At 45.8% G+C, this 461,373-nt stretch carries 437 protein-coding genes, 17 tRNA genes, 1 other RNA gene, 5 pseudogenes and 1 riboswitch (2 of these 461 cut by a window edge); of the genes and pseudogenes, 212 read left to right on the top strand and 248 right to left on the bottom strand.

Annotated features, from left to right (window positions below; translation table 11 throughout):
- From feoB to QUD86_RS05225, 7 genes are all read left to right on the top strand, one after another.
- Positions 1-596 carry the 3' end of a ferrous iron transporter B gene (gene feoB, locus QUD86_RS05250; protein WP_286295689.1) on the top strand. The gene continues 1,318 nt to the left of window position 1, outside the view, so 596 of the gene's 1,914 nt are visible here — the last part of the coding sequence; the start codon falls outside the window, past its left edge; the stop codon is at positions 594-596.
- 167 nt (positions 597-763) lie between these two features.
- On the top strand, positions 764-1,456 hold the full coding sequence (locus QUD86_RS05245; RefSeq protein WP_286295688.1) for a fumarylacetoacetate hydrolase family protein: 693 nt from the start codon (positions 764-766) through the stop codon (positions 1,454-1,456).
- A 176-nt stretch (positions 1,457-1,632) separates the two neighbouring features.
- A complete protein-coding gene (locus tag QUD86_RS09515; protein WP_353506519.1) occupies positions 1,633-1,791 on the top strand; it encodes a DUF5993 family protein in 159 nt (52 codons plus the stop codon).
- On the top strand, positions 1,788-2,351 hold the full coding sequence (locus QUD86_RS05240) for a disulfide bond formation protein B (protein ID WP_286295687.1): 564 nt from the start codon (positions 1,788-1,790) through the stop codon (positions 2,349-2,351). The genes QUD86_RS09515 and QUD86_RS05240 overlap by 4 nt, the downstream gene beginning before the upstream one ends.
- An 18-nt stretch (positions 2,352-2,369) precedes the next feature.
- The gene (locus QUD86_RS05235) at positions 2,370-3,377 is read left to right on the top strand and encodes a Bug family tripartite tricarboxylate transporter substrate binding protein (protein ID WP_286295686.1); all 1,008 of its coding nucleotides are present in this window, start codon (positions 2,370-2,372) and stop codon (positions 3,375-3,377) included.
- A gap of 86 nt (positions 3,378-3,463) precedes the next feature.
- The gene (locus QUD86_RS05230; RefSeq protein WP_286295685.1) at positions 3,464-3,934 is read left to right on the top strand and encodes a hypothetical protein; all 471 of its coding nucleotides are present in this window, start codon (positions 3,464-3,466) and stop codon (positions 3,932-3,934) included.
- Positions 3,935-3,973: 39 nt separating this feature from the next.
- Positions 3,974-4,450 carry a glycine zipper family protein gene (locus QUD86_RS05225; RefSeq protein WP_286295684.1) on the top strand — a complete coding sequence of 159 codons (477 nt, stop codon included), beginning with the start codon at positions 3,974-3,976 and terminating at the stop codon, positions 4,448-4,450.
- Between the two features lie 15 nt (positions 4,451-4,465).
- On the opposite strand, the gene QUD86_RS05220 is transcribed toward QUD86_RS05225, so the two are convergent.
- From QUD86_RS05220 to trxA, 5 genes are all read right to left on the bottom strand, one after another.
- Entirely contained in the window at positions 4,466-5,857 is a 1,392-nt protein-coding gene (locus QUD86_RS05220; RefSeq protein ID WP_286295683.1) for an MATE family efflux transporter, read from the bottom strand.
- A gap of 9 nt (positions 5,858-5,866) precedes the next feature.
- Entirely contained in the window at positions 5,867-7,588 is a 1,722-nt protein-coding gene (locus QUD86_RS05215; RefSeq protein ID WP_286295682.1) for an ArnT family glycosyltransferase, read from the bottom strand.
- 125 nt (positions 7,589-7,713) lie between these two features.
- Positions 7,714-8,061 (bottom strand): type B 50S ribosomal protein L31, encoded by a 348-nt coding sequence (locus tag QUD86_RS05210; protein WP_286295681.1) that lies wholly within the window; start codon positions 8,059-8,061, stop codon positions 7,714-7,716.
- A gap of 143 nt (positions 8,062-8,204) precedes the next feature.
- Positions 8,205-9,467, bottom strand: coding sequence for a transcription termination factor Rho (rho, locus tag QUD86_RS05205; protein ID WP_100378692.1), 1,263 nt, complete (start codon positions 9,465-9,467; stop codon positions 8,205-8,207).
- A 291-nt stretch (positions 9,468-9,758) separates the two neighbouring features.
- Complete coding sequence (trxA, locus tag QUD86_RS05200) at positions 9,759-10,085, bottom strand: thioredoxin TrxA (protein WP_286295680.1); 327 nt, start codon at positions 10,083-10,085, stop codon at positions 9,759-9,761.
- 120 nt (positions 10,086-10,205) lie between these two features.
- Here trxA and QUD86_RS05195 point away from each other — a divergent pair, with 120 nt between their 5' ends.
- From QUD86_RS05195 to QUD86_RS05180, 4 genes are all read left to right on the top strand, one after another.
- A complete protein-coding gene (locus QUD86_RS05195; RefSeq protein ID WP_286295679.1) occupies positions 10,206-13,199 on the top strand; it encodes a PD-(D/E)XK nuclease family protein in 2,994 nt (997 codons plus the stop codon).
- The gene (locus QUD86_RS05190; protein ID WP_286295678.1) at positions 13,196-16,735 is read left to right on the top strand and encodes a UvrD-helicase domain-containing protein; all 3,540 of its coding nucleotides are present in this window, start codon (positions 13,196-13,198) and stop codon (positions 16,733-16,735) included. The genes QUD86_RS05195 and QUD86_RS05190 overlap by 4 nt, the downstream gene beginning before the upstream one ends.
- A 109-nt stretch (positions 16,736-16,844) precedes the next feature.
- Positions 16,845-17,690, top strand: a complete 846-nt coding sequence (locus QUD86_RS05185; RefSeq protein ID WP_286295677.1) for a tetratricopeptide repeat protein — start codon at positions 16,845-16,847, stop codon at positions 17,688-17,690.
- Positions 17,691-17,692: 2 nt separating this feature from the next.
- Complete coding sequence (locus tag QUD86_RS05180) at positions 17,693-17,821, top strand: hypothetical protein (protein ID WP_286295676.1); 129 nt, start codon at positions 17,693-17,695, stop codon at positions 17,819-17,821.
- Between the two features lie 117 nt (positions 17,822-17,938).
- On the opposite strand, the gene QUD86_RS05175 is transcribed toward QUD86_RS05180, so the two are convergent.
- Together QUD86_RS05175 and QUD86_RS05170 are read right to left on the bottom strand one after the other, a co-directional pair.
- The gene (locus tag QUD86_RS05175; RefSeq protein ID WP_286295675.1) at positions 17,939-18,889 is read right to left on the bottom strand and encodes a tripartite tricarboxylate transporter substrate binding protein; all 951 of its coding nucleotides are present in this window, start codon (positions 18,887-18,889) and stop codon (positions 17,939-17,941) included.
- Positions 18,886-19,953, bottom strand: coding sequence for a tartrate dehydrogenase (locus QUD86_RS05170; protein WP_286295674.1), 1,068 nt, complete (start codon positions 19,951-19,953; stop codon positions 18,886-18,888). Before QUD86_RS05170 ends, QUD86_RS05175 begins: the two co-directional genes overlap by 4 nt.
- Before the next feature lie 179 nt (positions 19,954-20,132).
- Between QUD86_RS05170 and QUD86_RS05165 the strand changes: the two genes are divergently transcribed.
- The 3 genes from QUD86_RS05165 to QUD86_RS05155 are packed head-to-tail and all read left to right on the top strand — an operon-like array spanning position 20,133 to position 22,092.
- A complete protein-coding gene (locus QUD86_RS05165) occupies positions 20,133-20,627 on the top strand; it encodes a LexA family protein (protein WP_286295673.1) in 495 nt (164 codons plus the stop codon).
- A complete protein-coding gene (locus QUD86_RS05160; protein ID WP_286295672.1) occupies positions 20,624-21,925 on the top strand; it encodes a Y-family DNA polymerase in 1,302 nt (433 codons plus the stop codon). The genes QUD86_RS05165 and QUD86_RS05160 overlap by 4 nt, the downstream gene beginning before the upstream one ends.
- A 35-nt stretch (positions 21,926-21,960) precedes the next feature.
- On the top strand, positions 21,961-22,092 hold the full coding sequence (locus QUD86_RS05155) for a hypothetical protein (protein ID WP_286295671.1): 132 nt from the start codon (positions 21,961-21,963) through the stop codon (positions 22,090-22,092).
- Between the two features lie 137 nt (positions 22,093-22,229).
- On the opposite strand, the gene QUD86_RS05150 is transcribed toward QUD86_RS05155, so the two are convergent.
- A complete protein-coding gene (locus tag QUD86_RS05150; RefSeq protein WP_286295670.1) occupies positions 22,230-22,886 on the bottom strand; it encodes a putative quorum-sensing-regulated virulence factor in 657 nt (218 codons plus the stop codon).
- A gap of 60 nt (positions 22,887-22,946) precedes the next feature.
- Positions 22,947-23,630: an alpha/beta hydrolase gene (locus QUD86_RS05145; RefSeq protein WP_286295669.1), complete on the bottom strand. Its 684-nt coding sequence runs from the start codon at positions 23,628-23,630 to the stop codon at positions 22,947-22,949.
- A 148-nt stretch (positions 23,631-23,778) separates the two neighbouring features.
- On the opposite strand from QUD86_RS05145, the gene QUD86_RS05140 reads away from it, so the two are divergent.
- On the top strand, positions 23,779-24,285 hold the full coding sequence (locus QUD86_RS05140; protein ID WP_286295668.1) for a DUF1993 domain-containing protein: 507 nt from the start codon (positions 23,779-23,781) through the stop codon (positions 24,283-24,285).
- A 241-nt stretch (positions 24,286-24,526) separates the two neighbouring features.
- On the opposite strand, the gene ffs is transcribed toward QUD86_RS05140, so the two are convergent.
- Positions 24,527-24,625: signal recognition particle sRNA small type (gene ffs / locus QUD86_RS05135), an RNA gene on the bottom strand.
- A gap of 32 nt (positions 24,626-24,657) precedes the next feature.
- On the opposite strand from ffs, the gene dnaX reads away from it, so the two are divergent.
- The 12 genes and pseudogenes from dnaX (at position 24,658) to rlmD (ending at position 39,689) form a co-directional block, all read left to right on the top strand.
- Positions 24,658-26,331, top strand: coding sequence for a DNA polymerase III subunit gamma/tau (gene dnaX, locus QUD86_RS05130; RefSeq protein WP_286295667.1), 1,674 nt, complete (start codon positions 24,658-24,660; stop codon positions 26,329-26,331).
- A 105-nt stretch (positions 26,332-26,436) separates the two neighbouring features.
- Positions 26,437-26,760, top strand: a complete 324-nt coding sequence (locus tag QUD86_RS05125) for a YbaB/EbfC family nucleoid-associated protein (RefSeq protein ID WP_286295666.1) — start codon at positions 26,437-26,439, stop codon at positions 26,758-26,760.
- 14 nt (positions 26,761-26,774) lie between these two features.
- Positions 26,775-27,398 (top strand): recombination mediator RecR, encoded by a 624-nt coding sequence (gene recR, locus QUD86_RS05120; protein WP_286295665.1) that lies wholly within the window; start codon positions 26,775-26,777, stop codon positions 27,396-27,398.
- 185 nt (positions 27,399-27,583) lie between these two features.
- Positions 27,584-29,011 carry a carbohydrate porin gene (locus QUD86_RS05115; RefSeq protein WP_286295664.1) on the top strand — a complete coding sequence of 476 codons (1,428 nt, stop codon included), beginning with the start codon at positions 27,584-27,586 and terminating at the stop codon, positions 29,009-29,011.
- 184 nt (positions 29,012-29,195) lie between these two features.
- Positions 29,196-30,737 carry a TolC family protein gene (locus tag QUD86_RS05110; RefSeq protein WP_286295663.1) on the top strand — a complete coding sequence of 514 codons (1,542 nt, stop codon included), beginning with the start codon at positions 29,196-29,198 and terminating at the stop codon, positions 30,735-30,737.
- An 8-nt stretch (positions 30,738-30,745) separates the two neighbouring features.
- Positions 30,746-32,017, top strand: coding sequence for an efflux RND transporter periplasmic adaptor subunit (locus QUD86_RS05105; protein WP_286295662.1), 1,272 nt, complete (start codon positions 30,746-30,748; stop codon positions 32,015-32,017).
- A complete protein-coding gene (locus tag QUD86_RS05100; RefSeq protein WP_286295661.1) occupies positions 32,018-35,095 on the top strand; it encodes an efflux RND transporter permease subunit in 3,078 nt (1,025 codons plus the stop codon).
- Positions 35,096-35,123: 28 nt separating this feature from the next.
- On the top strand, positions 35,124-35,918 hold the full coding sequence (surE, locus tag QUD86_RS05095) for a 5'/3'-nucleotidase SurE (RefSeq protein ID WP_286295660.1): 795 nt from the start codon (positions 35,124-35,126) through the stop codon (positions 35,916-35,918).
- Between the two features lie 29 nt (positions 35,919-35,947).
- Positions 35,948-36,571 (top strand): annotated as a pseudogene (locus tag QUD86_RS05090) (protein-L-isoaspartate(D-aspartate) O-methyltransferase); the annotation flags it as partial.
- Positions 36,568-37,380, top strand: a complete 813-nt coding sequence (locus QUD86_RS05085) for a peptidoglycan DD-metalloendopeptidase family protein (protein ID WP_286295659.1) — start codon at positions 36,568-36,570, stop codon at positions 37,378-37,380. The pseudogene QUD86_RS05090 and the gene QUD86_RS05085, both read left to right, overlap by 4 nt.
- Before the next feature lie 67 nt (positions 37,381-37,447).
- Entirely contained in the window at positions 37,448-38,269 is an 822-nt protein-coding gene (locus tag QUD86_RS05080; protein ID WP_286295658.1) for a 3'-5' exonuclease, read from the top strand.
- Positions 38,262-39,689, top strand: coding sequence for a 23S rRNA (uracil(1939)-C(5))-methyltransferase RlmD (gene rlmD / locus QUD86_RS05075; protein WP_286295657.1), 1,428 nt, complete (start codon positions 38,262-38,264; stop codon positions 39,687-39,689). Before QUD86_RS05080 ends, rlmD begins: the two co-directional genes overlap by 8 nt.
- A 118-nt stretch (positions 39,690-39,807) precedes the next feature.
- On the opposite strand, the gene QUD86_RS05070 is transcribed toward rlmD, so the two are convergent.
- The gene (locus tag QUD86_RS05070) at positions 39,808-40,509 is read right to left on the bottom strand and encodes a Bax inhibitor-1 family protein (protein WP_286295656.1); all 702 of its coding nucleotides are present in this window, start codon (positions 40,507-40,509) and stop codon (positions 39,808-39,810) included.
- Between the two features lie 294 nt (positions 40,510-40,803).
- Between QUD86_RS05070 and ndk the strand changes: the two genes are divergently transcribed.
- The 15 genes from ndk (at position 40,804) to QUD86_RS04995 (ending at position 57,916) form a co-directional block, all read left to right on the top strand.
- Positions 40,804-41,229 (top strand): nucleoside-diphosphate kinase, encoded by a 426-nt coding sequence (ndk, locus tag QUD86_RS05065; protein WP_286295655.1) that lies wholly within the window; start codon positions 40,804-40,806, stop codon positions 41,227-41,229.
- Between the two features lie 82 nt (positions 41,230-41,311).
- Positions 41,312-42,451, top strand: coding sequence for a dual-specificity RNA methyltransferase RlmN (rlmN, locus tag QUD86_RS05060; protein ID WP_502928895.1), 1,140 nt, complete (start codon positions 41,312-41,314; stop codon positions 42,449-42,451).
- Between the two features lie 18 nt (positions 42,452-42,469).
- Positions 42,470-43,726, top strand: a complete 1,257-nt coding sequence (ispG, locus tag QUD86_RS05055) for a flavodoxin-dependent (E)-4-hydroxy-3-methylbut-2-enyl-diphosphate synthase (protein WP_286295653.1) — start codon at positions 42,470-42,472, stop codon at positions 43,724-43,726.
- A 58-nt stretch (positions 43,727-43,784) separates the two neighbouring features.
- Positions 43,785-45,143, top strand: coding sequence for a histidine--tRNA ligase (gene hisS, locus QUD86_RS05050; protein ID WP_502928894.1), 1,359 nt, complete (start codon positions 43,785-43,787; stop codon positions 45,141-45,143).
- A gap of 43 nt (positions 45,144-45,186) precedes the next feature.
- Positions 45,187-45,846: a YfgM family protein gene (locus QUD86_RS05045; protein ID WP_286295652.1), complete on the top strand. Its 660-nt coding sequence runs from the start codon at positions 45,187-45,189 to the stop codon at positions 45,844-45,846.
- Positions 45,846-47,012, top strand: coding sequence for an outer membrane protein assembly factor BamB (bamB, locus tag QUD86_RS05040; protein ID WP_286295651.1), 1,167 nt, complete (start codon positions 45,846-45,848; stop codon positions 47,010-47,012). The genes QUD86_RS05045 and bamB overlap by 1 nt, the downstream gene beginning before the upstream one ends.
- Positions 47,009-48,373 (top strand): ribosome biogenesis GTPase Der, encoded by a 1,365-nt coding sequence (gene der / locus QUD86_RS05035; protein ID WP_286295650.1) that lies wholly within the window; start codon positions 47,009-47,011, stop codon positions 48,371-48,373. The genes bamB and der overlap by 4 nt, the downstream gene beginning before the upstream one ends.
- 147 nt (positions 48,374-48,520) lie before the next feature.
- Positions 48,521-48,763 carry an RNA chaperone Hfq gene (gene hfq, locus QUD86_RS05030; RefSeq protein ID WP_100378663.1) on the top strand — a complete coding sequence of 81 codons (243 nt, stop codon included), beginning with the start codon at positions 48,521-48,523 and terminating at the stop codon, positions 48,761-48,763.
- Complete coding sequence (gene hflX, locus QUD86_RS05025; protein WP_286295649.1) at positions 48,696-49,997, top strand: GTPase HflX; 1,302 nt, start codon at positions 48,696-48,698, stop codon at positions 49,995-49,997. The genes hfq and hflX overlap by 68 nt, the downstream gene beginning before the upstream one ends.
- Complete coding sequence (hflK, locus tag QUD86_RS05020; RefSeq protein ID WP_286295648.1) at positions 49,987-51,510, top strand: FtsH protease activity modulator HflK; 1,524 nt, start codon at positions 49,987-49,989, stop codon at positions 51,508-51,510. Before hflX ends, hflK begins: the two co-directional genes overlap by 11 nt.
- Positions 51,510-52,382 carry a protease modulator HflC gene (hflC, locus tag QUD86_RS05015; RefSeq protein WP_286295647.1) on the top strand — a complete coding sequence of 291 codons (873 nt, stop codon included), beginning with the start codon at positions 51,510-51,512 and terminating at the stop codon, positions 52,380-52,382. The genes hflK and hflC overlap by 1 nt, the downstream gene beginning before the upstream one ends.
- Before the next feature lie 18 nt (positions 52,383-52,400).
- A complete protein-coding gene (locus tag QUD86_RS05010) occupies positions 52,401-53,564 on the top strand; it encodes an ATP phosphoribosyltransferase regulatory subunit (protein ID WP_286298667.1) in 1,164 nt (387 codons plus the stop codon).
- 119 nt (positions 53,565-53,683) lie between these two features.
- Positions 53,684-55,024, top strand: coding sequence for an adenylosuccinate synthase (locus QUD86_RS05005; protein WP_286295646.1), 1,341 nt, complete (start codon positions 53,684-53,686; stop codon positions 55,022-55,024).
- A gap of 77 nt (positions 55,025-55,101) precedes the next feature.
- Positions 55,102-57,315: a malate synthase G gene (locus QUD86_RS05000; RefSeq protein ID WP_286295645.1), complete on the top strand. Its 2,214-nt coding sequence runs from the start codon at positions 55,102-55,104 to the stop codon at positions 57,313-57,315.
- A 97-nt stretch (positions 57,316-57,412) separates the two neighbouring features.
- On the top strand, positions 57,413-57,916 hold the full coding sequence (locus QUD86_RS04995) for a hypothetical protein (RefSeq protein ID WP_286295644.1): 504 nt from the start codon (positions 57,413-57,415) through the stop codon (positions 57,914-57,916).
- Positions 57,917-58,050: 134 nt separating this feature from the next.
- Here the strand turns inward: QUD86_RS04995 and QUD86_RS04990 are convergent, their stop codons facing one another.
- Positions 58,051-58,953 (bottom strand): LysR family transcriptional regulator, encoded by a 903-nt coding sequence (locus QUD86_RS04990; protein WP_286295643.1) that lies wholly within the window; start codon positions 58,951-58,953, stop codon positions 58,051-58,053.
- 103 nt (positions 58,954-59,056) lie between these two features.
- Between QUD86_RS04990 and gcl the strand changes: the two genes are divergently transcribed.
- From gcl to pyk, 5 genes are read left to right on the top strand one after another with little or no spacing between them, the layout of a single operon-like run.
- Entirely contained in the window at positions 59,057-60,847 is a 1,791-nt protein-coding gene (gene gcl / locus QUD86_RS04985; RefSeq protein ID WP_286295642.1) for a glyoxylate carboligase, read from the top strand.
- Positions 60,848-60,856: 9 nt separating this feature from the next.
- Positions 60,857-61,642 carry a hydroxypyruvate isomerase gene (gene hyi / locus QUD86_RS04980; protein WP_286295641.1) on the top strand — a complete coding sequence of 262 codons (786 nt, stop codon included), beginning with the start codon at positions 60,857-60,859 and terminating at the stop codon, positions 61,640-61,642.
- 16 nt (positions 61,643-61,658) lie between these two features.
- Positions 61,659-62,555 (top strand): 2-hydroxy-3-oxopropionate reductase, encoded by an 897-nt coding sequence (locus QUD86_RS04975; protein ID WP_286295640.1) that lies wholly within the window; start codon positions 61,659-61,661, stop codon positions 62,553-62,555.
- Between the two features lie 12 nt (positions 62,556-62,567).
- Positions 62,568-63,893, top strand: a complete 1,326-nt coding sequence (locus QUD86_RS04970; RefSeq protein ID WP_286295639.1) for a glycerate kinase type-2 family protein — start codon at positions 62,568-62,570, stop codon at positions 63,891-63,893.
- Positions 63,875-65,290 (top strand): pyruvate kinase, encoded by a 1,416-nt coding sequence (gene pyk / locus QUD86_RS04965; protein ID WP_286295638.1) that lies wholly within the window; start codon positions 63,875-63,877, stop codon positions 65,288-65,290. The genes QUD86_RS04970 and pyk overlap by 19 nt, the downstream gene beginning before the upstream one ends.
- A gap of 60 nt (positions 65,291-65,350) precedes the next feature.
- On the opposite strand, the gene QUD86_RS04960 is transcribed toward pyk, so the two are convergent.
- Both QUD86_RS04960 and QUD86_RS04955 read right to left on the bottom strand, forming a co-directional pair.
- Complete coding sequence (locus tag QUD86_RS04960; RefSeq protein WP_286295637.1) at positions 65,351-65,506, bottom strand: hypothetical protein; 156 nt, start codon at positions 65,504-65,506, stop codon at positions 65,351-65,353.
- 68 nt (positions 65,507-65,574) lie between these two features.
- A complete protein-coding gene (locus tag QUD86_RS04955) occupies positions 65,575-65,907 on the bottom strand; it encodes a hypothetical protein (protein ID WP_286295636.1) in 333 nt (110 codons plus the stop codon).
- Between the two features lie 251 nt (positions 65,908-66,158).
- Between QUD86_RS04955 and QUD86_RS04950 the strand changes: the two genes are divergently transcribed.
- The 7 genes from QUD86_RS04950 (at position 66,159) to QUD86_RS04920 (ending at position 72,838) form a co-directional block, all read left to right on the top strand.
- On the top strand, positions 66,159-67,418 hold the full coding sequence (locus tag QUD86_RS04950) for an MFS transporter (protein ID WP_286295635.1): 1,260 nt from the start codon (positions 66,159-66,161) through the stop codon (positions 67,416-67,418).
- Positions 67,419-67,496: 78 nt separating this feature from the next.
- The gene (locus tag QUD86_RS04945; protein ID WP_286295634.1) at positions 67,497-68,183 is read left to right on the top strand and encodes a dienelactone hydrolase family protein; all 687 of its coding nucleotides are present in this window, start codon (positions 67,497-67,499) and stop codon (positions 68,181-68,183) included.
- A 38-nt stretch (positions 68,184-68,221) separates the two neighbouring features.
- Positions 68,222-68,719: a hypothetical protein gene (locus QUD86_RS04940; RefSeq protein WP_286295633.1), complete on the top strand. Its 498-nt coding sequence runs from the start codon at positions 68,222-68,224 to the stop codon at positions 68,717-68,719.
- A gap of 341 nt (positions 68,720-69,060) precedes the next feature.
- On the top strand, positions 69,061-69,429 hold the full coding sequence (locus tag QUD86_RS04935) for a PEGA domain-containing protein (RefSeq protein WP_286295632.1): 369 nt from the start codon (positions 69,061-69,063) through the stop codon (positions 69,427-69,429).
- A 234-nt stretch (positions 69,430-69,663) separates the two neighbouring features.
- The gene (locus QUD86_RS04930; protein ID WP_286295631.1) at positions 69,664-70,794 is read left to right on the top strand and encodes a lipoprotein N-acyltransferase Lnb domain-containing protein; all 1,131 of its coding nucleotides are present in this window, start codon (positions 69,664-69,666) and stop codon (positions 70,792-70,794) included.
- A gap of 93 nt (positions 70,795-70,887) precedes the next feature.
- On the top strand, positions 70,888-71,841 hold the full coding sequence (locus QUD86_RS04925) for an IS30 family transposase (protein ID WP_286295630.1): 954 nt from the start codon (positions 70,888-70,890) through the stop codon (positions 71,839-71,841).
- A gap of 736 nt (positions 71,842-72,577) precedes the next feature.
- Positions 72,578-72,838 (top strand): hypothetical protein, encoded by a 261-nt coding sequence (locus QUD86_RS04920; RefSeq protein ID WP_286295628.1) that lies wholly within the window; start codon positions 72,578-72,580, stop codon positions 72,836-72,838.
- Between the two features lie 380 nt (positions 72,839-73,218).
- Here QUD86_RS04920 and QUD86_RS04915 read toward each other — a convergent pair.
- A tRNA-Leu gene (locus tag QUD86_RS04915) sits at positions 73,219-73,305 on the bottom strand.
- A 142-nt stretch (positions 73,306-73,447) separates the two neighbouring features.
- Here QUD86_RS04915 and rnr point away from each other — a divergent pair.
- On the top strand, positions 73,448-75,850 hold the full coding sequence (gene rnr / locus QUD86_RS04910) for a ribonuclease R (protein WP_286295626.1): 2,403 nt from the start codon (positions 73,448-73,450) through the stop codon (positions 75,848-75,850).
- A 69-nt stretch (positions 75,851-75,919) separates the two neighbouring features.
- A complete protein-coding gene (gene rlmB, locus QUD86_RS04905) occupies positions 75,920-76,675 on the top strand; it encodes a 23S rRNA (guanosine(2251)-2'-O)-methyltransferase RlmB (RefSeq protein ID WP_286295625.1) in 756 nt (251 codons plus the stop codon).
- On the opposite strand, the gene trxC is transcribed toward rlmB, so the two are convergent.
- Positions 76,676-77,095, bottom strand: coding sequence for a thioredoxin TrxC (gene trxC / locus QUD86_RS04900; RefSeq protein ID WP_286295624.1), 420 nt, complete (start codon positions 77,093-77,095; stop codon positions 76,676-76,678). It abuts the gene before it with no gap.
- A 12-nt stretch (positions 77,096-77,107) separates the two neighbouring features.
- Complete coding sequence (gene tal, locus QUD86_RS04895) at positions 77,108-78,118, bottom strand: transaldolase (protein WP_286295623.1); 1,011 nt, start codon at positions 78,116-78,118, stop codon at positions 77,108-77,110.
- A gap of 106 nt (positions 78,119-78,224) precedes the next feature.
- Between tal and rpiA the strand changes: the two genes are divergently transcribed.
- Positions 78,225-78,935: a ribose-5-phosphate isomerase RpiA gene (gene rpiA, locus QUD86_RS04890; RefSeq protein ID WP_286295622.1), complete on the top strand. Its 711-nt coding sequence runs from the start codon at positions 78,225-78,227 to the stop codon at positions 78,933-78,935.
- Positions 78,936-79,166: 231 nt separating this feature from the next.
- On the opposite strand, the gene QUD86_RS04885 is transcribed toward rpiA, so the two are convergent.
- Both QUD86_RS04885 and argA read right to left on the bottom strand, forming a co-directional pair.
- On the bottom strand, positions 79,167-79,439 hold the full coding sequence (locus tag QUD86_RS04885; protein WP_100378647.1) for an oxidative damage protection protein: 273 nt from the start codon (positions 79,437-79,439) through the stop codon (positions 79,167-79,169).
- A 79-nt stretch (positions 79,440-79,518) separates the two neighbouring features.
- Complete coding sequence (argA, locus tag QUD86_RS04880) at positions 79,519-80,883, bottom strand: amino-acid N-acetyltransferase (protein ID WP_286295621.1); 1,365 nt, start codon at positions 80,881-80,883, stop codon at positions 79,519-79,521.
- Between the two features lie 17 nt (positions 80,884-80,900).
- Here argA and hrpA point away from each other — a divergent pair, with 17 nt between their 5' ends.
- The 10 genes from hrpA to xth all read left to right on the top strand — a co-directional run bounded on the left by hrpA (position 80,901) and on the right by xth (position 94,615).
- A complete protein-coding gene (gene hrpA, locus QUD86_RS04875; protein ID WP_502928854.1) occupies positions 80,901-85,010 on the top strand; it encodes an ATP-dependent RNA helicase HrpA in 4,110 nt (1,369 codons plus the stop codon).
- Positions 85,011-85,111: 101 nt separating this feature from the next.
- Complete coding sequence (locus QUD86_RS04870) at positions 85,112-86,074, top strand: YVTN family beta-propeller repeat protein (RefSeq protein ID WP_286295620.1); 963 nt, start codon at positions 85,112-85,114, stop codon at positions 86,072-86,074.
- A gap of 4 nt (positions 86,075-86,078) precedes the next feature.
- Positions 86,079-86,852, top strand: coding sequence for a polysaccharide deacetylase family protein (locus QUD86_RS04865; protein ID WP_286295619.1), 774 nt, complete (start codon positions 86,079-86,081; stop codon positions 86,850-86,852).
- Between the two features lie 15 nt (positions 86,853-86,867).
- A complete protein-coding gene (locus QUD86_RS04860; protein ID WP_286295618.1) occupies positions 86,868-87,845 on the top strand; it encodes a sterol desaturase family protein in 978 nt (325 codons plus the stop codon).
- A gap of 23 nt (positions 87,846-87,868) precedes the next feature.
- Positions 87,869-88,729, top strand: a complete 861-nt coding sequence (locus QUD86_RS04855) for an EI24 domain-containing protein (protein WP_286295616.1) — start codon at positions 87,869-87,871, stop codon at positions 88,727-88,729.
- The gene (locus tag QUD86_RS04850; protein ID WP_286295614.1) at positions 88,722-89,582 is read left to right on the top strand and encodes a competence/damage-inducible protein A; all 861 of its coding nucleotides are present in this window, start codon (positions 88,722-88,724) and stop codon (positions 89,580-89,582) included. The genes QUD86_RS04855 and QUD86_RS04850 overlap by 8 nt, the downstream gene beginning before the upstream one ends.
- Positions 89,583-89,781: 199 nt before the next feature.
- Positions 89,782-91,197: a type I glutamate--ammonia ligase gene (gene glnA, locus QUD86_RS04845; protein WP_286295613.1), complete on the top strand. Its 1,416-nt coding sequence runs from the start codon at positions 89,782-89,784 to the stop codon at positions 91,195-91,197.
- 28 nt (positions 91,198-91,225) lie between these two features.
- A complete protein-coding gene (gene glnL / locus QUD86_RS04840; protein WP_353506544.1) occupies positions 91,226-92,344 on the top strand; it encodes a nitrogen regulation protein NR(II) in 1,119 nt (372 codons plus the stop codon).
- Complete coding sequence (gene ntrC, locus QUD86_RS04835) at positions 92,341-93,777, top strand: nitrogen regulation protein NR(I) (protein WP_286295611.1); 1,437 nt, start codon at positions 92,341-92,343, stop codon at positions 93,775-93,777. The genes glnL and ntrC overlap by 4 nt, the downstream gene beginning before the upstream one ends.
- A complete protein-coding gene (gene xth / locus QUD86_RS04830) occupies positions 93,770-94,615 on the top strand; it encodes an exodeoxyribonuclease III (RefSeq protein WP_286295610.1) in 846 nt (281 codons plus the stop codon). Before ntrC ends, xth begins: the two co-directional genes overlap by 8 nt.
- Positions 94,616-94,627: 12 nt before the next feature.
- On the opposite strand, the gene QUD86_RS04825 is transcribed toward xth, so the two are convergent.
- The 4 genes from QUD86_RS04825 to QUD86_RS04810 all read right to left on the bottom strand — a co-directional run bounded on the left by QUD86_RS04825 (position 94,628) and on the right by QUD86_RS04810 (position 100,710).
- Entirely contained in the window at positions 94,628-96,757 is a 2,130-nt protein-coding gene (locus tag QUD86_RS04825; RefSeq protein WP_286295609.1) for a M3 family metallopeptidase, read from the bottom strand.
- Positions 96,758-96,829: 72 nt separating this feature from the next.
- Entirely contained in the window at positions 96,830-97,675 is an 846-nt protein-coding gene (folD, locus tag QUD86_RS04820) for a bifunctional methylenetetrahydrofolate dehydrogenase/methenyltetrahydrofolate cyclohydrolase FolD (protein WP_286295607.1), read from the bottom strand.
- 8 nt (positions 97,676-97,683) lie between these two features.
- Positions 97,684-98,331: a response regulator transcription factor gene (locus tag QUD86_RS04815; RefSeq protein WP_100378634.1), complete on the bottom strand. Its 648-nt coding sequence runs from the start codon at positions 98,329-98,331 to the stop codon at positions 97,684-97,686.
- Between the two features lie 33 nt (positions 98,332-98,364).
- The gene (locus QUD86_RS04810; protein WP_286295604.1) at positions 98,365-100,710 is read right to left on the bottom strand and encodes a PAS domain-containing sensor histidine kinase; all 2,346 of its coding nucleotides are present in this window, start codon (positions 100,708-100,710) and stop codon (positions 98,365-98,367) included.
- Positions 100,711-101,038: 328 nt separating this feature from the next.
- Here QUD86_RS04810 and aceE point away from each other — a divergent pair, with 328 nt between their 5' ends.
- The 3 genes from aceE to lpdA (QUD86_RS04795) are packed head-to-tail and all read left to right on the top strand — an operon-like array spanning position 101,039 to position 106,888.
- Entirely contained in the window at positions 101,039-103,735 is a 2,697-nt protein-coding gene (gene aceE, locus QUD86_RS04805) for a pyruvate dehydrogenase (acetyl-transferring), homodimeric type (protein ID WP_286295602.1), read from the top strand.
- Positions 103,736-103,750: 15 nt separating this feature from the next.
- Positions 103,751-105,088 (top strand): dihydrolipoyllysine-residue acetyltransferase, encoded by a 1,338-nt coding sequence (gene aceF, locus QUD86_RS04800; protein WP_286295599.1) that lies wholly within the window; start codon positions 103,751-103,753, stop codon positions 105,086-105,088.
- A gap of 9 nt (positions 105,089-105,097) precedes the next feature.
- Positions 105,098-106,888, top strand: coding sequence for a dihydrolipoyl dehydrogenase (gene lpdA, locus QUD86_RS04795; protein WP_286295598.1), 1,791 nt, complete (start codon positions 105,098-105,100; stop codon positions 106,886-106,888).
- A gap of 95 nt (positions 106,889-106,983) precedes the next feature.
- Here lpdA (QUD86_RS04795) and QUD86_RS04790 read toward each other — a convergent pair whose 3' ends face one another.
- Positions 106,984-107,535 carry a phasin family protein gene (locus tag QUD86_RS04790; protein WP_286295597.1) on the bottom strand — a complete coding sequence of 184 codons (552 nt, stop codon included), beginning with the start codon at positions 107,533-107,535 and terminating at the stop codon, positions 106,984-106,986.
- A 136-nt stretch (positions 107,536-107,671) separates the two neighbouring features.
- On the opposite strand from QUD86_RS04790, the gene QUD86_RS04785 reads away from it, so the two are divergent.
- Positions 107,672-108,643 (top strand): DMT family transporter, encoded by a 972-nt coding sequence (locus QUD86_RS04785; protein ID WP_502928884.1) that lies wholly within the window; start codon positions 107,672-107,674, stop codon positions 108,641-108,643.
- A 108-nt stretch (positions 108,644-108,751) separates the two neighbouring features.
- Positions 108,752-109,792 carry a serine hydrolase gene (locus QUD86_RS04780; RefSeq protein WP_286298554.1) on the top strand — a complete coding sequence of 347 codons (1,041 nt, stop codon included), beginning with the start codon at positions 108,752-108,754 and terminating at the stop codon, positions 109,790-109,792.
- Positions 109,793-109,794: 2 nt separating this feature from the next.
- On the opposite strand, the gene QUD86_RS04775 is transcribed toward QUD86_RS04780, so the two are convergent.
- The 13 genes and pseudogenes from QUD86_RS04775 to QUD86_RS04715 all read right to left on the bottom strand — a co-directional run bounded on the left by QUD86_RS04775 (position 109,795) and on the right by QUD86_RS04715 (position 121,685).
- Entirely contained in the window at positions 109,795-110,607 is an 813-nt protein-coding gene (locus tag QUD86_RS04775) for an IclR family transcriptional regulator (RefSeq protein WP_286298552.1), read from the bottom strand.
- A 78-nt stretch (positions 110,608-110,685) separates the two neighbouring features.
- The gene (locus QUD86_RS04770; protein WP_286298550.1) at positions 110,686-111,720 is read right to left on the bottom strand and encodes a quinone-dependent dihydroorotate dehydrogenase; all 1,035 of its coding nucleotides are present in this window, start codon (positions 111,718-111,720) and stop codon (positions 110,686-110,688) included.
- Between the two features lie 9 nt (positions 111,721-111,729).
- Positions 111,730-112,476, bottom strand: coding sequence for an arginyltransferase (locus QUD86_RS04765; protein WP_286298548.1), 747 nt, complete (start codon positions 112,474-112,476; stop codon positions 111,730-111,732).
- A complete protein-coding gene (gene aat / locus QUD86_RS04760; protein ID WP_286298546.1) occupies positions 112,473-113,210 on the bottom strand; it encodes a leucyl/phenylalanyl-tRNA--protein transferase in 738 nt (245 codons plus the stop codon). Before aat ends, QUD86_RS04765 begins: the two co-directional genes overlap by 4 nt.
- 8 nt (positions 113,211-113,218) lie before the next feature.
- Positions 113,219-113,785, bottom strand: coding sequence for an NUDIX hydrolase (locus QUD86_RS04755; RefSeq protein ID WP_286298545.1), 567 nt, complete (start codon positions 113,783-113,785; stop codon positions 113,219-113,221).
- 9 nt (positions 113,786-113,794) lie between these two features.
- Complete coding sequence (locus QUD86_RS04750; RefSeq protein WP_286298543.1) at positions 113,795-115,636, bottom strand: bifunctional chorismate-binding protein/class IV aminotransferase; 1,842 nt, start codon at positions 115,634-115,636, stop codon at positions 113,795-113,797.
- 27 nt (positions 115,637-115,663) lie between these two features.
- Positions 115,664-116,239, bottom strand: coding sequence for a peptidylprolyl isomerase (locus QUD86_RS04745; RefSeq protein ID WP_286298539.1), 576 nt, complete (start codon positions 116,237-116,239; stop codon positions 115,664-115,666).
- Positions 116,240-116,289: 50 nt separating this feature from the next.
- Complete coding sequence (locus tag QUD86_RS04740; RefSeq protein ID WP_286298536.1) at positions 116,290-116,931, bottom strand: 2-hydroxychromene-2-carboxylate isomerase; 642 nt, start codon at positions 116,929-116,931, stop codon at positions 116,290-116,292.
- Positions 116,928-118,241 (bottom strand): replication-associated recombination protein A, encoded by a 1,314-nt coding sequence (locus QUD86_RS04735; RefSeq protein WP_286298534.1) that lies wholly within the window; start codon positions 118,239-118,241, stop codon positions 116,928-116,930. Before QUD86_RS04735 ends, QUD86_RS04740 begins: the two co-directional genes overlap by 4 nt.
- Before the next feature lie 81 nt (positions 118,242-118,322).
- On the bottom strand, positions 118,323-118,802 hold the full coding sequence (locus QUD86_RS04730; RefSeq protein ID WP_286298532.1) for a DUF3429 domain-containing protein: 480 nt from the start codon (positions 118,800-118,802) through the stop codon (positions 118,323-118,325).
- A gap of 54 nt (positions 118,803-118,856) precedes the next feature.
- Positions 118,857-119,714, bottom strand: coding sequence for a 3-hydroxybutyryl-CoA dehydrogenase (locus QUD86_RS04725; RefSeq protein WP_286298530.1), 858 nt, complete (start codon positions 119,712-119,714; stop codon positions 118,857-118,859).
- A gap of 1 nt (position 119,715) precedes the next feature.
- Positions 119,716-120,423 (bottom strand): annotated as a pseudogene (locus tag QUD86_RS04720) (glutathione binding-like protein).
- 59 nt (positions 120,424-120,482) lie between these two features.
- Complete coding sequence (locus QUD86_RS04715; protein WP_286298529.1) at positions 120,483-121,685, bottom strand: methionine aminotransferase; 1,203 nt, start codon at positions 121,683-121,685, stop codon at positions 120,483-120,485.
- Between the two features lie 68 nt (positions 121,686-121,753).
- On the opposite strand from QUD86_RS04715, the gene yaaA reads away from it, so the two are divergent.
- Together yaaA and QUD86_RS04705 are read left to right on the top strand one after the other, a co-directional pair.
- On the top strand, positions 121,754-122,530 hold the full coding sequence (gene yaaA, locus QUD86_RS04710; protein ID WP_286298528.1) for a peroxide stress protein YaaA: 777 nt from the start codon (positions 121,754-121,756) through the stop codon (positions 122,528-122,530).
- A 9-nt stretch (positions 122,531-122,539) separates the two neighbouring features.
- The gene (locus QUD86_RS04705) at positions 122,540-123,751 is read left to right on the top strand and encodes a DUF2863 family protein (RefSeq protein ID WP_286298527.1); all 1,212 of its coding nucleotides are present in this window, start codon (positions 122,540-122,542) and stop codon (positions 123,749-123,751) included.
- A 128-nt stretch (positions 123,752-123,879) separates the two neighbouring features.
- On the opposite strand, the gene QUD86_RS04700 is transcribed toward QUD86_RS04705, so the two are convergent.
- Together QUD86_RS04700 and QUD86_RS04695 are read right to left on the bottom strand one after the other, a co-directional pair.
- Positions 123,880-124,248, bottom strand: coding sequence for a hypothetical protein (locus tag QUD86_RS04700; protein WP_286298525.1), 369 nt, complete (start codon positions 124,246-124,248; stop codon positions 123,880-123,882).
- Between the two features lie 8 nt (positions 124,249-124,256).
- On the bottom strand, positions 124,257-125,246 hold the full coding sequence (locus QUD86_RS04695) for a malate dehydrogenase (protein ID WP_286298523.1): 990 nt from the start codon (positions 125,244-125,246) through the stop codon (positions 124,257-124,259).
- A 154-nt stretch (positions 125,247-125,400) separates the two neighbouring features.
- On the opposite strand from QUD86_RS04695, the gene QUD86_RS04690 reads away from it, so the two are divergent.
- From QUD86_RS04690 to QUD86_RS04575, 24 genes are all read left to right on the top strand, one after another.
- Complete coding sequence (locus tag QUD86_RS04690) at positions 125,401-126,138, top strand: GntR family transcriptional regulator (protein ID WP_286298522.1); 738 nt, start codon at positions 125,401-125,403, stop codon at positions 126,136-126,138.
- Between the two features lie 141 nt (positions 126,139-126,279).
- Positions 126,280-126,699 carry a succinate dehydrogenase, cytochrome b556 subunit gene (gene sdhC, locus QUD86_RS04685; RefSeq protein WP_286298521.1) on the top strand — a complete coding sequence of 140 codons (420 nt, stop codon included), beginning with the start codon at positions 126,280-126,282 and terminating at the stop codon, positions 126,697-126,699.
- Positions 126,700-126,724: 25 nt separating this feature from the next.
- Entirely contained in the window at positions 126,725-127,090 is a 366-nt protein-coding gene (gene sdhD / locus QUD86_RS04680) for a succinate dehydrogenase, hydrophobic membrane anchor protein (RefSeq protein ID WP_100378611.1), read from the top strand.
- A gap of 4 nt (positions 127,091-127,094) precedes the next feature.
- Complete coding sequence (sdhA, locus tag QUD86_RS04675) at positions 127,095-128,873, top strand: succinate dehydrogenase flavoprotein subunit (protein WP_286298518.1); 1,779 nt, start codon at positions 127,095-127,097, stop codon at positions 128,871-128,873.
- A gap of 17 nt (positions 128,874-128,890) precedes the next feature.
- Entirely contained in the window at positions 128,891-129,595 is a 705-nt protein-coding gene (locus QUD86_RS04670) for a succinate dehydrogenase iron-sulfur subunit (protein WP_286298516.1), read from the top strand.
- A complete protein-coding gene (locus tag QUD86_RS04665) occupies positions 129,592-129,861 on the top strand; it encodes an FAD assembly factor SdhE (protein WP_286298514.1) in 270 nt (89 codons plus the stop codon). Before QUD86_RS04670 ends, QUD86_RS04665 begins: the two co-directional genes overlap by 4 nt.
- Positions 129,862-129,918: 57 nt before the next feature.
- On the top strand, positions 129,919-131,232 hold the full coding sequence (gltA, locus tag QUD86_RS04660) for a citrate synthase (RefSeq protein ID WP_286298513.1): 1,314 nt from the start codon (positions 129,919-129,921) through the stop codon (positions 131,230-131,232).
- 18 nt (positions 131,233-131,250) lie between these two features.
- Positions 131,251-132,660, top strand: a complete 1,410-nt coding sequence (gene leuC, locus QUD86_RS04655) for a 3-isopropylmalate dehydratase large subunit (RefSeq protein WP_286298512.1) — start codon at positions 131,251-131,253, stop codon at positions 132,658-132,660.
- 9 nt (positions 132,661-132,669) lie between these two features.
- Positions 132,670-132,876 (top strand): hypothetical protein, encoded by a 207-nt coding sequence (locus tag QUD86_RS04650; protein ID WP_286298510.1) that lies wholly within the window; start codon positions 132,670-132,672, stop codon positions 132,874-132,876.
- A 35-nt stretch (positions 132,877-132,911) separates the two neighbouring features.
- Positions 132,912-133,559 (top strand): 3-isopropylmalate dehydratase small subunit, encoded by a 648-nt coding sequence (gene leuD, locus QUD86_RS04645; protein ID WP_286298508.1) that lies wholly within the window; start codon positions 132,912-132,914, stop codon positions 133,557-133,559.
- Positions 133,560-133,582: 23 nt separating this feature from the next.
- Positions 133,583-134,656, top strand: coding sequence for a 3-isopropylmalate dehydrogenase (gene leuB, locus QUD86_RS04640; protein ID WP_286298506.1), 1,074 nt, complete (start codon positions 133,583-133,585; stop codon positions 134,654-134,656).
- Between the two features lie 27 nt (positions 134,657-134,683).
- A complete protein-coding gene (gene asd, locus QUD86_RS04635; protein WP_286298504.1) occupies positions 134,684-135,835 on the top strand; it encodes an aspartate-semialdehyde dehydrogenase in 1,152 nt (383 codons plus the stop codon).
- A 7-nt stretch (positions 135,836-135,842) separates the two neighbouring features.
- Complete coding sequence (locus QUD86_RS04630; protein ID WP_286298501.1) at positions 135,843-137,243, top strand: FimV/HubP family polar landmark protein; 1,401 nt, start codon at positions 135,843-135,845, stop codon at positions 137,241-137,243.
- 26 nt (positions 137,244-137,269) lie between these two features.
- Entirely contained in the window at positions 137,270-138,097 is an 828-nt protein-coding gene (gene truA / locus QUD86_RS04625) for a tRNA pseudouridine(38-40) synthase TruA (RefSeq protein ID WP_286298498.1), read from the top strand.
- 45 nt (positions 138,098-138,142) lie between these two features.
- Positions 138,143-138,817, top strand: coding sequence for a phosphoribosylanthranilate isomerase (locus QUD86_RS04620; RefSeq protein WP_286298496.1), 675 nt, complete (start codon positions 138,143-138,145; stop codon positions 138,815-138,817).
- Between the two features lie 28 nt (positions 138,818-138,845).
- Positions 138,846-140,039, top strand: a complete 1,194-nt coding sequence (trpB, locus tag QUD86_RS04615) for a tryptophan synthase subunit beta (protein ID WP_286298494.1) — start codon at positions 138,846-138,848, stop codon at positions 140,037-140,039.
- A gap of 35 nt (positions 140,040-140,074) precedes the next feature.
- Positions 140,075-140,872, top strand: a complete 798-nt coding sequence (gene trpA / locus QUD86_RS04610) for a tryptophan synthase subunit alpha (RefSeq protein WP_286298492.1) — start codon at positions 140,075-140,077, stop codon at positions 140,870-140,872.
- Positions 140,873-140,894: 22 nt separating this feature from the next.
- Positions 140,895-141,782 carry an acetyl-CoA carboxylase, carboxyltransferase subunit beta gene (gene accD, locus QUD86_RS04605; protein ID WP_286298490.1) on the top strand — a complete coding sequence of 296 codons (888 nt, stop codon included), beginning with the start codon at positions 140,895-140,897 and terminating at the stop codon, positions 141,780-141,782.
- 5 nt (positions 141,783-141,787) lie between these two features.
- Positions 141,788-143,113: a bifunctional tetrahydrofolate synthase/dihydrofolate synthase gene (gene folC / locus QUD86_RS04600; protein ID WP_286298488.1), complete on the top strand. Its 1,326-nt coding sequence runs from the start codon at positions 141,788-141,790 to the stop codon at positions 143,111-143,113.
- A 3-nt stretch (positions 143,114-143,116) separates the two neighbouring features.
- Positions 143,117-143,887 carry an SPOR domain-containing protein gene (locus tag QUD86_RS04595; protein ID WP_286298486.1) on the top strand — a complete coding sequence of 257 codons (771 nt, stop codon included), beginning with the start codon at positions 143,117-143,119 and terminating at the stop codon, positions 143,885-143,887.
- Positions 143,887-144,453 (top strand): CvpA family protein, encoded by a 567-nt coding sequence (locus QUD86_RS04590; protein WP_286298484.1) that lies wholly within the window; start codon positions 143,887-143,889, stop codon positions 144,451-144,453. Before QUD86_RS04595 ends, QUD86_RS04590 begins: the two co-directional genes overlap by 1 nt.
- A 4-nt stretch (positions 144,454-144,457) precedes the next feature.
- On the top strand, positions 144,458-145,996 hold the full coding sequence (gene purF / locus QUD86_RS04585; RefSeq protein WP_286298482.1) for an amidophosphoribosyltransferase: 1,539 nt from the start codon (positions 144,458-144,460) through the stop codon (positions 145,994-145,996).
- A 70-nt stretch (positions 145,997-146,066) separates the two neighbouring features.
- A complete protein-coding gene (locus QUD86_RS04580; RefSeq protein ID WP_286298480.1) occupies positions 146,067-147,275 on the top strand; it encodes an O-succinylhomoserine sulfhydrylase in 1,209 nt (402 codons plus the stop codon).
- 4 nt (positions 147,276-147,279) lie between these two features.
- On the top strand, positions 147,280-147,900 hold the full coding sequence (locus QUD86_RS04575) for a class I SAM-dependent methyltransferase (RefSeq protein ID WP_286298478.1): 621 nt from the start codon (positions 147,280-147,282) through the stop codon (positions 147,898-147,900).
- A 3-nt stretch (positions 147,901-147,903) separates the two neighbouring features.
- Here QUD86_RS04575 and QUD86_RS04570 read toward each other — a convergent pair whose 3' ends face one another.
- Together QUD86_RS04570 and modB are read right to left on the bottom strand one after the other, a co-directional pair.
- Entirely contained in the window at positions 147,904-149,016 is a 1,113-nt protein-coding gene (locus tag QUD86_RS04570; protein ID WP_286298477.1) for an ABC transporter ATP-binding protein, read from the bottom strand.
- Positions 149,016-149,666 carry a molybdate ABC transporter permease subunit gene (gene modB, locus QUD86_RS04565; RefSeq protein WP_286298475.1) on the bottom strand — a complete coding sequence of 217 codons (651 nt, stop codon included), beginning with the start codon at positions 149,664-149,666 and terminating at the stop codon, positions 149,016-149,018. Before modB ends, QUD86_RS04570 begins: the two co-directional genes overlap by 1 nt.
- Before the next feature lie 110 nt (positions 149,667-149,776).
- Between modB and QUD86_RS04560 the strand changes: the two genes are divergently transcribed.
- From QUD86_RS04560 to mnmH, 16 genes are all read left to right on the top strand, one after another.
- Positions 149,777-150,118: an ArsR/SmtB family transcription factor gene (locus QUD86_RS04560; RefSeq protein WP_286298473.1), complete on the top strand. Its 342-nt coding sequence runs from the start codon at positions 149,777-149,779 to the stop codon at positions 150,116-150,118.
- A 78-nt stretch (positions 150,119-150,196) separates the two neighbouring features.
- Positions 150,197-151,552 (top strand): sulfite dehydrogenase, encoded by a 1,356-nt coding sequence (soxC, locus tag QUD86_RS04555; protein WP_286298659.1) that lies wholly within the window; start codon positions 150,197-150,199, stop codon positions 151,550-151,552.
- On the top strand, positions 151,536-152,615 hold the full coding sequence (locus QUD86_RS04550; protein WP_286298470.1) for a c-type cytochrome: 1,080 nt from the start codon (positions 151,536-151,538) through the stop codon (positions 152,613-152,615). Before soxC ends, QUD86_RS04550 begins: the two co-directional genes overlap by 17 nt.
- Positions 152,616-152,712: 97 nt before the next feature.
- Complete coding sequence (soxY, locus tag QUD86_RS04545) at positions 152,713-153,165, top strand: thiosulfate oxidation carrier protein SoxY (RefSeq protein WP_286298468.1); 453 nt, start codon at positions 152,713-152,715, stop codon at positions 153,163-153,165.
- Between the two features lie 56 nt (positions 153,166-153,221).
- Entirely contained in the window at positions 153,222-153,530 is a 309-nt protein-coding gene (soxZ, locus tag QUD86_RS04540) for a thiosulfate oxidation carrier complex protein SoxZ (RefSeq protein WP_286298465.1), read from the top strand.
- Between the two features lie 20 nt (positions 153,531-153,550).
- Entirely contained in the window at positions 153,551-154,366 is an 816-nt protein-coding gene (gene soxA / locus QUD86_RS04535) for a sulfur oxidation c-type cytochrome SoxA (protein WP_286298462.1), read from the top strand.
- Between the two features lie 34 nt (positions 154,367-154,400).
- Positions 154,401-155,024: a sulfur oxidation c-type cytochrome SoxX gene (gene soxX, locus QUD86_RS04530; RefSeq protein WP_286298460.1), complete on the top strand. Its 624-nt coding sequence runs from the start codon at positions 154,401-154,403 to the stop codon at positions 155,022-155,024.
- A 57-nt stretch (positions 155,025-155,081) separates the two neighbouring features.
- Positions 155,082-156,812 carry a thiosulfohydrolase SoxB gene (soxB, locus tag QUD86_RS04525; RefSeq protein ID WP_286298458.1) on the top strand — a complete coding sequence of 577 codons (1,731 nt, stop codon included), beginning with the start codon at positions 155,082-155,084 and terminating at the stop codon, positions 156,810-156,812.
- Between the two features lie 21 nt (positions 156,813-156,833).
- A complete protein-coding gene (locus tag QUD86_RS04520) occupies positions 156,834-157,271 on the top strand; it encodes a DsrE family protein (protein ID WP_286298456.1) in 438 nt (145 codons plus the stop codon).
- A 6-nt stretch (positions 157,272-157,277) separates the two neighbouring features.
- Entirely contained in the window at positions 157,278-158,231 is a 954-nt protein-coding gene (locus tag QUD86_RS04515) for an MBL fold metallo-hydrolase (protein WP_286298455.1), read from the top strand.
- Positions 158,232-158,289: 58 nt separating this feature from the next.
- Positions 158,290-158,607: a hypothetical protein gene (locus QUD86_RS04510; RefSeq protein WP_286298454.1), complete on the top strand. Its 318-nt coding sequence runs from the start codon at positions 158,290-158,292 to the stop codon at positions 158,605-158,607.
- 16 nt (positions 158,608-158,623) lie between these two features.
- Positions 158,624-159,745, top strand: a complete 1,122-nt coding sequence (locus QUD86_RS04505; RefSeq protein ID WP_286298452.1) for a YeeE/YedE family protein — start codon at positions 158,624-158,626, stop codon at positions 159,743-159,745.
- 44 nt (positions 159,746-159,789) lie between these two features.
- Positions 159,790-160,227, top strand: a complete 438-nt coding sequence (locus QUD86_RS04500) for a YeeE/YedE family protein (protein WP_286298449.1) — start codon at positions 159,790-159,792, stop codon at positions 160,225-160,227.
- 2 nt (positions 160,228-160,229) lie between these two features.
- Positions 160,230-160,667, top strand: a complete 438-nt coding sequence (locus tag QUD86_RS04495) for a DUF6691 family protein (RefSeq protein ID WP_286298447.1) — start codon at positions 160,230-160,232, stop codon at positions 160,665-160,667.
- A 50-nt stretch (positions 160,668-160,717) separates the two neighbouring features.
- Positions 160,718-161,062: a protein tyrosine phosphatase family protein gene (locus QUD86_RS04490; RefSeq protein ID WP_286298446.1), complete on the top strand. Its 345-nt coding sequence runs from the start codon at positions 160,718-160,720 to the stop codon at positions 161,060-161,062.
- 27 nt (positions 161,063-161,089) lie between these two features.
- On the top strand, positions 161,090-162,163 hold the full coding sequence (gene mnmH, locus QUD86_RS04485; RefSeq protein WP_286298445.1) for a tRNA 2-selenouridine(34) synthase MnmH: 1,074 nt from the start codon (positions 161,090-161,092) through the stop codon (positions 162,161-162,163).
- Here mnmH and QUD86_RS04480 read toward each other — a convergent pair.
- Complete coding sequence (locus tag QUD86_RS04480; protein WP_286298444.1) at positions 162,160-163,338, bottom strand: acyl-CoA dehydrogenase; 1,179 nt, start codon at positions 163,336-163,338, stop codon at positions 162,160-162,162. The genes mnmH and QUD86_RS04480 overlap by 4 nt on opposite strands.
- A gap of 288 nt (positions 163,339-163,626) precedes the next feature.
- Between QUD86_RS04480 and QUD86_RS04475 the strand changes: the two genes are divergently transcribed.
- Positions 163,627-165,234, top strand: a complete 1,608-nt coding sequence (locus QUD86_RS04475; RefSeq protein WP_286298443.1) for an ABC-F family ATPase — start codon at positions 163,627-163,629, stop codon at positions 165,232-165,234.
- 17 nt (positions 165,235-165,251) lie between these two features.
- On the opposite strand, the gene QUD86_RS04470 is transcribed toward QUD86_RS04475, so the two are convergent.
- The 8 genes from QUD86_RS04470 to QUD86_RS04435 form a co-directional block, all read right to left on the bottom strand.
- The gene (locus tag QUD86_RS04470; protein WP_100378572.1) at positions 165,252-165,509 is read right to left on the bottom strand and encodes a DUF1289 domain-containing protein; all 258 of its coding nucleotides are present in this window, start codon (positions 165,507-165,509) and stop codon (positions 165,252-165,254) included.
- Positions 165,506-166,678 carry a GNAT family N-acetyltransferase gene (locus tag QUD86_RS04465; RefSeq protein ID WP_286298442.1) on the bottom strand — a complete coding sequence of 391 codons (1,173 nt, stop codon included), beginning with the start codon at positions 166,676-166,678 and terminating at the stop codon, positions 165,506-165,508. The genes QUD86_RS04470 and QUD86_RS04465 overlap by 4 nt, the downstream gene beginning before the upstream one ends.
- 12 nt (positions 166,679-166,690) lie before the next feature.
- Complete coding sequence (gene gloA / locus QUD86_RS04460; RefSeq protein WP_286298441.1) at positions 166,691-167,080, bottom strand: lactoylglutathione lyase; 390 nt, start codon at positions 167,078-167,080, stop codon at positions 166,691-166,693.
- Positions 167,081-167,182: 102 nt separating this feature from the next.
- Positions 167,183-167,977 (bottom strand): peptidylprolyl isomerase, encoded by a 795-nt coding sequence (locus QUD86_RS04455; RefSeq protein ID WP_286298438.1) that lies wholly within the window; start codon positions 167,975-167,977, stop codon positions 167,183-167,185.
- 99 nt (positions 167,978-168,076) lie between these two features.
- Positions 168,077-168,355: a BolA family protein gene (locus tag QUD86_RS04450; protein WP_286298436.1), complete on the bottom strand. Its 279-nt coding sequence runs from the start codon at positions 168,353-168,355 to the stop codon at positions 168,077-168,079.
- Positions 168,352-168,900: a septation protein A gene (locus tag QUD86_RS04445; RefSeq protein ID WP_286298435.1), complete on the bottom strand. Its 549-nt coding sequence runs from the start codon at positions 168,898-168,900 to the stop codon at positions 168,352-168,354. The genes QUD86_RS04450 and QUD86_RS04445 overlap by 4 nt, the downstream gene beginning before the upstream one ends.
- A gap of 26 nt (positions 168,901-168,926) precedes the next feature.
- Positions 168,927-169,340 (bottom strand): peptide-methionine (R)-S-oxide reductase MsrB, encoded by a 414-nt coding sequence (gene msrB / locus QUD86_RS04440; protein WP_286298433.1) that lies wholly within the window; start codon positions 169,338-169,340, stop codon positions 168,927-168,929.
- Positions 169,341-169,392: 52 nt separating this feature from the next.
- Positions 169,393-170,859: a protein adenylyltransferase SelO gene (locus QUD86_RS04435; protein ID WP_286298432.1), complete on the bottom strand. Its 1,467-nt coding sequence runs from the start codon at positions 170,857-170,859 to the stop codon at positions 169,393-169,395.
- Between the two features lie 53 nt (positions 170,860-170,912).
- Between QUD86_RS04435 and QUD86_RS04430 the strand changes: the two genes are divergently transcribed.
- Positions 170,913-171,137, top strand: a complete 225-nt coding sequence (locus QUD86_RS04430; RefSeq protein ID WP_286298431.1) for a PaaI family thioesterase — start codon at positions 170,913-170,915, stop codon at positions 171,135-171,137.
- Positions 171,138-171,161: 24 nt separating this feature from the next.
- On the top strand, positions 171,162-171,395 hold the full coding sequence (locus tag QUD86_RS04425) for a PaaI family thioesterase (protein WP_353506541.1): 234 nt from the start codon (positions 171,162-171,164) through the stop codon (positions 171,393-171,395).
- 34 nt (positions 171,396-171,429) lie between these two features.
- On the opposite strand, the pseudogene QUD86_RS04420 reads toward QUD86_RS04425, so the two are convergent.
- Both QUD86_RS04420 and ygfZ read right to left on the bottom strand, forming a co-directional pair.
- Positions 171,430-172,287: pseudogene (locus QUD86_RS04420) on the bottom strand (NRDE family protein).
- A gap of 62 nt (positions 172,288-172,349) precedes the next feature.
- Positions 172,350-173,354, bottom strand: a complete 1,005-nt coding sequence (gene ygfZ / locus QUD86_RS04415; protein ID WP_286298429.1) for a CAF17-like 4Fe-4S cluster assembly/insertion protein YgfZ — start codon at positions 173,352-173,354, stop codon at positions 172,350-172,352.
- On the opposite strand from ygfZ, the gene mltG reads away from it, so the two are divergent.
- Genes mltG through QUD86_RS04385 form a run of 6 tightly spaced genes read left to right on the top strand, consistent with a single transcriptional unit; the run spans position 173,353 to position 178,347 of the window.
- Complete coding sequence (gene mltG, locus QUD86_RS04410; protein ID WP_286298427.1) at positions 173,353-174,492, top strand: endolytic transglycosylase MltG; 1,140 nt, start codon at positions 173,353-173,355, stop codon at positions 174,490-174,492. The genes ygfZ and mltG overlap by 2 nt on opposite strands.
- Before the next feature lie 3 nt (positions 174,493-174,495).
- Positions 174,496-175,134, top strand: a complete 639-nt coding sequence (tmk, locus tag QUD86_RS04405; protein WP_286298426.1) for a dTMP kinase — start codon at positions 174,496-174,498, stop codon at positions 175,132-175,134.
- Entirely contained in the window at positions 175,135-176,283 is a 1,149-nt protein-coding gene (locus QUD86_RS04400; RefSeq protein WP_286298424.1) for a DNA polymerase III delta subunit-related protein, read from the top strand.
- Between the two features lie 10 nt (positions 176,284-176,293).
- Positions 176,294-177,079: a TatD family hydrolase gene (locus tag QUD86_RS04395; RefSeq protein ID WP_286298423.1), complete on the top strand. Its 786-nt coding sequence runs from the start codon at positions 176,294-176,296 to the stop codon at positions 177,077-177,079.
- Complete coding sequence (locus tag QUD86_RS04390; RefSeq protein WP_286298421.1) at positions 177,079-177,780, top strand: ankyrin repeat domain-containing protein; 702 nt, start codon at positions 177,079-177,081, stop codon at positions 177,778-177,780. The genes QUD86_RS04395 and QUD86_RS04390 overlap by 1 nt, the downstream gene beginning before the upstream one ends.
- Positions 177,781-177,834: 54 nt before the next feature.
- Positions 177,835-178,347, top strand: a complete 513-nt coding sequence (locus QUD86_RS04385) for an ion channel (RefSeq protein WP_286298418.1) — start codon at positions 177,835-177,837, stop codon at positions 178,345-178,347.
- Here the strand turns inward: QUD86_RS04385 and QUD86_RS04380 are convergent.
- From QUD86_RS04380 to hyi (QUD86_RS04365), 4 genes are all read right to left on the bottom strand, one after another.
- On the bottom strand, positions 178,344-179,312 hold the full coding sequence (locus tag QUD86_RS04380) for a DUF3108 domain-containing protein (protein ID WP_286298417.1): 969 nt from the start codon (positions 179,310-179,312) through the stop codon (positions 178,344-178,346). The two genes, QUD86_RS04385 and QUD86_RS04380, sit on opposite strands and share 4 nt — an antisense overlap.
- A 40-nt stretch (positions 179,313-179,352) precedes the next feature.
- Complete coding sequence (locus QUD86_RS04375) at positions 179,353-179,952, bottom strand: YqiA/YcfP family alpha/beta fold hydrolase (protein ID WP_286298415.1); 600 nt, start codon at positions 179,950-179,952, stop codon at positions 179,353-179,355.
- 13 nt (positions 179,953-179,965) lie between these two features.
- Positions 179,966-180,862 carry a 2-hydroxy-3-oxopropionate reductase gene (locus QUD86_RS04370; protein ID WP_286298413.1) on the bottom strand — a complete coding sequence of 299 codons (897 nt, stop codon included), beginning with the start codon at positions 180,860-180,862 and terminating at the stop codon, positions 179,966-179,968.
- 68 nt (positions 180,863-180,930) lie between these two features.
- Positions 180,931-181,707: a hydroxypyruvate isomerase gene (gene hyi, locus QUD86_RS04365; RefSeq protein ID WP_286298411.1), complete on the bottom strand. Its 777-nt coding sequence runs from the start codon at positions 181,705-181,707 to the stop codon at positions 180,931-180,933.
- 153 nt (positions 181,708-181,860) lie between these two features.
- On the opposite strand from hyi (QUD86_RS04365), the gene QUD86_RS04360 reads away from it, so the two are divergent.
- Together QUD86_RS04360 and QUD86_RS04355 are read left to right on the top strand one after the other, a co-directional pair.
- Positions 181,861-182,460 carry a hypothetical protein gene (locus QUD86_RS04360; RefSeq protein ID WP_286298410.1) on the top strand — a complete coding sequence of 200 codons (600 nt, stop codon included), beginning with the start codon at positions 181,861-181,863 and terminating at the stop codon, positions 182,458-182,460.
- A gap of 31 nt (positions 182,461-182,491) precedes the next feature.
- The gene (locus tag QUD86_RS04355) at positions 182,492-183,316 is read left to right on the top strand and encodes a M48 family metallopeptidase (protein ID WP_286298409.1); all 825 of its coding nucleotides are present in this window, start codon (positions 182,492-182,494) and stop codon (positions 183,314-183,316) included.
- 34 nt (positions 183,317-183,350) lie between these two features.
- Here QUD86_RS04355 and QUD86_RS04350 read toward each other — a convergent pair.
- From QUD86_RS04350 to gltX, 4 genes are all read right to left on the bottom strand, one after another.
- Positions 183,351-183,427: transfer RNA gene (locus tag QUD86_RS04350), tRNA-Asp, on the bottom strand.
- Between the two features lie 76 nt (positions 183,428-183,503).
- Positions 183,504-183,579, bottom strand: a tRNA-Glu gene (locus QUD86_RS04345).
- Between the two features lie 41 nt (positions 183,580-183,620).
- A tRNA-Ala gene (locus tag QUD86_RS04340) sits at positions 183,621-183,696 on the bottom strand.
- 81 nt (positions 183,697-183,777) lie between these two features.
- Complete coding sequence (gene gltX, locus QUD86_RS04335; RefSeq protein ID WP_286298407.1) at positions 183,778-185,172, bottom strand: glutamate--tRNA ligase; 1,395 nt, start codon at positions 185,170-185,172, stop codon at positions 183,778-183,780.
- Between the two features lie 90 nt (positions 185,173-185,262).
- Here gltX and hslO point away from each other — a divergent pair, with 90 nt between their 5' ends.
- Positions 185,263-186,228 (top strand): Hsp33 family molecular chaperone HslO, encoded by a 966-nt coding sequence (gene hslO / locus QUD86_RS04330; RefSeq protein WP_286298406.1) that lies wholly within the window; start codon positions 185,263-185,265, stop codon positions 186,226-186,228.
- Between the two features lie 14 nt (positions 186,229-186,242).
- On the opposite strand, the gene ftsB is transcribed toward hslO, so the two are convergent.
- Genes ftsB through pyrG form a run of 4 tightly spaced genes read right to left on the bottom strand, consistent with a single transcriptional unit; the run spans position 186,243 to position 190,524 of the window.
- Complete coding sequence (gene ftsB / locus QUD86_RS04325; RefSeq protein ID WP_286298404.1) at positions 186,243-186,563, bottom strand: cell division protein FtsB; 321 nt, start codon at positions 186,561-186,563, stop codon at positions 186,243-186,245.
- Positions 186,564-186,600: 37 nt separating this feature from the next.
- Positions 186,601-187,887: a phosphopyruvate hydratase gene (gene eno / locus QUD86_RS04320; RefSeq protein ID WP_286298403.1), complete on the bottom strand. Its 1,287-nt coding sequence runs from the start codon at positions 187,885-187,887 to the stop codon at positions 186,601-186,603.
- Between the two features lie 56 nt (positions 187,888-187,943).
- Entirely contained in the window at positions 187,944-188,807 is an 864-nt protein-coding gene (gene kdsA / locus QUD86_RS04315; protein WP_286298401.1) for a 3-deoxy-8-phosphooctulonate synthase, read from the bottom strand.
- Between the two features lie 55 nt (positions 188,808-188,862).
- A complete protein-coding gene (gene pyrG, locus QUD86_RS04310; RefSeq protein ID WP_286298400.1) occupies positions 188,863-190,524 on the bottom strand; it encodes a CTP synthase in 1,662 nt (553 codons plus the stop codon).
- A 302-nt stretch (positions 190,525-190,826) separates the two neighbouring features.
- Between pyrG and QUD86_RS04305 the strand changes: the two genes are divergently transcribed.
- Positions 190,827-193,412 (top strand): bifunctional aconitate hydratase 2/2-methylisocitrate dehydratase, encoded by a 2,586-nt coding sequence (locus QUD86_RS04305; protein ID WP_286298398.1) that lies wholly within the window; start codon positions 190,827-190,829, stop codon positions 193,410-193,412.
- A 78-nt stretch (positions 193,413-193,490) separates the two neighbouring features.
- Here QUD86_RS04305 and QUD86_RS04300 read toward each other — a convergent pair whose 3' ends face one another.
- The 3 genes from QUD86_RS04300 to QUD86_RS04290 are packed head-to-tail and all read right to left on the bottom strand — an operon-like array spanning position 193,491 to position 198,995.
- Complete coding sequence (locus tag QUD86_RS04300; RefSeq protein ID WP_286298396.1) at positions 193,491-194,246, bottom strand: spermine/spermidine synthase domain-containing protein; 756 nt, start codon at positions 194,244-194,246, stop codon at positions 193,491-193,493.
- 12 nt (positions 194,247-194,258) lie between these two features.
- Positions 194,259-198,293 carry a phosphoribosylformylglycinamidine synthase gene (gene purL / locus QUD86_RS04295; protein WP_286298380.1) on the bottom strand — a complete coding sequence of 1,345 codons (4,035 nt, stop codon included), beginning with the start codon at positions 198,291-198,293 and terminating at the stop codon, positions 194,259-194,261.
- A gap of 21 nt (positions 198,294-198,314) precedes the next feature.
- Positions 198,315-198,995 (bottom strand): ABC transporter ATP-binding protein, encoded by a 681-nt coding sequence (locus tag QUD86_RS04290; protein ID WP_286298379.1) that lies wholly within the window; start codon positions 198,993-198,995, stop codon positions 198,315-198,317.
- 77 nt (positions 198,996-199,072) lie between these two features.
- Between QUD86_RS04290 and QUD86_RS04285 the strand changes: the two genes are divergently transcribed.
- Positions 199,073-199,675 (top strand): arylesterase, encoded by a 603-nt coding sequence (locus tag QUD86_RS04285; protein WP_286298378.1) that lies wholly within the window; start codon positions 199,073-199,075, stop codon positions 199,673-199,675.
- Here the strand turns inward: QUD86_RS04285 and QUD86_RS04280 are convergent.
- The 9 genes from QUD86_RS04280 to ispD all read right to left on the bottom strand — a co-directional run bounded on the left by QUD86_RS04280 (position 199,672) and on the right by ispD (position 208,993).
- Positions 199,672-201,138, bottom strand: a complete 1,467-nt coding sequence (locus QUD86_RS04280) for a peptidylprolyl isomerase (RefSeq protein WP_286298377.1) — start codon at positions 201,136-201,138, stop codon at positions 199,672-199,674. The two genes, QUD86_RS04285 and QUD86_RS04280, sit on opposite strands and share 4 nt — an antisense overlap.
- 113 nt (positions 201,139-201,251) lie before the next feature.
- Positions 201,252-201,327: transfer RNA gene (locus QUD86_RS04275), tRNA-Val, on the bottom strand.
- A 106-nt stretch (positions 201,328-201,433) separates the two neighbouring features.
- On the bottom strand, positions 201,434-203,866 hold the full coding sequence (gene lon / locus QUD86_RS04270; RefSeq protein WP_286298376.1) for an endopeptidase La: 2,433 nt from the start codon (positions 203,864-203,866) through the stop codon (positions 201,434-201,436).
- Positions 203,867-204,045: 179 nt separating this feature from the next.
- Positions 204,046-205,407, bottom strand: a complete 1,362-nt coding sequence (gene clpX / locus QUD86_RS04265; RefSeq protein WP_286298374.1) for an ATP-dependent Clp protease ATP-binding subunit ClpX — start codon at positions 205,405-205,407, stop codon at positions 204,046-204,048.
- A gap of 61 nt (positions 205,408-205,468) precedes the next feature.
- Entirely contained in the window at positions 205,469-206,098 is a 630-nt protein-coding gene (clpP, locus tag QUD86_RS04260; protein ID WP_286298372.1) for an ATP-dependent Clp endopeptidase proteolytic subunit ClpP, read from the bottom strand.
- A 58-nt stretch (positions 206,099-206,156) separates the two neighbouring features.
- Positions 206,157-207,494, bottom strand: a complete 1,338-nt coding sequence (gene tig / locus QUD86_RS04255) for a trigger factor (protein ID WP_286298370.1) — start codon at positions 207,492-207,494, stop codon at positions 206,157-206,159.
- A 56-nt stretch (positions 207,495-207,550) separates the two neighbouring features.
- A tRNA-Leu gene (locus tag QUD86_RS04250) sits at positions 207,551-207,637 on the bottom strand.
- 82 nt (positions 207,638-207,719) lie between these two features.
- Positions 207,720-208,223 (bottom strand): 2-C-methyl-D-erythritol 2,4-cyclodiphosphate synthase, encoded by a 504-nt coding sequence (gene ispF / locus QUD86_RS04245; RefSeq protein ID WP_286298368.1) that lies wholly within the window; start codon positions 208,221-208,223, stop codon positions 207,720-207,722.
- 17 nt (positions 208,224-208,240) lie between these two features.
- Positions 208,241-208,993, bottom strand: a complete 753-nt coding sequence (gene ispD, locus QUD86_RS04240; RefSeq protein WP_286298367.1) for a 2-C-methyl-D-erythritol 4-phosphate cytidylyltransferase — start codon at positions 208,991-208,993, stop codon at positions 208,241-208,243.
- 23 nt (positions 208,994-209,016) lie between these two features.
- Here ispD and mfd point away from each other — a divergent pair, with 23 nt between their 5' ends.
- A complete protein-coding gene (gene mfd, locus QUD86_RS04235) occupies positions 209,017-212,574 on the top strand; it encodes a transcription-repair coupling factor (protein WP_286298364.1) in 3,558 nt (1,185 codons plus the stop codon).
- Between the two features lie 5 nt (positions 212,575-212,579).
- The gene (gene serB, locus QUD86_RS04230) at positions 212,580-213,470 is read left to right on the top strand and encodes a phosphoserine phosphatase SerB (RefSeq protein WP_286298363.1); all 891 of its coding nucleotides are present in this window, start codon (positions 212,580-212,582) and stop codon (positions 213,468-213,470) included.
- A gap of 54 nt (positions 213,471-213,524) precedes the next feature.
- On the opposite strand, the gene QUD86_RS04225 is transcribed toward serB, so the two are convergent.
- The 7 genes from QUD86_RS04225 to QUD86_RS04195 all read right to left on the bottom strand — a co-directional run bounded on the left by QUD86_RS04225 (position 213,525) and on the right by QUD86_RS04195 (position 221,132).
- Positions 213,525-214,709, bottom strand: a complete 1,185-nt coding sequence (locus QUD86_RS04225; protein WP_286298362.1) for an acetyl-CoA C-acyltransferase family protein — start codon at positions 214,707-214,709, stop codon at positions 213,525-213,527.
- 81 nt (positions 214,710-214,790) lie between these two features.
- Positions 214,791-216,149 (bottom strand): 30S ribosomal protein S12 methylthiotransferase RimO, encoded by a 1,359-nt coding sequence (gene rimO, locus QUD86_RS04220; RefSeq protein ID WP_286298361.1) that lies wholly within the window; start codon positions 216,147-216,149, stop codon positions 214,791-214,793.
- Positions 216,150-216,151: 2 nt separating this feature from the next.
- Positions 216,152-216,712, bottom strand: coding sequence for a polyhydroxyalkanoate synthesis repressor PhaR (phaR, locus tag QUD86_RS04215; protein WP_286298360.1), 561 nt, complete (start codon positions 216,710-216,712; stop codon positions 216,152-216,154).
- A gap of 108 nt (positions 216,713-216,820) precedes the next feature.
- The gene (locus QUD86_RS04210) at positions 216,821-217,561 is read right to left on the bottom strand and encodes a 3-ketoacyl-ACP reductase (protein ID WP_286298358.1); all 741 of its coding nucleotides are present in this window, start codon (positions 217,559-217,561) and stop codon (positions 216,821-216,823) included.
- Positions 217,562-217,583: 22 nt separating this feature from the next.
- A complete protein-coding gene (phaC, locus tag QUD86_RS04205) occupies positions 217,584-219,215 on the bottom strand; it encodes a class I poly(R)-hydroxyalkanoic acid synthase (protein WP_286298355.1) in 1,632 nt (543 codons plus the stop codon).
- A gap of 104 nt (positions 219,216-219,319) precedes the next feature.
- Positions 219,320-220,069 carry a peptidoglycan editing factor PgeF gene (gene pgeF / locus QUD86_RS04200; RefSeq protein ID WP_286298354.1) on the bottom strand — a complete coding sequence of 250 codons (750 nt, stop codon included), beginning with the start codon at positions 220,067-220,069 and terminating at the stop codon, positions 219,320-219,322.
- A gap of 22 nt (positions 220,070-220,091) precedes the next feature.
- Positions 220,092-221,132, bottom strand: a complete 1,041-nt coding sequence (locus tag QUD86_RS04195; RefSeq protein ID WP_286298353.1) for an RluA family pseudouridine synthase — start codon at positions 221,130-221,132, stop codon at positions 220,092-220,094.
- An 89-nt stretch (positions 221,133-221,221) separates the two neighbouring features.
- Between QUD86_RS04195 and QUD86_RS04190 the strand changes: the two genes are divergently transcribed.
- Positions 221,222-222,046, top strand: coding sequence for an outer membrane protein assembly factor BamD (locus QUD86_RS04190; protein ID WP_502928893.1), 825 nt, complete (start codon positions 221,222-221,224; stop codon positions 222,044-222,046).
- 23 nt (positions 222,047-222,069) lie between these two features.
- On the opposite strand, the gene alr is transcribed toward QUD86_RS04190, so the two are convergent.
- Complete coding sequence (gene alr / locus QUD86_RS04185; RefSeq protein ID WP_286298351.1) at positions 222,070-223,191, bottom strand: alanine racemase; 1,122 nt, start codon at positions 223,189-223,191, stop codon at positions 222,070-222,072.
- Positions 223,192-223,242: 51 nt separating this feature from the next.
- Between alr and lplT the strand changes: the two genes are divergently transcribed.
- A complete protein-coding gene (gene lplT, locus QUD86_RS04180) occupies positions 223,243-224,562 on the top strand; it encodes a lysophospholipid transporter LplT (protein WP_286298350.1) in 1,320 nt (439 codons plus the stop codon).
- On the opposite strand, the gene QUD86_RS04175 is transcribed toward lplT, so the two are convergent.
- Genes QUD86_RS04175 through scpA form a run of 8 tightly spaced genes read right to left on the bottom strand, consistent with a single transcriptional unit; the run spans position 224,559 to position 233,726 of the window.
- Entirely contained in the window at positions 224,559-225,101 is a 543-nt protein-coding gene (locus QUD86_RS04175; RefSeq protein WP_286298349.1) for a uracil-DNA glycosylase family protein, read from the bottom strand. The two genes, lplT and QUD86_RS04175, sit on opposite strands and share 4 nt — an antisense overlap.
- Before the next feature lie 2 nt (positions 225,102-225,103).
- Positions 225,104-225,619 (bottom strand): ribosomal protein S18-alanine N-acetyltransferase, encoded by a 516-nt coding sequence (rimI, locus tag QUD86_RS04170; RefSeq protein ID WP_286298348.1) that lies wholly within the window; start codon positions 225,617-225,619, stop codon positions 225,104-225,106.
- Complete coding sequence (tsaB, locus tag QUD86_RS04165; RefSeq protein ID WP_286298347.1) at positions 225,616-226,356, bottom strand: tRNA (adenosine(37)-N6)-threonylcarbamoyltransferase complex dimerization subunit type 1 TsaB; 741 nt, start codon at positions 226,354-226,356, stop codon at positions 225,616-225,618. The genes rimI and tsaB overlap by 4 nt, the downstream gene beginning before the upstream one ends.
- Before the next feature lie 50 nt (positions 226,357-226,406).
- The gene (locus tag QUD86_RS04160) at positions 226,407-226,871 is read right to left on the bottom strand and encodes a VOC family protein (RefSeq protein ID WP_286298346.1); all 465 of its coding nucleotides are present in this window, start codon (positions 226,869-226,871) and stop codon (positions 226,407-226,409) included.
- A 7-nt stretch (positions 226,872-226,878) separates the two neighbouring features.
- Positions 226,879-228,903 (bottom strand): acetyl-CoA carboxylase biotin carboxylase subunit, encoded by a 2,025-nt coding sequence (gene accC / locus QUD86_RS04155; protein WP_286298657.1) that lies wholly within the window; start codon positions 228,901-228,903, stop codon positions 226,879-226,881.
- Positions 228,904-228,929: 26 nt separating this feature from the next.
- Positions 228,930-230,462: an acyl-CoA carboxylase subunit beta gene (locus QUD86_RS04150; RefSeq protein WP_286298345.1), complete on the bottom strand. Its 1,533-nt coding sequence runs from the start codon at positions 230,460-230,462 to the stop codon at positions 228,930-228,932.
- 9 nt (positions 230,463-230,471) lie between these two features.
- The gene (gene meaB, locus QUD86_RS04145; protein ID WP_286298344.1) at positions 230,472-231,497 is read right to left on the bottom strand and encodes a methylmalonyl Co-A mutase-associated GTPase MeaB; all 1,026 of its coding nucleotides are present in this window, start codon (positions 231,495-231,497) and stop codon (positions 230,472-230,474) included.
- A gap of 15 nt (positions 231,498-231,512) precedes the next feature.
- Positions 231,513-233,726 (bottom strand): methylmalonyl-CoA mutase, encoded by a 2,214-nt coding sequence (gene scpA, locus QUD86_RS04140; RefSeq protein ID WP_286298343.1) that lies wholly within the window; start codon positions 233,724-233,726, stop codon positions 231,513-231,515.
- Between the two features lie 103 nt (positions 233,727-233,829).
- Between scpA and QUD86_RS04135 the strand changes: the two genes are divergently transcribed.
- On the top strand, positions 233,830-234,468 hold the full coding sequence (locus QUD86_RS04135; RefSeq protein WP_286298342.1) for a GntR family transcriptional regulator: 639 nt from the start codon (positions 233,830-233,832) through the stop codon (positions 234,466-234,468).
- A gap of 83 nt (positions 234,469-234,551) precedes the next feature.
- On the opposite strand, the gene QUD86_RS04130 is transcribed toward QUD86_RS04135, so the two are convergent.
- Positions 234,552-234,905 (bottom strand): c-type cytochrome, encoded by a 354-nt coding sequence (locus QUD86_RS04130; protein ID WP_286298341.1) that lies wholly within the window; start codon positions 234,903-234,905, stop codon positions 234,552-234,554.
- Positions 234,906-234,922: 17 nt separating this feature from the next.
- The gene (locus QUD86_RS04125) at positions 234,923-235,288 is read right to left on the bottom strand and encodes a c-type cytochrome (protein ID WP_286298340.1); all 366 of its coding nucleotides are present in this window, start codon (positions 235,286-235,288) and stop codon (positions 234,923-234,925) included.
- A 168-nt stretch (positions 235,289-235,456) separates the two neighbouring features.
- Here QUD86_RS04125 and QUD86_RS04120 point away from each other — a divergent pair, with 168 nt between their 5' ends.
- The 3 genes from QUD86_RS04120 (at position 235,457) to QUD86_RS04110 (ending at position 238,128) form a co-directional block, all read left to right on the top strand.
- Entirely contained in the window at positions 235,457-236,308 is an 852-nt protein-coding gene (locus QUD86_RS04120; RefSeq protein WP_502928883.1) for an AAA family ATPase, read from the top strand.
- 27 nt (positions 236,309-236,335) lie between these two features.
- Positions 236,336-237,511, top strand: coding sequence for a vWA domain-containing protein (locus QUD86_RS04115; RefSeq protein WP_286298339.1), 1,176 nt, complete (start codon positions 236,336-236,338; stop codon positions 237,509-237,511).
- Between the two features lie 155 nt (positions 237,512-237,666).
- Positions 237,667-238,128 (top strand): RidA family protein, encoded by a 462-nt coding sequence (locus QUD86_RS04110; RefSeq protein WP_286298337.1) that lies wholly within the window; start codon positions 237,667-237,669, stop codon positions 238,126-238,128.
- An 80-nt stretch (positions 238,129-238,208) separates the two neighbouring features.
- Here the strand turns inward: QUD86_RS04110 and QUD86_RS04105 are convergent, their stop codons facing one another.
- Positions 238,209-238,859 carry a nucleotidyltransferase family protein gene (locus tag QUD86_RS04105; protein WP_286298336.1) on the bottom strand — a complete coding sequence of 217 codons (651 nt, stop codon included), beginning with the start codon at positions 238,857-238,859 and terminating at the stop codon, positions 238,209-238,211.
- Between the two features lie 65 nt (positions 238,860-238,924).
- On the opposite strand from QUD86_RS04105, the gene QUD86_RS04100 reads away from it, so the two are divergent.
- Positions 238,925-239,890, top strand: a complete 966-nt coding sequence (locus tag QUD86_RS04100) for an XdhC family protein (protein ID WP_286298334.1) — start codon at positions 238,925-238,927, stop codon at positions 239,888-239,890.
- A 66-nt stretch (positions 239,891-239,956) separates the two neighbouring features.
- On the opposite strand, the gene parC is transcribed toward QUD86_RS04100, so the two are convergent.
- The gene (gene parC, locus QUD86_RS04095) at positions 239,957-242,437 is read right to left on the bottom strand and encodes a DNA topoisomerase IV subunit A (protein WP_286298333.1); all 2,481 of its coding nucleotides are present in this window, start codon (positions 242,435-242,437) and stop codon (positions 239,957-239,959) included.
- On the bottom strand, positions 242,437-244,425 hold the full coding sequence (locus QUD86_RS04090; protein ID WP_286298330.1) for a DNA topoisomerase IV subunit B: 1,989 nt from the start codon (positions 244,423-244,425) through the stop codon (positions 242,437-242,439). Before QUD86_RS04090 ends, parC begins: the two co-directional genes overlap by 1 nt.
- A gap of 88 nt (positions 244,426-244,513) precedes the next feature.
- Here QUD86_RS04090 and QUD86_RS04085 point away from each other — a divergent pair, with 88 nt between their 5' ends.
- The 10 genes from QUD86_RS04085 (at position 244,514) to QUD86_RS04040 (ending at position 253,637) form a co-directional block, all read left to right on the top strand.
- The gene (locus QUD86_RS04085; RefSeq protein ID WP_286298328.1) at positions 244,514-245,734 is read left to right on the top strand and encodes a CaiB/BaiF CoA transferase family protein; all 1,221 of its coding nucleotides are present in this window, start codon (positions 244,514-244,516) and stop codon (positions 245,732-245,734) included.
- Positions 245,735-245,738: 4 nt separating this feature from the next.
- The gene (locus QUD86_RS04080; protein ID WP_286298325.1) at positions 245,739-246,971 is read left to right on the top strand and encodes an MFS transporter; all 1,233 of its coding nucleotides are present in this window, start codon (positions 245,739-245,741) and stop codon (positions 246,969-246,971) included.
- Between the two features lie 7 nt (positions 246,972-246,978).
- The gene (locus QUD86_RS04075; protein WP_286298322.1) at positions 246,979-247,116 is read left to right on the top strand and encodes a hypothetical protein; all 138 of its coding nucleotides are present in this window, start codon (positions 246,979-246,981) and stop codon (positions 247,114-247,116) included.
- A 123-nt stretch (positions 247,117-247,239) separates the two neighbouring features.
- A tRNA-Arg gene (locus QUD86_RS04070) sits at positions 247,240-247,314 on the top strand.
- A gap of 168 nt (positions 247,315-247,482) precedes the next feature.
- Positions 247,483-248,319: an NUDIX hydrolase gene (locus tag QUD86_RS04065; RefSeq protein ID WP_286298321.1), complete on the top strand. Its 837-nt coding sequence runs from the start codon at positions 247,483-247,485 to the stop codon at positions 248,317-248,319.
- 55 nt (positions 248,320-248,374) lie between these two features.
- Positions 248,375-248,481, top strand: a riboswitch (TPP riboswitch).
- Between the two features lie 40 nt (positions 248,482-248,521).
- Positions 248,522-250,468 carry a phosphomethylpyrimidine synthase ThiC gene (gene thiC, locus QUD86_RS04060; RefSeq protein ID WP_286298319.1) on the top strand — a complete coding sequence of 649 codons (1,947 nt, stop codon included), beginning with the start codon at positions 248,522-248,524 and terminating at the stop codon, positions 250,466-250,468.
- A gap of 23 nt (positions 250,469-250,491) precedes the next feature.
- Complete coding sequence (locus QUD86_RS04055) at positions 250,492-251,655, top strand: FAD-dependent oxidoreductase (protein ID WP_286298317.1); 1,164 nt, start codon at positions 250,492-250,494, stop codon at positions 251,653-251,655.
- Entirely contained in the window at positions 251,646-251,843 is a 198-nt protein-coding gene (gene thiS, locus QUD86_RS04050) for a sulfur carrier protein ThiS (RefSeq protein ID WP_286298315.1), read from the top strand. The genes QUD86_RS04055 and thiS overlap by 10 nt, the downstream gene beginning before the upstream one ends.
- 32 nt (positions 251,844-251,875) lie before the next feature.
- Positions 251,876-252,694, top strand: a complete 819-nt coding sequence (locus tag QUD86_RS04045) for a thiazole synthase (RefSeq protein WP_286298313.1) — start codon at positions 251,876-251,878, stop codon at positions 252,692-252,694.
- Between the two features lie 10 nt (positions 252,695-252,704).
- Positions 252,705-253,637, top strand: a complete 933-nt coding sequence (locus tag QUD86_RS04040; RefSeq protein ID WP_286298311.1) for a thiamine phosphate synthase — start codon at positions 252,705-252,707, stop codon at positions 253,635-253,637.
- A 59-nt stretch (positions 253,638-253,696) separates the two neighbouring features.
- On the opposite strand, the gene thiD is transcribed toward QUD86_RS04040, so the two are convergent.
- On the bottom strand, positions 253,697-254,581 hold the full coding sequence (gene thiD, locus QUD86_RS04035) for a bifunctional hydroxymethylpyrimidine kinase/phosphomethylpyrimidine kinase (RefSeq protein WP_286298309.1): 885 nt from the start codon (positions 254,579-254,581) through the stop codon (positions 253,697-253,699).
- A gap of 21 nt (positions 254,582-254,602) precedes the next feature.
- On the opposite strand from thiD, the gene QUD86_RS04030 reads away from it, so the two are divergent.
- Positions 254,603-254,678: transfer RNA gene (locus QUD86_RS04030), tRNA-Asn, on the top strand.
- Positions 254,679-254,764: 86 nt separating this feature from the next.
- Here the strand turns inward: QUD86_RS04030 and QUD86_RS04025 are convergent.
- Positions 254,765-255,349: a hypothetical protein gene (locus QUD86_RS04025; protein ID WP_286298308.1), complete on the bottom strand. Its 585-nt coding sequence runs from the start codon at positions 255,347-255,349 to the stop codon at positions 254,765-254,767.
- Between the two features lie 487 nt (positions 255,350-255,836).
- Between QUD86_RS04025 and QUD86_RS04020 the strand changes: the two genes are divergently transcribed.
- On the top strand, positions 255,837-256,790 hold the full coding sequence (locus QUD86_RS04020; RefSeq protein WP_286295630.1) for an IS30 family transposase: 954 nt from the start codon (positions 255,837-255,839) through the stop codon (positions 256,788-256,790).
- 33 nt (positions 256,791-256,823) lie between these two features.
- Complete coding sequence (locus QUD86_RS04015) at positions 256,824-257,336, top strand: hypothetical protein (protein ID WP_286298307.1); 513 nt, start codon at positions 256,824-256,826, stop codon at positions 257,334-257,336.
- 113 nt (positions 257,337-257,449) lie between these two features.
- Here QUD86_RS04015 and QUD86_RS04010 read toward each other — a convergent pair whose 3' ends face one another.
- Both QUD86_RS04010 and QUD86_RS04005 read right to left on the bottom strand, forming a co-directional pair.
- The gene (locus QUD86_RS04010; RefSeq protein WP_286298306.1) at positions 257,450-259,138 is read right to left on the bottom strand and encodes an AMP-binding protein; all 1,689 of its coding nucleotides are present in this window, start codon (positions 259,136-259,138) and stop codon (positions 257,450-257,452) included.
- 4 nt (positions 259,139-259,142) lie between these two features.
- The gene (locus QUD86_RS04005) at positions 259,143-259,700 is read right to left on the bottom strand and encodes a phosphorylase family protein (protein ID WP_286298304.1); all 558 of its coding nucleotides are present in this window, start codon (positions 259,698-259,700) and stop codon (positions 259,143-259,145) included.
- Between the two features lie 11 nt (positions 259,701-259,711).
- Here QUD86_RS04005 and QUD86_RS04000 point away from each other — a divergent pair, with 11 nt between their 5' ends.
- Positions 259,712-260,230 (top strand): adenine phosphoribosyltransferase, encoded by a 519-nt coding sequence (locus QUD86_RS04000; RefSeq protein ID WP_286298303.1) that lies wholly within the window; start codon positions 259,712-259,714, stop codon positions 260,228-260,230.
- A gap of 49 nt (positions 260,231-260,279) precedes the next feature.
- On the opposite strand, the gene QUD86_RS03995 is transcribed toward QUD86_RS04000, so the two are convergent.
- The 5 genes from QUD86_RS03995 to QUD86_RS03975 are packed head-to-tail and all read right to left on the bottom strand — an operon-like array spanning position 260,280 to position 262,118.
- Complete coding sequence (locus QUD86_RS03995) at positions 260,280-260,564, bottom strand: YqjK family protein (protein ID WP_286298302.1); 285 nt, start codon at positions 260,562-260,564, stop codon at positions 260,280-260,282.
- Complete coding sequence (locus QUD86_RS03990) at positions 260,561-260,929, bottom strand: phage holin family protein (RefSeq protein WP_286298301.1); 369 nt, start codon at positions 260,927-260,929, stop codon at positions 260,561-260,563. The genes QUD86_RS03995 and QUD86_RS03990 overlap by 4 nt, the downstream gene beginning before the upstream one ends.
- 6 nt (positions 260,930-260,935) lie before the next feature.
- Entirely contained in the window at positions 260,936-261,274 is a 339-nt protein-coding gene (locus QUD86_RS03985) for an ElaB/YgaM/YqjD family protein (RefSeq protein WP_286298300.1), read from the bottom strand.
- A gap of 45 nt (positions 261,275-261,319) precedes the next feature.
- The gene (locus QUD86_RS03980) at positions 261,320-261,781 is read right to left on the bottom strand and encodes a Smr/MutS family protein (protein ID WP_286298298.1); all 462 of its coding nucleotides are present in this window, start codon (positions 261,779-261,781) and stop codon (positions 261,320-261,322) included.
- Between the two features lie 37 nt (positions 261,782-261,818).
- On the bottom strand, positions 261,819-262,118 hold the full coding sequence (locus QUD86_RS03975) for a hypothetical protein (RefSeq protein ID WP_286298296.1): 300 nt from the start codon (positions 262,116-262,118) through the stop codon (positions 261,819-261,821).
- Between the two features lie 271 nt (positions 262,119-262,389).
- Between QUD86_RS03975 and QUD86_RS03970 the strand changes: the two genes are divergently transcribed.
- Entirely contained in the window at positions 262,390-263,769 is a 1,380-nt protein-coding gene (locus QUD86_RS03970) for an amidase (protein WP_286298294.1), read from the top strand.
- Here the strand turns inward: QUD86_RS03970 and QUD86_RS03965 are convergent.
- The 7 genes from QUD86_RS03965 to cysS all read right to left on the bottom strand — a co-directional run bounded on the left by QUD86_RS03965 (position 263,745) and on the right by cysS (position 270,468).
- Entirely contained in the window at positions 263,745-264,380 is a 636-nt protein-coding gene (locus QUD86_RS03965) for a glutathione S-transferase (RefSeq protein ID WP_286298292.1), read from the bottom strand. The genes QUD86_RS03970 and QUD86_RS03965 overlap by 25 nt on opposite strands.
- 97 nt (positions 264,381-264,477) lie before the next feature.
- A tRNA-Ser gene (locus QUD86_RS03960) sits at positions 264,478-264,570 on the bottom strand.
- A 76-nt stretch (positions 264,571-264,646) separates the two neighbouring features.
- Positions 264,647-265,897 (bottom strand): aspartate kinase, encoded by a 1,251-nt coding sequence (locus QUD86_RS03955; protein ID WP_286298290.1) that lies wholly within the window; start codon positions 265,895-265,897, stop codon positions 264,647-264,649.
- 108 nt (positions 265,898-266,005) lie between these two features.
- Complete coding sequence (gene tilS, locus QUD86_RS03950) at positions 266,006-267,331, bottom strand: tRNA lysidine(34) synthetase TilS (protein WP_286298288.1); 1,326 nt, start codon at positions 267,329-267,331, stop codon at positions 266,006-266,008.
- Positions 267,297-268,268, bottom strand: a complete 972-nt coding sequence (locus QUD86_RS03945) for an acetyl-CoA carboxylase carboxyltransferase subunit alpha (RefSeq protein ID WP_286298286.1) — start codon at positions 268,266-268,268, stop codon at positions 267,297-267,299. The genes tilS and QUD86_RS03945 overlap by 35 nt, the downstream gene beginning before the upstream one ends.
- Positions 268,269-268,277: 9 nt before the next feature.
- Positions 268,278-268,934: a DNA-3-methyladenine glycosylase family protein gene (locus QUD86_RS03940; RefSeq protein ID WP_502928892.1), complete on the bottom strand. Its 657-nt coding sequence runs from the start codon at positions 268,932-268,934 to the stop codon at positions 268,278-268,280.
- 109 nt (positions 268,935-269,043) lie between these two features.
- Positions 269,044-270,468 (bottom strand): cysteine--tRNA ligase, encoded by a 1,425-nt coding sequence (cysS, locus tag QUD86_RS03935; RefSeq protein ID WP_286298284.1) that lies wholly within the window; start codon positions 270,466-270,468, stop codon positions 269,044-269,046.
- Positions 270,469-270,527: 59 nt separating this feature from the next.
- On the opposite strand from cysS, the gene QUD86_RS03930 reads away from it, so the two are divergent.
- Genes QUD86_RS03930 through QUD86_RS03920 form a run of 3 tightly spaced genes read left to right on the top strand, consistent with a single transcriptional unit; the run spans position 270,528 to position 272,770 of the window.
- Positions 270,528-271,424, top strand: a complete 897-nt coding sequence (locus tag QUD86_RS03930; RefSeq protein ID WP_286298283.1) for a tetratricopeptide repeat protein — start codon at positions 270,528-270,530, stop codon at positions 271,422-271,424.
- 57 nt (positions 271,425-271,481) lie between these two features.
- Positions 271,482-271,985 (top strand): peptidylprolyl isomerase, encoded by a 504-nt coding sequence (locus QUD86_RS03925; protein WP_286298282.1) that lies wholly within the window; start codon positions 271,482-271,484, stop codon positions 271,983-271,985.
- Positions 271,982-272,770, top strand: coding sequence for a UDP-2,3-diacylglucosamine diphosphatase (locus QUD86_RS03920; protein WP_286298281.1), 789 nt, complete (start codon positions 271,982-271,984; stop codon positions 272,768-272,770). Before QUD86_RS03925 ends, QUD86_RS03920 begins: the two co-directional genes overlap by 4 nt.
- Positions 272,771-272,794: 24 nt before the next feature.
- Here the strand turns inward: QUD86_RS03920 and QUD86_RS03915 are convergent, their stop codons facing one another.
- Complete coding sequence (locus QUD86_RS03915; protein ID WP_286298279.1) at positions 272,795-273,583, bottom strand: inositol monophosphatase family protein; 789 nt, start codon at positions 273,581-273,583, stop codon at positions 272,795-272,797.
- Between the two features lie 128 nt (positions 273,584-273,711).
- Between QUD86_RS03915 and QUD86_RS03910 the strand changes: the two genes are divergently transcribed.
- Positions 273,712-274,461, top strand: a complete 750-nt coding sequence (locus tag QUD86_RS03910) for an RNA methyltransferase (protein WP_286298277.1) — start codon at positions 273,712-273,714, stop codon at positions 274,459-274,461.
- Positions 274,462-274,485: 24 nt separating this feature from the next.
- Positions 274,486-275,250: a serine O-acetyltransferase gene (gene cysE, locus QUD86_RS03905; RefSeq protein WP_286298275.1), complete on the top strand. Its 765-nt coding sequence runs from the start codon at positions 274,486-274,488 to the stop codon at positions 275,248-275,250.
- Between the two features lie 87 nt (positions 275,251-275,337).
- Here cysE and QUD86_RS03900 read toward each other — a convergent pair whose 3' ends face one another.
- On the bottom strand, positions 275,338-275,934 hold the full coding sequence (locus tag QUD86_RS03900; RefSeq protein WP_286298654.1) for an FKBP-type peptidyl-prolyl cis-trans isomerase: 597 nt from the start codon (positions 275,932-275,934) through the stop codon (positions 275,338-275,340).
- Between the two features lie 44 nt (positions 275,935-275,978).
- On the opposite strand from QUD86_RS03900, the gene QUD86_RS03895 reads away from it, so the two are divergent.
- Together QUD86_RS03895 and QUD86_RS03890 are read left to right on the top strand one after the other, a co-directional pair.
- The gene (locus QUD86_RS03895; RefSeq protein WP_286298272.1) at positions 275,979-277,232 is read left to right on the top strand and encodes a cupin domain-containing protein; all 1,254 of its coding nucleotides are present in this window, start codon (positions 275,979-275,981) and stop codon (positions 277,230-277,232) included.
- An 88-nt stretch (positions 277,233-277,320) separates the two neighbouring features.
- Entirely contained in the window at positions 277,321-277,506 is a 186-nt protein-coding gene (locus QUD86_RS03890) for a hypothetical protein (protein ID WP_286298271.1), read from the top strand.
- 71 nt (positions 277,507-277,577) lie between these two features.
- On the opposite strand, the gene bamC is transcribed toward QUD86_RS03890, so the two are convergent.
- From bamC to QUD86_RS03845, 9 genes are all read right to left on the bottom strand, one after another.
- Positions 277,578-278,723 (bottom strand): NlpB/DapX family lipoprotein, encoded by a 1,146-nt coding sequence (gene bamC, locus QUD86_RS03885; protein ID WP_502928891.1) that lies wholly within the window; start codon positions 278,721-278,723, stop codon positions 277,578-277,580.
- Positions 278,723-279,595, bottom strand: a complete 873-nt coding sequence (gene dapA / locus QUD86_RS03880) for a 4-hydroxy-tetrahydrodipicolinate synthase (RefSeq protein WP_286298652.1) — start codon at positions 279,593-279,595, stop codon at positions 278,723-278,725. The genes bamC and dapA overlap by 1 nt, the downstream gene beginning before the upstream one ends.
- Positions 279,596-279,793: 198 nt before the next feature.
- Positions 279,794-280,342 (bottom strand): class I SAM-dependent methyltransferase, encoded by a 549-nt coding sequence (locus QUD86_RS03875; protein WP_286298269.1) that lies wholly within the window; start codon positions 280,340-280,342, stop codon positions 279,794-279,796.
- A gap of 4 nt (positions 280,343-280,346) precedes the next feature.
- Positions 280,347-281,549: a tryptophan--tRNA ligase gene (locus QUD86_RS03870; RefSeq protein WP_286298268.1), complete on the bottom strand. Its 1,203-nt coding sequence runs from the start codon at positions 281,547-281,549 to the stop codon at positions 280,347-280,349.
- Between the two features lie 58 nt (positions 281,550-281,607).
- On the bottom strand, positions 281,608-282,456 hold the full coding sequence (locus QUD86_RS03865) for a 3',5'-nucleoside bisphosphate phosphatase (RefSeq protein ID WP_286298267.1): 849 nt from the start codon (positions 282,454-282,456) through the stop codon (positions 281,608-281,610).
- Between the two features lie 8 nt (positions 282,457-282,464).
- A complete protein-coding gene (gene zapE, locus QUD86_RS03860; RefSeq protein ID WP_286298266.1) occupies positions 282,465-283,568 on the bottom strand; it encodes a cell division protein ZapE in 1,104 nt (367 codons plus the stop codon).
- Positions 283,569-285,005 (bottom strand): dihydrolipoyl dehydrogenase, encoded by a 1,437-nt coding sequence (gene lpdA, locus QUD86_RS03855; RefSeq protein ID WP_286298265.1) that lies wholly within the window; start codon positions 285,003-285,005, stop codon positions 283,569-283,571. It abuts the gene before it with no gap.
- A gap of 12 nt (positions 285,006-285,017) precedes the next feature.
- Positions 285,018-286,220 (bottom strand): 2-oxoglutarate dehydrogenase complex dihydrolipoyllysine-residue succinyltransferase, encoded by a 1,203-nt coding sequence (gene odhB / locus QUD86_RS03850; RefSeq protein WP_286298264.1) that lies wholly within the window; start codon positions 286,218-286,220, stop codon positions 285,018-285,020.
- Positions 286,221-286,262: 42 nt separating this feature from the next.
- Entirely contained in the window at positions 286,263-289,121 is a 2,859-nt protein-coding gene (locus QUD86_RS03845) for a 2-oxoglutarate dehydrogenase E1 component (RefSeq protein WP_286298263.1), read from the bottom strand.
- Between the two features lie 309 nt (positions 289,122-289,430).
- On the opposite strand from QUD86_RS03845, the gene QUD86_RS03840 reads away from it, so the two are divergent.
- On the top strand, positions 289,431-290,132 hold the full coding sequence (locus tag QUD86_RS03840) for an excisionase family DNA-binding protein (protein WP_286298261.1): 702 nt from the start codon (positions 289,431-289,433) through the stop codon (positions 290,130-290,132).
- 73 nt (positions 290,133-290,205) lie between these two features.
- Here QUD86_RS03840 and QUD86_RS03835 read toward each other — a convergent pair whose 3' ends face one another.
- From QUD86_RS03835 to QUD86_RS03755, 16 genes are all read right to left on the bottom strand, one after another.
- Positions 290,206-290,490, bottom strand: a complete 285-nt coding sequence (locus QUD86_RS03835; protein ID WP_286298260.1) for an H-NS histone family protein — start codon at positions 290,488-290,490, stop codon at positions 290,206-290,208.
- A 219-nt stretch (positions 290,491-290,709) separates the two neighbouring features.
- On the bottom strand, positions 290,710-291,108 hold the full coding sequence (locus tag QUD86_RS03830) for a PaaI family thioesterase (RefSeq protein WP_286298256.1): 399 nt from the start codon (positions 291,106-291,108) through the stop codon (positions 290,710-290,712).
- A 30-nt stretch (positions 291,109-291,138) separates the two neighbouring features.
- Positions 291,139-291,215, bottom strand: a tRNA-Pro gene (locus tag QUD86_RS03825).
- Positions 291,216-291,240: 25 nt separating this feature from the next.
- Positions 291,241-291,591 carry a MerR family transcriptional regulator gene (locus QUD86_RS03820; RefSeq protein WP_286298650.1) on the bottom strand — a complete coding sequence of 117 codons (351 nt, stop codon included), beginning with the start codon at positions 291,589-291,591 and terminating at the stop codon, positions 291,241-291,243.
- The gene (locus QUD86_RS03815) at positions 291,569-291,892 is read right to left on the bottom strand and encodes an integration host factor subunit alpha (RefSeq protein ID WP_286298254.1); all 324 of its coding nucleotides are present in this window, start codon (positions 291,890-291,892) and stop codon (positions 291,569-291,571) included. The genes QUD86_RS03820 and QUD86_RS03815 overlap by 23 nt, the downstream gene beginning before the upstream one ends.
- An 84-nt stretch (positions 291,893-291,976) precedes the next feature.
- On the bottom strand, positions 291,977-294,436 hold the full coding sequence (gene pheT, locus QUD86_RS03810; protein WP_286298252.1) for a phenylalanine--tRNA ligase subunit beta: 2,460 nt from the start codon (positions 294,434-294,436) through the stop codon (positions 291,977-291,979).
- 18 nt (positions 294,437-294,454) lie between these two features.
- Positions 294,455-295,501: a phenylalanine--tRNA ligase subunit alpha gene (gene pheS / locus QUD86_RS03805; RefSeq protein WP_286298250.1), complete on the bottom strand. Its 1,047-nt coding sequence runs from the start codon at positions 295,499-295,501 to the stop codon at positions 294,455-294,457.
- Positions 295,502-295,531: 30 nt separating this feature from the next.
- A complete protein-coding gene (gene rplT / locus QUD86_RS03800; RefSeq protein WP_286298248.1) occupies positions 295,532-295,897 on the bottom strand; it encodes a 50S ribosomal protein L20 in 366 nt (121 codons plus the stop codon).
- 25 nt (positions 295,898-295,922) lie between these two features.
- Complete coding sequence (rpmI, locus tag QUD86_RS03795) at positions 295,923-296,120, bottom strand: 50S ribosomal protein L35 (protein WP_100378451.1); 198 nt, start codon at positions 296,118-296,120, stop codon at positions 295,923-295,925.
- Positions 296,121-296,258: 138 nt separating this feature from the next.
- Positions 296,259-296,792, bottom strand: coding sequence for a translation initiation factor IF-3 (gene infC / locus QUD86_RS03790; RefSeq protein ID WP_502928890.1), 534 nt, complete (start codon positions 296,790-296,792; stop codon positions 296,259-296,261).
- A 33-nt stretch (positions 296,793-296,825) separates the two neighbouring features.
- Positions 296,826-298,748, bottom strand: coding sequence for a threonine--tRNA ligase (gene thrS, locus QUD86_RS03785; RefSeq protein WP_286298247.1), 1,923 nt, complete (start codon positions 298,746-298,748; stop codon positions 296,826-296,828).
- A 79-nt stretch (positions 298,749-298,827) separates the two neighbouring features.
- Positions 298,828-298,904, bottom strand: a tRNA-Val gene (locus QUD86_RS03780).
- 18 nt (positions 298,905-298,922) lie between these two features.
- On the bottom strand, positions 298,923-300,968 hold the full coding sequence (locus QUD86_RS03775) for a RelA/SpoT family protein (protein WP_286298244.1): 2,046 nt from the start codon (positions 300,966-300,968) through the stop codon (positions 298,923-298,925).
- A gap of 15 nt (positions 300,969-300,983) precedes the next feature.
- Positions 300,984-302,909 carry an alpha/beta fold hydrolase gene (locus tag QUD86_RS09510; protein WP_353506538.1) on the bottom strand — a complete coding sequence of 642 codons (1,926 nt, stop codon included), beginning with the start codon at positions 302,907-302,909 and terminating at the stop codon, positions 300,984-300,986.
- Positions 302,910-302,950: 41 nt separating this feature from the next.
- Positions 302,951-303,601, bottom strand: a complete 651-nt coding sequence (locus QUD86_RS03760) for a CoA transferase subunit B (protein WP_100378446.1) — start codon at positions 303,599-303,601, stop codon at positions 302,951-302,953.
- A 36-nt stretch (positions 303,602-303,637) separates the two neighbouring features.
- Complete coding sequence (locus tag QUD86_RS03755; protein WP_286298241.1) at positions 303,638-304,339, bottom strand: CoA transferase subunit A; 702 nt, start codon at positions 304,337-304,339, stop codon at positions 303,638-303,640.
- A gap of 193 nt (positions 304,340-304,532) precedes the next feature.
- Here QUD86_RS03755 and QUD86_RS03750 point away from each other — a divergent pair, with 193 nt between their 5' ends.
- Positions 304,533-306,203, top strand: coding sequence for an electron transfer flavoprotein-ubiquinone oxidoreductase (locus tag QUD86_RS03750; RefSeq protein ID WP_286298240.1), 1,671 nt, complete (start codon positions 304,533-304,535; stop codon positions 306,201-306,203).
- A gap of 1 nt (position 306,204) precedes the next feature.
- On the opposite strand, the gene QUD86_RS03745 is transcribed toward QUD86_RS03750, so the two are convergent.
- From QUD86_RS03745 to QUD86_RS03730, 4 genes are all read right to left on the bottom strand, one after another.
- A complete protein-coding gene (locus tag QUD86_RS03745) occupies positions 306,205-307,362 on the bottom strand; it encodes an MFS transporter (protein ID WP_286298238.1) in 1,158 nt (385 codons plus the stop codon).
- A gap of 81 nt (positions 307,363-307,443) precedes the next feature.
- Entirely contained in the window at positions 307,444-308,559 is a 1,116-nt protein-coding gene (gene aroC, locus QUD86_RS03740) for a chorismate synthase (protein ID WP_286298237.1), read from the bottom strand.
- 51 nt (positions 308,560-308,610) lie between these two features.
- Positions 308,611-309,069: a CBS domain-containing protein gene (locus QUD86_RS03735; RefSeq protein ID WP_286298234.1), complete on the bottom strand. Its 459-nt coding sequence runs from the start codon at positions 309,067-309,069 to the stop codon at positions 308,611-308,613.
- Positions 309,070-309,144: 75 nt separating this feature from the next.
- Positions 309,145-310,005 (bottom strand): YihY family inner membrane protein, encoded by an 861-nt coding sequence (locus QUD86_RS03730; protein ID WP_286298232.1) that lies wholly within the window; start codon positions 310,003-310,005, stop codon positions 309,145-309,147.
- Between the two features lie 25 nt (positions 310,006-310,030).
- Between QUD86_RS03730 and wrbA the strand changes: the two genes are divergently transcribed.
- The 3 genes from wrbA (at position 310,031) to QUD86_RS03715 (ending at position 311,323) form a co-directional block, all read left to right on the top strand.
- On the top strand, positions 310,031-310,639 hold the full coding sequence (gene wrbA / locus QUD86_RS03725; RefSeq protein ID WP_286298644.1) for an NAD(P)H:quinone oxidoreductase: 609 nt from the start codon (positions 310,031-310,033) through the stop codon (positions 310,637-310,639).
- Positions 310,636-311,025, top strand: coding sequence for a DUF2069 domain-containing protein (locus QUD86_RS03720; protein ID WP_286298230.1), 390 nt, complete (start codon positions 310,636-310,638; stop codon positions 311,023-311,025). Before wrbA ends, QUD86_RS03720 begins: the two co-directional genes overlap by 4 nt.
- A 109-nt stretch (positions 311,026-311,134) precedes the next feature.
- Positions 311,135-311,323 (top strand): hypothetical protein, encoded by a 189-nt coding sequence (locus QUD86_RS03715; RefSeq protein WP_286298228.1) that lies wholly within the window; start codon positions 311,135-311,137, stop codon positions 311,321-311,323.
- A gap of 52 nt (positions 311,324-311,375) precedes the next feature.
- On the opposite strand, the gene QUD86_RS03710 is transcribed toward QUD86_RS03715, so the two are convergent.
- On the bottom strand, positions 311,376-312,569 hold the full coding sequence (locus tag QUD86_RS03710; RefSeq protein ID WP_286298227.1) for an MFS transporter: 1,194 nt from the start codon (positions 312,567-312,569) through the stop codon (positions 311,376-311,378).
- A 145-nt stretch (positions 312,570-312,714) separates the two neighbouring features.
- Here QUD86_RS03710 and QUD86_RS03705 point away from each other — a divergent pair, with 145 nt between their 5' ends.
- Complete coding sequence (locus QUD86_RS03705; protein WP_286298226.1) at positions 312,715-313,050, top strand: serine/threonine protein kinase; 336 nt, start codon at positions 312,715-312,717, stop codon at positions 313,048-313,050.
- Between the two features lie 28 nt (positions 313,051-313,078).
- Positions 313,079-313,851, top strand: a pseudogene (gene ppk2, locus QUD86_RS03700) (polyphosphate kinase 2).
- A gap of 19 nt (positions 313,852-313,870) precedes the next feature.
- Here ppk2 (QUD86_RS03700) and QUD86_RS03695 read toward each other — a convergent pair.
- The 3 genes from QUD86_RS03695 to QUD86_RS03685 form a co-directional block, all read right to left on the bottom strand.
- A complete protein-coding gene (locus QUD86_RS03695; protein ID WP_286298225.1) occupies positions 313,871-314,773 on the bottom strand; it encodes an alpha/beta fold hydrolase in 903 nt (300 codons plus the stop codon).
- Between the two features lie 177 nt (positions 314,774-314,950).
- A complete protein-coding gene (locus tag QUD86_RS03690; protein WP_286298224.1) occupies positions 314,951-315,646 on the bottom strand; it encodes a DUF3313 domain-containing protein in 696 nt (231 codons plus the stop codon).
- 136 nt (positions 315,647-315,782) lie between these two features.
- The gene (locus QUD86_RS03685) at positions 315,783-315,950 is read right to left on the bottom strand and encodes a hypothetical protein (RefSeq protein ID WP_286298223.1); all 168 of its coding nucleotides are present in this window, start codon (positions 315,948-315,950) and stop codon (positions 315,783-315,785) included.
- Between the two features lie 63 nt (positions 315,951-316,013).
- On the opposite strand from QUD86_RS03685, the gene QUD86_RS03680 reads away from it, so the two are divergent.
- Entirely contained in the window at positions 316,014-316,391 is a 378-nt protein-coding gene (locus QUD86_RS03680; RefSeq protein ID WP_286298222.1) for a carboxymuconolactone decarboxylase family protein, read from the top strand.
- 18 nt (positions 316,392-316,409) lie between these two features.
- Here the strand turns inward: QUD86_RS03680 and QUD86_RS03675 are convergent, their stop codons facing one another.
- The 5 genes from QUD86_RS03675 to QUD86_RS03655 form a co-directional block, all read right to left on the bottom strand.
- Complete coding sequence (locus tag QUD86_RS03675) at positions 316,410-317,144, bottom strand: amino acid ABC transporter ATP-binding protein (protein WP_286298221.1); 735 nt, start codon at positions 317,142-317,144, stop codon at positions 316,410-316,412.
- Positions 317,145-317,170: 26 nt separating this feature from the next.
- Positions 317,171-317,851 carry an amino acid ABC transporter permease gene (locus tag QUD86_RS03670; RefSeq protein ID WP_286298220.1) on the bottom strand — a complete coding sequence of 227 codons (681 nt, stop codon included), beginning with the start codon at positions 317,849-317,851 and terminating at the stop codon, positions 317,171-317,173.
- Entirely contained in the window at positions 317,851-318,639 is a 789-nt protein-coding gene (locus QUD86_RS03665) for an amino acid ABC transporter permease (RefSeq protein WP_286298219.1), read from the bottom strand. Before QUD86_RS03665 ends, QUD86_RS03670 begins: the two co-directional genes overlap by 1 nt.
- 20 nt (positions 318,640-318,659) lie before the next feature.
- On the bottom strand, positions 318,660-319,556 hold the full coding sequence (locus QUD86_RS03660) for an amino acid ABC transporter substrate-binding protein (protein WP_502928889.1): 897 nt from the start codon (positions 319,554-319,556) through the stop codon (positions 318,660-318,662).
- 306 nt (positions 319,557-319,862) lie between these two features.
- Complete coding sequence (locus QUD86_RS03655; protein ID WP_286298218.1) at positions 319,863-320,693, bottom strand: ABC transporter substrate-binding protein; 831 nt, start codon at positions 320,691-320,693, stop codon at positions 319,863-319,865.
- A 72-nt stretch (positions 320,694-320,765) separates the two neighbouring features.
- On the opposite strand from QUD86_RS03655, the gene QUD86_RS03650 reads away from it, so the two are divergent.
- From QUD86_RS03650 to QUD86_RS03625, 6 genes are all read left to right on the top strand, one after another.
- Positions 320,766-321,785, top strand: a complete 1,020-nt coding sequence (locus QUD86_RS03650) for a substrate-binding domain-containing protein (protein ID WP_286298217.1) — start codon at positions 320,766-320,768, stop codon at positions 321,783-321,785.
- 169 nt (positions 321,786-321,954) lie between these two features.
- On the top strand, positions 321,955-323,760 hold the full coding sequence (locus tag QUD86_RS03645; protein ID WP_286298216.1) for an amidohydrolase: 1,806 nt from the start codon (positions 321,955-321,957) through the stop codon (positions 323,758-323,760).
- A 63-nt stretch (positions 323,761-323,823) separates the two neighbouring features.
- Positions 323,824-324,858, top strand: a complete 1,035-nt coding sequence (locus tag QUD86_RS03640) for a calcium:cation antiporter (protein WP_286298215.1) — start codon at positions 323,824-323,826, stop codon at positions 324,856-324,858.
- Between the two features lie 237 nt (positions 324,859-325,095).
- A complete protein-coding gene (locus QUD86_RS03635; RefSeq protein ID WP_286298214.1) occupies positions 325,096-325,749 on the top strand; it encodes a glycosyltransferase family 2 protein in 654 nt (217 codons plus the stop codon).
- 509 nt (positions 325,750-326,258) lie between these two features.
- Positions 326,259-327,370 (top strand): IS3 family transposase gene (locus tag QUD86_RS03630; RefSeq protein WP_286296203.1). Its coding sequence is split into 2 segments (ribosomal slippage): positions 326,259-326,508 and positions 326,508-327,370, totalling 1,113 coding nucleotides; the frame shifts between segments, so codons are not numbered across the junction.
- A gap of 21 nt (positions 327,371-327,391) precedes the next feature.
- Positions 327,392-328,402, top strand: a complete 1,011-nt coding sequence (locus tag QUD86_RS03625) for an MFS transporter (protein ID WP_286298640.1) — start codon at positions 327,392-327,394, stop codon at positions 328,400-328,402.
- Positions 328,403-328,726: 324 nt separating this feature from the next.
- Here the strand turns inward: QUD86_RS03625 and QUD86_RS03620 are convergent.
- Positions 328,727-328,803, bottom strand: a tRNA-Arg gene (locus QUD86_RS03620).
- A gap of 33 nt (positions 328,804-328,836) precedes the next feature.
- Positions 328,837-328,913 (bottom strand) — tRNA-Pro (locus tag QUD86_RS03615).
- Positions 328,914-328,972: 59 nt separating this feature from the next.
- Here QUD86_RS03615 and QUD86_RS03610 point away from each other — a divergent pair.
- Both QUD86_RS03610 and QUD86_RS03605 read left to right on the top strand, forming a co-directional pair.
- Positions 328,973-329,335 carry a hypothetical protein gene (locus tag QUD86_RS03610; RefSeq protein ID WP_286298213.1) on the top strand — a complete coding sequence of 121 codons (363 nt, stop codon included), beginning with the start codon at positions 328,973-328,975 and terminating at the stop codon, positions 329,333-329,335.
- 103 nt (positions 329,336-329,438) lie between these two features.
- Complete coding sequence (locus QUD86_RS03605) at positions 329,439-331,526, top strand: TonB-dependent receptor (RefSeq protein ID WP_286298212.1); 2,088 nt, start codon at positions 329,439-329,441, stop codon at positions 331,524-331,526.
- Positions 331,527-331,529: 3 nt separating this feature from the next.
- Here the strand turns inward: QUD86_RS03605 and QUD86_RS03600 are convergent, their stop codons facing one another.
- The 5 genes from QUD86_RS03600 to QUD86_RS03580 are packed head-to-tail and all read right to left on the bottom strand — an operon-like array spanning position 331,530 to position 335,224.
- Positions 331,530-332,054 carry a chromate transporter gene (locus tag QUD86_RS03600; RefSeq protein ID WP_286298211.1) on the bottom strand — a complete coding sequence of 175 codons (525 nt, stop codon included), beginning with the start codon at positions 332,052-332,054 and terminating at the stop codon, positions 331,530-331,532.
- Positions 332,051-332,605: a chromate transporter gene (locus QUD86_RS03595; RefSeq protein WP_286298209.1), complete on the bottom strand. Its 555-nt coding sequence runs from the start codon at positions 332,603-332,605 to the stop codon at positions 332,051-332,053. Before QUD86_RS03595 ends, QUD86_RS03600 begins: the two co-directional genes overlap by 4 nt.
- The gene (locus QUD86_RS03590; RefSeq protein ID WP_286298207.1) at positions 332,602-333,429 is read right to left on the bottom strand and encodes a CYTH domain-containing protein; all 828 of its coding nucleotides are present in this window, start codon (positions 333,427-333,429) and stop codon (positions 332,602-332,604) included. Before QUD86_RS03590 ends, QUD86_RS03595 begins: the two co-directional genes overlap by 4 nt.
- Positions 333,430-333,478: 49 nt before the next feature.
- Positions 333,479-334,393 (bottom strand): polyphosphate kinase 2, encoded by a 915-nt coding sequence (gene ppk2, locus QUD86_RS03585; protein WP_502928882.1) that lies wholly within the window; start codon positions 334,391-334,393, stop codon positions 333,479-333,481.
- A gap of 54 nt (positions 334,394-334,447) precedes the next feature.
- On the bottom strand, positions 334,448-335,224 hold the full coding sequence (locus QUD86_RS03580) for a lysophospholipid acyltransferase family protein (RefSeq protein WP_286298203.1): 777 nt from the start codon (positions 335,222-335,224) through the stop codon (positions 334,448-334,450).
- An 85-nt stretch (positions 335,225-335,309) separates the two neighbouring features.
- Between QUD86_RS03580 and QUD86_RS03575 the strand changes: the two genes are divergently transcribed.
- Genes QUD86_RS03575 through QUD86_RS03560 form a run of 4 tightly spaced genes read left to right on the top strand, consistent with a single transcriptional unit; the run spans position 335,310 to position 338,574 of the window.
- Complete coding sequence (locus tag QUD86_RS03575; protein WP_286298202.1) at positions 335,310-336,119, top strand: UDP-2,3-diacylglucosamine diphosphatase; 810 nt, start codon at positions 335,310-335,312, stop codon at positions 336,117-336,119.
- Positions 336,116-337,144 (top strand): glycosyltransferase family 4 protein, encoded by a 1,029-nt coding sequence (locus tag QUD86_RS03570; RefSeq protein WP_286298201.1) that lies wholly within the window; start codon positions 336,116-336,118, stop codon positions 337,142-337,144. Before QUD86_RS03575 ends, QUD86_RS03570 begins: the two co-directional genes overlap by 4 nt.
- A 10-nt stretch (positions 337,145-337,154) precedes the next feature.
- The gene (locus QUD86_RS03565; protein ID WP_286298200.1) at positions 337,155-337,559 is read left to right on the top strand and encodes a diacylglycerol kinase; all 405 of its coding nucleotides are present in this window, start codon (positions 337,155-337,157) and stop codon (positions 337,557-337,559) included.
- Positions 337,560-337,602: 43 nt separating this feature from the next.
- Complete coding sequence (locus QUD86_RS03560) at positions 337,603-338,574, top strand: GNAT family N-acetyltransferase (protein WP_286298199.1); 972 nt, start codon at positions 337,603-337,605, stop codon at positions 338,572-338,574.
- A 1-nt stretch (position 338,575) separates the two neighbouring features.
- Here the strand turns inward: QUD86_RS03560 and QUD86_RS03555 are convergent, their stop codons facing one another.
- Positions 338,576-340,060: a Ppx/GppA phosphatase family protein gene (locus QUD86_RS03555; protein ID WP_286298638.1), complete on the bottom strand. Its 1,485-nt coding sequence runs from the start codon at positions 340,058-340,060 to the stop codon at positions 338,576-338,578.
- 184 nt (positions 340,061-340,244) lie between these two features.
- Positions 340,245-340,457: a GDCCVxC domain-containing (seleno)protein gene (locus QUD86_RS03550; protein WP_286298636.1), complete on the bottom strand. Its 213-nt coding sequence runs from the start codon at positions 340,455-340,457 to the stop codon at positions 340,245-340,247.
- A gap of 129 nt (positions 340,458-340,586) precedes the next feature.
- Between QUD86_RS03550 and QUD86_RS03545 the strand changes: the two genes are divergently transcribed.
- Entirely contained in the window at positions 340,587-340,796 is a 210-nt protein-coding gene (locus tag QUD86_RS03545) for a hypothetical protein (RefSeq protein WP_286298198.1), read from the top strand.
- 64 nt (positions 340,797-340,860) lie between these two features.
- Here the strand turns inward: QUD86_RS03545 and phoR are convergent, their stop codons facing one another.
- The 11 genes from phoR to QUD86_RS03490 all read right to left on the bottom strand — a co-directional run bounded on the left by phoR (position 340,861) and on the right by QUD86_RS03490 (position 352,556).
- Positions 340,861-342,159: a phosphate regulon sensor histidine kinase PhoR gene (phoR, locus tag QUD86_RS03540; protein ID WP_286298196.1), complete on the bottom strand. Its 1,299-nt coding sequence runs from the start codon at positions 342,157-342,159 to the stop codon at positions 340,861-340,863.
- Between the two features lie 63 nt (positions 342,160-342,222).
- Positions 342,223-342,942 carry a phosphate regulon transcriptional regulator PhoB gene (gene phoB, locus QUD86_RS03535; RefSeq protein ID WP_286298634.1) on the bottom strand — a complete coding sequence of 240 codons (720 nt, stop codon included), beginning with the start codon at positions 342,940-342,942 and terminating at the stop codon, positions 342,223-342,225.
- Positions 342,943-342,950: 8 nt separating this feature from the next.
- Entirely contained in the window at positions 342,951-343,658 is a 708-nt protein-coding gene (gene phoU, locus QUD86_RS03530) for a phosphate signaling complex protein PhoU (protein WP_286298195.1), read from the bottom strand.
- A 12-nt stretch (positions 343,659-343,670) separates the two neighbouring features.
- On the bottom strand, positions 343,671-344,510 hold the full coding sequence (gene pstB / locus QUD86_RS03525; protein ID WP_286298194.1) for a phosphate ABC transporter ATP-binding protein PstB: 840 nt from the start codon (positions 344,508-344,510) through the stop codon (positions 343,671-343,673).
- 5 nt (positions 344,511-344,515) lie between these two features.
- Complete coding sequence (gene pstA, locus QUD86_RS03520) at positions 344,516-345,382, bottom strand: phosphate ABC transporter permease PstA (protein WP_286298192.1); 867 nt, start codon at positions 345,380-345,382, stop codon at positions 344,516-344,518.
- Entirely contained in the window at positions 345,379-346,365 is a 987-nt protein-coding gene (gene pstC, locus QUD86_RS03515; RefSeq protein ID WP_286298631.1) for a phosphate ABC transporter permease subunit PstC, read from the bottom strand. Before pstC ends, pstA begins: the two co-directional genes overlap by 4 nt.
- An 87-nt stretch (positions 346,366-346,452) precedes the next feature.
- Positions 346,453-347,475: a phosphate ABC transporter substrate-binding protein PstS gene (gene pstS / locus QUD86_RS03510; RefSeq protein ID WP_286298191.1), complete on the bottom strand. Its 1,023-nt coding sequence runs from the start codon at positions 347,473-347,475 to the stop codon at positions 346,453-346,455.
- 116 nt (positions 347,476-347,591) lie between these two features.
- A complete protein-coding gene (gene glmM, locus QUD86_RS03505; protein WP_286298189.1) occupies positions 347,592-348,935 on the bottom strand; it encodes a phosphoglucosamine mutase in 1,344 nt (447 codons plus the stop codon).
- A 50-nt stretch (positions 348,936-348,985) separates the two neighbouring features.
- Positions 348,986-349,849: a dihydropteroate synthase gene (folP, locus tag QUD86_RS03500; protein ID WP_502928881.1), complete on the bottom strand. Its 864-nt coding sequence runs from the start codon at positions 349,847-349,849 to the stop codon at positions 348,986-348,988.
- A gap of 27 nt (positions 349,850-349,876) precedes the next feature.
- Positions 349,877-351,754, bottom strand: coding sequence for an ATP-dependent zinc metalloprotease FtsH (gene ftsH / locus QUD86_RS03495; protein WP_286298187.1), 1,878 nt, complete (start codon positions 351,752-351,754; stop codon positions 349,877-349,879).
- Positions 351,755-351,881: 127 nt separating this feature from the next.
- Positions 351,882-352,556: an RlmE family RNA methyltransferase gene (locus tag QUD86_RS03490; protein ID WP_286298186.1), complete on the bottom strand. Its 675-nt coding sequence runs from the start codon at positions 352,554-352,556 to the stop codon at positions 351,882-351,884.
- A gap of 149 nt (positions 352,557-352,705) precedes the next feature.
- Here QUD86_RS03490 and QUD86_RS03485 point away from each other — a divergent pair, with 149 nt between their 5' ends.
- Positions 352,706-353,347, top strand: a complete 642-nt coding sequence (locus QUD86_RS03485; RefSeq protein ID WP_286298185.1) for a YhbY family RNA-binding protein — start codon at positions 352,706-352,708, stop codon at positions 353,345-353,347.
- 53 nt (positions 353,348-353,400) lie between these two features.
- Here the strand turns inward: QUD86_RS03485 and QUD86_RS03480 are convergent, their stop codons facing one another.
- From QUD86_RS03480 to gloB, 7 genes are all read right to left on the bottom strand, one after another.
- Entirely contained in the window at positions 353,401-353,916 is a 516-nt protein-coding gene (locus QUD86_RS03480) for a DUF4149 domain-containing protein (protein WP_286298184.1), read from the bottom strand.
- Positions 353,917-353,925: 9 nt separating this feature from the next.
- On the bottom strand, positions 353,926-354,402 hold the full coding sequence (greA, locus tag QUD86_RS03475) for a transcription elongation factor GreA (RefSeq protein ID WP_286298182.1): 477 nt from the start codon (positions 354,400-354,402) through the stop codon (positions 353,926-353,928).
- Positions 354,403-354,411: 9 nt separating this feature from the next.
- Complete coding sequence (carB, locus tag QUD86_RS03470) at positions 354,412-357,684, bottom strand: carbamoyl-phosphate synthase large subunit (protein ID WP_286298179.1); 3,273 nt, start codon at positions 357,682-357,684, stop codon at positions 354,412-354,414.
- Positions 357,684-358,877, bottom strand: a complete 1,194-nt coding sequence (gene carA, locus QUD86_RS03465; protein ID WP_286298178.1) for a glutamine-hydrolyzing carbamoyl-phosphate synthase small subunit — start codon at positions 358,875-358,877, stop codon at positions 357,684-357,686. The genes carB and carA overlap by 1 nt, the downstream gene beginning before the upstream one ends.
- A gap of 189 nt (positions 358,878-359,066) precedes the next feature.
- On the bottom strand, positions 359,067-360,950 hold the full coding sequence (locus QUD86_RS03460; RefSeq protein WP_286298177.1) for a propionate--CoA ligase: 1,884 nt from the start codon (positions 360,948-360,950) through the stop codon (positions 359,067-359,069).
- 38 nt (positions 360,951-360,988) lie between these two features.
- A complete protein-coding gene (locus QUD86_RS03455; RefSeq protein ID WP_286298176.1) occupies positions 360,989-362,398 on the bottom strand; it encodes a transglycosylase SLT domain-containing protein in 1,410 nt (469 codons plus the stop codon).
- Entirely contained in the window at positions 362,398-363,207 is an 810-nt protein-coding gene (gene gloB / locus QUD86_RS03450) for a hydroxyacylglutathione hydrolase (RefSeq protein WP_286298174.1), read from the bottom strand. Before gloB ends, QUD86_RS03455 begins: the two co-directional genes overlap by 1 nt.
- A 6-nt stretch (positions 363,208-363,213) precedes the next feature.
- On the opposite strand from gloB, the gene QUD86_RS03445 reads away from it, so the two are divergent.
- The 5 genes from QUD86_RS03445 (at position 363,214) to dnaQ (ending at position 369,741) form a co-directional block, all read left to right on the top strand.
- Positions 363,214-364,023, top strand: coding sequence for a class I SAM-dependent methyltransferase (locus QUD86_RS03445; RefSeq protein ID WP_286298173.1), 810 nt, complete (start codon positions 363,214-363,216; stop codon positions 364,021-364,023).
- Positions 364,024-364,032: 9 nt separating this feature from the next.
- Positions 364,033-364,488: a ribonuclease HI gene (gene rnhA / locus QUD86_RS03440; protein WP_286298172.1), complete on the top strand. Its 456-nt coding sequence runs from the start codon at positions 364,033-364,035 to the stop codon at positions 364,486-364,488.
- Between the two features lie 116 nt (positions 364,489-364,604).
- A complete protein-coding gene (locus tag QUD86_RS03435; protein ID WP_286298171.1) occupies positions 364,605-365,927 on the top strand; it encodes an efflux RND transporter periplasmic adaptor subunit in 1,323 nt (440 codons plus the stop codon).
- Positions 365,924-369,022 carry an efflux RND transporter permease subunit gene (locus QUD86_RS03430; protein WP_286298169.1) on the top strand — a complete coding sequence of 1,033 codons (3,099 nt, stop codon included), beginning with the start codon at positions 365,924-365,926 and terminating at the stop codon, positions 369,020-369,022. The genes QUD86_RS03435 and QUD86_RS03430 overlap by 4 nt, the downstream gene beginning before the upstream one ends.
- A complete protein-coding gene (dnaQ, locus tag QUD86_RS03425; RefSeq protein WP_286298167.1) occupies positions 369,022-369,741 on the top strand; it encodes a DNA polymerase III subunit epsilon in 720 nt (239 codons plus the stop codon). The genes QUD86_RS03430 and dnaQ overlap by 1 nt, the downstream gene beginning before the upstream one ends.
- 12 nt (positions 369,742-369,753) lie before the next feature.
- Here the strand turns inward: dnaQ and QUD86_RS03420 are convergent, their stop codons facing one another.
- From QUD86_RS03420 to QUD86_RS03405, 4 genes are all read right to left on the bottom strand, one after another.
- A complete protein-coding gene (locus tag QUD86_RS03420) occupies positions 369,754-370,836 on the bottom strand; it encodes a tartrate dehydrogenase (RefSeq protein WP_286298166.1) in 1,083 nt (360 codons plus the stop codon).
- A 53-nt stretch (positions 370,837-370,889) separates the two neighbouring features.
- Positions 370,890-371,549 carry a SprT family zinc-dependent metalloprotease gene (locus QUD86_RS03415; RefSeq protein WP_286298165.1) on the bottom strand — a complete coding sequence of 220 codons (660 nt, stop codon included), beginning with the start codon at positions 371,547-371,549 and terminating at the stop codon, positions 370,890-370,892.
- A gap of 50 nt (positions 371,550-371,599) precedes the next feature.
- Positions 371,600-372,577: a Bug family tripartite tricarboxylate transporter substrate binding protein gene (locus QUD86_RS03410; RefSeq protein WP_286298164.1), complete on the bottom strand. Its 978-nt coding sequence runs from the start codon at positions 372,575-372,577 to the stop codon at positions 371,600-371,602.
- Between the two features lie 80 nt (positions 372,578-372,657).
- Complete coding sequence (locus QUD86_RS03405; RefSeq protein WP_286298163.1) at positions 372,658-373,779, bottom strand: NADH:flavin oxidoreductase/NADH oxidase; 1,122 nt, start codon at positions 373,777-373,779, stop codon at positions 372,658-372,660.
- Between the two features lie 137 nt (positions 373,780-373,916).
- On the opposite strand from QUD86_RS03405, the gene QUD86_RS03400 reads away from it, so the two are divergent.
- Positions 373,917-375,440 (top strand): CoA-acylating methylmalonate-semialdehyde dehydrogenase, encoded by a 1,524-nt coding sequence (locus tag QUD86_RS03400; protein WP_286298161.1) that lies wholly within the window; start codon positions 373,917-373,919, stop codon positions 375,438-375,440.
- 69 nt (positions 375,441-375,509) lie between these two features.
- On the opposite strand, the gene QUD86_RS03395 is transcribed toward QUD86_RS03400, so the two are convergent.
- The 25 genes from QUD86_RS03395 to pnp form a co-directional block, all read right to left on the bottom strand.
- Positions 375,510-376,175, bottom strand: coding sequence for an amino acid ABC transporter permease (locus QUD86_RS03395; protein ID WP_286298160.1), 666 nt, complete (start codon positions 376,173-376,175; stop codon positions 375,510-375,512).
- Positions 376,175-376,906, bottom strand: a complete 732-nt coding sequence (locus QUD86_RS03390; RefSeq protein WP_286298158.1) for an amino acid ABC transporter ATP-binding protein — start codon at positions 376,904-376,906, stop codon at positions 376,175-376,177. The genes QUD86_RS03395 and QUD86_RS03390 overlap by 1 nt, the downstream gene beginning before the upstream one ends.
- Positions 376,907-376,970: 64 nt before the next feature.
- The gene (locus QUD86_RS03385) at positions 376,971-377,603 is read right to left on the bottom strand and encodes an amino acid ABC transporter permease (protein WP_286298157.1); all 633 of its coding nucleotides are present in this window, start codon (positions 377,601-377,603) and stop codon (positions 376,971-376,973) included.
- A 74-nt stretch (positions 377,604-377,677) separates the two neighbouring features.
- Positions 377,678-378,430: a transporter substrate-binding domain-containing protein gene (locus QUD86_RS03380; RefSeq protein ID WP_286298156.1), complete on the bottom strand. Its 753-nt coding sequence runs from the start codon at positions 378,428-378,430 to the stop codon at positions 377,678-377,680.
- A gap of 106 nt (positions 378,431-378,536) precedes the next feature.
- Complete coding sequence (locus QUD86_RS03375) at positions 378,537-379,070, bottom strand: DUF1178 family protein (protein WP_286298155.1); 534 nt, start codon at positions 379,068-379,070, stop codon at positions 378,537-378,539.
- Between the two features lie 44 nt (positions 379,071-379,114).
- Positions 379,115-379,735 carry an NUDIX domain-containing protein gene (locus QUD86_RS03370; RefSeq protein WP_286298154.1) on the bottom strand — a complete coding sequence of 207 codons (621 nt, stop codon included), beginning with the start codon at positions 379,733-379,735 and terminating at the stop codon, positions 379,115-379,117.
- 103 nt (positions 379,736-379,838) lie between these two features.
- The gene (gene nuoN / locus QUD86_RS03365; protein WP_286298153.1) at positions 379,839-381,344 is read right to left on the bottom strand and encodes an NADH-quinone oxidoreductase subunit NuoN; all 1,506 of its coding nucleotides are present in this window, start codon (positions 381,342-381,344) and stop codon (positions 379,839-379,841) included.
- A 10-nt stretch (positions 381,345-381,354) separates the two neighbouring features.
- The gene (locus QUD86_RS03360; protein WP_286298152.1) at positions 381,355-382,821 is read right to left on the bottom strand and encodes an NADH-quinone oxidoreductase subunit M; all 1,467 of its coding nucleotides are present in this window, start codon (positions 382,819-382,821) and stop codon (positions 381,355-381,357) included.
- 24 nt (positions 382,822-382,845) lie between these two features.
- A complete protein-coding gene (nuoL, locus tag QUD86_RS03355) occupies positions 382,846-384,927 on the bottom strand; it encodes an NADH-quinone oxidoreductase subunit L (protein ID WP_286298151.1) in 2,082 nt (693 codons plus the stop codon).
- Positions 384,928-384,929: 2 nt separating this feature from the next.
- Positions 384,930-385,238 carry an NADH-quinone oxidoreductase subunit NuoK gene (gene nuoK, locus QUD86_RS03350; RefSeq protein ID WP_286298150.1) on the bottom strand — a complete coding sequence of 103 codons (309 nt, stop codon included), beginning with the start codon at positions 385,236-385,238 and terminating at the stop codon, positions 384,930-384,932.
- Positions 385,235-385,882, bottom strand: a complete 648-nt coding sequence (locus QUD86_RS03345; protein WP_286298149.1) for an NADH-quinone oxidoreductase subunit J — start codon at positions 385,880-385,882, stop codon at positions 385,235-385,237. Before QUD86_RS03345 ends, nuoK begins: the two co-directional genes overlap by 4 nt.
- Positions 385,883-385,903: 21 nt before the next feature.
- Complete coding sequence (gene nuoI, locus QUD86_RS03340) at positions 385,904-386,395, bottom strand: NADH-quinone oxidoreductase subunit NuoI (RefSeq protein ID WP_286298147.1); 492 nt, start codon at positions 386,393-386,395, stop codon at positions 385,904-385,906.
- Positions 386,396-386,406: 11 nt separating this feature from the next.
- Entirely contained in the window at positions 386,407-387,480 is a 1,074-nt protein-coding gene (gene nuoH / locus QUD86_RS03335; RefSeq protein ID WP_286298146.1) for an NADH-quinone oxidoreductase subunit NuoH, read from the bottom strand.
- An 8-nt stretch (positions 387,481-387,488) separates the two neighbouring features.
- Positions 387,489-389,798 carry an NADH-quinone oxidoreductase subunit NuoG gene (nuoG, locus tag QUD86_RS03330; protein WP_286298144.1) on the bottom strand — a complete coding sequence of 770 codons (2,310 nt, stop codon included), beginning with the start codon at positions 389,796-389,798 and terminating at the stop codon, positions 387,489-387,491.
- A gap of 33 nt (positions 389,799-389,831) precedes the next feature.
- On the bottom strand, positions 389,832-391,130 hold the full coding sequence (nuoF, locus tag QUD86_RS03325; RefSeq protein ID WP_286298142.1) for an NADH-quinone oxidoreductase subunit NuoF: 1,299 nt from the start codon (positions 391,128-391,130) through the stop codon (positions 389,832-389,834).
- Positions 391,127-391,633 carry an NADH-quinone oxidoreductase subunit NuoE gene (gene nuoE, locus QUD86_RS03320; protein WP_286298139.1) on the bottom strand — a complete coding sequence of 169 codons (507 nt, stop codon included), beginning with the start codon at positions 391,631-391,633 and terminating at the stop codon, positions 391,127-391,129. The genes nuoF and nuoE overlap by 4 nt, the downstream gene beginning before the upstream one ends.
- A gap of 23 nt (positions 391,634-391,656) precedes the next feature.
- Positions 391,657-392,910: an NADH-quinone oxidoreductase subunit D gene (locus QUD86_RS03315; protein WP_286298137.1), complete on the bottom strand. Its 1,254-nt coding sequence runs from the start codon at positions 392,908-392,910 to the stop codon at positions 391,657-391,659.
- A 3-nt stretch (positions 392,911-392,913) separates the two neighbouring features.
- The gene (locus tag QUD86_RS03310) at positions 392,914-393,513 is read right to left on the bottom strand and encodes an NADH-quinone oxidoreductase subunit C (RefSeq protein ID WP_286298135.1); all 600 of its coding nucleotides are present in this window, start codon (positions 393,511-393,513) and stop codon (positions 392,914-392,916) included.
- Between the two features lie 3 nt (positions 393,514-393,516).
- Positions 393,517-393,999: a NuoB/complex I 20 kDa subunit family protein gene (locus tag QUD86_RS03305; protein WP_011902891.1), complete on the bottom strand. Its 483-nt coding sequence runs from the start codon at positions 393,997-393,999 to the stop codon at positions 393,517-393,519.
- Positions 394,000-394,009: 10 nt separating this feature from the next.
- Positions 394,010-394,369: an NADH-quinone oxidoreductase subunit A gene (locus QUD86_RS03300; RefSeq protein ID WP_100380141.1), complete on the bottom strand. Its 360-nt coding sequence runs from the start codon at positions 394,367-394,369 to the stop codon at positions 394,010-394,012.
- 107 nt (positions 394,370-394,476) lie between these two features.
- Positions 394,477-394,561: transfer RNA gene (locus tag QUD86_RS03295), tRNA-Leu, on the bottom strand.
- An 83-nt stretch (positions 394,562-394,644) separates the two neighbouring features.
- On the bottom strand, positions 394,645-394,992 hold the full coding sequence (gene secG, locus QUD86_RS03290; protein WP_286298071.1) for a preprotein translocase subunit SecG: 348 nt from the start codon (positions 394,990-394,992) through the stop codon (positions 394,645-394,647).
- 22 nt (positions 394,993-395,014) lie between these two features.
- Entirely contained in the window at positions 395,015-395,773 is a 759-nt protein-coding gene (tpiA, locus tag QUD86_RS03285) for a triose-phosphate isomerase (protein ID WP_286298068.1), read from the bottom strand.
- An 18-nt stretch (positions 395,774-395,791) separates the two neighbouring features.
- Positions 395,792-396,793, bottom strand: a complete 1,002-nt coding sequence (locus QUD86_RS03280; protein ID WP_286298066.1) for an NAD(P)H-quinone oxidoreductase — start codon at positions 396,791-396,793, stop codon at positions 395,792-395,794.
- Between the two features lie 34 nt (positions 396,794-396,827).
- Complete coding sequence (gene pnp / locus QUD86_RS03275) at positions 396,828-398,993, bottom strand: polyribonucleotide nucleotidyltransferase (protein WP_286298063.1); 2,166 nt, start codon at positions 398,991-398,993, stop codon at positions 396,828-396,830.
- A gap of 105 nt (positions 398,994-399,098) precedes the next feature.
- Here pnp and QUD86_RS03270 point away from each other — a divergent pair, with 105 nt between their 5' ends.
- Positions 399,099-399,260 (top strand): hypothetical protein, encoded by a 162-nt coding sequence (locus QUD86_RS03270; RefSeq protein ID WP_286298061.1) that lies wholly within the window; start codon positions 399,099-399,101, stop codon positions 399,258-399,260.
- 3 nt (positions 399,261-399,263) lie between these two features.
- On the opposite strand, the gene rpsO is transcribed toward QUD86_RS03270, so the two are convergent.
- On the bottom strand, positions 399,264-399,533 hold the full coding sequence (rpsO, locus tag QUD86_RS03265; protein ID WP_112204355.1) for a 30S ribosomal protein S15: 270 nt from the start codon (positions 399,531-399,533) through the stop codon (positions 399,264-399,266).
- 231 nt (positions 399,534-399,764) lie between these two features.
- Between rpsO and QUD86_RS03260 the strand changes: the two genes are divergently transcribed.
- Genes QUD86_RS03260 through QUD86_RS03250 form a run of 3 tightly spaced genes read left to right on the top strand, consistent with a single transcriptional unit; the run spans position 399,765 to position 402,501 of the window.
- Positions 399,765-400,136 (top strand): DUF3302 domain-containing protein, encoded by a 372-nt coding sequence (locus QUD86_RS03260; RefSeq protein WP_286298018.1) that lies wholly within the window; start codon positions 399,765-399,767, stop codon positions 400,134-400,136.
- A gap of 2 nt (positions 400,137-400,138) precedes the next feature.
- Positions 400,139-401,095: an HlyD family secretion protein gene (locus tag QUD86_RS03255; RefSeq protein ID WP_286298016.1), complete on the top strand. Its 957-nt coding sequence runs from the start codon at positions 400,139-400,141 to the stop codon at positions 401,093-401,095.
- Positions 401,095-402,501, top strand: a complete 1,407-nt coding sequence (locus tag QUD86_RS03250) for an efflux transporter outer membrane subunit (protein WP_353506536.1) — start codon at positions 401,095-401,097, stop codon at positions 402,499-402,501. The genes QUD86_RS03255 and QUD86_RS03250 overlap by 1 nt, the downstream gene beginning before the upstream one ends.
- Positions 402,502-402,536: 35 nt before the next feature.
- Here QUD86_RS03250 and QUD86_RS03245 read toward each other — a convergent pair whose 3' ends face one another.
- Complete coding sequence (locus QUD86_RS03245; protein ID WP_286298014.1) at positions 402,537-403,760, bottom strand: patatin-like phospholipase family protein; 1,224 nt, start codon at positions 403,758-403,760, stop codon at positions 402,537-402,539.
- Positions 403,761-403,819: 59 nt separating this feature from the next.
- Here QUD86_RS03245 and QUD86_RS03240 point away from each other — a divergent pair, with 59 nt between their 5' ends.
- Positions 403,820-404,413, top strand: a complete 594-nt coding sequence (locus tag QUD86_RS03240) for a lipid-binding SYLF domain-containing protein (RefSeq protein ID WP_286298012.1) — start codon at positions 403,820-403,822, stop codon at positions 404,411-404,413.
- Here QUD86_RS03240 and QUD86_RS03235 read toward each other — a convergent pair whose 3' ends face one another.
- The 6 genes from QUD86_RS03235 to QUD86_RS03210 form a co-directional block, all read right to left on the bottom strand.
- A complete protein-coding gene (locus QUD86_RS03235) occupies positions 404,414-405,961 on the bottom strand; it encodes a 2-isopropylmalate synthase (protein WP_286298011.1) in 1,548 nt (515 codons plus the stop codon).
- A 251-nt stretch (positions 405,962-406,212) separates the two neighbouring features.
- Positions 406,213-407,076 carry a CDP-diacylglycerol--serine O-phosphatidyltransferase gene (gene pssA / locus QUD86_RS03230; RefSeq protein WP_286298010.1) on the bottom strand — a complete coding sequence of 288 codons (864 nt, stop codon included), beginning with the start codon at positions 407,074-407,076 and terminating at the stop codon, positions 406,213-406,215.
- 24 nt (positions 407,077-407,100) lie between these two features.
- A complete protein-coding gene (locus tag QUD86_RS03225) occupies positions 407,101-407,748 on the bottom strand; it encodes a phosphatidylserine decarboxylase (protein WP_286298009.1) in 648 nt (215 codons plus the stop codon).
- A gap of 23 nt (positions 407,749-407,771) precedes the next feature.
- Positions 407,772-408,788, bottom strand: a complete 1,017-nt coding sequence (gene ilvC, locus QUD86_RS03220; RefSeq protein WP_286298008.1) for a ketol-acid reductoisomerase — start codon at positions 408,786-408,788, stop codon at positions 407,772-407,774.
- Between the two features lie 56 nt (positions 408,789-408,844).
- On the bottom strand, positions 408,845-409,336 hold the full coding sequence (ilvN, locus tag QUD86_RS03215; protein ID WP_100380151.1) for an acetolactate synthase small subunit: 492 nt from the start codon (positions 409,334-409,336) through the stop codon (positions 408,845-408,847).
- Entirely contained in the window at positions 409,336-411,123 is a 1,788-nt protein-coding gene (locus QUD86_RS03210) for an acetolactate synthase 3 catalytic subunit (RefSeq protein ID WP_286298005.1), read from the bottom strand. Before QUD86_RS03210 ends, ilvN begins: the two co-directional genes overlap by 1 nt.
- 195 nt (positions 411,124-411,318) lie before the next feature.
- Between QUD86_RS03210 and QUD86_RS03205 the strand changes: the two genes are divergently transcribed.
- The 4 genes from QUD86_RS03205 to QUD86_RS03190 are packed head-to-tail and all read left to right on the top strand — an operon-like array spanning position 411,319 to position 413,595.
- Positions 411,319-411,888, top strand: coding sequence for an RNA polymerase sigma factor (locus QUD86_RS03205; RefSeq protein ID WP_286298003.1), 570 nt, complete (start codon positions 411,319-411,321; stop codon positions 411,886-411,888).
- Positions 411,885-412,349: a DUF3619 family protein gene (locus QUD86_RS03200; RefSeq protein ID WP_286298002.1), complete on the top strand. Its 465-nt coding sequence runs from the start codon at positions 411,885-411,887 to the stop codon at positions 412,347-412,349. The genes QUD86_RS03205 and QUD86_RS03200 overlap by 4 nt, the downstream gene beginning before the upstream one ends.
- 7 nt (positions 412,350-412,356) lie before the next feature.
- The gene (locus QUD86_RS03195) at positions 412,357-413,013 is read left to right on the top strand and encodes a DUF3106 domain-containing protein (RefSeq protein ID WP_286298001.1); all 657 of its coding nucleotides are present in this window, start codon (positions 412,357-412,359) and stop codon (positions 413,011-413,013) included.
- Positions 413,014-413,055: 42 nt separating this feature from the next.
- Positions 413,056-413,595, top strand: a complete 540-nt coding sequence (locus tag QUD86_RS03190; RefSeq protein WP_286298000.1) for an RDD family protein — start codon at positions 413,056-413,058, stop codon at positions 413,593-413,595.
- Positions 413,596-413,597: 2 nt separating this feature from the next.
- Here QUD86_RS03190 and QUD86_RS03185 read toward each other — a convergent pair whose 3' ends face one another.
- The 7 genes from QUD86_RS03185 to QUD86_RS03155 all read right to left on the bottom strand — a co-directional run bounded on the left by QUD86_RS03185 (position 413,598) and on the right by QUD86_RS03155 (position 420,619).
- Positions 413,598-416,069, bottom strand: coding sequence for an ABC transporter permease (locus tag QUD86_RS03185; protein ID WP_286297999.1), 2,472 nt, complete (start codon positions 416,067-416,069; stop codon positions 413,598-413,600).
- Between the two features lie 59 nt (positions 416,070-416,128).
- On the bottom strand, positions 416,129-416,914 hold the full coding sequence (locus QUD86_RS03180) for an SDR family oxidoreductase (RefSeq protein ID WP_286297998.1): 786 nt from the start codon (positions 416,912-416,914) through the stop codon (positions 416,129-416,131).
- Between the two features lie 14 nt (positions 416,915-416,928).
- A complete protein-coding gene (locus QUD86_RS03175) occupies positions 416,929-417,555 on the bottom strand; it encodes a PqiC family protein (protein ID WP_286297993.1) in 627 nt (208 codons plus the stop codon).
- Positions 417,552-418,484 carry an MlaD family protein gene (locus tag QUD86_RS03170; RefSeq protein ID WP_286297990.1) on the bottom strand — a complete coding sequence of 311 codons (933 nt, stop codon included), beginning with the start codon at positions 418,482-418,484 and terminating at the stop codon, positions 417,552-417,554. The genes QUD86_RS03175 and QUD86_RS03170 overlap by 4 nt, the downstream gene beginning before the upstream one ends.
- Positions 418,481-419,266 carry an ABC transporter ATP-binding protein gene (locus QUD86_RS03165; protein WP_286297987.1) on the bottom strand — a complete coding sequence of 262 codons (786 nt, stop codon included), beginning with the start codon at positions 419,264-419,266 and terminating at the stop codon, positions 418,481-418,483. Before QUD86_RS03165 ends, QUD86_RS03170 begins: the two co-directional genes overlap by 4 nt.
- Positions 419,266-420,453 (bottom strand): ABC transporter permease, encoded by a 1,188-nt coding sequence (locus QUD86_RS03160; protein WP_286297985.1) that lies wholly within the window; start codon positions 420,451-420,453, stop codon positions 419,266-419,268. Before QUD86_RS03160 ends, QUD86_RS03165 begins: the two co-directional genes overlap by 1 nt.
- An 89-nt stretch (positions 420,454-420,542) precedes the next feature.
- Positions 420,543-420,619: transfer RNA gene (locus QUD86_RS03155), tRNA-Arg, on the bottom strand.
- A gap of 18 nt (positions 420,620-420,637) precedes the next feature.
- Here QUD86_RS03155 and greB point away from each other — a divergent pair.
- Positions 420,638-421,138, top strand: a complete 501-nt coding sequence (gene greB, locus QUD86_RS03150) for a transcription elongation factor GreB (RefSeq protein WP_286297983.1) — start codon at positions 420,638-420,640, stop codon at positions 421,136-421,138.
- A gap of 87 nt (positions 421,139-421,225) precedes the next feature.
- Here greB and QUD86_RS03145 read toward each other — a convergent pair whose 3' ends face one another.
- The 4 genes from QUD86_RS03145 to QUD86_RS03130 all read right to left on the bottom strand — a co-directional run bounded on the left by QUD86_RS03145 (position 421,226) and on the right by QUD86_RS03130 (position 425,496).
- Entirely contained in the window at positions 421,226-423,580 is a 2,355-nt protein-coding gene (locus QUD86_RS03145; protein WP_286297980.1) for a RelA/SpoT family protein, read from the bottom strand.
- A gap of 15 nt (positions 423,581-423,595) precedes the next feature.
- Entirely contained in the window at positions 423,596-423,799 is a 204-nt protein-coding gene (rpoZ, locus tag QUD86_RS03140; RefSeq protein WP_100380311.1) for a DNA-directed RNA polymerase subunit omega, read from the bottom strand.
- 44 nt (positions 423,800-423,843) lie between these two features.
- Positions 423,844-424,443 carry a guanylate kinase gene (gmk, locus tag QUD86_RS03135; protein WP_286298627.1) on the bottom strand — a complete coding sequence of 200 codons (600 nt, stop codon included), beginning with the start codon at positions 424,441-424,443 and terminating at the stop codon, positions 423,844-423,846.
- Positions 424,444-424,539: 96 nt separating this feature from the next.
- The gene (locus QUD86_RS03130) at positions 424,540-425,496 is read right to left on the bottom strand and encodes a YicC family protein (RefSeq protein WP_286297976.1); all 957 of its coding nucleotides are present in this window, start codon (positions 425,494-425,496) and stop codon (positions 424,540-424,542) included.
- Positions 425,497-425,550: 54 nt separating this feature from the next.
- Here QUD86_RS03130 and rph point away from each other — a divergent pair, with 54 nt between their 5' ends.
- Genes rph through hemW form a run of 3 tightly spaced genes read left to right on the top strand, consistent with a single transcriptional unit; the run spans position 425,551 to position 428,145 of the window.
- On the top strand, positions 425,551-426,285 hold the full coding sequence (rph, locus tag QUD86_RS03125; protein ID WP_286297972.1) for a ribonuclease PH: 735 nt from the start codon (positions 425,551-425,553) through the stop codon (positions 426,283-426,285).
- 44 nt (positions 426,286-426,329) lie between these two features.
- Complete coding sequence (gene rdgB, locus QUD86_RS03120; RefSeq protein ID WP_286298624.1) at positions 426,330-426,929, top strand: RdgB/HAM1 family non-canonical purine NTP pyrophosphatase; 600 nt, start codon at positions 426,330-426,332, stop codon at positions 426,927-426,929.
- On the top strand, positions 426,913-428,145 hold the full coding sequence (gene hemW, locus QUD86_RS03115) for a radical SAM family heme chaperone HemW (protein ID WP_286297969.1): 1,233 nt from the start codon (positions 426,913-426,915) through the stop codon (positions 428,143-428,145). The genes rdgB and hemW overlap by 17 nt, the downstream gene beginning before the upstream one ends.
- A 12-nt stretch (positions 428,146-428,157) precedes the next feature.
- Here the strand turns inward: hemW and QUD86_RS03110 are convergent, their stop codons facing one another.
- On the bottom strand, positions 428,158-428,958 hold the full coding sequence (locus QUD86_RS03110) for an enoyl-CoA hydratase/isomerase family protein (protein ID WP_286297968.1): 801 nt from the start codon (positions 428,956-428,958) through the stop codon (positions 428,158-428,160).
- A gap of 41 nt (positions 428,959-428,999) precedes the next feature.
- A complete protein-coding gene (locus QUD86_RS03105) occupies positions 429,000-429,998 on the bottom strand; it encodes a Bug family tripartite tricarboxylate transporter substrate binding protein (protein WP_286297967.1) in 999 nt (332 codons plus the stop codon).
- Positions 429,999-430,088: 90 nt separating this feature from the next.
- Here QUD86_RS03105 and QUD86_RS03100 point away from each other — a divergent pair, with 90 nt between their 5' ends.
- The gene (locus QUD86_RS03100) at positions 430,089-431,303 is read left to right on the top strand and encodes a CaiB/BaiF CoA transferase family protein (protein WP_502928880.1); all 1,215 of its coding nucleotides are present in this window, start codon (positions 430,089-430,091) and stop codon (positions 431,301-431,303) included.
- On the opposite strand, the gene QUD86_RS03095 is transcribed toward QUD86_RS03100, so the two are convergent.
- On the bottom strand, positions 431,211-431,534 hold the full coding sequence (locus QUD86_RS03095) for a hypothetical protein (protein WP_286297965.1): 324 nt from the start codon (positions 431,532-431,534) through the stop codon (positions 431,211-431,213). The two genes, QUD86_RS03100 and QUD86_RS03095, sit on opposite strands and share 93 nt — an antisense overlap.
- Before the next feature lie 210 nt (positions 431,535-431,744).
- Between QUD86_RS03095 and QUD86_RS03090 the strand changes: the two are divergent.
- Both QUD86_RS03090 and QUD86_RS03085 read left to right on the top strand, forming a co-directional pair.
- A pseudogene (locus QUD86_RS03090) lies at positions 431,745-432,089 on the top strand (Fic family protein); the annotation flags it as partial.
- A gap of 176 nt (positions 432,090-432,265) precedes the next feature.
- A complete protein-coding gene (locus QUD86_RS03085) occupies positions 432,266-432,442 on the top strand; it encodes a hypothetical protein (RefSeq protein WP_286297962.1) in 177 nt (58 codons plus the stop codon).
- Positions 432,443-432,548: 106 nt separating this feature from the next.
- Here the strand turns inward: QUD86_RS03085 and QUD86_RS03080 are convergent.
- Together QUD86_RS03080 and QUD86_RS03075 are read right to left on the bottom strand one after the other, a co-directional pair.
- Positions 432,549-432,638: transfer RNA gene (locus QUD86_RS03080), tRNA-Ser, on the bottom strand.
- A 450-nt stretch (positions 432,639-433,088) separates the two neighbouring features.
- On the bottom strand, positions 433,089-434,234 hold the full coding sequence (locus tag QUD86_RS03075; protein ID WP_286297959.1) for an NAD(P)/FAD-dependent oxidoreductase: 1,146 nt from the start codon (positions 434,232-434,234) through the stop codon (positions 433,089-433,091).
- Positions 434,235-434,324: 90 nt separating this feature from the next.
- Here QUD86_RS03075 and pgi point away from each other — a divergent pair, with 90 nt between their 5' ends.
- Positions 434,325-435,839 (top strand): glucose-6-phosphate isomerase, encoded by a 1,515-nt coding sequence (gene pgi, locus QUD86_RS03070; RefSeq protein WP_286297957.1) that lies wholly within the window; start codon positions 434,325-434,327, stop codon positions 435,837-435,839.
- Between the two features lie 66 nt (positions 435,840-435,905).
- Positions 435,906-437,291: a phosphomannomutase/phosphoglucomutase gene (locus QUD86_RS03065; protein ID WP_286297956.1), complete on the top strand. Its 1,386-nt coding sequence runs from the start codon at positions 435,906-435,908 to the stop codon at positions 437,289-437,291.
- A gap of 25 nt (positions 437,292-437,316) precedes the next feature.
- On the opposite strand, the gene QUD86_RS03060 is transcribed toward QUD86_RS03065, so the two are convergent.
- The 4 genes from QUD86_RS03060 to QUD86_RS03045 all read right to left on the bottom strand — a co-directional run bounded on the left by QUD86_RS03060 (position 437,317) and on the right by QUD86_RS03045 (position 439,811).
- Positions 437,317-437,901, bottom strand: a complete 585-nt coding sequence (locus QUD86_RS03060; RefSeq protein ID WP_286297954.1) for a hypothetical protein — start codon at positions 437,899-437,901, stop codon at positions 437,317-437,319.
- A 56-nt stretch (positions 437,902-437,957) separates the two neighbouring features.
- Complete coding sequence (locus QUD86_RS03055; protein ID WP_286297953.1) at positions 437,958-438,563, bottom strand: hypothetical protein; 606 nt, start codon at positions 438,561-438,563, stop codon at positions 437,958-437,960.
- A 16-nt stretch (positions 438,564-438,579) separates the two neighbouring features.
- Positions 438,580-439,461 (bottom strand): peptidylprolyl isomerase, encoded by an 882-nt coding sequence (locus tag QUD86_RS03050; protein ID WP_286297951.1) that lies wholly within the window; start codon positions 439,459-439,461, stop codon positions 438,580-438,582.
- 134 nt (positions 439,462-439,595) lie between these two features.
- Entirely contained in the window at positions 439,596-439,811 is a 216-nt protein-coding gene (locus QUD86_RS03045; protein WP_286297949.1) for a type II toxin-antitoxin system RelB/DinJ family antitoxin, read from the bottom strand.
- Positions 439,812-439,923: 112 nt separating this feature from the next.
- Between QUD86_RS03045 and nadA the strand changes: the two genes are divergently transcribed.
- A complete protein-coding gene (gene nadA / locus QUD86_RS03040; RefSeq protein WP_286297946.1) occupies positions 439,924-441,051 on the top strand; it encodes a quinolinate synthase NadA in 1,128 nt (375 codons plus the stop codon).
- 39 nt (positions 441,052-441,090) lie between these two features.
- The gene (gene nadC, locus QUD86_RS03035; protein ID WP_286297945.1) at positions 441,091-441,945 is read left to right on the top strand and encodes a carboxylating nicotinate-nucleotide diphosphorylase; all 855 of its coding nucleotides are present in this window, start codon (positions 441,091-441,093) and stop codon (positions 441,943-441,945) included.
- Between the two features lie 121 nt (positions 441,946-442,066).
- Here nadC and QUD86_RS03030 read toward each other — a convergent pair whose 3' ends face one another.
- The 7 genes from QUD86_RS03030 to QUD86_RS03000 all read right to left on the bottom strand — a co-directional run bounded on the left by QUD86_RS03030 (position 442,067) and on the right by QUD86_RS03000 (position 452,841).
- Entirely contained in the window at positions 442,067-442,639 is a 573-nt protein-coding gene (locus QUD86_RS03030; protein ID WP_286297944.1) for a phasin family protein, read from the bottom strand.
- 308 nt (positions 442,640-442,947) lie between these two features.
- Positions 442,948-444,609, bottom strand: a complete 1,662-nt coding sequence (gene nadB / locus QUD86_RS03025) for an L-aspartate oxidase (RefSeq protein ID WP_286297941.1) — start codon at positions 444,607-444,609, stop codon at positions 442,948-442,950.
- Positions 444,610-444,778: 169 nt separating this feature from the next.
- Complete coding sequence (gene fdhF, locus QUD86_RS03020) at positions 444,779-447,673, bottom strand: formate dehydrogenase subunit alpha (RefSeq protein ID WP_286297940.1); 2,895 nt, start codon at positions 447,671-447,673, stop codon at positions 444,779-444,781.
- A 42-nt stretch (positions 447,674-447,715) separates the two neighbouring features.
- Entirely contained in the window at positions 447,716-449,530 is a 1,815-nt protein-coding gene (locus QUD86_RS03015) for an NADH-ubiquinone oxidoreductase-F iron-sulfur binding region domain-containing protein (RefSeq protein WP_286297938.1), read from the bottom strand.
- Between the two features lie 235 nt (positions 449,531-449,765).
- Positions 449,766-449,990, bottom strand: a complete 225-nt coding sequence (locus tag QUD86_RS03010) for a hypothetical protein (RefSeq protein WP_286297935.1) — start codon at positions 449,988-449,990, stop codon at positions 449,766-449,768.
- A gap of 9 nt (positions 449,991-449,999) precedes the next feature.
- Positions 450,000-452,429, bottom strand: a complete 2,430-nt coding sequence (locus tag QUD86_RS03005) for a DUF748 domain-containing protein (protein ID WP_286297932.1) — start codon at positions 452,427-452,429, stop codon at positions 450,000-450,002.
- A gap of 109 nt (positions 452,430-452,538) precedes the next feature.
- Entirely contained in the window at positions 452,539-452,841 is a 303-nt protein-coding gene (locus QUD86_RS03000) for a YciI family protein (RefSeq protein WP_286297930.1), read from the bottom strand.
- A gap of 287 nt (positions 452,842-453,128) precedes the next feature.
- On the opposite strand from QUD86_RS03000, the gene QUD86_RS02995 reads away from it, so the two are divergent.
- Positions 453,129-453,383: a type II toxin-antitoxin system Y4mF family antitoxin gene (locus QUD86_RS02995; protein WP_286297928.1), complete on the top strand. Its 255-nt coding sequence runs from the start codon at positions 453,129-453,131 to the stop codon at positions 453,381-453,383.
- A 72-nt stretch (positions 453,384-453,455) separates the two neighbouring features.
- Here QUD86_RS02995 and QUD86_RS02990 read toward each other — a convergent pair whose 3' ends face one another.
- The gene (locus QUD86_RS02990; protein WP_286297927.1) at positions 453,456-453,815 is read right to left on the bottom strand and encodes a winged helix DNA-binding protein; all 360 of its coding nucleotides are present in this window, start codon (positions 453,813-453,815) and stop codon (positions 453,456-453,458) included.
- Between the two features lie 1,088 nt (positions 453,816-454,903).
- Positions 454,904-456,361, bottom strand: coding sequence for a DUF2779 domain-containing protein (locus tag QUD86_RS02985; RefSeq protein WP_286297925.1), 1,458 nt, complete (start codon positions 456,359-456,361; stop codon positions 454,904-454,906).
- 528 nt (positions 456,362-456,889) lie between these two features.
- Here QUD86_RS02985 and QUD86_RS02980 point away from each other — a divergent pair.
- The 3 genes from QUD86_RS02980 to QUD86_RS02970 all read left to right on the top strand — a co-directional run bounded on the left by QUD86_RS02980 (position 456,890) and on the right by QUD86_RS02970 (position 458,221).
- Positions 456,890-457,075 (top strand): sigma factor-like helix-turn-helix DNA-binding protein, encoded by a 186-nt coding sequence (locus tag QUD86_RS02980; RefSeq protein WP_286297923.1) that lies wholly within the window; start codon positions 456,890-456,892, stop codon positions 457,073-457,075.
- Between the two features lie 22 nt (positions 457,076-457,097).
- Complete coding sequence (locus QUD86_RS02975; protein WP_286297921.1) at positions 457,098-457,298, top strand: hypothetical protein; 201 nt, start codon at positions 457,098-457,100, stop codon at positions 457,296-457,298.
- Positions 457,299-457,762: 464 nt separating this feature from the next.
- Entirely contained in the window at positions 457,763-458,221 is a 459-nt protein-coding gene (locus QUD86_RS02970; protein ID WP_286297920.1) for a mobile mystery protein A, read from the top strand.
- Positions 458,222-458,411: 190 nt separating this feature from the next.
- Here the strand turns inward: QUD86_RS02970 and QUD86_RS02965 are convergent.
- Together QUD86_RS02965 and acs are read right to left on the bottom strand one after the other, a co-directional pair.
- Positions 458,412-458,502: transfer RNA gene (locus QUD86_RS02965), tRNA-Ser, on the bottom strand.
- Positions 458,503-458,558: 56 nt separating this feature from the next.
- Complete coding sequence (acs, locus tag QUD86_RS02960; RefSeq protein WP_286297919.1) at positions 458,559-460,532, bottom strand: acetate--CoA ligase; 1,974 nt, start codon at positions 460,530-460,532, stop codon at positions 458,559-458,561.
- Positions 460,533-460,704: 172 nt separating this feature from the next.
- Here acs and QUD86_RS02955 point away from each other — a divergent pair, with 172 nt between their 5' ends.
- Positions 460,705-461,373: the start of a fumarate hydratase gene (locus QUD86_RS02955; RefSeq protein WP_286297918.1), read on the top strand. Its footprint extends 855 nt past the window's final position; 669 of the gene's 1,524 nt are visible here — the first part of the coding sequence; the start codon lies at positions 460,705-460,707; the stop codon falls past the right edge of the window.

Here is a 461,373-nt window from a genome sequence, read left to right as displayed (position 1 = left end):
AAAAATTAAGGCTTAATGCCTTGATGATGGAGTTGCCTAGCTATCACCTTCCTAGATTGAGTAATTTAGCGATTGGTCTTTGGCAGCGCGCAGAGATTTTTCTCAGACGTGTTGGCGGCATCATTTTGATCATGACTATTGGCCTATGGTTTTTGGCTAGCTTTCCGTTGCCCCCTGAGAATGCTTCTGGAGCATCAATTCAATACAGTGTTGCCGGCATGATCGGAAATGCTTTAGCGGTAGTTTTTGAGCCTATTGGTTTTAATTGGCAAATTAGTATTGCTTTGGTGCCAGGTATGGCTGCTCGCGAAGTCGTGGTTAGTTCATTAGCTACGGTATACGCCCTTTCTAGTGCTGGAGCAGAGGCGGCTGATGCTTTGGTGCCACTGATTTCCAATAGCTGGAGTTTGGCAACCGCATTATCGCTGCTGGCCTGGTTCGTCTTTGCCCCCCAATGCTTATCTACGATCGCTGCCGTAAGGCGAGAGACTGGTAGTTGGAAAATTCCGATTGTGATGCTGAGCTATCTTTTTAGTTTGGCCTATCTTGCAGCTTTTATTACGTATCAGCTGAGCTTGTTTTTTGGCTTAGGATAGAGCTAGTAATAATTTAAATCTCTCGTTATGACATTTAAGCATGATTCATTATTGGCAAACACTTTGATTCTTGTATCAATACTATTAGTAGAAATGCCATAATTAACTCATATCATTTTAATGAGCAATAAGATCCTCCAATAAGCTACTTATTCGAAAGGCAATACATGAGCACTTTTTACGTAATTGATCCACCACTCATGCCCTCACTTCCGGTGGTTGGTGATACCCGCCGTTTTGCTGTTAACCGCATTTATTGTGTGGGGCGCAACTACGCTGATCACGCGCGTGAGATGGGTCACGATCCAGATCGAGAGCCGCCATTCTTTTTTATGAAGCCCGCTAATTCGATCGTGACAGATGGCATGGATATGCAATACCCAGCGCTTTCGAATGATGTTCATCATGAAATTGAAATGGTTGTGGCTATCGGCAAAGGTGGGAACAACATTACTGCTGATAAAGCCCTTGAGCATGTCTATGGTTATGGCGTTGGTTTAGATATGACGCGTCGTGATCTACAGGGCGAAGCAAAAAAAATGGGTCGTCCGTGGGATACGGGCAAAGCATTTGATCAGTCAGCCCCTTGTGCCGCAATTACGCCCGCTGTGCAGTGTGGACATCTTAGTTCCGGAACTGTGCAGTTATCAGTAAATGGTGAAGTTCGCCAAGAGGGAAATTTAAACCAGCTCATCTGGAATATTCCAGACACGATTGCTTATTTATCGACCTTGTTTACCCTTGAACCAGGCGACTTGATTTTTTCAGGTACGCCTGCAGGAGTTGGCCCAGTAAAGAGGGGTGATGTGCTTGAGGGGAATGTTGAGGGACTCACTCCCTTGAAAATCAACATTATTTAAGTTAATCGATTCAGCCTGCATAAAAAACTGGAATATAGATGGGGTAGACCATGAGGTCGCTCGGTATAGTAATAATATAGTTGATAGGGGTATGGTGTTTTTTGTTAAATGCTGTGTAAAGCCCCTTTTTTAAGCTTTGTTGAAGAATAGAACTTGCACTGCGATAGAATTTAACTATGTATATGTTTCTTCCCTTTCTCACAGCTCTTATCGGCCTCATTTTTGTATGGTTTGAGAAGCGTCTGGTGGGATTGGTATTTTTGGCAATAACAGTCTTTATTCTGATGTATTGGTTCCGTATTCATGCCACAGACCATCTTAGTATCAGTCTATGAGTAAGCAGGCCTTTCCCTCCTTAGCTAGCCTAGGCAATCAACTGGCCTTGGCGGCCATCATTGGCATGCTGTCGTATGCTTTTGTCGATCAATTCGTTTTTGGTGAATTGCCTTGCCCACTATGCCTAATGCAGCGCATGGCATTTGTCATTATTGGTGTTGCATTGGTGCTCAACATCCGCTTTGGTGCGCATTCATCTCATTATGGTTGGGGCATCATTGGTGGTTTACTTGGTATGACGGTTTCATTGCGCCAAATACTGCTACATATTGCTCCGGGCGATCAGGGATTTGGTAAAACTTTTTTAGAAATTCATTTTTATACTTGGGCTTTTGTAGGCTATTTAGGCCTAATTGCTGGCATCGCTATTTTATTAATGCTACCCAACCGAGACGTGCGTTCACGTTCTATGCTGGCTAATGCACTGATTATTATTTTTATTCTATTGGTAGTCGGCAATCTCATTTCAACGCTAATGGAGTGTGGCATCGGTCCTTGTGTCGATGATCCCGTGAAATATGATGGGTGGCTCTGGTTGCGGGCTCGTTTCGGTTTTTGATCTATCAATGATCTTTTCATGAGCAAGCTTTCAAAAGTAGTAAAACAATGGGTGTGTTTGCTAGCTCTTTTTGCTGCCAGTATGACCGCTCAAGCCCAAGCCTCTCAATCTAAGATCCATTCTTCAGCATGGCCTTCGCAGGCTATTCGAATCATTGTGACTTTTACGCCTGGCGGAGCTCCTGATATTTTGGCGCGCGTTCTTGCCGAAAATTGGCAGAAAAACTTAGGTGTCCCAGTGTTAGTTGAAAATCGTCCGGGCTACGGCGGAAACATCGGCGCAGATATTGTTGCTAAAAGTAATCCTGATGGCTATACCTTGCTTATTGGTACCGTCGGCATACATGCAATTAATGGGGCGCTGTACGAGAAGATGTCTTTTCATCCGATAAATGATTTCACACCAATTAGTTTTTTGGCGAGCACTCCGAATGTTTTAGTAGTGAACAAGCGCCTTGGAGTGCGCAGCCTACCTGAACTCATTGAACTTGCTAGAGCCAAGCCGAATGAGCTCACTTTCGGCTCATCGGGCGTGGGTACCTCTTTGCATATGTCCGGAGAATTACTAAAAGAGATGACGGGCATTCAGATGCGCCATATTCCCTATAAAGGTCGCGCTCAGTCGTTACCAGATTTAATTAGTGGCCGGATCTCGATGTTGTTTGATAACCTTTCTTCTTCATTGCCCCTCATTAAAGCAGGAGAAATCCAGGCCCTTGCGGTGACTAGCCTCAAACGTTCACCTGCTGCACCAGAGATTCCAACGATGGCTGAGCAGGGCTTGGCGGGCTTTGAGGCGATCTCTTGGTTCTCATTGATGGCTCCAGCTAATCTTCCAGCCCCTTTGCAAAAGAAGCTAAATTCCCTCACGCGTCAGGCGCTTAATCATCCCGATGTGAGGAGCAGGCTATTGGCTGGTGGCTTAGATCCCGCCCCTGGAAGCCCCCAGGAGTTGACTAAACTGATTCAATCGGAAAGTAATAAATGGGGTAGAGTGGTTCATCAGTCTGGCGCCACATTAGATTAAATTAGCAATAAAAAGTATTTTGTGTCAGCTTAGCTTGAAATAAAGCGTTATTAGTAGTAGATGATGACCAACCTACGGGGTCCACTATGAATACAAAAAAACGACATTCTAAAATCCACCACTTTGCAGTGCTCTCGACTTTAACTGTGGCCCTTATTTGTACTGTGATTCCGATTTCTGCACAAGCAGCTTGGGCTGTAGCGGTAGGGGGTTCTTACGGTGGGGGTTGGCGGCCTGCAGCGTACGGCCCGGGCCCAGGCTATGGTGGTTGGGGTCCTGGCTGGAGAGGTGGCTATTATGGCGGCGGCTACGGCTATCCATACGGGGGTGCATTCTATGCACCGCAAGTGGTTTATGCGGCCCCTCCAGTGGTAACCTACACGCCTCCACAGCAACCCATGGTACTGGCAGCTCAGCCTCAAGCACCGGTTTGGTACTACTGTGAGGCCAGCCAGCAATACTTTCCCTATGCCCAAAGCTGTTCTTCTGGGTGGCAAGCACAAGCAGTAATGCCTCCCTCTAGTAATTCTTTACCGAATCAAGGGATTCGGAATTAGTTTAATTAGTTTGATTAGTTTAATTACTTAGGACTTCATATGAAACGCACCGTACTTTCTATTGTTTTACTCGGCTCATTGGCTGCTTGTGTTTCTGCTCCTACAGGACCAACCATTGCAATCATGCCCCGCGAAGGTAAGCCCTTTGAAGTCTTTCAACAGGAAGACATCGTTTGTCGTGAGTTTGCGGCTAATGCTATCAAAGAGGGAAGTAATGCCGCTTTGAAGGAGGGTGCCACTAGCGCATTAATTGGCGCCGCCTTGGGTGCAGCAGCAGGCGCAGTAATTCAAGGTGGTAGTAGTCAGAATATTGGTACTGGCGCAGGTGTGGGTTTGCTCGGCGGTGCTGCTATGGGCGCTATGGGTTCGGCTGGCAAGCAGAATCAATCTCAAAACCAGTACAACATTGCCTATCAACAGTGCATGTACTCCAAAGGCAATCAAGTGCCTAGTTACCCAACGCAAGGCGGTAACCGAAACTATGCGCCTCCTAGTGGATTTAAGCCAATCCAGTAAGGGGTTGGTCCTTATCTAAACCAGGAGTGGTGGTCGCGTTTTTTCAAAACGGTCCGCCGTTCTTCTAAACAAATACAGTAGTAAAAATGCCGCTAGTCCCAGACTGATACTGTTGCCAGCCCAAAAGCCGTTGGCACCTTGTAAAAATTCTGGGGTATTGCCAAAAACGTTAAAGCCCATTAAATAGCCACCACCAAGCCCAACACCCCAAAGGGAGCCGGCATGAATTAACATCGGCCAAAAGGCAATGCGATAGGCACGCAGAATAAAGGCAGCAGTAATTTGTAGAGCATCAAAAACTTGATAAAAAGCAATGAACAAAAAGAGTGGAATAGCAAACACCTTTACTTCATCTGGCGGATCATAAAGTTCCAATAATTGCACTCTATAGACCCAGACAATGATCCCCATGGTCATGCATAGGCTTGTGGTGAAAAATACCGAGGACCAGCCAATTTCTTCCGCACGAGCCTGTCGATTGGCGCCGATGGCTTGAGAGACTAAAGTCATCGTGGCTATCGAAAGTGAAAGCGGAACCATATACATGACGGTTCCCAAATTAGCGACAATTTGATGTCCCGCCAAAGCGGTTGTCCCTAGACGGGCGATAAACAAGGACATAAAAGTAAACGAGGTTACTTCAATTAAATAACTAAAGCCAATGGGGGCCCCTAGCTTTAACAGCGTCCAGATACGATGCCAATCCGGCCAGCTAAAACGAGAAAATATTTTGAAGGACTTATAAAAACCATCAAACAGAACAAAGCTTAAAGTAATGATTAGCCAAAACCAATTAATAATGATGGTAGCTACGGCGCAGCCTGGCCCGCCCATCGCTTCAATACCAAATCCACCATAAATAAATAAAAGATTGAGTGGTAGCTTTAAGCACAGGCCGATAATTTGCACTACAGTAATGACGGTAGGGCGTGAGACTGCATTGTGTAGGGCCATCAACACCCGCATTGCCATACTTGCCGGAAGTCCGATTGCTAAGATGCTGAGATAAAGACGGGCTTTGCCCTCAATATCAAAATTCACTTGAGAGATTGCTAATAGATGATCAGCATTTAATAAGATAAAACTACCTAAGACGGTTAGTCCCAGTGCTAGCCAAGTTGCTTGGCGCACTTCTTCGCCGATTTCGTCAAAGCGTTTCGCACCGAATAGCTGTCCAGCGATTGGTGCAAGTGCAGAAATGACGCCTGTTAGACCGACATAAACACTAATAAAAATAGCGGATGCCATTGCCAGAGCTGCAAGATCGTCTGCAGAATAGCGCGCTGTCATGGCGGTATCGAGAACCCCAAATGCAATCACCGCCAGCTGGCCAATCAGAATAGGGCCCGCTAGTTTTAATAGGGCCGGTACGTCCTCGCGAAGACGTGATAATTTGAAGTGCAGCACTATAGGCCCTTAATTTGCAGGCGTCACTTGATAAAGGCGAAGGCGCTCATCGCGATCAGCGGCGCGGCGATCTTCCCAGAGCAATTCAATTTTCTTTTTATTTAAGCTTGCATAAGCCTTTGCTTCAAGAGAGCTGTGGGTAAGCATTAAATTGCAGCTTGGGTCATCGCGTAGTTGTAGTTTTGAAAAGTAGCTAAAGGAGGCTAGCTGCGCTGAACCTAGGTTGCTAGTGTCGATGCATCCTGGAGTGTTAGCAATAATTTTCTCAAGACGTTCAGATACATGGCGATATGTTTTAGCGTAGTCAATGGTTGGGAGCCACAATGTCATCAGCAGCACCCACATAAGGGTAGTGCCAGAGGCGGAGATGATTAAACAGCGCCAAATTTCTTTTGGGGCACGTGAAGTTCTCCATCGTACGATAGCTAACCATATGCCGGTAATGATCAAAGCGATCACAAAGGTGAGGTAGTCAAGTTGCGCTTGAAATCCAGGCAATAGTCTCTGTAAATTAGCGGCGGTAGATTGGGGAAAGCCAGTGATTTTTGCTAACCAGATAATCCAAATGGCTAAGGCAATGATCGTAAAACTAAACATTGCAAACCAATCAATAAAGCTAATCAGGCCACGTTTTAATATGGGCAGACTAAATGCGGCGATGATGGCAAGACTGGGGATTAAGATGATGAGATCGTGCTCATTTGCTTCGGATCTAAACAGAAGATAAATGCAGCAGCCCACAAAAAAACTCAGGGGAATGCAGAGGTGAGGTGCGCGCCATTGCCCCGTCTTTTGTGCGCGACTCCAATGGGCAAGTGAGATTATTGCCAAGGGCCAAACAGGCCAAGCGTAGGCCCAAAAGTTCACGCTCATAAAGCTGAGTGACGCAATAGAGGGTCGACCTTGCATCTCAGGCATATTGCGCCAACCTTCTTGGGCGATATGCCGCCATTCAGGGGAGAGGTTGCCAAGATGCCACAGGATGGGCCAAATGGCGAAACCGATTAAACCCAAAACGGTGCTGGTTAATGTCCAGCGAAAACGAAGTTTTACATTACTCGCAAGCACCGCAATAATTGTGGAGCAAACAACGATTAAGCTCAGCGTAAGATTACTTGATAGGGCAATAATGGCAATGCCAAGGCCGGTCCACAGGCCTCCTTGCCAGGGCTTATCCAGTCCACGCACAGTTCCATACAGCACAATACTGATTGCCATCAACTGCGCCATCATGGGTGTTGTTTCATGTGCCCGTTGGGCGAGTCCCACGCATGCAAGAAATATTAGTAGGGCGCCATCCGCCAAAGTCATTCCATAATTTTTAAGGCCGGGTTGACCACCTACGGCCAATGCCATTGGTTGTACTTCAGGTCTACGGCCTAGTAAGTAGGTGGTATACCAAATGGCTAGGGCAGCGGCAAAGAAGCATATTGCGGAATAAAGACGAGCGGCATTGGCCATGCCAATTAGAGGACCAAAAAGATCCATCAAGACGGCGCCTAGCCAATACGGAAAAGGTGCCCCTAAGGAAACATCACGTCCAGCAAGGTGGGGAACAACCCAGTCTAGGGCCTTACCCTGTTGCAAGATCCACATTCCGCCAAAACCAATAGCATCCTCATTCTTCCAAGGATCCCGCGCAAAAAGTCCAGCGAGACCATAAACCAAGGTCAGCGCAAAAATAATAATGCGTGGAATGGAGGTGGTGGCGGCGGCGGTGAGTTTAACCATAGATCGGGTGGTACTAGACAACAAACATACTCAATTAAAACGGGTGAAGCTGGCAATAAAAAAGGCAGCAAATGCTGCCTTGGTTATCTCGCAGGGATGGTCTACTCAACCAAACCCTACTGTTATTAAGCCTTCTTTTTAGCTGGCTTTTCAGCAGCCTTAGCTTCTGCGGCGGCTGCTTTTTTCTCAGCAGTTTTTGCAGCGCCATCACCAGCAGCCTTAGCAACTGCTTTGGTACCGAATTTCTGACGGAATTTCTCAACACGACCAGCGGTATCCATAATTTTCTGGGTGCCAGTGTAGAAAGGGTGCGACTCGGATGAAGTCTCGATTTTGGCTAATGGATACTCATTGCCATCTTCCCACTTAATTTTCTCTCTCGTAGACATAGTAGAGCGAGTCTTGAAGCTAAAGTTGTTGGAAACGTCTACAAAGACGATTTCGCGATATTCGGGGTGAATGCCAGGTTTCATTGTTAGTCCTATTAGCAGGTAGCCGTTTAGATCAAAAGACCTAAATACTTACCCAGTTAAATGCCGTTGTTACAGCGGTAAAAAAGAAATTATGCCATGAAATCAATGGGAAAGCGCAGTTTTACTGGCTTTCTCGAATGAGATTAGCTGCCTTTACGCATCAAATCAAAGAATTCACTATTGTTTTTGGTTGATTTGAGCTTATCCACGATGAAGTTCATCGCCTCAATATCATCCATATCTGCCAATAATTTACGTAAAACCCAGATTTTCTGGAGATTTTCCGCTTTTACCAGCAGTTCTTCACGGCGGGTGCCTGATTTGTTCAGGTTAATGGATGGGTAAACGCGGCGCTCAGCCAAGCGACGCTCAAGGTGTACTTCCATGTTGCCGGTACCTTTGAATTCCTCATAGATTAGGTCGTCCATGCGGCTACCTGTTTCAATCAGTGCAGTGGCGATGATGGTAAGTGAACCACCTTCTTCTACATTGCGTGCCGCACCAAAAAAGCGCTTTGGACGTTGCAATGCATTGGCATCGACACCACCAGACAATACTTTGCCTGATGAAGGAATGACGGTGTTGTATGCACGAGCAAGGCGGGTAATCGAGTCAAGCAAGATGATGACATCTTTTTTCATCTCAACTAAGCGCTTCGCCTTTTCAATCACCATCTCAGCAACTTGTACGTGGCGCACTGCAGGCTCATCAAACGTCGAGGCAACTACTTCTCCGCGCACGGAGCGCTGCATTTCAGTAACCTCTTCAGGACGCTCGTCAACTAACAATACGATCAAAATCGCATCGGGATTATTTGCGGCAATCGCGTGAGCAATATGCTGCATCATCACTGTCTTGCCGGATTTTGGGGAGGACACGATCAAGCCACGCTGGCCATAGCCGATCGGGGAAATCATGTCGATGATGCGACCGGTGAGGTTTTCTTCGGCCTTGATATCACGCTCTAGATGGATCGTGCGATTTGGATGAAGTGGTGTGAGGTTTTCGAACATGATGCGGTTCTTTAAGGCCTCTGGCGGTAAGCCGTTGATCTTATCGACTTTTACCAGTGCGAAATAGCGCTCACCATCTTTAGGTGTTCGAACTTCACCCTCTACGCTGTCACCCGTGTGCAGGTTAAAGCGACGAATTTGGGCTGGGGAGATATAAATATCGTCCGGGGAGGCCATATACGAAGCATCAGGTGATCGCAAGAAACCAAAACCATCTGGTAGGACTTCTAAAGTCCCGTCACCAAAAACAGACTCACCTTCCTTAGCGCGCTTTTTGAGGATGGCAAACATTAACTCTTGTTTGCGCATGCGCTGGGTATTTTCAATTTCCAGGCTAGCTGCCATTTCAAGTAGGGCGGATACGTGTAGTACTTTAAGTTCGGATAGTTGCATGTGGTTTTAGGATGTAGATAAAGAGGGGTATGAAAATGGGTCTTGGATTAATTCAGTCTAAATAAATAGTAGACAAGGGTGAAAACAAGAGTTTGGGGGGTACTAAAGAAGAGGGGGTAGGTAACTAGAGGTTGGGGGCGCTATTGAGCGCATTGAAGTACTAATGAACTAGATACTACACTAAAAACTGAGTGCTACCAGTATCAAAAGATACGAAAAGAGGGCTTAGTCGGGTTAAATTCGCCTTTAAAGTCACAGGCTCACTCAGTGAACCCGTGATTAAGGAACATCCTATAAATGACTATCAATAAACGCCGTCAACTGGGATTTAGCCAAAGCGCCTACTTTTTGAGCAGCAACAGTGCCGTTCTTAAATAAAATTAGCGTGGGGATGCCGCGAATATTGAACTGGGCAGGTACGCCGGTATTCTCATCCACATTCATCTTGGCGATCTGTATTTTGTCGCCGTACTCAGCAGATAACTCTTCTAGAATAGGGCCAATCATCTTGCAAGGACCGCACCACTCAGCCCAAAAGTCTAGCAGGACAGGTTTATCGGATTTGAGGACATCTTGCTCGAAAGAAGCGTCAGTTACATATTTAATACCGGCACTCATGAAAATTCCTTATTTAATCTTATGTGGTTAAAGCATTACAAGGCTTATATTAGCAATAAGCCAGACTTTACGCCTAAATTTTCAAAATAGACTAAAAATTAGACCTCCTATCCGTTTTTGATGTCCCAGCCCTTTCCAGTCCTCCTTCGTGAACAGCAGCCGCAGAACTGGAGTGTCACGCCTAATGCAGATGCTTTAAAAGTGCTGGCTCAGGGTATCTGGGATTGCGCGATCCAAACCCGGCAACGTCCATTAGTGGTGTTGAGCACTGCGGGCCCTTTAATGGGAGTACGAGTAGCTTTAGAGAAATATCGCCCCAAGGGGCTCGATCCCCACATTGCGTTCTTACCCCAGGTATTAAGCTTTAATGATTGGTTAGGGGTGGCACCTGGCGCTTGGAAGTTTCCCAAAAAGCAAACAGACCTCGAGCGTTGGCTATCAGTCTTTGTCAATTTACGAAAACACCGAGTATTGCAAAGCTGGTTTAAAGCTGAGAGTGAGGCCGGCGCTTGGGGGCTCGCGCAAGCGGTGATAGACGCATGTGATGCCTTATCGGAAATCGTGATGCCGCAACTGCAGCCTGAGCTATATGCCTTATTGGAATCGCATACGCTGGATGCAGATGCTTGGCTTAAAAAAGTGGCATTTGCCTTAGACCAAGCGGTTGCTAAGGCCTATGTGGGGCTTTCTCGTAAGGTGGTCGATGAAGAGTCTGCGGTACTGCTGGCTTTCTGGCGTCATCTCACAAGCATTGGTGACCCAGTTATTCGAAAACACTTAGCCATGGCGGCGCATTTACAGGCAAGCAAGGCTAGCACATTAGTAGCCAGGCCATTTATATGGGTGCAGACAGCCGACGCAAAGCCGGTTGACCATGAATTAATTGAACAATACCTGCAGAGTTATGCGCAATGGGCGCCCGTCCTGCGGGTAAATCTAGATTGGCAATCCGTAGCTCTATGGAGTGAGGCGCTGTGCGGTCAAGATGCAGAGGGGCAGATAGTCACTGCCGATCTTCAGGCAATAGAGCAAATAGAAAGCAATATTCAGTCTAGTAACCATAAAGGCTGGAATCTACTAGCAGCACGACGTTTTGAAGAGCTAGCCTGGGCTGCAACCAAAGCGATTGAAGCGCATCTCATGTCGGGTAAAAAGAATATTGCTTTAGTCGCCCAAGATCGCTTAGCTGCACGTAGGGCGCGAGCCTTACTCAGTCGCCTAGGTAGTTCATTGCGCATTCGAGATGAGACCGGCTGGAAGTTATCTACTACGCGTGCAGCTGCAGCCCTTGATTCTTGGTTGCAATTAATTCGTGCACCTAAAGAAGGTCCTAGTGCAAACGTATTGCTAGAGTTTTTACAGAATCCTTTTTTTGATCTTGCTCTGAGTCTCGATAAATCACCTCAAGTCTGCATAGGACTTATTGCTCAGCTAGAAGATATCTTGATTGCTAGCCAAGCAAAGTCCGGATGGGAGACCTTTAGGGCCGCTATTGAACGAGCAAATGCTTATGCAGCCAGTAACGGGGGTGCACCTAACGCCCATTTATTAGCGCTGATTGATTTTGTCCAGAATCGACACCGCGCCTGGCAGTACACGAGCGTCGATTGCTTAAGTGCATATAAGCACTTGCAAAAAAATCTACAAGAAACCGGCATGGCAGCGCGTCTTCAAAGCGACTCTGCTGGGGAGCAGTTACTAAAAGTTATTGAGAGTTTTGATCTAAATGCAAGCGCATATCAAGAGGTGAAAATGCGCTTGCCAGAATGGCTGAGCCTATTAAAAACGGTGATTGAAGAAGCTTCTTACGAAGAGGTGGGTACGCAAGCCGCAGCGACACTCAGTATTTTGCCGCTAAGCTCTACGCGCCTTCGTCAATTTGATGCAGTGATTTTAGTAGGCTGTGACGAACAGCAATTGCCGGCATTTGCAGAGCCCCCTTTATTTTTCTCGGATACGCTTAATCGCTATCTCAAGTCATCGACCATTGCCGCGCAATATATCCAGCAGGCTAGAGATCTTTCTCAGTTATTGATCTCTTGCCAGCAGGTGGATCTTCTTTGGCAGAGTAAAAGCAAAAGTGGGGAACCCTTACGCCCATCAGCTTGGATTCAGCGTCTGCAAGCCCAGCTCAAAGATTGGAAGGTGGTTGAGGTCAGGTTCAAGCCGTATGAAGCGCAATCACAGCCAATTGAAATGGCCGTCAGCATTCCAGGGCAAAATTTAGCTATTCCACTTAGCGTTTCTCCAAGCGCTTATAAGGCTTTGCGTAGCTGTCCTTATCGATATTACGTTAGTAGCCTTTTAGGCCTTCGTAAAGCAAAAGAATTTGAAGAAGGTTTTGATGCTTCTTTGGTTGGTCAAACTTTGCACGCATTACTGAAAAACTTTTTTCAAGCACTTAAAACTGAAGGCAATAAGGCGCACTCAACGATACATAATGGACAAGAGGCTCGTCGTCAATGGATGCAAGAGCAGCTCACGCAATATTCTGAAAAGGAATTTGAGCGTCTAATTTCTGGAGATGCGAGAGTACTGGGTACCTTACGGGATTGGCAAAAACAAATTCCAAGCTTTATTGATTGGCAACTCAAGCGTGAGCATGATGGCTGGGTTTATCACGATGCTGAACTACCAGTTGGCTTTACATTAACCTTGATTGACCAGAATGGAGTGGAGCAAGCAATCCGAATTGCAGGCCGTGCCGACCGTTTTGATATTAACGAATCGGATGTGACTACCGCCGCTGTAATTGATTATAAAAATCAAGGCATCAAGAAGATTTCTGACCGTGCTGACCATATTTTGGATGATCCTCAGTTACTAATTTATGCGCGTGGTGTCAATGAGAATGCCACTGTTGCACACCTACCTGGACGAGAGGTAAAACAGGCTGAGTGGGTTAGTCTTAAATCAACCTTAGATAAAGGTGAAGATAAAATTATTCGAGCGCATCCAGTTCAGGATATGCCTGACATGATGCAGCAGTTTTCTGATCAAATTACCCGAGATTTAAATACGCTTTGGGCCCGTAAACCCATGAAAGCTTTTGCACCGGATAGTGTTTGTAAGCACTGCGAAGCCAGAGGTATCTGCAGGAAGGGGATGTGGTGAACGAAGAATTTGATTGCGCCATAGCTTGTAACCCACAAAACTCTGTCATCGTTTCTGCTTGTGCAGGTAGCGGTAAAACTTGGCTATTAGTCGCGAGAATGATTCGACTCTTATTGGCTGGTGCAAAACCTCAAGAGATCTTGGCATTGACTTTTACGCGTAAAGCCGCTCAAGAGATGCGCGATCGTCTTTATGGTTTGCTTGAGGAATTCTCAGCAAGTGATGATGTAACCCTAATGAAGGAGTTGACTAGTCGAGGTCTGAGCGAGCAACAAGCTCTCAAGTTACTGCCAGAAGCAAGGATGCTTTATTTAAAAGTCTTGGCCAGTCCGCAAGCGATTGTGATCGATACCTTTCATGGTTGGTTTGGTCGATTGCTAGGAGCGGCGCCTGTTTCTGCTGATGTTCAGCCAGGATTTAGCTTACGGGAAGATGCCAAACGTCTTCAAGAGGAATGTATGGAAGATTGGTGGGGGGATTTACCTTCCCATCTTAAGAGCCACTATGACGTTTTGTTAGCAGAGTTCGGGGCTAGTGAAACTCAAAAATTCTTAATGGGTAATTACAGCCTATTTAAACAACGGGGTGCGTGGACATTTTTTCAGGATAGCTGCCATGCCCAGGGAATGACTGCGATTACGCATTTGGAGAAATGCCTTCCTGATCTACATAAGCCTAATCCATTAGAGCGCTTTTGGCATCAAACACAAACTAAAGAGAATTTAGCGCTTCTTTTAATATGCTTTAGCAATGGTACTGCCACCCAAATAAGCCGTGTACCTATTATTGAGCGAGCAATAGAGTTGCAGTGCACTGGAAAATCAGTGATGGAAATACTCGATGAGTGGCAGACTCTTTTTCTGACACAAAAAAAAACGCCATTAGCCGATATTGCCAGTACTTCTGCGCCGATGCTCAAGTACCTCGCTAAGTCTGGCGGTGATCCGGCAATTATTACAGCCATTCGTAATGATTGGGTTCAGGCATTTGAAGCGCTTTTTGCTTGGCAAGGCGAGCAACTGATTTGGCGGCTAAATGATGCTTGGTTAGCGATGAGTCAAGCGATGCTGACCCATACGGCAAAAACAAAAGAGTCCATGCGAGTGCGTGACTTTGACGATCTAGAGATTGGCGTTAGTCAATTAATGGCGGATCCAGCGCATGCCGCGTATCTTCAGGCGCGTTTAGATGCCAAGTACAGTCATATTTTAATTGATGAATTTCAGGATACTAATCCCTTGCAGTGGCAGATCTTGCGCTCCTGGTTAGATGGCTATGGTGATGATGGTTCGATGCCAAGCGTATTTATTGTGGGCGATCCCAAACAATCTATTTATCGCTTTCGCCGTGCTGATCCTCGATTATTTAGTAGTGCCAGAGCCTTTCTCATTACCAAGCTTAATGCTAAGCCTTTGTATCAAAATAAGACGCGCAGAAACGCACCGGCCATTAACAATGCAGTAAATGATCTTTTTTTAGCTGGGGCACTACCACCTAGCTATGAGTATGCGCAACAAACTACCACGTGGGTAGCGCCGCCACTATTAACTCCCGATACTAGTTATTTAAGTCAAGGCGAAGCCCAGCTGCTGCCCTTAATCGAGCGAGTAGAGCAGGAGCAACCCGAACGCGTCGGTTCGGCATTTGACAATGCAATAGAGGACTCTGGTCAAACGCTGAGCGTAAGACAGCGTTATGAAGAGGGTCAGCAGGTAGGCCGCCTTATTCATCGCATTATGGCGACACGCTCAGTAGTGGATAAAAAGGATGGCAAAGAATATTGGCGCCCAGCTAGAGGTAGTGATTTCATCTTATTGGTAAAGCGCCGTCAGTATCTACCGCAGTTTGAGAGGGCACTACGTGAGGCAGGCTTGGCGTATGACAGCTCACGCCTGGGGGGCCTTTTAAACACCTTAGAGATTGATGATCTGATTGCATTGCTGACAGTCTTGGTTTCTCCAAGGCATGATTTGCCTCTAGCCCAAGTGCTGAGAAGTCCTATTTTTAGTTTTACGGAAACCCAGATGCAGGCGCTTAGTATGAATATGGGTGATCCAGATACCCCATTCTCTTCATGGTGGGATGCGTTGCAAGCCAGCCAACACCCAGCAACTCAAAAAGCGGCACGTTATTTGGAGCATTGGCGTAATTTGGGTGAAGCTTTGCCGGTTCATGATTTGTTGGACTTAATTTATAGCGAAAGTAATTTGCGTGTTCACTATGCCATTGCCGCTCAAAATCTAGCGCGTGCTCAGGTGCTGGCAAATTTAGATGCCTTTTTAGAGCTTGCTTTAAATCAAGATGGCGGTCGCTATCCAAGCTTAAGTCGCTTTATTGACGAGATCAATACGATGCGTCGTGGCGATGTTGACGAAACTCCCGATGAGGGGGATGTAGAGCTTGAAGCGGAAGCAGAGTCCAATGAAGACATTGGTGAGGTTGATGTGGAAAGCGAAATGTCGGAAGAGGATCAGCATAAGCGCGTAAGGGTGATGACCATTCATGGTGCTAAGGGTCTAGAGGCCCCCTTTGTTATTTTGCTTGACGCTAATAACACTGAGTGGAAGGCGCCTCATCGAGGCGTGCTACTCGATTGGTCTCCAGAAGAGGGTAGCCCAAGCCATCTTTCTCTCTACACCTCTAAGTCGCTGACTGGTATGCGCAAGGCTATCTTTCAAAAAGAAAATGAAGTCAGCCAAAATGAAAACTGGAATTTACTCTACGTCGCCATGACAAGGGCTAAGCAAGGGTTATGGTTCAGCGGTGTGAAGAGCAGAGCTAAAACGGGCATGAATGAACGCTCTTGGTACAGCAGGGCGCTTACTGCTGGCATGCAGATGATGAATCCTTTGGACTTTAATCAGGCAGTCCCCTCTGATGCATTTTTTGAAACTAAAGCAACGTTAGGAAGCATGCCTTTTAAGATGGATCATTTTCAGATTGAGTGGGACCTTGCCCAGCAAAGCCATCTAGCCCATCTGAGCAAAATCGAGAGCGGCTCTTTGGCGCTAGAAAAAATGCAAACGCAGGAGCAGGGCCTACTAGCGCCTGATCCAGAGATTCTAGAGGAGGGGATTCATTTTCATAAGCTGTTGCAGTTCCTCACCCCCCAGTCTGGAGATGTGCCCATCGCGCATATGCAGGGTCAGCAGCAACCAAAAGAGCAAGAGCTGATAGATTGGCTGGGTATCACTCATGTCGGCGCCCAAAAACTACTCGAGCGTGTTCAACAGGTGTTACAGGCGCCAGAGTTACAACATTTCCTCACATCAGGCGAATGGATTCAGGCTTGGAACGAGATTGATATCGCCTCTGAAGATGGCAAGAGCTATCGGATAGATCGGCTTGTAGAGTTTAAAGATCACTTGGCTATCCTAGATTACAAACTCACTATTCCAGAAGCGGGTAGCGAGCAGTATGAAAAATACCGCAAACAATTACAGGGCTATCAAAAGGAGTTATCACGCATTAGAAAAGATAAACCCAATAAGGCCTATTTAATCTCCTCAACAGGCAGTATTAAAGAGGTGAATTAGGCATTCAGCCTCTTGAAATTGTCCCAAAAGCCCTTATATAGGTATGGATTAGCCAAAATTCTCAAACTGGGGATAATCAAAACCTGCAGGCAACATCTCACAAGGAATCATGATGAAAATGCGTAAGCTCATTAATGTACTAGTTGGCATATTCGCCGCAACCGTATTGCTAACTAGCAATGCCGCGTTTGCTGAAGCAACACTGCCTGAAGTTTATCAAGCCATTCAGTCTGGGCAGATGGCTAAGGCCGACGCTATGATGAAAGAGGTTTTGCAAAACCATCCCAATAGCGCAAAAGCAAACTACGTGGCTGCTGAGCTTTATTTAAAAGAAGGTAAGCTGGAATTAGCGCGAAACTATTTCGTTAAAGCGGAAAATTTGGCTCCTGGTTTACCGTTCGCTAAAGCAGAGTCTGTGCAAAAACTGCAGACGCAATTACTTAGCGGTGCCCCATCCATTGCAAGCACCTCTAACCCAGCATCAATCTTTAGTAGCCCACTCTTTTGGGGTTTGATTGCTATTTTGGCAATAGGCATCACCATTGTGATGAAGCGTCGCGCCAAGGATGCCGTTCAAGTTTATAACGCCCCAAGCGCTGGTTATCCTGGTACATCAGGCGGACCTACCCCTTACCCTGGGGCTCCCGGCTCTCCCGGTGTGGCTGGCACCCCAGCAGCAGGGGGTATGGGTGGTGGCTTAATGGGCAGTCTAGCAACTGGTGCTGCATTAGGTGCTGGTATGTATGCAGGTCAAGCTTTGGCTAGCAATTTATTTGGTGGGCATGGAAATACTAATTCTGGGGCCGATCATGCTGGTAACTCAAATATGAATCAAGTGAGCGGCCCAGCATCTATAGACCCTAATTTTGGAGTTCGCGATACCAGTTCCTGGGATGATGGTGGCGCAAGTTCATGGGACGATAGTGGTGGTGGCGATTTTATGAGCGATGTCTAAGGATGGCTGAATTGCTGCGCCATTGGCCCGAAATGATTGAAGTAGGGCAAGCTTGGTTGTATCGAGCAAGCATTTACTCCTCTAATGTATTTTTAGATGATCCGGCTATTCTTGCTTTTGCTTTTTGCTGAAAGCCAAGCCAGCAAAAAATCTGCTCGGCCCCTTCAAAAAATAAGCCCTCAAATTAGAGGGCTTATTTTTTATGATGTAGCTGGGCGCTCAAGAGAATGAGCAATGCAAGGGCGATGCTACTTGATCATTCCTGCATTTTTGGCATCGTCCATTGCCTGAGGAATTTTCTCTTTCATAAAAGCGGGCATTTTCGCTAAGGGAACATCCACAATCACAAATCCTGAATCTTCCAGTTTTTTCTTCGTCTCTGGGTCAGCATTGAGCTGTGCAAAGTAGTCTGACATTCTTTGCTGCAAGATCAACGGAGTGGACTTTGGTACTGCAACACCACGATAGGCGCCATCCACCCAATTTAAACCCAACTCTTTAAAGGTAGGGACATCTGGTAAAGCTGGGTTACGCTTTTCAGTAGCAATAGCGAGGGTGCGCACTTTGCTTTTTTGTTGAATGGCCAATGGTAAGTAACCCATTGCTCCGTCCACATGCATTCCGATCAAGGCGGTAATTAAATCGCCCGTTCCTTTAAAAGGGACGTAATTAATTTTGACGCCAGCTAATTTATTTAAACGTTCTACTGCCATATGGTTAGCTGAGTATTGTGCTGACCCAGCAAGATTGAGTTTTCCAGGCTCTTTTTTAGCGGCAGCAATAAATTCTTGATAGGTTTTGTATGGGCTATCCGCTGAGACCATCAGCGCATCAGGTGTGAAGTGATAATAGTAGATCGCACTAATATCATCAGTCTTGTACTGAATGCCTTCTTGCAGTGGTTGTAAGATGATGTGGGGAATATTAACGCCTACTACTGTGGTGCCATCAGCGGGATAAGTGTTGAGCGCGCTCCATACGAGTGCACCACCAGCGCCGGCACGATTCATGACCACCATAGGCTGTTTAAATTTCTTTGCAGAAATATCTGCTTGATAGCGTGCGACTAAATCAGATTCACCTGCGGGAGGAAAAGGAATGATGTATTGAATGGTTTTGTCTGGGAACGGCTGGGCACTCACCGCTGAGATGATGCTAAGTGAGAGTGCGACAGCCTTAATTAATGTATATAGCTTCATTTAGAAATCTCCTTAATAACTGCATTAGTAACATCACTCATCATGGCAGTACCCCCTAAGTCAAGAGTATGTAATTTAGGATTTATGGTGACGGCTTCGATGGCCTTCATCAGTTTTTTAGCGAGCTCTTTTTCACCTAAGAAATCGAGCATCATGACAGCCGACCAAAAGGTACCAATGGGATTGGCAAGTCCTTTACCCATGATGTCAAATGCAGACCCATGAATCGGTTCGAACATAGATGGATAGCGGCGCTCCGGATCTAGGTTAGCAGTGGGCGCAATACCCAGACTACCAGCCAGTGCAGCCGCCAAGTCACTGAGCACATCAGCATGCAAGTTGGTTGCAACAATCGTATCAAGGGATTCTGGGTGGTTGACCATACGTGCAGTAGCTGCATCAACCAATTCCTTGTCCCAGGTGACATCCGGAAAGTCTTTGGCAACCAGGCGAGCAATTTCATCCCACATCACCATGCCATGGCGCTGGGCATTTGATTTGGTGATTACTGTTAAATGTTTGCGAGGGCGAGACTGCGCTAACTGAAATGCAAAGCGTTGTATGCGCTCTACACCAACGCGCGTCATGATGCTCATATCAGAGGCGACTTCAATCGGATGCCCTTGGTGCGCTCTGCCACCCACACCAGAGTATTCACCTTCTGAGTTCTCACGTACGATGACCCAGTCGAGTTGATTGGGTTTGCAATTGCGTAGAGGGCTTTCAATACCAGGCAATATGCGAGTAGGTCTGACATTGGCGTATTGATCAAATCCTTGGCAGATCTTAAGGCGTAGACCCCATAGTGTGATGTGATCTGGAATATCGGGATCACCAGCTGAGCCAAATAAAATGGCATCTTTGGTGCGCAAAGGCTCAAGACCATCAGCTGGCATCATGACGCCATGTTTGCGGTAGTAGTCACCACCCCAATCAAAACGTTCGAATGCAAAGGCGACTTCAGGATGTTGTTTGCTTAAGGCATTTAATACCTTCTCGCACTCTGGAACGACTTCTTTGCCGATGCCATCACCTGGAATTGAGGCGATTTGGTAAGTCTTCATGGGTCTCCTGGAGCTATTTTCTTTGAATGAAGGAATGCAGTAATTTCATTATGAGGGCGCTTGCTAGCTAAAGATCTTAGGGTTTATGGGTAGAGCGTCGGGTTACCAGAGGTCAAAACAACAAAAACTAGGTCATTTTTAATGTTTTTACATATACTGTATAAACATACAGTATATTAATGACTATGACGACCCAAGCAATCCCTCCAAAAGTGACACTAACTCAGGCCCCACAGGGCATAGAAGCCTATTCTACTTTTGAATTGACGCTGCTCAGTCACCGTATTTCAGCAGGATTTCCGAGTCCAGCCGCTGATTATGCTGAAAAAAGCCTCGATTTAAATAGCTACTTAGTCCAGAACAAGCCAGCCACATTCATGTTTACCGTACAAGGGGATTCAATGATGGGCGCGGGTATTTGTGATGGGGACAAAGTGGTGGTCGATAAAGCCCTCAAGCCAAAACACAAAGATATCGTGGTTGCCGTCGTTGATAGTGAATACACCATCAAACGCCTCTATCAGTCACGAGGTCGTATCGAGCTCCAGCCAGAAAATCCACACTACGAGCCTATTACCTTCAATGAGAACAGTGAGCTCCAAATTTGGGGTGTAGTGGTAGGCGTAGTTCGTAAATATAGCCATGCCAGCAGTCGAAATGGTAAGTCGCTATGAATAGCAAGATGCCAGCAGGTCAACTTTTTGCCCTAGTCGATGTCAACAATTTCTATGTATCGTGCGAGCGGGTATTCGCTCCAAAGTTAGAGGCTGTGCCCATGGTGGTGCTATCGAATAATGATGGTTGCGCAGTAGCCCGTAGCGCGGAAGTTAAAGCGCTTGGCGTCAAAATGGGCACCCCTTGGTTTCAGATGCAAGAGCTAGCTAAAAAGCATGGTATTCAAGCGTATTCATCAAACTACACTTTATATGGCGATATGAGTGACAGGGTAGTAGAGGTCTTAAAAACCTTTACCCCCAATCTTGAGGTTTACAGTATTGACGAGAGTTTTTTGGCAATTGAGGCAGTACTCAAGCAATATACCGATCCAAGTCATTTGGGCCAAGTCATTAAGCAACAAGTTAAAGATACTACGGGCTTACCAGTTTGCGTTGGTATTGGTGCTAGTAAAACACTAGCAAAGTTAGCCAATCATTTAGCAAAAAAACACCCGCAGTTTGCAGGCGTGTGTGATGTCAGCTCGATGCCTAATGAAATGCTCTATCAGTGGATGACAGAAACACCAGTAGGTGAGGTATGGGGTATCGGCAAGCAGCTGACCAAGAAGCTGAGAGTGCTGCATATTAATACTGTATTTGATCTCTTTCAGGTGTCGCCACAATCTATGCGTCAACAGTTTGGCGTAGTGATCGAACGAATTTGTTACGAGTTACGAGGTGTCTCTTGCTTGCAGCTAGACGAAGTAGTGCCAGCCAAGCAGCAGATTGTTTCTTCACGTAGTTTTGGTAAGTCTGTTGAGGCAATGGAGCAGTTAGCTGAATCTGTTGCTACCCACGTTGCTAGGGGCGCAGAAAAACTCCGTAGTCAAAAATCAGTCACGGGCTCACTCACGATCTTTGTGCAAACAAATCCCCACAAACAATACGAGCCACAGCATCATCAAAGCATCACGATTGCCTTGGCTGACCCCAGTGATAACACGCTCACATTAACGACGGCAGCTCTCAAAGGCTTAAAGCAAATTTATAAGACAGGCTTTAAATATAAAAAGGCTGGAGTGATGCTCAGCTGTCTAGCAGATAAGCCAACAGTACAACAATCCTTATTTGATGATATGGAAGTCAAGGGAAGATCTGCTCATCTAATGAAGGCACTGGACTCCATTAACAGCCGCTTTGGTAACGCAGTGCTTAGAACGGCCGCATCTGGCACTCAACAAGATTGGCAGATGCGCTCAGCCAATCGATCCCCAAATTACACCACTCAGTGGAATGAATTACCAGTAGTGCAATAACTGACTAATGACAAACATTAAACAAGGAGAATTACATGGAACTATTAAATAACTTTAACGGCATCTCTTTAGCAATCATCATCGTTTTATCTTACTGTGCAGTACTAAAAAGTACGAAGCGTTACGAGCAAACAAAGCAACAGGTGTTTAGCAGCAAATATCGGTAAGCATTAAGCGGCACTAGTAAGCGGTAGACGGGTAAGTAGGCAGCAAGAAGGCAGCAAGCAGGCAGTAAGCAGTAGCTCAGAAAAGGGGAATGAGGAAATCACGGATTCCTTACTCCCCGAGTAGGGGTCAATGTCAATTAGGCTTCTAAGGCCTTGCGTAAAAAAGCGTTCACATTATCCTGCCGAAGCATCCATTGTTTATAGTCTTTAGGAACTTGGCTAATGGGCTCACCTTTGTGTTTACCAAAAGGCATGATGGTTGGTACGCGAGCCTTCTCAGACATCTCCCATAAAGCATCTAAAGAGGATGGCTTAAGCTTATCCAAAATGTGCCCTAGAATCTTCGAGCAAATACCGACGTCTGCTAATGCACTGTGTGCATCACGTAGTTGCTCTCGCGCAGTAGCTCTTTCAAAGAAATATAGTAGGGCACTTTGCGTATGACTATCGAGTTCTGGCCAAAGACTACGGGCTAGCGCCAAAGTACAAATCCGTTTGACCTCAGGACTGCCAATAGCCTCCCAGTCAAAATCAATGCTGTGGCCAATAATATATTTCGTATCAGTAGGCAATCTAAATGAGCTACTAGAGGGGCAGTTGACTAGCTCTTCATCCAGGATGTGGTGGGTCGCTAAAGCACCTAAGCTAATAGGTTTGCCTGGGTTAAAGCGCTGCACCCAAGGATTGGAGACTTCCAGCGGCTGAATCGATACGACATCTAGGGATGCCGCTTCAATAATGACCGCATTGTTTTTATCGGTTGCTTCAACATCAAAAATAATGGCTTGGGACATGAAGATTTCTTTATAAGTTGCAAAAGTAAAAGATTAGTAAATAAATTGCTCTATTTTTATTTAAGTAGAGACAGTTAATATGCGTCGTAAAAAATGACCCATATCCATCACCTCAATCGGATGAACGGAATGCTCCATCGCATAGCTTTTCCAATGCACGTTATAGCCACTAGCAGTCAGTAGATCTCTCGATTGCTCGCTACGCTGCGGAATAATCACGGCATCCCAATCACCATGAGCCATAAAAATTGGAGTATCGATATTGGCGGAACTACGTTCGGCCCCCAAGGATGTCGCAAGAGGTAAGTAGCCTGATAAAGCCATAATTCCAGCTAGGCGATGAGGAAAGCGTAGGCCAGCATGGAGCACCATCGCACAGCCTTGAGAGAAGCCCGCCAATACAATCTGGTCATAGGCAATGCCACGAGAGGCTTCTTTTTCAATCAGCGCGTTAATGGCTTTGGCGGAACGTTCAATTCCGATGCGATCTTCTACAGCGTTATCGCTTCTGCTGATAATGTCGTACCAAGCAGGCATTACATAACCGCCGTTGACGGTTACCGGCATGCTGGGAGCGCTGGGAAAAATAAACCGAATACCAGGACAACCCGATAGATCTAATTGCGGTGCTAGTGAAGCAAAGTCGCTACCGTCTGCCCCAAGACCATGTAACCAAATAATGGCAACGGTCGGATGATCCGAAGTTTGAATTTCAATACAGGGCAGAAGTTCAGTTGATTCCATGGGCTTTTAGCTCAAATTAGATAAAAATCTATTTTAAGGCGAGTATTCTATTTAATGTATTAAATTAAATGAACTTGATGTGACTAAATTAAGGTTATTTAATGACAGCATTATTTCACTAGCCAGCCACCTAAACGGAATCTTATTAATGACAATTTCTATGTACCAGGCCAGCGTGCCACGTCTTGCGAATGCGCTTCGTAACTTATCTAATGTGCTTGATAAAGCTCAGGCTCATATCGATGCGAAAAAGCTAGATGCCAATGTATTTTTGCAATATCGATTATTTCCAGACATGCTTAATTTTACAAGGCAAGTACAGATTACAAGCGATACAGCAAAGGGCGTAGTTGCTCGTCTGGCAGGGGTCGAGATTCCGGCTTACGAGGATTCTGAAGTAAGCATCGAAGAGCTTAAAGCACGCATTACAAAAACAATTACTTTTATTGAAGGTTTTAAGCCGGAGCAAATTGATGGTACTGAAGATAAAGATATCTTGACCAAGCGGGGCGACAAAGAAACCCACTACAAGGGAATGCAATTCTTATTAGGGCATGCCATTCCTAACGTGTACTTTCATGCGTCCATTGCATTTTCTATTCTGCGTACCAATGGAGTGGAGATCGGTAAAAGAGACTACTTAGGCAACCCTTAATTTCACGGCCATGCTTTTTCGCATCCAATAGCTATGAAACGGCTATTGGGTGTTTTATGTGAGCCTACAACTTAGGCTAAATATCGATACTGCGTGAGCAAAGTGATCATCTTTAAGTGACTTGAAAGCGCACTAAGCAGGGCTTGGTATTGGACTGCGTCAGTCAAAAAGTGACACAAATCGCTGTCTTAGGACCTCATAAAATCTTAATCCATTAACAAACAACGACTTACAGAATAGGGTGGACGAGCCTGACCCCCGGCACTGGCAGAGAATGGGTTTGGCTGCTTCGTTCCCGACCTGACCAGGTTATCCAGCCCACCATGCGAGGAGGCCCGTCCAATTCCATTTTAGCTTGTTAGAATGTAATATATGACAGCTTTAGCTTTAGCCCGTTCGTGGCGCCCTAAAACATTCTCCCAATTGGTGGGACAAGACCATGTAGTTAAGGCCTTGACCCATGCTCTAGACCAGGGCCGCCTTCACCATGCCTGGCTCTTTACAGGCACTCGCGGGGTAGGTAAGACTACTATTGCCCGAATTATGGCAAAAGCCCTCAATTGCACCGGGGAAGATGGCCAAGGTCGCATGACTTCAGAGCCTTGTGGAAAATGCCCGGCTTGCTTGGAAATCGATGCAGGTCGGTTTGTTGACTACATTGAAATGGATGCCGCAAGTAATCGGGGTGTCGATGAGATGGCCCAGCTATTGGAAAAGTCCGCTTACGCACCCAGTAATGCGCGTTACAAGGTTTACATGATTGATGAGGTGCATATGCTCACCAATCATGCCTTTAATGCCATGCTCAAGACTTTAGAAGAGCCACCAGAGCACGTCAAATTTATTCTAGCAACCACTGACCCTCAAAAGATTCCAGTTACCATTTTGTCGCGGTGTCTGCAGTTCAATCTAAAACAAATGCCAGTGCCTTTAATTGTTGAGCACTTAGAAAAGGTACTCGCTGCAGAAAATGTGGCTTATGAAACCAATGCATTAAGGGTATTGGCCAAGGCGGCACAAGGCTCGATGCGGGACGCGCTCTCATTGACGGACCAAGCCATTGCCTATGCTGCTGGCAAAGTTTCTGAAGAGGCTGTACGTGGCATGCTTGGTACTCTTGATGACGCCTACCTCATTCGCATTCTTGACTCTTTAATTAGCAAAGATGGTGCAACGCTTTTAGCAATTGCTAACGAGATGGGTGAGCGAAGTATGTCTTTCTCTTTGGCATTAGCCGATTTATCAAGTTTGATTCAGAAAATAGCTGCTGCTCAAATCGTTCCTGAATCCGTTTTAGAGGATTGGCCAGAAGCAGCAGAAATTCGTCGTTTGGCCACTGTATTAAGCAAGGAAGAGGCTCAACTCTTCTATCAAATTAGCATCACCAGTCGTCCTGATTTATCACTAGCGCCTGATGAGCAAACTGGATTTGCCATGACGCTCTTGCGTATGCTTGCCTTTCGTCCTGGAAATGATGTGCCTAATGGGCCCAATGCGCCTAGATCGGGCGGTTCACCTTCCGTCGGAAATACCCCCAAACCAACAGCTCCGACAGCGCTAGCCGCATCTGCTTCCTTAAGATCTGTGCCTGCCTCCACCTCAGCATCGGCTGCCCCAGTTCCGGCCATGACAACGCCACCAGCCCCGACTCCTTCCAGCGCTGATCGCCCAGACTGGCATGCCTTAATGCGTCAGTTACCGTTCAAAGGAATGGTTCAGCAACTAGCGTTTCAAACTGAGCTTCAAGAGTGGCATGATTCTGCTGCGGGTGTGCGTGCAACGATTGTGACTCCCATGCCACAGCTTGCTTCAGATGCTTCAGTTGGTCGCCTGGCAGATGTCTTGAGTGCACACTTTGGTAAGCCGGTGAAGGTCATCATCGAGAAGGGTGCAGTCGAAGTGAAGACGGTTGCCAAGGTAGATGCCCAGATACACCAAGAGAAAAGACAAAATGCTGAGCAAATGATCGCTCAAGATCCATTCATTCAGCAGTTGGAAAGAGAGTTTGGGGCAACGGTCGTTGGTGGTTCTGTGAAGCCGCTATAAGGCCGGCTTTACTCTCGCCTTTATCTTGACCCTTGCATTTGCATTCACTCTTATTATTATCAGCAAACCAATAACAACCCATTTGTATACAAAGGAATAGAAGCGATGATGAAAGGTGGCCTTGCTGGCTTGATGAAACAGGCCCAGCAGATGCAAGAAAAGATGAAAGTCGCGCAAGAGCAATTGGCTGCGCTAGAAGTTACTGGCCAAGCCGCTAGTGGCTTAGTCAAAGTAACGATTTCTGGTAAGCATGAGATGAAGCGTGTACAGATTGATCCAGCCGCCATGGATGACCGTGAGATGTTGGAAGATTTAATCTTGACTGCCTACGCTGAAGCATTCAAACAAGTAGAGGCTGCCAATACTCAAGTGATGTCTGGCGCTACTGCTGGCATGCCAATGCCTCCTGGTTTTAAGCTCCCATTTTGATCGCGAAATTTTAAATGGCACGTCAAGAAGCGCCACAAGATGCGCTTGGCCGCTTAATTGAAGCGCTTAGAGTGTTGCCAGGCGTTGGGCCCAAGTCAGCGCAGCGCATGGCTTTCTATTTGCTTCAGCACGACCGGAATGGTGCAGCCTTACTGGCACAGTCATTAGGAGAAGCGGTAGAAACGGTGGGTCACTGTGCTTGCTGCAATACCTTTTCAGAAACCCCAGTTTGCATTACCTGCAGTGACGATCGCCGTGATCCGTCCTTACTGTGTATTGTGGAGACGCCAGCGGACCAAGTCATGGTCGAGCAGACTTTAAGTTTCAAAGGAAATTACTTTGTACTGATGGGTCGCATTTCACCGCTTGATGGCATGGGACCTAATGAGATTCATTTTGATCGATTGCTCAATCGCATCGAAGCCCCCGCTGCTGGTATAGCGGTGAAAGAGGTTGTCCTGGCAACGAATTTCACTAGTGAGGGTGAGGCTACGGCGCACTACATTGGCGAAGTCTTGAAATCTAAAGGCATCAAAGTTACCAGAATAGCCAGAGGCATTCCGGTAGGAGGTGAGCTTGAATATGTCGACGCCGGGACTTTGGCTAGAGCGCTAATGGACCGCCGCTCTGTTAGCTAAGCATTCAACAAAGCTTCTTAGCAGCTGTATCGGTCACTAAAACGACATAAATTCTAGGTAAATTAACACTTTTTAGTGATAATTTGCCTTGTGCATGTGTTGAGCCTCAACCCTAAGCGCCTATCTTTGTATTTTTGTTTTAGCCCTCTTGAGGGCTACTACTACTAATTATTGTGAAATCGTGAATGACCCGCAAGCCTGATTTTCTGCTTTTACTAGGTGTATTGAGTGTCACATCAAGCGTGTGTCTTAGTACAACTGCATTTGCTCAAAAGGCAGGATCAGGCGCTGATCAGGTAGCCAGTTTTGCGGCACCGATTCAAGATTTGCCCACCGAAGGCACTCTTTTTGGATTGCCGGTAAACATACACGGTCAAACCACTTATATAAATCAACGATATAACAACTTTACGTCCGCTTATTCAGGGATGAATAGTCTAAATGCAGATAAGGCCATGAGCTACACCTGGTCAGGCACCTTGTACTTAGGTGCACGTATCGCACCTAATACCGATGTGTACTTTAATCCTGAGGTAGTTTCTGGCGTGGCATTTTCTGGCTTGACTGGTTTAGGGGGATTTACTAACGGAGAGGCAACTAAAGCTAATGGGGCGGCTGCGAAGTTTTACTCCGCACGTGCATTTGTTCGCCAAACCCTTAATCAGGAAGGCGATAAAGTCGTTCTGGAAAACGAAGCCAATCAAATCACGCAAACAGTGAGCAGCAACCGCGTGGTAATTACTGGCGGTCAGTTTTCCACTTTAGATATTTTTGATGATAGTCGTTACGCTAAAGATCCCCGCGTACAGTTTATGAACTGGGGCAACATGACCTATTTAGCGTATGACTATGCTGCTGATGCTCGCGGTTACAGCTGGGGCTTAGCAGGGGAGTGGTATCTGAATAACTGGGTCATGCGCGCCTCCCGAATGTTGGCACCCAAATCACCCAATGGTCGTGATCTCAATTGGCAAATCTTTAATAGCTATGGGGATCAAGTCGAGGTAGAGCGTCAACACCATATTGATAAATTACCGGGTAAGGTGAGTGTATTAGCTTATCGCAACAAAATGACCTTAGCGCGTTTTCAGGATGCAACAAATTACGTCATTCAGAACAACGCTCAGGGAACGCAGGCTATCAATAACGTTCGCTCTAGTGCCCAGATTAAAACAGGTGTTGGTATTCATGGGGAGCAAGCATTAACCAAGGATTTAGGTATTTATGCACGCGCCTTCACATCAGATGGACATACAGAGACGATGTCATTTACTGAGGCAGATAACTCCATTTCAGTTGGCCTGGGAATGAATGGGTCAAGCTGGCAGCGCCCAAAAGATAGCGTCGGTATTTCAATGATGCAAAACGGTTTATCAAGCTACCGCCGTAGTTATCTTCAAGCCGGAGGTGTTTCCTATTTCATTGGTGATTACGCCAATCGCAATCAAACTATTACCTACACGCCAGAGCGAATCAGCGAGATGTATTACAACGCGATGGTTGTTCATAATGTTCTAGCGGGGTTGAACTTTCAACATGTGATTAATCCTGCCTATAACTCTGCCCGCGGCCCAGTCAACATTCTGTCTTTTCGAATACACGCTGAGTTCTAGTCGTCTGGTTGCTTAGACGCTAGTGAATATAATTATTGTGTTTAGAATCAATAAGTTACAAATACTCAATCTATAGACTTTTGGCCTATCTCGCCTATAATCACTGCAACCCGCAATAAACGTAGAGAAATCTGCGTTTGGGATCATAAAATAGCATTCATACAGATTTTCAGAGGCAGTCGATTTGATTCTTAGCCATTACAAAACTAACACAGCTATTTTGACCATCTTTAATAAGCGCTTGCCGGTGCGGGTGGCTTACATTGTTGCCGCTACAGCTGGCATATTGCTGACGAATCCTAGCTTTAGTCAAAATACGCCTGCTAGTGTGACTGTACAGACGGGTGATCCCAAGGATTTGCTAGCAGTTCCACCAGCGATTAGTAACGAGTCAAGTCCTGACTCAAACCCTACCAAGGCAGTATCGCTCTTTGCCCCGGTGAGTTCAAAAGATGCGCCGAAGATTTATACCAAGGGGACGCCATCCGGCCCTGCAGACATGGATTTACGGCAACTCTGGTTAGAGCTGAAGTTGAACAATCCGCAGCTATCTTCTTTGCGTGAATCCTATCTCTCTGCCAAGGCAACCGTACCGCAAATTAATGCACCAGCCAATCCACAAGTTGGACTGGTTTGGTCTGGTATGCCACCGGGATCACCATTTGCATTAGGCGGGGCAAATACACCCTCATCACAGAATCCTGGTGGTATTAGTAGTAATAATTCTATTTCTATTGCCCAGCCGTTTCAGTTTCCCGGTAAGAAAAGTCTCGCGTCCGATATCGCCAATACCAATGCCGAAGCATTGCTGGCGCAAAGTGAATCAGCTTATTTGCAGTTGGGTGCCCAGTTATCTACGTTGTATTACAACGCCCTCGCTTCACAGAAGCAGTTGCAAGTCTTAAAAGAATCCGTGATGCGCTTGGAGATGATTAAGAATGTGGCTAGAGCACGTTACTCTAATAATGCTGCTGCATATGTAGAGTACCTTAATGCCCAGGTATCGCAAAGTGCTGCACAAGCTGATCAGTTTAATGTTGAGCGTCAGCTGCAAGTCTCACTCAGCAACATTAATACCTTAGTCGGTCGTCATTCAAGAGAGCGTCTTGTTTTGCGGGGCGATGTACCTCGTGCAATTAATAGCGTACCTACCTTACTCGAATTGGAGGACTACGCCGAATCTAGTCATCCTTCACTCAAGAGTTCCGCCCTACAACTAGAGGCTGCACGTAAGGGTGTGGATCTTGCTAAAAAAGCCTATTTGCCAGACTTTCAGGTGATTGGTTCATCCTTCACGCCACGAGGTCCTTTTGCGGCTAACAATGGAACGATGTTTTATCAGCTTGAGCTTGATCTGGTTATTCCGCTCTATTTCTTTACCAAAGAAAAGTATGGTGTTGAGCAGGCGCAGCGCAATCAAGCGGCAGCTGAGGCGGGTAATATATCCAATCGTCAGCAGATTGTGCTGGCAGTCAACAGTGCTTATGCTGCATTTGACCAAGCGAAAAATCAAAATCAATTCTTAAAAGATCGCCAAGTTCCTCAGGCGGATGCTGCATACAAAGTCGCCTTAACTCAATACTCAAATAATGGGCAAGGTTTTAATGATCTATTAACAGCGCAAACGCAATTGCGTACTCTTGAAGTTCAATTAGCCTTTGCACAAAGTAATTTATTGCAGGCCCAAACAGTATTACTGGCTACAGCTGGTAAAGAACCTTTTTAGGAGCAGTGTTGAAAGATAAAATTCTGGCTTACATTCAGCAGCTCGCTGATAAAGCAAAGCCTGCGCTAGATAAAGCCTCTCACTTTATTGGGCGCCGATCACAAGCACTCTTTAGCAGCACGGCTGGCCTGTATTGGAATCTGACTCCACAAAATCGAAGTCGTGTGCGCTTAGCTGCTGTTGCGTTTGCCATTTTGTCTGTAGGCATCGTTTTAGGTCGCATCACCAATGTCAATCGTAACGTCAAAATAGAAGCCTCTGATAAAGCGCTCAAAGTGGAGAAGAGTGGCATTCTGGAGCTAAAGCTACAAGGCGTGACTCTCAATACGGATATTTATGTATTTCAGGATGCCGTGAAAGTTCAGGTTCCGGTTGATATTAAAGTTGTAGGTCGTTTGGGTTTTAATGCGGAAAAATCAAAAATATTATCTGCGCGTGCGCCAGGTAGAGTGGAGCGCATATTTGCTTTTGATGGCGCTGAAGTGAATATTGGATCTCCTGTAGTTGAGCTTTATAGTCCTGAATTTATCTCTGCACAGCAAGAGTATTTGCTTTCTTCAAAAACAGCCAAGGTGCTAGAGTCAACACAGACAATGAGTGACCTGCTCGGTGATGCCCGCATCACACAGCAAGCAGCTGCAAATCGCATTAGAAATCTAGGCGCTAGTGATGGCGATATTAAAGCGATTGAATCTACCGGTAAGACTCAGGGTAATTTGGTGATGCGTTCACCACTCAAAGGAGTGGTTGTCAAGCGCAATGTTGAGCCTGGCGCCGCCGTTAATTCTGGGGATGTACTTGCTACCTTAGCCGACCCTAAGCAGTTGTGGTTCTTAGGAAACGTATTTGAGCAAGACTTTCGGTTTTTAAAGCCTGGTCAAAAAATGATTTTGCAAGTTGAGGCCTATCCTGACAAGCAATTTGTGGCCTATGCTAATTATATTTCTCCAGCAGTTGACCCACAAACTCGTGCTTTGCTAGTTCGTGCAGATATCGATAATCACGATGATTTGCTGCGCCCGGATATGTATGCCTCAGCAAAACTTACTACTGGGATGGCTGATGCCATCGTAGTGCCGCAAACGGCGGTCATTCGCATACGAGAAATGCGCTATGTCATCGTCAAGTCCGGCGAGGAGTCGTATCGTAGATTGCTAGTAAAGGGCTACGATTTAAATAGCAAAACTTTTGCGATCACTGAGGGGGTTGAACCTGGCTCAAAAATATTGGCTCAGGGCGCTGTGTTATTGAATGATCGTTTTGCAAAGCAGGAAGATTAAATGAGTATCTTTACCTCCTTTATTCGTGAGGTAATCGAGAAGCGCGTGCTTGTCATTGTTGCCTCGATTGCGCTACTGGGTTTGGGCATGTTCAGCTTGAGCAAGTTACCCATTCAGCCTTATCCTGGGGTTGCGCCGCTCACTATTCAGGCAATTTCTCAATGGCCAGGCAGAAGTACCACCGAGGTTGAGCAGCAAGTAACGATTCCTGTTGAGAATGCATTGGCAGGTATTCCTGGATTACAAGCCTTCCGCTCTGTTTCATTATTTGGGCTGTCTGTCGTTACCTTAAAATTTAATGACACAACAGATCCATTTAAGGCGCGCCAAACATTTATATCCAGTCTTGCCAACGTGACCTTTCCACCGGGGGTGAGTTCTAGCGTTAGTCCTGACTCCGATGCAACTGGCGAGATTATGCGGTATGAAGTGAAGTCAGATTACGCTTCGTCTACTACATTAAAAACCTTACAGAATTATGAGATTTACAAAGAACTGAAACAAACGCCAGGCGTAGCAGATGTTTCCTCTTTTGGCGGTAAAGTTCGCCAGTATCAGGTCATTGTTAGCCCTCAGAGTCTTCAGGCAAAAGGGGTAACTGTTAGTGATCTCATCACTGCGCTCACCAATGCGAATAGCAATACTGGCGGCGGCCTGTTGCCTGCTGGTGAACAGCAATTTGTTGTGCGTGGCGTAGGTCTCCTAAAGAATATTGAAGATATTAAAAAGGTGGTGATATCCAATGTCAATGGAGTTCCTATCCGCATTGGCGATGTCGCGCAAGTTGAAATCGGTAACGCACCTCGGCTAGGAATGTTTCAATTTAATGACAATCCAGATTCGGTGGAGGGCATTGTTTATCTACGTCGCGGTGAAAACGCAACTGAAGTGTTGGCGCGTGTGCGTAGTACGGTTGAAAATATTAATAAACAAGTGTTGCCTCCTGGTATTGAAGTGGTTCCATTTTATGATCGTCAAGTCTTACTAGACATCACGATAGGTACCGTTAAGCACACCCTATTTTTTGGCATCACGTTAGTGATGGCGGTGCTTTTTTTCTTTCTGGGTAACTTGCGTGCAGCAGCAGTCGTAGCTGCGGTTATTCCGTTGGCTCTGTGTGTTTCATTTATTCAGATGCATCTTTGGAGTGTGCCCGCCAATTTAATCTCATTAGGAGCTATTGACTTTGGGGTTATTGTTGATTCGGCGGTAATCTTGACTGAAAATGTCATGCGCCATCTAGAGGAGGGTGGAAAGCGCCTCAAACAAAGCATCATTTTGGCGACTAGTGAAGTGCAGCGCGCCATGATTTATTCCACCGGCATCATTATTATTGCCTATTCGCCATTGTTTTTTATGGGTGGAGTAGAGGGGATTATTTTTAAGCCGATGGCTTTTACTATGGGCTTTGCATTAATTGCGGCAATGGTCTTGAGTCTGACCTTCTTGCCTGCAATGATCTCGTTAGTATTTGGTGATAATTTGCATCACAAGCCACCAGGTTTCATTACTAAACTGTTGAACGGCTATAAACCGCTACTAAGAAAGTGGATGGATCGCCCTTTAACCGTAGTGTCTGTTGCTGTATTTGTATTGGGTCTTACTTTGCTCAGCGTCATGCGCTTGGGAACTGCTTTTTTACCCACCTTAGAAGAAAACAATATTTGGTTGCGCGTGACTTTGCCCAATACGGTTGATCTAGACTATTCAGTCAAGGTGGCTAACCAACTGCGCGAAACTTTCATGAAGCAGCCAGAAATTGATAAGGTTGCAGGTCAAATTGGTCGTCCAGACGATGGAACGGATTCAACAGGCGTATTTAATCAAGAGTACGGCCTGTATCTTAAGAGCCCTGAAAAGATGCCAAGCGGCACAAGCAAGAAGCAGTTGATTGCTAATCTTGAGACGGAGTTGAATAAGATTCCGGGGATCACGTATAGCTTTTCTCAGTACATTCAAGATAACGTGAACGAGGCCCTTTCTGGGGTCAAGGGTGAGAACTCGGTCAAAATTTACGGCACTGATCTTGAGGTTTTAGATCAAAAAGCCCATGAAGTGATCAATCAGCTCAAAAAAGTTCGCGGCGTTGCTGATGAGGGCATCCTAAAAGAATTGGGTCAGCCAACTTTAAATATTCAGATTGATCGTGAGCGTGCTGCGCGTTATGGCATCAACGTAAACGATATTCAGACGGTAGTTGCCAATGCTATTGGTGGCGCTGCAGTTACTAATTTACTGGAAGATGAAAAGACTTTTGGTGTTGCTATTCGACTAAATGAAGGAAGCCGAAATGATGTGGCAGACATTGGCCATCTTTTAGTAGATGCGCCTAATGGCGCCGCAATTCCTTTATCGATGGTAGCTACAGTGCAGTTATCCGATGGGCCATTTTTTATCTATCGTGAGGCAGGAAAGCGTTACATCGCTATTAAGTTTAGCGTTCGCAATCGAGATTTAGGCAGTGCAGTGGAGGACGCTCAGTTCTTAGTTGAGAAAAACATTACCTTGCCACCAAACTACTCCATTAGTTGGGATGGTCAATTTAACCAAATGAAGCAGGCTCAGAAAAAACTAATGCTGATTGTGCCCCTTGCATTGCTTGGCATCTTTTTGTTATTAGTGAGTGCTTTTGGTAATTTTAGAGATGCAGTGATTGTGATGATTAATGTGCCATTTGCCGCTATTGGCGGTGTAATTGCCCTGCATCTTGCCGGTGAGACTTTAAGTATTTCAGCTTTCTTTGGATTTTTGTCATTGTTTGGTATTGCTATTCAGGATGGTGTGATCCTCATTTCCTTTATTAATAAGACTTTTGCAACAGAGCATAGCCAAATGAAAGATGCCATGGTTGAGGGTGCCGCACTTCGGGTTCGCCCTGTCCTGATGACTGCCATGCTTTCCGGGTTTGGGCTCTTGCCAGCAGCGCTATCTCACTCCATTGGCTCTGAAGCTCAACGTCCATTGGCCTTAGTGATTGTTGGTGGTATGGTAACCACAACGATTCTGACTCTCTTAGTGTTGCCTGTTATATATGGCTGGTTTAGAGGGCGCTCCTTACCCCTGCCGGTCAAGGCATAATTTTAATGAATGTGACTATTAATACGATATGGATAAATCTTTGAAGCAACCGCATATTTTAATTTCAAATGATGACGGCTATCTTGCGCCTGGTCTACTTGCTTTAGTTAATGCGATTCGTCCACTAGGACGAGTAACCGTTATTGCTCCTGAGCAAAACCATAGCGGCGCTTCTAATTCATTGACCTTATCAAGGCCTTTATCGATACATCGCGTGGCTGGTGGAGAGCGCGATGGATTTATGTTCATCAATGGCACGCCAACGGATTGTGTTCATATTGCCATGACTGGTTTTTTGGATGAGAAGCCCGATTTAGTTGTTTCAGGCATCAACCAAGGCGAGAATATGGGCGAAGATACTCTGTATTCAGGCACTGTCGCAGCTGCTGTCGAAGGTGTTATGTTTGGTGTTCCCGGAGTGGCTTTTTCACAAATCGACAGGGGCTGGAATTTAGTTGATGATGCCGCTAAAGCTGCACACGATATTGTTGCGCAAATGCTGGCGTCTAAGCTCGCTCACACTGAGGGGGCCGCTACTTTGCTCAACGTCAATATTCCGAATCGGCCCTACGCCGATCTTGGTCGTTGGCGCGTGACGCGTTTAGGTAATCGCCATCATTCACAGCCAGTGGTGGTGCAAAAGAGTCCCCGAGGTGATGAAATTTACTGGATCGGGGCTGCAGGTGATGCTAAAGATCGCTCGGAGGGTACTGATTTTCATGCCATCAACGAGGGATGCATCTCGATAACACCGATGCAATTAGACTTGACGCACCATGCCCGTTTAGCCGCATTGCGTGCCAATGGATGGGATCGCGGTTGAAGCCTGCAGCAGAGCGTTTAGCCGGACATCGCCAAGCCTTGGCCGCGAAAGTATTGGCGGCCGGAGTAAAGCACCCTAAAACACTAGAGGCCATTGCTACTGTTCCTCGTCATGCTTTTATGGATGCAGGAATGCACCCTCAAGCGTATGAAGATACCGCACTGCCAATTGGGCACTCTCAAACGATTTCAAAACCCTCTGTCGTGGCTCGCATGATTGAGTTGCTCCACAAGCCAAGACAAAAATTGGGAAAGGTTTTAGAGATTGGTACCGGTTGTGGATATCAAGCGGCTGTATTGAGTCTTCTGTCTGAAGAGGTTTATTCGATTGAGCGCATTCGTGCATTGCACGACATGGCCAGAGCTAAATTAAGACCTTTTCGAATCAATAACCTGCGCTTAATTTACGGTGATGGTATTTTGGGGTTGCCGCAAGCGGCTCCTTTTGACGGAATCATCCTTGCCGCAGCTGGTTTAGGTATTCCCGATGCACTTTTAGATCAATTGGCCATTGGGGGTCGTTTAGTGGCTCCAGTGGCTAAAAATGAAAAAGAGCAGCAATTAATCATGGTTGAGCGCATGAGCTCGCAACGTTATCAAAGAACTGTTTTGGACGAGGTCTTTTTTGTCCCCTTACAATCGGGGACAGTATGAACAACCCATTGAAGTCCATGACTAAATTACTTCTGATTCCATTTGCCATAGTAGCTATGCTGCTAAATGCAGGCTGCACCACTCCACGTGCTAAACCTGCATCAGTAGTTGAGCGCTCCAGCGCCTCCAGTGAGCCTACCCCACCAGGCTATTACCGCGTCAAAAAAGGGGACACCTTAGCCCGTATCGCCTTGGATAATGGGCAGGCACCACGCGATGTAGCTCAATGGAACAATATGGCCAATCCCAATCAGATTGAAGTAGGCGATTTGATTTTGGTGAAGCCCCCAGCAGGCTCTAAATCTGCAATGAGGGCGAGTGGATCGAATGCACCAATGACTCCAGTTACCCCAGCAGTTAAGCCGACTGCGTCTGGCGATAGTCCCAAGGCAGATTCTGCTAAGGCTGATCTTGCCAAGTCTGATCCTACAAAAGATATTGTGGCTGAGCCCGGCATTCGTTTGTCATGGCCCGCAAAAGGTAAAGTCATAGACGACTTTAACGATAAGACAAAAGGCATTGATATTGCCGGTAAATTGGGTGATCCTGTAAGTGCTGCCTCTGAGGGCAAGGTCGTTTACGCTGGCAATAGTTTGCGTGGTTATGGCAATCTAGTCATCATCAAACATGACAATACCTATTTAACTGCTTATGCCCACAACCGCGCACTTCTGGTGAAGGAAGGCGATGCTGTTAAAAAAGGGCAAAAAATTGCCGAGATGGGTGATACCGATACGAATGCAGTAAAGCTTCATTTTGAATTGCGTGTGAATGGTAAGCCAGTAAATCCCGCGCCTTACCTGCAGTAGTTGATACTTATTCAGCTCATTAGCTCACTAATACGTAACGACGCATCAACTTGATGAAGCAATGGTAATGGCAACTGTTCTCGTATTTGATATTGAGACTATTCCGGATGTGGCCGGCCTTCGTCGACTCAATGATTACCCAGATTCCTTATCAGATGCTGAGGTGGCTAATAAAGCTATGTCAGAACGCCTTGAGAAAACAGGCAGTGATTTTCTGCCTCTATATTTACAGCGCATCTGCGCTATCTCTTGTGTTATTCGTCGAACTACTAAAGAGGGTAGCCCCCAAATTAAAGTTGGCACTTTGGGCAACCCTGACGATGATGAGAAGGTGTTGATTCAAACTTTCTTTGAGCTTGTTGAAAAGTACACGCCACAATTAGTCTCTTGGAATGGCAGTGGCTTTGATTTGCCAGTACTCCATTACCGCGCATTAGCAAATCACATTCAAGCGCCACGCTATTGGGAAATGGGTGAGAGTCAGGAAAACGATAGTCGCGAGTTTAAGTGGAACAACTACATTAGCCGCTACCACATGCGCCACTTAGACCTAATGGATTTATTGGCAAAATTTAATGGACGCGCTAATGCTCCATTAGATGGTTTGGCTAAGCTCTGTGGATTTCCTGGAAAGATGGGAATGGATGGTAGTCAAGTTTGGCCTGCATACCAAGATGGCAGGATTAAAGAGATTCGCCAGTACTGTGAAACAGATGTGGTCAATACTTATTTAATGTACTGTCGCTTTCAACTTCTGCGAGGGGGTTTTTCATTAGCGGAGTATGAGAATGAAATTATTTTCGTTAAGACCTATTTAGAGGGTCTCTCCAAAGAGCCTAACGGAGTTCAGTGGCAAGAATATCTCTTAGGATTTGCATTGGATGCGTAGAGGTGAAAAGCCAGTGCACATTGAAGTCACTGAACCCATTTGTATTGAATCTCTGGATCTTGATGCGCAAGGCATTGCTAGGCTAGCACCCAATGAGGTAGAGCTTGCAGAAGGTCAAAGTGGTAAGGTCATTTTTATTCAAGGGGCCTTGCCAACTGAATTAGTTACCTATGTAGTTACCCGTGAAAAAGCCCGCTTTAGTAAGGCCAGGGTTCTCAACATACTTAAACCGGCAGTGTTTAGAGCGGCACCAAAATGTAAGGCATTTGGAGTCTGTGGTGGCTGCACTATGCAGCATTTAGATATTCGGGCTCAGATTGCAATGAAGCAGCGTGTGCTTGAGGATGATTTAAAGCATATTGCTAAAGTTTCCCCGGAGGAAATTTTGCGCCCTATGGGTGGCCCCGCTTGGGAATATCGTCATCGCGCGCGATTAAGTGTGGTCAATCGCTCGATTAAAAAAGGCACTGTGTTGGTGGGCTTTCATGAGGGCAAGAGTGGTTACGTTGCCGATATGTTAGCTTGCGAGATTTTGCCTAAGCATGTCTCCGACTTACTGCCCGACTTACGTAAATTAGTAATGGGTTTGTCGATCGTCGACCGTATGCCTCAAATTGAATTAGCGGTAGGTGAGGCTGCGGAACCTGATTCCAGCGACTTACAAAAATCTAAACCAGTGACAGCGCTGGTATTTCGTATTCTGAATCCATTGACTGCGGCGGATGAGCAATTGCTGAGAGATTTTGCAGATCAGTACCAGGTCTGGATCTGGTTACAAACCAAAGGAATTGAAACGGTTACCCCGTTCTATCCTGCAACGGGCAAGCTTTGCTATCGCTTACCCGAGTTTGAGATTGAGATGCCTTTTAAGCCGGCGGACTTTACTCAGGTCAATCATCTAATGAATCGAGCCTTAGTCAGTAGGGCTATCCGATTGCTAGAAATTAAATCCACTGACCGTGTACTGGATTTATTTTGTGGCATTGGTAACTTTACACTCCCCCTAGCAAGACGCTCACAGAGTGTATTGGGCATCGAGGGATTGGCGAGTTTAACAACTAGAGCGCAAGAAAATGCCATACATAACGACTTAGCTGATAAAGCTAGTTTTAGGCAAAGTGATTTATTTGAAGTGACCGCAGAGACAATCGCTTCATGGGGTAGGGCGGATCGCTGGCTCATGGATCCCCCGCGTGAAGGGGCTATGGAAATTTGCCAAGCATTGGCTAGCCTGCATCAGCAAAGGAGCGATCTTGTTCCTCAGCGCATTGTGTATGTGTCTTGTAACCCAAAAACCCTGGCCAGGGATACCGAGATTCTGTGCCATCACGCTGGCTATGTTCTCAAAAGTGCGGGCATCGTCAACATGTTTCCCCATACTTCGCACGTAGAATCAATGGCAGTATTTGGTAGGGCCTAAGTTAGTCAACTAAGTTAGTCTAGCTAGTTAATTTAGTTAAACAAAAAGGCACCGAGGTGCCTTTTTGTTAGAACAGAGTTGCGTGTAACTGGTAATGAAAGCTGGTAACAAAGACTGTTTAGTCTCGGTCGCCTCCAACGATACCCAATAATGCGAGTAAGTTAGTGAAGATGTTGTACACATCTAGGTAGATAGCTAAGGTGGCCATGATGTAATTGGTTTCACCGCCATTGATAATGCGCTGGACGTCCACCAAAATGAAGGCAGAGAAGATACCGATAGCCAGTACCATTACTGTCAACATCAGGGCTGGTAACTGTAGCCAGATATTCGCTAGGGAAGCTACGATCAAGAGTAGAACACCAACCATGAGCCATTTGCCCATGCCAGAAAAATCGCTTTTACTGACCGTGGCAATGGTTGCCATTACTGCAAAAATGGCTGCCGTACCACCAAAGGCCAGCATAATCAATGTCGCACCATTACTGTAGCTATTAAGGGTGTAGCCCACTAAGCCGGACATCATGATGCCCATAAAGAAGGTGAAGCCCAGTAGCAAGAGAACGCCTAGACCGGTTTCTTTATTCTTCTCGATTGCCCAGAAAAAGCCAAAAGCAATCGCCATAAATACGATGAAACCCATAAAAGGGCTACTTTTCATGAAGTTTAGGCCCAAAGCAACGCCAAGCCAGGCCCCAATGACAGTAGGAACCATTGATAGCGCTAAAAGAGCGTAGGTATTACGCAGTACGCGGTTACGTATCTGGGGGGTGCTAATCGAGCCGGTTTGCCCGAAGCCGTAAGAGTTTAGATCGCTCATATTGACTCCTTCTTTGTTGTAAAGACTGAAGCCCACTAAGGGCTAATGAAACTAAGTATAGACAAAATGGGGGAATTTCAAGCCCTATTTAAATAGAACTACAAATTGAAGGGTTATGCCCTGTAAATTCAATAGCTTAGCCCTGCCTGGATAAGGGTAAATACGGTCAGGCAATGTATAATTTGGGGGTCGCTGGATTCCTAGCGCGTAGTAGGATGTCTGGAAATAATTAAAGCTGGAGCCTACTGTCCGCGAATTGAGCTTAAATCTTTGAAATTACTACTGGAGTTATGCATGGCTATTGAACGCACCCTATCTATCATCAAACCTGATGCTGTCGCAAAGAACGTTATTGGTAAGATCTACGATCGTTTTGAATCCGCTGGTTTGAAGATCGTTGCTTCCAGAATGGCGCACTTGTCACAAAACGAAGCTGAGCAGTTCTATGGTGTGCATAAAGATCGTCCTTTCTTCAAGGACTTAGTGAGCTTCATGATTTCTGGTCCTGTCATGATTCAGGCATTAGAGGGAGAAGGCGCAATTGCTAAAAACCGTGACCTGATGGGCGCTACCGATCCAAAAAAGGCCGAAAAGGGTACGATCCGTGCTGATTTCGCTGATAGTATTGATGCCAACGCAGTGCATGGTTCAGATGCTCCAGAAACGGCTGCTGTGGAAATCGCCTTCTTTTTCCCTGGCATGAATGTGTTTAATCGCTAATCGACACTGATTAGCGATTGATTGATAAGTAGACGTATTGACCTCCCCGCGCGTAAATCTCCTAGATTTTGATGCCGACCAAATGGCGGCATATGTCGCGGGGTTGAATGAAAAGCCCTTTCGGGCGAAGCAACTCATGCAGTGGATACACCAACGCGGTGTATCCAATATTAATGACATGAGTGATCTGGCAAAAACCTTTAGAACAACCTTGCTTGATAAAGCAGAGATTACTTCGCTTCCTGTTTTAAAAGATGAGCATGCAACAGATGGCACTCGCAAGTGGTTGCTTGATGTTGGGGCTGGTAATGCCGTTGAGTCAGTATTTATTCCAGAAGATGGTCGAGGCACTTTGTGCATATCTTCGCAAGCGGGATGCGCTGTTAATTGCCGCTTTTGCTCAACGGGCCATCAAGGGTTCTCGCGCAACCTTACAGCCGGTGAAATTATTGGCCAGCTGTGGTTCGCTGAACATCTGCTGCGTAACGATCCCAATGCAGTTCGCCGTATAGAGGAGTTTCCAACACCGGGTTGGGAGCATACGGGCCGCGTGATTTCTAACGTTGTAATGATGGGCATGGGCGAGCCTCTACTCAATTACGATAATGTCGTTACTGCATTAAAGTTAATGCTGGACGATCGTGCCTATGGATTATCACGACGTCGTGTTACCGTATCCACCTCTGGTGTTGTACCGATGATTGATCGCTTAGCGCAAGATTGCCCAGTTGCCTTAGCGGTCTCTTTACATGCCCCTAATGACGCGTTACGGGATCAGCTTGTTCCGCTCAATCAAAAATATCCCCTTAAAGAATTGCTGGCTGCCTGTGAGCGCTATCTTCCATTCGCACCTAGAGATTTTTTAACCTTTGAATACTGCATGCTCGATGGTATCAATGACTCAGATATTCAGGCAAAAGAATTAGTACGCTTGCTTAAAGATATTAAGTGCAAGATCAATCTCATTCCCTTCAATCCATTCCCAGAGTCTGGCTTGAAACGCTCAACAGCCCAGCGGATTCATGCTTTTGTCAACATCTTGCTTGAGGCTGGAATGGTGGCTACGGTTCGTAAAACGCGCGGTGATGATATCGCTGCTGCCTGCGGTCAATTGGCAGGTGATGTAGTTGATCGTACGAGAGTGCGTGAGCGCGCTGTGCATGACTCTGAAATTATTCAGTCAGAGCAGCCTATCCATTGGCTCAATAAATTAGATGACTAAATGAAATGACTAAGTGAGATGACTAAGTTAGCACCTCTACCTCTAGGTCCGTCCCCTAAGCGCTTAACTCGCCAATCAACGATTGCGTGGAAAACAAATGTGATTACGGTTGGTGGCGATGCACCCGTTCGGGTTCAGTCAATGACAAATACCGATACAGCAGATGCCGTTGGGACTGCCATACAGGTAAAGGAGTTGGCGCGTGCTGGCTCTGAAATGGTGCGCATTACGGTAGACACACCTGCCGCTGCCGCTGCCGTGCCGTATATCCGCGAGCAGTTAGACAAGATGGATGTTTTGGTGCCATTGATTGGTGATTTTCATTACAACGGCCACACCTTACTCATGGACTTTCCGGAGTGCGCTATGGCCTTATCTAAGTACCGCATTAACCCAGGAAATGTGGGCAAGGGCGCTAAGCGTGATCCCCAATTTGCCCAAATGATCGAGGCGGCCTGCAAATATGACAAGCCGATTCGGATTGGCGTGAACTGGGGTAGTTTGGATCAAGATTTGTTGGCGAGCATTATGGATAGCAATGCTGCCTTGGCTAACCCGAAGACAGCGCAAGAGGTGATGATTGAGTCTTTGATTCAGTCCGCACTACAGTCAGCCGAAAAAGCTGTTGAATACGGCATGAATCCCAATCAAATTATGTTGTCCTGCAAAGTTAGTAATGTGCAGGATTTAGTTGCAGTGTATCGAGATCTCTCCCGTCGCTCTGATTACCCATTACATTTGGGTTTAACAGAAGCCGGCATGGGCAGCAAAGGGATTGTTTCTTCAACGGCAGCGATGGGCATTTTGCTTCAAGAGGGCATTGGTGACACGATTCGTGTTTCATTGACGCCAGACCCCGGGGCACCCCGCGAGAATGAAGTCATTGTGGCTCAAGAGATTTTGCAAACGATGGGCTTGCGTAATTTCACGCCAATGGTGATTGCCTGCCCTGGTTGCGGCAGAACCACTAGCACTACTTTCCAAGAACTTGCTGCCAATATTCAGTCTTACCTACGTCAACAAATGCCGTTATGGAAAAAGACGCATCCAGGAGTTGAGGCGATGAATGTGGCGGTGATGGGCTGTATTGTTAACGGCCCTGGTGAAAGCAAACATGCCAATATCGGCATTTCTTTGCCCGGCACTGGCGAAACTCCAGCCGCCCCCGTGTTCGTAGATGGCGTTAAAGTGAAGACCTTGAGGGGCGATAACATTGCGCATGATTTTCAGGCGATCGTAGATGAATACGTCAACTTGCATTACGCGCCAAGATAACAGTAAAACAATAACAAAAATAACAAGAACAACAAGAACAACACCTGAAGCGCACATCATGACGGACCTAGAAAAAAAATCAGTAACTCCTGCAGCCGAAAATACACGCCAATCTGAAAAAGCCCAGAAGATTCAAAAGATCAATGGCGTTCGCGGCATGAATGACTTATTACCGGCAGATGCTGCGGCATGGGCACACCTAGAGCATGTGTTGCGTGACTTAACGCGCGCATATGGTTATGAGTTTTTGCGCACACCGATTGTTGAGGCCACCGCTGTATTTCAACGGGGTATTGGTGAGGTAACCGATATTGTTGAAAAGGAGATGTATTCCTTTGAAGATCGATTGAATGGGGAGCAGCTAACCTTACGTCCCGAAGGAACGGCTGCAGTTGTTCGTTCGGTCGTAGAAAATAATTTGCTTTACGAGGGCCCTAAGCGCATTTGGTACGCCGGGCCGATGTTTCGCCACGAGCGTCCACAACGTGGGCGATATCGCCAGTTTCATCAATTTGGTATTGAGGCCTTGGGATTTGCTGGCCCTGATATTGATGCTGAAATCATCCTCATGGGTCAAAGACTTTGGGATGAGCTAGGATTAATCGGTGTGCGCTTAGAGATTAATTCTCTGGGTCAGGCAAATGAGCGCGCCGAACATCGCACCGCTTTGCTTGCTTACTTCGAAAAAAATCATGCGCAACTAGATGAAGATTCCCAACGTCGCTTACTGAGTAATCCTTTGCGAATTCTGGATTCTAAAAATCCAGCGATGCAAGAATTAATCGAAGGAGCTCCAAAGTTACTTGATTTTTTAGGTGCCGAGTCTCTCCAGCATTTTGAAGCAGTGCAGGCCCTACTTAAAGCAAACAATATCCCCTGCAAAATTAATCCGCGTTTAGTGCGAGGTTTGGACTATTACAACCTGACCGTATTTGAGTGGATTACTGAAGAGTTGGGTGCGCAAGGAACGATTGCTGGGGGCGGACGATACGACCCCCTGATCGAGCGTATGGGCGGGAAGGCTGCTCCTGCTTGTGGCTGGGCGATGGGGATGGAGCGGGTATTGGAGCTAATGAAGGTATCCGGTTCGTTACCAGAGCCGCTAGCGCAATGCGATGCGTTTGTCTTGCACCAGGGCGGAGAAACCCTAACGGCTGCCTTAATTGTTGCGGAGCGCCTACGTAGCGCTGGAATTGATGTGATTTTGTTCTGCCCGCCAGATGGACAAACCGCGAGCTTTAAGTCACAAATGAAAAAGGCTGATGCGAGTGGGGCAACCTATGCCATCATCATCGGACCTGATGAATTAGCGGCAAATGAAGTTCAGATCAAGAATCTGCGCACTAGTGGTGAGCAAAAGGCCGTTCCCCTAGATAGCGTTGTAGATGCAATAATTGACGCTATTGTGGGCGCCTGAGCATAGGATTACCCCTTATTAACTGTATTTAGCCTGGATAGATATGCCATTAGACCTAGAAGAGCAAGAGCAAGTAGATCAATTAAAAGCGTTTTGGCAAAAATACCGCAATGTCATTACTGGTGTTGTTACGGTAGCTTTATTTGCCTATGCTGGCTATAGCGGCTATCAGTGGTGGAAAACCAGCCAAGCCTCCGCTGCTTCTCAATTATATGAAACGATGGTAGCTGCTATTGGTAAAGGCGATAAAGACCTCACCTTACGCGCGGCTGATGATTTGCAGAAGCAGTATGGTGGTACTCCTTATGCTGCGATCTCCAGTCTTGTTGCAGCCAGAATTGCTGCTGATGCTGGTGATTCTGCTAAGTCGATGGATTATCTGCGATGGGCCGCTAAGAATGCTTCCGATAAAGCTTATTTAGCCTTGGCTAAGTTACGCTTGGCAGCACAGTTAATTGAAGGAGGCTCCGAAAAAGATTTGGCCGAAGCGGATGCTATTTTGAACGAAAAACCCATTACGGGATTTGAGGCCCTCTGGTCAGAGCGTCGTGGCGATTGGTACTTAGCGCAGAAGAAAATAAGCCAAGCAAAAACAAGCTATGAAGCCGCCTGGAAGCAGCTCAACGATGCTAAGGAATTTCCTGAAGAGGCGCGCCGTCTCTTGAAGGTGAAGTTAGATGCAGTAGGGGGAGCGGCTCAGTGATGATCAATAACACTAGGTTTGTAAAACGCGCACTAAAGCTGTTGACCTTATCCTTAGTGCTGGGCTCCACAACGGTTGTCTTGCTTGCTTGTTCTGGTGGATCCAGAGTGCGTAAGCCCGCTGAGTTAGTTGCCGTTACCAATCAATTTGACTTAGCTCCCGTTTGGTCAACCAGTGTAGGCTCATCTGAATCATTTAACTTCCATCCGGCAGTTGCTGGTGACGCTGTTTATGCGGCATCCCACCGCGGTAATCTAGCAAAAATTGATTTACTGACTGGAAAAAAAATCTGGGAAGTTTCTGTGCCGGATCGCCTATCTATCGGCCCTGGTTCTGATGGCCGCACTACTGCAGTAGTCACTACTAAAGGTACTGTATATGCCTATGATGATGCTGGTAAGCCAATCTGGAATGTGAGCGTAGGAAGCGAAGTATTAACGGAGCCTGTCGTTGCTGGTGGGGTGGTTGTGATTCGCGCCTTAGATAATCGCTTTATTGGTTTAGATGCGCAAACGGGTGTGCGTAAATGGTCTTATCAGCGCCAGCAAGCCGCCTTATCGTTACGAGTCGGATATGGCATGTTGGCCATTGGTAACGAGGTGATTGTGACAGGCTTTTCTGGCGGGCGTTTTGGCATGATTGCGATTGCGAATGGCGGACTTGTTTGGGAAACGCCAATTTCGTTTCCAAAGGGCTTCTCTGAAATTGAGCGCCTAAATGACGTCACCGCCAAGCCTAGTATGGAAGGCGATGTTATTTGTGCCGTCTCTTATCAAGGCAGAGTCGGTTGTGGCCAAGCCCGTACCGGTAATTTAATTTGGTTTAAAGATTATTCAAGCTATACAGGTACGGCACAAAGCCCGGACCTGGTATTTTCATCGAATGAAAAATCTCATGTCACCGCATTTGCTGTGAAGGATGGAGCCCAAGCTTGGGAAAATACGCAGTTAACGTTCAGGGATGTTGGTGAACCGATGGCTGTAGGAAAAGTGTTACTGATGGGTGATGCACAAGGCTATGTGCATGCACTGTCGCAAGCGAAGGGCGAAATGCTGGCACGCATTCGCCATGATAGTAGTCCCATTACGGCTGCACCGATTGCGGTGAACGGCCTCATCTTGATTCAATCTCAAGGTGGAAAACTAGCGGCGTACAGTCCAAAATGAATCCAGTAATTACTATTGTCGGTCGTCCCAATGTTGGTAAATCAACACTTTTTAACCGCTTAACGCGCTCACGCGATGCCTTAGTTGCAGACTTCTCAGGCCTAACTCGAGATCGCCACTACGGTAAGGGGCGCATTGGTGAGCGTGCCTTTATTTGTGTCGACACCGGTGGTTTTGAGCCTGTAGCCAAAACAGGCATTGTTGCTGAGATGGCCAAGCAAACCAAGCAAGCGGTTGCAGAATCAGACATCATTATCTTTTTGGTTGATGGCCGCCTCGGAATGGCTCCGCAGGATCGCGTCATTGCTGACTTTCTACGCAAGACCGGTAGGCCGGTGATCTTGGCTGTGAACAAAACCGAAGGTATGCAGGCTGGTATTGTTACCGCGGACTTTCATGAGATGGGTCTAGGCGAGCCCTTTCCGATCTCATCTGCCCATGGCGATGGTGTGCGCGGCTTAATTGATGATGCTCTGGATTCTCTGGGTATTCCTGAGCCAGAGGCTCAAGACACTGAACTCGATCCAAACCGTCCGATGAAGATCGCAGTTGTGGGTCGTCCCAACGTTGGTAAGTCAACGCTGATTAATAAGTTAATTGGTGAAGAGCGGGTAATTGCTTTTGATATGCCTGGTACTACTCGCGATGCGATTGAAGTGCCATTTGAGCGGAACGGTAAGCCCTACATATTGATCGATACAGCGGGTCTGCGTCGCCGCGGGAAAGTATTTGAAGCGATCGAAAAGTTCTCAGTGGTGAAAACGCTGCAGGCTATTGCTGACTGTAACGTGGTCATTTTAATGTTGGATGCACAGCAAGATATTTCAGAGCAAGATGCCCACATTGCGGGCTTTATTGTTGAGGCGGGCCGTGCTTTAGTGGTTGCTGTCAATAAGTGGGACGGTCTGGATACTTACGTAAAAGAACGCGCTCGTTTGGAGATTGCTCAAAAGCTACGCTTTTTAGATTTTGCCAACGTACATCCCATCTCGGCTAAAAAAGGTACGGGCTTGAAAGAGCTCTTCAAAGATGTTGACTTGGCCTATGCGGCGGCAATGGCTAAATTGCCAACACCTAAATTAACGCGTATTTTGCAAGAGGCCATTGAACACCAGCAGCCTAAGCGCGTTGGTATGGGGCGTCCAAAACTACGTTATGCCCACCAGGGTGGCATGAATCCCCCAATTGTGGTCATTCATGGAACATCTTTAAGTGGCGTTACTGACAGTTATAAGCGCTATTTAGAGGGGCGCTTTAGGGAAGTCTTTAAATTGCGCGGTACTCCATTAAGAATTCAGATGAACACCGCTAAAAACCCTTACGTCGATGATGACAAAGGCAAAAAAGGCAAAAAGAAATAAGAATCGCTAAAACAAGCTACAGTTTTAATATTCATCTTAATTAAGGGTCTTGATTTCCTGAAATCAGACCCCTCTTTACTAGAGGTGAGCGGTAAGTATTGAATAACAAAAGCAAGACTCCCAATAAAAAATCCAATAAGGAGCAGTATGAATAACAGCAAAATCCAATTACTCCAGGACCCTTTCCTGAATGCCTTACGTAAGGAGCATGTGCCAGTCTCTATTTATTTGGTGAACGGTATTAAGCTCCAAGGCAATATTGAATCATTCGACCAATATGTGGTGCTTTTACGGAACACGGTGACGCAGATGGTTTATAAGCATGCGATCTCAACGATTGTTCCTGCCCGCGCTGTGGAATTTCGCACCGAAGAGATTAATCCTGATTAAAACTGGGGTTGATGCAGCCCGAGCAGTTCTTGTTGGAGTAGATACTGGCCGCGAAGATTTCGCAGACAGCATGGCTGAATTGAGCTTGTTGGCTGATAGCGCTGGCTCGATTCCCACTGCTAGCCTGATCGCGCGTAAAGGCAGAATCGATCCCGCCTTGTATATCGGTACAGGCAAGGCTAATGAGCTGCAAAAACTCATGGAGGAGCAGGGTGCTGAGCTGGCTATCTTCAATAATCCACTGTCGCCTTCGCAGCAACGCAATCTAGAGCGTCAAATTGGCTTTCATGTGATGGATCGCACGGGCTTGATTTTGGATATCTTTAGCCAAAGAGCCCAAAGCCATATTGGTAAGACCCAGGTTGAGCTCGCTCAAGTGCGTTATCGGATGTCTCGTTTAGTTCGGGCCTGGAGTCATCTTGAACGCCAAAGAGGGGGCATCGGGGTGCGTGGCGGTCCCGGCGAAACCCAGATGGAGTTAGACCGACGGATGCTGGCCACTAAAGCTAAGCGCCTAGAGAATGAGCTGGAAAAGCTCCAGCGTCAGCAAAGGACCCAGAGAAGGGCTAGAAACCGTAAAGAAGTTTTCTCAGTGTCATTGGTGGGCTATACCAATGCTGGCAAATCAACCCTATTTAATGCACTCACAAAAGCGGGCGCATATGCTGCAGATCAGCTATTTGCTACCTTGGATACCACCTCCCGAAAAGTACACTTAGAGGAGGCTGGCTCAATTGTGGTTTCCGACACTGTTGGATTTATTCGAGAGCTGCCGCATCAATTGGTTGAGGCTTTCAGGGCCACTTTGGATGAGACTATTCATGCGGATCTGATTCTGCATGTGATTGATGCTTGTAGCCCTGTCGCGAGAGAGCAAAAGGCTGAAGTAGAGGCTGTTTTACGAGAAATTGGTGCTGACGACATACCGCGCATTGAGGTAATGAACAAAATTGACCAAATGCCCCAGACCTTTACCCGAGGGGCAGTACTTGAGCGCGACTCTGACGGGATTCCGAGCAAGGTTTTCTTATCTGCCAAGTCAGGCCTTGGTATGGATTTATTGCGCTCAGCTCTAGCGGAATGCTCTCAAATGACTGATAGAATAAAGGTTGAGCAAAATCGCGCCAAGACACAATTAGCCCCAGATGAATTAGTAGCGCCATTGCCAGAACGACCAGAAACTGCCGAATTTAATCCAATTCCTATACGAAAATACTTATCTCATGACGCGTAAATTTCTTGAATTATTCTCGATCAACGACCCCGGTTGGGGTAACAGCCACTCGGGTAGCGGATCTAAGGATGCCAAAGATGGGCAGTCCAATGCTGGTGATCAAGCCCCTCAAGTTGAGCCAAGCCCAAATGCTGATCAGCCAACAGAGGCCCAGCCTAGAAATCCACAGCCAGGACAAAAACCTGCCAAACCAGATGGCCCACCAGATTTAGATGAGTTGTGGCGCGATTTCAATGATCGTTTGAGCGGTCTTTTCGGTGGTAAGAAGAATCCAAACCCTAGTGCGCGTAAGCCTGCCAATAAACCTAGCGGCACTGATATTCCCCCGCCATCTGAGCGCGGTAATGGTGGCGGCAATGGTGGTGGCAGTGGCGGTGGCATGAGAACACCTGAATTTAATTTCATCAATCCATTCTCGGCAAAGTCTACCGTCCTTGGTGCAGTAGCTGGCGTTTTCTTGTTATGGATGGCTACCGGCATCTATATGATCCAAGAGGGTCAGGCTGGAGTCATCACTACCTTTGGTAAGTATGACTACACTTCCACCCCTGGCATCAATTGGCGCATGCCTTGGCCTATTCAGTCTGACGAAACAGTTAATTTATCTGGAGTCAGGTCGGTTGAGGTGGGTCGTTCTGTTCTGATTAAGGCGACAAACCAAAAAGATTCTTCTATGCTTACTGAAGATGAAAATATCATCGATGTTCGTTTCGCAGTGCAGTACCGCTTAAAGGACCCAACGGATTATCTTTTCAATAATCGCGATCCAGATACTGCAGTAGTTCAGGCAGCAGAAACGGCCGTACGTGAAATCGTTGCACGTAGCAAGATGGATACGGTTCTGTACGAGGGGCGCGAAAAAATTGGTATCGATTTAGCCAACTCGATTCAGAAAATCCTGGATAGTTACAAGACTGGTATTTTTGTGACTAGCGTTACGGTTCAAAATGTCCAACCCCCAGAGCAAGTTCAGGCAGCTTTTGATGATGCTGTCAAAGCCGGGCAGGATCAAGAGCGCTTAAAGAGTGAGGGACTGGCTTATGCGAATGACATCATTCCGCGAGCCAAGGGAACGGCAGCCCGATTAATGCAAGAGGCTGAAGGTTATAAGGCGCGCGTAATTGCAACTGCCGATGGTGATGCAGGGCGCTTTAAACAAGTGCTGGCTGAATATTCCAAGGCACCTGGTGTTACTCGTGACCGAATGTATATCGACACCATGCGCGAGATGTACAACAACGTTACCAAGATCTTAGTAGATACAACCAAGAGTAATAGCCTGTTGTACTTGCCGCTCGATAAGCTCGTGGCACAAGTAACCGCAGAAAGCGCTCAAGCCTCAACCGGTCAAACTCCTACGATTACGCCTACAGGTTCAGTGACTGTTGGTGGTATGACGGGTAATCCTGGTGCCCCAGCTGCCCCGGCTGCTAATTCTCTACCCAGCGTAGTTGCCCCTGCGCCTGGTCCTAGTAACTCAGGCTTACGTAGCCGTGATAGGGAGTCAAGATAATGAATCCAAATCGTCTTTTAGCGGCTATTGCCGGTGCGATTGTTTTAGTTTACGTTTTGTCGTCGAGTATTTTTATTCTTGACCAACGTAAGTTTGCAGTGGTGTTTGCTTTTGGACAAATTGTCCGAGTCATTGAGCAGCCAGGTCTGCAGGTGAAGTTACCAGCGCCATTTGAAAACATTCGTTTCTTTGATCGTCGAATTTTGACCATCGATACACCAGAGGCAGAGCGTTACATCACTGCTGAAAAAAAGAATCTTTTGGTGGACTCTTATGTGAAATGGCGAATTGTTGATCCACGCAAGTTCTTCGTTAGCTTTAAGGGTGACGAGCGTTTGGCACAAGATCGCCTTAGTCAGCTTATTCGCTCCGCCTTAAATGAGGAATTTACCAAGCGTACTGTTCGGGAGATCATTTCAGAGCAGCGCGAAGAGGTGATGCAGGGTATTCGTAAAAAAGTGGCTAGCGATGCTGCAGATATCGGCGTAGAGATTGTTGACGTTCGCTTAAAAAGAATCGATCTGCTTGCTGAAATTAGTGACTCTGTTTATCGTCGTATGGAAGCAGAGCGTAAGCAGGTAGCTAATGAACTGCGTTCTACTGGCGCTGCTGAATCCGATAAAACGCGCGCTAATGCTGAACGTCAACGCGATACTATTCTGGCTGAAGCTTATCGAGATGCCCAAAAGATTAAAGGAGCTGGTGATGCTAAGGCCACCGCTTTGTATGCCGAAGCATTTGGGCGTGATGCTCAGTTTGCTCAGTTCTACCAGAGCCTTCAGGCCTACCGTAGTTCTTTCAAAGACAAGAAGGATGTTATGGTCATAGAGCCTAATAACGAGTTCTTTAAGTTTTTGAATAAGAAAAACTGAGGATAGCGTTTTTAGATGATGAATCGTTGGTTACTTCCTGAGGATATCGCTGATGTTTTGCCGGCAGAGGCTCGTAAGGTAGAGACTTTGCGCCGTGCGATGTTAGATCTATACCAGTCATACGGTTATGAACTAGTCGCCCCTCCGCTTTTGGAGTTTTTAGATTCTTTACTTACGGGTACTGGTTCTGATCTGAATTTACAAACTTTTAAGTTGGTCGATCAACTTTCAGGCCGTACCTTAGGTTTACGTGCGGATATGACTCCACAAGTTGCACGGATTGATGCGCATTTATTAAACCGTGAAGGGGTCACTCGTCTTTGCTATGCAGGTTCCGTTGCACATGCGCGCACGCCAGTTGGTAGCTCTGCGCGTGAAGAGTTGCAACTAGGGGCTGAAATTTATGGCTGCGCTACTTGGGAGGCGGATGTTGAAGCAATTTCCTTGCTTCTTAAAACACTGAGTTTGGCTGGATTAAATAAGGTACACCTAGATCTCTCCCATGCTGGTGTTCTTGTCGGTATATTGGATGGACAAGATATTCCCAAAGAAGATATGGCTGCCATTTACTCTTTGCTGCAAAGCAAAGATCGCCCACGCTTGGCGCTTTGGGCTAAATGTTTGCCGACTGAGTCAGCTGACGCCCTGATGGCGCTCACCGAGCTAAATGGCTCTTGTTCTGATGTCCTGGCCCAAGCCAAGCAAGTATTGCCAAAAAATAAATTGATTGATGAAGCCTTAAGTCAGTTAACGAAGATATTGTCTGCAGCATCCTTGCTTTCTGAAGAGTTGGAGTTAAGTATTGATTTGGCTGATTTACGCGGCTATCAGTACCACAGCGGTGTTATGTTCGCCGCTTATGTTGATAGATTGCCCCAGCCTATTGCCCGTGGTGGCCGTTACGATTATGTAGGTCAGGCGTTTGGACGCTCCCGCCCAGCAACTGGCTTTTCGATAGATTTATTGACCCTAGCTGGTTTATCTCCAGCGATTGGACGCAAATCCGCAATTGTGGCTCCTTGGATTGATGATGTTGAATTGCTGATGAAAATTTCGGATTTACGTAATGCAGGTGAGGTAGTTATTCAGGCAATGTCTGGCGATGCGCTGGAGACGGCTGAATATTTGTGTGATCGTGAGTTAGTGAGACAGGGCTCCTCCTGGGAAGTCAAAAAGAAATAACACACACAAGCAGCTTAAATAAAACGACTCTCTGACACTCAATATTTCGATACTCAACTCATATTTATTACTACACCCTTTTTATTCATTAATTCTGTAACAACCTTTTGGATTTTATTATGTCTTTGAAGCAACAAACTCGTGGTCGTAATGTCGTTGTCATTGGAACCCAATGGGGCGATGAAGGCAAAGGTAAAGTCGTTGATTGGTTAACTGATCATGCTCAAGCAGTGGTACGTTTTCAGGGTGGGCACAATGCAGGTCATACACTAATCGTTGGTGACAAGAAAACGATTCTGCGCTTAATCCCTTCAGGAATTATGCATAAGAATGTCATTTGCTATATCGGCAACGGTGTCGTACTTTCCCCCGAAGCCCTTTTTAAAGAGATTGGTGAGCTAGAGGCGGCAGGCTTAGATGTGCAGTCGCGCTTAAAGATTTCTGAGGCAACTACATTAATTCTGCCTTACCACGTAGCAATTGATCATGCCCGTGAGAAAAAACGTGGCGATGCCAAAATTGGTACTACCGGACGCGGAATTGGGCCCGCCTATGAAGATAAGGTGGCGCGTCGTGCACTGCGTGTTCAAGATTTATTTTATCCAGAGAAGTTTGCTGCACAGCTTCGTGAGAATTTGGAATATCACAACTTCATGTTGACTAACTACTATGGCGCAGAGCCAGTAGATTTTCAAAAGACGTTAGAAGAAGCGATGTCCTTTGCTGAGCGTATCAAGCCTATGGTGGTTGATGTTTCTAGCGCGCTCTACGCGGCAGAGCAAGCAGGGCAGAATTTATTGTTTGAGGGTGCGCAAGGTACCTTATTAGATATTGATCACGGAACCTATCCCTATGTCACCTCTAGTAATTGCGTAGCAGGTAATGCAGCCGCTGGATCTGGTGTTGGCCCAGATTCATTGCAATATATTTTGGGCATTACTAAGGCTTATTGCACTCGCGTTGGCGCTGGTCCTTTTCCGAGTGAGTTGTATGATTTTGATAACCCAGCTAAACAAGATCCTGTGGGCATCCGTTTGGCCGAGGTTGGTAAAGAATTTGGTTCTGTAACAGGTCGTCCACGTCGTACTGGCTGGCTTGATGCCGCTGCCCTGAAGCGCTCTATTCAGATCAATGGTCTATCGGGACTATGCATCACCAAGTTGGATGTTTTGGATGGATTCGAGACTATTCGACTGTGCATTGGCTATATGCTAGATGGTCAAAGATTAGATGTATTGCCCCGTGGCGCTGAAGCTGTTGCTCGCTGTGAGCCTATTTATGAGGACTTCGCAGGATGGAAGGGTACTACTTTTGGGATTCGCGAATGGGATAAGTTGCCAGCTGAGGCACAGCATTTCTTGCGTCGCATTGAAGAGGTAGCAGGTAAGCCAATTGCGATGGTCTCAACGGGCCCAGAGCGTGATGAAACAATTTTGCTGCAGCATCCTTTTGAGAGGTAAGTAGTTAACAAAAACACGTAAAATATTGGCACATCAGTTTTATTTTAAATACTTCTATCCGCTCTTAAGGTTTCAAAATGACTCTTCGTACTAACTGCAATGGTCTTCAAGTTGCATCATCGCTGTATCGTTTTCTAGAGGACAAAGTGCTGCCCGGTACTGGCATTCCAAGTTCTGATTTCTGGCAGGGCTTTGCTCAAATTGTAAAAGATTTGACCCCTAAAAATGAAGCTTTGTTGGCCAAGCGAGATCGTTTGCAAGTTCAGATGGATCAGTGGCATCAAGCTAATCCCGGTCCCATTAAGGATATGACTGCATATCATCAGCACCTTAAAGCAATAGGCTACATAGAAGAGGTGCCTGCTAAAGTTTCAGTAAGCACTCAAAATGTAGATGATGAATTAGCGCTTCAAGCTGGACCACAACTGGTGGTTCCTTTGCTCAATGCTCGTTATGCGTTGAATGCAGCAAATGCCCGTTGGGGCTCTTTGTATGATGCTCTTTATGGTTCGGATGTTCTTTCAGAGGAAGACGGAGCATCAAAATCTGGTCCCTATAACCCTGTGAGAGGAGCAAAAGTTGTTGCTTATGTTCGCCATTTTTTGGATCAGGCGATTCCGCTTGCTCAAGGCTTACATCAAGATGTTGTTTCGTATATTGTTAACCAAAATGAACTGGTAGTGACATTAAAAGACGGAGCGAGTACTGGCTTAAAAGATCCAAAGCAATTTATTGGTTATCAAGGTCAAGCTTTGGCACCTAATGCCTTGTTATTGCGTAATAATGGTATCCACATTGATATTCAAATTGATAAGACTAAGACTATCGGCTTGACCGATGCTGCTGGCGTAAATGATGTCGTATTAGAAGCTGCTTTATCAACCATTTTAGATCTGGAAGATTCAATTGCAGCAGTAGATGCTGACGATAAAATTTTGGCTTATGAAAACTGGCTTGGTATTCTCAAAAGCACTCTGGTAGAAGAGGTCAGCAAAGGCGGGAAAAGTTTTACTCGTACATTAAATGCTGATCGAAACTACACTGCTGCTATTGGTGCAGTTGACGCTAAAGATGGAGTAGTAACGTTACACGGCCGCTCTTTGCTATTTTTACGTAACGTTGGTCACTTGATGACGAACCCAGCAATTATTACGGCTGATGGCAAAGAAATTTACGAAGGAATTTTGGATGCTGTTGTAACAGTATTAATTGCGATGTATGACATTAATCGTCCAGCATCTCAGACAATTGGTAACACTCGTAAGGGTTCTGTTTATATCGTAAAGCCTAAAATGCATAGTGCCGAAGAAGTAGCTTTCGCTGGTGAGCTTTTTGGCCGGGTTGAAAAATTACTTGGTCTTCCTATTGATACGGTGAAGCTGGGCATCATGGATGAAGAGCGTCGTTTGAGTGTCAACATCAAAGCTGCTATTGCAGCAGCTAATACTCGGGTTGCCTTTATCAATACAGGCTTTCTAGATCGTACTGGTGACGAAATTCATACGGGTATGTATGCTGGTGCCATGGTACGTAAAGGCAGGATGAAGGTTGCAAAATGGTTTGGAGCCTATGAGCGTCGAAATGTGCTGGCAGGTCTCGATTGTGGTCTTCGTGGCCGAGCGCAAATTGGTAAAGGTATGTGGCCCGCGCCTGATCTCATGAAGGATATGGTTGAGCAAAAAATTGCCCACCCTCAGGCAGGCGCTAATACTGCTTGGGTGCCTTCACCCACAGCCGCTACTTTGCATGCGATGCACTACCACCATGTGAATGTTGCCAAAATTCAGGGGGACATGGAGAAGCAAGACATTGCAGCGGAGTATGAATCTTTGCTCGATGATTTGTTAACTGTACCAGTGGCACTGTATCCAGATTGGTCTAAGGAGGAGATACGGGATGCACTCAATAATAATTGCCAGGGAATTTTGGGTTATGTAGTACGCTGGATTGATCAAGGCGTTGGCTGTTCTAAGGTGCCTGATATTTATAATGTCGGCCTAATGGAAGATCGTGCTACTTTGAGAATTTCAAGTCAGCATATTGCTAACTGGATGATGCATAAAATTGTGAGTGCACCGGAGGTGGAGGAGGCATTACAACGAATGGCTGCTATTGTCGACTCTCAAAACTCGAGTGATCCTTTGTATAAGCCAATGATGCCTAATTATAATGATTCTTTTGCTTTTAAAGCTGCCCGCGATCTTATTTTTAAGGGGCTTGAGCAACCTAATGGCTATACGGAGCCTTTGTTACATGCTTGGCGCTTGGAAGTTAAAAAAGCACTTGCTTAAGTTTTTTAGTTAGTCAGAATGAGTGGATTTGTCGTGAGGCAAATCCATTTTTTCTTTTGGATCGCTGTATCGATTGTGATTGTTAATTAATAGAAAAATGCTGGATTTCTTAAATCTATTCACCAGAGCAAAGGCGGCAGAATCTAAGGCGCTTGGATTTTGCTTTAATGATGGAGGTAGAGAGGCTGCGGGCTTTCAGGGTAGTGCAGGGGACTGCGTTGTTCGGTCTATTGCAATCGCGTTGCAATTGCCGTATCTGACAGTGTACGAGGATTTAAGAGATGCGAATGCAACTTACGCTCAATCACGAAATGATAAACTTGCCCGTAGGCTTAATGCCGGTGGATCCTCCCCTAGAAATGGTAATCATCGAAATGTATTTCATGACTACATTCTTGAACATGGATTTGAGTGGGTACCAACGATGAAGATTGGTTCGGGATGTCAGGTTCATTTACGCGCAAATGAATTACCGCTCGGAATACTGATTGTTAGGGTTTCAAAGCACCTCACTGCCGTTATAGATGGCGTGATACAGGATACACATAACCCCTCAAGGGCTGGGCAGCGCTGTGTTTACGGGTATTATTTAAAGCGCTAGAGTCTGTTTTTAAATACTTTCAAGGAATATAAAATATTTAAAACATATTGAGTGTTATGTAAGCGCTACTTGAGGATTTTCTTTTTTACCAACGCTTATATAACTTTACAGTGTTCAGTTAAAAGTATCATGCCTTAAAGAGGTGGAATCTCTACTTCGTATATTTTTTTAAGGTGAGAGATAAATTCTTGCACTTTGGTTGGTACGATTCTTTGATGTGGGTAAACCGCCATAATGTTGTAACCCGCAATACTGAATTCATCCAGTACAGTTATCAGCTTTCCATTTTTAAGTTCGTCCTGCACTTCCCAAGTTGAACGCCAAACTAGTCCTAGACCATTGATAGCCCAATTTTTCAATATTTCGCCATCATTGCAGTCAATTGAACCATGAGTTTTTACCTGAAAAGGAATGCCTTTGTCCTGAAATTGCCACGCATTGTGTGAGGTATCTCTGTAATTCAGTACCAAGCATTCATGACTTAGCAAATCCTTTGGATGTTGAGGGATGCCGTTCTTCTGGAGATAGGACGGGCTTGCACAAACAACCCTTTTATTGACAGCAAGCTCAGTGGAAACTAAATTAGGATCGACGTTTCCACCAATGCGGATGGATAGGTCATAGCCTTCTTGTACAAAGCCTAATACCTTGTCTGTAAAGTTAAAGGAAAGTTTAATTTTGGGATGTTGCTTAAGGAATAGCGCGGCGTGTGGAGCAATATGAAGTCGTCCGAATGCGGCAGGTGCAGTTATATTTAGATATCCAGTGACCTCTCGGGGCCCAAAAGAAATACTTTCTTCTACCTGATCCCATTCATTGGTGAGTCTACGGCAATCCTCTAAGAACAGCATTCCTACATCCGTAAATTTAATCGAACGTGTGCTGCGGTGCAATAGTTTTACACCCAACCTTCGCTCGAGCGCGTCTAAACGCCTACTTATTACAGCTGGTGTTACGTTCTCCTGAATGGCTGCTTTGGCTAGACTGCCAAAATCAGCTACTAGAAGCAGCGCTTTAGCTTCTTTGAACTTGTCCATTCGATACTTTATGTATGTATTGAGTTGATTAAAGTAGTCTCGATCTTTTTAGAAAGTATACCTATGATCTAGTTAGAAAAAAGAACACTTAACGGAGAACTACATGGCAAAGATGCGTGCAATTGATGCAGCGGTATTGGTATTGGAAAAAGAGGGTGTTGATCAAGTTTTTGGCGTTCCAGGAGCGGCCATTAATCCTTTATATTCCGCATTAAAAAAACATGGTGGTATTAGCCATATCCTTGCTCGACATGTAGAGGGTGCCTCACATATGGCTGAGGGCTATACACGTGCCAAAGCGGGTAATATCGGCATTTGTATTGGCACATCTGGCCCTGCTGGAACAGATATGATTACCGGGTTGTACTCTGCAGGTGCGGATTCTATTCCAATCTTATGCATTACCGGTCAGGCCCCAAGGGCAAGATTGTACAAAGAAGATTTCCAAGCAGTTGATATTGAGTCGATTGCTAAGCCGGTAACTAAATGGGCTGTTACAGTGCGCGAGCCTGGACTGGTTCCCCGCGCTTTCCAGCAGGCATTTCACTTTATGCGCTCAGCAAGACCTGGACCAGTGTTAATTGATCTTCCGATTGATGTCCAAATGGCCGAGATTGAATTTGACATTGATACTTATGAGCCATTGCCAGTTTATAAGCCACATGCGACTCGCAAGCAAATTGAAAAAGCAATGGATATGTTGATGTCATCTGACAAGCCATTGATCGTAGCTGGCGGTGGCATTATTAATGCAGATGCATCTAAGTTGTTGGTGGAGTTTGCAGAGATCACTGGTATCCCAGTTATTCCGACTTTAATGGGTTGGGGAACTATTCCAGACGACCATCATTTAATGGCAGGCATGGTTGGCTTACAAACAAGTCACCGTTATGGAAATGCAACGATGCTCGCTAGCGACTTCGTTCTTGGGATTGGTAACCGTTGGGCTAACCGTCATACAGGATCCGTTGAGGTTTACACAAAAGGGCGCACATTTGTACATATCGATATTGAGCCAACTCAAATCGGTCGAGTATTTAATCCTGATTTGGGGATTGTGTCTGATGCTGGTTCTGCATTAAAGCTGTTGGTTGAAATTGCCAAGGAAAGAAAAGCTAAAAACAAGCTCAAAGACTTTAAAGAATGGGCGGATCGTTGTGCGGAGAGAAAAGAACTAATGTTGCGCAAGAGTCATTTTGACAATATTCCTATCAAACCACAAAGAGTCTATGAGGAAATGAACAAGGCCTTTCCAAGAGACACAATTTATGTCACAACAATCGGTTTATCTCAGATTGCTGGAGGCCAGTTCTTGCGTGTTTATGGCCCAAGAAATTGGATCAATTGTGGCCAAGCTGGACCACTGGGTTGGACTATTCCTGCTGCATTAGGTGTTGTTGCTGCAGACCCCACTCGCACGGTAGTAGGGCTCTCTGGCGATTATGACTTTCAGTTTCTGATTGAAGAGTTGGCAGTGGGCGCTCAATTCATGCTGCCTTATGTGCATGTTCTGGTCAATAACAGCTACCTTGGCTTGATTCGCCAGGCTCAACGAGGCTTTGATATGGACTATGGTGTTCAGCTAGCATTTGAAAATCAAAATGTGGATGATCCTGTATTGAAGGGCTACGGAGTTGATCATAAAGCAGTCGTTGAGGGCTTAGGCTGTAAAACATTGCGCATAACAGACCCGAACAAGATCGAAGCGGCTTTGATAGAGGCCCAAAAAATGGCACGTCACTTTAGTGTTCCCGTAGTAGTAGAGGTTATTTTAGAAAAAGTAACTAACATCGCCATGGGTACAGAGATTGACAACATTATGGAGTTTGAAGATGTTGACTGTAGACATCCAGATGGTATTAAAGGCCTGGAGTTAGCTGGTTTACTTGATTAAGGAATTGATATGATCAAATTGTCAGCTAACTTATCTATGTTGTTCACGGAAGATGCATTTCTGCGGCGCTTCAAACGCGCTGCTGATAATGGTTTTGCAGCTGTTGAATTTTTATTCCCTTATGAATATAAGACTGAGGAAATTCAAGAAAAATTAAAACAATTTAATTTAAAAATTGTTTTGCATAATTTGCCAGCTGGTAATTGGGAGGGGGGTGAGAGAGGTATTGCTTGCCATCCAGATCGCATTGAAGAGTTTAAAAAAGGCGTAGATCTGGCGGTTGAATATGCATCGGCATTGGGTGTTACTCAACTCAATTGCTTGTCAGGAATCAAGCCAAGCAATGTGAGTGATACTGATGCTGAAAAAACTTTAATTGAAAATTTGAAGTTTGCAGCAGGTAAATTAAAAGCCGCAAATATTAAACTACTAGTTGAGCCAATTAATAACTACGACATTCCTGGATTTATCTTAAATTCCACTAAAAAAGCTATTGAAATTATGGATGCTGTAGATAGTGACAATATCTACCTTCAATATGACATCTACCACGCACAGCGCATGGAGGGTGAATTGCTGGGCAATATTCATAAGTACTTTGATCGAATTGCGCATATCCAGTTAGCTGACAACCCAGGCCGTAATGAGCCAGGAACGGGTGAGATTAACTATAAAAATATTTTCAAAGCGCTTAACAAATTGAATTATCAGGGCTGGATAGGTTGTGAGTACAAGCCAGCAAAAGAAACAACTGTTGGTCTGGTTTGGGTTGATACCCACGGATTAAATCACTAAATTAAATGGAAGAATTATGAAAGAGAAAATTGGATTTATCGGTCTAGGCATTATGGGAACACCGATGGCTCTGAATCTACTAAATGGTGGTCACGAGTTGTATGTTTACACTCCAAAGTCACCATCAAAAGCGTTATTGGACGCTGGAGCAATTTCTTGTTCAAGCTCAAATGAAGTGGCCATCAAATCTAATATTATTATTATGATGGTGCCCGATACTCCAAACGTAGAGGATGTTTTATTTGGGGTAAATGGTGTGGCTGAAGGTCTTTCATCAGGATCTAAGGGAAAAATTGTGGTTGATATGAGTTCTATTTCGCCCATGACCACTAAAGAATTTGCTAGAAAAATTAACGCTATTGGTTCAGCGTACTTAGATGCACCTGTATCTGGTGGCGAGGTTGGGGCTAAAGCGGCCAGCTTAACAATTATGGTCGGCGGCTCGCAATCTGACTTTGACCGCGTCAAACCATTATTTGAATTAATGGGAAAAAATATTACTCTCGTTGGCGGTAACGGAGATGGTCAAACTACCAAAGTGGCCAACCAAATTATTGTTGCTCTCAATATTCAAGCGGTATCAGAAGCGTTGTTATTTGCCTCTAAGGCAGGCGCAAATCCTGCTAAAGTTCGGGAGGCGCTGATGGGCGGGTTTGCATCCTCTAAAATCTTAGAGGTTCATGGAGATCGTATTGTTAAAAGAACATTTGATCCCGGGTTTAGGATTGAACTTCATCAAAAAGATTTGAATTTAGCTCTCCAGGGGGCTAAGGAGTTAAATATATCCTTGCCGAACACTGCTGTTGTTCAGCAATTAATGAGTGCATGCTCGGCAAATGGCTTAAGTAAGATGGATCATTCGGCACTGTGCAGGGCTATTGAGATAATGTCTAATCATCAAATAGCTAGTTAGTATTCAGCCTAAATGAATGCAAGCTCAGCTGAGGAGATTTTAAAAGAGCTCTTTGCTGTGGCTGTTGAGGCGGCCAGTCCAGATTTTTTAAAATTTAAGGACTTTTTTCCTATTCCTCCAAGCGGAAGAATTGTTGTTGTTGGCGCAGGAAAGGCGGCAGCATCGATGGCTCTGTCTTTTGAGCGAGCTGCTAAATCGTTTTGGCCTAATAGTGAATATCAAAAAATTTCGGGGCTCGTCATTACTCGCTACGGTCATGGCTTAGATTGTGAAAAAATCGAAGTAATTGAGGCGTCCCATCCAGTTCCTGATGAGGCTGGTGAGAATGCTGCTCATCTGATTATTCAAAAAGTATCCGGACTAACTTCAGATGATTTGGTGGTTTGTTTAATTTCTGGAGGTGACTCTGCCTTGTTAGCAGTTCCTGCTGATGGCATCAGTCTCATTGAAAAAAAAGCAGTGAATAAACAGTTACTTTCATCTGGGGCCTCAATCTCTGAAATTAATTGCGTTCGAAAGCACTTATCTAAGATTAAAGGTGGACGTTTAGCCCAGTTTTGCTACCCAGCAAAAGTCATCACTTTTGTTGTTTCTGATGTACCGGGCGATGATCCTAGCATTATTGCAAGTGGGCCTACCTTGCCAGACGAAACCAGTTGCGATGATGCCTTGGAGATTATTAATAAGTATCAAATTAAGGCACCAGCAGTAGTACTCGAGCGCCTTAAAAAAGGTGATCTAGAGACGCCTAAAAAAACAAATCCTATTTTTAATGATGTGTCTAAACCCATTGTTATGGGTACGGCACAGCAATCCCTACAAGCAGTTAAGTCATTTGCTCAAGAGCGGGGGCTTAATACGGTCATTCTTTCAGATTGTATGGAGGGAGAGGCTAGTGAAGTAGGGAAGGTGTTGGGTGCCATTGCACTAGGTTTTTCTCAGATTGATCAGGGAGGCTTTACTAAACCCTTGCTTTTATTAAGTGGAGGCGAGACTACAGTCACTGTAAGGGGGAATGGCAGGGGTGGTCGCAATGCTGAGTTCCTTTTAAGTCTTACCGAGACCCTCAATGGAAGTAAGGGTATTTATGCCTTAGCAGCAGATACTGATGGTATTGATGGCTCCGAGGATAATGCCGGCGCTATTACCACCCCAGAAACGATTGATTTAGGTATTGAAAAGGGCATGTCTATCAAAGATTTCATGGCACGCAATGATGCTTATAGCTACTTTGAAAATATCAAATCGCTTATCAAAACTGGCCCGACTAGAACAAATGTTAACGACTTTAGAGCAATATTAATTTTAGAAAGTGAAGTATGCGAAAAGCAAAAATAGTAGCAACCTTAGGCCCATCGAGCAGTTCAGCCAAGGAAATTGAAAATCTGGTAATTGCTGGTGCCGATGTATTTCGACTGAATTTTAGCCATGGCACGCATGAAGATCATCAATTACGTTATCAAACAATTCGTAAGGTTGAACAGAAGCTAAAGAAACCCTTAGCAATCTTGGCGGATCTTCAGGGTCCAAAACTAAGGGTGGGTACTTTTACGCAGGGCTCTGTCACGCTAAAAGAAGGTCAGTCATTTATATTAGATTCTAAAAATAGTCTGGGCAACTCTCAAAGAGTATTTCTTCCTCATCCAGAGTTATTTAAAGTGGTTAAAAAAGGACAAAATCTTCTCATTGATGACGGAAAAATTCGTCTAAAAGTAACAGGATCAACCAAGACTGAAATTAAAACAGAAGTAGTGATTGGTGGAGTGATATCAAACCGAAAGGGGGTAAATGTACCCGATGCTATTTTGCCAATTAAAGCACTTACTGCTAAGGATAAGGTAGATTTAGAGTTTGCACTTTCTTTAGGAGTTGACTGGGTGGCTCTCTCATTTGTTCAGCGGGTTGAGGACATTTTAGAGGCGCAACATTTAATCCGAGGTAGAGCTTGGATCATGTCAAAGTTAGAGAAGCCTGCAGCCTTGAAGAGCTTGAGTGAGATCATTCAAGCATCTGATGGGGTGATGGTGGCACGGGGAGATTTGGGGGTTGAATTGCCTCCTGAGAAAGTGCCTCAGGCTCAAAAAAATATTATTGCAATTTCTAAACTTTATGGTCGTCCAGTAGTTGTTGCAACTCAAATGCTGGAATCTATGATTTCCACTCCCATACCTACTCGAGCAGAAGCATCTGATGTTGCGCATGCTATTTATGATGGTGCTGATGCGGTAATGTTATCTGCTGAATCTGCAAGTGGGAAATATCCAGTTGAAGCAGTGGCAATGATGGATAAAATTATTATTGAAGTGGAGCAAGATCCTGCATTTGATAAGGCCAATCTTAGTGATGCTTATAATTTAAGGGGGACTTTTACCAATGAGGCTGATGCAATATGTGGCGCATTGCGTGATGTTTCAAAGGCTATCAAGGCTGTTGCGATTGTTACTTATACTAGCGGTGGGTATACAACACTCAGAGCTGCAAGGCAGAGACCCGACATTAACATTGTAAGCATAACGCCCAACATCAGTACAGCCAGAAGGCTATGTATGGTTTGGGGTGTTCATTCAGTGATTGGTGCAGAGTCTACTAATATTGTAGAGATGGAAAGTCTTGCAATTGATACTTGTCTTGCGATGGGATTTAAGCCCAAGAAAAAGATTGCTATTAGCGCTGGCATTCCTTTTGGAAAACCAGGATCTACTAATCTATTGAAAATTGCTGAATTGAAGCATTAATTACTAGAAACAGTTTTTTTGTTATGTAAAAGGTAATTAATGCTCATCATCAATTTACTGTTACCAGTTGCCGCTAGTTCTGCGGGTTTTCTGCTCCATTACTTTTGCTTCCGCAAAGGATTGGGTCAAAATAGTAAGAATATTTTTTAATGCAAATATTGGCATAAAGCTTGAAGCTGTCGATGCCTGGTAAAACGCTGGGTTACTCGATGCCATGATGGGCTCCTTAAGGGTTAACCCCTAATATATCACCAAAATCATCAATGTCAAGGGTAAACCCTAGATTAGCTACTAGCAGCGTATTTTCTGGTCCAAGCCTCTTTGTAGCAGGCAATCATGCCAATCATCATTGCTGTGGTCCAGGCCAAGGTAAAGAGGCCAGAAAAAGAGATGAAAAAGGCAACGCTTTTCCATCCTTGGGGCAAGATGTCAGAAGCAAAGCCTACTGTGGTGTAGCAGCTTCCTACAAAAATAATGGTATCAATAGGGTCGGCAATGAGGTTGAAACGCTGAATGAGCATTGTCCAAATAAAAATCTCACTCATGTGAATCAAGGCAATCAGAATAAATGCAATGTAAAAGTGCAGAAACACGCGGTTATATTGGTTTTGCTTCAAGTTAGCCTGCGAGCGCCGCTCAAACCGCATTGACACTCGAATAATACATAATCCATGAAAAAATAAAATAAGGATGAGACCTATAAGCCCAAAGCCAATGTCCCTGAATAGGTGCAAATATGGAAAGTTTAGGATGGGAAAATTTAAGTCTGTCAGATTCATAAGGTTGTTTTAGCTCAATTTTTTAGTCAAAGATTTTTACGGGCTAAAGGTTGATAATAGAGCAACCATCATTTCCACTAAAGAACCTATTGATTGAGCAACAGAGCGCAGTAGCCAAGAAAAAAGAGCGTTTTTTCTTACTTTCTTTGGCTGGAATCCAATTTACTCACATTTTGGATTTTATGATCATGATGCCTTTGGGTCCTGACTTTATTCGGGAACTCAACATCAATACGCATCAGTTTGGCCTGTTGCTTTCGTCTTACACTTTCGCCGCAGCTTTAGCGGGCATTTTCGCCACTTACTTTATTGATCGTTTTGAGCGTAGAGTCTTATTGTTAAGTTTGTACGCATGCTTCATTATTGCAACACTGATTTGCGGCATTGCACCAGACTACCATTCCTTATTTATTGCCCGGGCATGTGCCGGTGCGTTCGGTGGCATTTTGGGCTCATTGGTGCAGACTATTGTTGCTGATGCCATTCCGTTTGAGCGAAGAGGTAAAGCGCTGGGTACGGTCATGGCGGCATTTTCAGTCTCTACAGTTGCCGGGGTTCCCCTCAGTTTAATGTTGGCCAACCATATTCCTTCACTTGGGTGGCGGGCACCATTCTTTTTTATTGGTTTGATTTCGAGTTTTATTTTGTATTTGGCTTATCGCAATATTCCTAAAATATCAGGGCATCTGGGCCATGTTTATGAGGGTTCAAGACTGCGTCAAATTATGGATATATTTTTTGCGCATCAGCATCTACGTGCCTTTGTCTTTATGGCATTAATTATGATCACCGGCTTCTCGGTTATTCCCTACATCGCCTTGTATTTAACAGCAAACGTCGGCATCGATAATTCCTATATATCCTTGGTATATCTCTGTGGAGGCATTGCCACCCTGATTAGCTCTCGATATATCGGTCACTTAGCCGATAAATTCGGTAAGGTAACGGTGTTTAAGTATTTAGCGATCATTAGTTTGATACCTTTACTAATCACGACTAACTTACCCCAAGTTCCACTGTGGATTGTATTAATCAATCAGACGGCATTTTTCATTTTGATCTCTGGCAGAATGATTCCTGTGATGGCGATTGTGAGTCAAGTTGTTGAGCCGCGCACGAGAGGCACTTTTATGAGTCTGGTTGGCTCCGTGCAGATGTTCGCCTCGGGTGTTGCCTCTGTCATCGCGGGCGTAGTTGTGACTATTGGGGTAGATGGAAAGATGGAGCATTACAACTTAGTGGGTTATGGCGCTGCATTGTGCGGCCTGTTAACTTTTTGGCTGGTCGGATATATTCACAGCGATCCCCATAAAAATCCCCAAGGAACTCCCCAAGGAACTCCCCAATGAAGCTCTGCCAAATCTTCTAAATCCAATTGATTTATATTCGTATAAATTGAAAAATAATAAAAGAGAAAAGAAAACATCATGATTACTTTTGAAAGGCCTGATGGTAAAACTGTCGAGGCGTATTTAGTCGAGCCTAGTGATGGCACTAACGCCCCCGGTGTTGTTGTCATTCAGGAGTGGTGGGGTTTAGATCAAGAGATCAAAGATATTGCAGATCGTTTAGCAAAAGCTGGTTACAGAGCATTAGTGCCTGACTTATATCGCGGAAAGTTAGCGCTCGAAACACATGAGGCTGAGCACTTAATGAATGACCTCAATTTTGGTGATGCTGCCAGTCAGGATATTCGCGGTGCAGTTCAATATCTCAAAGCCAGCGGTAGCGCTAAGGTAGCGGTTACTGGTTTTTGTATGGGTGGTGCCCTAACAGTATTAGCAGCTGGTTTGGTGCCAGAATGCGATGGAACAGTTGTCTGGTATGGCTATCCTCCACTAGAGTACGTGGATGCTAGCGCTATTAAAAAGCCGATGTTGGCACACTGGGCGCTTCACGATGATTTTTTTAATATAGCTGGCGTGGATCAGCTTGAAGAAAAACTGAAGCTTTCTCATGTGGATTACGATTTCCAGCGTTACGATGCAAAGCATGCTTTTGCCAACCCAAAATCTAGCGCTAGAAATTTGCCCCCACTTGAATACAATTCTGAAGATGCCAATTTAGCTTGGGATCGCTCAATAGATTTCCTCAAGAAAAATTTAAGTAACTAGTCATTGCCGCTTTCAATCCTATTTTTTTTACTCATCTTATGCACCTTTTCTCTGAAAACCTCGCTGTTGAAATTTCCTCCTATTACCGAAACCTTGCCTTAGGGCATGGTGTCATTCCAAAAGTATTCACTCTGGTAAATAGCGAGGGTGGTCAATACCTCTTCTTCGTTGACGACTTACAGATGGAAGTTGAGAAGGAAAACCAATTTTTAACCTATATTGTTCAAGAGCATGAAGCGGTTTGTTATGCCAGGGGTACGCTCGTTATTTTGGAAAAATCGCAGCAATTAATCGAATTTGCCGTGATTGATCACGACGATGAAGAGGCGATCGTGTGCTCCGCTGAATTAATGCGAGATCTTGAGGATAGACCGGTTGGACTGACTGAGTTTGAGAAGACTTTAGCTCCCAAGAGAACAATCTTCTTTGGTGGCCTATTTAAGCCATTGCAGCTTTCGGAGGATCAAGCGGAGGAGTTTGAGGCACTCTGGACTGAGATGAAGCCAAAGATTCTGCATCGAACGATGGAAGCCTAAGTATCTATTGAAAAAGGACCCTAAAGTCCCCATATAGATCTTAGGCAGCATGTTTGGTGCCCAAGCCCCACGTAAATAAGTCTAAAGCCGCTTAGATCAGGGGGTTACATGGTTATAGGGGCGTAAATTAGTGCGTAAATTCTAATAATTTTCCATCCAGGTAACTTTGTTGATGCCCCTGGCGTTATTAGCCCTTAAGCTAATTATAAAAATCATATATTTAAAATAGAATGTGTTTTTCCCTTTTTAACTATTCCCAGCTTAGCCTGTTACTTGGCATTAGGATAGGGTGGGGAAATTAATTAGTTTGATTTACATAAATTCTCTCGATTGGAAACCATATGAAATATTTAGCACTTTTATTTACAGTTTTGGCTCTGGTAACAACTGGATGCTCTACGATCATTAATGGAAAAACTGAACAAGTATCGATTAATTCGAACATTATTGATGCAAATATTGCTGTCAATGGTTTGAATATTGGCAAAACCCCATATACGGGCCCAGTAGTTAGGGGTGACGCAACAACTGTTACGGTAAGTAAGGATGGATTTATTCCTAAGACTGTTACTCTTGGCACTACGTTCGAGCCAATTTTTTGGGGAAACATTATTTCTGGTGGCTTTTTTGGATCAACTACAGATGCTGCAACTGGAAGTATGTATAAGTACTCACCAAACTCAATACAAATTGACTTAGTAAAAAAGTAACCCTAGCAAGTGACCTTTGCACTCCTCGTATCAATCTGATAGTACTTCAAAATACTTCGGAATTAATAGAGGAGTTGCATCGAGGAACGGGCAAAATATCGCTTGCTATATATAAAAACTTTAACTTCGAAAAAACGTTAACGTACGCAGCTTGGATAATAGAGTTACGATCATTGCTTAAAAGATCCTCAAGTATGGAAGACTTTGCGTGCATGACTAGTCAGAGTTTGTAATTTGAAATTAGGCCCCACGAAGAGATTCATTCTCGCAATTATTTTCTTTTTCAATTCTTCCGCGTTTGCACAATGGGTTGAATCCGACTATCAGAATAAGGTTGATGGCAAAAAAAGATTAAGCATAGTTTATGTTGGTCAAAATATTAAATCACCAATCTCCATGTTTGGGCACGTGTATTTAGTTTTTCATGATGAAAGAGTTCCCGAGCCAAATGCCATTACTTTTGAGTTTACTGGAAGTATTAATGGTGTCGGAGATTATTTAGGAACGCTATTTGGAACAACTAAAGGTTTTTATAAATTTAGCCTGCTGGATTACAAAAAAAGAGATCATGATCTAGAAAATAGAAGCTCTTGGGTTTATGAAGTAGCCTTCACCGATGATGAGCTTACTACTTTTAAGAAAAATATAGCCGTCTTAAGCTCAAATGAATACCACTACTCTGTATTTAATCTAAATTGCGCATCCTATTTGATAGAGCAAATTAGATCAATACGTGGGCAAGAATATCAGCAGGAAAGTATATTTTTCGTTTCACCAGACTCTACTATTAGATGGTTGCATAAAAAGCAAATGATTGGCACACCTTTGTTCATACCTTCATCACAGGTTAAGGCTTTGGGCTACTTTAATAAGCTTAATGGCGAGGATCAATCAAAGGTAATGCAGGCATTTGCAGGCGTTTCAATAACAGATCCGCCTAGTTCTGATAATTTTTCTAAAGCACTTTCCGCATCAGCTGATTATCTGATGGCTCGTGATGATAATTTTTCAAGTCGCGTCAATGTTTTTAATATCAAAAAAAATCATCCCCTTTCAGATGAAAATGCAGTGAAATTTTATGACCCAGCTGAAATTGATGGTTCAGCAACTTATTCTGCATTGCTCTCTAATCAAGGTTTAATCTTTAAATTTAGACCAGGCTTCCTTGACTTTGAGAATGAGAGTTTTTATGGGTTGCGTAATAGCTCAACAGAATTTCTTGGTCTAAGCATTTTGCTAAATACCAAACGACTTGAGTTAGAAAAATTTACCTTATTCAGGGCTGAGGCATATGTACCCGATGAATTTCTTTACGATTCCGGCTCTCAATTATTTGATATTTCTTTTACTAATTTTAGAAGGTGAATTCAACTACGAAGTGCAACTTTGATCAATTAGAGCTAGTGGCTAAGGATATTTTAGTATCCATAGTTTCTAGACCTGCAAGTCAAAGTAGCCATGACCTATCAACACCTTAGCCAAGAAGAACGATATCAGATTTATATCCTCATGAAAGACGGAAAAACCCAAAGCCAGATCGCCCAGCTCATGAATCGACATAAGTCGACCATTGGCCGAGAGCTATCTCGCAATACCGGAGGCAGAGGATATCGACCGAGACAAGCCTGTTTATTAGCAGAGGAACGCTCCCTAGGCTCTCGTAATGCTACCCAAATCACCCCAGCTGATTGGGATCAAACGGTAGAGTACCTACAAGACCAATGGAGCCCTGAGCAAATCGCAGATGTTGTAGGGATTAGCCATGAGACCATCTATCGCCATGTTTATGCTGATAAAGCCGCTGGTGGCACTCTTTACCAGCAGTTACGCTGTCAAAAGAAACGTAAAAAGCGCTATGCCAGTGGCCGGGATCGACGAGGCCAGATCGTAGGCAGAAGGCCGATTAGTGAGCGCCCAGAGCATATTGAAGCCAGATCTCAAGTCGGTCACTGGGAAGGCGATACCGTGATTGGGGCAGCGCACAAACAAGCTATTGTGACCTTAGTGGAGCGCAAGAGTGGTTATGCTGTTCTAGCCAAAGTACCCAATAAAACTTCGACCCTGGTAGGTAACGCCATTATTGAAGGACTGGCCCCCTATCAAGCTAAGGTCAAAACACTAACTTATGACAACGGAAAGGAATTTGCCGAGCACGCCCGGATTGATACAGCACTGCAATCCACCACCTACTTTGCTGATCCTTTTGCCAGTTGGCAACGCGGTTCTAATGAAAACTTCAATGGCTTACTAAGGCAATACATCCCCAAAAAGAGGCCTTTATCCACCGTAACTGATGAGGAGCTTAGAATGATTGAAAGCAAGCTTAATAACCGACCTCGTAAGAGGTTGGGATTTAAAACCCCCAATGAAGTGTTTATGCAGTCCTTAAACCGTGTTGCACTTCGTGTTTGAATCTACGGAAGTTTTTATAATCAAAAAAATCAGGAAACTGCTATTACTTTCGCAAAAGGATATACAAAGGCGATTCAAGGTCAACTTTTTTCTGTATTGCCATTAGTTAGTCTAAAAAAGATTGATACAGAGAGTCAAAATGAGGCGGCACCGTTTTTAGGCTTTAGAGCTAGGCTGTATGGTGATCTACCTTGGAACCTCGCTTATAGACTAAATTATGATAAGTTTTATAGTAAGTTTTCTGACGGAGCTGGTGTTAAAAGCATTCTTGATGCAGAGATCTTTTCGACAAAGGCCCTTGATGTTGGTGTGTCATTAAACTACGCTCTGGTGAACAGCGTTTCAAGAATAGGTCTGAGATTTTATAAAACATTTTAGTTATATTTACTTTGATAATCTTGCCATAATCCATTTAATTTTCGACTCGTCTTGGCTGTCGGCATCTGATTTTCAGCATTAAGTAAAGCCGATTCGGGGCTGCAGGGATATATCTCAATGGATAAAGTTTCGCGAGATGTGCTTGAAGAAGAATTTCCAGCCGTACCCTCAAACAATATTCGGGAAGACATTGGATTTGTTAAGGCAATGCGTATCGGCTAGTTTTTTCACCAGATACAATGGTAATTGCCCAAATGACATATGAATTTTCAGTTTTCGCGGGGGTAGCTGTAAGTTCAGCGGTGGGTGGGCTTAGTGCTCAAGCTGGGTATAACGCTCAAGGGGCAGTACTAGAGCTATGGTGGGAGCCACAGCAGGGGTTATTGCTAGTGCCATACTTAACGTAGTTGAAGAAAATGATCTTACCAAACTTCGTGCTGTCTCTAACTTTGGTGCAAGACTTCAAAAGACGCCTTTATTTGGAGTCTTTAATACTAGCTTTACGCCGGGCTGGCTGGGTGATCGAGATATAGGAAATGTGCCAAAACAGATTGCGCTGGGGATTTATCAAGCGGTATTTTATGGAACACCTATAGTGATCAAGCAAGATCAACCGTAGGGGGTGATCCGCAGCAGAGGGCAATCATCCCCATTATCTCAACGTACCGTGGTGATGCATATAAAGAGAGGTGCCCTAAAAAAATGGCTGGGAAGTAGCTGTGACCAACGTTGTTCTGACAAAACCTGTTATTGCTTACAGCTGGATACATGGTTTTGAAGAGCATAATAGTGTGATTGCCAGCGCTTCAATCTCAGCAAAATATAACCTATGAAGCATCTAATTCGTTGCAAAAAATAGATGATCTGTTGGCAGCTCCCTTTTAAATACTAAGCAGTTTGTATTGTTGCTTTGCTATGAGTATTTAGGGTGCAACATGGATGCGTTGTCAGTAGGAATCCACACTACAAACCCTGAAAACGTCGGTTTGCAGGTTAAAATGGTGCCCAGGAAGGGACTCGAACCCCCACAACCTTACGATCGCCAGCACCTGAAGCTGGTGCGTCTACCAATTTCGCCACCTGGGCATGCCGTTATTATAAGGGATGTGCCTTAAAGTGCCATTTATAACCCCATTTGCCTTTCCCCCCTCAGACTTGGTGGTTTGATAGAGTAGGCTAATTCAGAATAATGATTGAAATATAAGGCAGAGATTGCCAAAGGAATTAAATGCGTAAAGCAAAAGATTTGTTGCCACGAGAGGCTGACCGTCAAGGTACAGTTCAGGGGCACCGAGATGGTTTTGGATTTGTGATCCCCGATGATGGTGGTGAGGATATTTTTCTTTCAGAAAAAGAGATGTCCCGCGCCATGCATGGCGACAAGGTCAATGTCAGGGTATTGGGTACGGATCGCCGTGGCCGTCCTGAAGGTCAAATTGTAGATGTTCTAGTTCATGCCAATAAAGTGGTTATTGGACGCCTCTTAAATGAAAGTGGCGTACTGATTGTTGCGCCGGAAGATAAGCGTATTGGGCATGACATTCTCATTCCACCCAAGGGTCAAGGCGATGCTAAATTAGGGCAGGTCGTGAGCGTTGAGATTATTGATTATCCCGATAGTTACCGTCAGGCTGTCGGCCGGGTAATTGAGGTATTGGGTGAGATCGATGACCCAGGCATGGAAATTGAAATCGCGGTGCGTAAGTACGGCGTTCCTCATGAGTTTTCCAATGCCGTCAAAAAAGAAGCTGCAGCACTACCGGATACTGTCCAGCAATCAGACCTAGAGGGTCGAGTCGATTTAAGGGATGTTCCCTTAGTCACGATTGATGGGGCCGATGCCCGTGACTTTGACGATGCCGTCTATTGTGAATCCGTGATGTATGGCGAAACAAAAGCTTGGCGTTTAATCGTGGCTATTGCTGATGTATCCCACTACGTTAAGCCAGGCCAGCCATTAGACGATGAGGGTTTATTAAGGGCAACTTCAGTCTATTTCCCAAGACGGGTGATCCCGATGTTGCCAGAGAAAATTTCCAACGGCCTCTGTTCGCTTAACCCAGGGGTAGACCGCCTTTGTATGGTGTGTGACTCAGTCGTTGATAACAACGGTGTTGTGCTGGCTTATCAGTTTTATCCGGCAGTAATGCATTCTGCTCAGCGCTTTACTTATGATGCAGTCTGGGAAACGCTCTCTAATAGTAAGGGCCCTGAGGCCACACGCTATGCTGAACTTAGGCCTCTACTGGTCAATCTCTATTCTTTGTACAAGATCCTCTTGGAAGCACGCCATAAGCGTGGCGCAATTGAATTTGAGACTACAGAGACCCAAATTATCAGCAATGAGCTAGGTAAGATTTTACGAATTGAGCCTCGCCTTCGTAATGATGCGCATCGCCTTATCGAAGAATGCATGCTTACCGCGAACGTTTGCGCTGCTGATTTTATTGATAAAAATAAGCACCTTAGCCTATACCGTGTTCATGCCGAGCCTTCCGAAGAGAAGCTTGTCACTTTGCGTCAGGTTCTGCGTACCTCGAGTTTGTCACTAGGGGGCGGTGAAAAGCCTAAGCCAAAAGACTATGCCAAATTAATGCGTGAAGTTAAAGAGCGTCCAGATGCCAATATGTTGCAGTCGGTTGTATTGCGCTCGATGCAACAAGCGATGTACCAGCCTGATAATGAAGGTCACTTTGGCTTGGCGTACCCTGCATATTCGCATTTCACAAGCCCTATTCGACGCTACCCTGATTTGTTAACGCATCGGGTAATCAAATCTATTTTGGCAAAAAAGCCTTATGTGCCCGTATTGCCGCCAACTATTCCGCTCAACCTGACTTTACCTCGCAAGGGTAAGGGGCGTGAGAATGCAGTCAATGCAAAAAAATCACATCATGAGGCAAAAGAGGCTAGTGAAAATGGGACTCGATTACCTAAGTTAGCAAAGGGTGCCAATGCAGCGCTACCTATTTGGGGGCAATTAGGCGTTCATTGTTCTTCTAATGAGCGGCGCGCAGATGAGGCCTCCCGTGATGTGGAGGCTTGGTTAAAGTGCTATTACATGCGCGATCACTTGGGTCAAGAGTATGCCGGCACTGTTACTGGAGTGGCTTCATTTGGCTTATTTGTGCAACTGGAGAATCTCTTTGTTGAGGGCATGATTCATGTGACTGAACTTGGGGGTGACTACTTCCAGTATGACGAGGCTCGTCAGGAGCTCCGCGGTGAAAGATCTGGCATTAGGTACCGACTAGGTGAGCGTGTACACGTCCTAGTGAGTAGGGTAGATCTAGATGCCCGTAAGATTGAATTTAGCCTAGTAAAATCAACTGCCCAAGAGCCAGGAGCTACCTCGGACCGTCGTCAAACGGTTCTTGTTCGGGATACTGGCCGTCCTAATAAAAAGTCTGCACCCAGAAAAGGAAGGGCGGGTAATAAAGAGCCCCAAAAGCCTGGTGGGGTTAATGTTAATGCCGCCAAGTCTGCGGGTAATTTAGGCGCCAATCAATCTAAGAGTAAATCGACCCGCAGTGCTGTGACAGTAGCGAAGTCCAGTAAGTCTGCAAAGCCTGTGGGTAAAACAGCTGGTACAAAACCGCCTGTTCGAAGTACTAAAGCACGGCGCAAATAATAGAACCAAAGCATAAAAGAACAGAACCAAAGAACAGAATCACAGAAAAGAAATCGAGATTAAGCAAAGATGAAGCAAATATTAGTAGGTTTTCATGCGGTACAAGCGCGCCTTAGGGTGGACCCAGATAGTTTGAAATCTGTGTACTTTGATCTGGGGCGTCGCGATCGCCGTATGGGTGACTTTTTAAAGCAGGCTGAAGAGGCGCTTGGTGAGCGATTGCACGCTGCCGATTCTGAGCGTCTTCATAAGTTAGCGGGCCATGATCGCCATCAAGGGGTGGTTGCCTTAGCCGATAAGATGACAGTAGCGCGTACGATTACTGAAGTGATTGAAGATGCACAGAGTAGTAAGACCAAGGCGCTGTTCTTAGTATTGGACGGCGTAACAGATCCCCATAACTTTGGAGCCTGCTTACGAGTTGCGGATGGTGCTGGTGTTGATGCGGTGGTGATTCCTAAGGATCGATCGGCATCGATCAATGCTACGGTAAGCAAAGTCGCTAGCGGTGCTGCTGAAGTCATGCCGGTCATTACAGTAACCAACCTTGTACGCAGTATGCGCGAAATGCAGGAGGCTGGAGTGTGGCTGATCGGCACTGATGATACGGCTGAAAAATCTATTTACGATATTGATCTCACCGGGCCTGTAGGGATAGTGATGGGAGCCGAGGGCGAGGGCATGCGTCGCTTAACTAAAGAAACTTGCGACGAGCTGGTGCGTATTCCGATGCAAGGCGTGGTGGAAAGTTTGAACGTATCGGTCGCAAGTGGCGTTTGTTTGTACGAGGCTTTGAGGCAGCGTTTAGCTAAACCTGCAACATAATTACCGTAGTTGATTGATGAATTGTTCCAGTTGAGATGGCGGTAAAGCGCCACTCACCCGGTGCACCTCTTTACCACCCTTAAAACCTGCTAGGGTTGGTATGGAGCGAATATTCATCTGCGCCCCCAGCCCTTGCTCTGCTTCTGTGTTGACTTTGATAAAAAGCACCTTGTTGGCATGGGCTATTGCACTTGCCTGAAAGGTGGGGCCAAACATTTTGCATGGCCCACACCAAGGCGCCCAAAAATCAACAATTACGGGTATTGCGGTTTGTGTAGTTAGTTCGGAAAAATTCGCTGCTGTTGCGTTGATTGGCAATGCAAGTAGATCTTGCTGACAAGCCCCACATACAGGACTTTGGTTCAGCCTCTCTGCGGGAACGCGGTTGCCTTTAGAACAATGCGGACAAGAAATAATCATCTAGATTCCTTTTTATACAGATGTGCTTAATAGTGCCTCAAGCTTATCAGTGTCGATGCAGAAATTACGAATTCCCTCAGCTAACTTTTCAGTGGCCATTGCATCCTGATTAAGTTGAAATCTAAAGTGAGATTCATTCACCTTTAATTGTTCGATATGCTCTACAGCCAAAGCGGCCGATGAATGCCCAATATCTAATTTTTTAGAAACTGGATTCGTATTTGCCTGAAGCTCAGCCAGCAGCTCGGGACTGATGGTCAGTAAGTCACAGCCAGCAAGCTCTAAAATTTGATTCGCACTTCTAAAACTGGCACCCATGATTTCGGTTTGAATTCCAAAATGTTTGTAATAGTAAAAGATGCGTTTGACCGAAGTAACGCCAGGATCATTAGCGCCGCCATGGTCGATGTCATTCCATCCAGATCCAAGCTTGGCTTTATACCAATCGGTAATGCGGCCAACGAATGGTGAAATCAGTTTTGCATTAACTGCGCCACAAGCAGCTGCCTGTACCAAGGAGAATAAGAGCGTCATATTGCAATGAATGCCCTCCGCCTCTAGCGTCTTAGCCGCCTGAATACCTTCCCATGTTCCCGCAAGTTTAATTAAAACCCGCTTGCGATCAATTCCATGCGATTCGTACAGGGCAATCAGGTGTTTAGCTTTATGGATCGTCGCGCTGGTATCGAAGGACAGGCGGGCATCTACTTCAGTTGATACGCGCCCTGGAATAATTTTGAGAATTTCTAGGCCAAAGGCGACCAAAATATAATCCGCCAAATCGACGGGCTTCAATCCTGGATGGGCTGCTTTAACTTCTTGAACTAATGCCTGATAGTTGGGCTGCTGAACCGCTTTCAGAATGAGTGAAGGGTTGGTCGTGGCATCCTGGGGCTGAAATTCTTGCATGCGCTCAAAATCGCCTGTATCGGCAACTACAGTAGTGAGTTTTCTTAGTTGGCTTAGTTGGCTGAGCTGGCTAGATTGGCTTGATTGTCTTGGTTGGGTGGCGCTGGTATTCATAAGGGTCTTTGAAGCGATAAATGAGTGATGGGGGCTTATCTGATTATCATATGATAGAGGTGTGTATTACGATCATCCAAGATAAATAAAGGCATTTAGCGAGACTATGAATCAAGATGAACTAAAGCGGTTAGTCGGTGAGGCTGCGCGAGACGAGGTACTTCATTTGCCCGCCGGAGCAGTTTTAGGCATTGGCACAGGGTCTACTGTGAATTGCTTTATCGACGCTATTGCGCCTCATCGGGATCACTTTGCGGGAGCGGTATCGAGCTCCAATGCCACAACGGAACGTTTACTCAAGCATGGATTTAAGGTTCTAGACCCCAATACAGTCGAAATCCTGCCTGTATATGTCGATGGTGCGGATGAAATCGATCCCTCTGGTTACATGATCAAGGGCGGCGGCGGGGCATTGACCCGAGAAAAAATCATTGCTTCAATGGCTAAGCAATTCATTTGCATCTGCGATTCATCAAAGCAGGTGCCCATACTGGGGCACTTTGCCTTACCAGTTGAAATCATTCCTATTTCCCAGGGGGTCGTTACTCGTGAGTTAGAAAGATTGGGCGGCCAGGTTTCTTTGCGTCACGCTAAAAACACCCGTGCTGATTTAGGGCAAACACCAAGTGAGCCCTTTGTGACAGATAACAGCGCTTGGATCTTAGATGTAGCTGGCCTGAAAATTACTGATCCTGTAGCGCTGGAATCGCAGATCAACCAAATTGCTGGCGTCATTACGGTAGGGTTATTTGCTAAAGAAAGGGCCCATATTCTGTTGGTCAGTAATGCCTCTGGTGTGAGCAAGCTCTTGCTATAAATAAAAAACCCGACGGAGCAGTCTAGGACGCCCATCGGGTTTGTTTGCCATGTTAATCATGGCTAAGGCAGAAGGAAGAGATTGAGTTCCTTTTGCCAATAAGCATATAGATATGCTTATGGGTACTGGCTTTCGCCAATGTAGTTAGTCACAACAGCTGAATAACTACCCTTTCATCCTATGCCTCTTATTTTCAATCGTCAAGAGGTTCTACATTATTTTTTAGGACAACTATTCTGTTGGTGGAACGTAACCTTGCACCATATCTACGCCACCTTCAAAAAAGTATTTTTCAACTTGTTTTAGGAGGTATTGACGAGCACGAGGATCGGCCATATTGAGACGGTTCTCATTGATCAACATCGTTTGATGTTTTAACCAAGCTGCCCAAGCCTCTTTGGATACCTGATTCCAAATCTTTTTTCCTAAATCTCCTGGAAGTGGCGCAAAGTCCATTCCTTCGGATTCTTTATTGAGTTTGATACATTGAACCATGCGTGCCATCTGTGATGCCTTTCAAATACAGTTAATTCATTACGAATATAAATAATCAGTTGCGCTCTAGATCTCAAGCGCTAAAGTTTTAAAGTTCTTTAGTAAGTACCATTGACTTACGATCCCAGTTATAAATCTGCTTTCTTTCTTCAGGCAGATCTTCAACAGATGCCCGTTTAAATCCGCGCTTTAAGAACCAATGTTCTGTTCTGGTGGTTAAAACAAAAAGCTTTTTGATGCCCTCTAGCTTTGCTCTCATTTCAATCCGCTTAAGTAAACGCTCTCCATCACCAGATCCCTGAACATCCGGATCTACTGCTAGGCAAGCAAGTTCACCAACTCCGTTAGGAAAGGGGAAGAGGGCTGCACAACCAAACAGAACGCGGTCATGCTCAATGACAGAAAAACGCTGAATGTCGCGTTCAATGACATCTTGACCACGAGCAGCTAAGATACCCTCATCTTCAAGTGGGCTAGTGAGCTGGAGAATCCCACCAACGTCATCCTGATTCGCTTCGCGTAGATTTTCAATATCAGATGAAGCGAGCATCATGCCGATACCATCATGGGTGAATAGTTCCTCAAGCAAGGCGCCGTCTTGATTGCAAGGCAAAAAGTGCACCCGACTTACACCCGCTCGAATCGCTTTACCGGAAATGCTTAATAAACCCTTCATACCAACATCGAGTTCTTGATGATGCGTAATGTAGTCTTGAAGCTGACGCATAGATAACTCGGTGATGTAGTCACCCTCATCATCTTTTAAGCCTGCATAAGGGCTCAAGAAAATCAGCTTATCTGCCTTGAGTGCGGCTGCGGTTGAGGCAGCAACATCTTCAAAAGCCAAATTAAAAGCCTGGCCGGTAGGAGAAAAGCCGAGCGGTGAAAGCAGCACGATCTTATTGCTATCTAGCGACTGTCTGATGGATGATGAGTCAACCTTACGAACAAGGCCGGTATGAATGTAGTCGGTACCCTCTACAACGCCAACCGGCATCGCAGTAATAAAGTTTCCAGATATAACAGATATACGTGATCCCGCCATTGGGGTATTTGGTAGACCGCGACTAAACGCAGCCTCGATATCTAGGCGTAACTCACCAGCGGCTTCTTTTACGCACTCAAGAGCAGCCGCATCAGTAATTCGGTGGCTGTACATGGCGGTACTACCAAATTGGCTCTTGATATTGCGCAGTGAGAGTTGCTCTTCAATTTGCGGGCGTATTCCGTGTACTAGGACGATCCTCATACCCATGGCATGAAGCATTGCAATATCTTCAATCAGATTTTCTAGACCGATTTCTTGGGCTAATTCACCGGCAAAGGCAATGACAAAGGTCTTTTCACGAAAGCTATGAATATAGGGCGCAACGTCACGCAGCCACCCCACAAAGGGAAAATTAGGGCTTGATTCTTCGGTGTTTAAGCCTGAGTTAGGTGCATTTGTTGGCATAGTGAGAAAATTATAGGGTGCAAGAGCCTAATCACCAACAAAAACCCAAATCATCGCCTGTGGCTGTGCCTGCTTCCAACACTACGCGCAGCTTAGAAATTCGATTCCCGGAAGAGTTGCCGGTATCGGGTCAGCGTCAAATTATCAAAGACGCCCTTACTAATTCCCAGGTAGTGATTGTCTGTGGAGAGACCGGATCAGGCAAAACCACTCAGTTGCCAAAGATTTGCCTAGACCTGGGCAGGGGCACAATTAACGGTGGACGCCTGATTGGGCATACCCAGCCGCGCCGCATAGCAGCTACCGCTACTGCAAAACGGATTGCCCAAGAGCTAGGAAGCCCCATCGGTCAAGATGTTGGTTATCAGGTACGCTTTGCCGATAAAACGAGTCAAGGCGCCTCTATCAAGCTAATGACGGATGGCATCTTGCTTGCTGAGACCCAGCGAGACCCCCAGCTACGTGCTTATGACACGCTCATCATTGATGAGGCCCATGAGCGCAGTCTCAATATTGACTTCTTGTTGGGTTATTTGAGGCAGTTACTTCCCAAGCGCCCTGATTTAAAGCTCATCATTACTTCCGCAACGATTGATGCAAAGCGTTTTTCTGAGCACTTTACGATTGCTGGCAAGGCTGCCCCTGTCATTGAGGTCAGTGGACGTCTTTTCCCCGTAGAGCAGCGCTATGAGCCTGTAGAGCCCGATGTAAAGCCTGATGGTAAGAAGGTATCCAAGCAAGCTAAGGAAATTCCTGAAGCGGTTACAGAGGCTATTACGCAGGTTTGGAGAGAAGGTGCCGCTGGAGCGGGGGATGTCTTGGTATTTTTACCCGGAGAGCGGGAGATTCGGGATTGTGCCGAGGCCATTAGAAAAGATCATGTGCTCCAGCAACGTTTTCATCCTGAGGTGCTGAGTTTGTTTGCGCGTCAATCTGTTGCAGAACAGGAACGTGTATTTAACCCGGGAAATGGACGTCGCATTATTTTGACCACTAATGTGGCAGAGACGTCGCTCACAGTTCCCAATATTCGTTATGTAGTTGATAGCGGCCTAGCACGAGTCAAGCGCTACTCTTATCGTAATAAGGTCGAGCAGCTGCAAATAGAATCCATTTCACAAGCAGCTGCCAATCAACGCGCTGGTCGTTGTGGTCGTGTATCGGATGGTATTTGCATTCGGCTCTATAGCGAACAAGATTACCTAAGTCGTCCAAAGTTTACCGATCCTGAAATTTTGCGTAGCTCTCTAGCAGCAGTGCTTCTACGCATGAGTTCCTTGCGTCTGCCTAGGGTGCAAGAGTTTCCCTTTATCGATAAACCCCTAGGTCGCGCCATTGCCGATGGTGTTCAGCTGCTAGATGAGCTGGGTGCAATTGCGTATGACGAAAACGTCGTCGGTGATAACAGCGATATTAATAATCACTTTAAATTAACTGCTATCGGCAAACAATTAGCCGATCTTCCACTAGATCCCCGCATTGGACGTATGTTGCTAGCGGCTAAAGAGCAGCAGGCATTACGTGAAGTGACCATTATCGCTTCTGCCCTAGCGACTCAGGATCCGCGTGAGCGTCCTTTAGAGCAGGCAGCCGCTGCTGATCAAGCCCATTTGCAGTTTGCGGATGAGCGATCCGAATTCTTAAATTTTGTAAAGCTATGGGATTGGTATCAGGATGCACTCCAACATAAACAGAGTAATCGCCAGTTAGAGAATTTATGCCGAAGTAAGTTTTTGTCTCCTAGACGATTGCGTGAATGGCGTGATGTCCATGGTCAGTTGCACACGATGCTCGGTGAAAAAGGCTGGAAAGAAAATCCTTTGCCAGCCACTTATGAGCAAGTTCACTTATCCCTATTGACTGGACTCTTGGGCTATGTTGCCAAAAAAGAAGAGGATGAAAAATCACAAGAGCGCGGAAGTAAAACGGGTGGTTACATTGGCGCGCGGGGTATTCGTCCATTCATTTGGCCTGGGTCAACTATTGGTAAGAAGGCTGGCGCTTGGATTTTGGCTGGTGAGCTTCAAGAAACCAATCGTATGTATGCCCGCACAATTGCCAAGATTGAGCCACAGTGGGTAGAGCGCGTCGCTGGCCATCGATTGATTAAATCCTTGAGTGATCCTTTTTGGGATGCTCGTCAAGGTGAGGTGATGGCTTTTGAGCGAGGAACGCTGTATGGACTACCGATTTATCAAGGTCGCCGTGTGCGTTTTGAATCTCACGACCCCCAAGAGGCGCGCGCGCTATTTATCAGTCAAGCCTTAGTTCAGGAGGAAATGTTTGGTCGTATGGATACTCCTGCCTTAATGAGAGAAACGGAAGCTGATGCCAGGAAAAAATATCCCGGAAGCTTTGAGTTCTTTTGGCATAACCGACGATTAATTAAAGAGATTGAGGCCCTAGAGCATCGTTCACGCCGACCAGATGTCTTGGTTGATGACGACCTCTTGTTTGCTTTTTATGATTCGAGAATACCGAAACAGGTGCTGAGTCGGGAGAGTATGAAAGCATGGCTAAAGGCATCCAGTAAAAATGGGATTACCCAAGCTGATGTTGAAGCAACTGCTACCAATACTGCTAATACTGACGCCCATCTACGTTTATCTAAGGCCGACTTGATGCGTCATGAAGCGGCTGGCATTACGGTTGATCGTTATCCCAAAAAAATGCTTGTAGGCGGTGGAGAGCTCGCTTTAACTTATCACTTTGAACCAGCTAGCCCAAAGGATGGTGTCACGCTGGTGGTGCCACTGACCCTGTTAAATCAAGTCGATAGTCGCCGCTGTGAATGGCTTGTTCCGGGTATGTGTGAAGAAAAGATTTTGTTGCTCCTCAAATCACTTCCGCAAAAATTACGTCGACATTGCATTCCGCTCCCTGAGTTTGCCAAGTCTTCATTGGAGCGTTTATTAGATGAAAAGAAATTTGGGGAAGGTGACTTTTTAGATAGCCTCATTACGGATATTCGTAAAGAGCGCGGTTTAGAAATTAAGCGCACAGATTTTAGGCCAGAGGCATTGCCATTGCATTTATCCATGAACTTCCGTTTAGTAGATGAGCATGGTCGCCAGCTTGAGTTGGAGCGTAACTTAGCGCGTTTGCGTGCAGAGCATGGCCAGACAGCGAGAACTGCGTTTCAGGCGATTGCTCAACAGGCGGTCCAGGAAGAGTTTGGTATCACTGTATCAGACGCTAGAACGGTAGTAGCATCAACGGCAGCTTCAGCATCAGCTTTAGCTTCAGTTAGAGCCATTGAGCAGGGCGGATATAAAAGTTGGGATTTTGGTCCCTTACCCGAGACTCTAGAAATTCAAAAAGGTAACCGCACTTTATTTGGTTACCCTGCACTGGTCGACTGTGGTGAATCTTGTGATCTTGAGGTATTTGATGATCTGCTGGAGGCCAGAAAGCAGCATTGGCAGGGTCTGCGTCGCCTTTTTACTTTGGCAAATAAAGACACTTTAAAAGCATTGCAGAAACAGCTTCCTGGCGCTCGAGAGCTGGGCTTGTTATTTATTAATATTGGCTCAATAGAGCGCCTTGTTGAACAAATACTCCACTGTGCAATAGAGCGGGCATTTATGAATGATCCTTTGCCAGCTAATGCAGAACAATTTGCAGAGCGCCTTCAAGCGGGCAAACCTAGGCTGGCTTTAATCGCTCAGGAGATGGCAAAGCATGCATTGGCTGCATTGCAGGCCCATGCTGATCTACAAAAAAAGATAGCGCAAGCAAAAGCAGCTTCCCTGAGCGCTTTTAATGATATTCAAGCGCAGATGCAAGGTTTGGTCTTCCCGCAGTTTGTAGCCGACATTCCCTACGAGCAGTTAGTGCATCTACCAAGATACCTAAAAGCGATTGCATTGAGAATTGATAAGCTTCGGGCTAACCCAAGCAGGGATGCACAGTGTCAAAAGGATTGGGAGTCAGTGGCTAGACCTTGGCAAAAACTCATTCAGGCTAATCGCGGTTCATCTGGGCATGGAGCGGGTGAAGATCAGGTTTTGCTTGATTTTCGGTGGCAGCTAGAAGAATTAAGGGTTGCTTTATATGCCCAGGAATTAAAAACACCCACCCCAATGTCTTTAAAACGCCTGGAAAAGATCCTCGGCAGTTTCCGCTAGCTTTTTTTTGCCTATAAATGCTTACAATCATCGTTATGAACACATTTGTCAGTAAAACAAAATTAAGCATTTTTTCGGTCTTAGCGCTTACGGTCCTTGTAATGCTCCAAAGTCGAGTATTTGCACAGAGTCCTGGGGCGGCGGAGCCTAAAGCAGAGCCTAAGATTGCCATTGTTTTAAATTCTGGAGAGGCCACAGTCAGCTTGATTGACATGCCTACGCGTAAGGTCATCAAGACTGTTCCGGTAGGCAAAGAGCCGCATCATCTCATGTTGACCCCAGACCAAAAAACCTTGCTGATTGCAAATGCTGCTGGTAATGATGTTGATCTGATGAATCCAGTAAACGGTGAACTCACCGGAAAGATTCCTAACATCATTGACCCATATCAAATTGGTTACTCGCCGGACCATAAATGGTTTGTTGCGAATGGCAATCGACTTGATAGAGTGGATGTCTATCGCTCACAAGGGGCGGACTTAAAATTAGCTAAATCAGTAAAGCTAGGAAAAACACCTAGTCACATAGCTTTTACTGCCGATAGTAAAACGGCATTTATTACATTACAAGATTCCAATGAATTAGCTGCAATTGATTTAGATACCCAAACAGTGAGCTGGAAAATGCCCACTGGAAAAGTACCTGCTGGTTTGTGGATGACCCCAGGCGACCAATATTTACTAGTGGGGATTACTGGTGAAGATTATGTCCAAGTAATCGATTGGAAGAATCGCAAGGAAGTGAAGCGAATTATCACAGGCAAGGGGGCGCATAATTTCCGTCCACTAGGCGACAAAAAACACGTGTTTGTTACGAATCGCATTGCATCTAGCATCAGCCTGATCAACATGCAAACACTTGAAAAGACCGGCGATATCCTTGGATTGCCTGCTGGCCCTGACGATATGGAAATAACACCTGATGGAAAATCGTTGTGGGTTACGTTTCGTTTCTCTCGTAAGGCGGGAGTGATTGATATACCCACGATGAAATTAGTGAGCGTCATTCCGGTAGGGAAATCTCCGCACGGTGTTTTCTTTACGCCACGTGCAAGTTGGGAGTAGTTTTGTGAAGCGGCGCCTCAGTCTTCTGGCGCGCCTGACTGCCTTGCTGTGGGCTACGTCCTTCTCAACGCTGTCCTTAGCGCAGGCGGGCTCATGCAAAAGTACTGTTTACCTCACCTTTGATACGGGCAACATGTCAGTAGCCCAATTGGTTGCCGATGTACTCAATAGGCAGCACATTAAAGCCACTTTTTTCCTAGCTAATGAAAAAACCAATCGGGGTGATTTTTCGCTAGATGATTCTTGGGGTGACTATTGGCGAGATCGTGTGCGTGAAGGCCATCACTTTGGAAGCCATGCCTATGATCACGTCTATTTTGTTAAGGATGGCCCTGCGGGTGAGGTTTATGCAAAACCTCAGTTTGGCGCAAAAGCTGGTATAACTATCTTGTATAACGAGGCTAATTATTGCCGTGAAATTCGGCGAGTCGATGATCGATTCAAAGTATTGACTGGGATGGATCTTCAAAAGATTTGGCGGGCACCGGGTGGTAAAACATCTCCCCGCCTCATTAATATGGGCAAACAGTGTTCATATCAGCATGTGGGTTGGAGTCCGTCAGGATTTTTAGGGGATGAGCTTAGCTCTCAAACTCACCCCAACCAGATGTTGCTGGCAAAGGCGAGTGCTCAAATTCAGGATGGGGATATTACGATGGCGCATCTGGGAATTTGGTCTAGAAAGGACCCTTGGGCACCTGCTGCCTTAGAACAACTCATCATTAACCTCAAGAACCGTGGTTTTTGCTTCGCCACGCTGCCAAAACAGGTCAAATGAGTCACAATTGAAGGTATGGAGTTCAATTCTTTCCTCATAGGCATTTCTGCTATTTACGCAAATATTCAAGAATGGTTATTTGCTTATGTAGCAGGACCATTGCTATACCAACTGGACTTGATGGCTTTAGCTGAGGATGTTTTTGACGGCATCGATTGGTTTTTGTTTGGCTGCATTCAGATCTTTTTGATTGTGGTGGTATTGCGTACATGGGAGCGTTTTGCGCCTGCTGAAACCCAAGAGCGTCTTTCAAAATCATCAAAAGCAGATATTGCCTATACCTTGCTGCATCGATCTGGCATCTTTCATGGTCTCATTTTTATAGCCTTATCAGGCTTCTTCTTTGAGATTGATTCCTTGTTACATGATTTTCGTTTTAGTAGATTGAATGTGGAGTCATGGTATCCACCACTGACTGCCATTCCGCTGATCAGTTTCTGTATCTACTTCGTACTGCTCGATTTTGTTGAGTACCTCTACCATCGAGCCTCGCATGTGTTTAATTGGTGGTGGCAGCTACACGCCTTGCATCACAGTCAAACGGTGATGACCGCTTGGTCAGATGATCGCAATCATTTTTTAGATGATGTTATGCACGCGGTTGTATTTTCTTTTTTCGCACTGCTGATTGGTGTGTCTCCTGGTCAGTTTATTTTGCTAGTGGTACTCAGTCAGTTAATTCAAAGTTGGCAACATGCCAATATCAAAGTCCACTTGGGGCAATTTAAATACTTGCTTGTTTCACCGCTATTCCACCGTCTGCATCACGCTGTTGGCTATGGGCACGAGGCTAAGGGTAAGCCAGGCGTTTTGGGGGGTTGCAACTTTGGAGTGCTGTTTCCCTGGTGGGACATGATTTTTAATACGGCAGTTTTCTCAACGGAAGTCCATCCTACGGGCGTCAGAAATATGTCTGTATCACATCATATTTTCAAGCAGCAATGGCAGGTCTTTATGCATGCGGTGCATGAGATCTTTCCGAAGCGCTCATAGTTTTCAATAAGTTCATAGACAGCATGCAGCAGGTACTTAAATCCTTAGGCTTTGCATTGGTAGGTTCGATGCATCCCAGAATACTATGGCTGAGCTTTCGTCCATTTTTGATTGTTTCGGTTTTGTGGGGAGCTGTCATTTGGTTAAGCTGGGCACCGGCCCTTGAGATTCTCAGTCTTTTTTTAACTTCATCCATATTCACAAGCTGGATTCAGGATGGATTAATTTGGGCCGGCTTTGAAAATGCTAGAGCATGGATAGCGCCACTATTTTTTGTCATGCTGCTTATCCCGCTGATCGCTATCAGCTTGTTGGTGGTGATCGCTTTCACGACGGTTCCTGCAATAGTGCGTGCTGTTTCGCGACAACCTAGCTATAAGAGTATTGAGAAAAAGAATGGCGGCGGTCTCCTGGGGAGCATCATTTACTCCGTTTGGTCTGCGCTGATTTGCTTAGCTTTGATTATGCTGACGCTTCCTGTTTGGTGGATCCCTCCTATGGTGGCAGTAATACCACCCTTAATTTGGGGTTGGTTAACCATGCGCTTAATGTCTTATGACGTTTTAGCTCAGCATGCAAGTGAGCAAGAGCGAGGTATTTTGCTGGATCAGTATCGCTGGCAGTTATTTGGCATGGGTATTGCCTCCGGGATGCTTGGCGCTGTACCTACTTTTTTCTGGGCTACTTCAGCTTTGGCTTTAGTACTTTCCCCTTTAGTGAGTTTTATTGCCTTATGGATCTATTCCATCATTTTTGTGTTTGCAGGGTTATGGTTTACGCATTTTTTATTGCAAGCGTTAAAGGATCTACGAGTCAAAGAAGGGGAGAGGGCGTTGAATATTGATGTACAAGTAATAAATATGGAGCTCATTGATCATGATTAATGCTGAGGTAAATATATCGGCTGATGTTTCCGAGCTTACGAGTAGACGCTTTGGTCTCATTGTTATCGGCGACGAGATCCTATCGGGGCGTCGTCAAGATAAACATCTCAGCAAGTTGATTGAGTTATTAAGCGAGCGGGGTCTGAGCTTATCTTGGGCTAAGTACGTCGCTGATGATCCTGAGCAAATTATCGCGACCCTGAAGGATTCTTTTGCTAGTAACGATATTGTTTTTAGCACGGGTGGCATTGGCGCGACTCCTGATGACCATACTAGGCAGTGTGCTGCGATAGCCCTTGGCACAAAAACGGAGCTACATCAGACCGCAAAAGAACTTATCGCTGGACGCATTCAGTCGATGGCTGAAGGAGATCCGATTAAAGCAGACCTCAACACACCAGAGAATCAACATCGATTCAAGATGGGCGAGTTTCCTATTGGAAGTGAGATTATTCCCAATCCCTACAATCAAATCCCTGGATTTCGTATTCAGGACCACCATTTTTTGCCTGGCTTCCCAGTCATGGCTTCACCAATGATGGCTTGGTGTTTAGACCATCATTACCAGGGACTTTTCCATCTAGATAATCGATCTGAGCAGAGCTTTATTGTTCCCAAGGGGATTGAGTCAACATTAACCCCGCTAATGGAGCGCATAGAGGCAAGCTTTCCAGGGGTAAAGGTCTTTAGTTTGCCTTCCGTTGGTGATGCCACTAGGGGAGGGGTATACGCTGATCGCCATATTGAACTGGGCATTAAAGGCAACACCGTTCTACTGGAAAATGCCTGGATTGCTCTTCGTGCTGGTACAGAAGCGCTGGGTTATGAAATTTACGATATATCTCCATCTTAAATGCACTATGTCGGTGCAATATTGAGTATTTTTTGCCCAAAATGGGTTATTTGAGCACTTAAACAGTGCAATAATGATTATTCCCATTTGTTTGCTTCAGTAAATTAGATACACCCCAAGGGCATGTTTGTTGCCTGGAATAAACAAGGGTGTATCCCCAAGTTTTCAATTCCGCGTTTAGTTAATAGAGGAGATTTGCATGACGAAGACCGTCGCCGATGTGATGAAGTTAGTTAAAGAGAAAGAATGTACTTTCGTAGATTTCCGTTTTGTAGATACAAAGGGGAAAGAGCAGCATACAACGGTGCCTATTTCCCATTTTGACGAAGATAAATTTGAGAGTGGTCATGCGTTTGACGGCTCATCTATTGCAGGTTGGAAGGGTATTGAAGCTTCTGATATGTTGCTCATGCCAGATCCTACTGCTTGCTACATCGACCCATTCTATGAAGAGCCAACACTCGTCATTACTTGTGATGTGATCGAGCCATCCGACGGCAAAGGTTACGATCGTGACCCACGCTCTATTGCTAAGCGTGCTGAGGCCTATTTGAAGAGTACTGGTTTAGGTGACACTGCTTACTTTGGCCCTGAGCCAGAGTTCTTTATTTTTGATGGTGTCCGTTGGGGCGCTGACATGCAGGGTTGCTTTGTAAAGATTGATTCTGAAGAGGCTCCATGGTCTTCAGGTGCAGAAATCGAAGGCGGCAATCCAGGACATCGTCCAGGTAAAAAAGGCGGATATTTCCCAGTTGCTCCAGTTGATACATTTCATGACATGCGTTCGGAAATGTGTTTAATTCTGGAGTCTTTAGGTATTCCTGTTGAAGTGCACCACCATGAAGTTGCTGGTCAAGGTCAAAATGAACTAGGTACTAGATTCAGTACATTAGTACAGCGTGCTGACTGGACTATCTGGCAGAAGTACGTCATTCAAAACGTTGCCCATGCTTACGGCAAGACGGCCACGTTTATGCCGAAGCCAGTAGTTGGTGACAATGGTTCTGGTATGCACGTGCACCAATCCATCTGGAAAAATGGCGAGAACTTGTTTGCTGGTAACGGCTATGCCGGTTTATCAGAATTTGCGCTCTTTTACATCGGCGGCATCATCAAGCACGCTAAGGCTTTAAATGCGATTACTAATCCAGGCACAAACTCTTACAAGCGTTTGGTTCCTGGTTTTGAGGCTCCGGTTAAGTTGGCGTACTCTGCTCGTAACCGTTCTGCCTCGATTCGTATTCCACACGTTTCAAGTCCAAAGGGCCGTCGTATTGAAACGCGCTTCCCTGATCCATTGGCCAATCCATACCTCTGTTTTGCTGCATTGATGATGGCTGGTTTAGATGGTGTGCAGAACAAGATTCATCCGGGTGAAGCTGCTGACAAGAACCTATATGATTTGCCACCGGAAGAAGATGCAAAGATTCCAACCGTTTGTGCAAGTTTAGAAGAGGCTTTAGCGGCCTTGGATAAAGATCGTGAGTTCTTGACTCGTGGTGGCGTATTTACTGACTCAATGATCGATGCTTACATCGCATTGAAGATGGAAGATGTTACTCGTTTCCGCATGACGACACATCCGATTGAATTTGACATGTACTACTCCCTGTAAGCGAGAAGAACAGTTGAGCGCAGGTCTTTTGCGCAATTCGCTAAAAGGGGCAGCTTCGGCTGCTCCTTTTTTTCCGACATTGCTCGACCAAATGCCGAATGCCATCGTGGTATTCGAGGCAAATACTCTACATTTAGTTTACGTAAACGCAGCAGCTGAGTCTGCTCTTGATTTATCACGTAAATCACTAGAGGGCCAATCCATTCAGGATTTATTTGGCAGCAATCCCTCTCTTAGCAATATGATTGAAGAGATCAAAGCAGGGCATTTTTCCGCCGAGCGGCAAGAAATGGTACTGCACTCATTACCTGGAAGTATTCACCAGGAGTCTATACCTGCTCATGTAGTAGTTGCCAGTCTTGAAGACCCATCGCTCATCATGATGGAGTGGTTTCCAATCGACCAGCAATTGCGCAGCGAGCGTGATGAACGGGTAACTCAGCAGGTTGAGGCAAACAAACAACTCATGCGCAATTTAGCGCACGAGATTAAAAATCCTTTAGGGGGTATTCGTGGTGCAGCTCAACTTTTAGAGTTTGAGCTTCCCGATAAAGGCCTACGCGAATATACGCAAGTGATTATTAAAGAGTCCGATCGCTTACAGGATTTGGTTGATCGTCTACTTGCCCCGCATCGCAAAGCGCATGCTATGGAATTATTTAACGTACACGAGGCCTTAGAGAGGGTTCGTAGTTTGGTCTTGGCTGAGTTTCCAAAGGGTCTGAAGATTATTCGTAGTTACGATACTAGCCTTCCTGAAATTTTAGGAGATCGTGAACAGTTAATTCAGGCAATTCTCAATATTGCCCACAATGCTGCTCAAGCTCTCTCCGATGAAATCAGTGCGGGTGTAGCCCAGATTGAATTTAAAACTCGCGTCGCTCGCTCCGTTACGATTTCTAAACACCGCTATAAGATGGCAATGGATTTGCACGTAATAGATAACGGCCCAGGGATCCCTGAGGATATACGTGAGCGCATATTTTTTCCTTTAGTTTCGGGTCGAGAGGGCGGTAGTGGACTTGGTCTGACTTTAGCTCAAACTTTTGTACAGCAGCATCAAGGTTTTATAGCTTGTGACAGCAGTCCTGGTCGGACTGATTTTCATATTCAAATTCCATATCGTAAGCAGGAGAAGCCGTTATGAAACCCGTTTGGATCGTCGATGATGACCAATCTATTCGCTGGGTGCTTGAGAAAGCGCTTACCCGTGAGAATATTGCGCACAAGAGCTTTTCTAATCCTAATGATGTCTTAAGCGCTCTAGAGAAAGAGCTGCCACAAGTAATTATTTCCGATATCCGTATGCCTCGCGGTAATGGCCTAGATCTTTTACAGACTATTAAAGAGACACATCCGCTCTTGCCTGTGATCATCATGACGGCCTACTCAGACCTAGACTCAGCGGTCTCTTCATTTCAGGGCGGTGCCTTTGATTATTTGACTAAGCCATTTGATATTGATAAAGCCATTGAATTAATTCGTCGTGGGATGGAGCAGGGCGAGCGTAATCAGTCGGGCAACAAAGAAGCTAATGGCTGGAGACAGGACGCTACGGAAATTATTGGTCAAGCACCCGCTATGCAGGAGGTTTTTAGGGCCATTGGACGTCTTGCTCAGTCGCACTCCACAGTGCTCATCACTGGTGAGTCAGGGACTGGCAAAGAGCTGGTTGCTCAAGCTTTACATAGGCATAGTCCAAGAGCTAAAGGCCCTTTTATGGCCTTTAGTACGGCCGCAGTCCCCAAGGATTTATTGGAGTCTGAATTATTTGGGCACGAGCGTGGCGCTTTTCCGGGTGCATTGACATTGCGTCGTGGGCGCTTCGAGCAGGCTGATGGCGGAACGCTATTTTTGGACGGGATCGGCGATATTCCCTTAGATTTGCAGACGCGATTATTGCGCGCTCTAACGGATGGTCATTTTTATCGGGTTGGGGGCCAAGATCCGATTAAGGCCAATGTGCGGATTATTGCCTCAACGCATCAGAATCTGGAAGCACGGGTTGCTGCAGGTGCCTTTCGCGAAGATTTATTGCACCGGTTAAATATTATTCGTTTGCGTATGCCACCATTGCGTGAGCGGGCTGAGGATATACCCGTGTTAGCCCATTACTTTATGCTGTCATGTGCGAAAGCTTTGAGCGTTGCCCCTAAAAAATTATCTGATGAAGTTTTGAAAGAAATCACTGCAATGCCCTTTCCTGGGAATGTTCGTCAATTAGAGAATCTCTGCCATTGGCTAACAGTAATGACTCCATCCAATTTAATTGGTACGAGTGATTTGCCGGCCGATATCGTGGCCCAAGCTAATGAGCGTCCTCTTACAGGACCCGGTGAGATGGCCTCGTCCTTATCGCTCTCTACTGATTGGGAGAGCGGGCTCAGTCGCGTAGCATCCCAAATGCTTCAAGATGGCGTTGTATCTGTATACGATGCTCTGTCGTCTAAGTTTGAAAAGGTCGTGCTTCAGGCAGCCTTAGAGGTTACCCGTGGTAGACGCGTTGAAGCTGCCCAGCGCCTTGGTATCGGACGTAATACGATTACTCGAAAATTACAGGAGCTTGGTATTAATGACTGAGCCTATAAGAATCGCCGCCTGGAATGTCAATTCACTAAAAGTGCGATTGCCACAAGTACTCCGTTGGCTCGCTGAGCAAGAAAAAGCTGATAAGCCCATTGATGCTCTTTGCCTTCAAGAACTGAAGATGACAGATGATAAATATCCTCATCGCGAACTTGAGGCTGCTGGGTATCTTAATTTGGTTGCCGGACAAAAAACCTACAACGGCGTTGCTATTATTGTTCGACGCGCGGCACTGGCATCCATGAGCTCAGATATAGAGACGACTTTCATCAACCCCATCCGAAATATCCCCGGCAATGCCGATGAGCAACAGCGTATTTTGGCAGCCACAGTTTGCTTTAATGGATTGCAGCCATTGCGATTGGTATCAGCATACTTTCCTAATGGGCAATCTCCAGATAGCGATAAGTTTGTTTATAAGTTGAGCTGGTTAAAAGCACTAGAGGACTGGCTTAAAAGTGAATTAGCCAACAATTCCCGTTTAGCCCTGCTAGGTGATTTTAATATTGCGCCAACTGACGCCGATGTGCATGATCCGTCTAAATGGATCGGACAGAATCTTGTTTCTGTGGATGAGCGAGCAGCGTTTCAGCGCTTAATTGACCTGGGTTTATCAGATTCATACCGAATGTTTGAGCAAGCACCAAAATCATTTAGCTGGTGGGACTACCGGATGATGGGCTTTAGAAGAAATGCGGGCATGCGTATTGACCATATTTTATTAAGTGACGCCCTTAAAACAAAATGCAGCGCCAGCCTCATTGATAAAGAGCCTCGCAAGTGGGAGCAGCCATCAGATCATGCTCCCATCATTGCAGAAATTCAGGCCTAAGCAGTATGGCTTTTATGCTGCTAGTCCACCATGCCGAAGTAATGCATCAATACTGGGGTCGCGACCTCGAAAAGCTTTAAAGGATTCTGCAGCAGACCGACTTCCACCAACCTCCAAGATCTCAGTGCGATAACGAATACCTGTTTGCACATCTAAAACACTGCCAGTCAATTTAGCGGCCTCTTCAAATGCAGCATACACATCAGCGGAGAGTACCTCAGCCCATTTGTAGCTGTAATATCCAGCTGCATATCCACCAGCAAAAATATGGCTAAATGTGTTTGGCCAACGAGATATCTCAGCTTGTGGAATAACATTAAATTCATCAGCGATAGTTTTGGAAAACTCTAATACAGCTAAATTTTTAGCTTGCTCAGACTGAAAGTTAGAATGTAAACGCCAGTCCGTTAATGAAAATACAACTTGTCTTAAGGTGCTTAAGCCGTTTTGAAAATTCTTAGCAGCCAGCATCTTATCAAAGAGAGTTCTAGGTAAGGGCTTTCCTGTTTGAACATGGGCAGTCATCGTTTCTAAAACTTCCCATTCCCAGCAAAAGTTTTCCATGAATTGGCTAGGTAGCTCAACAGCATCCCACTCCACGCCATTGATACCAGATACACCCAATGCCCCTACCTGAGTGAGGAGATGGTGTAGGCCATGACCGCTTTCATGAAATAGGGTGATGACATCATCATGAGTAATTGTTGGCTGTTGTAGCGTACCGTCGACTTTGATGGGGGCGGCGAAATTACATACTAAATACGCAATCGGAATCTGGATTTCTCCATTAGCTAGTAACCGTCTTCCCCTTGCGTCGTCCATCCAGGCGCCACCACGCTTACCAGGTCTTGAGTACGGGTCCAAATAAAAGTAGGCCAGAATACTTCCAGCAGCATCGCTGACTGAAAAGGACTGCACGTCATCATGCCAGGTCGGTAAATCAGCCGCTTGTATGCGAACACCAAATAGAGTTTGAATGACGCCAAACAATCCCTTCAAAACCTGAGGTAGTGGAAAGTATTGCTTCAATTCATTTTCAGAAAAGGCATAGCGCTCTTGCTTTAGTTGCTCTGAAGCAAAGGCTATATCCCATGGCTGCAAACCATCCTCGAGTTGAAGCTGTAATTGGCTAAACGCTTGTAACTCAGCCCAATCTTTTTCTGCGAATGGCTTTGAGCGCGTTGCGATATCGCTTAGAAAGTGGTCTACCTCTTCAACATCTCGCGCCATCTTTGGGGCTAGGCTTAGCGAGGAATAGTTCTCAAAACCCAGCATCCGCGCTTCTTCATTGCGCAGGCTAAGTTGTATCAACATATTCTCAGCGTTATCCCATTCTAATTTTCCTTGGCCATACTGGGGCGCCAACTCTGAGGATCGAGTGACATAGGCCTCGTACATCAACCGTCTCAATGAACGATTCTCTGAATACTGCATCACGGGGTAGTAGGAAGGAAAGTGCAGGGAAAAGGCCCATCCTTGTAGATCCTTTTGTTTTGCAAGGTCTGCTGCTGCTGCGATAGCATCCTCAGGTAGTCCGATTAATTCTTCTCTATTTAAAATATGATGTGTAAAGTGATTGGTTGCATCAAGTACATGATCTGAAAATGCTTTTCCTAGGATGGCTTGCTGATCTTGAATTTGTGCAAAACGAGGCTTATCTTTGTCGGCAAGTTCAGCACCACCCAGACGAAAATCTCTTAAAGAGTTATCAATAACTTTTCTCTGGTCTAGCCTTAGGGATGTAAATTCAGGAGTCTGGCTTAGTAGTTTAAATTTTTCATAAAGCGCTAAATTTTGACCGAGGCTTGAAAAGAAAGCGGTTACCTTTGGAAGCATATCGCCGTAAGCTTCTCTCAACTCTGGGGTATCAGCAACACTATTTAAATGGGATATGACACCCCAGGAACGACCAAGAGATTCAGTTGCATCTTCTAAGGGCTCAACCAGAGCATTCCATGTGGCTGGCGTTGATTCTTGTATAGCGTGGTCAACTGCCAGTTGTGCTTTTTCTAGAAGAAAGTCAATGCTTGGTGCAATATGCTCAGGCTTGACATCACAATAATTGGCAATTCCTTTACCAAATGAAATCAAAGGATTTGTCTGCAATTCAGGCGAAGGAAAATGTGAGGTGTTTGTAGTCATCCCTCTAGCTTAATGGACTGCTACGAAATTTGCCAATAAAGGGAGGGAATTTCCCTTAAAACTTTATGCTTTTTAGTATTTTTCTGCGGCTTCTAATGTGTTCATCAGCAGCATTGTGATGGTCATTGGACCAACACCGCCTGGGACGGGGGTAATCCAGCCTGCAACATACTGAGCAGCATCAAAGTCAACGTCGCCACACAGCTTACCATCAGGCATTCTGTTGATACCTACGTCAATGACAACGGCACCATTTTTGACCATATCACCAGTAACCATCTTGGGTTTACCGGTAGCAACAACCAAAATATCAGCATCTTTAGTGTGATGGGCTAGGTCACGAGTCTTGCTATTACAAATAGTCACCGTGGCGCCTGCTTGTAGTAACAACATTGCCATGGGCTTGCCAACAATATTGGAGGCGCCAACGATAACGGCACGAGCACCCCGAATGGGATAGTCAATACTTTCTAAAATCTTCATGCAGCCATAAGGCGTACAAGGTTTGAATTCAGGCTGACCAACCATTAAGGCGCCAGCATTAGCCACATGAAAACCATCCACATCTTTTTCTGGGGCGATGGCTTCGAGCACTTTTTCGGAGGCAATATGGTTTGGCAGAGGCAGTTGAACTAATATTCCATGAATATCGGGATCAGCGTTTAAAACAGCGATGCGATTTAGTAGTTCTGACTGACTAAAAGCTTCAGGGTATCGCTCTAATATTGAATAAAAGCCTACATCCTCACAGGCCTTTACTTTATTGCGGACATAAACTTGACTTGCTGGGTTTTCGCCAACCACAATGACAGCTAAACCCGGTTTAACCCCTCTTGCTGTGACAATAGCAGTGCGTGCAGCAATCTCAGAGCGAATTTTTTTGGATAGCGCATTTCCATCGAGTAACTGAGCGGGCATAAGAAAAATTAATTAGACTGTGGATCGGATAAAGCCAAGCGCAGGAGATCGGCAACAGTATTGACATTTAACTTCTCCATAATATTGGCGCGATGCGCTTCTACTGTTTTGATAGAGATTCCAAGATCATCTGCACATTGTTTGTTTAAACGGCCAGCAACAATGCGCTCTAGAACTTGGCGTTCACGTCCAGTAAGTTTGCTTAATAAGCTGTTATTTGTTTTACGTTGATTTGCTTGAGCATAATCAATACGCGCTTTTGCAAGCATCCGATCAACTAAGAGGCAGAGATCATTTTCTTTAAAAGGCTTTTCAATAAAGTCTACAGCGCCACGCTTCATAGTTGAAACGGCCATGGATACATCTCCGTGGCCGGTGATAAATGCAACCGGCATTGGCAGATTCTCGCTAATTAAGCGCTCTTGAAGTTCAAGGCCCGACATCCCAGGCATTCTCACATCCAATATTGCGCATGAGATCGTTGATTTATCAGTACTTTGTAGCGACTGTAAAAAACGTTCAGCACTCGCATGGCAGCGAACCAAGTAGCCATTACTTTCTAGGAGCCAAGTGAGGGAGTCACGAACTGCCTCATCATCATCTACAACATAAACCACCTCGGCTTGATTAGGTTTTAAAGCGGTAGCGATGTTCATGTGTACTTTCTTAGGTCAATCCAAGGGTAAAAATTAGGCGCTGACTCCAGAGCCAACAATCTCTAGAGGTAATAGTATTGTAAAGGTGCAGCCCGTGAGCTTTATTTGTTCCTCATCCATCTGGTTTTTTGCCCATAGACGACCATGATGGGATTCAATAATAGATCTGCAAATATTCAGGCCCATGCCCATACCATCATTTTTAGTGCTAAAAAAGGGCTCAAACATACGTTTAAGGACGTTTTCAGTGATCCCAGCCCCCGTATCCCTTACTTGAATGCGCAGCATGGCGGGAAAGGTGCTGGTTTCTAAGTCCGCAGAAATAGTCACCGGAGGGGCCGACCATCTAGAGGAAAGGGGGTATACCTCCCGCATACTGTCTAGCGAGTTCTTCAGGAGGTTGACTAAAACTTGCAAAATTAAGACTGGGTCTACATCTACTCTTGGCAAGTTTTCATCGACATGAGACTGAATACTCAGCCGATGGCGGTTGGCTTCAATTTCAACCAGCCCAGTCGCATCATTGATGATTTCGCTAATATCGCAAGAAGATCGCTGGGGTTCACTGCGCTTTACAAAGCCCTTGATGCGCTGAATGATAGTGCCAGCTCTGTGCGCCTGATTAGACGCTTTTTCTAGCGCCGGAAGAATATCATTTTGCACGCTAGGGTCGAGATGACCTTGTAAGCGTTTGGCTACCCCCATGCAGTAGTTTGAAATAGCTGCTAACGGTTGATTTAGCTCATGAGCCAGAGAGGAAGCCATTTCCCCCATCGTCGTTAAGCGGCTAGTAAATTGCATGCGCTCTTCATGTTGTCGCATTAAGTCATCCGCTTCGATTCGAACTGTAATATCGGTAGCAATTAAAAGTTGCGCTAAGTGACCATCAACCCAAGGAATAAAACGACGACGCACTTCATACCATTTTGATATGCCAGTAGATTCGTTGAGGAGTTGGATTTCTTCAGATTCTAATTCTGAATTGATAGGGGGGGCTGCAGTATTAGTGCCGACTAAGTCGAAGTGTCCCCGAGCATCTGCGCCAAAGGTTTCTCGATAAAAGCGATTTGCAAAAAGTAGTTCTCCTGTTTCATTGGATACCACCGATACTGAGGCATCCAATCCTTCAAGCACCGTTACGAAACGATCTTGCGCGGCTGCTAATTCTTGACGAATTTTCTTCGGCTCAGAAATATCAATTAACGAAGTGACCCAACCCGTTTGCTTGCCTTTCTCATTAATTAGCGGCGAGATAAAGGTGCGGGTTTGTATGATGGTGCCGTTGCGGTGGGCGATGGAACCTTCGATGCCGATCTTTTTTTCCTCCGCCATCGCTCCTTCTAATGCCCGATTTATTTTTTCACTTAAGGTATCTTTATCCTCCTCAGGCCAAAAGATAAAAGGCGGTTTTTGGCCAATTAATTCATCGGCTGACAGGCCTGTCATATCGCAAAACGCTGGATTAACATAGGTAATCGCTTTATCCATGCCATGTGCGCGGATACCCACTGGTGTTGAGTTTTCCATTGCAATACGAAAATTCGTTTCTGCACGAAGATTCGCCTCTGCTTCTTGCCTTACTTGCATTTGCTTTAAGACTGACCACAAACTCCACACAACAAAGGCGCTTAAGCCAAGCACCACGCCGATCAGCATGCGAAAACTTAAGTTTGTTGGCGGGGGGTACGTATCAATTCGTAAACTGAGGTTCGGACTAAGAACCCCTAAATCTAGGCTTGTTTGATTGCTAAATGCCCGTTTAGGAATATTTTTATCTGATGAGATTGCTAATACCTTGTCACTATCTGTGACTAGAGTAAAGCGATATTGCCCTTTAAGCTCACCCGGAATGATATCCAGGATGCCTTGAGTTGAGTACAGAACAGCCACCATGCCTCGGTTTTCGTTTCCGGAAAATTGTGGAACTGTTTGCCAAAATACATCGCGAATTTCTTTACCAGCGAGCTCATCCCCCGGAATGGTGATAGCGAGGAATTTGCTGAATGCAGCTCTGTTTGTAGCCGCGCTTAAATCCATTGATTTTTTAAGTGCTTCATTAACGATCGGTGAATTATTTGGTGCTCTCAGCCAATCTAACTTGATATTGCTGGGTGGAATGCTTAACTGTTTTTGTTCTTTTTCATCAATCCATAGAATTTGGATGATTTCGTGATTCGCATGGACTAGCGTTTCTGCTTCCGCCGTAAAGTTATTGTTGGCTTTATCGTAATTACTGCTTCCAATATATTCCCGCCCCATCGCCTGCATTAAATCCGTATTGTTTGCGAAGCGTAATTGAATGCGCTGTTTTGCAATAGAGAGCTCTCTAAATAATCCCGCCTCTTGCTGACTTTTTTCTTGTAGTTGTAACGTTCCCAAGATTAAGCCCATCACCATTGTGAATAGTACGATCGCTATTAATGGTGTAAAGACTAGCCTGTGACTCCTTATTTTGCGAAGTAAAAGTTTCGGTCTTAGTTTTTGAAATAGGGGTGCTAGTGCGCTCATATGGTGCTTTATTTTGCCTCATCATCTGGTTTTAGATTAGATGCGTTGTATCCGCTTTATATATGCAACGCAGCATTATTCCATATAGTGAGAAATACTATCATTATGTGAAAGATTGCTTGTTTACGCCAAAAGACCTACCTAAAATGTGAGCTATAAAGTAATTCAATAACACCAATGTATTTAATGGAGGCAGTTTATGGCAGCGGTTCCAGATCAAATTTTGGGTAGTGCAGGCAAGCAAGATTCAGACCCAGGGGAAACCCAAGAGTGGTTACAAGCTTTGGATGGTGTTATTCGAAATGAGGGCGCTGAAAGAGCAGCCTATCTTATTGATCAGCAAATCTCCCATGCCAGAGTCAACGGAGTTAACCAACCGTTTCACGCTGAGACGCCTTACATCAATACTATTCCGGTGGACCAGCAGGCTAGGCTTCCAGGCGATCAAAATATTGAGCATCGTATTCGTTCGTACACACGTTGGAATGCGATGGCAATGGTCTTGCGCGCCAACAAAGATACCAACGTTGGTGGTCATATTTCCTCGTTTCAATCGGCGGCAACTTTATACGATGTTGGCTTTAACCATTTTTGGCATGCGCCTTCACCAGAGCATGGTGGCGATCTAATATTCGTTCAGGGGCATTCTGCGCCGGGCATCTATGCTCGTGCCTATATGTTAGGGCGCTTAAGTGATGAGCAGTTAGATAACTTCCGCCAAGAGGTGAGTGGCAAGGGAATTTCTAGCTACCCGCATCCTTGGTTAATGCCTGATTTCTGGCAGTTTCCAACGGTGTCGATGGGTCTTGGCCCAATTATGGCCATTTATCAAGCTCGCTTTATGCGTTACATGCAAGACCGTGGATTTATCCAATCTGCAGGTCGTAAAGTATGGGCGTTCCTAGGCGATGGTGAAACAGATGAGCCTGAATCTTTGGGTGCGATCGGTATGGCTGGCCGCGAGAAGTTAGACAATCTTATTTTTGTTGTCAATTGTAATTTGCAGCGTCTTGATGGACCGGTACGTGGTAACGGCAAGATTATTCAGGAGCTTGAAGGCGAATTTCGTGGCTCTGGCTGGAATGTAATCAAAGTTGTGTGGGGTGGAAATTGGGATGCCCTGTTTGCACGCGACAAAAAAGGAATTTTGATGCAGCGTCTTGGTGAAATTGTCGATGGACAGTACCAAACGATGAAGTCAAAAAACGGTGCATACGTTCGTGAAATAGTTTTCAACACCCCAGAACTTAAGGCGCTAGTGAGTGACTGGAGTGATGAGGATATTTGGCAGCTTAATCGCGGTGGACATGATCCACACAAAGTGTTTGCGGCATTTCAATCTGCAGTAAACCATCAAAACCAGCCTACTGTGATTTTGGCTCACACTATTAAAGGCTACGGCATGGGTGGTTCTGGTGAAGCGATGAATATTGCTCACCAAGCGAAAAAGATGAACGATGATGATGTCCGTCGCTTCCGTGATCGCTTTGAGATTCCGGTAAAAGATGAGCAGTTGGAAGAAATGCCTTTAGTGAAATTTGCTGAAGGCAGTCCAGAGCTGAATTATATGAAAGCGCGTCGTCAAGAGTTAGGCGGATATTTGCCTCAGCGTCGTATGAAGGCGGAGAGTTTGCCAGTGCCCGCATTGGATGTCTTTGCGCCTTTATTGGAGGCAACAACTGAGGGTCGAGAGATATCGACCACGATGGTTTTTGTTCGCATACTGAATACGATTGTGCGTGACAAGGTGCTTGGTAAACGCGTAGTGCCGATTGTTCCTGATGAGTCTCGTACCTTTGGTATGGAAGGCATGTTCCGCCAACTGGGCATCTGGAGTCAGTCTGGCCAGCTGTATACGCCTGAAGATCATGACCAGCTGATGTTCTATAAAGAAGATAAGACCGGTCAAATCTTACAAGAGGGTATTAATGAGGCGGGTGGCATGTGCGACTGGATTGCAGCCGCTACTGCTTACTCGACACATGGTGTGCCCATGTTGCCTTTCTATATTTTTTATTCCATGTTTGGTTTCCAGCGTATCGGTGACTTAGCTTGGGCTGCTGGTGATATGCGTAGTCGTGGCTTTTTGCTCGGTGGTACCGCTGGTAGGACAACGCTGAATGGCGAAGGTCTTCAGCATGAGGACGGACATAGTCAAGTTTGGAGTTCAGCTATTCCGAACTGCATCAGTTACGACCCTTCATTTTCTTTTGAGGTTGCAGTGGTGATTCAAGATGGTATGCGCCGTATGCTTACTGACCAAGAAGATATTTATTACTACATTACCCTAATGAATGAGAACTATGCTCATCCAGCTATGCCGAAGGGTGCTGAGCAGGACATCATTAAGGGTATGTATAAACTGAGCTCCGTTGGTGAAGCGAATGCGAAGTTGCGAGTTCAGTTACTAGGTTCAGGAACGATCTTCCGTGAAGTGATTGAAGCCGCAGAAATTCTCCATAAAGATTGGGGAGTTTCTTCTGATTTATGGGGTTGCCCAAGCTTTACTGAGCTTGGTCGCGATTGGAATGCTGCCCATCGCAACAATTTGCTCAACCCAGCTTCTGCCCCAGTCCTTTCTCATGTAGAAAAGTGCCTGAAAGATACCGTAGGTCCAGTGATTGCTGCAACTGACTATGTACGTTTATTTGCAGAACAAATTCGTCCAGCAATTCAGCACCTAGGTCGACGATTTGAGGTGCTTGGTACAGATGGCTTTGGACGCTCAGACACGCGCGAGCAATTGCGTGATTTCTTTGAGGTCGATCGCCGCTGGATTGTTTTAACAGCACTACGCTCTCTTGTAGATTCAGGTCAGATGGATCGTCAGAAGCTTGCTGAGGCCATTAAGAAATATGAGATCAATGCAAGTAAACCAAACCCAATGACGGTTTGATAAGAGATAGAAACTATGAGCCAATTAATTGATATCAAAGTCCCCGATATTGGGGATTATCAAGATGTTCCTGTTATTGAAGTGCTGGTCAAAGTCGGCGATCGGGTTGAGGTGGAGCAATCCATCGTTGTCCTGGAATCCGATAAAGCCACAATGGATATCCCTTCTTCGCATGCCGGCATTGTGAAAGAAGTCAAAGTCAAAATGGGTGACTCTATTTCCGAGGGCTCTATTGTTCTCGTATTAGAAGAGAGTGGGGCAGCCGCTGTTCCTACTGTTTCTGCTGTTTCAGCTGCCCCCTCAGTAGTGTCTCCCGTTGTGGTGGCTCCTGCAGCATCGATCAGCTCAGCACCACCCGTTGAGCCGCCAATACAACGTGCGCCAGTACCGCTGCCAGTAGTTAATATCCCAGTAGAGATTGATGCCACTGCAAGCCACGCTAGCCCGACGGTTCGTAAATTTGCTCGTGAATTGGGGGTAACTATTCATCTGGTCAGTGGTAGCGGCCCTAAGGGCAGAATTACTCAAGATGATGTGCAAGCATTTGTAAAAGCGGCGATGCTTGGTGGTGCTAGCAATGGAGCTAATAGCGCAAATGCATCGGGCGGTAGTTTGGGTGGTTTGAACTTAATTCCTTGGCCTAAAGTGGATTTCTCTAAATTCGGTGACACAGAGCGTCAGCCACTCAATCGCATTAAGAAACTCACTGCTGCGAACTTAGGGCGCAACTGGGTGATGATTCCTGCCGTGACTTATCACGAGGATGCAGACATCACAGATCTAGAGGCATTTCGGGTTCTGACTAACAAAGAGAATGAAAAGCAGGGTGTCAAAATCACAATGTTAGCCTTTCTTATGAAGGCTGCAGTAGCGGCACTCAAGAAGTATCCTGAGTTCAATAGTTCTATTGATGGCGATGATCTGGTTCTCAAGAAGTATTTCAACATTGCCTTTGCTGCCGATACGCCCAATGGTTTAGTAGTGCCGGTTATTCGTGATGCAGATAAAAAAGGGATTGTTGAGCTTGCTCGTGAGACTTCGGAGTTGGCCGCCCTAGCCCGTGACGGAAAACTGAAGCCAGATCAAATGCAAGGGGCTAGTTTCACCATATCCTCTTTAGGCGGTATTGGCGGGACGTATTTCTCTCCCATTGTGAATGCACCCGAAGTGGCAATCTTAGGTGTCAGCAAGGCTGCTATGAAGCCCGTTTGGGATGGTAAGCAGTTTGTGCCACGCTTGATCTGCCCCCTATCCTTGAGTGCGGATCACCGAGTGATTGATGGCGCCCTTGCAACTCGATTTAATGTGTATATCGCTCAGCTTATGTCCGACTTCCGTCGTGCAGCGCTTTAAGGAGACATCATGGCTAAGCTATCCATCCTAGTTCCAGATATTGGTGACAATGCAGATGTCCCAGTAATTGAAGTTTTAATTAAAGTAGGCGACGTCATAGCAAAAGAGCAGCCTCTGCTAGTACTAGAGTCAGACAAGGCGACGATGGAGATTCCATCTGATGCCGCTGGTACAGTCATCAGTATTGCAGTGAAGACGGGCGATAAAGTGGGTAAAGGGAGCATCGTTTGTGAAATTGAAGCAGTTTCTTCGAGCTCAGCTCCAGCGACAGCCCCAACTCCTGTAGCAGAGGCAGCCCCAATTGCCAAAGTAGATTCACCAGTGATGAGCGCTCCTACTGCTGGTCAATACAGCGGTAAGGTTGATCACGAATGCGAGGTTCTTGTATTAGGTGCTGGCCCCGGTGGTTACAGCGCAGCCTTTCGTAGCGCTGACTTAGGTATGAATACGATCATCATTGAGCGCTTCGCTACCTTAGGCGGGGTTTGCTTGAATGTAGGTTGCATTCCATCTAAGGCATTGCTGCACACTACGGCAGTGATGGACGAAGTCAAGACAATGGCTAAGCATGGCATTACTTTTGGAGCTCCAAAGATCGAGCTTGATCAGTTGCGTGCTTACAAAGATTCTGTCATTGGTAAGCTTACTGGTGGTTTGGCTGGTATGGCCAAGGCAAGAAAAGTAAAAGTAGTTCGTGGTCTCGGGCATTTTTTAGATGCGAATCATGTTGAAGTTCAATTAACTTCTGGTGATGGACAAGAGCTCACGGGTCAGAAAGAAGTCATTCATTTTCAGAAGTCCATCATTGCAGCTGGTAGCCAGCCTGTGAAGTTGCCATTTTTACCTGTAGATCCTCGGGTTGTAGATAGCACCGGCGCTTTATTACTCAAGAGCATTCCTAAGCGCATGCTAGTCATTGGCGGTGGCATTGTTGGCTTAGAGATGGCTACGGTCTACAGCACCTTAGGCTCCAGTATAGATATCGCAGAAATGATGGACGGCTTGATGGCCGGCGCTGATCGAGACTTGGAAAAGGTGTGGGAGAAATTTAACGCCGGCCGTTTCGAAAACATTATGTTAAAAACCCGTGCCTCAAAAGCAGAGGTAAAAGCGGACGGCATACAAGTGAGTTTTGAGGGTGAGAATGCTCCTAAGGAACCAAAAACTTATGATCTGGTATTGGTTGCAGTAGGGCGTACGCCTAATGGCAAAAAGATTAATGCTGTTGCTGCTGGTGTTGCGGTTGATGAGCGCGGTTTTATTCATGTTGATAATCAAATGCGCACTAATGCGCCGCATATTTTTGCTATTGGTGACATTGTTGGGCAGCCGATGTTGGCGCATAAAGCGGTTCATGAAGGTCATGTTGCCGCAGAAGCTGCAGCTGGCCAGAAATCGTATTTCGATGCAAAGCAAATTCCATCGGTGGCTTACACCGATCCTGAGGTAGCTTGGGCAGGCCTGACCGAGGAGCAATGTAAATCGCAAGGTATTGCTTATGAAAAAGGATTGTTCCCTTGGGCGGCTAGTGGAAGAGCAATTGCCAACGGTCGTGATGAAGGCTTTACGAAGTTAATTTTCGACGCAACAAGCAAACGCATTATTGGGGGCGGCATTGTTGGCACCCATGCAGGCGACTTGATTGGTGAGGTTTGTCTGGCTATTGAGATGGGTGCTGATGCCATTGATATGGGTAAGACCATCCATCCGCATCCGACCTTAGGTGAGTCTGTTGGCTTAGCTGCTGAAGCAGCTAGTGGCCATTGCACTGACCTGCCACCGGTAAAGAAGAAGCATTAAGCCGGAGATGGAACTGCTGCACTGCTGAGCAGAAATAAATAAAAGCCCAGTGATCTGGGCTTTTATTTTGAGTGGCAACTAGGGCGACTAGTTTTTTATTTCTTTGAACCCTTTGTAGCAGTTTTCACCATATTCATCGCGGAGTCAGTTGCAGTGGTCAGGTTACCTTTGCTTAGTTGAACGGCTTGTTTAATCGCTTTCTGACTAGTTTCGAAAGCGGTATTAGCAGAAGCAATCGCCTGTTTCATCACCTGGACAGCAGCATCAGATCCTGTTGGTGCATTTTTAGTCCAATCTTCAACTAAGGAATTGATTTTTTGTTGCCCAGCTTGCAATTCTTTTTCAGCAGATTTTGTAAAGGTTTCTTGAGTGTCATGCGCTAGCTCGTATAGGTGTCGACTGTATGCCATGATTTTTTCAGCCATCGGTTGAACAGCTTCTGCTTGATGGGCGAGTAACTGCTGAATATCCTTTACCTCCAATGCTTTCTTCGCGCTCGACATGCTCTCACCCAAGCTTTGTTTGGCAATTTGCATATTGAGCTCTACTAGCTTTTCGATGCTCTGCAGTGCTTGCTTGGTGAGGCTGGACAAGGTTTCTAAATTTGCCTTTTGAGCTGCAGCCATTTGTTCTGGTGTTAGATTCATCTCAATCGCTTTCTGGTGGATTCCCGGCATATCTTCATAAATCTTCCCCCTAATACTACCGACAAATTTATATATTGCGCTACCGCTGTATTGCTGCTAAGCAATAAAAGGTCACAATTGGGCTAAATATTGAGCTATGCGACTGAATAAGCCTAAAATTACCAACATCGCCAATATTGGTAATGCAAGATTAATTTTCTCCCTATTTAATGAATACCTTATGCATTTGAAGCTGGATAACCTGATTGCCCCATTTTTTGTCCTGATCTGGAGTACCGGTTTTATCATCGCTCGCTTGGCAATGCCCTATGTGGAGCCAGCAACCTTTTTGTTTTGGCGTTTTATTGGGGTCTTAATGGCAATGGCTTGCCTCAGTCTCATTTGGCGCATTAGCTGGCCGAGTCGCTCTCAAATCAGGCATATCGCCGTAGCAGGGGCATTACTTCAATTTGGCTATCTACTGGGTGTTTGGTTTGCAGTTCGCCTTGGAATGACTGCTGGTCTGGTAGCGATTATCGTAGGTCTTCAGCCAATTCTGACGGCTTGGTTTGCTGCCTGGATTTCTGAGAAGGTCACTAGTAGGCAATGGATTGGCTTAGCCTTTGGGTTTACTGGTGTCGCACTAGTAGTAGCGGAAAAAATTGGCTTTGCTCATATACCTGTAACTAGTTATGTACTTGCTTTTGCAGCATTACTTTCCATTACCTTTGGCACCTTATATCAAAAGAAGTTTTGTCCTGTTTTTGATCTTAGGGCAGGCTCATCTATTCAATTTAGTATTTCTGCAGTGCTGTGTTTTTTCTGTATGTATTTTTTCGAATCCGGCGTCATGATCTGGAATGCGCCGGTAGTAGGCGCATTACTTTGGGCTGTCTTTCCCCTATCTATTGGATCGATCAGCCTGTTGTTCATGATGATCCGAAAGGGGGCGGCTACCAAGGTCACAAGCCTGCTGTATCTGACGCCTCCAACAACGGCAGTGATGGCATGGTTGCTATTTGATGAGCCTTTTACTTTACTGATGGTTGCTGGGCTAGCGCTCACCATGTTTGGCGTGATGCTAGTCAATGCCCGCCAATCAAGCACCGTGGCAACTATTGCTGAGTAGTAGGGTCACTAAATTCGGGCTACCTCCGATTTTCATTGCCAATAAGTGCTTAGCATTGAAAAAGTTCACTATCATTAGGGGTGTTGAAATTTTGGGAAGGCATTTTGGATGAGTTTGAATCGTTTTTGGGCTTTTAGCTTTATTGCCGTACTCACCCTTTTGGCCTTAACTCCAATTTCAGTAGTGGCTGCTAATCCAACGGCGCAAAATTCAAAATCAAGCAAGCCCGCTGCAAAACCAGCTAGTAAAGTAGATTCTAAACAAGCGGCAAAATCGTCTAAGAAGCAAAAGCGTGTTCGTGTCACGGTTACGCGTACTACCGAACCCCTTGTTGCCGCCAGACCGTCCTTTGCCACTGCTCTAGGTTTACGGGGACAGCATGACGATCTCAGTCTGAAATCTAGTGTTGCCATGGTAGTTAATCAAGACACTAAAGAAGTGTATTTTGAGAAGAACCCCTCTGTCAGCTTGCCAATTGCCTCAATCACCAAGTTGATGACAGCAATGGTGGTATTAGATTCTAAAATGCCGCTTGATGAAACTATTGTGATCAATGCTCAGGACGTACACAGCTATGGTGGCTCTAGGCTTGCTGGCGGTACCGTACTGACTAGAGAAGAGGCCCTGTTACTGGCATTGATGTCCTCTGAGAATCGTGCGGCCTATACGCTTGCTAGAAACTACCCTGGAGGTGTTCCTGCATTTGTTGATGCGATGAATCGCAAAGCTAAAGAGCTGGGGATGACTCGCTCCCATTTCGCTGATCCTACTGGTTTATTGAGTGAGAACGTAGCATCTGCGGAAGACTTAACCCGCATGTTGGGCGCCTCCTATCAATATAAAATGATCCGCGAGTTTTCAACTTGGCCTGATCTAACGATGATTATTTCTAATCGCCCGCAGAAATTTTTAAATACGAATCGCTTAGTACGTGCAGGCGATATGAATATCGGACTCCAAAAGACGGGATTTATTAACGCAGCTGGCCGGTGTTTGGTGATGCAGGCTAGAGTAAACAATACGCCGCTATTACTTGTCTTCTTAGATTCGGTTGGAACGCAATCTCGCTTTGCAGATGCCGTTCGAATTAAAGAGTGGTATGAGCGAATGCCCGTCGGTGAACCACAGTCAATTCGTAGATTAATGTAGGCTTAGGCAATAGCGGGCTTGGGTATATAGCCCATGCCTTTAGAGATTTGTATTGCTGTATCTTGTAACTGACGCAGCCATTCGGACTGAATGCGATCGGTAGGCGAGCTCAGCGAGAGACCTGCTACTAACTTACCACTATCGTCAAAAATTTCAGCAGCTATACAGCTAACGCCCAGTTCGAGCTCCTCATTATCGCGTGCATGACCATCTTTTTTGACATGATTGAGCTCAATATCTAATTTTGATAAGTCCGTAATACTGTTTTTGGTGTGTCCCGATAGTCCAGTACGCGTGACATAGGCGCGTACCTGAGATACATCATCACTTGCTAAAAATAATTTACCAACTGAGGTGAGGTGGAGTGGGGCTCTTCCACCGATCGCACGAACCACTTGCATGCCAGAACGTTCACTATAGGCGCGATCGATATAAACAATTTCATCTCCCTGACGGACCGATAGATTAATTGTTTCGCCGGTTAATTTATGTAGCGCCCTCATTGGTGCTTGAGCCGCCTCTCGCACAGAGAGCCTTGCTTTAACTAAGTTTCCTAGCTCCAGTAGCTTTAGGCCAAGTCGATAGGTACCGCCATCGCCACGCTCAACTAATCTGCATGCCACTAGGTCATTTAAGATGCGGTGCGCTGTAGATGGGTGTAACTGGGTTTCTTCTGCAAGATTTTTAAGGCCAGTGGATTCTTCGTGTACAGCAAGGGCGTCAAGCAAATTCATCATGCGCTCTATTACCTGGATGGCTGTTTTGCCGGCCTCTCCAGTTGTTTTTGGTACTTTTGCCACTTTAGATAAAGTCATAGACTAAATTGTAGCGATTTTTCTATAAATTGCACAATATGAAATGATCAAGCTGTATTGCCTGAGTCAGGAGGGTGATTAATGGGCTTTTAGTGCCTTCGCGCAATCTGAAATGAGTCTTGGACCTCGGTATATCAGGCCGCTGTAGATTTGAACCAAACTTGCTCCTGCGGATATCTTTTCTTTGGCATCGACTCCAGACAAAATGCCACCCACCCCAATAATTGGAATTTTCCCCTCTAGCCTTGTTTTCAGTGTCTCGATTACTTTAGTAGAGGGTAGACGAACGGGTGCACCGGAGAGCCCCCCGGTTTCTTGCGCGTAAGGAAGTCCTTTGACAGCATCTCTGGCAATAGTGGTGTTGGTAGCAATGATGGCATCAATACCAAACTCCAATAAAAGGTCGGCAATTAAGTCGATATCTTTTGGCTCTAAATCGGGTGCAATTTTGAGGAACAAGGGTTTGCGAACCCCATGCTGGTCACACAGTTTTTCTCTGGCAATATCTAGTGAGCTCAACAAAGTGCGCAACATTTCCTCGCCTTGTAAGGCTCGAAGATTTTGGGTATTGGGAGAGGAAATATTGACAGTAATGTAGGCAGCAACTTTATAGACCGATTGCATCGCTGTGACATAGTCATCTGCTGCGTTTTCAATAGGGGTGCTGGCATTCTTGCCAATATTTAATCCCACAATACCGCCGTTTTGCCAATAAGCAGAATTTCTGACGCGCTCAACACAGGCATCAACCCCATCATTGTTAAAACCCATGCGATTAATAATTGCTTGCGCTTGCGGCAATCTAAACATACGGGGCTTCGGATTACCTGGCTGCGGTTTAGGTGTGACTGTGCCGATTTCTAAAAAACCAAAGCCCAGTGCACCGAGTGCATCAATATGCTTACCATCTTTATCTAGGCCAGCAGCTAAACCAACAGGGTTAGGAAAGGAAATTCCACACACTATGCGCGGGTCAGGTGCTGGTTGCTGAGCAAATAAATTCAACATACCCCAACGGTGCGCCTGATCCAGGGCGCTCATCGACAGGTCGTGGGCAAGCTCAGGATCCAAAGAAAATAGAAGAGGGCGTAGGAGGGGGTAACTGTCGATCATGATTCGATATTATGGCCCAATGATGGACTGCCATTGATCATCAATTAAGCCCTCTAGTGGCTGAAACTTGGCTTTATAGGCCATTTTTTCACTATCTTGAATGTAGTAGCCTAGGTATAGGTAGGGAAGTGTCAGCTCTATAGCCCGCTCAATTTGCCACAAAATACTGTAGCTGCCATAACTAGTGGAAGAATCGCTGGTATCGAAGAAGGTATAAACCGATGAAATTCCTTGCTCGAGAATATCAATCATGCTGACCATGCGCAGTTGACCTGGGTTAGCATCATTTGGTCCGTCACGGAATTCAACAATGCGAGAATTTACGCGACTTTGTAATAAAAATTGCTGGTACTGCTCTTGGTTATCTGGATTACTTTCTTGGCTAGGATGACGATCTTTTTGATACTGGTGGTAGAGGGCAAAGTGCTCCTCTTGGTAACCCAAATTAAGAATGCGGGCGACTAAGCCAGCATGTTTTTTCTTTGATCTTTTTTGGCTACGATTAGGTATAAATTGCTTAGCCAAAATACGAGTAGCTGTGCATGCATTGCATTCATCACAGTATGGTCTGTAGGTATACAGTCCACTGCGACGAAAGCCTGCATTTACTAATTCACCATAAAGATCCGCATGAATTACGTGCGAAGGCGTTGCCACCTGTGAGCGTGCCGTTTTCCCAGGCAAGTAACTACAGGGATAGGGCGCTGTTGCATAAAATTGCAAAGCAGTAAGTGGTAGTTCTTTTATACGAGTCATAACCAATGGTGCAAAATTGCTTTATTAAAGTCCCAAGGAATATCAATATTAGATTGCTTTAAGGCTTTTTGCAGATGGGCTAAAAATTGCTCTCGAGCAATCGGCGCAGCACCTAATGAGCTCAGATGGGCGGTCTCTTGCTGGCAATCAATCAACTCTACCTGATGCTGATCACACCAGGCACAAAGTGCTGCCAACGCAATTTTGGATGCATCACTATGATGGCTAAACATAGACTCTCCAAAAACCATGCCGCCAAAAGAGACGCAATAGAGGCCGCCAATAAGACTGCCATGTTCCATAACCGAAATGCTGTGGGCACAACCCTGTTCATAGAGTTGGGTATACGAATCCATAATTTCATGGGTTATCCAAGTGCCATCCTGATTCTTACGCTTAGTCATTGCGCATGAACGAAGTACTGCACCAAAATTATCGTCAACCACAATAGACTTATTTTGATCTTGTATAAATTGCTTTATTGTTTTTTTTAATGAATGATGACATCTAAAATTTTTGGGTTCAAGCACCATGCGTGGGTTGGGTGACCACCACAACACCGGTTGATTATCGGAATACCAGGGAAAAATACCTAGTTGATATGCCTTCGCTAGTTGTCCTGGGTAGATACGTTCGCTTACAGCAATGAGGCCAGGAACACTTGGATCTGGATCTTGGCAAATAAGTGGATTAGGGAAGTGATCTTGCGCGCCTAACCAGGTGACATTACTCATTGAGCTAATTACGCTTTAATTTTTTCTGTTGACAGAATATCTCGGCTGCGGACACTGATTTCTTGTGGTGTATTGAAGATTCCGGCGGCACGGTCAGCAAAAAACCATTCAAGAGTTTGCTTGATCGTTGGAAATGCCAGATCTTGCCATGGAATTTCCTGTTCGTGAAAAAGAGCCACTTCTAGGCTTTCATCACCAGCTTCAAATTCCGGTGTTGCCATACTAGCCAAATAAAAGAGATGTACTTGCTCCGCATGAGGTACGTTCAGAAGAGCATATAGCGGCCCAATCGTAGCTCGCACACCGGCTTCTTCTAAAGTTTCTCTTGCGGCCCCTGCTGCAGTGCTTTCACCTAGCTCCATAAACCCAGCAGGTAGTGTCCAAAAGCCATGCCTTGGCTCTATTGCTCTTCTGCATAAGAGTATCTGATCGCCATAGACAGGAATCGTGCCCACTACATTACGTGGGTTCTGATAATGGATTATTCCGCAGGATTCACAAACATGGCGCTCGCGTGAGTCACCCGCTGGGATTTTTGCAGTAATGGGGGCCGCACACTGGGAGCAAAACTTCATGCAGGCTTTCTAAAAATGGGCGGGAATACAACCCCGCAAGGAATTAGTAAGCATAATCCGTTTAGCTTGCATTACGTCTTCAATAGTAATGTTGGCCTCATGGGCATGCCATTGTGGGTCACTTAAGATGATGGAGCGCATTACGCCTGGCAATAAACCAGCGCTTAAAGGCGGGGTAATCCATTGATTACGATCGCTTGATTGGATAAACAGATTTGTGCGGCCACCCTCGGTAACAAAGCCATTTTCATTGGTGAAAAGGGCATCAAAACCCCCTAGACTCTCTGCCTCACGCCAAGCCTCATCGTAAGCAGGGCGATTCGCTACTTTATGTCTAAGTAAAGGATTGCCTGAAAACATAGCAGATTGTGTGGGATCCTTCAGTAGGTCCGCCGCCCAAAATAGTTTGACTGAATTTTCAAGTACTTGTACTTTTTCTGTTCGACATTGAATCATTCCAGTCGTTGCTAGATCCAATCTAAGTCGATATTGCAATTGCGCATCACATTTCACGCAAGCTTCTGCGATTGCTTTTTCAGCTTCTTGCCGCCGAAATGGAATGCCTAGAGCAAATGCAGAGTGGCTTAAGCGATCAAGGTGAGCCAATAGAAATTGCGGTGTTAAGGTTTTAACCAAGATTGTTTCGAATAAGGACACTTCGCTGGGAAGCTTGCTTAGAAAAGCAGATTTAATGTGGCACTCCTCCCATTCATCTTTTGCGTTGGAGTCAATGGTGATGCCCGCACCAACGCCTAAAATCAATGATGCAACATGCGTTTTTTGATCATGATTTATCTCTACTGTGCGAATAGGGACACTAAATGCAAAGTCTCCGCTAGGATCTAGCCAGCCCAAGGCGCCGCAATAGTAGCCACGATCTTCAGCTTCTAACTCTTGAATGATCTCCATGCTGCGCTTTTTAGGGGCGCCAGTAATCGAGCCACAGGGAAATACGGCAGATAGCACATCCTTTAAATGGAGGCCGGGCCTTGCTTGCGCCTGAATGGTTGAGGTCATCTGTAATACGTCACCGTATCTCGCTACTTCAAATAATTGGGGTACGACGACAGTGCCGGGCAAAGCGATTTGACTCAAGTCATTCCGAAGCAGATCCACAATCATCACATTTTCAGCTTGATTTTTTTCATCCTCGGCAAGTTTTTTTGGTGAATTAGTCAGCGCATCTGCTGTACCTTTCATTGGCATCGCTTTAAATGTATCACCTTCGCGCTGAATAAATAACTCAGGTGATTGCGATAAGAGGTATTGATTTCCATTGGCAATATAAGCGCCAAATCTTCCAGGTTGTCGATCACGCAATCTTGCATACAGCGCTAATGGATCACCGTAGCATTGGCCCGTTATTCGATAAGTATGATTAATTTGATAAACATCACCATTGCGAATGTATTCTTGAATAGCCGCAATGTCCGCATTAAATTGGTTTTCATCGATGGACAGTCGGATATTTTCTATGCCCGATATACGAGATTGAGCACTCAGTTTTGCTAGCTCATCACTTACAAGCTGATCCACGGCTGGTTTTGATAATGTTTTAAAGTTTCTAAAAGACCAAGCCTGAATCAACGGATGATTTTCAGAGTGATCTTGTCTTAAGTGAGATGTATGTATTTTCTGAAGAAGTACGCCTAGTTCATAGGCAAAAGCAGCTACGACGTATTGACCTTGATCGAGCGATTCCTGTATTTCTTGAAGACACTGATTAACCGCTAAGATGCTGTCCTCATGATTTGAGCTTAATGCTACGGTCCAGCATCTATCTGCCTCTTGATAAAGTCGGCTAGATGGATTTGCCGAAGTACTCTGGGCGTCATCCAATAGGATCATCATGGGAGTCAAGATGCTGGAGTATTAAACTTATTTCAGAACTGTCGCCGATTCAATTAAAACCGTTTTGCTGGGCACATCAGTCATACGACCCATCCTAGGAGATGATGCAACCATTGTGGGTATTTTGCGAATAGCATCAATCGTTTGAGTGCCGGAAATGACGTTACCAAAAACGGTGTAGCCATTGCCCATCGCATTGGGATAATTGAGGGCTTCATTATCTTTGACGTTGATAAAAAATTGCGCCGTTGCAGAGTCGGGATCTGAAGTGCGCGCCATGGCAATGGTGTAGCTTTGATTTTTTAAGCCATTTTGCGCCTCTGAAGCAACTGGTGCATCGGTTGGTTTTTGAACCAAATCCGGCGTAAATCCACCGCCTTGAATCATAAAGCCATCGATAACGCGATGAAAAATTGTTCCGTTATAAAAACCCTTGTTGACATAATTTAGAAAATTGGCAGAGGTCTTTGGCGCTTTAATTGAATCGAGCTCAACAACAAAATTACCTGCAGTTGTTTTAAATTCTACTTTAGGCCCTGCATAGCTTGCCGTACTAACTAATAGGCTTGAGAGAAAAAGTATGGTGGTAATTAAATTACGCATTTTGAAGATCCTTATAGTTCGATAAAGTGTGAATAAATGCATTGTATTGCTCAAAGGCCGCTAGGGATGTTGCAAACACTTTGGTAGGCTGGTTCTTGAAACATATTTGGGCGATTTAAATACTCTAGCGCCCAATCAATCGTATCTAATCCCCAAAAACAATGCCCATTGAAAACTAGTGCGGGGACACCAAATGCACCATTGCACCTTGCCTGTTCTGTATTCGCCATGAGCTGCGCTTTAATTTGGGGGCTATCTGGTTTTGGGGTAGCGAAATCGATTCCGAGATGTTCGCAAAACTCTGGCCAAGAAAGGTTGGGATCTTTCCCCAAAACCCAGACATACTCAAACGCTTTTTCAACCATTGACCAGTTTGCGCCTAGCTGGGTCAACAGTCTTTGTGCCGCAACAGTTTGAAATGGATGATGCTCAGGAAATTGGAGTGGTATACCCAATTTCTCAGCGAGCCAAATACAGTGTTGATAGGTATGCGGACGTTTCGCGGCTACTTCACCGGGGCCCCTATTATCAGTTGCTCTCAGTAAGCCACCCAGCAAAATAGGAATAGGCTCTATTGCTAGTCGCTCTTCTAATCGACGGCGCTGATGAATATAAAGGTATGTATAAGGAGAAATAATGTCGTAATAGAAGACCGCTTTAATTATTTCATTTACGTCTTTAGTAGGCATCATTTTTTTTGAGACTCCAGATCTAACTTACGTAAATGTGCCATCTTCTCTGAAATTTGAGCTTCCAAGCCTCGATCAACGGGTTCGTACCAACGAGGCTCTAGCATTCCCTCTGGCAGGTAGGACTCTCCCGCCGCATAGGCTTGCGGCTCATCATGGGCATAGCGATACTCTTTGCCATGCCCCAATTCCTGCATCAGCTTAGTGGGTGCATTTCGTAGGTGATTGGGTACAGCCTTACTTTGATCATTCCTTACGTAGTCGCGTGCTGCGTTAAAAGCTTTATAACTAGCATTACTTTTTGCAGCAATAGCCAGGTAAACCACTGCCTGCCCTAATGCTAATTCTCCCTCGGGTGAGCCTAAGCGTTCAAAAGTTTGGGCTGCATCATTGGCTAGTTGCATTGCTCTAGGATCTGCTAAACCAATATCTTCCCAAGCCATTCGAATAACTCTTCTGGCGAGGTAGCGTGGATCAGCGCCACCATCAAGCATTCGGCAGAACCAATATAACGCTGCGTCTGGATGGGAGCCGCGAACAGACTTATGTAGCGCAGAAATTTGGTCATAAAATTGATCGCCGCCTTTATCAAACCGTCGCGCTTGGGTACTCAAGGCATTCTCAATAAACGATTGATCAATTTTCTGAATTTCAGAGCTTGGTGTTGTTATGGCATTTCGGACTTGCTCTACTAAGTTGAGTAGGCGACGCGCATCTCCATCCGCATGGTGGATGAGGGTATCAATGGCTGCACTTTCAAATGTCATATCGGGCATTAAAAAATGGTGTGCCCGATCAAATAATTGCTTTAGTTCGTCAGTGTTAAGTGATTTCAGAACATACACTTGAGCTCGCGAGAGCAGAGCTGAGTTCACCTCAAATGAAGGATTCTCTGTTGTGGCGCCAATAAAGGTAAAAAGGCCTGATTCAACATGGGGCAGTAAGGCATCTTGTTGACTTTTATTAAAGCGATGTATTTCATCAACAAATAAGATTGTTTGTTTGCCATACTGAGAAAAGTTTTGCTGGGCCAGCTCAATCGATTCACGTATTTCTTTTACGCCAGCAAGCACTGCAGAAATAGCAATAAACTCGCGATTAAATGCGTGGGCTGATAGTCTGGCTAAAGTTGTTTTACCTACTCCTGGGGGCCCCCATAAAATCATCGAATGGGGTTTACCAGAAGCGAAGGCAAGATTTAATGGTTTTCCTGCAGCCAACAAATGTGTTTGGCCGATGACTTCTTCAATTCGCTTAGGGCGCAATACTTCGGCTAATGGCGGTGGGGGCACTTGGTCAAATAAATTCGCCATATATTTTGTTATCGCTTTAACGTAGGTATAAGCGTAAGCATAAGCATAAGCATAAGCATAAGAATTGACGTAAGCATCAAGTTAGTTTTGAATAAATAGAATGACGATTGAAGCCCACGCCAAGCAACCAGCGGCAACGATGGTTAAGCGGTTTCGTAAGGTAATAAAAGCATCTAAAGCTTCAGCATTGTCAAAGTAATATCGATAGGTATTTATGTCAATGTTGCGTTGAATAACCAGCGTGGAGGCCAGTATGAGTAGGGCGACCGGTATATAAATATGTAGTGCCAACCAGGCAACGAGGGCCGGTGTTATGCCCCATATCCAGGCATTTCGATCTATCCATCGGTCACCAGTAGGAGCCTTACCTAAATTATGTAAATTAGCACCCCAATGTAAAGCGCCCATAAATGCAGTAATGACAGCCCCATATCCGGCAAGCGATTCAGCGCCGAGATAATTGAGGGGGGTTGGCCCAAGTTGCACTGTCAGAGCTAGGGCTACGAAAGGGATCAGGCCTGCATAGGCTAAGCGACGAACTAAAGGGGGTAACGGATTCACAAAATTTCTTTTTAATATTGGCGTGACGGTAAAAAACAATAAATGCTGCTAGACCTAGTGTGTTTCATATTGGAATACGCCACGACCAGTCTTTCGACCCAGGTAACCAGCGTCAACCATTTCGCGTAGTAGAGGGCACGGACGATATTTAGAGTCGCTAAAGTTTTCAAAATACACTTCCATCACCGCTAGGCAGGTGTCTAAACCAATCAAATCAGCCAGCGCTAAGGGGCCAATAGGTTGATTGCAACCCAACTTCATACCGGCATCAATATCTTCTGGGCTTGCCAGACCTTCATGAAGAACAAAAAAGGCTTCATTGATCATTGGCAGCAAAATACGGTTCACTACAAAGCCTGGCGAATTTTTGACGGTAATAGGCTCTTTGCCAATATGTTTAGCCATCTCAATAATGGCTGCATGGGTAGCATCACTGGTTTGTAAGCCTCGAATCACTTCTACTAAGGCCATCATCGGAGGTGGATTAAAAAAGTGCATGCCGATAAAGCGCTCTGGATGAGAATCTAGGGCCGCAAGCTTGGTAATGGATAGCGAGGAAGTGTTGGTCGCGATAATGGTTTCTGTAGATACAAGCGCATCTATCTGCTTCAATATTTTTTCTTTAATTGCCTGATTTTCAGTCGCCGCTTCAATCACCAGTTGCAAACCCTTGAGATCGTTATACGAGATGCTAGTTTTTATCTGCTTTAGAGCTAGATCTTTGGCTTGAATTGATAAAGTTTCTTTTTTAACGAGTCGATCAAGGCTTTTGTGAATCTGCGCCATACCGCGCTCTAGGGCAGCATCATTGATGTCTACCATCGTCACATTGAGTCCGGCTAATGCGCAGACTTGTGCAATGCCATTGCCCATGGTTCCAGCACCAACTACACCAACGGATTGAATCTTCATGCTATTTCCTTTTTTGATACTGGGTTGATCCAAATAATTGCTCTCTAGCCTTAGCGTCATGCAAAGGTTTACGTAAAGCTGTTAATACTTCGACCCCACGTTTTACTGCGGGCCGTGCGCTAATCATCTCAAACCAACGCTTGAAGTGTGGGTAGTCATTGATATCGACGCCTTGGTTCTTCTAATTACGGGTCCATGGAAAGATGGCAATATCCGCAATTGAGTAGGATTTCCCGGCGATATAAGGGTGATCTTTTAATTGGTGATCAATGACGCTATAAAGCCGTTTGGCTTCGTTAGTGTAGCGATTGATTGCGTATTCTATTTTTTCAGGGGCATACAGCCTAAAGTGGTGATTCTGACCCAGCATTGGACCTAAGCCCCCCATTTGAAACATGAGCCATTGCAGTACTTCATATTTTGCACGCGTACTTTTGGGTAAAAACTTTCCAGTCTTAGAAGCCAAATACAACAAAATGGCGCCTGATTCAAAAATATGGATTGGCTTACCATCAGGGCCAACAGGGTCGCTTATTGCGGGGATTTTATTATTAGGGCTGATCTTAAGAAACTCAGAATTAAATTGGTCGCCTGCGCCAATATCAATCGGATGGGCAAGCCAATCTTTGCCTAACTTGTAGCCACATTCCTCAAGCATGATGTGTACCTTGTGGCCATTCGGTGTTGGCCAGCTATAAACATCAATGATGTCATTTTCAAGTTTAGTAATCGCCATGATGAAAAGTCCTTTAAGTAGCCATAAAGTGGCTACAGAGTTTGAAGACGTTGTAGGGCGCTGCTAAGCGTTTGCTCTTGTTTTGCAAAACAAAAACGGATTACGCCTGATTCTATGGGCTTGTCATAAAAAGCAGAGACAGGAATAGCAGCTACACCTACTTCTTTAGCCAACCAAGTGCAAAAATCGAATTCTGATAATGTAGATTGCGCTATCTCAAGGCCCGTGTAATCAACACATTGAAAGTAGGTTCCAGGCACAGGCAGTAATTTAAATTTCGTTCTTTTCAAGCCCGCCTGAAAATATGCCCGCTTGGTTTGATAAAAAGCGGCGAGCTCCAAGTAGTGCCTTGCCTCTTTTAGGTAGTTTGATATTCCGTACTGCATGGGCGTATTGACTGTAAAAACATTAAACTGATGAACTTTACGAAACTCTTTCATCATATTGGCAGGCGCCGCAACGTAACCTACTTTCCAGCCTGTCACATGATATGTTTTACCAAAGCTAGAAATTAAAAAGCTGCGCGATGCAAGCGCTGGATGACTGGCAACTGATTGATGACGAAGCCCGTCGTAAACCATGTGTTCATACACCTCATCACTCAACACTAAGACATTGGTATTTTGTAACAATTGAGCCAAACGATCTAGGTCGCCTGCTTGCCACACCATGCCGGTAGGATTGTGTGGCGTGTTGATGATGATCAGTCTAGTCTTGGTGCTGATGGCACTAGCGATTGCTTCCCAGGGAATTGCATAAGAGTCAACTTGATTATGTTGATCTCGATTGGTAATCAAGGAAACAGCTATTGTTACACCTCCGGCCAAATCAATCGACGGGCGATAGCTGTCGTAGGCTGGCTCAATGATGATGACTTCATCGCCAGGACTGACGCACGACAAAATAGCAGTAATGATGCCCTGTGTTCCCCCGGCAGTGACGGTGATTTCTGAATCAGGGTCATAGTGATGACCATAGAGCGTGGAAATTTTGTCCGAGATGCCATGGCGCAATTCAGATATGCCAATCATCGGGGGATATTGATTGTGGTCTAACAGCATCGCCGTATTAACTTCTGTGATCAGGTCACGATCGCAGGGGAAGTCGGGAAATCCTTGGCCTAGGTTGATCGCTTGGTGTTGGCCTGCTAATTCGGACATGACTGTAAAAACAGTAGTTCCTACCTTTGGAAGGCGACTTGGGAATGGGGGTGTCAGAAGGGTGCTTTGATCCATATCAGCGCTTTAGGGCAGTAAAGTTTGGGAATCGCTAGAATGGAAGGAATACATATTGAAATTGTGCCATGCTGATAGTGCTTTCGCCTGCTAAATCCCTAGATTACAAAACACCCGTTAAGGTCAACTCACCAACCTTGCCTGAGTTTGCCTCGGAGTCAGCCAAATTGATTGCTGATTTGAAGCAGCTTTCGCCCCAAGCAGTCGCTCAATTGATGGATTTGTCCGATGCCTTGGCGGCGCTTAATGTAGGTCGGTACCGTGACTGGTCTAAAAAAAGCACAGAAGAAAACAGTAAACCAGCTATTTATGCCTTTAATGGGGATGTTTATGATGGTTTTGATGTCAACAGCTTAGGTGTTAAGGCTATTAACTTCGCTCAAGGCCACCTGCGTATTTTGTCAGGCTTATATGGTGTTTTGAGGCCCTTGGATCTGATGCAGGCTTATCGCTTAGAGATGGGCACCTCATTTAACAATATCAGAGGCAAGGATTTGTATGCCTTCTGGGGGAATAGGGTGACCGATTCCCTGAAAAAAATCCTAGAAACGCAAAAGACCCCAGTTCTTCTGAATTTAGCTTCTGAGGAATACTTTAAAGTAGTCCAGCCCAAGAACTTGAATTGCCCGGTGATTTCACCGGTTTTTCAGGACCAAAAGGATGGTAAGTTTAAGATTATTTCTTTTTATGCCAAGCGTGCTCGAGGCTTGATGGCTCGTTATGTAGTAGAAAATGGCCTTAATGACCCTGCCGATTTGCAGCACTTTAACGTAGATGGCTACCGGTATTTCGCAGCTGAGTCTCGCCCTGATAAACCCCTCTTTAGACGTCCTGAAAAAAAGTAATTTATTCCTATGGCCGTTCACCGCACTAAATCTTCTCAACGCGCATCTCCAGATGTAGAGCGCTTAGTTGCTGATGCTATTTCTTTAGCCGCATCAGGCAGTCAAATAGAGGATCGCTTTTGGGAGGCTCGTTTAGATGTCCGTTTGATGCGACTGCTAAAAAGTCAAAATCAAAATGTGATTGATGCGGCTTTAGATCAAACCTTCAGAATTAATACGCTGGCATTTGAGGTCCTTGCAGACTGCGCAGAAACCCTAGCGGAGTCTTTGGTGCTGGAGCATGAAGGTGAACCCTGGGATGTGTTGCTTTTGGCTTTGCCTATTATTGCGCACACTCGTTATCAAATTCCTTCGGGCGCTTTGTCCGCTAGTGCAGTGGAATCAACGGCGGCAGCATTGCATCAGGCCATTGCTTCGACCGATACCCGCCTCGCAATTATTCCTTGGCTTTATAGCATCGACCAAATGCCCCATTCGCATTGCCAAACTCGCTTGTTGACTGAGGCACTAGCCACCGCAGCCATTACTGCAAGTGAAATTAAATTAGAGTTACGAGAGATGTCAGAGACCATTGCGGTATTGGCTGATCCTCGTTTTATTATTGCGGCGATTGCCGCCCCATCGGGAACCCCACTTTTTCGTTGGCAAGCAGAACCTCCGATTCGACAGGAGCGGGGTGTGAGTTTGACAGGGTGGCAAAACGCAATGCGTGATCCAGTTGCGGCGCTTTTGCCCGGGTGTGAGTTTGAGCTCTTATTGCCAGAAGCGTATTTTACAAATTGTCGTTTAGCTGACAAACAAGTCAGGCCGCTGAGTATGAAGGCTGCGGTTAATTTCTTAGAGAGCACCCTTGGCGTTTTACCTGCAGGCTTATCTTGTGTTGTGGGTGCGTTTGGCGAAGAGCAGGCAGATGAATACCGAATTTCTTTTAGTGTGAAAGGTTCTGCCGAAGTGGTTTATGGAGTCATCTGGCCCCTTTATGATCGTGAGAGTGTCAGCAACGATGCACTCAATGATTTGTCAGATGATGATTGCCCCATGAAGCGCATTACCGATGCGCTGCGCGATGCCGGGGTAGAGGATGTATTCCGTCATGCCATGCTCTTTGATCCAGAGCTTTGTGACGACTGCGGTGCGCCTTTATTTCCAGATCGATCTGGTGAAGCAGTACATGCTGAGTTGCCAGATGATGCTCCAACACAGCAGCCCTTATTTCACTAAAAAGAGCAACGCAATCTTTAGCTACTAAATGATTGCTGGTAAAGAAAAAAGCCGAGGGTTACTCGGCTTTTTTACATTGTATTTACAGCTTAAATCTACAGCTTAAATCAACAGCTTTAACCTATCTACTAGTTCTGTACAAATGGTTCCGCACCGGCAAACAAGTGAGGCAGTTTGCCTGTTTTCATTTCAGCGGTTTGACAAAAATCAGCCATACGAGTTCCGGATTTGATATTGAAAAGCATTGCCTTATTTCCCAGAACAACTAAATCATGTCCGGTAGCGGCATTTTTATATCGCAAGCTTCCAGGTAATGAAGTTTCTCGTTTCAGGTCAAATGTTTTGGATTCCCAAGTCAAGCGAATTAGTTCAGTTGTACCTGTAGTTTTAAATTGCTTATTGTCGCTACAAGTCCAAGCTGAAACTTCCTCGCTGGCATAGGCCAGGTTTGAAAGCGTCGCTAAGGCTAGACTGGTGATTACGAGAAACTGTTTCATATTGAGCCTTAAGAAAGTAAGTGTTTGACGCCGGCTTGCTCTTCAAGTAACTCATTCAGTGTATGGTCCATGCGTTCACGAGAAAAAGCATCGATTTCCAAGCCTTCAACCATCTTGTATTCACCATTCTCACAAATTACCGGGAAGCCATAAATCACTTCTGCTGGGATGCCATACTCGCCTTTTGATGGAATGCCCATAGTGACCCATTTACCGTTTGTGCCCAAGACCCAGTCATGGATGTGATCGATTGCAGCATTGGCTGCAGAGGCTGCTGACGAAAGACCACGCGCATCAATAATAGCCGCGCCACGCTTACCTACGGTAGGAATAAAGGTGTCTTTATTCCAATCTGCATCATTAATCAATTCCTTTACAGATTGCCCATTAATTGTGGCAAAACGGTAATCGGGATACATCGTTGGGCTGTGGTTGCCCCATACGATTAACTTTTCAATTTCAGCGACAGGCTTGTTTAGTTTGTTAGCTAGTTGTGAAAGTGCGCGATTGTGGTCAAGTCGCAACATTGCTGTGAAATTCTTTGCAGGAATATCCGGGGCTGATTTCATAGCAATGTAAGCATTGGTATTGGCAGGATTGCCCACTACTAAAACTTTAACGGTACGCTTGGCTACTGCGTTGAGCGCCTTGCCTTGGGCTGTGAAAATTTGTGCATTGGCTGAGAGTAGGTCTTTGCGTTCCATCCCCGGGCCACGAGGACGTGCCCCCACTAAAAGTGCAACATCAATGTCTTTGAACGCTGTCATTGGATCTGAGTGTGCGGTCATTCCTGCAAGCAGAGGAAAAGCACAGTCTTCTAGCTCCATCATGACGCCGCCTAGGGCTTTTTGAGCCTTCTCATCTGGTATTTCTAGTAACTGGAGGATTACGGGCTGATCTTTGCCCAGCAAATCGCCATTAGCGATGCGAAAAAGTAGGGAATATCCGATTTGACCGGCTGCACCGGTAACGGCGACACGCATTGGGGCTTTTGGCATTGCTGATAACTCCAGTTAAGGTTAATGATTCAAAATTTTTTCTATTATCCATTCAAGTGTAGGTAGTTTCCATTTACACTGTCAATCATGTCTTATATAAGATATAAAATAAGATTAAGCAATTTTATCCAATATCAGCAGTCCTGGAGTTAATTTGTCACTTATCACTGAACCTGTTGCCTCATTTAGTCCGCTCTACGAGCAGATTAAGGCTCTGCTGTTGGCGAGCTTGCAGGCTTCTGAGTGGTTACCAGGAACGCCCATTCCCAGTGAAATGGAGCTAGCAGCTCGATACGCCGTTAGTCAGGGAACCGTGCGCAAGGCAATCGATGAGCTTTCTGCCCAGAATCTTTTGGTACGACGTCAGGGCAAGGGTACTTTTGTTGCAACCCATCAGGAGGAGGGGGGTCAGTATCGCTTCCTCAGTCTAGAGCCTGACTCTGGCCAACCTTTTCACCTTAAAAATCAATTCCTGGCTTGTGAAACCCTACATTCGGACGCTTATATCGCGGATTTACTTGAAATTAGCGCTGGTGATCTCATCATTCGAATTGAGCGTGTGCAATGTATTTCTGGAAGGCCGACTGTTTTTGAGGAAATTTGGCTTCCGGAGGAGGTCTTTCGCGGATTGAGTCTTGAGTCTCTTAATGCATGGTCGGGTCCTGTTTACGCTCTTTATGAGGCCAAATATTCCACGCACATGGTCCGCGCCGAAGAAAAAATCAAGGCAGTCTTGGCTGATGTAGCGATTTCTACCCACCTGCAGCTTCCAGTTGGATCCCCCTTATTGTCCGTGGAGCGGGTCGCTTTTACTTATGGTGATAAGCCGGTAGAAATTCGAAGGGCTCGTTATGACACTTCTGAGCAGCACTACGGCAATAAATTAAACTAACGATTACACTATGAGCATGCTTAAAACCCGCTTTAGCCCCTTGAATCGCCAAATTACCTTTATTTAAAGAATATTTCCAATAGAATATATTGCAACACAACAAACTATCCTCAAACTGCCTACTAAATATCGAGATTGCCCATGGTTGATGCACAGCAAGACGTTAAGAAAGCCAAACCCGTTTATCGGAATATCGGCTTAGCCCAACTAATTAAATATCGCCTCCCTTGGGCTGGAAAAGTGTCTATCCTCCACCGGATAAGTGGTGCTGCTCTGTTTTTGATGCTGCCATTTATCTTGTATCTTTTTGATCAAAGCCTTGCTTCTGAGATGAGCTATGCAAAGTTTCAGATGCTCACAGGTCATATTTTGGTGAAGTTGATTGCGCTTGGCTTGATTTGGGCCTTCCTGCACCATTTTTGTGCAGGAATTCGCTATCTCTTGCTAGATCTAGATATCGGCGTTGAAAAAGTGGACGCTAATCGTTCCGCCATTATCGTATTTTGTTTGGGCCTTTTATTGACCGCATTGGTCGGCCTTAAATTATTCGACCTGTACTAAACACTGCTTCGTTAAGGAAATATAAATGCCTATTTATCAAATCGGACCAAAGCGCCTAGTCGTTGGAGCGCATTACGGTCTCAAAGAATGGATTATTCAGCGCATTACTGCGGTTGTGATGGTAGTTTTCACCATCGTTTTACTGGTGGACTATTGCATCACTGGTAGTGCAACCTACGAGGGTTGGGCTGGTTTATTTGCCAACCAATTTATGAAGTTGTTGACCTTGCTGGCTTTTATTAGTCTGTTCTATCACGCTTGGATTGGTATTCGAGATATTTGGATGGACTATATCAAGCCATTGAGTGTTCGATTAACGCTTCAGGCCTTAACAATGTTGTATCTCTTGGCTTGTGCAGCCTACGCCATTCAAATTTTGTGGAAAGTGTAATTCGATGACTGCGATTAAAAAAGTATTGCCACGCCGTCGTTTCGACGCGGTGATTATTGGTGCAGGTGGTTCAGGTATGCGCGCTTCCTTGCAATTAGCAGAAGCCGGTCTGAATGTCGCTGTTTTGACTAAAGTATTTCCAACGCGTTCACATACGGTGGCAGCTCAAGGTGGTATCGGTGCCGCTTTAGGAAATATGAGTGAAGATAATTGGCACTATCATTTTTATGACACGATTAAGGGTTCTGACTGGCTGGGCGACCAAGATGTGATTGAGTTCATGTGTCGTGAAGCCCCTAAGGTGGTTTACGAGCTTGAGCATTATGGAATGCCTTTTGACCGCAATCCAGACGGCACAATTTATCAGCGTCCATTTGGTGGGCACACGGCAAACTATGGTGAAAAAGCTGTGCAGCGCGCTTGTGCTGCAGCTGACCGTACAGGTCATGCCATGTTGCATACCCTCTATCAACGTAACGTACGCGCTAAAACCAACTTTTTTGTTGAGTGGCTAGCACTTGACCTGATTCGTGATGATGCTGGTGATGTAGTTGGTGTGACTGCTCTAGAGATGGAAACAGGCGAGATCTATATCTTAGAAGCAAAGGTAGTGATGTTAGCTACTGGTGGTGCCGGCCGTATTTGGGATGCTTCAACCAATGCCTTTATTAATACTGGTGACGGTATGGGTTTGGCAGCACGAGCAGATATTCCATTAGAAGATATGGAGTTCTGGCAATTTCACCCAACGGGCGTTGCTGGTGCAGGTGTACTGCTGACTGAAGGCTGTCGTGGTGAAGGCGCCATTTTGCGTAATAAAGACGGCGAGCGCTTTATGGAGCGATACGCTCCAACATATAAAGATCTAGCACCTCGTGATTTCATTTCACGCTGTATGGACCAAGAGATTAAAGAAGGGCGCGGTTGCGGCCCAAATGGGGACTACGTTGTATTGGATTTGACTCATATTGGCGCAGAAACCATCATGAAGCGACTGCCATCTGTGTATGAGATTGGTATCAACTTTGCTAACGTCGATGTAACCAAAGAACCTATTCCTGTTGTGCCAACTATTCACTATCAGATGGGTGGTATACCAACGAACATCAATGGACAGGTAGTTGTGCCTGGTAACGGTAAGCATAATGAAATCGTGAATGGTTTGTATGCCATCGGCGAGTGTTCCTGTGTTTCTGTTCATGGCGCAAACCGTCTTGGAACCAATTCTCTGCTCGACTTACTCGTGTTTGGTCGTGCAGCAGGCAAGCATATCGTTGCCCTAGATCTGAAGAATCAAGACTTCAAGCCATTACCTGAAAATGCTGGCGAGAAAACGCTTGAGCGAGTAGCGCAGTTAGATAACTCTAGCTCTGGTGAATATGCACAAGATGTTGCTAACGATATTCGTAAGACGATGCAGAAATATGCTGGTGTCTTCCGTAATCAAGAGCTGATGGATGAAGGCGTTCGCCAAATGGCAAAACTAACTGAGCGCGCTAAGCATCTATGGTTAAAGGACAAATCAGCTATCTTTAACACTGCACGTATTGAAGCGCTTGAGGTTGCTAATTTGATAGAGACTGCCAATGCAACGATGATTTCTGCGGCTGCCCGCAAAGAGAGTCGTGGCGCCCATTCTCATGACGATCATCAAGAGCGCGATGATGAACATTGGATGAAGCATACACTTTGGTATAGCCAAGGCAATCGCCTTGACTACAAGCCAGTAGTGCTTAAGCCATTGACCGTTGAGTCCTTCCCACCCAAAGAACGTACTTTCTAAGCGAAGAGAAATAGAAAATGAGTGATATTCGTATATTTGAAATTTACCGCTACGATCCAGACGTCGACGCAGCTCCACGCATGGTGCGTTATGAGTTAGAGCTAACTGGTGAGCGCATGCTATTGGATGCCTTGATTTCCCTAAAGAAACAGGATGAATCAATTACCTATCGCCGCTCATGCCGTGAGGGTGTTTGCGGCTCTGATGCCATGAATATCAACGGCAAGAATGGCCTAGCTTGCTTAACCAATATGTTGACTTTGCCTAAAGTCATCACCTTACGTCCTTTACCTGGCTTGCCAGTAGTGCGTGATTTGATCGTCGACATGACTTTGTTTTTCAAACAATATTTATCTATTAAGCCTTATTTGGTGAACGATAATCCTGCACCAGAAAAAGAGCGTCTCCAGAGCCCTGAAGAGCGTGAAGAGCTGAACGGTTTGTATGAGTGCATTTTGTGCGCTTCTTGCTCTACTGCTTGCCCTTCATTTTGGTGGAATCCAGACAAGTTTGTAGGCCCAGCTGGCTTGCTCCAGGCTTATCGCTTCATTGCGGATAGTCGCGATGAGGATACTGCGCAGCGTCTAGACAACCTAGAAGATCCATATCGTTTATTCCGCTGCCATACGATCATGAATTGCGTGGATGTCTGTCCTAAGCACCTGAATCCAACTAAAGCCATTGGAAAAATCAAAGAACTGATGGTACGAAGAGCGGTATGAACCTGACCACTGCAGCGTTATATCGCTTAAAAAGTGATGCCCGCCGGGGATTGCTTGAGAACGATTTAATCTTGCAGCGTTTTTTTACTCGATATACTGATTCAATAGATGTGGAAACTGGCGCTGTTTTAACTAAGCTATTCGCTCTTGAAGATAACGATCTAATGGATCTATTGATTGGCCGTAAAGATTCCGTAGAGTCACTTGCTACGGAGTCCCAAACAGACATTTTCAAGGCGGTATTGCAGCAACTGCGTGAGAAGTAACTGCGTCAAAAAGTGTATTAATTATTAATTGTTAATTTGAATGACCAAGGATTAGAAATGATTGAATCGGATATCAAGGCAAAATTATCGTTCTCAGATGGTACCCCTGACATTGAGTTGCCAATTTATAAAGGCACGGTCGGCCCAGACGTCATTGATATTCGTAAGCTCTACGGTCAAACTGGTAAGTTCACTTACGATTCTGGTTTTCTGTCGACCGCTTCATGCAATAGTAAGATTACTTACATTGATGGGGACAAGGGCGAGTTGCTCTACCGCGGTTACCCCATTGAAGATTTAGCCCACAACTGTGACTTTTTAGAAGTCTGCTTTTTGCTCATTAATGGTGATTTGCCAAACGCAAAACAGAAAAAAGATTTTGAAGATATGGTCATGCACCACACAATGGTTCATGAGCAGATGCAATTCTTCTTGCGTGGATTCCGTAGAGATGCACATCCAATGTCGGTTTTAACGGGATTGGTTGGTGCTATGGCAGCCTTTTATCATGATGCGATTGACTACAGTCAGCCAAAAGCACGTGAGATTGCGCAGATTCGCTTGATTGCTAAGATGCCAACTTTGGTCGCGATGGCCTATAAGTATTCTGTCGGACAGCCATTTATTTATCCAGATAATTCCCTGTCTTACACTGCTAACTTCATGCGTATGATGTTTGCTACGCCTTGCGAAGATTACAAAATTAACCCTGTATTAGTGCGTGCTTTAGATCGCATCTTCACATTGCATGCAGATCATGAGCAGAATGCCTCCACATCGACAGTGCGTTTATGCGGCTCTTCCGGTACAAATCCATTTGCAGCCATCTCTGCAGGTATTGCTTGTTTATGGGGTCCAGCACACGGCGGCGCCAATGAAGCTTGCTTAGAAATGTTGAATGAAATTCAGGCTAATGGTGGCGTTGACAAGATTGGTGATTTTATTGCCCAGGTCAAGGATAAAAATTCAAGTGTTCGTTTGATGGGTTTTGGTCATCGTGTTTATAAAAACTTTGATCCTCGCGCGAAGTTAATGCGGGAAACTTGTTACGAAGTACTCAAAGAAATGGGTCTTGAGAATGATCCATTATTCAAGTTAGCGATGACTCTTGAGAAAATTGCTTTAGAAGATGAGTATTTCGTAAGCCGCAAACTCTATCCGAACGTTGATTTCTATTCTGGCATTGTTCAGCGTGCGCTAGGCGTTCCTACTGAAATGTTTACTTGCATCTTTGCTTTGGCAAGAACGGTTGGCTGGATTGCGCAGTGGGAAGAAATGATTACAGATTCAGAGTACAAGATTGGTCGTCCGCGCCAGCTGTATGTTGGGGAAACTTCACGAAAAGTGCCCGCCATTACTGCTCGTAAATAGTCGTCATAAAGGATTTTCATGTCGCGCACGCTTTACGATAAGTTATGGGATGACCACGTTGTTTATTCCGAGGGTGATGGCACTGCAACAATCTACATTGATCGTCAACTTCTGCATGAAGTTACGAGCCCCCAAGCCTTTGAGGGTTTAACAATCGCGGGTCGTCCTATTTGGCGGATCTCTGCAAATCTTGCGGTCTCAGATCATAACGTTCCTACGACAGATCGTTCCGAGGGAATTGCAGATCCTATTTCCAAGTTACAAGTCGATACCTTAGACAAAAATTGTGATGCCTTTGGGATCACACAATACAAAATGAACGATGCCCGCCAAGGGATCGTTCACGTCATTGGACCAGAGCAGGGCGCAACCCTTCCTGGAATGACGGTGGTTTGTGGTGATTCTCATACCAGCACTCACGGTGCTTTTGGTGCTCTGGCCTTTGGTATTGGCACCTCTGAGGTTGAGCATGTTTTGGCGACGCAAACTTTACTAATGAAAAAAAGTAAAAATATGCTGGTCAGAATAGATGGCAGATTGCAGCCGGGCTCTACTGCTAAAGATATTGTTCTTGCTGTCATTGGCAAGATTGGTACGGCTGGCGGCACGGGTTACACCATTGAATTTGCTGGTGAGGCTATTCGGAATCTATCAATGGAAGGTCGTATGACCATCTGCAATATGGCTATTGAAGCCGGAGCCCGCGCAGGCTTGATTGCAGTAGATGAAGTGACGATCGAATATATTCAGGGTCGCCCTTACTCGCCACAAGGAGAGTCTTTGCGTCATGCATTGCAGTATTGGCGCACCTTGCACTCTGACGTGGATGCCCAGTTTGATGCAGTTGTTGAGCTGCGCGCCGAAGAAATTGATCCTCAAGTTACCTGGGGTACTTCCCCTGAAATGGTGCTCTCCATTAGTGGCCGTGTACCTGATCCGGAGAAAGAGCGCGATCCTAATAAACGCTCAGCAATGGAAAGAGCGCTTGAATACATGGGCCTCAAGCCTAATACTCCCTTAAGTAATATTGCTGTTGATAAGGTATTCATCGGCTCTTGCACCAATAGTCGCATTGAAGACATCCGAGCAGCTGCCAAGGTTGTCGATCGTTTGGGTAAAAAAGTAGCCGCGAATGTAAAGCTGGCAATGGTTGTTCCAGGCTCTGGTCTTGTAAAGGCGCAGGCTGAGCGTGAGGGCTTGGATCGGGTGTTCAAAGCTGCTGGTTTTGAATGGCGTGAGCCTGGTTGCTCGATGTGTCTAGCGATGAATGCAGACCGGCTTGAACCTGGTGAGCGCTGTGCCTCCACTTCAAATAGAAACTTTGAGGGCCGTCAGGGTAATGGTGGTCGAACCCACTTAGTAAGCCCGGCAATGGCAGCAGCTGCCGCTATTGAAGGTCACTTTGTAGATATACGAAAAATTTCTTAAGGAATAACTATGTCGAAATCACTATCTCTGACGATGATCCAAAAATTAATGATCACCGCTACCGCAGGAATCATCTTGTCTGCCTGCGCAAATACGATGGAGGGGGTTGGAAAGGACCTTCAAACGATGGGTACATCTATGGGTGGAAATACTCAGCCAAATAACAACCAATCCCAAACAAAGGGTAAGGATGTTGTTGTTACGCCCGTTAAGTAAGCATCTGATTGATAGCTAGAAATTAAGTAAAGAGTATGGAAAAATTTACGATATACAAAGGATTGGTTGCCCCACTCAATCGTGAGAATGTGGATACGGATGCAATCATCCCAAAGCAGTTCTTAAAGTCGATTAAGAAGACTGGTTTTGGGCAAAATCTATTTGACGAGTGGCGTTACTTAGATCACGGTGAGCCAGGTCAAGATTGCACCAATCGACCTATTAATCCAGACTTTGTTCTCAATCAACCTCGCTACAAAGGGGCAGGCATTCTATTGGCTCGGAAAAATTTTGGTTGTGGAAGTTCTCGTGAGCATGCTCCGTGGGCCCTGGATCAGTTTGGCTTTAGAGCGATCATTGCACCCAGCTTCGCTGACATTTTCTACAATAATTGCTTTAAAAATGGTCTTTTACCCATAGTGCTGTCTGAGTTACAGGTCGATCATTTATTTAATGAGACATTGGCATTTACTGACTACCAGCTCACAGTTGATCTGCAGAACCAGAGTGTCGTCACCCCCGATGGAACTGCCTATAGCTTTGACGTCGCCCCCTTCAGAAAACACTGCCTTATCAATGGCTTGGACGATATTGGCTTAACTCTGCAACATGCAGATAAAATCAAGGCTTACGAAGCTGAGCGCATTCTTAAGATGCCCTGGCTAACAACACAACTGCCCTAGTTTTATTGAGTTAAGGTTCTCCCATGAAAATTGCAGTTCTCCCGGGCGATGGTATCGGTCCGGAAATCGTTGCTCAAGCCGTTAGAGTGCTCAGTGCACTTGGCTCCAAGTTTGACTTAGAAACGGCGCCTGTAGGCGGCGCTGCTTATGATATTTCTGGTCATCCACTGCCGCCTGCTACATTGGATTTGGCAAAAAGCGCTGACGCCATCTTGTTCGGAGCGGTTGGAGACTGGAAATACGACACGCTAGCACGCGAATTGCGTCCAGAGCAGGCGATTCTTGGCTTAAGAAAACATTTGGAATTATTCGCTAATTTCAGGCCTGCAATTTGTTATGACGAATTAACCGCTGCCTCTAGCTTAAAACCCGAGATTGTTGGTGGCCTCGATATCTTGATCATTCGCGAATTGAACGGTGATATTTATTTCGGTCAACCAAGGGGTATTCGTACATCTGAGTTGCCGTTATTTAAAGGCGCTCGTGAAGGTTTTGACATGATGCATTACAGCGAGCCTGAGGTAGAGCGTATCGGTCGAGTGGCTTTTGAAGCTGCCCGACTTCGCAGTAAAAAAGTGTGTAGTGTTGATAAGGCCAACGTCCTTGAAACTTCCCAGCTATGGCGTGAAGTGATGATTCGGGTTGGCAAAGACTATCCGGATGTAGAACTGTCACACATGTATGTCGATAACGCAGCCATGCAACTGGTTAAAGCACCCAAGGCTTTTGATGTGGTGGTAACAGGTAATCTGTTCGGAGATATTTTGTCTGATGAGGCTGCAATGTTAACGGGCTCAATAGGAATGCTGCCTTCCGCTTCATTGGATAAAAAAAACAAAGGCCTGTATGAGCCAAGTCATGGCTCGGCCCCTGATATTGCTGGCCAAGGGATTGCAAATCCACTGGCTACGATCTTATCGGCTGCAATGATGTTACGTTATTCATTAGGAATGCCTTCAGAGGCTGACCGCATTGAAGCAGCTGTGCAGAGTGTTCTTACTCAGGGCTTGCGTACTGCAGATATTCATACTGCTGGCACGCAAAAGGTATCTACCATTCAGATGGGTGATGCGGTAGTAGCAGCACTTTCCAAATAATACAATTTCATTAGATCGTTAATCATCATGTCAAATGCACCATTGGTAGGTTTAGTAGGCTGGCGCGGTATGGTCGGCAGTGTTCTCATGGAGAGAATGTTGGCCGAGAAAGATTTTGATTTGATCGAGCCGATCTTTTTTAGTACTAGCCAGGCAGGGGGTGATGTTCCGCTGTTAAACGGTATAAAAGTAACTAAAACTGAGAATGCTCTCCAAAGTGCAAATGATATTGCTGCTCTAGCCCGTTGCGATATTATTTTGACCTGCCAAGGCGGCGATTACACCAACGATATTTTCCCTAAATTACGCGCAGCTGGATGGCAGGGTCACTGGATTGATGCCGCTAGCGCTTTGCGCATGAGGGACGATGCAGTGTTAATTTTGGATCCAGTTAATCGTACTGTCATTGATAAAGCCTTAGCATCTGGTGGAAAAAATTGGATTGGAAGTAACTGCACCGTTAGCTTGATGATGATCGCCATGGGCGGTCTTGTGAAGGCTGATATGGTGGAGTGGATTAGCGCCATGACATATCAGGCCGCTTCAGGAGCTGGCGCTCAAAATATGCGTGAACTATTGTTGCAAATGGGCGCCTTGCGTGACAGCGTAGCAACGGAGCTGGCCGATCCCTCATCTTGGATTTTGGACATTGATCGCAAGGTAACGAAAACATTGCGCTCCACGGATTTTCCGAAACACAATTTTCGCAATACCGCTTTAGCGGGGAGCCTAATTCCCTGGATCGATGTTCCTGTTGAAAATGGTCAAACAAAAGAAGAGTGGAAGGGCGGAGCCGAATTTAATAAGATCTTGGGTCGCCCTGCATTTAGATCTGAAGGCAGCATTCCTGTAGATGGTTTGTGTGTCCGTGTGGGTGCAATGCGCTGTCATTCTCAGGGCTTAACTATTAAGCTTAAAAAAGATATTCCTCTAAAAGAAATTGAAGCAATTCTTGCAAACGATAATCCTTGGGTCAAGGTAGTACCGAATGATCGAGAAACAACAGAGCGTGAACTTTCTCCTGCGGCCGTTAGCGGAACCTTGACTGTACCCATTGGGCGCTTACATAAAATGGCAATGGGCCCAGAATACCTTGCTGCATTTACCGTTGGTGATCAGTTGCTGTGGGGTGCTGCTGAGCCATTGCGTCGCATGCTACGCATTCTTTTAGAGCGTTAATTCTGAAATGCCCCAATTGAGCTCTTTACGTCTTATCAATCTACTGGCTCTCATTTGGCTCAGTTGGTCATGTACTGCTGGGGCAATTTCATTGGGTGCGCCCAAGCTTTTCTCTAAGGCTGGAGAGCCTCTTAGAGTTGAATTTCCGATTAAAGTGGGAAGCGAAGAGCAGGCTGCATTAGCATCTTTGAGCGTTTTGATCTCTAGCAAGTCATCCTATGATCGCTTGGGTATTTCACAAAAAATACTTGAGTTGAATCCGCAAGCGATGATTTATCGTAATAAGCAAGAGCAGCTCATGGTTTTAGTTGAAACAGTGAGCCCCGTCCCCAATGCCGATGATCCATTTCTAGACTTGTTGGTAACTTTAAGTTGGTCGTCAGGAAGCATCACTAAAACCTACACTCTGCTTTTAGGTGATGCCCAGAAAATTACTGTTAAACCCGGTCAAACTGCGTCAGAAATAGCGTCCCAGTTAGCGCCTCAATTGGGCGGGACTAGTATTGATCAAACGATGCTGGCTCTTTTTAGAGCCAACCCAGACGCATTTGCAAGTGGAAGCATCAACCGCTTAGAGGCGGGTGCCGAGTTAGTAGTGCCAAGTCAAGCGTTATTACGTTCTATTAGCCCTGCTGAGGCCAATCAGTTCGCCGCTGAATCTAATGCCCGATGGCTAGCTGAGCGTGACTCGAGGAGCAATGCATTACCTTCTACTGTTGCTCCAAAAAATGCTGGTGATGAGCCAGTAAAAGATAGACTAAGAATTGGTTCAAATGCTCAGAGCAATTCTGATGAGCAACGATTTACTGAGGACCTGGTTGCGCAGGAAAAGGTTTTAGAGCAAACTCGCGCCAGAGTTGCTGAGCTAGAAAAAAATATTGCGGATTTACAGTTACTGCTAAACCAATCTAAAGAGAAATTAAAAAATCAATCTGGAGCCAATGACACATCTAGTGATATGGGTTTAGCGCCAGCTTTATTGACCTTATCGTTAATGATAGTTACCGCTTTGTTGCTTTGGTTCTTGGCTAAAAATGCCCGTCGCCAAGAGGCGCGTGATTTCTCTGGGCCTAATACTCAATCATCAAATACTCAATCATCAAATAATCTAGTCAATGAAGCATCTGGTACGCATGGCTTAATGCCAGAGCGTGCTAAAGCCCTATTTGCAGGGATTGATTTAGATCTATCCAGTAAACCCATTCAGACCATTGACCCCGATTCAAATCCGCTAGCAGATGCTTTGCGTGTGAAGTTAAATCTAGCTCGTGCCTATATAACGATCGAAGACTTTAACGCCGCTAAAAAATCGTTACATGAGATTGTGTCTATGGGCGCTACGATTGATCCTGTAATTGTGATCGAGGCGCAAGGTCTTTTGGCTCAGCTATCTCATCGCCAAAGTTAGACTTAGACTTAGATTTCAAGTAAAAAATGCGTATCGCCTTAGGTCTTCAATACGATGGCGCTCCTTACTCAGGGTGGCAGTCACAACTCAATCAAGATACAGTTCAGGACCGGCTAGAAAAAGCTATTACTGCATTTGTTGGGGTTGAGGGTACTGAGGGTGCGCCGCCTATTCGTGTAATTACTGCGGGTAGAACGGATACGGGGGTGCATGCCTTGGGTCAGGTTGTGCATTTTGATGTAGATGTTGTGCGTGAAGATTGGTCATGGGTGAGGGGGGTTAATGCTTTCTTGCCCGAATCTATTGTGGTGAATTGGGCTAAGCCTGTTCCGCCAGAATTTAGCGCTCGGTTTTCTGCGTATGAGCGCACTTATATTTATGCATTACATGCAAGCTCTTGCCGCTCTCCGATGACTGCATCTCGTGCAGGTTTTCTGATACTTCCCGCTAATCGTTGGTTTGATATTGATGCGATGAAACAGGCCTCAGAGTGCTTGATTGGTGAGCATGATTTCACCTCATTCAGATCCTCAGAGTGTCAAAGCAAGACCCCAATCAAGACGATGTATTCCATTGAGATAGTTTCAAGTGAACCATGGCTCTATTTCCGCATTAAAGGAAATGCCTTTTTGCATCACATGGTTCGGAATTTGGTGGGGAGTTTTTTGCAAATTGGGCTTGGTAAACAAGGTTCATCTTGGATGGCTGAGGTGCTTCAGGCGAAAGATCGCAGTGTCGCAGCCCCAACTTTCTCGCCCGCTGGCTTATATTTAGCTCAAATTAGCTATCCAGAGCAATTTCAGATACCTGAACCCTGGCTGAAGAATTCTTGGCTTCCAAGGGGCTTACTTTGATTTAAGGGCCCCATTGGCAGCTTTAAAGCGATATCATTTCTAACTATGGGCTTATTAAATAACTCTCCAGGCCGTACACGGGTCAAAATTTGCGGCATTCGGTCACCATCAGACATTGATGCAGCCGTTGCTGCCGGGGTTGATGCCATTGGATTTGTTTTTTATCCACCCAGCCCAAGGGCTGTTAGCCCAAATATTGCTGCCTCCTTGATTTCAAGGCTTCCAGCGGGGGTAGATGCAGTGGGATTGGTCGTTAATGCCTCTAAAGCTGAGATCGATGCCATTCGGGCGGCTACCACGATTACTTTATGGCAGTTTCACGGGGATGAGTCAGCCGCGGATTGTGAGCGCCTTTCTGAGGGTCAGCCTTGGATGAAAGCTGCTCGCGTGGGTCCCCAGTTCGCATTTGATGATTTTTCCCTACAATATAGGCAAGCAAATGCCCTTTTGCTCGATGCCCTAGTTGAGGGTTATGGTGGTGGGGGCATTCCCTTTGATTGGCAAGGAATACCACAAGCATGGATAAGCGCAAACGCGCCTCGGGTCGTTTTGAGTGGTGGATTGAACGTGCACAACGTGGGCGAAGCCATTGCTCGGCTCAAACCTTGTGCTGTTGATGTCTCTAGTGGCGTAGAAATCAGCAAGGGTATTAAAGATCACAACTTGATGAGAGAGTTTATCCAAGCAGTACGAGCAGCAGACGCTAGCTCATCATCCTAAATTTGTTGTAATTAATAACGAGGTATTTATGTACGATAAGCCAGACGCAAGAGGACACTTTGGTCCTTATGGTGGCGTATTTGTTTCTGAAACTCTCATGTTTGCTTTAGATGAGCTCAAAGCGGTCTATGCCAAATATCAATATGACCCTGAGTTTTTGGAGGAGTTTCACTACGAGCTGAAGCACTTTGTGGGTCGTCCATCGCCGGTCTATCACGCTAAGCGCTGGAGTGAAATGCTTGGTGGTGCACAGATTTACTTAAAGCGTGAAGATTTAAATCATACTGGCGCTCACAAAATTAATAATGTGATCGGCCAAGCGATGTTAGCTAAGCGCATGGGCAAGCCGCGCATTATTGCCGAGACAGGGGCGGGCCAACATGGCGTAGCCACGGCAACAATCTGTGCGCGCTTTGGTTTAGATTGCACTGTATATCAAGGCTCTGTGGATGTTGCCCGTCAGGCGCAAAATGTCTTTCGGATGAAGCTATTGGGAGCAAATGTAGTTTCAGTAGAGTCTGGGACTAAAACACTTAAAGATGCTCTGAATGAAGCAATGCGTGATTGGGTTACTAACGTTGACGATACCTTTTACATTATTGGTACCGTTGCTGGCCCGCATCCCTATCCCATGATGGTGAGAGATTTTCAGAGTGTGATCGGTGAGGAATGTAAGGTGCAAATGCCCGAACTCACAGGACGTCAGCCTGACTACGTCATGGCTTGTGTTGGCGGTGGATCCAATGCGATGGGTATTTTTTATCCCTACATTGACTTTCCACAAGTTCAATTAATTGGTGTTGAGGCTGCTGGTCATGGCTTAAATACCGGCCTGCATTCTGCCGCACTATGTGTTGGAAAGCCAGGCGTGTTGCATGGTAATCGCACCTACTTATTGCAAGATGAAAATGGTCAGATATCAGAGACCCATTCAGTGTCAGCTGGTATGGACTATCCAGGTGTTGGTCCCGAGCATGCATGGCTAAAGGATTCAGGTCGTGCAGGTTATGTAGCAGTGACCGACGAAGAGGCTTTGAAAGCATTTCATGACTGCTGTCAAATTGAGGGCATTATTCCTGCCTTAGAGTCCGCACATGCGATTGCTTACGCTTGTAAATTAGCCCCGACACTTTCCAAAGATAAAACAATCTTGGTCAATTTATCTGGTCGCGGTGATAAAGACATGCATACCGTTGCTCAAGCAACAGGCTCTGAAGGCTAAGCCTTTTTCTCTATACAAACGAACTGCGTATTCCCATGTCAAAAATTAGTGCCGTATTAAATCAGTTAAAAATCGATGGTAAAAAAGGGCTCATTCCTTTTATTACTGCTGGCGATCCCCAGCCTGGCTTAACAGTAGAGTTAATGCATGCATTAGTCAGAGGCGGGGCTAACGTCATTGAATTGGGCGTTCCTTTTTCTGATCCTATGGCTGATGGGCCAGTTATCCAGAGATCTTCTGAGCGGGCACTTTCTCAGGGCGTCACATTGCATAGCTGCCTTGAAATGGTCAAAGAGTTTCGTAAGCTCGATTCAGAAACGCCGGTTGTTTTGATGGGCTACGCAAACCCAGTAGAGCAAATGGGTGCAGAGCGTTTTGCTAATGAAGCTAAGGCTGCCGGTGTAGACGGCGTGTTGATTGTGGATTATCCGCCTGAAGAGTGCGTTGATTTTGCGTCACGAATGCGTGTTGCCGGTGTAGACCCTATTTTTTTACTGGCACCGACTTCATCGCTTGAGCGCATTAAGGATGCTGCAAAAATAGCTTCTGGCTATATTTATTACGTGTCCATGCGCGGTGTTACTGGATCGTCGAACCTAAACACTGCCGATGTTGCCAGTAATATCCCCAAAATCCGAGAGGCTACTTCCATACCGATTGCGGTCGGGTTTGGTATCAGCGATCCAGAAAGCGCGCGAATAGTGTCTAAAACAGCAGATGCAGTGGTTATTGGCAGTCGAATTATTCGACTTTTAGAGGATTCACCCCCAGGTCAGGCAGTACAATCGCTTGAAGCTTTTATACGCGAAATTCGCGTTGCCTTAGATAGTTAACGTACTGGATAGTGAAGAATGTATGAGCTGGATCGATAAATTATTACCCCCTCAAATTCAGCATACTGATCCCGCTAATCGCAAATCAGTTCCCGAAGGTTTATGGGTCAAATGCCCTAGTTGTGAAACTGTTCTTTACAGTACTGACATTGAGGCCAACCTATCGGTTTGCCCTAAATGTAGTCATCACATGCGCATTGGTGCGCGTCAACGACTGGATGGCCTACTTGACCCTAAGGGCCGATACGAAATTGGGGCAGATATTTATCCCATGGATCCCTTGAAGTTCAAAGATTCAAAAAAATATACTGATCGTCTGAAAGAGGCAAGTGATGCCTCCGGCGAATCTGAGGCACTGATTGTGCTTGGTGGAAAAATTGAGGAAATCCCCGTTGTTGTTGCCTGTTTTGAATTTCAATTTATGGGTGGCTCAATGGGCTCCGTTGTTGGTGAGCGTTTTGCGAGAGGTGCTCAAGAAGCAATCGCAAAGAAATGTGCCTTTATATGTATTGCCGCTACCGGTGGTGCACGTATGCAAGAAAGTTTACTTTCTCTTTTTCAGATGGCTAAAACCAATTCAATGTTGACGCTCTTATCTAAAAAAGGCTTACCCTATATCAGTGTCTTGACCGATCCCACTATGGGTGGAATCTCTGCTAGCTTTGCCTTTATGGGTGATGTTGTGATGGCAGAGCCAAAAGCATTAATTGGTTTTGCTGGGCCTCGCGTAATCGAGCAAACTGTACGTGAAAAATTGCCTGAAGGATTTCAACGGTCTGAGTTTTTAATGCAAAAAGGAGGCATCGATATGATCGTCGATCGACGCCAAATGCGCGGAGAAATCGCGCGCTTGCTAGCGCTATTACAGCGCTTACCTGAGCCGGTCGCCTCTGTCAGTGCAGCCGTTTAAAGTACTTGAGTACCGCACACCAAGCCCCATTATTGTTCTCTAGCTTAGAGGCTTGGCTCAGCCATCTTGAAACTGCCCACCCCATGGGTATTGACATGGGACTTGATCGTATTAATCGGGTCAAAAGTGCACTTGGGCTTGTTTTTAGCTGCTCAGTAATCACTGTTGCCGGTACAAATGGCAAGGGCTCTACCTGCGCATTTTTGGAAAGCATCCTTCTGTGCTCTGGTTACAGGGTGGGTTGCCATACCTCACCCCATTTATTGGTCTTTAATGAACGTGCTCGTCTTAATGGTGAAGTTGTAAAGGATGCTCTTTTGCTTGAGCACTTTGCTGCAGTTGAAAAAGCGCGAGTGAGCTTGGTAGATGCCCCCACATTAACGTATTTTGAATTTACAACTTTAGCCATCATGCACTTGTTTGCAAAGGCCAATCTCGATATAGTCATCCTCGAAGTGGGTATGGGCGGACGTTTAGATGCTGTCAATATTGTGGATGCTGACTGTGCCATCGTGACCAGCATTGATATTGATCATGCAGATTTTTTAGGGTCAACTAGAGAAGCAATTGGACTTGAGAAGGCTGGTATTTTTCGCTCAGGTCAAATCGTTGTTTGTGGAGATCCCATGCCACCTGAGTCGTTGATTCACTATGCAGATAAGTTAGGCTGTGATTTATGGTTACAGGGAAGGGACTATAACTTTCAAGGCGATAAGCAGCAGTGGGGCTGGGCAGGGCGTGAAAAGCGCTTTAGTGGATTGGGCTATCCAGCTTTACGGGGCGCGAATCAGATTCTGAACGCCTCTGCTGTGATAGCTGCATTAATGGCTCTGCATCAGCGTCTACCGGTTAGCGCCCAAGATATTCGGAATGGCTTCGCTCTTGTTGAATTACCAGGTCGGTTTCAGGTTTTACCAGGCCAGCCAACCATAGTATTAGACGTAGCTCACAACCCACATGCTGCTGCAACGTTAGGGCAGGGCTTGGATAAGATGGGCTTTCATCCTTATACCTACGCTATTTTTGGGGCCATGGCCGACAAAGATATTGGCGGCGTGATTAAACCGTTGTTAGGCAGCATTGATTTTTGGTTTTGCACTGATCTACCCACAGCCAGAGCTGCGAGTGCTGTAGTTTTAGCCGAGAAACTTCAAGGCCTCGGCGTTTTAGCTCAAAACGGAACTGATGGAGGTATTGAGTGCTTCCCAAACCCTGCTGCCGCGTATCAAAAAGCCCTCTCGAATGCGGGTGAAGGTGATAGAATAGTAGTCTTCGGATCTTTCTATACAGTAGCCGGTGTAATGGCTTACCGAAATAACCAGGCCCATTGACCCATGATTCGTTTATCGAGATTTTTTAAGCGAAACCCAGAGACTGAGGAGTTCGACAAAGCCTCAGAGCTTGGCCGACGCTCTTCGAAAAGAATCGCTCCACGTAGTTTCCAGCGCGCTCAAGAAAATGAAGCCTTAGCATTTACTGAGGATCCAGAGCGCCAGCGTGCTCGTCATCGTTTGATCGGTGCAGCAGTACTAGTACTCATTGCGGTCATTGCACTTCCTCGTATCTTAGACAGTAAGCCCAAGTTAAACAGTAACGATATCGCCGTAAATATTGTCACTAGCCTTCCCGTCATCAGTGCGGCGCCTGAAGACACGTTAAATCCAGCTTTGCTAGATTCTGCTGTCAAGGGCAAGCAATCGTCAGCATCAAAAGAGCCGGGGGCTTTCATGCCTTCACCAGAAACAAAGCCTGCTCCAGCACAAAGTAAATCTAGCTCAATAGGGCTAATTGCTGGCGAAGAGGTGGTTCCAGCATCAAATTTGAAGGCAAAAAGTGAAGAGCCTGTTAAAAAGTCCTCCGCTACTGGTAAGTTTGTTATCCAGATTGGTGTCTTCGCATCAGAAGAGCGCGCAAAAGGTTGGATTGCAAAAATGAAAGCTCAGAACATCCCAAATTACGTGCTCAATAAAACAGGTGCCGATGGCGTCAAATTATATGTTTTAAGGGCTGGCCCTTTTGCAGATAAAGATGCGGCTGAAGCTGCAGAGAAAAAAGTAAAAGAGATGGGGCTTTCACCGAGACTTGTTGAGGTTGGCGCACCTTAATGGAAATAATCTCCACCTTGCATTTAACTACGGTGGATTATTTCACCTTAGTTGTTCTGCTGCTTTCTGCGCTGGTGGGTATTTCCCGCGGTCTTTTCAAAGAGGTTTTGGCTCTCGCATCTTGGTTTGTTGCTGCATGGGTCGCCTATCACTACGCCAACTATTTAGCAACCGAGTGGCTATCAACTTTTCATATGGAAGAATTGCTTAGTTTGGGCGTTGGTTTCATCATTTTATTTATTTTGTCTTTGGTGCTATGTGGAATTATCGGCGGCGTCATTCAGAAAATTATTTTGTCAGTGGGGCTAAGTCTGACTGATCGTTTCTTAGGCCTTATCTTTGGCTTGGTTCGCGGTGCTTTGATCGTAGTGGTAGCGGCTACGTTAGCGGCGCTTACACCCATTCCTCAAACGATGGCTTGGCAAAAAGCGTTAACTCGTCCTGCAATTGAAATGGCAACTGGCTTGATCAAAGGATGGCTGCCTGCTGATTGGGCGAAGCAACTGGGTGATGCTGTACCCAAAGTAATTCCAACATTGACACCTTCTTTAACAATAGGGATATAGGCTTATGTGCGGCGTTATCGGAACTGTTTCCCACTCCCCTGTTAATCAACTCATTTATGACGCCTTGTTGCTTTTGCAACATCGTGGCCAAGATGCGGCCGGTATGGCCACCATGAATGGCAATTCTTTTACGATGCACAAGGCCAATGGTTTAGTGCGAGATGTCTTTAGAACGCGCAATATGCGCAGTCTCGTCGGGAGCGCTGGTATTGGTCAGGTTCGTTATCCAACAGCTGGCTCGGCTAGTAGTGAAGAAGAAGCCCAACCATTTTATGTCAGTGCGCCTTATGGCATTATTTTGGCGCATAACGGCAACCTCACCAATGCTCCAAGTCTGCGTGTTGAAATGGCCTATCGAGATCGTCGGCATATCAACACGAACTCTGACACTGAGGTGTTGTTGAATGTATTAGCTGATGAGCTTCAAAAAGAAACCAATAGTGCCGCGCTTGATGAGGGCGCAATGTTCAATGCAGTAACTCAATTAACGAAGCGGGTTAAGGGTTCCTATGCCGTTGTTTCTTTAATTGCCGGCTATGGTTTATTGGCATTTCGGGATCCATTTGGAATACGGCCTTTGTGTATTGGTCGTATTGACACTAGCAAGGGCCCAGAGTGGATGGTTGCCTCAGAGTCTGTGGCACTTGAAGGTCTTGGCTTTACATTCGTCCGTGACGTTAATCCTGGTGAAGCAATTTATATTGATCTGGATGGTAATTTCTCTGCGCGTCAATGCGTACCTAACGCCGTACTCACGCCTTGCATCTTTGAATATGTCTATATGGCACGTCCAGACTCCACCATTGATGGGGTGACCGTTTATAACGTTCGGATGCGCATGGGAGACTACCTTGCCGAGAAAATTCGTAAAGAAACCAATGTCGACGAAATTGATGTAGTGATGCCTATCCCTGACTCTAGTCGTCCAGCTGCAATGCAAGTCGCCAAGCGCTTGGGTGTAGATTATCGCGAAGGGTTCTTTAAAAATCGTTATATAGGCCGCACTTTCATCATGCCAGGCCAAGCCGTTCGCAAAAAGTCAGTGCGCCAAAAGCTCAATGCCATGCGCATTGAATTTAAAGATAAAACAGTATTAATCGTAGATGACTCTATTGTTCGCGGAACAACTTCGTTTGAAATTGTGCAAATGGCACGTGAATCAGGGGCTAAAAAAGTGATTTTTGCCTCTGCTGCACCTCCAGTGCGGTTTCCGAATGTATACGGTATCGACATGCCAACCCGGAGTGAGTTGGTGGCCTACGGACGTACAGATGAAGAAATTAACAAAATGATTGGCGCCGATCAATTGATCTATCAAAGCGTCGAGGACATGAAGCAAGCCGTAATGGACATCAATCCGAATATTCAGCATTTTGAAGCCTCCTGTTTTGATGGTCACTACGTCACTGGTGATATCAATGATTCATATTTAGATGCTTTAGAGGCCGCTAGAAATACCTCAGAGGCAAAAGCCGACCGTCAGCGCGACTCTAGCGACTTTGCACGTTCGCAGCTGCACTTGCATTTGGCTACGGAAGACTAAAAGCAGGCCTTAAATTGCCCCCGATATTTCCATCTGGGGCAATTCTTCAATTCGGTGTCAAAATAAGGGTATGAAAAGCAAAACTACCCGAGCAAAGCCTGATTTATCAAAACTGGCAATAGAAACCCTAGCGGTTCGTGCCGGTACCCGTCGCACCGCTGAATACCAAGAGCATTCAGAGGCGATGTTCTTAACGTCCAGTTTCTGCTTTGATAGCGCTGAACTTGCAGCGGATGGGTTTGCTCATGCAGATCAGGGTTTTATTTATTCCCGTTTCACCAACCCAACTGTCAGTATGTTTCAAGATCGCTTAGCGGCACTAGAGGGGGGTGAGGCTTGTATCGCCACCTCTTCAGGTATGGCTGCTATTTTGACCTTGGCAATGGCTCATCTTCAATCTGGTGACCACGTGGTTTGTTCGCGTTCTGTATTTGGGGCCACCATTCAGTTATTCACCAACATCATGGGTCGCTTTGGCATCACCACAACTTATGTCGACCTCACTGATACTAAGGCATGGCAAAGTGCTGTCCAAGCAAATACCAAATTATTTTATTTAGAAACACCATCCAATCCTTTAACGGAGATCGCAGATATTAAAGCGATTTCTAAGATCGCTAAAAAAGCAAATGCGTTATTTGCTGTTGACAATTGTTTTTGTACACCTGCGTTACAAAAACCACTGGCACTAGGTGCAGATATTGTGATTCATTCCGCTACAAAATATTTGGATGGACAAGGGCGTGTTGTTGGTGGAGCGATTGTGGGCAGCAAAGACTTTATTATGGGTAAAGTGTTTCCGTACGTGAGAACGGCTGGCCCTACGTTATCTGCATTTAATGCATGGGTTTTTCTAAAGGGCTTAGAGACTCTTGACTTGCGTATGAGGCAGCAAAGCCAAAATGCGCTAGCTATAGCGCAGTGGCTAGAAAAGCAGCCTGGTGTTGAGCGTGTCTATCATCCCGGATTAAAATCGCATCCCCAATATGCCCTAGCCAAGCGCCAGCAGAAAGCGGGCGGGGCGATCTTGTCTTTCACTATGAAGGGCGGAAAAAAAGCGGCCTTCAAATTAATTAATCAAACAAAGTTGTGCTCTATCACTGCTAATTTAGGGGATACGAGAACCACTATTACGCACCCAGCTACCACCACGCATTGCAGGGTGAGTCCAGAAGCGCGTAAAGCTGCAGGCATTACCGATGGCCTGGTCAGAATTGCTGTGGGACTTGAGAATATTGTGGACCTGAAGAATGATCTTGTTGGTGGCTTGAAGAAATAAATCAGTGGGTTTTTTAGATGCCACTGATTTTTGGAATGCTCGGTTTAATAAACCAGAGTTTATCTTCGGCCTTGAGCCCAATGAGTATTTAGTTCAGCAAAGTAATGCCCATCTGACAGCTGGTCAGAAAATCCTCTGCATCTCTGATGGTGAAGGGCGCAATGGTGTGTGGCTCGCCAAGCAAGGAATGCGCGTTACTGGGTTTGATGTTTCAGATATTGCCTTGGCTAAAGCAAGGCAATTTGCGCTGGAAAGCAAAGTCACTGTTCAGTACAGTCTGTGCGATACCGATAGTTTTGATTGGGTTAAGGATAACTATGATGCGGTTGCGGGCATCTTTATACAATTTGCCGATCCAGAAATGCGTGCACGTATTTTCAAACAGGTTTACCAAGCTCTAAAACCAGGTGGCATTTTTATTCTTCAAGGTTATACGCCCAAGCAGTTGGAATACAAAACAGGCGGCCCCTCTTTAATGGAGCACCTTTATACCGAAGAGATGATTCGTGAACTTGCGAGTGATTTTGAAATTCTAGATTTATGTTGTTATGAAAAATCACTTTCAGAAGGCGCCAGACATAGCGGTATATCTGCCTTACTAGGCTTGGTAGCCAAAAAGATTTAGCTCCTAAGTCGATTCTTGAAAGCGGCGCGGGTCGTTAATAGGGCGCAGCGGCATGATGTGAATTTGCTTGGCATCCATTTCAATCTGCATGAGGCTATCTACCCTCATGTCTAGGCGCTTTATTTCGGCAGTAGACGCTTCCCAGGTAATTCGGATTTCACTATTTTCTATGCGCAATTGAATGACAGCAATTTGCCCAAGGCTACTTATTTCTTCAACGATAGCAGCGATGCCGGTCTTCGAAGATTCGCGGTGCAGGCTTAAGCCACTTTGGGGGATAACCCAGGCAACCTGTGAATGAGGAGGGATCTTTCCTTTATCCACAACAGAAAATAATTGATTACATCCATCCCAGGACAGTTCACCCGAGTTGAATTTTCCTTGAAATATATTGCTGATACCGACTAGCTCTGCAACACGAGAGTTTCTGGGTTTAGTAAATAATGTTTGTGGCGCAGCAGTTTGTAAGCCAATACCTTGATCGATCACGGTAATGCGATCAGCTAATAAATCAGCCTCTCGCAAATCATGAGTCACCAATAGCATGGGAATATTTAAATCGATGCGTATGTCAGCCAGCGTCTTATATAAGCCCAAGCGTGTTGGTGTATCTATGGCGGAAAAAGGTTCGTCCAGCAAGAGGATTGACGGTTTTCTTGCTAATGCCCTAGCCAAACCTACTCGTTGCTGTTGTCCGCCGGATAGTTGGTGGGGCATGCGTTTAGAAAGCTGCCCAATACCCATACGCTCTAACCATTGGGCAGCAAGCTGCTTGCGTCTCGCAGCTGTTAACTCGATATTTTGCAGGGCGATGATGACATTATTTAATGCAGATAAGTGTGGAAAGAGGGCGTATTGCTGAAACAGAAATCCACAGCAGCGATCCTTAGCGGCAAGTGAACTGTCAACTCGGCCTGCACGATCAGTACTCAACCAAATTTGATCATTGCATTCAATATTTCCAGTTGCCGCCTGATTCAGTCCGGCGATCGTTCTTAAGATGGTCGTTTTACCACTCCCGGAGGGCCCCACAAGAGCATGCACTTCTCCAGGCGCACACTCTAAAGTAATTTGTAGGAAAACTGGCGCAGTTTGATTAATTTTGACTTTGAGCATTACCTCGCTCCGTGATGGTGAGGCTGACTTCGTCCAAGAACGCCATACGATATGGCAATCGCAATTAAAGAGATGCTTAACAGCAGGAGGGCTAATACTCCCGCGCCGGATGTGTCAAAACTCTGAACTCGGTCATAGATAGCAATAGAGGCTGTTTTTGTTTCCCCGGGTATGGCGCCACCAACCATGAGGATCACCCCGAATTCTCCTAGGGTATGGGCAAAGGTAAGGACAGCTGCATTGGTGATTCCCCTCCAAGAGAGAGGCAGCTCTATCAAGTAAAAGATTTGCCATTCGCTTAAACCGCTCACCTGTGCTGCCTCACGAATTTCTGGGTTGATCGCTTCAAAAGCCCGCTGGATTGGCTGTATAGCGAAGGGGATGTTTACCAGTAGGGAGGCAATCAAGATGCCTGTAAAGGAAAAAACCATTGGTACGCCAAATAGTGTTTGGTTACTAAAGCTAACTAAAAAATAGTAACCAAGTACGGTTGGGGGAAGAACTAAGGGCAAGGCAAGGGCGGCTTCGATCCAAACTCTACCTGTTTGCATTCTGACTAGGCGGTGTGCGACCCAGATCCCAAGGGGCAGCATGATCGCTACGGTCCAAAAAGACAGCTTCAGAGAAAGGAGGATTGCTTGGATGTCCATCAGTTTGGATTGTATTGGCTTTAGGGTTTGCCACTATAGAACTATTGCAAGTCAAGGTGTTTAATATGCATAAATACGCACATACACATACGTACATATAATCATTTTTAATGAATCTAAAGTCAAAAGTTCAAAAAGCCACAAAAGATCTCTCGCCAGAGGCAATGGAGATTATCTTTACGAGGGTTGCTGAGTACTTTTCAGTACTGTCTGAGCCATCACGCCTACGCATTATGTATGCCGTCTGTAGCGGAGAAAAATCAGTATCGCAAGTACTGGAACTCTGTGGCACCAGTCAGGCAAATGTCTCGCGCCATTTAGCCGCCTTGCATCAAGCAGGAATTTTATCTAGGCGAAAAGAGGGCGTTACTGTTTTTTACTCTATTCAGGACAGTGCAACCCTAGAGATGTGTCAAACAGTTTGCGCAAAAATTGCTGAGAGTTTGCACTAGTTGCGTTGTAATTACTCAATTTATAAAAATCAAATGACCAAAAAACACTTCGAAATTAGTAAGCAAGATATTCACCTTGTGGAAAAGCCTAGTCATCGCGCACGTTTAGTAAAAGCTCCAGAGCATTTTGTACCGCAGAGCTTGATTGCTGAAATTAATTCGGACGGCCTTGATGAAAATCGTCGTGGATTTCTGCGCAAGGGCTTTATGTCTGCCTTAGCTGGTACCTCAGCCGGTCTTGCTGCGCCGTTTGCCTTTGCTTCTGGCGAGGGTGATCCTGCAATTTTAGAGAAGCAGGAGTGGCAAACTACATTAGGAAAAAATGTAGCAACTATGCCTTATGGGATTCCATCGATCTACGAGGCGAACCTCATTCGACGTGAGTCACCGGGCCTCACTCGAGTATCTGCCGCATCGGTAGCTTTCACCCCATTACAAGGGCTGTTTGGAACGATTACTCCGAATGGTTTACATTTTGAGCGTCATCATCAGGGTTGGTATAACTTGAACCCTGAGACCCATCGTTTAATGGTAAATGGTCTAGTGAAGAATCCACGTGTTTTTACGATGAATGATTTGATGCGCCTGCCTTCAGTATCACGTACGCACTTTATTGAATGCGGCGCGAACACGGGGTTGGAGTGGGGCAACGTAGCTGTACCTACGGTTCAGTACACCCATGGCATGCTTTCTTGCTGCGAATTTACCGGCGTACCTCTATCTGTCCTCCTGCAAGAATGTGGCGCAGATTTGAAAAAAGGGAAGTTCCTCTTAGCTGAGGGTGGCGATGGGTCGGGCATGACTCGTACTATTAATTTAGACAGTGCCTTAAATGACACGATTGTTGCTTGGGCCATGAATGGCGAAATGTTGCGCCCAGAAAATGGCTTTCCACTGCGCTTAGTTGTGCCTGGTGTTCAGGGCGTTAGTTGGGTGAAATGGCTGCGTCGTCTAGAAGTTGGTGATATGCCATGGAATTCGAAAGATGAAGCTGTTCACTATATTGACTTGATGCCTAATGGAGAGCACCGTCAATTTACTTCTGTTCAAGAATGTAAATCTGTTATTACAACGCCATCCGGTGGCCAGCAATTGCTAGACAAAGGTTTTTATAATGTCAGTGGCATGGCCTGGTCTGGTCGTGGCAAAGTCAAGCGGGTAGATGTGTCATTTGATGGAGGTAACAATTGGCGCACAGCTCGTCTAGAGACGCCTATTCTCACAAAATCAATTACCCGATTTAACATCGACTGGGTCTGGGATGGCTCACCCGCGATCTTACAATCCAGGGCGGTAGATGACACTGGATACATCCAGCCATCTATCAAGACTTTGCGTGATGTTCGTGGTACTCGATCCATCTATCACAACAATGCGATCCAGTCCTGGAAATTAGATACTAATGGTGAGGTTAGCAATGTTCAAGTTGGCTAAATTAAAAACCCATCTAGGGTTAGCAGCACTCCTTTTAGTGCATTCTCATTGGAGCTTTGCCCAGTCGGACAGTACCAAATTTTCCGGCATTGGAAGAGTGGCTACCCCCGCCGAAGTGGCTGCTTGGGATATTGATGTCCGTCCCGACTTTAAGGGTTTGCCTAAAGGATCTGGCTCTGTAGAAAAAGGCCAGGTAATTTGGGAGGCTAAATGTGCCAATTGTCACGGCACCTTTGGTGAGTCTAATGAAATCTTCACTCCCATTGCTGGCGGCACAAGCAAAGAAGACATTAAGAATGGTCGTGTTGCGTCTCTAAATGATATGAAGCAGCCACAGAGAACGACTTTGATGAAGGTTTCTACGGTTTCAACCTTATGGGATTACATCTATCGTGCAATGCCTTGGAACGCGCCAAGATCCCTCTCACCAGATGATACTTATGCCTTAGTCGCCTTTATCCTCAGTCTTGGGGAAATCGTTCCTGATGACTTTGTGTTGGGTAACGCCAACATTGCTGGGGTAAAAATGCCCAACCGAAATGGCATGACCACAAAGCACGGAATGTGGACTGTTACTGGAAAACCAGACGTCAATGGCAGCAAATGTATGCAGAACTGCGTTCCTTTTGTACAGATCGGCTCGACCTTGCCTGGTTTTGCTAGAGATGCTCATGGCAACATCGCTGACCAAAATCGTACTTATGGGCCTTACCGAGGCGCAGATACCACTAAGCCACCTATCAGCGCTTTACCCAGCTCAAGTGGTCTAGCGATCATTTCTGCCGCTCAGGCCAGCCCAGCCGCACCTAAAAGCCCGTCTTCGCTATTTAAAAGCGAAAATTGCTCTGCCTGTCATGCTTTGAGCTCCAAATTAGTTGGCCCCTCCATCACGGAAGTAGCGAAAAAGTATGAAGGCCAAAGCGGGGCCCAGGAGAAGCTTATGACAAAGGTCAAAATGGGTGGGGCAGGCGTTTGGGGTGCCATTCCGATGCCTGCGTATGCTCAACTATCAGATGATGATCGCAAGGCCTTGGTGTCTTGGATGCTATCCGGGGGTAAATAAGTAGCTGGTGCGCCAATATTGCACGCTGTTTTGGTGCAAAATGGGCTTTATGTAGTTGTGGATCAGGATCAGGATCAAAATCATTAAAGGAGTTTTTATGAATCAGCAGCGTCGCAGTCTAATGAAGTATTCAGCAGTATTTGGTCTGATGGCCTCAACCGGCCTCATTAGCTTAGCCCAAGCTCAAGAGTGGAATAAAGCGGCTTTTGAGGGCAAGAGCTTAGATGATGTTTTTAAAATCTTAGGCGCATCTGGTGCAGATAAATCTGCTGCGGTTACTTTGGTGGCCCCTGATATTGCCGAGAATGGTGCTGTAGTGCCCGTGAGTATTAACACCACCTTAAAAGCAGAGCAAATGGCTATTCTGGTTGAAAAAAATCCAAGTGCTTTAGCTGCACAGTTTTTTATACCTGCTGGAACAGACGCATTCGTGACTACACGTATGAAGATGGGTCAGACTTCTAACGTCTATGCCTTAGTCAAGGCTGACGGCAAATGGAATATGGCTGTTAAAGAAGTCAAGGTAACGCTTGGTGGTTGCGGTGGCTAACACCATCTAAGTTGCTAATCATTCAATTAATTTATTTAGAGTAAAAGAGGAACCAAATGGCTGATCCAATGCGCGTAAGAGCTGCAGAAAACGGTGGCACTGTTGATGTAAAGATTTTGATGAAGCACGACATGGAGTCGGGGCAGCGCAAAGATGCTTCTGGTAAAACCATTCCAGCATGGTTTATTAGCACTATCACTGTGTCCGCAAATGGCAAGAATGTATTTGGCGGCCAATTTGGCCCAGCCGTTTCTAAAGACCCATTTTTGAACTTTAAGTACAAAGGTGCAAAAGGCGACAAGATTGTTGTTAACTGGGTTGATAGTAAGGGCGATAAGCGCACGGATGAAGCAACTGCTTCTTAATTGTTTTGAAAGGGTTGCTCATGCAACGTAAATTGACATTAGTGCCAGCATCTTGCTTGCTTGCAGCTTTATTATTAACGGCGAGTTCAGTTTGGGCGCAAAAAAGTGCTACAGACGATATTGCAAAATATCGCGAGATGATTGCAGATGGCAACCCTTCAGAGTTGTATGAGGCGGCTGGCGAAGAATTGTGGAAGAAGCCAGCTGGACCCAAAAATGCAACGCTTGAAAAGTGTGATCTAGGATTGGGTGCCGGCGTGGTTAAGGGTGCTGCTGCCCAGTTGCCACGATATTTTAAAGACACTAATAAGGTGCAAGATCTAGAATCTCGTCTGATGACCTGTATGCAGGTAATTCAGGGGCGTGATCCGCAGGAAATGATTGATGCTCCTTTTCAGAAGGGCCCCAAAAAAGACATGGAGGCCATTGTTGCTTACGTAGTTACTTTGTCTAAAGGTGACAAAATTAAAGTGAGCACCGCGCATCCTAAGGAAAAAGAAATGTATGACCTTGGTAAGCGTGCGTTCTTCTATCAAGGCGGTCCAATGGATTTCTCCTGCGCCTCTTGTCATGCCGAAACTGGGAAGCGCATTCGACTTCAAGATCTTCCCAATATTACCGAGCAAAAAGGAGCGGCTTTGGGTTGGGGTTATTGGCCTGCCTACCGCGTTTCGAGTGGACAATTCTGGACAATGCAGCAGCGTCTAAATGATTGCTTCCGTCAACAGCGTTTCCCATTCCCTATCTATGGGTCTGACGTTACCGTAGCTTTGTCTATGTACATGGCCAAGAATGCGAATGGCGGAACTGTCGAGACACCTGGTCTTAAGCGTTAATAGAGAGTTGATAAAGATTATGAAAATGTCCCATATGAAAAAAATCTTAGCCGCTACCGGCTTTATCTTGCTCTCTGGCTTAATAAACACTACTGCTCTTGCGCAACAAAAAAATGATCCCAAGTTTAATAAACTGATGCAGGATAGTTTCAGGGCTGAAGGTATTGCGGGTCTTGACCGCATTGTGCAAGATGAAACGCAAAAATTTTGCTCTGACCCTGTTTTTTCTAATAGCAAGCAAGGCGCAGCAATGCGTGAAAAAATCCAGAAGATCAATATGGCAACTATCAAGCAGCCTGCTGATGGAAAATATATTGGTGACTGGAAAAAAGGGGAAGCAACTGCTCAAAGTGGTCGCGGTGCAACTTGGTCTGATAAGGCTGACACTGTTGTTGGCGGTGGATGCTACAACTGCCACCAAATTGATCCTAAAGAAGTTTCCTATGGAAATATTGGCCCCTCTCTCACAGGCTATGGAAAATTACGCGGTTACTCGCAAGAGATCGTGACGTATACATGGAATCGAATTAATAATTCTAAGGCCTATAACGCTTGTAGCAATATGCCGCGTTTTGGTCACTTCAAACTCTTAAATGAGCAACAGATGCAAGATGTCATGGCTTTACTTCTTGACCCAGCCTCTCCAGTTAATCAATAAATCTCAGTAAACATCAAGAAAACAGGCCGAAAGGCCTGTTTTAACAAGGAAACTACTATGTCTCTCAATCGCCGTGAATTTTTACAGGCTCTTGCAATTGCATCAGCTGGTGGGATGAGTTTGCAGTCTAATTTCGCAATCGCGCAAAGTACGGCCAAAAATTTCTATGATTTACCAAAATTTGGTAATGTCCATTTTCTGCATTTCACGGATTGTCATGCGCAACTTCTTCCGATCTACTTTCGCGAGCCTAATGTCAATATTGGTATCGCATCACAAGAGGGGAAGACGCCGCACCTAGTTGGGCAATATTTTCTAAAAGCCAATGGCATTGCTCCAGGTACGCGCGATGCTCATGCATTCACCTATCTTGACTATGTAGCTGCATCACAAAATTACGGGAAGATGGGCGGCTTTGCTCACATGACCACGCTGATTAAGCAAATTAAAGCTAGTCGTCCAGGCGCACTGCTACTAGACGGGGGAGATACCTGGCAGGGCTCTGGCACCGCACTTTGGACTAATGGCCAGGATATGGTTGACGCGGCTTTAGCTATGGGTGTCGACGTCATGACTGCCCACTGGGAGATGACTCTAGGCGAAAAGCGAGTCATGGAAATTGTGGATGGCGACTTTAAGGGTAAGGTCTCTTTCATTGCGCAAAATATCAAAACAGCTGATTTTGGGGACTCTGTTTTTAACCCCTATGTCATGAAAGTTCAAAATGGGATTCAGGTGGCCATCATTGGTCAGGCTTTCCCGTATACGCCGATTGCAAACCCGCGCTACTTTACACCTGATTGGACCTATGGCATCCAAGAAGAGAACATGCAAAAAACCATTAATGAAGTAAAGGCAAAGGGTGCCAAAGTAGTGGTGTTGCTTTCTCACAATGGAATGGATGTCGATCTTAAAATGGCATCACGAGTTACAGGTTTAGATGCAATTATGGGCGGGCATACGCATGATGGAGTGCCTCTTCCCGTGAAAGTAAAAAATGCTAATGGCGTTACGCTCGTTACCAATGCGGGCTCCAATAGTAAGTTCTTAGGTGTTCTCGATTTTGATGTCAAAGGTGGCAAGCCAGTAGACTTCCGCTACAAACTATTTCCCATCTTTTCTAATTTGATCCCCGCTGATCCTGCAATGAATCAGCTCATTACAAAGATAAGAGCGCCTTACGAGGCCAAGCTTAATGAAAAGTTAGCAACAACCGATAGCTTGTTGTATCGCCGTGGGAACTTCAACGGTAGTTTTGATCAGCTAATCTTGGATGGCCTGATGGCTCAAAAGAATGCAGAGATTGCCTTCTCACCAGGCTTTCGTTGGGGAACAAGTTTGTTGCCAGGACAAGCCATTACTCGTGAGAATTTATTAGATCAAACTGCGATTACTTACCCCTATACAACGGTCACCAATATGACCGGGGAAACCATCAAGACGATCTTAGAAGATGTTGCGGATAACCTCTTTAATCCGGATCCTTATTATCAGCAGGGAGGTGATATGGTCCGCGTTGGTGGCATGCAGTACACAATCGACCCCAATCAAACTGCTGGTAAGCGGATATCAGATATGCGACTCAATGGTAAAGATATAGAGCCATCCAAAACGTATAAAGTTGCGGGTTGGGCGCCAGTAAGTGAAGAAGCTAAAAATGCCGGTGGTGAAGCTATCTGGGATGTGATGGAGCGTCACTTACGCGATATCAAGGTAGTTAAGGCCGTTAAATTAAACGAGCCTACTATCAAAGGTATTCGCAATAACCCAGGCATGGTTTCTCTATAAATATTAATAAAGGCATTAACTATGAAAACTCTTTTAAGATTATTACTGGTGATTGCATTGACTTTTGGATTGGGCGCTACTGTATTCGCTCAGGCTAGTAGCACTACTAAAGTGGTGTATCACATAGATGATGCTGAGTCTCAGGGATTAAAGGGGCTCCGTAATGTCCGCAATCATTTAGATACCGCTCCTACCACTACGATTATTGTGGTGACACACGCAAATGGTGTCGACCTTTTAATGGACGGTGCTAAGGATAAGAAAAATAATGTGGAATATGCCCCGTTAGTCGCTGCCTTGAAATCCCGTGGGGTTCGTTTTGAAGTATGCGAAATTACTTTAAAAAATCGCAATTTGAAAAAAGATCAATTTGTACTTGATGCGGATTTCACTCCATCTGGCGTGGTGCGTATTGCTGACATGCAATACAAAGATCACTACGCCTATATCAAGCCATAGACCCTCATGCTACTTCTTCAAGTCTGTAGTTTTTTTATTGCGGGCATACTTTTTTTTGCCCCTGCCATTGCGCAAGAAAATCTGCTAACCAGTGCAATTAATTTAAAGCCTATTCAAGTAGCGCCACATACTTATTTTGTTCAAGGTTTTGCAGAGCTAGGTAGCAGTAAAAACCAAAACTTTATTTCTAACGCCGGCTTTGTCGTTACCCCTAAGGGGGTAGTGGTGATTGATGCTTTGGGGTCGCCAACGCTAGCACTCAAATTAATTGGTGAAATTAAAAAGGTAACACATCAAAAGATCGTGGCAGTGATCGTCACTCACTACCATGCAGATCATGTTTATGGATTACAGGAATTTAAAAAAATTGGGGCAAAAATATACGCCCAAGGTGAGGGTAGAAGCTACCTTTCCTCCGAGACCGCCAAGCAACGATTAATCGCCTCTAGAGTTGACTTTGCTCCCTGGGTTAATGCCAGCACAAGGTTAACTCCCGCAGATACTTGGATTGATCAAACAATGAAGTTGACCATCGGTGGCGCCGATTTTTTAATCAGTAGAGTGGGGCCTGCCCACGCTCCTGAGGATCTCATTGTTTATGTTCCATCGGAAAAGGTCTTATTTGCCGGAGATTTAGTATTCCGAGGACGCATCCCCTTTGTGGGAAATGCCGATAGTCGGGGGTGGTTGGCTGCTTTAGATCAGATTGATCGGTCTGATCCCAGCATTGTTATCCCGGGTCATGGTGCCTATTCAAGCAATCCGGCAGCAGATATTGCTTTTACTAGAAATTACTTGAAGTATTTACGTGCGGTTATGACAAATGCCGCTGTCAATCTTGACCCATTTGAAGAGGCCTATCTGCAAGCTGATTGGTCAGAATATGATGGAATGCCCTTATTTAGGTTCGCCAACCGAATGAACGCCTACAACGTTTATCTCTCGATTCAGGCGGAATAGGGTATTTTTGCTATTTAGACCTTAAAATAGAGGATTACTTCTCAATCCTTGCTTTTTAATGGTTATTTCCTTATTTCGTTCATTCATTTTGCTGATATTTTGCGGGCTAATTAGCACGCTAGTGGTAGCTTCGCCTGATGTTGCGAATGGCAAGTTGATTGATCAACAAAAATGCTATGCATGCCATGCCAAAAAGGTGGGCTTTGGAAACGGCGACATGATTTACACCCGCAGTGACGGCAAGGTTAAAAATATCGCTCAATTAAAAGCGATGGTGGGATTGTGCAATACCGAGCTTCGTCTCGATTTATTTCCTGAAGATGAGGCGGATGTTGTCGCCTTTCTTAATAAGCAGTTTTATAAATTTAAACCTTAATTTCTTAGAATTTCATATGGACGCTGTAGATATCTCTTCAATTAGCAAATCTGTTTTGCTGGCAACTTTTGCCGTTACCTTCTTGCTTGGTGCGGTGATGCAAAAAACTGGATTTTGTAGCATGGGTGCCGTTTCAGACATATTCATTATGTCCAGCTGGGGTCGTCTCAGGCAATGGTTTCTGGCTATTGGGGTTGCAATTATTGGCTTCACCCTCATGTCTTTTTTGGGTCTGATTGACCCACTTAAAAGCATCTATACCAGTAGTAAGTTTTTATGGCTTTCAACTATCGTTGGTAGCACCTTATTTGGGTTTGGAATGGTTCTTGCTTCCGGTTGCGGCAGTAAAACATTGGTACGTATTGGTGGTGGTAACTTAAAGTCCATCATCGTCTTTTTAGTACTGGGGCTTACCGCCTACACGACTATGCGTGGGTTTTTAGGTGTACTGCGCGTTAACACCCTTGACTCTGTGTTTATTGCCCTTAGTACGCCCCAGGATCTTCCCAGCATACTGAGTGCCTTTACTGGTTTTGCACGTCCAGATTTGCATTTGCTATTGGGCTTAATGGTCGGCTTTGCTTTTGTTGCCTATGCATTAGCCAATAAGGTCTTTTGGACGGTTGAAAATATTCTTGCAGGCACATTAGTTGGTTTAGCTATTTGTGCTGTGTGGTGGATTTCAGGAAATCTAGGCTTTGTCGCTGAGGATCCCAACACGCTTGAAGAGGTATTTTTAGTAACTAATTCTGGTCGCATGGAAAGCCTTTCTTTTGTTGCACCTTATGCCTATTCTTTGGATTTATTAATGTTGTATAGCGATACTTCCAAGGTTCTAACAGTGGGAATTACCGCTGTGCTTGGAATGATTTCGGGTTCGGCATTGATTGCCTTCATGACCAAATCATTTCGGTGGGAGAGTTTTCGTGACGCAGAAGACACTGCCAATCATCTGGTAGGCGCTACATTGATGGGCTTTGGCGGTATTACAGCATTGGGTTGTACGGTTGGCCAGGGTTTGAGTGGAATCTCTACCTTAGCGCTCGGATCTTTTTTGGCGTTACCTGGTTTTATCTTCGGGGCCTACTTGGCTTTGCGCTATTTGCAGATTCGACTTGCGCCCAACCCTTGCACCTAAGCAAACTGTTATCTTTATAGCGCTACCTTCTCTAGGAGTTCATCATGCAAATTGATTGGTTAGCATTTACACCAGGCCCATCCTTTTTTGGGGGGATCTTATTGGGGCTTGCCGCTATTCTTTATGTGCTTTTACATGGCCGAGTTTTGGGTATTAGCGGCATTGTTTCTGGTTTATTTTCTCCAAAAGCGGGTGACTGGGCGTGGAGATTTACGTTGGTGGCGGGCATTCTGAGTGCTCCATTTTGGGGGGCGCTGTTGTTTAATGTACATGCCGCGCAAGAGATCGATGCGGGATGGGCTGCTCTTTTGCTAGCAGGATTGCTGGTGGGTTTTGGTGCTCAGTATGGCTCTGGCTGTACTAGCGGTCATGGTATCTGTGGAATATCACGTCTCTCGCCACGCTCATTAATAGCTACAGCGACATTTATGCTGGCTGGCTTTACTACCGTCTTTATCATCCGTCATCTATTGGGGTTATAAAAATGAGAAAACATTTTACTTTTTATAGTCAGTATTTCATTGGCGTTCTATTTGGCCTCGGATTATTGATATCCGGTATGAGTAATCCAGCAAAAATTTTGAATTTTTTAGACCTTGCAGGTAACTGGGATCCCTCTCTTTTATTTGTAATGGGCGGGGCAGTACTGGTTGGTCTTGGGGGCTTTTATGTGGCTTCCATAAAAAAGGAAGCTTTCTTCGGCGGTCAGTTTCATGTGCCAACTAGGCGCGACATCTCGAAACCGCTAATGATTGGCAGTCTCATTTTTGGGGTGGGGTGGGGTATTGCAGGCTTTTGCCCAGGACCTGCGATCGTTGCCATTGGGAGCGGTCAAATCAAAGCGCTGGTTTTTGTTGTCGCAATGCTTGCCGGTATGGCCATTTGCAATCGCTTCTTTACGGGCCATCGTTTAAGCGCCTGATTTAAAATAGTACTAATTGTTCTTTCACACACCAAATTTTGAGGTTTTAGATGAGTCTTCCTATTGCTTGTCACAGTGATTATTTTTCTACCCTTGGTCAAATTGATCCAAGCCACTTGGCGAAGATTGTGAGTCAGGGCTATAAAAGCGTGATCAATAATCGACCTGATTTTGAGGCTGGCCCTAGTCAGCCCACCAATGAATCTATCAAGGCACAAGCTGAAAATCTAGGATTGCATTACGCATTCTTGCCTGTTATTCCTGGTGCTTTTACACCTGAGCAAGTTATTGAAATGGCGCGTTTACTGAAAACAATGCCCGGTCCTATCTTAGCTTTTTGTCGGTCTGGGGCACGCTCTACAAATCTATATCACATGGCCTTACAAGTCCGCTAGTGTGTTGGTTTATTAAGAGGGCAATGTTTGCAACCTAGTAATCCGCACAAGCTTGGTATGGATGAGCTGTCAAGCAGTCTTAAACAGTTTGATGCCATTATCGATGTTCGTTCACCGGCAGAATTTGCGCTTGATCATATTCCTGGTGCAGTGAACTTTCCAGTACTCAATAACGAAGAGCGCATTCAGATTGGGACCTTGTACAAACAGGTTTCGCCTTTTGCCGCTAAAAAATTAGGTGCAGCATTAGTTTCCAAAAATATTGCGCGTCATTTAGAGGAATCTTTACTTGAGTTACCCAGAGAATGGCGTCCATTAATTTATTGCTGGCGTGGTGGCGAACGTAGTGGAGCCTTTACCCATATCTTGAATCGTATCGGTTGGAAAGCGATGCAGTTAGAAGACGGCTATCAAGGCTTTAGAAAAATAGTCATTGCCGGGTTAGAGCAAGCCGCAAAAGATTTTTCTTTTCAGGTCATTTGTGGCATGACTGGCAGTGGTAAGACTCGGGTTCTACAGGATTTACAGGAGCAGGGTGCTCAGATTTTAGATCTTGAGGGCTTAGCAATTCATCGTGGCTCTGTTCTTGGCAATGAGCCTGATGTTGACCAACCTTCTCAAAAGGGGTTTGAAACGCTATTGTGGAATGCACTCAATTCACTTGACTCATCCCAAGTAGTTTTTGTGGAGTCCGAGAGCAAGAAGGTGGGCGGCTTACATGTTCCCGATGCCTTAATGGAAACCATTCGTGCCGGTAACTGTATCGAGCTACGATCTGATACTGCAACTAGAGTGTCATGGTTATTGCGTGAGTACCATCATTTTGTATCTAACCCAGAGAGCTTTAAGCAAAAGCTTTCTTTACTCACATCACGTTACGGAAAATTAAAAATTGACCAATGGCACGATGCAATTGATCAAGACCAGTTTAGGGAATTAGTACAAGAATTGTTGGTGGCACATTACGACCCTTCATACCAATCCTCAATCGTGCGTAACTTTCCGAATTATCGTGAGGATAACTTTGTATTGCTTGAAAATGATAGCGATGAAGCGTTTGCCAAAGCAGCAAAGCACATCATCGCTCAGCTTACGATTTAACTAAACGCCTGTATACCGGTTTGAGCTCTACCTAAAATCAGCGCATGAATATCGTGAGTGCCCTCGTAGGTATTGACGACTTCAAGATTTAGCATATGACGTATCACGCCGTACTCATCAGAGATACCGTTACCACCATGCATATCTCGGGCTAGCCGGGCAATATCCAAAGATTTACCGCAAGAGTTGCGCTTCATGATCGAGGTAATTTCTGGTGAGGCGATGCCTTCATCTTTCATACGCCCAAGACGCAGACATCCTTGCAATCCAAGGGCAATCTCTGTTTGCATATCCGCAAGCTTTTTTTGAATTAACTGATTCGCTGCTAATGGCCTTCCAAATTGCTTGCGGTCCATGGTGTATTGGCGCGCGGCATACCAGCACCACTCGGCGGCACCCAGCGTCCCCCAGGCAATTCCATAGCGAGCTGAATTTAAGCAAGTAAAGGGCCCTTTAAGACCGGTAATTTCAGGGAATTCGTTTTCATCTGGAACAAAGACTTCGTCCATTACGATTTCGCCAGTAATGGAGGCACGTAAACCCATTTTTCCGCTGATTTTTGGAGCGGACAGGCCCTTCATGCCTTTTTCCAAGATGTAGCCTCTAATCAAGCCCTCATCGTTTTTAGCCCAAACCACAAATATATCGGCAATGGGTGAATTGGAGATCCACATCTTCGATCCCGTTAAAGAGAATCCACCGGGAACCTTCTTGGCCCTGGTGATCATTCCGCCAGCGTCTGAGCCATAGTTTGGCTCGGTAAGTCCAAAACACCCAATCGACTCACCGGTGGCTAATTTAGGTAAATATTTTTCTTTTTGCGCTTTGCTGCCAAATTCATTAATGGGCACCATTACAAGAGAGGATTGCACACTCATCATGGAGCGATATCCTGAATCAACTCGCTCAATTTCTCGGGCAATTAAGCCGTAGGAGACATAGTTCAAATTGGCTCCACCGTACTCCTCAGGAATAGTGATGCCTAAGAGGCCAAGTTCGCCCATTTCACGAAAAATGGCGGGGTCAGTGGTTTCATTACGAAAGGCATCATGAATCCGGGGCATGAGGCGACCTTGAGCATATTCCGCTGCAGCATCACGAATCATGCGCTCTTCTTCGGTTAACTGGGTATCCAGAAGTAGGGGGTCGGCCCAGTTAAAACTTGCTTTACTCATCTTGTGTTCCTTGGTGCAGGGTCATTTCTATGGGTAATAGAGTTAGTAAATTAACCTATCGATCTCTACATTATCCTTTTTTCCTTTAAATAATTCTGACCTTGAATATCTTGGATTTTTATCGCTTGGATTTTAGGTTTTAGTGACTATTTTTGATGTCTATCGCGATTTGGAGGTCACAATTAGCCAAATTACAACATTTAGCTTCTGAACCCGTTAAAATATTGGTCTTCGATGCAAAATCCGCATCCGCATATGTATTCCATTATTAGAAAGTAAGACCCAGCCGTGCTATCCGCATCCAACATCACTATGCAGTTTGGGGCAAAACCCCTGTTTGAGAACATTTCCGTTAAATTTGGCGGTGGCAATCGTTATGGTTTGATTGGTGCAAACGGTTGCGGCAAGTCTACTTTTATGAAAATCCTCGGTGGTGAGTTAGAGCCTAGTAGTGGCAACGTTAGTTTGGATCCCGGAATTCGTTTGGGTAAGTTGCGTCAAGATCAATTTGCTTATGAAGATCAGCGAGTACTCGATGTCGTCATGATGGGTCATGAGGAGATGTGGAAAGCTGCAGCTGAACGAGATGCTATTTACGCAAATCCAGACGCGAGTGACGAAGACTATATGAAGGCCGCCGAACTTGAGGGGAATTATGCGGAGTATGGTGGTTATACGGCTGAGGCTAAAGCGGGTGAGCTGCTGTTAGGTATTGGCATTCCGATTGAACAGCACGACGGTCTGATGGCTAACGTAGCACCCGGCTGGAAGTTGCGTGTTTTATTGGCTCAAGCGCTATTTTCAGATCCAGATGTCTTATTACTTGATGAGCCAACCAATAACTTGGACATTCACTCCATTCATTGGCTTGAAGATATTCTCAATCAGATCAAAAGTACGATCGTCATTATTTCCCATGATCGCCACTTCTTAAATGAAGTTTGTACACATATGGCTGATATGGACTTTGGAACTTTAAAAGTCTACCCAGGTAATTATGACTCTTACATGCTTGCTTCCGTTCAGGCACGTGCGCAACAGCTGAGCACCAATGACAAGGCCAAAGAAAAGATTGCTGAATTACAGGCATTTGTAAGTCGATTCTCTGCCAACGCCTCTAAAGCGCGTCAAGCTACTTCACGTCAAAAACAACTAGAGAAAATTGAGATTACGGAGATTAAGCCATCCTCCCGTCAGAATCCGTTTATTCGCTTTGACTCAGAGAAAAAGCTTCACAATATGGCCGTTGAATGTAATGCCCTCAGTAAGGCTTACGACCGTTCTATTTTTAAGAACTTTAAGATTGCTATTCGCGCGGGTGAGAAGGTAGCTATCATCGGCCAAAACGGCGCTGGTAAAACCACTCTTTTAAAGACCATCTTAAGTAAGCGCTTTAGCGGTATTCCAGCCGATAGCGGAGATGTAAAGTGGGCTGAGAATGCTAATGTAGGCGTCATGCCGCAAGACAACACCGAACTGTTTGCCAAAGAAGAAATTCTGATGGACTGGATGAATGAGTGGCGCAACACTGGCGATGATGATCAAGTGATTCGCGGTACATTGGGTCGATTATTGTTTTCTGGGGACGATATCAGTAAGTCCGTCAAGGTTCTCTCAGGTGGAGAAAAGGGACGCATGATCTGGGGCAAGCTCATGCTTCAAAAGCATAACGTGCTTGCAATGGATGAGCCAACCAACCATATGGATATGGAATCTATTGAGAGCTTACAAATTGCCTTAGAAAAATACGAAGGTACTTTGGTTTTTGTTTCTCACGATCGTGAATTTGTTTCTGCTCTAGCTAACCGAATTTTAGAAGTAAAGATGGATGGCACTATTGCTGATTACTCTGGCACTTACGAAGAGTACCTCAGAAGCCAAGCCTTGGCTGGCTAAGGCTGATTAAGGCCTACTTAAGGCTGATTCTTTGCCTGTCGCTGGAATCGCATTGCAGTACCTTCCGTACGAATGCGTTTCCAGACCACATCCTTGTCTTCCTGACTCAAGAATACCCAGTTGCTGACTTCCGCAAGTGTACGTCCGCAACCTTGGCAAATTTCATCATAAAGCGTTGTACACACTCCTATGCAGGGAGTGTCAGACGAATCGTCGCCAACGCCTAGTGAATTAGCGCTATCTAGGCTGGAATTTGGACTTTGATTTGAATTCATAGAAGTACTTTAGTCGATTTCAGGGGATGGTGCTCTTCAAGCTCATTTACATAGGCAGCAATGCCTTGTTGCTCTCTTTCTAAAAATCGCTGAACCGCTAGAGAAAATTGAGGATCAGCTAACCAGTGTGCCGATTGAATCGTGCTCGGGATAAATCCTCTAGCCATCTTATGCTCACCTTGAGCGCCTCCCTCGAAAGTCTGTATGCCCTGATCAATGCAGAATTCGATCGCTTGGTAGTAGGCCACTTCAAAATGAAGGCAAGGAATGTGCTCCAGTGCACCCCAATATCTGCCGTACGCTTTAGATGCCCCTTTATCCACAATCAGTAAAGACGCTGCAATAGGAACTCCGTCACGAATAGCAGTAATAAGATGCAGATTTTCAGGCATGCTGAGTGCCAAGGCCTGAAAAAACGCTAGATTGAGATAGGGTTTTGAGCGATGTTCTAAATACGTATTTTCGTAACAGCGATAAAAAAATTCCCAATCATGGGATGTACTTTCTACTCCTGGGATGTGACGATACTCAATGCCCATACCTCCAACTTGAGCACGCTCTCGACGAATATTCTTACGTCGCTTCATGGTCAGGTGCGATAAAAATTCTTCAAAATTTTTGTATTGGGCGTTATGCCAGTGAAACTGAACAGAGTCCCGTAGCATGAATCCTTGCTCTTGGATCTTCGGTAACTCACTTAGATCGGGGAAGAGGATATGTGCTGAAGAAAATTGATTTTGAGTTACTAAAGTCTTGAGGGTTTCAAGAAGAGCTTGCTGTAATTGACCGCTTTCACTTTCTTTTCCAACAAGACATCTTGTACCTCGAACCGGGGTAAATGGAATAGCGCACAGGGCTTTTGGGTAGTAGCTCAAACCATGTTGAGCATAGGCCTCAGCCCAGGCCCAATCAAATACAAACTCTCCGTAGGAATGGCTCTTTAGGTAGAGCGGCATCGCTGCTATTAAGCGAGACTGCTTGTCTTCAATTAAGATGTGAGCAACTTGCCAACCGGTATCCTCGCCAACGCACCCGCAACTCTCAAGAGCCTTTAGAAACTCATACTTTAAAAATGGGCCAGAATCTTCTCCAAGCAAGCCATTCCATTGCAAAGCAGAAACATCTGCAAGACTGTTGGCAATACGAGGTTTGAATGCTTCTAAGTTCAATCGAGGTACGTACTATCTATGCTCAATTAATTCAATTTTGTAGCCATCGGGATCCATCACAAACGCAATAACAGTATCGCCACCCATCACAGGACCAGCCTCTCTCGTTACATTGCCACCGGAGGCCTTGATCTTTTCACAGGCATCGTATGCATTAGGAACGCTTATGGCGATATGACCGTAAGCAGTGCCTAGGTCATAAGATTCAACGCCATAGTTGTAGGTCAACTCTAGCTCGGATTGGCCATCAATATTGCCTTTACCAAAGCCCACAAAGGCTAGTGAGTAGTGTTGCTCTGGGCGATCAGTAGTCCTGAGTAAATTCATCCCCAGTATTTCGGTGTAGAAGTTGATTGAGCGATTGATATTGCTTACTCGGAGCATTGTGTGAAGAATCATCATATTTTTAATATAAAGCTAAACCCGATTTGTTGTCAGTTAAGAAAAAACCCAGAGTTGTGGTCTGGGTTTTCCAAGGCGATTTAAATTACTACTATTAAAGATTTATTGTATTTTGGCCTTGGCGCGTAGCTTTTGCATTAGCTCAGAAAACTTCGCTTTTTGCCAATTCTGGTCAGCGGTGATCATCTGTTTTAGCTGATCTTTAATTTCTTCCATGCTGGGAGCCTGAACATCACGAACATCATCAACCTTAATAACATGCCAGCCATACTGGGTCTTGACAGGCTTATCGGTAATTTGACCTTTTTTAAGTTGGGCCATTGCTTTTGAAAACTCTGGCACTAACGCCTTCTCACTGACCCATCCTAGGTCACCACCATTTGGAGCCGATCCTGGGTCTTTAGACTTCTCTTTAGCTATTTGAGCGAAATTACCGCCTGCCTTCAATTGGGCAGTTATGGCTTTTGCATCCGCCTCTTTTTCAACCAAGATATGTTCTACGTGATACTCCTTGCCAGCGTACTGTCCTTTCACCTGCTCATAAGCAGATTTCAATTCAGCGTCTGCAACACCTTCTTTTTCGACGTAATCTTGGAAAACAGCGGCAATTAGCACGCCCATCTTGGCTTGCTCTAGCTGGTCTCTAACAGATTCTTTTTGCGTAACACCCCGGTTACTCGCCTCTTGAAGAATGAGTTCGCGGGTTACTAGCATCTCTCTTGCTTGATCACGTACTTGCGGGTTATCAGGCTGGCTCGACTTTTGCACCAACTTGTCTAGCTGAGATTTAGGGATGGACTTGCCATTTACGATGGCAGCATTTTGGGCTATCGCATTACTAGAAAGTAAAAACAAAAACAGTGTGCTGATAGTGGATAACTTGCGTGTATTGAACATAAGTAGAGAAGTGATGATTAAAGTAAAGGTTAATCGAAAATGAATAAAGGTAAATCTGAAGTTAAAACTACAGGCAGCTCAGTAGTAGTCATAATCCTACTAGGCTTCGCTTGGGGTTAAGGCATTGATGGAAAGCGCATGAATTTCATGAGGAAAGTACCGATTTAAAGCGGCATAGACTGCGCGATGGCGTTTGACTTGGTTAAGGCCCTCAAATTCTGGTGCAACAATCCGAACTTTGAAGTGACCGCCGCCACTAGCTGCACCAGCATGTCCTGCGTGTAGGTGGCTTTCATCCTCAATCGCTAATTGCGAAAGCTGGAAGGCGCCCCTTAAATCTATTTCAAAAAGCTTGATACGTTCTTGATTGATGCTCATTCTGCAGGTTGCTCCATATGCCGACTTAACCAAATACCTTGAATAATGACAAATATAACTAGCAAGCCAGTGCTACCAAAAAGCTTGAAATTAACCCAAGTTTCTTCTGTGTACTCAAAAGCAATATATAAATTAAGGGCGCCCATGAAAAGAAAAAATGCAGACCAGGCTAGATTCACTTTTTGCCATACCGATTTGGATGAGGATGCTTTTAATGTAACTTGCTTGCCCATCAACACCTGTATCCAGTTTTTCTGGAAAAACTGAGCACTAATAAATAGGGTAGCTGCAAATAGCCAATAAAGGGCCGTTGGCTTAAGCTGTATAAAAGTTTTATCGTGCAAAAAGATAGTAAGGCTACCAAAAACCAAGATCATCACCAAGCTGACCCATTGCATAGCATCAATCTTGCGGTGACGATAGTAGACCCATAAAATTTGACCAATAGTCGCTACCATTGCCACGATTGTGGCGGTATAGATATCACCAAATTTAAAGGCAATAAAGAAGAGAATAATGGGGAATAAATCGAATAAAAATTTCATTTGCTCATTATCCTGATATTTTGGAACTATTCAGCTTTGGAGTCGGCAGCATTGTCTGAGGGCTCAAAACTTAATGATGCCGAGTTAATGCAATAGCGCAACCCTGATGGGTGAGGGCCATCCTCAAAAACATGACCTAAATGTGCGTCACACTCCGTGCACCTGACTTCAGTACGAATCATGCCGTGAGTCATATCCTTAATTTCAGTAATGGCGGAACTTTCCTCTGGAGAGCTGTAGCTTGGCCATCCGCAGCCTGCATCAAACTTACTAGTTGATCGAAAAAGGGGGGTGTTACAACAGACGCAGCTATAGCGACCATCGATCCAGTGATCCCAATACTTTCCCGTAAATGGACGCTCAGTTGCGGCTTCACGTGTCACTCGATATTCAATATCACTTAATTGCTGTTTATATTCTTGATCTGTTTTTTTGGTCATCGCGTTGTTAGATTTAGGTTGGATTTGGGTTGTATCAAAAAAATGATGGATATTAAGAAGAGCAGCTTATAGCCATTTTTTGTAAATCGAGAGGCGGTGCGTTTGCGTAACGCTCGTACTCAGTTTGCTCATCATATGGATGACTCAATACCTTGAGTAAGGTTGTAATCTCAGTAAAGTTATCTTGCTGCGCTTTTTCTATTGCAGTTTGCGCCAAGTAATTTCTAAGAATAAATTTTGGATTGATGCTGTTCATTGCCTGATGCCGATCTGAATCGGCAATGTTTTCAGTTTGCAGTCTAGCGAGATATTCACTAAACCATTGGTCGATCTGCTCTCTGTCGATAAAGCTATCTCGCTGTGTGATATCGATGAGATCACTGCGTTGATTGACCTGGGCAAGGCTACGAAAGAAGTTCGTAAAATCAACTTTAGATTGATTCATCGCTTGTAGCAAACGCTCAATAAGAGCAATGTCTTCAGGTAACTCTTGAGTTAGTCCAAGTTTGCGCCTAAATAAATGCTGCCATTCTTGGGCATAAATCTTGGGGAAGGACTCAAGAGCAGATCGTAAAAGTTCCTGAGATTCTTCTGCGGAGTAGGTTAACTCTAGCAGGGGAAGCATTGCACTAGCCAAGCATGCCATATTCCAGTGCATCACTTGTGGTTGTCGATGGTAAGCATACCGACCGCTGTGATCGCTATGGTTACAAACATGGTCAATTTCAAATTGATCTAAAAAGCCAAATGGGCCATAGTCAATCGTTAAGCCAAGCACACTAATATTGTCTGTATTTAAAACGCCATGGCAAAAACCAACGGATTGCCACTGGGCAACTAGCGTTGCATTTTTAGATGCTATGGAGATAAATAATTGTAGATACGGATTCTTAGACTCCAGACATTCAGGGTAAAAGCGGTCTATGAGTAAGTCGGCCAATGCTTTTAGTCGTGCGGTATCTTGTAATGAAGCATAGTGCTCAAAATGGCCAACCCGAATGAAGCTAGGAGCAATTCTGGCACACACTGCCGCAGTCTCAATCGTCTCTCGCCTCACGGCTTGCTTTGAACCCACAATCGATAATGCACGGCTCGTTGGAACACCTAGCGCATGCATTGCTTCGCTACAAAGAAACTCTCGTATAGAAGATCGAAGAACGGCGCGTCCATCTCCCATGCGCGAGTAATGCGTTTTTCCGGCACCCTTGAGCTGCAGTTCAAGCCCTTGAATGTCGCCCAGTAAGATAGCTCGTCCATCACCTAGTTGCCCAGCCCAAACACCAAATTGATGACCGCTATAAGCCGTTGAAATGGGGTCTATAAATTCAATGCCATTGGCTTTTAAAGAATTGCCTGCTAGGACATCGAGCCACTGCGGATCGCTTGGCAAACCACTATTGTTAATGGATAGACCTAACAGTTGAGCCGCCTCTTCAGAGAACGCGACCCAGTGCGGATTGGGGATGGGAGTAGGGATGGTGGGCTGACAGACATCGCCGCCGCGCAAAATAAAGGACATTACCTATTTTATGAGGAATTTACTATCGCCGCAGAAGCATTTAATATAGCGATATGACTAATAAAGTACAAAATAATGCAGCTACTCAGCTTGCCCACCTAGGCGAGGAACTCAACGTTCCTTTCTTAAAATTACTGGGCGTACGCTGCCTCAGTGCTGAAATGGGAAAAGGCGAGATCTTGTTAGCATTAAAGCCAGAGCATACCAATACCTGGGATGTGGCTCATGGCGGGGTTTTATTAACCTTGATGGATGTTGCTATGGCAGTGGCTGCCTGATCTGCCGATCCTGGTGATCGCAGTGTGGTCACCATCGAGATGAAGAATAACTTTATGCAGGCGGCAACGGGCATTTTGAGAGTCAAAGCAGACACCGTTCGCACTACCGCTACGATGGCATTTTGTGAGGCAAAGCTCTATAACGATCAAGGTGAAATTTGCTGCATGTCTACAGGCACATTTAAGTTTTTAAAGCGCCTAGCGAGTAAAAATGCAGATGGTGAAAGAGTTATAAACGACGACTTACGTCAACAGTAAATCCTATCAGGGGTTAAAGGGCGGAGTAGCTCGATCAGACAGACAAGTTAGGGTCTTCAGCTTTTGCCAACGTTCCCGCAATCACCTCATGACCGATGGTGCCGCTTGCGTCAAAACGGCGCTCTACTATCTCAAAATGGCCATCTTTGCGAACTCGCAAAATAGTGCTTGCACGCGTTCCATAAGATGGCGTCTGAATAAAAGCGGCTGAGAGCGCCTTCTCCCAGTCTGTACTGACACCCGTATTCGGTAACTCTTGCGTATTTGCCTCGCGAGTATCCGCAAGTAATTGTAAGTAGCGTTCTGCATTTTTAAGTTTGCCATCATCCATCGCTACGGCTTGAGCAAAAGCAGCCACGCGGTGGTTTACTTTTGGCCAGGGCGTGTCGAGCATTGCATTGGATAAGCCATATATTCCGGCCTCTAAGGCCTGCTCAGGAAATACTTTTCTAGGCCGAATACTTGCCCCCATCATCAGTCGGTTACTAACCCAATGCATTTCTGCATTTGCTGGATCGCTTAAATCTGCCATCAATAAGTTAAAGCCGTTGTAGAGATGAAATCGTTTGGCATTTTCTTGAACGTAGTCTTGTGGTTTGTTGTTTCCGGCAAGATACTACACAGGCAGTTCGCCACGGGTTCTAGCATCTGGATTCTTTTCACTGGGGGCTCTTACATTGGTTAAGGCAGCAAATCGACCTGTTTTAGTAAAGCCCAACCAAGTACCGGGGCTCCCAATCACATCAGCCTTATCTCGCCCCGCCAGCATTTGTGGATGCTCAGGCCACCAAGCCATGGGCTCGGTATCACGAGCATAAAATTCATCTCGATTTGCCGCTACTACTAACGGATAGTCAGGGTGTGATTTCCAGGCAAAAAGTATGAGGCACATAGAATAATAAGAAAAATGGGGCTGAGAACTAAAAACTAAGAACTAAGAACTAAGAACTAAGGCTAAATTTCTAGCAAGGGGTAAGGAATGGGATCTATTGCTAATACGGGCCCATCAAGCCCCAAGCGAATTTCTCCGGCTTCTAAAGCGTCGAGTTTGCACTCTACTTGTAGGTTTACTCGGCCAGGTTGACTTGGGCTAGGGGAGCTTAATACAACCATGCCACAAGGCTGCGTCACATCTCTAGAGTGAAAGAGTTCATCACCAGGCTTACTCAAATAGGCGCTTGCCGAATCTGTATCGAAGTGGGCTAGTTGTAAGCGACGTTTAACGGCGCCACGATATTGGCTGCGGGCGACAATTTCTTGTCCTGGATAGCAGCCTTTTTGAAAGTCGACACCCAGTACAGACTCAAAATTAATCATTTGGGGTACAAATTGCTCTTGTGTTGCTAAAACAATTCGGGGAATAGCACTCAGTACCTCTAAGTTATTCCATTCTTCTAGATCGGAACGGCTTTCTTGAACAAGCGCATTGCCTAACTTGGGTTTTGCTGTTAATACCCTCGAAAAGGTCTGCTGCCCATCAACAACATCAGGCAGTCTTAATGCAAATGCGTCAGTGGCAATGGGGTGGACGGGGTGATCTTGAGTTAATACATACGCGCCATCTATATCCCACTCATCCGATGCATTGCTCACCCTTACTTTAGAGCGCAAAACGTACATCGAGAGTCTTTTAGCAATGCTGGCGGCAAGGTCTTTTGATATGAACATCACGAATCGATCTTCATCAGAATCGTTTTTGGGGCACAAGTAGACCCAAGCGCTGGCCAATAGGCGCCCCTTAGGATTGCAGTAGCCAACAAGCCTTACAGCCTGAAATCCACTGGCAATAGATCCCGGATAACAGCGTTGAAGACTGAGCACTGAGTTACTTAGCTGGCTTTGAAGTAGGGTGGCTGCATCGGGCCCCTCTACCAAAATCAAGCCCCAATCAGAAAGCAAGGCTGACCCAGCTGTTAAATGGGGAGGTGATGGAGAGGTAATTTTGGAGGAAGTAGTCATGAGCTTTTATCATAGCTTGATGAGTAGAAAATTTCAAAAAAGAGCGTTATTTAGTCCTTACCCAAAAAAAGTGCCCTGGAAATTCTATGGAATGGGCTTGGTGGTGATGCTTGCCCTCCTATACGGCACCATCTTTATTTGGCCTGTGGTGCCTGGTACGCCTAATCCAAATACCGCGACCAATGTAGCCAAGGCCGTTAATAAAACTACTGTTGGCGATACCTTTCAAATCAGAATATCGCCTCAATCTGGGCTCTCCTCGATAGCGCAGCAATTAGCACAACAGGGCGTACAGGCATATCCATTTGCCATCATGCTTTCTGCAAGAGCCATCTTGGTAGGCTATCAACTCAAGCCGGGAACTTATTTATTGCCCCAAAATGCAAGCTTAGGAAAAATTCTTTTGCAAATTGCGCGGGGTGATCGTGTTCGCGCTAGTGTAGCCATCATTCCAGGTATGACCATTTGGCAAGTTCGTGCGCTACTTGATGCCAACCCAGCATTAACCCATCAGACGCAATTGATGGGATCTAAGGAGCTACTTCAAGCCCTAAACTTAGACCATGTCAGTGCTGAGGGCCTTTTCTTTCCGGATACCTACGTATTTGACCCTGAAGACACAGACCTATCTATCTATCGTCGCGCTGCTCAGGCAATGCAAAAACAGCTTAGCAATGCTTGGGATCAAAGAGGGGCAAAAACGCCTTTACAAAGCCCTTATCAGTTACTCACCCTGGCATCCATTATTGAGAAAGAAACAGGGCGCTCTAGTGATAGAACTACGATTTCTGCTGTGTTTAGCAATCGACTAAATCTCAAGATGCCGTTGCAAACCGATCCAACCGTTATTTATGGCATTGGACCCCAATTTGATGGAAATCTTCGAAAATCAGACCTACGTAAATACAGTCCCTACAATACTTACATGAACAAAGGTTTGCCGCCCACTCCCATTGCGATGCCCAGCAAAGAATCCCTGCTGGCAGCTGCCAATCCGGCTAACAGTGAGGCCATTTACTTTGTAGCCCGGGGAGATGGTTCAAGCCAATTTTCAAAGAATCTTAAAGATCATGAAAGTGCGGTCGATCAATTTCAGCGCAAGCGCAAAACTTCCCCTCAAACCAATTCACAGCACTAGACGATGAGCAATCTACTTCCTGGTTTTTTTATTAGTTTTGAAGGTATCGATGGCGCCGGTAAAAGCACCCATATTGAATCCTTTGGCAAGTTAATTCAAAGCCGTCATCCGCAGCGAGAGGTTGTTTTAACTCGGGAGCCGGGGGGAACAGTATTGGGAGAGCAATTGCGCTCACTGCTGTTAGATGCGCCGATGCATCTAGAGACAGAGGCTTTACTCATGTTTGCGGCAAGGCGTGAACATATAGCTCAGGTTATAGAGCCAGCATTGTTAGCCGGTAAGATTGTGATTTCAGATCGCTTTACAGATGCGAGCTTCGCCTATCAGGGCGGTGGTCGTGGCCTGAGTATTGAGAAGCTAAACGCTTTGGAGCAATGGGTGCAGACTCGTGCCGATGGAGGCCTGTTGCAACCTCAACTTACTTTTTTGTTTGATTTGCCTGGATCAATAGCCCAGGCAAGAAGACTGCAGGTAAGGGCGCCCGATAAATTTGAAAAGATGGACTTAGTTTTTTTCGAAAAGGTCCGCCAAGAGTACCTTCGAAGAGCAAAAGCAGATCCATTACGCTTTCATTTAATTGATGCAACACAAACACCAGATGTGATTTGGAGTGGTTTACAGCAGTTGGATATACCGATCTAAATGACGGAGCCCATTTATTCCGACCTAGTGCCTAGCAAAATTGCACCCTGGCTGCAGCCCATTTGGGATAGCTTGAATTTAGAGGCACTCCCTAGCGCTTTACTTATTCATGGCCAGGCCGGTATTGGAAAATTTGAGTTCTCCGTAAAGTTAGCTAAAGCGCTGTTGTGTGAAGGTGCATTGGGCGTCTCAAAGCCCTGCAATACCTGCGAGGCATGTCATTGGTTTGATTCTGGAAATCATCCTGACTTCATCCCCCTGGTGCCTGAAACCCATCGCAAACTGTTGCCACGCGGCCACTTTGATGCGGATATGGATTCCCCTAAAAAATCTAAAGCAGGGCTATCTGATAGTGACGGAGAGGCTTCAGAGAAGAAAGAAAAGAAAAATATTTCTATTGAGGAGACGCGCTCCGCCATTGAAGGGCTGTCCATTGGCACACATCGTGGTGGTAATCGTGTAATTCTGATTTATCCCTTAGAAATGCTCAGAGCGGACTCAGCCAACACATTACTAAAGTCCCTTGAAGAGCCCCCCTCAAATACTATTTTTATTCTTCTGGCAGATCGGGTGGACAGAGTACTACCCACTATTCGCTCACGCTGTCGCTTAATTACTGCCCCAAGACCAGATCGCTCAACTGGGCTTTCATGGCTTGAGCAGCAACTAGGCCTAGTGCCAGGGCTGAAGATGGGTAGTGATGAAGTTCAGTCAATTTACGATGAACAGGGTGGGGCGCCCCATGCTGTTTTAGCTTCCCTGTTAGCTCGACACCATCAAGATGAAAAAGATGAGCTAACTATTGCGATTCAGGCTTCCCGCAATTTATTACAGGCCCTGTCTCAAGGAGGGCGGATTCATTGGCTTGATACGGCAGAAAAGATTCAGAAAGCCCGCTACGCTGTCTTGCTGGCTACGATGCAGCGTTGGATCGCAGATGTGCAGAGCTGCGCTCAAAACGGTCATCCGCGCTACTACCCAAAACATGAGGCCAATATTCACAAGCTTGCCCAGCAGGCAAGGTTACCCAAGCTACTTCGCTTTTGGAAGTCGCTGCTTGTCGCTCGTCGACATGAAAATCATCCCCTAGCAACCCGAATTCAGCTAGAGGCGTTGCTTTCTCAATACCAACAGATCTTTGAAGATTAAAATGTGAGCTATGTTTATAGACTCGCATTGCCACCTCGATTTCCCAGAATTTCAAGCCCGCCTCCCAGAGGTTTTGGCCAATATGGCCGCTTGCAAGGTTACCCATGCCCTATGTGTATCCGTTGATATTCCTGACTTTCCAAAGGTTCGCAAGCTAGCAGAAGATCATCGTCACCTATATGCCTCTGTTGGGGTTCATCCAGATTATGAAGACACGCCTGAACCTAGCTTTGATTTCTTGGTATCTGAGGCGCAGCATCCCAAGATTATTGCCATAGGAGAGACGGGCTTAGATTACTTCCGTATGGGCGAGCGTAGTTATGAATCCATGGAATGGCAACGCGAACGCTTTAGAACGCATATTAGAGCTGCAATTGCCTCTAAAAAGCCGTTGATTATTCATACGAGATCTTCTTCTGAGGATACCCTTAGAATTTTGAAGGAAGAGGGCGCCGATCAAATTGGGGGCGTCATGCATTGCTTTACCGAAAGTACTGAAGTAGCTAAAAAAGCAATCGAAATGGGGTTTTACATCTCGTTTTCAGGCATCGTGACCTTTAAAAGCGCTAAAGACCTGCAGGAGACGTGTAAACAAGTCCCTCTAGATAGAATGCTGATTGAGACGGATTCTCCTTATTTGGCACCTATTCCTTATAGGGGAAAAACCAATGAGCCTGCTTGGGTTAGTAAAGTTGGCGAGTTTGTTGCTGACTTAAAAGGAGTGCCGCTAGAAGTCTTGGCTGAGCAAACTTCAAATAATTTTTTTCAATGTTTTCAAATAAATAGAGATGATTAATGAAGCATTCTTTTAAGTTAATTCTAAGCTCCAACATCGCTTTGATGCTACTTTCAGGGCTTGCTATTGGTCAAACGGCTGATCAAATAGCTGACTTTACAAAAGCAGCCAAGTTTGACGATGTATCTGAGGTCAAAACACTGATTAAATCTGGAGTGAACCCCAATACCCTAGACCCAAAGGGCAACCCAATGCTGATTGTGGCTATTAGGGATAAGTCCAGCAAGGTAGTCGATCTATTGTTGAGTGAAAAATCCATTGACATCAACTTAAGCAATAAAAATGGGGAAAACCCGCTCATGATCGCCTCAATTGAGGGTGAGCTAACAGTTGTGCAAAGCATGGTGATCAAAAACAAGGCTGATGTTAATAAAACGGGTTGGACGCCACTGCATTACGCCTGCACAACTGGGAAGCTCGATGTTGCTCAGTTTTTACTCAGCAATGGCGCAAAAATTAACGCCCTTAGTCAAAGTGAAACAACGCCATTGATGATGGCAGTGGGTTCCGGTAATGACAACTTGATTAAATACCTGCTTGATCAGGGTGCAGACCTTCGATTGCGCAATCACGAGGGCTATTCAGCTATTGATGTTGCTGAACTATTCGGCAAAACTGATATCCGTGACGGCTTGGCATCACGTTGGGAGAAGCTTTATAAACAGCCATATCCAGGCGGTCCCAAGAAAACATCCTCTTGAAATATAGTATTAATGACTGCGTATAATCATTATTATGTCAAATAAGAAATTGATATGGATTTAAGTCTTCTTAATACACTGCCTAGCCTACACTCCCTTTATGTGCAGATCATCGCCGATATGGGAAACAGTCAAATTTGGATTGTTGTTGTGGCATCTTGTTTAATGCTGGCCACTCATGCCATTGCCGTTCTTGGTGTTGCAACCGCATTTCATAAGATCAATGGGTTTATGGTCGATAGGAATATATTTGGCGCAAGCTTTGTTTCCTACTTTATCGCCATCAACTTGATCATTTTGATTCATCTCATTGAGATTGTGATTTGGTCTTATATTTGCGTTGGCTTAAAAGTATTTCCTTCAAACCCTCAAACTTTCTACTTTGCTGGTGAAATGTACACAACCGTTGGTTACGGAACCTGGACACTGCCTAGCCAATGGAAAATCTTACCAATATTGATCGCTTTTACTGGTGTGTTTGCTGTTTCAATGTCGGGTGCCGCTTTGTACACCATGATGGGTAGCTTTATTGGCGGTAAAAAAGAGCGATCCACAGCCCAGATTTAATTGCTAGGTGCTGGGCCTTTTTGCTTAAATACTAGCTCTAAAACACGACCGCTAGCCTCTAACGATCTAATTCTTCCGGGTAGCCAATCTAGATCTCTAGCTAACCAAATATCGACTTGGCGTTTAAATGGGTCGCTTTCTCGCTGCATCAAGGCGTAATGGCGATTAATAGACTGTCCAAGGCTTGGTATATCCCCTGATAAAGCCTCACCATAACTTTTAAATTGCCACATCTGCAGTGTGTTGTAGTCGACCACGGGAATGGCTCTAATGGTTCCAGCTTCATCAATCTTGTCGCTACCGTTCAGAAGTGATGCTAACTGAAACATCAAGCTAAATCGATCTTGAGTGCCGGGCAATAAATCCGGTGTAAATTCGGGTTTCTCAGAAAAGTACATCTTCCCTGCTCCGTTTTGATCTCGATCGAAGCGAGAGTATCTTGGATCTTTTGTTCCACGTTGAGTCCAATAAATAGCGGGGGCAATTCCATAGGCATCTACGCTTCCACGAGATTCAAATACAAATGGTCCCACTACAGCATAAGGAATGTTGATGTAAAGACGGTATTGACTACCATTGACGACCCACTCTAGGCTGGCAGTTTGCAAAAGTTGCCCATCAAGATAAGCATCAAAATATAAGGTGCTTGACTCAGGAAGTTGAAAAGATTGTCCAGATTGATTTCCTGCTGCACCCTTCCCCGCTTCGCCTGCTGTTGCGGCTGTATCTGATGCGACGGCGTTTGTTTGTTTGGGGGCAGATCTGATCTTGGGTCTGCTATTCATCTGAATCTTTTTTGGAGGCTCTACCCGTAGATCCGTTTTAATGATGAGATCCTCAGGGATGGGTGGAGCGCTACTAAATGAAAAAAAAGGAATCCCAAAGAAGAAAACGAGGTGACCTAATATGGAGATAGCAACAGCTGCAAGCAAAAGCCAAAAAGATTTTCTTGAGATGAAATTCATTAGTTCAGACAACAGATCCGCAATGAAATAGATGGTGAAACTATTCGGAGGTGATAAAAGTAAGCACTTTAGGCAAATGATCTAAATAGTCTGCAATACCATGATCACTTCCTTCGAGCACCAACTGTTGCGCACCCTCATAAAAGCGAACCATTTCTTTCCAATCAAGCAACTCATCTCCTTTGGCCGCTATTAAAAAGTAGCGCTCGGGATCGCTAATTTTGGTAATCTGCAAGTCCTGCAATTCACCGATGTACTCTTGCTTAAAGTCAAAAGGTTCTTCGCTATCGTAAGCGGTCATCATACCTACATGCGGCTCAAGCTCCCTTGCTGCAAACACAGCGGGATTTAAGACAACACCCTTGCAGTGGTATTTTTCAGCAAGGTAGTTGGTGTAAAACCCCCCAAGAGATGATCCCACCACCACTAGCCTACTCGCCGAGGATTGCTCGATATGAGCACTAACCATTGCCATACTTTCTTGTGGCGAAGCTGGCAATTGAGGACAATACCATTCATAAACATGATTGGTAAGCCCTGCATTACCAATAGCCTTGACGGCATCACCCGTCATTACCGCCTTACTTGATCTTGGTGATGAGCGAAAGCCGTGCAAATAAACGAGTAATGTGGATTTCATATTACCGTCCAAATCAGGATTTTTGACCAATCTCAAAATTAGCCATCTTCTCCAAGGCTCTCACCATCGCCGAATGATCCCAAGCTTTTCCACCATGAGCGCTACAAGAATTAAATAGCTCCTGCGCTGTCGCAGTATTGGGAAGTGAGACACCGATTGCCTTAGCGCTGCTCAAAGCCAGACTCAGATCCTTCTGATGTAATTCAATCCGAAATCCAGGATCAAACGTTCTTTTGATCATGCGTTCGCCATGCACTTCTAAGATCTTTGAGCTAGCGAATCCGCCCATTAAGGCTTCACGCACTTTAGCGGGATCAGCCCCTGCTTTTGCTGCAAAAACAAGCGCCTCTGCAACAGCCTCAATATTAAGCGCTACGATAATTTGATTAGCCACCTTAGTAATTTGACCGGCTCCGTTATCACCCACCAAAGTAATATTTTTACCCATCAATTCGAAGATAGGCTTTACCTGATCAAAAGTAGCCTGATTACCACCCACCATAATGGTGAGCGTTGCACCCTTGGCCCCTAACTGGCCACCCGATACTGGGGCATCCAAATACTCGCAGCCTAAGGCGTTAATTTTTTTAGCAATCTCTTTAGTTACGATAGGCGAGATCGAGCTCATGTCAATGACGATCTTTCCTTTAGATAAACCTGATGCAATACCATTGTCGCCAAAAAGCACTTTTTCTACATCCGGGGTATCAGGCACCATCGTAATAATGATGTCTGCTTTTGATGCGACATCCGCAGGACTTTCACAAACAATCGCGGCACTTTTGATAAGCTCTTCGGGTACCTTGCTGCGGGTATGAATGAACACGTCATGTCCCGCATTCACTAAATGGCCAGCCATAGGGGCTCCCATAATTCCTAAGCCCACAAAACCTAATTTCAATTTACTCATGAGAATTTCCTTTTTGCATTATTCATTAATAGCTTGCTATAAAAATCACCTGACTTAATCAATGGCGATTATTCGTATTTAGACATCCACCCAAGTCCCGCTTCAGTTGTTTTGAGGGGCTTATATTCGCAGCCGATATAACCGGCGTACCCTAGTTTGTCGAGCAATCCGAATAAAAAATCATAATGAATTTCGCCAGATCCAGGCTCATTGCGACCTGGGTTATCAGCAAGTTGAATATGTCCTATACGGCCTAAGTATTTTTGAATTGTGTTTGCCAGTTCGCCTTCCATCCGCTGTGCGTGATAAATATCATACTGAAGATAGGCATTATCAGCTCCTACTGCATCTAGTATTTCAATGCCCTGTGCTGTGCGTGATAGATAGAAGCCTGGAATATCGAAGGTGTTAATGGGTTCAATTAGCAGCTTAAGCCCTACCTTCTTGAGTTCTGAAGCAGCATATTGAAGATTAGCAACGAAGGTATCTCGCAGCTTTTTGGGATCAACGTCTAAGGGCGCTTTTCCAGCAAGGCAGTTCAGCTGTGGAACACCTAGTACGGCTGCGTATTCAATCGCCTTGGCTACGCCAGCACGAAATTCTTCAACCCGATCTGGATTACAGGCAATCCCCCGCTCGCCAGCATCCCAGTCGCCTGCTGGTAAATTATGAAGCACTAGCTTGAGCGCATTGTTATCTAACGCACTTCTTATTTCTTTTGGGTCAAATGCATAAGGGAAAAGGAATTCTACGGCTGTAAAGCCCCCCGTCTTCGCTAGCGCAAAGCGCTCCATAAACGGTACTTCGGAAAACAGCATAGTGAGGTTAGCGGCAAAACGGGGCATGGCAATCCTTCGGTAATAGGCAATATTCGAACTTCGATACTATCAAATTAGACGCCCAAATTTCCTAGATATTGTTGGGCTGCACAATAAAGTGAAAAACGGGCTAGAAATACGATAATATCAATAGATAGTCACTAAATACTAAGGATAAATATGAAAATTCACCTCACCTCAATCGCTCTAATTGCAACCGCTGTATTAACAGGTCCAGCCGTAGTGATGGCTCAAGCTCCGGCAGCCGCCGCGCCAGTTGTCATAGATGCCGCGGTAACCGACAATATTTTTCAGCTATATGAAGGTGTAGTTACTAAGGTTGATAAAAAAAACCGCACCATCTACTTTAAAAATGCAGAAGGTGAATCTAAGTTTGTTGCCGGCCCAGAAATCAAGAGTCTGGATCAAATTAAAAAAGGTGATCGCTTAAATGTGTCCTATGAATTAGCCGTAGCTATTGAGTTAATTAAAACAAAAAGTGATGGCATTCGCAGCAAAGTGGAGACATCTACTGAAGCCATATCCAAGGCTGGAGAAAAACCAACCCGTACTATTTCGAACACTACCACCATCATTGCTGACATTGTTGGGGTTGATCGCGCCAAGAAGTTAGTTTCTGTTAAGGGGCCAAGTGGTAAGGTCACAGTAGTGACTGTGAAGAATGCTCAGCTTTTGGCGGACGTAAATGTTGGTGAGCAAGTTAAGGTGGTTTATTTTGATGCAATGGCCGCATCAATTACCGCACCAAAAAAGAAGTAATTTGCTATAAAGGCAATGGCCTAAATTACAGATGCGTTTTTGTTTAGGCCTTGCCTGCACCCTTCTCTTGACGGCGTGCGCTAACACTACCCGTCCCGGTGCTGTTGGCATTACCCGCCCTCAGTTTATGATGGCCTCATCTGATGACGTCAACCGTCTTTCTGCTTCAAGCTATAACGAGCAAAACCAAAAGGCTAAAGATAAAAATATATTAGTGACCTCAGGGCCTACCTATGATCGTCTCAAGGTAATCGCTAATCGACTGATTCCGCAAACAGAGGCCTTTCGTGATGACACCAAACAGTGGGACTGGCGCCTTACTTTAATTGATGCTCCAACACTCAATGCGACCTGCGCACCAGGTGGAAAAATTACTTTTTATACGGGGATCATTGAGCAGCTTAATCTTAATGATGATGAGATAGCCGCAATCATGGGCCATGAAATCGCTCATGCAGTCCGTGAGCATGGCAGGGAACGTGTTTCTCAAGCGGCGGCACAAAGTATCTTAGTCAATATTGCTATGGCAGTAGCGGGCCCCTACGGATCAGCAGTTAGCTTAGCTAACCAAGCAGCTCAATACGCAATTGTTTTGCCAAACTCCAGAGAAAATGAAACAGAGGCTGATGCCATTGGGCTAGAGTTAGCAGCAAGAGCAGGCTATAACCCTGCAGGGGCAATTAGCGTTTGGCAAAAAATGCTAAAAGCTTCGAAAGACAAGAGCTCACCTGAATTCTTATCTACCCACCCTTCTGGGGAAACCCGAATTGAGCAGCTCACTGCACTGATGCCTATGGTGGAGCCACTGTATAAGGCGGCCTCAAAGCCGCCGACAATTACGAATCTCAAGAAATAAAAAAGCCACCCAGAGGTGGCTTTTTTATTATCTTTGGCGGAGCGGACGGGACTCGAACCCGCGACCCTCGGCGTGACAGGCCGATATTCTAACCAACTGAACTACCGCTCCAAATACATCGAGTAAAACATCACTTACTACTGACTGCAAAAACTAAAACACTACATGTTACTGCAGCCAAAAAATCTGGCGTCCCCAGGGGGATTCGAACCCCCGTACTCACCGTGAAAGGGTGATGTCCTAGGCCTCTAGACGATGGGGACCTGGACCAACATGACAACTTAATACCGCAATTTCAAATGCTTGGTGGAGATAAGCGGGATCGAACCGCTGACCTCTTGCATGCCATGCAAGCGCTCTCCCAGCTGAGCTATACCCCCGTAATCCCGTGATAAAACTACAAGACACTCAAAACAATTCAAGATTTTATCCTATTTTTGTACCGCTGCGCAAATTATCTATCAGACAACCTTGGAAAGCCTATTTAGCACTTCTTGCTTGCCCAGTACAACTAGGACGGAATCAATAGCCGGAGTCTGCGTGGTCGCAAATAGTGCGAAGCGCACCGGCATCGCCAAGGCTGGCATCTTTATCTGATGCTGGGCTAAAACTTGCTTAAATACTGCCCCATACGCCTCTTTACTTGGTTCAATCACTTCAATGGCTTTGATTAAATCCTGCAGTGCTGGAACAATATCCTTAGCAATATTGGCCGCAATCTGATCTGAGGTGTGAGTTGGCGCTGGCAGATAAAAAAGCTTTGCCCCTTCCGCAATTTCAATCAAGGTATTAGCGCGATCTTTAAGCAGGCCTACGACCTGAACAAAGTCTGGCCCATTTTCTGTATCAATACCAAGTACGTGCGCAAATGGCTTTGTGAGCTCAGCTAATTGCTTGGAATCAGTATTTTGTATGTACTGATGATTAAGCCAGAGTAGTTTTTCAGGGTTGTGTTGTGCTGGTGAGCGACCCAAGCTTGCTAAATCAAACCATTGAACAAATTGCTCTTTCGCAAACACCTCAGCATCACCATGCGACCAGCCTAAACGCGCTAAATAGTTCAGAATAGCTTCAGGTAAGTACCCCGCCTTTTGGTAATCACGAACACTCATAGCGCCGTTACGCTTACTCATTTTCTCGCCAGAGTCGTTCAAGACTGTGGGTAGATGGGCATAGACCGGCAGTTCACCACCGAGCGCCTTCATGATGTTAATTTGTCGTGGCGTATTGTTTACATGATCATCACCTCGGATCACATGCGTAATCTTCATATCAAGATCATCAACCACAACACAAAAGTTGTAGGTTGGAGTGCCGTCAGGTCGAGCAATGACTAAATCATCAAGCTCATCATTACTGATTTCAATTTTGCCCTTCACAGCATCATCCCAAATTACAGAGCCCCCAATTGGATTCTTAAAGCGAATCACTGGCATTACATCTGTTGGTATGGCTGGCAGCGTTTTGCCAGGTTCAGGACGCCAACGTCCGTTATAACGGGGCTTTTCTTTATCCAGCATTTGCTGATCGCGAATTTGGTTAAGCTCCTCCTCACTCATGTAGCAGGGATAAGCCAAGCCTGAATCTAACATTTGCTTGACTACCGCACGATAGCGATCGATGCGTTGCATTTGGTAAATGGGCCCCTCATCTAAGTCTAGACCTAGCCAAGCCATGCCTTCGATGATGACATCGACCGCCTCTTGACTAGAGCGCTCAAGATCCGTGTCCTCAATGCGCAGAATAAAATCACCCTGATTATGTCGAGCAAACGCCCAGGGGTAAAGTGCGCTGCGAAGGTTTCCAAGGTGAATAAAGCCCGTGGGGCTGGGGGCAAAGCGTGTACGTATGTGCATAAGCCATATTATCTCAGGTCAACCATAGCCTGATTACCGATTTTCGCTATTTTCTTCTCTGAATCAGGAAAAAAGTGGATACTTTGCGCTATGAACGAACTACTAGTCTTTGTGTGTGATGGTGCCCCAGTACGCGGGGAAATTGTGTCCATTAGTACGGCCTGGCAGGCCGTGCTCGAGCGTCGTAATGACCCCCCTGTCATTAGGCGTTTATTGGGCGATTTTGTGGGTGCGGCGACCCTTTTAAGCGCTAGTCTCAAATTTGATGGAACCTTGATTATTCAAGCCCAAAGTAAGGGCCCTATTCAGCTCTTGGTGGTGGAATGTAAGTCTGATTTGAGTATGAGGGCAACGGTGAAGCTTTCTGTAGATGCAGACTCAATCAGTCCCAATGCTACTTTGGGAGAACTGTTGGACGCTGACAATACAGGCCGCCTTGTCATTACGCTCGACCCGGCAGACCGCAAGCCAGGTCAACCCCCTTATCAAGGGATTGTTGCGCTTCAAGAACATCGTGGCACTGTCATCAAGCCGGTTACTAGTGCAGCAGAAGCTATTGCTTTGTACATGCAAAACTCTGAGCAGTTGGATACCCGCATTTGGCTAGCATCGAATGAAACTCATGTTGGCGGGCTTCTGTTACAGCGCCTCCCCAACTCTGGAGGTCATGTACACCTGGACCCTCAAGTGGCCGCAGAGGGCTGGGCTCGCATCCAGACCTTGGGGGAAACTATTACCGATGATGAACTACTCTCGCTACCGCCCGAAACCATATTGCGAAGACTCTTTTTAGAGGAATCCGCAGAAAATGGTGTACGAAGCTTTCCCTCTAGGCAAATTACATTTTCATGCCGCTGTTCGCGCACGAAGGTCGCAGATGTATTGAGAATGTTGGGAGAAGCAGAAGTAGAAAGCATTCTTGCAGAGCAAGGTGCTGTAGAAACGGAGTGTGATTTTTGCACAAAAATGTATCGCTTTGATGCGGTAGATTGCCGACAAGTTTTTAAGACGGATCTACTAGAGGATGCAACAAGGCCGCCATCTAGCGGCCATTAATGGTTATCGGTTTACTAATTAGTGACGGCCGATTTCTCATTGGTAGTATTTTTAGAGGATTTGTCAGTTGGCAGAATTTGGACAAAAAATTCACCTTCTTTAACCATGCCATGCTCTACGCGGGCACGTTCCTCAATGGCGCGCGTACCTTCTTTTAAGTCTTTAACATCACCCGTTAACTTCGCATTACGCAAACTGAGCAGGCTATTTTTAGCCTGCTGCAGTTCGACTTGTTTTTCCATGTCGTACACCTTCAGCCAGCCACCCTTACCTAGCCATAGTGGGTATTGGATTGCCAGAAGTAGCAACAACATAGAATAAATAATAATGCGCATAGTCTAAGAAATCTTAGCAGACTAAGTAGTTAAAGAATTAGCGCTTGAGATTATAAAAAACAGATTTGCCAGGATAGGTGGCTACATCACCCAGGCCCTCTTCAATACGCAAAAGTTGGTTGTACTTTGCAATACGGTCAGAGCGCGATAAAGAACCAGTCTTGATTTGACCGGCATTCGTACCAACGGCAATATCGGCAATAGTGCTATCTTCCGTTTCACCAGAGCGATGCGAAATCACGGCAGTGTAGTTAGCCCGTTTAGCCATTTCAATCGCAGCAAAAGTTTCCGTCAGGGTACCGATTTGGTTGATCTTAATCAAAATAGAATTCGCAATTCCTTTTTCAATCCCTTCTTTAAGAATGCGTGTATTGGTTACGAATAGATCATCCCCAACAAGCTGAATTTTTTTCCCTAATTTTTGTGTAATGTCAGCCCATCCATCCCAATCACTCTCATGCATGCCGTCCTCAATAGAGACAATTGGAAATTGGTCAGCAAGGTTTCCTAGGTAGTCTGAAAACTCACTAGAAGTCAGTTGCAAGCCTTCGCCAGACAATTGATACTTGCCATCTTTATAAAATTCACTAGCCGCACAATCAAGCGCCAACAAGACATCTTCACCGGCTTGATATCCAGCACCTTCAATGGCCTTCATAATAGTTTGCAGGCACTCTTGGTTACTTTTAAAGTTCGGAGCAAAGCCTCCCTCATCACCAACCGTGGTGGGCATGCCCTGCGTACCCAATATCTTTTTAAGCTCATGAAAAATCTCTGCTCCACAGCGCAGCGCTTCACGAAAATTCTGCGCACCAACGGGCATGATCATGAACTCTTGAATATCTAAACTATTGTTGGCGTGAGCGCCGCCATTCACAATATTCATCATTGGTACAGGCAATTGCATTCCGCCTGATCCACCGAAATAACGATACAGAGGCAATCCTGCTTCTTCAGCGGCTGCTCTGGCGACTGCCATTGAGACCGCTAATGTGGCATTAGCGCCTAAGCGAGCCTTGTTATGTGTGCCGTCAAGCTCAATCAAAGTATGGTCAAGAAAAGCCTGCTCGCTAGCGTCTAAACCAAGAATGGACTCCGCTATTTCTATGTTGATGTTTTGAACTGCCTTAAGAACGCCTTTACCTAAGTAACGCTCTTGATTACCGTCTCGCAACTCAATCGCTTCGCGTGAACCCGTAGAAGCGCCAGAAGGAACGGCGGCTCGACCCATTACGCCAGACTCTAGTAATACGTCGCACTCTACAGTGGGGTTACCGCGTGAATCTAAAATTTCTCTACCGATGATGTCAACAATGGCGCTCATGCAGCCTCCTAAATTAAATAAATATGTTCGTAACAGGTCAAACTTTTAAAGCAACCCTACTTAAAACTGTCTTCCAGAAATACCCCTGGTTTTTTTACAATGAGATCAATCGCCACCAATGATTCAAGCAAGTCCTTCATTCGATTCAGTGGCACTGCGTTGGGGCCGTCTGATAATGCTTTTGATGGATCAGGATGGGTCTCCATAAAAAGACCACTAATACCAACCGCTACTGCAGCACGAGCCAATACGGGGACGAATTCACGTTGACCACCACTGGATTGACCTTGACCCCCTGGCAGTTGAACTGAATGGGTTGCATCAAATACGACAGGAGCTTTTGTATCGCGCAAAATTGCCAAACTACGCATGTCAGATACTAAGTTGTTATAGCCAAAAGAAGCGCCCCGCTCACAAACCATGAATTGATCGGCAAGCTTTGCTTCAATAGCAGCATCACGCGCTTTATCAATCACATTGAGCATTTCATGGGGGGATAGGAATTGACCCTTCTTAAAATTCACCGGCTTACCACTTTGAGCACAAGCCCTAATGAAATCCGTTTGACGGCAAAGAAAAGCTGGCGTTTGGAGAACATCAACTACTTTTGATACTGGTTCAATTTCACTGATGTCATGAATATCCGTCAGTACCGGAACGCCAATTTCCCGCTTTACTCTAGCCAAAATTTCAAGGCCCTTTTCCATTCCCAGTCCGCGAAAGGATGTCCCAGAAGAGCGATTAGCCTTATCAAATGAAGATTTATAAATAAAGGGAATACCCAAAGAGCTGGTGATCTCTTTGAGTTGGCCAGCAATATCCATAGCAGACTGCTCTGACTCAATGACACAAGGACCGGCAATCAAGAAAAATCGCTGGTTTAACCCAACATCAAATCCGCATAACTTAAATGAGCTCATAAATTTCTTAAATTTCCTAAATTTATTATTTCTTATTTCTTATTTCTTGGGCGGGTTAGGCTGGCTGTTTAGATGTGGCATTGTGCTGGGCCAATGCTGCACGAATAAATGCAGAAAACAATGGGTGGCCATCACGTGGTGTCGAAGTAAATTCAGGATGGAACTGCACACCAAAGAACCAGGGGTGCATCGCTTTAGGCAATTCCATCATTTCTGGCAGAGACTCAATAGGCGTTCTTGCAGAAATAATAAGCCCCGATTTTTCTAAGCGAGGTACATAGGCATTGTTCACTTCATAGCGGTGACGGTGACGCTCATTAACCTCCGCTCCATAAATATCATGGGCCAATGTGCCATCTTTTACGGGGCAACGCTGAGAGCCTAGGCGCATCGTGCCGCCAAGATCTGAATCATTATTACGCCTCTCAACACGACCTTCTCGGTCAATCCACTCTGTGATGAGAGCAACAACGGGACTCTCTGTCTCGGGGTCAAATTCAGTACTATTGGCGTCTGCGATAGAGGCCACGTGTCGAGCAAATTCAATAACAGCCAATTGCATGCCCAGGCAAATGCCTAAGTAAGGGACATTGTTTTCACGCGCATATCGAATAGCTACGATCTTTCCTTCTGTACCGCGCTTACCAAATCCGCCGGGAACCAATATGGCATCCAGGCCTTTAAGGCAATCAATTCCATCCTTTTCGATTACCTCAGAATCAATATAGTTAATGTTGACGCGGGTGTGATTATGAATACCTGCATGTCGCAAAGCTTCAATCAAAGACTTATAAGACTCGGTGAGTTCAACGTACTTACCAACCATACCAATGGTGACTTCATGCTGTGGATTTGCAAGCTCATAAACAAGCTTAGCCCAAACGGATAAGTCTGCAGGCTTGGCTTGGATTTCTAGTTCTCGACAAATGAGGTCGTCCATTCCCTGTGCTTGCAGCATTTCAGGGATTTTATAAATGGTGTCTACATCCCAAACCGAAATCACTGCCTCTTCTCTTACATTTGAGAACAAAGAAATTTTGGCTCTTTCATCCGCAGGAATTGGGCGGTCCGCTCGACATAGTAAAGCGGTTGGCATGATGCCAATTTCGCGTAACTTTTGTACTGAATGCTGCGTAGGCTTCGTTTTCAACTCCCCTGCACTAGCAATGTAGGGAACTAATGTGAGATGTACAAAAGCGCAACTATGCTTTGGCATCCGAATACTCATCTGACGCGCTGCCTCAAGAAATGGCAGTGATTCAATGTCGCCTACAGTTCCACCAATTTCACAAATAGCCACATCGGCATGACCATCATGACTGGCTAGAGCACCACGCTCAACAAAGGCCTGAATTTCATTCGTGATGTGGGGAATAACTTGTACTGTTTTTCCAAGATATTCACCGCGACGCTCTTTGCTAATAACGGACTCATAAATCTGGCCGGTCGTAAAGTTATTGCTTTTACGCATTTTTGCTGAAATAAAGCGTTCGTAGTGTCCCAGATCAAGATCGGTCTCAGCCCCATCCTCTGTCACAAAAACTTCACCGTGCTGAAGCGGGCTCATTGTCCCTGGGTCAACGTTAATGTAGGGGTCTAACTTAAGGAGGGTGACTTTCAGGCCGCGGGATTCGAGAATCGCGGCAAGCGAGGCAGCTGCGATTCCTTTCCCTAGGGATGAAACCACACCACCAGTGACGAAAACGTATTTGGTCATCGCTTATGCTCTGATAGAAATGGTAATTATAACGACAGCTTCGTAAAGCTTGCCTTTTTCTATCTGCAGGCAGGCTTTCTTGAATTAATAGGAATAATTTCGCTTCAAAATAGGGTGTGATTTGACGATTTTTAGTGAATTTTTAAGCTATTAATTCCATATTTTCCATTTTTTCATTAATATTCATCAATTTTCCTTATTAAGTCTTATATAAGACTGAAAAATAGATCTACAATAGACAAATCGGGCGTAATTCACCGCCTGTTTTTACTGTTGATCACTCTTACCCAATAGGAAACACGATGCTAGAAGCCTACAACGTTAAACTTGCCGAACGCACGGCCCTTGGTATACCAGCACTTCCTTTAACAAAGGATCAAACAGCGGAGTTGATCGGTCTGTTGAAGAACCCGCCAGCGGGCAAAGAAAATGAGTTGATAGATCTCATTACCAATCGTGTACCTGCCGGAGTAGACGAGGCAGCTAAAGTAAAAGCTGAATTTTTGGACGCGCTTGCAAAAGGCACTGAAAAATCACCGCTAATTTCCCGTATTCAAGCTACCCAATTATTGGGCACCATGCTTGGGGGCTACAACATCAAACCGCTAGTTGAGCTGCTCTCAGATTCAGAGTGCTCAGCCACAGCGGCAGCGGCCCTTAAGAAAACGCTCCTGATGTTTGACTACTTCCATGATGTTCAAGAACTTGCTGAAAAAGGCAATGCTTACGCTAAGGGTGTTATGCAAAGCTGGGCAGATGCTGAGTGGTTTACCAGCAGATCCCCTGTACCAGAAAGTATGAAGCTCACTGTATTTAAAGTGACTGGTGAAACCAATACCGATGATTTGTCCCCCGCTCCGGATGCTTGGAGTCGCCCAGATATTCCCCTGCATGCCACCATCATGCTAAAAAACCCACGACCAGGTATTGATCCAGATGAAGTTGGTGTGCGTGGACCAATGAAGCAAATTGAAGCCCTGCAGAAAAAAGGGAACCAGATTGCCTATGTAGGTGATGTGGTTGGAACCGGGTCATCACGCAAATCTGCGACTAACTCGGTGTTGTGGTGGACGGGTCAAGATATCCCCTTTGTTCCTAACAAACGCTTTGGAGGTGTTTGTCTTGGTAGCAATATTGCCCCTATCTTCTTTAATACCATGGAAGATTCTGGCGCCCTGCCAATCGAACTCGATGTTTCCCAAATGAACATGGGCGACGAAATTGAATTGCAACCCTATGCCGGTAAAGCATTTAAAAATGGCCAAGAAATTGCCGCATTTTCACTCAAGTCACCTGTAATTTTGGATGAAGTGCGTGCCGGTGGACGAATTCCACTGATCATCGGACGTGGATTAACGGCTAAAGCACGAGCAGCGCTTGGCTTGCCTGCTTCAACCGAATTCCGTGTACCAGTAAGTCCGCCTGACAACAAAAAAGGCTTCACCTTGGCGCAGAAAATGGTCGGCCGTGCATGTGGTCTACCTGAGGGTCAAGGTATTCGCCCCGGGACTTATTGCGAACCCCATATGACTACTGTCGGCTCTCAAGATACTACTGGCCCAATGACGCGTGATGAGTTGAAAGATTTAGCTTGCTTAGGCTTCTCCTCTGATTTAGTGATGCAATCTTTCTGTCATACATCCGCATATCCAAAGCCAGTAGATATTCGCACTCAACATGAGCTACCCGCTTTTATGACCAATCGTGGTGGTGTTTCACTGCGCCCGGGTGATGGCGTTATTCATAGTTGGCTCAATCGCTTACTCTTACCAGACACTTGCGGCACTGGCGGCGATAGCCACACCCGCTTTCCAATTGGTATTTCCTTTCCGGCCGGCTCAGGTTTAGTAGCCTTTGCGGCGGCAACCGGTGTTATGCCTCTAGATATGCCAGAGTCAGTCTTAATTCGCTTTAAGGGCAAGATGCAGCCCGGCATCACCTTGCGTGATCTGGTTAATGCAATTCCTTTGTATGCCATTAAGAAGGGCTTGTTAACGGTTACCAAGCAAGGCAAGAAGAATATTTTCTCAGGACGCATCTTAGAAATCGAAGGTTTACCAGAGCTGAAAGTTGAGCAAGCTTTTGAGCTGTCAGATGCTTCTGCAGAGCGCTCTGCTGGCGGCTGTGCAGTTCAACTCAATAAAGAACCCATTATTGAATATATGCGCTCCAATATCACCCTAATGAAGTGGATGATTGCGAATGGATATGAAGATAAGCGTACTTTAGGGCGCCGTATCAAAGCGATGGAAGCATGGATTGCTAAGCCAGAGTTACTTCGGGCGGATGCAAATGCTGACTACGCCGAGATTATTGAAATTGATATGAACGATATCAAAGAGCCTATCTTGGCCTGCCCTAACGATCCTGATGATGTGAAATTTTTATCAGAAGTTTCTGGTGCAAAAATTGATGAGGTCTTTATTGGTTCCTGCATGACTAATATCGGCCACTTCCGTGCTGCCGGCCAAGTGCTTCAGGGTAAGAAAGATATGCCTACCCGCCTATGGATTGCACCGCCAACCAAAATGGATGCCATGATGTTGATGGAAGAAGGTTACTACGGCATTTTGGGGGCTACCGGCGCACGCATGGAAAGTCCAGGCTGTTCATTGTGTATGGGTAATCAGGCGCAGATTCGAAAGGGCTCTACTGCAGTCTCTACTTCAACTCGTAACTTTCCAAACCGTTTAGGAATTGATACCCAAGTGTATTTGGCTTCAGCAGAATTAGCTTCTGTTGCCGCCCTGCTAGGTCGCCTACCAACGCCACAGGAATATTTCGAGCAAGTAGAGTCGTTAAACGCAAAAGCAGCTGAGGTTTATCAGTACATGAACTTTGACAAGATCAAGACGTTCAGCGACGTTGCTGATACTGTCGTCGTTTAATGAATTGATTTCCTGTTTCTGGGAAAATAAAAAGGCGATCAAATGATCGCCTTTTTTATGCCTAGAAGCTTAAATTATTCAGATGTACAGCTTATTTTCTTGGTGAGCATTCTCACGATTTAAACCCGATACCCAAGTATTAGTTGGTAGGCCAGTCTTTTCCATAATTAACTTCGCACGCCTAGATACGTCCTGCCACTCGACATCCAACATAGGCCCTTTAAAGGCAATTGCCACCACATTGCAGTCATGTGACTCTGGAAATAAGAGTACCCTGTTATCAAAAGCATCACTGATGTGATTTAAATTTAAATCGAGGCTTGGATGACGCGAAAAGAGATTCACCGTGAGAATGCCAGGTGACTTCAAGGCGTTATAGCAGCCTTGGTAAAACTCCAATGAGCTTGCGCTAGGTCCATCGCAAATCGCATCATATAGATCCACTTGTATTGCATCAAAGTGATTCTGATAATCATCATGGCGAACAAATTGCTTGGCATCCATCTGAATTGTTTGCAGACGGCGATCATCGCTTGGCGTAGAGAACATACTCCTAGCCGCAATAACCACCGAAGGATTCATCTCGACAACCGTATTTTTTACTGCTGGACAATATCGATGAGTAAATTTGGTTAATGCTCCGGTACCAAGGCCAAGTTGAGCAACTCGCATTCCTGGCCTTGTCTCTAAAAAAAGTAGCCAGGCCATCATCTGCTGGTTATATTCAAGATAGATTTCATCCGGATCCCGAATGCGCATCGCCCCTTGAATTAACTCGCTACCAAAATGCAGGTAACGAATTCCCCCGCTTTCAGAGAAGGTTACTGGCTCCATTAGCACAATGATTTACCTCGCCCAACTACGCGCATTGCGGAACAGGCGCATCCAAGGGCTCGCTCCATCCGAGACATCAAGCCATGCTGGTGGACACCAGCTCATTTGCGCTGCGCGGAAAACACGTTCAGGGTGCGGCATCATTACAGTAAAGCGGCCATCAGCCGTTGTCACACCAGTCAACCCACCAGGTGACCCATTGGGATTCATGGGATAAGTTTCAGTCGGAACGCCCTGATGATCCACAAAACGTAAAGTACTTAATCCCTGTTGCTTAATTGAATCTAAATTTCCTTGCAAGCTAAAGTTAGCAAATCCCTCGCCATGGGCAATAGCAATCGGCAGATGACTGCCTTCCATTCCCTGAGTAAATATGGAAGGTGAAGGCATCACCTCTGCCATCACGAAGCGCGCTTCATATTGCTCAGATTGATTGCGAGTAAATTTAGGCCACGCTTGTGCGCCAGGAATGATTCCAGAAAGATTGCTCATCATTTGGCAACCATTGCAGACTCCCAAAGCAAAGCTTTCCTCGCGATTGAAGAAAGTGGAAAACTGATCACGCAATTGATTATTAAATAGGATGGTTTTAGCCCATCCTTCACCAGCGCCCAATACATCACCATAACTAAAGCCGCCGCAAGCAATCAAGCCACGGAAATCAGCTAAGTTGGCTTTTCCGGAAAGCAAGTCAGACATATGGACATCATAGCTATCAAAACCAGCCCAACTCATGGCATAGGCCATTTCAACATGAGAATTCACACCCTGCTCACGCAAAATCGCTAGCTTAGGTCTAACGTTCTTGTTAATGAATGGTGCAGCGATGTCATCCGCAGGATCGAATGTCAGCTTAGGTGACATACCAGCGTCAGCAAGATTGTCTAGCAAGGCAAACTCACTATCTGCACAATCTAGATTGTCACGCAAGCGTGCAATTTGATAGCTGGTATTACCCCACATCTTTTGCAAGACTACGCGGGGCTCGGCAAAAATATTTTTTGCATCACGCCAGATTTCAATTCGTCCATTCGTATTTGGTTTTGCAACGACGTGGCTACAGGCGCTTAAGCCCAACTTTCGAAGCGTCGCAAATACGGCATCACGATCTGCTTTGCGTATCTGAATAACAGCGCCTAACTCTTCGTTAAACAGCGCGCGTATTGTTTGTTCATGACGTCGACCAGAAACTTGATCAGCCCAGTTCTTGGCATCTCCCCAGTCTGGCTCTTGACCGAGGTCGACCGCGATCATATCAACATTGATGGAGATACCGCAATGAGAAGCAAATGCCATTTCAGCAATACAGGCTAGTAAGCCGCCATCAGAACGATCGTGATAGGCCAACAGCATTTGGTGCTTACGTAATTCAATAATTGCCGCAGCCAAGGATTTGAGATCCTGTGGTTGATCGACGTTAGGTGCAGACTTACCAGATTGGTTGAGTACTTGAGCCAAGATGCTGCCAGCCATCCGATTCTGACCTCGACCTAGGTCAATTAAGATCAACTCCGTTTCAATAGGCTGTCCTGCAACATCCTTCAGAACCAATAAAGGAGTGGATGTTTTTCGTACATCCTGAACAGGAGCAAATGCAGAAATAATCAGCGAGACTGGTGACACTACGGCCTTAGATTGGTCCCCCTCTTTCCAGGCCGTTGCCATTGATAAGGAATCTTTGCCAACTGGAATAGAAATGCCCAATGCGGGGCACAATTCCATGCCAATAGCAGCAACAGAGTCATACAACTTAGCATCCTCACCAGGACTGCCGCATGCAGCCATCCAGTTGGCGGAGAGCTTCACATCTTCTAATCGAAGAATATCTGCAGCTAATAAATTAGTAATAGCTTCACCAACCGCCATTTTTGCTGCTGCTGGTGCATTAATAACAGCCAAAGGAGTACGCTCACCCATTGACATCGCTTCGCCGCGATAACCTTTGTAATCCATCAGGGTTACGGCGCAATCAGCTACCGGCACTTGCCATGGGCCAACAAAAGGGTCGCGGGCATTTAAGCCGCCAACTGTACGATCGCCGATCGTGATTAAGAAAGACTTACTTGCGACCGTTGGCTGCTGCAAGACCCAAGCAATACACTGATCCAAGTCAGCATCAGTTACATTAAGCTCATCGAAGTTCTGCTCTACTCGTTGAACATCGCGATGCATTCGCGGTGGCTTTCCAAGAAGCACTTCCATTGGCATATCAATTGGCATCGCCGCATCAGTTCCAGAAGCCTCTTTGCAATCACTTAACTGCAGTTGACGCTCAGTTGTGGCTTCACCAACAACAGCAAATGGGCAACGCTCCCGTTCACATAAAGCGGTTAATAAACTCAGGTCTTTGGAGTCAATAGCTAAGACATAGCGCTCTTGAGATTCATTACACCAAATCTCAGCGGGGCTCATGCCACTCTCTTCAAGAGGAACATTGCGTAACTTAAATTGCGCACCTAGACCTGCGCCGTCTGCCAATTCAGGAAAGGCATTGGATAAGCCGCCTGCTCCAACATCATGAATAGAAACTATGGGATTGCCTTCACCCATTGCGCAGCAAGCGTTAATCACTTCTTGCGCTCGACGCTCCATTTCAGGGTTGCCACGCTGAACGGAATCAAAATCCAAGTCTGCGGTATTGGTGCCGGTAGTAACAGAGCTTCCTGTTGCACCGCCCATACCAATACGCATCCCAGGGCCGCCCAGCTGAATGAATAAGTGCCCTGCTTTAATTTCTTTTTTAGCCGTATGGATCGAATCAATACTACCAATACCGCCCGCGATCATGATCGGCTTGTGATAGCCACGACGAACACCCTCTAGTGTTTGCTCAAATACACGGAAGTAGCCACCCAATATTGGGCGTCCAAATTCATTATTAAAAGCGGCTCCGCCTAAAGGGCCATCGATCATGATTTGCAGTGGTGTTGCAATCCGATCTGGCTTTCCATAGCGCTCTGTTTCCCATGGGAAATCGGTACCAGGAATATTTAAGTTCGATACCGTGAAGCCCGTTAGGCCTGCTTTGGGACGACCGCCAATACCAGTGGCGCCCTCATCGCGAATCTCACCACCGGCACCAGTAGAGGCACCCGGAAAAGGCGCTATAGCCGTAGGATGATTATGAGTCTCCACTTTCATCAGGGTGTGAACAAGACGCGTATCTTTTTCATAATGATGGTCTGCACCTTTCGAGGACCATGTCTCTGACTCACAGCCAACCATCACGGCAGAGTTATCAGAGTAAGCAACAATGGTGCCCTCAGGCTGCAGTTGATGGGTATTGCGAATCATCGCAAACAATGACCTCTCTTGATCATCACCATCAATTGTCCAGGTGGAATTAAAAATCTTGTGACGACAATGCTCACTATTGGCCTGCGCAAACATGATGAGCTCAACGTCTGTAGGATTACGCTCGAGACGAATGAAATTCTCAGTCAGGTAAATAATTTCATCATCTGACAGTGCTAGCCCTAACTCTTGATTCGCTTTGTCTAAGGCTGACTTACCTTCACTCAATATCAAAATCCGCTTAAACGGGCGATCAGCTAACGTTTGATACAAGGCGCTAGCTTGATCTGCATGAGTGATGAGCGTTTCAGTCATGCGATCGTGTAACGCAGCAAATACTTGCTGCTCTTGTTCTGCGCTGATGTTCTTTTTGGACTGCCAGGTGTATTCAATGCCCCGCTCAATACGCAAAATATTTAATCCACATTGACGAGCAATGTCGGTTGCTTTACTAGCCCACGATGAAACAGTTCCAAAGCGAGGAATCGAAATCGAATTCTTTCTCGCATTAGGCTTGCCAAAAAGCGGGGTTCCAGACTTTGCATCAGCCTTGAAGGGCTGGCCGTAAGTAAGTAAGCTTTCGAGTACCGTTTTATCTTGAGGACTAAGCTCTTCCTCAGTCCAAATGAAATGGAGATATTGCGCCTCAATAGACTCAAGATCGATACCCTGAGCCACAAGCGTCGCTATAAGTCGCTGTTGGCGGAAGGCGGAAAGGGCATTAGCCCCAGGCAAGCAAGTGTATGAAAACATCCCTAGATTATAAGGTTTTGATTAAATCAAGCGACCACCTTGAAGTTGTAATTGGCGTTCGCACCGTGCAGCCAAAGACTGGTCGTGCGTTACCAAAACTAAAGTTGATAAATTAACAAGATTTAGCTCAAAAAGGAGCTCAATTACCCGCTTACCGCTGAACTCGTCCAAACTGCCCGTTGGCTCGTCAGCAAACAGAATTGCGGGCTTATTAATAAAAGCCCGAGCCAATGCCACACGCTGCTGCTCACCTCCTGAAAGCGTCCTTGGGAAGTGATGTAGCCGATCCCCTAAACCCACCTTTTCTAGCCACATCTGAGCTGACTCTTTAGCCTCGGACAGCTTAACTCCAGCCAATTCCATTGGCAGCATCACGTTTTCTAAGGCATTCAAGTGCGGTAGCAATTGAAAAGATTGGAAAACAAAGCCGATATGCTGCCCCCGCAGCTGAGCGCGGCCATCCTCATCTAGTCCGTTTAAGCTGTTGCCCATTAAGCTGACGCCTCCTGAAGAAGGAAGGTCTAAGCCCGCCAAAAGGCTTAATAAGGTACTTTTTCCAGACCCAGATGCGCCTACGATAGCGACACTTTCCCCGGAATAAATCTCAAAGCAAATGTCGTGCAAAATACTGAGGTCACCATCACTTGTTTTCACCGTTTTTGAAAGATGGTCGGCAATAATGGATTTAAGTGCTTTATTCATAGGAAGATTTTCAAGTAAAAATGCGTAATCCAGCCTCAAACTTTACAACATGGCTAGTTGGTCTATTTTGCCTGTTTATGAGTATTCACTGTTGGGCACAAACAAATTCGGTTATTTTGGTTCTAGGGGATAGCCTCTCTGCTGAGTACGGCATTCCGCGTGGAACAGGATGGACTCATCAGCTAGAAAAAAAACTGCAGCAGGATGCTAGCCATTGGTCACTTTTTAACGCCAGCATCAGCGGCGAAACGACTTCGGGCGGCGTATCGAGACTGCCATCACTCCTCGCTCAAAAAAAACCAGGAATTGTAATGATTGAGTTGGGCGCAAACGATGCCCTTCGTGGCTTACCTATTGCCGAAACTGAAAAAAATCTACGCAAGATGATTCTAGATAGCAAACAAGCTGGCGCAAAGGTTTTGCTCTTTGGAATGCAGATACCGCCGAACTATGGCCAAGCTTATACAAAGCAATTTAAAGACCTCTACGCCACACTTGCACAAGAGCAAAAGGTTGAGCTTTTACCCTTTTTTTTAAATGGCGTTGCCACTAATCCCGCCCTCTTTCAGGCGGATCGATTACATCCGAACGTAGAAGCTCAGACCGTTCTCTATAAAAACGTATGGGGCGCAATGGCCCCATATTTAAATCTGCTCAAAAAATCAACTGGGGTAAATTAACCACCCGCACCACCGGCATTAGCCTGCTTCAGAGGATTAATGACTTTGACACCAGCACTGTTACGCCAGTAGGCCATAAAACCAGCAAACTCAGATTGCGCTGCCAGCGCCTGGATTTGTTGAGCCTGAGCTTTGTGGGCTTTAGCATCAATAGTGGCCGGTTGACGAACTCCATCAATGCGATAAATAGTTGCCCCAACGCCCGGATTAGAAACGGAAATTACCGCTGGTAAAGCGCCGGGATTAACAGACATCACATCATCAATCGCTTGACCTACTAAGCTACCGGGCTTATTCCGAGAGATCCATACTGACGAAGCGAATCCTGCGGAACTCTTGGGATCTTTTTCTAGGGATGATAATTTTTCTGAGGCTGCGGCCAAGGCTAACTTTTCAGCCATACGCAGGCTAACTTGACGATTAACTTCCGCAGAAACCTCACTCAAAGGTAGGATTTGCGCTGGATGCAATATCACCACTCGAGCTGATACAAACACTCCGGGGGATATTTGAACAGCTTCAGTGTTGCGTTTATTTTTTAGTGCTTCATCGCCAAATAAGGATTGCAGCACCTTAGCATTAGCAAGAGGATGGTCCCTGGATACTCCGGCAGCGCCAGCACGCGTGACCCCTTTTTGGGATTGAATACTCAGCTTTAGCTTGTCGGCAGCTGGCTTTAAGCTATCAGCCTGATCGTAAGTGATGTTGGCAAACTGGTCGGCTTTTTCATTAAAGGACTTAGCCTCCTCTTTTGGCTCTGCTTTAAGTACAAGATATTCCACATCTATATATTCTGGACGCTCAAAAAGCTTTGCATTGGCTTGATAGAAAGCTTCTAGCTCTTCCGGGCTAGGATTAACCTTGCCTAAATAGTCTTGCACATTAAATTGCATTGCCTGAACTTCTCTCTCAGTCTCATAGAGCGAGGAAATTACCTCGGCTAGCTTCGGGCTGGCTAATTCTGTACGTGCAACCGAGTTCACTAATTGCTGTATTTTTAAATCAAAACTTTGACCCGCATAAAATTGCTCTTCATTCATGCCGTTGCTAGCTAACAACTGCTTAAAACGCGCATCATCAAAGCTACCATCTTGGCGATATAAGGCACGTATTTGAGGAATTTTTTGCAGGCTACTGACCAACTCCTGCTTACCAACTTGAAGGCGTAAGTCGCCCACTGCAAAACCTAAAATTCTTTGCTGCAGTAACTCATTTAAGATCGCCTGACGAAAAGGGAGGCTTTGAGCGATTTGGGCACTACCCCCTACCCGCTCGGCTTGGCGCTTAGCGGCGTTATCTACTTCCTGAGCGCTTATAGGCTTCCCATTTACCTTAACAATGTCTGTTTCCTTGTCCATAAAGCTCGAGTAGCTAGAAATACCAAACAATGCAAATGACGGAACAATAAAGAGCATCAATATGAACTGGAGAATTTTTCGGTGTTTACGTACGGTATCAAACATAAATTAATCGCTAAGTAATGAAGTTAATAGTATGACTGTACTAGGCATAAGAGTCTAGATGAGCTAGAAAGCCTGAAAGAGATTCACGTACGAATAGAAAACGATTGGGAAACTGGTGGGCGCTGACGGGATCGAACCGCCGACATTCTGCGTGTAAGGCAGACGCTCTACCATCTGAGCTAAGCGCCCCAATTAATACAAACGATATTGTAACCTAGTGGAAAAGCAAATGAAGGGTTCTTGATCGGCGACCTCATAAGAACCGAAGCCATGCCGATCAAAAGACCTTCAAGCCCTAATGCTTCAGGATCTCTCCGGTGGCAACTTTTTCATTGGCCTTGCTGGCTTCACTAGCCTTTCTGGCCAGCTCCTCCGGCGTTGGATCGGGCAAGGCGACTGGTTTTCGCTCTAAAGCTAGCTCAAGCACCTTATCAATCCAGCGTACCGGAACAATCTCAATTGCATTCTTAACATTGTCAGGAATATCAATTAAATCCTTAACGTTTTCTTCTGGGATCAAGGCTAGCTTGATGCCGCCGCGGTGAGCTGCCAAGAGCTTCTCTTTTAAGCCGCCAATAGGCAAGACTTCACCACGCAAGGTAATCTCACCCGTCATCGCAACATCAGAGCGAATCGGGATGCCTGCTAAGACGGATACCAGAGCTGTTGTGATGGCGATACCTGCTGAAGGGCCATCTTTGGGAGTGGCCCCATCAGGGAAGTGGATGTGAATATCTTTTTTCTCAAATGACTCATCCGCGATACCAAGACTGCGCGCTCTAGAGCGAACTACGGTGCGAGCAGCCTCAACAGATTCCTTCATCACATCACCAATAGAGCCTGTACGTGTAATGACGCCTTTACCGGGCATTACCGCCGCCTCAATAGTAAGGAGATCGCCCCCTACTTCAGTCCAGGCTAAGCCCGTAACCTGACCAATTTGATTTTCCTTGGCAGCTAAACCAAAGTCATAGATACGCACAGATAAGAATTTCTCGAGGTTATCTGCATTTACAGTGATTGGTGCAGCCTCTTTCTTCAAGAGTAAAAGCTTCACAACCTTACGGCAGATCTTGTTGATTTCACGCTCTAAAGATCGAACGCCAGCCTCACGAGTGTAGTAGCGGATCATGCTGCGAACAGCACTTTCCTCGATATGTAGCTCACCTTTTTTCAGGCCATTATTTTTAATTTGCTTGGGAATCAAATAATTAGTGGCGATACTGGTCTTTTCATCCTCTGTATAACCCGCAAGACGAATAATTTCCAATCGATCCAGTAATGGGCCTGGGATGTTCAAGGAATTTGAGGTTGCCACAAACATCACGTCCGACAAATCAAAATCTACTTCGACATAGTGATCCTGAAAGGTGTGATTTTGCTCTGGATCAAGGACCTCAAGCAATGCACTCGCTGGATCACCACGGAAATCCATCCCCATCTTATCTACTTCATCGAGCAGAAATAAAGGATTGCGCACGCCCACCTTAGTCAGGCTCGACAAAATCTTTCCGGGCATTGATCCAATATAAGTGCGTCGATGACCACGAATCTCAGATTCGTCACGAACACCACCTAAAGCCATACGGACAAATTTTCGATTAGTGGCCCTAGCAATCGATTGACCTAAAGAGGTCTTACCAACGCCAGGAGGGCCAACTAGACAAAGAATAGGCGCCTTTACCCGATCAACTCGCTGTTGAACCGCGAGGTACTCCAAAATGCGCTCTTTGACCTTGTCAAGACCGTAGTGATCTTCATCCAATACTTTCTCAGCATTAGTGAGGTCGTTATTAATTTTGGTTTTTTTCTTCCAGGGCAGATTCACCAACGTGTCAATGAAATTACGAATCACCGTTGCTTCTGCTGACATGGGCGACATGAGTTTGAGTTTTTTTAACTCAGATTCTGCTTTTTTGAGCGCTTCCTTCGGCATGCGAGCTGCTTTAATGCGCTTCTCTAGCTCCTCTAAATCAGCACCCTCTTCGCCCTCACCCAATTCTTTCTGTATGGCTTTGACTTGCTCATTTAAGTAGTATTCGCGCTGACTCTTCTCCATCTGGCGCTTTACGCGACCACGAATACGCTTCTCTACTTGCAAGATGTCGATTTCACTCTCAAGATCAGCCAAAAGGCTCTCGAGACGCTTTACTACATCAATCATTTCCAACAAGCGCTGCTTCTGCTCTAGCTTGACTGGCAGGTGCGCACAAATGGTATCTGCCAAGCGGCTTGGATCATCAATGCCACCAAGGGAAGCCAGAATCTCTTGCGGCACTTTCTTGTTGAGTTTTACGTACTGATCAAACTGAGCCATGATGGCGCGGCGCAAGGCCTCGGTCTCGTGTGCATCCATCGCAGTAGCGATTGTAGGCGTGGCCTCGCATGCAAAGTATCCCAAACTGTCTTCAACCTGGCTTACTTGTGCGCGCTGAATACCTTCGACTAATACTTTCACAGTGCCATCAGGCAGCTTTAGCATCTGAAGAATATTGGCAATACAGCCAACATCGTAAAGATCATCAACGCTAGGCTCATCTTTCGCAGCTGCCTTTTGGGCCACCAACAAAACATTTTTGCCGGTTTCCATAGCCGCTTCGAGTGCTTTGATGGATTTTGGGCGACCCACAAACAAGGGAATCACCATATGGGGAAAGACCACCACATCCCTTAAAGGAAGTAATGGCAATTGAATAGGTTCAGAGGGTAGTAATAAGTGGCCAGGCATAAGGCAATTCCTCCAAAAATAGTAAATCCATGAAATTCTCTAAAAATGCCGCACCACTAGATGCGGACATTGTTAGTGAACAGGATACTATCTATATGGGTATCCAGAATGGGAAAACAAGGGGGAAATGCAGCAAAAACGCGTAAAAAACGTACTAAATCAGCAAAAAAGTCAAAAAATCAGGCCTTTTTAACCAATTCAGTAGTTTCAGCATCTTGTTTGTAGACCAGGATTGGTTTTCCACCGTCCTGGATGGAAGATTCGTCTATGACTACCTTCTGGACATTCTTCAATGAAGGAAGGTCGTACATGACATCCATTAAAGAACCCTCAAGAATGGACCGTAAACCACGGGCACCCGTCTTGCGAGCAATTGCCTTCTTAGCAATGGCAGATAAGGCGGCAGTGCGCACCTCAAGCTCTGAGCCCTCCATTGTCAAAAGCGCTTGATATTGCTTTATTAAGGCATTTTTCGGCTCGGTCAAAATCTGAATCAAAGCTGATTCGTCTAGCTGAGCCAAAGTCGCTACAACCGGCAAGCGACCAATGAGCTCAGGTATTAAGCCGAATTTAATTAAATCTTCCGGCTCAACCTCAACCAACAGATCGCTGATGCCACGATCATCTTTACCGGGTACGGTTGCATTAAAGCCGATGCCAGTCTTTGCAGAGCGCTGCTGAATGACCTTTTCAAGACCATCAAATGCACCACCACAAATAAACAGAATGTTGGTGGTATCTACCTGTAAGAAATCTTGGTTAGGATGCTTGCGACCGCCCTGGGGAGGAACTGACGCCATAGTGCCCTCAACCAGCTTAAGCAGGGCTTGCTGCACACCCTCACCCGATACATCGCGGGTGATGGATGGGTTATCTGATTTACGAGAGATCTTATCGATTTCATCAATATAGACGATGCCGCGTTGGGCTTTTTCTACGTTGTAATCACAAGCTTGCAATAATTTTTGAATGATGTTTTCAACATCCTCGCCAACATAACCGGCCTCAGTTAAGGTGGTTGCATCAGCCATTACAAAAGGCACATCGAGCATGCGAGCTAAAGTCTGGGCTAATAATGTTTTGCCAGAACCTGTTGGCCCGATCAATAAAATATTACTCTTGGCCAATTCAACACCATCAACCATTGCTTTGGCTGGAACTTTAGACTGCTTCTTGTCAGCTGCTTCAGTTGGCTTGCCGTCTTTGTCTAGCTTTTCTTTTTTGGGCTTAGGCAAATACTGCAAACGCTTGTAGTGGTTATAAACCGCGACTGCAAGGGTTTTCTTGGCGTGATCTTGTCCAATCACATACTGATCTAAGTTCTCACGAATTTGATGGGGTGTTGGCAAAGACGCATCGCCATCTTCCTTAGGAAGATTCGCTAACTCTTCTTGAATAATATCGGTACACAGATCAATACACTCATCACAAATAAAAACAGACGGGCCTGCGATCAGTTTTTTAACCTCATGCTGACTTTTGCCGCAAAAAGAGCAATACAGAATCTTATCCGCACTGCTAGTGGTATTTGTATCGCTCAAGAAGTTAACCTAAATAATGAAGTACAGAAAATATAATGCGATGAAGGGCGATAAGGAATAATTAAGGACGCTTATCGATCACTTTGTCGATCAAACCATATGACTCAGCTTGCTCAGCAGACATGAAATTATCACGATCGGTATCCTTGGCAATAGTTTCAATGGATTGACCGGTACGATCTGACAGGATTTTATTCAAACGCTCACGTAAGTACAAAATCTCTCGTGCTTGAATTTCAATGTCAGAGGCCTGACCACGAGCGCCACCTAATGGCTGATGAATCATGACGCGGGAATTCGGCAATGCGTAGCGCTTACCCTTTTCACCAGCACATAACAAGAATGCACCCATACTGGCAGCCATACCCATGCATAAGGTACTAACATGAGGCTTGATGAATTGCATTGTGTCGTAAATAGCTAGGCCAGCGGAAACAGAGCCACCGGGAGAATTGATGTACAGAGAAATCTCTTTATCAGGATTCTCACTCTCTAAAAATAATAGCTGAGCGATAACCAGGTTGGCAGTTTGATCGTTTACTTCACCAACCAAAAACACAACGCGCTCTCGCAGGAGTCGCGAGTAAATATCGTAAGCGCGCTCGCCTCTGCCAGAGGTTTCGATCACCATAGGAACCAGACCCAGACCTTGGGGCTCTAAATACTCAGATTGGAATTGATTCTGGTTCATATGGACAAGCCTTTATTGGTAATGACTGAGGGACAATTTAACGATAACTCAACAAGTATTAATTAAGCTTACTTAATTCTTCAAAGGTCACTGCTTTGTCAACAACCTTTGCCTGCGAAGTGAAGTACTTAATAACATTATCTTCAAGTACTAAGTTTTCCATATCTTTGAGGCGACTAGGGTTGCTATAGAACCAGCGAACCACTTCTTTTGGATCTTCATAAGTAGCCGCTTGCTCATCAATCTCCGCTTTAATTTGATCGGCAGTAGCAGCTAAATTCTGCTGCTTCACAAGCTCACTCAAAATGAGGCCAAGACGAACGCGTTTAAGCGCCTGTTCAGCAAACATCTCAGCAGGAATGGGTGCATCTTTCGCGTTTGGAATACCGCGCTGGATGAGATCTTGACGTGCAGACTCCACTAGACGCTCTTGCTCTTGTGCGACTAAAGTTTTTGGCACATCTAGTTCGCATAAACCATTGAGCTTATCCATTACCTCGCCTTTTAACAAAGAGGTAATACGACGCTTAGTTTCACGATCAAGGTTCTCTTTGACTTCTGCGCGCATCTTCGCAACGCCACCTTCAGTAACACCAAGAGACAATGCAAACGCATCATCAATTGCTGGAAGGTGCGCCCAATTTACAGACTTCACAATAACTGTAAAGTCAGCTGTCTTACCAGCTACATCTTTACCATGGTAGTCCGCTGGAAAGCTTAATGGGAAAGTCTTGCTCTCGCCGGCTTTGAGGCCTAAGGTAGCTGCTTCAAACTCAGGAAGCATACGGCCTTCACCAAGAACGTATTCAAAATTTTCTGCCTTACCACCTGCAAACTCAACGCCATCAATCTTGCCTACGAAATCAATGACCGCTTGGTCACCAGCTTGAGCGGCAGTATTGGCACCGCCATCTCCATGATGCCCAGCTTCGCCACGCGGATGGTAATGAACCTGCTGCTTGCGAAGTACATCTAAGGCACGATCAATTTCCGCATCAGAAATGTCAGTTGTATATTGAGTAACTTCTGCTTTTGTAAAGTCACCGATTTTGACTTCTGGCAATACTTCAAAGTACACGTCAAAAACGATCTTCTCTGCATCTAGTTCGCTCTTTGGATCAAGGCGAGGTTGACCAGCTAATAAAATTTTATCTTCTTGAGCGATGCCATAAAAGAGTTCAGTAGCTTTGTCGTACTGCAGCTCGAAATCAACCTGCATACCGAATTGCTTTTCGACCATATTCTTGGGCACTTTACCAGGACGAAAGCCAGGAGCCTTCATGGTCTTGCCAAGCTTAGCTAAACGCTCATCTCTTGCTTTTACCAAATCGGCACGAGCAAACTCTAAAGTTACTTTGCGGTCCAACAGACCTAAATTTTCTATTTGCGCAGCCATTCTCGTCTCTTAATTAAAATCGGGATATGTGAAGCCCAAGCCAAACATCAAACTTGTGGTGCGAGAAGGGGGACTCGAACCCCCACACCATTTCTGGCGCCAGGACCTAAACCTGGTGCGTCTACCAATTCCGCCATCCTCGCGCTAACATCCCAAAAATTCTAGGGCTTCAGCTTCACTCTAAAGACCGTAATTCTACAATGCTTAGTAGTTTTAGAGGATCTTTTACGGTCTATAGAGCAAAGCCACCACATGAACTGCAATGCCCTCACCCCGACCCAAATGCCCTAATGATTCATTTGTTTTGGCTTTAAGGTTTATACAGCTTGGGGCGACTAACAGGTCAGCCGCAATGTTTTGGATCATTTCTGGCAAAAAAGAGGCCAATTTAGGGGCCTGACAAATAATCGTGGCATCTACATTACCCACCTGAAATCCAGCCGACTGCACCTTTTGTAATGCAGTTCTGAGCAGAATTCGGCTATCCATGTCTTTAAATTGAGGATCTGTATCCGGGAAAAGCTGACCAATGTCATTTAACCCTGCAGCGCCCAATAATGCATCGGTCAAGGCATGAAGCAAGGCATCTGCATCGGAGTGGCCCAATAGACCCTTATCACTGGGAACGTGGACCCCGCCTAAAATCAATTTTCTACCGACAACTAGAGCGTGAACGTCATAGCCCTGGCCAATACGGAAAGGCGGTAAATAGTTGGTGTTTTGGGTCATAGAGAGGCCGCGTTAGTTTATGAAGTTTTCAAAATAGCCTGGATTAACTCCCAGTCAGCTGGGTGAGTCACCTTAAAGTTGCGAGTTTCTCCATGAATCAATAAAGGTTTTGTACCCGCTAGCTCCATAGCGCTAGCCTCATCCGTCATATCCGCATTAATAAGCATGGCCGCCTCAATAGCATCGTGCAGATCCTGAAGACCGAACATTTGGGGGGTTTGCGCTTGCCAGAGATGATCTCGAGAGATCGTTTTTTGAACGCGGGCAGGACCTCCATCTTCAGGGGAATAGGCTTGCACCATCTTCAACGTGTCAGCTAGGGGCATTGCCAGTAGACCACCCTCACCTGCCAAAGTAACGCTGTGAATGAGGTTTTGAATCAAAGCAGGCCTTATGCCCGGCCGAGCAGCATCATGAACAAGTACCCAGTCATTCTGCGGAATTCCGGATTGCAGCATCGCTGCTAAGGTATTCATTACCGTTTCTTGCCTAGTCAGACCTCCCGTTGGCAAAAAATGGGTTGGCTTTGTCATGCTCGAGAAAGACTTGAGTATGGGATCCTCAATAAAAGCTGGGCTAAGCCCAACCCAGATGGAAGCAATTTCAGGCGTGCTACTAAAGGCATCCAAGGCATAAGAAAGCATTGGCTTGCCCGCTAGCACTTGAAACTGCTTTGGCAAGTCACCACCAAGCCGAGAGCCAGAGCCCGCTGTTGGCAACAAAGCATGGCATTGCGGTGAAGCTGGCGTGGATTGAATTCCGGTAGGCATAACTGATTCTATAATGAGTGCAGATGTCCGATGCATTAACACCCACAATTGCCGCCTCATCCCCTATCCCGGCTCCACGGGCTGGGCAGCGCTTTACCTATTCCGGGTTGATTGGCTCCGCAGATGCGGCATTAATTGCCCAATCCGCCCTACGCTACCGCTCTGAATTTTCAGTCATGATTGTGTTCTGCGCTCAGGCCCAGGAAGCTCAAAGGTTATTAGAAGAAATTCCCGCCTTCGCGCCTCAGCTCAAAACCCGCCTTTTACCGGATTGGGAAATACTCCCTTACGATCATTTTTCGCCACATCAAGATTTGGTGTCTGAGCGCTTAGCTACCCTGTATGAGCTTTTGAATGGAAGCTGTGACATTGTTCTAATACCCGTCACTACCGCCCTGCAAAAACTGGGTCCACCAAACTTTTTGTCTGGACATACCTTCTTTTTCAGGCAAGGCGACAAACTCGATGATGCGGCGCTCAGGCTACAACTGCAGCAAGCAGGCTATGACCCAGTGAGCGCTGTCATGCGTCCTGGTGAATACAGTATTCGAGGCGGCTTAATTGATCTCTTCCCAATGGGATCCCCTCTGCCTTATCGGCTAGATTTATTTGGTGATGAAATTGAACAGATTCGAGCATTCGATCCAGACACACAACGCAGTCTCTACCCCGTCAAAGAAATACGCCTACTGCCAGGACATGAATTTCCATTTGATGATGCGTCGCGCACCGCATTTCGTGGGCGCTGGCGAGAGGTATTTGAAGGCGACCCTACACGATGCTCCATTTATAAAGACGCCAATCTAGGTATTCCGAGTGCCGGAATTGAGTCTTATTTACCGCTCTTTTTTGAAGAGTCCTCTAGCGTATTTGATTACTTCCCCCGCTCTGGAGATCCTGTATGGATTGTGAGTGCTGGTGATGTTGAAGAATCCATTAAAAGCTTCTGGAAAGATACGCTAGCTCGGTATGAATTCTTAAAGCATGATTTAGATCGGCCAATACTTCCGCCAAAAGAATTATTTCTTGATGTTGATCAGTTCTTTTCTTCAGCAAAACCAAATGCCCGTCTGGTTCTCGAAAAAGACGATAAGGGTGCAAGCCAATTTTTAGCGGTGCCGGATCTTTCAGTGCACCGCAGGGATACCGATCCTATCAATCGCTTGCGCTCGCTGATTTCTAAAGAAAAAACGCGTGTGCTCATTTGCAGTGATAGTGCTGGGCGTAAAGAATCCATTCGAGAGCTATTTGAGCAAAGTAATGCTGTATCCGGGGTGAATGGCCAATTTCTCTTTCCACTCAAGCCACAGGAATTTGAGGGAATTGCTGACTTTATTAAAAGTGATCTGCTATTTGGACTTGTAACAGCGCCATTGTTTAACGGTTTTACTTGGCCCTCTGAAAATCTCATTGTGGTTACCGAAGCAGAGCTATTTACCGCTACTGCGCGACAACGCCGCAAAGGGAAAGTCAGTGAGAGTTCAGATCCTGAGATGCTCTTTAAGGATCTCTCTGAATTAAATATTGGCGACCCCGTAGTGCATTCTGATCATGGTATCGGCCGCTATCAGGGGCTAGTGCTTTTAAATTTAGCGCAGGCAAAAGAAGAGCCTCTCTTTGAGGAGTTTCTGCATTTAGTGTACGCAAAAGAAGCAACGCTTTATGTTCCGGTTCAGCAATTACAGATGGTGACCCGCTACGCTGGATCCGATCCCGATTCTGCTCCACTACATCAATTAGGCTCAGGTCAGTGGGATAAAGCTAAACGAAAAGCAGCACAACAAATCCGAGATACGGCAGCAGAGCTGTTGAGTCTCTATGCAGCAAGAGCAATACGCAAAGGACATGCTTTTGAATTCTCTGCCCATGACTATGCTGCATTCGCTGAAAGTTTTGGATTTGAAGAAACGCCAGATCAGGCCAACGCTATCGCCGCCGTCATTGCAGATATGACTAGCGGTGCGCCGATGGATCGACTGGTATGCGGCGACGTTGGCTTTGGTAAAACGGAGGTGGCTTTACGAGCTAGCTTCGTCTCTGTAATGGGTGGTAAGCAAGTGGCTATTCTTGCACCGACTACCTTGTTAGCAGAGCAGCATGTTGCAACCTGGAAAGATCGCTTTGCGGATTGGCCTGTAAAAATTGTAGAGTTATCGCGCTTTAAAACCACTAAAGAAATTAACGCCGCTTTAGAGGCTATTGCGAAGGGTGATGCCGACATTATTATCGGTACCCATAAATTACTGTCCAAAGAAACCAAATTTGCTAATTTGGGCTTAGTCATTGTGGATGAAGAGCATCGTTTTGGTGTTCGTCAAAAAGAGGCGTTAAAAGCTTTAAGAGCAGAGGTCGATATTTTGACTCTTACTGCGACACCAATACCTAGAACGCTTGGTATGGCAATGGAAGGCTTAAGAGAGCTTTCCATTATTGCTACTGCCCCACAAAAACGTTTAGCCATCAAAACATTTGTGCGTCGCGAAGGGGACAGTATTATCCGGGAAGCCGTTTTACGCGAAATTAAACGGGGTGGGCAAGTCTACTTTCTGCATAACGAAGTAGAAACGATTCAAAATCGTAAACACGCTTTGCAGGAATTGATTCCTGAAGCGAGTATCAGTGTCGCCCATGGCCAAATGCATGAACGCGAATTAGAATCCGTAATGCGAGAGTTTGTTACCCAGCGCACGAATATTTTGCTCTGCACAACCATCATCGAAACAGGCATCGATGTTCCAACAGCCAACACGATCATCATGCACAGGGCTGATAAATTTGGTCTAGCTCAACTGCATCAATTGCGAGGTCGTGTGGGACGCTCACACCATCAAGCCTATGCCTATTTATTGGTCCCCGATCCTGAGGCCCTTAGCAAGCAAGCCCAATTAAGGCTAAACGCCATTCAAGCGATGGAGGAATTGGGTTCAGGCTTCTACCTAGCTATGCATGATTTAGAAATTCGGGGGGCTGGTGAGGTGCTCGGCGATAAGCAGTCTGGTGAAATTCATGAAATTGGTTTCCAGCTATATACAGAAATGCTCAATCGCGCTGTCAAATCATTGCGCAGCGGCAAAGAGCCAGATCTTCTCTCGCCGCTACAGGTTACTACCGATGTCAATTTAGGATTGCCTGCCCTGCTACCAAGTGACTATTGCCCAGACGTCCATGAACGCCTTTCGATGTACAAACGCTTTGCCAGTACAAGTGATTTTTCTGAACTCATGGGTCTGCGTGAAGAACTAGTCGACCGCTTCGGGAATTTACCTGATCAGGCCAAATCGTTTTACGAGACCCACCGTTTACGCCTAGAGATGACCGGCTTTGGAATCAAAAAAATTGATGCCACACCAAGCTCTATTCAGATTCAGTTCATCCCCAACCCACCCATTGACCCAATGAAAATCATTCGATTGATTCAGTCATCAAAGTACATCCAGCTTAATGGCCAAGATAAGCTTAAAGTGCTACCGCAAAAGGATCAGGACTTTGAGAAATTAGAACAACGCTTGGAGCATATACGTCGCATCCTTCGAGGTTTGAATGAATCGGCTATGCTCAATACGGCAAACGTCAATTCATAACCCATATGACCAACCTTAATACGCTCGTAGGTTTATCAAATAAGCCCATCTCTCAGGATCTGAATCTGGCTCTTAAGCATCATGCACAAGCACTCGGGATTAACATTCAGCCCCTAGAAATCAAAGGCGAATTAAGTCCTTATTTTTCTGCCCGCTGGTCTATTAGTCACCAATTGCTTTCTGAAACGCGCTTGGCAATGCGTGAGTTGGCGGCCAGTCACAATACTGATCTTGCTTTTTTACCGCCCAACTTTCAATCTTCCAATATTAAAGTCTTAGCCATGGATATGGATTCGACCTTGATTAATATTGAGTGTATCGATGAAATTGCAGACTTCGCAGGTAAGAAAGCAGCCATCTCTGAAATTACGGAAGCCACGATGCGCGGAGAGATCAAAGATTTTAAAGAGAGCTTGCGTAGGCGTGTAGCACTACTTGCTGGTGTATCTGCTAGCGTACTTGAATCAGTCTATTTAGAGCGCCTGCAACCCAATCCAGGCGCTACAGAATTACTTGCTGGCGCTAATGAACGCGGGCTTTATACCCTGTTGGTTTCGGGCGGTTTTACGTTTTTTACCGAGAAGTTACAACTCAAGCTTGGTTTTAAGCAAGCCCAAGCCAACACACTAGAGATCATTGATGGAAAGCTCACTGGCAAAGTGCTTGGTGACATAGTAGATGGCGCTGCTAAAGCAAGCTACCTTGATCAAGCCTGCGTTGCAATGGATTGCCATAAATACAATGCAATCACCATGGGTGACGGCTCTAATGATTTACTGATGATGCACGGATCTGGTATCAGTATTGCCTATAAAGCAAAAGCAATTGTCAAAGAAAAAGCCGACGCGGCTTTTGACCGAGTCGGCTTAGATGCAACGCTACTGCTAATAGACTAAGTCAGACTGAGCTACAGACTGAAATTACTCTGAGCAGTAGCAAATTGAATAGCATTAGAGGCGCTCAAAGATCGTAGCAATACCTTGACCACCACCAATGCACATGGTTACTAGCGCATATTTTCCCTGTACCCGCTGTAATTCATGAATAGCCTTTGTTGCAATCGCAGCACCTGAGCAACCAATCGGATGACCCAATGCAATTGCGCCACCATTCACGTTGGTCTTAGCTGGGTCTAATCCCAAGCCTTTAGTCACCGCCAAAGCTTGCGCAGCGAACGCTTCGTTAGATTCGATAACATCAATTTGCTCTAACTTTAAACCGGCACGCTCAAGCGCAATTTTAGTCGCAGGAATTGGACCTTCGCCCATGATGTGGTTTGGAACACCAGCAATTGCGTAGGATACGAGGCGAGCGATAGGCTTATAACCAGCCTTCTGTGCAGCTTGCGCTTCGGCTAATACAAAAAAGGCAGCGCCATCATTAATACCAGAAGCATTACCTGCAGTAACGCTACCGCCTTCCTTTTTAAAGACTGCTTTCATCTTGCCTAAGGTTTCCATCGTGGTATCAGGCTTGCAGTGCTCATCAGTATCGAACACCACATCACCTTTACGGGATTTAATCGTGATGGGAACGATCTGGGATTTAAAGCGACCTTCTTTAATGGCGTGGGCTGCACGACGATGTGATTCCATGGCAAACGCATCTTGCTCTTCACGGGTCAACTTCCATTTTTCAACCAAATTTTCTGCAGTGACACCCATATGGCCAACGCCAAATGGATCCGTCAAAACAGAAACCATCAAATCGAGCATTTTGGTATCACCCATACGCGCACCACTGCGCATTGCTGGGGATCCATACATACCGCGGGACATTACCTCAACGCCACCACCAATGCCGTAATCACAGTCACCCAACATAATGGCTTGGGCTGTAGTGACAATAGCCTGCAAGCCGGAGCTGCATAAACGATTGAGTCCCATGGCAACCGACTCCATCGGCAACCCAGCCTGAATCGAAGCTACGCGGGCAACATAGGCATAGCGGTTATCCGTAGGAATCGTATTGCCCACAGTAATATAGTAAATTAATGCCGGATCGACACCAGAGCGAGAAACTGCCTCTTTCATCACAATACCGCCAAGCTCACAGGGCTCCATAGAACTAAGGGCGCCTCCAAAGCTACCAATGGCAGAGCGAACAGCACTTAAAACAACGACTTCACGACTCATATTAATCCCCTTAGCAAAGCCATATCTGGCTAAATTCGTTCATCTTGAAAGCTACTCTTCACTACGTTTTTATTCGAATAATCAAGTTTCAGCTATTAGGTCATGCCCTTGGGTGCTAATAACCGTTGCCTTGATAATCTCACCAGCACGATAGCGCTTAGAAGGCTTATTCGCAGGTAAAACCCGAACCAAACCATCAATTTCAGGGGCGTCACCAATAGTGCGGCCAATTCCACCAGACTCGTCTACCCGATCAATGAGAACTTGTATCCGCTTACCTGTTTTTTTGCTTAAGCGCCTAATTGAAATTTCCTCTGCTTTGGCCATAAACCGAGCCCGACGTTCCTCACGAACCAACTCAGGTACCGGATTATCAAGGGCATTAGCGGTTGCGCCATCTACTGGCGAGTAGGCAAAGCAACCCGCTCTATCGATCTGCGCTTCATCAAGAAAATGCAGTAAGTGCTCAAATTCTTCCTCTGTTTCACCCGGAAAGCCGGCAATAAAGGTACTGCGAATGACCAGGTCTGGGCAAGCAGCACGCCAAGCCTGAATGCGCTCCAAATTCTTTTCCCCGCTCGCTGGACGTTTCATGCGTTTAAGCACGTCTGGGTGGGAATGCTGCAAAGGAATGTCTAAATAGGGCAATACGCCATAACCATGATCGGAAAATTCAGCCATGAGAGGCAAAACATCATCGACGTGGGGATAAGGATAAACATAATGAAGGCGTACCCAAGCTTGATGCTCACGAGCAATTTGATTGAGCGCATTGACCAAGTCATACATCTTGGTTTTGACAGGTTTACCGTCCCAAAATCCCGTCCGGTATTGAATGTCTACACCATAGGCGCTGGTATCTTGCGAAACAACCAAAAGCTCTTTAACACCAGACTCAAACAATCGTTTTGCTTCGAGCAATACCTCACCGATAGGGCGAGACACCAGGTCTCCCCGCATACTCGGAATGATGCAGAAAGTGCAACGGTGATTGCAGCCTTCAGAAATTTTCAGATAAGCGTAATGCTTAGGCGTAAGCTTTACACCAATGGGTGGCAACAGATCTATAAAAGGATCATGTGGCTTAGGAAGATGTAAATGAATTGCCTGCATCACCTCTGCCGTGGCATGAGGGCCTGTCACAGCAAGTACTTTAGGATGAATGCTCTGTATAAGATCACTACCGTCGGCGTTCTTACGCGCACCTAAGCATCCAGTCACAATCACTTTGCCGTTTTCTGCCAAAGCCTCGCCAATGGCATTCAGACTTTCCTCAACCGCAGAATCGATAAAGCCGCAGGTATTGACTACCACTAAATCTGCGCCTGAATAATCTTTTGATGTCTCATAACCTTCAGCACTTAACTGCGTCAATATGAGCTCAGAATCTACTAATGCCTTGGGGCATCCCAAGGATACAAAACCAACTTTTCCGACCACGACTATTCTTTCTCTGTTTTATTTTTTTGCGGCGTAAATGGGAAACCGCTAAACATGGAGGGTGTACCCTGCATTTGCTCCTGCATTTTAACAAATAGGTCTTTACTTTGATCCATGTAATTCCCCATCAGTCCTTGCATCATTGGATTTTGGAGGTTAAGCATACTGGCCCATGCCTCAGGAGTGCTTCCAGTGCCTAGGCCTTGCGTCTGATCGCCTAACTTACTGTGAATATCTACAAAAGATTGCATGGTCTTTTCTAAATAATTGCCCATGAGCCCCTGCATTGAATTTCCGTAGAAGCGAATAATCTGGGACAGCATCTGCGAAGAAAAAACAGGTGATCCAGCAGCCTCTTCTTCAAGAATAATTTGCAGCAAGATATTTCGCGTTAGATCATCATCTGTTTTTGCATCGACAACCGTAAACGGATGGCTAGACATCACTAAATTTTTAATATCAGCTAATGTCACATAGGTGCTGGTTTGCGTGTCGTATAAACGGCGATTGGGGTATTTCTTAATTAAACGGCTTTCACCGGATTTTTTAGCGCGTGTGGCCATGGTTTTTCCTTGCGATCATCACTGCAAAACAACATCGGCATAGTTTATCCCTAGTTTTTGACTAAGAGTAAATATGCCGACCTTAAAGCTGTAAAAAATATGGATGCTTTAACCTGTATGTAGACCGCCATTTAAGGAGAAATCAGCCCCAGTGGCATATCCGCCGTCCTCAGACGCAATCCAGCAAATAATGGATGCGATCTCTTCTGGGGTGCCTAAACGCTTAACAGGAACGCCGGCAACGATCTTTTCTAAAACATCCTCACGGATAGCCTGGACCATATCTGTACCGATATAGCCCGGGGAAACCGTGTTAACAGTCACGCCCTTCGATGCTAATTCATGCGACAAAGCCATCGTAAATCCATGTAAGCCCGCTTTTGCGGTGGAGTAGTTCGATTGACCAAACTGCCCTTTTTGGCCGTTTACAGAAGAGATATTGATAATGCGTCCCCAACCGTTATCAGCCATTGCATCGACCACTTGTTTGGTGACATTAAAGAGGGAATTTAAATTGGTATCAATAACGGCCTTCCAGGCTTCTGGGGTCATCTTGCGAAACACGCTATCTCGGGTAATGCCGGCATTATTTACCAAAATATCAACACGCCCTACCTCTGCTTTCACCTTATCAAATGCAAGAACGGTGCTATCCCAATCTGAGACATTGCCCTCCGAAGCAATAAAGTCGTAGCCCAGGGCTTTTTGCTCACCCATCCATCGATCTTTTCTTGGGGAGTTGGGACCGCAACCTGCAATGACTTTGTAGCCATCTTTTGCTAAACGCTGACAGATAGCAGTACCAATGCCGCCCATACCGCCAGTTACATATGCAATCTTTTGAGTCATTTATATCCCCTTGTAAATCAAATTAAACCGCTGTTGTTATTTTTTCTTTTACATACATGCCGGGAGCAGCCTCCAGCGCCTTATATTTTTTATTGCCAAAGAGTTTGCTCGCTTTAACCTTTTTTCCCCCAAACGGCTTTAACCAAGCCGCATAGTTAGGCCACCAACTTCCCTTAATATCTTTCGCGGCTGATAGCCACGCATCGGCAGTTTTGGGTAATGCATTATTTTCAAAATAATGTCGCTTATTTTTTGCTGGGGGGTTAATCACGCCAGCAATATGACCAGAAGCACCAAGAACAAATCGGTTTTTACCCTTCAGAATCCGAGTGGACTCGTAAGCTGATTTCCACGGAACAATATGATCATCGTGTGATGCATATATATAAGCGGGTACGGTGATTTTCTCAAGATGAATTTTTTCACCGCAAACAGTCAGCTTGCCCGGTTTAATCAATTCGTTCTGAAGGTAAGTGTGACGTAAATACCAGCAATACATGGCGCCCGGTAAATTAGTAGAGTCACCATTCCAATACAGGAGATCAAAGGGAGGCGGAGACTTTCCTTTGAGATAATTTTCTACAACATAATTCCAAACAAGATCATTAGGGCGCAAAAAGGAGAAAGTATTACCAAGCTCTAATCCTGACATCATGCCGAATTTTCCAGCTTGGCCACCAATGCTCTCTTCGCGCAACTTCACCATACTGTCATCAATGAATACATCTAAGATGCCACTGTCGCTAAAGTCCAATAAGGTGGTTAGCAACGTTAAGCTAGCAACCCAGTCTTTTTTGCGTGCGGCGAGAACGGCCAAGGCAGTAGATACTAGTGTGCCGCCTACACAAAAACCTAGAACATTAATTTGCCCTGTGACACCAATTTCTTTGGCAACTTCAATAGCCTTAATAACGCCCTCGCCAACATAATCGTCCCATGTCACTTGAGCCATAGATTCATCAGGATTTTTCCAAGAGACTAAAAAGACCGTGTGGCCTTGCTCAACCATGTACCGTACAACTGAATTATCTGGCTGTAAATCTAAGATGTAATATTTGTTGATACACGGTGGAACCATCAAATAAGGGCGCTCGAAGACAGTCTCGGTCAAGGGCTTGTATTGAATGAGTTCAAAGAGAGCATTGCGAAACACCACCTGGCCTTCTGTCATCGCAATATTTTTACCAAGCTCAAAGGCGCTTTCATCTGTCTGAGAGACTTTGCCTTTTTTCAAATCACCTAATAAATTGACGATCCCGTTTTGAATAGACTGCCCTTGCGAGCTAATAATATTTTCTAAAACTTCGGGATTGGTTGCGATGAAATTAGATGGCGATAATGCGTCAACCATTTGCTCTGTGGTGAACAAAATTTTGACCTTTGTTTTTTCATCGGTATCTACTGCTTTAGCAAGGGCTAGTAAATGCTTAGAATTCAACAGATAACTTGCGGCAATAAACTTACTCCAGGATGCTTGCCATGCATTACCCGCAAAGCGCCGATCTTTCAGCTCAATAGCCTGAGGATTCGCAGCGAGGTGCGCCCACTCCGTAAAATATTCTTTCTGAATTTCTGCTAAACGCTCTGATGGAATTAATGCCATGTGTTGAGGTGCTAAAGATGGAGCTACTCCAGAATTCATGCCAGCAAACATAGTTATCTCATTAATTGAATCATCCTATTCTGCCCTTGTATGCTGTAGAGGGTTATACGCACTAACCCTAGCCCTAGAGCTAACCCTTAGTAAGGCTGCAAAATCTATGCGGCAATCCATATTAATGAGGCAAAGCGCCCTGTCACACCATCACGACGATAGGAGTAAAAGCGTTGTGGGTCGCTGTAGGTACACAGGCCACTTTTTGCAATGGACAGAATACCCAAAGACCGAAGACGATCCTCGGCCAACACCTCTAAGCTGGCCCAGTATTTACCGAGTCGCCCTGGAATCGGTATAAAAGCATTGGATAAAACTGTCTCTGATTGATCGGAAAAAGCATCCAAAACATCCGCCCCAACTTCAAATGCAGCTGGCCCAATGGCGGGCCCCACCCAAACTAAGATTTCTTGAGGGGTTAAGGAAGGTTTTAAAGAAAGCATTGCTTGCACAGTATTTTCTAAAACGCCGCCACTCAAACCTTTCCAGCCAGCATGAGCAGCGCCAATAACGTCACCTGCAACACTGGTAAATAGCACCGGCATACAATCCGCCGTCAAAATAGCCAAGACCTCGCCGGGCCTGTCACTGACAATAGCATCGGCCACAATGGGCTCTAGAGGCAAAGTGTTTCTGAGTATGGGTGTGCTTACCTCTGTGCCATGCACTTGCCTTAACCAAGTGGGTTGCGACGGAAGTTGCTGAGTAAGAATGGCTCTGTTTTTTAAAACTGCTTGGGGCTCGTCGCCGGCATTTAACCCCAGGTTCATTTGGTCAAATGGGGGTTTGCTGACCCCACCAAGGCGGGTTGTGCAAAAAGAGTGAACAGTAACTGGAGAGTGCCAGTCAGACAAAAGAGAATACTCTGGCAGGTCGCTAACGCTGATCATTTTTAATTGAAGCCATCAAAGCGGCCTCTTTGGGAAGATCTTCCTCACTCATACCAGTAAGTGATTGCAGTTGAATTAAATCTTCTGGCGGCAACCTAAACCAGGTCATGATTTCCAGTGACGTAGGGTGCTGCAAACTTAAAGCATAAGCGTGCAGTGCTTGACGCTCAAATGGGAGGGTTTTAGCAACGCCGGGGGTTCTCTTGCGATACACCGGATCACCCAATAAAGGCAGGCCCAAAGACTCTAGATGCACCCGTATTTGGTGTGTTCTTCCCGTCTCAAGTCTACACTCCAAAAGCGTGACCGGACTAGCAGCAAACTCGCCTTTAGCCAGACGACGAAATAATGTAGCAGCCGGTTTACCCTGTGCGGAGCCTGCAGCCATCTTTAGGCGATCACGCTGGTCTCGACCAACCGAGGCCAATACCTTGCCTTGCGTGGGGGCCTCACCCCAAACCCAAGCCAAATATCGTCGACCTACCGTTCGCTCCTGTAACTGCCGAACCAGGGCAGTCTGAGCAATATCCGTGCGGGCAACCACCATTAATCCGGAAGTATCCTTATCTAGGCGATGAACAATTCCGGCCCTTGGCAAGTGTTTAAGTTCAGGAAAGTGAAATAACAGCGCATTGAGCAAGGTTCCAGTCCAATTACCTACGGCTGGATGGACCACAAGTCCCGCTGGCTTATTCACTACGATGATTGCCTCATCCTCATAAACGATATCTAAAGGGATGTTTTCCGGCGCAAAAGCGTATTGCTCAGGCATTTCTTGAGGAAATACCTTGATATTTTCGCCACCACGCAGCAAGTGGCGGGATTTCGTCACCACCACGCCGTCAACCATCACAGCACCCTCTTCGACCCATGTTTTAAGGCGGGCACGGGAGTAATCAGGCAAAGCACCCCCCAGAAACTTGTCTAAACGCTCCCCATCCACTTCATGGGGAATTTCTAAGGTAATGAAATCCTCTTCATCGATATAATCAATGGGATTCGAATCAGGAGTTTTCAGCAATGCCACGCTTAGAGAGCCTTTTAGTTATGTCAGAAGTAAATACATCTACCAGTTTAAGGCTTGCTGGGAATATTGAAGCATCCACTGGAAAATTAATGTCGATTCGCAGAACTTCACTATCCACTCTTTTTATTGCTGCAATCTCAGCATGTCTCCTACTTAGTGGGTGCGCTGGTAGTGACGGTCAAAAAGATGACACTGACATTTGGTCGGAAACCAAACTGTACTCCGAAGCAAATGAAAAAATGAATGACGGTGATTTTGCAAAGTGTGGAAAATACTTTGATAAGTTAGAAGGTCGCTTCCCTTTTGGCCCCTACTCTCAGCAGGCACAAATTAACGCTGCTTACTGCTACTGGAAAGCACAAGAAACTGCTCTAGCTCAGATTGCTATTGATCGTTTTATCAAGTTGCACCAAGGTAGCCCCAATTTAGATTATGGCTACTACCTCAAAGGAATTATTAGTTTCAATGATGATTTGGGATGGCTTGGAAAATTTACTGGTCAAGACTTAAGTGAGCGCGATCCAAAGGCAGCAAAAGAAGCATTTGAATCATTCAAAGTAGTTGTAGAACGTTTTCCTGATAGTAAATATGCCCCTGACTCTTTAGACAGAATGCGCTACATCGTGAACTCTTTGGCTGAGGCCGACGTCATTGTTGCCCGCTTCTACTTTCAGCGTGGCGCCTACCTTGCCTCGGCGAACCGAGCGCAACTGGTTATTCGTGACTATGACAGAGCCCCCGCAGTAGAAGAGGCCCTGTACATCCTAGTGAAGTCTTATGAAAAATTAGGCATGACAGATTTAGCCAATGATTCCTTACGCGTCTACAAACTTAATTTCCCTGATAGTCAAATGATGACGACCGGTCAACGCGTTATTAAAGAGCGCAAGTGGTGGCAGATCTGGAATAAATAAGTGCTGGTGTTTGCTATCGAAATTTAGGTGATAGCCACTGGCACCCTGGCAGTAAGAGCGCAGATTAGTTCATAACCAATAGTGCCGCTCATGTGCGCCACGTCATCCACCGGAACCTCGTTCCCCCATAGCTCTACCTTGCTGCCAATCTTGGCCTGAGGAGCCCCTCTTAAGTCGATGGTAATCATATCCATTGAAACTTGGCCAGCGATAGGGCAGATGACTCCGCCATCACCTCTGTCGCTCTGCACCCAAACCGGCGTTCCATCCGAGGCTTGCCTAGGATAGCCATCTGCATAACCACAGGCTATTACGCCAATTTTCATATCTTCTGGCGCTTCAAAACGACCACCGTATCCTACGTGCTCACCTTTTTTTAAATGCTGAATATCAATGATTTCACTATTGAGCGTCATTACCGCCTGAAGATCGGATCGAACGATATCCGCAAAGACACCGGTTGGGGAGACACCGTACAACATGATTCCAGGGCGGACCCAGTCACCTAAATAATTTCGATGCCACAAAATAGCTGCTGAATTGCCTAAAGAAGTGGCTGCCTCTAAACCCTGAATGGTTTGCTCGAAACAATCTACTTGCTCGCCAACACTGGGATAACGGTCTACTTGGTCAGCATTCGCAAAATGGGTCATGTGATGCAGGTGATATCCCGATGAATGCAGTACATGAAAAGCATGGCGATATTGCTCTGGCCTAAAACCCAGTCGATTCATTCCAGAATTAAGCTTCAAAAAGACGTTGATGGAATGCCCAGAATGGTTGGCGTAGGACTCTAACCAAGCCACCTGTTTTTCACTATGAACCACCATATCGCAACGTAAGGCAACCGCCCGCTCAAGCTCGGCTTGATGAAACAGCCCTTCTAAAAGCAAAATACGCCCACTCCAATCATGGTCTCTCAGCCATTGCGCATCAGCAATGTCGAGCAATGCAAAGCCGTCTGTTGCCCCCAGTCCCTGCAAGGCTGCCTCTAGGGTATGCCCATAACCTTTAGCTTTGATAACAGACCAGACTTTAGATTCTGGCGCCAACTCCCGAATGCGGTTTAAATTATGGCGGAAGGCCTTAGTATCAATAGTTGCCGAAATTGGTCTACTATTTGGTGTGATGGCGATGGAACCCATATTCAACCTCCCTTTCATGTTTTAATTAACGCATATGACTAGATTGTACGAATGAACCGTAGTTTTTACACCATTATGGCGGCGCAATTTTTTTCGTCGCTCGCCGACAATGCATTACTCATTGCAGCTATAGCCCTATTGGTCCAGCTTGAAGCTCCGGCCTGGATGACGCCTTTACTCAAATTATTCTTTGTTCTCTCGTATGTAGTGCTGGCTGCTTTTGTGGGGGCTTTTGCAGACTCCCGCCCCAAGGGCAATGTCATGTTCATCACTAATACTATTAAGTTTGTTGGCTGTGTAGTAATGCTCTTTGGCAGTCATCCCTTGCTCGCTTATGCCATAGTGGGTTTAGGTGCAGCGGCCTATTCCCCTGCTAAATATGGCATTTTGACTGAATTATTGCCCCCAGAAAAGTTGGTAGCGGCCAACGGCTGGATTGAGGGTCTCACGGTAGGTTCGATCATTTTGGGCACTGTCCTTGGAGGCGTATTAATCAGCGCCTCAGTCTCACAAAGTCTACTAAGTTTAGATGTGCCTGCGCTAGAAACAGGCATAGACACTGCCGCTGAATCAGCCATTCTCATCATCATGATGATTTATGTCATAGCCGCCTTAATTAACTTACGCATTCCTGATACGGGTGCTCGCTACGTATCTCAAAAAACAAATCCAATCGAGCTTATTAAAGACTTTGCTGTTTGCTTCAGAACGTTATGGGATGATCGTCTTGGTCAGATTTCACTAGCAGTCACTACATTATTCTGGGGTGCCGGCGCAACACTCCAGTTCATCGTCATCAAGTGGGCACAAGTCGCACTGCACATGACACTATCTCAAGGGGCAATTCTGCAGGCCATCTCAGCATTTGGGGTTGCTGGTGGGGCCGTCTGGGCTGCATGGCGCATTCCCTTGCGCAGCTCTTTAAAGGTGCTGCCTTACGGTATTGCAATGGGTCTGGTCGTTTGCGTCATGGCCATTTACAACTCAGATATGCTGCCTAATATCACGCTGTTCAGCATCGGCAAGCTTGAGGTTTCTCTCAATCTAGTGCCCGCCTACTTTTTACTTATTTTAGTTGGCTGGTTAGCCGGCTATTTTGTAGTGCCAATGAATGCCCTACTACAGCATCGTGGACACGTCCTGATGTCTGCTGGCCACTCGATTGCGGTACAGAACTTCAATGAAAATATCTCTGTTCTGATGATGCTCTTACTGTATTCAGGCCTAATCTGGCTTGATGTTCCTATTCAGTACGTCATTATTGGTTTTGGTGTGTTTGTCAGCATCATCATGTGGCTTGTCATCAAAAGGCACAAAGCGAATCAGGCTGAGCGTGACTCAATGCATCTAATTGGCGAACACAAACACTAAGTATTTTGTAGGACTGATTTAGCAAGTAAAAGATCTTGCCAAAACAATGCCTTGTCTTTTGGTCTCGAAACAAGGTGATTTAATTCAAAAGTCGCTATCAAGGGCAACTCTTGGGCTCCCTCATCCATAAATGCCAGCACAGTCTCGCGCAACTGTGGCAAGGCATCTCGTTCACCAGACAATTTTTGCGCCACTGAGCCACCAAAAGCCAAAGCAACCATCGGAATACCCGTTTGCATTAATGCCTCAACATCACTTGCATCAATTGCATCACTTGGGTTTTTCCAAAGCCATTCTTGCGAAGATAAGCCCAAAGCACGAACAATGCCCTGAAACAGTAACTCAGCATCACCTTGCGGTGGGTTACCAAAAAACCACCATAAAGCCGCTGGGGGCCGATCGGTGGCTATGGCTGGGGCTGAGGCTACAGCTGTAGCTTCGACGATCTCAGGAGCTTCAGATGACATGACAGCTTGTGCATCACGCGAAGTCCATTCGGTAATACCCATTTCTTTTAAGAAAGCTGTGTTGGAATGCATATTCATTCCTCTAGCTTAATCGATTTAGCCATCACCAGAGCATCTTCCCGTGATCCTGTTGAAGAATCAGCGGGATAGTAATTTTTTCGTAAGCCAATCTGCTCATAAGCTAAACGCTCATAGAGCTTTAGTGCAGATACATTGCTTGGCCTGACCTCCAAAATAATACGGGGCATATTTTGCTGTAATGCCACCCCCTCGATAGCGCTCATCATTTTGACGCCAATGCCCAAGTTACGAAGCTTCGGAGCCACAGTAATATTTAATAAATGTAATTCATCAACCGCGGGAAACAGAATGCAGTACGCCCAGAGAATGTTTGGGTCTAAATAACTACCCTTCACAGGATCTTCGATCTGGGGGCGAACACAATAAGCCCAATGTCCAGCAGCAAGAGAGTCCGAAAAATTCCCCTTAGTCCAAGGGTGTAGATGTGACACAGATTCGATCGCAAGAACCGCCTCTAGATCGGCAGAAACCATGGGCATAAACGATAGCTCAGAAATGCCTGCACTCATTGCAATGCTCGCTCTGCAGCTGTATACGCCACCTTATTGCGCACATAGAGCGGCTCTAATAAGCGCACATCTTGCTGCAGGCCTTGGGCCCATAACTTCTGGGCACAAATTAAAACACCAAGAGACTCAATACCAATTTGTGCATCTAAATGACTGTCCAATAAAGCTTGTCTCTGCAAGGATGTGCTTTGAGAAGCCAATAGGCGATCACCGAATTCTCCGATAGCACTTCCAGCCACGTAATCAACACCATCTAAATCAACAGCCTCGGGAGCGGATAACTGAATTTCTCCGATGCGCTCGGCCCAAGCTGCTGATCGGTCCCGTAAGACGCGGTATTTAGCCCAATAGGCTTCGCCCATTCTGGCATCCACAGCAATCAGAAAGGTAGAGGGGGCGACTTGCAAAAATGCGGGCTTTAAAAGCAATTGAGCAGCAATCGCATCCAAACTAGCGACCGGAATTACAGGGAGCCCAGCAGCAATTGCTAAGCCTTGGACAGCAGCAACGCCCAATCGAACACCCGTAAAGGCGCCAGGACCCACTCCAATAGCAATTGCGTCAAGAGATGCTAGTTTGGTGTTGGCCTCGATCAGAAGCTCATCTATCCACGGTAATAGGAATTGGCTAGCGCCAGCCGAGACTTTTTGATGACGAACAAGGCTCGGGGCGTCATCAATAGATAAAGCCACAGAACACCAGGCAGATGAAGTATCAATCGCTAAAATTCGGGTCAACTGCTCTTCTCTTTTTTCTTATTGCTTATTGCTTTTAGGGAGGGGTGAAGCTACGAACTCAATCCCTGAATGATATCGGGTGTTGCCTGCACTAACTCAATCAATACGCCCTCCCCGCATAAGGGAAACTCTGCATTCCCTTTAGGGTGTACGAAGGTAATATCATGCCCCGCTGCCCCCTTACGGATACCGCCAGGAGCAAAGCGTAGACCCTGTGACGTTAACCACTCAACCGCTTTGGGAAGGTCATCAACCCAAAGACCAATATGGTTTAAAGGAGTTTGATGCACTGCCGGTTTTTTATCGATGTCCAGTGGCTGCATGAGATCTACCTCAATCTCATAAATGCCTTGGCCAATAGCGCATATATCCTCATCTACGTTTTCACGCTCTGATACAAAAGTACTTTTATATTCAAAGCCCAATAAATCAACCCATAACTTGCGTAAGCGATCTTTATGTTCGCCGCCAATGGCGATCTGCTGAATACCCAATATCTTAAATGGCTTAGTCATTTATTCTCTACTCCAAACGAATAATCAATTGATCAACGGCCAAACTCTCACCAACAGTAGCGCAGATTTCTGCAACAACACCATCTTGGGCTGCTACCAATACATTCTCCATCTTCATCGCTTCAATAGCGGCTAACTTTTGACCAGCAATCACTGCCTCACCAACTTGAACGGAAATATTCGTCAGCAAGCCTGGCATAGGCGACATAATTAACTTTGAGGTATCTGGAGGAAGTTTGACTGGCATACGGCGTTGAAGCTCCGCACCCAGTGAACTTAACACCATGCATTCAAAATGCGCACCATCTAACACCAGGTAATACTTCACGCCGAGCCGCTCAACTTGGGCCGTGATTTGCTGAGTTCCATTAATTGTCGCGCGCAGGCAAAGCTGGCCTGGACGCCAATGACTCACAATGTCATAACGACTAATATCATTTGCCTCTTCGATATAGACCGAATAAATACCCTCCTTAAGCTCTACTCGTATCACTATCTCTTGCATCGACTCATTTGAGCCAACACGAGTACCTGTCACAACAACAAACTTTTTAGCAATCAGCATTTCATGACCGGCCAGCTGGCCATCGATCATTTGAATATGCTCTAAATAACGATAGCGCATAAAGGCAGCCAGAGCAGCAAGCCGTTTAGGGTCTGCTGGTTGCACTGAATCTAATTTAAAACCATCGGGATACTCTTCCGCAATGAAGCCTGTCGTGAAGTCTCCTGATACAAAACGGGGATGCTGAAGCAGTGCAGCCTGAAAAGGAATGTTGGAATGAATTCCGCGAATCACGAAATCATTGAGAGCCGCGCGCATTTTTTCAATGGCGTCAGTACGATCTTTTCCATGCACAATTAACTTTGCAATCATGGAATCGTAATACATCGGAATTTCTCCGCCTTCGTAGACCCCGGTATCCACTCTCACACCATTGCCTTCTTTAGGCGGTTGATACTTGACTAAGCGGCCGGTGGAAGGCAAAAAGTTTCGAAATGGATCATCCGCATTAATGCGACACTCCATGGACCAGCCATTAAGCTTAATATCTTCCTGTTTAAATGCTAACTTTTCACCAGCGGCCACCCGAATCATTTGCTCTACCAAATCGAGTCCGGTAATATTTTCAGTAACAGGGTGTTCCACTTGCAGACGAGTATTCATCTCTAAAAAGTAGAAAGACTTGTCCTTTCCGACAACAAATTCGACTGTGCCGGCTGATTGATAATTGACCGCTTGAGCTAAAGCAACGGCCTGCTCACCCATTGCCTTGCGAGTTGCTGGATCAATAAAAGGGGAAGGCGCTTCTTCAATCACCTTTTGGTGGCGACGTTGAATAGAACAATCTCGCTCACCTAGGTACACCACATTTCCATGGGCATCGCCCAGCACCTGAATTTCAATATGGCGTGGACCCTCAACAAACTTTTCAATAAAAATTCGGTCATCGCCAAAACTATTCATTGCTTCTGTTTTACAAGCAACAAAGCCTTCAGCTGCTTCCTTGTCGTTTGCAGCAACTCGCAGCCCCTTACCACCACCACCCGCCGATGCTTTAATCATGACAGGGTAGCCAATATCCTGAGCGATCTTCACCGCCTCTTCAGTACTGGCGATTGCTTCATTAAAACCTGGAATCGTATTGACTTTAGCTGCAAGGGCTAATTTTTTGGAGGCAATCTTATCGCCCATTGCGGCAATCGACTGATGTTTGGGTCCAATAAATACAATGCCCTCTTCCTCACAACGGCGGGCAAACTCTTCATTCTCAGACAGAAATCCATAGCCAGGATGTACCGCTTGGGCACCCGTATCTTTACAGGCTTGAATGATCCGATCCATTACGAGATAAGATTCACGTGAAGGCGCTGGGCCAATACAGACAGCCTCATCTGCCATTTGCACATGTAGCGCTTCTTTATCCGCCTCTGAATAAACAGCAACCGTTTTGATTCCCATTTTTTGAGCGGTTTTAATCACGCGGCAAGCAATTTCACCACGATTCGCTATGAGTATTTTCTTAAACATATTCGTTTTCATAATTTACTCTAGCCTTACAGGGGGATGTTGCCGTGCTTACGCACAGGATTTAATAATTCTTTATCTTTGAGCATGACCAAAGAACGAGCAATACGTTTGCGGGTCTCATGAGGCAAGATCACGTCATCAATATAGCCACGACGACCTGCCACAAATGGATTGGCAAATTTTGCTTTGTACTCCGCCTCGCGGGCAGCAATTTTTACAGGATCCGTCTTTTCTTCTCGGAAAATAATCTCTACAGCGCCTTTTGAACCCATCACTGCAATTTCTGCAGAAGGCCAGGCAAAATTCACATCACCTCGTAAATGCTTCGAGGCCATGACATCATAAGCACCTCCATAAGCCTTACGTGTAATTAAGGTTACCTTTGGTACGGTGCAGTCAGCATAGGCATACAGTAACTTAGCGCCATGCTTAATGATGCCGCCATACTCTTGTGCGGTACCGGGCATAAATCCAGGAACATCCACTAAGGTAACTACTGGAATATTAAAAGCATCACAAAACCGGACAAAACGCGCAGCCTTGATAGACGCTTTGATGTCCAAACAACCAGCCAACACTAAAGGCTGATTGGCAACAATACCAATCGATCGCCCTTCAATACGAGCAAAACCGATCAGGATATTTTTTGCATAGTCAGGCTGAAGTTCAAAAAATTCGCCATCATCGACTATTTTTTTGATTAATTCCTTCATGTCGTATGGCTGATTTGGATTACTAGGAACTAATGTGTCTAAAGAGAAATCAGGCTCTTCAGATCGCATTGCCCATTTAATCATCGGTGGCTTTTCACGATTCGATAAAGGCAAATAGTTAAAGAAGCGACGCAACATCATGATGGCATCAACATCATTATCAAAGGCTAAATCGCAAACGCCCGATACAGTGGAATGGGTAATAGCGCCGCCCAATTCCTCGGCAGTCACTTCTTCATGGGTCACTGTCTTGACTACCTCAGGACCAGTAACAAACATGTACGAACTATCTTTGACCATAAAAATAAAGTCGGTCAACGCAGGCGAATACACTGCACCACCAGCGCAGGGGCCCATGATGAGGGAGATCTGTGGAATCACACCAGACGCAGTAACGTTACGCTGAAAAATTTCTGCATAACCACCTAAAGAGGCAACGCCTTCCTGAATACGCGCACCACCAGAGTCATTTAAACCAATGACCGGGGCACCTACCTTAAGGGCCTGATCCATAATTTTGCAAATTTTCTCGGCATGGGCCTCAGAGAGAGAGCCGCCTAATACCGTAAAGTCTTGCGAGAAAACAAAGACCAGACGACCATTAATCATGCCGTAGCCAGTAACTACACCGTCACCTGGGATGGTTTGATCATCCATACCGAAATCATGGCAGCGATGCTCAACAAACATATCCCACTCTTCAAAGGTGCCGGCATCAAGCAGTAGCTCAATGCGCTCGCGTGCCGTGAGCTTACCCTTAGAGTGCTGAGCCTGAATCCGTTTTTGCCCGCCACCTAGGCGAGCTAACTCGCGCTTTGCCGCTAGCTGCTCAATAATTTCTTTCATGTCGATTCCTTAGAAAAATTCGTGCCCCATGGCTTCCAACAAACGTCGCGCAGCGACAGATGAAGCCATCGTTCCTTGATTGACCTCAGCAATAAAGCTGGGTAAGAGTTTTTGTACTTCCGGATGATTGCGAAAGGCATTTTTAAGCCCTGCATCAATTCTGTCCCACATCCAGGCGCCAGATTGTTGTTGGCGACGGGATTGTAATTGGCCATTAGCCTGTTGTATGGTTTGAAAGGTGCGTATTTTTTCCCACAATTCAGAGATACCTTGGCCCTCTAATGCGCTCATCGTCATCACCGTGGGATGCCAAAATGCTTGGTCATGAGAAGCGTGATCAGGGTTACCTTGAAAACCTAATAACCGCAAAGAACTAGATATAAATAGCTGTGCACGCATAGCAGCATCTTCATCGATATCCGCTTTATTAATCACAATCAGATCAGCCAACTCCATCACGCCTTTTTTGATTGCCTGAAGATCGTCGCCAGCATTGGGTAGCTGTAACAATAGAAACAGATCGGTCATTCCAGCAACAGCAATTTCGCTTTGTCCTACGCCTACTGTCTCAACAATGATTACGTCAAAACCTGCAGCCTCGGCAACTAACATTGCCTCACGGGTTTTTTCAGCAACACCGCCTAAGGTCCCAGAGGATGGGCTAGGCCGAATAAAGGCATTATCTAAGACGGAAAGTCTTTCCATCCGGGTTTTGTCACCCAAAATAGATCCGCCAGATAGGCTTGACGAAGGATCGATTGCCAACACAGCAACCCGATGACCTTGCTCAATGAGATAAAGACCAAGCGTTTCAATCAAAGTGGATTTACCAACGCCAGGTACGCCAGAGATACCCAACCTAAAGGAATTTCCAGTTTTAGGTAACAAGGTATTTAAGACATCATCCGCACGATGGCGATGGTCTAAGCGCGTCGACTCCAACAAGGTAATGATTTTGGCTAAGGCTCTACGCTGAGCGTAGGAAGGGCCGGCCGTTAAATCATTCACTAATGTTTGGTCGACATTGCTAAGCATAATCACTTATCAAACTCAGATTGGTTTTGCTGATTTACGAATTTGCTCAAGAACATCCTTGGCTGAGGCAGGTATCGGAGTACCAGGGCCGTAGATTCCTTTCACACCAGATTCATATAAGAATTCATAATCCTGTCTAGGGATCACTCCGCCAACGAAAACAATGATGTCATCTGCGCCCTGCTTTTGGAGCTCGGCAATGATGGCTGGAACTAAAGTTTTGTGTCCAGCGGCTAAGGTAGAGATACCCAATGCATGTACGTCATTTTCAATCGCTTGACGCGCACACTCTTCAGGCGTCTGAAACAACGGTCCAATATCCACATCAAAACCCAAATCAGCAAAAGCAGTGGCAACCACTTTAGCGCCACGATCATGACCATCCTGACCTAATTTAGCAATCATCACGCGTGGGCGTCGACCAAAGTCTTTGGCAAAGTCAGCAATCTCAACCTTCAATTTATCCCAGCCTTCTGCTGAGTCATAAGCAGCCGCATACACACCTGTCACCTTTTGAGTATCGGCACGATGACGCCCGTACACTTTTTCCAAAGCATCCGATACCTCGCCAACTGTTGCCCGTAAACGAACTGCCTGCACAGATAATTCCAATAAGTTACCAGTGCCTGATTCTGCAGCCTGTGTAATGGCCTCTAATGCAGCCTCTACTTTTTTAGGATCCCGTTTGGCGCGAATATCCTTTAAACGCGCAATCTGACTTTCACGAACACGATCGTTATCAATCATCAACACATCAACAAGATCTTCTTTTTCCAGCTTGTATTTATTTACGCCAACAATCACATCAGATCCAGAATCAATCTTGGCTTGTTTTTCGGCAGCAGCCGCTTCAATTTTTAACTTAGCCCAACCACTTTGTACGGCCTTAGTCATGCCACCCATGGCTTCTACTTCCTGAATAATCTCCCAGGCTTTATCGGCCATTTCTTGGGTGAGATTTTCCATCATGTATGAGCCAGCCCATGGATCAATCACGCTAGTAATGTGGGTCTCTTCTTGCAAGATCAATTGGGTATTGCGGGCGATGCGACTAGAGGTTTGAGAAGGCAATGCAATCGCCTCATCAAAAGAATTGGTGTGTAGTGATTGCGTTCCGCCAAAGACAGCGGCCATCGCCTCTACCGTAGTGCGCACCACATTATTGTAGGGATCCTGCTCTGTTAATGACCAACCAGAGGTTTGGCAGTGCGTACGCAACATGAGAGACTTTGGATTTTTTGGTTCGAAGGTCTTCATCATGCGCCACCATAACAATCGCGCTGCGCGAAGCTTGGCAACCTCGAGATAAAAATTCATTCCAATCGCAAAGAAGAACGACAGTCTTCCGGCAAAGCCATCAATATCTAAGCCTTTTTCTAACGCTGTCTTGACATACTCTTTACCATCGGCCAAAGTAAACGCAAGCTCCAGCACTTGATTCGCGCCGGCCTCTTGCATGTGATAACCCGAAATTGAAATGGAATTAAATTTCGGCATGTGTTTTGCGGTGTACTCAATAATGTCGCCAATGATGCGGATTGAAGGCTCTGGTGGATAAATATAAGTATTGCGCACCATGAACTCTTTCAGAATATCGTTCTGAATGGTGCCCGAGAGTAGCTCTTGCTTTACGCCCTGCTCCTCACCAGCAACGATATAGCCCGCCAAGACTGGCAGTACTGCACCATTCATAGTCATAGAAACAGATACTTTGTCTAGCGGAATGCCGTCAAACAATATTTTCATATCCTCTACAGAATCAATAGCAACACCGGCCTTCCCTACGTCACCAGTAACGCGTGGATGATCAGAGTCATAGCCCCGATGGGTTGCTAAGTCAAATGCAACAGAAACCCCTTGGCCGCCTGCAGCTAAAGCTTTGCGATAAAAAGTATTTGATTCTTCTGCAGTCGAAAATCCAGCGTACTGACGAATAGTCCAAGGGCGAACCGAGTACATAGTGGCCTGCGGGCCGCGCACGAATGGCTCGAATCCTGGTAAGGAATTGGCATATTGCAGGCCCTCAATATCCGCAGAGGTATAAAGCGCTTTGAGGTGGATTCCATCTGGTGTCTCCCACCCCAACTTACTAACATCGCCACCGGGTGCTGATTTTTGAGCAGACTTCACCCAATCTTCTAAATTGCTTTCTGGAACGTCTGGCCAAACGCTATTCTGAACATTTGGTGTATCGGATTTCTTGTTTGATGTGTTGTCGCTACTACTCATAAAGCACTCCTGGTTGGCTTTACTGCACTAATACAAATTCATTCAATAGTTGGTCTATTTTGCTTGACTTTTGGTTGTTTGTCTACATAATGTATACATAATTATGAATACAAAGTTAGTAAACAGGCCTTTATATGAAGAGGTAGCTGAACGGCTAAGAGCGCAAATCTTCGCCCATGAAATCACGCCAGGAAGCTGGTTGGATGAGCAAAGCCTGGCCATAGAATTCGGCATTAGCCGCACACCGATGCGAGAAGCCATTAAGGTGTTGGCCTCAGAAGGCCTTGTTACTACCAAAATGAATCGCGGAGCCTATGTAACCGAGGTTGAGCGCAGCGACTTAGAGCAAATCTTTACCGTACTGTCTTTGCTTGAAGGTCAAGCAGCAAAAGAAACCGCTTTAAAGGCCACCGAAAATGAGCTTACCCAACTCGATGACTTACACCAGCGCCTAGAAACTGCTGCTGCAGACCGAAATTTAGAGCAATTCTTTGAAATAAATGTCAAATTTCATGAGCTAATACAAGAAATAGCCGGAAATACCTGGATGAATGGCGTCATTAACGACCTCAGAAAAGTGCTCAAACTCCAGCGCCGTGATTCACTGAGTAGATCAGGACGATTGCTCAGCTCGCTAGTAGAGCATCGGGCCATTTTAGAAGCCATCTTAAAAAGGGATCCTGTTGCTGCCGAGGCAGCGATGAGAAATCACCTTGCCTATGGGCTCGAAGCCACAAAATAGATAAGAAAAAAGCCTAGGTATTGGGCGAACCAATAAGCTAAGCTTTTGAGTATCTTCAGCCTAGGGGCTGAGGTAAGCTGAATTTACTTCTTAATAACGAAATTCCCAGGTAAAGAGCCAACATAAGCCGCTAAATCATGCAAATCTTGGTCTGAGTAAGGCTGTACTTGACTAGTCATGATGGCGTTATTACGACCAAATTGAGGATTACTATTGCCCACTTTGTAAGCGCGAAGCGCGTAATAAACATACTCGGGGTATTGGCCAGCAAGCTTAGGATAAGCAGGCAGGATGGGTGCGTTTAAACCTGCGCCATGGCAAGAGGCGCAATTGCCCGTTTCAGAAAGAGCTTTGCCTTTTTCTACGCTAGCAGCAATAGAAACGTTAGCCAAGCCAAGACTTGAGATCAACAAGGCGGTAATTAGGGCGAATTTCATAAATATGTCTCTGAATATCACTTCAATGGGTTGGATGGTGAGGTGGCAGTTTGTACAGCGTAGTACTCGCCAATATCGGCCATATCTTGATCCGACAAGCTACCCGCGATTGCACGCATCGTTGGATGCTTTCTTTCGCCTTTTTTGTAGGCACTTAATGCGCTTGCGATGTAGGCCGCATTTTGACCGCCAATCATGGGAACCTTGTATACAAAAGGATAGTCAGCGCGATAGTCAGGGATTGCATGGCAGCCGACGCAAAGCCACACTTTGCCTTGACCTGCTTTAGCTGAGCCCTGAACATCGGCAGCTTGAACAGACAAGTTAGACAAAGCAAAACCAGCACAAAGGGCCAATTGAGTGAGAAGTAAGTGTTTTTTCATGGAAATCATCATTAACGAGTTCGATATGGATCAATTGATCATGATTATAGCGGAGAGCGTCGTTCAACCTGCATCTAAAGCTCTTAAATCGACAAAAGTATCAAAATTTGAGCTTCATTCCCTATACTTTAACCTTACCGACACTGGATTAAATACCGAAAGATCATTGTGAACAAATCCCGCTTTGATGGATCCCAGAGCTATGTAGCAACGGAAGATCTCAAATTGGCCGTTAACGCGGCCATCACACTTGGACGCCCTCTCCTCATTAAAGGTGAGCCGGGTACAGGCAAAACAATGCTGGCAGAAGAAGTAGCTCAAGCCCTCAATATGCCGCTGATGCAATGGCACATTAAATCAACCACCAAAGCACAGCAAGGCTTATATGAATACGATGCTGTGAGTCGTTTGCGTGACTCCCAGCTGGGCGATGCAAAGGTGAAAGATATTGCCAACTACATCATTAAAGGGGTGTTATGGCAGGCGTTCGAAGCGGATGAACCGGTCGTCCTTCTGATTGATGAAATTGATAAAGCGGATATTGAGTTTCCAAACGATCTTTTACGAGAAATTGATCGTATGGAATTTTATGTCTATGAAACCCGCGAGCTTATTCAAGCAAAACACCGTCCTTTAGTCATCATTACATCGAATAATGAAAAAGAGCTTCCCGACGCTTTTTTGCGTCGCTGCTTTTTTCATTACATCTCCTTTCCCAACGCGCAAACCATGCAAAGCATTGTGGATGTACATTATCCCCAAATAAAACGCGATCTTTTGGAAGCGGCGCTCAAATCCTTCTATCAAATCAGATCCCTTCCAGGGCTAAAAAAGAAACCATCTACCTCTGAATTAATCGATTGGTTAAAGCTATTACTTGCAGAAGATATTCCTGCTGAGGCACTTTATAGCTCGGAGGAAAAGATTTCGGTACCGCCATTGCATGGGGCACTACTGAAGAATGAGCAAGACGTTCATTTATTTGAGCGTTTAATCGCTATGAATCGCAATCATCGCTAATATTTAAAAATAAAACGTTAGCATTTAATGCTCATTCAATTTTTTCTGAATTTAAAAGAAGCTAAGCTACCGGTATCCGTCCGAGAATTTCTCACGCTGCTAGGTGCCCTAAAGCAGAACGTCATCAACCCCTCGATTGATGAGTTTTATCAACTTGCCCGAATGACCCTAGTGAAAGATGAGCAATATTTTGATCGATTTGACCAAGTTTTTGGCGCGTACTTTAACGGGATAGAGCGCATCATCTCTCTAGCGCCAGAGATTCCCCTAGATTGGCTCGAGCAAAAACTACAACGCGTTTTAAGCGCCCAAGAAAAAGCAGATCTCAAAAAGTTAGGCGGAATAGAAGCCCTTCAGAAGCTCTTGCAAGAGCTACTGAAAGAGCAAAAGGAGTGGCATGGCGGCGGCAATAAATGGATAGGCGCTGGAGGCTCTTCTCCTTTTGGGCACAGCGGATACCACCCTGAGGGTATCCGTATTGGTGGCGAGAGCGCTGGAAATAGAACCGCTATCAAGGTATGGGAGGCTCGTGAGTTCAAAGACTATGACAGCAATGTCAGTCTTGGAACGCGTAATCTCAAAATGGCACTGCGTCGCTTACGCCGTTTTGCAAGAGAAGGCTCTAGTCTTGAATTAGATTTGGATAAAACCATCCACTCGACAGCAGCTAATGCTGGAATGCTAGATATTCAGATGCGGCCAGAGCGACATAACCAAGTCAAAGTTTTATTGCTAATGGATGTTGGTGGATCAATGGATGACCACACGCAGCGCATCTCTGAATTATTTACAGCAGTAAGAGCCGAATTTAAGCACCTTGAATATTACTATTTTCATAACTGTGTCTATGAGCACCTATGGCAGAGTAATCGCCGCAGAAGAGATCAGATCCTATTAACTCAGGACATCATTAATAAATACAGCTCAGACTACAAGCTTATTTTTGTTGGCGATGCCACCATGTCCCCATATGAAATACTGAGCGTGAATGGCTCAGTTGAAAATAATAATTCGGAACCTGGCGCAAATTGGATTCATCGACTGATTGATCATTTTCCTAATTTTGCTTGGTTAAACCCCGAGCCTGAGTCTGTTTGGCAATATCGGCAATCGATTGACATCATGCAGGGCCTCATGAAAGACCGTATGTATCCAGTCACATTACAGGGCCTAGAAAGTGCCATGCGACAACTTTCGAAGTAATATTGATCTATCAGCTTTTTATTTTCCGTTTTTTTACTTTTTACTTTTTCACTTCTTACTTCTTACTTCTTACTTCTTACTTCTTACTTCTTACTTCTTACTTCTCACTTCTTACTTCTTACTTCTTAAATTGTATTTCTAACCACACAAAACTCATGACCAATCTCATTAGCGATAGACTCAAAACTCTAGGTATCGACTTACCCCCACCAGGACCGCCTGCAGCAGCTTATGTGATGGCCGTCACTACTGGCAATACGGTATTTCTTTCTGGTCACATCGCTAAAAGAGACGGTAAGGCATGGACCGGAAAATTGGGTTTAGACATGGATACTGAAGCCGGTAAAGCTGCCGCAAAAACCATTGCTATTGATTTGATGGCAACACTGCAGCAGCACCTAGGCTCTTTAGATAAAGTAAAACGCATCGTTAAGGTGATGGGGCTTGTAAATTCTACTGAGCAATACACAGAGCAACACCTAGTGATTAATGGTTGCTCAGAGCTTCTGCTGGAGGTCTTCGGAGAAGTTGGCAAACATGCCCGCAGCGCATTTGGGGTTGCCCAAATTCCGCTGGGTGCTTGTGTAGAAATCGAGTTAATTGCCGAGCTTGCCTAGGTTTCCTAGATAGCCTAGATAGCCTAGATAGCCTAGATAGCCTAGATAGCCAAAGTAACTTTATGGTGACAAAGTTACTTCTAGCTTTTTGTTAGTTGATATTTGCTGATGTCTTGTGCCGTATCAACGTCTTGTATGAAAGCTTGACGACTTGTGTGTAGACGATAAATTAACGCTGGATTTGCGTCCATATACGATCGGCATACCATTTGGGTAGTCGCTAGGATCTCATCGACTGCTCCCCTAGAAAATAACACTGGATTACCCCGTTGGTTGCCCACCATAGGCAAAACAATTTGAGTTCCGGGAGGTCGATTGGTAAATCCCCCCAATAATTCACTAATCTCCAGATGGCCTATTTCTGGCTGGTCAGAAAGGGCTACCAAGAGAACGTCAAATACACTTTGAAGGGACTCTAAACCCAGACGAATGGAAGAGGATTGGCCTTTTTCGGGATGCGGGTTCTGGTAAGTTTTGATAACCAGGTCATGCGCCCTATTAAGCCGATCGATTTCATTCTCGATTGCCTTTGCATAAAATCCCGTAACAACGACAAACTCTATAGGCGCCATAGACTGAGTCGAGACCACCAAACGCTCTAATAAGGTCTGGCCATCTTTCTTCAATAAAGCCTTGGGATAGCCCCCTAAACGACTGCCCTCGCCTGCCGCAAGCAATAAAACAGCAACACGTATTGTGGGAGTCGCACTTTGTATGCCGGGATTAGTCATTAGCGTGATAATAAAACGATTCAGTAGAAATTCAGTAAAAGTAAATTAAAGAAAAAAGACCATCAATGAATAGCACTGATCTAAGCGTACTTAAGGCTGCCGTACATTGGCTTAAAGAAGGCCATCAGGTCGCCATTGCCACAGTAGTCCAAACGTGGGGCTCTGCTCCCAGGCCTATTGGATCATGGCTGGCAATTCGTGGTGATGGGCAGGTCATGGGCTCGGTTTCTGGTGGATGCGTTGAGGATGATCTGATACGTAGAGTACAAACAGAAATTCTGAATCGAGACTTGCCCGAGATGGTAATTTACGGTGTTAGCCAACAAGAGGCGGCCCGCTTTGGCTTGCCCTGCGGAGGAACGCTACGGTTACTCGTTGAGCCCAAGCCAGAACTCCCAGTGCTAGAGCAAATTCTGCAATCCATTTCAAATCATGCCATCACTTGTCGGACGATCGATTTAAGTAGCGGCAAGTCTACTTTGTCCGATGGAAGCCGCAACGATACCTTTATCTGTAATGAAAGCATCATGAGAACCAGCTATGGCCCCCGCTGGCGCATGGTGATTATTGGCGCCGGACAACTTTCTCTCTATACCGCTGATTTTGCTCTGGCCTCCGACTTTGAAGTGATTGTCATTGACCCACGCGAGGAATACGCAGAAGGTATTGATCGTGAACATATTCAGTTTATGCGCGGCATGCCAGATGATGTATTGCTGGAGATTGGCGTGGACTCGCATACTGCAGTAGTGGCGCTAACGCATGACCCCAAATTAGATGACATGGCTTTAATGGAGGCCTTAAGGTCTCCCGCTTTTTATGTTGGTGCCTTAGGTAGCCATACCAACACAGTAAAGCGCAAAGCTCGCCTACTGGAATTTGATGTAACCCAAGCGCAGTTGGATAAGCTCTATGGACCAATTGGTCTGTATATCGGCGCTCTCACTCCCCCTGAAATTGCCATTTCCATTTTGGCCGAAGTAATAGCCGTGAAATATGCCATTCCCACTCCAGCAAAAAAGTTCACATAATTTACTGAAAGAAAAAAGCCTGATCCGTACTGCAATCAGGCTTTTACTCTCTTGCGAGGCTGTTAATTAATTCGCCTTCAGCTTAGCGTCCTTGAGGCGAGGCTCTACAAAGTGTCCTTTGCGGGCTCGATTACCGGCAAACGACTTTAGAGTTTTAGCGTCTAGATTTAACTCTGTTGGCTTTCCAGCCCGTCCAGCACCAGAGTAAGTAGCCCCATCAGAACCTACTGCAATCGCTGAGGATAATTTCTCTTTATCGTCTAGACCCATCAGAATGACGCCCTTGCCACCCGTTGGTAAGCGCTTGAGCTCATCTAGTGCAAAAACTAGCAGTTTGGCGCCTTCAGAAAGGCAGGCTACCTGCTTCATGCCGGCAGTAACTTTAGCGGCGCCCAGAGGGGCATCGCCACCAGGGAATTTACTATCAATGCCTACAAAAGACTTACCAGCCTTGTTGCGTGTTGTCATGTCAGAAACATTGGCTAAAAATCCATTACCCGCTCTGGTGGAAATCAATACCAAATCATCTGATTGGCCTGCATAGTAGGCAACCATTTGTGACCCAGCCGCCAAATTAACAAAGCTAGTTAATGGCGAGCCATCACCGCGCGCACCCGGCAAATCGCTGACAGGCACAGTGTAGACACGTCCATCACTGCCAAAGCCTTGCATGACATCTACTGTTCGACACTCGAAGGTACTGTAAAGGGCATCGCCTGATTTAAAGGCGAACTGAGTAGCATCGTGCTCATGGCCCTGACGCACTCGTACCCACCCTTTTTGGGAAACAATGATGGTGACTGGTTCATCAAGCACTTTTGCCTCAGCAACAGCACGCTTATCTTCCAAGATCAAAGTACGACGATCATCGCCGAACTCTTTCATATCCGATTCAATTTCTTTAATAATGCGCTTGCTTAATACAGAATCACTTTGCAATAAACCATCCAAGTCATCACGTTCAACTGCAAGTGACTTAAGCTCTTGCTCGATCTTGATACCCTCAAGTCTTGCCAACTGACGCAATCGAATGTCTAAGATATCTTCAGCTTGACGATCACTCAATTTAAATTCTTTGATTAAGTCTGCTTTAGGCTCATCACTATTACGAATAATTTTGATAACCTGATCGATATTTAAAAGAACGGTTAAACGCCCCTCTAAAATATGCATACGATCTTTGACTTTACCTAAGCGATATTGCGTTCGGCGAGTCACTGTGGCAACTCTAAATGAAATCCATTCTGAAATAATTTCTCTCAAGCCTTTTTGACGCGGCCGACCATCAGTACCAATCATGACTAAATTCATTGGCGCATTGGACTCAAGGGATGTATGCGCCAGCAGTAAATTTACAAACTCGTTGACATCAATATTTTTACTTTTTGGCTCGAATACCAGGCGTACAGCAGCATCCTTACTTGATTCATCACGAACACCATCTAGTACATTAAGAATGGTAGATTTAAGATTGCTTTGTTCTGGGGTGAGCGTCTTTTTGCCAATTTTTACTTTAGGATTGGTAATCTCTTCAATCTCTTGCAAGACCTTCTGAGAAGAGCTTGAAGGAGGCAACTCATTAACTACAATTTGCCATTGTCCGCGGGCTAATTCTTCTACTGACCAGCGAGCACGTACTTTTAAACTACCCCGACCCACTTCATAGATCTGCGCAATCTCAGCCGTTGAGGAGATAATTTGACCGCCGCCAGGATAATCTGGGCCGGGAATAATCTCTAAGAGCTCGCGCGTAGTCATCTTCGGAGACTTCATCAATGCAATGGCAGCGGCAGCTACCTCTCGTAGATTATGCGAAGGAATCTCTGTCGCCATACCAACCGCAATTCCTGAGGCGCCATTTAATAGTACAAATGGTAATCGAGCAGGTAGTAACTTCGGCTCCTGAAAGGAACCATCGTAGTTAGGAGCAAAATCAACAGTGCCTTCATCAATTTCACTGAGTAATAATCCAGCAATCTTTGTTAAGCGGGCCTCGGTATAACGCATGGCCGCAGCGCCATCCCCATCGCGAGAACCAAAGTTTCCCTGGCCATCAATTAAGGGGTAGCGTAGCGAAAAGCTCTGGGCTAAACGCACTAAAGCATCGTAAGCAGACTGATCACCGTGAGGGTGAAACTTACCAAGTACATCGCCCACCACACGGGCACTCTTCACGGGTTTGGCATCTGCACGTAAACCCATCTCACTCATCGAAAATAAGATGCGGCGCTGAACCGGTTTTTGACCATCAGATACATCAGGTAGTGCGCGCCCCTTTACTACGCTAATAGCGTAATCTAAGTAAGCTCGCTCTGCATAAACCGCTAAAGTTAAGCTATCTTTATCATCTTCGTTCAGTTCTACTACTTTTGGATCATGAGGATCCTTAGGACCCTTAGGACCTTTCGGTCCGTCTAATGAGGGTGCTTTGCCAACATCCAATTGCACAACCTCTAGTTCGGCAGATTCAGAACCATCTGCAATATTTGAAAATAAATCCGCCTGCTCAATTGCAGTGGTATCCCCGGAAGGTTTTTTAATAGTCATTAAATATCTGCCTCTACTTCATTGCCACGTTCTTCTAACCAATCGCGACGAGCACCCGATTCGGATTTACCCATCAACATATCCATTGTTTTGATTGTTTCATCTTCAGTCCAGGTACCTAAGGTCACCGGTAACAAACGGCGAGTATCTGGGTTTAAAGTGGTATCCCATAGCTGCTCGGCACTCATCTCGCCCAAACCTTTAAAGCGCGAGATCTGCCAAGCGGATTCTTTGACACCATCTTTACGTAATTTATCTTCGATAGCCTGCAGTTCGTTGATGTCTAGAGCATAGATTTTTTGCGCAGGCTTCTTGCCCCGTGCTGGAGCATCAACCCTGAACAAGGGTGGCCTAGAAATATGAATATGACCCAACTCGATCAGTTTCGGGAAATGCTTATAAAACAAGGTTAATAATAAAACTTGAATATGCGCACCATCCACGTCAGCATCAGACAAGATGCATACTTTTCCGTAACGTAAATTGGTTAAATCTGGGCTGTCATTAGCGCCGTGAGGATCAACTCCAATGGCCACAGCGATATCGTGAACTTCATTATTCGCAAAAAGGCGATCGCGCTCTGCTTCCCACGTATTGAGAACCTTACCCCGCAGAGGCAAGATCGCTTGATACTCTTTATTGCGTCCCATCTTGGCAGATCCACCGGCGGAGTCTCCCTCAACTAGAAAGATCTCATTAAGACTAATATCTTCACTCTCGCAATCGGTAAGCTTTCCAGGCAAAACGGCCACGCCCGAAGATTTTTTCTTTTCTACTTTTTGACCGGCACGTGTTCTCGCTTGTGCCTGCTTAATCACGAGCTCAGCTAGTTTTCGTCCGTAGTCGACATGCTCATTGAGCCAAAGCTCCAGGGCAGATTTAGCGTAGCCCGAAACGAGGCGTACAGCATCTCTTGAATTGAGGCGCTCTTTAATTTGCCCCTGAAACTGTGGGTCCAATACTTTGGCCGACAAAATGAAGGAGGCGCGCGCAAAGACATCTTCGGGCATTAACTTCACACCCTTAGGTTGCAGCGCGTGCATTTCAATAAAGCCTTTAACTGCATTAAATAAACCTTCCCGCAGACCACTTTCATGGGTTCCGCCTGCCGGAGTAGGAATTAAGTTCACATAGCTTTCGCGTACTGGGGGGCCATCTTCAGTCCAGGTAACGACCCATGCCGCGCCCTCACCCTCTGCAAAAGAATCATCCTCACTATTGCCCGTTGCGTATTGCTCAGCCTCAAACGGTGGAATAACTTCTGCGCCATGGCCCGCTTGAGCCATCGCCTCATTTAGATAGCCGCGCAAGCCTTGGGCATACTGCCAAGTCTGACTCTCACCAGACTTCTCCTGAATTAAGGTCACTTTAACGCCCGGCAATAAAACTGCCTTAGAGCGTAATAAACGAATCAACTCGGGCATCGGAATTCCGGGGCTATCGAAATATTTTCCATCAGGCCAAGCACGAACGCGCGTGCCATGCGACTTATCTTCTTTCGCGGCGGTAACTGTCTTTAGCTTTTCGATGACCCGGCCATCAGCAAAGGTCAAGGTAGATAATTTGCCCTCGCGCCAAACAGTGACTTCCAGGCGTTTAGATAAGGCATTCGTGACCGAAACACCAACGCCATGCAAACCACCGGAAAAGGCGTATGCGCCACCGCTGCCTTTTTCGAACTTTCCACCAGCATGCAGTTGCGTAAAGACGATTTCTACAACGGGTAACTTTTCCGTAGGATGCATGCCTACCGGAATACCGCGCCCGTCATCCTCAATACTGACACTGCTATCAGTGTGCAAAGTCACAATAATTTGCTTACCAAAACCCCCTAAAGCCTCATCTGATGCGTTATCGAGCACCTCTTGGATGATGTGTAAGGGATTGTCAGTGCGGGTGTACATTCCCGGCCGCTGACGGACGGGTTCGAGTCCTTTTAGAACTTGAATAGATGATTCGCTGTATTCGGATGTTTTACGGGTAGCCATGCGCGCAAATTGTAGTCATGTCTGAACTGAAACCTAAATTTTCGTATTTTTTCGGGTAATACCCCTCTATTCATGCCAAAATTGAAGAATGGGAGCCTTAAGTCATATTCGCGTTTTAGACCTCAGCCGGGTGCTTGCAGGTCCTTGGTGCGCTCAAAATCTTGCGGATTTGGGTGCAGATGTCATTAAAGTCGAGCGGCCAGGTGCTGGTGACGATACGCGCCATTGGGGCCCTCCCTTTGCAAAAGACGCCAACGGAGCAGATACCGAAGAATCTGCCTATTTTATTTGCATTAACCGCAATAAACGCTCCATCACAGTCGATATTAGTAAACCAGATGGTCAAGAAATCATCCGCCAGTTGGCCAAAGACTCTGATGTAGTCATTGAGAACTACAAAGTAGGTGATTTAGCAAAATATGGACTCGACTACGAGAGCCTCAAAAAGGTCAAAAAAGATCTAATTTACTGTTCTATCACTGGTTTTGGTCAAAACGGCCCCTATGCCCAGCGCCCTGGTTATGACTTTATTGTCCAGGGAATGGGGGGCTTTATGAGCGTAACAGGGGAAGCGGACGATGTTCCGGGCGCCTCACCACAAAAGGCTGGCGTAGCCATTGCGGATATTTTTACCGGAATGTACGCCAGCACAGCAATTTTGGCCGCCGTTATTCACAAAGACCGCACGGGTGATGGGCAGTACATTGATATGGCTTTGCTCGATACGCAAATTGCAGTCATGGCCAACGTTTCTAGCGCTTATTTATGCTCTGATCAGGTTCCGCAGCGCTGGGGCAATGCTTCGCCCATTATTGTTCCTTACCAAACCTTCCCTACGGCTGACGGCTGGATGATCGTTGGCGTTGGCAATGACGGTCAATTTAAGCACTTTGTCACTGCTGGTGGCGAAGCCCACTTAGCGAATCACCCGAATTACAGTACCAATCCTCTGCGTGTAGAGCACCGTAAGGCACTTGTTCCGCTTTTAGAAATGATGACCCGCAAGAAGACAAAGGCCGAGTGGATTGTGCTGTTGGAGGCTGTCAGCGTCCCCTGTGGCCCCATCAACAACTTTAAAGAGGTGTTTGAAAACGAACAAGTCTTGGCGCGGGGCGTACAAATTGATGTGCCCCACCCCACTGCCGGCACCATGAAACTGGTGGCTAGCCCAATGCGGCTGTCTGAGACCCCTGTAGAAGTTCGCTTAGCACCCCCCACTTTAGGTCAACATACAGACGAGATTCTGCGTGAGCGCCTACAGCTAGACGAGGCTGGCATAGCAGCACTGCACGCCAAGGGCATTGTTTAAAGCCATGCGTCATTTAGTGCCAGGCCAAAAACTGTCACTCAAGCAATTACTCATTTTCGCTGGACTCATGGTGACGCTATCCATGGGCATACGCCATGGATTTGGACTCTTCAATTTACCCATCACCTCGGCTAATGGTTGGGGCAGAGAAACCTTTGCTCTAACCATTGCATTACAAAACTTAGTATGGGGCATTGTCCAACCCATTACCGGTGCAATCGCCGATCGTTATGGCGCACTAAAAATCATGATTGCTGGTGGCGTACTGTATGCATTGGGTTTAGTGGGTATGGCCATTTCTACAGATACTTTAAATTTTTATATCGCAGGTGGTTTGCTGATTGGACTGGCTCAAACTGCAACAACCTATAGCGTTATCTACGGAATACTCGGCCGCAATGTTGCTCCAGAAAAACGGGTGTGGGCGATGGGCATTGCTGCAGCTGCAGGATCATTTGGGCAATTTTTAATGATCCCCGTTGAGCAAGGTTTGCTCAGTCAATTTGGTGCAAGCGATGCATTACTTGCATTAGCGATGATGGCTAGTTTAATGATTCCGATTGCGTGGATGTTGCGTGAACCGCAAATGCAGCATCAACATCAACGGGGCGATCAAACCATTCGAGAGGCTTTAGCCGAAGCGATGCGTAATCCTAGTTTTGGCTATCTCACTCTAGGTTATTTTGTTTGTGGTTTTCAGGTCGTTTTTATTGCCGTACATCTTGCGCCCTATCTGAAGGACTTATCTAAGATCTATCCAGAAGTAGGAGCGCCCATAGTCGCTACTACTGCCTTAGCACTCATCGGCCTATTTAATATCTTTGGCACCTACAGCGCTGGAGTGCTAGGCCAGCGTTTTCCAAAACGGTACTTGTTATCGGGCATCTACATCACCCGTTCTTTTGCCATTATGGCCTTTGTTTGGCTACCCTTAAGCCCAGTTACTACCTACGTCTTTGCCGCTACCATGGGCTTCCTGTGGCTTTCTACCATCCCTTTGACCAATGCCATTGTGGCGCAGATCTTTGGCGTGAAACACCTTTCAATGCTATCTGGTCTTGTCTTTTTATCGCATCAATTAGGCAGCTTTTGTGGCGCCTATTTTGGAGGATATTTATTTGATCAAACGGGCTCATATACAGTCGTTTGGAATATTGCGATTGCCCTAGGATTTATTGCTTTTTTAGCCAATCTACCGGTAAAAGAACAATCCATTCATCGACTGATACCAGCATAGGCAATCGATGAAAAAAAAGAATGCTCCATCGCAATGGCTAATATTGTGCATCGCTACTTTAGTGTTGATGATTATTTTTAGCGCCTACTTTGCGCCCAATGTCATGATCGCCATTGCTAATCATGTTTGGGCCTGGTGCAGTTAATCGCTGTGATTTTAGTTCGGTGGATAATAAGCTTTGTCAAGCATGCCTCTGGTATTTTATTTTCTGATGTTTGCTTTAGTTCTGATTGTTGATCTGATTGATGTTTTAATTTATTTATCAATTCTTGCCGTAGCACAATGGATAGTGCACATGCCTCCTAAGCGTGGGATACAGGTTCGATTCCTGTCGGCGGGACCATTTACTTCACAATAGTTACCCACAACTTGTGTGGATAAATCGGTGAAAGTTTTCGTAAGTCTCAGATTTGTATAGACTGACCTTACTTGCCTAAATAATAAGCATCCATTGATAGTGCAAATTTAAGTAAAGAACGATTGACTTTTGGAATTCTCTTACACTAAAGCTATGACAAAAATCTCCACAAGCACTCTAGCCGCCCTAGAAGAAATGCTCCAAAATACCGCCAGATCTGCACCCCAAGATTTTTTACCCATTCATTTCGCCGGAGGCCTCAACCCTGGAAACGTGATTGGGCATCTCAACCCAGAATTCATCCCTTTTTTGCAAGATTCACTACGCAAGCAGCCAATCGCTCATATTCAAATGAATCATGACAGCTTGGTTATTCAAAGCGCCATACCCACCGTGCTTTCGGGAAGCCTAGCGCAGATAGCCGACAGAATGCAGCAGGGAGGATTTATTCCCGGCTGGCGCCATGAAGAATTTGCCTGGATTGACCAGAATGGTCATGAATACTTCCGTATGGAGCGCTCTGCTTTTCGTACCTTTGGCTTTCGAAGCATGGCAAGTCATGTCAATGGCTACACCAAGGCCGGAAATCTTTGGTTTGGTCGCCGCAGCCAAAGCAAAGCAACAGACCCAGGCCGCTTAGATAACCTCGCTGCAGGGGGTATAAAAGCGGATGAGACCCCTTGGGTAAACGTGCGACGTGAATTGTGGGAGGAAGCTGGGGTTCCACCGCAAATATCTGACTTTATTGAACCTGTAGGGCGCATTCATTTACGAAGACCTATTCAAAACAGAGGTTTTCATGATGAGCTTCTCTATATCTATGATTTAGCCTTGGCTGAACATTTTGTACCCACCAATCACGATGGCGAAGTAAGTGGTTTTATTGAAATCACCCTTTCAGAGGCTGCAGCGCGCATCTTGGCCGATGAATTTACCAGTGATGCCGCCATTGTTACCGCAGATTTCATCTTACGAAATACCAAACCTTAATGGGTGTGCATTACCCCCATGTATTTGAAAGCTATTTCGTGGTTAAATAAGAGCAAGGATGAAACAGGGGTGCTCTTGAGGGTTTTTAACTCTAAAGTGCTGAGAAAGACCCTATAACCCGATCCAGGTAATGCTGGCGTGGGGAGTTTTCAATCAGACCGTCACCCGGTTTCGTCCATCTAATGACAGCCAGGAGATGGATATGAGTGATACCAATAAGAAATCAAAAGCCGAAATCCCAAGTTTAAAGAGCTTAGAGCGTGACTTTGGGCAAAAATTTGCCTACCCAGCCTCTACTAAAACTTACCTAGAAGGTTCCCGCCCCGATATTAAAGCGCCGATCCGCATGATCGAGCAGCTATCCACTCTTGTTGGCAAAGAGATGGTGGCTAATCCGCCAGTCCCGGTCTACGACACCTCAGGCCCCTACAGTGATCCCGAGATTGTGATCAATTTAGAAAAAGGCCTGCCTTTATTGCGCAAGAATTGGATTGAAGAGCGTAATGATACTGAGCAGCTCGCTGGGCCCTCATCTGATTACGGCGTAGCTCGATCTCAAGATACTGAAACTGCGCATCTGCGTTTTGCCCATATCGGTGCACCACGAGTGGCTAAGGCAGGTAGCAACGTCAGTCAAATGTATTACGCGCGCAAAGGCATCATCACACCAGAGATGGAATACGTTGCACTGCGTGAATCCATGGGCCTAGAGCAGTTACGCAAGAACCCAGAATACAAGCAGCTCCTCAAGCAACATCCTGGCAAAAGCTACGGTGCCAATCTGCCTGAAATCGTCACCGGTGAATTTGTGCGCTCTGAAATCGCCGCAGGTCGCGCGATTATTCCCGCGAACATTAATCACCCTGAATTAGAGCCAATGATTATTGGCCGTAATTTCCGTGTCAAGATCAATGGCAATCTGGGCAACTCGGCGGTTACTTCCTCAATCAATGAGGAAGTAGAAAAGATGGTCTGGTCTATTCGTTGGGGCGCAGACACCATCATGGATCTTTCCACTGGTAAGCATATTCATGAAACGCGTGAATGGATTATTCGCAATTCTCCAGTACCGATTGGTACCGTCCCCATTTATCAGGCGCTAGATAAAACAGGTGGCGTTGCTGAAGACCTCACCTGGGAAATGTTTCGCGACACTCTGGTTGAGCAAGCTGAGCAAGGCGTGGACTACTTCACGATTCATGCAGGGGTATTGCTACGTTACGTTCCATTAACCGCTGATCGCATTACGGGCATTGTGTCTCGTGGTGGATCCATCATGGCCAAGTGGTGTTTAGCTCACCATAAAGAAAACTTCCTGTACACCCGCTTTGACGAAATTTGCGAGATCATGAAAGCCTATGACGTGTCATTTAGTTTAGGTGATGGCTTGCGTCCAGGCTGTATTGCAGACTCGAATGATGCGGCGCAATTTGGAGAGCTGCATACACTGGGTGAACTCACAGCTAAAGCATGGAAACATGATGTGCAAGTCATGATTGAAGGTCCTGGCCACGTTCCTATGCAACGCATTGAAGAGAATATGACTGAGGAACTCAAGCATTGCTTAGAAGCGCCCTTTTATACCCTCGGACCATTGATTACTGATATCGCTCCTGGATACGATCACATCACTAGTGGTATTGGTGCTGCGCAAATTGGTTGGTATGGCACAGCCATGCTTTGTTATGTCACACCTAAAGAGCATTTAGGCTTGCCAGATAAAGAGGATGTGCGCACCGGCATCATTACCTACAAAATTGCAGCCCATGGCGCAGACCTTGCTAAAGGCCTACCTGGTGCTCAATTACGAGATAACGCCTTGTCAAAAGCGCGCTTTGAGTTCCGCTGGGAAGACCAATTTAATTTGGGCCTAGATCCTGAGCGAGCCCGCGAATATCACGATGCGACTTTGCCGGCTGAGGGCGCCAAAATTGCTCACTTCTGCTCTATGTGTGGTCCAAAGTTCTGCTCGATGAAAATCACGCAAGAAGTACGTGAATACGCTGCAACTTTAGATGCGGATGGCAATCCAAAGGTCTCTAAAGTCATTCCGATTATTGCTGATGCCGATCAAGCAAGCCAAGCGGCTGCCGGAATGGAAGAGATGTCTGCAGAATTTCGTAAGCGCGGTAGTGAAATTTATCAGTAAGCCAGCATTGATTACTGTGAATCATGAGTAGTTCTTTCGCTAATCGCAAGTACGCCATCGTTGGCGCCGGCCTTATGGGTCGGCTGCTAGCGGTTGCGCTTGCGAAACGCGGAGCCAAAGTAACGCTTTATGAAAAAGGCGGCCCTGAGGCCCTAGATTCGGCAGCTCGCGTTGCAGCTGCCATGCTAGCTCCGCTTGCTGAGTCTGCTATCACAGAAGATAACGTAGTCCGTATGGGCATCCATAGCTTGCCGCGCTGGAAGCAGATTATTAATGAACTCGCTAAACCGGTATTTTTTCAGCAAGAAGGTACTTTAATTTTGTGGCACCACCAAGATGCTAGTGAAGCAGAACGCTTTACTAAGCACCTTGAAAAAAATAGTCGCAACAATACCGCTTTAAGTACACCGCAGAAACTCGATCGTGATGCTCTCCAAGCGATAGAGCCCAGTATTCAAGCGCAATTTACGCAAGGACTCTATTTGCCCAATGAGGGTCAGCTTGATAACCGCCAACTCTTAGAAGCCTTATTAGTTGAACTCACTCTCATGAAGGTGTCTTGTCATTGGCACCAGTCCGTTGATCCCGAGCAATTGAGGGAAGAACACAATGCTTTTGATTGGGTGATCGATTGTCGTGGCTTAGGCGCGAAAGATCACTGGAATGCACAGGAAGCAGCTAAAGAAAATTTACGTGGGGTGCGGGGTGAAGTCATTCGCTTACATGCACCAGAAGTTAAACTAAAGCGCCCTACTCGCTTGATTCATCCGCGATATCCTATTTATATTGCGCCAAAAGAAGATGATGTCTATGTTGTGGGTGCTACAGAAATCGAGTCTGAAGACAGGTCGCCTATGAGTGTGCGCTCTGCAATGGAATTACTGAGTGCGGTGTACACAGTACACAGTGGCTTTGCCGAAGCCCGTATTTTAGAAATGGCTACGCAGTGCCGACCTACTTTAAAAGATAATTTGCCTCAAATTCATGTTCATCAACAGTCTAGTGCGGCAGGTCTAATGATGATTAACGGTTTATACCGTCATGGTTATTTGATTTCACCGGCTATCTTAGATTGCGCACTTGAAATACTGAGTGTTGGTCATAGTCAAACGGCTGTTGAACTGGGCTTACAGGTGCAAATTCACCCACACCATCCTATAGAGACCGAGGCAACAACATGCGTCTGATTGTCAATCAAATTGAGCAAGAGCTGCCTGATCAAAGCACGATTGACGATGTACTAGAGATGATTAAAGCCATCCCGCCATTTGCGGTAGCTGTCAATTTTGAATTCGTACCCAAGTCAACCCATTCGGAACATATTCTGAATGAAGGCGATCAACTAGAAATCATTTCCCCCGTCACCGGAGGTTAATCAATGCCGTTGACTGTGATTACCATTTTGCTATGACTACGCCCTCACAAAATAAGCTCAATTCTGCCGATACTCTCGTGCTCTATGGCGAAGCATTTGCCAGTAGGTTGTTGCTGGGTACCTCACGTTATCCCTCTCCACAAGTATTAGAAAACGCCGTAAAGACCGCTAACCCCGGCATGATTACAGTGAGCTTGCGCAGACAAGGTAGCGCCACTACTGAGGCTCACTCGGGATTCTGGGATCTACTAAAAAAGATGGCTGCACCAGTCTTACCCAACACAGCAGGCTGCCATAGCCCGCAAGAAGTGATCACCACAGCAAAGATGGCTCGGGAAGTATTTGAAACAGACTGGATTAAGTTAGAGCTGATTGGCGATGACTACACCCTTCAACCCGATACCTTAAGGCTGGTAGCAACAGCGGAGACTTTGATTCGAGATGGATTTAAGGTGCTTCCCTACTGCACTGAAGATTTAATTTTATGCCAGCGCTTAGTTGATGTGGGTTGCCAAGCAGTAATGCCTTGGGCCGCACCCATTGGAACTGGTCAGGGACCATTAAACCCCTATGCACTTCAACTGTTGCGAGATCGCCTGAAAGTACCGCTATTAGTAGATGCGGGATTGGGCCTACCTTCACATGCTTGTACAGTGATGGAATGGGGATATGACGGTGTTTTATTAAATACGGCTGTCGCTCTCGCTGATGATCCCGTTGCTATGGCGAATGCCTTTGCAATGGCGGTCCAAGCCGGTCGGTCAGCTCATCTATCGGGGGCCATGAAAGCGCAAGTTTCTGCGCAGGCAAGTACTCCTTTAGTGGGCACCCCTTTCTGGCACCAAGAATAAAGTCCACACAATGAGTTTAGTTCGCGACCTAGCTGATCAAATTGTTGCAGCCCATCAACATGATGACTTATGTATTGCTATTCCTCAATTTAGCATCACCTCACCACCTCCCAAGATTGATAACGAGCATGCCGCAGATCATTACGAATTAGCCGGCACCTTAGCAGCGATCACTATGGGCTTTATTGAGCAAGATGCCAAGGTGTTGGGTAAGGCCTGGTCACGTATGGTGCATCAAGATGGTCGCTTTGATCCCAAAAAATGGCCCTCCAGACCAGAGTATTTTGATCTTCTGCCGTGGACTCGGGATATGAATTCCAATGCCTTCGCACCATGCCCTAAGCATTTGGGTTTATATGCCGTGATGCCCGATGCTGATTGGGTTAAAAGAATGGTTGAAGCAGAGGTGCCAACAGTACAACTGCGCTTCAAATCTGATCTACACGATGCAAGCGAGCTGCAAAAACAAATCGCCCAATCGGTTCAAGCCGTTGCAGGCAGTAAGACTTTGCTATTTATCAATGATTTTTGGCGGGAGGCAATTGAGGCCGGTGCTTATGGCGTTCATCTTGGCCAAGAAGATCTCGATTTAGCGGATTTAGAGGCTATTAGATCTGCGGGCCTTCGCCTGGGTTTAAGTACCCATGGGTATGCTGAGATGGTCTGTGCTGATCGCTATTGTCCAAGCTATATAGCAATGGGCGCTGTATTTCCGACGCAACTTAAAAAGATGCCTACTGCTCCACAGGGTCTTGGTCGCCTGTACCAGTACACAAAACTCATGAACCACTATCCACTAGTAGCCATTGGTGGAATTGATGAAAGCAGCATTCACGCAGTGGCGCAAAGTGGTGTTGGCTCTGTGGCAGTCGTTAGAGCCATTAGCGGATCAAGTGATCCCAAGGCAGTCGTTAAGCGACTGCAAGAATTGATGAAAACTTAGTGCATCTAGTGTATCCAGTGCATTAAGTAAATTAAGTACATTAAGCGCTTTACACCAATCTAATACTTTCCCTCTTCCTCAGGCAAAGCCGTTGGATAAAAAGCATGCATGTGCCACAAGGGTCCGGGACCCTCTCCGATACTTAAGAATCGACCAGCTTCTAAACCAGCCTCTACATAAGCAATTGCTTTAGCCACTGAGTGCGCAAGATCGTGGCCATCGGCTAGATACGTCGCTATAGCGGAGGATAAAGAGCAGCCAGTGCCGTGGGTATTGGCTGTGTTAACCCGGTAGTGCTTAAACTCCTTGGACTGCACTATCTCTAGGTTGTCTTCCAATGTCCGCCACATTAAAAAATCCGTTAACTGGGTATGTGTTGCATCTAGGTGCCCGCCTTTAATCAATACTGCTTGCGGGCCCATATCCAGTAATTCTTGCGCGGCTAATGTAAAGTCTGCGACTGTAGCGATTTCTCGACCTAGTAGCAAGGATGCCTCATCTAAATTCGGCGTAATTAAACTGGCCATCGGGAATAAATACGTAATCATTGCTTGGGCCGTATCATCACCGCCTAAACTGGCCCCAGAGGTTGCCCTAAGGACAGGATCCAGAACAATCTTTTTTGCTCCATGGCGCTTTAATGCAGATGCCACCGTACGAACAATCTCAGGGCTAGCCAACATCCCAATTTTGACAATATCCACCCCAATATCTAAAAATATGGCATCTATTTGCGCCTCGATCACGTCCAGATCGATATCTTGAATACGGCTGACGCCCAAGGTATTTTGGGCAGTAATCGCAGTAACGACCGACATCCCATACCCACCAAGGGCTGTGATGACTTTGAGGTCGGCCTGCAAGCCAGCACCACCGCCACTATCAGACCCGGCAATGGTCAATACTTTGGCAATCTTTACAGAAGTGGGAAGAGTTGTTTTCATCTTGCTATAATATTCGCTTATTCCTCGATAGCTCAGTTGGTAGAGCGCCGGACTGTTAATCCGTAGGTCCCTGGTTCGAGCCCAGGTCGAGGAGCCAAAAAAGTAAAACCCCGTAATGCTAATGCACTACGGGGTTTTTTCATTTACTTAGATCAGCTATTCAATTCATCTAAAGCGCTTTGACTAAATCAAGCCTTTTTTTCTTAGATTGGCCAAGCGATTGTTGAGCGTTTTGATTGTCAGCAGATTATATTTATCGCCTTCAGACCAGGTGCTGCCCATCCACTCAATTCCCTCTGCAGTGATGCCAGCAAATGGTGCCTTACCTTCTTTTGCATAGCCTTCTAATGCAGTCATTAATGCCAGGCGATCTTCGAACCCGCCAACATCTTTGATGGCATCTAAGATTGGTTTAGTGATCGTATCGCTGTAAGTTACTTTTGAGTCTGGATGCTTTGGTGCGGGCGTTGTTGGAAGAATGTACTCATGAGGCCACTCAAATACATTCCTTGCTGAGGCTTTTACTGCTTCTGGGCTCACGGTTACTCCGGAGGCATTCTTAGGGTCGCTGGGAAGGCTCAATCCAATGATCCAAGCCTCGAATTCTGCAATCCGGCTATGGCGCTTGTCTTCACTATCGCGCTTAGGCTCTTCTTGCGAGAGTAGCAAGGTAACCCATGCCCAAGCAATATCTTTAGGACTTGCAAATCCTTGCGTCAGAATAAGGCTGGCTTTTTTTAGTAGTGCTACGGAGCTTGGCTTTGTCATTACATACTTTCGGCGATGCAGTTTATTAGTGTTAGGCAGTAAAAGAGCCATTCAGCGTTGAATAACACGGTATGCGCTACCTATAGAACCTGAAGAATACGCTAAATAATGAACAGCACCCTCTAAAGCGCGTGTCTATACTGAAAACCGACTCATTTAGCTATTTAGCTACTTAGCTATTTAGCTATTTAGCTATTTAGCTATTTAGCCAATAAGCATCCGCTATCACGATAGATGTCGATCCACGTTTTCTTAGCTCTAATTTTGCGAGGCTAGTTCAATGTACTGAGCTCTTTGGTAGGAATGCCACTGATCGCTTCTAATTCTCTATCTAAGCAATAATGTTGGTCAAACTAACGGTAATTGGTAGATAGTACTTTAATTGATGTGGTGAATTCAACTACGAAGTGCAACTTTGATCAATTAGAGCTAGTGGCTAAGGATATTTTAGTATCCATAGTTTCTAGACCTGCAAGTCAAAGTAGCCATGACCTATCAACACCTTAGCCAAGAAGAACGATATCAGATTTATATCCTCATGAAAGACGGAAAAACCCAAAGCCAGATCGCCCAGCTCATGAATCGACATAAGTCGACCATTGGCCGAGAGCTATCTCGCAATACCGGAGGCAGAGGATATCGACCGAGACAAGCCTGTTTATTAGCAGAGGAACGCTCCCTAGGCTCTCGTAATGCTACCCAAATCACCCCAGCTGATTGGGATCAAACGGTAGAGTACCTACAAGACCAATGGAGCCCTGAGCAAATCGCAGATGTTGTAGGGATTAGCCATGAGACCATCTATCGCCATGTTTATGCTGATAAAGCCGCTGGTGGCACTCTTTACCAGCAGTTACGCTGTCAAAAGAAACGTAAAAAGCGCTATGCCAGTGGCCGGGATCGACGAGGCCAGATCGTAGGCAGAAGGCCGATTAGTGAGCGCCCAGAGCATATTGAAGCCAGATCTCAAGTCGGTCACTGGGAAGGCGATACCGTGATTGGGGCAGCGCACAAACAAGCTATTGTGACCTTAGTGGAGCGCAAGAGTGGTTATGCTGTTCTAGCCAAAGTACCCAATAAAACTTCGACCCTGGTAGGTAACGCCATTATTGAAGGACTGGCCCCCTATCAAGCTAAGGTCAAAACACTAACTTATGACAACGGAAAGGAATTTGCCGAGCACGCCCGGATTGATACAGCACTGCAATCCACCACCTACTTTGCTGATCCTTTTGCCAGTTGGCAACGCGGTTCTAATGAAAACTTCAATGGCTTACTAAGGCAATACATCCCCAAAAAGAGGCCTTTATCCACCGTAACTGATGAGGAGCTTAGAATGATTGAAAGCAAGCTTAATAACCGACCTCGTAAGAGGTTGGGATTTAAAACCCCCAATGAAGTGTTTATGCAGTCCTTAAACCGTGTTGCACTTCGTGTTTGAATCTACGTGTTTAAACAAAATATGTCGGAAGCTATGTCAACAACACTTGAAGTAAAGCTAAAAAAAGAAGCGATGAAAGCAACTCTGCTAGCGCTCTACTTTGCCCTATGGTTTTGTGCTCTGGCTTTTTTAGCGGCAACCACTTTACGTGAACGCCCCATTCCGCTGTCAATATTTGGTTTCGCACTACTAAAGGCTGGGATTTGTGCGAAGTTTATGATGCTTGCACAAGCGGTGTACCCAATCAATATCAAACAGGGGTACGGGATTATGCGGCCCCTATTAAGCGCGTCTGTCTTTTACTTACTAGTTGTAATTTGTTTGAGTGCATGCGAATCTGGCCTAGAGGCACTGATTCACGGGCGCTCCTTTACACATGCCCTACTCGATTTCATAACATCTGACCCAATACATCTTCTTTCTATTTCCTTCGTGTATTGGTTGATCGTTTGGCCCTATTTGATATTTGCTGGTATGCGCTCAGCTCTGGGTGCAGGGGCTACGGATGTGTTGTTCTTTGGTAAAACTAAAGTATCAAAAGAATAATCTGCTGGCATAGTAAGAGCGTCTGTTGTGAGTGGATGCTGTGAACCGCTGCTATGAATCGCTGCTGTGAACCGCTGCTGTGAATGACTTCTCTTAATCCCTGTTACAAAAACTTATCTATTGCGTAGATGTCGTCGCAATATCTTGCCAACGTTAGATTTAGGCATCTCATCTATAAACATCACTTTTCTAGGTCGTTTATAGCTGGTCATGTGTAGCTTGCAGTATTCAATTACTTGCGCTTGCGACAGCTCTGGATGATCTTTAACGATGTAGACAGCGACTATCTCTCCAAGCTTTCGATGTGGCATACCGATGACTGCGCACTCCCTTACCCCAGCCAATTGAGAAATCATTTCTTCAATCTCGTTTGGAAACACTTTAAAGCCTGCCACAACAATCATGTCTTTTTTGCGATCGACAATATGAACATGCCCTTCGGGCGTCATGATGCCAATATCACCCGATTTAAAATAGCCATCAGCCGTCATGCATTGCTGTGTTTCTTGGGCCTGATTCCAGTAACCGGCCATGACCTGAGGGCCTTTAATGGCGATTTCTCCAGCCTCACCAAACGGTAGCTCAGCACCCTCATCATCCAAGATGCGGACATCCGTAGCGGGAAGCGGCATACCAATCGAACCGGTAAATTGAGTAATGATGGGGGTGTTGACGCACACTACAGGTGAAGTTTCAGATAAGCCATAACCCTGAGCAATCGGCACTCCCGTCAGCTGATGCCAGAGATCGGCAGTCTTTTTTTGTACGGCCATACCGCCACCAATAGTGACTAATAAATGCGGTAGCTTTACTTTAAGAAAATCAGGCCGATGAATCAGCGCATGAAAAAGCGTATTGACGCCTGGAAAGATGTGAATGCCAGGATGATTGATCAGAAATTGAATAAACCCATCTATGTCTCGTGGATTAGCTATGAGCAGTAAGAGCCCGCCCTTACGAATACCTAAAAAAGCACACGCTGTTAGAGCAAAAATATGGGTCATCGGCAATGCGCACAAAAAGGCTAACTGCTCATCTCCTCTACGCTCAAGCGCAGGGTTTAGCCACAGCTCAATCTGAACGATATTTGCCAGAACGTTGCGATGCAACAGCACAGCACCTTTGGATACCCCCGTAGTGCCACCCGTATATTGCAAAAAGGCCACATCATCCATACCCACTTGTGGCCGATGAAACTCGTGGTGCTGACCTATCTTGATTGCTGCATTAAACCGTATGTGAGGAAATTTCCAAGGTGGAATCATTTTCTTCACATAACGCGCTACAAAATCGACTACCTTACCCTTAGATCCAATAGCATCACCTACGCTGGTAACGATGACTTGTTTGACTAAACGATGAACAGCAATTGCGTCATAAGTAGTGGCAAAGTTTTCCAAAATAATGAGTGCCTCAGAACCACTATCGCGTAATTGATGCTCTAACTCACGAGAGGTATAAAGAGGATTAACGTTAACAACAACATAAGCCGCACGCAGCGTACCTAACATGGCAATAAGATATTGCGGCACATTAGGAAGCATGATGGCAACACGTGCGCCGGACTCTAATCCTAGAGTCTGCAGATAAGTCGCAAAGTGTTGGGATAATTTATCTAATTGCCCATAGGAAATAGATACACCCATAAATTCCAGTGCAGTACGCTGTGGATATTTAGAAAAAGATTCTTCAAATAGATCAACTAAAGATTGGCAGCCCAGCGATTCCATAGCGAGATCAATCTGATGGGGAATGCCATCTGGATAATGGTCAAGCCAAGGAAATAAAGGATTAGTCACCATAGGCTTAGAGTAATTCTTTTAGCTTTAGAAGAAAAGCCTCTTGACCATCATTGACCTTCTCCTGCCAATCATTGCCAGAATGGGTATTGGCATCATCGGTTATGTATTTAAACGATTGCCATGGAATCTGAAAATGATAGGCACTCGCTGCAATGGCAAAGAGCTCCATATCAACAACATCAACCCCCTGCTCTTGCAGCCAAGAATCATGAGCGGTGACAAAACTATCGCCCGTGCCACAAAGATGCATACCTCCTAGAGATTGGTAGGTGTGGGGTCTTGAGCAGAATGGTGTTTGACCTCTCGGTGCTAAAGGTTCGGTTTGCATATCCCGCTGAATGACCTGACCGATCTCTAATAAACCATGAAGATCAAGATTCACCTTTCCTGCCGTACCAAAATTAATGACTCTTTTTGGCTGAAATTCTTGGATGGCGTGATAGCTCATCAGGGCAGCATTCACCTTACCAACACCAGAATAGATAATGTCTACCCCTGACGGCAATACTGCACGGCTGAGTTCGGCTTCTAAAGCGGTGATAATGAGCAGGTTCGATTTCATGATGGCCAATAATGAATTTATTAGATTATCTACCCGGAGTCCCCGACTTCCCCAAGCCCGGTATTTTATTTAGGGATATTTCACCGCTATTGGCCAATCCACTGGCATTTCAGACCGCAATTGCTCAGCTCAATACCCTTGCACAGCAATTGGACTACACCCATATTCTAGGCATCGAATCACGCGGCTTTATCTTTGGGTCAGCCTTAGCGCATCATGCCCATAGAGGCCTTGCTTTAGCCAGAAAGCCCAATAAACTCCCTCTTGTAAGTCACCGGGAGTGTTATGGCTTGGAATACGGCTCTGACAGCCTTGAGTTGCAGCAATCAAGCCTACCCGCTAATGCCCGCGTTCTCATCGTGGATGACGTACTGGCTACTGGAGGCACTATTGTTGCGGCCAGCCTACTACTTAAAAAAGCAGGATTTACATTAGCTGGAGCTGTAACACTGTTAGAGATTGCCGGTTTAGGTGGCGCCGCTACTTTAAGTGCAAAAGGGATCGTGAATCACTCGCTATTAATTGCCTAGGAGCATGAGGGCTCAAGCCCAATCACCCAGATACAAGCAACGAAAATGACTAGATGATATTTTTGGCAGTTTTAAATAATTTCACAGCACCCCAACCGACTGCTAGTGCCTTAGTGGCTAATTTGGGTCGGTAATGGGCGAGCACTGCAAATGCACTACTCCATAAAAAGGGATTGCTTGAAATGAAATGAAAGGCATCAACCCCTTTATCAGCCCACGAAAGTGGCTTCTCGAGCGGTTCAAAGTGCAGTGAAAAATCAGAGCGCTCTTGGGCAGCCCTTACCTGCAGCACCTGCTGACGGGCTGTAAGCTCAGCTAAGGATGGATGCTTCATTTTGATAGTGCCTGGCGATCTTTAGCAAGCTCGGTAATGGTCGACTCAAATAATTTAGGCATGGTCTTTAAAGCGCGTAACACCACTAAGGCCAAAATCAAGCCCACTGATAAAAATCCACCACTGAGAAGGCCCAGAGCCATCATACGATTCGTTTCCCAGCTATAAATCACAATGAGTAAGGCAAGCATGACTAGGCCAAAAAACAGAAAGAATAAGGCTAGGATAATAAAAACCAGTAGCCGCATAAATAGAGAGCGGGCAATCTGAACATCGATTGAGAGAAGCTCTAAACGGGTCTGAGTGATAGAGGCCGCAGTGGAGACCAGATTCTTGACTGCAGAAAGAATATTTTCTTGTGACATAGCGAACTATCGACGACTCATGAGTAAGCCAATCAAAACACCAACACCAGCAGCAATACCAACAGCCTGCCATGGCTTGTGACGAACAAAATCATCAGCACCTTCAGCGGCTACCTTCGCTTTATCCATTAAACCATCTTCAAGTGTTGCTAAATTCTGTTTAGCGCTTGATAGAGTCTCAAGCGCTCGAGCCCGAATAGCGCTTAATGGCCCCTCTTCGTGTTGCGCAGTTGCTTTAATCAACGCTTCCGCGTCAGCCATCAAGGCCTTAAAGTCATCCACTAAATGCTCAGAACTTTGATCAACATCTTTGTGCGACTCAAGTGCTGCTTTTTTGGTAGTCATTTTTCTTTCCCAGAGCCAGTATTAAAAGGATTTAATTGCTCTATTCTAAGCATTGATCGCATGTATACCTAATATGAGTACGGTCATTCCAGCATTACCCTGCTTAAAGTGTTTCAGATACCCCTTTAGAGAAGGTCTCCTCTTCAGTAGTGCGTGATAGGCCTCACTGCCAAATGCCGTCTTTTCACCATAATGGTATTCACTCACACGATCAGAGAAATAGTTGTTCTCCAGTGCAGCATGAACGGCATGCTTGATAAATCCGCCCTCGCCACTAGCGCCATATCCATGTATCAAAATAATCACTTTGACACCCACTTCCGATGCTCTTCTTAAGCTAATAGTCAAGCGCTCCAATGCCTCATCGGCACTAGGACTATCGAACTTGAGGTTGAGCACCATGGTGTCCATCAACACTGCCGGGAGTGTACTGCTGCCACAGTGCTGGCAGTTATCCAACATCATCCTGGGATTACCGCACTCCGAGCATTCAAATGAATTGGGCATTAGATTGTTTTATCGCTTATCGCTAAATCGCTAAAAATTAAACTGAGCAATACTTTTCTTCTAAAGCGGAAATACTATTGATGCGATCATCCACCATTTTATTAAGGGTTTGTTGCGCAGCATCTCTATTCTCTTGCACTTTTAAACTGACGTTGATCAGTCCAGTGACATCTTTTCGAATGGAAGTATTGCCATAGCGTAATTCTTTTAAGGAAGATACAGCCTCAGCTGAAATCTTGCATTGCTGATTTAACAACTCTGAGGAATCAGAAGCACTGTTGGCATATGCAAATGCCGCTACTGAGACAGTGGCAACGGTTAATAGAATCTTTTTCATTTTTTATCTCTTCACTTTATGACCGCATGTTGGACAGCAACCTAAATCTTTTGCCTTCATCTTTCTTAGGGCGGCATAGACGCTAGATTCTGATATTTCCATCTTTCTAGCTGCTTGAGCAGCTGACATACCCTTCCCTATCCAATCCAAAGCTTGGTGCGTTTTTGGTATCACTTTTCTCATTTCACCTCCCATTGCAATACTATACTACACAAGTTGTGAAGTTGTGAAGTATAGTAGTAAATAAATAAAACAGTGCTAAAGTAAAAAAATGATAAAAACTACACTTGGTTTAGTAGAGGCCGCTCAAGGCATTGATAGTGGGCTGATTGCCGCCGAAGATTACCTGTCAGAATGCGTCACCCGAGCAGATGCTTTAGAACCTACTCTAAGGGCATTTACTGTAAGGGCCACACTAGAGCAGATGATTTCTGAAACAAAATCGGGTCCTTTAATGGGGATTCCCTTAACGGGCATTCCCTTAAAGGGCATTCCCGTAGCAGTCAAAGATATTATGGCTACGGAAGATTTTATAACCAGCTATGGCTCCCCCATCTATCGAGATTACATCCCGAAGGAGGATGCCTCTGTTATCAAAAAAATCCGTGCACTAGGGGGTGTTGTCTTTGGCAAGACAGTAACTACCGAATTTGCCTGGCGAAATCCGGGTCCAACTACGAACCCCTGGAATAGTTTACATACCCCAGGAGGCTCTTCAAGCGGCTCTGCTGCCGCAGTTGCTGCTGGCATTGTCCCTTTAGCTCTGGGATCTCAGACTGTAGGATCCATCATTAGACCCGCAGCGTTTTGTGGGGTCGTAGGTTTCAAACCCAGTTTTGGAGCTGTATCACTTGACGGCGTGCACCCCGTAGCGCATTCGCTAGATCACCTTGGATTTTTCACTAGATCCGTTCAAGATGCCGCCTACGCATTTCATCTATTAAAGGATGATGATGACCACCAAGGCCAATCCATTGCGCAGCCTTACATTTCGCCCAATCGAACAATGCAATCCCAGCACCTTGATGATCAAGCGCCCCGCATTGCTATATTGGAAACACCTTTTGATGATCAACTCAGTAAAGAACAATACGATCTTCTCGGGACAACATCGACATTACTAAGGGCGGCTGGAGCTACCCTAGAAAAATTAACGCTGCCCCAAACGTATTGGGATGGCATCGATGCCCTTCATATCATGATGGCTTATGAGGCGGCTATGGTTCATGAAGAGCATCTGCGAAACTACCCTGATCTGGTGGGGGCAGATATTAGAGAGTTAGTCACTAAAGGCAAAGGCTATACCGATAGTGAATATGCGGCCACTCAAAATCTTCAGCAAGCATTACGCCTTTCTATTGAAGAGATTTTTAATCAATACGATGTCATTCTTTCCGCACCCGCTACCGGAGAGGCGCCAAAGGGATTGAGTAATACGGGTAATCCAATTTTTTGTGCTTTATGGTCATTTATAGGCACCCCAGCAATTACGCTTCCCATATCCAGATCTTTAAACGGTCTCCCCCTAGGCATTCAACTGATTGGCAATTATCGAGGCGACGAAAAACTACTTCAAGTAGCTGCTTTTGCTGAGGCTGCTTTGAAAAATGACATGCAGCAGAATAGCTACTCTACCCAGACAGGATATTGATTCATCACCATGCCAAAAAGTTCAGATTGTAGAAAATGAGAAAGCCATTCTTTAGTTCTTGGCAATGGCAAGCCTGAAAACTCTGATGGGTTCACCATCGAGAACTGCCGGATAAATGGGAATATAGCGATATCTACCCAAGATGTTTTATTTCCTAATAGAAACTGGCTAGACTCTAATGCCAGTTCCATTGGCTGCAACATTAGCTCCATTGCAGTTCTTAAAACTGCTGCGTGACTTAAGTTGGGATCTTGATTAAGGCATCGATTGGGGTATCGATTTGGATATTTGTACTGATCCAGAATCTTTTTAAAAGGCCCGTCATTCTTTTCAATCCAGCTTTGCGCTAGCACTTGATCAGCCGTATTCCAGCCGTCTGGATCTGATTTTTCGAGTGCCCACTGCATGATGTCTAGACTTTGATCCAAGACGATGTCGTCAATACACAGAACTGGAACTGTCCCTTTTGGGGAAACCAGCAGCATAGACTTGGGCTTATCTCTTAATGAGATCTCTCGATGCTCAACGGCAATACCTGCGTACTGCAAAGCCATACGAGCCCGCATTGCAAAGGGGCATCTACGATAAGAGTACAAAATAGGAAGCGGCATGGATTTTCTTACTAGCGCTGTGGATACAGCAAACTATGACAGAAGAAGTAAGCAATAAGGGTTTGTATCTCTACAAACCCTTATTTCAGGTATATCTTGGCGAAGACGAGAGGATTCGAACCTCCGATTCGCTTTTTGAGCAAATGCTCCCTTAGCAGGGGAGTGCCTTCGACCACTCGGCCACGTCTCCGTATTCATGCTTTGTATTACAAACTACGACCCACAGTTTAACGGATTCCGTTTCATGGGGGCATATAAAGCGGTATTTACTTCTGGTCTAGCTCAAAGGCCTTATGCAGGGCACGTACAGCCAATTCCATATATTTCTCATCAATCACGACTGAAATCTTAATTTCACTAGTGGAGATCATCAAGATATTGATGCCCTCCTCCGATAAGGTGCGAAACATTTTGCTAGCAACACCCACGTGAGAGCGCATGCCAACACCAACAACAGAAACTTTAGAAACCTTCGGATCGCCAGTAATCTCTTTAGCCTCTATGTGGGCCTGCACATTCTTCTTAAGCAAATCTAGGGCTTTCTGATAGTCAGCCCGTGGCACTGTAAAGGTGAAGTCTGTCTTGCCCTCAAAAGATTGATTCTGAATAATGATGTCAACGTCAATATTGGCGTCAGCAATCGGACCCAGAATTTGATAGGCGATTCCAGGGCGATCAGGAACACCCAATACGGTAATTTTAGCTTCGTCGCGCGCAAAGGCGATACCGGAAATAACGGCGGCTTCCATGGTGCTGTCCTCTTCAAATGTAATCAAGGTGCCCGACTTCATTTCAACGTCGAGGGGCATCAGTGGATCTGTCAAGGATGACAGAACACGGGTTTTAACTTTGTACTTCCCGGCAAACTCAACCGAGCGAATCTGCAATACCTTGGAGCCTAAGCTAGCCATTTCTAGCATTTCTTCAAAGGTAATCTTGTCCAAGCGGCGGGCATCCTCACAAACACGGGGATCCGTGGTGTAAACGCCATCTACGTCGGTATAAATTAAGCACTCATCCGCTTTGAGGGCAGCAGCCATAGCCACTGCTGAAGTGTCTGAGCCACCACGGCCTAAGGTTGTAATATTTCCGTTGGGGTCGACCCCTTGGAAGCCAGTCACCACCACGGCACGGCCAGCATTCAGATCAGCCAGAATTTTCTGATCATCAATACTCTTAATGCGGGCCTTGGTAAATGCAGAATCGGTATGCACCGTAACCTGCCACCCAGCGTAACTCACAGCATCGATTCCTTCGCGGAGTAGAGCCAAGGCCAACAATCCGGAGCTCACTTGCTCACCTGTTGAGGCAATTTGATCAAGCTCTCGCGGATTGGCGTCAGGGTTAATTTCTTTAGCTAAGCCGAGCAAGCGATTGGTCTCACCAGACATCGCTGACGGAACGACAACGACCTGGTGGCCAGCACGCATCCACTTAGCAATGCGTTTGGCCACATTTTGAATGCGCTCTACTGAGCCCATTGAGGTGCCGCCATATTTATGAACGATTAAAGTCATGCGAGCGATCTTCTATTTATTTTGAATGTTCTGATTGTTCTGATTATTTTGGTTGCTCTATTGATGATCCCAGTAAAGGAAGCTAATAGACCTTCAAAGGAGCTTATTTTACAGGTTTTTGTGCACAGACCACTCTGGAAGTACCCGCATTCCGCTAGCCGTTAGATGTGGATAACTTACGCCCACGCCAGCAACGGCAACAAGTTGGTCATGAATAAAGAGTAAAGGGGTATTCCTCTCCCACGGAGGCACGCTGGATTCTTGGAAGAGGTTTTTAAGCGTTTTACGTGGGGTATTGGCCTTTATTTGAATCTTCTCGGCACCCTTGCGCTCGACTTCCTGGATAAGGCCTTTTTGCCTAGCCTCGTCTACCCAAGCAAATGCGAATCCCTGTTTTTTACTTTTGATTGGAATTGTTTTAAAAACCCATCTGCCAGACTCCGATCTCACCACCTGCAAAAGACCACGCCAAAGGTAAATGCTGGTTTGATCGTGCTGCCACTCCAAAGAGGCATCTGGCCCGACCTTTGCTAAATCACGCCACCAAGAATCCAAACGCTCTTGTGAGGGCATTGATAAGGCGTTATTTTTTAGCCAATAACGCATCAGATTACTGGCTGCTGGTAAGTCTTTTTTTGCTAGCGCTAGAAGTGGCGCTAGCTTTAAATTCTCTTTTTGCAAGACTGACTTGCCGTCCTGAACAGCCAATCGATCTAATAATTGCTGGGATTGAGCAAGGAGGTCTGCACTACGCGCTAAATTAGCAATCGCTTCAGGCTGTATTTTGGTAAGTCGGGGAATGATTTCCTGACGAATTGCATTGCGCCGAAAACGGATGCTCTGATTGCTAGGGTCCTCAATCCATTGAAGCCGGTATTTTTTTGCATACGCTTCAAGATCGGCTCTGGTTTGATTCAGTAATGGGCGCTTTAGAGTAACTACCTTCGCCTTGTTGCGCTCATTCAGTGGGCGCTCCTCAGGCATGGCCGATAGACCTGCAACACCAGCGCCACGTAATAACTGCAGCAGCACTGTTTCCGCTTGATCGTTTTGATGATGCGCTAAGAGCAGATCCTCGATACCATGCTCAAGGCATAGGTCAGACAATGCCTCATAACGCCCTGCCCTAGCTCTCGCCTCAATATTACCCTCGCTGGCTTTTTGAAAATGCAGCAGGCGAAAATCAAATTGCACTTGATATTTTTTAGCTAATTTTTCACAAAAGACTAGCCATTGGTCGGCCTGCTTTTGCAGACCATGGTGGATGTGAAATACCCAGATTTCAGGTGAAATAGCGGTGTTTTGAGTACCCGCATTTTTGCTAGCCCTACAAACAGTGTCGAGCAGTACAACCGAATCTAGGCCACCACTTAAGGCAACTGCAATTCGTTTGCCCGCCTCAGGACTTAGCTTCGATTTCCTTGAACTTACCATAGCCCATCAAGCGCACGTAACGTCGCTCTAGTAACGCTTCTACCTTCATGCCTTCAAAAGTCTTTAGAGATTCCGCTAAAGCCTTCCGCAGGTTATTCATCATCACTTCGTAGTCCCGGTGTGCGCCACCAGTAGGTTCGGCCACAATCTTGTCAATTAAGCCCAGCGTCTTTAGGCGTTGCGCAGTTAAACCCAGCTGTTCTGCTGCTTCAGGCGCTTTTTCAGCCGTCTTCCAAAGAATAGAGGCGCAGCCTTCAGGGGAGATTACCGAGTAGGTGGAATTTTGCAACATCAGGACTACGTCACCCATGGCAATCGCTAATGCACCGCCTGAGCCACCTTCACCAATGATGGTGGCAATAATGGGCACCTCTAACTCCGCCTGAACATACAGGTTATGGCCAATCGCCTCAGATTGATTGCGCTCTTCAGCATCAATTCCAGGAAATGCTCCCGGTGTATCCACAAATGTAAATACCGGTATTGAGAATTTTTCCGCCAAACGCATTAAGCGCATCGCCTTGCGGTAGCCCTCTGGGCGACTCATACCAAAATTTCTCAGCGCACGCTCTTTGGTATCACGGCCTTTTTGGTGACCAATAACAATACAAGGCTTGTCATCGAATCGGGCTAGGCCGGCCACAATAGATTGGTCATCAGCAAAATTACGATCGCCATGCAACTCATGGAAATCAGTAAAGAGCGCATTGATATAGTCTAGAGTGTAAGGTCGCTGCGGATGACGCGCTACTTGGGAAACTTGCCAAGGAGTCAGATTGGTATAGACATCCTTAGTCAGTTGCTGACTTTTTTCAGTTAGCGTTTTAATCTCATCTGAAATATCCACAGATGATTCATCTTGTACAAACTGCAGCTCTTCAATCTTTGTCTCTAATTCAGCGATTGATTGCTCAAAATCTAGGAAAGTCGTTTTCATCGCTTGATTTTAATGGTCTACGGGGACGGGGTCGAGACTTCTCCACATATACCATGTGGCAACCGTGCGCCAAGGAGCCCAATTTGCCGCCACTTCACGAGCCTCATGCCTACTTACGGGCTCTCCACTGAAGTAATTGAGAGAAATAGCCTTAATTAAGCCCGCATCATCTAAAGGGAGAATATTGGGTCTCACTAGATTAAAAATGAGGAACATTTCCGCTGTCCAGCGACCCACCCCCCGAATAGCGCTCAGCTCCTTAATAATGGCCTCATCCTCCATGCCCTTCCATTGATCGGCATGCAGCTGGCCAGAATCGAAATGCGCCGCCAAATCACGTATGTATTCCACCTTACGGCCAGATAAACCACAGGCACGCAAATTCTCTATAGGCAATGCAAGAATCGTCTTGGGGCTAACTTTATTTTTCAGCACAATAAGTACTTTGTTCCAAACCGATTGAGCCGCCACCACTGAAATCTGCTGTCCAACAATAGATCTGGCTAACGTCGAAAAAGCATCGCCACGAGTCCTCAAAAATCCAGGGCCAATTTTAGGAATTAACTTTTTAAGAATGCGATCTTGTTTCATTAGTTCAGCACAGGCCTGCTCCCAATATTCTGGAGCAATTTCCTCCAAGAATGCAGTAGCTGCCCCAATATCAATGCCTGCCGCTGGTGTCAAAATAAATCCATTGTTTGTCGTTTGGTGTTTGTTATTTGTTATTTTTTATTTGTTATTTGTTATTTGTTACTCACTACCCATAGCGCATTTATTAGCTTCTGCGCCACTCAGTAATGCCACCAGGCTTATCTTCCAGTACTACACCCTGTTCTAGCAAGGTCTTACGAATGAGGTCTGACTTCGCAAAATCTTTCGCTTGCTTAGCGGCTAACCGTGCTGCAATCTGCTCTTCAATCATTTCATTTGTTAAGCCGCTCTCGTGGCCAGGAACAGTCGATTGTAGAAACGATGTTGGGTCTCGCTGAAGAAAATTTAAGGTCGCTGCCAATGTTTTTAAGGTGCTAGCTAGTTGAATTTTTTCCGCGCCCTCTGCACGATTCACTTCAGTAGCTAAATCAAACAGGGCTGCAATGGCCTCAGGGGTATTGAAGTCATCATTCATCGCACTAGAAAAGCGTTTTACCAAGACAGAATTAGGATCCAAAAGGATGGCCTGAGCTGGTGTAGCTTGTACCAAAGCGGTATACAGGCGCACTAAGCCAGCGCGTGCTTCTTCTAGCTGTATATCGCTATAGTTAATGGGGCTGCGGTAATGGGCGCGCAATATAAAGAAGCGAACCACCTCTGGATCAAAGCGCGTTAAAACATCCCGAATTAAGAAAAAATTACCCAATGATTTGGACATCTTTTCTTCATTGACTCGAATATGGCCGTTGTGCATCCAGTAATTTACAAAGGGTTGGTCCGCAGCGGTATGTTGTTGACCATATAGAGCACCTTCGCTTTGTGCAATTTCATTTTCGTGATGGGGAAACTGTAAATCAGCACCACCCCCATGGATATCAAAATGCTGACCTAGTAAGTCGCAGGACATCGCAGAACACTCAATATGCCAGCCCGGGCGACCTTCACCCCAAGGAGAATTCCAACGCGTATCTGCAGGCTCTTCTGGCTTGGCGCTTTTCCAAAGAACAAAGTCCAGCGGATCTCTTTTGCCGCCACCAATCGCCACTCGCTCACCGGCATTTAACTCATCTATCGATTTACCAGACAGACGACCATATTCGGGAAATAAACGGACAGCAAAGTTCACATCGCCATCCTCTGCTTGATAGGCCAGCTCTTTTTCGATGAGCTTGCCAATCATGCCCTGCATTTGCGCAATAAAGTCTGTAGCCCGTGGCTCCTCATCAGGATAGATGAGGCCTAACGCATCTGAATCCGCGTGCATAGCATCAATAAAGCGCTGCGTTAGGGTAGCAATAGGCTCCCCATTTTCAATGGCACGCTTAATAATCTTATCGTCTATATCGGTAATATTGCGAACATACGTCACCTCAAAGCCGGTAGCCCTAAGCCACCGAACCACCATATCAAATACGATCATCACCCGGGCATGGCCTATGTGACAAAAGTCATAAACCGTCATGCCGCAGACGTAAATCTTGACCTTGCCTGGCTCGATAGGCTTAAAGACCTGTTTTGAACGACTAAGAGTGTTATAGATTTGCAGCATAGGGGGCTTTAAAGGGGCAAGTGTTGCTAATTTGTTAGACTGAGCGATGAGTATATCTAATGAGTCCGTTTTTTACCCCATCTCCTATGCCAGCCAATCCCCTTGCTAAGACCCTATCTAGCCGTACCGCCCTATTGGGGGTCTTTAGCTCCGCCATGCTGGCTCTTCTACTCAGTGCCTGCAGTACTCCAGGCCAGCAGCTAGCGGATGCGGAAATTAAAGCGCTCAATAGTCTTAATGAAGCTTCTGCTGCTTCTGCTGCTTCCGCTGCATCTACTGCTAACGCTTCCAGCCCTACTGGGGCACAAGCGCAGCGCCCAGCCCCCTATATTGGGTCATATGGACCGAATGACCCGCCCAGACTAACTTCAAATAGCTCTGGGTACGACCCATTTAACTCTGAGCTTTCGGACTCTATTGGCGTTCCCTTTTTGTCCTTTTTGATTATTGAACCCGATCCAGTGACTAAGAATGGCGTTCCAGCAGATATTGAAAGGCTAGTCAAAGCCAAGCAATATCCTGAGGCTATAGAGCTCATCAATCAACGCCTTAAAAAGACTCCTAGTAATGTGCAGTTACGCTATGTTAAAGCCCGCATGCAAATTGAAATGCAGCAGTGGGAACCAGCGAAAAAAACATTAATTGAAATTACCCAGCAATTTCCTGAATTACCAGAGCCTTACAACAACTTAGCGGCTTTGGCTGCCAATCAAAAAAATTGGATTGAGGCACGTGACTATTTAGAGCTAGCCCTCAAATTAAGACCTAGTTATGTCATTGCCTCTGCGAATTTAGGTGAGGTGTACATACGCCTTGGGGCACAGGCCTACGACAATGCTGCAAAAGACGCGCTAGTCAATCAACGCCAATACAGCAATAAAGCAAAAGCCCTATTGGAAATTCTTAAGCCTCCTAAGAAGCCTGGGCAAACGAATATTGCCCCTATTGCAAAATAAATATTGAAATTAAGCTCTACTCACTAACTCCCAACTAATCAGAAAGTAAATTTAATCATGGCTAAAGTGTTACTCAAAACCAATCATGGTGATATCACCCTCACTTTAGATGCTGTCAAAGCACCTAAAAGTGTTGCTAATTTTTTACAGTACGTTAAAAGCGGTCACTATGATGGGACGATCTTCCATCGCGTAATTGATAATTTTATGGTTCAGGGTGGCGGCATGAGCCCAGGCATGAAAGAAAAATCTTCTGGCGCCTCTATTGAAAATGAGGCTAACAATGGCCTCAAAAATGAGCGCGGCACAGTAGCTATGGCACGTACTAGCGACCCGCATTCAGCAACAGCTCAGTTCTTTATTAACGTCAATGACAATGATTTCCTAAACCACACGGCACCGAATGCTCAGGGTTGGGGCTACGCTGTTTTTGGCAAGGTTACTGATGGCTTGGACATCGTTGACAAGATCCGTAAAGTAAAAACTGCTAGCTCTGGTTTTCATCAAGATGTTCCAGCGGAAGATGTATTGATTGAGAAGGCAACTGTTCTCGAAGAATGATCCCGCAATACGCGAGCGCTCTGCTCATCTCCGATCTACATCTCACTCCATCGATGCCTTTAACGGCGCAACGTTTTTTCGACTTTTGTGAAAAAGAGGCGCCCAAAGTAGAGGCTGTATTTATTATGGGCGATTTATTTGAGTATTGGGTTGGTGATGATGCGGCGATGCACTCTCCGTTTCAGTTAGAGGTGCAGCGTGCGCTCGCGACGCTTTCGACGAAAGTGAAAACGTATTACCTCCACGGCAACCGTGACTTTTTAATTGGTAAGCAATTTCTCAGTAGAGCGGGTTTGACTCTGCTATCAGACCCTTGCAAAGTAGGGATTGCTGGACATGACTACGTTTTGTGTCATGGGGACTCTCTGTGTACTGCGGATGTAGGCTATCAAGTATTTAGAACTTGGGTTCGTAAGCCATGGGTTCAGAAGCTATTTTTAGCAATGCCATTGCATTGGCGTCGCTCAATCGCCAATCATTTACGCAGTAATAGCGGCTTACAGTACCAACGCAGCACTCAACAGTCTTCAGAGTTTGCACGAATTAAAACCAATGTAACGCTTGCTGCCTGCGCTGCGGTTTTAAGAGACCAGAATGCAGACCGGTTAATACATGGCCATACCCACTTACCTGCACATCATCAAGAAAACCTGGATGCCCAAACATGGCAACGTTGGGTATTGTCGGATTGGGATTTAGACCATCCAGAAAGTACACTTCCTAGAGCAAGTGCTCTGCAGATTGACCAGGCAGGTTTGCGCTACGCGAGCCTGGTCAAAGCCTAAACTAGTTTAGGGTCTGATGAATCTCTAGCAGTTGGAGTATTTGGATAGGCATTGCACCATCTGAGCAAAAATACGCGGATTAGCGCACATCACTTCTCCACTTTGTAAGAACCCCTCTTCGCCGCGGTAGTTACCAATTAATCCGCCAGCTTCCGTGAGCAACAGCGCGCCCGCCGCCATATCCCATGGCTTGAGATCACTCTCAAAAAATCCATCGTAGCGACCAGCAGCAACATAAGCCAGGTCCAAGGATGCTGCACCAGGGCGACGTAAGCCTGCACACTGACGAGACATATCGGCGAAGACCTCTAAATATTTCTCTAAGTCTTGATCTTCACGATAAGGAAAACCTGTGCCAAGCAAGCAATTAAATAAACGGTCTTGAGTAGCTACTCGTAAACGCCGACGATCTAAGTAGGCACCAGCACCACGAGTGGCTGTGAACAACTCATCGCGGGTTGGATCGTAAACAACTGCCTGTTGAGTTATGCCGTTAACGGAGAGTGCAATTGACACTGCATACTGCGGAAAGCCATGAATGAAGTTGGTGGTGCCATCTAAGGGATCAATGATCCAAACATTTTCCGCTTCAATGTTCTGAGCGCCCGTTTCTTCTGCTAAAAATCCGTGCGTAGGGTAAGCCTCGCTCAGTGTCTCGATGATGGCTGCTTCAGCCTGTCTGTCCACCTCAGTTACGAAATCATTATGTTGTTTACGGTCAACCTGAAGGCGCTCTAAATTAAGAGAGGCTCTATTAATCACGGTTCCGGCACGACGGGCAGCCTTAACGGCCACATTTAACATGGGATGCATAGTTTTGATGGACAAATTAAATAAGAACAAGCTCACCAGATTGCGAACTGCGTGACAATGTGGAGCTAACACCCTGATTCTAAACGATCACCTTCCAAGTCTTCACTAAATCCAATAAGCTCGCCCCTATGAATGCAAATCAAGCTCAACCCTTACGCTGGGTCCTTGTCCAGACCAGTCACCCCGGGAATGTGGGTTCGGCAGCGCGCGCATTGAAAACAATGGGATTTGGCGATCTACGTCTAATTGACCCCAAAATACCGGGTGTTGCTCATGAAGCAGAAGCAATTGCGCTTGCCAGTGGTGCAGGCGATGTTTTAGCGACCTGCCAAGAATCTCCCTCGCTTGAATCAAGTGTTCAAGAATGTTCGCTAGTGTTGGGTCTGACTAGCCGTGATCGTGAATTTGGTCCGCCCGCGCTAGACTGGAATGCAGCCCGCCTATTGGTCAGAGCCGCAATTCAGGGTGGGCAAAAGGTAGCCTTACTATTTGGCCCAGAGCGGACTGGGCTAGACAACCAGCATTTATCGCTATGTACGCACAGAGTGTGGCTAGATGCTAATCCACTATACCCCTCCTTAAATCTCGCTCAAGCGGTCATGGTCTGCGCCTACACCCTGAGGGAGACCTTGAGCCATAAACTCACTGAAAGCGATATCAGCGTGGATCTAAAGGACTATGCAGACCCTGCAGCTGTAGCTGCGATGCTAGATCACCTGAAAGAAGGTCTTGAGTCCATTGGCTATCTGGACCCTGCCAATCCCAAAAAGCTGATGCCGCGCCTCCAAGCTCTATTCGCTAGAAGTCGCCTTCATAAGGAAGAGATTGACCTATTACGCGGTATTGCCAAGCAAATGCTCCTTAAGAAATCTGCATAGACGTTTGCCGTTAAAATTGGATATATGTTTAATTCACTTTTCGACCAAGTCGACTCCATCATTGTTCGTGATCCTGCGGCCCGTAATCGCCTTGAGGTGATTACCTGCTACCCAGGTTTACATGCCGTTTGGATCCACCGGGTTTCACATGCCCTTTGGAATGTGGGTCTTAAATGGATTGCCCGTTTACTGTCAATGTTGGCTCGTTTTATTACTGGCATTGAAATTCATCCGGGTGCAATCATCGGTCGTCGCGTTTTTTTAGATCACGGCTTAGGTATCGTCATTGGTGAAACCACTGAAATCGGTGATGACTGCACCATCTATCAAGGCGTTACTCTAGGCGGCACCTCCCTCTACAAAGGCGTCAAACGCCACCCCACATTAGGCAAAGGTGTTGTGATCAGCGCTGGCGCAAAAGTATTGGGTGGATTTACTGTCGGCGATGGTGCCAGAGTGGGTTCCAATGCAGTCGTGCTAAAAGAAATCCCTGCGGGGGCTACTGCTGTTGGAATACCAGCCCGTGTCTTGCACCCAGATTTACCGCAAATTGCCAACGCGGATAGCAAGGCAAAAGAATATTTTTCTGCTTATGGTGTGACGCCCAACGTAGATGACCCAGTATCGATGGCTCTCAAAGGTTTAATTGATGCAACCCTCGAGCAAGAGGCAAAGATCGTCGCACTTGAAAAAGCATTGGCTAGATTAAGCAATACACCACAAGATGCAGGGGTTGCCAGCGACACCCAACGTGATCTGGGTGCTTTGAAGGAATGGCTTAAGGAGTAACTAAGGAGTAACTAAGGAGTAACTAAGGAGTAACTAAGAAGCAACTAAGAAATAAAAATCGATCTGCAGATAGCTCTACAGATCAACTCAATGCAATGTTGGGTTGGCGCCACCTAATTGTGTTTGATTAACGCCGTTATCACCATCAACTTCATCGCCATCATCATCGAGATGCGGCATACCAAAAGCAAACCCCTGGCCACTTTCGGGATAGCGATTTTCAATCTCTTCTTCTGTTGCCACGCGGATATCTTCTACTTGAACCCAAAAACGCAAGGCCATTCCTGCTAGCGGATGGTTGCCATCCAAAATCACTTGGCTATCAGCAACATCCGTTACGGTGTAGATCAAGGCATCATCATCCAGAGAGTTCTCTTGCCCCTCTTCAGCATCGGGAACACCTTCAAATTGCATGCCTATCTCGAGTGGCTCAGGGAAGCGGCCACGGGGTTCAATCTTGAGTAATTCAGGGTCGTATTCACCAAAGGCTTCACTAGGCTCTAGCTGAATGCTGGCTTCATATCCAATATCTTGACCATCTAACAAGGACTCAATCTTCGGAAAAGTGCCCTCATAACCGCCGTGCAGGTATACCATCGGGGAGTCCGGTTCCTCGATAACATTATTCTGGGCATCCGTTAATTTGTAACGTAGAGATACAACGGTATTTTTTTCGATCTTCATGCGTAATTCATTCAACATAGTGTTTTAGATAGCTTTTTACATTTATGACTGCATTTTACTTGAGCAATCCCTATCAGCCACCTCAGGCACCACAAACCCTTCCGCTAGACCTGCCTTGGGCTTTATTGGGCAATATGAGCCCAGCACAGTTCATGAAAACCCACTGGCATAAAAAGCCCTTGCTGGTTCGTGGTGCTATTCCGGCTTTCAAGCTAGCCAATATGGGTGGTAAGCCGCTGCAAAGCCCGATTTCAGCTGAGACACTCATTAACTTGGCAGGCGATGATGCCGTGCAATCTAGACTAATCCAAGCTAAACCCTGGCGTTTTATTGAGGGTCCATTCAAGAAAAAAGATATCCCCACTTCGCAGTCGCGCAACTGGACACTTTTACTTCAGGGAATGGAGGCACAGCATCCTGCTGCTGCAACAGTCTTGTCTTGGTTTCGATTTATTCCAGATGCCCGTTTAGACGATCTCATGATTAGTCTTGCCAGCATAGGCGGTGGCGTTGGCCCACATTTTGACTCCTACGATGTATTTTTAATTCAAATGTCTGGACGAAGACGTTGGCGCATCTCCGATCAATCTGACTTGAGCCTCAAGCCAAAAATGCCTCTCAAAATATTACAGAACTTTCAGGCTCAGCAAGAATGGGATTTAGAACCGGGAGACATGCTGTATCTCCCACCTCAAATTGCCCACGATGGCATCGCATTAGATGCGGGATGCCAAACCTGGTCGGTGGGGTTCCGCTCACCAAGTTATAAAGAGCTCTTACAAGAGGGCTTGTGGCGTCTTGCGGAGTCACTGGAAGAGATCCCTAGCCTAGCTAAACACTTTGCTGACCCAAAACAAGCGGCAAGCAATAAAGCCGAGGAGCTTCCCCATGAAATGACAGAACAGCTCGAGCGCAAACTCAAAGAGTTGCGGCTAGATCAGATCGATACATTCTTACCCGGAATTACTGCCTACTTAAGCGAACCAAAACCTCAGGCCATTTTTGATGGCTCGATGTCCAATCTGACCCCCGCTCAATTTTCTGTCGCACTATCCAAGTTTGTATTGGTGCCCCACCCCCAAACACGACTGCTAACACTCAAAAAATGTGTTTTTTGCAATGGTGAGGAAATGACTGGCAAGCAAACCCTGGCAACCCAGAAAGCCTGGCAGCGCATTGCCGCCAAAAAATCCCTAAATAAGGTCCAAATTGACACAATCAATACTGAAAATAGTCTTTATCAGGCCTATCAGGATGGCTGGTTAATATTTGAGGATTTTGCGCCAGGTTGGATATAATCAATAATGGAAAGTACTTAAGGGGTTTCCCTTTGCATTCCATGGATCCATTACCGGTAATCAAAATTTTTTAAAGAGGAAATTACAAATGAAGAAATCACTAGCCCTAGTAGCAATGTTGGCAATCGTTTTGGCAGCTTGCGGTAAGAAAGAAGAAGCTAAGCCAGTTGAAGCTGCTCCAATGGCACCTGCTGCTGCTCCAGCTGCTGATGCACCTGCTGCTGCTCCTGCTTCAATGGCACCTGCTGCTCCTGCTGCTGACGCTAAGAAGTAATCTTCTCCTTGAAGAAAAAAAGCCGCTGAAAAGCGGCTTTTTTGTTACCCTAATTTTTAAGGGCGCGAGACTTATCTAGATAACTGCTCCGTTAACAACGTTAGCAGCTGAAGTCCAGCAGCGGTATTTTCAGGTTTACCATCTCCATCCTGTACATAGACGCTAGCGCTATTTTCACCGGTAGATTTAACGACCACACTGTATTTTTTCGCTTTCAAGCTTGAATCATCCTTGCTACTGAAGAGATTCGTAAAGAATCCTTTGGTATCACCGAGATCTTTTGGATTGACATAGCGGACGTAGTAAACACCGTTTGTGCGATTGCGATCTTCCACCGTAAAGTTAGAGCGATCTAGTGCTAGACCAGTGTCACGCCATGCGCGATCAAAACTAGCAGCAATAACAATGTGAGCTGTATTTACACCCTCTTGAACCAGCTTTGCCTTCGGTGTCTTTGGTCCCAATGGGGCAGCCACTTGAGCTTTAGCCTGCTCTTGCGTCATTCCCAATCGCTCCATTAAGCGCGCCAAAAAGACAGCTTCAAGTTCTGGGTCGTTGGGGCGAGCCGTCCAAATGGTAGAGATACAAGCGCCCGTAGAATCCGTTGTACATTTCTCAATAGCACCACGCTGCGTAATATAAATCTCTGTTTCGCCAGGCTTACTAACTTCTAGGCGGATTTTATATTTATCGCGCTCGCCCGTATCGTAGATGGAATCTAAAGCACTACCAACGATTGAACGAATAAAGTCCTGAGAAATCTTGGCGCGATTTTCAGCCCAATCCGTCTCCATAATGCCGGTTGATGGTGAATCCGTTACCAACAGAAAACCGTTTTCCTGCCAAAAATCTTTTACCTGTGGATAGAGCTCGGGTGCGGGCTTCTCGACAACTAACCAACGACGCTCACCATCACGTGCAATCCGCATCCCCGGAATACCGGTCATGACATTCTTGCGAGTCTGGACTGATTTTTTTACGGCCGCATTGTATTCAGACATAGTGGCAGAGCCGTCTTGAACGATATAGCGGCGATCTGCCTGAGAGGTAATGAGATCCGGTGGGTACGATAAATTAGGACCTCGAACCGCCCCAGCCGACTTGTAGTCAACCGTATCGTTCGTCGTAACGGATTTGCATCCAACTAAAACAAAGGTTGCAGTAGCAAGAATCAAGGATGCTGCGCAGTAGCGGCGCAAAGATTGCATAAGATTAATCATAGTAAGCCGGCCTGTTTCATTGCAATCTTTAAAGGTTCACGCAAGGAGACACTTAAAGGGGTTAAAGGTAAACGAATACCTGATGTGATCTTACCCATTTCATGAAGCGCCCATTTGACAGGAATTGGATTTGCTTCAGTGAACATGGCTCTGTGAACGTCCAGTAATTGGTATTGAATAGCGCGTGTTTTAACGACATCATCGGACATCGCAGCCCGACATAATTCATGCATGAGGCGCGGAGCAATATTGGCAGTCACCGAAATATTGCCTTTACCGCCCATCAGCATCAACATAGCAGCGCTCAAATCGTCACCCGAAAATACAGCGAAATCTTCATGACCAGCCCGTTTCAAGTCCGCTAGCAAGAGGGTGCCTCGCTCCATGCTGCCGGTGGCATCTTTAATGCCAATAATTCCAGGGACTCCCGCTAAGCGGACCGTAGTCTCGCCAGCTAAATCAGCCACGGTTCTGCCGGGCACGTTGTAGAGCATTACCGGGAGATCAACTGCTTCAGCAATTTTTTTGAAATGGGCATACATACCCTCTTGCGTTGGCTTGTTGTAATAAGGAACTACCTGCAAGCTGGCATCCGCTCCGACTGACTTTGCAAATTGCGTTAGTGCAATGGCCTCAGTAGTTGAGTTTCCGCCAGTGCCTGCAATAACAGGAATACGCCCTGCTATATGCTCAACTGTCACTCGAATTAATTCACAATGCTCATCTACCGACACTGTTGGGGATTCCCCGCTCGTGCCCACAATCACAATGCCATCAGAACCCTCTGCAACATGCCAGTCCAACAAAGAACGTAGAGCAGAGAAATCTAAGCTGCCATCCTCATGCATTGGCGTTACTATCGCAGGCATGCTTCCAGCGATGGGCTTTTTACTACCTTGAGCTTGTGTTGTATTTGTCACCAAATGGTTACCAATTGTGCGTTAGTTAGATCTCGGTGCATTGACTGCACCACATTGAAATTGTAACGGAATGCGCCCTTTTTACTATTGTTTTGATAATCCTTTAATCGGGCCTGAACTTAGCATTAGCTGCCCTTCAGCTACCCTTCAGCCGCCCCTCAGCTGCCCATTCACAGCACAAATACGCTGAACCATGGCTGGTTTAGGCTCCTCAAGACAAATATCCTCATAGCCGAGCACCCTTAAGTCGTATTGGGCGGCAAGAACCAGCAATTCACCAGGATTTAAAAGAAAATCAGGGTTGGATGGCTTGCCAAATTGGGCATTACCCTGCGCAAAGGTTTCATAGATCAGAATACCCCCGTCGAGAAGCATCTGCGGCAACCGATTTAAATACGGGCGGTAAAGGTAATTGGTAACCACGATAGCGGAAAACGTCCGCCCCTCTAAAGGCCAGGTCTCTCCCTCTAAATCCATCTGTAAGAATTCAATAAAAGAGCTATTGAATATCTCTGCTGTAGGGGCATTTTGATCCACTGCCAAAACGGAGTGCCCCATAGAGGCCAACAAACCACTATGGCGACCAGACCCGCAAGCCAAATCCAATACCGGTCCTGAATCAGAGATCAGGGGCGCATAACGGCTTACCCATGCGGATGAATCAAGAATTACCTCATGCATAAGAAGCTGTGACACCCACTTAATCGTACGCTAGGCCCATCGACTCACGGACCTCACGCATAGTTTCTTGGGCAACCTTGCGTGCCTTATCGCTACCATCTGCAATGATGGAGCGCAACAAGCTTGGATCATCCAGATACATCTGCGCACGCTCAAACATGGGTTGCTGCTCAGCAAGAATGGCGTCAATCACGGGCTGCTTACACTCTAGGCAACCGATACCAGCTGACTGACATTCTTTTTGTACCCAAGCCTTAGTATCTTCGCCGGAATAGACCGCATGCAATTGCCATACAGGGCACCGTGCCGGGTCTCCTGGATCAGTTCTACGCACGCGAGCTGGATCAGTAGGCATCGTTCGAATAGAGCGAGTCACCTCTTCTGGCTTTTCACGAATACCAATCGTATTGCCATACGACTTAGACATTTTTTGACCGTCAATACCAGGCATCCGTGAAGCTGAAGTCAGCAAGGCTTGTGGCTCGGGCAGAATGATCTTTCGAGCACCTTCCAAGAAACCAAACAATCTTTCGCGATCTGCCATAGACAAACTTTGGGCGTCCTGTAGCAAAGCTTTGGCCTGCTCTAAAGCTTCATCATCACCGCGCTCCTGATATGCCACCCGCAATTCCGCATACATTTTTGCACGCTTACTGCCTAATTTTTTTACCGCTTCAAGGGACTTTTCCTCAAAGCCGGGTTCACGGCCATACAGATAATTAAAACGCCGCGCTACCTCACGCGTCATCTCTACGTGCGGTACTTGATCCTCTCCAACGGGAACAAACTGTGCACGGTAAATTAAAATATCAGCAGCCTGGAGCAAGGGATAGCCCAAGAAACCGTAGGTTTGTAGGTCTTTTTCTTTTAGCTTTTCAATTTGATCTTTGTAGGTCGGTACACGCTCAAGCCAACCTAATGGTGTGCCCATCGCCAGAAGCAAAAATAGTTCTGCGTGCTCGGGCACCTTACTCTGTATAAATAAAGTTGCTTGATTGGGATCCACGCCACAAGCGAGCCAGTCAATCACCATATCCCATACGGATTGCTCAATCACATCAGGAGTTTCGTAGTGGGTAGTGAGCGCATGCCAGTCAGCCACAAAAAAGAAACAAGGATACTCAGACTGCAGTCGCACCCAATTCTTTAAAACACCGTGGTAATGACCTAGGTGTAAATGGCCCGTAGGTCGCATGCCAGAGAGAACGCGTTCAGCAAACATCTTAATATCTATTCTTTAGGGGTAAGTGCAGGTTTGGAAATAGGTTTTAGCTTATAGCTTAATGGAACAGTGACCATACCGGCGTTAAATGATCAGGCAAATGGGGCAATGCACCAAGATCAATATAACTTTCTTTAGGATCATGAAAGTCGGATCCACGAGAAGCTAAAAATCCATAGTGCTGGGCAATCTTGCCATAGGTTTGATATTGATTTGGACTATGGCTACCGGTAATAACTTCAATAGCTAAGCCACCGATTTCCTTAAAGTGCTTATAGAGTTCATCCATCTGCATGGCACTTAACTTATAGCGGCCAGGATGCGCAATCACAGCAACACCACCTGCCCCGGCAATCCAAGCAACCGCATCATCCAAGGTTGCCCAGACATGAGCTACGTAGCCGGGCTTTCCATCGATGAGGTAGTTTTTAAATACCTGTTCGGTATTGCGACAAATCCCCTGCTCCACTAAAAAACGGGCAAAGTGAGTACGCGAAATCAGATCATGATTGCCAGCAAAAACAAGAGCACCCTCATAAGCACCGGGGATGCCCGCTTTTAATAACTGCTCAGCCATCAGCTTGGCTCGATTACCTCGGCCATCGCGCGTCTGCCGCAATCCCTCCAAAATACCAGTATGGGCTGCATCGATTCCAAGGCCCACAATATGAATTGTTTGACCCATCCAGCTGACTGAAATCTCTACGCCCGAAACATATTGCATGCCTAGTGCGCTAGCGGCACTGCGTGCCCTCTCTTGTCCGCCCAACTCATCGTGATCAGTTAATGCCCACAAATGCACTCCATTGGCATGGGCTCGCTCTGCCAGTGCCTCAGGCGTTAACGTGCCATCCGACACCACAGAGTGGCAGTGCAAGTCAGCGTTCAGACTAGAAAATGAGTTCATGTCCTATTTTAGGTCAAGCTGGTATCAATTACCCGGCGAGGCGCATCTAAATAATCACGAGACTGCATTTCAATCAACCTAGACACGGTTCTGGAAAACTCACTGGTAATTTGGCCTTCAGTGTACAAATCGACCGCAGGAACCTCTGCAGCGATGATTAATTTGATCTTATGGTCATACAGGACGTCAATTAACCATATAAAACGGCGCGCTTCATTCGTCTTGCCCATAGGCATATGGGGCACTTCAGAGAGGATCACTGTATGAAACAGTTTGGCGATCTCTAGGTAATCATTTTGAGAGCGGGGACCACAACAGAGCGTCTGAAAGTCAAACCACACTACCCCTTCGACCATATGTAGAGGTCTTAGTTCTCGAGACTCAATACGCAAAACTGGTCTTACTGTCTCTTTCTGATTACCAATAAGCCGCTGAAACATCTGCATTAACGCTAGATGTGTTCCTGAATTTAACGGGGTAAGGTAAGCCTGCACTTGAGCCATCTGCAATCTACGATAGTCGCTGCCAGCGTCAACGTTCAGTACATCCAACTGTTCTTCCAGTAATTTAATCGCCGGCATCAAACGATCGCGGTGCAGGCCATTTGGATAAAGCTGGCTAGGTGCGTAATTGGAGGTCATCACAAATTGAACGCGATCTTTAAATAGTGCCGTCAATAAGCGATACAAAATCATCGCATCAGCAATATCGTTTATATGAAATTCATCAAAGCAAATGAGGCGGTAACGCTCAGCGATGCGCTTGGAGAGTTCATCTAATGGATCAGCCATGCCAGATAGCTCATGCAATTCTCGATGGACCTCGCGCATGAACTCATGAAAGTGAATGCGGATCTTCTTCTCTAAAGGAGAAGCAGCAAAAAAACAATCCATCAGGAAAGACTTGCCCCGACCCACCCCACCCCACAAATAAATGCCACGGGGAAGTCTTGGTTTAAAGAATTTCTTTTTTAGACTATTGCTGCGAATTTCTTTGTAAGCAATCCACTCATCTTCACAGTGCTGTAAGCGCTCAATAGCAATGAGCTGCGCGGGATCGCTTTGATACCCGCGCGCTTTTAATTCTTGGTGGTAGTACTCTAAGGCTTTCAATTACATATTTAATGCACGTGAGTCCGTTGCCAATGCTGCTTCGCGCATCACTTCCGACAAACTCGGATGTGGATGACAAATGCGAGCGATATCTTCGGCAGCAGCCTTAAACTCCATTGCTACTGCAGCCTCTGCAATTAAATCGGATGCATTTGCGCCAATAATATGTACCCCTAAGATTTCATCTGTTTTGGCATCGGCCAATATTTTGACAAAGCCATCAGAGCGATCCATTCCTAGTGCTCGGCCATTCGCAGCGAAGGGGAACTGACCCGCCTTATAAGCGATGCCGGCTTCAGTTAATTGCTGCTCGGTTTTCCCTACCCAAGCAATTTCTGGATCGGTATAGATCACCCAAGGAATACAGTTGTAATCAATATGGGGCTTTTGACCAGCAATCACTTCTGCCACTAAAACACCCTCATCTTCGGCCTTATGTGCCAACATCGGGCCACGAACTACATCGCCTACTGCGTACACACCAGGCGCCGCGGTTTGACACGTGTGATCATCCACAGGAATAAAACCACGTTCATCTACCTTCAGACCAATGTGATCTAAACCTAACTTATCCGTATTGGGCACGCGACCAACAGAAATAATTAAGCGGTCACACTCTAATTTCTGAGCTTTACCAGCGCTATCTGTGTAGTGAACCACCACCCCTTTTTTATCAGCCTTGACTTCGCCGATCTTAACGCCTAGGTTGATATTTAAACCTTGCTTGGTAAATAACTTGAGCGCTTCTTTAGCAACGCCTTGATCAACAGCACCCAAAAATGTTGGCAAGCCCTCCAGAATGGTGACCTCTGAACCTACGCGTCGCCATACTGAACCAAGCTCAAGACCAATAACACCGGCACCAATCACGCCTAATTTTTTTGGAATCGAATCAAACTTTAATCCGCCTTCGTTATCGCTGATGAGGACATTATCCACAGGAATATTAGGCAAATGACGGGCCTTTGATCCAGTGGCAATAATGACATTTTTGGCCGTCACTACTGACTGCTCTTTGCCATCAATCTGCACCTGATAACCATCAGCACTCTTAGGAAGAAATGAAGCATGCCCTTTGAGAAGGGTAATTTTATTTTTGCGAAATAAAAACTGAATACCAGCTGTCATCTTGGTCACAATGGCATCTTTACGCGCAAGCATTTTGTTTGAATCTAACTTGACAGAGCCAACAGTAATGCCATGATCTGCTACATGGCGGCTAATCTTTTCAAACTCTTCAGATGAGGCGAGTAAAGCTTTAGAGGGAATGCAGCCAACGTTTAAGCAAGTGCCTCCCAAGCGTACATCACCCTTAGGATCATCGTAGGCATTGGATTCTGCACAGGCCACCTTAAATCCCAACTGAGCTGCACGGATAGCAGCAATATAGCCGCCAGGGCCACCACCAATAACTAAAACATCAAATGATTGACTCATGATTTTTCCTTCTTACAAGTCAAGCAAGAGGCGTGAAGGATCTTCTAAAGCATCCTTCATTGCAACTAAACCAAGCACCGCTTCACGGCCATCAATAATGCGATGGTCATAAGACAAGGCCAAATAATTAATTGGGCGAATCACAATCTGCCCATTCTCAACTACGGCGCGCTCTTTGGTCGCATGAATACCCAAAATAGCAGATTGCGGTGGATTAATAATAGGCGTAGACAGCATTGAGCCAAATACACCGCCATTAGAGATTGAGAAAGTACCGCCAGTTAAGTCTTCGATAGACAGCTTGCCATCACGTGCTTTGGCACCATACTCGGCAATTTTTTTCTCAATGTCTGCGAGATTCATTTGATCAACGTCACGCAAAATAGGAACCACTAAACCCCGCGGTGAACTTACTGCGATACCGATATCAAAATAACCGTGATACACGATATCGTTACCATCGACTGAGGCATTCAATAGCGGGAACTTCTTTAATGCATGCGTGGCTGCCTTCACAAAAAAGGACATAAAGCCTAACTTCACGCCATGTACTTTTTCAAATTGATCTTTGTACTTATTGCGCATTGCAATAACAGGGGCCATATTGACCTCATTAAATGTAGTCAAGATGGCGTTGTTTGCCTGGGACTCTAACAAACGTTCAGCAATACGAGCACGCAAACGACTCATAGGTACGCGCTCTTCTGGACGATCGCCCAATGGCAATGCAGCCATGGGTAGTGCTGCTGATTTTGTACCGCCGGCTACTGCACCAATCACATCCCCTTTAGTAATCCGACCATCTCGACCAGTGCCTGCAACTTGAGCAGCGCTAACATTGTTTTCTGCCATTAACTTTGCAGCTGAAGGGGCAGCAGGTGCAGCTGCTTTAGCGGCAGGCGCAACGGCTTCAGCTGGAGCTGCTTTTGCTACAGGCGCTACCGAGGCTGCAGCTGGAGCGGCTGAGGCTACTGCAGTACTGTCGATCTTTGCAATCAATTGCTCAGCAATAACCGTATCGCCATCACCCATCAGAATCTCAGTGATCACGCCGGCGGATGGGGCAGGAACTTCCATGACCACCTTATCAGTTTCAATTTCAATCAAGATCTCGTCTTGACCAACTGCATCGCCTACTTTCTTTTTCCATTGCAACAAGGTAGCTTCAGCTACGGACTCAGAGAGTTGGGGGACTTTAACTTCGAAAATGGCCATGATGAATCCTATTAAATGTTTTGTGATGGATGATGTCTACGATTACTTCGTAATGACATAACCCTTAAGTTTTGCAAATGCTGCTGTAAGAAGTGACTTTTGTTGTTCTTGATGAAGGTGAGCATATCCGCATGCAGGAGAGGCAGATGCAGGGCGACCCGCATAAGCCATCTTCATTCCCTCAGACATATTCTCTAAAATATTATGCTGAACAAAGAACCAGGCACCTTGGTTTTGCGGCTCATCCTGACACCACACTACTTCCGCTAGCTTTGGATACTTCTTCATCTCGGCTGCTAAGGCTTTATGAGGGAATGGATATAACTGCTCCAGACGAATAATTGCCACGTCATTTTGTTTTTTCTCTACACGTGCTTTAGCAAGATCATAGAAAACCTTACCTGAACACATAATTAAGCGCGTCACTTCTTTGGCATCAATTGCAGTATCTCGTTCAGGCAGAATCGTCTGAAAGCCGCCCTTGGTAAATTCAATTAACGGAGATGCTGCTTCTTTATTGCGTAGTAATGATTTTGGCGTCATCAAAATCAATGGCTTGCGGAATTGACGAATCATCTGACGTCGCAGCACATGGAAAATCTGTGCCGCAGTTGTTGGCTGAATCACTTGCATATTTGTATCAGCACACAACTGCATGAAACGCTCCAAGCGCGCAGAGGAATGCTCTGGGCCCTGCCCCTCATAACCGTGTGGCAGCATCATCACTAGGCCATTTGCACGGCCCCACTTTACTTCGCCAGAGGCAATAAATTGATCAATAACGACTTGGGCACCGTTTGCGAAATCGCCAAACTGAGCCTCCCAAATAGTGAGTGTATTTGGCTCTGCAGCCGCATATCCGTATTCAAAACCGAGTACCGCTTCTTCTGACAAAATCGAATCAATCACCACAAACGGCGCCTGATCCTTTGCTATGTGGCGCAGAGGAATATAGATACCAGAATCCCACTTTTCTCGATTCTGGTTATGCAAAACAGCGTGCCGATGGGTAAACGTTCCGCGGCCACTGTCTTCACCAGATAGGCGCACTGGGTAACCACTCGCCACCAGGGATGCGAAAGCCATGTGCTCACCCATACCCCAATCGATATTGACCTCGCCTCTTCCCATGGCGGAGCGGTCTTTCAAAACCTTCTCAACCAATGGGTGTACTTTGAATCCTTCGCGAACTGAGGTCACTCTCTCGGCTAATCGCTTCCATTCTGTCAGCGGAATAGCGGTGTCGGCCTCATCGGTCCATTTTTTATTTAAAAATGGGGCCCAATCAATCGCAAACTTTCCTTTGAAGTTACTCAATACGGGGTCTGAGGTTTGTTTACCGGCATCCATTGCTGCGCGATATTCCTTCACCATCAAATCGCCAGTACCTGCAGGCAATACACCTTGAGCCTCTAACTTATCGGCATACAGTTTTCGAGTGCCTGGATGGGCGGCAATGATTTTATACATCAATGGCTGAGTCATCGCAGGGGTATCTTGCTCGTTATGCCCCAGCTTTCTAAAGCACACGATATCAATCGCCACATCTTTATGAAATTGACTGCGGAACTCGACTGCTAGTTTAGTTGCCAATACCACCGCCTCAGGATCGTCGCCATTCACATGCAATACCGGCGCATCAATCACCTTCATGATGTCGGTGCAATAAAGACTAGAGCGTAAATCGCGCGGATCGGAAGTGGTAAAGCCAATCTGGTTATTAATGACTATATGAATGGTGCCGCCCGTGGAGTAACCTCGCACCTCGGCCATCATCAGTGTTTCCTGCATGACGCCCTGCCCAGCAATGGCGGCATCACCATGCACCAGTACTGGCAAGACATGCTCACCCAATAGATCGCCGCGACGCTCCATACGGGCACGTGCAGATCCCTCAACCACTGGGTTTACGATTTCTAAATGCGATGGATTAAAAGCCAATGACAGATGCACTGGACCTGCTGCTGTCGAGATATCACTTGAAAAACCTTGGTGGTATTTAACATCACCGGCAGGCAGTGTTTCTGGGCCCTTATGCTCAAACTCTGCAAATAAATCCGTTGGCATTTTGCCTAGAGTATTCACAAGCACGTTAAGGCGGCCACGGTGTGCCATGCCGATAACAATCTCTTGCACGCCCTTTGCAGCTGCCTCACTAATTAACTCATCCATGCAAGCAATGAAACTCTCACCGCCCTCTAGAGAAAAGCGTTTCTGACCAACATACTTTGCTTGCAGGTAACGCTCTAAGCCTTCAGCGGCAGTAACGCGATCGAGAATAACGCGCTTTTGCTCAACATTAAAGTGCCCTGTTGAGCGAATAGATTCTAATTTTTCTTGCCACCATTTTTTGATCTTCTGGTCGGCAATAAACATGTACTCTGCACCCAAAGTGCCACAGTACGTTTCTCGCAAGGCTTGCAATAGATCCCGCAAGGACATTTGGTTCTTGCCAAAGAAAGTATTACTGGTATTAAAGACGATATCCATATCGCCATCAGTAAAGCCATAAAAAGCAGGATCTAGCTCAGGAATATCTGGGCGCTCTTGGCGCTTCAAGGGATCAATGTCAGCCCAACGATTACCAACGTTGCGATAAGCAGCAATTAACTGCTGAACTGCAACCCGCTTACGACCCATTTCTGAATCTGCGGAATCTGCGGAAACGGTTCTTATGGGTCCTTGCTTAGCTCGCTCAGCAAAAGAGGCAACGATAGGCGCATGGGCAACATCCACTCTAGATGAGCCATCAGCCGCTGGAACCTGTTTCACATTATCAAAATAGTCTCGCCAGTGATCTGCTACGGAAGCAGGATCGTGCAAGTAGGATTCGTAGAGTTCCTCTACGTAGGGTGCGTTTCCGCCGAAGAGATAGGAACTATCTCTTTGATCCTGCATCATGATGCTCACCTTTCATCGGGTTTCCCGAATCAAAACTGTGGTTATAACCATTCACCCTACGGCTACACCGTCGAGCGAATTGATCTGTGCGAATTCAAATAGTACCCACCTAATTTAACACGATTAACCATGGCTGGATAAAGGATTTTTTTGCAGCCTAGCTGGATAGCAGACTAATTCCCCTACAAATGCGTCTAAATAAGAATTTTCCTACCTAGGTTTAAGTATCTCCCGACAGATTCCCTCAAAGTTGATTCGTATTCTCTAAATCTTCAAATGAATTAATAAGTTTAAGGAAACCAAGAGTATATGAAAGCAATCACCCCAGAAATGGAGTATTTGAGTACCCGTCAAAGCGCTCAGGTTTTGCAGGTATCCCTTGGAACCGTTCAGAAAATGGTTGAATTAGGGGAATTAATCGCCTGGAAAACACGTGGCGGGCATCGCCGAATCCTAGCAAGCTCTTTGAAACAGCAATTGGCGCGTCGAAAACGGTCTATGCGTCAAAAAAGCACTCAAAACTGTATCGCCATAGGAATATTCAGAAGAGAAGAAAACAGTCATGACTTACTAGAATCTATCCAGTCCTGGCAACTGAAGGTAGAAATGGAGGTTTCCATTGATAGCCTGGAAGGCTTAATGAAAGCCGTCTCGATCACCCCAGACTTAATCTTTCTAGATGCCTTGATACCGCCAGTTGAACAGGTGCATTTAATTCATTATCTGAGCAAAAACAATGACACACAGCGTATTCCAATTCTAGTAGATGAGGGTTTTATAAAGCTTCACCCCGGAGTGATGGGCCTAGCAGATGAAAATACGATAGGCATGAAGTCGAAATGCCCGGAACTACTTCAGAGAGAACTGGAAAACGGTTTAATTGATCAAAATCCGTTGATTATTGGCTATTCAGCAACTAACCCTGAAATGGAAGCATCGCTGGGTGGAAGCCATCGATACAGACTACTGGAGCACCTCTTTGTTAACGCTCTCAGTAGAAAGTGTAACTAGCAATAGTAAAGGCCGATTCGTTTTCACCAATCGGCCCCTCATTTTTTCAATAAAAATGATTTAATTCAATAGCTTAAATCAGAAAGCTACTGCGATCTCTACCTTCAATCCACTTAGGGGCCTTACCACGACCAGTCCAGGTATCGCCAGTATTGGGATTACGGTACTTTGGGGCAACCTTGCCGCCTGGGTTACGGGATCCTGATTTGCGGCTAAACAAATCTGCCGCTGTCAGCTTATATTGGTCAATAATCAGCTTAGCCTTTGCAATGCCATCCGCCTTTTCATGGGCAATAGCCTCTTTAATCTGCTTATCTAATTGCTCACGTTGAGCTAGAAGGTCTTGATAGGATGACATAGTTAATATTTTTCCAATAATAAATTTTATAAACTAGTAATCCATGTAAATTACTAGTTTTTTATTATATAAGAATATTAAATCGTGGGCAATATGATTAATATTGATAAAAAACCTCTTATAAGCAAAGGTTAATACGTTAAATAAATTACATAATCATTATAAATAATATATTTAATATTACTGCTTAACGGCACTGCTTAACAGCACTGCTTAACCCTACTTTCTGAGCATAAAGGTGCCGCTAGATTTAGCGGTAATTTCACCGGCCTCGTTCAAAACAACAGCCTCACAGTAATGAATCGTTTTGCCAGACTTGAGGACGCTGCCCTCCACAATAATTTTCCCTACGCTGGGGCGCAAGAAGCTGACGTTCATATCAATAGTCATTGCTCCTAGAGGCTCGTCTGAGACACTCCTAGCTGCAGCGCCCATCGCAAAATCCAATAAGGTCATCACTACACCGCCATGAGCAATATGAAAGCTATTCTCGAACTCGGGCTTGATTTCCAGGCTTATCTGGGATTTACCACCTGCCGCAAACTCAGGAACCACCCCTAAATGAGCCAAGAAAGGGATATTAAGACCAAAATAGAGTGTGTTTAGAGTCGAGTCCATGAGCATTAGTTTCCGTAAATCAGAAGAAAATGGTCGGGGCGAGAGGATTTGAACCTCCGACCACATGCACCCCATGCATGTACGCTACCAGGCTGCGCTACGCCCCGATTGAAGTGAAAATTGTATCAGTAACTATTGGGACAGAATTTGCAAGACCGCTTGAAGTTCGTCGCGCAAGCGCAACTCCCCTCGGGCCTCTTCAAGGCGATTACGTGCACCGCTGATAGTAAAGCCCTCTTCATACAAAAGCGTCCTGATCTTACGAATCAAAACGACTTCATGATGCTGATAGTAGCGACGATTACCACGGCGCTTTTGCGGGCTGAGCTGGGAAAACTCTTGCTCCCAATAACGCAAAACGTGTGAGCGGACCCCGCAAAGGTCAGCTACTTCACCTATGGTGAAATATCGCTTAGCCGGGATAGGCGGAAGTTGTGAGCTCAGCAATGCCGAGCCTGCTTCAAATGGGGTTTTGTCTAGCATGCGACTCCACGACATCCTTGAGCTTTTGACTAGCGTGGAATGTCACTACACGACGGGCTGCAATCGGAATCATCTCACCTGTTTTGGGATTTCTGCCTGGACGGGCAGACTTATTGCGCAACTGAAAGTTACCAAACCCAGAGATTTTTACTTCCACACCAGTCTCAAGGGACTGGCCGATACGATCAAAAAAAGCATCAATCATATCTTTAGCTTCTCGCTTATTCAGACCAACCTGATCGAAGAGCGCTTCCGATAGCTCATTTTTGGTAACCGTATCGTTGATGGCTAATTCAGTCATGCTGTCACTCTTTTCGTGCGATATTTACTACTAATTATTTGAATAAAACCAGCATACAAGGATGTGTAATGAATCAATACTAAACTAGCGAAGACGAGCTGCGCAATTTTTTTCAAGCGCCCCTAGTAAAGCCTTCATTACCGCTTCAATTTGTGCCTCTTGCAGTGTTTCTTCTTTGCTGAGCAAGGTCACACGAAAAGCCAAGCTCTTTTCATCATCACCCATACTGCTAGAGCCAGCCTTTGGCTTAAACTCATCGAAGAGCACGACATCAGTAATAAATTGCTGGCGACTTGCCGCCATCACATCCAATAAAGACTGCGCTGCAACAGACTGCTTCACCACCACTGCCAAATCTCGCTGCACCGCAGGAAATTTGCTGAGCTCCTCTGGTTGAGGAAGTCCGAGGTTCAAAATGGCCTCTAAATCCAATTCAAATAAAACGGGGGCTTGTGGCAACTCATACGCCTGCTGAAGGCCGGGGTGCAGCTCACCAATCCAACCAATAGGTGCTCTACCCTTGGCTGTGTGCAGCAAAATCTGGGCACTACGGCCTGGGTGCAATGCAGGATGCACCGCCGCCTCAGTTGTAATATGCAAAGGATCTAGCACTCGCTGTAAATCACCCTTCACATCAAAAAAATCCACTAGTCGATTAATGCTAGCCCACTGCTCAGGAACAAAAGAACCATAAGCCAAGCCACCCACTTGCTGAGGCTGATAGAAACCGGCAACCTGACCAGCCGCCTCTTCAATAGCAGCATTGCGCTTAAAAACTTGACCTGCTTCAAACAAGCGAACGCGAGCGGCACCTTTATTTAGATTGCTTTTTAAGTTTGCTAATAAACCGCCCCAAAGATTACTGCGCATCACACCATATTGATTGGCAATAGGGTTTACAACGGCAATGATGTCTTGCTCCGTTGCACCAGCTAAACGCTGCTCGCTTTCTAAATCGGTAAATCCAAAGTTCACCGCCTCCTGGTAACCCTGCAGGGCAAGACGCTGACGCAATAGATGCACGCCTCGTTTTGCCTCAGCTTTAGCACTCATCTTTAATGAGGCTCTGGGCGGTATATCGGGAATGTTTTCAAAACCATACAACCGAGCGACTTCCTCTATTAAATCTTCTTCGATTTCAATATCAAAGCGATAACTCGGTGGGGTCACTACATAAACATCGTTTGCTTCAAGCTTAAATTCAAAACCAAGGCGCTTGAAAACATCACTGACAATCGTATTCGTTAATGGAATACCAATGACCTTCACAGCACGCGCTAAACGCATGCTCACAGGCTTTCTTTCTGGCAATGCTAATACCTGATCATCAATTGGGCCCGCAGCACCGCCACAGATTTCTACAATCAATGCCGTTAAATATTCAAGGCAGTTAACCGTATTTTGAGGATCCACTCCCCGCTCAAAACGATGGGCTGCATCAGTACTAAAATTGAAGGATCGTGCACGACCCTGTATGGCGGAGGGCTTCCAAAAGGCTGCCTCAACATAAATATTTTGGGTGTTGTCAGTAACAGCACAATGGCTACCACCCATCACACCGGCCAATGCGACTGGACCAGATTGATCGGCCACGACACCGACTGCTAGCACTTTACCAATCCGATCAACTGGGACTGGGGTCACTGTTTGGCCATTTAAAAGCACTAAACTTTCTCCAGGCTTTGCCCAGCGAACAGCCAAATCGCCATTGAGTTGATCAATATCAAATACATGGGTAGGCTGCCCCATCTCCAACATGACGTAATTAGATAAATCTACTAATACTGAAATACTTCTCTGTCCTGCACGAGCTAAACGCTGCACAATGTGTTCAGGTGTTTTTGCTTGGGGATTGACACCGCGAATGACCCGGCCGGCAAAACGACCACATAAGTCTGCGTCCTCAACAGTCACTTTAAGCTTGTCTTGAATGGCGCTACTGACATTAGTCCACTGTGGCGTACATAAAGCAGCACCAGTAGTAGCAGAAACTTCACGAGCAATACCCAGTAGTGATAAACAATCTGCCTTATTGGGCGTTAACTTAATAATAAATATTTGATCATCAAGATCTAAAAATGCGCGAATGTCTTTTCCGACTGGGGCATCTAGTGGTAATTCCAAGATACCCTCATGATCATCACCTAAGCCAAGTTCACGACCAGAGCACAACATACCCTGGCTTTCAACGCCGCGTAGCTTGCCTACTTTGATCTGAAAAGGTTTTCCACCTGCCTCAGAGGGAGGCAATACGGCGCCTACTAATGCACACGGAATCTTGATCCCGGCACGCGCATTGGGTGCGCCACAAACTATTTGTAAAGCTTCACCAGTTCCAACATCAACCTTACAAACGCGCAAACGATCTGCATCTGGATGTTGCTCTGCAGATAGAATCTGCGCCACCACAATCTGAGTGAAGGCGGGAGCAACTGTATGCTGCTCCTCCACTTCGAGTCCAGCCATCGTCATTGCATGGCCAAGAGCCTGGCTATCTAAGTCTGGATTGACGTACTGGCGTAACCAGGATTCAGAAAATTGCATCGTCTTATTGTGACTTTCTTAAGCTGGAAATTGGGCCAAGAAGCGCAGATCATTCTCAAAGAAGAGGCGCAAATCATCAATGCCATAACGCAACATTGAAAGGCGCTCCAAACCAGATCCAAAGGCAAAGCCAGTGTAGCGCTCGGGATCGATACCCATATTACGCAGTACATTGGGATGCACCTGCCCTGCACCAGAAATTTCTAGCCAACGGCCCGCTAGTTTTCCACTGCCAAAAGCCATGTCGATTTCGGCAGAGGGTTCTGTGAATGGAAAGTAGGAAGGACGAAAACGAACCTGCAGCTCATTGGTCTCGAAAAAGGTTCTCAGAAAGTCTGTATAAACCCCTTTGAGATCGGCAAAAGAAACACTCTCGGCAATCCATAGGCCTTCAACCTGATGAAACATCGGCGAATGGGTGGCATCGCTATCTACACGGTAGGTTCTACCCGGTGCAATCACTTTGATGGGGGGCATGACATCAGCATGCGCATATTTTTTAACGTGCTCACTGGCATAGCGAACCTGAATGGGGCTAGTATGTGTGCGCAATAACAAAGGCTTCCCTAAGGAATCTTTGCCGTCAATATAAAACGTGTCTTGCATCGATCTAGCAGGATGATTCTCAGGGCTATTTAAAGCTGTGAAATTAAACCAATCTGTTTCTATTTCAGGGCCGTCAGCTACATCAAAACCAATGGAGCGGAAGATTTCTTCAACGCGCTCCCAAGTTCGCATCACTGGATGCAAACTACCAACTGCCTGACCACGCCCTGGCAAAGAAACATCAATAGACTCAGCAGCAAGGCGATTGAGCAATACCGCATCAGCCAATGCTTGGCGACGCTCTTGTAGTGCAGCCTCTACCTTCGTTTTAACTTGATTTATTTGGGCGCCAGCACTCTTGCGTTCGTCAGGCGACATTCCACCAAGCGCTTTGAGACGCTCAGTGAGAACACCTGATTTACCGAGATACTTGGCTTTCGCGTCCTCCAGAGCTGCAGCATCTGCAGCTCCGAGGAAATCGCGTTTAGCATCCTCGACAATGTGGTCGAGAGAAACCATTGCAGCTTAGTTTTTTAGATAAACTAAAAATTAAGCTGCAGCGTTTACTACGGATTTAATCCGAGTAACCAAGGCGGCAAAAGCCGGCTTGTCCCTAACTGCCATGTCGGAAAGCACTTTGCGGTCAAGTTCGATCGATGCCTTCTTCATGCCATTCATGAATACGCTATAGGTCATGTCATGCTGACGAACTGCCGCATTGATACGAGCAATCCACAATGCACGGAATACACGCTTCTTATTGCGACGGTCACGATAGGCATATTGACCAGCACGCATAACTGCTTGCTTAGCAACACGGAATACGTTTTTACGACGTCCACGATAACCTGTTGCGGCATCGGTGATTTTCTTATGACGGGCTCTTGCTGTAACCCCACGTTTGACTCTTGGCATTTATTTCTCCTAATCTAGTCTGAGGTTAAGCGTATGGAAGCATCGAACGAATGGATTTAACATCCGCTTTCGAAACTTCAGTGGTACCACGCAATTGACGCTTGCTCTTGGTAGTCTTTTTGGTAAGGATGTGGCGTTTAAAAGCCTGACCTCGTTTAATCGTTCCGCCTGCGCGAACCGTGAAGCGCTTTTTGGCGCTACTCTTGCTCTTCATCTTGGGCATAAAGCACCCCTTCTTCTGCATGTGCAACATAGGTGGTAACCGACGGTTACGCTTCCTGTACCTAGAAGCACTTCTAACAACCAGAGTCTTTCAACTCCTCACTACTTAACAACTAGAAAACTCTTTAGAGCTTGCTAATTACTTAACCTTACGGATGGGGGCCAAAACCATCACCATCTGGCGACCTTCCATCTTTGGAAACTGCTCAACTTGACCAAACTCAATAAGGTCAGCCTTTAAGCGCTCCAACATTCGTACTCCGATTTCTTGGTGGGCCATTTCACGACCCCGAAACCGCAGCGTAATCTTTGTCTTATCGCCATCTTCCAAAAAGCGGATTAGATTGCGTAGTTTCACACCATAGTCACCATCATCTGTGCCGGGACGGAATTTAACTTCCTTCACCTGAATCACTTTTTGCTTGAGCTTCGCTTCATGCAAACGTTTGGCTTCTTGGTACTTGAATTTACCGAAGTCCATGATACGGACTACAGGTGGCACAGCTGTCGGAGCAATTTCAACCAAATCGGTTTCTTTCTCTTCTGCTAAAGCCAGGGCTTCACTCAAACTTACTACACCGATGGGTTCCCCATCTAGTCCAACCAGACGCACTTCAGGAGCACTAATCTCCCGATTTATGCGCTGCGATTTATCAGTAGCGATCTTCTTAATTCCTTTAAAAAAACAATCAAAACCATTCCGCCCCTAGCTTTGCTCGGGTCCGACCTTATGGGCAATATCCTGCTGGAGTCGGGCAACGAAGGCATCAAGAGGCATTTCACCTAAATCCACTCCGCCACGGGCACGAACGGCCACCGTATTACTTTCAGCTTCTTTATCACCTACAACTAATAAAAAAGGAATCTTCTGTAATGCGTGCTCGCGTATTTTATACGTAATTTTCTCATTTCGCAAATCAGATTCGACTCTAAACCCTTGTTTTTTCAGCAATTGCTGAACTTTCTGTGCATAAGCGGCAGAATTACCAGAGATATTGAGCACCACTGCCTGAGTTGGAGCAAGCCAGACAGGCATGTTTCCAGCATGATTTTCGATCAAAATACCGATAAAACGCTCTAAGGAGCCCACAATTGCTCTATGGAGCATTACAGGAGTCTTGCGATCGTTGTCTTCTGTGACGTATTCAGCGCCCAAACGAGCCGGCATTGAGAAATCCACCTGGATAGTTCCGCACTGCCAAGTACGCCCAATCGAATCCTTGAGATGGTATTCAATTTTTGGACCATAAAACGCACCTTCACCCGGCAATTCATCCCAAGTTTGACCTGAGGCAGTCAAAGCCCCTCTAAGCGCATCTTCCGCCTTATCCCAAATCGCATCATCGCCAACGCGCTTGGCAGGACGCAATGCAAGTTTTACGGCCACCTCAGTAAAGCCAAAGTCTCGATATACCGAACGCACCGCTATATCAAAAGCGGCGACCTCAGGCTGTATTTGGTCTTCTGTACAAAAAATATGACCGTCATCTTGAGTAAAGCCTCGCACCCTCATCAAGCCATGTAAGGCGCCTGATGGCTCATTGCGGTGACATTGACCAAACTCACCATAGCGCAATGGCAGTTCACGGTAGCTATGCAAGCCTGAATTATAAATTTGGACATGCCCGGGGCAGTTCATCGGCTTTAATGCATAGGCACGATTCTCCGACTCTGTCGTGAACATGTTTTCTTTATAGTTATCCCAGTGACCTGACTTTTCCCAAAGTCCACGATCTAAGATCTGTGGGGCTTTAACTTCTTGGTAACCCTCTTGTTGGTATACGCGGCGCATGTACTGCTCTACTTCTTGCCATATAGACCAACCTTTGGGATGCCAAAAAATGAGTCCTGGCGCTTCGGGCTGAAAATGGAAAAGATCCAAAAACTTACCTAGGCGACGATGGTCCCGCTTCTCGGCCTCTTCTAGCATGTGCAAATGGGCTTCTTGGTCTTCTTTTCGAAGCCAGGCAGTACCGTAAATCCGCTGCAACATCTCATTCTTACTATCGCCCCGCCAATAAGCGCCAGCAACACTCAACAGCTTGAATACCTTAAGCTTTCCAGTGGACGGGACATGGGGGCCGCGGCATAAGTCAGTAAATTTACCCTCTGTGTAGAGAGAAACATCCTCGCCTTGCGGAATGCTAGCAATAATTTCTGCTTTGTAGTGCTCGCCTTGGTCCTTGAAAAACTGTACCGCAGCATCTCGCGGCATCACAGTGCGAATAACTGGCTCATCTTTTTTGGCAAGCTCAGCCATTTTCTTCTCAAGCGCTACCAAGTCTTCAGGGGTAAATGGGCGATTAAACGAGAAATCGTAATAAAAGCCGTTTTCAATCACCGGCCCGATAGTGACTTGGGCCTGCGGAAACAATTCTTTGACGGCATAGGCCAATAAGTGTGCAGTAGAGTGACGAACAATCTCTAAAGCCTCTGGGCTCTTGTCCGTAATGATGGAGAGTTGACTATCTTTGTCGATGACATAACTGGCATCGACTATCTTGCCGTCGATAATGCCGCCCAACGCAGCCTTAGCGAGGCCGCTACCAATGCTTTGGGCAACATCAAGAATGCGCACAGGAGCATCAAACTCGCGTTTGGATCCATCTGGCAGAGTAACTACAAGCATGACAACCCCATCTTATTTACTGACCAAAAAAGAAAGCGCGGTAGCATTTCGGCAACCGCGCTCTTTGGTCTTTATTCGTTGGTAGGCTCGATTGGACTCGAACCAACGACCCCCACCATGTCAAGGTGGTGCTCTAACCAGCTGAGCTACGAGCCTATTTCGATCTAGAGTTTATCACCGGCGGCGTACCTGTGTCACCCCTTTGACCTCTTCGAGGCTATTTTGAATGAATCTTAAGGCTTCAGAGTCCCCAATTTCGACTGTCAGCAATATTTGAGTCATGCCTCGCTTAGCTGATTTACGTAGATCAATCACATGAATACCCTGCCTCGTCAAAATCTCAAATAGCTCTCGCATTAGCTCAGGACGGTCAACGCCTGTAATGGCTAAATCTGCAGGAAAGACCTTTTTGAGGTCGCCACCAGAAGACTTTTCTGAAGAGGCTCCATTCCACGATGTCTGAATAACACGCTCAGGTGCCCGCTCTAGTAGGCCCCTAAAGGTCTTACAAGAGCGTCGATGAATCGATATGCCGCGACCTTGCGTCACAAAACCAGCAATGCCATCCGGGGGTACAGGCCTGCAACAGCGTGCTAACTGGGTCATTAAAGAGTCGACCCCAACAACCAAGACATCCCCAGTTTGACCTTGCTTGCGCGTGCTCTGCTTGAGAATAATCTCAGGCCCTGCTGTGCCGACCTTACTTTCCAGCTTCAGGTCATGCTTAACCTCAGTAGACTTGGCTCCTACGCCAGCCTCCTCATCGTCTATAGCATTAAACCAGGCCCGCACTCGAGTACGGGCACGCTGAGAACATAAGTATTGGTGGCTTGGGCTGATCCAATCACGGGATGGTCCACCATGCTTTACAGCAATAACCTCAACAGTCTGGCCGTTTTTTAATGCCGTCTCTAAAGGCACCATAGCGCCATCCACCCTCGCCCCACGGCAACGGTGCCCTAAATCGGTATGGACCGCATAAGCAAAATCAATCGGCGTTGAACCCTTCTCAAGAGAAATCACTTTTCCTAATGGGGTAAGCACATAAATATGGTCATCAATCTCATGATGTTTGAGCTGCTCCCAAGCATCTTCTTTCCAAGAAATCAGCTGCCTAGCCCATGCAATTTGACGCTCATAAGCTACTGCAGCGCTGTGCGTTCCTGATTGATGCGGAGCATTGGCTAAATCAGCATGCGTGCTGGACGATTTATTTTGTTTACGAGGTGTAGCCTCGCCGGAGTAAGCCCCCTCTTTGTAGCGCCAGTGAGCCGCCAAACCATACTCCGCTTGTTGGTGCATCTCATGCGTCCGCACCTGAATTTCAAAAGCGGCGCCATGCTCATCCATCACTACGGTATGTAAGGATTGATATCCGTTTAGCTTTGGCCTGGCGATGTAATCATCAAACTCGCGCGGCACAGGTTGCCAAATATTGTGAGCTAAACCCAAAATCGCATAACAGGATTTGACATCATCCACCAAGACTCTAAATGCCCTGACGTCATAAAGATTGGCAAAGTCTAAGGACTTGCCTTGCATCTTTTTCCAGATGCTGTAGATGTGCTTAGGGCGACCCTGCACTTCACCTACGATATTTGAACTACTCAATTCAGTTTTGAGCTGGGTCACAATGTGCTCAATAAAAGATTCTCGCTCCACCCTCTTTTCATCGAGCATCTTCGCAATATCACGATACGTATCCGGTGAAAGCGTTCGAAAAGCTAAATCTTCCATCTCCCATTTCATCTGCCAAATACCTAATCGATTTGCTAGCGTGGCATCGATATTCAGAATCTCTTGTGCCCAGGAGGCAGGCATGACAATCCCTTCCTGAGTAATCCAACGTAAAGTTTGCAAGCGCGAAGCAAGATAAATTAATACCACCCGCAAATCATCACCGAAGGCCAATAGCATTTTTCGGAGCATTTCTTCTTGCCCAGAAATGGTGAGGCCGCCATCATCACGTACCAATTTTCCCTGTGCTTGTCTTAGCCCTCGATACCCAATTAATAGCTTTGCTGGTTCTTCGCCAATTAACTTGATTAACGCTTCTTTGCCATGGGTGCGGGCAATGTTACTAGCCGCCGTCAGGGTTGGCTCGTCTAAATGCAAACTCGTCAGAATTTGTAATACGCCAATAGCGTGATCCTGAGCAGGCTCACCATACCAGCCATCTACTATTTTAAATTTCTCAGATGCATTAGCAGCATTTGACATAGATCAATCAATATCTTAACTAAAGAATTCTTTGGCTAAAGCAATCTGCTCTGCTTTAACAAAGGCTGGCGCATGCCCAACACCTGGGATTTCGATACTGCGCAAGTAAGCATTGTCCTTACACATCCGCGCTACCGTTTTTGCTGACAACAAATCAGAGTCACCCCCACGCACAATCAGCATCGGAATATGAATTTGCTTAAACGCATGCCACAGCGCCATCTCACCTACTTTTGCCATCACGGGATTCACCGAAGCAAATGGCACTGCAATATTAGGATCGTAGTGCATAAGCCATAAGCCATCTTTTTGAATCAACATAGGACCGTTATAGATCTCCCACTCTTCTGGTGTATGTTCGCCAAACGTTGCGCAAATAGTATTTAAACGAGAGAGTGCTTGGGCACGTTGCGCAAAGGCAAAAGGTTGTCCAACATAAGCACCGAGTCGTTTAATAGCCTCTGGCTCAATCGTGGGGCCAACATCGTTAATCAGCATGCGTCGAATCGGATTATTAGGCATCGAGGCATACACCATGCCGATCAAGCCTCCCATCGATGTGCCAAACCAATCGATTTGCTTCACACCTAACGCTTTAACTAAACAATCAATATCGGCTACATACTGTGGAACGGCATAAAGCATTGGATTGCGCAAGTGATCTGAATCACCACGTCCAACAATGTCAGGGCACACAACATAGTATTGATCGCACATCGCTTGTGCAAGCTTTGTGAAATCACTTCCGCGCCGAGTCAAGCCATGCACGCACATCAGGACAGGATTGCTAGGATCGCCCCACACGTGATAAGCCATCTGATGAGGGCCGTCAGGACTAATGCAGTCAACATAAAATGTATTGCTCTGATGACTTGATTGAGCTTGAGCAGCTACCACCTCCTCAGCTTTCTTGATAGGCGGCACATCAACTTTTGGTTTCGCTGGACTAGCGATCTCAGCATCAGCATCAGTATCAGTGCCAGTATCAGTGCCAGTATCAGTGTCAGTATCGACACCAATCTCCGGCTGCAAAGTCACATGATCAATTCCATGCTGATCGAGTAGCATCTCATTGATGCGAGCCATGATCTCTGGCCAATCCTGCATTTTCTCGATTTCAATATGCCCAATGAGGGCCGGGAAACTGGGAGTCATTTCCCAAACGTGTAAGTCATGAACCGCTAAAACACCGGGTATCTTTTTTAAATCACTGCCCACTTGAAGATAATCAATATGCAAAGGGACACCTTCCATAAGAAAGTGATAAGACTCACGCAAGATCGAAAAAGTAGATTTTAAAATTAATAAAGAAACAAAAATAGAAAGTAATGCATCAACGGGCATCCATCCGGTAAATTGAATTACTAAGCCAGCAACTAGGGCACCTACTGAGCCGAGAAGATCACCCATGACATGCACTAAGGCTGCACGGGTATTGACGCTCTTGCGATCGTGCGACAGAACCCAAGCTACCAAAATATTCATCAGCAAACCAACGGCTGCAACTATGGATACTGTTAGGCCGTCTACTTGATGCGGGGTAAAGAAACGGGTAAGCGCCTCTCCTACAATCCAAGCCACGAGTGCCAACATGGCAATACCATTTACAAACGCTGCCAAAGCTTCTGCACGACCAAAACCAAAAGAGTGTTTAGCCGATGGTGGGCGTCTTGCAATCATTTGCGCCAGAAGAGCCAGCCCCAATGCAGCTGCATCGGTAACCATATGCCCCGCATCTGAAATCAATGCTAAGGAGCCTGCAAAATAAGCGGCAGTGGCTTCAACCCCAGCAAATCCTAAGGTCAAGATCAGAGCAATCAGTAATAAATTCTGATTAGCCGTTTCTTTACTGTGAGAATGCTTCGCATCGCCCTTCTTATGGGCGTGCAATGATTGAGATTGGGGAAGGAGATGGGGTTGAGAATGAGCAGAATCAGACATAAAGGATCCCTATCCCATTAAGGATGGTGGGATACAAAGCATTAGAAGCCCGCTGTATCAACAGGCGCACCTGTTTTAGCCAAAACCTCATCTTTATTGACGCCTGGCGCTAATTCAACTAACTTCAAGCCCTTAGGAGTGATATCCAAAACACAAAGGTCGGTGATGATACGGCTGATGACGCCAACTCCTGTGAGCGGTAAAGTGCAGTTTGGCAGTATTTTAATTTCTTCAGTGCCGTCTTTTTTCTTGGCTACATGCTCCATCAAGACAACGACATGTTTTACGCCAGCAACTAGATCCATTGCACCGCCCATACCCTTCACCATTTTTCCTGGAATCATCCAGTTGGCTAGGTCTCCGTGCTCACTCACTTGCATTGCACCCAAAATGGCAATATTGATTTTTCCACCGCGAATCATCCCAAAGGAATCTGCAGAAGAGAAGATAGACGAGCCAGGCAAGGTGGTAATCGTTTGTTTGCCAGCATTAATGAGGTCAGCATCAATCGTTGCTTCCGTTGGGAAGGGCCCAATACCCAACAAACCATTTTCAGATTGAAGCCACACTTCCATATCCTTAGGGACATGGTTAGCCACCAAGGTGGGCATACCGATTCCCAAATTAACGTAGTAGCCGTCTTTCAGTTCTTTAGCAGCTCGTGCCGCCATTTCATCTCTATTCCAAGGCATATCGATCTTCCTAAAATTACTATTGTGTTTAGGCTGTTACGCCGCTGTTGTTAAAGTGCGCTGCTCAATGCGTTTTTCTGGTGTCGTATTGAGTACCAAGCGGTGGACGTAAATACCTGGAGTGTGGATTTGATCGGGATCTAGTGTGCCGTTTTCTACGATTTCCTCTACCTCTGCTACCGTAATCTTGCCAGCCATCGCTACTACTGGATTGAAATTCCGTGCAGTGTAGCGATAGATCAAGTTACCGGAGCGATCAGCTTTCCAGGCTTTTACTAAGGAAATATCTGAAATAAGCGCACGCTCCATGATGTATTTTTCACCATCAAATTCCTTAACCTCTTTACCTTCAGCCACCAAGGTGCCCACACCGGTTTTGGTATAGAAAGCCGGAATGCCGCAGCCGCCAGCGCGGAGTTTTTCAGCTAAAGTGCCTTGCGGAGTAAATTCTAATTCCAGCTCACCTGCCAAGTATTGACGTTCAAATTCTTTGTTTTCACCCACATAAGAAGCGATCATTTTTTTGACCTGCCTGGAATTGAGCAACAAGCCAAGTCCAAAACCATCAACACCAGCATTATTGGCAATGGCAGTGAGGTTCTGAGCACCTAAATCTTTAACTGCCTGAATTAATGCTTCCGGAATGCCACAAAGGCCAAAACCGCCAACAGCCAGTTTTTGTCCGTCTTTTAAAATGTCTTTGAGGGCCTCGACTGCGGATGGGTAAGTTTTATTCATACATTCGTCCTAATATTGCCAAGAATCAATAAAAATGGGTAATAACTGATCATAACGCTTTAGCCCCCTGAAAACGATCAGTCCGGGACTGATGCGCCGGTTTTGGCTCGGGGATTTACACTTAGGGAATGATTTAACGCTAAGTGAGCAAGAAGTTGCCGCATACGCACCGAAGCCAAGCCGGAGAAACAAAATGCATCCTCAAGAATTAATCGAGCAATTTGACCCCAGAGAATCCATGGACTATGACATCGTCATCGTTGGAGGCGGCCCTGCAGGCCTATCTGCTGCCATAAAAGCAAAGCAGCTCGCCCAAACTGCTGGCCAGGAAATCAGTGTTTGTGTCCTCGAAAAAGGATCAGAAATCGGCGCCCATATTTTGTCAGGCGCCGTCATGGACCCAAAAGCACTTACCGAGCTTTTTCCTGATTGGAAAGCATTGGGCGCACCCTTAAATACGGAAGTCACTCAAGATCAGTTTTTATTCCTCACAAAAGACAGTGGGTTTCAAGTTCCTAACTGGATGCTGCCCCACTGCTTTAAAAATGAAGGTAACTACATTGTCAGTCTTGCAAACGTCACCCGCTGGCTTGGGCAGCAAGCTGAAAACCTAGGCGTAGAAATTTTCCCCGGCTTTCCAGCAGCAGAAATCTTATACAACGATCAAGGTGCCGTCTGTGGAGTCGTTACAGGATCGATGGGCCTAGATAAAGAAGGTCGGCCAACGGATCAATTTCAACTTGGTATGGAATTGCGAGCCAAATATACTTTGTTTGCTGAAGGTTCTCGTGGGCATTTAGGTAAACAGCTCATGACTCGTTTTGGCTTAGATGCCGATGCAGATCCCCAAAGCTATGGCCTGGGCATTAAAGAGCTATGGGAAGTAGAGCCCTCTAAAAGCAAGCCTGGCTTAGTAGTGCACACCGCAGGCTGGCCGCTAGAGAGCGATACCTACGGAGGTTCTTTTCTCTATCACTTAGGTGACAACCTGGTTGCCGTTGGGTTGGTGGTAGGTCTTGCTTATAAGAATCCCTACCTCTCTCCCTTTGAAGAGTTTCAACGTTATAAGCTACACCCCAAAATTCGAGATACCTTTGAGGGTGGTAAACGTATTGCCTATGGAGCGCGTGCGCTGACAGCTGGAGGGCTAAATAGTCTACCTAAAACGGTATTTCCAGGCGGCGCATTAATTGGTTGTGACGCGGGCTTTTTAAACGCTTCACGAATTAAGGGAAGTCATGCTGCCATCAAGACGGGCATGCTAGCAGCCCAAGCCGCAGTTGCTGCGATCAATGCCAATCGTACCGCTGATGTACTGGAAGCCTATCCGCTAGCTTTCAACAAGAGCTGGCTACATACAGAATTAAGTCAGGCGCGTAATTTCAAACCTTGGATGTCAAAGGGCCTTTATATTGGCACTCTGATGGTAGGCATAGAGCAAAAACTCTTTGGGGGTAAGGTTCCCTGGACAATTCATAACCAGCATGCTGACCATGAGTGTTTAGAGGCCGCCGCTCAGCATCAGCCTATTGACTACCCAAAGCCAGATGGCAAGATTACGTTTGATCGACTCTCTTCGGTATTCATTTCCAATACCAATCATGCCGAGAATCAGCCAGTGCATTTAACACTGAAAGATACCTCGGTTCCTGTGAGCCTGAATCTCAAAACGTACGCCGGACCAGAGCAACGCTACTGCCCTGCCGGAGTTTATGAATATGTTGAAAAAGATGGGCAATCCCACTTGCAAATTAACGCCCAAAATTGCGTCCATTGCAAAACCTGCGACATTAAAGATCCAAGCCAGAATATTGTTTGGATTACGCCAGAGGGTGGTGGTGGACCAAACTACGCATCCATGTAATTTAGACTGATGCGTAGTGCCTAGGTCTCAGTTTCTGAATCGCCATGCCAGCCAAACCGCAAGCTAAGGCAGACATCACAAAAACATTGCGGGGCTGCGTACTCTCCCATAACCATCCAGCTAGCAAACCCCCTAGCGTTCCGCCAAGACCATAAGAGATCGTGGCCATCAGGGCTTGACCGCGTGCCTGCAAGGGCCCAGTAAACCAGCGCTGCAGCAGTTTTGTTGCGGCACTATGGTGAGCCCCGAAAGTACCGGCATGCATTAACTGCGCGATAACTAGTACCCAAGTAACGGGATAAAAAGCAATTAAGGCAAAACGAATTACTCCAATACCAAATGCCACCTGCAATACCACTTCAGCATCTAGTCGACTCAATACTTTGCTTTGGAAATAAAAGAAGATCACTTCAGCAAAGACACCCAAAGCCCAGAACAATCCAATTTGAAACTTGTTATAGCCCAGGTCTGAGAGGTATAAAGAATAGAAGACATACAGCGCCGCATGCGCAAAGATCATAAAGAATCCTGATAACAAAAACCAGCGCACATCAGGATTAAATAAAACCACTAAAAGCTCGCCTTTGACCATCTTACGGCGCTCCATCTTGGGCTCATGCAAGCGGAAAGTCACTAAAGCTAGCGCAATCAGCACAAGCGCGCCCACTATGGGATACAACTCAATCCCCTGCCGCTGAAAAAACTCACCTGCAAAAAGCACCATCACAATAAAGCCAATAGAGCCCCACAAACGCAGGCGACCATAACGCTGATCAAATGAATTGTCTTCAAATAAAGCATGAACGGTTGCGGACTCGCCCAAAGGCATCAGACTGCTTAAGATCGTATGAAGAACAAACATCCATATGAAGAAAGCGGTGTAGCTCTGTAGATAAAAGATGGATAAGAAGACTACCGCAGCTAAGCAAGCGCTAAAACGAATAATGCCAATTCGGTCAGAAAGGTAATCTGATAGCCAGCCCCAAGAAAAGGGTCCTATGATGCGCGTAATTTGTAACATCGACATCAGGATTGCAATCTCCATGACGCTGAAGCCGCGGTCTAAAAAGAATAGACTTGCATAAGGGGAAACTAAGCCAACATACGCAAAGTATAAAAAGAAAAAAGACCCAAAGGCCCACCGCACCGAGGAGGTCATGATCTTGTTTTTCTTTAGGTATTGCTAGTTATGAATTAATGCTATTGATAGATGTTGGTGATGTCCCGCACTTGGCCGAGCTCAGTCTGAAGCTGAGCCAGGACGCGCTGCCTGAATGGATGGAAAAGCATGATGCACATCGCCACATTGAGCGCGGTGCCGTAAAGCATGATCCATTAACACTAGAGCCAACATCGCTTCCGCGATCGGTGTAGCACGAATGCCAACACAAGGATCATGGCGGCCCTTGGTTTGTACGGTCATTGGCTTGCCCTCTAAATCTACCGACTCTTTGGGACTCAAGATACTTGATGTTGGCTTAATAGCAATAGAGACGCGCAAGTCTTGGCCTGTACTAATACCACCGAGCGTGCCACCAGAATGGTTTGTAGCAAAGCCATCTGGGTGAAGTTCGTCTCCATGCTCGCTACCGCGTTGCGTAACAGACTTAAAACCCGAACCAATTTCAACACCCTTCACTGCATTAATGCCCATCATGGCATGTGCAATGTCAGCATCTAATTTATCAAATAAAGGCTCACCCAAACCAATGGGTACATTACGTGCACGCACTTCAATGCGCGCCCCACATGAATCTCCCGCCTTACGTAGACTGTCCATATAGGCCTCTAGCTCAGGAATAATCTGTGCGTTAGCAGCGAAGAAAGGATTCTGCGCAATCAACGCCGCATCCTGAAAAGGAACATCAATTTCTCCAAGCTGACTCATATAGCCATATATCTGCGTGCCATATTGTTCAAGCAGCCATTTTTTTGCAATGGCCGCAGCTGCTACTACCGGTGCAGTAAGTCGAGCAGAAGAACGACCACCCCCGCGAGGATCGCGTAAGCCATATTTGTAGTGATAGGCATAGTCAGCATGACCAGGTCTAAACGTTTCTAAAATATTGCCGTAATCTTGACTGCGCTGATCGGTGTTACGAATCAATAGCGCAATGGGTGTACCAGTTGTTTTTCCTTGATAGACACCCGATAGAATTTCAACGGTGTCGGCCTCTTGGCGCTGTGTGACGTGACGTGATGTGCCGGGCCTACGGCGATCTAAGTCAAACTGTAAGTCCGCCTCACAAAGGGCCATGCCTGGGGGGCAGCCATCGACAACAGCACCGATCGCGGGACCATGGGATTCACCAAAAGTGGTGACAGTAAAGAGAAGGCCTAGTGTATTTCCTGACATATTGACATTATGTCATCTGTCAGAGGGGAGCTGGCCAGAGACGGATGGGGGCTACTGGACAGGGGCTTTTTCAGTATCCTCAGGCCAATCACGGATGTAGGCCTTGAGCATCGAGTTTTCGAAGTCCTGTGCCTCAACAACCGATTTGGCGACGTCATAAAAAGAAATTACGCCCATCAACATTTTTTGGTCAATGACCGGCAGATAGCGGGCATGATCAACCAGCATCATGCGCCGAACTTCATCTATCTCCGTTTCCATATTGCAAGTCAGCGGATTAGCGTTCATCACCGATTGCACTTTAATGTCGTCTAGCTTGCCATGGTGCTGAGCTAAGGCAGCAATCACCTCGCGAAAAGTCAGAATTCCCACCAGCCTGTCGTAATCCATCACCACTAATGAACCAATGTCATGCTCACTCATCACCAAGACCGCAGTCTGGAGAGCGGTATCAGGAGCCACTGTAAAGAGTGTGCTGCCCTTTACGCGCAATATGTCATGAACTTTCATTTAATCTCCAGAAAACGGTCTATTAATACAATATATGCTCAAGCCTTGGCAGAATCAAGACTGAAACAGGCTGATTTAGTAACGAATAACCCTAATAAAGCCACTGCGTATGCTGGGTAAATTCGATACCAATACTGCACCGGCTAAAGTAATCCACCAGGTTAGATAAATCCAAATGAGAACCAAGGGAAAAATGGCGAAGGCGCCATATACGGTTTTATAGAAGGCCACATTGGTCAAAAATAGTGCAAATCCAAATTTCATCAATTCAAACGTGATCGTTGCAAAAAAAGCCCCACCGAACGCATCGCGCCACTGAATTTTTGTATATGGCAAGATTTTGTAAACTACTGAAAAAACGGCCATCTCCAATAAGAACGGCACCGTGGTGGCTATTAGACTTAAGCCAAAGGTAAGCGAATCTATCCAACCCTCTACCGCACCGAGCATAAGACCGCTGAGATAAGTGCCTACACCCAGCAGTATTGGCCCCAAGATTGTTGCAGCGGAGTAGATCGCAATCTTTCTCAAAATGGGCCGCCTCTCCACTACCCGAAATATTTGGTTAAAGGCACTCTCAATCACTCCCATTGTCATAATGGTGGTAATGACCAAGCCAATCAGTCCAATGACAGTTAACCCTTTAGCCTGAGACGAAAAGCTATCCAAGTAATTAAATACTTGCTGGTTTAGGCCTCCCGGCATATAGGTATCAAGCAGCCACCCCTGAAATGCGTACTTAATTCGGATCACACTGGGCAAGTACCCAATAAGAATAGATGCTAGCGTCAGCATGGGTACCAAAGCCAGGGTTGTTGTAAAGGCTAAGCTAGCGGCAATTTGCTTGAGATTTTGACCGCGGTTGCGCTCTCGGATCTCTTTTGCAAGAGAGAGCCATAATTGAGGATTACGGATGAGGCGCATTGCCCACATCATAAAAGATAACGTAGAAGAGATGAAGATGAGTCAAGCAGATATTTTAGTGTTGTACTACTCCCGTTATGGTGCTACCCGCGACCTAGCACGCCTGATCGCCGAAGGTATTGAAAGCGTACCAGGAGCCAATGCAAGACTAAGAACCGTAGCAGCCATTTCCACAGTATGCGAGTCCACCGAGTCAGCAGTGCCCTCCGATGGCGCCCCTTATGCTGAATATACGGATCTTCAGGAGTGTATTGGGCTGGCCTTGGGCTCCCCAACGCGTTTTGGCAATATGGCCGCCCCCATGAAATATTTTTGGGATGGCAGTTCATCAGAGTGGCTTAATGGCGCCCTCATTGGCAAGCCCGCCTGCGTCTTTACTAGCACTGGAAGCTTGCACGGAGGGCAAGAAAGCACCCTGCTCACCATGATGATTCCACTTCTTCACCATGGCATGATGATCATGGGCCTTCCCTACAGTGAGCCCGACCTCATGAGCACGACTACTGGTGGCAGCCCTTATGGACTCACCCACTTAGCCCATGCTGACGGCCGTGCCCCTATCAGCCCTGAAGAACAGCGCCTTGCAAGAGCCCAAGGAAAGCGTCTTGCACAAACCGCCCTTAAATTGACCTTAGGTTCCAAATGATCAAGCAATGGCTTGCCAAAAACCCCTATCAACTGATTGCAACGGCTGCTTTTGTTGACCTATTTATTCTGTGCGTCGCCTGGGAATGGTTCATCTCTCCCCTAAGGCCAGGGGGGTCCTGGCTCATCTTGAAGGCCATTCCCCTACTATTTGCCATTCCTGGGCTATGGAAAGGCAATGTTTACACCATGCAATGGGCTTCGATGTTAATTTTGCTTTACGTTACCGAAGGCTTGGTGCGAATTTTGGAGACAGGCACCAACTTTTGGATGGCCGTACTTGAAACCACCTTTGGAACTATTGGTTTTGTGTGTTTACTGGCCTTCCTAAAACCCATTAAAGCGCGTGCCAAAGCTTTAAAAAAGGAGTCTGCGACCCCAAAATAGTGAAATAAAGCACTCTGAACCCTGCTTTCTTTAAATATTTAAAAATATTTCGATTTCTTGTCATCTCAGCCACTTTTGTAGGCGTTGTATGCCCATGGAGGCAACAATCATGTCAACAAGACTAAAACGCTGGGCCCGCGCAATTCAAGAGATCGATTTGTCCAAGAGGGCTGATCCGGAAGTTGCTATCGGCTATTTGGACAGCAAGTATCGCGATATCGCATGGCGCTACATCCGCATCCTCGGATTTGAACGGACCATTAGTTTTATGGCGAGCAACAATTTCCATCCAGAATAAATTTACTTTTGGGATTAATAGCCCCGAGATCAAAAAACCCCAGATTACTGAGTTAACTGGGGTTTTTTACTGCTAAGCGCTCCATGGGAATAAAAACCCAAAATGCTAGCAGAATGGCTGCTAAAAAAGCACAAGAGCCTGAAAATAAGAAAGCGTACGTAGGATTAAACGACTCGTATAGCCAGCCAAAAATCAGGGATGCGGGAAACAGCATCACCCCTGAAACCAAATTGAACCAGCCAAATGCAGTACCCGCCAATCCTTTTGGGGCAAGATCTGCTACCAATGCCTTTTCTACCCCTTCTGTTGCAGCTTTAAATAAGCCGTAAATTCCAAACAGTCCAAGAAGGGCCCAAATAGGTATTCCTGGAAGACTCATTCCCATATAAAAAAGAGCAAATGCTGCCCAAGCAAGCAATATGAAATGTTTGCGACTAAATCGATCTGAAAGTGCCGATAGTGGCGTTCCAAACACGGTTGTAATGAAAGAAATACCTGCCCATAGCAAAGGAATTTGCTCCTGAGGAACGCCAAGCTCGCGAGCCCTTAATAGCAAAAACATGTCTGAAGAGTTTGCCAAAGCAAAGATGCCTGCGACACAGATATAGCGCTTAAATTGAGGAGGCAAACCTTCCAAAGACCAAGAAAAGGCTGGCATAGCCACTCGCTCTCTTGAAGGCTCCTTGAGACAGAGCGCTAAAGTCACAGCAATCGCCCCTGGAATTACAGCCCAAAAGAAAATATCTCGTAATGGAATATGAATGGAGAGTAAATAAGCCGCCAACAAAGGACCGACTACTGCGCCAGCATTGTCCATCGAGCGATGCAAGCCAAAAGTTATCCCTCGCTGATTTGAAGGCACACTCTCAGCGAGCAAAGCATCTCGCGGAGAGCTCCTCAATCCTTTTCCAAGGCGATCGGTAAAACGGATACACAATACCCACGCCCAAGAATTAGCAATGGCAATGAGCGGTCTGCCAACACCAGCCAAAAGATACCCCATCACAATCCAAGGTTTGGCTTTTTTAGTGCGGTCAACAATAACCCCTGAAACCAACTTAAAAATACTAGAGGTGGCTTCTGCAATACCCTCAATTAGACCTAAAGCCTTTGGCCCCGCCATTAAAACACTAGTGAGATATAGGGGCATTAATGGATATAGCATTTCACTTGCCGAATCATTAATAAAACTAATCAGGCCAATAAGCCAAACTGTTCTCGGCAAAGAAAGTAAAGTTTTAAACATATAAATTAATGTATCACCAAAAAACAAAGCAATAAAAAGTATTTAAACATGTCACAAATGCTTGAAAGTATCTTGAATAAAACGTAGGATGAAATGTAGCCAGAAAAAGGCTAAATACATTGAACTTCAAGAATAGGAATACATCATGAGCCAGAAGAAATTAGTAAAGCAACTATTAAAAAAACTAGACAAACTAGAGTCCGATAGAGAGAAGCTTATTGATAAGCTATCTAAAGCACTTGATAAGCTAGAAACAAAATCGCCTGCCAAAAAAGTACCAGTTAAGTCCGTTAAGTCAGTTAAGTCAGCTAAGACAGCAAGGCCAGTCAAACCAGTTGCAAGCAAAAAAGTGCCCGCTAAGAAAGCGCCCACAAAAAAGACCCCAGTGAAAAAAGTGGCAGCTAAAAAAGCGCCTATCAAAAAAGTTGCGCCCAAGAAAACAGCTGCTAAAAAAGTAGCGTCCAATGCCAGCGCAACATAATCAGCAAAGTATTTATTAAGTACTGCCCATGAGCAAAGATCTGAATAAAGGCGATGCTTATGAGGCAGATTTGCGGCTACTACAGATTGAGCTAGTAAAGCTTCAGCGAGAAATCATTGCTAAAGGCATTCGCCTACTGGTCATTTTTGAAGGCAGAGATGCTGCCGGTAAAGATGGCAGCATCAAAAGAATTACTGAACACTTAAGTCCTCGAGATACTCGGGTAGTTGCCCTGAATAAGCCTTCCTCTCGAGAAGAAGGTGAATGGTATTTTCAACGATACGTTGCTCACTTACCAGCCGCTGGAGAATGTGTACTGTTTAATCGCAGCTGGTACAACCGAGCGGGAGTAGAACGGGTTATGGGATTTTGTACAGATGGCCAATATCAGCAGTTCATGTCCACCGTTAATCCATTTGAGTCACTTTTAGTTCAATCCGATATTCAGATTATTAAATATTATTTGGATATATCTAAGGATGAGCAATTAGCTCGCCTGCAGGATCGGGCTCAGGATCCGCTTAAGCAATGGAAAATTAGTCCAATAGATCAACAGGCTCAAGAAAAATGGGGGCCTATTCTGATGCACGTGATGAAATGCTCAGACACACCAACAGTGAAGATGCTCCGTGGACTGTAATTGATGCTAACGATAAAAAATTAGCACACCTAAACCTCATTCGAGATCTTTTGTCTCGGGTAAAGTATGCAGGTAAAGAACGAGAATTATTAACGCTGGATCCTCATATTGCCTTTACTTGGCCAACGCACTCAAAAAATCTACCCAAGTTTGCAGCGTAATAAGACCTAGGGATAAAACTTAGGATCTAGATACAAAAAATTGTTTAACCTCTTCAATCAGCATCTCAGGAAGCTCTTCTGGAATGTAATGCCCGCAATCACAGGTCGTACCAGAAACATCTTCTGCGACAGCCCTCCAGTCCTCCAGCGGTGAAAAGCATTGATTCACCAGACCATGGCTACCCCATATTACCCTCAAGGGCATTGATAACTTTTTATCCATCAGGCGGTCGGCACGATCATGAACTAAGTCAATGGTGGCAGCAGCGCGATAGTCTTCACACATTGCATGCATCGACTCCGGATCACTAGCCCCTTTTAGATATTCAGCCCAACACTGTGGGTCAAATATCTGAGTGCCCCCATGACGCCCCATATGATTTTTTAGCCAATACTCTGGATTAGCACCTATGAGTGTCTCTGGTACAGGATATGGCTGTATCAGAAAAAACCAGTGCCAGTAGCCTTTAGCAAATGCCATGGAAGTTTTTTCATACATTGTTAGCGTAGGGGAAATATCGAGCACCATCAAGCGCTCAACACTTTTTGGAAAATCTGCAGCTAGCCGATGCGCCACCCGACCCCCGCGATCATGGCCCAATAAGAAAAACTGAGAATGCCCCAATGATTGCATTAGGGCATGCTGATCTGCTGCCATAGCCCTTTTAGAGTAGGTAGAGTGATCCGCCTGGCCCGCAGGCTTTGACGAAGCACCGTATCCGCGAAGATCAGCCACCACCACCGAAAAACACTTAGCCAGTTCAGGGGCTACTCGATGCCAAATAGCCTTTGTTTGAGGAAAGCCATGCAAAAGTAATAATGCAGGTCCTGAGCCAGCAGTTTGGCAGGCAATATTGATCGGCTCATCTGAGGAAGATACGGTAATGGTCCGCTCTTCAAATCCTGAAATGATAAAAGTCATCGTCTGCCCCAAAAATACACCCTAAGTTCAGGATCTAAAAAATTAACTAAGCCCCTATTTGCCATTATTTCAATTGCAGCAACAATAAGGTCGCTCTTGCTAGGCATTTTTCAGCTATCACAATTTGCATCGCACTTTGTAAAGGGCCAGATCATGTTGCGGTAGATGCATGAGGGCTTATTTAGCGGTCGTGGCACTCGTATTAGCTGCGGTCTCCATTGCAACGCGAACTACTTTTTTGGCCATCGCTACAAATGACTCCACTGAGCCCCCGCCCGTTCTGAAAGATTCACCCTGAATAGTAACTAAACCCTCACCAATGACATCCTTCGTTTGACTATCGGTAATTTTGCTCTCTACCAACATGGCAGGCGTCTTAGAGTTAACACCACCCGCATAGGCAGCCGCATTTAGGGCGAGGCCAATAGGAGTAAAGCTCCAAGGCTGCAAGCTGTCAGTCGAACTCTCAGCCCCGGTGATGCCCACTGAAATACGCGCTACACCCGGACCAGGCTGACTCACAATTTGAATATTGCCACGACTACTGACAGCCTGAACCATAGATTCTTGTAGTGCAATTTTTGCCTGATTAATTGCCTCAGCAGTCACTTCTTTAGTGGCACTTTGATTTAAATAGATCGGATCCAAAATTACAGCCTTATACATCGCAGGATTGACGCCCTCCTTACGATATCTCCAGATACGTGTATCTGATTCACTTGTAGCCATAGGAACCAAAACAGCATAATTTGTTAGAAAGCCAGATTTAGGCATTGGCTGGCTGGCTAATTTAGGTGTGTTGCTACACGCAGCTAATACCATTACTGCTGTTACTACCGTTGCTGCTGCAATAGAGATGCGAAGTGTCTTCATGGGGATTCCGGTGAAATAGATTGCTGAAATAGGTTGTTCAAAAGAAGCTACTAAGAAGTTGCCAAAAAATGTGGCGTCTAAAAAGACTGATGGTCCATCATACCCCCCGAGGAAGACTATAGGGATGGGCAAGGCATCAGACTGCCAGATTTTGATGCAACACAGGCTTGCAATCAACTGGCATCGCTTTTGCCTTAGTAGGAGCGCCCTGCAAGACAGAAGAGTCCTGAGCGCTTTTAGCAACCGCAGTTACTGATTCTGGTGGAGCGTTATTGAGCGAGGAAATGGATCTTACGGCAAACATTCACTTATGAATAGTGGCAATATAGTATTACCTATGTGGTTTGGAAAGTTAAAGGAGAAATTCATGAATAAAGAAGCGTTTGAAAAAGGCTTGAAAACCCGTCGAGAAGTACTGGGAGCCGAATATGTTGATAAGTCAATCAAAAATGCTGATGCATTTAATATGCCAATGCAAGAATTAGTAACGGAGTATTGCTGGAATGAAATTTGGAATCGACCTGGCTTGGACCGTCGCACCCGCAGCATCATCAATCTTTCGATGATCACTGCATTAAATCGCCCTCATGAACTCAAGCTTCATATCAAGGGTGCTATCAATAACGGCTTAAGCAAAGAAGACATTCAAGAGATCTTTTTACAAACCGCTATTTATTGTGGAGTGCCCGCAGCAATCGATAGCTTTCGTTGCGCCAAAGAAGTATTTACAGAGATGGATATCTGAAAGTCAAAAAGCCCTGAATCAATGCGCCAATATCTTAGATAAAAAATCTTTTGCTCTTGGTGAGCGCGCATCTGGGTTGCCAAAGAACTCATCTTTAGTACAGTCTTCGATGATGCGGCCGTGATCCATGAAAATGACTCGATCTCCAACCTTTCGTGCAAAACCCATCTCATGGGTTACGCAGCACATGGTCATTCCTTCATTAGCAAGATTTACCATTACATCCAGTACCTCGCCAACCATCTCGGGGTCTAGGGCTGAAGTTGGCTCATCAAATAGCATCACGATAGGGTCCATACTTAAGGCGCGGGCAATCGCAACCCGTTGCTGCTGACCACCCGAAAGCTGGCCTGGGAATTTATCTTTTTGAGCAATAAGACCCACTCGATCAAGATACTTTAAGCCGTGTGCCTTAGCCTCATCAGGCGATCTATTGAGCACTTGAATTTGGGCAAGCGTCAAATTTTCAGTAACGCTGAGATGCGGAAAGAGTTCGAAATTCTGAAACACCATACCTACTCTTGCCCGTAGCTTTGGTAGATTTGTCTTGGGGTGATGTAATCCCACGCCATTAACCGTAATTTGGCCTGCCTGAAATGGCTCTAGGGCATTCATCGTCTTAATCAGGGTTGATTTACCAGATCCAGAGGGTCCACAAATGACCACCACTTCACCCTTATTAATTGTGGTCGTACAGTCAGTAAGTACCTGAAAGGCGCCATACCATTTAGAGACGTGTTGAAGTTCAATCATGATGATCTAGACAATATAAAAAATATTTAACGAATGATGGCGACTTTAGCCTGAATTCTGCGAACCAACTTCGACAAAGAAAAACAAATCAAGAAATAAGTCACCGCAGCTAAGATGTAGGTTTCAATAGGACGGCCATAATTTTTACCGGCAATCTCAAATCCCTTGAGTAAGTCATAGGCACCAATGGCATAAACCAATGAAGTATCTTGAAACAAAATAATTGTCTGCGTCATGAATACCGGAATCATGTTTCTAAACGCCTGCGGCAGCACAATAAAGCGCATATTTTGGCCATACGTCATTCCCATGGCTTGCGCTGCATAAGCCTGATCCTTTGGTACCGACTGAATACCAGCACGCACAATTTCTGAAAAGAATGCTGCCTCAAAAGCAATGAAAGTAATCGTAGCTGAAAGATCTGCGCCAATGGGCTTTCCGATTAAAAGTGGAATTAATAGGAAAAACCAAAGAATAACCATGACCAGCGGAATGGATCGCATGGTGTTGACATAAAAGGTGGCTGGGTAGACTAGCGCTGGGCGGCCAGACAATCTCATCAAGGCCAAAACCGTACCAAGTAAGATTCCACCAACGGTAGCTAGTAGCGTCAACTGCAGACTAAACAACAAACCCTTGAGAATGTAGTTTGTAAATAGCGCCCAATTATAAAAACTGAGATCTAGGCTAAATATAGTGCTATCCATTAATGAGCCAAACTTGCATCATTAGAAATAATAAAACCTGGAACACGGCTTCTTCTCTCAATGAATGCCATCACGCGATTCACCGAGAAAGCGGTCAACGCATACAGTAGCGTCACAGCCAAGTAAATCTCAACCCCTTTAGAGGTCTCCTCTTGTGCCTGCATGGCAAATAGTGTGAGCTCAGGAACAGATACAGCAAAAGCGACTGAGGAATTCTTTACTAGATTCATGCACTCGGAAGTCAGAGGCGGAATAATAATCCGCAATGCCATCGGCAAAATAACAAAACGGTAGCTTTGGGCAGTAGTTAAACCCAATGCAGTCGCTGCCGCCCTCTGACCACTAGGCAATGCCTGAATACCCGCTCTCACCTGCTCCGCAATACGCGCTGAAGTAAAAAAACCCAGTGCAATGCTCACTAACCAATAAGAGGGTAATGCTTTTAGGGGAACAAAAAAGGCCGGAATCACGTGATACCAAAGAAACACTTGAACCAGAATAGGGATGTTTCTAAATAGCTCCACCCAGGCAGTAGAAAGCCTTACTAACAGGCTATTGAGGCCACCGTTACTGGGAAGAGTGCGCAGAGTGCCCATGAGGGCACCTAAGACTAAGGCGATCACTAAACTGAGCCCAGCAACCGCTAAGGTCCAGCTCCACGCTTTTAATAACCAGTCGAGATAGCTTGGGTCGCTGTTCTGAGCAAGACCAAAAATGGCGGAGAAGCAGTAATCTACCGCTTCCCCATCTAAGGTATTTTTACAAAAAACACCTAAATCTAAAGACATATTAAGAGCTTATATTTAAATTACTTCTTTTGATAATCTTCCGCAGGCTTGTCATTGAGATTTGCCCATGCATTTTTTGTCGCAGGCGATAACTCAAGTCCAACAACAATATTTTTTGGTGGAATTGGCTTTAAGAACCACTTATCCCACAACTTAGGCATATTGCCATTGGCAACAATTTTTGCAATCGCCGCATTAACAGCTGCTTTAAACTCGGGGTCATTTTTAGGAACCATGATTGCAATAGGCTCCGTCGCCAATACTTCGCCAACAATTTTAAAATCCTTAGGATTCTTGGAATTGGCAATATTGCCGGCCAAAATGGAGCCATCCATTACAAATGCATCGGCACGACCAGACTCCAGCAACAAAAAGCTATCTGCGTGGTCCTTACCAAACACTTCATCAAAATTAACGCCAGTCGCTTTTTCATTTTTGCGCAATAACTGAACCGAAGTTGTACCAGTAGTGGTAGCAACTTTTTTTCCATTTAACTGTGCAATCGACGTAATACCAGAATTGGCCTTAACGGCAATTCGGACCTCTTCCACATAAAGGGTATTGGCAAAGCCAACATCTTTGGCGCGCGCCGTGTTGTTTGTTGTCGTACCGCACTCAATATCTACAGTACCGTTTTGAACCAAGGGTACGCGATTTTGAGAGGTTACGGGCTGGTAATTAATACGTAGAGTATTGAGTCCCAAGTTTGCTTTAATGTCGGCCAAGATCATGCGACAGATTTCAACATGGTAGCCATCGAAACGGCTGTCCCCAGTTGTATAGGACATCGGAATAGAAGATTCTCGTACGCCCATGGTCACTACACCTGTAGACTTGATTTTATCGAGCATTGGACTAGCTGCAGTTACATTAGCAGTACCAAGTAATATGATCGAAGCAACAAAACTGTACTTGATTAATTTATTATTCACAGGAGCCTTTTTTGTTAGTAAATAGCAAAATATGTAAACTCAGTATAAATACAAATGGGTCTTTAAATACGCAAAAAGCTATCTTTGTAGAAAAGTTATAGGCGCCTGCTATTACCAAGGCAGTATTTTCCCCCATTGGAAGATTGGCACAAAACACTCCCACAGCTCAAAAAGAGTCTCAGCCTAGTATTTTAAATAGGCCATCAAAAGGTTTGAGCAATGGATTACCCCAGCAATGGTTCACTGGGGATATTTATTGTCAGAAAACAGTTCGTTTGAAACAGCCCCCAATTACTTCCTTGCATTGGGGAAAAAAGACTGCTCACCAGCTACTTTGTAAGACCCGATAGTATCCTGGCCCTCCTTGGAAATGAGCCAATCTATAAATGCCTGCCCTTCCACTTTTTTAACTTGCGGATATTTATTTGGACTAACCAACATTACGCCATATTGATTAAATAGTTTAGAGTCGCCCTCAACCAAAATAGCTAAGTCGCCCCGGTTCTTAAAAGTAAGCCATGTAGCTCTGTCACTCAGAATATAGGCATTCATACCAGAGGCAGTATTTAATGCGGGCCCCATACCAGAGCCTGTATTTTTATACCAAGCAGGATCCGAGGAAACATCTACCCCAGCATCTTTCCAGTATCGAAGTTCTGCCGCGTGAGTACCGCTCTTATCTCCTCTGGTGGTAAAAGTAGACTTACTATCAGCAATTTTTTGTAAGGCCACTTTAATATCTTTTCCGCCTGAGATCTTGGCGGGGTCGGACTTTGGTCCAATGAGTACAAAATCGTTATACATCACTTCAATACGCTTATCTGCGTAACCTTCATTGACAAATTTCTCTTCGGCCGCCTTGTCATGCACGAACACTACATCAGCATCACCGCGACGGCCAATGTCTAATGCCTGACCTGTACCCACTGCCACCACCTTGACATCAATGCCTGTTTTCTTCTGAAATACGGGCAGAATATGGCCAAATAGTCCAGATTGCTCAGTGGATGTTGTTGAGGAAACTACGATACTTTTTTGAGCAATAGCATGAGTAGAAAAAATGCCAATACAGATAAAAGTAAGCGAAGCAGATAAATGGCGTAAGAAAGATGTTTTAAGCATGACAGACCCTGATTAATAGAGTTGTTATCATCCCTGTTTAGTATTCATTACTCAATATGCAAATAATTTCATATGCGAATTAAGATCAAACCTAGCATCTCCCTGATAAGCGCCGCTGGTGGTAAGCCTTCTACCATTGATCTTTCTTGGGTCATTAAACTGTTAAGTGAAATTAAAAATGGCAAGAGTATGGTTTACGCCGCACAATCGGCAGGCATTTCATATAGAACTATATGGAATCATCTCAAGCTTGCTGAAAAAGAATTGGGTGTTCAGCTTCTAGACTCAATTAAAGGGCATGGAAGTAAGCTATCAGCAGCAGGTGAGCTACTAGTTGATTCTACCGAGCAATTAGTGAATAAATTCAATACACTTTATTCTCATGAAGCAATCAAGATTCAAGAGCAATTAACAGCCCTTACCAATCAATTAGATAGTAAGTGGAAAATAGCCACCAGTAGTGATCCTATTATTGAAAAGCTGATTAGTAAGTCGGCTAATTTTGAGCTAAGAACCATGGGCTCTGGGCAATCCCTTGAAAGTCTGATTGCGGGTCAATCTGATATTGCTGGATTTCATGTTCCAGATGAGGAGAGTATTAAGGCTATCCACCTAGAATTAAAGAAGCAAGGTATAGATGCCATACCTGTCATGAAACGAGAGCAGGGATTGATTGTTGCTAAAGGCAACCCCTATAAGATAAAGACCATCCGTGATTTAGCAAGGCCCGAAATACGATTTATCAATCGACAAAAGGGAGCCGGAACACGACTCATGTTTGATAATTTACTAGAAGCTCAGGGCATGAACAGCGGGCAAATTAAAGGCTATCAACATGAAGAATTTACCCACAGCGCAGTAGCAACCGCAATCTTAGCCAATGTCGCTGATGCGGGTTTAGGACTTCACAACATTGCCAAAGAATATAAATTACACTTTATTCCACTCAATACTGAAACCTTTTTTCTAGCAATGCCTGCGGGTCTGGCAAAACAATCTGCTATTGCTACTTTAATAAAAAATATTCGCAGCCATGCTGGTGATGCCATAGGCTACTCACAGCTAAAGCTTAGAAATAGGTACAAACCATAAATATCTGTTGATAAAAGATATCCCCAAGGGCTGTGAATAGCCAATTGGGCGGGTAATCCTCCCCTTTAATATCGGCAGATTAGCTGATAGGCTTGATATGATTGAAGATTCAATGCAAATTAGCCTAAACCACCCTTGCCTGGTGTCCCAACCCAAGAAAATCAAAGCCATGACTAACTCATTCCCCTTTAAATTATTAGCCACCTCTTCCATCGCTATCCTGCTCGGCATGTCTAATGGGGTGACTGCAGAGACAGTCATTCTTAAAGCTGCCACCATCATCACAATGGATGAAAAAAATCCCCGGGCACAAGCGATTGCCTTTGACACAGTGACCAAAAAGATTATTGCTGTGGGCTCCTTAGCTGATGTGCGCGCTAAGGCCCCTAATGTGGCTGTTACGGATATGGGTTCAACGGTTCTATTGCCGGGGTTCATTGAGGCTCATAGTCATCCACTGTTGGGCGGGGCTATAACGCAAGCGCCAGCTTATTGGGTGGCCCCCTATCTTGGCTATAAAACCTGGGCTGATGTGCAGGCCAAAATTAAAAGCGAAGACGCTAAAATGCCAGCCGGACAGCCACTGGTTTTTAATGGCGTTGATAAGTTACTACAAGGCGCTCCTGAGCCTACAGCTAGCGTTTTAGACAAGCTGACACCCAGCGGTCGGCCAATTATTCTTTTGGATAACTCTGGTCATGCCGTGTACTTTAATACAGCAACCATTAAGTCATTGGGCTGGGTTGGTGGCAAGCCTCCCAAAGACCCTGTGGGGGGTAGCTATGGGCGCAATGCCAACGGCACTTCTAATGGTGTTGGACTTGAAGTTCCCGTAATCATGGCTGTTGCGGTTCCAATAGCAAACAAAGCCATACCCCACCCGCTAAAATCAGGTGCGAAGTGGTACGCTTATATGGCCTCTAACGGGATTACCTCTTCCTCTGAGATGACTTATAACAGTGGGATGTATAAGGCTTATGCTGCCTACGCCTCATCATCCAATAACCCTCTGCGTTTAAGCGTGTATCAGATGTCTACAACGCCAGATGCGGGTGATAAGGTAACTTGGGCTGATCCAAGCATGGTGCGCAAAAATGGAATCAAGCTATGGGCCGATGGCTCTCCTTGGTTGGGCACAGTAGCGCAAAGCTTTGGCTATTTAGATAACCCAACAACCCGCAATGCCAACATTATTTTGGGACCATTGGGTGAAAAAGGAATGAATTACACCCGTTTGCAATTAGATCAAATCCTGGATAAGTTTGCCCCGATGGGTTATCAGATGTCCTTTCACTGCAATGGTGATGTCGGCTTTGATGTAGTCCTAGATGCTTATGAAAATGCATTAGTAAAAAATAAACTCATGGGCACAGATCATCGCTGGAGAGTGGAGCATCTGGGCGCTGCAAGAAGCGATCAATTTAAACGTGCTGCCGCCTTAGGGGTAACCGTTTCTATGGGGCCATTTCAGTATATTTACTGGGGTGATTTGTTAGATGGCACGATGTTTGAGTCTAAGTATGGTTCTCAGTGGCAGGCTGTGCAAAGTGCATTTGATGCTGGAGTACGCCCATCCTTTCATAACGATGGGCCTGTTTCACCGCCCAATGTGTTGCTCAATATTCAAAGTATGGTCACGCGTACGACGACTTCTGGAAAAGTCCATGGCGCTAATCAAGCAGTCACTATGGATCAGGCACTCAAAGCAGAAACAATCAATGCCGCTTATCAGCTCAAGCGAGATACAGAAGTGGGCTCATTGGAAGTGGGAAAATATGCCGATTTAGTAGAGCTCTCAACAGACCTTACCGCAGTGGATCCCAAGCAAATTGTTGCGAAGGTGAAGGTATTGGGTACTTGGGTCGGCGGAAAAAAGATTGATATCAAGCAATTTTTAGCAGATATTGATGCCATTGACCCTAGTCAGCATAAAGGGCTTGCAGAAGCTGCTCTTTCAAGTAGACATAGTCATTAAAAAGGAAGCTAAGCACCCATTAATTTATCAACCTCATTGATATTGATTGCGATACTAGAAACGATGATCGAATTTTTTACACTACATGCCAATGAAAATTGGTTTATCAGCATTCTAGCCATCGCTCTCATTGGGGCTGTGCTGGCAGCGGTTCATTACGCGGAACTTATCGCACACAAAACAGGAGAGCCTTATGGCACCCTGGTGCTCGCCGTTAGCGTTACGGTCATCGAAACATCCTTGATTATTTCAATGATGCTTGCTGGTAATGCGGGCGCGGAGTTCATTGCGCGTGATGCCGTTTTTGCTACCGTCATGATTGTGCTTAACGGCATCATTGGTCTTTGTATTTTTGTTGGTGGCCTCAAGCATCATGAGATGATCTTTCGCAATGAGGGCACTAACTCTGCATTGGCAGTGCTTGCTGCCCTAGCCACCTTCACTTTAGTCATGCCAATAGTGACTGTCAGTACTGCAGGGCCTAATTTTACCCAAGGTCAACTCGCTTTTGCTGGTATCGCTTCCTTAGCTCTGTACATTGCTTTTGTGTTTTTCCAGACAGTAACGCACCGAGATTACTTTCTGCCCAAGCTTACCGATCAAACCATGTCTGACGATAGCATTCACGCTGAAAAACCTAGCAATCTCAAAACACTATTGAGCTGCGTACTCCTACTCGTTTGTTTAGTTTTGGTAGTCACTCTAGCAAAGGCCTTGAGTCCTGCAATAGAGGCAGGTGTGAGAGCGGCTGATGCCCCTAAAACTATTGTCGGTATCGCCATTGCACTTCTGGTATTACTCCCGGAGGGGTATGCCGCCGTCAGAGCGGCAACCGTCAATCGCCTTCAAAATAGCTTAAATTTGGCTCTAGGCTCTGGTCTGGCGAGTATTGGGTTAACTATCCCTGCAGTAGCTGGGATAGCGATATTGTTGGATTTACCTTTGAGCTTGGGAATTAGTAATCTCAATATAGTCTTACTGTACCTCTCTCTTTTTATCGGGGCATTGACTTTAGCAATTGGACGCACCACCTTATTGCAGGGGGTAGTTCATATCATTATTTTCATAGGATATTTATTCTTGAGTCTGGTACCTTAATTTGAAAATCGGTTGCATCTAATTACGTTCAGTGGGTCTTTGTTATGTTTAGTATCGTTTAATCGCATTTAGCTGGCAATAGACAAAGGAAGGAGAAATTAATATCTCTTAACCTTCACGCAAAAGCATACTTGCTACAAGAAAACTAAGGTGCTTGCACCCTTCAAAAGCCTGATTTAGATACGAATATTTTTCTCAAATACTAAGATCGCATATTCGTGTTTCAATACAGGCCATATGATTACTGTCGTTATAGCCTCCTACAAGTATGGTCATCTAGCAGCCCACTGCATAGAGTCCTTACTATCCCAAACTCAAGCTGCGCATCGAGTAATTTTTGTTGATGATGGCGCGTATGACTGCAGCCACTTGCCAGCCTTATATCCGAGCATCGAATTTATACTTCGCCCTGTAAATCTGGGTGTAGTCGATAATTTTCATGATTTATTAATGATGGTCGATACTGAATATGTCATCTTTATTGGGGCAGATAATTGGCTCAGATCTGATGCAATAGCGTTGTTATCAAGTGCAAACGCCGATATTGTGACCTATGACATCGTGGTTACTGGAGAATTAAAGGAAGAGATTCATGATCGAGTGCCTGGCGAAACTCAGCCCTATCAGGGCGACTTATACTGGGATCGAGAAGGAAAACATCATGGCTCAATGATGTATAGAACCGTATTGGCCCAAAAAATTGGTTACAAGAAACGCTTTCACGATGGCATACATCCACAAGAAGACTGGCATCTATGGGACAAAATGCTTGAACAAGGTGCAAGTGTTTCTAGCGTAAAAGAGGGCCTACTCTTTTATAGAAGACATCGAGAAAACTTTTTGAAATATGAGCATCTCGCTCAGACTCCCAAAGAGCATGATGCGCTCTGATATAACCTCGCCCACCATAATCGTAAGATTTAACCAAAATCATTGTCAGTCAAATCTGTGTAGCTACCCCTACCTTTTATGACTTTTCGATATCTTTACTGAGAATTCGACGAATTGTTCTTATGCTCACTTCTGGATGTATAACAGCTAGGCGCTCCTGAATCAGGGTTGATCTCCTGGTTAAGGAATCAATATGCTCTCCGACAAGTTTGTTAGCTTCGGTCACATCCTCAATTAAAGTCATCTGAGCGTAATTATTAACTTGTTGCATTTGTTCTGTGATTAATTATTGCAGGAGCTCTCATCTTAATGGCTTTTTTAATATTGGTATGTCTGTGCACCTAAAAACCTTATATGGGTTAACTGCTGAGACTTAGTGGTATTTCGTCTGGCTGGCAGCTACCCGTAAGTCCAAGCTGAGTTGTCCGCCTGTCCGGGTGGTAATCATCCCCTAGCTTAACTTGATTTAAAAGTAGAATTTCTATGTAGTTTGATTTAAAGGAAATTCTATGAAGACCTCCCGATTTACCGATAGCCAAATCATGGCCATCCTCAAACAAGCCGAATCTGGCGTGCCAGCCCCAGAACTGTGCCGTGAGCACAATATTAGCGTTGCTAGCTTCTATAAGTGGCGCTCTAAATACGGCGGTATGGATGCTTCTATGATGTCCCGCGTTAAAGAGTTAGAGCTTGAAAATGCCCGCCTAAAGAAGATGTACGCCGAAGTCCAACTCCAGGCGGATGTCTTAAAGGAAGTTCTGCAAAAAAAGTAACTCGGCCATCTCGCCGCCGCGAGATGGCCAGCCAAGAAGTAAAAAAGGGTCGTATGAGCATCCGCTTAGCGTGCGACACCTTTGTCATTAGCCAGACCTGCTATCACTATAGCCCCAAGCTGTCGACTGACAATGCCCTCATTGCCGATTGGCTGGTTCGTCTTACTCACAATCAACGTAACTGGGGCTTTGGTCTTTGCTACCTGTTCTTGCGTAACGTGAAGGGATTTAAATGGAATCACAAACGGGTTTATCGGATCTATAAGGAACTAGAGCTCAATTTACGCATCAAACCCCATAAACGCTTGGTTCGGGAAAAGCCTTTACCACTAGCTGTACCCCAAGGCATTAATGACACTTGGTCGATTGATTTTATGCATGATCAGTTGCACGACGGCAGAACCATCCGCCTTTTTAATGTGATCGATGACTTTAATCGAGAGGCCTTGGCCATTGATATTGATTTTTCCATGCCCGCAGTACGAGTGATCCGGTCACTCGATCAAATCATTGAATGGCGTGGCAAGCCCTTAAAAATACGTTGTGACAATGGCCCCGAACTCGTAGGAAACATCCTGACTGTATGGGCTGCTAAACATCAGATAGAGATGAGTTACATCCAACCAGGTAAGCCACAACAAAATGCCTATATTGAACGCTATAACCGTACGGTGAGATATGACTGGCTTAATCAATACCTCTTTGAATCGATTGATGAAGTACAAGATTTTGCAACCCACTGGATGTGGACCTACAATCACGAAAGACCCAATATGGGTTTAGGAGGAATTACTCCTAAACAAAAACTAGCAATTGCAGTACCAGCCTCTACTTTTAGCTTAGGTTAAAAAGGGGATGATTACCGTTTCATTGCTTTCGGTGCAGGTTCTTTATTTTCTGGATGGCTGGGGGATAAGTGGAGCCGCCGCAATATGATGGCAATTTTCTTCCTTGGGATGGGATTGGCTCTTTCGGGAATTTCATTTGTACAAACGCCAATCCAGTTGGGTGTCATGTTGCTGGTAGTGGGTACTGTTGCCTCTATATATCACCCTGTTGGTACTGCAATGTTAGTTGCAAATGTAGATAAGCTCGGTAAAGAAATGGGCATTAATGGCATGTGGGGTAATGTCGGCGTTGCTTCATCGGCATTGTTCACTGGTGTGATTAATGAATACTTTGGATGGCGCGCTGCTTTTTGGGTGCCTGGAATTGCCTGTTTGGTGGTTGGGTATCTGTTTATGCGGGCCATTCCAAAGTCTGCTGACGGGGTGTCTAAAAAGTCTGCAGCGGGAACTGCTCGAGTTTCTAAGTCAGTCATGGTGTGGGTTATTGCCTCTTTAATTATCACCATTATTGCCAGCTCAATTACCTTTAATTCAGTAACGGTAGCATTGCCTAAAATCTTTCAAGAAAGACTCTCTAATTTAACAAGTAATACTGCTGCTCTAGGTACGATTACTTTCTTTGTTTATTTATTTGGCGCTTTAGCTCAGTACATTATTGGACACTTGCTAGATAAGCATTCACTTAAAAATGTATTCTTACCATTGGCCTTAATTATTGTCCCCGCTTTATTTCTCGCCTCGACGATGACTGATTACGGGCTAATTGTTTTGACGATTGTGATTATTGCAGCAGTTTTTGGGCAGGTAACAGTCAATGACACGATGCTCGGAAAATATACGGTAGACGAGTGGCGAGGTAGAGCCTATTCAGTAAGGTACTTTTTAGGATTCACTGCAGCGGGGCTTTCTGTTGGCTTAGTATCAATTCTCTATAACGAGGGTGGATTCGATTTAATGCTGAAATCTATTGCGGCATTAAGTGTGTTTACAGTTCTTGGTGCCGTGATATTTCCCCGGGAAAATCGGGTTTAATATAGATTAAAAGCATCTTATGTCCCGATCTCTCCGTTTGCTTTGGTGCTGAATTCATAGTGGTCCAATTAGAATCGATTAACCAAAGCAAGCTATGCATAACTTTTAAGGCCTTGAAAATAAAGCCTTACTCACAAATCTCTGTGTCCGAGCTAATTATTAGCTATTTGATCAGCTTTAATTGATTAATCTTGGTAACTTGATGCCCATCTGCTTAAGCCCCACTTCACTTAGCGTCGAGCCAATCCAACACCGAATGATCAGGCCTGAAAAGTGGTCAGCACATAGCCGGTCACGATACTGAGGGTAAATGAACGGGGAAAGTGGTCTGCCCAGCACGATTCGAACGTGCGACCTACGCCTTAGAAGGGCGTTGCTCTATCCAGCTGAGCTATAGGCAGTGTGTACTGGGACTATATTACTAAAGGGGAAAGTGGTCGGAGTACAAGGATTCGAACCTTGGACCCCCTGCTCCCAAAGCAGGTGCGCTACCAGGCTGCGCTACACTCCGACGGAATCGATATTGTACACCGCGTTTGCTGCCGAGAGCAAATCCTGTAATATGCATGCATGAGAGCCTTATTTACCAGCAAATTTAACAAAGAGATCAGAGGCCTTATTGCCCTGAGCTTCTTGTTTGCGAGCGTTTTAGGCAATCATTGGCTAGGCTTTGCTCATGGCATTTCACACTCCGGAATTAGCCAAGAAAAAGTTGTTACTAGCTGCACCGACCAGAGCCCTACTTTGGGTCATAGTTCTGCAGCTTGTCACTTACTAGACGCCTTAACCCTTGCTGGGTTTATAGCTGCAGATCACCAGCTTTCCATTAGTATTTCTTCATCATTCAATGCTGTTGAACTACTAGAAATTCCAAGTCTTGCTCGCTTTCCTGTCGGGCTATACCAAACCAGAGCACCACCCACCCTTACCTAAGCTCAGTAAATCCTCTTATTGCCAAGCATTGCTATGGCTAATCTGTTTATTGATCTATTGGTTGCCCCGCTAGCATTGGGCGACATAAGCTAAGGCGTCACAAATGTATTCATCACACTATTTTTTTGGAAAACCTAAGGCAATAGTCTTACTAGGCTGTGCTTTATTCGCAGGCAATACGTTTGCTCAGGCTGGAAGTCCTAGCCTTGAAATCACCGCAACGGGAGCACAAGAAGCAACTCAGAGCATTTTGACACCTACCAAGATTTTGCAGGGAGACGAGCTATTAAATAAATTAGGCACTACGCTTGGGGCAACGCTCGCTAATGAACTAGGCGTTAGTGCTACTGGCTATGGTGCCGGATCTTCTCGTCCCGTTATTCGAGGGCTAGAAGGTTCTCGTGTACAAATTTTGCAAAACGGTTTATCAGTGGGTGATGTCAGTAATATTTCACAAGACCATGCCATGGGTAACAATATGCAAAATACCCATCAAATCGAGATTTTGCGAGGTGCTGCCGCCCTACTCTACGGCTCTGGCTCTAGCGGTGGATTGGTGAACGTGATCAACGACCGCATCCTGACAAACTTGCCAGATAGACCAACTGGCGCAGTAAATACAAGCTACGAAACAGTCAACAATGGCAGAGCAGGCGCGCTGGAACTTGATGGTGCATTTGGATCTGTTGCCGTCCACGTTGATACTGCTATTAATAATGCAAATAACTATCGCATCCCCGGTAACTCGACACAGTCACAAGGTGAGCCTATTGGGGGCTGGACAGTTCCGCCGAGTGGTAATGGTGGCAATAACTACAGTGGCAAACTGCCCAACTCATTTAGCAATCAAAATAACCTGGGTATTGGCGTGTCTCATATTGGGCAATCTGGCTATACCGGTGTTTCAGTTGAACGCCTAAATAATAACTATGGCATACCCACACCTGAGGGTGGCTATATTCAGCAATCGCAGAATCGCTATGACCTTCAGCATCAAACACGTGATCCTTTTGATGGGTTTTCATCATTTAAATTTAGCGCAGCAAACTCAGACTATAACCATACTGAATTTACTAGTGCCGGTGTAGCAGCATCGCAGTGGAAAAATATTGCCAACGAAGCCCGCTTTGAATTAGCCCATAACCCACTGGCGGGATGGAAAGGAATTTTAGGGGCGCAAATATCAGCTGCCTCACTTAATGCAACTGAGTTGGGTAGCGGTAGCTATGCGATCGTACCGCCCACTAAAACAAATTCCAATGCCCTTTTTTGGATTGAGGAAGGAAAGTGGGATTCTTTACAAGGCAATCTTGGCTTGCGTTACAACAACGTAGCGCAAAAACCAAACTTAGGCACGGTATTGACGCCCGAAGCTATGAATATTGGAGGCGATACGCCCAGCATTAACCTCCAAAATCGCAACTTCAATTTATTCTCTTACTCTGCTGGTGGTTTGTGGAACTACTTGCCAGGACAAGGTGCAGGGATTGCCTATACAGTCTCTCAGCGTGCCCCTAGTGCGCAAGAGCTCTACTCCTATGGCGCACATGAATCCACCGCTACATTTGATATTGGCAACCCCAACCTCAATAAAGAAACATCACATAACTTAGAGTTCAACCTTCAGAAAACCACTGGCCTTATTAGGGCAAAAGCAAGTGCTTATGCCAATCGATTTAATAACTATATTTATGGTTACTACACTGGCGATGCTATTGGGCAAAGTGGGTTTAGCGTTGTTACAGCCCAGCAAGCTAGCGCAACGATTAAGGGCATAGAAGGCGAGCTAACATACAACTGGAATCAAGCTGGTCTAGCAAGTCGCCTATTTGCTGATGCCTCTCAGGGAACTTTCGATGCTGGTGGTAATCTTCCGCTACAACCTGCTCCACGCTTAGGGGCGGAACTGGCTCATCAAAAAAATGGTTGGTTAAGCAATGCGACTTATATTTATAGCTACCAACAAAATCGCCTAGCCTCCTGGGAGCAAGGCCCTGCCCCTAGCTATAACCTACTCAACGCAGGCATCTCTTATACCGAAAGAGTGAAAGATGTAAATTGGACTATCTATCTAAATCTCAAAAATTTACTAAATGAACAGATCCGCTATGCAACAACCCCGATGGCAGTCAGGCTATATGCTCCGCAACCAGGCAGAAGTTTAATGGTGGGTTTACGGGGAACTTTTTAATGCTTAAGCGTAAAAACTGATTGCAGCACATAAGGCGCCGGAACCAAGTATTAAAAAAACAGGATTAATCTTGGTTCTTAAAATAAGATAAAACGTAATTAAGGCAAGAACTGCAGTAAAAGGGCTAATAATAGATGCCTTAGCGACTGCATAGACACCAGAGGACATCAAGCCAATCGAAATGGGCTCTAGGGCGCTTTGTAATGTTCGCCGCCAAGGGCTCTCACCAAATCGATCCCACAAGCGACCAACATAAAGACAAAGAATGCTCGATGGCAGAAAAAATGACAGTAAAACTAAACCAGCGCCAATGAAGCCGGCAATCTGATAGCCAATTAACAATATCATCAGCATGTTTGGGCCAGGCGCTAACTGACCAATACTGTAGACATGAATAAATTGCTCATGACTAATGCCAAATTGATGGGCTAAAACTGTCTGCATTTCTGGTAACACGGCAGTTCCACCACCAACAGCAAGAACAGAAAGTATGGCAAAACTAGAAATGAGTTGGATATAAATACTCATGCCACACCTTTAGGACGATAGAGAAAAATAGCTATCGGCGCCATTATTAATATAACCAGAGGTAGGGATAGCTTGACAATACTCATCAGCAGAAAAGTACTCACAATAATACCGAGTGATTTAACGTGCTTCCAATGTTGATCACCGATGCGATAAGTAATCGCTGTCAACAAGCCAGCAGCTGAGGCTGCGATACCCCCTAGGACTATATTGGCAAGTGGATGATCCGCTGCACTGACATAAATAATTCCTACACCCAAGATAAATAAAGACCCAGGCAAAATTAGCCCTAGAGATGCCAAAAAGGATCCAGGCAGCCCTCGCAAATGATTACCCACTAAAACGGCAAGATTGACAGAGTTAAGTCCAGGCATTGTTTGGCTGATTGCTAGATAGGCCATAAATTCGTCAGCGGATAACCACTGACGCTTTTCTACCAGCAAGATTCGCTCATAAGCAATAATTCCGCCTCCGAAGCTGACAGCACCAATCAATAAAAACTGTACAAATAGATCTTGTAGTTTTGTGGTCTCAGAAGAAGAGTTAATCACTCTGGCTTTCCATATATTAATGCCGTCTTTGTACTTCCAATTTCTAAACTATCTGCCAGCTCAATTTGGAGTTTTTTAAAGAATTTATCGGCTCGCTTGTGTGCCTTTTCTTGTAATCTATTTTTGTCATTTATTCGATAGGAAAAAGCCAACTCCCCCACAATAGGATCGCCTACACTTTTCATCCAGATGGCAATTTCACAATGCGCTTGAATGCCATCACCAAAAACCAGATTGCCAATCGGAAGACAGGCCTCCAATACTTTATTGCTTCGACCACCCACAATTCTGACGGGGGCTTTTTTATCAATTGGAAGCTTGATCATCCCAGGGAAATACCGGGCAACACTCGCAAATGTACCTTCAAACAAACTATCAATTGGGACCGCATCTAATATTGCATTATTTGAATAAATTGATCGATGGGATCCGAGCTCATCACCACGCAAAATCTCTTCTTTCAGGCGTAACCGAGATTGGATACTCTTTTTAGGGGCGGGATTGAATTGATTGGCTTGCGCAAGATCGCCCGAGCGACACTTTAAAGTGACTTCACACCAGTCATCCACCCAGATATTTTGACGCGACTCTCGCACGCGCAAAATAACATTATTACGGCGAAAGTCTTCACCAGGAGTATCGTAAAAATAGATATTACGAAGTCCGGTTGTTGCATTGTCTAGGTGGAAAAACTCCACCTTACTTTTTTTACAAAACAGTAGAATTTGCTCACTTAAAGCCGTAATTCGGCTCCGACGATCTAAGCCTTGGGGCTTAATCAGCAGCTTAAACTCACGGTTAGTGATTAACTTTCCTGCCTTCATATGATCGCTCTCCTAGTATTGCTAAGAGATTACCATTGTCCAGTCTGAGTTAATACACTTCGGGTACGTACATCTGTGGCGGCACTGGCCCACGTAGATAGTCTGGATTGTGAACCCGTTCTGGCAAGGTAATCACGGGATGATCAATTTCCTTATAGGGAATTTGATCAAGTAAGTGGGTGATGCAATTTAAGCGTGCTTTTTTCTTATCGTTTGCAGCCACAACCCACCATGGAGCCTCAGGGATGTGCGTGCGTTCCAACATCGTCTCTTTAGCTTTTGTATAAGCCTCCCATAAACGCCGAGCCTCTAAGTCCATAGGGCTTAACTTCCATTGCTTCAGTGGATCATGAATACGGACCATAAAGCGACTGAATTGCTCATCATCGGAGATCGAGAACCAATATTTGATCAGAATGACGCCTGAACTAATCATCATGCGCTCTAAATCAGGCACTGTTCTTAAAAACTCTTCATACTCATAGTCACTACAAAATCCCATGACTCGTTCAACACCGGCACGGTTATACCAACTACGATCAAATAAAACGATTTCTCCGCCTGCGGGCAGCAAAGAGATGTAGCGCTGAAAATACCATTGGGTTTTTTCACGATCGTTAGGAGCCGGTAATGCGACTACCTTACATACCCGTGGATTGAGTCTTTGGGTGATACGCTTAATAGCGCCCCCTTTACCGGCGGAGTCGCGACCTTCAAATAAAACGGCGACTTTGAGTTTGTTGGCAACCACCCAATCCTGTAGTTTGACTAGCTCACCTTGAAGGCGAAACAATTCTTTAAAATAGAGCTGACGGGACATAGTAGAGCCACTGCCATCTGGAGAGAGGCGATCATCATCGAGCTCCATCTCGAGCTCTTCATCCATGCTATCAAGAATATCCTCCCGGGCACGTTTGTACCATTCGGTGATCTCTTTATGTTTTGAAGTCATTTCATCTTCCATCGCAGCATCCTCTCTTTGTATCTCAAGGATATGACATTTTTATTAAAACTGCTCTTAAATAGCCTTTGCAATCGATTCTTGGCAGAAAGATGCTATTTTTTTACGATCGAGAGCCTCTCCTGCATCAAGAGCATACGTCGGTAATAAGGTCAAATGAGCCTGTAAGTCCTGAGTCGCAATGATATTGGCCATGGACTCCAATAAGCCCATTTCTCCAATAAACGCAGCAACTTCAGATCTGAGACCCGTCGATTTTGATTTGTATTGGATCACCATGGGAATAACGGGGACTTGAGAAATAACTGCTGATTCAAAGAGGTTGGGCTTAAAAGCTAAAACCTCCTTGCCGACGGTAGAGGTCCCTTCAGGAAAAATACAGATAGACTCCCGCTGAAGAACATCGGCCATCTGACTACCTGCCTGCTTTGCATGTCGCCCGCTATCTCTCTTAATAAAAACAGTCCCAAGCTGCACGGCCATCCAGCCAAAAATTGGCCATCCCCTCACCTCCGATTTAGCAACAAATCGAATGGGCTTTAATGCATTAATAGCGTGAATATCCAACCAAGAGATATGATTTGAGGCAAGTAAATAAGGAGGATCTATCAGCTGTTTTTCATTGTGGATAAAAAGCTCTATGCTCAAAATCGCCAATAAACGATAAGACCACTTTTGAATTTTTAGGTCCTTTTGACGACGGCTCAATAAAGGACAAACAAAGCAGAGTGTGCACACACCACACAAAACATGCACTGCAAGTAATGCCCATATCCAAAATTGCTTCACTTGGGAATGCGTCTTTAGATGTGAGTTGGGGGAAGATGAGCTCATTAGTAGCCACTAATATAAAACAAGTCATGAAATTGACTTAAAAATGTCATGAGGCCTACATATAGGATGTGTTTAATAGACTCTCATGACGCATTACAGAGCGATTTGGATTTCAGATGTACACCTGGGAACAACAGGGTGTCAGGCTAACTACCTGCTTGATTTTTTAAAACACAATGAAGCGGACACATTTTATCTAGTCGGCGACATTATTGATGGATGGCGACTTAAACAAACATTCTATTGGCCGCAGTCACACAATGATGTTGTCCAAAAGCTTCTTCGTAAAGCACGAAAAGGAACTGAAGTTATTTATGTCCCTGGAAACCATGACGAAAGTGCGAGGCAGTACTTTGGTATGTCCTTTGGGGATATTACGGTAGTAGAAGAAGTAATTCACACCACTTTAGATGGGCGCAGGCTTTGGGTCACCCACGGTGATCTATTTGATGGCGTAATGCAATACGCCAAATGGTTGGCTTATGTAGGCGATTCTCTATACACGTTCATCCTTTATATCAACCGCTACTTCAATATGGCTCGGGTCAAGATGGGGCTGCAATATTGGTCCCTCTCTCAATACCTAAAGCACCAAGTAAAAAATGCTGTGAGTTATATCGCTGATTTTGAGCACATTATGGCCAGAGAGGCCCGTCTTCGCGATTGTGATGGCGTGGTCTGCGGTCACATACACAAAGCTGAAATTCGAGAAATTGATGGCCTGCTCTATTGCAATGATGGTGATTGGGTCGAAAGTCTCTCTGCGCTAGTAGAGACTACTAGTGGCGAACTGAAGCTGATCTATTGGACGCACATTCAAGGTGATCCAGTAGAGGTAACTGAGATGACTTCTCCAATCAATATTCCAACACTCATACCAGAGGCCGCTATATGAAAATTATGATCATTACCGATGCATGGGACCCCCAAGTAAACGGTGTTGTACGAACTCTTAAACAAACTTGTGCAGAATTACTATCTATGGGGCATGAGGTAGAAATGATTACGCCAAATGACTTCACTACCATCCCCTGCCCTACCTATCCCGATATTTCACTTTCCATCCTTCCTGGAAGGCTGGTTTCTAAAAAAATAAAGGCTTTTGCACCAGATGCAATTCATATTGCCACTGAAGGCCCTTTGGGTCTATCTGCGCGCTCCTATGCGGTTAAGCATCGGCTGCCCTTTTCTACCGCTTATCACACCCGCTTTCCAGAGTATGTCAAAGCGCGTATTGGCATTCCCCTGGCCTGGACCTACACATTTCTTCGCTGGTTTCATGGTCCCTCGATGGCAGTCATGGCTCCAACTATCGTTGTCAAAAAAGATTTAGAGACGTACGGTTTCAAAAATGTCGTTTTATGGTCTCGCGGTGTTGATTTGACTATTTTTAAAATGCAAGAATCCAAAGTCCTCAATACAGCACACCCTATCTTTTTATATGTTGGTCGCGTAGCAATAGAAAAAAATATTAACGCCTTTTTAGAAATTGATCTTCCTGGGTCTAAGTGGGTGGTGGGCGATGGTCCCGCTATGGCTAGTATTCAAGAGAAATACCCCAATATTAATTACCTGGGTGTTTTGCAACAAGAAGCGTTGGCAAAAGTGTATGCAGCAGCAGATGTATTTGTATTTCCTAGTAAGACAGATACCTTTGGTTTAGTTCTGCTAGAAGCGATGGCCTGTGGCACCCCAGTTGCAGCCTATCCAGTAACAGGCCCTATTGATGTTCTTGGTAAATCACCTGCTGGAGCAATGCATGAAGATTTGCGAATAGCTTGTATGCAGGCATTAAAAATTCCACGCGAAGTTGCTAGAGCCCATGCTGAAAAATTCTCCTGGAGAGCGGCCTCAGAGCAATTTGCAAAGCATCTCAAGCCGGTTTCATCAACAGCAGTCTATCAAACCGCTATAGCGTAAAGGATTCATTGTGAGCACCCCCTATCACATTGATCAAAATCCCCATAAGGGTAACCGTGGGCTCACCAGAGCCTGGCATGCCGCTAAAAATTCTTGGTGCGGCATTGTTTATGCCTTTAAAGAAGAAAGTGCTTTTAGGCAAGAATTAATGCTGCTGCTACTACTGGCACCGATCGCATTATTCATGCCGGTAAGCCCACTAGAAAAAGCCATTCTGATCTCATCATTAGTGATGGTGCTCGTAGTTGAGCTTCTAAACTCGAGTGTTGAAGCCGCTATAGATCGTATTTCTTTTGAGCATCACGATCTTTCTAAAAGAGCAAAAGATTTTGGCTCTGCTGCAGTAATGCTCACTCTTTTTATTTCAGCACTTCTGTGGCTCACGATTAGCTTTCCCGTTGTCATCCACTCGTAATAAAAAACTTTTACGATTCATTCAGTTACTACAAGGTTAATTCATGGCAGATCTTCCAAACCCGTTTTCTCCATTTGATATTTTGAGCTCCCGTTTTGAGAGAAAACCTAAAGAGCCAAAAAAAATAAAGACGGGCGTCATCAAGAAGCTATTTTCTAAGAAGCTTGCTAAAAAATTATTTGGTAAGAAATTTGCAATACGCACTAGATCAGAGCTAATGGGTCAAGAATTCCTAACAACAGCAAAGGGAATAGAAAAAAGTACAGACAAAGGAGTAGCTGCAAAGTCAAAGCGCCCAACATTAAAAATCTCCTGGGCAACAAGTCTATCAGAGGTCAAAGAGGCGCAGCGCTTACGCTATAAGATATTTGCTGAAGAGATGGGTGCAAATCTTCCAAAGAATGTCGAAGGTTTGGATATTGATGATTTTGATGCCTATTGTGACCATCTCTTGATTCGTGATGAAGAAACCCTGAAGGTCGTTGGCACTTACCGCGTTCTTCCTCCACATAAAGCCCAAGAAATTGGTCGCCTCTACTCGGATTCTGAGTTTGATCTGACTCGCCTTAATCACCTTCGCCCGAAAATGGTCGAATTGGGTAGATCCTGCGTGCATATGGACTACCGCTCAGGAGCAGTCATCATGGCCCTATGGAGCGGCCTCGCGCAGTACATGCAAAAACATCATTATGAAATCATGCTTGGCTGTGCCAGCATACCGATGGCGGATGGCGGTCACTTTGCAGCCAGCTTTTTTAATTCGCTAAGCAGCGAGCAAATGGCACCAGTTGAAAATCATGCCTTTCCTCGCTTACCGCTTCCATTAGAGCGACTCAATGGTGGCTTAGATGTTGAGCCACCTCCATTAATTAAGGGCTACCTCAAGTTAGGCGCCAAGATCTGCAGTGCCCCTGCATGGGATACCGAATTTAATACTGCAGACGTCTTGACTATGCTCAGACTCTCGGAGATAAACCCCCGCTATGCAAAGCACTTTTTAGGAACTGAGGTGTAGGCTATATCAGGCTAATTTTATAAGGACGGCCGACACGCTCCCATTCGGCTGCCTCTTTTAACAAGCTAAATTCAGTCAAGGGATGTTCATTCGCCCATTCCTTGGACAAGCTCACTCCATAAACACCCTCATGTTCCGAAAGCTTCACCTTAGGTAAATTAGCGTCGCTGCGACCACGACATAGGACTTGAGCCAGTCTTAAACAAAAAAGCATCCGCCAATCCTGAAAGCCTGCATTATGCGCAAGCTTGCCTAATTTACCAGCATGCCCGATGAGCAATGCAGCAAGTCTGGCCTGATCATTTTTGGAGAAACCCGGCATATCCGCATTTCCAGCAATATAGGCAGAGTGTTTGTGATAACCGTTATGAGAAATTGATAAACCGATTTCATGTAAGTTGGCTGCCCACTGAAGTAATGCAATATTGTCATCCCTACTCTCAACATCTGGCTTAGGAAGCTGACTTAAAAATTCTGCGGCCAATTCACTGACGCGTTTTGCTTGTTCTCGGTCTACTGCATAACGCTGCATAAATTGCTCTACCGTTACATAGCGCATATCGTCATGCTGTGATCGACCCAGTAAGTCATAAAGAACGCCGATACGCAAAGCAGCATCAGTTACCTCCATGCTATCAATACCGAGCTCATCAAAAACAGCGATCATGATCGCAAGGCCACCAGGCCAAACAATTCTGCGATCATCCTTTAGGCCTGGCAACTCGACTTGGCTTACATGGTCATACTTGAGGAGATGTTTTTTCATCGCTCGCAAGCCCTCGCGAGTGATCAACCCGCCAGAACCATTGACTCGACCCATAGTTAAGCCGTCATCAAGCTGACCATTAAAGTTATTCTCCTCGATCAAATCTGCCAGCGCACGTGCCGTGCCAGATGACCCGATAACCTGTTTCCAGCCGCTTTTGAGGTAGGCCCCTGAGATAACCTGAATCTCCCGTCTTGCTGCTAGCTCGGCCTCTCTAAATGCAGGAGGATCAATATTGCCTTTGGGGAAGAATTGCAAACTATGAGAAACGCAGCCGATATATAGACTTTCTAATAGCTTGGGCTCGTAACCCTTACCAATGATCAGCTCTGTTGAACCACCGCCAATATCCACCACCAAACGATTACCCTGAACTGAGGGCACCTCATGGGCGGCGCCAATATAGATCAGGCGCGCCTCCTCGACGCCTGCAATCACCTCAATTGGAAAGCCTAAGGCTGCCTCAGCATCCCGAATAAATTGAGGAGCATTCTTAGCCACTCGGAGGGTATTGGTTGCTACTGCCCTCACTCTAGCAGGATCAAACCCCCGAATACGCTCACCAAAACGACGAATCGCCGTCAGACCACGTAAATAGGCTTCACTTCCTAATATTTTGTTGTCTGTGAGACCAGCTGCCAATCGAACAGATTCACGTAAAGTATCAATCGGCCGAAGCTGGGTGCCTGAAGGGGTGTTAACCACCTGAGCTACGAGCATCCTAAAGCTATTTGAGCCCAAGTCAACTGCCGCAACTAGGTCTGAGTAGTCCTCACCGGAGGCATCTTTAAATAGGGTCAAGGCATTTCCAAGGGGAAGAGGTAAAAGGCTAATGGAGAGATTCTATTTTATGCAATAACCGTAACTTATCCACCAATAAATCGGCAAATCTCAGAACAAAACACTAAGACGCCAGGTTTTGCTCAGGATTGGAACAAGTGAGGCTACCGTAGCTGCAAAAAATGCAGCAGTCGCCTGAATCAGTCTTTAATAGAGTGGCACAGGATGGGCAACGATAAAACTGCTGAGAAAGACCCTCTTGCACCTCTAACATTTGGGTTTCTTGACAGCATGGGCAAGTAATAAGGGAGTAATGTTTTTCGATCAATACATTCATCATCGAATCCTAATCCAAGAATATGACAATTGAATGTCTACCCTCAAATACGCTGACTTTAAAATGTCATATTAGATTGATATGGTCTGAGTATTCATTTAAAAGCATTAACTTAAGGATATTCACTAAATGAGCAAATACCACTATGAAGATGCGGTAGTGCAGCTTCAAGAATCTGGATCTATCAGCTTGCTTGATTTTAAAAAATTGCCTTACGAGGATCTTGTTGAGCTACTAGAAGAAATTAAGGTGTGGTGTTTATATGCAAACGGAGAGCTAGATAAGCTCCCAAAAGAATCTAAGAAGAAGAAAGCGAAGAAAAAGGATAAGAAGGAATAACTAGCAATAAACAAGGAGCAAGGAATAAGAAACAAGAAACAGTATTGAGCTAAAAGGGTTTGCTCTAGCTTGCAATCCGCTCTTTTGGAAAACGCAGTATGAAGGTGCTACCAATGCCAGGAGTGCTCTCAATAATCAATTGAGCTTGATGACGATTAGCAATATGCTTCACAATTGCCAAACCCAAACCCGTACCGCCAGTATCTCGAGATCGACTACGATCAACTCGATAGAATCGCTCTGTTAGGCGGGATAAATGCTCGGAAGCAATACCTGGACCCGTATCTGTCACCGAAAAGTCACCCTGACCTTCTGCATTGACAGACCACTTAGCGCTAACCGACCCAACATCAGGCGTGTATCGAACCGCATTGGATACTAAATTACTAAATGCCGAAAGAATTTCTCGTTCATCCCCCATTAAATTTTGAGCACTCTCTAGATCAAAGTGAAAGGTATGGTGGCCTTGTGAAAGTGCCTCAGCATCATTTTTTAATAAAGCCATCACCGCCTCTAGCTTGATAGTCTGCATAGGCGCTGGCAAGGTATTAGCTTCCAAATTAGCAAGCGTCAATAAATCCTCTACCAAGCTTTTCATCCGCTGTGCCTGCGACATCATCAACTCACAGTACTGATCACGCTGAGACTTATCCAGATCGATCGACTGCATCGTCTCCAAGAACCCCATCAACACGGTGATTGGGGTTCTCATTTCATGGGAAACATTGGCTACGAAATCTCGACGCATAGCATCTGCTTTTTGTAAATCCGTTACATCCTGCACTAATAAAAGGTGGCGCTTATCTCCAAATGAAAATGTTTGCAACAGCAAGCTTAAGTTTGCCGCTGGACCCATGCGCTCTAGCAATAAAGGTGCTTCAAAATGGCGCTTGTTGAGATACTGAATAAACTCTGGGCGACGCAATAAGAAGTTAATTCTTTGCATTGCATCACGCCTAAATTTCAATCCAAAAAAGCGTTCTGCAATGGCGTTACACCACTCAATCTGATCCTGATCATCTAGCATCACGATGCCATTAGGCGACGCTTGAAAGGCCTCTATAAAACGGGCATGCTGCTGCTCTACTGTTCTTATTTCTTGTTTTAAGCTCTTTACTAAGCGCTGTAGCCGAAAGAAAACCTCTTCCCAAAAGCCACTAGCCAGTGGCATAGTGTCAACCGTATCTTGCAAGATGTGCTTTTTAAGCCTAGCTAGATTGATATATGAATAAATCAAAGGAATTGCCAAGATAGCAATCCCAGCGGCAATAGCCCAGTTGCCACCCCAATTAGACTGAACAATGTAGGAAGCTATAAACGCCAAACCAACGAGGGTTATAAACCGAGTAAAAATAGATAACATACCGCAATCTTAGAGCATTCGAGATTCGCAGTTAAAAAATGCAGTAAGTTAGTGAATCAAGACCTAGATTTGGGTAGGAATCTTAGTAATGCGGTAGCCACTTCCACGCACCGTCTCAATAAAACGATCGCTGTCAGTGGGGGCTAATGCGGCTCGCAGTCTTTTAATATGAACATCGATCGTACGCTCTTCGATATAGACCTCGTTACCCCAAACCTTATCCAGTAGACTGGCTCTAGAGTGAACTCTTTCGGGATTTGACATCAAGAACTGAAGAAGCCGGTACTCCGTTGGGCCCAAGGAAACGGACGTGGGATCACAATGCGGGATCACAACAGTAACGCGGTGAGATGAAGGATCCAATCTCAAGGGGCCGACTGATAATGGGCCAGAGCCCGCTTCCTCGATGGGAAGCTGACGCCTCAAAATGGCCCTCACCCGCGCTACAAGCTCTTTGGGAGAAAAGGGCTTGGTAACGTAATCATCTGCACCAGAATCTAGACCTAACACTTTATCTGCTTCATCACTTTTGGCGGTTAGCATCAAAATAGGCAGACTTCTAAAGCGTTCATTTGCACGCAGCTCTCTAGCGAATTGAACTCCGGACTTACCAGGTAACATCCAATCCAGAATCAATAGACTAGGCAATGACTCTTGCATCATTTTCAGAGCAACTTCGGTTTGAAGCGCCTTCTCAACCTGATAGCCTGCATGGCTCAAGTTAATAGAGATCAGTTCAGCAATTGATGGCTCATCCTCTACTACTAAAATACGCTGAGCAATTTCCATACTTAGGGCTTATTGGCCTCACGTACTAATTCTTCACGAGGCATATGCCGCACATCAGATCCCTTAGCAACATATATTACAAACTCTGCAATATTTTTTGCGTGATCACCAATGCGTTCGATGGCTTTTGCTATCGTTAACATATCTAAACCAGCCGTAATCGTATGTGGGTCTTCCATCATGTAGGTGATTAGCTTACGAACAAAGGCCCTAAACTCCTCATCAATCTGACGATCCTCCTCTACTACCTCAGCTGCAGCAATCGTATCTAAACGTGCAAAAGCATCTAAACTTCGGCGTAATAGAGAAATTGCCATCTGACCAGATAGGCGAATCTCTGCAACATTAATATTGTGTGCTGTGCCAGACTCAATCAACCGTTTAGTCCGCTTTGCTACACGCTCAGCCTCATCACCAGCACGCTCCAGATTGGTAATCGCTTTTGAAACCGCCATCACCAAACGCAAGTCACGGGCAGTAGGTTGGCGGCGAGCAATCAACTCAGTACAAGCGGAGTCAATCTGAATTTCTAGATCATTTACTAACTTTTCATTTTGAATGACGAGGTTACAGGTCTCAACATCCATTTGCGTAAAAGCGCGCATCGCATTTGAGATCTGAGACTCTACTAGCCCACCCATTTCTAATAGGCGACTGGAAAGTGAATTTAAATCAGCGTCAAATTGTGACGAAAGGTGCTTATCTGGCATTTATTTCTCCAATTAACCGAAACGGCCGGTAATGTAATCTTCGGTTTCTTTACGCTGTGGTTTGATGAAAATTTCATCTGTCTTACCGAACTCCACTAAATTACCCAGATACATATAGGCCGTGTAATCTGAAACGCGGGCTGCCTGCTGCATATTATGGGTCACAATCGCAATCGTGTACTCATGCTTGAGCTCATTAATCAATTCCTCAATTTTGCCGGTAGAGATAGGATCCAATGCTGAAGTTGGCTCATCTAACAACATCACCGAGGGCTTAACGGCAACGCTACGAGCAATACATAAACGCTGTTGCTGGCCACCCGATAGGGATAGACCACTTTGATTGAGTTTATCTTTAGCCTCGTTCCACAGAGCAGCCTTATTTAAGGCCCACTCTACTCGCTCATCCATTTCAGAGCGTGAAAGCTTTTCATATAAGCGCACCCCAAAGGCAATATTTTCATAAATGGACATTGGGAAAGGAGTCGGTTTTTGAAAAACCATTCCAATTCGAGATCGGAGTAAATTTAAATCTTGCCCTGATTCGAGAATATTTTGACCGTAAAAATTGATCTCGCCTTCTGCGCGCTGCCCAGGATAAAGGTCATACATTCGATTGAATGTCCGAAGTAGAGTCGACTTGCCGCAACCAGAGGGGCCAATAAACGCAGTAACTTTACCCTGCTCAATATTGAGATTAATATCTTTTAGACCTTGAAATGACCCATAAAAGAAATTCAGGTTTCGCACTTCAAGGGCATTAACAGCCACTTGAGGAGCGGCTTGATTGCCATTTGAATCCACGCCAGCTTCCTGACTATCAGACTGCCTTAAATCAAACATTGTTTTCATATTACTCATCCTTGAACCTTCTGACGAAACACTACGCGAGCCAATATATTGAGACCCAGAACTGCAAAGGTAATTAAAAGGGCACCGCCCCAAGCCAACTCAACCCAGTTATCGTAAGGACTCATCGCAAATTGGAAGATCACTACTGGTAAGTTGGCCATGGGCGCATTCATATTAGTAGAGAAGAATTGGTTATTCAGTGCCGTAAATAGCAAGGGCGCTGTTTCGCCACTCACCCGAGCAAGGGATAACAAAATACCGGTCATCACGCCACTTTGGGCTGCCCTCAAGGTGATCATAAAAGCCACCTTCCATTTAGGCGTACCTAAAGCATAGGCTGCCTCACGCAAACTTCCCGGCACCAAGCGCAACATGTTTTCGGTAGTGCGAACCACTACGGGAATAGCAATCAAAGCCAGGGCAATAGTTCCCGCCCACCCAGAAAAATGCCTCACTTGAGCCACTACAAGCGCGTATACAAATAGGCCAATAACAATAGATGGGGCCGACAACATAATGTCAGTAACAAATCGGGTAATGGCAGCAATTTTGCTACGATCCCCATATTCGGAAAGATACAAGCCAGCCAATACTCCAATTGGAGTACTGATTAAGGTACAGCATCCAACCATCATCAAGCTACCAACAATAGCATTGGCGAGGCCGCCACCTTCTGATCCAGGGGCTGGCGTGCTTTGCGTGAAGAGGCTAAGACCTAAAGCAGAAAATCCCTTAAAAAACAATACAGAAAGAATCCACATTAAAAAAATCATACCCAGAGTCATCGCAATGGTGGATAAGGTCAGGCCAATCCTATTTTTACGCTTACGTCTTGCAAAAATACTGGGGTCAATATTAGAAAAATTGTTCATGTTTTTAGCCCCTGCTTTTTCTCCATACTACTTAGCATCCACTTAGCGCAGGCTAAGACGATAAAAGTAATCATGAAAAGCGCTAAACCCAGTGCAAACAGGGATGACAAATGGTTGCCTGCCTCCGCTTCACCAAATTCATTAGCAAGCGTCGAGGCAATCGAAGTGCCAGGCGCAAACAATGAAGGAGAAAGTCGATGGGCATTGCCAATCACAAAAGTAACTGCCATAGTTTCACCAAGCGCTCGACCAAGACCCAACATCACTCCGCCTATAACGCCTGCCTTGGTGTACGGAAGCACGACATTTTTAACCACTTCCCAAGTAGTGCAACCAATACCATAAGCCGATTCCTTTAGAACCGGTGGAACGATCTCAAATACATCACGCATCACTGACGCAATAAAGGGCAGGATCATCATGGCTAAGATCAATCCAGCACACAAGATACCGATACCATTAAAAGCACCAGAGAATAAAATGCCAAAGCCCGGAATCTGCCCTAAAGTGGCTGCCAATGCTGGCTGAATATAGTCGGCAAATAATGGGGCGAAGATGAATAAGCCAAACATGCCATAAATGATCGATGGGACAGCGGCCAATAACTCTACCGCCGTACCTAAGGGTCTACGCAAAGGGGATGGGCAAAGCTCAGTTAAAAATACAGCAATCCCAAAACTTAATGGAACGGCAATCAGCAAAGCAATCAAAGAGGTGACTAAGGTGCCGTAGATTGCAATTAATCCACCAAACTCACCATTCACAATGTCCCACTCTTGGGTGAAGAAAAAGCCAATCCCAAAAGTACTCAGTGCAGGCCAAGCATTGCCAACCAAAGACACCATAATTCCTACTAAGGCAATTAAGACTGATAAGGCAAAAAATTGAGTGATCCGATGAAACAAAAAATCCTGTACGCGCTGTAACTTTGCAATACGCAAAGCTTGCGGTGTTGGTGCTGAATGAGACTGAGTTAATTCCATCATCAATACACTTATTAAATATTGAAACAGCCCCACAATAAGTGGAGCTGTTTTACATCGATCGCTAAAGTAGACTCTTGGTCTATTTTACTTAGTTACTACCTTTGTAAATACATTCTTACGGATGAAGTCTGTAGTCGCATCTGGCATCGCAACATAATCGAGCTCTTCAGCCATTTTCTTGCCATCCTTGAACGCAAAGTCGAAAAACTTCAGAACTTCAGCAACGTTTGCCTTATTTTCTGGGGACTTGTAAATCAAGATGAATGAAGCGCCAGTGATTGGCCATGATTTAGCACCAGGACTATTAGTAATAAATGTACCCATACCTGGAACCTTGGACCAATCAGTACTAGCCGCGGCCGCTGCAAATGTAAGGTCGTCTGGCTGAACAAATTGTTCGTCCTTATTTTTCAAAGATACGCTGGTCATTTTATTTTTCTTAGCGTAAGCATACTCAACGTAACCAATGGCCCCTTTAACGCGCAGTACGTTTGCTGCTACACCCTCATTACCCTTACCACCTACTGAGGATACGGCTGGCCACTTTACTGCAGCGCCTTCCCCAACAGAATCTTTCCAGTTCTGGCTGACTTTAGCTAAGTAGTTAGTAAAAATAGCAGTCGTACCAGATCCATCGGCGCGATGCACTACGGTAATTGGCAAGTCAGGCATTTTCATGCCTGGGTTGTTCAAGACAACTCGTCTGTCATTCCAGTTAGTGATAGTGCCCTGGAAAATATCTGACAAGGTATCTGGTGAAAGTTTGAGTTCGTAAGCCTTTACGCCCTCTACGTTAATTACGGGCACTACACCGCCAATAATCGCTGGAAATTGAACTAGACCATCTTTTTCTAGATCTTCAAATTTCACTGGATTATCAGTTGCACCAAAATCCACTGTTTTAGCTTTAATTTGCTTGATACCACCAGAGGATCCGATGGATTGATAGTTCAGGTTATTGCCTGTCTTCGCTTTATAAGCCTCAGCCCATTTAGCATAAATTGGGTATGGGAAAGTTGCGCCTGCGCCAGTCATATCTAATGCAAAAGCAGCTGGAGCAATTGAAATCGCGCTGATCACAAGCGCTGTTTTCAAAAAAGATTTCATATGGATCTGTCCTCAGATAAATACCGCAACATTGCGATAACTGAACAATACGGGCTCTCTATGACGCTTTTATGACAGTCGCTTAAAAACCAATACTTACCAATAAAAACAATGGCTTATGAAGTGGGTATTAGGGCAGCAATACTTTTAGCAGCGCGCATAGCAACTTCGCCATCTTGAGCCTCAACCATCACTCGCAAGAGGGGCTCCGTCCCAGATGCCCGAATTAATACCCTACCCTTACCCTCTAGGTCTTTCTCAACCTGCTTTATCTGAGTTTGAAGGGCTTCGTCTGATTTCCAGTTGTAAGCAACCTTAAAGCGAATATTGAGCAATACCTGCGGAAAGATCTGGACAGTGTCGAGTAGCTGCGCCAGACTCTGTTTGTTGTGGCTCATCGCCGCCAAAACCTGCAGCGCAGCGATGGTGCCATCACCAGTCGAATGCTGATCTAAGCAAAGTAGATGACCAGAACCTTCGCCACCTAATATCCAGCCTCTTTGCTTAAGTAATTCTAGGACATAGCGGTCGCCGACATTAGCACGCTCAAATTCAATACCCAGGTCTTTAATGGCATTTTCTATGGCCAAGTTGGTCATCAAGGTGCCCACAACACCCCCTAAAGCCTGCCCTCTGGCAATACGATCTTTAGTGAGGACGTAAAGTAATTCATCACCGTTGAAAAGTTGCCCAGTAGCATCGACCATTTGCAGGCGGTCTGCATCACCGTCCAGAGCAATACCCAGATCGGCACCCACTTCTTTGACCTTGGCAACTAAAGCCGCTGGCGCAGTAGCGCCACACCCATCGTTAATATTGCGCCCGTTCGGGCTCACCCCGATAGAAATTACCTCAGCCCCCAACTCATGAAATACATGTGGGGCGGTGTGATAAGCAGCGCCGTTGGCGCAGTCAACAACCAATTTCATTCCCTTGAGATTTAACTCGCCCGGAAAGCTAGACTTACAAAACTCAATATAACGCCCTGCTGCATCGTCAAGACGAAAGGCCTTGCCTAATTCTTCAGAGCTAACGCATCCCATCGGCAGCGCTAATTCAGCTTCAATCGCTAACTCAAAGTCGTCCGAGAGTTTGTCGCCCTTCGCAGAAAAGAACTTGATACCGTTATCTTGATATGGGTTGTGAGATGCAGAAATCACTAGACCTGCAGAGAGCCGTAAAGCCTTAGTGAGGTAAGCAACGCCCGGAGTCGGAATAGGGCCACAAAGCATGACATCAACACCAGCCGCTGCAAAACCCGCCTCCAAGGAGGCCTCCAACAAATAGCCTGATACCCGCGTGTCTTTACCAATCAAAATCTTACAGCGCTCTCCTGGTTTGGCAGCACGGGTTAATACTTTGCCAGCAGCATACCCAAGGCGCGTCATAAATTCAGGAACAATCGGAAATTGCCCTACTTCACCGCGAATGCCATCTGTACCAAAGTATTGTTTTTTCATGGAGTTAATTATAAAACTTACTGACATCAAAGTTCGCAGATGCGTCAGCCCTAGTCTTGAACCGCCTCCCAGAGCTTGAGTGCATCTACTGTCTCCTGTACATCGTGCACTCGGATAATGCGGGCACCTCGATCTGCCGCAAGAATGGCCGCAGCAATGCTAGGGGCAACTCTTTCGCTTGTGTCGCGACCCGTCAACTTACCCAACATTGACTTCCGAGAAATCCCTGCTAAAACGGAATAAGTTAATTGCGAGAATTGCTCAAAGTGAGCAAGCATCTGTAGATTATGCTCAAGGCTCTTACCAAATCCAAAGCCCGGATCAATAACAATGCTGTTAGGGGCTACGCCTTTTTCTACCAAGTAGGCTGCACGTTGATTCAGAAATGACTTCACATCAGCGATGACGTCTTGATAATGCGGATCAAATTGCATTGTTTGTGGGTCACGCTGCATATGCATCAAAATAACACCGCATGGTTGGCCAGCCCTGTTTTCTAAAATGGCATCCACAGCACCCTCTTGTCTTAGGGCCCAAACATCATTTACGCAGTCAACGCCGAGCTTTAGGGCTTGGCGCATTGTTTCTGCTTTGTAGGTATCAATCGACAGTGCAACACCACAATTTTTTAGCGCCTCAATTACCGGCAAGACACGGTCCAATTCTTCCTGCAAGGAAACGGGCTCAGCACCTGGTCGAGTAGACTCACCGCCGATATCAATGATGTCTGCCCCGCTAGCAATCATGCGCTCCGCTTGGGCTATCGCGTCAGTCGCGCTACGAAACTGACCGCCATCCGAGAATGAATCGGGAGTAGCGTTCAAGATACCCATGACTAAGGGTCGCCTACGCTTGCTAAAGTCAAAAAGAAAATGCCCGCAACGCCATGTTGCGGGCAAAGTTTTATGCATCATCTACTAAGTGAGTTTGCTTATCAAAAACTAAGCAGTTGCTGGCGTACTACCAGCTGCAGGTCCTGGTGTACCTGCAGAGTTTCCAAAGGTAGTAGCGGGCGGTAGCTTCGGAGTACGTGGTGGACGGCCTTCCATGATGTCTGTAATCTGCTCAGCATCAATAGTCTCCATCTCTAGCAAAGCGGCAACCATAGCTTCAACCTTGTCACGGTTTTGCTCCAGAATAGATCTGGCCAAAGCGTACTGACTATCAACTAATGCTCGTATTTCTGCATCTACTTTTTGTTGAGTCAACTCAGAAACAGTCTTTGAGCTTTGACGACCGAACATACTCTCAGATTCTGTATCAACATAGACCATTGTGCCCAAGCTATCGCTCATACCGTAACGAGTCACCATATCCCGCGCCATTTTGGTGGCACGTTCAAAGTCATTAGAGGCGCCCGTACTCATGGAGTTCAAAAATACTTCTTCTGCTGCGCGACCACCAAATAGAATCGCCAACTCTTCCATCATGCGGTCTTTGTATAGGTTCACTCGATCAAACTCAGGCAACTGCCAAGTCACACCCAGAGCCATGCCACGGGGCATGATAGTAACCTTATGGACAGGGTCAGCCTTTGGCAATGACTTAGCCACCACTGCATGCCCGGACTCGTGATAAGCCGTATTGCGACGCTCTTCCTCGCGCATGACTGCAGACTTACGCTCAGGACCCATGTAGATCTTATCTTTAGCGTCCTCAAAGTCCTTCATGTCTACCGCGCGTTTATTACGACGGGCTGCAAACAATGCAGATTCATTTACCAAGTTCGCCAAATCCGCCCCTGAAAATCCAGGTGTACCACGCGCTAATACAGCAGCGTTCACGTCTGGATCAATGGGAACTTTACGCATATGCACTTGCAAAATTTGTTCACGGCCACGAATATCTGGCAAGCCGACATGGACCTGGCGATCGAAACGTCCTGGACGTAACAAGGCGCGATCCAATACATCAGAGCGGTTCGTTGCAGCAACAACGATGACGCCGCTATTGCTTTCAAAGCCATCCATCTCCACCAACATCTGATTCAATGTTTGCTCACGCTCATCGTTACCGCCACCCATACCGGCACCACGATGACGACCCACAGCATCAATCTCATCAATAAAGATGATGCAAGGAGAATTCTTCTTAGCGTTCTCAAACATGTCACGCACGCGAGATGCGCCAACGCCCACGAACATTTCAACAAAGTCAGAACCTGAGATAGCAAAGAAAGGGACTTTTGCTTCACCAGCAATAGCGCGCGCTATTAAAGTCTTACCTGTACCAGGAGGGCCAACGAGCAAAATGCCGTGTGGAATACGACCACCCAGCTTCTGAAATTTCTGAGGATCCTTGAGGAAGTCCACAATCTCGAAGACTTCTTCCTTGGCTTCATCGCAACCTGCCACATCCGCAAAAGTCACGGTGTTACTGTTTTCGTCGATCAAGCGCGCCTTGGATTTACCAAACGAGAATGCACCACCCTTACCACCACCCTGCATTTGACGCATCATGAAAAACCAAAAACCAATGATCAATAAAGTAGGTCCAAGGTAATACAAAGCAGAAACCAATAAATTAGGTTCGTCATCAGCTTTGCCGGTAACTTGCACGCCGTACTTCATCAGATCGCCAACCATCCAAATGTCGCCTGGCGTAATGATCGAATACTTGCTGCCGTCGTTCGGAGTCACTTGCAAGGTACGCCCTTGCACGTCAACGCGCCTGACTTTGCCAGCCTTAGCATCGTCCATAAATTGGGAATACGTGACCTGATTCTGTTCCCTAGGCTTGTCGAACTGTTTAAAAACAGTAAACAAGACTAAGCCCACAATGAGCCACACACCGATTTTTTGCAACATATTGCTATTCAAAAGGAGACCTTTGCCGGATTAATCCGGGAGTTAAAGCGGATTGCTATATATAAGTATTTGATTCTACTACCAGGCTTTTTCAAGTGCTAGACGGGGTTTTATTTAATAATCCCCTATAAGTAAGGGGTTATTTAGGCGGCTTGAGGTTTCTACCTAAGAGAAAGATCTCCGATGAGCGCGCTCTGGATGCCTTGGGCTTTCGGGAAGCAACCGTTTTAAAGACTTTTTTGAACGATTCGACGATTTGACTATAGCCACTACCGTTAAAGCACTTGATGAGCAAAGCCCCCTCCGGCTTGAGATGCACAAGAGAAAAGTCCAAGGCAATTTCAGCTAAGAAGGCCATTCGCGCCGCATCGGCCACACCTACTCCCGAAAGGTTAGGCGCCATATCTGATAGTACTAAATCTACTTTTCCACCAGAATTAGCTGGTAACAGCGCCTCTAGCGCCTGAAGGCCCTCATCCTCACGAAAGTCACCCTGAATAAAGCTAACGTCTGCAATCTCCTCCATGGGAAGAATATCAATCGCAATAATGGTGCCGTCAGGCTTACCAGACTCAATTTGGGGATTATTTTTTCCTAGCTCTGTCAGGCGATTACGCGCGTACTGTGACCAGCTTCCTGGAGCACTACCCAGGTCCACTACGGTCATCCCCGCCTTAATGAGGTGATCTTGCTCATCAATCTCACTGAGCTTATAGACTGCTCGAGCACGATAGCCCTCTTTCTGGGCCATCTTGACGTAAGGATCTTGCAGGTGATCCTGTAACCAACTTTTATTAAATTTATTCTTTGCCACAAGGTACTCACTTTCGGGGTCTATTTTCCTTCTTTATCGCTACGAAGGCAAAAGGAATCGACCGTAAACCACTAAATTACTAATTTATATATGTCTATTTGGGGGCATAAGCCCTGTTTTACAAGTCTGAATGCTCTATCATCGACCCCATGACCGCACTTACCATTACCCCCGCACAACGAAAATCACTCAAAACACAAGCTCATGACCTCAGTCCTGTTGTCATGATCGGTGGCGATGGCCTTACTCCAGCAGTAATTAAAGAGGCAAAGCTCGCCATTGCCCATCATGGCTTAATCAAAATTCGTGTTTTTGGTGATGAACGTGAAGCCCGCATTGCCATGTACGAAGAGCTCTGTGACAAACTCGATGCCGCTCCAGTGCAGCATATTGGCAAACTTCTGGTCATCTGGAAACCAAAAGCAGAAATTGATACTGCATTACTAAATTTGGACAGATCATACAAGCAGACCAAAAAATCCTTACAAGCACCTCGCACCAAACGACAGGGTGTTCGCACCTCATCCAAAGAGGGTATTCGGACTAGCACTTCCGAAAGGTCTGATAGACGTTCTGCCGCTAGCAAATCACCCTTTACAAGAGCTGCAGCAGTCAAGACGGCAAGCGCTTCAACTGCAGCCCCCAAGAAGCGAGTGTTACGTGCAGATGCTGCTGAATCTAAAATCGGCTGGTCATCACCTGGCTACCGTAAAGCAGCGCCTGCAGCAGCGCCGATTAAAAAGCGCAAAGCACGCATGAGCAGCACCAAGAAAAAATCACTGGGCTCTTAAGGGCGAATTGCCTCAACCCACGATCAACGCCGCTAGTCGGCGTTTTTTAATGCCTAAGATCCAGCGTGGCTTGTACTTGAGGCAGTCGTGCGGGTCAATTTCCATACTAGAAAAATACCCAACATACTCTGCAGCATAAACAGAACACTCGAGGCACCATGCAGCCTTCCAAACAAGGTGGCCGATGGAGAAAGCATCACGGGCATCCCTTGCGCTAGCGCGTTATCTCTGAGGGTGTTCATCCAAGGGATAAATATAAAAGCTGCGCCAATAGAACAAAACAACATCACTAATAACAGCCAACGAATAAGTCTGAATTGATGAAGGCCACGATTTACTAATAAATTGGCTAACACCATCAGGCCAATGCAGACGGTGACGCTAAGATAAGCTTCGATCTTAAAAATACTACCGGCAACCATGCCGGCAACTTGACGATCGGTCATCGTATTAAAAATGGCTGGTGCCACAAGATAGCCTACCGTGATAAGGCTGCCTACCCATAATCCTGCGATCAGAGTAAAAAGTCGCTGAGCGCTTAAGTGATGCGGTCTATCCAAGGCAGTCATACAAGCTCTTTAAACGTAGCGCACAGCCAATATCTCGACTTGACGATTGCCTGCCGGCGCCTGAACCGCTACAACATCACCCTCTTCTTTGCTAATTAAAGCGCGCGCAATCGGAGAGCTGATAGAGATTTTATTAAAGGCAATATCAGCCTCGTCATCGCCTACGATTTGATAGGTGAATTTCGTGCCATCTTCTAAGTCTTCAAGATCGACAGTGGCGCCAAAGACGATACGGCCATTAACATCTAAAGAGGCTGGATCAATTACCTGGGCAGCAGAGAGCTTTCCTTCAAGCTCCTGAATACGTCCCTCAACAAATCCTTGCTTTTCTTTAGCGGCATCGTACTCAGCGTTCTCAGAAAGATCGCCCTGCGCACGCGCTTCAGAGATAGCAATAATCACTGCTGGACGTTCAACATGCTTTAAGCGCTGCAACTCTTCTTTGAGAAGTTCTGCGCCGTGTTTAGTAATAGGGATGGAGTTCATGTTTCTAGTCTAACTTAAATGAGAAAGCGTTTTGTGCAGCGTTTGCAGGGCATACACTTCTAAAGACTCTTTGCTACCGTTTTGAGATGCTAACAACCCATCCATTACAGCGCGAGCTGCACTAATAGTGGTGTAGTAAGTCACATTATTCGCTTGAGCAGTGGTTCTAATGGAGCGTGAATCCGCAATTGCAGTACGTGTTTCATCTACTGTTGTAAAAACCAATGAGATTTCACCATTTTTGATCAAGTCCACAATATGGGGGCGACCATCCTTTACTTTGTTCACCACGCGCACCGGTAAACCAGCAGCCTCAATTGCAGCAGCGGTGCCCTTCGTAGCTACCATCGGGAATCCCAATTGATGTAACAGCTTAGCAACTTCAACCGCTTTAGGCTTATCGCTATCCTTTACTGTCAGCACCACTGTTCCGCTCTTGGGTAACTTAATTCCTGCACCGAGTTGCGACTTAAATAGCGCCTCACCAAAGGTTTTACCAACGCCCATCACTTCACCTGTAGAGCGCATCTCAGGCCCCAGAATCGGATCAATACCAGGGAACTTATTAAACGGAAATACCGCTTCCTTGACAGAGAAGTAAGGTGGCTTGACCTCTTCCTTAATACCTTGCTGGTCCAGAGTCTGGCCAACCATACAACGCGCCGCTATTTTGGCTAGCTGTAAACCGGTTACCTTAGATACAAATGGCACAGTTCGAGAGGCGCGGGGATTGACTTCAAGTACATAGATGACATCTTTGCCGCCTACATTCTGAATCGCAAACTGTACGTTCATCAGACCAATGACATTAAGGCCTTTTGCCATCGCCGCAGTTTGACGCTTAATCTCTGCAACCGTTTCATCTGATAAAGAATAGGGTGGCAAGGAACATGCTGAATCACCAGAGTGCACACCAGCCTGCTCTATATGCTCCATCACGCCACCAATAAAGACGCGTTGACCGTCACTAATGCAGTCAACATCGCACTCAATCGCATCATTTAAAAAGCGATCTAAAAGCACTGGAGAATCGTGAGAGACTTTGACTGCCTCACGCATATAACGCTCGAGGTCTCTTCCATCATGCACGATTTCCATTGCACGGCCGCCTAGTACATAGGACGGACGAACAACTAATGGATAACCAATTTCCTCAGCAAGCTTAAGCGCCTCATCCTCAGCGCGAGCGGTTCGATTTGGTGGCTGGCGCAAGTTCAACTCATGCAACAGCTTTTGAAAACGCTCACGGTCCTCAGCAGCATCAATCATATCTGGAGAGGTACCAATAATCGGCACACCATTAGCCTCGAGATCAAGAGCAAGCTTCAAAGGCGTTTGACCACCATACTGCACGATCACACCTTTGGGCTTTTCAATAGCAACAATCTCTAGTACATCTTCCAAAGTCAGGGGCTCAAAGTAGAGACGATCCGAGGTATCGTAATCAGTAGAAACTGTTTCTGGATTGCAGTTGACCATGATCGTTTCGTAACCATCATCGCGCAGTGCTAGCGCCGCGTGAACACAGCAATAATCAAACTCAATACCCTGCCCGATTCGATTAGGTCCACCACCCAAAACCATAATCTTATCTTTGCTGGATGGCTGGGATTCACACTCGCCATGCTCAGCTTCATAAGTTGAATATAAATAAGCAGTATTGGTTGAGAATTCTGCAGCACAGGTATCAACCCGCTTATAAATCGGCACCACCTTTAAGCGGTGTCGCGCTGCCCGAACCGATGAGGCGTCGACTCCTAACAATTTGCCTAGGCGACGATCAGAGAATCCTTTTTGCTTGATGAAGCGCAGCTCTAAAGCGGATAAGCTATCGATCTTACGAAGCTTAAGCTCTGCCTCCATCGTGATCAGCTCTTCAATTTGCTCTAAGAACCAAGGATCTACTTTCGTCTCAGCGTAAATTTCGTCTAGGCCCATACCCATACGGAAAGCATCTGCTAAGTACCATATGCGGTCCGGACCTGGTTCTCCGATTTCTCGAATAATATCGTCTAGGTCAGTTGAAAACTCATCCAAACCATCCACACCCACTTCTAAACCACGCAAGGCTTTTTGGAAGGACTCTTGGAAGGTACGGCCGATCGCCATCACCTCGCCAACAGATTTCATCTGCGTTGTAAGACGAGAGTCCGCTTGCGGGAATTTTTCAAATGCAAAGCGAGGAATCTTTGTAACAACATAGTCAATGGATGGCTCAAAAGAAGCGGGAGTTGCACCGCCAGTAATGTCGTTCTTGAGCTCGTCCAAGGTATAACCCACCGCCAGCTTAGCGGCAATCTTCGCAATCGGAAAACCTGTTGCCTTAGACGCTAAAGCAGATGAACGGGATACCCGCGGATTCATCTCAATGACGATCATGCGTCCATCTTCTGGGTTTATAGAAAACTGTACGTTAGAGCCCCCGGTATCCACCCCTATTTCGCGCAACACAGCAATTGAGGCGTTACGCAAAATTTGATACTCTTTATCCGTCAAGGTCTGTGCTGGCGCAACGGTAATGGAATCACCGGTATGCACACCCATTGGATCTAAGTTCTCAATAGAGCAAACGATGATGCAGTTATCGGCACGGTCGCGCACGACTTCCATTTCGAATTCTTTCCATCCCAATAGCGACTCTTCAATTAAGAGCTCACCTGTTGGAGATAAATCTAAGCCACGCTTACAAATCTCTTCGAACTCTTCGCGATTGTAGGCAATGCCACCACCAGATCCACCCATCGTAAATGAAGGACGAATCACCACTGGGAAACCTAAACTATCAGTCTCTTTCTGAATGCGTTGCTGCACTTCGTGCGCCTCATCCATTGAATGGGCAATCCCAGACTTAGCAGACCCTAGACCAATTTTGGTCATCGCATCTTTAAATTTCTGACGATCTTCCGCCTTATCAATTGCCTCTGGTGAAGCACCAATTAACTCACAGCCATATTTCTCAAGAATGCCATGGCGATGCAAGTCCAGTGCGCAGTTCAGAGCAGTTTGCCCACCCATTGTTGGCAAAATTGCATCTGGTTTTTCAGCAGCAATGATGCGCTCAACCACTTCCCAGGTAATGGGTTCGATGTAGGTAACATCCGCCATTTCCGGATCGGTCATGATGGTTGCAGGATTGCTATTTACCAGAATGACTTTGTAACCCTCATCACGCAATGCTTTGCAAGCTTGCGCACCTGAATAGTCAAACTCACAAGCCTGACCAATCACAATCGGACCGGCACCAATAATTAAGATGCTTTTAATATCGCTACGCTTAGGCATTATTTGCCCCCTTTATTACTAACTTGCACGCTATTCATTAGCTCCACAAAACGATCAAACAAATAGGCAATATCGTGAGGCCCAGGCGATGCTTCTGGATGACCCTGAAAACACAAAGCTGGCTTATCTTTCCAAGCGAGGCCTTGTAATGACCCATCAAATAAAGAAACGTGCGTAACCCGAATATTGTCTGGCAAAGAATGGGCATCTACAGCGAAGCCATGGTTTTGAGAAGTGATGGCAACGCGCCCCGTATCGAGATCTTTCACTGGATGGTTGGCGCCGTGGTGGCCAAATTTCATCTTCAGCGTTTTAGCGCCAGCGGCCAAGCCCATAATTTGGTGGCCCAAGCAGATACCGAAAGTTGGAATGCCTCTTTCAATGATTTCTTTTGCAGCAGCAATAGCGTAATCACATGGGCCGGGATCGCCAGGGCCATTGGAGAAGAAAACGCCGTCAGGGTTCATTGCCAATACCTCTGCCGCGCTAGTTTGCGCAGGTACCACGGTAAGTTCACAACCACGCTCGGTCAGCATACGCAAAATATTGCGCTTCACACCAAAGTCGTAAGCAACTACCTTTTTAATCGGCTTGCTTTGATCCAAGTTGCCAAAGGCAGGCTTGTCATCAGGACCATGCAAATTCCACTCTGCTTCACGCCACTGATACGGCTTTTTGGTACTAACCACTTTAGCCAAATCTAATCCAGACATCCCTGGAAACGCTTTTGCTAATGCAAGCGCCTTTGTGCTGAGTGCTTGCATGTCATCGCCCATGTTGCCGGCAACAATAGCGCCTGACTGGGCCCCTTTGTCACGCAGAATTCTGGTGAGTTTACGGGTGTCAATGCCGGAGATGCCGACAACACCTGCTTTAGCGAGATAAACATCCAAACTTTCCTCAGAGCGAAAATTCGAGACACGCTTAGAGAGGTCCTTGATAACTAAACCCGCTGCATGAATGTGATCTGATTCGGCATCCTGACCATTAACACCAACATTCCCGATATGGGGATAGGTCAATGTAACGATTTGCTGTGCATAGCTAGGATCGGTAATGATCTCTTGATAGCCTGTCAAAGCAGTATTGAATACCACTTCGCCAGTCGTTTCGCCAGGGGCGCCGATACTGAGACCAGGAAATAAGGAGCCATCGGCTAAAGCCAATACGGCGGGGGGAAAAGAAGGAAGCAAGGGTGACAAACCATCTCCAGTCCCTGCTCCATCCGACGCTCAACACCCCAAAAAGACCAACCCAGGACTGTTTGTGCGGGAGGTGAGTGTCTTTAAGCGCTAGGGTAAATTATTAAGTTTTGAACCTAACAATGATACCAGTTTTACACCCCAAACCCCTAAATTCCCACTCTACAATGCCATTAAAGGCTAAGTTTGGGGCCTTTGCTCAATGATGCTTCTAATTTGAGCTAAGACAGTTTGGTCTTCCATGGTGCTGATGTCTCCTGGATCGCGACCTTCTGCTACAGCCTGAAGTGCTCTGCGCACAATCTTCCCTGAACGGGTCTTTGGCAAAGCAGTCACGATATAAACGCGGCCAGGACGAGCAATAGCGCCCAAAGTGCTGTCAACCGTCTTCATGCACTCAGCTTCCAGGGTGGCAGTATTAGAGGCATCCTTTGGAATAACAAAAGCAATTGCTGCCTGCCCTTTCAGTTTATCCTCAATACCAACAACCGCCACCTCTGAAACATTAGCGTGCCCAGAGATACTCTCTTCAATCTCACGAGTGCCTAAACGATGGCCGGCGACGTTAATGACGTCATCCGTACGGCCTAAGATGAAAAAGTAACCATCATCGTCTTTGATACCCCAGTCAAAGGTGGAATAAACAGTCTTACCGGGGATGGTCTTCCAATAAGTACTTATAAAGCGCTTGTCATCACCCCACACTGTCTGCATACATCCAGGGGGTAAGGGACCCTCAATCACAATGACCCCCTTCTTATTCGGGCCCAACTCCTCAGTACTCGCATCATCTAACAGTTTCATATTGAAGCCAAAAGAGGGAAGGCCTGGTGATCCGAACTTATGTGGCATGACCTCTACACCTCGCTGGATGGCCAGAGTGGGCCAACCCGTTTCGGTCTGCCAGTAGTTATCCACGATGGGTTTATTAATGGCTCCATGAATCCAGGTTGCCGTAGGCTCGTCTAAAGGCTCTCCAGCCAAGAACAGAGCCCGCAAACTCGAGAGGTCGTATTTGGTCAAAAATGCAGGGTCTTGCTTCTTCAGAACTCGCGCTGCTGTCGGCGCAGAGAACATCACCGACACCTTGTACTTTTCTACTAACTCCCACCAGATTCCAGCATCAGGACGTAAAGGCGTACCTTCATACATGATGGTAGCCATACCGTGAATTAGTGGCCCATAAATAATGTAACCATGGCCGACGACCCAGCCAATATCCGAAGTACAAAAGAAAGTTTCGCCTGGTTTAGCGCAGAAAATATGATCCATACTTGAAGCAAGCGCTACTGCATATCCGCCAGTGTCGCGCTGAACACCCTTAGGCTTACCAGTGGTACCAGAGGTATACAAAATATAACTCGTATGCGTTGCATCAACCCACTCAATGGGTACCAAATCATGAAAGTGCTTTTGACGCTCAGTCGCATAATCTAAATCACGACCAGCTACTGTGGTGAACTCAATCAGGCCGCGATTCACAATCAACACTTTTTCAGGCTTGCAGGTAGCCAAGTTGATCGCTTCATCTAGCAGGGGCTTATAAGGAACCGCCTTGCCGCCTCGCGCGCCCGCCTCAGTTGTCACAATCATTTTAGGTTGGGCATCATCAATACGTGAGGCCAAACTATGAGAGGCGAAACCCCCGAAAACTACTGAATGAATGGCGCCAATTCTGACGCAAGCCAACATTGCAAAACACGCTTCTGCAACCATAGGCATATAAATCAAAACGCGATCGCCCTTCTTTACGCCATTAGCCTGGTAGATGGCGGCCATACGATTCACTTCCTCGTAAAGCTCTTTAAATGTGTAAGTCTTTTCTTGATTGGTTTCGGTAGAGACCGCAACTAAGGCGATTTGATCAGCGCGATCCGCCAAATGGCGATCTACAGCATTAAAACAAATATTGGTTAGCCCGCCTTCAAACCATTTTGCAAACGGTGGGTTTGAATAATCCAGAACTTGTTTAAAAGGCTTTTCCCAATGAATGCGTTTTGCCTGCTCCCCCCAAAAACTATCTGGGTCTTGAATGGAGCGTTCGTGTTCTGATTTGTAGGACATGCTTCACCTTCTAAAATATGACTTAAGTTACTGAAATATCACTGAATTTTGCTGGCTCCCTTACTGCTAGCAGTCTTTGCCGCAGGAATAGAAGTAGCTGAAGTACTATTTTTCGCAGATTTTGCAAGACCTGTCGATACGGACTTATGCTGAGTTGCAGCATTTTTAGGAGGGGAATTACCCTTAGTTGCGCTATTTTTTGCTTGCGCCGCAGCACATTTCGCTCCCTTTGCGCACTTCTTAGCAGTCGGAGGGGCCGACTTATCCAAATTCAAACTGGCATTTTCAGCCATAGCCACTGATATATCCCCATCCCGATGACTACCCTTGGGCACAAGAACAATGGATCCCGATCGAATGCGCATCCCCTTGGGGATATTGTTGACCTCTCTTAGAGTGTCGACATCCACACCCAAAGTTTTAGCAGCCTGATCAATCCCTTCGGTCTTGGTGACCTTTACTGCGGACCAAGATGACAGAGGTTTTGTATATCGCTTGAGATTTTCCTGAAAGATTTCTGCGTGCCCGAAAGGCAGCAAAATTTGCTGATTTGCATTACTCAGAATTACTGGCTTATTAAAAGACGGATTAAGACTTTGAAATTCCTCAGCAGGAATCTCAGCCAACTGAATAGCCAGCGCAACATCAATATCCCTTCCCACATCTAAAGCAACAAAATAAGGATGGTTTTCAAGATCAGGTAAAACTATGCCATACGCCTGAGGATCTAAAACGATCTGGCGATACGCCATTAGCTTGGGCACATAGTTGCGCGTTTCGTTCGGCATTTTTAAGCTCAAATAATCCGTTGGCAAACCCGCCGCGATATTACGCTTTTGAGCTTTGGCAACATTACCCGCACCCCAGTTATAGGCTGCCAAGGCTAGCTCCCAACTACCAAACTGTTTGTACAGCCGCTGCAAATAATCTAAAGCAGCATCCGTCGACTGCAGTACATCTCGACGTTCATCCCTAAAAAGATTTTGCGTTAACTGAAAATCTTTGCCAGTGGCGGGCATAAATTGCCATAGACCCATTGCCTTGGCACTTGATTTAGCATGGGTAACAAAAGCACTTTCCACAAAGGGCAGTAAAGCAATCTCGGTAGGCATATTGCGTGCATTCACTTCTTGCACAATATAAAAAAGATAACGAGAGGAACGGGTCATCGAGCGATTGACGTAATCGGGGCGTGCGGCCAGCCAACGGACTTGCTCAATCTCTAGCGGCGTATTCATTGGCTCCATCTCAAAGCCATCCCGAATCCGAATCCATAAGTTACTTGAAGGCGCGTATAAATCGCTAACAGACTGATTCTTTAAGTTCACTCGCTTAGCTTTAGCAGCGCGCGGATCAGCTCGGGTAGAAGTGTCAGATGACCAATCCCCAGTACTAGCGCAGCCAGATAGCAATGCGATTAGCAATACTGCAGCAGATCGCCACAACATCAAAATCGATCCTTCCAAGCTCGAATCACTGCTAAAACGTGAGCTGGTGATGGCAAAGATTTTTCTCCCGAGATGCGTAACGCAGAGTCTATGACCTCCGCTTGATCACAGCGCATGAATGGATTAACTTGCAACTCTTGTCCAATCGTCGTTGGCAAGGTGGGTAGCTGTTGCTCACGAAGTTTGCTCGCAGTGTCAGCCCAGTTGATCAGGTTGGCATTGTTAGGCTCTACAGCTAAGGCAAAACGAATATTGAACAAGGTGTATTCATGGGTGCAGTACACCAAAGTATTTTTTGGCAAGACGCTAAACTTTGCTAAAGATTGACTCATTTGTGTGGGCGTACCTTCAAACAGTCGGCCGCAACCTGAGGCAAATAAGGTGTCGCCGCAAAACAGCATGGGCTCTTCTAAATTAGCCTGCATGTTCGCAAAGTAAGCGATATGGGTCAAAGTATGACCTGGCACCTCAAAAACCTTAAAGTGGATGCTGGGAGCTGTGATGCTTAATTGGTCACCCTCCATCATGGCCTGAGTGCGACCGGGAATATCAATATGCGCCGGTCCGTATACCGGAATATGGGAGCCTAAGGCATCCAGTAAGGCTAATATGCCTCCGGTGTGGTCCGCATGGTGGTGGGTAATTAAGATGCCCGTCAAGGTCAGCTTGTGGTCGGACAAATACTGCAACACCGGGGTGGCATCGCCTGGATCCACAATCAGTGCAGACTGGCCGTCATGGATGCACCAGAGGTAATTGTCATCAAAAGCCGGTATCGGCCAAACCTGCATTAAAGTATTCTTCACCATACGACCATGATACCAACCCCACAAACCCCCTATCAGAAGCCTGCACCACCCTGGAGTTCATGGGAAAAGTGGCTACAGTCTCCGCCCGGCAGATATGTGCTTGCTTGGGAGCAGGCGTGCGTTGATCGCATTGTGGCTGATGTCTTTGGATTTCATGCGGTACAGATCGGCTTACCCCAAATGAATACCTTGGCAGAGAACCGAATGCCGCTCCAAGCTTTTCTACTTGATGCAAAAGACGGTCAACAGCAGATCGATGGCTTTCATGGCCACCAAATCGAAGGGAGCGCCAATGAACTTCCCTTCGCCTCTGAAAGCATTGATTTATTAGTATTACCCCATGCACTAGAGTTTGCAGTCGATCCCCATCAAATCTTGCGTGAGGCAGAGCGCGTCTTGCGTCCAGAAGGTCGATTGCTTATTTCTGGATTTAATCCAGCCAGCCTTTGGGGCGCACGCCAGTATCTTAGCCGCTTAGTTGGCTCACCCTACCTGCCCCGAGATGGGCAATTTATTAGCCTGATTCGAATTAAAGACTGGTTACAGTTGCTCAACTTTTCGCTGGATCGAGGCCATTTTGGGTGCTACAAGTTCCCGCTCAGTAGTGAGCCTGGCATGGCTAGAATGGATTTTTTAGAGCCCATGGGTAACCGATGGTGGCCTATTTTTGGTGCCGTGTTTCTGGTTTCTGCCATTAAGCGCCAACCTGGAATCAGGCTGATTGGTCGCGTCCAGAACAAACGTATTCCGGTGCTCGGGCAACTCAGTCCAGTATCAGAGACCCGCCAAAACCTCAAAACCCCTAAGACCAAGTGACAGAACGCTATGCCCAATTCCTCTAACTTTCCCCATATCGTGATTTACACCGATGGCGCCTGCAAAGGCAATCCTGGGCCTGGTGGCTGGGGGGCAGTTTTGCGCTCTGGCGACCATGAAAAGCACATTCACGGCGGCACAAAGCACACCACCAACAATCGTATGGAGATTAGCGCTGTGATTCATGCGCTCAAAGCCCTCAAACAGAGAAGCTCCGTAGAGCTCTGGACCGACTCCCAGTATGTGCAAAAAGGAGTTACAGAATGGCTTGAAGGATGGAAAAAAAGGGGTTGGAAGACTGCTAGTAAGGCTCCCGTTAAAAACGGTGATTTATGGCAAGAATTAGATGCCCTACTGCCGGATCACGAGATTTCTTGGCACTGGGTACGCGGTCATGATGGCCACCCTGGAAATGAGCTCGCAGATCTACTAGCAAACCGGGGTGTAGAGGAATTTCTCGTTTGATTGAATCAAGCCTTGTCGAACTCACATTTTGCTAGCTTGTGAGAGAATAGTTGAGCTGTATTGAGGCGAAGAATTGCCTATCAAACCCATATAAAACATAGAAAAGCGCCGAGACCGTGTCAAAAATTGAATCCACACTCGACAAGGCTGTAGCCAAGATCCCCGCCCTCAGAGATAAACTCAAAGCCCGCCTTTGCAAGCTCTGGCAAAAAGCCTCACCCACCATTTCTCCCTGGCTCTCAAAAGTGAGCAATATTGACTACGCAACAGCCAAAGCATTTACGCTCAAGTACAAGTGGAGAATCTTCTTTCTAGTCATTATTTTGTATGCTGGTTCAAAAACATACAACTATTTCTTCCCAGCATCTACAAAAGTAGGCGGCCCGGTTACTGTTACTACGATGGTGGTAGATAAAAAAGATATCCCACTCATCATTGAGGCCACTGGCACGATTGTTTCTAACAGCATTGTTGATATTCGTCCGATGGTGACAAATACCGTCAGCAAAATCCATATAAAAGATGGAGAGGAAGTGAAGCAGGGTCAACTCTTATTCACCCTAGATGATCGTAACAATAAAGCAAACTTTGACAGGCTAAGCGCTTTGGCAGATGACGCCCAAAGCCAGTATTTGCGTGCCAAAGAATTGGTTGCCAAAAACTTTATTTCAAAGGCGGGTCTTGAAACCTCTTTTGCCAACGCTAAGGCGGCACAATCTGCCGCTCGCTCTGCCCAAGTTCAACTCTCTTTCGATTCCATACGATCACCGATTAATGGGCGTGCAGGCATCATCAATGTGTTTCCCGGTTCATTGGTGCAGGCTAGCAACGTAGTTACTACGGCCACTAGCTCAACCGCTACCTCTAGTGTGGGCTCGATGGTCACCATCACCCAATTGAATCCTATTAATGTGCAGTTTGTGATTCCAGAAAAAGATATCCCGGTGTTATTGGAGAATCAATTAGATGGTGAGCCCCTAACAGTAAAAGTGACGGTGGGCGAAGGCAGTAAAAGAGTATTTGAAGGAAAGGTGTTGGTTATCGATAATCAAGTGGATCCATCCATTGCCGCTGTAAGGGTAAAGGCACAGATACCGAACGAAGCGATGACTCTGCTGCCAGGGCAATTTGCACGCGTCTCTCTGGTAGCCAATAATTTGCAAGGAGTGCTTGCAATACCTTCCCAAGCGATTGTCATCAATCCTCGGGGTAGGCTAGTTTACATAGTAGATGGAGATGGAAAAGCTAGCTCAAAACTAATTAAAGTAATTTATGAGTATCAAGGTACGTCCGTCATCACTGGTATTGAGCCGGGCGATAGAGTGGTTGTTGAAGGTAAACAAAACTTACGCCCTGGTAGCAAGGTAAAAGAGGCCAAGTCTGCTGAGCAAAAGAAAGTTACTCCAACAACACCCCCTTCGGCTACTGACAAGAAATGAACTTATCTGAGCTATGCATTCGCCGTCCGGTAATGACGGTATTGCTCTCTGTAGCAACTGTTATCGCTGGAGGGATAGCCTATTTAAACATTCCCGTTGCCGCCCTACCCAGCTTTAATACGCCTGTTATCTCTGTTAGCGCTTCACTACCAGGCGCCTCACCGGAGAATATGGCCTCTGCAGTAGCGTTGCCCCTGGAGAAAGAGTTCTCAACAATCGATGGCGTAAAGGTCATTAGCTCTACCAACTCTCTTGGCAGCACCAGCATTACCTTGGAATTTAACAATGATCGCGATATTGATAAGGCTGCTGTAGATGTTCAAGCAGCGTTGCTCCGCGCGCAGAAGCGTTTACCAATTGAAATGACCGTGCCACCGTCTTATCGCAAGGTCAATCCGGCCGACACACCCATCCTGGTTGTGCGAATGCAGTCCCCCTCCATTAGTCTTTCTGATTTAAATGCTTATGCAGAAAATCTACTCTCTCCAAACTTATCAACCATTAGCGGCGTTGCCCAAGTAGTTGTCTATGGAGCTAAGCGCTACGCTGTTCGAGTCAGAGTTCGTCCAGATGCCTTAGGCAATCGCAATCTCACGATGGATGACTTGGCTACTGCAATCAATAAAGCCAACTCCAATAGCCCAGTAGGCGTTCTTGATGGGCCTCGTCAATCGATTACGATTTATGCGAATCCGCAATTAGTAAAGCCCGAGGAATTTGGTAATCTCATTGTGAGCCAGAAAAATGGTTTGCCAATCTACCTTAAGGATGTTGCTGAAGTCATTGAGAGCTACGAGGACATTAAAACTCTAGCCACAGTTAATGGCGAACGATCCATTGCAATCGCGGTCTTACGCCAACCCAATGCGAATACGGTTGATGTTGTGAAATCTGTAAAAGAACTGTTGCCACAACTGCAAAAGCAAATGCCTGAGTCAGTGCAACTGCAGCTAGCCAATGATCGTTCTCTCTCAATTATTGAGGCTATACATGACGTTAATTTAACGCTGGCCTTAACTGTTTTGTTAGTAGTGCTAGTGATCTTTTTATTCCTGAAAAATATCGCCGCGACAATCATTCCCTCTATCAGCTTGCCCATCTCCTTAATTGGCGCTTTCTTTTTGCTTTACTTCTTGGGATACAGCCTTAACAACATTTCATTGCTAGGGATTACGTTAGCAGTTGGATTGGTTGTCGATGATGCGATCGTAGTGTTAGAAAACATCATGCGCTACATTGAGAAAGGCATGGATCCACTCAAGGCATCTTTGAAGGGCAGTAAAGAAGTTGGTTTTACGATCATCTCCATTTCCATCTCATTGGTAGCGGTATTTATTCCCCTCTTCTTTTTACCGGGCCCAATTGGCCTGCTGTTTCGAGAATTTGCAGTAATCGTGTCTTTATCTATTTTAGTTTCTGCTTTGGTTTCACTCACGGTTGTCCCAATGCTGTGCAGCCGCTTCTTACCCAAACCCGGACATGTAGTTAAAGAATATGCAATCAATAAACTGTTTGATCGCTTTTTTAATTGGATGCTTAGCGCTTATATTCATTATTTAGATTTGGCACTTAAACATCGCAAGATTGTTTTATGGGGCGCTTTATCTACCTTCGTTATTACTGTTGTTTTATTCATCAATAGTCCTAAAGGGTTTTTTCCCGAAGAAGACATTGGGCAGATTACCGTTACTACTGAGGCATCTGAAGATATTTCCTACAAGGCTATGCGCGTTCTGCAAGATCAAGCGGCTGAGATAGTTAATAAAAATACGAACGTAGCCAGCTCAATCTCTATTGTTGGCGGAGGTTCGAGCTCGGGCAGTAACACCGGCAGAATATTTGTCGTTCTCAAGCCTAAATCCGATAGAGAAAAAATGGCGAGGGTAATGGAAGGCCTGCGCAATCAATTTAAAGAAATTCCGGGTCTACAGGTCTATATGCGGCCTGTTCAGAATTTACAACTAGGCGGACGTAGTAGTAAGAGTCGTTACCAGTTCACATTACAAAGTGTTGGCTTTGAGGGCGTTAATGAGTGGGCTGATAAGCTCATGCAGAAAATGCGTTCCGATCCAATTTTCCGTGATGTCACTAGCGATTCTCAGCTAAAAGGCCTTAATGTAAAAGTAAATATTGACCGAGAAAAGGCTGCTAGTGCCGGCATTACCATTACCGACATCCGCTCTGCGCTGTACAACTCCTACGGGGAAAAACAAGTCTCGACAATCTATACGCCGGTCAATACCTACTATGTTATTTTGGAAGCAGCAGAAGATGATCGTCAGTATGAAACAGATCTCAACAAGATATTCGTTCGTGGCCGCGCAACTGATAAGTTAATTCCTTTATCCAGTGTTGCTACGTTCACTCGATCTGTGGGCCCTACCGCTGTCAACCATCTGGGTCAAATACCAGCAGTGACACTTTCGTTTAATTTGGCTCCTGATGTATTTTTAGGTAACGCTACTGAAAAGATTGAGGCATACACAAAAGAGATCCAATTGCCCTCCTCTATTATCACTAGCTATGGTGGAGATGCTGCGGTATTTAAGAGCAATCAATCTGGTCAGCTCATTTTAATTTTTGCTGCCTTGGGAGTGATTTATATTTTGCTGGGTGTTTTATACGAGAGCTACATTCATCCCCTGACTATTTTGGCTGGCTTACCTTCAGCCGCCATCGGTGCTATTTTGGCACTTCGCATCTTTGGATTTGAGCTAACCATCATTGCATCTATCGGTATTTTGCTTTTAATTGGTATTGTCAAAAAGAATGCCATCTTAATGATCGACTTTGCTTTAGATGCCCAACGCAATCAAGGCATGTCACCTGAGAAAGCGATACGTGAGGCGTGTATTTTACGTTTTCGCCCGATCATGATGACAACCTTTGCGGCGTTAATGGGTGCACTACCAATTGCCCTCGGAATAGGCGCCGGAGCAGAGCTTCGTCAACCATTGGGTATCAGTGTGGCGGGTGGCCTTATTCTCTCTCAATTTGTTACCCTCATTATTACGCCAGTGATTTATCTCTTCCTAGATAAATATGCCGGTAAAGGTCCAATGGAAATCCCCCAATCTGTACTGGAAGGCACCTAATGCGTCAAGTTATCCTCGATACTGAAACAACTGGACTGAGTCACGCCACTGGCGATCGTATTATTGAAATTGGCTGTGTAGAAATGATTGGCCGCAAACTCACCGAGCGCACTTTTCATTACTACATCAATCCTGAGCGAGACATTGATGCTGGCGCCTATGCTGTTCATGGCCTCTCTCGCGAATTTTTATCAGACAAACCTATCTTCGCTAACATCGTGGAGGAATTGATCGAGTTTGTAGATGGGGCTGAGGTTGTTATCCATAACGCCCCCTTCGACCTAGGATTCCTGGATAGTGAATTTGCCTTATTAAAACGGCCGACTTTTAGAGGTCTAGCTTCTAAGGTAACAGACACCTTAATCGATGCCCGTCAAATGTTTCCCGGAAAACGAAACTCACTAGATGCGCTGTGCGAACGCTTCTCCATTAGCAATCAACATCGAACGCTACACGGTGCGCTACTAGATGCTCAACTGCTAGCTGAAGTCTACGTAGCAATGACACGAGGCCAAGAAGACCTCTCTATTGACCTGATTGATTACACGGTGGGTACTGATGCCTCAGGGCAGATGAAGGCCCTGCCCTCCTCATTTAAGCTCATAAGGGCTAATACGGAAGATTGTCAGCTCCATGAAACTATCCTAGCTGAGATTGCCAAGGCCAGTAAAAAGGACTCCGTTTGGAGCCCTCTCAATGTTGAAGTTAGAAGCAACTAGTGATTACCGGCATTAAATTGCTGCTGCAATGGCCTTACCTAAATCATCTGTCTTAACACTACCGCCTAAGTCTGGGGTTAAGAATTTACCCTCCGCTAAAACCTTTTCAATAGCAGTAAAGATGGCCAGTCCTGCCTCTGGGTAGCCTAGGTGGTCCAGCATCATGGATCCACTCCAGATCTGACCAATCGGATTGGCAATCATCTTGCCGTAAATATCAGGCGCAGATCCATGGACAGGCTCAAATAATGATGGGAACTTACCTTCTGGGTTAATACTTCCCGATGGGGCAACCGCGATCGTTCCAGTACAGGCTGGACCTAAGTCCGACAGGATATCGCCAAATAAGTTACTGGCCACTACAACGTCAAACCGATCAGGGTTCATTACAAAATGCGCCGCCAAAATATCAATATGGTACTTATCAGTTCTTACCTGTGGAAACTGCTTAGCCATAGTCTCAACCCGCTCATCCCAGTAAGGCATCGTAATTGCAATGCCATTAGATTTGGTCGCAGAGGTTAAATGTTTTTTAGGGCGACTCTGCGCTAAATCATAGGCATACCTCAAAATACGATCAACGCCTTGACGAGTAAAAATGGATTCCTGAATCACAAACTCACGATCGGTATCGGGGAACATTTTTCCCCCAACGCTAGAGTATTCACCTTCAGTGTTTTCACGCACTACAAAGAAATCAATATCACCTGGCTTACGATTAGCCAACGGACATGGCACGCCTGGTAACAGTCGTACAGGACGTAAATTGACGTATTGATCGAAGCCGCGACGGAACTGAATTAAGCTGCCCCATAAGGAAACGTGATCCGGAAGGATGTCGGGCATACCAACGGCACCAAAGAAAATAGCGTCGTACTGCATCAGCGTATCAAACCAGTCGTCCGGCATCATTTTGCCGTGCTTCAAATAGTAGTCACAGCTAGCAAAATCAAAATGGTCAAACTGCATCCCAATATTAAATTTCTTATTCACCGCCTCTAGAGCACGTAAGCCCTCTGGCATGACTTCTTTTCCAATGCCATCACCTGCGATGACGGCGATTTTGGGATTCTTAAATATTTTCTTTGCGTTCATATGAGACTCTTATTCTTTAGGTACTTCAGTATTAATCGTAGTGATACTATTTTTTAGCTAATTGCCCGACGAATATCGTCAGTCTTGGTTTTTTTACCTGTTACAGATTCACTGTTGTGATCTTCAGTATTTTCAATGGTTTCCATTACCGCTTCTTGCATGCGAATATTGTCTTTTGGGCAAATTGGAGCACCATAAGTAGCCCACTTTTTAAGTAGCGTGACTTCATAACCGCACTGACCACATTTGGCTTTATTACGACTGGCATTACTTGGGCGTGGTGGAGGAAAGCTGATGGCTTGATGTGGGTATGGTCCAAGCTCTTGACTGATCATCATGAGTCTAACTACCAACTCCTCAGTGGCATGCGCCATTCTGGCAGGACCTTCCAAGCCAACAGTTTGAGCAATTCCTTTGAAATCCTCACCATGGCCGCTAAAACAATCATCGACGGCATGACACAGCTCATGCACCAAGGTATCGAGCAGTTGAACGGGGTCGTCTAATTTTGGAGAGATAAAAATCTCATTTACTCCGCCTCCAGAGCGCTCACGGGGCCAGCATTGCCCCAGCGTAGTTCTCGGACTGCTCGATGCCGGAAATCCACACGACACACGTACCGGAGGAATGGCATAGCCCGCTTTAGAAAACACCGGCTCTAAGTGTCTTACCGCATCTTCTAACCAGGCTTCTCTTACAGAATGTTGCTTCATTAATAATGTGTTCAGTTTAGTGTTGTGGGGATCTCTGCTGGTACAGCGATTTAATCAAGCGTGATGTTAGCTGATTTAATAGCTTTATTCCAATATGGAAGTTCTTTCTTTAGTAGAGCATCCATGGCTGTTGGCGTAAGGTAGCGTAGCTCTACACCAGCCGCATCTGAGCGCTCTTTAACCTCTGGTAACGCTAAACTTTTTTTGACTGACTCTGTCAGTTTTGCGACCACGGGGGCCGGTGTTCCGGCAGGAGCGTATAAAGCGACCCAGGACTCTAGCTGAAAGCCTGGTAGGCCCGCCTCAGCAGTGGTGGGTACATTGGGCATTCCTGGGTGCCTACTTTTTCCAGTTACTGCCAATCCTTTAAGCTTTCCGCTTTGCACGTGCTGCATAACTGATGGCGGCGTTGTAATAAAGACCTGCACTTGACCGGCCAATACATCCTGCACTGCTGGTCCTGAGCCTTTATAAGGCACGTGAACCATATCAACACCCGTACTTTGCTTAAAGATCTCTGTGCCAATATGAGAAACAGAACCATTGCCTTGTGAGGCGTAATTGAGCTTTCCTGGGTTTGCTTTTGCATAAGCAATAAATTCTTTTAAATTATTTACTGGTACAGATGGATGGACCGCAATCACATTCGTTGAAACAGTTAACAATGCAATGGGAGAAAAATCCTTAATCGGATCCCAAGGTAATTTATCCATTAATGCAGGGTTGCCGACGTGGTATCCAGAGTAAGAAATTAATAAGGTATAGCCATCAGGCTTGGCCTTAGCAACATACTGGTAGGCAGTGTTTCCACTGGCACCTGGCTTATTGTCAACAATAACCGGCTGACCAATCACTCTCGAAAGGGGCTCACTTAACAAGCGTGCAGAGGTATCCACTAGACCACCTGGCGGGTTGGGAACAATCAGCGAAATTGGACGGTCGGGAAAAGTTTGTGCTTGAGCAACACTTATTCCCAATACCAGGCTGACTGTCACTAAAAAACGTTGCACTATTTGAAGGTGGTTCATATGGATCTCCTAAAATATATTTTTATTGATGACTCAGCTTTCACTGAGCCTCAAGCTGCATGCTGTTTATTGCCTACCGCTTACCGCTGACCTACTTTGACATTACCAAAAATAGCTTGAGCTGCGCGAGGCAAGCAACGCCAGTAGCGCTCATTGGAGGGCACAACACCGCCTAAAGCAGCGGCAGCTTCCCAGCCCCAACGTGGCTTATATAAAAACGCTCTGGCAAGGGCAATTAAATCCGCATCGCCCTGCTGCAAAATATCTTCCGCCTCTTGAGGTTCGGTAATAAGACCTACCGTCATTGTGGGCAGGCCAGATTGGTCTTTGACAATCTTAGCAAAAGGCACTTGGTAGCGTGGGCCTATGGCAATCTTTTGCAAAGGAGAAATACCACCGGAAGAGATGTGAACAAAATCACATCCCAAGGGTTTAAGCTGCGTTGCAAAATCAGCTGTTTCTTCAGGAGTCCAGCCCCCCTCAATCCAGTCGCTGGCTGATATTCGAATACCTAAGACACCTTGATAAGCGGCACGTACCGCTTTAAATAACTCCACAGGAAAGCGAATCCGGTTTTCAAAAGAGCCGCCGTACTCGTCTGTTCGCTGGTTAGCAATTGGAGAGAGAAACTGATGTAGTAAATACCCATGAGCACCGTGCAGTTCAATTCCGTCAATACCAATTCGATCGGCACGCTTGGCTGACATCACAAATGCTGCGATTAAGTCTTTGAGCTCCCCTGTAGAGAGTTCATGGGGCAAGCGCCCTCCATCTAACTGAGGAATTGCTGAGGGTGCAGCGGCTTCCCACCCACCCTGCGCCATGGACAGCAATTGACCGCCATCCCAAGGCGTCGCACTAGAGGCTTTGCGACCTGCATGGGCCAACTGGATGAATACCGGTGTTGCAGGGGCTAATTTGCGGGCCCTGCTAAGCTTATCTTGCAGTGCTGCCTCTGTTCGGTCATCCCACAAGCCAAGGCAGGCTGGTGTAATACGGCCTTCAGGGGTGACGCCTGTAGCCTCAATGATGAAAAGGGCTGCGCCACTGTTAAGTAGATTACCCCAATGCATTAAATGCCAGTCCTGAGCCTCCCCATTGACTGCTGAATATTGGCACATTGGCGCCACTACGATGCGGTTTGCTAGCGTAAGAGGGCCTTTTGGAGAGCCCAAGGCATAGGTAGAAAAGAGCAAACTCATGAGGGAACCTTTAAATAACTAAAAATTGCTGTAAGCGATAAAATAGAGGGTGTAGGATAAACGAGACCATCAAGTTATGCGGGCATTTGCCTAAAAGCTTGAATTGAACCTAAACCAGCAAAAGATTATTAAAAAATATGATAAATGCACCGCAAGCCTTTGAATCAAATGAAGATATCGGCCACTTTGTTAGTGGCAAGATCATTAATCCCAAAGACGGTCGCTTTTCCGACGTCTTTAACCCAACCAAAGGCATCGTTGCAAGACGAGTAGCGCTGGCAAGCCGTAAAGAGGTTGACGAGATAGTAGCTGTTGCTCAAACCGCCTTTAAGACCTGGAGCCAGACCTCCCCACTCCGTCGCGCACGGATTATGTTCAAGTACCTAGAGCTGCTAAATGCACATCGCGACGAACTAGCTGCCATCATTACCGCTGAGCATGGCAAAGTATTTACCGATGCCCAAGGCGAAGTGACCCGCGGTATTGAAATCGTAGAATTTGCAACCGGTATTCCGGAGCTGCTCAAAGGCGATTACACAGAACAAGTCTCTACCGATATTGATAACTGGGTCATGCGTCAACCTTTAGGCGTGGTTGCTGGTGTTACCCCATTCAACTTTCCCGTCATGGTTCCCATGTGGATGTTCCCTGTAGCAATCGCTTGTGGCAATACCTTCATTTTGAAGCCAAGCCCAACCGATCCAACCGCTTCATTGTTTATGGCTAGACTCCTAACCGAAGCTGGCCTGCCAGACGGCGTATTTAACGTCGTTCAGGGCGATAAAGAAGCAGTAGATGCTTTGATCGAAAACCCTGATGTCAAAGCAGTGAGTTTTGTTGGGTCGACCCCAATTGCAAATTATCTTTATGAGCGTTGTGCTCACTTTGGCAAACGCTCACAAGCTCTCGGTGGTGCCAAAAACCATATGGTCATCATGCCCGACGCGGATATGGACAAAGCAATTGATGCGCTGATTGGCGCCGCTTACGGATCTGCTGGCGAGCGCTGTATGGCGATCTCTGTAGCAGTGTTAGTAGGTGATGCCGCCGAAAGAATCATGCCTAAATTAATTGAGCGTACAAAAACCCTCAAAGTCAAAAATGGCATGGAATTAGATGCGGAGATGGGTCCGATTGTGACTAAGGCAGCTCTAGAGCGCATTACTGGCTACATTGAGAGTGGTGTTGCTTCAGGCGCAAAACTATTGGTAGATGGTCGCGGCCTGAAAGTGCCCGGTAATGAAAATGGTTTCTTCATTGGTGGCACACTATTTGATAACGTTACTCCAGATATGAAGATCTATTTAGAAGAAATTTTTGGGCCAGTCTTGTCTTGCTTACGCGTAGCTAATTTTGCGGAAGCGCTCAACTTAGTAAATTCTTGTGAATTTGGTAATGGCGTGGCTTGCTTCACGAGCGACGGTAATATTGCTCGAGAATTTGCGCGTCATGTTCAAGTTGGCATGGTCGGTATTAACGTACCTATTCCGGTACCAATGGCATGGCATGGTTTTGGTGGTTGGAAGAAGTCCATCTTTGGCGATATGCATGCCTATGGCAAAGAAGGTGTTCGCTTCTATACAAAACAAAAGAGTGTCATGCAGCGCTGGCCCCAGAGTATTGCTAAGGGCGCTGAATTTGCGATGCCAACCTCAAAGTAACACGCTAGAAACACTTCACCCTCAAATGAATAGCAGCCTACGGGCTGCTATTTTTTTGCCCATACTTATCTATACAGGTATGAAATAACGGCGCTCAATCGCACGTGCCAACAAAACAATTACTGAGACAAGCGCAAGATAGACAAGGGCCGCCATTAGATATGCCTTGAAAAACTGAAAATTAGTAGCGGCTAACTCTTGAATGCGAGCAAAGAACTCAGTGTACTGAATCAGAAAAGCAACTGAACTATCTTTTAAATTGGAGATCACTTGGTTGGTAAGTGCCGGAACAGAAAGTCTTATGACTTGTGGCAATGTGATCCACTGAAATATCTGCAAGGGATTAAATCCTTGGGCGCTAGCAGCTTCTAGCTGAATTTTATCGAGACCGTTGTAAGCCGTTTTTAGATAAGCAGCGTTATAGGCGGCTACATTAAAAGTAAACCCAATAAAAGCCACCGCAAATGGCGAGAGTCGGATATTCCACTGCGGTAGACCGTAATACATCAAGAACAATAAAACAATTAACGGCATTCCGATAAAGAAGGAAATATAGGCATTCGTCATATTGCAAACAATCGGGTTTTTATTCAGGGTGCAATAAAACACCACAATACCCAAAAGCAATCCAGAAACACTTACGAGCCCGGCAAGCTGAAGAGTATTAAGCAAGCCAGTCAAAATCAAAGGCATCTGCTCCAGAAGATCTCTAGTAAAAGAGCTCCAAGCAGCCATCAGAATTTTTTCTCATTCTGAAAGAATGCCTGAATGATAGGGTCTGAGTGTTTACTTAATACGTCAATGCGGTCATCCGCACGAATAACGCCGCGATCTAAAAACATCACCGTATCGGCAATGTTACGAGCAAAATGGAGATCATGGGTCACGCAGATCATGGTGATCCCCTCGCCATGAAGTCGATTGACCAGGTCAGCAACATCCCTTGACATTACTGGGTCTAAAGCTGAAGTTGGCTCATCGAGCACGAGTACCGCTGGGTCCATTGCCAGAGCACGTGCAATAGCAACGCGTTGTTTTTGCCCACCTGAAATTTGCGAGGGGTATTTGTCTTGATGGGCAGTCATATCGAAGTGCGATAGCTCTAATAAAGCCCTTTCTTTAGCCAAGGCCTTACTCATGCCCTGCAGTTTTCGCAGACCTAAAGTGACGTTATCCAGCACTGTCAGGTGGCTGTATAAAGCAAACTGCTGAAAAACAAAGCCAATCTGTTTGCGCAGCTCCCGCACATCTACATCTGGACCTAGAATCTCTTTGCCCCTAAAAAGGATAGATCCAGATGTTGGCTCCACAAGACGATTTAAGCAGCGCAGTAAAGTAGACTTTCCGGAACCAGAAGCGCCCATCAATACCCGCACATCCCCTTCCTGAAGATCGAGATGAATGTTTGATAGGACGGTTTGCCCCTCAAACTCTTTTACCAAATTACTAACTTGGATTAACGCCACGCAGTAACTCCATAAAAGTATTGGGTTTGGGTGCTAGCGGTCTTGCTGTGAATCATGCTGTGAATCATGCTGGATTGATCCCCGGAATTTGAAAGCGCTTGTTCAAAGACTGCACTCCTAGTAAACAGACCCGATAAATCAAAAAGTAAAGAACACCAACAGCGAAGTACACTTCTATGCCGCGCAGTGTTGTTGCGGTTAATGTCATGGCTTGCTTTGTAATCTCAGGGATACCCACGGTATAGGCAAACGGTGAGTACTTTAGAACAGAGGTGAACTCATTCACCATCCCCGGTAAAGAAAAACGGAGCATCTGCGGTAACTCGATATATCGCAATATTTGTAGGCGAGACATTCCCATTGCCTGTGCAGCAAGCACTTCAGATGCATCAATCGAATTAAATGCCCCACGAAAGACTTCTGCTAAGTAGGCTGATGCCACCAACCCCAGACTGAGGGCCATCGCCATTAAGGGGTGCACTTTGAGGCCAACGCTCGGTAAGCCAAAGTACACCATAAAAAGCAAGACAAGTACTGGTACACCCCGAAAGACATATGTATAGATATCAATCAGCAATTGCACCCAGAGTAGCCCTAACCGACGCAAGCTTGCCAGCGTTAGACCAACAAAAAACCCGGTCGCAGAGCAAACCAAAGTAACAATCACGGTGTAAGACAGACCTTGCGCTAGTTGCACAAGAATATCTAAGAAATTCACGGGATAAGCTTTCGAATCACCGATTAACGATTAAGTATTATTCTGCAGAGAAATTATTTCATCCACTTATCTAAAATCGCCTTGATTTTTTCTGGACCCAGTTCAGTAAGATACTTGTCAAAGTCATCGCGAAGCTTGGATCCTTTTGCAAAAGCGAAGCCTAGCTTATCGAAGCCTTTAAATTCATAGCTACTCTGAATGGGTAGATTCAGTTTATTTTGATAATTAAGAAAAACGGGCTCTTCGATAAAGGCTAAGTCTAAATTACCATTTTGCAAGTCTGTAACTACTTCTGCATAGGACGGATAAAGCTTTACCTTGCTTAGTGAGTAGTAACCTTTAGGCTCAAGCTCATTCTTAATTAGATCGTCATAGGCCATGCCGCGTGGGTAGCCGATAGAATATTTTTTGAGTTGATTTAAATCCGTGATTTGGATGTTCTTATTCTTCATGCTCACTAAATGCCAAGAATTGTCATAGTAAGGCTGCGAGAAATCCATCGCCTCTTTACGCTTATCGGTAATAGAGATACCAGAGAAGGCAACATCAGCCTGACCACTAGAGACGGCCCCCAACATGCCGGCCCAGTCATAGGTTGTTACTTTGAGCGTACAACCGCGAGACTGGCAGTAGCCCTGAAAAAGATCCATATCTACACCAACAATTTGACCCTTATCGTCAAATAGCATTGGGGGAGATGCAGGAGAAACGGCTACTTTGATTTCTTTAGAATCTGGAGACTTAGAGCAACCTAAGATGGTCAGCGCTAGAGTTGCGGCAAGCAGTGCTGTGAGTAGGCGTTTCATAGGAGTGACTCCGATTCTATTGTGTAGTAGGGCCCATTGGACATCAAAACAGTATAGGGGATGTTGACCCCGCTCAGAATGAATGGGACTAAAGCTCACGAACAGACTACTGCAGGGTATTTTTAAAGGCTGGCAGCATCGGCACAGCCATAATCTCAATACCTTCATCACGCAGAGCCTCAGCTTCATCTAGCGAGGTTTGACCACGAATACTTCTTTCGGGGGCTTCTTTGTAGTGAATTTTCCGGGCCTCATCTGCAAAAGAATTGCCTACATCCTCAGATGCACCCATTAATTCGCGCATTCCCTTTAAGAAGGCAGCTTGAACCTGAGCCTCTAAATGAGAATGATCGCTATCCGTTAAGGCAATCACATCCCCACTAGGAGATCCCGCTAATTTTCCACCCCCAACGGCGCCGCCAAGACTGGCAACAGTCAGTTCGGTAGAAGTCGAGATCGTATCTTTACTCGATCCGGATCTAGCAATATGCGGCGCTGAAGGCATTCTGATGATGCCCGCGCTGTCACATATTGGGCAAACCAAAATATTCCCATCTTGCTGAGCAAGAAAATCTGCCTCAGAGGCAAACCACCCTTCAAATCGGTGATCTATGGGGCAAGCGAGGTTATAAACTTTCATAAGACCTATATCGTGGCAAAAGTAGCAAATTCAATAGATCTATTTTAATAGGATTCCTGAAAACCTGAGCCTAAAGGTGTCGGGGTAACTAAACCTTGGCGGTAGCGATCCAGCCAATAGCTAGCAATAGTCGTTTTGACATCAGTAATATCGCCCCGCTCCACCCACTCAAGCAACTGCTCTAACGGCGCAGCAAATACATCCAAAAACTCTTCTGCATCCAGATGGCTCTTACCAGACACTAGACCCTGCGCAAGATAGATATCGATAAATTCTGTCGAATAAGAAATCACGGGATGAATACGTCGTATATAGCTCCACTTACTCGCGGTATATCCCGTCTCCTCCTTCAGCTCCCGCTGAGCACAAAGCAAGTGATCCTCACCAATCTCCAACTTTCCAGCGGGAATCTCAATACAAGCCTTAGCGATTGGATAGCGATACTGTCGCTCCATCAATACCCTACCATCATCCAATATTGCAAGAATTGCGACCGCTCCAGGATGCGTAAGATATTCCCGCACTGCTTGATTACCATCCGGTAAGCTCACTTGATCGCGCTTCATGTTCAGAAATATACCGCCGTAGATATCTTCACTAGAGATCCGCTCCTCTCTCAAGTGTTGATCACCGATGGGAAGATCTTTGAATAATTTTTCAGTCATGAATTACTTGTCCTTGTTTGATGGGCTATCTTACAAAAAATAGATGACAGAAAACAAAAAGGCTCCCATAGGAGCCTTTCGATATTCATTGGCATCAAGGCAACTATGAACCCAATAAAGTACGGCGCATAGCATCAAGACAAACATCCATTAAACCGGATGGGAAAATACCTAGTGCAAGAACAAGAATTGCGTTTAGACTCAAAAGCCCACGAGCAAAACCTGACCCTGATATCTGAACTGGATGTTTAAGCGCTGGCTCATCAAAATACATTACCTTAACGACTCTTAGGTAATAGAAGGCGCCGATTAAGGAGGCTATTACTGCAATGATGGCGATAAAGGTATGCCCACCATCTACCAAGGCTTCCAATACTCCCAGCTTAGCAGCGAAACCCACCGTTGGCGGAATACCTGCCAAAGAGAACATCATCACTAGGCCAATAAACGCAAACCAAGGGTGATTTTTGTTTAAACCTTTTAGGTCATCCAAAGTTTCACAGTCATGACCCTTGCGTGACAACAGCATTAAGAGTCCGAAACTTCCTAGCGTTGTCAAAACGTAAGTGATGGCATAAAACATAGAAGCACTAAAAGCATGGTCATCAAATACTGACAGCATACCGAGCAATACGAAGCCCATTTGCGCAATTGCTGAGTAGGCTAGCATGCGCTTTAAGTTCGTTTGCGCAATCGCTGTGACATTACCGATCACCAAAGAAAGGACGGCTAACAAGACGAGCATTGGCTGCCAATCACCCACGAGTGGCAATAGGGTATTGACCAATAGGCGGAACAACAACGCAAAGGCAGCAAGCTTTGGCGCAGCGGCGATCATGAGAGTCACAGCAGTGGGCGCACCTTGATAGACATCTGGCACCCACATATGAAACGGTACGACACCCAACTTAAAAGCGAGCCCAGACACAATGAATACCAAACCGAAAGCCATTACCAAATGATTAACACGTGGATCCGCAACGGTTCTGAAAATCTCGATTAAATCAAGTGAACCGGTAACGCCGTATAGCATTGACATACCATATAACAAGAAGCCAGAAGCTAGAGCGCCCAAAATAAAATACTTGATCGCCGCCTCAACACTTTTCTCACTGTTATGGCGCATGGCTACCAAAGCATAGGTTGGCAAAGCCATCAATTCCAGACCCAAATAAAGGGTCAATAGATTAGCGCCGGAGATCAATACAAATTGACCTAGCAAGGCCAACAAAGCTAAGACTATAAAGTCAGGACGGAACATTGCACGATCAGTCAGGTATTGCTTTGAATAGATCAAGCTAACCAACACTGCACCACACGAGCATGCTTTTAATAAATTAGAAAATGGATCTGATTGGAATAATCCATTCATAGCCACTAATGAAACATCACCCATGCGCCCAATGAACGCAAAAATCAAATACACCAGCAAAATAATAGTGAAAAAATATACAAATCCAACGCCGCGAGGTGTGTGAAAGATATCCTGCTCTACCCCTGGAGTTGCAAGCTGGCGCTCAGGGACATAGACACTGGCAACTAATAAGAAACTGGTGGCAATCAGTAAAACGAGTTCTGGCAGGATGGCTAATAGGTCGAATGCTTGCATGTGCTTTTACTCAGATTTTGCTGACAGCAACATGCTGCAGTAGATTAATTACGGCTGGATGAATAATGTCAGTAAATGGCTTTGGATAAACACCCATACCAATCACACAAACAGATAGGGCTGACATCATAAGATACTCACGAGCATTAAGATCCTTCAAGGCCGCGACATGTTCGTTGGTAATTGCGCCGAAGAATACCCGCTTGACCATCCAAAGAGAATAGGCAGCACTCAAGATCAGCGCGGTAGATGCCAGCAAGCCAATCGTAAAGTCATAATCAACCGCAGCCAAAATGACCATAAACTCACCAACAAAGCCGGAGGTAAATGGCAAGCCACAGTTTGCCATTGCCATCAACACAGCAAATGCTGTGAAGGCAGGCATACGATGCACTACGCCACCATAGTCAGCAATTTGCCTTGTATGCATCCGGTCGTAGAGAACGCCAATGGAGAGAAACATAGCGCCAGCAACAAAACCATGAGAGATCATCTGCACAATGCCGCCCTCAATACCCAGAGGACTAAAGAGAAAGAATCCCAGTGTCACAAAACCCATGTGCGCTACAGAAGAATAGGCAACCAGTTTCTTCATATCCTTTTGCACTAATGCAACGGCACCAACATAAATCACAGCCACCAAAGACAAGAAAATAATAAAGGGCCCGAGGTACTGGCTCGCATCTGGAGCAATCGGCAATGAGAAACGCAAGAAGCCATATGCCCCCAGCTTCAACATAATGGCTGCTAGCACTACTGATCCACCCGTAGGCGCCTCAACGTGGACATCTGGCAACCAAGTATGTAACGGCCACATTGGTACCTTGACAGCAAAGGCCATGAAGAAGGCAAAAAACAACAGGATTTGCTCAACGATATCAAGGCGGGCATTATGCCAAGCCAAGATGTCAAAGGTATTGGTCACGTTGTACAAGTACAGCATAGCAACCAAAGTTAATAAAGAGCCAAGCAAGGTATAGAGAAAGAATTTAAACGCGGCATAAATTCGGTTATGACCACCCCACACGCCAATGATGATGTACATTGGGATAAGCGTTGCCTCAAAGAAAACATAGAAAAGCAAAGCGTCCAAGGCAGCAAAAACACCAATCATCAATCCAGAGAGGATCATGAATGAAGCCATGTACTGGGATACCTTCTGATCAATCACTTCCCAAGCAGCAATCACCACAAAAATATTAATAAATGCGGTCAAAACAATAAACCAAACAGAGATCCCATCAACACCTAGGTAATAGTTGATGTCATATCGAGGAATCCAGCTAATCTTCTCAACAAATTGCATTCCGGCATTGGCTATATCAAATTCAATTACCAATGGGAGAGTGGCAATGAAACCCAAAACCGCACCGACAAGCGCTAACCAGCGAACACCAGCGCTAGGCTTATCTGAGCCGTAAAACAAAATAATGATGCCGAAAAAAATCGGGATCCAGATGGCAAAAGAAAGAATCATGATAAGTACTTAAGTAACGTGGGTCTAGCGAACAAAAGGCAGATAAGCATACAAAACCCAAGCCAACAATACTGCTAAGCCTGCAATCATAGCGAAGGCATAGTGATATAAATAACCGGATTGCAAATGACGGATTACGGCAGATAGGCGCCCTACCGCATGGGCGCTACCATTAACCAAAAAGCCATCGATAACTTGCTGATCGCCACGATGCCACAGCACGCCGCCTATCTTTAGCAGGCCTTTAGCAAATACCGTCTGGTTGAAATCATCCAGATAGTATTTGTTGTCCAGTAATTTTTTCAATGGGGCTAAGGCCTGAGCAACAACGCCAGGTAACTTTGGTGCCCATAAATAGCCAATTGCTGCCGTAAATACACCCAGTACAACCAGCAGTAAAACTGGCGAAGTGAGGGAATGCAAAGCCATCGCCACTGGACCATGAAATTCTTCAGCAATTTCTTTCATGGCAGGATGTCTAGCAATATCTACAAAGATGGAGTCGCCGAAAAAAGTGCCAAACAACAGAGGCGTAATTGTGTAATAGCCAATAATCACCGATGGGATGGCCAACAAGATTAGTGGGAGCGTCACTACAAAAGGAGATTCGTGAGGTTTCTGGCCGGGAGCTAAGCCATGATGCGCATGATCATCGCCCTGCTCTGCATGATCATGGTGATCGTGCGCGTGTGAATCCGCATGTGAGTCCGAATGTGAGTCCGCGTGACCCCATCGCGCTTTGCCATGAAATACATAAAAATATAAACGGAATGAATACAGTGCCGTTACAAAAACACTGGCCATAACCGCAAAATAAGCAAACCCTGATCCCGGAAGATGGCTAGCTGCAACGGCTTCAATAATCGAATCTTTTGAATAGAAGCCAGAAAAGAAAGGTGTGCCAACTAAGGCCAAGTTACCCAGCAGCATCATCAAACAAGTAATTGGCATGTACTTCCAAAGCCCACCCATTTTGCGCATATCTTGCTCATGGTGCATTCCTAAAATGACGCTACCAGCCGCAAGGAACAATAAGGCCTTAAAGAAAGCATGGGTCATCAGATGAAAAATAGCTACTGGGTAGGCAGAAACGCCTAAGGCCACTGTCATGTAACCCAGTTGGGACAGTGTTGAATAAGCTACAACACGCTTGATGTCCGTTTGAACAATCCCTAAGAAACCCATGAAGAGCGCAGTAATAGAACCGATCACCAAAATAAAGCTCAGGGCTACGTCTGATAGTTCAAACAACGGGGACATGCGGGAAACCATAAAGATTCCGGCAGTAACCATCGTAGCAGCATGAATCAATGCCGAAATTGGTGTTGGGCCTTCCATAGAGTCTGGCAACCAGACATGGAGTGGGAATTGGGCTGATTTACCCATCGCACCAATGAAAAGACAGATACAAATAACGGTCAGTAGATTCCAGCTTGTACCAGGCAGGACTTGTGCTGCCAGATTCGAATTCTGAGAAAAGATAACGTCATAGTTCATTGAACCTGTGCCGGCTAATAAAAGACCAATACCTAAGATGAAACCGAAGTCACCAATACGATTGACTAAGAAGGCTTTCATATTGGCAAATACTGCTGTTTGACGCTCGTAATAAAAACCAATCAGCAAATAGGAAACGACGCCCACTGCCTCCCAGCCAATAAATAGCTGCAGAAGGTTATTACTCATGACCAACATCAACATAGCAAAAGTAAAGAGTGAGATGTAAGAGAAGAAGCGGTTGTAGCCCTCTTCACCCCGCATATAACCAATGGTGTAGATATGAACCATCAAGGACACAAACGTCACCACACACATCATGGTCGCCGTCAAAGGATCAATTAAGAAACCAATATCTAAGTTCAACTCACCTAGTTCCATCCAACGATAAACGGAGCCATTGAAATAAAAACCATCATTAACCTGAGCCAACACAAAGCAAGACAATACAAACGCAATCGTCACACCCAAAATCGTTACGAACTGACAAGCACCGTGACCAATTCGGTTACCACCTAATTTGGTACCCAGTAGACCGGCGATGAGAGAGCCGAATAATGGCGCCAGGGGAATTGCGCAAAGAACAGGAAGTGTTAGGGTAAATTGCATGACTAGCCTTTTAGGTGGTCAAGGTCTTCGGCATTAATGGTATCTACCTTACGGAAGAGAACTACCAGAATTGCTAGACCAATTGCCGCCTCAGCAGCAGCCACAGTCAAAATAAAGAATACGAATACTTGACCTGCCATATCACCCAAAAAATGCGAGAAGGCAATAAAGTTCATGTTCACCGAGAGCAACATCAGTTCAATTGCCATCAACAACACAATGACATTCTTACGGTTTAAGAAAATGCCAACGATGCTTGTTGCAAACAAAATTGCACCCAATACTAAGTAATGCGCCAAAGTAATGGTCATTGTTTATCTCCTCGAGCGTCTTGCTTGGCACCCATATCAGAATCCATCTTCACAATACGCATGCGATCAGCTGCATTGACATTAACTTGCTCATGGATATTTTGAGATTTGGAATCTTTACGATTACGTAAGGTCAGCGCTACAGCAGCAATGATTGCCACCAACAAAATAACGCCAGCAACCTCGAATGCGTAGACGTAGTCTACAAAAATCAACATTCCCAAAGCCTGAGTATTCCTCGCCACGGTTTCTTCCAGCATAGGTTGGACTGGCGTACTGGTACCAACAAAGCTGCGAATCAGGACGATGGATAGCTCCAAAACAATCACTGCACCCATTAAAAAAGCAACTGGGAGATATTTTTTGAAATCGCGACGAAGATGCTCAACATCAAGATCGAGCATCATCACAACAAATAGGAAGAGGACCATTACAGCGCCCACATAAACCAGAATCAATGCCAAACTTAAGAACTCGGCCTTGAGCAACATCCACAACCCAGATGCGCAAAAGAATGCGAGCACCAAAAATAATGCGGCATGAACAGGGTTGCGAGCAGTAACTACACGCAATGCTGAAATGACTAACAGCCCAGCAAACGCATAGAAAAAGACAGCAAAAATAGAAGCAGAATCGAATGTCATAAATTTTTGTTCTTCACTCGATTAACGATAAGGGGCATCAGCAGCGCGGTTCACAGATATATCTTTTTCGTACTTATCACCGACAGCTAACAACATGTCTTTAGTGAAATAAAGATCTCCGCGCTTGTCGCCAAAGTACTCAAAAATATTTGTCTCAACAATAGCGTCAACAGGGCAAGCTTCTTCGCAGAAGCCACAGAAAATACACTTTGTTAAATCAATGTCATAGCGACTGGTTCGACGCGTACCATCGTCACGCTCTGCCGTTTCAATAGTGATGGCATAAGCTGGGCAAACTGCCTCACACAACTTACAACCAATGCAACGCTCCTCGCCATTCTCATAGCGACGCAAGGCATGCAGACCTCGGAAACGTGGAGATTGAGGGGTCTTCTCTTCAGGGTACTGAATCGTAATCTTAGGCTTAAACAGATAGCGACCGGTAATAGCCATACCCGTCAAAATATCTTTGAGCATCAAACTATCGAGGAATTGGGAAATTTTCTTAAACATGATTGATCAACTTATTTCCAAATGTTCAATGGGGAAACAACCCATGCACCAACGACAACAACCCAAAATACTGAAATTGGAATAAAGATCTTCCAACCCAAGCGCATGATCTGGTCATAACGATAACGAGGCAACGTAGCCCGTAGCCAGATAACGCATGACAAAAGGAAAAAAGTTTTTCCAAATAGCCAGAAGAAGCCGGGTATGTCGCGCAAAATTGGTAAATCCACAATCGGCAGCCAACCACCCAAGAATAATGTTGAAGCCAAGGCTGCAATCAAAATCATGTTGGCGTACTCAGCCAAGAAGAACATCGCGAAAGCCATGCCGGAATATTCCACCATATGACCAGCAACAATCTCGGACTCACCCTCCACCACATCAAATGGATGGCGGTTTGTTTCTGCGACACCAGAAATAAAGTAGATTAAGAACATTGGTAATAAAGGCAACCAGTTCCAAGAAAGAAAGTTCAGACCTAAGTCCGCAAAGTAACCCTGCTCTTGAGAGGCAACAATAGCGCTTAAGTTTAATGAGCCTGAAGTGAGCAGTACTGTAACTAAAGCAAAACCCATTGCAATCTCATAAGAGATCATCTGAGCTGAAGCACGCATAGCACCCAGAAATGGGTATTTAGAGTTTGATGCCCAACCAGCCAAAATCACGCCATAAACACCAATAGATGAAATGGCCATTACATAGAGTAAGCCTGCGTTCACGTCCGCTAGCACCATCTTTGCCTGAAAAGGAATCACAGCCCAAGCAGCAAATGCCGGCATGATCACCATCACGGGAGCAATAACGAACAATACTTTGCTAGCCTCCGCAGGAGAAATAATCTCCTTCATCAATAACTTCAAGGCATCTGCAATTGGCTGCAACAAACCTAATGGGCCAACTCGATTAGGTCCAATGCGAATATGCATCCAACCAATGAGCTTACGCTCCCACAGGGTCAGATAAGCAACCGCTCCAAACATTGGTAATACGATAATCACAATGCGAACTAAGGCCCACACTGCTGGCCAGAGCGAACCAAATATAGATTCACCTTGAGTGGTGACTAGGGTCAAGAAATGATCCATCTTGGCCTCTAAGCTTTGCTAAGGGTTACAGGACCAAACATCGATCCTAATTGCGCGCTTGCTAAAGTCCCAGCAGAGACTCTCACTGCTTGACTTGCCAGATTACGCTCTAGTGTTACCGGCATATCGACAGAGAGCGCTCCCTGGGTTACCCGAATAGCATCACCCTCTTTTAAGCCCATCTCCGTAAATAGCTTTTGCCCCAAACCAACTTGATTGCCGCGTTTTGCATCACGGGTTAATTGCAGTGCTGGTGAACGACGCACAATTGAGTCACCGCTATAACTTGCGATATCGGATACGCGCTCGAGACCAGCACCTACTGGAGTCATGCTGACAGATGCAGTGCCCTGATTACTTAACAGCGAGCAATAGTCTTCAGACAAAGCCTCACCGAGAACTTCTTCAGGCGCATTAAATAAAAATCCATCTAAATTAAGCAAGCCACCTAGAACACGCAGCACTTTCCAGGCTGGGCGAGAGTCACCCAAAGGCTTAACCGCAGGCTGAATTGTTTGGGCAACACCTTCTGCGTTCACAAAAGTAGATACCGTCTCAGTAAATGGGGTAATTGGCAGAATAACGTCTGCCACTTCCAGTAGATCAGGACTGCGATAAGCGCTCAGGGCGATGACGGTGTTCGCTTTAGCTAAAGCGGCACGAGCATATTGGGGGTTTGGCAAATCGACATCGGGCTCTAAGTTCATTAGCAACACGGCACGGCGCTCACCAGACAGCAAGGCATCAACACCAGCACCATTTGCTTTGACTAAATTAGCCCCTACTGCATTTCCGCCTACCGGCAGAAAGCCTAAGGTAGCGCCAGTGTGAGTGGCAATAAATTGCGCCAAGGCAAGCAAGCTTGCTGCCTGAGGGTGTGCCTGAGCAGCCGAACCGATGAATACTGCTTTTGAAGAGCCCGACAGCAGTCTATCTGCAATCAATTGAGCCGCTGGAGAAATCGCTGCAAGCTCGATACCCTGTGGCATCGAGATAGATTTCGCAATAGAAACAGCGGATGCCACTTCATTCAATTCTTTAACCCAGGCGCTTGGTACGGCAGCAATACTTCCTACCGCTGGAATTAACCAATCATCGCCGCCCGCGTCAATACGTAACAATTGCAAATGGCGTTTAGCAGCAGCACGTAAACGAACAGCAATTAATGGCTGATCTTTGCGCAAGAAACTACCCACTACCAACACACGATCTAATTCATCGAGTTTGGCTATTGGCATGCCCAACCATGGGGCAGAAGGCGCCCCTTTCACATCAATTTGATGCAAACGGGTCTCAACTTGGCTTGAGCCTAAGCCCCGAACAAGTTTCTGTAGGAGATGCAATTCTTCAACGCTAGAAATCGGGTGAGCAAGTGCAGCAACTGCTTCAGGACCACTCTCTGCGGCAATCGTCTTTAATGAATTGGCTACATAAGTCATGGCAGATTCCCAATCGGTCTCTAGCCACTCGCCACCTTGTTTCACCATCGGGGTAGTAATACGATCTGCGCTATTCAGCCCCTCGTAAGCAAAGCGATCTCGATCACTAATCCAGCACTCATTGATAGCTTCATTTTCTAAAGCGACAACGCGCATAACCTTATTTGCTTTTGTTTGAACAGTAGTGTTACTACCCAAACTATCGTGCGGGCTTACAGAGCGCTTGCGACCTAATTCCCATGTACGTGCAGCGTAGCGAAATGGCTTGCTGGTCAATGCGCCCACGGGGCAAATATCGATCATGTTTCCAGACAACTCGGAATCAATTGTTTGGCCTGAAAAAGTAGTAATTTCAGAATGCTCGCCACGATTGACCATGCCTAGCTCCATCACGCCAGCGACCTCTTGCCCGAAACGAACGCAACGGGTGCAGTGAATGCAGCGTGACATTTCCTGCATCGAAATCAACGGGCCAACATTTTTATGGAAAACTACCCGCTTCTCTTCATCGTAGCGAGAATTGGACTTACCATAACCTACCGCTAAATCTTGTAACTGACACTCACCACCTTGATCGCAGATTGGGCAATCCAAAGGATGGTTAATTAATAAAAACTCCATAACAGAGCGTTGAGCTTCAATTGCCTTGGGAGAATGCGTGAAGACTTTCATCCCCTGACTCACCGGTGTTGCGCAAGCAGGTAATGGCTTAGGCGCTTTCTCAACCTCTACCAAACACATGCGGCAATTGGCAGCAATAGATAATTTCTTGTGATAACAAAAATGAGGAATATAAGTGCCCGCTTTATTGGCGGCGTGCATCACCATCGAACCTTGCGGAACTTCTACTGACTTACCATCTAATTCGATTTCGACCATGCTCACTTTAAGCTATCCCGTACTCAGTATCTTTTATAAAGGTTGCGCAGAATCTAAGCAGCGCTTATGTTCCACGTGATACGCAAACTCATCCATATAGTGCTTTAACATGCCGCGCACTGGCATAGCTGCAGCATCACCCAAGGCGCAAATCGTACGACCCTGAATATTGGCAGCTACATCATTCAATAAATCTAAATCTTCTGGGCGACCCTGACCATGCTCAATACGGCTGACAATGCGCCACAGCCAACCAGTACCCTCGCGGCATGGTGTACATTGACCGCAAGATTCTTCGTGATAAAAATATGACAAGCGTTCTAAAGCCCGAACCATGCAACGCGTATCGTTCATCACAATAACGGCGCCAGATCCCAGCATTGATCCTGCTTTCGCAATACTGTCATAGTCCATTGTCACATCCATCATCTGCGAACCAGGAACTACTGGTGCAGAAGAACCGCCGGGAATCACTGCCTTCAAAGTCCGGCCATCTCGCATACCACCGGCAAGTCTGAGCAAATCTGCAAAGGGCGTGCCAAGAGGTATCTCATAGTTGCCTGGATACACAACATCGCCAGATACGGAGAAAATCTTAGTGCCTCCATTATTTGGCTTACCTAGATCTAGATAAGCTTGGCCACCAATTGCCATGATGAATGGCACAGCAGCAAAGGTCTCAGTATTGTTGATCGTTGTTGGCTTGCCATACAAACCAAAGCTCGCCGGAAATGGTGGCTTAAAGCGTGGCTGACCTTTTTTTCCTTCTAATGACTCCAGAAGCGCAGTCTCTTCACCACAGATATAGGCGCCCCAGCCTGGTGAGGCATGTAACTGGAAATTAAAATCACTTCCTAAAATTTTGTCGCCCAAGTAGCCTGCGGCACGCGCCTCTTCTAGCGCTTCCTCGAAACGAGAATACGTTTCCCAAATTTCACCATGAATATAGTTGTACCCTACGGAAATGCCCATGGTGTAAGCACCAATGATCATGCCTTCAATTAATGCATGAGGGTTATAGCGCATGATGTCGCGGTCTTTAAATGTCCCGGGCTCGCCTTCGTCACTATTGCAAATTAAATACTTTTGACCAGGAAACTGGCGCGGCATAAAACTCCACTTCAGTCCTGTAGGAAACCCCGCGCCTCCGCGGCCCCGAAGAGAAGAGGCTTTTAATTCCGCAATGATGGCATCAGGCGTTATTTTTTCACTAATGATGCGGCTAAGCTGTTGATAGCCCCCACGACTCACATAATCTTTTAAGCGCCAATTTTCGCCATTCAAGCCAGCTAGAATGAGCGGTTTAATATGCTTATCGTGCAAGCTAGTCATGCTGCGTTTCCTTCTGCTCGTAACTCTGTCAATAGAGCATCAATTTTTTCATTACTCATGAGGCTGCACATACGCTTGTTATTTACTAACATCACAGGAGAGTCCCCACAAGCGCCCATACATTCGCCCTCTTTCAGGGTGAACATACCGCAAGAAGTAGTTTCGTTGTAGCCAATGCCTAAAGTTTTCTTCAGATGGCTTGCAGCAGTTTCGCCATGCTTTAACTGGCAGGGTAAGTTGGTACAAATCACCAGCTTATATTTACCAACCGGCTTGGTGTCATACATGTTGTAGAAGGTAGCAACCTCATCTACAGCAATCGTCGGCATTTCTAAAATTTGGGCAATAGTCTCAATCACTTCAGGAGAAACCCAACCCACTTCAGTTTGTGCCGCAATTAATGCAGCCATCACTGCTGACTGCTTATGCTCGGGAGGATATTTGGCAACATTATGCGCAATATCAGCAAGCGTTTTTTCGGAGAGGGTAATTGTTGTTGTCATGTATTCATCCCTGGCACGCTACATTAGCGGTCAATCTCCCCGAAAACAATATCTTGGGTACCAATAATAGTTACGGCATCAGCCAGCATGTGTCCACATGACATTTCGTCCATTGCGGAAAGATGTACAAATCCCGGAGCCCGAATTTTTAAACGGTATGGCTTATTAGCGCCATCAGAAATCAAGTAAATACCAAACTCACCTTTAGGATGCTCAACAGCGGCATAAGCCTCACCACTAGGAACGTGCATACCTTCGGTAAAGAGTTTGAAATGATGAATCAACTCTTCCATATTGGTTTTCATATCTACCCGCTTTGGAGGGGCAACCTTATGGTTATCACTCATGACTGGGCCATCATTTGCTTTAAGCCAGGCAACGCACTGCTTAATGATTCGATTTGATTGACGCATCTCTTCCATGCGTACTAAATAACGATCGTAGGAGTCGCCATTCACACCAACAGGAATATCAAAGTCTAACTTGTCATAAGTTTCATAGGGCTGCTTTTTACGCAAGTCCCACTCGATACCAGAGCCACGCAACATCGGACCAGTAAAGCCTAATTGCAAAGCACGCTCAGGTGTCACAACACCGATGCCGACTAAGCGTTGCTTCCAAATACGATTATCAGTTAACAGATTGCAGTACTCATCCACGTTCGCATCAAATCGTCCTGAAAAGGATTCAATGAAATCGAGCAAGGAACCACTTCGGTTTTCATTTAAACGCTTAATCGCAGACGCGCTACGAATCTTGGATTTAGAGAACTGCGCCATTTCTGTTGGCAGGTCACGATACACGCCACCTGGACGATAGTAAGCAGCATGCATACGTGCACCTGATACCGCCTCATACATATCAAAGATATCTTCGCGGTCACGGAAGGCGTACAAGAACACCGCCATCGCACCAACGTCTAAACCATGACAGCCAATCCATAAAAGATGGTTCAGCAAACGCGTTAGCTCATCAAACATCACCCGAATATATTGCGCACGCAAAGGTACATCCACCTGAAGCAACTTTTCAATAGACATGACATAAGCATGCTCATTGGCCATCATCGATACATAATCCAAGCGATCCATGTACGGAACATTCTGAATCCAAGTACGTGTTTCAGCTAATTTTTCTGTAGCGCGGTGCAATAAACCAATGTGCGGATCCGCCCGTTGAATGACCTCTCCATCCAACTCAAGCACTAGGCGCAATACACCGTGCGCCGCAGGATGTTGGGGACCAAAATTGAGGGTGTAGTTCTTAATTTGTGCCATGACTTAGACCGGGCCTCCGTACTGCTCTTCACGAACGATACGCGGCGTTATCTCACGCGCCTCAATCGTTACTGGCTGATAGACAACTCGCTTTAACTCTGGGTCGTAGCGCATCTCTACATTGCCTGAGATAGGGAAATCTTTTCTGAAGGGGTGGCCGATAAAACCATAATCCGTCAAGATGCGACGCAAGTCTTCGTGGCCATCAAAAAGGATGCCATAAAGATCGAACGCCTCACGCTCAAACCAATTGGCAACAGCCCAAACAGGAGTAAGTGACGCAACCACTGGGTAACTATCGTCGGGTGCAAATACACGCACACGTAAGCGCCAGTTATGCGCCAGTGACAAGAGGTGAGAAACAGCCGCAAAGCGCTTACCAGCCCACTGCCCTTCTTTGTAATCCTGATAGTCCACGCCACACAAATCAATTAATTGCTCAAAAGCAAGTGAAGGATCATCACGTAAAAGCATTGCCGATTCTAAATAGGTATCGGCGTTTACAACGATAGTTACTTCACCTAAGGCAGTTTCAATAGACTGCACTCGCTTGCCTAGAACCTTCTCTAAATTGGCTGCCAGTTGAATTAAGCGCTCTGACATGACCTAGGCTTTCCGTGCAATGGTGCTGGTACGTGCAATCTTCGACTGCAGCTGAATAATTCCATAGATCAATGCTTCAGCTGTTGGAGGACATCCAGGAACATAAATATCAACTGGCACGATACGATCGCAGCCCCGTACTACCGAATACGAGTTATGGTAATAGCCACCGCCATTGGCGCAAGAACCCATTGAGATTACCCAACGAGGCTCAGGCATTTGGTCGTAGACCTTGCGAAGAGCTGGAGCCATCTTATTGCACAAAGTGCCAGCCACAATCATCAAATCGGATTGACGTGGGGATGGACGAAAGACCACACCAAAACGGTCTAAGTCATAACGAGAAGCACCGGCATGCATCATTTCAACAGCGCAGCAGGCTAGGCCAAAGGTCATGGGCCATAAGGAACCATTTCGCGTCCAGTTAATCAACTGATCCGCTGTAGTAGTTACAAATCCTTCTTTAAGAACGCCTTCAAGTGCCATATGTTTATCGTTACTCCCAGTCGAGGGCGCCCTTTTTCCAGATATACACAAAACCTACAATAAATACAAATAAGAAAACCACCATCGAAGCATATCCAGCCCAGCCGATATCACGTAAAACAACGCCCCACGGGAATAGGAAGGCTGTTTCTAAGTCGAATAGGATAAAGAGGATAGCGATTAAGTAATAGCGCACGTCGAATTTCATGCGGGCATCTTCGAATGCCTCGAAACCGCACTCGTAAGGAGACAGCTTCTCTACGTCCGGCTTTGAAGGAGCCAAGATTTTTCCGAGGAACATTGGGACTAAACCAACCCCAATACCTACAAGGATAAACAGCAAAACAGGAAAATAATTAGCGAGATTCAAAATAGCCCTGAGTCATTAGCCAAACTTGGCGTTCGTTACTTCAAATTATCGATGAAACCAATAAGTTGCGCTTTAGCGCCAACTTTAACCCCATAAAAACACAATTTTGGTGCCGACGGCGAGACTCGAACTCGCACAGCCTAAGCCACTACCCCCTCAAGATAGCGTGTCTACCAATTCCACCACGTCGGCATCTTGTAAAACATGTCAATTCTACTGCATTGCACTACTTTTCTACAGCATTAAACACCCCAGAAACACCAAAAAAACGGTATTTACTTCGGAACTGCCGGCTTACTTGGATCCTGAGGCGTCACAACCGGGGCAGCCACGGGTGCAACTACTGGAGCCACTGTTCCAGAAAGCACACCAGGACTCACTTCTTTTTTATTTCCAATCCAAGTAATGCCCAGAGTGCAAATAAAGAAAGCTGCCGCAAAAACTGCGGTTGCATGGGATAGAAAATTAGCCGATCCACTAGCGCCAAAAAGACTGCCAGATGAGCCCGAGCCAAAAGCAGCGCCCATATCTGCGCCCTTACCCTGCTGAAGCAGCACAAGCAGGATGACAGCTAAAGCTGAAATCACCTGCAAAACAATCAATAAAGTCTTAAACCATTCCATGGCTTATCTCCAATTAAAAAATCTAGGCCTGACAAATGGCTAAAAAATCTTGGGAGTTTAATGAAGCCCCCCCAATCAATCCACCATCAATATCAGGCATTGCAAACAATTCAACGGCATTGTCAGGTTTGACACTGCCTCCGTACAAAATTCCCACATGGGATGCTACATCTTCATTAAACTCGGCTAATTGCAAGCGAATCGCACGATGCATATCCTGGGCAAGCTGAGCACTAGCAACTTTACCGGTTCCAATGGCCCAAAGAGGCTCATAGGCAATTAGACAATCCGCCAAGCGATCTTGCAACACAGCAACCTGCCTTGCAATCTGACTCCGTACCACTTCCACTTCACGTCCTGAATTGCGCTCATCGGCAGACTCTCCAACACAAATCACTGGAGTCATACCATTATCAAGTACTTGTAGGGCTTTCTCAGCTATCTGCTCATCAGTTTCATGATGAAACTGACGGCGCTCAGAATGACCAACAATCACATACGCACATCCCAATTCTTTCAACATCGATGCAGCAACATCACCCGTGTAAGCGCCAGTTGCAAAAGCAGAAGCATCTTGTGCACCCAAACTCAAAAAAGCGAGTGAGCAATCTTTAATTAATGCATCGCACTGCGCTAAATACGGGGTTGGCACGCATACCGCATATTGACGCCCTGCAGGCATGCCTTGCTCCATCCCGCGACAAACGGTTTTTACCCAATCAGAATTGCTTGCAAGACTGCCATGCATTTTCCAGTTGCCGATAATAATAAGTGGTCGCATGAAATCTAGCTCAGGCAATCATGAAACAGTTAAAACAATCTTACCAACGTGCTCAGATGATTCCATCAAGGCATGAGCATCTGCTGCTTGATCTAAAGTAAATGTTTTATAAATCACTGGCTTTAATTTGCCCGCATCCAGCAAGGGCCAAATACGCTCGTGCAGCTGTTGTGCAATTTGCTTTTTAAAGGCAATCGGACGTGGGCGCAAAGTAGAGCCTGTGATCGTCAGGCGACGACGCAAAATTTGATTGGTACTAACCTCTGCCTTAGACCCACCCTGAATAGCAATAATCACAATGCGGCCATCATCAGCCAAGCAATCGATCTCGCGCTGAACATAGGCGCCGGTGACCATATCTAAAATGACATTTACACCCTTGCCATCTGTTGCTTTTTTAACTTCTTCCACAAAATCTTGCGACCGATAGTTAATTGCTAAGTCCGCACCAAGATCTACACAGGCAGCACATTTTTCATCGGTCCCTGCAGTCACAAATACTCTGTGACCTAAGGCTTTAGCGATCAAAATTGCAGTCACACCAATTCCACTTGAACCGCCCTGCACTAATAAAGTTTCGCCCTGCGCAAGCTCGCCACGCATGAAGACATTGCTCCATACAGTGAAGAATGTTTCAGGCAAAGCAGCAGCCTCTTGATCTGTGAAACCTTTGGGATAAGGTAGGCACTGCGCGACAGGGGCTAGGCACAAATCTGCATAACCGCCGCCTTGCACCAAAGCACAAACACGATCACCTAGCTTCAACCCAAATACATTGTCTGCATGGGCTAAATCACCGCCAATAATTTCACCGGCGACTTCTAGGCCGGGAATATCAGATGCACCAGCTGGCACAGGATAAAAGCCCTTTCGTTGCAACACGTCTGGACGATTGATTCCTGCAGCAGCTACTTTAATTAAGATCTCACCCGTGCCGGCAGCCGGAGCCACTAGGTCGGGACGAATGTTGGGTACCAGCATTTCTGGTGCACCAAATTCTGTGATCTCAATTACGCGCATAACGATTTCCGCTCTAATCTTTACTCAGTATTGCTTAGGCAGTTTCATCAGAAGCTGGGTTAGCTTGTGCAGCTTCATCAGCGCCAGCTAGAGGAGCAATCGTACCGCCCTCTTCAGCCATGGCCGCTTTGAGAGACAAACGCAAACGACCGCGCTCATCAGCAGCTAACAACTTCACACGAACAATCTGACCTTCTTGTAAATAGTCTTTTACTTCTTTTACACGCTCATTTGAAATTTCAGAGATGTGTAACAGACCGTCTTTACCTGGAAGAATATTAATCAACGCACCGAATTCAAGCAACTTCACTACAGGACCTTCGTAGATCTTGCCAACTTCAGCTTCAGCAGTAATGCCTTCAATGCGGGCTTTCGCTTCAGCCATGCCTTCAGCACTGGTTGAAGCAATCGTTACTGTGCCGTCATCTTTGATGTCAATGCTGCAACCCGTTTCTTTAGTTAAGGCCTGAATTGTTGCGCCGCCCTTACCGATGACTTCACGAATTTTGTCTGGATGAATCTTGAACGACACCATACGCGGAGCATGCTCAGACAATTCTGTACGAACTGAACCCATTGCTTCTTGCATCTTGCTCAGAATATGTAAGCGGCCTTCTTTAGCCTGCGCTAACGCAACTTGCATGATTTCTTTAGTGATACCTTGAACTTTAATGTCCATTTGCAAAGCGGTAATACCATTAGCTGTGCCGGCTACTTTAAAGTCCATATCACCTAAGTGATCTTCGTCACCTAAGATATCGGTCAATACAGCAAAACGATTGCCATCCAAAATCAAACCCATTGCAACACCAGCAACGTGCGCCTTGATTGGAACACCAGCATCCATCATTGCTAAACAACCGCCACAAACAGAAGCCATTGATGAAGAGCCATTCGATTCAGTGATCTCGGATACCACACGAATACTGTAAGCAAAATCTTCTGCACTTGGCAATACTGGAATCAATGCGCGCTTAGCTAAACGGCCATGACCAATTTCACGGCGCTTTGGACTACCTACACGACCTGTTTCACCAGTAGCGAACGGAGGCATGTTGTAGTGGAACATAAAGCGATCACGGTACTCACCTTCGAGTGCATCAATAATTTGCTCATCACGTGCAGTACCTAAGGTGGCAACTACCAAAGCTTGAGTTTCACCACGGGTAAATAATGCAGAGCCGTGCGTACGTGGCAATACACCATTACGAATTTCGATTGGGCGAACAGTGCGTGTATCACGACCGTCGATGCGTGGCTCACCATTTAAAATCTGGCTACGAACAATCTTGCCTTCGATTTCAAAAAGAATATCGTTCACAGCAACCGCATCAACATCACCCTCTTGGGCCAACTGAGCTAATACAGTCTTCGTAGTTTCTTTCAGCTTGTCTGAGCGTGCGCCCTTTTGACGAATCTGATATGCCTCACGTAATGGGCCTTCAGCCAAAGCAGTAACTTTAGCAATAAATGGCTCATCTTTAGGGGCTGCAGTCCAATCCCACTCTGGCTTGCCAGCTTCGCTTACCAATTCATTGATAGCGTTAATGGCTGTCTGCATTTGGTCATGGCCATACACCACCGCGCCCAACATAATTTCTTCTGATAACTGATTGGCTTCTGATTCCACCATTAATACTGCAGCTTGCGTACCAGCAACGATCAAGTCCATCTCACTAGTGGCTTGCTCGGGACGGGTTGGGTTCAACAGGTATTGGCCATTTGCGTAACCTACGCGTGCCGCACCAACGGGGCCAGCAAACGGAATACCAGAAATAGCTAACGCAGCAGAAGCAGCAATCAAAGCAGGAATATCTGAAGGTACATCAGGGTTGATCGATAAAACGTGAATAACAACCTGAACTTCATTTAAGAAGCCTTCTGGAAATAAAGGACGCAATGGGCGATCGATCAAGCGGGAGATTAATGTCTCACCTTCGGATGGACGACCTTCACGACGGAAAAAGCCACCAGGAATTTTTCCGGCGGCATATGTTTTTTCTAGGTAATCCACAGTCAACGGGAAAAAAGACTGGCCAGGCTTGGCTGACTTGGAAGCTACCACTGTACCCATGACGACTGTGTCGTCGATATTAACGATGACAGCGCCACCGGATTGACGAGCAATCTCACCTGTTTCCATTGTTACCTGGTGATTGCCCCATTGAAAGGTTTTTACTGCTTTATTAAACATCGTCATTTTGATCTTCTCCAAATTGTTCACACATAAGCCACATGGATTACATGCTTGTCGTGGGATAAAGCAGTGTCACGACAACACTGGAGCGCTTGAAGATTACAAAGGATGTCATTCCAGGGAGGCACTGGCTTACTGAGCCCAGAAACTCATTGGAATGACACGATCCTCTATACAAATAATCTACAACCGCCCAAAAAACATGCCACCTTCTTAAGACTGATTCAACAAAGAAACAACCCTAAGATAGATGGCATTGCATACCAATAAGAATTACTTACGCAGACCTAATTTCTCAATCAATGCGCGATAGCGACCCAAGTCTTTGCCTTTGAGGTAATCCAAAAGGCGACGACGACGTGAAACCATCTTCAACAAGCCACGACGGCTGTGATGGTCTTTAGCGTTAGCCTTGAAATGGGGTGTTAATTCATTAATACGGGCTGTTAGCAATGAAACTTGCACTTCAGGGCTACCCGTATCGTTTGCGCTACGCGCGTTGTCTTTGACGATTTCCGCCGTTTTAATATCAGCAACTGCCATTTTCATACTCCTTACTTGCGATCACCCGAGCTCTCACCCATTCTGTGTCGTGCGTTATTAACAAAATAAAACAAAAAAGCTTTACAAATCAAAGCCCTCGAATTGTAGCAGAAAGGAGGTAAAAGCTGGGATTTGGATTGGCTTATGCGGGATTGATGGCTTCAGGGCTAATAATGAAATCAGAGAGATCGTGATACATTTCAACGAAATCCACAAATTAAGGCCGTTTTGATGAAAAACCGACTACTTATCCCGTTATTACTGGCTCCCCAGTTGGCATTTGCCTCATTTTTGCCAGCCGACCTCATTGATGGGGTCGCCAATGCCATTTCCTGGGCGGTACTTATCTTGATGCCCATTGGCTTTATTGGCCTATTTTGGTACGTTCACGTTCTTCCCGACACCATTGCTAAGCGCCGCCAGCATCCGCAAAGGGATGCAATTCATGCTTTATGCGTTCTGTCCCTATTTTTTGCTGGCCTGCTTTGGCCAATTGCTTACCTGTGGGCATATACCCGCCCCACAATGTACAAACTCGCCTATGGCAGCGACCAGTATCAGCCTATCGAAGAAACCGATTCACCTAAAAAGACAGATCAATAACGATGGAAGCCATATTACTAGGCATATATGCCTCAATTGTTTGGTTAATCTTTTTTAAGTACAAACTTCTGCCCTGGAATTTCTTGGCAAAAGTGATTGTTTTTACGATTCCGATTGTGGGCATGATCACTTTGATCTTGCTACTCAACGTCTTCTCGCCATCCACTGGAAATGTTCTGGTGGTACGCAATTCCGTGAGCATTGTGAGTCAAGTCCGCGGTCGAGTGATAGAGGTCCCTGTCACTATTAACCAACGAGTTAAAAAAGGCGATGTTCTTTTTAAGGTTGATCCTACTCAATACAAAGCCACCGCAAATTCCATCAAAGCAAAGTTTAAGTTAGCGCAGTTGCGCTTAGTAGAAAACAAACAGCTTGTTGCCAGCGGTGCGGGTAGTCGTTTTGATTTAGAAAAAGCAGAAGCAGACTTTGCTGATCTAGAGGGGCAGCTCATTACCGCCAATTATGATCTTGAACAAACCATCATGCGCGCACCGAGTGACGGTACGGTGGTCAATGTACAGCTACGCTCAGGAGCCTTTGTTGCTGCTTTCCCATTAGCATCTGTTATGACATTCTTAGAAGATGCGCCGCAAATTTATGCCCTCTTTAGCCAAAACGAATTACATCAAATTGAAATCGGCAATGAAGCAGAGTTCTACCTCCCCGTATTTCCTGGGAAAGTATTGAAGGCGACAGTGGAGTCTGTGATTTTGGCTGAAGGTCAAGGACAAATGAATGCCTCTGGCAACTTGCCGACCACTGGCTTGCGTGACATTCCAAGCAATCGTTTTGCCGTTAAGCTTGCGCTTGATGATGCCAAGAATGGGCTTTTACTACCCGCTGGTGCTGTTGGTGATGGTGCGGTATATACCAATCACCTCGCGTTTTTACACATCATTCGCAAGGTGATGATTCGGGTTAGCACTAAGCTCAATTACATCATTCCGAAACTACATTAATGTCTATGCCATTTTCCAAAGGGTGGCTCCCCAAGTCGCTCTTAATTAGCGCGAGCGTCTATGTACTGAGTGCTTGCGTTAGCCCCCTAATGACCAGCAAAGATTTAAAAGAAAAATCGCTGCCTAATGTACAAGTACCCACTCAATTTCAAGCGGCTGATAGCCAATCATCTAGTGGGCTTACTGCCAATGATGCGTGGCTGGGGCAATTTAATGATCCAGAGTTAAACGCATTAGCTACGCAAGCGCTTAAAAATAATCCAAGCTTAGCAATCTTCGCCGCCCGAAGATCGCAAGCCCAATCATTAATGGATTCAGCTGGGGGTGCCTTTTATCCAGGCGTCAATGCAATCGGCAACTTGGGTGGTAAAGCGGGATCTAGTGGCAGCGGCTTAACGGGCTACTATATCGGCGCTAATTGGGAATTAGATCTTTGGGGAAGAGTGCGTACCCAAATGGCAGCCACTACCCAAACTTCACGCGCAATAAATGCAGATCAGGATGCTGCGCAACTTTCTTTGCTTGCCTCTCTTGCTAAATCCGTCTGGCTAGCGCGCGTGCTTACAGAGCAAGCAAGACTATCAGAAGAGAATGTTTTTGCAGCAGAAACGGTAGCAAGCCTTACCCAGGTCCGTGAAAAAATTGGCGCCTCCTCAACCAATGAGTTGCTGACTACCCAAGGTTCGGTCGCTCAACTTCAAGAGCTTGCCATCGCTACTAGTGTTGCTAGAGACCAATCTTTACGAGCCGTGCAAGTACTCATCGGTCAATACCCTAGTGCCAAACCATTGCAAGCGATTGCCCTCCCCTCAATGCCTGCAGCGATTGATCCTGGACTGCCAATGGATTTATTAGAGAGAAGACCCGACGTTGTAGCGGCAGAAGCTCGGGTAAACAGCGCCTTTTATACGGCTGATGAGAAGCGCCTTACTCGACTACCCAAGATTAGCCTGTCAGCAGGCTTTGCTTACATTGATAGCCAAGTGTTTAGCTTGATCAATGGAGCATCCACCAGTTTTGGCTTTGGGGCCAGTGTAGCAATGCCTATTTTTCAAGGTGGGGCTATTGAAGCGCAAATTGCCTATCAAAATGCGGAGGCGCGTGCTGCATTAGCCAATTACGGCAAAACGATATTGAATGCCTTTAATGAGGCTGAGAATGGCATTAATGCTGATAATGCGTGGAGGAGTCGAAGCGCCCTCTTGCAAACGCAACTAGATTTACAGACGCGCCTAATGAAAAATACCACCACGGAATTTACTATCGGAAAAGTGGATCAACGCCAAGTTCAGCAGCAGTTGATCAAGACTAATTTAACGAAAATTTCCTGGAATCAAGGCAGGCTTGATGCCCTTGCACAAAGAGTGAATCTCTACTTGGCCTTAGGTGGGCCTGCTACTAACTGAAAACTTGCTGGCCTCACTTAGACCTTACTTAGTCCTTACTTGGGCGCCTCTTCCGTATAGCTACTTTTGTAGCCCGGAGGATAGCGCTGCCACTCCTTACCCTCGATACCTCTTGCATATCCATACTGAAATAATGCCCGCATGTATTCCGTATCAAACTCAGTCTTACGTGGGAAATTAAAGTCAGGGCCAATAAAAGTTAAATTGAAGTTCACCCCATCTAATTGAGTGGTGTGATAAATCCGGTAAAGATCTCCAATGCCTTGAGTCTGAATCAAACTTGAAATCGCTCGACTAATGATGCTCAACGTTCCTCTTTGAGTGTCGCGCCACTCAGGGTCAAGGCGAGAGTTACGAATGATGTAAGCATTGCGTTGATTGTGTAACTTGATTTTCATATCCTTACCGCGCTGCGCTAAAGCACTCGGGTACAAAAATACTTGCGTAATGGCACCGCCGTCAACATGCATCTCTTGAAAAGTCTGGCCAGCTACCTCAAAATCAAACATGATGGGTGAAAATGCCCCCGGTATCGAGGCAGAAGCTAATAAGATTTTGCGAAAGAGCTCAAGCGCTTCCGGCGTACCAATGCCAGCAATTTTTCCCATATTCCAAACTACGGGAACGCCTGCATCCAAATTACTGGTACCAATTAAGAGCCACCGCCCATTGACTGAATACTCATAGGCTATCCGCTTTAGTAATGCATGATCTACGTGTTTAGAGATCAAAGCAAACAGCGGCGTTGTATCCGAAAGACCATCCCCCAAAATGCCACTTAATAAATTGCGCTTAATAAAAATATCGTCTGGCCCAATTTGGGTATAAACGTCACGCAGCACAGGGTCATATTCCTTACCCAAATACGCAAATGGTGCAATTAAAGCGCCAGTGCTAATGCCGGTTACTAAATTAAAGTTAGGGCGATTGCCTCTTTCGGTCCAGCCTATCAGAAGACCTGCTCCGTATGCCCCATCATCACCACCACCAGAGAGAGATAAGTAGTTAGCGGCCTGAGTGAAGTCAATGCTATTAGCTGTCTTACGTAAGGCCATGACATCCGCTGCCATCTGATTAATTCCAGCTTCGCTAGCAACCAAATAACGTACACCATCCATACCAGCAATTTTTGCCTCACCCATTTGTCGAGGCGGCACTGATGCCTTGCGCTCTAGTGCGCCACAGGCCGAAAGGCAGCAGATCGCAATAAGAATCGCAGTCTGGCGACGAAATAAAGAGTAAGGAGAGCGTTTTTTCACTTGAGAGATTATAAAGTTGTATCACTATGAATATTCTTAATAATGAATCAAATTAGACAATGACCAAACTCCAATCTATTCGCATACTAGCTCTAGGGCTAGCCCTACTTTGCCCATTAGGGGCATCTGCCCAGTTCTCCAATCCGTTTGCCTCGGATAAGAGTATCCCTGCGCAACGGGAAGATATTCTGAAAAAGAATCAAGCCATACTGGAGCAGCTCTATAAAACATCGCCAAAAGCACGAGAGGCTATTGATAGATCGGCAGGTTATGCGACCTTCAGTAATTTTGGCATGAAGATCTTAATTGCAGGTGGCGGCACCGGTAGTGGTGTAGTCATTAACAACGCAAGTAAAAAAGCAGTCTATATGAATATGGCTGAAATCCAAGCTGGGCTCGGACTTGGAATCAAGTCATTTCAGAATATATTTGTATTTCAAACAGCTGCCGCAATGAACGACTTTATCAACTCAGGCTGGACTTTTGGTGGGCAGGTTACTGCTGCCGCTAAGTATCAAAATGATGGCGCTGCCTATCAAGACGCTACGGTTGTCGCTCCTGGCGTGTTGATGTACCAGCTAACCGACTCTGGACTTGCAGCCGAAATCACGGGCAAAGGAACCAAGTACTACAAAGACAGCACCCTAAATTAATTAGGGCGTCATCTGGGCGTTGATCTTGGCTAAGCTAGGATCATGCAGCTTGTTTAGGGCCGATAAATAGGCCTTAGCAGAAGCAGCAATAATGTCTGGATCAGTGCCAACGCCATTCACAATGCGCCCGCCCTTGGTCAGGCGTACAGTAACCTCACCTTGTGACTGCGTACCAGAAGTAATGGCGTTCACAGAGTAAAGCAGCTGCTCAGCCCCACTCTTGGCTAGCGCCTCAATTGCGTTTAAGCTAGCGTCCACTGGGCCATTACCCTCTGCCTCAGAACTGACCTCTTGATCACCCATCCTAAAAGTCACTTTAGCTTTTGGACGCTCACCAGTTTCAGAATGCTGACTTAAAGCAACAAAGTGGTAATGCTCACCCGCTTCCGCTGTCGCAGAATCTGACATGATGGCGATAATATCCTCATCAAATATATCCACTTTCTGATCAGCTAATGTCTTAAAGCGTACAAAAGCGTCATTTAAATCTGACTCGGCTTCAACAGTAATTCCTAAATCATGTAAACGCTGTTTAAAGGCGTTACGGCCAGATAGCTTGCCCAATACGATCTTATTGGCAGCCCAACCTACATCTTCTGCACGCATGATTTCATATGTCTCGCGATTCTTCAAAATGCCATCTTGATGAATGCCTGAGGCATGTGCAAATGCATTAGCACCAACAACCGCTTTATTGGGCTGAACGACAAAGCCAGTAATTTGAGAAACCAACTTCGATGATGGAACAATTTGACTTGCATCGATGCCGCAAACCATATCAAAGTAATCCTTACGTGTACGCAAGGCCATGACAATTTCTTCTAAGGCAGTATTACCAGCTCGCTCACCCAAACCATTAATCGTGCACTCAATTTGACGCGCTCCACCTATCTTGACTCCTGCCAAAGAGTTGGCCACCGCCATACCTAAATCATTATGACAATGCACTGACCATACTGCTTTATCGGAATTGGGGACGCGCGTGCGCAAGGTTTTAATAAATTCGCCATACAACTCCGGAGTGGCATAACCCACTGTATCCGGAATGTTGATCGTAGAAGCGCCCTCTTTGATGGTGGCCTCAACGACTCTGCATAAAAAATCCATCTCTGAACGATAGCCATCTTCTGCAGAGAACTCCACATCATCAGCCAAGTTTCTGGCAAAACGAATAGATCGTTTTGCTTGCTCCAATACTTCCTCAGGAGACATGCGCAATTTCACTGCCATATGCAATGGGCTAGTAGCCAAGAAGGCATGGATCCGCTTAGCCTTGGCTGCCTTTAAAGCATCCGCTGCACGGGTGATGTCTTTATCGTTGGCACGTGCAAGTGAGCACACAATTGAATCTTTAATGGCTGCGGCTACCGCCGAGATCGCCTGAAAATCACCCTCAGAGCTGGCTGCAAAACCAGCTTCGATGACATCCACTTTCAAGCGCTCTAGTTGGCGAGCGATGCGAACCTTTTCATCCTTTGTCATTGAGGCGCCAGGGGATTGCTCGCCATCACGTAAGGTGGTGTCAAAAATGATTACTTTATCGCTCATCACTACTCTCCGGTTCAATATTGCTTTGGATATTTTTTAATACTACGTTCTTTAAAACAAAAACCCCAGCTATAAGCTGGGGCTGGTATTTGGTGGTTAATGAATTATTTCAATCTCATTAACTCAGGCCTTACCTGCCCCAAGCTGTAAGCTTAGCGCCAGAAGAAGGAGCTCATGTAAGGGGTAGGAATGGATCAACATGCTTTCAATATAACCCAATTATTTGTAATTAGCTAAATCTTTACCAGAGCTTAGCTAATACGGCGCCCACTAAAGCGCTCCCAGGCCCAAATGACATAACCTGAAATCGAGTAAATAACGAATAAACCGAATAAGGTAAGAGGCGGGTTGGAAGAGATCAATACAAAGGTGAGGATCATCAACACCATCACACCAAAGGGCACGCGGTAGCGTACATCCAGCGCTTTTCCACTATAAAAACGAGCATTAGAAACCATCGTCAAACCAGCGTAGATAGCCAAAAAGAAGGTGATCCAAGGGATAGCAGTATCGCGTACCGGGATTTTGTTGTCGTCCGCCAGCCAGATAAAGCCAGCCATCAAAGCGCCAGCGGCAGGACTTGGCAGGCCCTGAAAAAACTTCTTATCGACGACTGTAGTGTTGACATTAAAGCGTGCCAGGCGCAAAGCTGCACCCGCACAGTAAGTAAAGGCAGCGAGCCAGCCTAACTTACCCATATCCTTCAGTGCCCACTCATATGCCACTAAAGCAGGGGCCACCCCAAAAGAAACCATGTCAGCTAAAGAATCGTACTGCTCACCAAAAGCACTTTGGGTATTTGTCATACGCGCTATGCGGCCATCCATGCCGTCGAGAACGAGCGAGGCAAAGATAGCAATCGCGGCAGTCTCAAACTGGTGATTCATCGCATTGACGATGGCAAAAAATCCACAAAATAGTGCCGCAGTTGTAAATGCATTGGGCAAAAGGTAGATGCCCTTACTACGCTTACGCGGCTTTCCTTCGTGCAGCTCTTCTACTTCAAAATCTACTGCATCACCAAGGTCTTCCGCCCAGTCATCCTGGTTACGCTCAGCGGACTTTGAGGAAAGACGACTACGATCGATGCGACCACGACGGCGAAATGTTGACAAAGTAGCTCCGGTAACAGTACTAGATTAATCCAAGCCAGGCACGCGAGCTAAGGCAGTATTGGTAGCAAATACCTTATCGCCGACACTCACCAAAGGCTCTGCAGTCAGAGGAAGGTAGACATCGACTCGAGAACCAAAACGAATGAAGCCATAGCGCTCACCCGCAGTGAGTCGGTCACCTACGTGGGTATAGCAAAGAATGCGACGAGCAATTAAACCGGCCACCTGAACAAGGGTCACAATTTGCCCGTTGGCGTCAATCACCACCGCATTGCGCTCATTCTCTGTAGAAGCTTTATCTAAATCCGCATTAACAAATTTACCGGGGAAATACTGGATCTCTTTCACTAGACCATTGACACCACTTCGGTTCGAATGGACATTAAAGACGTTCATGAACACACTAATTTTCAGTGCTTCACGACCTGCGTATGGATCATTGGTTTTTTCCACCACAACGATGCGGCCATCTGCTGGCGATAAAACCAGATCACGGCCTAATGCAGGAATACGTTGGGGGTCACGAAAGAACTGCAGAACAAAGAAGAAAATAATCCAAAGTGGCCAAGACCAAGCAAAACCACCAAGAAAGTGAACTAGCAACGTAACACCCCCCACTAAAGCCAAATACGGCCAACCTTCTCTTGCAATAATGGGGTGCGGATACATCATCTTTGTTCTGAGCCTTTTCGGTTTTAGTTCTTAGTCTGGTCGACTAATTTGTTTTTAGCAATCCACGGCATCATCGCACGCAACTTAGCGCCGACTACTTCGATGTCATGCTCTGCATTTAAACGACGACGAGAAATCAACGTAGGCGCGCCTGCTTTGTTTTCCAAGATAAAGCTCTTGGCGTATTCGCCAGTCTGAATATCTTTCAAGCACTGACGCATTGCATTTTTAGTGTCTTCAGTAACGATGCGTGGGCCAGTGACATACTCACCATACTCTGCATTATTAGAGATAGAGTAGTTCATGTTAGCAATGCCACCTTCGTAGATTAAATCCACGATTAACTTGAGTTCATGCAAACACTCGAAGTAAGCCATCTCAGGGGCATAACCTGCTTCTACTAAAGTCTCAAAACCCGCTTTGATCAACTCGACAGCGCCGCCACATAGAACCGCTTGCTCACCGAATAAATCAGTCTCTGTTTCTTCGCGGAAGTTAGTCTCGATGATGCCGGCACGACCGCCGCCATTGGCTGTCGCGTATGACAAAGCAACATCACGTGCTGAACCAGATTTATCTTGGTACACAGCGATTAAATGGGGAACGCCGCCACCTTGTGCATAGGTGCCACGAACGGTATGTCCAGGAGCCTTAGGGGCAATCATAATGACATCTAAGTCAGCGCGCGGCTGAACTTGACCGTAATGCACGTTAAATCCATGAGCAAAAGCAAGTGCAGCGCCCTGCTTAATATTGCCATGCACTTCTTTACTGTAAACATCGCCAATTTGCTCATCTGGCAATAGCATCATTACAACGTCGGCATCTTTTACTGCTTCAGCTACTTCTTTTACTGTCAAACCAGCGTTTACTGCTTTACTCCAAGAAGCGCCGTCTTTACGCAAACCAACGGTTACATTGACGCCTGAGTCTTTGAGGTTCAATGCGTGTGCGTGACCCTGTGAACCGTAACCAATGATGGTTACTTTTTTGCCCTTGATCAGGGATAAATCCGCATCTTTATCGTAAAAAACTTTCATGCTCTTTCCTTGTATTGAAATAAGTAGTAATACTGTAATGAATCAGTTAAAAAAAATTATGCCTTCAAAATTCGCTCGCCGCGCCCGATACCAGAACCGCCTGAACGAACGGTTTCCAGAATCGATGCACGATCAATCGAATCAATAAAGGCATCTAATTTACTTCCGTCACCAGTTAATTCAATGGTGTAACTCTTGTCTGTCACATCGATGATGCGACCACGGAAAATATCCGTTGTACGTTTAAGCTCTTCACGCTCTTTGCCTACAGCGCGTACCTTGATCATCATTAGCTCACGCTCAATATGAGGACCTTCGCTCAAATCAAACACTTTCACCACTTCAACTAAGCGATTCAAATGTTTGGTGATTTGTTCGATGACATCATCAGACCCAAAAGTCACAATCGTGATGCGAGAAAGTGAAGGATCTTCAGTAGGAGCGACGCTCAGAGACTCAATGTTGTAACCACGAGCAGAAAATAATCCCACCACGCGTGATAAAGCACCCGGCTCGTTTTCAATCAGTACAGAAATAATATGTCGCATTACAGTTCCTCGCTACCCAAGAGCATTTCAGTAATACCCTTACCCGCTTGAACCATTGGCCAAACGTTTTCTTCTGGGTCAGTCTGGAAATCCATAAATACCGTACGATCTTTTAAGCGAATAGCTTCTTTGAGCGCACCTTCGACATCGGATTTTTTCTCAATACGCATACCAACGTGTCCAAAGGCTTCGGCCAACTTAACGAAATCCGGCAATGAATCCATGTACGAGCTGGAATAACGTTTGTTGTAAGTCAACTCTTGCCATTGACGCACCATACCAAGGTAGCGGTTGTTTAAAGAAACAATCTTCACCGGTGTGTTGTATTGCTTACAGGTAGAAAGCTCTTGAATACACATCTGAATAGATCCTTCGCCAGTAATGGCAAAAACATCTTTATCCGGAAATGCCTTCTTGATACCCATAGCGTAAGGCAAGCCAACACCCATAGTGCCCAAGCCACCAGAGTTGATCCAGCGACGTGGCTTATCAAACTTATAGAACTGCGCAGCCCACATTTGATGTTGACCTACGTCAGAGGTAATAAATGCATCGCCGCCCGTAAGCTCCCATAGCTTTTGAACAACGTATTGCGGCTTCACAATCTGAGAGGCTTCGTCGTACTTTAAGCAATCTTTTTTACGCCACTCGTTAATCTGATCCCACCATGCAGCTATTTTCGCGTCATTTTTGCGAGGACCGGCAGCTTTGAGCTGAGCGGTCATCTCTTGCAATACTTCCTTGAGGTTGCCAACAATAGGCACATCCACTTTTACCCGCTTAGAAATTACTGAAGGATCAATATCAATGTGAATGATCTTACGGGGATTACTAGCAAAGTGAGCTGTGTTACCAATCACGCGGTCATCAAAGCGTGCGCCAATTGCAATCAACACATCACTGTGCTGCATCGCCATATTGGCTTCGTAGGTTCCATGCATTCCCAACATACCCAAAAATTGTGGGCTAGTGCCGGGGAATCCACCAAGACCCATTAAGGTATTGGTCACTGGGTAGCCCAGTAAGTCAGCAAAGGCTTTTAATTCAGGGGCAGCATCTGCCAGAATCACACCACCACCGGTATAAATATAAGGGCGCTCTGCTTCTTGCAATAAAGAAACTGCTTTACGAATTTGTCCGCTATGGCCCTTTACCACTGGGTTATACGAACGCATCTCTAGCGTTTCTGGATAAACAAAAGGGCCTTTCGCAGCAGAAATATCCTTAGGGATATCGATTAAGACTGGGCCTGGACGACCGGTCTGCGCAATATGAAAAGCTTTTTTCAGTACCAGCGGAAGATCTTTTACATCCTTCACTAGGAAGTTATGTTTGACTATTGGCCGGGTAATGCCAACCGTGTCAGCCTCTTGAAAAGCATCTTCACCAATGGCGTAAGTAGGCACGTTACCGCTAATGATCACCAAAGGGATCGAATCGGTGTAGGCAGTAGCAATACCAGTGACGGCATTAGTAACACCAGGACCGGAAGTAACTAGGGCAACGCCTACCTTACCGGTAGCACGCGCATAGCCATCGGCTGCATGGACTGCTGCTTGCTCGTGACGCACTAAGATGTGCTCGAACTTATCCTGCTTAAAAATTTCATCGTAAATGAAGAGTACGGAACCGCCTGGGTAACCCCAAACAAATTCGACTCCCTCATGATGCAGTGCACGCACAAGCATCTCGGCACCAATGATTTCTGGGGCCGGCTCTACGGAATTGGGATTTGTTGTGTCTTTGTTAGCCTGACTGGCTAAAAATTCTGCGCTGCTTGTATTCATTTTTCTCTTTCGTCCTTTGCAATTTTCGGCAAAAAATTGATTGGTCTGCTCTGTCTCTTGCTTGTGGCCTGAGTTCGAGCGGCGCTGCTACCAAAAAAACCATTTCGTAAATGAAATTCTAGGTAGTAAGCCGTATATTCTATAGCAAACCCCCAATATGGGCCAATTCCTCCTGATTCAGGTCTAATCCGTTTAATGGCTTCACCCCAAGAGCTTTCCGACTTTCTAAGCGGCATTGAGCAGCGTGCGTTCAAGCAGGCGGTTTATGCCGTCCGTGATGACGATGCGGCTTTAGACATTGTTCAAGATGCCATGATCAAGTTGGCGGAAAAATATGGGGATCGCCCGGCAGCAGAACTCCCGCTGGTATTTACTAGAATCCTACAAAACCGCATTCATGACTGGTTTAGACGTCAAAAGGTTCGCAATACCTGGGTTACACTCTTCTCCAATATGGGCAAGAAGCTCGATGAAAGTGATGATTTTGACCCCCTGGAGTCGCTTTCAGCGCCAGATGACAGTGAAATTCACCAAGATGGGGCATATCGACTAGAGCGAAGTCAGCTATTGCAGGCACTGGAGTCAGAAATATCAAAATTGCCCGCCCGTCAACGAGAAGCCTTCCTGATGCGTTATTGGGATGAGCTCAGTATTACTGAAACTGCCCTTGCCATGCGTTGTAGCGAAGGAAGCGTCAAAACCCACTGCTCAAGAGCCACTCAGGCTCTAGCTAAAGCATTGAAATTAAAAGGAATTACGCTGTGAACCGGACTAATGAAGACATCCTAGACCCAAATGAAGTCGACCAATTTGGCCTGGCTACTGCCGCCCTTTTAAATTATGGATCTCAATCCCTGCCAGCCGGCATCAAAGATCGCCTTTACGCCGCGCGTTTAAAGGCACTTTCTGTTAAAAAACCAGAAAAGATTCGTATCCAACAGCCTGTTTTGGCTGGCATCACGGGTAAATGGTCTCCAACATCAGGCTCTCGCTCTTTTTGGAATAACGTTGGCTGGATTGCCCCGCTAATCGTTTTAGTGTTCGGCATGATCGGTATCGCCCAATGGCAGCAAGATTCACGTATCAACGATATTGCTGAGCTCGATGCAGCGCTATTAACGGATGAAGTGCCCCCAGATGCCTACGCTGATAGCGGCTTTTTGGGCTTCCTAAAGAATGGCGCCCCTGCCGACGCCGATAAATCCAGCTCGGATCTATCTAAATAAACTTATTTTGAAGTCATTGAAACCACTAAGAACCGCAGTTGCTATCAATGCACTGTTGATACTGATGCTTTCTGTATCTGGACTCAGTGCAAGCAACTGCGCTTATGCCCAAAGCACGGCTGGTGCACATGTAAAAGCAGTGAGCACCCCTGAAAAGAAGCCCGATGGCACTTGGGAGGGCTTAAAGCCTGAACAACAAAAAATTCTGGCGCCTCTGGAAGATGATTGGGACTACATGCTTCCCGATAGCCGCAAAAAGTGGATTCAGGTTTCTAATCTCTACCCAAAAATGAGCCAGGCGGATCAGCAGCGACTGCAATCTCGCATGATGGGGTGGTCAAATTTATCCCAAAAAGATCGCCGGCTCGCTCGTGAAAATTACCTTACTAGCCTCAAATTCCCTGCCGAACAAAAAGCAGAGGCATGGAGTGCCTATCAAAAGCTCAGTGATGAGCAAAAGAAAAAGCTAGCCCAGCAGGAACTCAATAAAAAAAAGCCAACGGCAGTTAACGCACCTACATTGCAACAACATGCTGTCAGTCAAAAATCAATCGTAGCTCCCACTTTGCCAGCCACCATTCAGGCTCCGCCAGAAAATGCGCCTAATACAAGTAATGACAACGTCACTAACAATAGTAGTGGCGGCGCCAGCACTACGCCTTAAGCTCTCCGCCTTAAGCACTCCGCCTTGAACACTCCATAAGTCATGATGACTCCAACTGAACTCCATGCCCTGCCTTCACCGCAATTTTGGCGACGCGTATTTTGTGCGTTGTATGAGCAACTGGTATTGCTAGGGGTCATTGCCCTTACTTTTTTACTGCCAAATTTAGGCCTGGGCATTCTTTTTAATATCGCGCTACCTAGCTGGCTTTCCTTTTTGTATTTATATCTTGTTCTGGGCGTCTACTTCGTTTGGTACTGGACTAAGTCAGGCCAAACGTTGGCCATGCAAACTTGGCGAATCCGCATGATTGATCTCAATGGATTGAATTTAACGCGTAGGCAGGCAATCTGGCGCTATGTCCTTGGTTCACTTTGGATTGCTCCTTGCGTACTTTTACAATGGATCTTGGAGCTACATCAATGGCAAATTATTGAGATGCTTTTTGTTGTTGCACTATTTCTATGGCCAGTGACTATCTATTTAGATCGAGTAAATCCTTTGTCACGTCAAAGTTTTCCAGACCGCCTCTCTAAAACACGTTTAGTCGAGTTGCCCAAAAACCTAGTTACGCTCGTCTAAAACTAAATCTCACGTAAGCATTCCATCGCAGTAGCATTTTGGATTCTTTTCTGAAAGCGATAGCCCGCTAGAAGGCATGCAGTAACCCCAAACACAATTCCCATGCCTAAAGATTGCGCAAAAGCATTGAATTCAATTTCTAGAACAAAGCGCCCTAAAGCCCAAGCGGCAATACCAGCAGCGAGGCCAGCCAAGGCGCCAGCCAAAACACCAATTAATAAGAGCTCAGTGATCGCGATTCTGCCTAGTAAGCGGCGTGATGCTCCCACTGCTTTAAGTAAAGCAGCACTTCTAAAGCGCTCATCCTGAGTAGCAGCAATAGCAGACACCAACACTAAAATTGCCGCGGCAATGGTGAAAGTAAAAAGTAAAGACAACACTGAAGAGAGTCGATCCAGCACATTCTGTATTTGATTTAACGAGGAAGCAACATCCACAATAGTGAGATTCGGATAGGACTGTGCTAACTGAAAATCTAGCCCCACTTTGGCAGGATCTTGATAATAAGAAGTAATCCAAGACTGCGGTAAATCACTGAGTAGTGTTGGGGGCAAGATGACAAAGAAATTGACTTTCATAGAGCCCCAATCCAGTTTACGCAATGAGGTGATCGGTGCAACAACGCGCTCACCAGCAACCTCAAATGTCATTTGGTCACCTAACTTGAGCTTTAAGGTTTTCGCAATACCCGCCTCTAATGAAATTTCTGGAGCTCCACCAGAAATCCAGCGGCCTGCTGTAATACGGTTCCCCTCTGGCAATTGCTCTGTATAGGAAAGATTAAACTCACGATCCACTAAGCGGCGCGCGTTATCTTCCGCATAATCACTTGGAACAATACCGGCCCCATTCACCTCAATCAGACGAGCGCGCACCATGGGATAAAAAGAGGGCTTATCCACCCCCGCAGTACTGAGGGCGTTGGTAATACTTTCCTTTTGCGACGCTTGAATATTAATCATAAAACGATTGGGCGCATCAACAGGAATACTGCCTTGCCATGTCGCTAGCAGATCTTGCCTAAGTAATAAGATCATGAGCAGTGCCATTAAAGCAATACCTAGAGCAGTAATTTGCATTACTGCAAATCCAGCACTGCGCGCTTGCGAAGTAAGAGCAAACCGCAAAGCAAAATTATTTGCACCCCATTTTGAAAATAAGGCACTGCACAGACGTAAAGATAAACTAGCTAAGACTGCAAATAAAAGTACGGCAAGGCCAAAGCTGAGGCTAATCCAGAAAGTCAGCTTCCAATCTTGGGCCGCTACAGCAATTAAAGCTAAGCAAGTAGTAAGACCAAAAAGTGCCACCCACACTACCCGGATATTAATAACACCAAGCTCTTTTCGTACTAAACGAATTGGTGAGATCGTGACTAAGCTGAATAACGGGGGGCCAGCAAAACCGATGAGTAAAAAAGTAGAAAAGAGCATGCTCCAGATAGCGGGCCAAATGGACACCATGGATAAGTCTGCCAAAACCAGATTACCCAAAATACGCATCAATACTTCTTGAATAGCAAAGCCAATAGCAGAGCCAATGATGGCAGCAAATAAACTCAGGCTAGCCAGTATGGTTAATTGAGATTTAAGAATGACCGCTTGGCTTGCCCCCAGGCATTTCATGACCGCGCAGACATCTGCCTGCTTAAGGACATAGCGACGGGCTGATAAAGCAATCGCAACCGCCGCAACCATTGCTGTCAATAGGGCCACCAAAGACAGGAAGCGCTCTGCCCTATCTAAAGTTTTGCGCATCGTCGGCTGGGCATTCTCGAGCGTTTCAATCCGTAGACCCCGCAGATCCTCTGACGCAGTCCATTGCTTGGCCCAGGTCTCGTACTGAGCAATCGCTGAGTCACTACCGGCCAATAGCAAACGATAGGTCACCCGACTTCCCAGACCAATCAGGCCCGTAGAGGGAAGATCTTCTAAAGACATCATGATGCGTGGCGCAAAATTCATAAACCCAGCCCCACGATCTACTTCGCGCTCAAGTACGCCTGAGACAATAAAGGTTCTGTCCCCTAGAGAAATCGTGTCCCCAACATTGATGTTGAGGCTGGCAATCATCGCTGGATCTAGCCAGACAGAACCCTTGTCAGGAGTGGTGGGGATGGTTGGGATGGTTGGGATGCTTAGGATGGCGGAGGGGGTAGTCGCTACTGGCGTTGCAGAAACCTGCAACTGCCCGCGTAAAGGGTATTGCGCGCTGACTGCTTTGAGGGAAGCTAGCTTACTTTGTGATCCGGCAGTTGCCATGCTGGGGAACACAATGGTTTGGGCAATCCGCAGTTCACGATCTTTGGCCTCTTGAAAAAATCGCTCAGGCAAAGGCTGATCGGCTACGAGCAAGAGATCAGCGGCCAGCAATTGGCGTGCGTCAAGCTGAAAAGTACGCTGCATTCGGTCAGCTAAAAAACTGACACTCGATAAGGCGGCAACTGACAATGTCAGCGCGATCAAGAGCCACACTAACTCACTAGATCTAAAGTTCCTCTGAATTCGTTGAAAGCCATTTAGGATCACGACAATTACACAGCCTGTACTTGACCGCCATCAACCCGCAGTACTGACCCGGTAATGAAGGAGGCATTTTGACTCGCCAAAAATGCAGCAGCATCACCATACTCTTTAGGATCACCATAGCGACCCATCGGAATTTGCTTCAGACTCAACTGCACTACCGCCTCATAGCTTATATTTTCACGCTGAGCACGTGCCTCATCTAATTGACGTAGTCGATCAGTAGCCACACGACCCGGCATGATGATATTGACGGTTACCCCATCAGCCGCGACTTCTGCAGCTAACGTTTTAGACCAAGCCAATAATGCCGCCCGTAGCGTATTAGAAATGGCCAGATTTTTGATCGGGGCAATAGCGCCAGATGTGGTGCTGGTAATAATGCGACCCCATTTACGCTGACGCATTCCTGGCAATACGCGGTCCGTAATGGCAATTAGTGAAAGCACCATGTCATTAAAGCTCTTTTGCCATAAAGCAGGGTCTTGACCTGCAGCAGGCGTTGGCGGTGGACCACCCGTATTGTTAATCAGAATATCAATCGGACCTAACTCTTGCTCTACTTGAGTGACAAGGCCATCGATTACGCTAGCATCCGATAGGTCCCAAATCAAGGCCAGCGCTTTACCGCCTGCAGCCTCAATCATCTCAACTGATTTTTTTAAGCCATCGGCATTACGTCCGGTCACCGCAACCTTCACACCCTCTTGAGCTAAAGAGACGGCCATAGCCTGACCTAAACCGCGGCTTGAAGCCAGCACTAATGCAACTTTTCCCGCGAGCCCTAAATTCATATTTTCCTCAACGATTAATTTCCAAATGGCTTAGGCAGATTACCAGCATATTGATATAACTGTGCCTCGTACTCTTTAAAGATCTCTGCCAGCGCTTGCTGCTGACCTTGAACCAATGCTTGTGGGGTATTGTCTTTCAGGGTTACCCGCTTGGTATATTGATTTGCACCGATCAATGCATTAGGTTTGCCGCCAGTCTCAACACTAAGAAAAAACTCTACGCTCACCACGGCCTCTGGCTTTACTCGATAGTCACCATACAGCGCATTTACTGTAGCTTGCAATGTGTAATAAGGAAAAAAGCCATTGCCCTGACCTAATGTTGCTGAAAAAATACCAGCTTGATTGAGCCACTGCCGCTCAGCACTTGCAAACATTTCTGCTGGAATGGTGCTGTACACGTTATAAAAGTCTTTTTCATAGCGCTGATCACCCAGTCGATAGACCAATGACTTTCCATCAAACGGTGGGGCAACCGTCACAGCGCCAATCTTTAACCAATAATCAGTACGGGGTTTATAGGCCTGACCAGTTCGCTCGGGTGCTAGCAACCAACTACTCGGCGTAATCGGGGCACGGGTAGGCAGTGCACAAGATACTAAAACGCACAATACTAGAGCGCTGACAAGATATTTGATCATTTTTGTACTCCAGACTGTCCTTGGGTTCCATTCATAGGAAGCACAATTTTTGGTGGTGGCTCACCCCAAATCAAACTGGAAGGGGATTGGCTAGCAATTCGAGTAAATTCGTTTAGCTGCTCACTAGTTTGCTTCAGATTCTCAATAGTCAGACTAGTGTCACCCTGAATACTGGTTATCGTTTGGCGCAATGCAACCATCGTGCCAACTAATTCCCGCATAAGAATATTCAATTCATCTTTATCAGTAACCTTAGCCATGCGTGCTAGCAGGATATTGAGATCCTTTACTGAATTTACAAGACCACCACTCTGCTTGTTATCACCGGCCATCACCGCATTTAAGTTCGTCAGTAAATCATCGAATTTTTTCTGCGTCCCATTGATATCCAAATGATTGACTGCCTCAAGCATTTTTTGTATTCCTGTCAGAATTTGATCTGCCTGGTTAGGCAATGAGGGAACTACAGGATATTCAGGAGTCCAACTGTACGGTAAAGGCTTGTAATCAGGATCTTTTGAGACAAAGTCAAATTCAACATAATTGACGCCCGTAATCCCCATCGATTTAACGCGTGCACGCAAGTTGTTCTTGACAAACTCTGCAATCTTTTTCTCACTTAATTTCTCACCAACGATTTGCATTCTGACCACAACATATTGCCGACGCTCCTGAAAGGGGATGTCCTCTTCATACAGAACACCTGATAAGCCTATCGAGGTGACTTGGCCAATCTTCACTCCTCTGAAGCGAACCGCAGCGCCCGTATCCAAGCCGGTAACTGATTGCTTAATGTAAGTCTCCACCATAAATGATTGCTTAAAAAATTGACCCGATCCAAAAATGAGAATCAAGGCAATTAATACGCCGATTGCAGCCAGCACAAAAACGCCTAAGCGGAAGTAATTGGGATTGGAGTTTTTGCTCATACCGCGTCCTTGCTCATAATTCGATTGAAAAATTGATGCACCCGGGGATCTTTGCTGGTATCTCGTAATACCTTAGGATTCCCTTGCGCAATGATGCCTTTGGCACCCTTGTCTAGCATGATGACTTTATCTGCAATAGCGTAAATACTGGCTAACTCATGCGACACAATCACAAAGGTGATGCCCAGATTTTTGGACAGGTCCATGATAGTGCTATCTAAGTCAGCAGAAGTAATTGGATCAAGTCCAGCAGAGGGTTCATCTAGAAAAAGAATTTTAGGGTCCAGCGCCATCGCCCTAGCAATTGCTGCTCTTTTTTGCATCCCCCCACTAATCTCACTTGGCATGTAAGACTCGTAAGGTAGCAGCCCTACTAAGTCTAATTTACAACGTGCCAACAGATCCATTTGATCTTGAGTTAGCTGGGTGTATTCCTGCATAAATAACGTAACGTTATCGAGCAAATTCATGGACCCGAACAAAGCACCCTGCTGGTACATGACACCAAAGCTCGTCATGATCTTTTGACGCTCTACACCAAGGGCTCTGGTGATATTTTGACCTTCAATTAAGACATCACCTTCCAATGGCTGATAAAGACCAAAGAGATTTTTTAATAGGCTAGATTTGCCGCAACCAGAACCTCCAAGGATGACAAAGATTTCACCTGAGTTGACGCAGAAATTCAGGTTTTGCATTAAAACCTTAGAGCCGTACCCTACTGTCAGGTTTTGTACATCAATCGCAATATCCGGTTCGCCCGTGGTGATGGAGGCACTCATCAGAAGCCTGTCTTATAAGAGATAAATGCAAAGATGCCGTCAACTAAAACGATCAACACAATACTGCTCACTACCGCACGTGTGGCAGAGATACCTACTGCTGCAGCGCCAGTACCGGTTTGCATACCCCGCAAACAACCTACTGCTGAGATGACCACCCCAAATAGTGTCGCCTTGATCAAACCTGATCCAATGTCTTCTAAGCCGACTGCGTTAAGCATCCCGTTATAAAAATTAACGAACGGCACTCCGTAAGCGAGTATGGTGACCATCGAAGCAAAGACGCTAACGATATCGGCATATAAAGTCAAAATCGGCGCTACTAGAATTCCGGCAAGTACTCTAGGCACTACTAAGAATCGAATGGGGCTTAAGCCTCCAGAAACTAAAGCATCCACTTCGCTGTTTACTGTCATTGTTCCAATCTCAGCAGCAAAAGCAGCGGATGAGCGGCCAGCTAGCAAAATAGCGGTGATCAGCGGTCCCATTTCACGAACAATGCCCAAGGCCGCTAAAGGCCCTACAAAAGAGACTGCGCCAAACTGCGCCATTCCAATCGCAGCCTGAAAAGAAAGAATGACGCCAATTAAAAAAGAGACCAAGCCCACAATTGGTAATGCAGCGATTCCTGCTTGAACAGCAGTATTAACAAAGTCACCCCAGCGCACTTGCCTAAAATGGAATACTGACCAGACCAGATCGGATGCTAAGTGCCCAGTAAAAGTAATTAAGCCAACCGCATCGTCGATGAGGCCTTGTGTGGCTATTCCGGTGCTGACAACAAAATTTCTTTTGGGCTCAACCGTTGGCGCTGGAAACAAATGACTGATTGGATCAAACTCATGCAACAGTGGCTGATATCGTGCATCAAGCCCAACCACCTCAAATGTGCCGCCTGCTTCTTGTTGCGCTCTTTCAAGATCAATCAAAAATGCAATGCCTGCACCATCGATTGCAGCAATCTGGGATGCATCAAAGGTCAGCGTTTTATTGGGAGTACTACTTTTTTCTGCCTGACCTAACCAAGCCCTCTGTGCAGCAGAGATTTGGGTCCAAACCCCACCTAATGCGTACGCATCGATCTTGCCGGAAAGCACGACCTTGGCAGTATGGGCATCCGTTTGATTCCATATTGCCACTGAGGGGCTAGAGCTTGCAATGGGCGTAGAAGTGACAGAAATACTCATGTATGAACTATAAGGGATCTACATGTAAAGAAGATGAATTCGCTACAAATGAAAAAGGGCCTAGTGTTTAAACTAGGCCCAATATGAGGTGGTGCGGCTGGCAGGAATTGAACCCACGACCCCTTGGTTCGTAGCCAAGTACTCTATCCAACTGAGCTACAGCCGCAACAGCCATAATTATGCCATGGAAGAGAAAAACTACATCACACCTGTTGGTCATGAGCGCATTAAAACGGAACTTTTACAGCTTCTAGACCATGATCGGCCTGAGGTTGTCAGGATTGTGCACTGGGCTGCCTCGAACGGAGATCGCTCAGAAAATGGTGACTACATCTACGGAAAAAAGCGCCTTCGGGAAATTGACCGTCGTATTCGCTTCTTAAATCAACGCCTTGAATTTGCCCTAGTTGTGGATAACCACACCCGCAAATCAGGAGAAGCAGCGTCTGACCAAGTCTTTTTTGGAGCCACCGTAAGCTATATCAACCTAGAAGGACCTCAAACTGGGCAGGAAACTACCATCACGATTGTGGGAGTCGATGAGGTGGATTTAGATCAAGGTCAGGTCAGCTGGGTATCACCGATCGCCAAAGCCTTGATTAAAGCCCGCTTGGGTGATTGCGTCAAGATTCAAACCCCGACTGGGCCTACGGAAATTGAAATTTTGGCAATTGAATATCGCTGATACCGCTAAATCGGTAACGCACTCAATAATAGGGATCTAGCGATCTAGCGAACTTAGTGGACTTAGTGGACTTATGGCCACAGTGGGCTAGATCACTCTAGTACGGGTCACCCGCATCACATCATGATTTGTGCGTAAGCTACGCATCACCTTGGAGAGATGCAGACGATTAGAAACCTGAATCGTAAACCGAATGGTTACCGCATCTTCTTTATAGCGATCATCCATAGACACATTCATGATGTTGGAATCTGCTGAGGTAATGCTACTAGCGACCCGCGCCAGTACACCCTTGCCTTGATGGGTATCAATGGCTAAATCGACTTCAAACTCGCGATTAATGTCTTTGCCCCACTCAACCTCAACCCACTTATCACTATCCCTAGAAAGCATTTTGAGTGCAATGCTGCAATCGTTGGTGTGTACCTGCAGACCCTCGCCTTTGCCAAGATATCCAATAATGTTATCGCCCGGTATAGGGTGACAGCACTTCTGAAAGGTAATGGAGTTTCCTTCACGGCCATCTACCAATATCGCTTGACGTTGATGATGGTGAGATGCGATTTCTTGTTCAGGTGAAACCCAGTCTGTAGCGCCCAGACGCATCTGATCAGTACCGCCATCATCATTAATCAAAATGTTCAGACGAATGGCCAGTTCTTGAGCAGAACGTCGGCCTAAGGCGATATTGACACAAGCCTCTTCACGGGTTTTATCCCCAGTCCAATGTAAAAGCTTCTCCCAAATTTCTGGGGATAACAGTCCGGCATCTACTCCTTGTTGGCGTAATGCGCTTGCTAAGAGGCGCTCGCCTAACTGCAAAGACTCGCCATAGTGTTTCGTTTTTAATGCATGACGTATCGATGCGCGCGCCTTACCTGTGCGCACAAAAGCCAACCAGCCAGGATTTGGTTGGGAGTTGGTAGAGGTGATCACTTCAATAATGTCACCATTCTTGAGCTCGCTGCGTAAAGGGAGTTGCATACTATTAATCTTGACTGCCACGCAGTTATTACCCAAATCACTATGAATAGAGTAAGCAAAATCTAATGCCGTAGCGCCCCGAGGCAAGGCTCTGATCTGACCCTTAGGCGTAAATACATACACTGCATCTGGAAATAAATCGATCTTGACGTGCTCTAAAAATTCTTGAGAATCGCCGCTACTATCCTGAATATCAATTAAAGATTGCAGCCATTGATGTGCCCGATTTTGCACTTCGCTCATATCGGGTGAGCCGTCTTTATACGCCCAGTGTGCTGCAACGCCCGCCTCTGCTACAGCATGCATATCGCTTGTACGTATCTGAAACTCTACAGGCACGCCTGAAGGCCCCAACAGTGTCGTGTGCAGCGATTGGTAGCCGTTCAGTTTAGGAATCGCAATGTAGTCCTTAAATTTTCCTGGCATCGGCTTGAAAAGGGCGTGAAGTAAACCCAGCGCCCGGTAACACTCATCGATCGAATGAACCGTTACCCTAAATGCATAAACATCCAGTACCTGAGAAAAACTCAAATGCTTGACGCGCATCTTGCTATAAATACTAAAGAGGGTTTTTTCTCGGCCCTGAAGATCGACTGCAACATCCGCTTTTGCAAAGGCCATACGCGTGCTTTGCAAAATCTTTTCAATCATTTCCTTACGATTACCTCGCGCCCGCTTTACTGCGCCCTCGATTACTCTAAAGCGCATCGGCATAGAAAAGCGGAAGCTTAAGTCTTGTAAATCACGGTAAATCACATTTAGGCCTAAGCGGTGGGCAATAGGCGCATAGATTTCAATTGTTTCGGCAGCAACTCGGCGGCGCTTCTCCATCGGCACCGCATCAAGCGTACGCATATTGTGAGTACGATCCGCAAGCTTGACTAAGATCACCCGAACATCGCGTGCCATCGCCATAAACATTTTGCGAAAACTTTCCGCCTGCGCTTCAGCATGACTCTGAAACTCTAACTTATCAAGCTTAGTCAGACCCTCTACCAGTTCGGCAACTTTGCCACCAAACTTCTCTAGTAAATCTGCCTTCGTGCAGCCCGTATCTTCAATCACATCATGAAGTAGCGCAGCCATAATGGATGGAGCGTCTAGGCGCCAAGTCGCGCACAACTCCGCAACGGCTATTGGATGGGTAATGTAAGGTTCACCGCTATGGCGATATTGCCCCAGATGCGCGGCATCAGAAAACTGAAAGGCTTTTTTTATTAAAGTAACTTCATCTGGCTCGAGATAAGCCAACTTGGAAAGCAAGCCATCGATGGAGACAACTTGATGCTTGAGGGGTAGTTGAGGGGCTGAGGTAGGGCCGAATAAGTGCCGACTGGACTGTGCCAGCATCGTGGCAATAATCGAGGGCTTCTCAGCTTTAACCGTCTCTTGAGGCGAGACTAAACCGTTAAGTTCCGATGTGATGGGGACGCCAATAGCGCCTGAGGAGAGCTCCACACCGGAACCCCTGAATTACAAAGGTACTTTAGTCAACATGTCACGGTCGGTAACACCAGCAGCAACTTCACGTAAGGCAACAACGGTTGCTTTATCTCTGGCTTCAACACGTGGCGAGTGACCTTGAGTTAATTGACGTGCACGGTATGTGGCCGCCAATACCAGCTCAAAACGATTCGGAATGGTTTTTAGACAATCTTCTACAGTAATACGGGCCATTCTGGACTCACTTAATTTAGATGCAATACCAATAGAATAACTGATCAGACCCCAAGCCGCCTCAAAAGCGCAGGGTTGCGGGCCATAATCGGGCCTGAGCGCAAGCGACTAGCCGCTACAACATGCCTTAAATCTGCCAAAGCTTGTTCGAAATCATCATTCACCACAATAAAATCAGCCTCATGTGCATGCTGGAGCTCTATGTGAGCAGCAGCGAGGCGTTTCTGAATCGTAGCCTCGTCATCCTGCCCTCGCTTACGCAGGCGCTCTTCTAGGGCTTCAATTGATGGCGGGAAGATAAAGATCCATTGCACCTCAGGAATCATTCCCCGAATCTGCTCCGCCCCTTGCCAATCGATCTCTAGCACGACATCGCGCCCGGTTTTCATTTGCGCTTGGATCCAGTCGCGTGAGGTGCCATAAAAATTACCATGCACCTCTGCATGCTCCAGAAACAGTCCTTGCTCACGCTCCGCTTCAAATGCCGCTCTTTTAATAAAGCGATAGTCTTTACCATCCACTTCGCCTGGCCTAGGCGCACGGGTCGTAGTCGACAAGGACAGCTTGAGATGTGCATCCTCTTGTAGCAATGCATTAACCAATGATGACTTGCCGGCGCCGGATGGCGCCACAATCATCAACATACTGCCTTGATAGGCGGGAGAGAGCTTAGGTTTGATCTTCAACTATGGCTTAGCCTCATGGCACTTACATCACTAATATCACTCATATCACTCATATCACTCTAAATTTTGCACTTGCTCGCGCATCTGCTCAATCAGCAGCTTAAGCTCTAAAGCAGCTTGGGTACATTCTTCAGAAACCGATTTGGAACTCAATGTATTCGCTTCACGATTGAGCTCTTGCATTAAAAAGTCTAAACGCTTCCCGACAGGACCTTTGCCTGCAAGGGCCGTATCCACTGCCTGTAAATGGGTCTTTAGACGGGCAAACTCTTCGGCTACATCGATACGAACTGCATAGAGCACCACCTCTTGCCGAATGCGCTCCATCAACTCGACACCCCCCTTGGACTGCTCTTGACTAGCCAGAGCCTCCGCAAGGCGAGCAGTCAACTTTTCTTGATACTGGGCTACATACTGGGGAACCTGAGGCTCAATCGTTTTGACGATCTCCCGCATCTTGCTGGTGATATTGCCAAGTACAACAGATAAAGCCTTGCCTTCAGCCTGGCGACTCTCCATTAAGACCGCTAAAGCAGCGCGCCCAGCTTCTAAACTGGCAGCAATCCAGCCTTCTTCTTCACCCCGAGGTTCAGAAACAATGCCAGGCCAGCGCAAAATATCAGCCATCCGCAAAGCTTCGGCCGTTGGAAAAGCTTGTTGAGCTTGCTCTTGAAGGGTATGCAGGGCGGTCAAACGATCAGGATTGAGAGCGCCTAGGGCATGGGGGTTTGCCTTAGGGGCTCCGGCAGCTCCGGCAGCTCCTGCGGCTCCAGCAGCTCCAGCATTAACTCTCCAGGCAGCCCGAAACTCGACCTTGCCACGAGAGAGTTGCTGGGTCACCGCCTCCCGCAAGGCAGGCTCCGCCCCGCGGCATTCATCCGGAAGACGAAAACCCAAATCCAGAAAGCGGCTGTTCACAGCCCGACATTCCACTTGCAGATCAGCTACTACGCCGGCTCCTAGGGAGACTTGGCGAGAAGCGCTGCCATAACCAGTCATGCTCGATATCATAGGGACATTGTAGATTCAATATGACTTTTGCCCAACCTTTTAGGATCAACCCAGATGAGCAGCTCAAACGTTAACCGCCCCAGTGGTCGCACCCCCACCCAACTACGCCCTATCACCATCAGCCGCGCCTTTACCAAGCATGCCGAAGGATCGGTATTAATTGCCTTTGGTGATACGAAGGTTCTGTGCACTGCCAGCGTTTTGGAAAAAGTACCGCCTCACAAAAAAGGATCTGGTGAAGGTTGGGTTACTGCTGAATACGGCATGCTGCCCCGCGCTACTCATACCCGCAGCGATCGCGAAGCAGCCCGCGGTAAGCAAACTGGCCGTACCCAAGAAATCCAACGCCTCATTGGCCGTGCAATGCGCAGTGTGTTTGACCTCAAGGTACTTGGTGAACGCACTATCCATTTAGATTGCGATGTATTGCAAGCAGACGGCGGCACCAGAACAGCGGCTATTACGGGCGCTTATGTAGCGGCTCGTGATGCTGTCAACCAACTCCTTCAGAACGGCACTTTAAAATCAGATCCCATTCTTGACAGCGTTGCAGCCATCTCAGTAGGCATCTATCAAGGCACGCCAGTATTAGATCTAGATTACCCCGAAGACTCTTCTTGCGACACTGATATGAACGTCGTAATGACCGGCAAAGGTGGCATGATTGAAGTTCAAGGAACCGCAGAAGGTCCTGCTTTTTCTCGCCCAGAGCTCAATGCTTTATTAGATTTAGCTGAGCAAGGAATTGCTGAGTTAACGCAATTGCAACTAGATGCATTTAAGGCATAGGGTATAAAGCACAGAGCCTAGTGGACATTGCTTTTAGTTTAATTTTGCAAAAATTAGTTCTCGCCTCTAACAACGCCGGTAAGGTCCGTGAATTTCAGGAGCTACTGGTGCCCTTTCATTTTCAAGTGATTCCGCAAGGGGACTTAGGCATTGGCTCGGCAGAAGAGCCTTATTACACATTTATAGAAAATGCCCTTACTAAAGCACGTCACGCAAGTGCAGCTAGTGGCTTACCTGCTTTGGCCGATGACTCTGGCATCTGTGCCCATGCCCTCAATGGAGAGCCAGGTGTTTTATCTGCGCGCTATGCAGGCCTTGATGGTGATAGCGCTGCAAACATCGATAAATTAAGTGCCGCCCTAGCGAACAACCAAGATAAAGGGGTTCACTACGTTTGCGCACTAGTCATGGTTAATAGCGCCCATGATCCTGAACCTTTAATTGTACAAACCCGCTGGTATGGGCAATGGATCAATGAAGCCAAAGGAATAAATGGCTTTGGTTACGATCCCCATTTCTTTTTACCTGAACTTGGCAAAACTGTCGCTGAGCTAGAGCCAGAGCAAAAAAATTCCCTTAGCCATCGTGGCCAAGCTTTACATGAACTCCTAATCCAATTAGAACGCCGTGCCCAATTTGACTAATAGCCTTCCCCTGTCCTTACATCCGCAAGAACCGCAATTGAAGGCCTTGCCACCCCTTGCGCTTTATATTCACTTTCCGTGGTGCGAAAAGAAATGCCCTTATTGCGATTTCAATTCACATCAGGTGAAAGAGATCAGTGGCAAAGAGAGTGGAGCCCCAAAAAATGCGCAAGGCTTTGATGAGCCACGCTATATCAAAGCACTCATTGCTGACCTAGAAACAGAGCTCCCTCGCATTTGGGGAAGACAAGTCCATAGTATTTTTATTGGTGGCGGAACACCCAGTCTTCTTTCGCCCGAAGGGATGAATGATCTGTTATCCACAGTGCGAGCACGTATTAATTTAGAGCCCAATTGCGAAATCACTATGGAAGCCAATCCCGGCTCAGTAGAATCTGAAAAATTTGCTGCTTTTGCAAAATCCGGAATAAATCGCGTCTCCCTAGGCATACAGAGTTTTCAAGATCAGCAACTCAAAGCATTAGGGCGCATACATAACGGTGAGGAGGCTAAGCGTGCGATTGCGATTGCAATGGAACACTTCAAATCCGTCAATATTGATTTAATGTATGGGCTGCCAAACCAAAGTTTAGAAGCCGCTAAGGCGGACATTGAAGCTGCACTGGCCTTTAAAACCCCCCACCTTTCGCTATACAACCTCACACTTGAACCCAACACCTACTTCGCAAGCTTTCCACCAAAACTACCTAGCGAAGATGAGATCGACGCGATCTTCGAACAAAACTTAACCCTCTTGAGCGCCGCGGGTTATCAGCGCTATGAAGTCTCTGCCTATGCCAAAAAAGGTCAGGAGTGCAAACATAATCTGAATTACTGGCGCTTTGGGGATTACATCGGTATCGGCGCTGGCGCCCATGGCAAGATTTCTCTTCCAGATCAGATCACACGACAAGTGCGAGAACGCCATCCAGAAACCTACATGCAGGCTATGGAAACTGCTGGTAATGCCTTAATTGAAGCGCGGGCTATTGCGGCAAAAGATCTGCCTTTTGAATTTATGCTCAATGTTTTACGTCTCACCGATGGTGTAGAAGCAGCCACCTTCAGTGAGCGTACTGGCTTACCGATGAATATCATGGCCAAAGGTTTAGAGGAGGCTAGTAAGAAGGGTTTGCTCGATTCCGATCCAAGCAGACTCAAAGCCACAGAACAAGGTCTACGCTACCTGAATAATTTACAAGAAATATTTTTGTAATAAAAAGAGGTATCACTTACCGGACCAAGTGGGTGCCTGTCCACTTAAGAATGCACTCACACCATTTTTAAAATCCTCGCTGCCATAGCACTCTTTAATTAGGTCATTGCAATCGGGCAGATTATTTTTAATAATGCGTGCCATGACCAGCTTGCTAGATTTTTGCGTAATAGGGGCCAGCTTCATTAATCTCTCAGCCAATTGGTTTGCCTGCTCCTCCAAATCCTCAAAAGGATAGATATTTAGAAGATAGCCCTGCTTGAGTAACGCTTCTGCAGAAATAAACTCTGCCAGCAACAACATTCTTTTGACTATATGAATGCCTAAGTGTGCCACTAGCCAGGCAACATTACCCCCCGATAAACAATTGCCTAATGTTTTGGCAATAGGAACGCCAAATTTGGCTTCGGGCGAGGCAATACGAAAATCACAACAAGTGGCAATAGCCAGACCACCACCTACTGCCATGCCATCAATCACGGCGATTGTAGGAAACGGTAAGGTAGCTAATGGGGTCAAGTACGCATCAATATCTTCTTCGTAGCGGATGCCATCATTGCCATCACTAAAGTGCGCAAACTGGGCAATATCACTTCCAGAAACAAAGGATTTACCGCCAGCACCTCGCAAAATTGCCACGCGCACGCCGGGAGTGTTAGCCAAGCCCTCGCAGATACTTTTTAAGCTCTGATACATCTCTACCGTCATCGCATTTCTGGCGGCGACATGATCGAATGTAATGTAGGCAACCTCATTACGTAGCTCGCAACGAACTTGTGCAGTCGGTTCTGGTGTGGTCTCTTTAGTATTCATCAAATGAACGCCCTCCCCCATGCATAAGAGAGAGTCCGCCCTTATTCAGACTTAATATTCAGACTCTTGACTAGACGCTGGTACTTAGCCAGCTCGCCTGCCAAGAACAGACTAAATGCAGCAGGCGTTGCTGGGCCCTCTGCTTGCAATCCTTGAGAATCTAAGGTCTTTTTAATCTCAGGATCATTAGTTGCAGCTTTAACGGCCAGATCGATCTTATTGATTAATGCTGGATCCATCCCCTTAGGGCCCATTACGGAATACCAGTTAGTCACATCAAAACCAACAATGCCAACCTCGTTAAATGTGGGGACATTCGGAAGTAGGCCTAAACGCTTAGGAGTAGAGATTGCTAAGGCTTTCAGATTACCCTGTTTAATCTGCTGCAAATTAGGAGGTAAGGTATCAAAGTTCATCGTGATTTGTCCGCCCAGTAAATCAATAATGGCCTGACCACTACCCTTGTAAGGGACATGATTCATTTCAACACCAGCAATTTTAGAAAATAAGGCGCCTGCTAAATGCTGCGTACTTCCGATGCCAGATGAACCATAAGTCATCTGGCCAGGATTTTGTTTAGCCAGGGAAATTAATTGCGCCACCGTATTAACTGGCAAGGATGATTTCACAACCAATACATTGGGCACATAACCAAGGTAAGTAATGGGAGTGAAATCTGTTGCCGGGTTATATGGCACGTTCTTTAATACAAAAGGAGAAATTGCATTGGAATTGGAATGGCCCATCAATAAGGTGTAGCCATCCGGATTGGATTTAGCCACTAGATCAGCACCGATTGTGCCTGCCGCACCCGATCTATTTTCAATGATGACGCTTTGACCTAAGATCTCCCCCATTTTGGGAGCAATCGCACGCGCCACGATATCCGTTCCGCCACCTGGTGCAAATCCAACAATTAAACGAATGGGCTTATTGGGATAATTAGACTGCGCTGATGCAATCAGTGGCAATGTGCCACAAGCCGAAGCTACTAAAGAAACCAATCCATTTAAAAGCCATCGTGTCGATTTTGTCGTCATACTATCTCCGTAACTTGTTTTATATTGCAAGGTCAATTTAAGCGTTTCTGAATCATGCAATCTAAACATATAAAAACAATTGAGACAATGATGAAAACACCTATAAATAAGCCTCTACCCCTCCATGGCGTTCGGATTCTTGACGTAAGTCAAGTGATGGCTGGCCCTTACTGCTGCATGCTGCTGGCCGACCTCGGTGCAGACGTTATCAAAATTGAGCCCCCCGGAACAGGTGATCAAACCCGCGGTGCCATGGGATTCAAAATGAAAGGCTCCGACAGCATGGGCTTTCTGAATATGAATCGCAATAAACGCAGCGTGACTTTGAACCTCAAAACGGATGCCGGTAAGAAAGTATTTTTTGAGCTAGTCAAAACGGCGGATATTTTGGTTGAGAACTATCGCCCGGGTGTAATGAAAAAATTGGGTATTGACTACCCCTCTCTTAAAGAGATTAATCCTGGTCTCATCTACGCAAGCATCTCCGGCTTTGGTCAAACAGGCCCCTGGGCAGATCGTCCTGGCTTTGACTTAATGGCTCAAGCGATGTCAGGCGTTATGAGTGTGACTGGTTATCCAGATGGGCCGCCAGTAAAAGCAGGTGTTCCCGTAGCAGATATCGGTTGCGCCCTCTTTGCCGTATATGGAATTTTGTCTGCTTATATTGGTAAAGAGAAGTCCGGTGAAGGCCAATTTATTGATGCTTCTTTATTTGACTCAGCCTTAGCGTTCTCGATTTGGGATACCGCGCAATACTGGGGTACTGGCGTAGAGCCCTATAAGCTTGGTACTGCCAACCATATGAGTGCCCCCTACCAGGCAATGAAGGCATCTGATGATTACTTTGTGATGGGTGCTACCAACCAAAAACTGTGGAAGCTTTTATGCGATCAAATCGGTCGCCCAGAGTTATTTGATGATCCTCTTTTTAAAACTAATCCATTACGTTTAGCTAATAGACTGATATTAGCGGCGGAACTTGAAAAAACTTTTGCCACAAAAACAAGCGCGGAATGGGTCGACTCATTACTCGCTGCAGGTATTCCGGCGGGACCCATCAATACGTATCCCGAGGCATTTGAGAGTGCCCATGGAAAACATCGCCAAATGCGTATGGAAATTGATCACCCTATAGAGGGCAAAGTGCCTAATATTGGCTTTGCTGTAAAGCTCATGGGTACACCACAGCAAGTCACTAGGCACCCACCATTATTAGGCGAGCATACCAGCGACATTCTGAAGGAGTTGGGCATTGCCGGCGATGCACTCAAGGCGCTTGAAGACGGCGGCGCATTTACTACGTAAATGATGGTGATTGGATTTGAATTGGGCAAAAAATGGAAAAACAACGGAAAAGCAACGGCTCACAAAGACCCTTATGGCCAAAAAATGCGCTTGCAATCCTTTTGCTAAATCAGGCAACTCACCAGCAATCTCCAGCACCCTTCTTTTTAACTGTGGCGCACCTAACTGGGCTGCTTCAGCCATCTGCACCCAATGGCGCGCATGTAATTCATCAAAGCGGTTTTTCAACATAATTTCCTGATCGGGAAATTTATTGAGTTATTGATCAAATTATAGGCATATATTCCCGATCGGGAAATATTATCTATATTAATTACTATCAACCAGAACCAGAAATCGTATGTCAAAAACAGCTTAGATACCAATGCTCGCTAGATGCTGGGCAAGCCCTTCTATAGAGAATCAATTTTTAAATGAGTTTCCCTACTTGAAGATCCTTTTGCTCGCGCATTGATGGCTATGTTTATTGTTACCGAAGTTCATCCATTTAAGGATGGCAATGGCAGAACTGCACGCTTAACCATGAATGCCTACTTAACCCAATCTTCCGCCTGTCGCATCATCATTCCTACTGGGTATCGTGAGGATTACCTCTTGCCACTCAAAGCGCTGTCACAAAATAATGATCCAGCTCCGTTCGTGCGCTCGATGACACGAGCATGGAACTGGACGGCTGGATTTGACTATTCTGACTTTCCTAAGCTTTGGGAAAAAATGAAGTCTTGCAATGCCTTTACGGACAGCCCATCCCAATACCAATTGCTTGATCCACGAGATATAAGCTGATTTATTGACAGAAATAGATTAAATATGCGTTTTTATTGACAAAATTGGGTAATAAACCGTGAAATAAGTCATTTTATTGACATATAGCCCCATAGTACTGTGCCCAAATAGACGGCAACCACTATCTAATGCATAGTGAATCTGAGCTCTGCATAAGACTTAATTTGAAGTAATCAATGGACCTTAAATCGCAAGCTAACGTTATCTCAGCAAAAATCACCCTTGAGATTAATGAGGATGAAAAAATTCAAAAAGTTTTCAATGTTGTGACGGATCTTGTATTGGATATTCGGGATGATGAGTTGAATCGCTACCAATATCCTAGACACTTGCCAACCTCGCTTGGACCCTAATTTTTTGAGAGGTCATCTCAGACAATGTTTCGGTGGTGGGTGCAGTGGTGGGTACAGGGCCCTGAAAAAGAAATGGCCCCGTGGATAGGGGCACTCAGGGTGATACTGGCGGAAGAGGTGAGATTCGAACTCACGGAGGACTTTCATCCTCGCCAGTTTTCAAGACTGGTGCATTCAACCGCTCTGCCACTCTTCCTATGCGTATTGAAGGTCATATTATAAGGATTTCAGATGCTCCTTAGGTAAAAATCAGATTCAACTGATTTATGGGGTGGGTTTTATTGGCTTTAAGGGCCATGCCTTTGTCATTTAAGGTCTTTTGACTCCATTAAAATAGTCAACAATCTAGCCTGGAGTACAAAACATCAAAAAATTAGCCCTACTATCTCTCAAATCTCTTTTATTGGCAGGTGACTTCAAGGGTGAACTAACGCTGCCTCAGCGCGGTAATGGGCGGCTTCGTAAACCGATTCAGCTGTAACTAGACCTATGTATTTGTTAGGCACAAACAAAGCAACACGGTTTGGGAAGATGCCATGATTGCAGCCACAGCTATTGAAAAGAAATTAATCGTAGTCAGTAGAAATGTAAGAGACTTCAAACGCTTTGAGGTTCAGGTCTTCAATCCATTCGGGTAGAGCAGGACTTAGTTAAATCTCTTAATCAGCCCTTCAAGATGCTTTGCTATTGCAAGGCTAGAAGTCAGGCCGGGGGATTCAAAACCATAGAGGTTGTATAAGCCTTCAAGGCCATGCTGCTCTGGGCCATCAAAGCAAAAATCGCCTGCTGGGGTGTTGGGGCCCACGATCTTCGCCCTTACCCCTGAATAATCTGGCTGCAAAGAACCATCTTTTAAGCCGGGCCAGTAGCGTCGTACAGCCTCATAGAATGCGTCTCCCCGCTTGGGGTCTACGGTGTAATCAATTTGCGCTTCACTATCAATATCAAGCCACTGAACATCAGGGCCAAACTTAGCTTGACCTGCCATATCTAAAGTCAGGTGGACTCCAAGTCCACCAGGCTCTGGAATTGGATAAATTAAATGCTTAAAGGGAGACTTCCCTGCGAGAGAGAAGTAGTTTCCTTTTGCAAAGTAGGCTTTTGGAATGCACTCTGGCGCAAGACCGACTATTTTTTGTGCAATCGCTGGGGCACTCATGCCGGCACAGTTAATAAATAACTTTGTCTGCATCTTCATGCTCTTCATGTCGTCGGCACCACCAATCTCAAGCTCAAAACCCCCCTGCGCTTGATCGCCGATGGCCTGCGCCCGAATCAGTGGCGATTGGTACGCGATCATCCCGCCCGCATCCTCAAAGCCACCTAGTAAAGAGAGCATATAGCCATGACTATCAACAATGCCGGTAGTGGGCGATAAAAGGGCGGCAACGCATTGCAGTTGCGGCTCTAATGCTTTGGCCTGCTCACCGCTGATCATCTTGATCGCTGGCACCTGATTATTTTGGGCTTTGTAAAAAATAGCTTGAAGATCATCTATCTGAGTATCGTCAGCAGCGACGATCAGTTTGCCGTAAGGCTGGGTAGCAACTTGATGACTACGGCAGTACTCGTACAAGAGGCGATTACCCTCTACACACAATTTAGCCTTTAAAGAATCTTTGGCGTAGTAAATACCAGCATGAATTACTTCACTGTTACGGGCGCTACTGATCGTGCCAAAAGCAGCTTCACGCTCTAGCAAAATGGTTTCTCGGCCTTGCAGTGCCATCTCTCGGGCAACAGCCAAACCGACAACCCCGGCACCAATCACTACGCAATCCACCTGCTCCATCTACCCCGCCTTGTGCTTTTTAGTTCCTCAAATCGTACCATTTACTGTATTTACGGGTGTCTGAGCAAAGATTCTTGATAAAATTCAGAAATGTCTTCTAGTTCCACATCCACCCCCACTATTACTAGTCTTGCCACCCCTAAACAGGTGCATAGCGCAGTCAATATGGTTTTGGATACCGCATATCAAGGTATCGATGCCGCGGCCTGGAAAGCGCTGTTTAGTGAGGCACGCGCCAGTAAGCTGGAGCAATTTATTGCGGATATGTTTGCTGGCAAGCATATTAACCAGAGCGAAGACCGCCCTGCCCTGCATTCTGCCTTGCGCAATCTTTCCAAAACACCAGTACTCATTGATGGTCAAGATGTCATGCCCGCAGTTACTCAGGTTTGGCAGCGAATTGAGGCGCTTTGCAATCAATGGGTAGGTGTTACAGATGTCATTCATATTGGTATTGGTGGATCTGACTTTGGTCCACGCTTGGCAATTGAGGCATTAGCCCATGTGCCCGGTATTCAGAGTCGCGGCATGCGAATGCATTTCTTGGCCAACATTGATACAGCAGAATTAGGGCGTATTTTGGCTACGGCTAAACCGCATAGTACGAGGGTCATCATTGTTTCGAAGTCCTTCACTACTCTCGAAACTACCATGAATGCCAAAGCTATTGTTGCTTGGCTCAAAGAAAGTGGTTGTACGCAAAGCCAAATTGCCCACACCTTATATGCTGTGACAGCCAACGTTGCTGGAGCTAAGGCATTTGGTGTTGAGCAAGATCAGATCTTTCCATTCTGGGATTGGGTGGGTGGTCGTTATTCCGTTTGGTCTGCAGTAGGCCTCCCCATTGCTTTGCAATATGGCTTTGCCGCCTTTGAAGATTTTCTGGCAGGGGCGCATGCGATGGATTTACATTTTCAGCACGCACCCTTAGAAGAAAATCTACCCGTCATCATGGCGCTGACATTGCTTTATCAGCAAGAACAGCATGACATCAAAGCTTACGCTGCTATCCCGTATGCGGATGCCTTGGATTGGTTTCCGAAGTGGTTGCAGCAATTGGATATGGAAAGTAACGGTAAAAGCGTGGGTCGCGATGGTAAGCCCGTCAAACACTCTTCCCCTGTAGTCTTTGGTAGTGCCGGTAGTAATGCACAGCACTCCTACTTTCAGCTCTTTCATCAAGGTACTGAAATCATTCCCATTGACTTCATAGCTGTGCGCCAACCGATGAGTGATCGACCAGAGGCGGTAGCGCACCATCGTATTTTGCTGTCCAACTGCTTGGCACAAGCGCAGGCATTGGCCAATGGTAAAGATGCTGAAAACCCAAACGATATTTATCCCGGTAAACGTCCCAGCAACCTTTTACTGCTCCCAGAATTAAATGCCTTTTATCTAGGTGCACTCTTAGCCTTGTATGAGAACCGCGCTGCTACTTTAGGGGCGCTGTGGAATATCAATAGCTTTGATCAGCCCGGCGTGGAATACGGCAAAGTCCTTGCCAAACCGATTGAGAAAGCTTTGGCTAGTCACCAGATTACTATTCAGGCAAGTGCTGATATTGATGCTGTAACTGCTGCCCGTATTAATTTATTCAATTCTTAAGCTTGTAAGCTCCTTCGGCCGGTTCGGATGGACATGAATTGCCCATTAATCTCACCAGGATTCAAAGTGAAACTATCCCCTTCCATATTCAAAGCCTATGACATTCGCGGCATCATTGAGGAGACCTTAGATCCCTCTATCGCCAAACTGATTGGCCAAGCCTTTGGTACCGAAATGCGCGAGCTTGGTGAAAGCGATATCGTCATTGGTCGTGATGGTCGTTTATCTGGCCCTAGCCTGATTGAGGCCTTAACAGAAGGTCTGCTTTCTACTGGTATTAATGTAATCGACTTAGGTATGGTAGCAACGCCTATGGTCTACTTTGCAGCCAATCACACACTCGATGGCAAGACGCCTCAATCCGGCATCATGATTACCGGCAGTCACAATCCCCCCAATTACAACGGCTTTAAGATGGTATTGGGTACTGCGGCGATTTATGGCGATCAGATTCAGGATTTGCGTAAACGCATTGAGGCAAAGCAATTTGCAAGTGGCCAAGGCAGCAGAAGCACTTTTGATATTTTCCCGATGTACCTGAACTACATCGTGGGCGATATTCAGCTGGCTCGCCCAATGAAGATTGCAGTCGATTGTGGCAATGGGGTTGGTGGTGCTTTTGCAGGTAAATTATTTAGGGCTTTGGGATGCGAAGTACAAGAGCTCTTCTGTGAAGTTGATGGTACCTTCCCTAATCACCACCCCGATCCTGCGCATATTGAGAACTTACAAGACCTGATTCACAATCTACAAACGACCGATAATGAATTAGGCCTTGCCTTTGATGGGGATGCTGATCGTTTAGGGGTGGTCACAAAAGATGGTCAAGTGATTTTCCCCGATCGTCAAATGATGCTCTTTGCTAAAGATGTACTCTCTCGCAATCCTGGTGGGCAAATTATTTATGACGTCAAATGCACTCGCAATTTAGCAACCTATGTAAAAGCACATGGTGGTGAACCCATTATGTGGAAAACGGGTCACTCTTTAGTCAAAGCCAAGCTGAAAGAAACTGGTGCCCCACTCGCCGGAGAAATGAGTGGACATATCTTCTTTAAAGACCGCTGGTTTGGTTTTGATGATGGTCTATACACCGGCGCTCGTTTACTAGAAATTCTGAGTAAAGAAATCGATCCCAATCAAACCCTTAATGATTTACCAAATGCCCTTTGCACTCCTGAGCTACAAATTGCTTGTGCCGAAGGTGAGCCTTTTGCCATCCTAGAGTCTATTAAAGCCAATGCCCGCTTTCCGACAAGTCAGGCTATTAATACGATTGATGGTGTGCGCGTAGAGTATGCCGATGGCTTTGGTTTGGCTAGGCCATCCAACACTACCCCAGTCGTTGTGATGCGCTTTGAGGCGGATAGTGAAGCCGCTATTGAGCGTATACAGGGGGAATTTAAGCTAGCGGTGTTGGCAGCAAAGCCAGATGCTAAGCTGCCCTTTTAGGGCTGCTAAAGGGCTAGCCAATCAGTTAGTGAACTGAGGGTTTATTTACTTCGCTTGGGTTTTCAATAAGGTCTGCGGCATCAGCGGCATCAGCGGCAAGATCATTATCAGCAGCAGTCTCTAAGACTTGGGGTACATCTCCCCAAACAGCATGTTCGCGCATTTGATTAAGCAAAATACACATTGCCTGTAAAACAGGATTGCTTAGCTTGAGATTGATATTGGCGCCACCTGGTAAAACTAAATCAAGAGAGAGCCCCTCTTCAAGTCCCTGCTTTTCTAAAGTGCACTTAGCATCCATAACTAAGAGCGGATCCGCTCCTAAGGGATAATTTTCAGCAGGTTGATAGGCTTCTACTGTTAAACCATCTTTTGAACCAATGTCTGTTTGTATCGACGCTTTACCAAATTCTGCAATGGCTTTTGCAGCCTGCGGTGAATGGGTTTGTTCAAGACTTTTAGTGATTAAGTGCTGAGTAGCTGCCAAAATAAATAGTGTTACACGGCGCGTCAGCCAAAAACGAAACTCGGTGTTTTCAATCGTATTAAACCGAAACAAGATTCGGTCATCTGGCGCTAGATAACTAGCGTTCAATTGTTTAATGGTCATGAATTTCTTTTACTTACGTTCGATGAATTTATTTGATTACTTTAGTCTAAATGAAGCTAAATCAAAATATCTTTAAGGTTTTTTGATCCTGGGAGAACTTTATTAGGTGCATTGGGTGCATTGGGTACATTCGGGGTTGGAACTGGCAAAGGAGTAAGGTTCGGTGCCGGAGCTAGCCTTTGCTTCTTCTCACTATTAGCGGCCTCTACTAGCGCATGAGATAGCGCTTGAGGTGCTCCCTGCAAATTAAAGCGCGTAACAGCAAAATTACCACCGCCTTGTAGTGCTGTTGCAAAACCAATAAAGCCACCGGTCTTGACTGCATTGAGCACTGTATTAAAGGGCTCTAAGATCTGAAATAAGTTACCGTTAATGAGGGTGCATTGCATTGTCAGTGGCCCTGATACGGCAGGACTGTTCACAAGCACTGAATAGCTGGTACCAGGTTGACATTGCAAAGGTTGGCGCAAGTAAAAGAGGCATTGATTGGCCGAGCAAAACATACCCAAAGAAGAGTTGGCATCTCCCACGGTATAGGCCTCGGTAGTGCTCGGGCCTGACTCTACTAACCAACTCTGAAATGCGACCTTTTCACCAGACCAAGCTGGGGCTGACATGGCCCCTGTCATGACTAATGCCGCCAATCCGGCAATGACGTGCATACTCCAAGCGCGATAGTTATTGAACAATGCGAGCTGTCTCACGTAATTTTTTGACTGTTTCTACCAAGTACTGCTGAACCAATGCTTGGCGTAGCTGTGGCTTGGATTCTTCAAAGCTAGGCACCTTGAATGGGCGCTTATCGTCAACTTTCACAATCACCCATCCACCCTGCGTCTGAATAGGTGCGTTTGATATGGCGCCTTTATTGAGATTAACCATTACATTGGAAACTGCAGGCACTACCTGTCCAGCTAGAACCCAACCTAGTTGTCCGCCATTGGCTTTAGATGCTGGGTCAATCGAATACTCTTGCGCCAACTTACCGAAAAGCTCACCCTTCTGAATACGGCGAATTAAATCGACTGCATCACCTTCATTGGCAACAATAATTTGACTGATTCGGTATTGAGATGCTGTTGCGCCCTCACCGATTAACTTGCGCTGACGGTCATACTCTTCACGTAACTTTGCATCGGGAATGGGGTTTTTCTGAAAATGATTTTCGATGTACGCCTGAATCATCAACGTTTGCTTGAGCTGGGCTACTTGACTGGGTAAATCTAAGCTTTTCTCTAGACCTTCTTTAGTGGCTGCCTGCGTAATGAGCTCACGGTTAATTAATTCTTCTTTGAGCGTTTGGCGTAGTTCAGGGCTATCTTTTTGGCCCTGCGCAATAGCACCCTTGAGATTGAGCTCCAATAAGCCCTGTGAAATGGCAGCGCCGTTTACAGAGGCTATGAACTCATAGTCTGCTTTGGGATTCGCCCACACCGCCGTGGCTGAGCCTACTATGGCCATCCCAACTATCACACCGAGATTTCTAATCGGCACACTCAAGGATTTTTTTACGCTGTAATTTCGGAATGTCAGCATATTGAGTATCTTTGTTCTTTTCATTTTTTATATTTAAATTTTTTGTATTTCCGTATTTTATGTTTTGTATTTTTATGTTTTATGTTTTATGTTTTGTATTTCTATGTTTTCTATTTCTATCCTCTTTAGAGGTCTTACTATACCGCTTGAATGCTAAATCATTCAGCAGCCTTTTTGCGGGATTCACGCAGGAGCGTAAGTACTTTTGCGTCAGGGGTTAAGGGCTCGAAGGGCAGAGACTTTTCAGTTGCAACCCGAATCAACATCATCCGCACAGCATCTGATACCGTTAAACCCATTGCCTCTAGCACTAGGCTTGCTTCTTTTTTTATATTCGCATCTATACGAGCCCGTACCACCGCATCTGCTGACATACCCACCCTTTCATACTGAATTTCTGTAGTTTCATTGTAGCTACAAACCAAATTGTTTTCTGGTAATCATTCAATCAAATAAGCCTTGCTTATATAGAGGCTAAAATTAGCTATGACTAACATCGTTGAATCAGCCATTGCTTTTGACTACCCCCTGCAAAATGCTGCTGGAGTAACCTGCACTGCCCAAGCATGGGCTAAAACACCTGCCCAACTGCATGGCGCCCAAAAGGCTGAGGTGATTGCTCGCATCAAGCAATTGTTGATCGAGAAAGATGCTGCCTTAGTAGCGCATTACTATGTAGATGGGGATATTCAGGATTTAGCGATAGAGACCGGTGGGTTTGTTTCCGATTCACTAGAAATGGCTCGCTTTGGCAAGAACCATGCTGCTAAGAATTTAATTGTGGCTGGTGTGCGCTTTATGGGTGAGTCCGCTAAGATTCTGAGTCCCGAAAAACGGGTCTTTATGCCTGACTTAGAGGCTACCTGCTCTTTAGATCTGGGTTGTGATGCTGCAGATTTTGCTCAATTTCGTGCGGCGCATCCAGATCGTGTTGTTGTGGTCTATGCCAACACCAGTGCAGCAGTAAAGGCACAAGCCGATTGGATGGTGACCAGCTCTTGTGCATTGGCCATCGTTCATCAACTCAAAGTAGAAGGTAAGAAAATTTTGTGGGCTCCTGATCGCCACTTGGGTCGCTACATTCAAGAACAGACTGGTGCTGATATGTTGCTTTGGAATGGCGCTTGCATTGTTCATGATGAATTCAAAGCAGTTGAATTAGAGATGCTCATGGCAAGCCATCCTGATGCCATGGTCTTAGTTCATCCAGAGTCACCCCAAGCTGTTGTTGATTTAGCGGATGTTGTAGGTTCGACTTCTGCGATGATCAAGGCAGTAGTAGAAGGCAGCGCCAAAGAATATATTGTCGCTACTGATAATGGCATTTTGCATCGGATGCGTCAGTTGGCACCAAACAAGATTTTGATTGAGGCCCCTACCGCCGGTAACAGCGCCACTTGCAAAAGCTGCGCCCATTGTCCTTGGATGGCCATGAATGGTCTGCAAGGTATTTTGAACTGCCTTGAAAAGGCTAGCGGTGAGATTACTATCCCTGAAGAAACTCGCATCAAGGCCTTAGACTGCATTGAGCACATGCTCGACTTTACCAAGAGCCACCCCGATCTATTAGCCAAAGCGCAACATGGCTTCGTAAAAAATATAGGTTCAGCCTAATAGTACAAATTGCTTGACTGACAAATACATTGGAAACCCATGTTTGAATACAACGAGACCTTGGAGCAAGCTCGCCAGCGTAATATTCATGATGCGCTCATGGAAGATATGGGTACTGGTGACTGGACTGCCCTACTAGTGCCTAGTAAACCTGTTCATGCCCAACTCATCGTGCGTCAAGAAGCTGTTCTTTGCGGGGTTGATTGGTTTGAGGGCACACTCAAGACCTTAGATCCCTCAGCAGAAGTAACTTGGCATTATGAAGAAGGTTCTGTCATGCAGCCCGACATTACGGTCTGTGATATTCAAGCTAATGCGCGCGCCCTACTCTCTGCTGAGCGCCCTTGCATTAACTTTCTACAAACCCTTTCTTGGACGGCAAGTACTACCCGTCAGCACGTGAACGCTATCGCTGGTGTAAGTCCTAATCCACAGGGTTGCGCAGTCCTTGACACCCGCAAAACCATTCCGGGCTTACGCCAAGCGCAAAAATATGCCGTCACTATTGGGGGCGGACAAAATCAACGCCTGGCTTTATGGCATGGCATTCTGATTAAGGAAAATCATATCGCTGCAGCAGGTGGGATTAGCCTAGCCTTGAAGGCTGCAACTGCGCTTGACTCTGGTGTAGATATTCAGATTGAAGTAGAAAACTTGGCGGAGCTTGAAGAAGCGCTGGCGGCTGGGGCCAAAAGTATCTTAATTGATAACTTCACCACCGAACAAATGCAACAAGCAGTAGCGATCACCAATGGCAGGGCTCTGTTAGAAGCATCTGGCGGCATTAACTTAGATCAAATGCGAAAAATTGCTGCAACAGGGGTTGACCGTATCTCTCTAGGCAAACTCACTAAAGACATCATTGCGGTAGATTTTTCATTGCGCATTTTATGAGCTAGTGCACCTCAAGAAACGATGAGTTCAGAAACAACAAAGCCGCTCGAAAGCGGCTTTGTCTATGTTACTTAATAAAGCGAATGCGGTGAATTACCTATTAGCTATTAGCTATTACGTATTACGCTTTACGGCTTTTAGCAGCAGGCTTAGTTGCAGAAGACTGTGCGCCTTGAACGTTAGCCATCGCAGCATCAACACTCTTTTCAAAGTTGGTAAATGCATCAGCAGCAGATGCGCGTACTTGGTCGAATTGCTGAATAGAAGCATCAAACATGGATTTAAATGCAGATACAAAAGCTTCAGATCCTGCTGGGGCAGTCTTAGTCGCTTCTTTAACCATCTTTACCAAGTCAGCACGTGCGTCATCGATAGAAGCGTCAACTACATCAGCAACTTCTTTATTACTCTTGCGAATAACTTTACTTACTTTAGCTTGATACGCTGCAGCGTACTTAGCCGCTTCTTGAGCTGATTCAGGTTGAGCTAATTTAGCCAATTGCTGTGGGTCTTTAATAGCAAGTAACTGTGTTGTGCCATCTTGAGCAGCAGCAACAACATCTTTAGCGATTGCTTGGTTGATTTCAGCTAACTCTTGAGCACTTTGAACAGCTACTTGAGCTAAATGCTTAGCAGTTTCAACAGATTTAGCTTGGGCTTGTACTAACTGGTCATTCAATTGGTTCTGGAACATGATTTATCCTTAATTTGTAAAAAGTGATTAATTTGTTGCTATGCACCATTTTAGGATGGCAGTTTTGACAAATCAAGGATTATTTGTTGCGTTGCAATAAAACAGCGGAATTGAGCGTTTTTTCAATATAAATCTCATATTATGAAAAATAATGCGCTTAAACCAAGAAAATCTGCCTCATTATTGGCTTTTTGGGCCTGCTTCAAGCTATATCAAGCTATTTCCCTACGCTTGAAGTGACTTAAGCCCATGCATTGGGTTCATCTTCGGACCAATCTTCGCGCTAATCTTCGTGCCAATCTTCACTCTTACCTCTCTGCAATACTGTCCGATCCCTCAGCTTGTGGGGTCAAAATGGTTGGGTACGATACCGCCCAAGTACCAGGGTAGTCTCGACTGTAATGCAGCCCTCGACTCTCTCGACGCATTAAAGCAGAGCGCACAATCAGCTCGGCGCACTCCAGTAGATTTCTGAGTTCGATCAGATCTCGGGTCACCTTAAAGTTCGCGTAATACTCTTGCACTTCATAACGCAGTAATTTAATACGATGTAGTGCTCGCTCTAGGCGGCGATTGGTTCTCACAATGCCGACATAATTCCACATCAGCGAACGCAGTTCGTCCCAGTTGTGGGCAATGACCACCTGCTCATCAGCATCATCAACCTGACTTTCATCCCACAGGGGAAGCTTTGGAATGGCGGGGGTTTTGTTGCTACCAATATCCTTAGCAGCAGCTTTACCAATCACAATACACTCTAATAAAGAATTACTAGCTAAACGATTGGCGCCATGAAGACCGGTATAGGTTGCTTCGCCCACAGCATAAAGACCCTGTAAATCCGTTTTGCCTTTAAGGTCTGTCACTACGCCACCACAGGTGTAATGGGCAGCAGGCACTACCGGTATCGGGTCTTTTGTAATATCTAAGCCCAAAGTAAGGCAGCGAGCATAGATCATAGGGAAATGCTCTTTGATAAATGCCTCGCCTAAATGGGTCGCATCTAGATGCACGTAATCAAGGCCATGCTTCTTCATTTCAAAGTCAATCGCTCTTGCTACGATATCGCGTGGCGCTAGTTCATTACGCTCATCATGCTCTGACATAAAGCGCGTGCCATCCGGTAGCTTTAATAAACCACCCTCTCCACGCATTGCCTCAGTAATTAAAAAGGTGCGATCACTGGGGTGATACAAACACGTTGGATGAAACTGTATAAATTCCATGTTACCGATACGGCAACCAGCACGCCAAGCCATGGCAATGCCATCACCCGTAGCAGTATCTGGATTACTGGTGTAGCGATAAACCTTACCAACACCACCGGTTGCCAAGACAACCGATTTTGCTTCAATGGTTTCTACATGATTATTTTTAATGTCTAGGGCATAAACACCATAACAACGATTTGGTTTATTGCGCTGTGCTTTAGCATCTAACTGGCGATTGGTTATTAGATCAAGTGCAATCCAATGTTCGCGTAGTTCAATATTGATGTGCGCGCGAGCCTTATCTAATAAAACTTCATGAATCGCTTTACCGGTAGCATCTGCAGCATGGGCAATGCGGCGATGACTGTGCCCACCTTCGCGAGTCAGATGCAATCCCATGGGACCATTTTCATCAGGAGTAAAAGGAACGCCTTGCTCGACAAGCCAGCGTATTGCCTCAGCACTTTCTTCTGCAATATAGCGAGCGGTAGATTCCACTACTAGGCCAGCACCCGCATCTAGCGTATCTGCCACATGTGAATCAATGCTGTCATGCTCTTTATCCACTACACCGACAATGCCACCCTGGGCCCATGCGGTAGCTGCCTCACCAAGACCCCGTTTAGCCATAATGATGACCGGCTGAGTCTGGGCTAAATGGAGTGCCACCGTTAAGCCTGCTAAACCGGCCCCAATAATCAGGACGGGTAGTTCCGCCTTAGAGTCTGCGGTACTGTGTGGGTCTTTTGGGCTAGTCATACTCCATTCTAAAGGCTAATCCGGGAATTGATTTTGCTTGCCGCTCCCGTAATCCCCCGCAGTTTAGTCCTTAGCGGTTAAATCCTTAGCTGCAGAGTTTTTAGTAATGAAGCCAGCAAAAAATATGGCCACTCGAAAGTGGCCATATTGATAGGGGTGGTAATTGAACCTAGTGAGTTGCAACAACCTTCTGCCTGGCTGGGTCATTTGTCCCATAGCCAATAACCTGGGGAACTACGCCACCTTTACTGACTTTGACTGCACAGTACTTAAACTCTGGAATCTTGCCAAATGGATCCAAGGCGGCATTGGTGATCAGATTAGCGGCAGCTTCGTAGTAGGCAAACGGTATAAAGATCACGCCCCGTGGTGTGCCGTCGTCTCTACGCACATGGATGCCGACATCACCGCGTCGAGACTGAACAGTAATGACATCACCAGCCAATACGCCGAGTTGAGTCATATCCTCACCATTCATGGATACCGTCGCTAATGGCTCGATGGCATCTAATACCGTCGCACGGCGCGTCATACTGCCCGTATGCCAATGCTCTAGCTGACGACCGGTAATTAGTACAAACGGATACTCGGCATCAGGGCGCTCATCTGCTGGAATGATATCTGCTGGCACTAATTTCACTTTACCGTCGGCGGTATCAAACTTATCGTTAAAGACAATCGGGCGACCTGGATCTTCGGCTGATAAGCAAGGATAGGTAACGCTAGATTCTTTCTCTAAGCGCTCCCAAGTGATCCCGTTAATGGCCGCATGCATTGCTTGACGCATTTCGTCATAGACCGCTGCCACACCATCATCAGGTCCTTGGTAGTTCCAATTGAGGCCCATCTTCTTTGCAATCTCTTGAATAATCCATAAGTCTGCTTTGGCATCACCAGGAGGATTGATTGCCTTCTTGCCCATCTGCACCATCCGGTCTGTATTGCTTGCAGTACCGGCTTTTTCAGGCCAAGCACTGGCTGGGAGCACTACGTCCGCTAGCAGCGCAGTTTCAGTCATAAAGATATCTTGAACGACCAGTAACTCTAATGAGGCAAGCGCATGGCGTGCATGGTTCAAATCGGGATCACTCATCGCAGGGTTTTCACCTTCGACATACATGCCACGAATCTTATCGGGATCACTATCAGGAGCAGTGATTTTATGCATGATCTCGACCACGGTGTAGCCAGGCTTCTTATCTAGCGGCGTATCCCAAAACTTCTCAAACCAAGCATGCGCCTCTGGGTTATCAACACGTTGATAGTTCGGGAACATCATCGGAATCAATCCAGCGTCACTAGCACCCTGCACGTTATTTTGTCCGCGCAGTGGGTGTAAGCCAGATCCTGGTTTACCAATTTGACCTGTAATACTCACCAAGGCGATTAAGCAGCGCGCATTATCCGTACCATGCACGTGCTGACTAACACCCATACCCCATAGAATCATGGCTGACTTGGTAGTTGCAAACTCACGAGCTACTTCACGCAAAGTCTCCGCTGGAATGCCGCAGATTGGGGCCATTGCTTCTGGACTATAGCCCTTGATATTTTCTTTAAGCGCTTCAAAGTTATTAGCCCGATTCTCAATAAAATCTTTATCGGCTAGCCCCTCTTCAATAATCGTATAGATCATGGCGTTGAGCATCGCCACATCGGTATCAGGCTTGAACTGCATCGTACGCCAGGCATGCTTACTGATATCGGTCATACGCGGATCACATAAAACAATCTTCGCGCCCCGCTTGGCTGCGTTCTTGAACCATGTAGCCGCTACTGGATGATTCGATGTTGGATTGGAGCCAATCAAGAAAATCATGCTCGAATGCTCAACGTCATTCACTTGATTACTCACCGCACCAGAACCCACTCCCTCTAACAGTGCTGCAACCGATGATGCATGGCATAAACGGGTGCAATGGTCTACGTTATTGCTACCAAATCCAGTGCGAACCAGTTTTTGAAATAAATACGCTTCTTCATTACTGCCCTTAGCGGAACCAAATCCAGCCAATACTTTATTGCCGTACTGATCTTTTAGTTTCTTTAGGCCACCACCAGCGGCCTCAATGGCTTCTTCCCATGTTGCCTCACGGAAGATGCTGGACCAATCCTGAGGATTCTGCATCGCGTGTTCATCCTTAGGAACGCCCGCCTTACGAATCAGGGGTTTAGTTAAGCGCTGTGGACTATGAATATAGTCCATACCAAAGCGACCTTTAACGCATAGGCGATTGTGATTGGCAGGTCCATCACGACCATCTACGCTAACAATTTTTTCATCTTTGACGTTATAGGTAATCTGACATCCCACACCACAGAATGGGCAGACAGAATCGACCTTACGATCTACAGTCTGCGAGCCAATAAGGCCCTTAGGCATCAATGCACCGGTGGGACATGCCTGAACGCACTCGCCACAAGCAACGCAAGTACTATCGCCCATGGGGTCATTGAGATCAAAAACGATTTCACTATGGCCGCCACGCATGGCGTAACCAATCACATCATTGACCTGCTCTTCACGACAAGCACGTACGCAACGATTGCATTGGATGCAGGCATCTAAATTGACCGCCATCGCTGGATGCGACACATCATTAGCAACCTTTTCACGGCGGAGAGCTTTGAGCTCAGGACGTACTGTGACATCCATACGCGTTGCCCAGGTACTTAATTCACCATGTTGGTTTTTTTGCTCTTCTTCCTTACTGTCTCCAACCCACTTAAAACCTTCATCGGGCATATCAGATAACAACATCTCCAATATCAGCTTTTGACTCTTGAGCGCGCGTTCACTATTTGCTTTGACTTCCATACCAGGCGTAGCACTTCGGCAGCAACTGGGCGCCAAGGTACGCTCACCATTAATTTCTACGACACATGCTCTGCAATTGCCATCAGCGCGATAGCCATCTTTAAAACACAAATGGGGAATATCAATTCCATGGCGCTTAGCAGCCTTAAGAATTGTTTCGCCTTCGTAAGAAACAATGGTTTGTCCGTCAAGCTTGAACTCGACAGTTTGTAGCTCAAGTTCTTTAGGGTTTACTGGTGCGTTCATATTGGTCTATTAGCTCAGTTATTGGCTTAGTTATTAACTTAGTTACGCAACTTCTTGCGGGAAATATTTTGCGATACAACGAATGGGATTTGGTGCAGCTTGGCCTAAGCCGCAGATTGAAGCATCCACCATAACAACTGCGAGATCTTCTAGAGTGTCATGATCCCAAGTCTTCGCTTGCATCAACGTGGCTGCCTTACCGGTGCCCACACGACAAGGTGTGCACTGACCGCAGCTTTCATGTTCAAAGAAATGCATCACGTTTAAAGCCATATCGCAGGCTTTATCTTGATTGCTAAAAATCATCACTGCTGCTGAGCCAATGAAACAACCATAAGGCTGCAAAGTATCAAAGTCGAGTGGAATCTCGTTCATCGTTGCGGGCAAGATGCCGCCGGAGGCGCCACCTGGCAGATAGCCATAAAACTGATGGCCTTCTTGCATGCCACCACAATACTCATCGATCAATTCTTGAATAGTAATTCCGGCTGGTGCTAATTTGACGCCGGGCTCGTTCACGCGGCCACTCACGCTATAACTACGTAAGCCTTTGCGGTCATGACGACCAAACGCGCTAAACCACTCTGGACCGCGCTGAACAATATCGCGCACCCAGTACAAGGTCTCAAAATTATGCTCTAGCGTTGGGCGACCAAATAGTCCCACTTGCGCAATATACGGAGGACGCATACGGGGTTCACCGCGCTTACCCTCAATACTCTCAATCATGGCGGACTCTTCACCACAAATGTAAGCACCAGCACCACGACGCAATTCAATCAACGGCAATTTGAAGGGGGGATTGGCCTGGAGTTTTTTGAGCTCTAGCTCTAGCAACTCACGGCAACCATGGTACTCATCACGCAAGTAAATATAGCAAGCATCGATTCCGACTACGCTAGCGGCAATTAATAAGCCTTCTAAAAAGCGGTGTGGATCGCGCTCCAAATAAGTACGATCCTTAAATGTGCCCGGCTCACCCTCGTCAATATTGACAGCCATGAGTTTGGGGGCAATCTGATCTCTCACGATGCGCCACTTACGCCCCGCCGGAAATCCTGCACCACCTAAACCACGCAGGCCAGAGCTCTCCATTATTTTGATGATGCTTTCTGCATCAAGATGACTGCCGGCATTCGCATCAATAATTTGCTTTGCCAATGCATAACCACCAAGAGCTTTGTAAGCTTCGTAGCCAACATAATCGGGAGAGACCATTTGATCGTGACCCTGAGGTGAAATTCCTTTTTGGACAAAAGTAACTGGATCAAAGCTACCACTGTCTTTTGCTAGAGGATGCATCGTCATTTGATTATTGACTGCGGCTACAACCTTATCTGCTGTTGCGAACAACACTGGATATTGATGTACTGCAACAGCTGGAGCCTGCTCACAACGACCAATACAAGGAGCGGCAATGACTTTGACTTGAGGATTCCCTAAAATTGCGGGTAACTTCGCTAACAGGTTTTGTGCGCCCGCTAGTTCACAGGCAATTCCATCGCATACACGTACTGTAATGTCAGCAACAGGATCACTGCCACGCACAACTTCAAAGTGGTGATAGAAGGTAGCCACCTCATAGACTTCAGCCATTGGCAGATTCATTTCTTTTGCCAGGGCCACTAAATGTCGATCATGCAAGGCGCGGTACGCATCATTGAGTTTATGTAAATTTTCGATCAACAAATCACGACGTTGTGAGTCAGCGCCAATAAGCTCACGAACTTCCGCTAAAGAAACGTCGTCTGCTTGACGGCCCTTAAGCTTACTTTTACGACGAATGGTTTCCCTTAAGTCATCTACCGTTGCTACAGCAATTGCTTTGACTTCATTCGAAGGGTTCGGGTGATTCATAGTATTTAATCTCTAGTGTTTAGTCGCAACAGTTAGTGCCGGCCGTACTGCTCATGTTTTCGCTGATGTTATTTCTCTCAATAAAGCAATCTAAAGGGCTCGCAGACTTCCAATCAGTGCAAGCACAAGCAGTTACTTTATATAGGAGATCCCCAAATCATGAATGATTTTGGGTTATTTCGGGCTTTTAGTCCTTGACGGCGCTCAAGGGTTTAAACCAAGGGTTTACCCTAGTTTAGATGACCGAAGGTGATGGCTTGTCGCCAGGCGGCAATGAATAGTCCAGCTTTCGCTCATAAACACGCGCTTTGAAGCAATCCTGATAGCCTTTGCTGCCAATTTGCCAACCAATCGAGGTGCAATCAGCCTGGGCTGCTGATTCGATAGTGCCGCAACCAGATATAACAGCACTGGCAATCAGAACAAGGGTAGCTAAGGGGCGCAATTTAAATGAATTCATACCCCAAGTCTACTTGATTCTGACTTCGACTTCGAGAGGAACACCCTCTTTTTTGGCATCTATTGCCCTGACCTCACCCAAACTAATCTGATCTCTTAGGCCTGGGTTATTTTTCACCATTAAATCCAGTGCTAGCTTTGCGCGCTTACCTGCAAGGGCTTTAAGCTCCAGATCGCCCACTGGAACACTAGCAATCAGCTCTGCATGCAAGCGCTCATTGCGAGTCTCGCCTTCCGGCAGCGTGAGCAAGCGTTGCCCCAGTGTAATTCTGCCCACATATTGCGCATAAGCTGACCTTAGGCCCGCCTGAGTTTTAGGATCCGCAAGATTGAGTGTCGGAACAGCCTCGTTCAATGCAATGGTGATGCCAGCCCCCTTCAAAATAGCTGTATTTGCTATCGCCTGAGCCAACGCCGTCTTATCTTGTTGCGGATCATAAGTTCCTGCAAGCTCCAGACTTGCATGGGGTTTCTTAACCAAGAAATCTCCAAAGCGCTCTAGTCGATCTTGATCTTCTGGCAAATAGACCGCCTGACCTAGTAGCGCATTGATGCCCTGATCTGCGCCCATCCCTAAGAGTGCAGCAAGCGCCCGAAAGGGTGCACTCGCGACATTACTCAGTACATTAGTTATTGCCTGCCACACCAAACCACTCGCGCTGAACTCTGGTGAATCCACATTACCCGCAATATTGATAGTGAGATCGATCGTATCGTCAGAATCTTCCAATAAGGCAATCGCCAAACCTAAGGGTAATTTTTTTCCTTGAAAATCAGCTACCTCTTCACCCAACTCGACCTTCTTAATCACAATCTGATTGCTACCGTTGAGCTCACCCTCTTTGGCCTGGTAGTGCAGATTGAGATTTAAACGACCGGCAGTAATTTGATGGCCAGCAAAAGTCATGACTGCGGGATTAAAGGCGTTAAGCGGTAAATTTTTAAAGCTCAGCGTGACATCATTATTGCGACGGGGATCATCAAAAGAAACCTGGCCCTTCATTCGCATAGATCCCGAACGTGCAACGATGCCATCGACATCGATCGCAGCAGAGGCACCTGCGGCATTGCTCACGCCAGATAAGGTGGCCTTAAATCGCCTGACATCCACCTCTAAATTGGGACGCATAGCCAAGCTTGCAAAAGCCATTTCTCCATCACTGAGCTTAATGGTGTTAACGCGATATTGAAACGCCGATTTTTGTGGGGCCGCCTTCTCGACTGCTGGTTGCGCTACTGCTTCACCATCAAGCTGTGCGCCCTCAGAGCTAGCAAACAAACGCCTAAAATTAGAGAAGCCTTTTTCATCAATCTCAAAACGCAAAATGGGCTGACTCACTAGCAGCTCATCCACCGTAAAGCTGGATCCCCCACTTTGGGAGCTTTGATAAGAAAAGCGATGAATGTCTCCCGCCTTCCAAGAAATCAGGGCCTGCTTCTGACCGGACTCCCCAATATCGACATCGAGCAAATGCAGGTCTCCAGACACTTGAGTCTGGGGGCCTTTAAGCTCGACTAGCAGCTCAGCTTGAATGACGCCGCCTCGACTCTGCAGCGCTTTATTAGCAGGAAGCAAGTGAATAAATGGAGCGATAGATACATTTTGGACCCTCACCTTTCCGGAGATGCTCTGATCCCCCTTGAGGTCCCAACGCGATTGAATCAAACCATCATCGATCTCTAGATCAATTTGAGCCCCCATTGTCTCTGCTACCGAATTATCGAGCGAACCCTGAATGGCAACTCGCTTAAAGGCGATTTTTTTATTCAGATAAGGTAAGGTAAATTGCAGTGCGCCCAGGTTTAGGCCGTATTGGCCACGCACACCATTGACATCGCCATGTCTATCGTAGTTTGCAATATCCAATAGCTCGATAGAGAGCGGTTTGAACTTTTCATTTAACTGAGTAAGCGAGTCAATTAGGGTCAAAGAGGCATTGCTCACTCTAAATTCATCTACAGAGATTTTTAGCTTACTTTTTAACTTACTGTTAGGCTCACTGGCATCGGGTGGTGGAAGGCTCTGATTGACTGCGGAAATAAATGCTTGCCAATTCCACTGGGGCACCTCACCTTTAGCGGTCAATTTTTCTAAGTGCCATTGGGGCTGATCTAAGAAAACCTCATCAAAACCCAATTCACCACGGACCAGTCGCGACCACTTGAGCATGACAACGAACTTTTCCAAGTCTAGCAACTGTTGATGGCGAGCATCGGCAATGTGCAGGCCATCCACTTCTATCCGCAGACGCAGCGGGGAAAGGCTCAGATCGCGATAGCTGATTTCATAGCCAATTTTTTGACCATATTCTTCTACTGCATTTTTGAGAGCTGTCGGCACAAAAAGATAGCAGGCTGACCAGAATAAGAAAGCAAGGACACAAAGTGTGCCGGCGATTCTGAAACCCCACAAACGGATCAATGCCATGATCAATGCCATGATTGATCCCAATAAAAACATATTCGATTCATTACATCATCATTTCATAGCGACCGATTTTCATCGCTCAATTTGCCAGCCCAACAGCATTGGGCTAAACCAAATTGAATTACGCTGGAGGAAAGCCTACTTTTTGTGCCCACATATTATTAAAGACGTGGATGACGGGCTTTTCATAAACACCTGCCTTGGTGTAAGGCTCATCTTGAAGCCAAGCATCTAAATCCGCCCTGCTTGGAAAATCCATGGCTAACAAACTGCCAACCGTTATCTTGCCATCTTCCGAAGTGAGCGGCCCAGCAAATGACATTTGCTCTGCTTTAGTCGCCAAATAAGCGCGATGTTCAGGACGGACTTGAATGCGTAAGTCAGCGGTTCCAGGGCGATCCATTAATAGAATTGAGAAGATCATATCGATTGTCCAGTGCGGTTTAAAAAGCGTATTTCATTAAGCCAAATATTACAGGAGGTGAGCCCCTACGCTCAGTAAGGAGGGGTTTACCGACCGCCATTGCAATAAACCCCAGGCCTTTATTAACGGCGTGCTTCACATTTGCTTGAGTTGATTGAAGTTGCTTGGTATTTACAAGCAAGATGCGTTTAAGTCGATCGTTACATCGTTACAATTATTTCCCGATCGGGAATATATACCTATAATTTAGGCGTCAAAATCAACCAATTTCCAATAATTCAATATTCATGGGCACACAAATACAAAACTCCTTAGATCTAGGTCGCATGGTGCGTGAAACGCGCAAGCGCTTGAAATTGACTCAACCACAGCTGGCACTAGCTGCTAACGTGGGAGTGAGGTTCATTGTTGAGCTCGAAGCTGGTAAGTCTACCCTTAGATTGGAGAATATTCTGAGAGTGTTACAGGCCTTAGGTGGTGTTTTGAGTGTAGAGGGCATGGATTCCTTTATTAGCAATACCCAAGCAGAAGCGCCCCAGTAAATCACCACTCAATGAAAAAGGCCTTCGATGAGGAAGGCCCTGTAAGCAAAGACCTTATTCAATAAATGAAGGTTAACTACCCCTTCCAATCTTCATAAAGTTCTTTGTCATTTCTTTGTACATCTTCAAAGTCAGCGGGGTCGGCTCAAGGTACTTCACACGACCATCAACAGCGTCTGGAAGGACGGACAAATTTCCTTTTTTGATCAAGGACTTGACAATTCCATGAAGGGTAGCTGGAGAAGCAAAATCTTTAAGGGCTAGCACATCTGACACCCGCATTTTTTGGCTACGAATGTGTGACTGAGATATCACTCTAAGAATAAAGCACTCTCGTTCGTTGATACCGTATTTTTTATGAACAGCGTCTTTTGACTCCATAAATAAAAAATACTCAAACCCGATAGCATTTAAAGCTATTAATGCTTTCATTTGTCTCCTTATTTGAAGGTTTTTTTAGTTATCCGAACCTTACCCGCTTTATTTTTTATTACCAATGACTGCTGACAAATTCATTCACTTCATGAGTATAAACCCCCACAAGAGTTACCCTAGCCCCCCCCCTCAGCACTTGTAATTCTACTAATAAGACGTTAGGATCGAAAGTACTAATAAAAATTAAAAACTTAATAAATGCTGAATTACTTGAAACAACTTATTTTCCCCTCAACCTATTCTTTTAGCATTGTTGGGGCGGATCATGAGAACAACTTTATAACTGTTGAAGATAGAGTTTTAGGATTCAAAAAAGATGTGGGATGGGGAAGTAAGAAGCTCAAGCATTCCAAGATTATTGGCGAGTATGAAGTTTTGTTTACCTATGCCGATGGGTCATCCAAGATTGTCAAATTTCTTCATTAAGCAATTTACTTTTCACTGCAAAATAAAGCTCACCATCCGAAGATTCTTCTTTCATGGCCTATATAGAATGGGTCGCCGACCTTTTTAATCTATTTAAAGGGCTCACCTAAACCATCTCCAATAAACCATCTCCAATCGGTTCTAGCCGCATCTACCAGCATTGGATGTAAATCTGATCTGTTTTTTATTTCTTTAGGGCCTGATACACACCCTGCCAGGTAAATTTTATATCTGATGCCGGCCGACAAGCACTCAGCACTGCTCTAACGCTTGTAGTTAATTTAATGCCCGTTAAAGATAGGCAATAGTCACATACGGCCCTCGAAATTCCTCAACCCCCCGTCACCCTCTTCACCCTCCTCACCGCTCCTAAACTGCACTGTTTGGGCTGCTTGGAACATTAAGTCCGGCCACCCATCTATTTTGTTGAATCACTCACCAGACTGGCTAACTGATTTAACGACTACCTTTTAAAGCTGACTGATGGATGGTGAAACCCAATCCCTACGAATGCATAAAGTAATAGCGCACCCTTCTTCCTTGCACCTTAAATCTTCAGCGAAAGTAAAGTAAAGTAAAGTAAAGCATCACTTCTAAACCATTTACGCTGTCAACAACATACTTTCTCAGCGCCACAACATGATGGTTTATATACATCCCTATGCAGGGTTGGCACCCCAAGCCTGCATTATTTTGACCATCGCTAGCGTATCTTGTTTGCAGTACTCAAGCATGGCTTGTTTTATTGCTTCTTTTTGTTCTTTATTGGTTTGTGCATGAACAGCACGCTTATACGCATCTTGCGCCATTCCGCCATTACTGATCTCTAGGTTTGAATAATTTAGCTCTGGATCTATAGTCGGCAATACTGCCTTGATAGACCAAGAGCCTTTCATCTCTGGATGGTAATAGTGGTTTCTTGCCAATGGTAAGAGATCGAAAAAGCGCTCTTTAATAGCTAGTAGTTCATCAGATAGTTCTGGGTAGGTATCAGCCAGCCCTTGAATTTTGCCCCCTTCAAATCCAGCGTTGTAGACCACAATGGGGCCCTGCTTACCTGCCACTTCAATGAGTGTTTTGGCAAATGCTTCTCTTGGGTCACTGCCGCTTAGATCTAAAAACTCTTTATGGGTAGTGGCTCCATCTGCCTGCTCGATGTGGCATGACCACTGAAAGGGCAATTGCACATAAGGACGTGTGCCTGCCCAGATGGGTACCGCAAAACCAATGGTTTCAAAATCAAGGTAATAGCGGGGGTAAGGTAATGCGTTTATTTGATCGGTAGCTTCTTGATCTAAGGTGGCTTGACCACTGAGCGTAACTGCATGCACTTTAAGGTGTTTGGGGTTAGTCAATCGTTTAGCAGGTACACCGCGTAGATCTTTGTATCCATCGGCTCTTAACTCTGCTGCAATGGCTTTACCAAAGGGTAAGATCTCTACTGGGTACTCAACGCCCTCTTCTGGTGGGCTGCAGTGTTCCATGAAATCACAAGCAAAGGGTTTAGTGCATTGCTCACCCGGCTGTATATCTGGCTCTTGTGTAGCGCTTAGAGTCTTTTTTGCAGAGTCTACCCAAGCCTGCACTTGGGGAAGGTTAGCTTCTACCTGGCTAGTTAGGTCGGCCTCTTCAAAAAGACCGATGTACTTACCGTCGCCTTGGTATACGAATTGATTATTGATATAGGCTAGAGCTGTTGCACTTGGTGGGTGCCCTGCTTTACTCATTACCCAAGCCTGCACTGCTGCATCTTCCACGTGATAGGGCTTTACCCCAGTTGAGGACTTCACTTCTACCAGCCGATAGCTTTCTTGGTCCGGCAATAGTAAATCCGCCCGAATTAAAACATCTTCTTCAAAGAAGGCGGCTTCAAATATGGGCTTGTGATCATCTAATGCCTTTTTTGTGAGCTCAATAGAATCCTTTTTATTTAGGGTATCTATCAAAAACCCATCAGGGTAGTTGTGACGGGCAATATCACCTACAAGATTGCCTTCATTGAGTCTGACTTGGGTAGCTTCACTAATGCTAATGAGCTCAGGGCGATTGACTTGTAACCATAGGCGCTTGGGGCACTGACGATGCGCGATGATTTTTGATTTACTGAGACTTACCATGGGTGTTTTTCTTTAACCTTAGCGCGGCTTTGACCGTCGATTGCGTTTTTCAAACTCAATTGCTTCTTGCTGGAGTACTCTGTCTTGCTCTTTTTGTTTGCTCTTTTTGTTTGCTCTTTTTTTTGCTCTTTTTTTCTAACTGCTTAATAAGATCTCTGCCTGTAGAAATTGATTAGTCAGCCAGCAATGAAGCCAACGATGGCTTAACTTTCTTCTGGGTCTCGCTCATAAACAACTTCTAAAGGTCTTGTATTCAACTTTGAGTATGCCTTAAAGCCCTATCTAGCCTCCTCAACAAATTTAATAAGAGATCATATTCAAATAATCCATTGAGAAAAATCGCAGTCTTCTTTCTGCTTTCAAATATCGTGACTGCAAAAATTTGTTAAATCCAATCGCTAGTAGATGACTCATCACGCCCCCACATCGCTATACATAAAAAACAGAAGTTATCTCATATCGTGAAATCACATTAGCGTATGCTGGTTATAGGACTATTTCTTTATAAGCATCCTAGAAAACATCAATATGAAAACTCAAATTGGACTCAATTCAAAATCTGTATCGGCATTAGACAGCCTGACCCTAAAAGAGGTTGGCGAAGTAATGGGTGTTACGCGCGAAAGAATTAGACAGGTGGAAGTTAAGGCGCTCATTAAGCTGCGAAAGAAATTAGGACTTAGAAACATTAGATGTATGAATCAGATTCTTTAACCTTAGAGGAATTAATAAAAACATGACGCATTTAAATGACCCAGCAGAAAACGAAGATTTTGATTATTCCCAAGGCGAAGGGAGAATAGCTCGATTTAAAGCAGCCAGAGCTATCTTAAACGCACAAATACAAGCAAAAATTACAGAGAGGACGCAAGAGCCCAGAAAGATTGTTTGCCATCATCCGCCAATTCCACCAGGATTTTTTAATACCAATGATTGAATACCAAGATTACATGCGGTCAAGAGATAAATATTTATAAGATGGAATAAAAAAAGAAATGCGCCTTTATGCAGATAATTGTTGAAACCTTCAGAGCCGTCAAGGAAAATTCTGGTTCAAGTATTCGCGTTAGACCCCTGCCTGGGCAGGGATTTGCCTCTGGCATGAGAGTTGAATGCTCAAAAGCCATGAGAACGGCCTTCCCAATTGGGCAATTATTTTCTATACGGGTATCGGTGATATCAAAAGAAGGTGGCCCTGATTTTTTATATAGCTACTACGGCGATCCATGGAGTCCAATTAGCCCACCCCCTTTGGGGTGCCCTTGACGAAATGACGTTGTTATTTGACCTAAAACCCCTCCTTCTTATATCTATTTGATACCTATGGGTATCATTTTATTTAATTAATTCATACTTATAAGTTACAATTAGATATAAAAATTAATACCTATAGGTATCAATATGAACAAGAAATTCGCCAACTTACAACTCTACCAAATGGATTTAGCCCTTACTAAGTTAAGGGATGCTCGCCTCCCAAGCCCCCCAAATAATGGGTGGGTTAAGGCTATCCGTGAATCTTTGGGTATGTCAGCCTCTGCACTCGCTCGCAAGCTTGGTGTTACACCTGCCAGCATTAGCAAGCTTGAAAAGGCAGAAGCTGATGAAAGGACCACTTTAGCTAGCCTGCGCAAGCTAGCTAATGCCTTAGATTGCGAGTTGCAATACGCCTTAGTACCGCGCAAGTCTTTAGAAAAAATCTTGGAAGATCGCGCCATTACGGTTGCGCGTGAAAGACTGCGCCCTATTTCTCACTCAATGAGTCTAGAGGATCAGTCGGTAGAAAAGTTCGCTAGTGAGAAGCAACTGCAACTACTGGCAAAAGAGATATTAGACGGCCCCAGAAGGAACTTATGGTGATGCAGTTTGAATATGTGCCAGGAGCCACTCCGATTGAAATCGTACTTTTTACTTTAATAAATTTAGCTTACTGGTCCACCTTACTCCAGTAAAAGACATACTGAGGCAATGTTTTGGTGGTGGGTACAGTGGTGGGTACAGAGCCCTGAAAAAGAAAGAGCCCCGTGGATAGGGGCTCTTAGGGTGATACTGGCGGAAGAGGCGGGATTCGAACCCGCGGTAGGCTATAAACCTACGCACGCTTTCCAGGCGTGTGACTTAAACCGCTCATCCACCCTTCCGAAGCCTGCAATTATACGATCAATGCAGTTTGCGAAAGGGTTTCCTGGATAAATACTTATAGAGGCTGCTTAAGTTGATCCAAAATGGCAGGGTTCTCTAGTGTGGATGTGTCTTGTGTGACCTCTTCACCCTTGGCAATAACACGCAATAAACGACGCATGATCTTGCCCGAACGGGTTTTAGGTAAGTTGTCACCAAAGCGAATATCTTTTGGCTTTGCAATTGGACCAATTTCTTTACCGACCCAATTACGTAAATCAAGTGCTAACTTTTTAGCCTCATCACCCGTTGGACGACCGCCTTTGAGAACAACAAAAGCACAAATAGCTTCACCCGTTAACTCATCTGGGCGCCCTACGACTGCAGCCTCAGCAACTAATGGGTTAGCTACTAAGCAAGATTCGATTTCCATCGTACCCATGCGGTGACCAGAAACGTTTAAGACGTCGTCAATACGGCCTGTAATCGTAAAGTAGGCATTATCTTTATTTCGAATAGCGCCATCACCTGCAAGATATAAAGTCCCACCCAATTCTTCGGGGAAGTATGACTTCACGAAACGATCAGGGTCATTCCAAATCGTGCGAATCATGGAAGGCCAAGGACGCTTTACTACCAAAATGCCACCATGGCCATTGGGCACATCGTGCCCTACTTCATCCACAATCGCTGCCATGATTCCCGGTAATGGCAACGTGCATGAACCCGGAACCATCGGTGTTGCGCCTGGCAATGGTGAAATCATATGGCCACCAGTTTCAGTCTGCCAGAATGTATCCACAATAGGGCAGCGTGAGCCACCCACATTTTCGTAATACCACATCCATGCCTCTGGATTAATTGGCTCTCCTACTGATCCCAACAAACGCAATGAGGATAAGTCATAGCTCTTAGGATGTACTGCTTCATCATTACTAGAGGCTTTAATCAGCGAACGAATAGCAGTTGGGGCGGTGTAGAAAATAGTCGCTTTATGTTTTTGAATCGTGTCCCAAAAACGGCCTGCATTAGGGAATGTTGGCACACCTTCAAAGACAATCTCTGTAGCGCCAACAGCTAAAGGGCCATACGTAATATAGGAGTGGCCAGTAACCCAGCCAATGTCAGCAGTACACCAGAACACATCGTCATGCTTAACATCAAAGGTCCATTTCATTGTGAGAATAGCCCACAATAAGTAGCCGCCCGTAGAGTGCTGTACGCCTTTTGGTTTACCAGTAGAGCCCGATGTATACAAAATAAAGAGCGGATGTTCAGCGCTGACCCACTCTGGCTCACAGCTAGCGGATTCATTAGCGACAACTTCATGCATCCAAGAGTCACGCCCTGCTGTCATTGGAATGTTGCCGCCTGTACGTTGATAAACAATGACGTTCTTTACTTTTTCACAATCGCCTAAGGCAATCGCTTCATCCACAATCACCTTCAGTGGCAATGCTTTACCGCCACGCAATTGCTCATCAGCAGTAATCACCGCTACCGCACCAACGTCCACAATTCGTTCTTGTAATGATTTTGCAGAGAAGCCACCGAACACTACCGAGTGAATCGCACCAATACGAGCACATGCTTGCATTGCTACAACACCTTCAATAGACATCGACATGTAAATGATGACGCGATCGCCCGACTGAATGCCCATTTTGCGAAGTGCGTTTGCCATCTTCGAAACGCGATCCAATAAGTCTTGGTAGGTCACATTACTGACAGTGCCGTCGTCCGCTTCAAAAATAATGGCTTTTTTATCACCCAGACCTTTTTGAACATTGAGGTCTAGGCAGTTGTATGAGGCATTGGTTAGGCCATCTTCAAACCATTTGTAAAAAGGTGCTGTAGATTCATCTAAAACCGTCGTAAATGGCTTCTTCCAAAAAATATGTTCATTGGCAAGACGCGCCCAGAAACCGTCATAATCTTTCTCTGCTTCGGCACATAGCTGGTGATAAGCATCCATCCCAGAGATTGCAGCGCCTTTTACAAAGTCTGCTGGCGGGTGAAATACGCGGTTTTCTTGCGATAATTGTTCCATGCGTTACAGCCCTCAAATGAATAATGAATAATGAATCGTCTTTTTCCACGAAAATAACGCAGAATTAGGGAAATACGTTCCCAACAGCTAATAAGATAAGTGAAAACGCGTAACTTTTGCTCTATGGCAAACCCTTAAAATAAGAAAAACTTCACAAAATAAGCCCATTACCATGACAAATATCAAACAAAACGACCTCATTCAGAGTGTTGCCGATGCATTTCAGTTCATTTCCTACTACCACCCTAAGGATTTCATCTCAGCCTTGGGTAAGGCATATGAACTTGAACAAGGGGCTGCCGCCAAAGATGCCATTGCTCAAATCCTGACCAATAGTCGCATGTGCGCAGAAGGTCATCGGCCGATGTGCCAAGACACCGGCATCGCTGTGGTGTTTCTCAAAATTGGCATGAACGTTCAATGGAGTGACGCCACGATGAGCGTTTCTGATATGGTGAACGAAGGTGTTCGCCGTGCTTATATGAACCCTGAAAATCCTTTACGCGCATCTGTATTGGAAGATCCCGCCGGAAAGCGCCGCAATACCGGTGACAACACCCCCGCCGTGATTCATTATGAAATTGTTCCGGGCGACGATGTTGAGGTCATTTGTGCGGCCAAGGGCGGTGGCTCTGAAAATAAAGCCAAGATGGTCATGCTCAACCCCTCTGACTCCATCGTTGATTGGGTAGTCAAGACTGTGCCCACAATGGGTGCGGGCTGGTGTCCTCCGGGCATTCTAGGTATTGGTATCGGAGGTACCCCAGAGAAAGCCATGTTGATGGCTAAAGAATCCTTAATGGGCCCTGTCGATATTCAGGAGTTAATTACCCGTGGTCCT

Source organism: Polynucleobacter sp. TUM22923 (assembly GCF_030295705.1).
Taxonomy (GTDB): domain Bacteria; phylum Pseudomonadota; class Gammaproteobacteria; order Burkholderiales; family Burkholderiaceae; genus Polynucleobacter.
The sequence above is the reverse complement of the archived record's forward strand: the minus strand, read 5'-3'. Positions and strand labels throughout refer to the sequence as shown.

What these genes read in the sequence shown, in the direction of transcription:
- QUD86_RS05245 (WP_286295688.1), top strand. Translation starts at nt 764, where the DNA reads ATGAGCACTTTTTACGTAATTGATCCACCACTCATGCCCTCACTTCCG.
- QUD86_RS09515 (WP_353506519.1), top strand. Translation starts at nt 1,633, where the DNA reads ATGTATATGTTTCTTCCCTTTCTCACAGCTCTTATCGGCCTCATTTTT.
- QUD86_RS05240 (WP_286295687.1), top strand. Translation starts at nt 1,788, where the DNA reads ATGAGTAAGCAGGCCTTTCCCTCCTTAGCTAGCCTAGGCAATCAACTG.
- QUD86_RS05235 (WP_286295686.1), top strand. Translation starts at nt 2,370, where the DNA reads ATGAGCAAGCTTTCAAAAGTAGTAAAACAATGGGTGTGTTTGCTAGCT.
- QUD86_RS05230 (WP_286295685.1), top strand. Translation starts at nt 3,464, where the DNA reads ATGAATACAAAAAAACGACATTCTAAAATCCACCACTTTGCAGTGCTC.
- QUD86_RS05225 (WP_286295684.1), top strand. Translation starts at nt 3,974, where the DNA reads ATGAAACGCACCGTACTTTCTATTGTTTTACTCGGCTCATTGGCTGCT.
- QUD86_RS05215 (WP_286295682.1), bottom strand. Translation starts at nt 7,588, where the DNA reads ATGGTTAAACTCACCGCCGCCGCCACCACCTCCATTCCACGCATTATT.
- QUD86_RS05210 (WP_286295681.1), bottom strand. Translation starts at nt 8,061, where the DNA reads ATGAAACCTGGCATTCACCCCGAATATCGCGAAATCGTCTTTGTAGAC.
- rho (WP_100378692.1), bottom strand. Translation starts at nt 9,467, where the DNA reads ATGCAACTATCCGAACTTAAAGTACTACACGTATCCGCCCTACTTGAA.
- trxA (WP_286295680.1), bottom strand. Translation starts at nt 10,085, where the DNA reads ATGAGTGCCGGTATTAAATATGTAACTGACGCTTCTTTCGAGCAAGAT.
- QUD86_RS05195 (WP_286295679.1), top strand. Translation starts at nt 10,206, where the DNA reads ATGTCCCAGCCCTTTCCAGTCCTCCTTCGTGAACAGCAGCCGCAGAAC.
- QUD86_RS05185 (WP_286295677.1), top strand. Translation starts at nt 16,845, where the DNA reads ATGATGAAAATGCGTAAGCTCATTAATGTACTAGTTGGCATATTCGCC.
- QUD86_RS05180 (WP_286295676.1), top strand. Translation starts at nt 17,693, where the DNA reads ATGGCTGAATTGCTGCGCCATTGGCCCGAAATGATTGAAGTAGGGCAA.
- QUD86_RS05175 (WP_286295675.1), bottom strand. Translation starts at nt 18,889, where the DNA reads ATGAAGCTATATACATTAATTAAGGCTGTCGCACTCTCACTTAGCATC.
- QUD86_RS05170 (WP_286295674.1), bottom strand. Translation starts at nt 19,953, where the DNA reads ATGAAGACTTACCAAATCGCCTCAATTCCAGGTGATGGCATCGGCAAA.
- QUD86_RS05165 (WP_286295673.1), top strand. Translation starts at nt 20,133, where the DNA reads ATGACTATGACGACCCAAGCAATCCCTCCAAAAGTGACACTAACTCAG.
- QUD86_RS05160 (WP_286295672.1), top strand. Translation starts at nt 20,624, where the DNA reads ATGAATAGCAAGATGCCAGCAGGTCAACTTTTTGCCCTAGTCGATGTC.
- QUD86_RS05155 (WP_286295671.1), top strand. Translation starts at nt 21,961, where the DNA reads ATGGAACTATTAAATAACTTTAACGGCATCTCTTTAGCAATCATCATC.
- QUD86_RS05150 (WP_286295670.1), bottom strand. Translation starts at nt 22,886, where the DNA reads ATGTCCCAAGCCATTATTTTTGATGTTGAAGCAACCGATAAAAACAAT.
- QUD86_RS05145 (WP_286295669.1), bottom strand. Translation starts at nt 23,630, where the DNA reads ATGGAATCAACTGAACTTCTGCCCTGTATTGAAATTCAAACTTCGGAT.
- QUD86_RS05140 (WP_286295668.1), top strand. Translation starts at nt 23,779, where the DNA reads ATGACAATTTCTATGTACCAGGCCAGCGTGCCACGTCTTGCGAATGCG.
- dnaX (WP_286295667.1), top strand. Translation starts at nt 24,658, where the DNA reads ATGACAGCTTTAGCTTTAGCCCGTTCGTGGCGCCCTAAAACATTCTCC.
- QUD86_RS05125 (WP_286295666.1), top strand. Translation starts at nt 26,437, where the DNA reads ATGATGAAAGGTGGCCTTGCTGGCTTGATGAAACAGGCCCAGCAGATG.
- recR (WP_286295665.1), top strand. Translation starts at nt 26,775, where the DNA reads ATGGCACGTCAAGAAGCGCCACAAGATGCGCTTGGCCGCTTAATTGAA.
- QUD86_RS05115 (WP_286295664.1), top strand. Translation starts at nt 27,584, where the DNA reads ATGACCCGCAAGCCTGATTTTCTGCTTTTACTAGGTGTATTGAGTGTC.
- QUD86_RS05100 (WP_286295661.1), top strand. Translation starts at nt 32,018, where the DNA reads ATGAGTATCTTTACCTCCTTTATTCGTGAGGTAATCGAGAAGCGCGTG.
- surE (WP_286295660.1), top strand. Translation starts at nt 35,124, where the DNA reads ATGGATAAATCTTTGAAGCAACCGCATATTTTAATTTCAAATGATGAC.
- QUD86_RS05085 (WP_286295659.1), top strand. Translation starts at nt 36,568, where the DNA reads ATGAACAACCCATTGAAGTCCATGACTAAATTACTTCTGATTCCATTT.
- QUD86_RS05080 (WP_286295658.1), top strand. Translation starts at nt 37,448, where the DNA reads ATGGCAACTGTTCTCGTATTTGATATTGAGACTATTCCGGATGTGGCC.
- rlmD (WP_286295657.1), top strand. Translation starts at nt 38,262, where the DNA reads ATGCGTAGAGGTGAAAAGCCAGTGCACATTGAAGTCACTGAACCCATT.
- QUD86_RS05070 (WP_286295656.1), bottom strand. Translation starts at nt 40,509, where the DNA reads ATGAGCGATCTAAACTCTTACGGCTTCGGGCAAACCGGCTCGATTAGC.
- ndk (WP_286295655.1), top strand. Translation starts at nt 40,804, where the DNA reads ATGGCTATTGAACGCACCCTATCTATCATCAAACCTGATGCTGTCGCA.
- rlmN (WP_502928895.1), top strand. Translation starts at nt 41,312, where the DNA reads ATGGCGGCATATGTCGCGGGGTTGAATGAAAAGCCCTTTCGGGCGAAG.
- ispG (WP_286295653.1), top strand. Translation starts at nt 42,470, where the DNA reads ATGACTAAGTTAGCACCTCTACCTCTAGGTCCGTCCCCTAAGCGCTTA.
- hisS (WP_502928894.1), top strand. Translation starts at nt 43,785, where the DNA reads ATGACGGACCTAGAAAAAAAATCAGTAACTCCTGCAGCCGAAAATACA.
- QUD86_RS05045 (WP_286295652.1), top strand. Translation starts at nt 45,187, where the DNA reads ATGCCATTAGACCTAGAAGAGCAAGAGCAAGTAGATCAATTAAAAGCG.
- bamB (WP_286295651.1), top strand. Translation starts at nt 45,846, where the DNA reads ATGATCAATAACACTAGGTTTGTAAAACGCGCACTAAAGCTGTTGACC.
- der (WP_286295650.1), top strand. Translation starts at nt 47,009, where the DNA reads ATGAATCCAGTAATTACTATTGTCGGTCGTCCCAATGTTGGTAAATCA.
- hfq (WP_100378663.1), top strand. Translation starts at nt 48,521, where the DNA reads ATGAATAACAGCAAAATCCAATTACTCCAGGACCCTTTCCTGAATGCC.
- hflX (WP_286295649.1), top strand. Translation starts at nt 48,696, where the DNA reads ATGCGATCTCAACGATTGTTCCTGCCCGCGCTGTGGAATTTCGCACCG.
- hflK (WP_286295648.1), top strand. Translation starts at nt 49,987, where the DNA reads ATGACGCGTAAATTTCTTGAATTATTCTCGATCAACGACCCCGGTTGG.
- hflC (WP_286295647.1), top strand. Translation starts at nt 51,510, where the DNA reads ATGAATCCAAATCGTCTTTTAGCGGCTATTGCCGGTGCGATTGTTTTA.
- QUD86_RS05010 (WP_286298667.1), top strand. Translation starts at nt 52,401, where the DNA reads ATGAATCGTTGGTTACTTCCTGAGGATATCGCTGATGTTTTGCCGGCA.
- QUD86_RS05005 (WP_286295646.1), top strand. Translation starts at nt 53,684, where the DNA reads ATGTCTTTGAAGCAACAAACTCGTGGTCGTAATGTCGTTGTCATTGGA.
- QUD86_RS05000 (WP_286295645.1), top strand. Translation starts at nt 55,102, where the DNA reads ATGACTCTTCGTACTAACTGCAATGGTCTTCAAGTTGCATCATCGCTG.
- QUD86_RS04995 (WP_286295644.1), top strand. Translation starts at nt 57,413, where the DNA reads ATGCTGGATTTCTTAAATCTATTCACCAGAGCAAAGGCGGCAGAATCT.
- QUD86_RS04990 (WP_286295643.1), bottom strand. Translation starts at nt 58,953, where the DNA reads ATGGACAAGTTCAAAGAAGCTAAAGCGCTGCTTCTAGTAGCTGATTTT.
- gcl (WP_286295642.1), top strand. Translation starts at nt 59,057, where the DNA reads ATGGCAAAGATGCGTGCAATTGATGCAGCGGTATTGGTATTGGAAAAA.
- hyi (WP_286295641.1), top strand. Translation starts at nt 60,857, where the DNA reads ATGATCAAATTGTCAGCTAACTTATCTATGTTGTTCACGGAAGATGCA.
- QUD86_RS04975 (WP_286295640.1), top strand. Translation starts at nt 61,659, where the DNA reads ATGAAAGAGAAAATTGGATTTATCGGTCTAGGCATTATGGGAACACCG.
- QUD86_RS04970 (WP_286295639.1), top strand. Translation starts at nt 62,568, where the DNA reads ATGAATGCAAGCTCAGCTGAGGAGATTTTAAAAGAGCTCTTTGCTGTG.
- pyk (WP_286295638.1), top strand. Translation starts at nt 63,875, where the DNA reads ATGCGAAAAGCAAAAATAGTAGCAACCTTAGGCCCATCGAGCAGTTCA.
- QUD86_RS04960 (WP_286295637.1), bottom strand. Translation starts at nt 65,506, where the DNA reads ATGGCATCGAGTAACCCAGCGTTTTACCAGGCATCGACAGCTTCAAGC.
- QUD86_RS04945 (WP_286295634.1), top strand. Translation starts at nt 67,497, where the DNA reads ATGATTACTTTTGAAAGGCCTGATGGTAAAACTGTCGAGGCGTATTTA.
- QUD86_RS04940 (WP_286295633.1), top strand. Translation starts at nt 68,222, where the DNA reads ATGCACCTTTTCTCTGAAAACCTCGCTGTTGAAATTTCCTCCTATTAC.
- QUD86_RS04935 (WP_286295632.1), top strand. Translation starts at nt 69,061, where the DNA reads ATGAAATATTTAGCACTTTTATTTACAGTTTTGGCTCTGGTAACAACT.
- QUD86_RS04925 (WP_286295630.1), top strand. Translation starts at nt 70,888, where the DNA reads ATGACCTATCAACACCTTAGCCAAGAAGAACGATATCAGATTTATATC.
- QUD86_RS04920 (WP_286295628.1), top strand. Translation starts at nt 72,578, where the DNA reads ATGGTGGGAGCCACAGCAGGGGTTATTGCTAGTGCCATACTTAACGTA.
- rnr (WP_286295626.1), top strand. Translation starts at nt 73,448, where the DNA reads ATGCGTAAAGCAAAAGATTTGTTGCCACGAGAGGCTGACCGTCAAGGT.
- rlmB (WP_286295625.1), top strand. Translation starts at nt 75,920, where the DNA reads ATGAAGCAAATATTAGTAGGTTTTCATGCGGTACAAGCGCGCCTTAGG.
- trxC (WP_286295624.1), bottom strand. Translation starts at nt 77,095, where the DNA reads ATGATTATTTCTTGTCCGCATTGTTCTAAAGGCAACCGCGTTCCCGCA.
- tal (WP_286295623.1), bottom strand. Translation starts at nt 78,118, where the DNA reads ATGAATACCAGCGCCACCCAACCAAGACAATCAAGCCAATCTAGCCAG.
- rpiA (WP_286295622.1), top strand. Translation starts at nt 78,225, where the DNA reads ATGAATCAAGATGAACTAAAGCGGTTAGTCGGTGAGGCTGCGCGAGAC.
- QUD86_RS04885 (WP_100378647.1), bottom strand. Translation starts at nt 79,439, where the DNA reads ATGGCACGCATGGTTCAATGTATCAAACTCAATAAAGAATCCGAAGGA.
- argA (WP_286295621.1), bottom strand. Translation starts at nt 80,883, where the DNA reads ATGCCAACAAATGCACCTAACTCAGGCTTAAACACCGAAGAATCAAGC.
- QUD86_RS04870 (WP_286295620.1), top strand. Translation starts at nt 85,112, where the DNA reads ATGCTCCAAAGTCGAGTATTTGCACAGAGTCCTGGGGCGGCGGAGCCT.
- QUD86_RS04860 (WP_286295618.1), top strand. Translation starts at nt 86,868, where the DNA reads ATGGAGTTCAATTCTTTCCTCATAGGCATTTCTGCTATTTACGCAAAT.
- QUD86_RS04855 (WP_286295616.1), top strand. Translation starts at nt 87,869, where the DNA reads ATGCAGCAGGTACTTAAATCCTTAGGCTTTGCATTGGTAGGTTCGATG.
- QUD86_RS04850 (WP_286295614.1), top strand. Translation starts at nt 88,722, where the DNA reads ATGATTAATGCTGAGGTAAATATATCGGCTGATGTTTCCGAGCTTACG.
- glnA (WP_286295613.1), top strand. Translation starts at nt 89,782, where the DNA reads ATGACGAAGACCGTCGCCGATGTGATGAAGTTAGTTAAAGAGAAAGAA.
- ntrC (WP_286295611.1), top strand. Translation starts at nt 92,341, where the DNA reads ATGAAACCCGTTTGGATCGTCGATGATGACCAATCTATTCGCTGGGTG.
- xth (WP_286295610.1), top strand. Translation starts at nt 93,770, where the DNA reads ATGACTGAGCCTATAAGAATCGCCGCCTGGAATGTCAATTCACTAAAA.
- QUD86_RS04825 (WP_286295609.1), bottom strand. Translation starts at nt 96,757, where the DNA reads ATGACTACAAACACCTCACATTTTCCTTCGCCTGAATTGCAGACAAAT.
- folD (WP_286295607.1), bottom strand. Translation starts at nt 97,675, where the DNA reads ATGCCCGCTCAGTTACTCGATGGAAATGCGCTATCCAAAAAAATTCGC.
- QUD86_RS04815 (WP_100378634.1), bottom strand. Translation starts at nt 98,331, where the DNA reads ATGAACATCGCTACCGCTTTAAAACCTAATCAAGCCGAGGTGGTTTAT.
- aceE (WP_286295602.1), top strand. Translation starts at nt 101,039, where the DNA reads ATGGCAGCGGTTCCAGATCAAATTTTGGGTAGTGCAGGCAAGCAAGAT.
- aceF (WP_286295599.1), top strand. Translation starts at nt 103,751, where the DNA reads ATGAGCCAATTAATTGATATCAAAGTCCCCGATATTGGGGATTATCAA.
- lpdA (WP_286295598.1), top strand. Translation starts at nt 105,098, where the DNA reads ATGGCTAAGCTATCCATCCTAGTTCCAGATATTGGTGACAATGCAGAT.
- QUD86_RS04790 (WP_286295597.1), bottom strand. Translation starts at nt 107,535, where the DNA reads ATGAATCTAACACCAGAACAAATGGCTGCAGCTCAAAAGGCAAATTTA.
- QUD86_RS04785 (WP_502928884.1), top strand. Translation starts at nt 107,672, where the DNA reads ATGCGACTGAATAAGCCTAAAATTACCAACATCGCCAATATTGGTAAT.
- QUD86_RS04780 (WP_286298554.1), top strand. Translation starts at nt 108,752, where the DNA reads ATGAGTTTGAATCGTTTTTGGGCTTTTAGCTTTATTGCCGTACTCACC.
- QUD86_RS04775 (WP_286298552.1), bottom strand. Translation starts at nt 110,607, where the DNA reads ATGACTTTATCTAAAGTGGCAAAAGTACCAAAAACAACTGGAGAGGCC.
- QUD86_RS04770 (WP_286298550.1), bottom strand. Translation starts at nt 111,720, where the DNA reads ATGATCGACAGTTACCCCCTCCTACGCCCTCTTCTATTTTCTTTGGAT.
- QUD86_RS04765 (WP_286298548.1), bottom strand. Translation starts at nt 112,476, where the DNA reads ATGACTCGTATAAAAGAACTACCACTTACTGCTTTGCAATTTTATGCA.
- aat (WP_286298546.1), bottom strand. Translation starts at nt 113,210, where the DNA reads ATGAGTAATGTCACCTGGTTAGGCGCGCAAGATCACTTCCCTAATCCA.
- QUD86_RS04755 (WP_286298545.1), bottom strand. Translation starts at nt 113,785, where the DNA reads ATGAAGTTTTGCTCCCAGTGTGCGGCCCCCATTACTGCAAAAATCCCA.
- QUD86_RS04750 (WP_286298543.1), bottom strand. Translation starts at nt 115,636, where the DNA reads ATGATGATCCTATTGGATGACGCCCAGAGTACTTCGGCAAATCCATCT.
- QUD86_RS04745 (WP_286298539.1), bottom strand. Translation starts at nt 116,239, where the DNA reads ATGCGTAATTTAATTACCACCATACTTTTTCTCTCAAGCCTATTAGTT.
- QUD86_RS04740 (WP_286298536.1), bottom strand. Translation starts at nt 116,931, where the DNA reads ATGATGCCTACTAAAGACGTAAATGAAATAATTAAAGCGGTCTTCTAT.
- QUD86_RS04735 (WP_286298534.1), bottom strand. Translation starts at nt 118,241, where the DNA reads ATGGCGAATTTATTTGACCAAGTGCCCCCACCGCCATTAGCCGAAGTA.
- QUD86_RS04725 (WP_286298530.1), bottom strand. Translation starts at nt 119,714, where the DNA reads ATGAAGATTCAATCCGTTGGTGTAGTTGGTGCTGGAACCATGGGCAAT.
- QUD86_RS04715 (WP_286298529.1), bottom strand. Translation starts at nt 121,685, where the DNA reads ATGGATCAAAGCACCCTTCTGACACCCCCATTCCCAAGTCGCCTTCCA.
- yaaA (WP_286298528.1), top strand. Translation starts at nt 121,754, where the DNA reads ATGCTGATAGTGCTTTCGCCTGCTAAATCCCTAGATTACAAAACACCC.
- QUD86_RS04705 (WP_286298527.1), top strand. Translation starts at nt 122,540, where the DNA reads ATGGCCGTTCACCGCACTAAATCTTCTCAACGCGCATCTCCAGATGTA.
- QUD86_RS04700 (WP_286298525.1), bottom strand. Translation starts at nt 124,248, where the DNA reads ATGAAACAGTTTCTCGTAATCACCAGTCTAGCCTTAGCGACGCTTTCA.
- QUD86_RS04695 (WP_286298523.1), bottom strand. Translation starts at nt 125,246, where the DNA reads ATGCCAAAAGCCCCAATGCGTGTCGCCGTTACCGGTGCAGCCGGTCAA.
- sdhC (WP_286298521.1), top strand. Translation starts at nt 126,280, where the DNA reads ATGGTTGATGCACAGCAAGACGTTAAGAAAGCCAAACCCGTTTATCGG.
- sdhD (WP_100378611.1), top strand. Translation starts at nt 126,725, where the DNA reads ATGCCTATTTATCAAATCGGACCAAAGCGCCTAGTCGTTGGAGCGCAT.
- sdhA (WP_286298518.1), top strand. Translation starts at nt 127,095, where the DNA reads ATGACTGCGATTAAAAAAGTATTGCCACGCCGTCGTTTCGACGCGGTG.
- QUD86_RS04670 (WP_286298516.1), top strand. Translation starts at nt 128,891, where the DNA reads ATGAGTGATATTCGTATATTTGAAATTTACCGCTACGATCCAGACGTC.
- QUD86_RS04665 (WP_286298514.1), top strand. Translation starts at nt 129,592, where the DNA reads ATGAACCTGACCACTGCAGCGTTATATCGCTTAAAAAGTGATGCCCGC.
- gltA (WP_286298513.1), top strand. Translation starts at nt 129,919, where the DNA reads ATGATTGAATCGGATATCAAGGCAAAATTATCGTTCTCAGATGGTACC.
- leuC (WP_286298512.1), top strand. Translation starts at nt 131,251, where the DNA reads ATGTCGCGCACGCTTTACGATAAGTTATGGGATGACCACGTTGTTTAT.
- QUD86_RS04650 (WP_286298510.1), top strand. Translation starts at nt 132,670, where the DNA reads ATGTCGAAATCACTATCTCTGACGATGATCCAAAAATTAATGATCACC.
- leuD (WP_286298508.1), top strand. Translation starts at nt 132,912, where the DNA reads ATGGAAAAATTTACGATATACAAAGGATTGGTTGCCCCACTCAATCGT.
- leuB (WP_286298506.1), top strand. Translation starts at nt 133,583, where the DNA reads ATGAAAATTGCAGTTCTCCCGGGCGATGGTATCGGTCCGGAAATCGTT.
- asd (WP_286298504.1), top strand. Translation starts at nt 134,684, where the DNA reads ATGTCAAATGCACCATTGGTAGGTTTAGTAGGCTGGCGCGGTATGGTC.
- QUD86_RS04630 (WP_286298501.1), top strand. Translation starts at nt 135,843, where the DNA reads ATGCCCCAATTGAGCTCTTTACGTCTTATCAATCTACTGGCTCTCATT.
- truA (WP_286298498.1), top strand. Translation starts at nt 137,270, where the DNA reads ATGCGTATCGCCTTAGGTCTTCAATACGATGGCGCTCCTTACTCAGGG.
- QUD86_RS04620 (WP_286298496.1), top strand. Translation starts at nt 138,143, where the DNA reads ATGGGCTTATTAAATAACTCTCCAGGCCGTACACGGGTCAAAATTTGC.
- trpB (WP_286298494.1), top strand. Translation starts at nt 138,846, where the DNA reads ATGTACGATAAGCCAGACGCAAGAGGACACTTTGGTCCTTATGGTGGC.
- trpA (WP_286298492.1), top strand. Translation starts at nt 140,075, where the DNA reads ATGTCAAAAATTAGTGCCGTATTAAATCAGTTAAAAATCGATGGTAAA.
- accD (WP_286298490.1), top strand. Translation starts at nt 140,895, where the DNA reads ATGAGCTGGATCGATAAATTATTACCCCCTCAAATTCAGCATACTGAT.
- QUD86_RS04595 (WP_286298486.1), top strand. Translation starts at nt 143,117, where the DNA reads ATGATTCGTTTATCGAGATTTTTTAAGCGAAACCCAGAGACTGAGGAG.
- QUD86_RS04590 (WP_286298484.1), top strand. Translation starts at nt 143,887, where the DNA reads ATGGAAATAATCTCCACCTTGCATTTAACTACGGTGGATTATTTCACC.
- purF (WP_286298482.1), top strand. Translation starts at nt 144,458, where the DNA reads ATGTGCGGCGTTATCGGAACTGTTTCCCACTCCCCTGTTAATCAACTC.
- QUD86_RS04580 (WP_286298480.1), top strand. Translation starts at nt 146,067, where the DNA reads ATGAAAAGCAAAACTACCCGAGCAAAGCCTGATTTATCAAAACTGGCA.
- QUD86_RS04570 (WP_286298477.1), bottom strand. Translation starts at nt 149,016, where the DNA reads ATGCTCAAAGTCAAAATTAATCAAACTGCGCCAGTTTTCCTACAAATT.
- modB (WP_286298475.1), bottom strand. Translation starts at nt 149,666, where the DNA reads ATGGACATCCAAGCAATCCTCCTTTCTCTGAAGCTGTCTTTTTGGACC.
- QUD86_RS04560 (WP_286298473.1), top strand. Translation starts at nt 149,777, where the DNA reads ATGAATCTAAAGTCAAAAGTTCAAAAAGCCACAAAAGATCTCTCGCCA.
- QUD86_RS04550 (WP_286298470.1), top strand. Translation starts at nt 151,536, where the DNA reads ATGTTCAAGTTGGCTAAATTAAAAACCCATCTAGGGTTAGCAGCACTC.
- soxY (WP_286298468.1), top strand. Translation starts at nt 152,713, where the DNA reads ATGAATCAGCAGCGTCGCAGTCTAATGAAGTATTCAGCAGTATTTGGT.
- soxZ (WP_286298465.1), top strand. Translation starts at nt 153,222, where the DNA reads ATGGCTGATCCAATGCGCGTAAGAGCTGCAGAAAACGGTGGCACTGTT.
- soxA (WP_286298462.1), top strand. Translation starts at nt 153,551, where the DNA reads ATGCAACGTAAATTGACATTAGTGCCAGCATCTTGCTTGCTTGCAGCT.
- soxX (WP_286298460.1), top strand. Translation starts at nt 154,401, where the DNA reads ATGAAAAAAATCTTAGCCGCTACCGGCTTTATCTTGCTCTCTGGCTTA.
- soxB (WP_286298458.1), top strand. Translation starts at nt 155,082, where the DNA reads ATGTCTCTCAATCGCCGTGAATTTTTACAGGCTCTTGCAATTGCATCA.
- QUD86_RS04520 (WP_286298456.1), top strand. Translation starts at nt 156,834, where the DNA reads ATGAAAACTCTTTTAAGATTATTACTGGTGATTGCATTGACTTTTGGA.
- QUD86_RS04515 (WP_286298455.1), top strand. Translation starts at nt 157,278, where the DNA reads ATGCTACTTCTTCAAGTCTGTAGTTTTTTTATTGCGGGCATACTTTTT.
- QUD86_RS04510 (WP_286298454.1), top strand. Translation starts at nt 158,290, where the DNA reads ATGGTTATTTCCTTATTTCGTTCATTCATTTTGCTGATATTTTGCGGG.
- QUD86_RS04505 (WP_286298452.1), top strand. Translation starts at nt 158,624, where the DNA reads ATGGACGCTGTAGATATCTCTTCAATTAGCAAATCTGTTTTGCTGGCA.
- QUD86_RS04500 (WP_286298449.1), top strand. Translation starts at nt 159,790, where the DNA reads ATGCAAATTGATTGGTTAGCATTTACACCAGGCCCATCCTTTTTTGGG.
- QUD86_RS04495 (WP_286298447.1), top strand. Translation starts at nt 160,230, where the DNA reads ATGAGAAAACATTTTACTTTTTATAGTCAGTATTTCATTGGCGTTCTA.
- QUD86_RS04490 (WP_286298446.1), top strand. Translation starts at nt 160,718, where the DNA reads ATGAGTCTTCCTATTGCTTGTCACAGTGATTATTTTTCTACCCTTGGT.
- QUD86_RS04480 (WP_286298444.1), bottom strand. Translation starts at nt 163,338, where the DNA reads ATGAGTAAAGCAAGTTTTAACTGGGCCGACCCCCTACTTCTGGATACC.
- QUD86_RS04470 (WP_100378572.1), bottom strand. Translation starts at nt 165,509, where the DNA reads ATGAATTCAAATCAAAGTCCAAATTCCAGCCTAGATAGCGCTAATTCA.
- gloA (WP_286298441.1), bottom strand. Translation starts at nt 167,080, where the DNA reads ATGATGATTCTTCACACAATGCTCCGAGTAAGCAATATCAATCGCTCA.
- QUD86_RS04455 (WP_286298438.1), bottom strand. Translation starts at nt 167,977, where the DNA reads ATGTTCAATACACGCAAGTTATCCACTATCAGCACACTGTTTTTGTTT.
- QUD86_RS04450 (WP_286298436.1), bottom strand. Translation starts at nt 168,355, where the DNA reads ATGAGCATCAATCAAGAACGTATCAAGCTTTTTGAAATAGATTTAAGG.
- QUD86_RS04445 (WP_286298435.1), bottom strand. Translation starts at nt 168,900, where the DNA reads ATGAAATTTTTATTCGATTTATTCCCCATTATTCTCTTCTTTATTGCC.
- msrB (WP_286298433.1), bottom strand. Translation starts at nt 169,340, where the DNA reads ATGACCAAAAAAACAGATCAAGAATATAAACAGCAATTAAGTGATATT.
- QUD86_RS04435 (WP_286298432.1), bottom strand. Translation starts at nt 170,859, where the DNA reads ATGTCCTTTATTTTGCGCGGCGGCGATGTCTGTCAGCCCACCATCCCT.
- QUD86_RS04430 (WP_286298431.1), top strand. Translation starts at nt 170,913, where the DNA reads ATGACTAATAAAGTACAAAATAATGCAGCTACTCAGCTTGCCCACCTA.
- mltG (WP_286298427.1), top strand. Translation starts at nt 173,353, where the DNA reads ATGAGCTTTTATCATAGCTTGATGAGTAGAAAATTTCAAAAAAGAGCG.
- ygfZ (WP_286298429.1), bottom strand. Translation starts at nt 173,354, where the DNA reads ATGACTACTTCCTCCAAAATTACCTCTCCATCACCTCCCCATTTAACA.
- tmk (WP_286298426.1), top strand. Translation starts at nt 174,496, where the DNA reads ATGAGCAATCTACTTCCTGGTTTTTTTATTAGTTTTGAAGGTATCGAT.
- QUD86_RS04400 (WP_286298424.1), top strand. Translation starts at nt 175,135, where the DNA reads ATGACGGAGCCCATTTATTCCGACCTAGTGCCTAGCAAAATTGCACCC.
- QUD86_RS04395 (WP_286298423.1), top strand. Translation starts at nt 176,294, where the DNA reads ATGTTTATAGACTCGCATTGCCACCTCGATTTCCCAGAATTTCAAGCC.
- QUD86_RS04390 (WP_286298421.1), top strand. Translation starts at nt 177,079, where the DNA reads ATGAAGCATTCTTTTAAGTTAATTCTAAGCTCCAACATCGCTTTGATG.
- QUD86_RS04385 (WP_286298418.1), top strand. Translation starts at nt 177,835, where the DNA reads ATGGATTTAAGTCTTCTTAATACACTGCCTAGCCTACACTCCCTTTAT.
- QUD86_RS04380 (WP_286298417.1), bottom strand. Translation starts at nt 179,312, where the DNA reads ATGAATTTCATCTCAAGAAAATCTTTTTGGCTTTTGCTTGCAGCTGTT.
- QUD86_RS04375 (WP_286298415.1), bottom strand. Translation starts at nt 179,952, where the DNA reads ATGAAATCCACATTACTCGTTTATTTGCACGGCTTTCGCTCATCACCA.
- QUD86_RS04370 (WP_286298413.1), bottom strand. Translation starts at nt 180,862, where the DNA reads ATGAGTAAATTGAAATTAGGTTTTGTGGGCTTAGGAATTATGGGAGCC.
- hyi (WP_286298411.1), bottom strand. Translation starts at nt 181,707, where the DNA reads ATGCCCCGTTTTGCCGCTAACCTCACTATGCTGTTTTCCGAAGTACCG.
- QUD86_RS04360 (WP_286298410.1), top strand. Translation starts at nt 181,861, where the DNA reads ATGAAAATTCACCTCACCTCAATCGCTCTAATTGCAACCGCTGTATTA.
- QUD86_RS04355 (WP_286298409.1), top strand. Translation starts at nt 182,492, where the DNA reads ATGCGTTTTTGTTTAGGCCTTGCCTGCACCCTTCTCTTGACGGCGTGC.
- gltX (WP_286298407.1), bottom strand. Translation starts at nt 185,172, where the DNA reads ATGCACATACGTACACGCTTTGCCCCCAGCCCCACGGGCTTTATTCAC.
- hslO (WP_286298406.1), top strand. Translation starts at nt 185,263, where the DNA reads ATGAACGAACTACTAGTCTTTGTGTGTGATGGTGCCCCAGTACGCGGG.
- ftsB (WP_286298404.1), bottom strand. Translation starts at nt 186,563, where the DNA reads ATGCGCATTATTATTTATTCTATGTTGTTGCTACTTCTGGCAATCCAA.
- eno (WP_286298403.1), bottom strand. Translation starts at nt 187,887, where the DNA reads ATGAGCGCCATTGTTGACATCATCGGTAGAGAAATTTTAGATTCACGC.
- kdsA (WP_286298401.1), bottom strand. Translation starts at nt 188,807, where the DNA reads ATGAGCTCATTTAAGTTATGCGGATTTGATGTTGGGTTAAACCAGCGA.
- pyrG (WP_286298400.1), bottom strand. Translation starts at nt 190,524, where the DNA reads ATGACCAAATACGTTTTCGTCACTGGTGGTGTGGTTTCATCCCTAGGG.
- QUD86_RS04305 (WP_286298398.1), top strand. Translation starts at nt 190,827, where the DNA reads ATGCTAGAAGCCTACAACGTTAAACTTGCCGAACGCACGGCCCTTGGT.
- QUD86_RS04300 (WP_286298396.1), bottom strand. Translation starts at nt 194,246, where the DNA reads ATGGAGCCAGTAACCTTCTCTGAAAGCGGGGGAATTCGTTACCTGCAT.
- purL (WP_286298380.1), bottom strand. Translation starts at nt 198,293, where the DNA reads ATGTTTTCATACACTTGCTTGCCTGGGGCTAATGCCCTTTCCGCCTTC.
- QUD86_RS04290 (WP_286298379.1), bottom strand. Translation starts at nt 198,995, where the DNA reads ATGAATAAAGCACTTAAATCCATTATTGCCGACCATCTTTCAAAAACG.
- QUD86_RS04285 (WP_286298378.1), top strand. Translation starts at nt 199,073, where the DNA reads ATGAGTATTCACTGTTGGGCACAAACAAATTCGGTTATTTTGGTTCTA.
- QUD86_RS04280 (WP_286298377.1), bottom strand. Translation starts at nt 201,138, where the DNA reads ATGTTTGATACCGTACGTAAACACCGAAAAATTCTCCAGTTCATATTG.
- lon (WP_286298376.1), bottom strand. Translation starts at nt 203,866, where the DNA reads ATGCCTGGCCACTTATTACTACCCTCTGAACCTATTCAATTGCCATTA.
- clpP (WP_286298372.1), bottom strand. Translation starts at nt 206,098, where the DNA reads ATGAACCAGAATCAATTCCAATCTGAGTATTTAGAGCCCCAAGGTCTG.
- tig (WP_286298370.1), bottom strand. Translation starts at nt 207,494, where the DNA reads ATGGCTGCGCAAATAGAAAATTTAGGTCTGTTGGACCGCAAAGTAACT.
- ispF (WP_286298368.1), bottom strand. Translation starts at nt 208,223, where the DNA reads ATGACCCAAAACACCAACTATTTACCGCCTTTCCGTATTGGCCAGGGC.
- ispD (WP_286298367.1), bottom strand. Translation starts at nt 208,993, where the DNA reads ATGCCTACCGGAATTCAATCCACGCCAGCTTCACCGCAATGCCATGCT.
- mfd (WP_286298364.1), top strand. Translation starts at nt 209,017, where the DNA reads ATGTCCGATGCATTAACACCCACAATTGCCGCCTCATCCCCTATCCCG.
- serB (WP_286298363.1), top strand. Translation starts at nt 212,580, where the DNA reads ATGACCAACCTTAATACGCTCGTAGGTTTATCAAATAAGCCCATCTCT.
- QUD86_RS04225 (WP_286298362.1), bottom strand. Translation starts at nt 214,709, where the DNA reads ATGAGTCGTGAAGTCGTTGTTTTAAGTGCTGTTCGCTCTGCCATTGGT.
- phaR (WP_286298360.1), bottom strand. Translation starts at nt 216,712, where the DNA reads ATGGCCACACGCGCTAAAAAATCCGGTGAAAGCCGTTTAATTAAGAAA.
- QUD86_RS04210 (WP_286298358.1), bottom strand. Translation starts at nt 217,561, where the DNA reads ATGACTCAAAAGATTGCATATGTAACTGGCGGTATGGGCGGCATTGGT.
- phaC (WP_286298355.1), bottom strand. Translation starts at nt 219,215, where the DNA reads ATGTTTGCTGGCATGAATTCTGGAGTAGCTCCATCTTTAGCACCTCAA.
- QUD86_RS04190 (WP_502928893.1), top strand. Translation starts at nt 221,222, where the DNA reads ATGTCGATTCGCAGAACTTCACTATCCACTCTTTTTATTGCTGCAATC.
- alr (WP_286298351.1), bottom strand. Translation starts at nt 223,191, where the DNA reads ATGGGTTCCATCGCCATCACACCAAATAGTAGACCAATTTCGGCAACT.
- lplT (WP_286298350.1), top strand. Translation starts at nt 223,243, where the DNA reads ATGAACCGTAGTTTTTACACCATTATGGCGGCGCAATTTTTTTCGTCG.
- QUD86_RS04175 (WP_286298349.1), bottom strand. Translation starts at nt 225,101, where the DNA reads ATGCATTCCAACACAGCTTTCTTAAAAGAAATGGGTATTACCGAATGG.
- rimI (WP_286298348.1), bottom strand. Translation starts at nt 225,619, where the DNA reads ATGAGTGCAGGCATTTCTGAGCTATCGTTTATGCCCATGGTTTCTGCC.
- QUD86_RS04160 (WP_286298346.1), bottom strand. Translation starts at nt 226,871, where the DNA reads ATGACTAAGCCATTTAAGATATTGGGTATTCAGCAGATCGCCATTGGC.
- accC (WP_286298657.1), bottom strand. Translation starts at nt 228,903, where the DNA reads ATGTTTAAGAAAATACTCATAGCGAATCGTGGTGAAATTGCTTGCCGC.
- QUD86_RS04150 (WP_286298345.1), bottom strand. Translation starts at nt 230,462, where the DNA reads ATGAAAGAAATTATTGAGCAGCTAGCGGCAAAGCGCGAGTTAGCTCGC.
- meaB (WP_286298344.1), bottom strand. Translation starts at nt 231,497, where the DNA reads ATGCTTAGCAATGTCGACCAAACATTAGTGAATGATTTAACGGCCGGC.
- scpA (WP_286298343.1), bottom strand. Translation starts at nt 233,726, where the DNA reads ATGAGTAGTAGCGACAACACATCAAACAAGAAATCCGATACACCAAAT.
- QUD86_RS04135 (WP_286298342.1), top strand. Translation starts at nt 233,830, where the DNA reads ATGAATACAAAGTTAGTAAACAGGCCTTTATATGAAGAGGTAGCTGAA.
- QUD86_RS04130 (WP_286298341.1), bottom strand. Translation starts at nt 234,905, where the DNA reads ATGAAATTCGCCCTAATTACCGCCTTGTTGATCTCAAGTCTTGGCTTG.
- QUD86_RS04125 (WP_286298340.1), bottom strand. Translation starts at nt 235,288, where the DNA reads ATGAAAAAACACTTACTTCTCACTCAATTGGCCCTTTGTGCTGGTTTT.
- QUD86_RS04115 (WP_286298339.1), top strand. Translation starts at nt 236,336, where the DNA reads ATGCTCATTCAATTTTTTCTGAATTTAAAAGAAGCTAAGCTACCGGTA.
- QUD86_RS04110 (WP_286298337.1), top strand. Translation starts at nt 237,667, where the DNA reads ATGACCAATCTCATTAGCGATAGACTCAAAACTCTAGGTATCGACTTA.
- QUD86_RS04105 (WP_286298336.1), bottom strand. Translation starts at nt 238,859, where the DNA reads ATGACTAATCCCGGCATACAAAGTGCGACTCCCACAATACGTGTTGCT.
- QUD86_RS04100 (WP_286298334.1), top strand. Translation starts at nt 238,925, where the DNA reads ATGAATAGCACTGATCTAAGCGTACTTAAGGCTGCCGTACATTGGCTT.
- parC (WP_286298333.1), bottom strand. Translation starts at nt 242,437, where the DNA reads ATGACTATTAAAAAACCTTCCGGGGATACCACTGCAATTGAGCAGGCG.
- QUD86_RS04090 (WP_286298330.1), bottom strand. Translation starts at nt 244,425, where the DNA reads ATGGCTACCCGTAAAACATCCGAATACAGCGAATCATCTATTCAAGTT.
- QUD86_RS04085 (WP_286298328.1), top strand. Translation starts at nt 244,514, where the DNA reads ATGGGAGCCTTAAGTCATATTCGCGTTTTAGACCTCAGCCGGGTGCTT.
- QUD86_RS04080 (WP_286298325.1), top strand. Translation starts at nt 245,739, where the DNA reads ATGCGTCATTTAGTGCCAGGCCAAAAACTGTCACTCAAGCAATTACTC.
- QUD86_RS04075 (WP_286298322.1), top strand. Translation starts at nt 246,979, where the DNA reads ATGAAAAAAAAGAATGCTCCATCGCAATGGCTAATATTGTGCATCGCT.
- QUD86_RS04065 (WP_286298321.1), top strand. Translation starts at nt 247,483, where the DNA reads ATGACAAAAATCTCCACAAGCACTCTAGCCGCCCTAGAAGAAATGCTC.
- thiC (WP_286298319.1), top strand. Translation starts at nt 248,522, where the DNA reads ATGAGTGATACCAATAAGAAATCAAAAGCCGAAATCCCAAGTTTAAAG.
- QUD86_RS04055 (WP_286298317.1), top strand. Translation starts at nt 250,492, where the DNA reads ATGAGTAGTTCTTTCGCTAATCGCAAGTACGCCATCGTTGGCGCCGGC.
- thiS (WP_286298315.1), top strand. Translation starts at nt 251,646, where the DNA reads ATGCGTCTGATTGTCAATCAAATTGAGCAAGAGCTGCCTGATCAAAGC.
- QUD86_RS04045 (WP_286298313.1), top strand. Translation starts at nt 251,876, where the DNA reads ATGACTACGCCCTCACAAAATAAGCTCAATTCTGCCGATACTCTCGTG.
- QUD86_RS04040 (WP_286298311.1), top strand. Translation starts at nt 252,705, where the DNA reads ATGAGTTTAGTTCGCGACCTAGCTGATCAAATTGTTGCAGCCCATCAA.
- thiD (WP_286298309.1), bottom strand. Translation starts at nt 254,581, where the DNA reads ATGAAAACAACTCTTCCCACTTCTGTAAAGATTGCCAAAGTATTGACC.
- QUD86_RS04025 (WP_286298308.1), bottom strand. Translation starts at nt 255,349, where the DNA reads ATGACAAAGCCAAGCTCCGTAGCACTACTAAAAAAAGCCAGCCTTATT.
- QUD86_RS04020 (WP_286295630.1), top strand. Translation starts at nt 255,837, where the DNA reads ATGACCTATCAACACCTTAGCCAAGAAGAACGATATCAGATTTATATC.
- QUD86_RS04015 (WP_286298307.1), top strand. Translation starts at nt 256,824, where the DNA reads ATGTCAACAACACTTGAAGTAAAGCTAAAAAAAGAAGCGATGAAAGCA.
- QUD86_RS04010 (WP_286298306.1), bottom strand. Translation starts at nt 259,138, where the DNA reads ATGGTGACTAATCCTTTATTTCCTTGGCTTGACCATTATCCAGATGGC.
- QUD86_RS04005 (WP_286298304.1), bottom strand. Translation starts at nt 259,700, where the DNA reads ATGAAATCGAACCTGCTCATTATCACCGCTTTAGAAGCCGAACTCAGC.
- QUD86_RS04000 (WP_286298303.1), top strand. Translation starts at nt 259,712, where the DNA reads ATGAATTTATTAGATTATCTACCCGGAGTCCCCGACTTCCCCAAGCCC.
- QUD86_RS03995 (WP_286298302.1), bottom strand. Translation starts at nt 260,564, where the DNA reads ATGAAGCATCCATCCTTAGCTGAGCTTACAGCCCGTCAGCAGGTGCTG.
- QUD86_RS03990 (WP_286298301.1), bottom strand. Translation starts at nt 260,929, where the DNA reads ATGTCACAAGAAAATATTCTTTCTGCAGTCAAGAATCTGGTCTCCACT.
- QUD86_RS03985 (WP_286298300.1), bottom strand. Translation starts at nt 261,274, where the DNA reads ATGACTACCAAAAAAGCAGCACTTGAGTCGCACAAAGATGTTGATCAA.
- QUD86_RS03980 (WP_286298298.1), bottom strand. Translation starts at nt 261,781, where the DNA reads ATGCCCAATTCATTTGAATGCTCGGAGTGCGGTAATCCCAGGATGATG.
- QUD86_RS03975 (WP_286298296.1), bottom strand. Translation starts at nt 262,118, where the DNA reads ATGAAAAAGATTCTATTAACCGTTGCCACTGTCTCAGTAGCGGCATTT.
- QUD86_RS03970 (WP_286298294.1), top strand. Translation starts at nt 262,390, where the DNA reads ATGATAAAAACTACACTTGGTTTAGTAGAGGCCGCTCAAGGCATTGAT.
- QUD86_RS03965 (WP_286298292.1), bottom strand. Translation starts at nt 264,380, where the DNA reads ATGCCGCTTCCTATTTTGTACTCTTATCGTAGATGCCCCTTTGCAATG.
- QUD86_RS03955 (WP_286298290.1), bottom strand. Translation starts at nt 265,897, where the DNA reads ATGACTTTAATCGTTCATAAATATGGCGGCACCTCAATGGGCTCAGTA.
- tilS (WP_286298288.1), bottom strand. Translation starts at nt 267,331, where the DNA reads ATGGTAAGTTCAAGGAAATCGAAGCTAAGTCCTGAGGCGGGCAAACGA.
- QUD86_RS03945 (WP_286298286.1), bottom strand. Translation starts at nt 268,268, where the DNA reads ATGAAAACGACTTTCCTAGATTTTGAGCAATCAATCGCTGAATTAGAG.
- cysS (WP_286298284.1), bottom strand. Translation starts at nt 270,468, where the DNA reads ATGCTGCAAATCTATAACACTCTTAGTCGTTCAAAACAGGTCTTTAAG.
- QUD86_RS03930 (WP_286298283.1), top strand. Translation starts at nt 270,528, where the DNA reads ATGAGTCCGTTTTTTACCCCATCTCCTATGCCAGCCAATCCCCTTGCT.
- QUD86_RS03925 (WP_286298282.1), top strand. Translation starts at nt 271,482, where the DNA reads ATGGCTAAAGTGTTACTCAAAACCAATCATGGTGATATCACCCTCACT.
- QUD86_RS03920 (WP_286298281.1), top strand. Translation starts at nt 271,982, where the DNA reads ATGATCCCGCAATACGCGAGCGCTCTGCTCATCTCCGATCTACATCTC.
- QUD86_RS03915 (WP_286298279.1), bottom strand. Translation starts at nt 273,583, where the DNA reads ATGCATCCCATGTTAAATGTGGCCGTTAAGGCTGCCCGTCGTGCCGGA.
- QUD86_RS03910 (WP_286298277.1), top strand. Translation starts at nt 273,712, where the DNA reads ATGAATGCAAATCAAGCTCAACCCTTACGCTGGGTCCTTGTCCAGACC.
- cysE (WP_286298275.1), top strand. Translation starts at nt 274,486, where the DNA reads ATGTTTAATTCACTTTTCGACCAAGTCGACTCCATCATTGTTCGTGAT.
- QUD86_RS03900 (WP_286298654.1), bottom strand. Translation starts at nt 275,934, where the DNA reads ATGAAGATCGAAAAAAATACCGTTGTATCTCTACGTTACAAATTAACG.
- QUD86_RS03895 (WP_286298272.1), top strand. Translation starts at nt 275,979, where the DNA reads ATGACTGCATTTTACTTGAGCAATCCCTATCAGCCACCTCAGGCACCA.
- QUD86_RS03890 (WP_286298271.1), top strand. Translation starts at nt 277,321, where the DNA reads ATGAAGAAATCACTAGCCCTAGTAGCAATGTTGGCAATCGTTTTGGCA.
- dapA (WP_286298652.1), bottom strand. Translation starts at nt 279,595, where the DNA reads ATGCCTGCGATAGTAACGCCAATGCATGAGGATGGCAGCTTAGATTTC.
- QUD86_RS03870 (WP_286298268.1), bottom strand. Translation starts at nt 281,549, where the DNA reads ATGTTTGCTGAACGCGTTCTCTCTGGCATGCGACCTACGGGCCATTTA.
- QUD86_RS03865 (WP_286298267.1), bottom strand. Translation starts at nt 282,456, where the DNA reads ATGAACTCATTTTCTAGTCTGAACGCTGACTTGCACTGCCACTCTGTG.
- lpdA (WP_286298265.1), bottom strand. Translation starts at nt 285,005, where the DNA reads ATGAGTCAATCATTTGATGTTTTAGTTATTGGTGGTGGCCCTGGCGGC.
- odhB (WP_286298264.1), bottom strand. Translation starts at nt 286,220, where the DNA reads ATGGCCATTTTCGAAGTTAAAGTCCCCCAACTCTCTGAGTCCGTAGCT.
- QUD86_RS03845 (WP_286298263.1), bottom strand. Translation starts at nt 289,121, where the DNA reads ATGATGCAGGATCAAAGAGATAGTTCCTATCTCTTCGGCGGAAACGCA.
- QUD86_RS03840 (WP_286298261.1), top strand. Translation starts at nt 289,431, where the DNA reads ATGAAAGCAATCACCCCAGAAATGGAGTATTTGAGTACCCGTCAAAGC.
- QUD86_RS03835 (WP_286298260.1), bottom strand. Translation starts at nt 290,490, where the DNA reads ATGTCATCCTATCAAGACCTTCTAGCTCAACGTGAGCAATTAGATAAG.
- QUD86_RS03830 (WP_286298256.1), bottom strand. Translation starts at nt 291,108, where the DNA reads ATGGACTCGACTCTAAACACACTCTATTTTGGTCTTAATATCCCTTTC.
- QUD86_RS03820 (WP_286298650.1), bottom strand. Translation starts at nt 291,591, where the DNA reads ATGCTAGACAAAACCCCATTTGAAGCAGGCTCGGCATTGCTGAGCTCA.
- QUD86_RS03815 (WP_286298254.1), bottom strand. Translation starts at nt 291,892, where the DNA reads ATGACTGAATTAGCCATCAACGATACGGTTACCAAAAATGAGCTATCG.
- pheT (WP_286298252.1), bottom strand. Translation starts at nt 294,436, where the DNA reads ATGCAATTTTCTGAATCCTGGTTACGCCAGTACGTCAATCCAGACTTA.
- pheS (WP_286298250.1), bottom strand. Translation starts at nt 295,501, where the DNA reads ATGGTTTCTCTCGACCACATTGTCGAGGATGCTAAACGCGATTTCCTC.
- rplT (WP_286298248.1), bottom strand. Translation starts at nt 295,897, where the DNA reads ATGCCAAGAGTCAAACGTGGGGTTACAGCAAGAGCCCGTCATAAGAAA.
- rpmI (WP_100378451.1), bottom strand. Translation starts at nt 296,120, where the DNA reads ATGCCCAAGATGAAGAGCAAGAGTAGCGCCAAAAAGCGCTTCACGGTT.
- thrS (WP_286298247.1), bottom strand. Translation starts at nt 298,748, where the DNA reads ATGCTTGTAGTTACTCTGCCAGATGGATCCAAACGCGAGTTTGATGCT.
- QUD86_RS03775 (WP_286298244.1), bottom strand. Translation starts at nt 300,968, where the DNA reads ATGTCAAATGCTGCTAATGCATCTGAGAAATTTAAAATAGTAGATGGC.
- QUD86_RS09510 (WP_353506538.1), bottom strand. Translation starts at nt 302,909, where the DNA reads ATGTCTGATTCTGCTCATTCTCAACCCCATCTCCTTCCCCAATCTCAA.
- QUD86_RS03760 (WP_100378446.1), bottom strand. Translation starts at nt 303,601, where the DNA reads ATGCCTTGGAATAGAGATGAAATGGCGGCACGAGCTGCTAAAGAACTG.
- QUD86_RS03755 (WP_286298241.1), bottom strand. Translation starts at nt 304,339, where the DNA reads ATGAATAAAACTTACCCATCCGCAGTCGAGGCCCTCAAAGACATTTTA.
- QUD86_RS03750 (WP_286298240.1), top strand. Translation starts at nt 304,533, where the DNA reads ATGCATCCTCAAGAATTAATCGAGCAATTTGACCCCAGAGAATCCATG.
- QUD86_RS03745 (WP_286298238.1), bottom strand. Translation starts at nt 307,362, where the DNA reads ATGACCTCCTCGGTGCGGTGGGCCTTTGGGTCTTTTTTCTTTTTATAC.
- aroC (WP_286298237.1), bottom strand. Translation starts at nt 308,559, where the DNA reads ATGTCAGGAAATACACTAGGCCTTCTCTTTACTGTCACCACTTTTGGT.
- QUD86_RS03735 (WP_286298234.1), bottom strand. Translation starts at nt 309,069, where the DNA reads ATGAAAGTTCATGACATATTGCGCGTAAAGGGCAGCACACTCTTTACA.
- QUD86_RS03730 (WP_286298232.1), bottom strand. Translation starts at nt 310,005, where the DNA reads ATGATGTGGGCAATGCGCCTCATCCGTAATCCTCAATTATGGCTCTCT.
- wrbA (WP_286298644.1), top strand. Translation starts at nt 310,031, where the DNA reads ATGAGTCAAGCAGATATTTTAGTGTTGTACTACTCCCGTTATGGTGCT.
- QUD86_RS03720 (WP_286298230.1), top strand. Translation starts at nt 310,636, where the DNA reads ATGATCAAGCAATGGCTTGCCAAAAACCCCTATCAACTGATTGCAACG.
- QUD86_RS03715 (WP_286298228.1), top strand. Translation starts at nt 311,135, where the DNA reads ATGTCAACAAGACTAAAACGCTGGGCCCGCGCAATTCAAGAGATCGAT.
- QUD86_RS03710 (WP_286298227.1), bottom strand. Translation starts at nt 312,569, where the DNA reads ATGTTTAAAACTTTACTTTCTTTGCCGAGAACAGTTTGGCTTATTGGC.
- QUD86_RS03705 (WP_286298226.1), top strand. Translation starts at nt 312,715, where the DNA reads ATGAGCCAGAAGAAATTAGTAAAGCAACTATTAAAAAAACTAGACAAA.
- QUD86_RS03695 (WP_286298225.1), bottom strand. Translation starts at nt 314,773, where the DNA reads ATGACTTTTATCATTTCAGGATTTGAAGAGCGGACCATTACCGTATCT.
- QUD86_RS03690 (WP_286298224.1), bottom strand. Translation starts at nt 315,646, where the DNA reads ATGAAGACACTTCGCATCTCTATTGCAGCAGCAACGGTAGTAACAGCA.
- QUD86_RS03685 (WP_286298223.1), bottom strand. Translation starts at nt 315,950, where the DNA reads ATGTTTGCCGTAAGATCCATTTCCTCGCTCAATAACGCTCCACCAGAA.
- QUD86_RS03680 (WP_286298222.1), top strand. Translation starts at nt 316,014, where the DNA reads ATGAATAAAGAAGCGTTTGAAAAAGGCTTGAAAACCCGTCGAGAAGTA.
- QUD86_RS03675 (WP_286298221.1), bottom strand. Translation starts at nt 317,144, where the DNA reads ATGATTGAACTTCAACACGTCTCTAAATGGTATGGCGCCTTTCAGGTA.
- QUD86_RS03670 (WP_286298220.1), bottom strand. Translation starts at nt 317,851, where the DNA reads ATGGATAGCACTATATTTAGCCTAGATCTCAGTTTTTATAATTGGGCG.
- QUD86_RS03665 (WP_286298219.1), bottom strand. Translation starts at nt 318,639, where the DNA reads ATGTCTTTAGATTTAGGTGTTTTTTGTAAAAATACCTTAGATGGGGAA.
- QUD86_RS03655 (WP_286298218.1), bottom strand. Translation starts at nt 320,693, where the DNA reads ATGCTTAAAACATCTTTCTTACGCCATTTATCTGCTTCGCTTACTTTT.
- QUD86_RS03650 (WP_286298217.1), top strand. Translation starts at nt 320,766, where the DNA reads ATGCGAATTAAGATCAAACCTAGCATCTCCCTGATAAGCGCCGCTGGT.
- QUD86_RS03645 (WP_286298216.1), top strand. Translation starts at nt 321,955, where the DNA reads ATGACTAACTCATTCCCCTTTAAATTATTAGCCACCTCTTCCATCGCT.
- QUD86_RS03640 (WP_286298215.1), top strand. Translation starts at nt 323,824, where the DNA reads ATGATCGAATTTTTTACACTACATGCCAATGAAAATTGGTTTATCAGC.
- QUD86_RS03635 (WP_286298214.1), top strand. Translation starts at nt 325,096, where the DNA reads ATGATTACTGTCGTTATAGCCTCCTACAAGTATGGTCATCTAGCAGCC.
- QUD86_RS03610 (WP_286298213.1), top strand. Translation starts at nt 328,973, where the DNA reads ATGAGAGCCTTATTTACCAGCAAATTTAACAAAGAGATCAGAGGCCTT.
- QUD86_RS03605 (WP_286298212.1), top strand. Translation starts at nt 329,439, where the DNA reads ATGTATTCATCACACTATTTTTTTGGAAAACCTAAGGCAATAGTCTTA.
- QUD86_RS03600 (WP_286298211.1), bottom strand. Translation starts at nt 332,054, where the DNA reads ATGAGTATTTATATCCAACTCATTTCTAGTTTTGCCATACTTTCTGTT.
- QUD86_RS03590 (WP_286298207.1), bottom strand. Translation starts at nt 333,429, where the DNA reads ATGAAGGCAGGAAAGTTAATCACTAACCGTGAGTTTAAGCTGCTGATT.
- ppk2 (WP_502928882.1), bottom strand. Translation starts at nt 334,393, where the DNA reads ATGGAAGATGAAATGACTTCAAAACATAAAGAGATCACCGAATGGTAC.
- QUD86_RS03580 (WP_286298203.1), bottom strand. Translation starts at nt 335,224, where the DNA reads ATGAGCTCATCTTCCCCCAACTCACATCTAAAGACGCATTCCCAAGTG.
- QUD86_RS03575 (WP_286298202.1), top strand. Translation starts at nt 335,310, where the DNA reads ATGACGCATTACAGAGCGATTTGGATTTCAGATGTACACCTGGGAACA.
- QUD86_RS03570 (WP_286298201.1), top strand. Translation starts at nt 336,116, where the DNA reads ATGAAAATTATGATCATTACCGATGCATGGGACCCCCAAGTAAACGGT.
- QUD86_RS03560 (WP_286298199.1), top strand. Translation starts at nt 337,603, where the DNA reads ATGGCAGATCTTCCAAACCCGTTTTCTCCATTTGATATTTTGAGCTCC.
- QUD86_RS03555 (WP_286298638.1), bottom strand. Translation starts at nt 340,060, where the DNA reads ATGCTCGTAGCTCAGGTGGTTAACACCCCTTCAGGCACCCAGCTTCGG.
- QUD86_RS03550 (WP_286298636.1), bottom strand. Translation starts at nt 340,457, where the DNA reads ATGAATGTATTGATCGAAAAACATTACTCCCTTATTACTTGCCCATGC.
- QUD86_RS03545 (WP_286298198.1), top strand. Translation starts at nt 340,587, where the DNA reads ATGAGCAAATACCACTATGAAGATGCGGTAGTGCAGCTTCAAGAATCT.
- phoR (WP_286298196.1), bottom strand. Translation starts at nt 342,159, where the DNA reads ATGTTATCTATTTTTACTCGGTTTATAACCCTCGTTGGTTTGGCGTTT.
- phoU (WP_286298195.1), bottom strand. Translation starts at nt 343,658, where the DNA reads ATGCCAGATAAGCACCTTTCGTCACAATTTGACGCTGATTTAAATTCA.
- pstB (WP_286298194.1), bottom strand. Translation starts at nt 344,510, where the DNA reads ATGAAAACAATGTTTGATTTAAGGCAGTCTGATAGTCAGGAAGCTGGC.
- pstA (WP_286298192.1), bottom strand. Translation starts at nt 345,382, where the DNA reads ATGAACAATTTTTCTAATATTGACCCCAGTATTTTTGCAAGACGTAAG.
- pstC (WP_286298631.1), bottom strand. Translation starts at nt 346,365, where the DNA reads ATGGAATTAACTCAGTCTCATTCAGCACCAACACCGCAAGCTTTGCGT.
- pstS (WP_286298191.1), bottom strand. Translation starts at nt 347,475, where the DNA reads ATGAAATCTTTTTTGAAAACAGCGCTTGTGATCAGCGCGATTTCAATT.
- glmM (WP_286298189.1), bottom strand. Translation starts at nt 348,935, where the DNA reads ATGAAAAAACAATACTTTGGTACAGATGGCATTCGCGGTGAAGTAGGG.
- folP (WP_502928881.1), bottom strand. Translation starts at nt 349,849, where the DNA reads ATGATGCATAAAACTTTGCCCGCAACATGGCGTTGCGGGCATTTTCTT.
- QUD86_RS03485 (WP_286298185.1), top strand. Translation starts at nt 352,706, where the DNA reads ATGACCGCACTTACCATTACCCCCGCACAACGAAAATCACTCAAAACA.
- QUD86_RS03480 (WP_286298184.1), bottom strand. Translation starts at nt 353,916, where the DNA reads ATGACTGCCTTGGATAGACCGCATCACTTAAGCGCTCAGCGACTTTTT.
- greA (WP_286298182.1), bottom strand. Translation starts at nt 354,402, where the DNA reads ATGAACTCCATCCCTATTACTAAACACGGCGCAGAACTTCTCAAAGAA.
- carB (WP_286298179.1), bottom strand. Translation starts at nt 357,684, where the DNA reads ATGCCTAAGCGTAGCGATATTAAAAGCATCTTAATTATTGGTGCCGGT.
- QUD86_RS03460 (WP_286298177.1), bottom strand. Translation starts at nt 360,950, where the DNA reads ATGTCCTACAAATCAGAACACGAACGCTCCATTCAAGACCCAGATAGT.
- QUD86_RS03455 (WP_286298176.1), bottom strand. Translation starts at nt 362,398, where the DNA reads ATGTTGTGGCGATCTGCTGCAGTATTGCTAATCGCATTGCTATCTGGC.
- gloB (WP_286298174.1), bottom strand. Translation starts at nt 363,207, where the DNA reads ATGGTGAAGAATACTTTAATGCAGGTTTGGCCGATACCGGCTTTTGAT.
- QUD86_RS03445 (WP_286298173.1), top strand. Translation starts at nt 363,214, where the DNA reads ATGATACCAACCCCACAAACCCCCTATCAGAAGCCTGCACCACCCTGG.
- rnhA (WP_286298172.1), top strand. Translation starts at nt 364,033, where the DNA reads ATGCCCAATTCCTCTAACTTTCCCCATATCGTGATTTACACCGATGGC.
- QUD86_RS03430 (WP_286298169.1), top strand. Translation starts at nt 365,924, where the DNA reads ATGAACTTATCTGAGCTATGCATTCGCCGTCCGGTAATGACGGTATTG.
- dnaQ (WP_286298167.1), top strand. Translation starts at nt 369,022, where the DNA reads ATGCGTCAAGTTATCCTCGATACTGAAACAACTGGACTGAGTCACGCC.
- QUD86_RS03420 (WP_286298166.1), bottom strand. Translation starts at nt 370,836, where the DNA reads ATGAACGCAAAGAAAATATTTAAGAATCCCAAAATCGCCGTCATCGCA.
- QUD86_RS03415 (WP_286298165.1), bottom strand. Translation starts at nt 371,549, where the DNA reads ATGAAGCAACATTCTGTAAGAGAAGCCTGGTTAGAAGATGCGGTAAGA.
- QUD86_RS03410 (WP_286298164.1), bottom strand. Translation starts at nt 372,577, where the DNA reads ATGAACCACCTTCAAATAGTGCAACGTTTTTTAGTGACAGTCAGCCTG.
- QUD86_RS03405 (WP_286298163.1), bottom strand. Translation starts at nt 373,779, where the DNA reads ATGAGTTTGCTCTTTTCTACCTATGCCTTGGGCTCTCCAAAAGGCCCT.
- QUD86_RS03400 (WP_286298161.1), top strand. Translation starts at nt 373,917, where the DNA reads ATGATAAATGCACCGCAAGCCTTTGAATCAAATGAAGATATCGGCCAC.
- QUD86_RS03395 (WP_286298160.1), bottom strand. Translation starts at nt 376,175, where the DNA reads ATGGCTGCTTGGAGCTCTTTTACTAGAGATCTTCTGGAGCAGATGCCT.
- QUD86_RS03380 (WP_286298156.1), bottom strand. Translation starts at nt 378,430, where the DNA reads ATGAAACGCCTACTCACAGCACTGCTTGCCGCAACTCTAGCGCTGACC.
- QUD86_RS03375 (WP_286298155.1), bottom strand. Translation starts at nt 379,070, where the DNA reads ATGAAAGTTTATAACCTCGCTTGCCCCATAGATCACCGATTTGAAGGG.
- QUD86_RS03370 (WP_286298154.1), bottom strand. Translation starts at nt 379,735, where the DNA reads ATGACTGAAAAATTATTCAAAGATCTTCCCATCGGTGATCAACACTTG.
- nuoN (WP_286298153.1), bottom strand. Translation starts at nt 381,344, where the DNA reads ATGCAAGCATTCGACCTATTAGCCATCCTGCCAGAACTCGTTTTACTG.
- QUD86_RS03360 (WP_286298152.1), bottom strand. Translation starts at nt 382,821, where the DNA reads ATGATTCTTTCTTTTGCCATCTGGATCCCGATTTTTTTCGGCATCATT.
- nuoL (WP_286298151.1), bottom strand. Translation starts at nt 384,927, where the DNA reads ATGCAATTTACCCTAACACTTCCTGTTCTTTGCGCAATTCCCCTGGCG.
- nuoK (WP_286298150.1), bottom strand. Translation starts at nt 385,238, where the DNA reads ATGACCATTACTTTGGCGCATTACTTAGTATTGGGTGCAATTTTGTTT.
- QUD86_RS03345 (WP_286298149.1), bottom strand. Translation starts at nt 385,882, where the DNA reads ATGACATTCGATTCTGCTTCTATTTTTGCTGTCTTTTTCTATGCGTTT.
- nuoI (WP_286298147.1), bottom strand. Translation starts at nt 386,395, where the DNA reads ATGTTTAAGAAAATTTCCCAATTCCTCGATAGTTTGATGCTCAAAGAT.
- nuoH (WP_286298146.1), bottom strand. Translation starts at nt 387,480, where the DNA reads ATGGATCATTTCTTGACCCTAGTCACCACTCAAGGTGAATCTATATTT.
- nuoG (WP_286298144.1), bottom strand. Translation starts at nt 389,798, where the DNA reads ATGGTCGAAATCGAATTAGATGGTAAGTCAGTAGAAGTTCCGCAAGGT.
- nuoF (WP_286298142.1), bottom strand. Translation starts at nt 391,130, where the DNA reads ATGACTAGCTTGCACGATAAGCATATTAAACCGCTCATTCTAGCTGGC.
- nuoE (WP_286298139.1), bottom strand. Translation starts at nt 391,633, where the DNA reads ATGACAACAACAATTACCCTCTCCGAAAAAACGCTTGCTGATATTGCG.
- QUD86_RS03315 (WP_286298137.1), bottom strand. Translation starts at nt 392,910, where the DNA reads ATGGCACAAATTAAGAACTACACCCTCAATTTTGGTCCCCAACATCCT.
- QUD86_RS03310 (WP_286298135.1), bottom strand. Translation starts at nt 393,513, where the DNA reads ATGTCAGAGCGCTTAATTCAACTGGCAGCCAATTTAGAGAAGGTTCTA.
- QUD86_RS03305 (WP_011902891.1), bottom strand. Translation starts at nt 393,999, where the DNA reads ATGGCACTTGAAGGCGTTCTTAAAGAAGGATTTGTAACTACTACAGCG.
- secG (WP_286298071.1), bottom strand. Translation starts at nt 394,992, where the DNA reads ATGGAATGGTTTAAGACTTTATTGATTGTTTTGCAGGTGATTTCAGCT.
- tpiA (WP_286298068.1), bottom strand. Translation starts at nt 395,773, where the DNA reads ATGCGACCACTTATTATTATCGGCAACTGGAAAATGCATGGCAGTCTT.
- QUD86_RS03280 (WP_286298066.1), bottom strand. Translation starts at nt 396,793, where the DNA reads ATGCGCGTAATTGAGATCACAGAATTTGGTGCACCAGAAATGCTGGTA.
- pnp (WP_286298063.1), bottom strand. Translation starts at nt 398,993, where the DNA reads ATGACGATGTTTAATAAAGCAGTAAAAACCTTTCAATGGGGCAATCAC.
- QUD86_RS03270 (WP_286298061.1), top strand. Translation starts at nt 399,099, where the DNA reads ATGTCATTCCAGGGAGGCACTGGCTTACTGAGCCCAGAAACTCATTGG.
- rpsO (WP_112204355.1), bottom strand. Translation starts at nt 399,533, where the DNA reads ATGGCAGTTGCTGATATTAAAACGGCGGAAATCGTCAAAGACAACGCG.
- QUD86_RS03260 (WP_286298018.1), top strand. Translation starts at nt 399,765, where the DNA reads ATGAAAAACCGACTACTTATCCCGTTATTACTGGCTCCCCAGTTGGCA.
- QUD86_RS03255 (WP_286298016.1), top strand. Translation starts at nt 400,139, where the DNA reads ATGGAAGCCATATTACTAGGCATATATGCCTCAATTGTTTGGTTAATC.
- QUD86_RS03250 (WP_353506536.1), top strand. Translation starts at nt 401,095, where the DNA reads ATGTCTATGCCATTTTCCAAAGGGTGGCTCCCCAAGTCGCTCTTAATT.
- QUD86_RS03240 (WP_286298012.1), top strand. Translation starts at nt 403,820, where the DNA reads ATGACCAAACTCCAATCTATTCGCATACTAGCTCTAGGGCTAGCCCTA.
- QUD86_RS03235 (WP_286298011.1), bottom strand. Translation starts at nt 405,961, where the DNA reads ATGAGCGATAAAGTAATCATTTTTGACACCACCTTACGTGATGGCGAG.
- QUD86_RS03225 (WP_286298009.1), bottom strand. Translation starts at nt 407,748, where the DNA reads ATGATGTATCCGCACCCCATTATTGCAAGAGAAGGTTGGCCGTATTTG.
- ilvC (WP_286298008.1), bottom strand. Translation starts at nt 408,788, where the DNA reads ATGAAAGTTTTTTACGATAAAGATGCGGATTTATCCCTGATCAAGGGC.
- ilvN (WP_100380151.1), bottom strand. Translation starts at nt 409,336, where the DNA reads ATGCGACATATTATTTCTGTACTGATTGAAAACGAGCCGGGTGCTTTA.
- QUD86_RS03210 (WP_286298005.1), bottom strand. Translation starts at nt 411,123, where the DNA reads ATGAATACAAGCAGCGCAGAATTTTTAGCCAGTCAGGCTAACAAAGAC.
- QUD86_RS03205 (WP_286298003.1), top strand. Translation starts at nt 411,319, where the DNA reads ATGGCTTCACCCCAAGAGCTTTCCGACTTTCTAAGCGGCATTGAGCAG.
- QUD86_RS03190 (WP_286298000.1), top strand. Translation starts at nt 413,056, where the DNA reads ATGATGACTCCAACTGAACTCCATGCCCTGCCTTCACCGCAATTTTGG.
- QUD86_RS03180 (WP_286297998.1), bottom strand. Translation starts at nt 416,914, where the DNA reads ATGAATTTAGGGCTCGCGGGAAAAGTTGCATTAGTGCTGGCTTCAAGC.
- QUD86_RS03175 (WP_286297993.1), bottom strand. Translation starts at nt 417,555, where the DNA reads ATGATCAAATATCTTGTCAGCGCTCTAGTATTGTGCGTTTTAGTATCT.
- QUD86_RS03170 (WP_286297990.1), bottom strand. Translation starts at nt 418,484, where the DNA reads ATGAGCAAAAACTCCAATCCCAATTACTTCCGCTTAGGCGTTTTTGTG.
- QUD86_RS03165 (WP_286297987.1), bottom strand. Translation starts at nt 419,266, where the DNA reads ATGAGTGCCTCCATCACCACGGGCGAACCGGATATTGCGATTGATGTA.
- QUD86_RS03160 (WP_286297985.1), bottom strand. Translation starts at nt 420,453, where the DNA reads ATGAGTATTTCTGTCACTTCTACGCCCATTGCAAGCTCTAGCCCCTCA.
- greB (WP_286297983.1), top strand. Translation starts at nt 420,638, where the DNA reads ATGGAAGAGAAAAACTACATCACACCTGTTGGTCATGAGCGCATTAAA.
- rpoZ (WP_100380311.1), bottom strand. Translation starts at nt 423,799, where the DNA reads ATGGCCCGTATTACTGTAGAAGATTGTCTAAAAACCATTCCGAATCGT.
- gmk (WP_286298627.1), bottom strand. Translation starts at nt 424,443, where the DNA reads ATGTTGATGATTGTGGCGCCATCCGGCGCCGGCAAGTCATCATTGGTT.
- QUD86_RS03130 (WP_286297976.1), bottom strand. Translation starts at nt 425,496, where the DNA reads ATGATATCGAGCATGACTGGTTATGGCAGCGCTTCTCGCCAAGTCTCC.
- rph (WP_286297972.1), top strand. Translation starts at nt 425,551, where the DNA reads ATGAGCAGCTCAAACGTTAACCGCCCCAGTGGTCGCACCCCCACCCAA.
- QUD86_RS03110 (WP_286297968.1), bottom strand. Translation starts at nt 428,958, where the DNA reads ATGAATACTAAAGAGACCACACCAGAACCGACTGCACAAGTTCGTTGC.
- QUD86_RS03105 (WP_286297967.1), bottom strand. Translation starts at nt 429,998, where the DNA reads ATGACGACAAAATCGACACGATGGCTTTTAAATGGATTGGTTTCTTTA.
- QUD86_RS03100 (WP_502928880.1), top strand. Translation starts at nt 430,089, where the DNA reads ATGAAAACACCTATAAATAAGCCTCTACCCCTCCATGGCGTTCGGATT.
- QUD86_RS03095 (WP_286297965.1), bottom strand. Translation starts at nt 431,534, where the DNA reads ATGTTGAAAAACCGCTTTGATGAATTACATGCGCGCCATTGGGTGCAG.
- QUD86_RS03085 (WP_286297962.1), top strand. Translation starts at nt 432,266, where the DNA reads ATGGACCTTAAATCGCAAGCTAACGTTATCTCAGCAAAAATCACCCTT.
- QUD86_RS03075 (WP_286297959.1), bottom strand. Translation starts at nt 434,234, where the DNA reads ATGGAGCAGGTGGATTGCGTAGTGATTGGTGCCGGGGTTGTCGGTTTG.
- pgi (WP_286297957.1), top strand. Translation starts at nt 434,325, where the DNA reads ATGTCTTCTAGTTCCACATCCACCCCCACTATTACTAGTCTTGCCACC.
- QUD86_RS03060 (WP_286297954.1), bottom strand. Translation starts at nt 437,901, where the DNA reads ATGACCATTAAACAATTGAACGCTAGTTATCTAGCGCCAGATGACCGA.
- QUD86_RS03055 (WP_286297953.1), bottom strand. Translation starts at nt 438,563, where the DNA reads ATGCACGTCATTGCCGGATTGGCGGCATTAGTCATGACAGGGGCCATG.
- QUD86_RS03050 (WP_286297951.1), bottom strand. Translation starts at nt 439,461, where the DNA reads ATGAAAAGAACAAAGATACTCAATATGCTGACATTCCGAAATTACAGC.
- QUD86_RS03045 (WP_286297949.1), bottom strand. Translation starts at nt 439,811, where the DNA reads ATGTCAGCAGATGCGGTGGTACGGGCTCGTATAGATGCGAATATAAAA.
- nadA (WP_286297946.1), top strand. Translation starts at nt 439,924, where the DNA reads ATGACTAACATCGTTGAATCAGCCATTGCTTTTGACTACCCCCTGCAA.
- nadC (WP_286297945.1), top strand. Translation starts at nt 441,091, where the DNA reads ATGTTTGAATACAACGAGACCTTGGAGCAAGCTCGCCAGCGTAATATT.
- QUD86_RS03030 (WP_286297944.1), bottom strand. Translation starts at nt 442,639, where the DNA reads ATGTTCCAGAACCAATTGAATGACCAGTTAGTACAAGCCCAAGCTAAA.
- nadB (WP_286297941.1), bottom strand. Translation starts at nt 444,609, where the DNA reads ATGACTAGCCCAAAAGACCCACACAGTACCGCAGACTCTAAGGCGGAA.
- fdhF (WP_286297940.1), bottom strand. Translation starts at nt 447,673, where the DNA reads ATGAACGCACCAGTAAACCCTAAAGAACTTGAGCTACAAACTGTCGAG.
- QUD86_RS03015 (WP_286297938.1), bottom strand. Translation starts at nt 449,530, where the DNA reads ATGAATCACCCGAACCCTTCGAATGAAGTCAAAGCAATTGCTGTAGCA.
- QUD86_RS03010 (WP_286297935.1), bottom strand. Translation starts at nt 449,990, where the DNA reads ATGAATTCATTTAAATTGCGCCCCTTAGCTACCCTTGTTCTGATTGCC.
- QUD86_RS03005 (WP_286297932.1), bottom strand. Translation starts at nt 452,429, where the DNA reads ATGGCATTGATCATGGCATTGATCCGTTTGTGGGGTTTCAGAATCGCC.
- QUD86_RS03000 (WP_286297930.1), bottom strand. Translation starts at nt 452,841, where the DNA reads ATGATCTTCTCAATTCTATTAATGGATCGCCCTGGAACCGCTGACTTA.
- QUD86_RS02995 (WP_286297928.1), top strand. Translation starts at nt 453,129, where the DNA reads ATGGGCACACAAATACAAAACTCCTTAGATCTAGGTCGCATGGTGCGT.
- QUD86_RS02990 (WP_286297927.1), bottom strand. Translation starts at nt 453,815, where the DNA reads ATGAAAGCATTAATAGCTTTAAATGCTATCGGGTTTGAGTATTTTTTA.
- QUD86_RS02985 (WP_286297925.1), bottom strand. Translation starts at nt 456,361, where the DNA reads ATGGTAAGTCTCAGTAAATCAAAAATCATCGCGCATCGTCAGTGCCCC.
- QUD86_RS02980 (WP_286297923.1), top strand. Translation starts at nt 456,890, where the DNA reads ATGAAAACTCAAATTGGACTCAATTCAAAATCTGTATCGGCATTAGAC.
- QUD86_RS02975 (WP_286297921.1), top strand. Translation starts at nt 457,098, where the DNA reads ATGACGCATTTAAATGACCCAGCAGAAAACGAAGATTTTGATTATTCC.
- QUD86_RS02970 (WP_286297920.1), top strand. Translation starts at nt 457,763, where the DNA reads ATGAACAAGAAATTCGCCAACTTACAACTCTACCAAATGGATTTAGCC.
- acs (WP_286297919.1), bottom strand. Translation starts at nt 460,532, where the DNA reads ATGGAACAATTATCGCAAGAAAACCGCGTATTTCACCCGCCAGCAGAC.